General features: G+C 51.3%; 369 protein-coding genes, 2 tRNA genes and 18 pseudogenes (1 of these 389 only partly in view). 210 read left to right on the top strand and 179 right to left on the bottom strand.

The genetic code is table 11. From position 1 onward, the window contains the following. A protein-coding gene (locus ABV298_RS30395) for a RagB/SusD family nutrient uptake outer membrane protein (RefSeq protein WP_353719873.1) crosses the window boundary here: on the top strand, nt 1-758 show its 3' end. It extends 991 nt beyond the left edge of the window; the window shows 758 of its 1,749 coding nt (coding positions 992-1,749); its start codon lies off the left edge, out of view; it ends in the stop codon at nt 756-758. A 171-nt stretch (nt 759-929) separates the two neighbouring features. Continuing rightward, complete coding sequence (locus tag ABV298_RS30390; protein WP_353719872.1) at nt 930-5,120, top strand: polysaccharide lyase family 8 super-sandwich domain-containing protein; 4,191 nt, start codon at nt 930-932, stop codon at nt 5,118-5,120. Nucleotides 5,121-5,139: 19 nt separating this feature from the next. Here ABV298_RS30390 and ABV298_RS30385 read toward each other — a convergent pair whose 3' ends face one another. Together ABV298_RS30385 and ABV298_RS30380 are read right to left on the bottom strand one after the other, a co-directional pair. Further along, the gene (locus ABV298_RS30385; protein WP_353719871.1) at nt 5,140-6,282 is read right to left on the bottom strand and encodes an epoxide hydrolase family protein; all 1,143 of its coding nucleotides are present in this window, start codon (nt 6,280-6,282) and stop codon (nt 5,140-5,142) included. Nucleotides 6,283-6,381: 99 nt separating this feature from the next. Next, a complete protein-coding gene (locus ABV298_RS30380) occupies nt 6,382-6,765 on the bottom strand; it encodes a DUF2255 family protein (RefSeq protein ID WP_353719870.1) in 384 nt (127 codons plus the stop codon). A 362-nt stretch (nt 6,766-7,127) separates the two neighbouring features. Here ABV298_RS30380 and ABV298_RS30375 point away from each other — a divergent pair, with 362 nt between their 5' ends. After that, nucleotides 7,128-7,364, top strand: a complete 237-nt coding sequence (locus ABV298_RS30375; protein WP_353719869.1) for an SDR family oxidoreductase — start codon at nt 7,128-7,130, stop codon at nt 7,362-7,364. A 30-nt stretch (nt 7,365-7,394) separates the two neighbouring features. Here the strand turns inward: ABV298_RS30375 and ABV298_RS30370 are convergent, their stop codons facing one another. The 9 genes from ABV298_RS30370 to ABV298_RS30330 all read right to left on the bottom strand — a co-directional run bounded on the left by ABV298_RS30370 (nt 7,395) and on the right by ABV298_RS30330 (nt 18,528). After that, nucleotides 7,395-8,672 carry a glycosyl hydrolase family 28 protein gene (locus ABV298_RS30370; protein ID WP_353719868.1) on the bottom strand — a complete coding sequence of 426 codons (1,278 nt, stop codon included), beginning with the start codon at nt 8,670-8,672 and terminating at the stop codon, nt 7,395-7,397. 31 nt (nt 8,673-8,703) lie between these two features. Then, a complete protein-coding gene (locus tag ABV298_RS30365; protein ID WP_353719867.1) occupies nt 8,704-10,128 on the bottom strand; it encodes a RagB/SusD family nutrient uptake outer membrane protein in 1,425 nt (474 codons plus the stop codon). Nucleotides 10,129-10,145: 17 nt separating this feature from the next. Continuing rightward, nucleotides 10,146-13,646, bottom strand: a complete 3,501-nt coding sequence (locus tag ABV298_RS30360; protein WP_353719866.1) for a TonB-dependent receptor — start codon at nt 13,644-13,646, stop codon at nt 10,146-10,148. 89 nt (nt 13,647-13,735) lie between these two features. Continuing rightward, nucleotides 13,736-14,767, bottom strand: a complete 1,032-nt coding sequence (locus ABV298_RS30355) for a FecR domain-containing protein (RefSeq protein ID WP_353719865.1) — start codon at nt 14,765-14,767, stop codon at nt 13,736-13,738. Continuing rightward, nucleotides 14,752-15,423, bottom strand: a complete 672-nt coding sequence (locus ABV298_RS30350) for an RNA polymerase sigma-70 factor (RefSeq protein WP_353719864.1) — start codon at nt 15,421-15,423, stop codon at nt 14,752-14,754. The genes ABV298_RS30355 and ABV298_RS30350 overlap by 16 nt, the downstream gene beginning before the upstream one ends. Before the next feature lie 141 nt (nt 15,424-15,564). Further along, nucleotides 15,565-15,843: a hypothetical protein gene (locus ABV298_RS30345; protein ID WP_353719863.1), complete on the bottom strand. Its 279-nt coding sequence runs from the start codon at nt 15,841-15,843 to the stop codon at nt 15,565-15,567. Between the two features lie 296 nt (nt 15,844-16,139). After that, on the bottom strand, nt 16,140-17,390 hold the full coding sequence (locus ABV298_RS30340; RefSeq protein WP_353719862.1) for a hypothetical protein: 1,251 nt from the start codon (nt 17,388-17,390) through the stop codon (nt 16,140-16,142). 1 nt (nt 17,391) lies between these two features. Next, a complete protein-coding gene (locus tag ABV298_RS30335) occupies nt 17,392-17,871 on the bottom strand; it encodes an RNA polymerase sigma factor (RefSeq protein ID WP_353719861.1) in 480 nt (159 codons plus the stop codon). A gap of 156 nt (nt 17,872-18,027) precedes the next feature. Beyond that, nucleotides 18,028-18,528: a hypothetical protein gene (locus tag ABV298_RS30330; RefSeq protein ID WP_353719860.1), complete on the bottom strand. Its 501-nt coding sequence runs from the start codon at nt 18,526-18,528 to the stop codon at nt 18,028-18,030. Between the two features lie 250 nt (nt 18,529-18,778). On the opposite strand from ABV298_RS30330, the gene ABV298_RS30325 reads away from it, so the two are divergent. Next, nucleotides 18,779-19,753, top strand: coding sequence for a S41 family peptidase (locus ABV298_RS30325; protein ID WP_353719859.1), 975 nt, complete (start codon nt 18,779-18,781; stop codon nt 19,751-19,753). A 3-nt stretch (nt 19,754-19,756) separates the two neighbouring features. On the opposite strand, the gene ABV298_RS30320 is transcribed toward ABV298_RS30325, so the two are convergent. Continuing rightward, nucleotides 19,757-20,290: an aminoglycoside nucleotidyltransferase ANT(2'')-Ia gene (locus tag ABV298_RS30320; protein WP_353719858.1), complete on the bottom strand. Its 534-nt coding sequence runs from the start codon at nt 20,288-20,290 to the stop codon at nt 19,757-19,759. A 31-nt stretch (nt 20,291-20,321) separates the two neighbouring features. Between ABV298_RS30320 and ABV298_RS30315 the strand changes: the two genes are divergently transcribed. Together ABV298_RS30315 and ABV298_RS30310 are read left to right on the top strand one after the other, a co-directional pair. Further along, entirely contained in the window at nt 20,322-21,335 is a 1,014-nt protein-coding gene (locus ABV298_RS30315) for a histidine kinase (protein WP_353719857.1), read from the top strand. A gap of 2 nt (nt 21,336-21,337) precedes the next feature. Beyond that, nucleotides 21,338-22,108: a LytTR family DNA-binding domain-containing protein gene (locus ABV298_RS30310; RefSeq protein WP_353719856.1), complete on the top strand. Its 771-nt coding sequence runs from the start codon at nt 21,338-21,340 to the stop codon at nt 22,106-22,108. 5 nt (nt 22,109-22,113) lie between these two features. Here the strand turns inward: ABV298_RS30310 and ABV298_RS30305 are convergent, their stop codons facing one another. Next, nucleotides 22,114-22,638, bottom strand: a complete 525-nt coding sequence (locus ABV298_RS30305; protein WP_353719855.1) for a hypothetical protein — start codon at nt 22,636-22,638, stop codon at nt 22,114-22,116. 63 nt (nt 22,639-22,701) lie between these two features. Between ABV298_RS30305 and ABV298_RS30300 the strand changes: the two genes are divergently transcribed. Beyond that, complete coding sequence (locus ABV298_RS30300) at nt 22,702-22,857, top strand: hypothetical protein (protein ID WP_353719854.1); 156 nt, start codon at nt 22,702-22,704, stop codon at nt 22,855-22,857. A gap of 31 nt (nt 22,858-22,888) precedes the next feature. Beyond that, a complete protein-coding gene (locus tag ABV298_RS30295; protein ID WP_353719853.1) occupies nt 22,889-23,779 on the top strand; it encodes a c-type cytochrome in 891 nt (296 codons plus the stop codon). A 24-nt stretch (nt 23,780-23,803) separates the two neighbouring features. Here ABV298_RS30295 and ABV298_RS30290 read toward each other — a convergent pair whose 3' ends face one another. The 4 genes from ABV298_RS30290 to ABV298_RS30275 are packed head-to-tail and all read right to left on the bottom strand — an operon-like array spanning nt 23,804 to nt 26,514. Next, nucleotides 23,804-24,808: an alpha/beta fold hydrolase gene (locus ABV298_RS30290; protein ID WP_353719852.1), complete on the bottom strand. Its 1,005-nt coding sequence runs from the start codon at nt 24,806-24,808 to the stop codon at nt 23,804-23,806. Nucleotides 24,809-24,844: 36 nt separating this feature from the next. Continuing rightward, on the bottom strand, nt 24,845-25,387 hold the full coding sequence (locus tag ABV298_RS30285; protein WP_353719851.1) for a PQQ-binding-like beta-propeller repeat protein: 543 nt from the start codon (nt 25,385-25,387) through the stop codon (nt 24,845-24,847). Further along, nucleotides 25,320-26,165: a PQQ-binding-like beta-propeller repeat protein gene (locus ABV298_RS30280; RefSeq protein ID WP_353719850.1), complete on the bottom strand. Its 846-nt coding sequence runs from the start codon at nt 26,163-26,165 to the stop codon at nt 25,320-25,322. Before ABV298_RS30280 ends, ABV298_RS30285 begins: the two co-directional genes overlap by 68 nt. After that, nucleotides 26,137-26,514 (bottom strand): hypothetical protein, encoded by a 378-nt coding sequence (locus ABV298_RS30275; RefSeq protein WP_353719849.1) that lies wholly within the window; start codon nt 26,512-26,514, stop codon nt 26,137-26,139. The genes ABV298_RS30280 and ABV298_RS30275 overlap by 29 nt, the downstream gene beginning before the upstream one ends. A gap of 255 nt (nt 26,515-26,769) precedes the next feature. Here ABV298_RS30275 and ABV298_RS30270 point away from each other — a divergent pair, with 255 nt between their 5' ends. The 7 genes from ABV298_RS30270 (at nt 26,770) to ABV298_RS30240 (ending at nt 32,132) form a co-directional block, all read left to right on the top strand. Continuing rightward, nucleotides 26,770-27,801: a histidine kinase gene (locus ABV298_RS30270; RefSeq protein WP_353719848.1), complete on the top strand. Its 1,032-nt coding sequence runs from the start codon at nt 26,770-26,772 to the stop codon at nt 27,799-27,801. Beyond that, nucleotides 27,798-28,535 carry a LytTR family DNA-binding domain-containing protein gene (locus ABV298_RS30265; RefSeq protein ID WP_353719847.1) on the top strand — a complete coding sequence of 246 codons (738 nt, stop codon included), beginning with the start codon at nt 27,798-27,800 and terminating at the stop codon, nt 28,533-28,535. Before ABV298_RS30270 ends, ABV298_RS30265 begins: the two co-directional genes overlap by 4 nt. A gap of 223 nt (nt 28,536-28,758) precedes the next feature. After that, nucleotides 28,759-29,154, top strand: a complete 396-nt coding sequence (locus ABV298_RS30260; RefSeq protein ID WP_353719846.1) for a hypothetical protein — start codon at nt 28,759-28,761, stop codon at nt 29,152-29,154. An 82-nt stretch (nt 29,155-29,236) separates the two neighbouring features. Then, nucleotides 29,237-29,632 (top strand): MbnP family protein, encoded by a 396-nt coding sequence (locus ABV298_RS30255; protein WP_353719845.1) that lies wholly within the window; start codon nt 29,237-29,239, stop codon nt 29,630-29,632. Next, on the top strand, nt 29,616-30,062 hold the full coding sequence (locus ABV298_RS30250; protein WP_353719844.1) for an MbnP family protein: 447 nt from the start codon (nt 29,616-29,618) through the stop codon (nt 30,060-30,062). The genes ABV298_RS30255 and ABV298_RS30250 overlap by 17 nt, the downstream gene beginning before the upstream one ends. A 6-nt stretch (nt 30,063-30,068) precedes the next feature. Then, nucleotides 30,069-31,208 (top strand): cytochrome c peroxidase, encoded by a 1,140-nt coding sequence (locus ABV298_RS30245; RefSeq protein WP_353719843.1) that lies wholly within the window; start codon nt 30,069-30,071, stop codon nt 31,206-31,208. Nucleotides 31,209-31,220: 12 nt separating this feature from the next. Continuing rightward, a complete protein-coding gene (locus tag ABV298_RS30240) occupies nt 31,221-32,132 on the top strand; it encodes a transporter (RefSeq protein ID WP_353719842.1) in 912 nt (303 codons plus the stop codon). Nucleotides 32,133-32,373: 241 nt separating this feature from the next. Here the strand turns inward: ABV298_RS30240 and ABV298_RS30235 are convergent, their stop codons facing one another. Further along, nucleotides 32,374-32,925 carry a dihydrofolate reductase family protein gene (locus ABV298_RS30235; RefSeq protein ID WP_353719841.1) on the bottom strand — a complete coding sequence of 184 codons (552 nt, stop codon included), beginning with the start codon at nt 32,923-32,925 and terminating at the stop codon, nt 32,374-32,376. A 623-nt stretch (nt 32,926-33,548) separates the two neighbouring features. Here ABV298_RS30235 and ABV298_RS30230 point away from each other — a divergent pair. The 5 genes from ABV298_RS30230 (at nt 33,549) to ABV298_RS30210 (ending at nt 37,900) form a co-directional block, all read left to right on the top strand. Beyond that, a complete protein-coding gene (locus ABV298_RS30230) occupies nt 33,549-34,577 on the top strand; it encodes a histidine kinase (RefSeq protein ID WP_353719840.1) in 1,029 nt (342 codons plus the stop codon). Then, nucleotides 34,574-35,329, top strand: a complete 756-nt coding sequence (locus tag ABV298_RS30225) for a LytTR family DNA-binding domain-containing protein (RefSeq protein ID WP_353719839.1) — start codon at nt 34,574-34,576, stop codon at nt 35,327-35,329. Before ABV298_RS30230 ends, ABV298_RS30225 begins: the two co-directional genes overlap by 4 nt. 152 nt (nt 35,330-35,481) lie before the next feature. Continuing rightward, nucleotides 35,482-36,408: a DUF6268 family outer membrane beta-barrel protein gene (locus tag ABV298_RS30220; protein WP_353719838.1), complete on the top strand. Its 927-nt coding sequence runs from the start codon at nt 35,482-35,484 to the stop codon at nt 36,406-36,408. Beyond that, the gene (locus ABV298_RS30215) at nt 36,405-37,280 is read left to right on the top strand and encodes a lysophospholipid acyltransferase family protein (RefSeq protein ID WP_353719837.1); all 876 of its coding nucleotides are present in this window, start codon (nt 36,405-36,407) and stop codon (nt 37,278-37,280) included. Before ABV298_RS30220 ends, ABV298_RS30215 begins: the two co-directional genes overlap by 4 nt. A 170-nt stretch (nt 37,281-37,450) precedes the next feature. Next, entirely contained in the window at nt 37,451-37,900 is a 450-nt protein-coding gene (locus ABV298_RS30210) for an SRPBCC family protein (RefSeq protein WP_353719836.1), read from the top strand. A 585-nt stretch (nt 37,901-38,485) separates the two neighbouring features. Here ABV298_RS30210 and ABV298_RS30205 read toward each other — a convergent pair. Together ABV298_RS30205 and ABV298_RS30200 are read right to left on the bottom strand one after the other, a co-directional pair. Next, nucleotides 38,486-39,787: a PQQ-binding-like beta-propeller repeat protein gene (locus tag ABV298_RS30205; protein ID WP_353719835.1), complete on the bottom strand. Its 1,302-nt coding sequence runs from the start codon at nt 39,785-39,787 to the stop codon at nt 38,486-38,488. After that, a complete protein-coding gene (locus ABV298_RS30200; protein WP_353719834.1) occupies nt 39,788-40,453 on the bottom strand; it encodes a hypothetical protein in 666 nt (221 codons plus the stop codon). Nucleotides 40,454-40,972: 519 nt separating this feature from the next. Between ABV298_RS30200 and ABV298_RS30195 the strand changes: the two genes are divergently transcribed. The 3 genes from ABV298_RS30195 to ABV298_RS30185 all read left to right on the top strand — a co-directional run bounded on the left by ABV298_RS30195 (nt 40,973) and on the right by ABV298_RS30185 (nt 42,199). Further along, entirely contained in the window at nt 40,973-41,533 is a 561-nt protein-coding gene (locus ABV298_RS30195; RefSeq protein WP_353719833.1) for a hypothetical protein, read from the top strand. After that, nucleotides 41,530-41,859: a transposase gene (locus ABV298_RS30190; protein WP_353719832.1), complete on the top strand. Its 330-nt coding sequence runs from the start codon at nt 41,530-41,532 to the stop codon at nt 41,857-41,859. The genes ABV298_RS30195 and ABV298_RS30190 overlap by 4 nt, the downstream gene beginning before the upstream one ends. Before the next feature lie 133 nt (nt 41,860-41,992). After that, the gene (locus ABV298_RS30185; protein WP_353719831.1) at nt 41,993-42,199 is read left to right on the top strand and encodes an IS3 family transposase; all 207 of its coding nucleotides are present in this window, start codon (nt 41,993-41,995) and stop codon (nt 42,197-42,199) included. Here the strand turns inward: ABV298_RS30185 and ABV298_RS30180 are convergent. The 3 genes from ABV298_RS30180 to ABV298_RS30170 are packed head-to-tail and all read right to left on the bottom strand — an operon-like array spanning nt 42,185 to nt 44,360. Next, on the bottom strand, nt 42,185-43,693 hold the full coding sequence (locus tag ABV298_RS30180) for an IS66 family transposase (RefSeq protein ID WP_353719830.1): 1,509 nt from the start codon (nt 43,691-43,693) through the stop codon (nt 42,185-42,187). The genes ABV298_RS30185 and ABV298_RS30180 overlap by 15 nt on opposite strands. A gap of 44 nt (nt 43,694-43,737) precedes the next feature. Next, nucleotides 43,738-44,082 (bottom strand): IS66 family insertion sequence element accessory protein TnpB, encoded by a 345-nt coding sequence (gene tnpB / locus ABV298_RS30175; RefSeq protein ID WP_262892458.1) that lies wholly within the window; start codon nt 44,080-44,082, stop codon nt 43,738-43,740. Continuing rightward, complete coding sequence (locus tag ABV298_RS30170) at nt 44,082-44,360, bottom strand: IS66 family insertion sequence element accessory protein TnpB (RefSeq protein WP_188939487.1); 279 nt, start codon at nt 44,358-44,360, stop codon at nt 44,082-44,084. Before ABV298_RS30170 ends, tnpB begins: the two co-directional genes overlap by 1 nt. Nucleotides 44,361-44,441: 81 nt before the next feature. Between ABV298_RS30170 and ABV298_RS30165 the strand changes: the two are divergent. Then, a pseudogene (locus tag ABV298_RS30165) lies at nt 44,442-44,993 on the top strand (IS3 family transposase); the annotation flags it as partial. Between the two features lie 547 nt (nt 44,994-45,540). On the opposite strand, the gene ABV298_RS30160 reads toward ABV298_RS30165, so the two are convergent. The 5 genes and pseudogenes from ABV298_RS30160 to ABV298_RS30140 all read right to left on the bottom strand — a co-directional run. After that, entirely contained in the window at nt 45,541-53,583 is an 8,043-nt protein-coding gene (locus ABV298_RS30160; RefSeq protein ID WP_353719829.1) for an SGNH/GDSL hydrolase family protein, read from the bottom strand. 47 nt (nt 53,584-53,630) lie between these two features. Then, on the bottom strand, nt 53,631-56,078 hold the full coding sequence (locus tag ABV298_RS30155; protein ID WP_353719828.1) for an SdrD B-like domain-containing protein: 2,448 nt from the start codon (nt 56,076-56,078) through the stop codon (nt 53,631-53,633). 324 nt (nt 56,079-56,402) lie between these two features. Further along, a complete protein-coding gene (locus ABV298_RS30150; protein ID WP_353719827.1) occupies nt 56,403-56,795 on the bottom strand; it encodes a hypothetical protein in 393 nt (130 codons plus the stop codon). Nucleotides 56,796-56,797: 2 nt separating this feature from the next. Continuing rightward, a complete protein-coding gene (locus ABV298_RS30145; protein WP_353719826.1) occupies nt 56,798-59,611 on the bottom strand; it encodes an RHS repeat-associated core domain-containing protein in 2,814 nt (937 codons plus the stop codon). A gap of 77 nt (nt 59,612-59,688) precedes the next feature. Next, a pseudogene (locus ABV298_RS30140) lies at nt 59,689-59,994 on the bottom strand (DUF6443 domain-containing protein); the annotation flags it as partial. A gap of 332 nt (nt 59,995-60,326) precedes the next feature. Here ABV298_RS30140 and ABV298_RS30135 point away from each other — a divergent pair. The 5 genes and pseudogenes from ABV298_RS30135 (at nt 60,327) to ABV298_RS30115 (ending at nt 63,653) form a co-directional block, all read left to right on the top strand. Beyond that, the gene (locus ABV298_RS30135; RefSeq protein WP_353719825.1) at nt 60,327-60,611 is read left to right on the top strand and encodes a transposase; all 285 of its coding nucleotides are present in this window, start codon (nt 60,327-60,329) and stop codon (nt 60,609-60,611) included. 13 nt (nt 60,612-60,624) lie between these two features. Next, a complete protein-coding gene (locus tag ABV298_RS30130; protein WP_353719824.1) occupies nt 60,625-60,939 on the top strand; it encodes a transposase in 315 nt (104 codons plus the stop codon). Nucleotides 60,940-61,026: 87 nt separating this feature from the next. Next, nucleotides 61,027-61,491 (top strand): annotated as a pseudogene (locus ABV298_RS30125) (DDE-type integrase/transposase/recombinase); the annotation flags it as partial. Between the two features lie 251 nt (nt 61,492-61,742). Further along, on the top strand, nt 61,743-62,036 hold the full coding sequence (locus ABV298_RS30120; protein WP_353719823.1) for a helix-turn-helix transcriptional regulator: 294 nt from the start codon (nt 61,743-61,745) through the stop codon (nt 62,034-62,036). A gap of 424 nt (nt 62,037-62,460) precedes the next feature. Further along, nucleotides 62,461-63,653 (top strand): annotated as a pseudogene (locus tag ABV298_RS30115) (IS256 family transposase). Nucleotides 63,654-64,193: 540 nt separating this feature from the next. Here the strand turns inward: ABV298_RS30115 and ABV298_RS30110 are convergent. From ABV298_RS30110 to ABV298_RS30065, 10 genes are all read right to left on the bottom strand, one after another. Beyond that, nucleotides 64,194-64,619, bottom strand: a complete 426-nt coding sequence (locus ABV298_RS30110; RefSeq protein WP_353719822.1) for a hypothetical protein — start codon at nt 64,617-64,619, stop codon at nt 64,194-64,196. 8 nt (nt 64,620-64,627) lie between these two features. Next, on the bottom strand, nt 64,628-65,038 hold the full coding sequence (locus tag ABV298_RS30105) for a hypothetical protein (RefSeq protein ID WP_353719821.1): 411 nt from the start codon (nt 65,036-65,038) through the stop codon (nt 64,628-64,630). 223 nt (nt 65,039-65,261) lie between these two features. Continuing rightward, entirely contained in the window at nt 65,262-65,627 is a 366-nt protein-coding gene (locus ABV298_RS30100; RefSeq protein WP_353719820.1) for an RHS repeat-associated core domain-containing protein, read from the bottom strand. Nucleotides 65,628-65,787: 160 nt separating this feature from the next. Further along, nucleotides 65,788-66,792 (bottom strand): hypothetical protein, encoded by a 1,005-nt coding sequence (locus ABV298_RS30095; RefSeq protein ID WP_353719819.1) that lies wholly within the window; start codon nt 66,790-66,792, stop codon nt 65,788-65,790. Nucleotides 66,793-66,829: 37 nt separating this feature from the next. Further along, complete coding sequence (locus ABV298_RS30090; RefSeq protein WP_353719818.1) at nt 66,830-67,192, bottom strand: hypothetical protein; 363 nt, start codon at nt 67,190-67,192, stop codon at nt 66,830-66,832. Continuing rightward, complete coding sequence (locus ABV298_RS30085) at nt 67,173-67,910, bottom strand: DUF6443 domain-containing protein (protein ID WP_353719817.1); 738 nt, start codon at nt 67,908-67,910, stop codon at nt 67,173-67,175. The genes ABV298_RS30090 and ABV298_RS30085 overlap by 20 nt, the downstream gene beginning before the upstream one ends. Nucleotides 67,911-68,211: 301 nt before the next feature. Then, on the bottom strand, nt 68,212-70,662 hold the full coding sequence (locus ABV298_RS30080; RefSeq protein ID WP_353719816.1) for a TonB-dependent receptor: 2,451 nt from the start codon (nt 70,660-70,662) through the stop codon (nt 68,212-68,214). 28 nt (nt 70,663-70,690) lie between these two features. After that, entirely contained in the window at nt 70,691-71,386 is a 696-nt protein-coding gene (locus ABV298_RS30075) for an ATP-binding cassette domain-containing protein (protein ID WP_353719815.1), read from the bottom strand. Then, nucleotides 71,379-72,770, bottom strand: a complete 1,392-nt coding sequence (locus ABV298_RS30070; protein WP_353719814.1) for a DUF3526 domain-containing protein — start codon at nt 72,768-72,770, stop codon at nt 71,379-71,381. Before ABV298_RS30070 ends, ABV298_RS30075 begins: the two co-directional genes overlap by 8 nt. Continuing rightward, nucleotides 72,767-74,206, bottom strand: a complete 1,440-nt coding sequence (locus ABV298_RS30065; protein WP_353719813.1) for a DUF3526 domain-containing protein — start codon at nt 74,204-74,206, stop codon at nt 72,767-72,769. Before ABV298_RS30065 ends, ABV298_RS30070 begins: the two co-directional genes overlap by 4 nt. A gap of 281 nt (nt 74,207-74,487) precedes the next feature. Here ABV298_RS30065 and ABV298_RS30060 point away from each other — a divergent pair, with 281 nt between their 5' ends. Together ABV298_RS30060 and ABV298_RS30055 are read left to right on the top strand one after the other, a co-directional pair. Beyond that, nucleotides 74,488-75,699, top strand: coding sequence for a GTP-binding protein (locus ABV298_RS30060; protein WP_353719812.1), 1,212 nt, complete (start codon nt 74,488-74,490; stop codon nt 75,697-75,699). Between the two features lie 121 nt (nt 75,700-75,820). Next, the gene (locus tag ABV298_RS30055) at nt 75,821-78,172 is read left to right on the top strand and encodes an outer membrane beta-barrel protein (protein ID WP_353719811.1); all 2,352 of its coding nucleotides are present in this window, start codon (nt 75,821-75,823) and stop codon (nt 78,170-78,172) included. Between the two features lie 309 nt (nt 78,173-78,481). Here the strand turns inward: ABV298_RS30055 and ABV298_RS30050 are convergent, their stop codons facing one another. The 3 genes from ABV298_RS30050 to ABV298_RS30040 are packed head-to-tail and all read right to left on the bottom strand — an operon-like array spanning nt 78,482 to nt 79,768. Continuing rightward, on the bottom strand, nt 78,482-78,901 hold the full coding sequence (locus tag ABV298_RS30050) for a tyrosine-type recombinase/integrase (RefSeq protein ID WP_353723272.1): 420 nt from the start codon (nt 78,899-78,901) through the stop codon (nt 78,482-78,484). Then, entirely contained in the window at nt 78,828-79,607 is a 780-nt protein-coding gene (locus ABV298_RS30045; protein WP_353719810.1) for a site-specific integrase, read from the bottom strand. The genes ABV298_RS30050 and ABV298_RS30045 overlap by 74 nt, the downstream gene beginning before the upstream one ends. Before the next feature lie 11 nt (nt 79,608-79,618). After that, nucleotides 79,619-79,768: a hypothetical protein gene (locus tag ABV298_RS30040; RefSeq protein WP_353719809.1), complete on the bottom strand. Its 150-nt coding sequence runs from the start codon at nt 79,766-79,768 to the stop codon at nt 79,619-79,621. Between the two features lie 282 nt (nt 79,769-80,050). On the opposite strand from ABV298_RS30040, the gene istA reads away from it, so the two are divergent. Next, nucleotides 80,051-81,478, top strand: coding sequence for an IS21 family transposase (istA, locus tag ABV298_RS30035; RefSeq protein ID WP_353719808.1), 1,428 nt, complete (start codon nt 80,051-80,053; stop codon nt 81,476-81,478). Nucleotides 81,479-81,498: 20 nt separating this feature from the next. Continuing rightward, on the top strand, nt 81,499-82,248 hold the full coding sequence (gene istB, locus ABV298_RS30030; RefSeq protein ID WP_353718797.1) for an IS21-like element helper ATPase IstB: 750 nt from the start codon (nt 81,499-81,501) through the stop codon (nt 82,246-82,248). Between the two features lie 386 nt (nt 82,249-82,634). Here the strand turns inward: istB and ABV298_RS30025 are convergent, their stop codons facing one another. The 3 genes from ABV298_RS30025 to ABV298_RS30015 form a co-directional block, all read right to left on the bottom strand. Next, on the bottom strand, nt 82,635-83,480 hold the full coding sequence (locus ABV298_RS30025) for a transposase (RefSeq protein WP_353719807.1): 846 nt from the start codon (nt 83,478-83,480) through the stop codon (nt 82,635-82,637). Between the two features lie 133 nt (nt 83,481-83,613). After that, nucleotides 83,614-83,964, bottom strand: a complete 351-nt coding sequence (locus ABV298_RS30020; RefSeq protein ID WP_353719806.1) for a transposase — start codon at nt 83,962-83,964, stop codon at nt 83,614-83,616. Between the two features lie 140 nt (nt 83,965-84,104). Beyond that, nucleotides 84,105-84,177, bottom strand: a tRNA-Lys gene (locus ABV298_RS30015). 493 nt (nt 84,178-84,670) lie between these two features. Here ABV298_RS30015 and ABV298_RS30010 point away from each other — a divergent pair. From ABV298_RS30010 to ABV298_RS30000, 3 genes are all read left to right on the top strand, one after another. Next, complete coding sequence (locus tag ABV298_RS30010) at nt 84,671-84,961, top strand: carboxypeptidase-like regulatory domain-containing protein (protein WP_353719805.1); 291 nt, start codon at nt 84,671-84,673, stop codon at nt 84,959-84,961. Beyond that, entirely contained in the window at nt 84,892-85,326 is a 435-nt protein-coding gene (locus ABV298_RS30005; RefSeq protein WP_353719804.1) for a hypothetical protein, read from the top strand. Before ABV298_RS30010 ends, ABV298_RS30005 begins: the two co-directional genes overlap by 70 nt. A 177-nt stretch (nt 85,327-85,503) precedes the next feature. Beyond that, the gene (locus ABV298_RS30000; RefSeq protein ID WP_353719803.1) at nt 85,504-86,088 is read left to right on the top strand and encodes an RNA polymerase sigma factor; all 585 of its coding nucleotides are present in this window, start codon (nt 85,504-85,506) and stop codon (nt 86,086-86,088) included. A 7-nt stretch (nt 86,089-86,095) separates the two neighbouring features. Here the strand turns inward: ABV298_RS30000 and ABV298_RS29995 are convergent, their stop codons facing one another. Next, the gene (locus ABV298_RS29995) at nt 86,096-86,998 is read right to left on the bottom strand and encodes a LysR family transcriptional regulator (RefSeq protein WP_353719802.1); all 903 of its coding nucleotides are present in this window, start codon (nt 86,996-86,998) and stop codon (nt 86,096-86,098) included. Between the two features lie 101 nt (nt 86,999-87,099). Here ABV298_RS29995 and ABV298_RS29990 point away from each other — a divergent pair, with 101 nt between their 5' ends. The 6 genes from ABV298_RS29990 (at nt 87,100) to ABV298_RS29965 (ending at nt 94,609) form a co-directional block, all read left to right on the top strand. Further along, a complete protein-coding gene (locus ABV298_RS29990) occupies nt 87,100-87,855 on the top strand; it encodes an MBL fold metallo-hydrolase (RefSeq protein WP_353719801.1) in 756 nt (251 codons plus the stop codon). A 68-nt stretch (nt 87,856-87,923) separates the two neighbouring features. Continuing rightward, the gene (locus tag ABV298_RS29985; protein ID WP_353719800.1) at nt 87,924-88,529 is read left to right on the top strand and encodes an alpha-ketoglutarate-dependent dioxygenase AlkB; all 606 of its coding nucleotides are present in this window, start codon (nt 87,924-87,926) and stop codon (nt 88,527-88,529) included. A 113-nt stretch (nt 88,530-88,642) separates the two neighbouring features. After that, entirely contained in the window at nt 88,643-89,086 is a 444-nt protein-coding gene (locus ABV298_RS29980; RefSeq protein ID WP_353719799.1) for a hypothetical protein, read from the top strand. Between the two features lie 266 nt (nt 89,087-89,352). Further along, nucleotides 89,353-92,445, top strand: a complete 3,093-nt coding sequence (locus ABV298_RS29975; protein WP_353719798.1) for a TonB-dependent receptor — start codon at nt 89,353-89,355, stop codon at nt 92,443-92,445. Nucleotides 92,446-92,455: 10 nt separating this feature from the next. Then, nucleotides 92,456-93,955 (top strand): RagB/SusD family nutrient uptake outer membrane protein, encoded by a 1,500-nt coding sequence (locus ABV298_RS29970; RefSeq protein ID WP_353719797.1) that lies wholly within the window; start codon nt 92,456-92,458, stop codon nt 93,953-93,955. Nucleotides 93,956-94,069: 114 nt separating this feature from the next. Then, nucleotides 94,070-94,609, top strand: a complete 540-nt coding sequence (locus ABV298_RS29965) for a hypothetical protein (protein WP_353719796.1) — start codon at nt 94,070-94,072, stop codon at nt 94,607-94,609. 59 nt (nt 94,610-94,668) lie between these two features. Here ABV298_RS29965 and ABV298_RS29960 read toward each other — a convergent pair whose 3' ends face one another. Continuing rightward, complete coding sequence (locus ABV298_RS29960; protein WP_353719795.1) at nt 94,669-98,871, bottom strand: M4 family metallopeptidase; 4,203 nt, start codon at nt 98,869-98,871, stop codon at nt 94,669-94,671. A gap of 376 nt (nt 98,872-99,247) precedes the next feature. On the opposite strand from ABV298_RS29960, the gene ABV298_RS29955 reads away from it, so the two are divergent. From ABV298_RS29955 to ABV298_RS29945, 3 genes are read left to right on the top strand one after another with little or no spacing between them, the layout of a single operon-like run. Beyond that, a complete protein-coding gene (locus ABV298_RS29955) occupies nt 99,248-100,303 on the top strand; it encodes a glycosyltransferase family 2 protein (protein ID WP_353719794.1) in 1,056 nt (351 codons plus the stop codon). 8 nt (nt 100,304-100,311) lie between these two features. Continuing rightward, on the top strand, nt 100,312-101,979 hold the full coding sequence (locus tag ABV298_RS29950) for a glycosyltransferase family 39 protein (protein ID WP_353719793.1): 1,668 nt from the start codon (nt 100,312-100,314) through the stop codon (nt 101,977-101,979). 3 nt (nt 101,980-101,982) lie between these two features. Beyond that, nucleotides 101,983-102,879, top strand: a complete 897-nt coding sequence (locus ABV298_RS29945) for a lysylphosphatidylglycerol synthase transmembrane domain-containing protein (RefSeq protein ID WP_353719792.1) — start codon at nt 101,983-101,985, stop codon at nt 102,877-102,879. A 54-nt stretch (nt 102,880-102,933) separates the two neighbouring features. Here the strand turns inward: ABV298_RS29945 and ABV298_RS29940 are convergent, their stop codons facing one another. The 9 genes and pseudogenes from ABV298_RS29940 to ABV298_RS29900 all read right to left on the bottom strand — a co-directional run bounded on the left by ABV298_RS29940 (nt 102,934) and on the right by ABV298_RS29900 (nt 117,269). After that, entirely contained in the window at nt 102,934-104,430 is a 1,497-nt protein-coding gene (locus ABV298_RS29940; RefSeq protein ID WP_353719791.1) for a choice-of-anchor I family protein, read from the bottom strand. A 320-nt stretch (nt 104,431-104,750) separates the two neighbouring features. Continuing rightward, a complete protein-coding gene (locus ABV298_RS29935; protein ID WP_353719790.1) occupies nt 104,751-105,590 on the bottom strand; it encodes a ThuA domain-containing protein in 840 nt (279 codons plus the stop codon). Beyond that, complete coding sequence (locus ABV298_RS29930; protein ID WP_353719789.1) at nt 105,587-106,087, bottom strand: hypothetical protein; 501 nt, start codon at nt 106,085-106,087, stop codon at nt 105,587-105,589. Before ABV298_RS29930 ends, ABV298_RS29935 begins: the two co-directional genes overlap by 4 nt. Then, nucleotides 106,020-107,066, bottom strand: a complete 1,047-nt coding sequence (locus tag ABV298_RS29925) for a glycosyl hydrolase family 28 protein (protein WP_353719788.1) — start codon at nt 107,064-107,066, stop codon at nt 106,020-106,022. Before ABV298_RS29925 ends, ABV298_RS29930 begins: the two co-directional genes overlap by 68 nt. Before the next feature lie 144 nt (nt 107,067-107,210). Further along, nucleotides 107,211-108,644, bottom strand: a complete 1,434-nt coding sequence (locus ABV298_RS29920) for a TolC family protein (protein WP_353719787.1) — start codon at nt 108,642-108,644, stop codon at nt 107,211-107,213. Continuing rightward, a pseudogene (locus ABV298_RS29915) lies at nt 108,634-111,841 on the bottom strand (efflux RND transporter permease subunit). Before ABV298_RS29915 ends, ABV298_RS29920 begins: the two are co-directional and overlap by 11 nt. A 21-nt stretch (nt 111,842-111,862) precedes the next feature. Further along, nucleotides 111,863-112,948: an efflux RND transporter periplasmic adaptor subunit gene (locus ABV298_RS29910; protein WP_353719786.1), complete on the bottom strand. Its 1,086-nt coding sequence runs from the start codon at nt 112,946-112,948 to the stop codon at nt 111,863-111,865. A gap of 154 nt (nt 112,949-113,102) precedes the next feature. Then, nucleotides 113,103-113,525 carry a hypothetical protein gene (locus ABV298_RS29905; RefSeq protein WP_353719785.1) on the bottom strand — a complete coding sequence of 141 codons (423 nt, stop codon included), beginning with the start codon at nt 113,523-113,525 and terminating at the stop codon, nt 113,103-113,105. Nucleotides 113,526-114,110: 585 nt separating this feature from the next. Then, a complete protein-coding gene (locus ABV298_RS29900) occupies nt 114,111-117,269 on the bottom strand; it encodes a carboxypeptidase regulatory-like domain-containing protein (RefSeq protein ID WP_353719784.1) in 3,159 nt (1,052 codons plus the stop codon). Nucleotides 117,270-117,686: 417 nt separating this feature from the next. Here ABV298_RS29900 and ABV298_RS29895 point away from each other — a divergent pair, with 417 nt between their 5' ends. Continuing rightward, nucleotides 117,687-118,751 (top strand): metallophosphoesterase, encoded by a 1,065-nt coding sequence (locus ABV298_RS29895; RefSeq protein ID WP_353719783.1) that lies wholly within the window; start codon nt 117,687-117,689, stop codon nt 118,749-118,751. On the opposite strand, the gene ABV298_RS29890 is transcribed toward ABV298_RS29895, so the two are convergent. From ABV298_RS29890 to ABV298_RS29880, 3 genes are read right to left on the bottom strand one after another with little or no spacing between them, the layout of a single operon-like run. Then, nucleotides 118,745-119,842 carry a histidine kinase gene (locus ABV298_RS29890; RefSeq protein WP_353719782.1) on the bottom strand — a complete coding sequence of 366 codons (1,098 nt, stop codon included), beginning with the start codon at nt 119,840-119,842 and terminating at the stop codon, nt 118,745-118,747. The genes ABV298_RS29895 and ABV298_RS29890 overlap by 7 nt on opposite strands. A gap of 11 nt (nt 119,843-119,853) precedes the next feature. After that, entirely contained in the window at nt 119,854-121,095 is a 1,242-nt protein-coding gene (locus ABV298_RS29885; protein WP_353719781.1) for a molybdopterin cofactor-binding domain-containing protein, read from the bottom strand. Continuing rightward, entirely contained in the window at nt 121,016-121,963 is a 948-nt protein-coding gene (locus ABV298_RS29880) for a molybdopterin cofactor-binding domain-containing protein (protein ID WP_353719780.1), read from the bottom strand. The genes ABV298_RS29885 and ABV298_RS29880 overlap by 80 nt, the downstream gene beginning before the upstream one ends. 174 nt (nt 121,964-122,137) lie before the next feature. Between ABV298_RS29880 and ABV298_RS29875 the strand changes: the two genes are divergently transcribed. Then, nucleotides 122,138-123,010 carry an NmrA family NAD(P)-binding protein gene (locus ABV298_RS29875; RefSeq protein ID WP_353719779.1) on the top strand — a complete coding sequence of 291 codons (873 nt, stop codon included), beginning with the start codon at nt 122,138-122,140 and terminating at the stop codon, nt 123,008-123,010. Between the two features lie 35 nt (nt 123,011-123,045). On the opposite strand, the gene ABV298_RS29870 is transcribed toward ABV298_RS29875, so the two are convergent. The 4 genes from ABV298_RS29870 to ABV298_RS29855 all read right to left on the bottom strand — a co-directional run bounded on the left by ABV298_RS29870 (nt 123,046) and on the right by ABV298_RS29855 (nt 126,852). Further along, entirely contained in the window at nt 123,046-123,522 is a 477-nt protein-coding gene (locus ABV298_RS29870; protein ID WP_353719778.1) for a DUF1440 domain-containing protein, read from the bottom strand. A gap of 7 nt (nt 123,523-123,529) precedes the next feature. After that, nucleotides 123,530-125,239, bottom strand: a complete 1,710-nt coding sequence (locus tag ABV298_RS29865; RefSeq protein WP_353719777.1) for a hypothetical protein — start codon at nt 125,237-125,239, stop codon at nt 123,530-123,532. Between the two features lie 204 nt (nt 125,240-125,443). Further along, entirely contained in the window at nt 125,444-126,040 is a 597-nt protein-coding gene (locus ABV298_RS29860) for a hypothetical protein (protein ID WP_353719776.1), read from the bottom strand. Nucleotides 126,041-126,045: 5 nt separating this feature from the next. Next, nucleotides 126,046-126,852: a metallophosphoesterase gene (locus ABV298_RS29855; RefSeq protein ID WP_353719775.1), complete on the bottom strand. Its 807-nt coding sequence runs from the start codon at nt 126,850-126,852 to the stop codon at nt 126,046-126,048. Nucleotides 126,853-127,021: 169 nt separating this feature from the next. Between ABV298_RS29855 and ABV298_RS29850 the strand changes: the two genes are divergently transcribed. The 4 genes from ABV298_RS29850 (at nt 127,022) to ABV298_RS29835 (ending at nt 133,605) form a co-directional block, all read left to right on the top strand. Next, entirely contained in the window at nt 127,022-127,414 is a 393-nt protein-coding gene (locus ABV298_RS29850; RefSeq protein WP_353719774.1) for a hypothetical protein, read from the top strand. 233 nt (nt 127,415-127,647) lie between these two features. After that, nucleotides 127,648-128,025 carry a hypothetical protein gene (locus ABV298_RS29845; protein WP_353719773.1) on the top strand — a complete coding sequence of 126 codons (378 nt, stop codon included), beginning with the start codon at nt 127,648-127,650 and terminating at the stop codon, nt 128,023-128,025. An 83-nt stretch (nt 128,026-128,108) separates the two neighbouring features. Continuing rightward, entirely contained in the window at nt 128,109-132,452 is a 4,344-nt protein-coding gene (locus tag ABV298_RS29840) for a CusA/CzcA family heavy metal efflux RND transporter (RefSeq protein ID WP_353719772.1), read from the top strand. Nucleotides 132,453-132,462: 10 nt separating this feature from the next. Then, nucleotides 132,463-133,605, top strand: a complete 1,143-nt coding sequence (locus ABV298_RS29835) for an efflux RND transporter periplasmic adaptor subunit (protein WP_353719771.1) — start codon at nt 132,463-132,465, stop codon at nt 133,603-133,605. Nucleotides 133,606-133,741: 136 nt separating this feature from the next. Here ABV298_RS29835 and ABV298_RS29830 read toward each other — a convergent pair whose 3' ends face one another. After that, nucleotides 133,742-135,304: a sulfatase gene (locus ABV298_RS29830; RefSeq protein ID WP_353719770.1), complete on the bottom strand. Its 1,563-nt coding sequence runs from the start codon at nt 135,302-135,304 to the stop codon at nt 133,742-133,744. A gap of 224 nt (nt 135,305-135,528) precedes the next feature. Between ABV298_RS29830 and ABV298_RS29825 the strand changes: the two genes are divergently transcribed. Further along, nucleotides 135,529-135,918 carry a hypothetical protein gene (locus ABV298_RS29825; RefSeq protein ID WP_353719769.1) on the top strand — a complete coding sequence of 130 codons (390 nt, stop codon included), beginning with the start codon at nt 135,529-135,531 and terminating at the stop codon, nt 135,916-135,918. A gap of 37 nt (nt 135,919-135,955) precedes the next feature. Here ABV298_RS29825 and ABV298_RS29820 read toward each other — a convergent pair whose 3' ends face one another. The 4 genes from ABV298_RS29820 to ABV298_RS29805 form a co-directional block, all read right to left on the bottom strand. Continuing rightward, nucleotides 135,956-136,453 carry a hypothetical protein gene (locus ABV298_RS29820; protein ID WP_353719768.1) on the bottom strand — a complete coding sequence of 166 codons (498 nt, stop codon included), beginning with the start codon at nt 136,451-136,453 and terminating at the stop codon, nt 135,956-135,958. A 46-nt stretch (nt 136,454-136,499) separates the two neighbouring features. Continuing rightward, nucleotides 136,500-136,829, bottom strand: a complete 330-nt coding sequence (locus ABV298_RS29815) for a hypothetical protein (protein WP_353719767.1) — start codon at nt 136,827-136,829, stop codon at nt 136,500-136,502. Between the two features lie 164 nt (nt 136,830-136,993). Beyond that, nucleotides 136,994-137,806 (bottom strand): DUF4397 domain-containing protein, encoded by an 813-nt coding sequence (locus ABV298_RS29810; RefSeq protein ID WP_353719766.1) that lies wholly within the window; start codon nt 137,804-137,806, stop codon nt 136,994-136,996. Between the two features lie 14 nt (nt 137,807-137,820). Further along, nucleotides 137,821-140,568, bottom strand: a complete 2,748-nt coding sequence (locus tag ABV298_RS29805; protein WP_353719765.1) for a TonB-dependent receptor — start codon at nt 140,566-140,568, stop codon at nt 137,821-137,823. A gap of 733 nt (nt 140,569-141,301) precedes the next feature. Here ABV298_RS29805 and ABV298_RS29800 point away from each other — a divergent pair. The 9 genes from ABV298_RS29800 to ABV298_RS29760 all read left to right on the top strand — a co-directional run bounded on the left by ABV298_RS29800 (nt 141,302) and on the right by ABV298_RS29760 (nt 152,705). Beyond that, nucleotides 141,302-142,552, top strand: a complete 1,251-nt coding sequence (locus tag ABV298_RS29800; protein ID WP_353719764.1) for a TlpA disulfide reductase family protein — start codon at nt 141,302-141,304, stop codon at nt 142,550-142,552. A 408-nt stretch (nt 142,553-142,960) separates the two neighbouring features. Continuing rightward, nucleotides 142,961-143,419 (top strand): protein-disulfide reductase DsbD domain-containing protein, encoded by a 459-nt coding sequence (locus ABV298_RS29795; protein ID WP_353719763.1) that lies wholly within the window; start codon nt 142,961-142,963, stop codon nt 143,417-143,419. 20 nt (nt 143,420-143,439) lie between these two features. After that, nucleotides 143,440-144,393 carry a cytochrome c peroxidase gene (locus ABV298_RS29790; RefSeq protein ID WP_353719762.1) on the top strand — a complete coding sequence of 318 codons (954 nt, stop codon included), beginning with the start codon at nt 143,440-143,442 and terminating at the stop codon, nt 144,391-144,393. Nucleotides 144,394-144,515: 122 nt separating this feature from the next. Further along, nucleotides 144,516-145,130: a TetR/AcrR family transcriptional regulator gene (locus ABV298_RS29785; RefSeq protein WP_353719761.1), complete on the top strand. Its 615-nt coding sequence runs from the start codon at nt 144,516-144,518 to the stop codon at nt 145,128-145,130. Between the two features lie 51 nt (nt 145,131-145,181). Further along, a complete protein-coding gene (locus ABV298_RS29780; protein ID WP_353719760.1) occupies nt 145,182-146,549 on the top strand; it encodes a TolC family protein in 1,368 nt (455 codons plus the stop codon). A 119-nt stretch (nt 146,550-146,668) separates the two neighbouring features. Further along, on the top strand, nt 146,669-147,601 hold the full coding sequence (locus ABV298_RS29775) for an efflux RND transporter periplasmic adaptor subunit (protein ID WP_353719759.1): 933 nt from the start codon (nt 146,669-146,671) through the stop codon (nt 147,599-147,601). 20 nt (nt 147,602-147,621) lie between these two features. Next, the gene (locus ABV298_RS29770) at nt 147,622-150,711 is read left to right on the top strand and encodes an efflux RND transporter permease subunit (RefSeq protein WP_353719758.1); all 3,090 of its coding nucleotides are present in this window, start codon (nt 147,622-147,624) and stop codon (nt 150,709-150,711) included. A gap of 61 nt (nt 150,712-150,772) precedes the next feature. After that, nucleotides 150,773-151,654: an AraC family transcriptional regulator gene (locus ABV298_RS29765; protein ID WP_353719757.1), complete on the top strand. Its 882-nt coding sequence runs from the start codon at nt 150,773-150,775 to the stop codon at nt 151,652-151,654. 64 nt (nt 151,655-151,718) lie between these two features. Continuing rightward, a complete protein-coding gene (locus ABV298_RS29760) occupies nt 151,719-152,705 on the top strand; it encodes a zinc-binding dehydrogenase (RefSeq protein ID WP_353719756.1) in 987 nt (328 codons plus the stop codon). Nucleotides 152,706-152,762: 57 nt separating this feature from the next. On the opposite strand, the gene ABV298_RS29755 is transcribed toward ABV298_RS29760, so the two are convergent. The 3 genes from ABV298_RS29755 to ABV298_RS29745 all read right to left on the bottom strand — a co-directional run bounded on the left by ABV298_RS29755 (nt 152,763) and on the right by ABV298_RS29745 (nt 155,454). Then, entirely contained in the window at nt 152,763-153,128 is a 366-nt protein-coding gene (locus tag ABV298_RS29755; RefSeq protein WP_353719755.1) for a hypothetical protein, read from the bottom strand. 173 nt (nt 153,129-153,301) lie between these two features. Further along, entirely contained in the window at nt 153,302-154,069 is a 768-nt protein-coding gene (locus ABV298_RS29750) for a LytTR family DNA-binding domain-containing protein (protein ID WP_353719754.1), read from the bottom strand. Between the two features lie 221 nt (nt 154,070-154,290). After that, a complete protein-coding gene (locus ABV298_RS29745; protein WP_353719753.1) occupies nt 154,291-155,454 on the bottom strand; it encodes a histidine kinase in 1,164 nt (387 codons plus the stop codon). 622 nt (nt 155,455-156,076) lie between these two features. On the opposite strand from ABV298_RS29745, the gene ABV298_RS29740 reads away from it, so the two are divergent. The 14 genes from ABV298_RS29740 to ABV298_RS29675 all read left to right on the top strand — a co-directional run bounded on the left by ABV298_RS29740 (nt 156,077) and on the right by ABV298_RS29675 (nt 176,425). Next, nucleotides 156,077-159,211, top strand: coding sequence for a SusC/RagA family TonB-linked outer membrane protein (locus ABV298_RS29740; RefSeq protein WP_353719752.1), 3,135 nt, complete (start codon nt 156,077-156,079; stop codon nt 159,209-159,211). An 11-nt stretch (nt 159,212-159,222) separates the two neighbouring features. Further along, on the top strand, nt 159,223-160,764 hold the full coding sequence (locus tag ABV298_RS29735) for a SusD/RagB family nutrient-binding outer membrane lipoprotein (RefSeq protein WP_353719751.1): 1,542 nt from the start codon (nt 159,223-159,225) through the stop codon (nt 160,762-160,764). Between the two features lie 34 nt (nt 160,765-160,798). After that, nucleotides 160,799-162,148, top strand: a complete 1,350-nt coding sequence (locus tag ABV298_RS29730) for an enolase C-terminal domain-like protein (protein WP_353719750.1) — start codon at nt 160,799-160,801, stop codon at nt 162,146-162,148. Next, nucleotides 162,145-163,179 (top strand): LacI family DNA-binding transcriptional regulator, encoded by a 1,035-nt coding sequence (locus tag ABV298_RS29725; protein WP_353719749.1) that lies wholly within the window; start codon nt 162,145-162,147, stop codon nt 163,177-163,179. The genes ABV298_RS29730 and ABV298_RS29725 overlap by 4 nt, the downstream gene beginning before the upstream one ends. A gap of 146 nt (nt 163,180-163,325) precedes the next feature. Continuing rightward, nucleotides 163,326-164,567, top strand: a complete 1,242-nt coding sequence (locus ABV298_RS29720; RefSeq protein WP_353719748.1) for a mandelate racemase/muconate lactonizing enzyme family protein — start codon at nt 163,326-163,328, stop codon at nt 164,565-164,567. Between the two features lie 4 nt (nt 164,568-164,571). Next, complete coding sequence (dgoD, locus tag ABV298_RS29715; RefSeq protein ID WP_353719747.1) at nt 164,572-165,819, top strand: galactonate dehydratase; 1,248 nt, start codon at nt 164,572-164,574, stop codon at nt 165,817-165,819. 131 nt (nt 165,820-165,950) lie between these two features. Further along, nucleotides 165,951-168,941: a TonB-dependent receptor gene (locus ABV298_RS29710; protein ID WP_353719746.1), complete on the top strand. Its 2,991-nt coding sequence runs from the start codon at nt 165,951-165,953 to the stop codon at nt 168,939-168,941. A gap of 129 nt (nt 168,942-169,070) precedes the next feature. Continuing rightward, nucleotides 169,071-170,549, top strand: a complete 1,479-nt coding sequence (locus ABV298_RS29705; protein ID WP_353719745.1) for a RagB/SusD family nutrient uptake outer membrane protein — start codon at nt 169,071-169,073, stop codon at nt 170,547-170,549. A gap of 256 nt (nt 170,550-170,805) precedes the next feature. Continuing rightward, nucleotides 170,806-173,016: a PQQ-binding-like beta-propeller repeat protein gene (locus ABV298_RS29700; RefSeq protein ID WP_353719744.1), complete on the top strand. Its 2,211-nt coding sequence runs from the start codon at nt 170,806-170,808 to the stop codon at nt 173,014-173,016. A 14-nt stretch (nt 173,017-173,030) separates the two neighbouring features. After that, a complete protein-coding gene (locus ABV298_RS29695; RefSeq protein ID WP_353719743.1) occupies nt 173,031-173,387 on the top strand; it encodes a hypothetical protein in 357 nt (118 codons plus the stop codon). Next, entirely contained in the window at nt 173,275-174,042 is a 768-nt protein-coding gene (locus ABV298_RS29690) for a 2-dehydro-3-deoxygalactonokinase (RefSeq protein WP_353719742.1), read from the top strand. Before ABV298_RS29695 ends, ABV298_RS29690 begins: the two co-directional genes overlap by 113 nt. Beyond that, entirely contained in the window at nt 174,039-174,674 is a 636-nt protein-coding gene (locus tag ABV298_RS29685) for a bifunctional 4-hydroxy-2-oxoglutarate aldolase/2-dehydro-3-deoxy-phosphogluconate aldolase (RefSeq protein WP_353719741.1), read from the top strand. Before ABV298_RS29690 ends, ABV298_RS29685 begins: the two co-directional genes overlap by 4 nt. 3 nt (nt 174,675-174,677) lie before the next feature. Beyond that, complete coding sequence (locus ABV298_RS29680; protein WP_353719740.1) at nt 174,678-175,973, top strand: MFS transporter; 1,296 nt, start codon at nt 174,678-174,680, stop codon at nt 175,971-175,973. Beyond that, nucleotides 175,970-176,425, top strand: a complete 456-nt coding sequence (locus ABV298_RS29675; protein ID WP_353719739.1) for a GNAT family N-acetyltransferase — start codon at nt 175,970-175,972, stop codon at nt 176,423-176,425. The genes ABV298_RS29680 and ABV298_RS29675 overlap by 4 nt, the downstream gene beginning before the upstream one ends. Here the strand turns inward: ABV298_RS29675 and ABV298_RS29670 are convergent. Next, nucleotides 176,422-176,769 carry a hypothetical protein gene (locus tag ABV298_RS29670; RefSeq protein ID WP_353719738.1) on the bottom strand — a complete coding sequence of 116 codons (348 nt, stop codon included), beginning with the start codon at nt 176,767-176,769 and terminating at the stop codon, nt 176,422-176,424. The two genes, ABV298_RS29675 and ABV298_RS29670, sit on opposite strands and share 4 nt — an antisense overlap. 106 nt (nt 176,770-176,875) lie before the next feature. Between ABV298_RS29670 and ABV298_RS29665 the strand changes: the two genes are divergently transcribed. Next, nucleotides 176,876-177,268 (top strand): NUDIX domain-containing protein, encoded by a 393-nt coding sequence (locus ABV298_RS29665; RefSeq protein ID WP_353719737.1) that lies wholly within the window; start codon nt 176,876-176,878, stop codon nt 177,266-177,268. 19 nt (nt 177,269-177,287) lie between these two features. Then, nucleotides 177,288-177,830 carry a hypothetical protein gene (locus ABV298_RS29660; protein ID WP_353719736.1) on the top strand — a complete coding sequence of 181 codons (543 nt, stop codon included), beginning with the start codon at nt 177,288-177,290 and terminating at the stop codon, nt 177,828-177,830. Nucleotides 177,831-177,841: 11 nt separating this feature from the next. On the opposite strand, the gene ABV298_RS29655 is transcribed toward ABV298_RS29660, so the two are convergent. Next, entirely contained in the window at nt 177,842-178,216 is a 375-nt protein-coding gene (locus ABV298_RS29655; protein ID WP_353719735.1) for a helix-turn-helix domain-containing protein, read from the bottom strand. An 88-nt stretch (nt 178,217-178,304) separates the two neighbouring features. Here ABV298_RS29655 and ABV298_RS29650 point away from each other — a divergent pair, with 88 nt between their 5' ends. Further along, nucleotides 178,305-179,126, top strand: coding sequence for an SDR family oxidoreductase (locus ABV298_RS29650; RefSeq protein ID WP_353719734.1), 822 nt, complete (start codon nt 178,305-178,307; stop codon nt 179,124-179,126). Nucleotides 179,127-179,172: 46 nt separating this feature from the next. Here the strand turns inward: ABV298_RS29650 and ABV298_RS29645 are convergent, their stop codons facing one another. Then, nucleotides 179,173-179,523, bottom strand: coding sequence for a DoxX family protein (locus tag ABV298_RS29645; protein WP_353719733.1), 351 nt, complete (start codon nt 179,521-179,523; stop codon nt 179,173-179,175). A 457-nt stretch (nt 179,524-179,980) separates the two neighbouring features. Here ABV298_RS29645 and ABV298_RS29640 point away from each other — a divergent pair, with 457 nt between their 5' ends. The 3 genes from ABV298_RS29640 (at nt 179,981) to ABV298_RS29630 (ending at nt 183,471) form a co-directional block, all read left to right on the top strand. After that, nucleotides 179,981-182,218: a bifunctional alpha,alpha-trehalose-phosphate synthase (UDP-forming)/trehalose-phosphatase gene (locus tag ABV298_RS29640; RefSeq protein ID WP_353719732.1), complete on the top strand. Its 2,238-nt coding sequence runs from the start codon at nt 179,981-179,983 to the stop codon at nt 182,216-182,218. A gap of 27 nt (nt 182,219-182,245) precedes the next feature. Continuing rightward, on the top strand, nt 182,246-182,830 hold the full coding sequence (locus tag ABV298_RS29635; protein WP_353719731.1) for a cyclic nucleotide-binding domain-containing protein: 585 nt from the start codon (nt 182,246-182,248) through the stop codon (nt 182,828-182,830). 71 nt (nt 182,831-182,901) lie between these two features. Further along, on the top strand, nt 182,902-183,471 hold the full coding sequence (locus ABV298_RS29630; protein WP_353719730.1) for a DinB family protein: 570 nt from the start codon (nt 182,902-182,904) through the stop codon (nt 183,469-183,471). 111 nt (nt 183,472-183,582) lie between these two features. Here ABV298_RS29630 and ABV298_RS29625 read toward each other — a convergent pair whose 3' ends face one another. The 5 genes from ABV298_RS29625 to ABV298_RS29605 all read right to left on the bottom strand — a co-directional run bounded on the left by ABV298_RS29625 (nt 183,583) and on the right by ABV298_RS29605 (nt 188,651). Continuing rightward, nucleotides 183,583-183,834, bottom strand: a complete 252-nt coding sequence (locus tag ABV298_RS29625) for a hypothetical protein (protein WP_353719729.1) — start codon at nt 183,832-183,834, stop codon at nt 183,583-183,585. Nucleotides 183,835-184,080: 246 nt separating this feature from the next. Beyond that, the gene (locus tag ABV298_RS29620; protein ID WP_353719728.1) at nt 184,081-185,151 is read right to left on the bottom strand and encodes a membrane dipeptidase; all 1,071 of its coding nucleotides are present in this window, start codon (nt 185,149-185,151) and stop codon (nt 184,081-184,083) included. 202 nt (nt 185,152-185,353) lie between these two features. Further along, nucleotides 185,354-186,466, bottom strand: a complete 1,113-nt coding sequence (locus tag ABV298_RS29615) for a D-TA family PLP-dependent enzyme (protein ID WP_353719727.1) — start codon at nt 186,464-186,466, stop codon at nt 185,354-185,356. A gap of 30 nt (nt 186,467-186,496) precedes the next feature. Then, nucleotides 186,497-186,973: a RidA family protein gene (locus tag ABV298_RS29610; RefSeq protein ID WP_353719726.1), complete on the bottom strand. Its 477-nt coding sequence runs from the start codon at nt 186,971-186,973 to the stop codon at nt 186,497-186,499. A 373-nt stretch (nt 186,974-187,346) separates the two neighbouring features. Then, the gene (locus ABV298_RS29605; protein WP_353719725.1) at nt 187,347-188,651 is read right to left on the bottom strand and encodes a gluconate:H+ symporter; all 1,305 of its coding nucleotides are present in this window, start codon (nt 188,649-188,651) and stop codon (nt 187,347-187,349) included. Nucleotides 188,652-188,936: 285 nt separating this feature from the next. Here ABV298_RS29605 and gyrA point away from each other — a divergent pair, with 285 nt between their 5' ends. The 3 genes from gyrA (at nt 188,937) to ABV298_RS29590 (ending at nt 193,098) form a co-directional block, all read left to right on the top strand. Further along, nucleotides 188,937-191,564: a DNA gyrase subunit A gene (gyrA, locus tag ABV298_RS29600; protein ID WP_353719724.1), complete on the top strand. Its 2,628-nt coding sequence runs from the start codon at nt 188,937-188,939 to the stop codon at nt 191,562-191,564. A 72-nt stretch (nt 191,565-191,636) separates the two neighbouring features. After that, entirely contained in the window at nt 191,637-191,924 is a 288-nt protein-coding gene (locus ABV298_RS29595) for a hypothetical protein (RefSeq protein WP_353719723.1), read from the top strand. Next, nucleotides 191,905-193,098 carry a tetratricopeptide repeat protein gene (locus ABV298_RS29590; protein ID WP_353719722.1) on the top strand — a complete coding sequence of 398 codons (1,194 nt, stop codon included), beginning with the start codon at nt 191,905-191,907 and terminating at the stop codon, nt 193,096-193,098. Before ABV298_RS29595 ends, ABV298_RS29590 begins: the two co-directional genes overlap by 20 nt. Before the next feature lie 364 nt (nt 193,099-193,462). On the opposite strand, the gene ABV298_RS29585 is transcribed toward ABV298_RS29590, so the two are convergent. The 9 genes and pseudogenes from ABV298_RS29585 to ABV298_RS29545 all read right to left on the bottom strand — a co-directional run bounded on the left by ABV298_RS29585 (nt 193,463) and on the right by ABV298_RS29545 (nt 212,776). Beyond that, nucleotides 193,463-194,332, bottom strand: a complete 870-nt coding sequence (locus tag ABV298_RS29585; RefSeq protein WP_353719721.1) for a TIM barrel protein — start codon at nt 194,330-194,332, stop codon at nt 193,463-193,465. A gap of 25 nt (nt 194,333-194,357) precedes the next feature. Beyond that, nucleotides 194,358-195,255, bottom strand: a pseudogene (locus ABV298_RS29580) (TIM barrel protein). Nucleotides 195,256-195,453: 198 nt separating this feature from the next. Then, nucleotides 195,454-198,151: pseudogene (locus ABV298_RS29575) on the bottom strand (c-type cytochrome). Between the two features lie 249 nt (nt 198,152-198,400). Continuing rightward, nucleotides 198,401-199,913: pseudogene (locus ABV298_RS29570) on the bottom strand (RagB/SusD family nutrient uptake outer membrane protein). A gap of 39 nt (nt 199,914-199,952) precedes the next feature. Then, nucleotides 199,953-203,198, bottom strand: a complete 3,246-nt coding sequence (locus ABV298_RS29565) for a TonB-dependent receptor (protein WP_353719720.1) — start codon at nt 203,196-203,198, stop codon at nt 199,953-199,955. A gap of 599 nt (nt 203,199-203,797) precedes the next feature. Beyond that, nucleotides 203,798-205,225, bottom strand: coding sequence for a DUF1501 domain-containing protein (locus tag ABV298_RS29560; protein ID WP_353719719.1), 1,428 nt, complete (start codon nt 205,223-205,225; stop codon nt 203,798-203,800). Between the two features lie 168 nt (nt 205,226-205,393). Next, a pseudogene (locus tag ABV298_RS29555) lies at nt 205,394-207,702 on the bottom strand (DUF1549 domain-containing protein). A 323-nt stretch (nt 207,703-208,025) separates the two neighbouring features. Beyond that, on the bottom strand, nt 208,026-209,531 hold the full coding sequence (locus tag ABV298_RS29550; protein WP_353719718.1) for a RagB/SusD family nutrient uptake outer membrane protein: 1,506 nt from the start codon (nt 209,529-209,531) through the stop codon (nt 208,026-208,028). An 11-nt stretch (nt 209,532-209,542) separates the two neighbouring features. Continuing rightward, complete coding sequence (locus tag ABV298_RS29545) at nt 209,543-212,776, bottom strand: TonB-dependent receptor (protein WP_353719717.1); 3,234 nt, start codon at nt 212,774-212,776, stop codon at nt 209,543-209,545. 403 nt (nt 212,777-213,179) lie between these two features. On the opposite strand from ABV298_RS29545, the gene ABV298_RS29540 reads away from it, so the two are divergent. Continuing rightward, a complete protein-coding gene (locus ABV298_RS29540; protein ID WP_353719716.1) occupies nt 213,180-215,090 on the top strand; it encodes a gliding motility-associated C-terminal domain-containing protein in 1,911 nt (636 codons plus the stop codon). A gap of 34 nt (nt 215,091-215,124) precedes the next feature. On the opposite strand, the gene ABV298_RS29535 is transcribed toward ABV298_RS29540, so the two are convergent. Beyond that, on the bottom strand, nt 215,125-215,502 hold the full coding sequence (locus ABV298_RS29535) for a helix-turn-helix transcriptional regulator (RefSeq protein ID WP_353719715.1): 378 nt from the start codon (nt 215,500-215,502) through the stop codon (nt 215,125-215,127). A gap of 235 nt (nt 215,503-215,737) precedes the next feature. Further along, nucleotides 215,738-216,553, bottom strand: a complete 816-nt coding sequence (locus ABV298_RS29530; protein WP_353719714.1) for a 2,3,4,5-tetrahydropyridine-2,6-dicarboxylate N-succinyltransferase — start codon at nt 216,551-216,553, stop codon at nt 215,738-215,740. Between the two features lie 365 nt (nt 216,554-216,918). Between ABV298_RS29530 and gap the strand changes: the two genes are divergently transcribed. Beyond that, a complete protein-coding gene (gap, locus tag ABV298_RS29525) occupies nt 216,919-217,932 on the top strand; it encodes a type I glyceraldehyde-3-phosphate dehydrogenase (RefSeq protein WP_353719713.1) in 1,014 nt (337 codons plus the stop codon). A 61-nt stretch (nt 217,933-217,993) separates the two neighbouring features. Here the strand turns inward: gap and trmB are convergent, their stop codons facing one another. The 8 genes from trmB to ABV298_RS29485 all read right to left on the bottom strand — a co-directional run bounded on the left by trmB (nt 217,994) and on the right by ABV298_RS29485 (nt 227,230). Beyond that, entirely contained in the window at nt 217,994-218,653 is a 660-nt protein-coding gene (gene trmB / locus ABV298_RS29520) for a tRNA (guanosine(46)-N7)-methyltransferase TrmB (RefSeq protein WP_353719712.1), read from the bottom strand. A 14-nt stretch (nt 218,654-218,667) separates the two neighbouring features. After that, on the bottom strand, nt 218,668-219,969 hold the full coding sequence (locus ABV298_RS29515; protein ID WP_353719711.1) for a folylpolyglutamate synthase/dihydrofolate synthase family protein: 1,302 nt from the start codon (nt 219,967-219,969) through the stop codon (nt 218,668-218,670). A gap of 7 nt (nt 219,970-219,976) precedes the next feature. Then, nucleotides 219,977-220,903 (bottom strand): hypothetical protein, encoded by a 927-nt coding sequence (locus tag ABV298_RS29510; RefSeq protein ID WP_353719710.1) that lies wholly within the window; start codon nt 220,901-220,903, stop codon nt 219,977-219,979. 107 nt (nt 220,904-221,010) lie between these two features. Beyond that, nucleotides 221,011-222,066, bottom strand: a complete 1,056-nt coding sequence (locus tag ABV298_RS29505; protein WP_353719709.1) for an SPOR domain-containing protein — start codon at nt 222,064-222,066, stop codon at nt 221,011-221,013. A 29-nt stretch (nt 222,067-222,095) separates the two neighbouring features. Beyond that, nucleotides 222,096-223,766 carry a TonB-dependent receptor gene (locus ABV298_RS29500; RefSeq protein ID WP_353719708.1) on the bottom strand — a complete coding sequence of 557 codons (1,671 nt, stop codon included), beginning with the start codon at nt 223,764-223,766 and terminating at the stop codon, nt 222,096-222,098. A 39-nt stretch (nt 223,767-223,805) separates the two neighbouring features. Then, on the bottom strand, nt 223,806-225,485 hold the full coding sequence (locus ABV298_RS29495) for a tetratricopeptide repeat protein (RefSeq protein WP_353719707.1): 1,680 nt from the start codon (nt 225,483-225,485) through the stop codon (nt 223,806-223,808). Continuing rightward, nucleotides 225,472-226,818, bottom strand: a complete 1,347-nt coding sequence (locus ABV298_RS29490; RefSeq protein ID WP_353719706.1) for a tetratricopeptide repeat protein — start codon at nt 226,816-226,818, stop codon at nt 225,472-225,474. Before ABV298_RS29490 ends, ABV298_RS29495 begins: the two co-directional genes overlap by 14 nt. 160 nt (nt 226,819-226,978) lie before the next feature. Continuing rightward, nucleotides 226,979-227,230 (bottom strand): hypothetical protein, encoded by a 252-nt coding sequence (locus tag ABV298_RS29485; protein ID WP_353719705.1) that lies wholly within the window; start codon nt 227,228-227,230, stop codon nt 226,979-226,981. A 26-nt stretch (nt 227,231-227,256) separates the two neighbouring features. Between ABV298_RS29485 and ABV298_RS29480 the strand changes: the two genes are divergently transcribed. Then, nucleotides 227,257-228,291, top strand: coding sequence for a tetratricopeptide repeat protein (locus ABV298_RS29480; protein ID WP_353719704.1), 1,035 nt, complete (start codon nt 227,257-227,259; stop codon nt 228,289-228,291). On the opposite strand, the gene menD is transcribed toward ABV298_RS29480, so the two are convergent. The 6 genes and pseudogenes from menD to ABV298_RS29450 all read right to left on the bottom strand — a co-directional run bounded on the left by menD (nt 228,288) and on the right by ABV298_RS29450 (nt 235,543). Continuing rightward, nucleotides 228,288-230,009: a 2-succinyl-5-enolpyruvyl-6-hydroxy-3-cyclohexene-1-carboxylic-acid synthase gene (gene menD / locus ABV298_RS29475; RefSeq protein ID WP_353719703.1), complete on the bottom strand. Its 1,722-nt coding sequence runs from the start codon at nt 230,007-230,009 to the stop codon at nt 228,288-228,290. The genes ABV298_RS29480 and menD overlap by 4 nt on opposite strands. 82 nt (nt 230,010-230,091) lie before the next feature. Then, on the bottom strand, nt 230,092-230,955 hold the full coding sequence (locus ABV298_RS29470) for a sigma-70 family RNA polymerase sigma factor (protein WP_015810559.1): 864 nt from the start codon (nt 230,953-230,955) through the stop codon (nt 230,092-230,094). A 65-nt stretch (nt 230,956-231,020) separates the two neighbouring features. Further along, the gene (gene pnp, locus ABV298_RS29465; RefSeq protein WP_353719702.1) at nt 231,021-233,162 is read right to left on the bottom strand and encodes a polyribonucleotide nucleotidyltransferase; all 2,142 of its coding nucleotides are present in this window, start codon (nt 233,160-233,162) and stop codon (nt 231,021-231,023) included. A gap of 111 nt (nt 233,163-233,273) precedes the next feature. Further along, nucleotides 233,274-233,549: a 30S ribosomal protein S15 gene (gene rpsO / locus ABV298_RS29460; protein ID WP_353719701.1), complete on the bottom strand. Its 276-nt coding sequence runs from the start codon at nt 233,547-233,549 to the stop codon at nt 233,274-233,276. 104 nt (nt 233,550-233,653) lie between these two features. Further along, nucleotides 233,654-235,151 (bottom strand): annotated as a pseudogene (locus ABV298_RS29455) (LptF/LptG family permease). Further along, nucleotides 235,151-235,543 carry an START-like domain-containing protein gene (locus ABV298_RS29450; protein WP_353723271.1) on the bottom strand — a complete coding sequence of 131 codons (393 nt, stop codon included), beginning with the start codon at nt 235,541-235,543 and terminating at the stop codon, nt 235,151-235,153. Before ABV298_RS29450 ends, ABV298_RS29455 begins: the two are co-directional and overlap by 1 nt. 199 nt (nt 235,544-235,742) lie before the next feature. On the opposite strand from ABV298_RS29450, the gene ABV298_RS29445 reads away from it, so the two are divergent. The 4 genes from ABV298_RS29445 to ABV298_RS29430 all read left to right on the top strand — a co-directional run bounded on the left by ABV298_RS29445 (nt 235,743) and on the right by ABV298_RS29430 (nt 238,929). After that, nucleotides 235,743-235,816: transfer RNA gene (locus tag ABV298_RS29445), tRNA-Met, on the top strand. Between the two features lie 117 nt (nt 235,817-235,933). Next, complete coding sequence (locus ABV298_RS29440) at nt 235,934-237,712, top strand: ABC transporter ATP-binding protein (protein WP_353719700.1); 1,779 nt, start codon at nt 235,934-235,936, stop codon at nt 237,710-237,712. A 215-nt stretch (nt 237,713-237,927) separates the two neighbouring features. Continuing rightward, on the top strand, nt 237,928-238,629 hold the full coding sequence (locus ABV298_RS29435; RefSeq protein ID WP_353719699.1) for a 2OG-Fe(II) oxygenase: 702 nt from the start codon (nt 237,928-237,930) through the stop codon (nt 238,627-238,629). 21 nt (nt 238,630-238,650) lie between these two features. Then, nucleotides 238,651-238,929, top strand: a complete 279-nt coding sequence (locus ABV298_RS29430; protein ID WP_353719698.1) for an Ada metal-binding domain-containing protein — start codon at nt 238,651-238,653, stop codon at nt 238,927-238,929. Here the strand turns inward: ABV298_RS29430 and ABV298_RS29425 are convergent. From ABV298_RS29425 to ABV298_RS29415, 3 genes are all read right to left on the bottom strand, one after another. After that, nucleotides 238,921-239,829, bottom strand: coding sequence for a DNA repair protein (locus ABV298_RS29425; protein WP_353719697.1), 909 nt, complete (start codon nt 239,827-239,829; stop codon nt 238,921-238,923). The two genes, ABV298_RS29430 and ABV298_RS29425, sit on opposite strands and share 9 nt — an antisense overlap. Before the next feature lie 61 nt (nt 239,830-239,890). After that, on the bottom strand, nt 239,891-240,910 hold the full coding sequence (holA, locus tag ABV298_RS29420; protein WP_353719696.1) for a DNA polymerase III subunit delta: 1,020 nt from the start codon (nt 240,908-240,910) through the stop codon (nt 239,891-239,893). Nucleotides 240,911-240,972: 62 nt separating this feature from the next. Beyond that, nucleotides 240,973-241,575, bottom strand: coding sequence for an acyl carrier protein phosphodiesterase (locus tag ABV298_RS29415; protein WP_353719695.1), 603 nt, complete (start codon nt 241,573-241,575; stop codon nt 240,973-240,975). 96 nt (nt 241,576-241,671) lie between these two features. On the opposite strand from ABV298_RS29415, the gene ABV298_RS29410 reads away from it, so the two are divergent. Then, on the top strand, nt 241,672-242,187 hold the full coding sequence (locus tag ABV298_RS29410) for an FKBP-type peptidyl-prolyl cis-trans isomerase (protein WP_353719694.1): 516 nt from the start codon (nt 241,672-241,674) through the stop codon (nt 242,185-242,187). A 51-nt stretch (nt 242,188-242,238) separates the two neighbouring features. On the opposite strand, the gene ABV298_RS29405 is transcribed toward ABV298_RS29410, so the two are convergent. Further along, nucleotides 242,239-242,721, bottom strand: coding sequence for a dCMP deaminase family protein (locus ABV298_RS29405; RefSeq protein ID WP_353719693.1), 483 nt, complete (start codon nt 242,719-242,721; stop codon nt 242,239-242,241). 72 nt (nt 242,722-242,793) lie between these two features. Between ABV298_RS29405 and ABV298_RS29400 the strand changes: the two genes are divergently transcribed. After that, the gene (locus ABV298_RS29400; protein WP_353719692.1) at nt 242,794-243,879 is read left to right on the top strand and encodes a hypothetical protein; all 1,086 of its coding nucleotides are present in this window, start codon (nt 242,794-242,796) and stop codon (nt 243,877-243,879) included. A gap of 20 nt (nt 243,880-243,899) precedes the next feature. Here the strand turns inward: ABV298_RS29400 and ABV298_RS29395 are convergent, their stop codons facing one another. From ABV298_RS29395 to ABV298_RS29385, 3 genes are read right to left on the bottom strand one after another with little or no spacing between them, the layout of a single operon-like run. Next, a complete protein-coding gene (locus tag ABV298_RS29395; RefSeq protein WP_353719691.1) occupies nt 243,900-245,681 on the bottom strand; it encodes a ComEC/Rec2 family competence protein in 1,782 nt (593 codons plus the stop codon). A gap of 6 nt (nt 245,682-245,687) precedes the next feature. Continuing rightward, the gene (locus ABV298_RS29390; RefSeq protein WP_353719690.1) at nt 245,688-246,965 is read right to left on the bottom strand and encodes a T9SS type A sorting domain-containing protein; all 1,278 of its coding nucleotides are present in this window, start codon (nt 246,963-246,965) and stop codon (nt 245,688-245,690) included. Next, on the bottom strand, nt 246,946-247,893 hold the full coding sequence (locus tag ABV298_RS29385) for a PhoH family protein (RefSeq protein ID WP_015810575.1): 948 nt from the start codon (nt 247,891-247,893) through the stop codon (nt 246,946-246,948). Before ABV298_RS29385 ends, ABV298_RS29390 begins: the two co-directional genes overlap by 20 nt. Nucleotides 247,894-248,140: 247 nt before the next feature. Here ABV298_RS29385 and dnaB point away from each other — a divergent pair, with 247 nt between their 5' ends. The 3 genes from dnaB (at nt 248,141) to ABV298_RS29370 (ending at nt 250,803) form a co-directional block, all read left to right on the top strand. After that, entirely contained in the window at nt 248,141-249,760 is a 1,620-nt protein-coding gene (gene dnaB / locus ABV298_RS29380; protein WP_353719689.1) for a replicative DNA helicase, read from the top strand. Between the two features lie 120 nt (nt 249,761-249,880). Further along, entirely contained in the window at nt 249,881-250,093 is a 213-nt protein-coding gene (locus ABV298_RS29375) for a hypothetical protein (RefSeq protein WP_353719688.1), read from the top strand. Nucleotides 250,094-250,338: 245 nt separating this feature from the next. Beyond that, nucleotides 250,339-250,803 carry a hypothetical protein gene (locus ABV298_RS29370; RefSeq protein WP_353719687.1) on the top strand — a complete coding sequence of 155 codons (465 nt, stop codon included), beginning with the start codon at nt 250,339-250,341 and terminating at the stop codon, nt 250,801-250,803. A 152-nt stretch (nt 250,804-250,955) separates the two neighbouring features. Here ABV298_RS29370 and rlmD read toward each other — a convergent pair whose 3' ends face one another. Beyond that, nucleotides 250,956-252,353, bottom strand: coding sequence for a 23S rRNA (uracil(1939)-C(5))-methyltransferase RlmD (gene rlmD, locus ABV298_RS29365; RefSeq protein WP_353719686.1), 1,398 nt, complete (start codon nt 252,351-252,353; stop codon nt 250,956-250,958). 65 nt (nt 252,354-252,418) lie between these two features. Here rlmD and ABV298_RS29360 point away from each other — a divergent pair, with 65 nt between their 5' ends. From ABV298_RS29360 to ABV298_RS29325, 8 genes are all read left to right on the top strand, one after another. Next, a complete protein-coding gene (locus tag ABV298_RS29360) occupies nt 252,419-254,626 on the top strand; it encodes a gliding motility-associated C-terminal domain-containing protein (RefSeq protein WP_353719685.1) in 2,208 nt (735 codons plus the stop codon). Nucleotides 254,627-255,115: 489 nt separating this feature from the next. Continuing rightward, nucleotides 255,116-258,511 (top strand): SusC/RagA family TonB-linked outer membrane protein, encoded by a 3,396-nt coding sequence (locus ABV298_RS29355; protein WP_353719684.1) that lies wholly within the window; start codon nt 255,116-255,118, stop codon nt 258,509-258,511. Between the two features lie 42 nt (nt 258,512-258,553). Next, the gene (locus tag ABV298_RS29350) at nt 258,554-260,239 is read left to right on the top strand and encodes a SusD/RagB family nutrient-binding outer membrane lipoprotein (RefSeq protein WP_353719683.1); all 1,686 of its coding nucleotides are present in this window, start codon (nt 258,554-258,556) and stop codon (nt 260,237-260,239) included. 202 nt (nt 260,240-260,441) lie between these two features. Next, complete coding sequence (locus tag ABV298_RS29345) at nt 260,442-260,852, top strand: Rrf2 family transcriptional regulator (protein WP_353719682.1); 411 nt, start codon at nt 260,442-260,444, stop codon at nt 260,850-260,852. Between the two features lie 66 nt (nt 260,853-260,918). Further along, nucleotides 260,919-261,572 carry an NAD(P)H-binding protein gene (locus tag ABV298_RS29340; protein ID WP_353719681.1) on the top strand — a complete coding sequence of 218 codons (654 nt, stop codon included), beginning with the start codon at nt 260,919-260,921 and terminating at the stop codon, nt 261,570-261,572. A 497-nt stretch (nt 261,573-262,069) separates the two neighbouring features. Then, complete coding sequence (locus tag ABV298_RS29335; RefSeq protein WP_353719680.1) at nt 262,070-262,714, top strand: SRPBCC domain-containing protein; 645 nt, start codon at nt 262,070-262,072, stop codon at nt 262,712-262,714. A 160-nt stretch (nt 262,715-262,874) separates the two neighbouring features. Then, entirely contained in the window at nt 262,875-264,080 is a 1,206-nt protein-coding gene (locus ABV298_RS29330; protein ID WP_353719679.1) for a porin, read from the top strand. Between the two features lie 236 nt (nt 264,081-264,316). Continuing rightward, complete coding sequence (locus tag ABV298_RS29325) at nt 264,317-264,763, top strand: SRPBCC family protein (protein WP_353719678.1); 447 nt, start codon at nt 264,317-264,319, stop codon at nt 264,761-264,763. Between the two features lie 56 nt (nt 264,764-264,819). Here ABV298_RS29325 and ABV298_RS29320 read toward each other — a convergent pair whose 3' ends face one another. Continuing rightward, entirely contained in the window at nt 264,820-266,934 is a 2,115-nt protein-coding gene (locus ABV298_RS29320; protein WP_353719677.1) for a Tex family protein, read from the bottom strand. A gap of 137 nt (nt 266,935-267,071) precedes the next feature. Between ABV298_RS29320 and ABV298_RS29315 the strand changes: the two genes are divergently transcribed. After that, nucleotides 267,072-267,905 (top strand): ThuA domain-containing protein, encoded by an 834-nt coding sequence (locus ABV298_RS29315; protein WP_353719676.1) that lies wholly within the window; start codon nt 267,072-267,074, stop codon nt 267,903-267,905. Between the two features lie 116 nt (nt 267,906-268,021). Here the strand turns inward: ABV298_RS29315 and ABV298_RS29310 are convergent, their stop codons facing one another. Next, nucleotides 268,022-268,258, bottom strand: a complete 237-nt coding sequence (locus ABV298_RS29310; protein WP_353719675.1) for a hypothetical protein — start codon at nt 268,256-268,258, stop codon at nt 268,022-268,024. A 114-nt stretch (nt 268,259-268,372) separates the two neighbouring features. Between ABV298_RS29310 and ABV298_RS29305 the strand changes: the two genes are divergently transcribed. Next, nucleotides 268,373-268,831, top strand: coding sequence for a hypothetical protein (locus ABV298_RS29305; protein ID WP_353719674.1), 459 nt, complete (start codon nt 268,373-268,375; stop codon nt 268,829-268,831). A 3-nt stretch (nt 268,832-268,834) separates the two neighbouring features. Here ABV298_RS29305 and ABV298_RS29300 read toward each other — a convergent pair whose 3' ends face one another. Beyond that, nucleotides 268,835-270,061 carry a class I SAM-dependent methyltransferase gene (locus ABV298_RS29300; protein WP_353719673.1) on the bottom strand — a complete coding sequence of 409 codons (1,227 nt, stop codon included), beginning with the start codon at nt 270,059-270,061 and terminating at the stop codon, nt 268,835-268,837. Nucleotides 270,062-270,177: 116 nt separating this feature from the next. On the opposite strand from ABV298_RS29300, the gene ABV298_RS29295 reads away from it, so the two are divergent. From ABV298_RS29295 to ABV298_RS29260, 8 genes and pseudogenes are all read left to right on the top strand, one after another. After that, on the top strand, nt 270,178-270,642 hold the full coding sequence (locus ABV298_RS29295; RefSeq protein ID WP_353719672.1) for an SRPBCC domain-containing protein: 465 nt from the start codon (nt 270,178-270,180) through the stop codon (nt 270,640-270,642). Between the two features lie 385 nt (nt 270,643-271,027). Further along, on the top strand, nt 271,028-271,432 hold the full coding sequence (locus ABV298_RS29290; RefSeq protein ID WP_353719671.1) for a DUF2147 domain-containing protein: 405 nt from the start codon (nt 271,028-271,030) through the stop codon (nt 271,430-271,432). A gap of 111 nt (nt 271,433-271,543) precedes the next feature. After that, nucleotides 271,544-271,714, top strand: a pseudogene (locus ABV298_RS29285) (LLM class flavin-dependent oxidoreductase); the annotation flags it as partial. Between the two features lie 28 nt (nt 271,715-271,742). Beyond that, nucleotides 271,743-272,558: an MsnO8 family LLM class oxidoreductase gene (locus tag ABV298_RS29280; protein WP_353719670.1), complete on the top strand. Its 816-nt coding sequence runs from the start codon at nt 271,743-271,745 to the stop codon at nt 272,556-272,558. A 36-nt stretch (nt 272,559-272,594) separates the two neighbouring features. Continuing rightward, nucleotides 272,595-273,542 carry a YafY family protein gene (locus ABV298_RS29275; RefSeq protein WP_353719669.1) on the top strand — a complete coding sequence of 316 codons (948 nt, stop codon included), beginning with the start codon at nt 272,595-272,597 and terminating at the stop codon, nt 273,540-273,542. A 67-nt stretch (nt 273,543-273,609) separates the two neighbouring features. Then, nucleotides 273,610-274,134, top strand: coding sequence for a DinB family protein (locus tag ABV298_RS29270; RefSeq protein ID WP_353719668.1), 525 nt, complete (start codon nt 273,610-273,612; stop codon nt 274,132-274,134). Nucleotides 274,135-274,181: 47 nt separating this feature from the next. Continuing rightward, a complete protein-coding gene (locus tag ABV298_RS29265) occupies nt 274,182-274,739 on the top strand; it encodes an NADPH-dependent FMN reductase (protein ID WP_353719667.1) in 558 nt (185 codons plus the stop codon). A 128-nt stretch (nt 274,740-274,867) separates the two neighbouring features. Beyond that, entirely contained in the window at nt 274,868-276,154 is a 1,287-nt protein-coding gene (locus tag ABV298_RS29260) for an O-acetylhomoserine aminocarboxypropyltransferase/cysteine synthase (protein ID WP_353719666.1), read from the top strand. Between the two features lie 87 nt (nt 276,155-276,241). Here the strand turns inward: ABV298_RS29260 and ABV298_RS29255 are convergent, their stop codons facing one another. Then, entirely contained in the window at nt 276,242-278,338 is a 2,097-nt protein-coding gene (locus ABV298_RS29255) for a S9 family peptidase (RefSeq protein ID WP_353719665.1), read from the bottom strand. Between the two features lie 501 nt (nt 278,339-278,839). Between ABV298_RS29255 and polA the strand changes: the two genes are divergently transcribed. After that, nucleotides 278,840-281,728: a DNA polymerase I gene (gene polA / locus ABV298_RS29250; RefSeq protein ID WP_353719664.1), complete on the top strand. Its 2,889-nt coding sequence runs from the start codon at nt 278,840-278,842 to the stop codon at nt 281,726-281,728. A gap of 63 nt (nt 281,729-281,791) precedes the next feature. On the opposite strand, the gene ABV298_RS29245 is transcribed toward polA, so the two are convergent. Genes ABV298_RS29245 through ABV298_RS29235 form a run of 3 tightly spaced genes read right to left on the bottom strand, consistent with a single transcriptional unit; the run spans nt 281,792 to nt 286,655 of the window. Then, nucleotides 281,792-283,318 (bottom strand): SusD/RagB family nutrient-binding outer membrane lipoprotein, encoded by a 1,527-nt coding sequence (locus ABV298_RS29245; protein WP_353719663.1) that lies wholly within the window; start codon nt 283,316-283,318, stop codon nt 281,792-281,794. An 18-nt stretch (nt 283,319-283,336) separates the two neighbouring features. Beyond that, nucleotides 283,337-285,223, bottom strand: a complete 1,887-nt coding sequence (locus ABV298_RS29240; protein ID WP_353723270.1) for a TonB-dependent receptor — start codon at nt 285,221-285,223, stop codon at nt 283,337-283,339. Next, nucleotides 285,108-286,655 carry a carboxypeptidase-like regulatory domain-containing protein gene (locus tag ABV298_RS29235; protein WP_353719662.1) on the bottom strand — a complete coding sequence of 516 codons (1,548 nt, stop codon included), beginning with the start codon at nt 286,653-286,655 and terminating at the stop codon, nt 285,108-285,110. Before ABV298_RS29235 ends, ABV298_RS29240 begins: the two co-directional genes overlap by 116 nt. A 682-nt stretch (nt 286,656-287,337) precedes the next feature. Here ABV298_RS29235 and ABV298_RS29230 point away from each other — a divergent pair. From ABV298_RS29230 to ABV298_RS29180, 11 genes and pseudogenes are all read left to right on the top strand, one after another. Beyond that, nucleotides 287,338-289,065, top strand: coding sequence for a family 16 glycoside hydrolase (locus tag ABV298_RS29230; protein WP_353719661.1), 1,728 nt, complete (start codon nt 287,338-287,340; stop codon nt 289,063-289,065). A 25-nt stretch (nt 289,066-289,090) separates the two neighbouring features. Further along, nucleotides 289,091-291,091, top strand: a complete 2,001-nt coding sequence (locus tag ABV298_RS29225) for a plastocyanin/azurin family copper-binding protein (RefSeq protein WP_353719660.1) — start codon at nt 289,091-289,093, stop codon at nt 291,089-291,091. Between the two features lie 171 nt (nt 291,092-291,262). Next, complete coding sequence (locus ABV298_RS29220; protein ID WP_353719659.1) at nt 291,263-291,871, top strand: sigma-70 family RNA polymerase sigma factor; 609 nt, start codon at nt 291,263-291,265, stop codon at nt 291,869-291,871. A gap of 402 nt (nt 291,872-292,273) precedes the next feature. Next, nucleotides 292,274-292,909: pseudogene (locus ABV298_RS29215) on the top strand (FecR family protein); the annotation flags it as partial. A 217-nt stretch (nt 292,910-293,126) separates the two neighbouring features. Beyond that, nucleotides 293,127-293,363 (top strand): DUF4974 domain-containing protein, encoded by a 237-nt coding sequence (locus tag ABV298_RS29210; RefSeq protein WP_353719658.1) that lies wholly within the window; start codon nt 293,127-293,129, stop codon nt 293,361-293,363. A gap of 326 nt (nt 293,364-293,689) precedes the next feature. Next, a complete protein-coding gene (locus ABV298_RS29205; RefSeq protein WP_353719657.1) occupies nt 293,690-297,058 on the top strand; it encodes a SusC/RagA family TonB-linked outer membrane protein in 3,369 nt (1,122 codons plus the stop codon). Nucleotides 297,059-297,242: 184 nt separating this feature from the next. Further along, the gene (locus ABV298_RS29200) at nt 297,243-298,775 is read left to right on the top strand and encodes a SusD/RagB family nutrient-binding outer membrane lipoprotein (protein ID WP_353719656.1); all 1,533 of its coding nucleotides are present in this window, start codon (nt 297,243-297,245) and stop codon (nt 298,773-298,775) included. 33 nt (nt 298,776-298,808) lie between these two features. Next, nucleotides 298,809-299,741 (top strand): RraA family protein, encoded by a 933-nt coding sequence (locus ABV298_RS29195; RefSeq protein ID WP_353719655.1) that lies wholly within the window; start codon nt 298,809-298,811, stop codon nt 299,739-299,741. A gap of 192 nt (nt 299,742-299,933) precedes the next feature. Further along, nucleotides 299,934-301,418 carry a mandelate racemase/muconate lactonizing enzyme family protein gene (locus ABV298_RS29190; RefSeq protein ID WP_353719654.1) on the top strand — a complete coding sequence of 495 codons (1,485 nt, stop codon included), beginning with the start codon at nt 299,934-299,936 and terminating at the stop codon, nt 301,416-301,418. A gap of 84 nt (nt 301,419-301,502) precedes the next feature. Then, nucleotides 301,503-303,788: a cation:proton antiporter gene (locus ABV298_RS29185; protein WP_353719653.1), complete on the top strand. Its 2,286-nt coding sequence runs from the start codon at nt 301,503-301,505 to the stop codon at nt 303,786-303,788. A 105-nt stretch (nt 303,789-303,893) separates the two neighbouring features. Next, on the top strand, nt 303,894-307,166 hold the full coding sequence (locus tag ABV298_RS29180) for a cyclic nucleotide-binding domain-containing protein (RefSeq protein ID WP_353719652.1): 3,273 nt from the start codon (nt 303,894-303,896) through the stop codon (nt 307,164-307,166). On the opposite strand, the gene ABV298_RS29175 is transcribed toward ABV298_RS29180, so the two are convergent. Genes ABV298_RS29175 through ABV298_RS29155 form a run of 5 tightly spaced genes read right to left on the bottom strand, consistent with a single transcriptional unit; the run spans nt 307,161 to nt 310,545 of the window. Beyond that, nucleotides 307,161-307,748, bottom strand: a complete 588-nt coding sequence (locus tag ABV298_RS29175; RefSeq protein WP_353719651.1) for an HD domain-containing protein — start codon at nt 307,746-307,748, stop codon at nt 307,161-307,163. The two genes, ABV298_RS29180 and ABV298_RS29175, sit on opposite strands and share 6 nt — an antisense overlap. Nucleotides 307,749-307,750: 2 nt before the next feature. After that, complete coding sequence (locus ABV298_RS29170; RefSeq protein ID WP_353719650.1) at nt 307,751-308,797, bottom strand: adenylate/guanylate cyclase domain-containing protein; 1,047 nt, start codon at nt 308,795-308,797, stop codon at nt 307,751-307,753. After that, nucleotides 308,794-309,168: a response regulator gene (locus ABV298_RS29165; protein ID WP_353719649.1), complete on the bottom strand. Its 375-nt coding sequence runs from the start codon at nt 309,166-309,168 to the stop codon at nt 308,794-308,796. Before ABV298_RS29165 ends, ABV298_RS29170 begins: the two co-directional genes overlap by 4 nt. Nucleotides 309,169-309,184: 16 nt before the next feature. After that, the gene (locus ABV298_RS29160; protein WP_353719648.1) at nt 309,185-309,391 is read right to left on the bottom strand and encodes an ATP-binding protein; all 207 of its coding nucleotides are present in this window, start codon (nt 309,389-309,391) and stop codon (nt 309,185-309,187) included. After that, nucleotides 309,355-310,545 carry a histidine kinase gene (locus ABV298_RS29155; RefSeq protein ID WP_353719647.1) on the bottom strand — a complete coding sequence of 397 codons (1,191 nt, stop codon included), beginning with the start codon at nt 310,543-310,545 and terminating at the stop codon, nt 309,355-309,357. Before ABV298_RS29155 ends, ABV298_RS29160 begins: the two co-directional genes overlap by 37 nt. Nucleotides 310,546-310,762: 217 nt before the next feature. On the opposite strand from ABV298_RS29155, the gene ABV298_RS29150 reads away from it, so the two are divergent. The 7 genes and pseudogenes from ABV298_RS29150 (at nt 310,763) to ABV298_RS29120 (ending at nt 317,759) form a co-directional block, all read left to right on the top strand. Beyond that, nucleotides 310,763-312,019, top strand: a complete 1,257-nt coding sequence (locus ABV298_RS29150) for a TolC family protein (protein ID WP_353719646.1) — start codon at nt 310,763-310,765, stop codon at nt 312,017-312,019. A gap of 2 nt (nt 312,020-312,021) precedes the next feature. Next, nucleotides 312,022-313,032, top strand: a complete 1,011-nt coding sequence (locus ABV298_RS29145; RefSeq protein ID WP_353719645.1) for an efflux RND transporter periplasmic adaptor subunit — start codon at nt 312,022-312,024, stop codon at nt 313,030-313,032. Between the two features lie 12 nt (nt 313,033-313,044). Next, a complete protein-coding gene (locus ABV298_RS29140; protein WP_353719644.1) occupies nt 313,045-313,344 on the top strand; it encodes a DUF190 domain-containing protein in 300 nt (99 codons plus the stop codon). A gap of 1 nt (nt 313,345) precedes the next feature. Then, nucleotides 313,346-313,720: pseudogene (locus tag ABV298_RS29135) on the top strand (efflux RND transporter permease subunit); the annotation flags it as partial. 43 nt (nt 313,721-313,763) lie between these two features. Further along, entirely contained in the window at nt 313,764-316,493 is a 2,730-nt protein-coding gene (locus ABV298_RS29130; RefSeq protein WP_353719643.1) for a CusA/CzcA family heavy metal efflux RND transporter, read from the top strand. A gap of 50 nt (nt 316,494-316,543) precedes the next feature. Next, nucleotides 316,544-316,930, top strand: a complete 387-nt coding sequence (locus ABV298_RS29125; RefSeq protein WP_353719642.1) for a DUF5618 family protein — start codon at nt 316,544-316,546, stop codon at nt 316,928-316,930. 193 nt (nt 316,931-317,123) lie between these two features. After that, nucleotides 317,124-317,759, top strand: coding sequence for a hypothetical protein (locus ABV298_RS29120; protein WP_353719641.1), 636 nt, complete (start codon nt 317,124-317,126; stop codon nt 317,757-317,759). On the opposite strand, the gene ABV298_RS29115 is transcribed toward ABV298_RS29120, so the two are convergent. The 3 genes from ABV298_RS29115 to ABV298_RS29105 form a co-directional block, all read right to left on the bottom strand. Next, nucleotides 317,760-318,443: an epimerase gene (locus ABV298_RS29115; RefSeq protein ID WP_353719640.1), complete on the bottom strand. Its 684-nt coding sequence runs from the start codon at nt 318,441-318,443 to the stop codon at nt 317,760-317,762. A gap of 55 nt (nt 318,444-318,498) precedes the next feature. Next, complete coding sequence (locus tag ABV298_RS29110) at nt 318,499-319,344, bottom strand: oxidoreductase (RefSeq protein ID WP_353719639.1); 846 nt, start codon at nt 319,342-319,344, stop codon at nt 318,499-318,501. An 87-nt stretch (nt 319,345-319,431) separates the two neighbouring features. Beyond that, nucleotides 319,432-320,334: a helix-turn-helix transcriptional regulator gene (locus ABV298_RS29105; protein ID WP_353719638.1), complete on the bottom strand. Its 903-nt coding sequence runs from the start codon at nt 320,332-320,334 to the stop codon at nt 319,432-319,434. A gap of 209 nt (nt 320,335-320,543) precedes the next feature. Here ABV298_RS29105 and ABV298_RS29100 point away from each other — a divergent pair, with 209 nt between their 5' ends. Further along, complete coding sequence (locus ABV298_RS29100; protein WP_353719637.1) at nt 320,544-321,518, top strand: methyltransferase domain-containing protein; 975 nt, start codon at nt 320,544-320,546, stop codon at nt 321,516-321,518. Between the two features lie 89 nt (nt 321,519-321,607). On the opposite strand, the gene ABV298_RS29095 is transcribed toward ABV298_RS29100, so the two are convergent. Both ABV298_RS29095 and ABV298_RS29090 read right to left on the bottom strand, forming a co-directional pair. After that, complete coding sequence (locus tag ABV298_RS29095; RefSeq protein ID WP_353719636.1) at nt 321,608-322,264, bottom strand: metal-dependent hydrolase; 657 nt, start codon at nt 322,262-322,264, stop codon at nt 321,608-321,610. Nucleotides 322,265-322,339: 75 nt separating this feature from the next. After that, nucleotides 322,340-322,909 (bottom strand): Crp/Fnr family transcriptional regulator, encoded by a 570-nt coding sequence (locus tag ABV298_RS29090; protein ID WP_353719635.1) that lies wholly within the window; start codon nt 322,907-322,909, stop codon nt 322,340-322,342. Nucleotides 322,910-323,164: 255 nt separating this feature from the next. On the opposite strand from ABV298_RS29090, the gene ABV298_RS29085 reads away from it, so the two are divergent. The 7 genes from ABV298_RS29085 to ABV298_RS29055 all read left to right on the top strand — a co-directional run bounded on the left by ABV298_RS29085 (nt 323,165) and on the right by ABV298_RS29055 (nt 330,603). Further along, nucleotides 323,165-325,576, top strand: coding sequence for an ABC transporter permease (locus ABV298_RS29085; protein WP_353723269.1), 2,412 nt, complete (start codon nt 323,165-323,167; stop codon nt 325,574-325,576). A gap of 113 nt (nt 325,577-325,689) precedes the next feature. Then, entirely contained in the window at nt 325,690-326,730 is a 1,041-nt protein-coding gene (locus ABV298_RS29080; RefSeq protein ID WP_353719634.1) for a hypothetical protein, read from the top strand. A gap of 147 nt (nt 326,731-326,877) precedes the next feature. Beyond that, on the top strand, nt 326,878-327,360 hold the full coding sequence (locus ABV298_RS29075; RefSeq protein WP_353719633.1) for a PA2169 family four-helix-bundle protein: 483 nt from the start codon (nt 326,878-326,880) through the stop codon (nt 327,358-327,360). 173 nt (nt 327,361-327,533) lie between these two features. Beyond that, complete coding sequence (locus ABV298_RS29070; protein ID WP_353723268.1) at nt 327,534-328,058, top strand: RNA polymerase sigma factor; 525 nt, start codon at nt 327,534-327,536, stop codon at nt 328,056-328,058. After that, on the top strand, nt 328,045-328,884 hold the full coding sequence (locus ABV298_RS29065) for a HEAT repeat domain-containing protein (protein ID WP_353719632.1): 840 nt from the start codon (nt 328,045-328,047) through the stop codon (nt 328,882-328,884). Before ABV298_RS29070 ends, ABV298_RS29065 begins: the two co-directional genes overlap by 14 nt. Nucleotides 328,885-328,904: 20 nt before the next feature. Continuing rightward, on the top strand, nt 328,905-329,768 hold the full coding sequence (locus ABV298_RS29060; RefSeq protein WP_353719631.1) for a hypothetical protein: 864 nt from the start codon (nt 328,905-328,907) through the stop codon (nt 329,766-329,768). 4 nt (nt 329,769-329,772) lie between these two features. Then, entirely contained in the window at nt 329,773-330,603 is an 831-nt protein-coding gene (locus tag ABV298_RS29055; RefSeq protein WP_353719630.1) for a DUF4097 family beta strand repeat-containing protein, read from the top strand. A gap of 90 nt (nt 330,604-330,693) precedes the next feature. On the opposite strand, the gene ABV298_RS29050 is transcribed toward ABV298_RS29055, so the two are convergent. From ABV298_RS29050 to ABV298_RS28995, 12 genes and pseudogenes are all read right to left on the bottom strand, one after another. Next, a complete protein-coding gene (locus ABV298_RS29050; RefSeq protein ID WP_353719629.1) occupies nt 330,694-331,128 on the bottom strand; it encodes a MarR family transcriptional regulator in 435 nt (144 codons plus the stop codon). Nucleotides 331,129-331,361: 233 nt separating this feature from the next. Continuing rightward, nucleotides 331,362-333,110 (bottom strand): chloride channel protein, encoded by a 1,749-nt coding sequence (locus ABV298_RS29045; RefSeq protein WP_353719628.1) that lies wholly within the window; start codon nt 333,108-333,110, stop codon nt 331,362-331,364. A gap of 281 nt (nt 333,111-333,391) precedes the next feature. After that, the gene (locus ABV298_RS29040; protein ID WP_353719627.1) at nt 333,392-334,159 is read right to left on the bottom strand and encodes a hypothetical protein; all 768 of its coding nucleotides are present in this window, start codon (nt 334,157-334,159) and stop codon (nt 333,392-333,394) included. 183 nt (nt 334,160-334,342) lie between these two features. Further along, nucleotides 334,343-337,663 (bottom strand): UvrD-helicase domain-containing protein, encoded by a 3,321-nt coding sequence (locus ABV298_RS29035; protein WP_353719626.1) that lies wholly within the window; start codon nt 337,661-337,663, stop codon nt 334,343-334,345. 102 nt (nt 337,664-337,765) lie between these two features. Beyond that, nucleotides 337,766-338,287 carry a hypothetical protein gene (locus ABV298_RS29030; protein ID WP_353719625.1) on the bottom strand — a complete coding sequence of 174 codons (522 nt, stop codon included), beginning with the start codon at nt 338,285-338,287 and terminating at the stop codon, nt 337,766-337,768. Nucleotides 338,288-338,334: 47 nt separating this feature from the next. After that, nucleotides 338,335-339,408, bottom strand: a complete 1,074-nt coding sequence (gene hisC / locus ABV298_RS29025) for a histidinol-phosphate transaminase (RefSeq protein ID WP_353719624.1) — start codon at nt 339,406-339,408, stop codon at nt 338,335-338,337. Between the two features lie 36 nt (nt 339,409-339,444). Further along, nucleotides 339,445-339,897, bottom strand: coding sequence for an RES family NAD+ phosphorylase (locus ABV298_RS29020; RefSeq protein ID WP_353719623.1), 453 nt, complete (start codon nt 339,895-339,897; stop codon nt 339,445-339,447). Beyond that, entirely contained in the window at nt 339,897-340,325 is a 429-nt protein-coding gene (locus ABV298_RS29015) for an antitoxin Xre/MbcA/ParS toxin-binding domain-containing protein (RefSeq protein WP_353719622.1), read from the bottom strand. The genes ABV298_RS29020 and ABV298_RS29015 overlap by 1 nt, the downstream gene beginning before the upstream one ends. A gap of 71 nt (nt 340,326-340,396) precedes the next feature. Next, nucleotides 340,397-341,667, bottom strand: a pseudogene (gene hisD, locus ABV298_RS29010) (histidinol dehydrogenase). A gap of 33 nt (nt 341,668-341,700) precedes the next feature. After that, nucleotides 341,701-342,564, bottom strand: coding sequence for an ATP phosphoribosyltransferase (gene hisG, locus ABV298_RS29005; RefSeq protein ID WP_353719621.1), 864 nt, complete (start codon nt 342,562-342,564; stop codon nt 341,701-341,703). A 47-nt stretch (nt 342,565-342,611) separates the two neighbouring features. Then, on the bottom strand, nt 342,612-343,982 hold the full coding sequence (gene hisS / locus ABV298_RS29000; protein WP_353719620.1) for a histidine--tRNA ligase: 1,371 nt from the start codon (nt 343,980-343,982) through the stop codon (nt 342,612-342,614). A gap of 272 nt (nt 343,983-344,254) precedes the next feature. Continuing rightward, nucleotides 344,255-344,689, bottom strand: coding sequence for a hypothetical protein (locus ABV298_RS28995; RefSeq protein WP_353719619.1), 435 nt, complete (start codon nt 344,687-344,689; stop codon nt 344,255-344,257). A gap of 59 nt (nt 344,690-344,748) precedes the next feature. On the opposite strand from ABV298_RS28995, the gene ABV298_RS28990 reads away from it, so the two are divergent. Continuing rightward, on the top strand, nt 344,749-345,519 hold the full coding sequence (locus tag ABV298_RS28990) for a class I SAM-dependent methyltransferase (protein WP_353719618.1): 771 nt from the start codon (nt 344,749-344,751) through the stop codon (nt 345,517-345,519). A gap of 171 nt (nt 345,520-345,690) precedes the next feature. Here the strand turns inward: ABV298_RS28990 and ABV298_RS28985 are convergent, their stop codons facing one another. The 5 genes from ABV298_RS28985 to ABV298_RS28965 form a co-directional block, all read right to left on the bottom strand. After that, complete coding sequence (locus ABV298_RS28985; protein ID WP_353719617.1) at nt 345,691-346,707, bottom strand: glycosyltransferase; 1,017 nt, start codon at nt 346,705-346,707, stop codon at nt 345,691-345,693. A 146-nt stretch (nt 346,708-346,853) separates the two neighbouring features. Beyond that, nucleotides 346,854-348,146, bottom strand: coding sequence for a glutamate-1-semialdehyde 2,1-aminomutase (hemL, locus tag ABV298_RS28980; RefSeq protein ID WP_353719616.1), 1,293 nt, complete (start codon nt 348,144-348,146; stop codon nt 346,854-346,856). An 18-nt stretch (nt 348,147-348,164) separates the two neighbouring features. Continuing rightward, nucleotides 348,165-349,871, bottom strand: coding sequence for an ABC transporter substrate-binding protein (locus ABV298_RS28975; protein WP_353719615.1), 1,707 nt, complete (start codon nt 349,869-349,871; stop codon nt 348,165-348,167). A 122-nt stretch (nt 349,872-349,993) separates the two neighbouring features. Then, entirely contained in the window at nt 349,994-351,796 is a 1,803-nt protein-coding gene (gene yidC / locus ABV298_RS28970; protein ID WP_353719614.1) for a membrane protein insertase YidC, read from the bottom strand. Nucleotides 351,797-351,882: 86 nt separating this feature from the next. Next, nucleotides 351,883-353,547 carry a CTP synthase gene (locus tag ABV298_RS28965; protein WP_353719613.1) on the bottom strand — a complete coding sequence of 555 codons (1,665 nt, stop codon included), beginning with the start codon at nt 353,545-353,547 and terminating at the stop codon, nt 351,883-351,885. A 385-nt stretch (nt 353,548-353,932) separates the two neighbouring features. Between ABV298_RS28965 and ABV298_RS28960 the strand changes: the two genes are divergently transcribed. Continuing rightward, on the top strand, nt 353,933-354,832 hold the full coding sequence (locus tag ABV298_RS28960) for a PIG-L family deacetylase (protein WP_353719612.1): 900 nt from the start codon (nt 353,933-353,935) through the stop codon (nt 354,830-354,832). A 168-nt stretch (nt 354,833-355,000) separates the two neighbouring features. Here ABV298_RS28960 and nspC read toward each other — a convergent pair whose 3' ends face one another. Next, nucleotides 355,001-356,158 (bottom strand): carboxynorspermidine decarboxylase, encoded by a 1,158-nt coding sequence (nspC, locus tag ABV298_RS28955; RefSeq protein WP_353719611.1) that lies wholly within the window; start codon nt 356,156-356,158, stop codon nt 355,001-355,003. Nucleotides 356,159-356,281: 123 nt separating this feature from the next. On the opposite strand from nspC, the gene ABV298_RS28950 reads away from it, so the two are divergent. The 7 genes from ABV298_RS28950 (at nt 356,282) to ABV298_RS28920 (ending at nt 365,928) form a co-directional block, all read left to right on the top strand. Beyond that, nucleotides 356,282-356,869, top strand: coding sequence for a 3'-5' exonuclease (locus ABV298_RS28950; protein ID WP_353719610.1), 588 nt, complete (start codon nt 356,282-356,284; stop codon nt 356,867-356,869). Next, the gene (locus ABV298_RS28945) at nt 356,866-357,747 is read left to right on the top strand and encodes a bestrophin family protein (RefSeq protein ID WP_353719609.1); all 882 of its coding nucleotides are present in this window, start codon (nt 356,866-356,868) and stop codon (nt 357,745-357,747) included. The genes ABV298_RS28950 and ABV298_RS28945 overlap by 4 nt, the downstream gene beginning before the upstream one ends. Before the next feature lie 317 nt (nt 357,748-358,064). Beyond that, nucleotides 358,065-358,478, top strand: coding sequence for a hypothetical protein (locus tag ABV298_RS28940; RefSeq protein ID WP_353719608.1), 414 nt, complete (start codon nt 358,065-358,067; stop codon nt 358,476-358,478). Nucleotides 358,479-358,742: 264 nt separating this feature from the next. Next, on the top strand, nt 358,743-359,657 hold the full coding sequence (locus ABV298_RS28935) for a helix-turn-helix transcriptional regulator (protein WP_353719607.1): 915 nt from the start codon (nt 358,743-358,745) through the stop codon (nt 359,655-359,657). A gap of 149 nt (nt 359,658-359,806) precedes the next feature. Then, nucleotides 359,807-361,198, top strand: coding sequence for a TolC family protein (locus tag ABV298_RS28930; protein ID WP_353719606.1), 1,392 nt, complete (start codon nt 359,807-359,809; stop codon nt 361,196-361,198). 316 nt (nt 361,199-361,514) lie between these two features. After that, nucleotides 361,515-364,775 (top strand): efflux RND transporter permease subunit, encoded by a 3,261-nt coding sequence (locus ABV298_RS28925; RefSeq protein ID WP_353719605.1) that lies wholly within the window; start codon nt 361,515-361,517, stop codon nt 364,773-364,775. A gap of 22 nt (nt 364,776-364,797) precedes the next feature. After that, entirely contained in the window at nt 364,798-365,928 is a 1,131-nt protein-coding gene (locus ABV298_RS28920) for an efflux RND transporter periplasmic adaptor subunit (protein ID WP_353719604.1), read from the top strand. A 4-nt stretch (nt 365,929-365,932) separates the two neighbouring features. Here ABV298_RS28920 and ABV298_RS28915 read toward each other — a convergent pair whose 3' ends face one another. The 3 genes from ABV298_RS28915 to ABV298_RS28905 all read right to left on the bottom strand — a co-directional run bounded on the left by ABV298_RS28915 (nt 365,933) and on the right by ABV298_RS28905 (nt 368,949). Continuing rightward, nucleotides 365,933-366,550: a DUF6134 family protein gene (locus ABV298_RS28915; protein ID WP_353719603.1), complete on the bottom strand. Its 618-nt coding sequence runs from the start codon at nt 366,548-366,550 to the stop codon at nt 365,933-365,935. Between the two features lie 190 nt (nt 366,551-366,740). Further along, a complete protein-coding gene (locus tag ABV298_RS28910; RefSeq protein WP_353719602.1) occupies nt 366,741-367,376 on the bottom strand; it encodes a hypothetical protein in 636 nt (211 codons plus the stop codon). 73 nt (nt 367,377-367,449) lie between these two features. Continuing rightward, nucleotides 367,450-368,949, bottom strand: coding sequence for a serine hydrolase domain-containing protein (locus tag ABV298_RS28905; protein WP_353719601.1), 1,500 nt, complete (start codon nt 368,947-368,949; stop codon nt 367,450-367,452). 341 nt (nt 368,950-369,290) lie between these two features. Here ABV298_RS28905 and ABV298_RS28900 point away from each other — a divergent pair, with 341 nt between their 5' ends. Together ABV298_RS28900 and ABV298_RS28895 are read left to right on the top strand one after the other, a co-directional pair. Continuing rightward, entirely contained in the window at nt 369,291-370,454 is a 1,164-nt protein-coding gene (locus tag ABV298_RS28900) for an MFS transporter (RefSeq protein WP_353719600.1), read from the top strand. Nucleotides 370,455-370,535: 81 nt separating this feature from the next. Then, entirely contained in the window at nt 370,536-371,540 is a 1,005-nt protein-coding gene (locus ABV298_RS28895) for an alpha/beta hydrolase (RefSeq protein WP_353719599.1), read from the top strand. A gap of 159 nt (nt 371,541-371,699) precedes the next feature. On the opposite strand, the gene ABV298_RS28890 is transcribed toward ABV298_RS28895, so the two are convergent. Continuing rightward, the gene (locus ABV298_RS28890) at nt 371,700-372,620 is read right to left on the bottom strand and encodes a sugar phosphate isomerase/epimerase family protein (RefSeq protein WP_353719598.1); all 921 of its coding nucleotides are present in this window, start codon (nt 372,618-372,620) and stop codon (nt 371,700-371,702) included. Nucleotides 372,621-372,800: 180 nt separating this feature from the next. Here ABV298_RS28890 and ABV298_RS28885 point away from each other — a divergent pair, with 180 nt between their 5' ends. The 14 genes from ABV298_RS28885 (at nt 372,801) to ABV298_RS28820 (ending at nt 383,152) form a co-directional block, all read left to right on the top strand. Next, nucleotides 372,801-373,523: a hypothetical protein gene (locus ABV298_RS28885; protein WP_353719597.1), complete on the top strand. Its 723-nt coding sequence runs from the start codon at nt 372,801-372,803 to the stop codon at nt 373,521-373,523. Nucleotides 373,524-373,543: 20 nt separating this feature from the next. Beyond that, complete coding sequence (locus tag ABV298_RS28880; RefSeq protein WP_353719596.1) at nt 373,544-374,557, top strand: hypothetical protein; 1,014 nt, start codon at nt 373,544-373,546, stop codon at nt 374,555-374,557. 49 nt (nt 374,558-374,606) lie between these two features. Continuing rightward, nucleotides 374,607-375,629: a hypothetical protein gene (locus ABV298_RS28875; RefSeq protein ID WP_353719595.1), complete on the top strand. Its 1,023-nt coding sequence runs from the start codon at nt 374,607-374,609 to the stop codon at nt 375,627-375,629. Between the two features lie 146 nt (nt 375,630-375,775). Continuing rightward, complete coding sequence (locus tag ABV298_RS28870) at nt 375,776-376,207, top strand: hypothetical protein (RefSeq protein WP_353719594.1); 432 nt, start codon at nt 375,776-375,778, stop codon at nt 376,205-376,207. Next, a complete protein-coding gene (locus ABV298_RS28865; protein ID WP_353719593.1) occupies nt 376,189-376,851 on the top strand; it encodes a hypothetical protein in 663 nt (220 codons plus the stop codon). Before ABV298_RS28870 ends, ABV298_RS28865 begins: the two co-directional genes overlap by 19 nt. Before the next feature lie 41 nt (nt 376,852-376,892). Beyond that, nucleotides 376,893-377,093: a hypothetical protein gene (locus ABV298_RS28860; RefSeq protein WP_353719592.1), complete on the top strand. Its 201-nt coding sequence runs from the start codon at nt 376,893-376,895 to the stop codon at nt 377,091-377,093. 55 nt (nt 377,094-377,148) lie between these two features. Further along, nucleotides 377,149-377,595, top strand: coding sequence for a PIN domain-containing protein (locus tag ABV298_RS28855; protein WP_353719591.1), 447 nt, complete (start codon nt 377,149-377,151; stop codon nt 377,593-377,595). Nucleotides 377,596-377,597: 2 nt separating this feature from the next. Beyond that, a complete protein-coding gene (locus ABV298_RS28850) occupies nt 377,598-379,079 on the top strand; it encodes an N-6 DNA methylase (protein WP_353719590.1) in 1,482 nt (493 codons plus the stop codon). Between the two features lie 4 nt (nt 379,080-379,083). Continuing rightward, nucleotides 379,084-379,530: a DinB family protein gene (locus ABV298_RS28845; protein WP_353719589.1), complete on the top strand. Its 447-nt coding sequence runs from the start codon at nt 379,084-379,086 to the stop codon at nt 379,528-379,530. Nucleotides 379,531-379,616: 86 nt separating this feature from the next. After that, a complete protein-coding gene (locus tag ABV298_RS28840) occupies nt 379,617-380,204 on the top strand; it encodes a helix-turn-helix domain-containing protein (protein ID WP_353719588.1) in 588 nt (195 codons plus the stop codon). A 40-nt stretch (nt 380,205-380,244) separates the two neighbouring features. Next, nucleotides 380,245-380,484: a hypothetical protein gene (locus ABV298_RS28835; RefSeq protein ID WP_353719587.1), complete on the top strand. Its 240-nt coding sequence runs from the start codon at nt 380,245-380,247 to the stop codon at nt 380,482-380,484. A gap of 21 nt (nt 380,485-380,505) precedes the next feature. Beyond that, nucleotides 380,506-381,765: an MFS transporter gene (locus ABV298_RS28830; RefSeq protein ID WP_353719586.1), complete on the top strand. Its 1,260-nt coding sequence runs from the start codon at nt 380,506-380,508 to the stop codon at nt 381,763-381,765. A 311-nt stretch (nt 381,766-382,076) separates the two neighbouring features. Next, nucleotides 382,077-382,841: a ParA family protein gene (locus tag ABV298_RS28825; protein ID WP_090152530.1), complete on the top strand. Its 765-nt coding sequence runs from the start codon at nt 382,077-382,079 to the stop codon at nt 382,839-382,841. A gap of 5 nt (nt 382,842-382,846) precedes the next feature. Then, entirely contained in the window at nt 382,847-383,152 is a 306-nt protein-coding gene (locus ABV298_RS28820) for a hypothetical protein (RefSeq protein ID WP_353719585.1), read from the top strand. Nucleotides 383,153-383,194: 42 nt separating this feature from the next. Here ABV298_RS28820 and ABV298_RS28815 read toward each other — a convergent pair whose 3' ends face one another. Genes ABV298_RS28815 through ABV298_RS28780 form a run of 8 tightly spaced genes read right to left on the bottom strand, consistent with a single transcriptional unit; the run spans nt 383,195 to nt 390,580 of the window. Then, nucleotides 383,195-385,009 carry a M64 family metallopeptidase gene (locus tag ABV298_RS28815; RefSeq protein ID WP_353719584.1) on the bottom strand — a complete coding sequence of 605 codons (1,815 nt, stop codon included), beginning with the start codon at nt 385,007-385,009 and terminating at the stop codon, nt 383,195-383,197. A gap of 50 nt (nt 385,010-385,059) precedes the next feature. After that, nucleotides 385,060-385,539 (bottom strand): T9SS type A sorting domain-containing protein, encoded by a 480-nt coding sequence (locus ABV298_RS28810; protein WP_353719583.1) that lies wholly within the window; start codon nt 385,537-385,539, stop codon nt 385,060-385,062. Then, nucleotides 385,499-386,872, bottom strand: a complete 1,374-nt coding sequence (locus tag ABV298_RS28805; protein WP_353719582.1) for a M64 family metallopeptidase — start codon at nt 386,870-386,872, stop codon at nt 385,499-385,501. Before ABV298_RS28805 ends, ABV298_RS28810 begins: the two co-directional genes overlap by 41 nt. 2 nt (nt 386,873-386,874) lie before the next feature. Beyond that, nucleotides 386,875-387,369, bottom strand: coding sequence for a hypothetical protein (locus tag ABV298_RS28800; protein WP_353719581.1), 495 nt, complete (start codon nt 387,367-387,369; stop codon nt 386,875-386,877). Nucleotides 387,370-387,422: 53 nt separating this feature from the next. Continuing rightward, on the bottom strand, nt 387,423-388,817 hold the full coding sequence (locus ABV298_RS28795) for a pyridoxal-dependent decarboxylase (protein WP_353719580.1): 1,395 nt from the start codon (nt 388,815-388,817) through the stop codon (nt 387,423-387,425). Nucleotides 388,818-388,819: 2 nt separating this feature from the next. After that, entirely contained in the window at nt 388,820-389,182 is a 363-nt protein-coding gene (locus ABV298_RS28790) for a nuclear transport factor 2 family protein (RefSeq protein WP_353719579.1), read from the bottom strand. 5 nt (nt 389,183-389,187) lie between these two features. Further along, nucleotides 389,188-389,658 (bottom strand): DUF1572 family protein, encoded by a 471-nt coding sequence (locus tag ABV298_RS28785; RefSeq protein WP_353719578.1) that lies wholly within the window; start codon nt 389,656-389,658, stop codon nt 389,188-389,190. Next, the gene (locus ABV298_RS28780; protein ID WP_353719577.1) at nt 389,651-390,580 is read right to left on the bottom strand and encodes an EamA family transporter; all 930 of its coding nucleotides are present in this window, start codon (nt 390,578-390,580) and stop codon (nt 389,651-389,653) included. Before ABV298_RS28780 ends, ABV298_RS28785 begins: the two co-directional genes overlap by 8 nt. Nucleotides 390,581-390,681: 101 nt before the next feature. Here ABV298_RS28780 and ABV298_RS28775 point away from each other — a divergent pair, with 101 nt between their 5' ends. Together ABV298_RS28775 and ABV298_RS28770 are read left to right on the top strand one after the other, a co-directional pair. Further along, entirely contained in the window at nt 390,682-392,121 is a 1,440-nt protein-coding gene (locus ABV298_RS28775; protein ID WP_353719576.1) for a PLP-dependent aminotransferase family protein, read from the top strand. Between the two features lie 211 nt (nt 392,122-392,332). Continuing rightward, the gene (locus ABV298_RS28770) at nt 392,333-394,321 is read left to right on the top strand and encodes a heavy metal translocating P-type ATPase (RefSeq protein WP_353719575.1); all 1,989 of its coding nucleotides are present in this window, start codon (nt 392,333-392,335) and stop codon (nt 394,319-394,321) included. Between the two features lie 342 nt (nt 394,322-394,663). Here ABV298_RS28770 and ABV298_RS28765 read toward each other — a convergent pair whose 3' ends face one another. Continuing rightward, nucleotides 394,664-394,933, bottom strand: a complete 270-nt coding sequence (locus ABV298_RS28765; RefSeq protein WP_353719574.1) for a hypothetical protein — start codon at nt 394,931-394,933, stop codon at nt 394,664-394,666. Nucleotides 394,934-395,068: 135 nt separating this feature from the next. Between ABV298_RS28765 and ABV298_RS28760 the strand changes: the two genes are divergently transcribed. Continuing rightward, nucleotides 395,069-395,437: a helix-turn-helix transcriptional regulator gene (locus tag ABV298_RS28760; RefSeq protein ID WP_353719573.1), complete on the top strand. Its 369-nt coding sequence runs from the start codon at nt 395,069-395,071 to the stop codon at nt 395,435-395,437. On the opposite strand, the gene ABV298_RS28755 is transcribed toward ABV298_RS28760, so the two are convergent. Together ABV298_RS28755 and ABV298_RS28750 are read right to left on the bottom strand one after the other, a co-directional pair. Further along, entirely contained in the window at nt 395,432-396,643 is a 1,212-nt protein-coding gene (locus ABV298_RS28755) for an MFS transporter (RefSeq protein ID WP_353719572.1), read from the bottom strand. The two genes, ABV298_RS28760 and ABV298_RS28755, sit on opposite strands and share 6 nt — an antisense overlap. Continuing rightward, the gene (locus ABV298_RS28750) at nt 396,640-398,106 is read right to left on the bottom strand and encodes a PLP-dependent aminotransferase family protein (RefSeq protein ID WP_353723267.1); all 1,467 of its coding nucleotides are present in this window, start codon (nt 398,104-398,106) and stop codon (nt 396,640-396,642) included. The genes ABV298_RS28755 and ABV298_RS28750 overlap by 4 nt, the downstream gene beginning before the upstream one ends. Before the next feature lie 83 nt (nt 398,107-398,189). On the opposite strand from ABV298_RS28750, the gene ABV298_RS28745 reads away from it, so the two are divergent. From ABV298_RS28745 to ABV298_RS28735, 3 genes are all read left to right on the top strand, one after another. Next, on the top strand, nt 398,190-398,819 hold the full coding sequence (locus ABV298_RS28745) for a pyridoxamine 5'-phosphate oxidase family protein (RefSeq protein WP_353719571.1): 630 nt from the start codon (nt 398,190-398,192) through the stop codon (nt 398,817-398,819). A gap of 79 nt (nt 398,820-398,898) precedes the next feature. Further along, nucleotides 398,899-399,132, top strand: coding sequence for a hypothetical protein (locus tag ABV298_RS28740; RefSeq protein WP_353719570.1), 234 nt, complete (start codon nt 398,899-398,901; stop codon nt 399,130-399,132). 107 nt (nt 399,133-399,239) lie between these two features. Then, nucleotides 399,240-400,109, top strand: coding sequence for a tetratricopeptide repeat protein (locus ABV298_RS28735; RefSeq protein ID WP_353719569.1), 870 nt, complete (start codon nt 399,240-399,242; stop codon nt 400,107-400,109). 14 nt (nt 400,110-400,123) lie between these two features. On the opposite strand, the gene ABV298_RS28730 is transcribed toward ABV298_RS28735, so the two are convergent. Then, nucleotides 400,124-400,822 carry a class I SAM-dependent methyltransferase gene (locus ABV298_RS28730; RefSeq protein WP_353719568.1) on the bottom strand — a complete coding sequence of 233 codons (699 nt, stop codon included), beginning with the start codon at nt 400,820-400,822 and terminating at the stop codon, nt 400,124-400,126. A gap of 145 nt (nt 400,823-400,967) precedes the next feature. On the opposite strand from ABV298_RS28730, the gene ABV298_RS28725 reads away from it, so the two are divergent. After that, nucleotides 400,968-401,231, top strand: coding sequence for a hypothetical protein (locus ABV298_RS28725; protein ID WP_353719567.1), 264 nt, complete (start codon nt 400,968-400,970; stop codon nt 401,229-401,231). A 2-nt stretch (nt 401,232-401,233) separates the two neighbouring features. Here ABV298_RS28725 and ABV298_RS28720 read toward each other — a convergent pair whose 3' ends face one another. Continuing rightward, nucleotides 401,234-401,764: a YceI family protein gene (locus ABV298_RS28720; RefSeq protein ID WP_353719566.1), complete on the bottom strand. Its 531-nt coding sequence runs from the start codon at nt 401,762-401,764 to the stop codon at nt 401,234-401,236. Nucleotides 401,765-401,779: 15 nt separating this feature from the next. Continuing rightward, nucleotides 401,780-402,787: an AraC family transcriptional regulator gene (locus tag ABV298_RS28715; RefSeq protein WP_353719565.1), complete on the bottom strand. Its 1,008-nt coding sequence runs from the start codon at nt 402,785-402,787 to the stop codon at nt 401,780-401,782. 176 nt (nt 402,788-402,963) lie between these two features. Between ABV298_RS28715 and ABV298_RS28710 the strand changes: the two genes are divergently transcribed. Further along, nucleotides 402,964-403,842, top strand: coding sequence for a cytochrome c (locus ABV298_RS28710; RefSeq protein ID WP_353719564.1), 879 nt, complete (start codon nt 402,964-402,966; stop codon nt 403,840-403,842). A gap of 41 nt (nt 403,843-403,883) precedes the next feature. Here the strand turns inward: ABV298_RS28710 and ABV298_RS28705 are convergent, their stop codons facing one another. Then, nucleotides 403,884-404,723, bottom strand: coding sequence for a sulfurtransferase (locus ABV298_RS28705; RefSeq protein ID WP_353719563.1), 840 nt, complete (start codon nt 404,721-404,723; stop codon nt 403,884-403,886). Nucleotides 404,724-404,821: 98 nt separating this feature from the next. Here ABV298_RS28705 and ABV298_RS28700 point away from each other — a divergent pair, with 98 nt between their 5' ends. The 4 genes from ABV298_RS28700 (at nt 404,822) to ABV298_RS28685 (ending at nt 406,906) form a co-directional block, all read left to right on the top strand. After that, complete coding sequence (locus ABV298_RS28700) at nt 404,822-404,992, top strand: DUF6883 domain-containing protein (protein WP_353719562.1); 171 nt, start codon at nt 404,822-404,824, stop codon at nt 404,990-404,992. A 68-nt stretch (nt 404,993-405,060) separates the two neighbouring features. Beyond that, entirely contained in the window at nt 405,061-405,537 is a 477-nt protein-coding gene (locus tag ABV298_RS28695) for a sigma-70 family RNA polymerase sigma factor (protein WP_353719561.1), read from the top strand. Continuing rightward, complete coding sequence (locus ABV298_RS28690; RefSeq protein ID WP_353719560.1) at nt 405,534-406,073, top strand: hypothetical protein; 540 nt, start codon at nt 405,534-405,536, stop codon at nt 406,071-406,073. The genes ABV298_RS28695 and ABV298_RS28690 overlap by 4 nt, the downstream gene beginning before the upstream one ends. 29 nt (nt 406,074-406,102) lie before the next feature. Continuing rightward, the gene (locus ABV298_RS28685; protein ID WP_353719559.1) at nt 406,103-406,906 is read left to right on the top strand and encodes a GNAT family N-acetyltransferase; all 804 of its coding nucleotides are present in this window, start codon (nt 406,103-406,105) and stop codon (nt 406,904-406,906) included. Here the strand turns inward: ABV298_RS28685 and ABV298_RS28680 are convergent, their stop codons facing one another. Next, nucleotides 406,907-407,629 (bottom strand): thioredoxin-like domain-containing protein, encoded by a 723-nt coding sequence (locus ABV298_RS28680; protein ID WP_353719558.1) that lies wholly within the window; start codon nt 407,627-407,629, stop codon nt 406,907-406,909. It lies immediately after the preceding gene. 171 nt (nt 407,630-407,800) lie between these two features. On the opposite strand from ABV298_RS28680, the gene ABV298_RS28675 reads away from it, so the two are divergent. The 4 genes from ABV298_RS28675 to ABV298_RS28660 all read left to right on the top strand — a co-directional run bounded on the left by ABV298_RS28675 (nt 407,801) and on the right by ABV298_RS28660 (nt 412,374). Then, the gene (locus ABV298_RS28675; RefSeq protein ID WP_353719557.1) at nt 407,801-409,057 is read left to right on the top strand and encodes a putative DNA modification/repair radical SAM protein; all 1,257 of its coding nucleotides are present in this window, start codon (nt 407,801-407,803) and stop codon (nt 409,055-409,057) included. Next, nucleotides 409,057-409,824, top strand: a complete 768-nt coding sequence (locus tag ABV298_RS28670) for a TIGR03915 family putative DNA repair protein (protein WP_353719556.1) — start codon at nt 409,057-409,059, stop codon at nt 409,822-409,824. Before ABV298_RS28675 ends, ABV298_RS28670 begins: the two co-directional genes overlap by 1 nt. Before the next feature lie 146 nt (nt 409,825-409,970). Beyond that, nucleotides 409,971-410,957 (top strand): hypothetical protein, encoded by a 987-nt coding sequence (locus ABV298_RS28665; RefSeq protein ID WP_353719555.1) that lies wholly within the window; start codon nt 409,971-409,973, stop codon nt 410,955-410,957. A gap of 70 nt (nt 410,958-411,027) precedes the next feature. Next, nucleotides 411,028-412,374 carry a T9SS type A sorting domain-containing protein gene (locus ABV298_RS28660; protein WP_353719554.1) on the top strand — a complete coding sequence of 449 codons (1,347 nt, stop codon included), beginning with the start codon at nt 411,028-411,030 and terminating at the stop codon, nt 412,372-412,374. A gap of 42 nt (nt 412,375-412,416) precedes the next feature. Here the strand turns inward: ABV298_RS28660 and ABV298_RS28655 are convergent, their stop codons facing one another. After that, nucleotides 412,417-412,791, bottom strand: a complete 375-nt coding sequence (locus ABV298_RS28655) for a hypothetical protein (protein ID WP_353719553.1) — start codon at nt 412,789-412,791, stop codon at nt 412,417-412,419. Between the two features lie 154 nt (nt 412,792-412,945). Here ABV298_RS28655 and ABV298_RS28650 point away from each other — a divergent pair, with 154 nt between their 5' ends. Continuing rightward, the gene (locus ABV298_RS28650; protein ID WP_353719552.1) at nt 412,946-413,635 is read left to right on the top strand and encodes a DUF1080 domain-containing protein; all 690 of its coding nucleotides are present in this window, start codon (nt 412,946-412,948) and stop codon (nt 413,633-413,635) included. Beyond that, nucleotides 413,635-414,147 (top strand): signal peptidase II, encoded by a 513-nt coding sequence (gene lspA, locus ABV298_RS28645; protein ID WP_353719551.1) that lies wholly within the window; start codon nt 413,635-413,637, stop codon nt 414,145-414,147. Before ABV298_RS28650 ends, lspA begins: the two co-directional genes overlap by 1 nt. A gap of 240 nt (nt 414,148-414,387) precedes the next feature. Here the strand turns inward: lspA and ABV298_RS28640 are convergent, their stop codons facing one another. The 3 genes and pseudogenes from ABV298_RS28640 to ABV298_RS28630 form a co-directional block, all read right to left on the bottom strand. Beyond that, nucleotides 414,388-416,658, bottom strand: a complete 2,271-nt coding sequence (locus tag ABV298_RS28640; RefSeq protein WP_353719550.1) for an aconitate hydratase — start codon at nt 416,656-416,658, stop codon at nt 414,388-414,390. A 53-nt stretch (nt 416,659-416,711) separates the two neighbouring features. Next, nucleotides 416,712-417,722, bottom strand: a complete 1,011-nt coding sequence (locus ABV298_RS28635; RefSeq protein WP_353719549.1) for an aconitase family protein — start codon at nt 417,720-417,722, stop codon at nt 416,712-416,714. 43 nt (nt 417,723-417,765) lie between these two features. After that, nucleotides 417,766-419,484: pseudogene (locus ABV298_RS28630) on the bottom strand (aconitase family protein); the annotation flags it as partial. Between the two features lie 329 nt (nt 419,485-419,813). On the opposite strand from ABV298_RS28630, the pseudogene topA reads away from it, so the two are divergent. The 4 genes and pseudogenes from topA (at nt 419,814) to ABV298_RS28610 (ending at nt 425,066) form a co-directional block, all read left to right on the top strand. After that, nucleotides 419,814-422,196: pseudogene (gene topA, locus ABV298_RS28625) on the top strand (type I DNA topoisomerase). Nucleotides 422,197-422,244: 48 nt separating this feature from the next. Then, the gene (locus ABV298_RS28620; RefSeq protein ID WP_353719548.1) at nt 422,245-422,937 is read left to right on the top strand and encodes an NAD-dependent deacylase; all 693 of its coding nucleotides are present in this window, start codon (nt 422,245-422,247) and stop codon (nt 422,935-422,937) included. Beyond that, entirely contained in the window at nt 422,937-423,818 is an 882-nt protein-coding gene (locus ABV298_RS28615) for a tetrahydrofolate dehydrogenase/cyclohydrolase catalytic domain-containing protein (protein WP_353719547.1), read from the top strand. The genes ABV298_RS28620 and ABV298_RS28615 overlap by 1 nt, the downstream gene beginning before the upstream one ends. 159 nt (nt 423,819-423,977) lie before the next feature. Then, on the top strand, nt 423,978-425,066 hold the full coding sequence (locus ABV298_RS28610; RefSeq protein ID WP_353719546.1) for a helix-turn-helix domain-containing protein: 1,089 nt from the start codon (nt 423,978-423,980) through the stop codon (nt 425,064-425,066). 3 nt (nt 425,067-425,069) lie between these two features. Here ABV298_RS28610 and ABV298_RS28605 read toward each other — a convergent pair whose 3' ends face one another. The 3 genes and pseudogenes from ABV298_RS28605 to ABV298_RS28595 form a co-directional block, all read right to left on the bottom strand. Next, on the bottom strand, nt 425,070-425,843 hold the full coding sequence (locus ABV298_RS28605) for a hypothetical protein (protein WP_353719545.1): 774 nt from the start codon (nt 425,841-425,843) through the stop codon (nt 425,070-425,072). After that, a complete protein-coding gene (locus tag ABV298_RS28600) occupies nt 425,836-426,450 on the bottom strand; it encodes a hypothetical protein (RefSeq protein WP_353723285.1) in 615 nt (204 codons plus the stop codon). The genes ABV298_RS28605 and ABV298_RS28600 overlap by 8 nt, the downstream gene beginning before the upstream one ends. Nucleotides 426,451-426,490: 40 nt before the next feature. Then, nucleotides 426,491-426,823 (bottom strand): annotated as a pseudogene (locus ABV298_RS28595) (acyl-CoA synthetase); the annotation flags it as partial. Nucleotides 426,824-427,099: 276 nt separating this feature from the next. Here ABV298_RS28595 and menB point away from each other — a divergent pair. The 15 genes and pseudogenes from menB (at nt 427,100) to ABV298_RS28520 (ending at nt 442,920) form a co-directional block, all read left to right on the top strand. Continuing rightward, the gene (gene menB / locus ABV298_RS28590) at nt 427,100-427,924 is read left to right on the top strand and encodes a 1,4-dihydroxy-2-naphthoyl-CoA synthase (protein WP_353719544.1); all 825 of its coding nucleotides are present in this window, start codon (nt 427,100-427,102) and stop codon (nt 427,922-427,924) included. A 52-nt stretch (nt 427,925-427,976) separates the two neighbouring features. Next, nucleotides 427,977-428,390 carry an EVE domain-containing protein gene (locus tag ABV298_RS28585; protein WP_353719543.1) on the top strand — a complete coding sequence of 138 codons (414 nt, stop codon included), beginning with the start codon at nt 427,977-427,979 and terminating at the stop codon, nt 428,388-428,390. Beyond that, entirely contained in the window at nt 428,377-429,957 is a 1,581-nt protein-coding gene (locus ABV298_RS28580; RefSeq protein ID WP_353719542.1) for a hypothetical protein, read from the top strand. The genes ABV298_RS28585 and ABV298_RS28580 overlap by 14 nt, the downstream gene beginning before the upstream one ends. A 276-nt stretch (nt 429,958-430,233) precedes the next feature. Further along, entirely contained in the window at nt 430,234-431,121 is an 888-nt protein-coding gene (locus ABV298_RS28575; RefSeq protein WP_353719541.1) for a class I SAM-dependent methyltransferase, read from the top strand. A 6-nt stretch (nt 431,122-431,127) separates the two neighbouring features. Then, nucleotides 431,128-432,327 carry a tetratricopeptide repeat protein gene (locus ABV298_RS28570; RefSeq protein WP_353719540.1) on the top strand — a complete coding sequence of 400 codons (1,200 nt, stop codon included), beginning with the start codon at nt 431,128-431,130 and terminating at the stop codon, nt 432,325-432,327. A 60-nt stretch (nt 432,328-432,387) separates the two neighbouring features. After that, nucleotides 432,388-434,332 (top strand): annotated as a pseudogene (gene thrS, locus ABV298_RS28565) (threonine--tRNA ligase). Nucleotides 434,333-434,444: 112 nt separating this feature from the next. Next, nucleotides 434,445-434,993: a translation initiation factor IF-3 gene (gene infC / locus ABV298_RS28560; RefSeq protein WP_353719539.1), complete on the top strand. Its 549-nt coding sequence runs from the start codon at nt 434,445-434,447 to the stop codon at nt 434,991-434,993. A gap of 131 nt (nt 434,994-435,124) precedes the next feature. Further along, entirely contained in the window at nt 435,125-435,319 is a 195-nt protein-coding gene (gene rpmI / locus ABV298_RS28555; RefSeq protein WP_015810726.1) for a 50S ribosomal protein L35, read from the top strand. A gap of 102 nt (nt 435,320-435,421) precedes the next feature. Further along, nucleotides 435,422-435,766 (top strand): 50S ribosomal protein L20, encoded by a 345-nt coding sequence (gene rplT / locus ABV298_RS28550; RefSeq protein ID WP_015810727.1) that lies wholly within the window; start codon nt 435,422-435,424, stop codon nt 435,764-435,766. A 93-nt stretch (nt 435,767-435,859) separates the two neighbouring features. Further along, entirely contained in the window at nt 435,860-436,372 is a 513-nt protein-coding gene (locus ABV298_RS28545) for a hypothetical protein (RefSeq protein WP_353719538.1), read from the top strand. A gap of 111 nt (nt 436,373-436,483) precedes the next feature. After that, nucleotides 436,484-439,030 (top strand): phosphocholine-specific phospholipase C, encoded by a 2,547-nt coding sequence (locus tag ABV298_RS28540; RefSeq protein ID WP_353719537.1) that lies wholly within the window; start codon nt 436,484-436,486, stop codon nt 439,028-439,030. A 159-nt stretch (nt 439,031-439,189) separates the two neighbouring features. After that, complete coding sequence (gene dnaK / locus ABV298_RS28535; RefSeq protein ID WP_353719536.1) at nt 439,190-441,106, top strand: molecular chaperone DnaK; 1,917 nt, start codon at nt 439,190-439,192, stop codon at nt 441,104-441,106. Between the two features lie 188 nt (nt 441,107-441,294). Then, a complete protein-coding gene (locus ABV298_RS28530; protein ID WP_353719535.1) occupies nt 441,295-441,510 on the top strand; it encodes a hypothetical protein in 216 nt (71 codons plus the stop codon). Beyond that, entirely contained in the window at nt 441,507-442,325 is an 819-nt protein-coding gene (locus ABV298_RS28525) for an SDR family oxidoreductase (RefSeq protein ID WP_353719534.1), read from the top strand. The genes ABV298_RS28530 and ABV298_RS28525 overlap by 4 nt, the downstream gene beginning before the upstream one ends. Nucleotides 442,326-442,563: 238 nt before the next feature. Beyond that, nucleotides 442,564-442,920 (top strand): VanZ family protein, encoded by a 357-nt coding sequence (locus ABV298_RS28520; protein ID WP_353719533.1) that lies wholly within the window; start codon nt 442,564-442,566, stop codon nt 442,918-442,920. Here the strand turns inward: ABV298_RS28520 and pgi are convergent. The 3 genes from pgi to ABV298_RS28505 all read right to left on the bottom strand — a co-directional run bounded on the left by pgi (nt 442,917) and on the right by ABV298_RS28505 (nt 446,762). Beyond that, complete coding sequence (pgi, locus tag ABV298_RS28515) at nt 442,917-444,566, bottom strand: glucose-6-phosphate isomerase (RefSeq protein ID WP_353719532.1); 1,650 nt, start codon at nt 444,564-444,566, stop codon at nt 442,917-442,919. The genes ABV298_RS28520 and pgi overlap by 4 nt on opposite strands. 81 nt (nt 444,567-444,647) lie before the next feature. Beyond that, nucleotides 444,648-445,487 carry a sugar phosphate isomerase/epimerase gene (locus ABV298_RS28510; protein WP_353719531.1) on the bottom strand — a complete coding sequence of 280 codons (840 nt, stop codon included), beginning with the start codon at nt 445,485-445,487 and terminating at the stop codon, nt 444,648-444,650. Between the two features lie 69 nt (nt 445,488-445,556). Next, nucleotides 445,557-446,762: a DUF5009 domain-containing protein gene (locus ABV298_RS28505; protein WP_353719530.1), complete on the bottom strand. Its 1,206-nt coding sequence runs from the start codon at nt 446,760-446,762 to the stop codon at nt 445,557-445,559. Nucleotides 446,763-446,930: 168 nt separating this feature from the next. Between ABV298_RS28505 and ABV298_RS28500 the strand changes: the two genes are divergently transcribed. Genes ABV298_RS28500 through ABV298_RS28480 form a run of 5 tightly spaced genes read left to right on the top strand, consistent with a single transcriptional unit; the run spans nt 446,931 to nt 454,157 of the window. Then, entirely contained in the window at nt 446,931-448,241 is a 1,311-nt protein-coding gene (locus ABV298_RS28500) for an SWIM zinc finger family protein (protein WP_353719529.1), read from the top strand. Nucleotides 448,242-448,255: 14 nt separating this feature from the next. Then, nucleotides 448,256-449,704 carry a DUF5691 domain-containing protein gene (locus ABV298_RS28495; RefSeq protein WP_353719528.1) on the top strand — a complete coding sequence of 483 codons (1,449 nt, stop codon included), beginning with the start codon at nt 448,256-448,258 and terminating at the stop codon, nt 449,702-449,704. Next, entirely contained in the window at nt 449,704-450,786 is a 1,083-nt protein-coding gene (locus ABV298_RS28490) for an AAA family ATPase (protein WP_353719527.1), read from the top strand. The genes ABV298_RS28495 and ABV298_RS28490 overlap by 1 nt, the downstream gene beginning before the upstream one ends. A 33-nt stretch (nt 450,787-450,819) precedes the next feature. Continuing rightward, complete coding sequence (locus tag ABV298_RS28485) at nt 450,820-453,024, top strand: DUF5682 family protein (RefSeq protein WP_353719526.1); 2,205 nt, start codon at nt 450,820-450,822, stop codon at nt 453,022-453,024. A gap of 2 nt (nt 453,025-453,026) precedes the next feature. Then, nucleotides 453,027-454,157: a VWA domain-containing protein gene (locus tag ABV298_RS28480; protein WP_353719525.1), complete on the top strand. Its 1,131-nt coding sequence runs from the start codon at nt 453,027-453,029 to the stop codon at nt 454,155-454,157. A gap of 3 nt (nt 454,158-454,160) precedes the next feature. Here ABV298_RS28480 and ABV298_RS28475 read toward each other — a convergent pair whose 3' ends face one another. The 3 genes from ABV298_RS28475 to rluF are packed head-to-tail and all read right to left on the bottom strand — an operon-like array spanning nt 454,161 to nt 458,416. Continuing rightward, nucleotides 454,161-456,350 carry an alpha-galactosidase gene (locus ABV298_RS28475; RefSeq protein WP_353719524.1) on the bottom strand — a complete coding sequence of 730 codons (2,190 nt, stop codon included), beginning with the start codon at nt 456,348-456,350 and terminating at the stop codon, nt 454,161-454,163. 20 nt (nt 456,351-456,370) lie between these two features. Continuing rightward, nucleotides 456,371-457,612, bottom strand: coding sequence for a serine hydrolase (locus ABV298_RS28470; RefSeq protein ID WP_353719523.1), 1,242 nt, complete (start codon nt 457,610-457,612; stop codon nt 456,371-456,373). Between the two features lie 57 nt (nt 457,613-457,669). Further along, nucleotides 457,670-458,416 (bottom strand): 23S rRNA pseudouridine(2604) synthase RluF, encoded by a 747-nt coding sequence (rluF, locus tag ABV298_RS28465; protein ID WP_353719522.1) that lies wholly within the window; start codon nt 458,414-458,416, stop codon nt 457,670-457,672. A 157-nt stretch (nt 458,417-458,573) separates the two neighbouring features. On the opposite strand from rluF, the gene ABV298_RS28460 reads away from it, so the two are divergent. After that, the gene (locus ABV298_RS28460) at nt 458,574-459,872 is read left to right on the top strand and encodes an acetylxylan esterase (protein ID WP_353719521.1); all 1,299 of its coding nucleotides are present in this window, start codon (nt 458,574-458,576) and stop codon (nt 459,870-459,872) included. A gap of 27 nt (nt 459,873-459,899) precedes the next feature. Further along, nucleotides 459,900-461,204: a Gfo/Idh/MocA family oxidoreductase gene (locus ABV298_RS28455; RefSeq protein ID WP_353719520.1), complete on the top strand. Its 1,305-nt coding sequence runs from the start codon at nt 459,900-459,902 to the stop codon at nt 461,202-461,204. Nucleotides 461,205-461,373 lie beyond the last annotated feature (169 nt).

The following is a 461,373-nucleotide window of genomic DNA, read 5'->3' as shown; positions in this document are numbered from 1 at the left end:
ACAGGAATTACAAGGCAACCAAGCACCTGGTCGATCAGTACCTGTACGCCGATGGTTTGCCCAAGTCGAAGTCACCCCTGGCTAAACCCAAAGAGCTGAATACCCTGACCGAATTTCAGAACCGTGACCCGCGCCTGGGCATGACGATCAACAACAAGAATTCCTACAATCCGACTCCGGCCTCAGGGGGCGGAACCTGGACCCTGAATGTCTTCTATATTCCCAGAAAATGGCTGCATTACGTGGATAATGCTAATAATGGCGGGTTCATCAACTTTTATACGATCCGTTATGCGGAGATATTGCTCAACTATGCCGAGTTGCTTTACGAGCTCAACGGCAGCATAAGCGATGCGGAGCTGGATCTGACGGTGAATGCAATCCGAAACCGCGCCTCGGGGAATGACCCCCGGAAGCTGGCCGTTCTCACCAACAGTTTCGCACAGGCCCACGGGCTGAACATCCGCGACGAAATCAGGCGCGAGCGGGAGATCGAGCTGGCAATGGAAGGTTTCCGTTACTGGGACCTGATCCGGTGGAAGACGGCGGAAATCGAGCTTCCCAAAGATGTCCTCGGCCCGCGGATTTTCCCTGCTGAACTGCAAAAGGGGACCGCGATCCCGCCTTTGAACGCCGACAGCGTCTCTATTTACGAACGGGGCCGCAAGTTCGATCCCGCCCGTGATTACCTGTGGCCCGTTCCGACCCGGGAAATAAGCCTCTCGGGCGGTATTTATACGCAAAACCCTAACTGGTAACAGCCGGTAACCATGCATCGGCGGGCGACTGGCCGGTCGGTGCATGCAGACTTCCCTTTATTTCTTCAAAGCTGATTGTCGCCGGGTTCGGGCGGCGCAGCTATTCCCATGTCCATTTATTTCAATTCAGCGTCTATGAAACAGTTATTGCATCTTTTTCGGAATTGGACAATGCCCATATTTTTTATGGTTTCACTGGTGCGTGCCGCTCCCTGCGCCGCACAGGAATTTGATCAGATCGTCCGGCGTGTCGATTCGCTGCAACGGGCAGGCACGACGAATGCCACGATGGATTATTTTGTTACGAACTTTCTTCCCACTTTGCAAAGCGACGGCTCCTGGGCTGATCTGAATTATGCGGATAACAGCGCTTCGTTTCCCTGCCTTGCGCATATTTCTTCGCGGGTGATGAATTTTGCACTTGCCTACACGCATCCGGCGAATCAATATTACCAGAACAGCACGCTGTATGCCGGCATTTTAAAGTCGCTGCGGTTTTGGTATACCCGCAATCCGCAGTCGTCGAACTGGTACGATAACCAGGTCAACTGTCCGACGGCCCTGGGGCGGATCCTTAGCATTATGCGACAGGCAGGTACGGGGCTGCCGCAATCGCTGGAAGACAGCCTCATCAACAACAGGATGGAGAGCAGCTATTTCAACCCGCCATCGGCCTATACCGGCTCCAATATCCAGGTGGTAGCCTACCATTTCGCGATCAGTGCCGCGCTGACACGCAACAGCGCCAAGCTGACCACGGCGACTAATTATATCTATAACGCCGTGACCATTTCCGCGGTAGGGACGGAGGGGCTTCAATATGACAATTCCTTTTTGCAACATGAAACCGAGCAGATGATCGGGACATACGGCAATGCCTTTGTAAGTACTTCGTATGCCTGCGCTGTCGTTTTTTCCGGCACTTCCTATCAAATGCCGGCCGCCACGCGAAACCTGCTTTCCGGATTTTATAAAGAAACCTACCTGAAAACCATCCGGGGCAGGTATTTTGATTTCAATGTTCTGGGGCGGGGTATCGCTTCACCCGGCCCTTCGACGCCGCCGATCAGCGTTATTAACCACGCCAAAATGGTGGACCCTGCCAATCTCGCTACCTGGAATGCCGCGCTGGCGCGGTTTCAGGGTACGCAGCCGGCCAGTTATCAGGCGCCGTCGGAGCACAAGCATTATTGGCTGGCAGACTACGATCTGCACCTGAGGCCGGGATACATGTTCAGCACTTTCCTGGTTTCTACCAGAACGCGGCGCGTGGAGTCTATCAACGGAGAAAACCTGCTGGGCAGATTCCTTTCGGATGGAGCGACAAATATCCGCCGCAGGGGAGATGAGTATCAGGGTATTGCGCCGGTATGGGAATGGGATAAGATCCCCGGCGTTACTAACCGGGACTATGCGACGGACGCCGGCTCTGCGGTCCCTGATGCCGGCGTCTACAACCCGGTGCCGGGCAGTACGCAGTTTGCCGGCGGGGCAACGGACAGCACCTATGCGGTCGCCGCTTTTGAACTGAACTATGACGGGGTGACCGGTAAGAAATCCTGGTTTCATTTCGACAACGAGGTTGTTTGTCTTGGAGCGGGTATAGGCAGTACCCAGGCCGAGAATATCACCACGACGGTGAACCAGTCGTGGCTGAAAGGAAATGTCATTGTTTCGGAAAACGGAGCCCAGACGCCCCTGGCCGCGGGTTCCGTTGCTAACGCTGCGCCCGCCTGGGTGCTGCACGACAGCACCGGATACTTTTTTCCTTCGGGTGGAAACCTTTCGGTCAGCAACGTGGTCCAGACAGGCAACTGGCGCCCGCGTATCAATACATTAAGCAATATTTCGAATGCGACGGTTTCACAGGAAGTCTTTAAGTTGTGGTTTAACCATGGCGTGGCCCCGGTCAATGGGAAATATGCCTATATAGTGGTACCCGGTATAGCCAATGCCTCGGCCATGTCAGCCTACAATGTGTCGGGTATTGAAATCCTGGCCAATTCGGACAGTGTCCAGGCGGTCAAACATGCCGGCCTCCATATTTTGCAGGCTGTATTTTATAAGCCGGGAAGTATTCTCGACACTTCTACAGGAATGAAAATCCAGCTCGACAAACCGGCCGTTGCGATGATCAAAAATGTGGGACAGAGCACTGTACAGGTTACGCTCGCCGATCCGACGCAGAATCTGGTCACGGTTAATGTCGCCGTCACATTCCCGGGTACGGCCGCGGCGATCAACAAAAAGGTTACACTGCCGTCGGGTAATTTTAAAGGGTCGTCTATTTCCTTTTCGGTTAATGTCGGTGACGTGAGCGACCCTTCGGAACAGGCACCGGATACCGTGGCGCTGTTCACAAGGGGTGCTTTGGCGGACGCATATGTGCGTGATGGAGCCTACGCGTCGACCAACTATGGTACAAATCCCAGGCTGGTTGTGAAGAAAGACGCAGCGGGTTACGCACGGGAGTCGTTTTTGAAATTTGATCTGCACGGTCTGCCGGCGCATTTTTCGGTTGCGACGGCCAGGTTAAGGCTCTACCGCGCGGCCGCCGGCCCCACAGCTGATATTACCCGCTGGAAATTATACCGGGTGCCTGATAACAGCTGGACGGAAAGCAATATCAACTGGAATAATAAGCCTGCGGCCGGTACGCCGGTCGACAGCATTGCCGGCGCCACCGGAACCGGTTACAACGAGTTCGATATCAGCAGCATTTTTACGGGTATACCTGCCGACAGTGTGGTTTCTTTCAAACTTGTGGCCACGGTCCAAAATCCGGATGCATACGCCGAGTTCAGCTCTCGGGAGGCGGCGGGTCCGGCACAGCGCCCGGTTATTGCTTTGGAACCGTTTTACAATGTTTTTCGAAGCGCCGGGCCGGTGGACCTGGCTTCGATCACCAACTGGCAGGTGAACGATGGGGCAGAGTGGCGAGTGCCCCGAGCAGGTAATGCGCCTCCGGGCGGCTTCGCGAAATCTGTCCTGATTCGGGAAGGAGACAGGTGGCAGAACAATATCGCGGCGACAAACCTGCCAGCCAATGCGACAATGACGGTACAAACATCCGTTTTCGGTGTTTTCAGTACCACCAACAAGTTTATCAATAACGGCGTCATTACTTTTTCCGGGACGGCGCAGCAAACCATTCCCGGACAGTCGTCGCTGGCGGGTGGAAGTTGGGGTAGCGTGGTAATCGATAACCCAGCGGGTGTTAAGTCGACACAGGCGGGCGGTAACTTTTTCCGCGTAAAGGACCTTACCTTACAACGAGGCGTATTTACCGCGGAAGGTAAAACCGGCTTGTCGATGTACATAGATGGCTCGATTACCGTAGGTTCGGGAAAGTTGACCACCAGCATCGGCGGCGGAGGTACGACCTACGGCATTTATATGAGCGGGAGCAGCGCGCAGCAAATACCCGCCGGCACCTTTTTGAATGACCATGTGCAGCGGCTGAATATTGCGAACGCCAGCGGTGTAACATTGCAGGGCCCGCTGACAGTTGGAGGCAATCTCGTTTTCAGTGCGGGCAAGCTTATTCTGGCTTCCGGGGATCTATCGGTCCGGGGGAGTATTACCGGTACCGATGCAAACAAGTTTGTCGTAACCCCGGGAACGGCTGGCTTGCGTCTGGCAGTGGGCGCGACCGTCAAATCCTTCCCCGTTGGCCCCGCAACCGGTAGTTACACACCGTTATCGATCGTGAATACGGGTACGGAGGATTATTTTACCGCCAGCGTGCGCAATTCGCTAACGAGCCTTTCGATTAATAACCCTACGAAGGTGATACCGCTTGTTTGGGAAGTCGCCGAAGATCAGCCGGGTGGGAGCAGTGCAAAATTGACATTTCAGTGGAACGCTTCCAATGCCGCCGGAGCTCCCGGTTTTTCCCTTAGCGGAACCCACGTCATCGGGCACTTTACGGGCGGCAGCTGGCAGCAGCAGTCCACGACAATAACCGGCAGCGGACCGTTCACTACCCAAAGTGCCCAGCCGTACACAGTTTTTTCCCCGTTTGTGGTTGCCATGGACAGCGCGCTGGCTTCAACTCAGCTATCCACGGCTCGGGGCAATTCGGTAGCCGGTCGGAAGGCTTTAATTTCACGCGAGGCTGCGGAAATCGCGTTGAGCGTTTATCCGAACCCTTCCGTGTCGGTACTGAACGTATCACATCCGGTAGCCGGAGACGGGGCTTCGCTGCGCATTATCGGTGCCGATGGACGGCTGTTGCACAAGGTGGCGGTCTTGCGGGGTAAGGCTCAATCCGTTCTCGACGTTTCAGCGCTTGATCCCGGTTACTATCTTTTGCATTTCGAGGACCGAGGCATGCTCCTGGTGTCCCGGTTCGTCCGGTAGGAGAGGAGACCTCCGTTCGTCACGCAGCCCGTAGCGGACGGAGGTATTCCCGAAGTTCGGCAGCCAGTAACCCGGGTTCTTCCCAGGCGGAGAAATGACCTCCCCTCGGCATTTCGGACCAGCGTACGACGTTATAAAATCTATCGGCAAAACTTCTCGGAGCAGGAATGATATCTTTCGGGAATATGGCTACGCCGGTCGGGACGCTGATTTTTTCCTCCATCCGGGCGGGGGCCTGGTCCTGATCAAAATAAGGAGAGAACGACGATCGGATCGTTTGGGTCACCCAATAGAGGGTAATATTGCATAACAGCTCGTCCTTTGTGAAGCTGTTTTCCAGATTACCGGCGCAATCGCTCCACCGGTGAAATTTTTCCAGTATCCAGGCCGCCAGGCCAACCGGAGAGTCATTCAGGCCGTAAGCGAGGGATTGTGGTTTGGTGGATTGCTCAATCGCATAGCCTCCTTCGGTGAATTGCCAGTTTCGGCCTGCTTCCAGATATTGCTTTTCCTGGATATCCAGATCGTCGGGCTGTATGGTAAAAAGATGCCGGTAAGGAATGTCCAGCAAGTGAATACCGATCAGCGAATCGGGTACGGTCATTCCCAGGCGTTCGACTACACCGCTGCCGACGTCTCCTCCGTGGGCCGCATAGCGTGTGTAGCCCAGGGTTTGTGTCATCAACTGATGCAGCAGGCGGGCGGTCCATGCAATGAAAGATTTCTTTTCAGCAGGTCTGTCCGAAAAACCAAAGCCCGGCAAACTGGGGATGATAACATCGAATGCGTCGCCCGGATCGCCGCCGTATGCGACCGGATCGGTCAGCAGCGGCATCAGTTTCCGGAAACGGAGAAATGAATCCGGCCAGCCGTGACACAATAACAATGGGACCGGTTTGGGCCCTTTTCCTTTCTGATGAATGAAATGGATGTTGGTCCCATCGATCTCGGTGGTGAAATGCGGCAGCTCATTTAATTTCTCCTGCTGCTTTCCCCAGTCGAACGTATTTTGCCAATAGTCGGTGATTTCTTTCAGGTAAGTAATATCGGTCCCCAGCTGCCAGCCGGGTTCGTACAGACTGTCGGGCCAGCGTGTATTGCGAAGGCGGGCATGCAAATCCCCGACGATTTGCTGCGAAATATTGACTTGAAAAGCTTGCATGTCAGGCGTTGTTTGTTGATCATTGACAAGGCAAAAAATGCTTGCCACAGCAGCGGTAAATAATGAAAGCATTCGAACGCCAGCTCAATGCCTTCCTTGTTATTCCCTCCGAATCCTGATCGTCGCCCGTTTAGGTCCTTCGCTTATCATCGGCGGTAAATAGGGGCTGCTGCTGTATTTTGCTTTATAAGCCTCGTCGATGGCATTGTCCAGATCGCTGGGAACGTTTTCGAAAATCACATCTTCCACCATTCCGGCCGCGTGTATGCGACCCGCTTTTCGCTGCACAGCCGACTGGTACCAACTGCTGTTCTTCCCATTGTAGGCGCGCACATAAAGGTCACCGTCGACAACGACGGCCCATATCCAGGTGGGTGTGCCAAAGGTCACGCCGTCACTCCGTAACGGAGAGATTTTAAGGTCGTCGGCCTGATCGATTTTTTTCAGTTCTTCGGCTGAGAACCTATTGTCTGTCGTATTCATAGGTCGCTATTTTAGTAACTTCATAACCGGTGCTTTCAAACCGGATTACAACTTAAATTTATTTTTTTATAAACACCGGAAAGTGGCTTGCCGATCCATAATCGTTTATTGGCTGAACATAATTTGAAAGCAGCGCTCGGTTGGGAACGGTCACTGCCGTTTTTGGGATGGAGTGATGAAGTGCCCTGGCTAGATGAGCGACCGGTAGCCGTTCGGATGAGCAGCTTGCTATGCTTGTCAGTCCCCTGTTCGAGTTCATAACGGATTTTTCAAAGCAATCCAAAACGATTTTGTGCTCTTTTCCGGGTAAATGCAGGGCTTCCCTGCTTTCGTAGGAAAAGAAGCTGTAATCGTCGATGTGCTTGCCTAATGCAGTCCCCCGGATCAGGTCGGGATGGAATAGCAGCGCACGGCCTTGCGGCTTAACGGTTGCCGGCGGGCAGCAAGAGGTGCTCGGCGCCATGATACAATCCGTTCCGGTAGGGCGGCTGGGACGTCCCGAGGAAATTGCGAGCACCGTTGTATGGCTGTGGAGCGATGCCGCCAGTCTGGTGGTAGGACATACATTGGTTGTAGATGGCGGTTATAGTATTCAATAGCCAGGAGATACGGGCGCTTATCGGCTGATATTAATTTCCGACCTTTTTCAGGTTTGTTTCCGTTATGTTCCTCATTGTGCTTTTATCCATGGCATAATGGATCAATTCTTTATCGCGACCTTCGTAGATAGCGTTCATAAAGTGGCAATCGGCAACAGGTGCTTCGATCATGAACGGGGAATGGCCGGTGGACATCACATTCATTACCTGGATGTGGTTGATTTTGCCGGGCTGCGAGGGTGCTCCATAACCCTTGCCGCCGATGAGTACTGCATTGTGCTTTCCGCCTTGCCCGGGCACCTCCCGTGAGATCAGGCCCTGAATGTAGACGTGATGGATACCAGCGCTGTCGCTGGCCCGTATCGCGATTCCTCGGCAGATCGACTCGCAGTTGACATTGGTGATGAAAATCTGCTCAGTGTCGTCCTGCGGTCCGTTCCAACGGCTGGTCGTAACCATTGTGGAAGTAATGCTCCCGTTGGAATCGTGCAAAGCGCCGCGGACATCCAGGCTCGACAGGGCGATAAAATCGTCTCCAGTAAAGCCCGAAATGTTATTGATCGTGAAATTTTTGCATCCCTGCCGGAGATCGATGCCGTCTTTATTGAAAACCTTCACTTTCTTGCCCCGGACGGTAATTTCCTCCGGATTGTGAATGTGGATATCGGAAAGTTTGGCTTGCCTCGTCCGCTCAAAGCTAACCGCCCAGGCATGAGAATTCTGTATATTCACATTCTTCAGGGAGAAGTTCTCGACTTTGGCAATCAGGATCATGATGTTGCGCCAGTCGCCGGTTTGCTTTTGGGCGGGGTCGCCGGCATCGCTGCCATAGCTTATCCGCCAGTTGCCCTTTTTGATTTCCGCTTCGGGATCTAGTGCCAGCCGGCGCGCGCCATCTCCCGTGGCCCGCGGGTTTTCCGCACCTTTAAGGTAAACCTCGCCAATTCCGATGATATGGATGTTTTTGCTCCACACGGGGTCTGTTATGCCGATACCGACATTGTCGCTGCGAAACATGTTGTCTCTGCATGAGTCGGAAAGCTGAATCGTGCAGTTGTCGAGCATGACCGTGATATCATTGGGTAAAAGAATGGCCCTGTCGATCTTCCATATACGCGAGCCATTCGCATTCATTGCCGGGATTACCACTACGCCGGATGTTTTCTGTGCGGCTTTGATTGCCGCGTCGATGCGGTCGCTATCCGAACCCTTTTTAAACTGGTTCGGTGTAACAGCCGGTCCGGGCCCTGCGGCTGAAAGCGAACGGATGATCAGCAAAGTGAGTAGGGGCGTCAGGAAAATTCGCATGCTGTACGAGTTCGTTTCTTGTTAAAGTCGACTAGTTGTAACCCTCATTTTGAGTGAGTGCCGGATTGAGGCTTCTTTCCCTGAATGGGATAGGAAAGCGGTACTTTCTTTCGTCCACCTCATAATATTCTACCAGGTATGCTTTCCCTTTGTAATTCTCCTTGTACCGGGTCATGACCGGGAGCATTTGGCGTGTTCTGAGCAGATCCAGCCAGCGGTGGCCTTCGAAGCACAACTCTACGCGGCGTTCTTTCTGGATCAACTCCCGCAATTGCGCCTGAGAGGCGACTGTAAGTCCTGTAAGTCCCGCCCGTTTTCTCACCTGATTGAGCGGCTGAACGGCCTCCGAAGAAGAACCCGTTTCGTTTAGCGCTTCTGCGTAAAGCAAGAGCACGTCGGCGTAGCGCAGCACCGGCCAGTCATTATTGCCCTCGTTGTTGGCGATGGGCTTGTCGAGGAATTTACGCGTATACAGGTCGCCTGATGAAGGATAACGGGCGATCGACACATTCTTCCTGTTATCGCCGGTTTCAAAGGCATTGAAAAGGTCAAGCGTCCCCTGGTTGGAACCGGCGGGATTTCCCCCGCTGGTAATTTCAGTGCCAGAGCCAAACGGTGCAAACGCGATCGAAAAATTGCTGCCCTCGCTATTCCCGTTGCCGAGGTAATGAACATTGAAAAGGATCTCGTTATTGAAGCTATTGTCTACCCGGAACACATCCTCGTATTTTTCCAGTAAAGTATAATTGTTGGATTCGATCAGTGTTTTCAGTATGGCTGCCCCTTCGGCAAACTGTTTGTTTGTGATGTATACCTTGCCCAGGAGCCCCATGGCAGCGCCTTTGGTCGCCTTGCCTTTATTAGCCGCGTCGTAACCGGGGGGCAAGGCCTTGATTGCGTCCTGCAAGTCCAGCTGGATTTGCTGATAGACTTTCCCGGTGCTTTCGCGGGTGTATGCGTAGGCCTCATCTTCGGTCGTAATTTCTCTGAGCGGAAGTGGCACCTCGCCGAAGAATTGAACCAGGTTGAAATACATAAGTGCTCTCACAAACCTGGCTTCTCCCTTGAATTGCTCTTTGATGGTCGCATCCATCGGGACCGCATCTATCCGGTCGAGGATAATGTTGGCGCGCGCGATGGTGCTGTAAGAGCTTAGCCAGAGCGTTTGGATACTTGCCGTATTGGTGAGCCAGGTAAGCTGGTCGAGGTCCGCGTTGGCGAGGTTGTACCCATTCACTTCGGAGTTGTCCGAAGGGATCTCGGCAAACAAATAAAAATTTGCATAATAACCCCTCAGCCCCGAATACAGCCCATTTACGGCCGCAGCGAAATCAGCCTGCGTTTTAAAGTACTGGTCCTGGCGCACGATGGTTGGCGGGTTCAGGTCTACAAAGTCGGAGCACCCAGCTTGCAGCAGCGCCAGGGCGGCGAAGAGGATTCTATAGCGAGTTTTCATTGGTGTGATTTGATGTTTTAGAAACCTATATTAATCCCGAGCATAAAGCTTCTGTTGGCAGGATACGTCCCCTGGTCCGATCCCGGCTGGTAAACCGAGGAGCCGTATTGGCTGGGTTCGGGGTTGAAGCCGGGATATTTGGAAAGCGTGAACAGGTTCTGCGCGGTCAAATAAATCCTGGCCGACTGCAAGAGCACCTTCTTTGCCGCTTCCGGGGCGAGAGAGTATCCGAGCGTCAGATTGCGGACGCGTAGAAAAGAGCCATTGAAGACCGCATAGGAATGTAGCTGGCCGGCGGTGCTGAATCCGGAACGGTTACCCACACGCGCGTATTTGACGTTTCTTTCCGGGTTAGCAGGATCAAAATAGTTGTCGGCCATATCGGCGATCGCGTTGAAGCGCCCTGCCCAAAGCTCGGTATGCCTGCTGGCGCCATTGATAATGTTGTTGCCCGATACGCCCTGCACGATCAGGCTCAAATCGAAATTCTTGTAAGCTACCGTGTTGGTCATGCCGTAAATGAAGTCCGGCAGACCGTTGCCGAGAAGCGCGCGGTCGTTCTCGTCGATGTTGCCATCACCGTTCACATCCCTGATTTTGTAGTCGCCTATACCCGAGCCAGGCCATTTTGCATTCGCATTAAGTTCCTCCTGTGTTTTGAATATACCATCAATGATAAAGCCGTTCATGTTGCCGAGTGGTTGACCTACTTCGATCCGGTACACATTGGGCCAGCCTCCGGTACCCGGATTGGCATTGAGGGATTGTCGGCCACCCAGACCGAGCACTTTCGACCTGTTGTAGCTGATATTGAAATTGGTCGTCCATTGCACCGCTCCGGTGGTGTTGCGGCTATTGATGTCGACCTCCACACCGCGATTGCGCAGCTCTCCGATGTTGGTCTGGAATGTGGAGGCGTACCCGACAATTGCCGGAAGCTCCTTGGCAAACAGCATGCCGTGTGTCAGTTTGTTGTAAAAATCAATCGAGACGTAGATTCTGTCCTTCAAGAACGATGCCTCGAGGCCGATGTCTACCTGTCGGTTTTTTTCCCAGGTAAGGTTTCTGTTCAGATAGCCGTTCTGATACACGCCCGGCACCCTCGCGTTGTTGAGGCTGTAATTGGCCGAGCTCACTCCGCTCATCCACGTAAAGTCTCCGATGTTCGCATTGCCGGTCTCTCCGTAGCTGGCGCGTAATTTCAGCTCGCTGAACAGGTTTTGATTGGCCATGAAGGCTTCCTGCGATAACCGCCAGCCGGCCGAATAGGACTGAAAAATTCCAAACCTGTTGTCCGGACCAAACCGGGACGACCCATCCGTCCGAACCGATGCAGAGAAGAGGTATTTGTCCTGATAGTCGTAGTTGATCCTTGCTGCATAGGACATGAAGCTATTCAGCCCGAATGCCTGGGAACCGATCTGGTCGGTAGCGGCGGTTGGGTTATGGATCAGGTCGTTGGTGAATGTTCCGGTCCGGCCGCGGGTCGACGTAGTCGATAACCGATACTTTTGCATTGAGTAGAGCAGCATTGCCGAAAAGTTGTGGGCGGTACCGAATGTCTTCGCATAGCTTAACGTGTTTTCCCATACCCAGTCGACGTTGCGACCGTTGCTGATCTGGCTGGATATGCCTTCCAGTCTTGGATTGGAAAGGTTCGCGAATGGCGATCCGGTATAGCCCAGTGTCGATGGAATGTATTCGTCGACCTGGGTAGTCCCCACCGAAATGCCCGCCTGGGTTCTGAACGAGAGCCCTTTCGACAGCTCCCATTTCAGGTAGAGGTTGTTAAGTACATTGAATGAATTCGTCCTGTTTTCATACAGGTCGAGCACTGCCCGTGGATTGTGGATCCCGGTTTCCGCAAATCCGTATTGCGTAAAGGGGAGCACGTTGTTTTGGCCATAATCCCCGTTGGCTAGCCTGGGTGCCACCACGGGTGGCATGAGCAATGCCGCATAAACCGGAACATACGCCGACGGACCGTTCATGCCCGGAGCGGGCTGTTGCGATTGTCGTGTAAAGGAGGGCGCAAAGTCGACCCCCATCTTAACCGATTTGGAAAGCTGCGCATCCAAATTAGCGCGCAATGTACCCAGCTGGTAGTCGGTGCCAACCATCGTGCCTTTCTGGGAAACATAGCTACCGGAAACGGAGAACTGCAGCGTTTTTGAACCACCACGCGCGCTCAGCTGTATCTCGGACATGGGTGCCGTGCGAAATATCTGATCCTGCCAATCGGTATCGGCCAGTCCGGCGGGCGTGTCAAACACGTCCGGATATTGAAGGTTTTGTGCTTTGCGGGCGTCTTTTGCGTATTTAAGATACTGGTCTTTGTTCATTACCTTCATCTTCTTGTACACATTCTGGACGCCGGTATAAGCGTTCAAATTGAAGCTCACCTTTTCTTCCCGGCCACGTTTCGTTGTGACGATCACCACGCCGTTGGCTGCGCGGGATCCATAAATCGAAGCCGACGCTGCGTCCTTAAGAATCTCGATCGACTGGATATCGGAAACATTGATCCGGGCAAATTGTGTCGCATTGGGCAGGGGATATCCGTCCACCACATACAGGGGATCGTTGGAGGCACCAAGCGAACCCACCCCGCGTATACGGATAACCGGCGCCGCACCGGGCGTTCCGCCCGAGGCCGACTGCACCTGTACGCCGGCGGCCAGGCCCGCCAGTGCGTCACCCGCATTGGCTACGGGTAGTCCGTTGATATCTTTGGCCGCCACCTTGCTGATCGCCGTCGAGAGCTTCTTTTTCGACTGCTCGCCGTAACCAACCACCACAACTTCGTCGAGGGCCCGTGCATCGACTTTCAAAACGATATCGATAAATGTTCTGCCATCGACCGGTATTTCCTGCGACAGATATCCGACAAACGAAAACACGAGAATAGCGCCGGTCTCGGAAACATCGAGCTCAAAATTGCCTTGCACATCGGACGTGGTCCCCTGCTGGGTACCTTTTAATACGACGTTGACACCCGGTATACCCTCGCCCTTGTCGTCGACTACTTTTCCCTTGACTACATGATCTGCCGCTTTCTTTTGCCCGGGAGTCGGCAAACCGGTGGTTAATCCCTGCTGCTGCGACTCAGGGGGTTCGGCCAAGCTGCTGGTCTTTCTTAGCGGCAGTTCCGGCTGGCTCTTTCCTTTATTCCGGGCAGACTTCTTTTCGATAATGACATAGCCTCCGCTTTTTCCCTTTTTATAATCCAGGCCCAATGGACGGAGAATATTTTGAAGATTTTTTTCAAAATTACCTGACAATACCACTTCGCGGGCCGGGATCTGATATTGCTCGACCATCGAGTTGAAATAGAGAATGTCGACTTTGTAATGCGTTTTAAATTCCTGCAATACATCCTTCAGACTACGTGTCGAAGGGTTGTCCTGCAACGAAACCTGCACATAGGCGGTAGCCTTCGCCACGACCTGGCCGGTTGACGGCACAGGAATGTTAAAGCTGATACCGGATAAAACAAGAAGTCGTATGGTAGCCTTCATAAATAAGGGTTAAGGGTTTAGAAATCGATATCGGAACAACCGCCGTTGTTTGTGTATCGGAAAAATATGTGATGATGAACGGGAACCGGCTATTCCTTTTGCGTTTCAAGGTCGTTGACAGATGGCGTGTCGCCGGAAACGATAATCCGACTGTCCTTGCTGATGTAGCTGAAATCACCGGCCAGACTCAGCAGATCAAGCAGCTCTTCCGCATCCAGGGCGGTGAACGAGCCGGATATCTCTTTGTCTGCAAGGGCCCGGTCCCTGATGATGATTTCGGTCCCAAACGTTTCCTCCAGGCGGTTGCATATTTGCCTGAAAGACTCATCTTCAAACACAAAGCGGTGGTATTTCCATGCGGAATAGTTCTGAGGCTGTGCTGTGTGAGACATGGTCATTTTTCCCTTCCGGTCCATGCTTACCAGGTCTCCCGGCTTTAACGTCAGCTTTTGATCATTATGTCCGTCGGAGTAATGCAACTGGATTTTACCGGTATTGAGCACCACCCGTGCGCCGGACGATCTGGCATATACGTCGAACTCGGTGCCCAACACCTCAACATTCATGTTTTTGTTGGTTTTGACGACGAACCGGGTATGGTTTTGGGTGTGTACCACATCAAAGCTGGCTTCGCCGGTTAGTAGAACCTCGCGCTTGCTGTTGCCGAAGCCGAACCTGGGCACCCGAAGTGTGGAGTTCGCGTTGACAACCACCTTACTGCCGTCGGAAAGCGTAATTTTCCTGATCTCTCCGAAATCCGTTTCGTAGGTTTTATACCGGATCACATCCTGTGAGAGCCAGCCTGCGAGCAATGTCATCAATAGTCCGCAGGCGGCGGCGACAATTCGGGGAGGGAAGAGGCGCCCGACCACCGGCGGTTTAAAATCGGCAACAGCTTCGGACTCACCCAGCGACATTACCCATGCACGGTGACGATCGAGTCCCGCTTCGACGTCGACCTGATACTGTGCGTTTTTCTTTTCCCATTCGTAAAGCCAGCTGAAAAACAACTCCCTGTTCACCTCGTCTTTTACCCAGTCGTCAATCAGGCTTTTTTGTAGAGCCGTGCAGCTTCCCGCGAGATAGCTGAAAATAACCTCCTTTGTTATATTTGATTCCATAGCGTTTCCACACTGGCTAGGAAGGCGGACATGGCTGGGAACCACTTTTTTCTCAGAAATTCCCTGATTTGCTGTGTCGCCTGATACATATGTTCTTTGACGGTTTTGACCGAAATATCGAGCTCGCCGGAGATTTCGGCATATTTTTTCCCTTCCATCCGGTGCATTACGTATATTTTTCTCCGTCGCTGCGGCATGGCGTTGATTACCTGCTCGATGTCATGGTACAAGTCTTCAAATTGAGTAATATCGTCGGGTTGTTCCCCTTGATGGATCGACAGGGCCGAAGCGTATTCGATGGATGCGTTTCTGCCCATTTCCATTTTTACATAATTGAATGCACGGTTCCGTACCCACGTGAAGAGGTAGGCGCGGAAAGACGTTTTGATGTGACTGACCGTTTTTTCGAGATACAGTTTACAAAACACATCCGAAACGATATCCTCGGCGATCTCTTTGGAGGAGACATACCGCACAGCGTGACTGCATAGCGGCCCGTAATACCATCTGAAAAGCGTTTCAATCCCTGCGCTGAAATCGTATTCAAACGCCTTGTGGATCAGCAGTTCGGAGTCGAGTACTTTATCATTTTCATCAGATTGTTCTTCCGACGAAAAAAAATGCGCATGTCCGTACGTTTCCTCCTTTTTCTCCATTTTGCCCGATTCAAAATCCGGTAAAGCAAAGGGTCAGATATCTGATCCTTATATGAGAGACAATTTTGCCTTGCAAAAGTCCTAGTGGGATTGGAAAAAAATCGGGATTTGTCGGCCTTGTTGCGGATAGGACGAATCAAATCAGCTTACTGCATACAGAATATGTGTCAGCAACCAGATGGCAATAATCGCTCCGGTCGTCCAAACTCTGTATTGCCAGGCACGATACCGACTTGCATATGAAATTATCATTGCTAAGGAAAGTGCGATAACAAACGATAACAGGTGGTGACTGAATTGGATCTCGCCGACGTTCAGAATTTTTTGTATTATTAATCGGGCAATTGAATCCAGGCTGAGAAAATTCAGCAGATGAAGCCAAAATCCCCATTTTTGTTCTTTTTGTTGGGTTTGATTCACAGGCTGTTCATTGTTTAGATTACAGACAATCGATAGTTAATTTCGCCGAATTCGCCTAAACGTACGATTCAACAGCCTATTCGCCAAAATACTTGCCGGTATTTCTTTATTTTATTTGCCCTAGCCACACGATGTAAGGTGAAATGCCGGTGGCGTTTGCCAGGTCTTTTTTAGCATCCCGGTTGATTCGTTCAAATTCAGGATATTCACAGGTCGCTGTTTTTCCATGCCCGATTGAAGAAGCGGCCAGCGGATTTCATACCCTGTTATCTGGAGCTGTATTGGATAGACGGAACCTATTTAACGAAATTCTCCGTTCCCCGGGTCGCTTTCCCAAGCGGGCCAGTCAACCGCAATTGAATGCCTACGGTGGTGAGTTGCAGTCGTTCGGCCGTGCTTGCGCCGAGCGGATATTTAACGTAGGGCTCTATTTCGACAGCCGTCTTCTGCCACTGATAACTGATTCCCAGCCCGAAGTAGAGCGGGCTGCCGAAAGCCCACGTGCTTTTTTTGTCATTCTTGGTCACCGAGCTTAGCTCTTCAATGGTTTGAGTGGAAACGAGCACCGGCCCTCCGGCCGTTTCTGTAAAAGTTGCGATCGTCCGCCGGGTCTTGTAGTGGTAATCGGCCGCTTGTCCTACGCTGGTTTGCGGGGTTATTCCTCCGGCGGCAGCGAACCCGATGTTTTTAAAAGCCCCTAACTTGTATTGGATCTGCAAAGGAACTTCCAGGTTAACCCATTGATAACGAACGTACTGCAACTGTGCCAATCCTTCGGCGGCAGTCAGGCGCGCCGGCTCTTCCACATTCAACGATTGCTTACTTGCCGCAATGCCTGTTACCAACGCGATTTTGTCGGACAAGGGCACGAGCATTGCACCGCCCAAGCCGTAATTCAGTTCCGGATTGGTATGCGCAGCCCGGTTCGATTGCCGGGAAAATGCAACGCCCCAGCGAATTGCCCGGGCGGGTTGCGGGGTGACATGCATTTGCCGTTGCGGGGCGGGAATGTGCGGCTTGCCAAAACGTACGACCGGAGAGTTGAACGGCCGCAGAGGCAGTAGGTCGGGAGTGAAATTGTCGTGCCTCCGCTCGTAACCCGTTGGTGAAGGTGGATATTCCGGCAGTTGATCGCGCGTCGCAACCAGTGGGGCTGGCGGGTTAATTGCCCGGTTTTTCCGTTTTGAATGGATTTTCCTTGACTTAATTGCCTGTCGACGCGTTGTTGCAGGCCCCGAACGTAAGGGCGCGGCCGAGCTACCGGACAGCGCGGTTTTTGTCCGACTCCGGTGTCCGCCATTCGTTTGCTTTTGCGCGAGGGAATGTTTTGCCGGGGTGCGCCGGTCCATAATGCGGCTTGTCAGCAAGGCCGTTCCAAAGATCACCAGCAAGGCCGCTGCGGCCAGCCAGTAAAACACAATCCGCCTTTTGCGACTTTTGCCGGCACGAAAAAGCTCAAAATGCTCCCAGGCATCCGGTTGATAGGGTTCGGTGTGGTCGCGAAGCCGACCGAGCATTCGTTTGCCTACGGGTTCCTGATCCGACATTTTAGTGGCTACCGTTTTGAATAGTTATCATTTTTCGCAGGCACTCCTTGGCCCTGGCGAGGTATACTCTCGACGACGAGGTCGAGATATCCAACATTTTTCCGATTTCTTCATGGCTGTAACCTTCCACCTCGTACAGGTTAAAAACCACCTTCCACACCGGCGGAAGCTTGTCGAGGAGCCGCAGGATTTCTTCCACCGACTGGCCATCGGCGACTTCGTCCGCGGCAGTGTAGCTGTCGTGACAGGCATCCAGGCTTGTCGCCTGGTAATTTTTTCGTTCTTTCCTGAAATAGTCGATGGCCGTTCGTACGACGAGCGCCCGCATCCATGCTTTAAAGGAATGCAGGCCCGCCAGTTGCCGGGGCAATTGTTCAAATATTTTGAGAAAGGAATCATTGACGGCTTCCTGGGCGATAGCATGGCTGGGAAGGTACCGGACGCTTATGCCCATTGCCAAACCAAAAAAATGCCTGAACACCCATTGCTGCGCTTTGGGGTCCCGCTTGGCGCAGCGCTCAATCCAATGTTTTTCATTTGTTGTACAATCAGATAGCCATTCCACAATAAGAGATAACGTTGCAAGCCCCGGACGCGCCGGGGCCACAGGGATGAGGTGATTGAAAAGGACGCGGTGTTACTTTGGATTGGAAGTGCTTCCGTTGGGATCAACCACCTTATCTTGTTTTTTGGAACCATTCGCTACGTGCACGATGACCTCGGACGCATTGGCCGCGTTTCCAAATAGCTTTTGCAGGTCCACTTCGAGCGTGTAGTCGTGCATCGCGGTATCCTGGGCACCGTCGGGCGTGTTATATGCCACCACGAGCCGGGCCTGCATCGGGTAGGAGAGCATCAGCGAGCCGTCCCAAACGATTTTGTAGTTTTCGATACCGCCGCCGCCGGTCACGTCGATCTTCAATGAGTTGCCTTCCCGGGTTACTTTTGTGATTTCAAACGGCGTACCGTCGAAGGTTTCCCGCCCGGCCATCAGTTTGCTATACTCGGCGCCATTCGTTTGCACCAACGGCCCGCCATCCGGATCAGGCGAAATGTTGTTTTCGCGGTTACAGGAAAACGAAACGGACAAAACGACGAGAAAAAGGAACGCGAGACACTTTGAAAGATTTGTTTTCATTTTGCTAACAGATTAAGTTGTTTTTAACCAGGTCGTAAAAAGGAATTGAAACGCTACTGAAGTGAGCAGGAAAAGATTAACGATAGGAGAAATATGCGATGGGGAAGGTTGGAGCGGCCCGCACTTAAAAGAATCCGAACCGGGCAAGCAGGCGGATGAAACGGCCGGGATAGCGGATGAATGTGAGGCGCTGAGGTGGGTGTAGGCGTAATTTTGTCGGGCAAATATTTTTACACTGAAAGGTCCGACTATGAAATCCATTTTGTTCATGCTGATCTGGGCCGTTCTGGCGCCGGTAGCCTACGCCCAAATGAATACCCAACAACCGGAAGGCGGTCCGGGTAAGATGACCGCAAGCGATATCGATGCGGTGGTGAGCGCCGTGGCTCAGTTGATAGAGACACATTATGTCGACAAAGCCGCCGGTGGCCGGATCAGCAGCGATTTTCGGAAGCTGTCGGCGTCGGGCAAGTATGCACGGTTGAACGATAAGGCCGCCCTAAGCGAGGAATTGAGCAAAGACTTACGAAAGATCAGTAATGACGGGCATTTGTACGTGCAGGGCAAAAAGGCAGTTGCGGATAACCAGAATTGGGAGCAGATAGAGAAGAAAGCCGAAAAGAAATACAACTATGGATTCACGCGCGTGGAAATCCTCGATGACGACATTGCATATATCAGGATCACCGAATTCATGCATCCGAAAAGATCGATGCAAACCGCTGTGGCGGCCATGAAGCTGGTCGAGAACTCGGATAATCTGATCGTCGACCTTCGCGGAAACGGCGGCGGTTACCCGGGTATTATGGAGTACATTCTTAATCACTACTTTGAGGGAGAACCCATCGAATTATCGACCACCAAATCGTCCAACGGCGGAAGCCAGGTCACATTCACCTCCGACCTGATTTACGGGAAGCTGCGGACCGGAACGCCGCTCTATGTTCTGATCGACCAGAAGACGGCTTCCGCGGCGGAGTATTTCGCCTATACCTTGCAAGCTTTCAAAAAGGCCGTTATCGTGGGCCGGGCTAGCGCGGGTGGCGCCAACCGAAACGAGTATTTCGACTTGCCGGCCGGGCTAAGAATGTCTATTTCCGTTGCGAGCCCGGTCAATCCCGTCACCCAAACCAACTGGGAGGGAAAGGGGGTTATTCCGGATGTGGTTTCCGATGACCCGGAGCGCAAAGCGGTTGAGCTGATCCGGGCCGCGCGCAAGAAATAGTCTTCAGGCGTCGTTCAGGTGTAGCTCGATCAGTCTGAGGCTTTCGTGATCTTTCGGTCGCCAGTGAGTTTTGGGAATTTCCTGCTCGTAACCCATAAACTCGAAATGCATCGCTTGCCAGCTAATGCAACGGATCGGCTTTCCGTTCAACCAACCCTCCGGCTCGGCAGGGCACGATCCGGCAGGAAAACCGGGCAGTTCATATGCCGCACCTGTCTTTACACATGGCTCGGAGTCGATCAGAACGCCGTTTTGCCTCATTAAAAAGCCGTAATCGAGTTGCTCGAATTCGGAGAAGCACAGATCGGTGAGCAGCTTCACGTACGCGTCGTGATGCTCCTGTGGGTAGGCGATGTCGATGTCGTCGTGTTCGCGGGTGATTCGGCCGAGGCGGGCATCGATGGCCCAGCCACTTTCCAGCCATAATTTTATACCTTGGGAGGATGCAGCGTTGAATATCAGTTCGATAAAATGAAGATGCAAGGCGGTAGGGTCCTGCGGAAGTGCCGGTTTGGCATCGTTCGTTGCATTTTCCATGTAGTAATATCCGGTTTGTCAGTAATTGGTGATGTCAGAACTCGTAAATAAATATCAACTGAAAACGGGCGCGCTGCTGGCGGCCGTGCTGCCCGGTATTTTCGTGTTTTCGGTGTCCACGGGCAGGGAGGCGTTGTTCCGTTTCCTGTTTTCATTTTGCTGCATTTTTGCTTTCTGGGTGATCAACTTTGCCCTTGTCGACTTCTCCTGCCTTTGGAATAACAAAAAAGAAACCGGTAAACTGCTACGACGGATTTTGCTTTCCACACTGCTCGCGGTTATTGTTTTCGTGGGCATCGGTTTCGCCGACGAATCCCGGTTGCTGCTCTCGCAGGTAAAAGGAGACCTAATATATTCCCGGAAAGCCTGGTTCTACCTGATATTAAGGATCAGCCTGCTAAACGGTCTGACCATTTTGATCAAATATTTTTACGATCTGTCCGCCAAAAGCCGCCGGGTGGAATTGGAGCTCGAAACCCTGAAGCGGGAAAACCTGATCGCCCTGCATGAATCGTTAAAACAACAGCTAAACCCGCATTTCCTGTTCAATTCGCTTACTACCCTTAAATCGCTCGTCAAGCAGGACCAGGTGCAGTCGTTGAAATTCATCGACGAACTGGCTTCGATTTACCGGTACATGCTTGTTTACAACGGAAAGGCCGAGGTTACTTTGAACGAAGAAATCCGGTTTTTGGAATCCTATGTAGGCCTGCTTCAAATCCGGTATGGTGATGCATTTGCGGTCGATATTCAGCTTCCGCCGTCTATCCTGGGCGCTACGCTCCCGCCGAACACACTCCAGATCCTGATCGAAAACGTCGTAAAGCACAATATCTTTTCCCGGAAAAGGCCTTTGAAAGTACGCATTTATGAAGAGGCCGGATTGCTGATCGTCGAGAACAACCTGCAATTTAAAAAGGCGCATGAAACATCGGGCGTCGGATTGAGCAATGTCAATAACCGCTTCGGGATTCTGAAAGGGAAAGGTATCATTGTCGAGAAAAATGATAGTTTGTTTAAAGTTTCGTTACCAATTGCCGATTAATTATGACCATTGTGATCATCGAAGACGAGGTGCATACCGCGTGGGACATTCAGAACTGCATTAAAACCCTTCGCCCCGGGCACCAGGTCCTTGCCGTGCTCGACAGCATCGAAAGCAGCGTGGAATGGCTCCTGCACAACCCGCATCCGGAGCTGGTGATATCCGACATCCAGCTCGGCGACGGTCTTGCATTCGAGATATTTCAAAAAGTTGAGCTGACCTGCCCGGTCATCTTCTGCACGGCCTACGATGAGTATGCTATCCGGGCATTTCAAAGCAATGGAATCGACTATATTCTCAAACCGATCAACGAAGACCTCTTTGAGGCGAGCCTTCAAAAGCTCGAATCCATTGGGCAGCTGTTTGCGCCAAAGTACGGCAGGGAAATGGTAGAGAAGCTGCTCACCACTTTCCAATCCGGGCTCCGGAATTTTAAAACAAGCTTCCTGATCCACTTCCGGAACCAGCTGATTCCCGTCGCAACCGAAAACATTCTGCTGTTCAAGGTCACTCACGACACAACGGAGATTTTCGTCCGCGATGGGCGGAAGTTTCAGCTCTGCAAGCCCCTGGACGCCATCGAGGCGCAGGTCGATCCGCACCGGTTTTACCGCGCCAACAGGCAAACGCTGCTTGCCTTCGAGGCCATTCATCGCATCGAGCATTATGACGACCGTAAATTGCTGGTCAGGCTGGACGGCGTGCCGAGCGAGCCGGTGATCGTAAGCAAAGCCAAATCCACTGCGTTCCTGGCCTGGGTCGAAAACCGGTAACCTGCTCATTGGTTTTGAGCTGATTGCCGCGCAGCTGTGACCAGACCAAGCATTGCGCAAAAGCTGGCCGTCACGCTTGCCACCACGCGGATCCAATGTGCGGAACGGAACTGGCGGGACACTTCCAGGAGCTTTTCGGCGGAATGTACTTTCAGGCCCTCGGTAAACATAAGGGTATTGCGGGGCCAGAAATACAGCGCCGAGGCGACGAAATCAAAAGTGGCCATGAGTAAAAAACCGGCGGCAAAGTACGCCAACACGCCCCGATTTCGCCGCCAGGCCCACAGCGTAACCAAACCGGTCGCCAGCGTGAATGCGCCCAGGCCGGGAAAAAAGCTGCCCGGGCTTGCGCGACTCAGAAACTGTGTGGAAGCGGAAAGCGATTGGGGAACATCGGCGAAGATATTGGGGTACAGCACAAAGGTGTCAAAGAGCAATGCGCCGGTAACCACAGTCTGGGCCCAGGCGTAGAGTATGCCGGCCATCACAGGTATGTTAAGCACTGCCGAACGGTGTTTGTCGCGGATCATCTTTTAAATGTTGGTTGAAAATGCATTTCGATTGTCGGATTCTGCGCTCCAAAATTACCGGGGATGACGAGGTCAGGCGTGGGATTGATCCGCCGAAATGCCTGTTTGAACGACCATTCCGCCCTGTTCATTGTGCCGGGAGAGATACCGGGCAAAGTGGCGGATAAGGCGGTCGATAACGGTGTTGAAATGACGCCGCTCAGGCCCGGTGCCCGCTAGATTTGTGCTTCAAACACAACGATATAGCGACATGGATTTGAAAATTGGTACACTTCTGGCGGTGGTTACCGTGCTGGCCACCGGATGCAGGATTCACTACAAGACGGAAAAGATCGATTACAAAACGGCGTCCGCGGATGTCGGCGAAGGGAAGCGGCTGACGATGCTCGTTTGCGGCTCGTGCCATTACAATTTCGAGACGAAAGATTTCAGCGGAAAACAGCTCGAGGATTCCCCGAAGTTTTTGGGAAAGATTTACGCGGCCAACATCACGCAACATCCCGGGCTGGGGGCGGGTAAATACACACCCGGGGAGCTGGCCTATCTGGTACGGACCGGCATTGGCAGGACCGGGCGGCTAATGCCGTACATGCACCGGCCGAATATGGCCGACGAGGACCTGGATGCGATCGTCGCCTATCTGAAATCCGGCGATCCCGCGGTAAGACCATCGGAAAGGAACCCCGGCAAAACCATGTACTCGCCGATCGGCCGGCTGGGTTTAAGCTTCACGAAAGGAGGGAAATACCGTGGTGACAGCATTCAAAAGCCTAAGAATGACCCGGTATTGCTGGGGAAATACCTGGTCGACAATCTGGCCTGTTTTCATTGTCATTCCAAAAGCTTTACGTCTCTCGATGTGCAGACTCCCGAGCGCTCGAAAGGATTCATGGGCGGGGGAAACAAGCTGCGCGACGCCGCCGGAAAGAAAATCAGAACCCCTAATCTTACCCCGCATGCAACCGGCATGCTGAACTGGACGGAAGCCGAGTTCAGGCGCGCGGTTACGGAGGGTATTTCAAAGGACAATTCGGTAGTCAGCTATCCCATGCCGTTGTATCCGGAGCTGACGGCTGCGGAGACTTCGGCCATCTATGCGTATTTAAAAACAATTCCGCCTATCGACAATAAGGTGAAATAATTGCTGAATGCAGACTATGGCGGTCTACCGGCCGCCCAGTCTTTTGATCTCGACCCCGTCGCTCCACTGGCCCATAAATGTCTGCTCCCGCACGTCGGTGAAGGCGGTGGAGCAGCCTTTGTTGTTCCGGCTGCAATCGATCAGCGCATCGGCCAGGCGCCAGTAACAGTAATAGTCGGTCGCGTCTACTTTCGTGGATGCGGCCAGCTTACCGTCCTTGCTGTCGAAATCGGGATCGATGCAGGTCGGCTCATTGTGTTCGGCGGTGATGGAATCCAGCCCGTAGCCGTCGGGATAATGCATCAGCATGGCTTTGTGAGCGAGCGGAATAGCTTTCGATTCGGCATATACCTTTTTCATGAACACACTATCGACGATGGTGTCTTCCTTTTCGATGATCATCAGCATTTTCAATGACTCTGGAAGGCCCGCGTACGACTTTGCCTGACCCGAAGGGACAGGGCCCACACCGGCGGCAGCCAAAAAAATAGCTTTGGGCTTGGGAATGCGCAGTTCGCCCGCATTTAGCGCGAGGTTCGCCGTTACCACGCCGCCATAGGAATGCCCGATGATCACCAGCTTATCGGTTTCCGGCCGGATTTCGAACTCGCCGGTTTCCAGAAGCTGCAAAGCGCGCCTGACGCCGGCCGCCGCATTGGGCGTGAATTCGGTCGGTTTGGTACGCGGCCCTTCCTGATACCGCGGATAGATCACGATATTGCCCTGCCGTACCAAGTGCCTGATCCAGGCCCCGTAGTTGGCCGGGTTCCAGCCTCCATAGCCATGGTTAAACACCACCACCGGTGCGGAAGCTGGTGCGGGCGATGCCGGCAGGTACAGCCAATAGCCGGTAGGGCCGTCGTCGTAGTTTTTCCTGATTACCTCGGCATGCCGATAGCTGCTCCCCCCGTAGCCCGATGTCGGCTGGCCCGGCACCTGCGCTTTACCGGGATCAGGGGAGGTGTTCTGGCAATTTGTGGTGGTCGAAACGACGCACAGTAATAAGAGTATTATCTGAATGGTTTTCATGTGATTTATTTTTCTGACTAAAAGGTGTTTTACATATTATTCGGCTGGCCTGAATGCGAATAGCGTCCCGTCAAAGCCCGGTACATACACATTTCCCTCGGCACCGATCGTCGTACCGACGGTAAAGAGCGTTTTGCCGGGGAAATGAACGCGGTCGAGGACATTGCCGGTACGGTTATCCACTACCACGAGGTCTTTGTACGCTTTGGTGGGCGAGCCGGCCACGGTAGCAAAAGCGAGATGGCCGCTTGTCTGCATGGGTAGTCCCAGATGGTTCAGGCTATCGTTTTTCCACATCAGGCGGGCTTCCTGGCCTGCGTCCCGAATGCACATCAATGGCGCGCCGCCGCCACCGGCCGGCATAATGAGGCCCTCCGGAGAGGTCGACTGGCTGCCGCCCGGCCCGTACCCGATGAAGAATTTCCAGATGTTCCTGCCGGTCGCGGCGTCGATCGCGTGCAAACTGCCCTCGTTGTCGTTGACGTAAATGCGGGAGCCGTCTGCCGAAATATCAGGACTGGAAGCACTCCCCCCCGGGCAGTGCCGTATTCTCCCATAGCGCTCCGATCGAAGGCTCATTCTTTTCGGAATAAACCATGGCCTTTATGCAGGCTTGCGCCGCGCCCGGCGCCCAGTAGGTGAAAAAGAAACGGCCGGTGGCCTGGTCGACAGCGAGCGTGTTTGCGCAGGGACAATCGGCTGTGCCGCGCATGCACGCCCGGGGATCAAAATCCGGGTCGGACGGCAAGTCGGCTAAAAGCGGGTGCGGGTCGAGCATGAATGCCCCGTTCTTTCGGTCGAGCACGTAAATGATACCAATATGGGTGATGAAAATCAGCCGCCCGGTATGCGTGAATTGCGCCGACAGCGGAAAGCCCTTGATCTTCGTTTCCCAAAGCAGCCGGCCGGTAGCGTCGAATGCGTGCATGGCTTCATTATCGGCGATGTAAAGACATCCCTGCGCATCGACGAGCGCCGACGACGCGACGGCGAATTTGTTCACCTCATTACTGCACCAGATCGTTTTCCCGGTCCGAGGGTCCATGGCATACAAGTGACAGTCGCCTGCATTGGTAGTAAGGTAAACATGACCCTGCTTGCCGGTGGTAGGCCCGAGATTGATCGTTCCTTCGAATTTGCGTTGCCAGGCAGGCACGACTTTGCGCGGCCCCTGCATCGGCGAGTAGTCGGAGTTCCGGCTGTCGGCATGCACAGCCGACCAGCCGGGCCCGTAGGCAGGATCGAGCTGTCCGGCGCCGTCCGGCTCGCTGGTTTTACACCCTGCCAAAAGCAACCCGGCCATCAGCAGGCCGTGAAGCAACGGCCGGTCAGGACTTCCTGCGTTCTTTGATTTCATCTTTCACCGCTTGTTGCTGTTGTTTGAACTGCTCGAACTGCTCCCTGGTCAGGACCTGTTTCAGCTCGGCTTCTTTTTCCTTTTGCATTGTCCGGATCGCTTTCAGTTTTGAAATCCGGCTGCCATTTCCCCGCATCACCGGCTCCATTCTTTGCGCATATGTAAGGTTGATCCGCGCAACCTTACCGGCCTGCACCGAATCGAGTTGGAGACTGGTGGTCATTCGCTGCGTTTGCGCTGCCGCCCGTTCATTTGCCGGCTTGTCCGGGAGTTGCCGCTGCGCCAATAATGCGTGGGAGAAGAGCATCAGGCCGCACATCCCGGTACCGATCATTAGCTTCTTTTTCATGGTTGGATAAACATGGGATTGGTTTTCGATGGCCGAATCAAGGCAATCGTCCGCCGCTCGGGAAATTCTTTCGATGAATGACCGGGGAATGTTCACGGACGGGCCCGATGTTCCCGTGAGCGACCATTGAAGCTTTGAAAATTGATTTATGCGGAAAAAGGTCGCATTCGTCGGAGGAATGGGGTCGTTCAGCGGTCAATTTTTCAGGTCATGTACTTTTAAGTTACAATTGCATTGTCAAACACCGGAAGTCCCATGCGCGAAAAGCAATACATCCACATGCCGGCCAATCCATACCTGTTCTGGGCCTGTTACTGGCTGATCTGGGTACTTTTGCTATCGAATTTTCAGCCGTTCGGGAAGGCCGTCTGGGCGGCGTCCGTCAATGTGGCTGCCCAGGGGATGGTCGCTTTCGCCACGACCCGTTTTTTGATCCCCCGGTTTCTGGAAAAAAGAAAATACGTGGCTTATAGTGTGCAGGTGGCGGTGCTGCTATTGGTGGTTACGATACTTTATATGAAGCTGACAGAGCCGGGGGCGCTGTTCCCGACAGTCAAACGGGAAATCCGGTATCCGAGGGCGTTTCAGTTTGGAAGAATGTATTTTCTGTTGTTTGTGATCCACATGACCAGCACGGCTTACAAGTTTGCCGCAGATCGGTTCAACGCCCTGCACCGGCAATCGGAGCTGCTCAGAAAACAGCTTGAAACGGAGCTGCAAGTGCTGAAAAATCAGATTAACCCACATTTTCTTTTCAATACCCTGAACAACGTTTACACACTCGCTTACCTGAAGGACGATAACGCCGCACCGATGATCATGAAGCTTTCGGAATTGCTCCGGTACACTTTGTATGACTGCCAGGCCGACCGCGTCAAGCTCGAAAAAGAAGTGGAGTTTTTGCAGAATATCATCGCGATGCAGCGGTTGAAATCCGACATCTATCAAAAGCAGATCGTATTCAAAACCGCCGGTGTGCAGCCTGACCAGCTCATCGCGCCGTTGCTGCTTTTGGTATTTGTGGAGAATGGCTTTAAATATGCCGATCTGGATACTAATCACGACGGTTATATCGCTATTTCATTAAACGTGGATGCTGCCGGCACATTGCTGTTTGAGTGTGCGAATACCAAAAGGGAGCGGATAAATCAGGAGGGCGCCAGCAAGGGAATCGGGCTGAGCAATGTGCGAAAGCGACTGGAACTGATTTACCCGGGAAATCATGAATTGCTGCTGTCGGAACTGAATGATCAGTTCGTTGTGCGCTTAAAAATATTTCGTTTATGACCATTAACTGTCTGATCGTGGATGACGAGTTGCTCGCCAGGCGGCTGCTGACTGAGTACGTAGGAAAGATACCCGAACTAAAACTGGTCGCTACATGCGCATCTGCCATGGAGGCGCAAAGTTTTTTACAGAAGCAGCGTATCGATTTGCTGTTTCTGGACATTCAGATGCCCGATGTAACCGGCATTTCGCTGCTCCGGTCTCTGCCGAATAAGCCCGTTACCATTCTCACGACGGCCTTTGCGGAATATGCGGTCCAGGGTTATGAACTATTTGTGCTCGATTACCTTTTAAAACCGATTTCATTCGAACGGTTTTTTCAGGCCGTCAGCCGCGCGGTGGAGTATATTAACCTAATCAAAGTATTACCCAAAACTGCGGAAACGGAGACGCCGCTTCAAACTGATATTTTCAGCGAATACATTTTCGTCAAATCCGATTATAAAATCCATAAAATCGCCCATAGCGACATCGATGTGATCGAGGCTTATGGGGAATATATTCTGATTTACAGCGGCAGGCAAAAGATCATGACCTTGGGACAAATGGGCAAAATGGAGCAGATGCTGCCCAAACCCGGCTTCGTGCGCGTCCACCGCTCGTTCATTGTCAATTTTTCAAAAATCGACGCCATTCAGGGCGGTACCATTTACATAGGCGACAGGGAGGTCCCGCTGAGCAAAGGCTACCGCGATGCTTTTATGCAGCTGGTCGGGAAAAACCGGCTGTTTTAATGTTTTCGCGGATTGCGATTCGGATCGCAATCCACTGAATATACCTGTCAGGGAATTCTTGTCGGAACGGCGGTATTATCCGACTTGCCGATATCAGTTGACGAGCCTGGGAGGTAACGGATCTTGTAACCAATTTTAGTTTAAAAAATTAGGCACCTTCGCGTTCCTATGTTACTTTTGGCGCCAATTGCGACTACTACCTGCACAACCTGCGTAAATCATTTTGAAATCACTTGTGAACCAGATATCGGGACTGTTACTACTGGCGGTGATGCTGGTGAAGGTCTTTGTGGTGCCTGTGATTTACCTGGATTACCAGCTCCGGAAAGATTACATCATCGCGACCCTCTGTGAAAACAGGGCGCGTCCGCAGTTGCATTGCGACGGGAAATGTTACCTCGCCAAACGGATCGCCCAGGCGGCCAGGCAGGAGCAACGCCAGGCGGAAAACGAACTGATGAGTAAAATACTTTCGGCCCATGCGCCGGCTCATGAAAGCATTACACGGCTGCAACCGGCTACTTTCGTGGCCATTCCGCAAGTCGTGGCGTTCAATTTCTCCGACCCGTTCAGCGGACAGAACCTTGTCCGCGACATTTTCCGTCCACCCATCTGCTGACATTGTAAACCGTACTTTGTCATAACAGAAACCTGGCCTTCGGTAACCATTACCGTCAAGGCCGCTAATCCATTTATTAATCATGAAACTTTCCAGGGCTTTGCCAGCGATGCTGGCTGCCGTGGCGGGGATGCTCATGCTTGCTTCCTGCGAAAGCGAAGCACAGGGGCCTGTACCTTCCACCGGCGATAAGGGTGCGCTCACCATCGAATTCGACAATATTGTAGGGGATAAAAACCTGGTGCTCGGCGGTGGCGCGAGCATTAACGGCGCGGGCGAGGACTTTGTCGTTACCAAGTTTAATTATTTCGTTTCGAACATCAAGCTGCTGTGCGCGGACGGGACCTCCTATACCGTGCCGCAAGATTCGAGCTATTTCCTGATTATGGAAAATAAAAAAAGAATCCCAGTTCGTACGGCTCAAAGGCGTCCCGGTCGGCACTTACACCGGCCTGGAATTTATGCTCGGCGTCGATAGCACGCGCAATACGATGCCAATCGAAAAGCGGACCGGCGTATTGGACCCCGGCGGCTCGATGATGGAGGACGGGATGTACTGGGCCTGGAATTCGGGCTATATTTTCCTGAAAATGGAAGGGACCTCTTCGAAAGGAAATCCGGTCAACGGTAAGTTTTACTACCACATCGGCCTGTTTGGCGGGTACAGCACCCGCACCGTCAACAATACGCGCATAGTGAAACTTGGCTTTGGCGAATTGAAAGCGGATGTGACGACGTCGAAAGCACCGGAGGTGCATTTGTTTGCCGACGTGCAGAAAGTGTTCAAAGGGCCGGGCACCAGCCTGTCTATCGGGCAATATAACAGCGTCATGAGCCAGCAGCCGGAAGTGGCCGCGCAGATTGCCGACAATTACGCGCAGATGTTTTCGGTCGACCATATTCATTGACGGACGATGGTATCGACTTTCAAACCTGGCCGGGCAACCGGCCAGGTACCTTTCGCATGCGCCATTCTGGCCGGTACATTCGCGCTGGTAACCATCGCCTGCAAGAAAAGCGACGATCCGGGAGTGGAGCCGGGCGATGGCAGTCCGACACCGGTTCACTGGAAAAAGCCCGCGCATTTTCCCGATCCGGTATACGACATGAGCCGCAACCCGCTTACCGAAGAGGGCGTTGAGCTCGGCCGTTTCCTGTTTTACGACGGCATTCTTTCGCGGACCAAACAGATCGGCTGCGGTACCTGCCACCAGCAGGAAGCTGCGTTTACGCACCACGGGCATGAGCTTAGCCATGGCGTTGACGACCTGCTCGGCACGCGCAATTCGCCCTCGATCCAGAATCTGGCCTGGAACCCGTCGTTCTTCTGGGACGGTGGCGTGCACGACCTGGACCTGGTGCCGTTCAACCCGATCGAAAACCCGGTGGAGATGGACGAAACGGTGAAAAATGTAATCGCAAAGCTGCAAAATACGCCATTGCCGACGGCCAGGATGCCGGTTAATTATCCGCTGATGTTCCAAAAAGCATTCGGCGATGAGCAAATTACCAGCGAGCGCATGATGAAAGCGCTTTCGCAGTTTATGGTTAGCCTGGTGTCGGCGGGGTCGCGGTACGACTATTTCCGGCAGGGCGACCCGTCGGCGCTGACCGCGGAAGAACGGCAGGGAATGGCTGTGTTCCGGGCCAAATGCGGCAGTTGCCACGCGGGCGAGCTATTCACCGATTACAGCTTCCGGAACAATGGGTTGGTCCCGTCCGGTGCCGACGACCAGGGCCGGTTCGGGATTACGGCCGATCCGGCCGACCGCTACAAGTTCAAAGTGCCGAGCCTTCGCAATATAGCGCTGACCGCGCCTTACATGCACGACGGCCGTTACCATAGCTTGCAAGAAGTGCTCGACCATTATTCGGACAGTATTCATCCTTCGGCCACATTGGACAGCCCGTTGACCCGGCCCGGCCAAAGACCGGGCATCAGCCTGAGTGCCGCTGAGAAGCAATCGATTATAGCTTTTCTGCGCTCGCTCAGCGACGAGCAGTTTATCCGGGAAAAACGTTTTTCCGATCCGGGCGTCGGGACGAATTTTTAAACGAGACCTAAAATGAAAAACCTGAGTTTTTGCATCATCATGCTGCTACTGGCCTCGCCGCGGCAGGCTTTCGCATGCGACATATGCGGCTGCGCAAACAGCGGCGCCTATTTCGGGTTACTCCCGCAATCACACAAATCGCTGGTAGGCGTGCGGTACCAGCGGATGCGCTTCGTCACGCACGGCGAGAGCAAAGTGCTCCGTACCGAGGAACATTTCAATATCGGCGAGCTCTATACGCGCTTTTTCCCGGTCAAGCGGGTTCAGGTAATGGCATTCGTACCTTTCAGGGCGGACAGGCAAATTACCTCCGCCGACGTGAAAAGGCAGAGCGGCATGGGTGACATTACCGTGCTTGCCAATTACAACCTGTTCAATACCTTCATGGACGGTGAGAATGCGCGGACTTTCAACCACACGCTGCTGATCGGCGGTGGCGTGAAGCTGCCCACTGGCCGGTTTAGGTTTGACGAGAATAATGTGCTTCATGTCGCCAATGCCAACTTTCAACTGGGAACGGGCAGCACCGATTTCATTTTGAATGCCTTTTACACACTTAACAGGGACCAATGGGGACTGGCCGCGAATGTCTCACGGAAGTTTAATACGAACAATGCCGAGGGATATCGATTTGGAAACCAGCTTTATGGCACAGTGAACCTTTACCGGTCGATCCGGATCGGAAAGCTGACCGTCACGCCGAGCGTCGGCGTTTACGGCGAGCATGCGGGGCATGGCATTCAAAACGGCGAAACGCTTGGCATAACCGGAGGCGAATTGCTGAACGCCAGCGCCGGGATTACGTTGTTTTCCGACAAGTGGACGGTCGGCATTACTGGCCAAAAACCTGTTGTGCAGCAAAGCGCGTCGGGACACGTGGTAGCCAGGGAGCGTTTGCTGGCGCAGGTCGCTTTCCTGTTTTGAGAATCGGTTCCCGCCTGGGCTGCGGCGTCACGTCCGCAGCCCAGGCAAATGACTGGCGGCTTACGATTATAGACGGGGCGATGGGGGGAGGTGTCGGCAATTTTACCAGTCCGGCCGGGCCTGTGAGATCGGGAGGGGAGCCGGGGGATAATGTAAGACCTGTTATTCAGACGAACAGAAGCTATTCATGTAACAATTTAGACATTGGCTGGCTGTGTTTCGGGCAAAACGATGGCGTCCGTCACTGCTTCAAATAATGAAGGGCCACGCACCCGGATTTGAAGACTACGGTATCAACCAATTTTAAATTAAACTTCTCCTGAAGGCTGCCCGCGTCGAGCAATCGCCTTCCTTTACCCACCATCACCGGATGAACAACTAAATGAAATTCATCGATGAGGCCTGACGAAACCAATTCCGGGAGCAGGCTTACACTGTCTACCGAAATTTTTTTTCCGGGCTGCTGTTTCAATTTCCGTAGTTCCCCGGCGGGATTGCCGCGAATAATCCGTGCATTGTCCTCTACATTTTCCAATGTTCGCGAAACAACGACTTTATCGATAGCGCTGAACCTTTCCGCAAATCTAATCTCATCCGCCGTGCCGGATTGATTTTTTGCGACATCGGCCCAGTAAGGGAACATCAGCTGGTACATGACGCGACCGAAAAAAAGCAGATCGACGTCGTCCATCGTTTCCGTGAAATAGTCGAGAAGCTCTTCATCGGGATTACCGATAGTGTGATCGCAATACCCATCTAAGCTGATATTCATAGCGAATGTTACAGTTCTCATTTGGTTTTTGTTTTGGTCTTCAAGGATACAGGTTCAAAAGTAGGTTGAGACATCAAATATTATAGAGGCGATCCGCGACAAAAAAGGGGGCTTTTGAGCCAAAAGTTACTGCCACGGGGAAAAAATAACAATGGTTGTAACCTTTTTATTCCGCGGCGGTTCCACATCAAATCACAAAATTTTGCCATGAAAAACCGCCCGTCGCCACTCATTGCGTTACTATTCATTTTTGGGGTGAGTTACGTCTCTTGTGCAAAAAGAGACGAACAACGGAGATCGCTATATACATCTGTGACGGTGGATAACTCCTGTATACTGAACCGTTTACGGGCAACCGGGCTATGATGACGTTAGCGATAGATTCGCCTGAGAATCAACGTTGAACTGGTAGCACACGTGTTGTAACCACTCCCGTAACCCTGAATGAAGGAACGGCACCCCGGAGAACTACAACATCGCCGCTATTATTTACGCCCAACGGAGCGACGTTGCTTGTGTTCACCGTGGAGAAGGTATTAAACAATTCATCCCCCGAATAATGAAGTTCGTCGGAAAAATAAAGAGATTTACAAATGGTCTGCCGGTAATATCCTACTTTTCCGCCTTCATCGATTCCGACACTGATGATACGCCAAATAAGCGGTTTTAACGTAAAGCACGTTTTCATTTTCATCTTTTCATCGCTGCTGTATGCCTTATGCCAGATGCTGCTGAGCAACATTGTGATGGAGGATGATTTATGGGAAAAGTTTGCCGTCCAGTTAACGGCCCACTACATTGTGGTATTTACGATGTGTGTGGTGGATTACAACCTGTTGATATTTTTGAATAAGCACCTGCCGTATTCCAGAAATATACTGTACCGGATTGCCGCGGACCTGGCAGGGCTGATATTAATATGTCTGACGCTGATATGGCTTTTCGATTTTACGATCTACAACATACTTCTTGTTCCCGCGGCGGGACTGCCTTCGTTTGCAACCAAATTTGCCTTGGGAATGCTCACCAATACGCCCATATTGCTGGTTTTTGAGCTGATATATTATTTCCGATCCGAACAAAAGGCGATCGCCGACTCCGAAAAGGCGAAGCGTGAAGTCCTGTTGTTTCAGCACGAGACATTGAAAGCACAGATAAACCCACATTTTTTGTTCAATTCACTAAATGTGCTCTCTTCATTGATTTACCTGAACCCGCAGAATGCCAACAAGTTTACCAAGGCGCTTTCCAAAAGCTACCGGTACGTACTTTCCCTGAACCAGCGAACTGCCGTAACGGTCGCAGAAGAAATGGAAGCACTTGACTCGTATATTTTCCTGATGCAGATGCGGTTTGAAAACGCATTCACTTTTAAGGTTCATAAACCAGGCGCATTTGAAAGCAATAAGATCGTACCCCTTACCATGCAGCTTCTTTTGGAGAATGTATTCAAGCACAATGTTGCAACCGAAGAAGCGCCTCTGGATATACAAATCACGATCGGAAGCGAATATGTTACGGTGGAAAATCAGGTACAGCCAACCAGCAACGCGGACAAAAGCGGTATCGGATTGAAATACCTGAAAAAGCAGTATGAGTTGCATGGTAAAGAAATTGTCGTGGAGCACACCGGCAGTCAGTTCATCGTGAAAGTCCCTTATATTCAGCCATGAAATACCTCATTGTAGAAGATGAGCGGTTTGCCGCAGAAGAACTGAAGCGCATGATGACCGCTTTGCGTCCAGGTTACATTTTGGAGAAACAAACCAAGACGGTGGTTGATACCATAGCATTCCTTAAAACATCAAATGTTGATTTGATTCTGATGGATATCAGGCTCGCCGACGGCAGTTGCTTCGAGATGTTCAACCACATAGAAGTAATAACCCCGGTTATATTCACGACTGCTTATGACGAGCATGCGATCAGGGCCTTCAAATTAAACAGCATCGACTACCTGCTAAAACCTTTCGAGGAAACTGAACTGGAATCGGCACTGATCAAATTCGAGAATATTTTCCATAATCATTCATACCAATCTAATTCCGAGCGATTTAAGCAGCTGTTGCCAGCCGGTAAGAAAAACCGTTTCCTGATTTCGAAAGGAGAAAACTATCATTACATAGAAACGACCGATATCGCTCATTTTTACAGCGAAGACGGTGTGGTGTTTCTGCACACATTCAACGACAAGCGATATATCGTTAATTACACGCTGGACCAGATTGAACAGCAGCTGGATCGCCAGTTGTTTTTTCGTGTGTCCCGAAACTGCATCGGCAATGTAAAAGCGATTGAAAATGTAGCCAAATATTTCAATAGCCGCTTGCAGCTTTCCTTTTCGCCGGCATGCCCGCATGAAGTGCTGGTGAGCCGGGTACGCGTTCCGGACTTTCTGAAATGGATGGACGGTGTTCTTGAATAGCTAACAACCGGCATTCACAATTCCATTCCCTGTATTCTGCACTTCGACCTGCCCATTCCGAACCCGATGGTTTATGCCTTTCGATGTTGCATTGTTCGGCTCACTTTTGCTGACAAATGAAATAAATGTAAACGCCGGTAACGGTCGAAGTCATGAAATCAGCATCATTATTTGCGGCAATGCTCGGGTCCTTGTTTTGCCTGGAAGCGAACGCGCAACAAGTCTCTTTTAAAACGGAGTTCATCGGAAATTCGGGTTACTGGTTTCTGCCAAACGGAGACAAACCGAAAGAAAAAATTGGTGATAGCAAGGGGTCTGCCATCATATATCAGGGCGCCGTGAATATTCCGCTGTCCACGAAAATGAATGAAAATAATCGTCCCACCGCCTGGGGCGTGGGTCTCAGCGGTGCCTACGCCTCGCTTGGCAATGAGAAATTCGGGGGCGAGATGGTTTCGGAGATCATGAACCTGCAATTGGGTGTTTACCACCTGCGGCCGCTAAACGGGAAATGGTCGGTCAGGGCCGGTGTGGGCATGGGAGTATTTACTCCGTCCACCGATTTTTCGAAGATCAGATTCAGGAATGTGCTTGGGAGTGCCGGTGTTGTTTTTATCCGCCATTTGAAACCAAACCTGGCTGTCGGAGGTGGCCTGGCACTGAACAGCTCCCTGGGTTATCCGATGGTATTTCCGGCCGTTTATGTGAACTGGAAACACCACGGGAAGTTCAATGTCAGCGCCGAGTTGGTCGATGGCCTGGATGTTGCGGCGAGTTACAGGTTCAATGACAATTTGAAACTTTCGTGGGCATTTGAAATGAACGGGCAAATGGCACTGCTCGAAAAAGAGGGCAAAGATGTCATATTCTCGCACCAATACATTGTCACAGGGCTGCGTCCCGAGGTGAAGCTCGGCAAGACCGGACTGACGGCGTCTGCCATGGTCGGCCTGAATCTATATCGTCCGGCTGCGTATAGCGACAGGACCTTGAAGGGAATGTTTGCTTCCAATAATGACTACTACTTTTCTGCGTCTCCATATGCGTCCATAGGCTTGAAATGGGACTTCAAGCTATGAGAATCAAAAAGACATTCGAAGACATGGGAGTAGGGGCCGTCTATGGTTTGGCATATGCGTTAAGTCTGGCCCCGATGTCGTTTCTGTACGGCATAGCTACCCTGGCATTCTTCCTTGCTTACTATATCCCCGGATACAGGAAAGCGGTGGTGGTTCAAAACGTGGCGCGCTGCTTTCCTGACAAGCGGTATGGGGAGATAATTTGCATTGTCAAGAAGTTTTACAGCTGTTTCACCGCCTATTTCGCCGAGATCCTGAAAGGCATTTCGGCGCCGGCAGCGGTGCTTGACAAACGGATTGTTCTTGAGAACGCCGAGCTTATCAGCGCGCACGTGCAAGCGGGAAAGAATGTCATTGCCTGTATGGGGCATTGCGGAAATTGGGAAATGCTGAATTTCATGCCCTACAAACTCGGGCTGCGTATGTACGCAGTGTATAAGCCCCTGCGCTCGCAGGCAATGAACAAGCTAATGATCAAAGTCCGGGCGCGGTTCGGTATGAAGCTGATACCCGACAAGCAGGTAGCGCGCCATATCCTTAGCAAAGGCCCGCTGCCAGCCGTGTACCTGTTCCTGGCAGATCAGTGCCCGTCAGGCGGAGACGAAAGGATCAGGCTCGAACTATTTGGCCAGCCGACTTATGTCATATCCGGTATGGAAAGGCTGGCCCGCCAGAGTGAATCGGCGGTTGTATTCCTGCACGTTACGTTGCTGGCAAAGGGATATTACAAAGTAACGTGCCTGCCGATATGTGCTCAAGCGCAGTCCACAAGAGAGGAAGAAATAACCAGAAAGTATGTCGCCTGTCTCGAAGACAATATCGTTGCAGAACCGTATGGCTGGCTATGGACCCACAAGCGATGGAAAAAATAGGAATCCGGCTCGTGGTGTGCCGTAAATTACCCCGGAAATTGTCGCAAACTCCCTCCTTTAAGCCTATACTTTATTATCATCTTTGTGCTGTTGTATTCAGTGGAGCAGTACCACTTTAAAAACGGGCGCAACCGAAAAGCCAGAAGAGTAGGATTAAAAAACACGATCATATGTCAACAAACAGCGTTTCCCTGCACAGGGTGATCAAGGCATCCCCTGAAAAATTGTACAAGGCATTTACCCAGGACCTGGCCCTGGCTTCCTGGCTTCCGCCATACGGCTTTCTTTGCACTGTCCATGAATTGAATGTAGAGCCCGGTGGTTCGTTCAGGATGTCCTTTCATAATTTTACTACCGGCAACGGCCACTCATTCGGTGGGAAATACCTTGAAGTCAAACCGAACGAACTGCTCAGGTATACAGATAAATTCGACGACCCGAACCTGCCCGGTGAAATGGTTACCACCGTTTGGCTGACGCAAACCCTGGTTGGTACCGAGCTCAAAATTTCACAGGAAGGAATTCCTGCCGCAATACCAGCCGAAATGTGTTACCTTGGCTGGCAGGAATCCCTGGAAAAACTTACGAAATTGGTCGAACCCAACATACCGGATGCCTGATAATAAGGTGAGGCTTTACCGGCGGGCACAGTACCGGCAAAGACGATTATTATTTAGGGCGGCAGTCACAGCGACTGCCGTCCCTTTTTGCTTTAAGCCACAGCTCGTTTTGGTGAAGAGCTTTTCCCGTAACATTGCCATGCTGTCGCTGATACGGTGCTTACGGGCCCTGCAATAACGAATCGTTGTCGGGATGCTTTTTATGGGGAGCATTTCGCTGACCGTCCGGCCGATCGCGGTTAAGAGGCTATCCATTGTTTTGCGAAGAGGTGTTGGATGTGAATAGCGACGGATAAGTCACAACCACCAGTCTCAAACGCGCCTGAAAAGGTGACGGGTTGTTTTAACCCTTACCTGTCAGATCAAGTAGTTGCTATTACAGATGATGCGGTATTGAAGCCTATCTGTCTGTCGCTCAGAGGGGCCTCTAAAAAGTGGACCATGCCTTCCGGATTGGGGCATGACCCTAAATCAATTTTTAACTATTTTTGAAGACAGGGTCAGGCTATAAGTTCTCCCCAGCCCCCATTTGGAATTTACACTAACGCATAATCCCTCCAAAATATTTTCCATTCAGGCGGGATGCTATTTTACAGCATCAAACGCATAGATATTTAAATTCGTACTCACGTATATTTTACCTTTGTTTCCGCTATATGCGGGTAATCCGGTAACAAATCCCCAAAACCAGGAGTCGGAACGTCCCTCTTCATATTTGTCCGGCGATTCCATGTTCCACAACATTTTCCCGGACTGTATATCGGCAGCCCGCAGCGCATTAGTGGCGATCCAATACACCGTGCCGTCTTGACAGTAGAGATCACTTGCAAATGCGCTTGATGGTAGCGACCAGCGTTTCGCCCCCGTCGTTTTATCCAAGCAGTACAATGTGGCGTCGCCCGAATTAATGAGTAGGTTTGAGCCGTCGACAATCAAATCCAATGCAGTTGTGTTGGTTTCTGTTAGTCGCGTTTGCCAAACCCTTTTACCAGTCATAACCTCATAACAATCCACAGTGGCGCGCGAAGTCATATAAACAAAGTCGCCGTCGATAACGGGCACGACGCTCGCAGTTGTGCCGTCTTCACTAATACCCATAGGAATTCGGTCATATATCCATTTTCTTGTATCCAGATCATACACGCCGAACAGGGCATGTACGTTAGAGTACTTTACTACCGGACCCGGCTCCGCGTAGGGTATGATCAAGTAGCTTTTCCCGTCCTTTTTGAATGCATGAAAGTTTACAATCGCACCACCCATATCCACGCGACCATCAACTTTCTTAAAATACTCATCGCTATACTTCGGCATTGCGATTTGTCGCAGGTCGCCATTCTGATAATTACCCTCATAAATAGCATCTTTGGCAATATCGAGCGCCATTATTTCTGGGTCGGACGCTTTGATAAAGTAACGGTCGTCAAGAAAGGAAGCGTGTGGGCCAATACCAGGTAGCTCGCTCTTCCCTTTCCATATGGTCTTGCCTGCATCGGTGTCAACAAAATACCGGGATCGCCCATCATGTAAAAGCATCCTGCCTTTCTGAACATCAATGCCCTGACGAATGGTGTTGGCGATCCTTTTGTCGAACAGGTCGTCCCATTCCCAAATGTTCCTTCCTGTTTGCATGTCTTTAAGTTGTAGGAAATTGTCACCATAGCCTTCCGGCGGCGTAGAATTTTTCATTGCCACGCAAAGAAGCCCCTTCTCATCAACTAAATATCCTCTTGATATTGCTGACAAGCGGGCACCGTCCGAGATACGGGATTTCCATAAAAAGGGCATTTTAGTAACCACGCCATCCTTGTCGACCTGGGTACCAATCTTCTCCTGGTTGCAGCTCTGCAACCAGGAGAAGAACAATATAAATAGTAGCTTACGCATTTATCTGAGGTCAATTTGGAAGTGACCACTTTGGTCACCGTTATTGAAAACCCAATCCAACGTCGGTCTTACCCTATCCGGTCGTTTAAATTCGCCATGATTTGTGTTGGGAGCTTCCAGGTGGATTCCTTGCCAGCTTCCTCCATCATTCGTCGCTGATCGTTGGGTTACTACTCCGTCACTCGGGTAGTCATGGTACACGGTATAAAAATGATATACCTGATCTGTACAGTAGTCATCACAATAACCGGGTGGGGGACTTGATGCATAGCACGCTTGCCATTGGTTTGCATCGCACGTTACAACAGTTTCATACCATGAGACCAATTCTGTATAATTAGAACCAATCACTTCCTCCCATCCGGCGTTTGAGTCATTGTTAACCCAGTTTTTACCTTCTTCCCATTTGCCCTTGCGCCATTGATGGAACCCATGCATGGGCAGGTTTGCCCAACTCAATGCTTCCTCACCATTTGCGATTGTATTATAAATATCAGCGGCAGTCGACGCAATACTTACTCCCTGATCATCAGTTCCATTGTCAGAAGAATAAGTACCGACAGTTCGCCATAAAAGCGGGTAAACTTCGTTTCCCCAAATAAGTATTTTCGGTACGGTAGCACCCTGAAATTGGACGCCGGATTGATAGTTACTATTGGGGTGCAAATCTACCGCGGTTTGTCCCACGAGCCCGAAGCTATTCATTAACGTACTGTTCGCTTTGGACGCAAGCGTGCCGGAAAAAAAGCTGGCCGAGAATACTCACTTGGTGGATTAGTATTCCTAGGTTCGGAAAGATTGGAGGTGCTGTTCCTGCTCCAACTCCCGGTCCGGCCATCATCCGGTCGATACCATTGTTGATGAACGCAGTGTTTGTTCCATCCGAAGCCGATGCAGATATTTTTGCACCTCGCAAAGGTGATCCCATGGTTACTATGCCTCTCCAGTGCAAATTGTTCCAGAAACTGACTTGTCTCGCGGCCGTTCCTCCCAGGCTATGGCCTATGCCAAGCCTGTTAGCTCCTCCTGTGCTTCCTTGAACTGCAGTCGCTATGTTAGCAATCCCGTTACTCGTATTGTATCCCTGACGGATTGGGGTAACTACTCGTCGCAATGCATTATATAATGGGGCTAATTTTTCATATCACAAATTGTCTCCTAACGTACCGGTTAATTTGTATTGTATTGTCTTTGTTTAACGCAAGTTATGGAAATGAAAGTGCCTTGTATGCTGCCCTTTTCTTTGCTATTTTACCTGTACATGCAGAAGTTATTTCCTGGATTGCTGCCTCAAAAATTCTTGGCTGTACTTTATTTTCGCTAGTTGCATTAATTTCATTTGCGAAAAACCTTGAAAAATCATATTTTTTAAGGAACCTAAGTACTGTCGGGTCCTTAGTTGCTGCTTTTGGTTTTAAAGAACAGGCAATCATGGTTCCGCCAATATTAGTTTTACTGGCAGCAATGTATCAAAAGAAGGGACTGTCAATGGCATTAGCTAAACACGGGTACCTGCTAATACTTAGTGAGATGGGGTTGTATTGGTCATATCTTGGTTCTCTTGGCTTAGCCCACGTCTTTCCTAAAAAACTAGCATCGGGAATAATCCATACATTTTGTATGCCGTTGTACGGTCTTTATCTATATGTTCAACATGCATTTATTCCTTATAATTTAGCTATTAGGTATTCTTTGAGGTGGATCCGAAAATCGGCACACATTTTTGCACAACCTGATGCAAAATGAAAGACCCCAAATCGGTAAAAATTCGTAGGAACTACGATGCTGAGTTCAAAGAGGAAATGACCAGAATGCTGGCTTCCGGCAGGAGCGCCAAGGAAATCTCGGAGGCGTTTGGAATTGCCGAGAATCTTCTCTATCGTTGGAAGAGAATGGCAACAAAAAAGACAAAATCGAATAGCGAAGCAGATCGCAACGACAAAGCAGCGAAACTGGCTGCGGAAGTTGCTAAACTGCGTGCTGAAAATGAACGCCTGAAAACCGACCGTGAAATCCTAAAAAAAGCCTTAGGTCTTTTGAGCCAGTCCGACTCAGGGACGTCTATGAGCTGATATGCTCTCTTTCTCGGACGCACAAGACCAATTATTTATACTCACTTTTTGAGGTTAGCCGTACAGCTTATTACCGCTATCGGCGAGGGGAAAGCCATAATGCTGACAAAAATATAATCGGCCAAAGCATGAAGTGCGGATTGAGTTTATCCGGAATTTTAAGCGGTACGGTAGCAGACGCATTAAGGAATCTCTGAAACAAAAGGGTATAAAAATAGGTCGTAGGAAAGTTGTTAAAATAATGCGAAAAGAGGGTTTGAGAGCTATTCAACCGCCGAAATTCGTTCCAAGAACGACAGACAGTAGGCAGTATCCGGCCTATCAACTACGTATTTGTTAATTGGTGAACCTTGTTAAAGTGTTGCGGATACAGGTCAGTGATGTTTTTATGATTGATTGTGGAGATGTTTAGTAGAGTGTTTTTTAGCCAATTGTAGGGATTGACGTTGTGTTTTTTGCAGATAGCAAAGAAGGAGTAGATCATAGCAGCCCGCTGTGCTGCTTCGTGTGAGCCAGCGAATAAATAGTTTTTCCGGCCCAGGGCCAACGGGCGTATAGAATTTTCAATTTGATTATTATCGATCAACAGATTTCCGTCGTATAAGTAGGCACTGAGTGCATCCCAACGGCCGTAACTGTACTGCATCGCCTTTCCGATCTGGCTTTTTGGGAGCGTACTTTTAATTTGTTCGAAGATCCATTTGCCCAGCTCGTTGATAACTGGAAGGGATTCTGTTAGCCGCAGCTCTTTGATTTCAACAGCATCCAGCATCAGTTGGCGGGCTTTCCGCTCCACAGCGTACAGTTGCTGGATCATCGATAGTGCTTTTTGCGCCCTGGTTTTGTCGTTGTCCAGGGCCCGTTCAAATTCCCGACGCGCATGCGCCCAGCAAGCAAGATGGATAACATCTTTCCGCTTCCCATGCTTTTCATAAACTGCGTAGCCGTCCGTCTGTAGATAGCCCTTAAAGCTTTCCAACATCGTCTTCGCTCCTGCTGAGCCTCTTGTCGGTTGGTAATCAAAGAGAACGACATCATCCAAAGGGCTGTGGTAGACCCAATAGTATCCCTGATGGCAAGCGCCTTTCTTGTCAGTTTCCAGTACTTTAATCGGACTTTCATCCACCTGCCAATAGCCCTTCGATTTCATATCAAAGACCAGTTGCTCATAAAGCGGTTCCAGCTTGATCAGCGCTTCTTTGGTCCATCCTTCAAGTGTTGAAGATGCGATCTGGATATTTTCCCTGGCAAAACGCTGCTTCTGCCGGTAAAGTGGAAGGTGGTCTTGGTATTTATCGGTTAAAATGCTAGCCAGCAGTCCCGCAGATGGTATTCCTTTGTCGATGACCCGCTCGGGAAGTTGACCGATTCTGACCCCTTCACCATTTTTGGGTGCATATTTATAGCGTATATATCTTTTGATCAAAAAGCGTGCGGGTTCGTAATCCAGCTCTTCAGTAACTTCCTTGCCGATACATACCATTTCAGAAAGATCACCGGCAGGATAAATCTCGATCTCTTCGACGGGTAAATGAGAAGGCAGTGCTGCACGGCCCTTATGGTTTGGCCTTTTACGGATGTAGCTGATTTTTTCATGCAGAATTTCTTCTTGTGCAGCAGCCTGTTCGCTAGGAGCTTCAAAGGGAAGCGCAATCTGGGCCGGATCTCCTTCAAAGCGTTCACGCTTTTGACCGAACTGCATCCGTTTGTACATCTCTACCTGAGATTCCAGGTATGCGTTCTGCTGGGTTAAACCCGATATCTGCTGATCCCGTTCTTTTAAAAGAGCGAGCAATTGGTCTTTATCCAGCGTTTCCAGCGGGGCATTTTGCATACTTAAAAGTACGGAAAAACAGCCTTTAAAGCTAGCAAAAGCACTTATTGCTGTAAAATAAAACGCTTTCTACGACTGCTTTTCAGTACCTGGATTCCTTCGATCATCAGCACCAGTTCGCTCCAAGAAATACTTCCGGTTGCCTGTTTTTTAGGGGAGGGAAAGGTGCCACTTTCCAGTCTTTTATAATAAAGTACAAAGCCTCCCGGCTCCCAATGCAGCATTTTAAGATGGGTCCGTCTTCGGTTAAGAAAGATAAAAACTTCGCCACTGGTGGCCACTCTACCTAACTCGGAATCCACCAGGCCACAGAGTCCATCAAAACCTTTACGCATATCGCAATCGCCTCGGTACAGATAATATTGGTGGGATGAACCCAGACTAAACATTAGTAAAGCCGGATCAACTCAGAGAGCACCGTCAGATCACCGCCCTGATAATTTACCTGCACGCCATTTGGATAAATGACTTCATAAGCATTGTCCATGGCCGAACGCTGGGCGGATATACGAACAAAACCCGTCGCTTTTTCAACCAACTTTTCCTTTCCGACCCAATAGCCAAATTTAGCTACTGTCATGCCGTGCAACTTGCAGAATTCACTTTGGCTCAGGCCACTTTTACGCCATTGTCTCACTAATTTGAACATTTCTTCTGACTGATCCATAATGCGTTATGTTTTTGCCAAAAGTAATCAGGCGGCCGCTGCTAAAAAATATGCACTTGATAGGCCGGATACAGTAGGCATGGGAAACGGGTATCCCCTAATCTTCTGCTGGATCAACCTAAGCCAAGCAAACCCAATTGTGTGTGGGTTTCCGATATTACATATATGCCTCTAAAAGGTGGCAAATGGGCTTATTTGTGTGTCTGGCTTGATTTATTCTCACGCCAGGTAGTTGGCTGGCAATTAGATGATAATATGCAAGAAAGTCTTGTTCGCGAGCCATTAGAAAGGGCTCTTTTGAAGCGGAAGGTAAAGCCAGGTATGATCGTACATTCAGACCGCGGCGGCCAATATCTTTCGTATAAAATGAAGAAATTGATCCGGACCTTTAAACTGAAACAGAGTATGTCGCGCGCCGATGATCCGTACGACAATGCGTGGGCGGAGTCGTTCTGGAGCAGGCTGAAGGCGGAGCTGAATATGCCGAAAGGTGGATATGAGAGCCTAGAAAAATTGAAGCTCGTCCTATTTGAGTACTTTGACGGATACTACAATACAAGAAGGCTGCATTCCTCTTTAAACTATCTGAATCCGGCCTCCTTTGAGGCTGAATATTATCGGCAAACCGGATGAGAATTCAAACTTTAAATATTTATTCACCCGCAAAAGTGTAAACCAAAACGGAACCACATCACTCAACTGGTTTTGGACACCAGTGTCCCCTGACGAAGTTCAGGTCAGGGTTTATTTTTCGCAACAAGGGGTACCTGAGACTGACGCCCAGGCGTTCTTTTGTCACTTCAAAACCAAGTTGTGGAAGAATAACCAAGGGGCAATGATAAAAAATTGGAAACAGCTTGCCTGGAACTGGATATGGCAACGAAGCTAAACTTAGGATATACCTTCATCTTGATTGGCTATTTAGGAGTATGCTCTAATTTCATTTCAGGGAAGTGGCATCTTTTGGGTTAGAGGGACTTGGTTGCTCGAAAGGTGCAAGCATGTCAAAAAGAGATCATATTCGATATGCATCGGGGATTTCCTTGGGGGTATCTGCGGGCAAATGGCTGGGAATTGATTCGAGGTTAGCCAAGTTGAATTGGATATCACGCTGAATTCGATATTTATAAAAGCTGGAAGTGAAAAACCATTTTCACTTCCAGCTTTTATAAATAATTTCCTAAGGGGCATTCATTGTGACGACAATGGGACCGGTTTCGTAGAACGTTGTTCCGACATATACCCTGGCATAAAAGCGGTAAGTTCCCGGGTCAAGAGGGGGAGGTGACACCCACTTCCCGAGGGCCCCCGGAGTGGTTGCTTCCTCAGCGGACAGCTTGTAAACACCTGCTTCACTGGCATCGGCTATCGCATACCCCATCAGGTTATCCCAGTCACCGGAAGTCGTCTTCGCCCGAATCTCTACGCCGGTGATGGTGGTACCTGCCGGGGCACAAGTGCGGACGCTGATGGGGATCATCACCCGGCTTGGATTAGTCGTACTACGGGTGCCCACCACAGTGGCTGGGGAGATCATACTGCCCGTCACGGAAGAGCAGCCCGCCAAATCTAGCCCTGCATGGTTTTGTGGGCCGGGAGCTGTGCCACTCCAAACGTTTGCCGTTTGTCCCACCTGACCATCAAAAACTACCGCATAGCCCCACTTGGCTGGATCATTGGTATAAGCAGTTGATGATCCAAAGCTTGACCCGGTCAGTTTTACATTTCCATTATAAAATTCCAGTTCTTGTAAATCCCCATAGCAATCCGAATCTGCTAAAAACCGTACATACCGCCAGGTAGTAGTTGTCTGAATAGGATATTCGTTCCAGCCCACAACAGGTGTTCCACTGATCGTGGTCAGTGTCGTCCAGCCATTGGCATTGGAAATATCATTCGATCCCTGGATAACACTACCTATAATGCGACCGGTACAGCACGTTTCGGGACGGGTGTGCAATCGTACCTTGGTGATATTGCCCGTGGAAGGAGGGGCATTCAGGGTGATGTTAAGCGAGTCACTTTTGTAGAAAGTTGTTCCGACATATACCCTGGCATAAAAGCGGTAAGTTCCCGGATCAAGAGGTGGAGGTGACACCCACTTCCCGAGGGCACCTGCGGTGGTTGCTTCCTCAGCGGACAGCTTGTAAACACCTGCTTCACTGGCATCGGCTATCGCATATCCCATTCGGGTATCCCAGTTGCCGGAAGTCGTCTTCGCCCAAATCTCTACGCCGGTGATGGTGGTACCTGCCGGGGCACAAGTGCGGACGCTGATGGGGATCATCACCCGGCTTGGATTAGTCGTACTACGGGTGCCCACCACAGTGGCTGGGGAGATCATACTGCCCGTCACGGAAGAGCAGCCCGCCAAATCTAGCCCTGCATAGTTTTGTGGGCCGGGAGCTGTGCCACTCCAAACGTTTGCCGTTTGTCCCACCTGACCATCAAAAACTACCGCATAGCCCCACTTGGCTGGGTCATTGGTATAAGCAGTTGATGATCCAAAGCTTGACCCGGTCAGTTTTACATTTCCATTATAAAATTCCAGTTCTTGTAAATCCCCATAGCAATCCGAATCTGCTAAAAACCGTACATACCGCCAGGTAGTAGTTGTCTGAATAGGATATTCGTTCCAGCCCACAACAGGTGTTCCACTGATCGTGGTCAGTGTCGTCCAGCCATTGGCATTGGAAATATCATTCGATCCCTGGATAACACTACCTATAATGCGACCGGTACAGCACGTTTCGGGACGGGTGTGCAATCGTACCTTGGTGATATTGCCCGTGGAAGGAGGGGCATTCAGGGTGATGTTAAGCGAGTCACTTTTGTAGAAAGTTGTTCCGACATATACCCTGGCATAAAAGCGGTAAGTTCCCGGATCAAGAGGTGGAGGTGACACCCACTTCCCGAGGGCACCTGCGGTGGTTGCTTCCTCAGCGGACAGCTTGTAAACACCTGCTTCACTGGCATCGGCTATCGCATATCCCATTCGGGTATCCCAGTTGCCGGAAGTCGTCTTCGCCCAAATCTCTACGCCGGTGATGGTGGTACCTGCCGGGGCACAAGTGCGGACGCTGATGGGGATCATCACCCGGCTTGGATTAGTCGTACTACGGGTGCCCACCACAGTGGCTGGGGAGATCATACTGCCCGTCACGGAAGAGCAGCCCGCCAAATCTAGCCCTGCATGGTTTTGTGGGCCGGGAGCTGTGCCACTCCAAACGTTTGCCGTTTGTCCCACCTGACCATCAAAAACTACCGCATAGCCCCACTTGGCTGGATCATTGGTATAAGCAGTTGATGATCCAAAGCTTGACCCGGTCAGTTTTACATTTCCATTATAAAATTCCAGTTCTTGTAAATCCCCATAGCAATCCGAATCTGCTAAAAACCGTACATACCGCCAGGTAGTAGTTGTCTGAATAGGATATTCGTTCCAGCCCACAACAGGTGTTCCACTGATCGTGGTCAGTGTCGTCCAGCCATTGGCATTGGAAATATCATTCGATCCCTGGATAACACTACCTATAATGCGACCGGTACAGCACGTTTCGGGACGGGTGTGCAATCGTACCTTGGTGATATTGCCCGTGGAAGGAGGGGCATTCAGGGTGATGTTAAGCGAGTCACTTTTGTAGAAAGTTGTTCCGACATATACCCTGGCATAAAAGCGGTAAGTTCCCGGATCAAGAGGTGGAGGTGACACCCACTTCCCGAGGGCACCTGCGGTGGTTGCTTCCTCAGCGGACAGCTTGTAAACACCTGCTTCACTGGCATCGGCTATCGCATATCCCATTCGGGTATCCCAGTTGCCGGAAGTCGTCTTCGCCCAAATCTCTACGCCGGTGATGGTGGTACCTGCCGGGGCACAAGTGCGGACGCTGATGGGGATCATCACCCGGCTTGGATTAGTCGTACTACGGGTGCCCACCACAGTGGCTGGGGAGATCATACTGCCCGTCACGGAAGAGCAGCCCGCCAAATCTAGCCCTGCATGGTTTTGTGGGCCGGGAGCTGTGCCACTCCAAACGTTTGCCGTTTGTCCCACCTGACCATCAAAAACTACCGCATAGCCCCACTTGGCTGGATCATTGGTATAAGCAGTTGATGATCCAAAGCTTGACCCGGTCAGTTTTACATTTCCATTATAAAATTCCAGTTCTTGTAAATCCCCATAGCAATCCGAATCTGCTAAAAACCGTACATACCGCCAGGTAGTAGTTGTCTGAATAGGATATTCGTTCCAGCCCACAACAGGTGTTCCACTGATCGTGGTCAGTGTCGTCCAGCCATTGGCATTGGAAATATCATTCGATCCCTGGATAACACTACCTATAATGCGACCGGTACAGCACGTTTCGGGACGGGTGTGCAATCGTACCTTGGTGATATTGCCCGTGGAAGGAGGGGCATTCAGGGTGATGTTAAGCGAGTCACTTTTGTAGAAAGTTGTTCCGACATATACCCTGGCATAAAAGCGGTAAGTTCCCGGATCAAGAGGTGGAGGTGACACCCACTTCCCGAGGGCACCTGCGGTGGTTGCTTCCTCAGCGGACAGCTTGTAAACACCTGCTTCACTGGCATCGGCTATCGCATATCCCATTCGGGTATCCCAGTTGCCGGAAGTCGTCTTCGCCCAAATCTCTACGCCGGTGATGGTGGTACCTGCCGGGGCACAAGTGCGGACGCTGATGGGGATCATCACCCGGCTTGGATTAGTCGTACTACGGGTGCCCACCACAGTGGCTGGGGAGATCATACTGCCCGTCACGGAAGAGCAGCCCGCCAAATCTAGCCCTGCATAGTTTTGTGGGCCGGGAACTGTGCCACTCCAAACGTTTGTCAATTGTCCATCAAAAACCACATTATAGCCGTAAGTGGCGGGATCGTTGTTGTAAGCGGTTGAAGACCCAAACCTTGATCCGTTTAGTTTTACATTTCCATTGTAAAACTCCAATTCCTTTATGTCTCCATAGCAATTGGCCCCTGCCAGGAACCGCACATATCGCCAGGCAGTAGTTGTCCGGATAGTGTATTCATTCCATCCTGCAACCGGTGTTTCAGTTATAGTGGCCAGGGTAGTCCAGCCATTGGGACTGGACATATCATTTGATCCTTGAATAACACTACCGACAATACGTGCGATACAGCAAGTTTCGGAACGGGGATATATTCTGACTTTGGTGATATTACCCCCGATGTTCGATGGCAAATCGACATTTTTAACTTTACTCCAGATGCGGTCCGCGATCTCCAACATCCCGGCGTCGCCCGGATGCCGGTCACCCGTGTTGTTAGGGAACGCAGCCATGGATACCGGGTCGTTTCCTGCCAGATAAACAGGATTCGATATCATATCGCTCAGACTTACGAAGGGCAATCCACGCTCAGTCGCCACTTGCTGAATTTTGGCATCAGCGAGTGGTTGGTCCGGCCACATTGAATTGGTCAGGATTACTTTTGCGCCGGGTGCACTTACTGCCAGTACTTTGTCGATCAACGTGTTATATGCTCCTTTGAAATTGTTAAGCTCGACCTCGGTATCAAGAACATTTTCTCCCAATCGGATAATGACAAGGTCAGGCTTCCAGGATGACGAGCCAAAGCTATTCTTAATACGGTTTTGAAGGGCCGTAAAATCGTAAGTAACCCAACCCGCAGGGCTGCTGATATAATCCCGTTCAAAAGGTGCCTCCCATAGCGGCAGTACCTGCGCGTTAGGATCGAGTTGTTTGAAACGGGCTTCAAGGATATGCGCAAAGTCTTTTGCTTGTGTGGATGATGCTCTTCCCCAGCCCCCGGCTGCACTAAGCGCAGGCGATTGCCATCCATCAGAACCAGTCTGAGCTACTAGCTTGGTAATGCTGTTTCCTATAATGACTACCCGGCTATATTTGCCCGATGAGAGTGATGGAGTAACTATCGGTTCAGAGACTAACTTGGGTGTACTACATCCCGAACTATTAATTAGGTTATAAGAGTTTGATTGAAGTAAGTTGTTCCAATGATCCTTTACTGTAATTAATCGATTAAAGCCGTCGTATGCGTAGAACGTGTTAAAGCTGGCAGGATCTTTAATGGAGATAATCCCCACCAAAGGCTTGTAGTCGTAAGTTGTGGTTTGGTTACCAATTGTCTTGGACTGAAGAAGACCAATCTTATTCCCATCATACCAGCTAAAATAATTCCAGACACCGTCCCGACCTTTAAAGCGCTTTGGTTCACCGTTCGGAGTGTATCCATTTGCATTATCGGATCCAAAATCACCCACTAGATTTGTGTACCCGGAATTGTATTTAAATAACCCTGAACTGATGAGCGATAAAGGTACAACTGTCTGAGGCACCGGGTTAGCGAAGCTGTAAACTCTTTCAACTTGCACATTGTTATAACCCGAAGCAGCGTTGTATCTCCTAAAAAGGTTAACGTTTCCACTAGCCATTGCATCTGTGCCATTTTCATCGTTCCAGACTTGCTGTTCTACCAGCACTCCGTCCATGCCCAGGTTTTTCATGCTTAAAATACTCTGAGACGCTTCATCAGAACCGGTGGTGGTTTCATAGTCATATACGTATTTATTGAGCGTTCTGATAGTTTTTCCGCTTCTGGTATTACTGGCTTCACTTTGTAGTCCCAAACCATTGTACCTATAAGTAACTAAATCCAAAGTGAATTTAGCGGTGTCAGCCTGATCGTAGGTGTAATTTTCTACCTTTTGAGGAAAGTATTGAAAGGCATAATTTTTGTATGCATACGCCTGAACTACTTTAATCCTTTCATCTCCGCATATGGCGAATAAATTTGCTGAGAGCCCTCTTGCAAAACGAGAATTGTATCGTTGATAAGTAAAACTTCTTTTGCTAACCAAAAGGTTGTCTTTTGAATAGTAACTTTCACTTAGAAGTTTTCCTCTTTCCAGAGCAAGACTATTTTTTTCCTCGTACAAGCTGGCTCCATCTCCAATTCTTTGATTATTGGTAATTGCTTCATCCAAATGCAATCCATCACTGGATTCATAGTTCGTAAATTGATGAACCTTATAGCTGCCATCCCCGAACTTTTCTTTTACCTGCCGGTACCCAATGTGAGAGCCAGATGAATTGGCTGATAGAGGCAATGTATTTTGTGACGACACATAATGAGCACTATATGTACCGGTCGCGCCAGTCATCTCATCAACTTTTAGTGTTACGTCATAAATATATTGAGGTTTTCCGTTGAGAATACCACTGGATTTTTCCGTGCCGTCAACAAATTTATATTCATACTCCTTAGCTTTTACCTGGGTGCCATCATTGATTTTGATTTTTTTTATCCGAATTCCTCCCACACTTGAAGTCGAATTATCCAAGGTAACACTTCCATCTAAATTGAACTTCTGGTACTTATAGGCATCATGAGGTTCATACTCAAATTCACTTGTGCCGCCGGTAGGAAATTCTATTTTTGACAGCGTTCCCTCTTGTAAAACCGTCAGCTGATTAGAGGCGTTTTTGTGGTTTTCGTAGTTGGTCGGAAACGAATTTAAATTATATGTATTTTTATTAAAAAAGCCCCAATGATCTGTTTGGTCAGCTTTATCAAGATAATCCGGTAATGGATTATTCGTGTCGTGGTGGTAGAAAAACTTATAAAGTTCCTTGCAGTTCGCGTCAATAGTTGAAATTTTGTTAATGGCCGTTAAATAAAGTCGCGAGTTCGGATTGTCTACGTAGTCGAATGAGAATTTATTAGTAGCAATGGCGTCATTTGCCTGGATGGTAATTGCTTTAAGCTTTCGCCATTTCAAATTTCCTACAATGTTGTTGGCCAACTCAGCTCTGACTGAATAAAACTCACAATTGAAACAAAAAAACTTATTTTGCATTTCTGTAAGATCGCCACCTGTAAGATAATATTTATAAGCAACTGGCAAGGGTCCGGTAAGAGGTTCGGCTTGGTTATTTCGAAGTGTCCAGTATTTGGCGCTAAAAACATGAGGTTTGTAAGGTAACTCATTTGTTGTTTCAGTATCAAAAATAATCTTTCCCTTTTGAAACTTGATCTCTTTTAGATACGTGGGTCTTTGCAAGGTTCCGTTGTAGTGATTTGTTGAGTCCAGATATGCCGTATTGTAAGATGCACATTGGTAAGATACACCTGCACCCAAGAAGCCTCTGATCCTGCCCGATCCGGAAGTAGTTTTGTTTGCAAGTGAACGGTAAAATGAAGCAATAAATTTACCTTCCTTCAAGGGAGCTATTTCATAGTTAAATTCGACTATTTTTCCTTCCGTTGTTGTTATCTTTTTTAGATACCAGGTATCTGCCATCCAGCCTGCTCCCGGGGATGAGCTTGAAGAAAGATCTTTACTATCATCAACAAAAAACGGCAAACTGAATTCTATCGCACTGGTATTTCCTCCAAACTCGTATTTAGTTCCATCAGGCGTGGTTATAATAAAACCATTGTAGCTATAAAAGAAGTAATTGCTAGTCACCTCATCTTCACCATACTTTAATTCAGTACCTGGTTTGGTAAATTCGTTTGCCAGCAATTGTACTTTCATGGACGTCTCACTACCAACTACCCAGCTACCATCATAGTCTCTGTAAAACTTCCCGCTATATCCTAGAAAGTTAAAGTTGAATTCATCTGGTTGTAGATCTGCGTATAGCTTACTAAACTGTCCTGGTGGTGCAGTCGACATTTTTTGCTCGAAAAGCGTCTTCATGAATTCCTTAGTATCCCAGTTTGAGCTATTCAAATATGACGATTTGTAGTAGTATCCTAAATGCCTATATGAATTTTCAGGAGAACTTAACCAGGCAGTATAAGCAGTTTCGTCGTGGAATCCTTTTACAACCCTGGTTATAGCGCCTCCGGCATTTAAATTCCAGTTTAATCCAACCCATCCAGGATGCTGATTAACTCTTACTCCTGATGCATGGTAACTCAGACTGATAGGAACTTTAATTTTTCCTTCATCAATCGTGTAAATAGGAATGTCTATGTTGGGTGTACCTGTATAAAGTGAAACCGGGACCTCTCCATATAAGCCGATACTGGCTGCATTCGGAGTAGGCATTCCTATGTCTGGCTTTTGAAATTGCGCCAATGAAATGCTGCCGGACCCCACCCAAAGCAGGAGGAAAATATTCAGATAAATAATAAATTGCCTTATCCTGGTTTTCGAAAAAACATAGGAATCCCTAGAAGGCACAATGAAGGCTTTCATAATAGATAAATAAAAGACGTGAGGATTAAATAAGAATTGGGATTGGTTTACTGCTTGATAATTGTTTCGGAGACTTTCATGCTGCCGTCCTGAATCGCGATGATGTAACTGCCAGGCGGTTGATGTGTGAGGTTAAATCTTGTTTGGTAGCGCCCTTCATTCAATTCGACGCGCTGTGCCATTAAAGGGCGTCCGTTAATGTCCGTTATCAGGAGTTGAATGCTTCCCTGATTGTTTTTACTGCGGTAACGAATGACTACGTAATCCGATGCAGGATTTGGTGACACAACCAGCCCACGATCCTCGGAATCCAGCGTGTCAGCCTGTTCTTCGGCATTTAATCTGGCGGCTGTCTGAGGTTTATCCAAGCAGCGAAACCCAAAGTCTAAATCATGGATATTCTGGCCAGGAGCATTTGTAGTGAATTTGATAACGGCATAGTTGTTAATTAACATGGCGTCACTGTCGATCTCTCGATTGCCACCTTGCAGGCTAGCCGTTGGTTCTAGTTGGGCGTATCCAGGCTGCTTGACAGCGACCCGAAGCTCGTATGCCGTTCTGGCTTTAATACCGCCTGACACCAACGTATCATTAAAGGCGTAATGCCCGAGGCTATCAGTCCTGACAGCGGCCAGCAAAGTATCGCCTTGATACAACCCTACATTTATATCAGCCAAAGCGGTTTCCTCCGCGTCCTGAATGCCATCTTCATCACAATCCTGCCAGATGCGGTCACCTATCTCGGTAGGAGGTACTTCGGTGATCAATTCTATATCCCCTACATTATTAGCTTTACCAAACGGATTAATTTGATTTTTAGATAGCAGCGATAGGCCTTTTACGGCCGCGCCAGTACTGTTATCGAACCATTTGACGCCTCCGCCCAAATACCCTTCCTGCTCAGGTTCCCTGGCCGCTACCAGCAGCAGGTCCTGGTCTGGGAGCAGTGCTAATCCACCCGCCGCAGTTTCCTGGTGCCAGGTTATCCCGCTGGCTTTGAAGGCGTCGTCGAAGTAAAATTCACCGCCTTGGGGGCCTTCTCCATTGCCCTGGCCGGCGGATATCCGGTCGCCAGCCTGACCATTATGCTCTAATTCATATCGCTTCGCTGCCCGCTCGTTACCACGGTAGGCAATACGGAGCACATCGCCGCCGGCCAGACCACGAACTTGTTGAAGTTGGCGGATGCCTTTGGGCCGGTAGAGTTGTCCCTCACCCGTCTGATGGCCTAACCGATCCATCAGGCCTATAATCATAGATCCATCAGTGTCAAATTCAATGTCGGCAAGAATTGGTTGAGGATAAATCATCCACCCGTTGTTGTTTGCCAAAACAGCTTTTTGATAATCATCAGTCCACGGGCGCCATCCGGAGACACCATAGTCGAGCGTGCCTCTGGTGTAGTTAAGGGCCATACTGAACACCGTCTCAAATTTCTGGCGAGCAGGATCAAAAGCCAATACGGTTGCAGTCAGGTCAGCGTCCGTCGCTTTTTCACCCGTCGCATCGCTGACAACTCCTACGTAGACTTTGCCCCCATAAAATTTCACGGCAAAAGGCCTTGTTACTCCGTTACGGCCCACTGAGGGAATGGAGTAACCCGTAATGTCGGTCGCCGCAGGTGATCGTTCCGCAGAAGAAAGGGCAATTTTATAGAGCTTGCGATCGAATAAATTAGTCACCCAAAGCTCTCGACCATCGTCGGAAACATCTATCCCGCCCAAGCCGGTTTTACCGACGAACGAAAACATCAGGGAGTCGTGACTGAACGCGCTTTCTTCGCTGGCTACTTCGCGCAGGTAATTAGCCGGTGCCGTTGGAATACCTAATGCTGATAAATCAACAAATGGCTTTACATCCTGTTTTTCAGGATTAACAACGTAGATGCCTCCAAGCCCCAGGGGACCTATCGGGCTATGGCGCTTTGCAAACGCGGTGGCGAACAGCCGCCTGCTGCTGCGATCGTAGGCGATGCCCCATAAAGAACCTACCTGAGCGGAATTTGCCAGTGTCATTGCTTCCCCGGTAGTCGAATCGCCGGCCTGGTAACTTACCAAAGCGGCCTGCGGTTCTCCCGCCTTTTTTGAATTGCTCGTCGTATAGAGCGACTGGACGGCCCGGGGGTGGCTACCAACAAATTGACCCGGTTGCCATAAGGCCAAATTGATCGAAGCAGGGCTCGTAAGGAACTTTGTGCGGCTTTGACCGGGTGCAGGGCCAAAACCTTGCGGTAGTTGGTCGAATTCAAGCCGAACGCGCTGACCGGCAGGCACGTCTAGCTGGTAATACCCCATTGCATCGGAAGTTGCGGAAGTAAGAAATTTACCTTGGGCATCATACGCCCTGACGCCCACTTTCATAAAACCTCCTCTGGGCCTGTCATTTGAAAGTGGGGAAGATGAATACCGATGGACATAGCCTGAAACTTGGCTAAACAGAGGATTCTGAGTAGCAAGACATAGGTTAACCAGGATTAATAAATACAGCTGTTTCATAAAAAACACAGAAATGCTTAGAGAAAGATTATTGAAAAGCAGTTTGTTGGAAAAAGGGATTCTACTCCAACAAAATTGGTGCATTAGGACGTGGGATAAAATGCTCCCTTGGGGTTAGTTTGGGTGTATTTTGGGGGGATCGCCTTTTTTGGGGATTCAATTGGCGAAGGACTACCTGTGGCAGAGTGGCCGTTAAGTTAAAAGCGATGCTGCCGTTTATCAATAAAGAAGAAAATGGAATAGGTAGGGGTGATATAAAACAATCTGCATTGCATGAGGATTAGAAGAGCCTCATGCAATGCAGATTGTTTTTATCTACTTATTTTACCAGTTTTTGTAGTTGCTGACTAATGGAATGCCTATAATAAGCAAGCATAGTGGTGCAATAAAAACAATAAATCCTCCGATGTATCCCCAAAGCTTTATCGAACCTTTTGAATAGTTGCTCTCAACTATTTTTTTTGCTTTGTTGACTTTATTGTAATAATAGCTATTAAGTAAGCTCCACGAAATAAAGACAGTTGAGAATAGTAGTAAGTAATACATAATCTCTCCGATCTTTATCCCAAAAGAAATCCAAAGCAATTTTAGAATGACAAAATAAATCAATGAGAGAACGTAAGAGAAAGTCCATTTTGCTGCATTGACCGCCCTTAATTCTGGTGAAGATTTGTCTCCAATCATTCCAGTGCAAATAAATATTTCGAATATTTTCATTGTTATTTCCACCTATCTGCGTTGCGCCCAAAAGAACTATCAATTTTATCGTTTATGTCGAAGGTATAATCCAGCACCCCATATACCGCGGCACCTGTTGCTAATCCTGCGACCACTGCTGGTGACGCCAGCGCTCCTGCGGTGGCAATTCCAGCTATTATGGCAACATCAATTACGGTAGAGGCGTCCCAAGTATTATTCATCAAGTCATACCCTATTTTGCCTATTCCTAACACGTTGCCAGCAGGTCCGAGAAATTTTGATATTTTGCCCGAACTTTTTAGTAATTTAGCTACTTGACCTGCTTTAAGTAACCTTCCATTCAAAGGGTGTACTAGCCTTTTCGTCTTAGTGAGGTTATAGGCAAATTGCGAAACTACTACTTTTGACCCAGATCCAAAAGGTTTGTCGTAGGAATCTACTATGTCTGTTAGAATAGAATAGTGTTTCTCGGAAAAGTCAATAATATTTCCAATGGTACCTCTTTCCCCTTTGCCGTGCCATATGTCGTAAAATAAATTCTCTGCGTCGCTATTTTTTGTCCCTTTTACAGTAGCATCACCTGCACTCGCCTGGGCTGTGGATCCATCAACGAATACAACTATGTCATCTTTATTGATCGGCTTATTGGAGTCTACATTTGTAGTATCTCCCACCATTCCAAATAAGTCGGAAAATCTTAGCGGGTTATTGTACACGTATTGGTAGGTAGACCAGCTTTCTTGACTCTCTGTCATCGGATCTTCGGTCATCCATCGCCCGATCGAAGGATCATACATTCTAAAACCATAATCCAGCCATTCCGTTTCAGGCTGTTTCTCCTTCCCGTTGTAAAGATACTTGTTTTTATCAGACCCAGTTCGCTGGATGGGTAAGCCAAACGCGTAGTACTCTGTTTCCTGGATCACGTTGCCGGTCTCATCCAGCACCGAGCGCACGTTTCCCAGATGATCACGAAGGTAGTATTGAGACAGGTAGCTTGTTCCATCCTTGACAATCTGCCCTTCTTCTACACCAATGCGCAACAAGCTGTTCTCTGCGCGATACTCGAACGTCCCCGCATAGTATGTATTGACATTATCCGGGGCTTCACTCTTTAGTTTTACTCCATTGGCATCATATGTGTACTGCACCGTGCGAGTGTTGCGCACCACGCGGCGGGGTAGGTTCAATACGTTGTAATTGATCCCGTCGGTAGTACTATTTCCTATACCCCGGTTAAAATCCCGGACCAGGTTTCCATTGCCGTCGTAGACAAACTCGTCATCCGCGTTGGCCCCGTTGATAAATCCTTTAACGGCCTGGCTCTGATTATCCTGCGAGTCGTTTACACGGTGTAATTGGTTGCCGTGATACAGATAGCTTAATTGGTCAATGGGCGTGTTATTGTACTTGCGAGTCAGGCTTTCCAGGTTTCCGTTAGCGTCGTAGCTAATGGGCGATTCGTCGTAGTTCGCGAAATTACCAGTACCCGTGGCCCCTGTCAGTCGGCTGGACTTGTCGTAGCTTAAATTCATTCCGCCACTATTGCTTTTGGTTGTCCACGACAGGCTGTTGATGTTACCGTTATCCTGGTAATTAAGGCCTAACGCAAATGGCTGCCCGGTGTTGGTTTGCTCATTCCCCAGCCAGCCGCGTGGCGTGTACTTGTAACCCAGAATTTGCACTCCTGCGTGCAGGGACTTGGTGCCCACTTGGCCGACCTCATTGTAGAGCTGTTCCGACTGGGTGTAGGTTTTTTTCGGGACACCTCCTTCATAAAGTATCACTTCGGTTTTGCTCAGCCGGTCACCATGATCGTAGGTAAACGTCTTGGCCAACTTGTAGGTTACGCTGCCGGTTTCCTGTGTCGTCCATTCCTGCTCGGGCTTGCCATCGAAGGCAAGCTGATAGCTCACACGCTCATAAGCATTGCTGCTGAACCCGTACAACTGGCGTAATGTCTGAATCACCCGCTGCTTGTCATCGTAGTAGATCACTGTTTGAAGCCAGGAGCCGTACTCGCCACTAGGTAGCAATACCCTGGCAGCTTGGCCGGTATTCAAACCGATACGGTTGGCAGTAGGGGTTTGCGCAAAGGCAACACCCGTCATGCCAGGCTCGGCAGCATAAGCCCGGAAAGGAGTGAAATCATAGTTGTCGTAGTAGGTCTTCAGCAGCGGTTCGGGGGTGTCGCAGTTGCCGTTTTTGCACAGGCCCATCTCGATCTGACGATTAAGGTTGTCGTAGGTATAATAAAACTTCTGTCCACGGCCATCGGTGCTGCTTTTGGGCAAATCCGTGGTACCGACATAATCTATTTTGCCGGCGTTGCTACCAGGCAGTTTTTTGTCAACCACCCGTCCGTATTCGTCGTAACGGTACAGGAAGGCGTGCCGACTCAAATCCGCTTCGCTTTGGTAGCCAGGTTGGAGTACAGCCCGAAGCTGACTTTTCTCATCGTAGGCATAGTATGTGTCCAGATTAACATCCTTAAGGACCCCCTGAACAATTTTGTTGGTAAGTGTCCGCTTAAGAACGATCCGGCCAAGCCGATCCTGGTACTGGGTCACGCTGCCACCTGCCTCGTCAACAGTACGCGTATAAGTCAATTCGCCAGCCGCATATGTGCTGTTCAATTCAATATCGGTAAGAGCCGCGCCAACGGCGCGGTAGTATTTGACTTCGTCGGCTACGTTTACACCATGGAACTGCGTGGAATTGCCGGTAGCCCCCGGCGCTTTACTTCCGGTGACTCGGTTGAGCGGCGCACTTTCGTAAAAAGTTTGAGTTGAAAACGTTTCCGGTTGTGCATTAGCTGCAATCGGAGCCGACACCTTTGTAGAACTGGTGTAATAATCCTTAGCTGCGGTTTTAACATCCGCCCCCGCCCGAAGTTGTCCACCATTGGTGTCGGTAAAAATGTCCTGACGGGTCGTTGCAACGCGTCATACTCGGTTATTGTGACAATATCAGCCTTGGACCCTGCTCCAAAAGCGGCAACTTGTTGGGTCGGCTTGCCAAGCCCATCGAAGTAGGAGACCTGGCTGGTAGCCTGATTGGCCGTGGCAGTAAAGTTGGTGCCAGTCAGGTTTTCGTTAATGCCAGCCTGCTTATAGGTGCGGCTGATAATGTAATTGGCCGTGGGAGTCTGTGCCAGGCTAAAATAGGAGGTAGTAGCTAGCCAACTCAGGGCCAGCCATCGATAAAGATGATTCATACGCAAGGCTTCGCGGAAAAAATTTGGAAAATGTCCTCAGTGCAAGCGTTGGCAGGCACTATTTGGAGGACAAAGTTGAGGTTCTCCGCGTCGGGTTTCAATCACCCGAAAGGGGCAAGTTGGGGGGTGTTTTAGGGGCAGTGACAAAAGCAAAGTAACGTCTTAGCTTGCCGTCTTGGGAGGCGGGGGAATGTGAAGGTAGGAAATGTATTAGCCTATTAAAAGCTAAATCGTTAGTCATATTACAACTCCTGCTTTAAGGTAATTTGTAATACTCGCCGAAATTGAGGCCATCGTTAAGTTTAGTAACTTGACATTAAACCGATGAGACAATGAAACAAAACCGGAGGAAATTCACAGCAAAATTCAAGGCAATGGTGGCTGTTGAAGCCTTGAAAGAACGAAAGTCGTTGAGCGAATTGGCGACCAGATTTGAGCAGGGTCGCCTGGCGATTCATCCAACCCAGGTATCTGCCTGGAAACGGGAATTTTTGGAGCGAGCGGAAAAAGCTTTCGGAGATGAGCCGTCCAAAGACGAGGAATCAGTTGACATTGACAACCTCTTTAAGCAGATCGGCCAATTGCAGGTGGAGAACGACTTTTTAAAAAAAGCTTGAAAAAAGCCGGTCTATGAAGGAGCGCATGGCATTGATAGACAATGGTCATCCGTTGAGTATTCGACGGCAAGCCCAGATTCTTAGTGTCAACCGCAGTCAGTTGTATTATCCGCTTGCTGGTGAAAAATCGGCCGACGCGGAAGAGAATTTGGCACTGATGGAAGTAATGGACAAAATATTCTTGTCCGATCCCACTTTGGGCGTGCTTGGTATGCAAGACGAGCTGGCAGAAAAAGGGATGAATTATAATGTCAAACGCATTCGGAGTCTGCTACGGAAAATGACCATTGAGCCGATTTATCGGCATGGGCCGCCCCGCCAAACGTAACCTTAGCCGCCTGGGAAAAGCGAAATACATTCATCCGTATTTGCTTAGGAATCTTGAGATCAACCGCCCCAACCAACCGGGCCGCCGGGCGGTTTGGCATTGGATATCAGCTACATTCCCATGAAGCATGGCTTTATGTACCTGACGGCCATTATGGATCTATACAGCCGTTATATTGTCGGCTGGCAGCTATCTAATAGTCTGGAAAAAGAAACACAGACAGAGCTGTTGCACGCGACAATATCTCGGCATGGCAAGCCGGAAATCATCAATAGCGATCAGGGTGCACAGTACACCTGCGAGCATTGGGTTAGTACATTAAGTGATTTGAAGATCCGGATCAGTATGGATGGTAAAGGGAGAGCAACCGACAACGCACATATCGAGCGGTGGTTTCGAACTATAAAACAGAAGTACGTCTATTTGAATCCTGAGAAAAACAGCCTTGACCTTTATCACGGGATTGCCCGCTTTGTCCAGCATTACAATTGCAGAAAATATCAAGGCATCGGTCGCAGGAAACCCATGAACCTTTACCTAAATGCTGCTTAATTCTAATTAAAAACAGTCAACCGCTGGTCTTAAAAATAGGGAGTACTTCAACTTTGCCCCCAAACTGCACCTAAACTGCCCCTTAGGGGTAATTTCAATATACGCATTTATAAATTTGCTTTGTAGAACTATTTTTAATAATACGCGTTAGGACACGTTAGCGTTAAAACAATATTCTTTTGATAGCATTCAAACCAATAGATGTAAGCGCGCCACTCCATCTTATTAACAGACATTAAATATTTAAGAGTATGATTTTCAATTCTTTAACGCCAAGATTTAATTTACCCTCACCTAACGACGTTCCTGCTCTTGCGCAATTGACTTCGCAAGAACGTAAGATACTATTAATGACCCTCAATGATTACTCTTGTAAGGAAATCGCTGATTCGTTAAATATCGCTTTCGAAACTGTTAAACGACACCGAAAGAATATCATTCGCAAACTAGAGGTGAGCGGAAAAACTGAATTTCGTCGATTGTTGTACTTATGGACAGTGCAATCTTGGGCTAGTGTACATAGAGATACAGTGAATGCGTTCTAGCTATATTCATTGAATCCGAAACCTGAAATTCAATAGTATTATATCTTTAAGTTTTTTAAGAATTACATTTTTATCGGCGTAAAGTTTCGGTCAATTCGCCAGGCCAATGGTTAAAAAAATGACTGCCTGATTTTGAGTTTGAAATCGTTCCGGGTATAGCCTCCATCTCAATACGGCAGCTATTCGGGATGAGGGCCATGCATGGCTGACCTTTTTGCGGGGCAATTGTTTAAGGTTCACATTGAGCAACATGGCGGTTCAAACTCAGGCTAGTACCAGCAACCAGAGTAGAATCAAAATGGTAGTAAAATAATAAGATGGCTTGTTCCTGTTGCAATTCTTTATGGACACTGTCTCAAAAACTGTGTAAGTGAAGAATCGGGGTTTATGATCCCGATTTTTTACTTTTAATAAAACACAGCTTATGAGACCAGAGGATCTTTTAACGGATGATTTTTTAAAGCAGTTCAAGAGCCGCGACGCGCTCAATGACTTCCTGGGCCAGTTGCAGAAGCGGGGCATCGAGAAGATGCTCGAAGGCGAGTTGGACGGGCATTTAGGCTACGGCAAGCACGAACAGTCGGCCAACAGCAATTCCCGTAATGGCTACGGCAAAAAGAAAATCAGGACCAGCTACGGCGAATCCGAGATCAGCGTTCCGCGCGACCGCGATGCATGTTTTAATCCAATGATCGTCCCCAAGCGGGAGAATATGGTCGATGGCATCGAAGAAGTAATCGTCTCGTTGTACGCTAAGGAAATGAGCGTCTCCGACATTGAAGAGCAGATCAAGGATGTTTACAATTTTGATGTTTCAGCTTCAACAATTAGCCGCATTACTTCCCGGATAGCCGAAGATATTATCAGCTGGCAGAATAGACCGTTGGAAGCTGTGTACCTCATCGTTTGGATGGACGGAATCGTTTTCAAAGTGCGTGAAAACAGCAAAGTCGTCAATAAGACGATATACATCGCAGTTGGACTTAAACGGGATGGCTACAAGGAGGTTTTGGGCATGTGGCTGGGGAAGAATGAGTCTGCAGCCTACTGGATGAGCGTGTTAACCGACATGAAAGCCCGTGGATTACAGGACATTCTGATCACTGCCACTGACAATCTGAACGGCTTCACCCAAACGATCCGGTCTGTGTTCCCTGAATCGGCAACTCAGATCTGTGTGGTTCATCAAATCCGCAACAGTTGCCGGTATGTGGTCTGGAAGGATAAAAAAGAGTTCAGCCGCGATATGAAGGACATTTATGCTGCTCCCACCAGGCAAGCCGCCCTGGCCGCATTGGAAAGTCTTGAATCAAAATGGAATAGCAAATACTCCTACGCCATCAAAAGCTGGCGACAAAACTGGGATGAACTGACTGTGTTTTTTGATTTCCCATTGGAAATCCGGCAGATCATTTACACCACCAATTGATCGAAAACTTGAATGGGAAAATCAGAAAATATACAAAAAATAAACTCTCTTTCCCCAATGATGATGCGGTATTGAAGTCTGTTTATTTGGCCCTTAGAGAGGCTTCAAAAAAATGGACCATGCCCATCCGGAATTGGGGCATGATCCTGAATCAGTCGCTTCGGCGATCCGATTTTAACTATTTTTGAAGATAGGGTCAGGCTTTAAACTCTGCCCAGCCCCGATTGGGAGTTTACACAGTTAATGAGATAGTCCCTACATAAAATTGGCATGGCGACAATTAAAAAAAATACAGTTGAATTGAAACAGTTGCTTTCCCTTTACAACGTGCTGCCATGATCTATTCTTTTTTTGCAATCTGCAAAAAACACAGCGTCAATCCCTTTCATTGGCTAAAACACACCCTGCAAAACATCTGCACCATTAACCACAAGCACATCGAAAGCCTTTACCCACAAAACTTCAACAAAATCCCCGGCTTAATCAATATGTAGTTCATCGGTCGGATACGTTAATACGGTTTGGTACCCATATTAACTTACTGAATTTCAGAAAATGCACAATCTTTTTCTCTTCAAACTTCAACCGCACAACGGGTTATTTCTATGGTTAACAACAAAAAGCCCTGACAAGCATTTGGTGTAGCTCGTCAGGGCTGCGTATTTAATGGCTATTAGAATTGCCCCTAATAAATTCCTCCAATAAATGGTCGCAACTCCACTTGAAGATTATTCATTATTGTAAGACTTTAACCCAAAGGGTAATTTTTCCCATCCGTTAACCGGTATATTCTGCAAAGTGTCAGGGACAGCAACATCCCATAGTAATTTATGGAAATTAGGGTCTTCACAACTCATTTGAACCCAAAATCTACGATTCGCTAATTCCTGGATATCTTTATTTAGCCATTCATCGAAACTACCTGGATTAGCTGGGTCATCTTTTTCAATAGCATTTCCTTTAAATTTATACTCGTATACGATCCACGCATGTGATTTTCGATACTTTATCCTAGTAACCTTTGCAACTGTATACAACGAGCATTTCCCAAGTTTACTATTTAACCGAATGCGATCTCTGACATAAAAGACAGCACAAAGCCCTAAGAGAATTATAGAAAATATATGAGCGGGATTTATTTTGTTTAGTTTCATTAGACAGGCTACTTATTTGGTGTCTGTATTTTTGACGCCATTGTATCAATCACCTGATTATATACCTCCACCATTCCTTCGACCATTCCTGACATAGCTTTGGAGAATCCATTCACAGACATCATTTCAGATGCCTTCCCACCGAATGTTCCAAATCCTAAACCCGTAGCTAATTTAAAGCCTCCTTCCTGGGGAGAATTAATAGTGCTATAAAACGTCCCCTCAGATAAGTCAACACCCATCTCTCCAACCGCACCAGTTAATGAACTCGCTCCTGTTGTTAAAGACAAGTCCGCAGCCAGACCTACAAAATCTATTTTCATTTCTCCTTTCAACAAATTTCCAACCGTTTGTCCAAGTAAACTCAATCCGGCTTTTCCATATAAAGCCTGTTGGCTAACACCTTTTGCTACTACCATCGAGTACGTTTTTTGCAAAATCTGTCTAGCAGCAGCTAATTTTCGAAGTTGGGCAATGGCTTTTGGCCCTGCTTGCCAAGTTGCAAATCTTCCACCTGCCACAACTCCACCTGCATACAATGATACAGCAGCAGCAGCTTCATATTTAATTGCTGTTTTAATTTCATTTCTCGACCAGCTGTATGGGCTCGGTTTTGAACTCGAGTATTTTAAACTATTGAGTTCATACTGCGCAAAAAAGAGGGTCAGGCCTTTTCCCAGTTACCGTGGCCTCCGGTAAAGATATTCCATCATCAGTTCCATCATTATTGATATCAATTAATCCAAAAAGATCAATCTTTCTTATTGGGTCATTTTCAACATAAGCGTATCCAGAAACACCAATACTTAATTCCGCTAGCGGATCGATGATCATCCACCTGCTAATCGCCGGGTCATACTGCCGAGCTCCATAGTCGAGCCACTCGGTCTCGGGTTGTTTCTCCTTACCGTTGTAAAGATACTTATTAATTCCTACTGTCCTAGGTATCGCCAGCCCAAACGCGTAGTACTCTGTTTCCTGGATCACGTTGCCGGTCTCATCCAGCACCGAGCGCACGTTTCCCAGATGATCACGAAGGTAGTATTGAGACAGGTAGCTTGTTCCATCCTTGACAATCTGCCCTTCTTCTACACCAATGCGCAACAAGCTGTTCTCTGCGCGATACTCGAACGTCCCCGCATAGTATGTATTGACATTATCCGGGGCTTCACTCTTTTAGTTTTACTCCATTGGCATCATATGTGTACTGCACCGTGCGAGTGTTGCGCACCACGCGGCGGGGTAGGTTCAATACGTTGTAATTGATCCCGTCGGTAGTACTATTTCCTATACCCCGGTTAAAATCCCGGACCAGGTTTCCATTGCCGTCGTAGACAAACTCGTCATCCGCGTTGGCCCCGTTGATAAATCCTTTAACGGCCTGGCTCTGATTATCCTGCGAGTCGTTTACACGGTGTAATTGGTTGCCGTGATACAGATAGCTTAATTGGTCAATGGGCGTGTTATTGTACTTGCGAGTCAGGCTTTCCAGGTTTCCGTTAGCGTCGTAGCTAATGGGCGATTCGTCGTAGTTCGCGAAATTACCAGTACCCGTGGCCCCTGTCAGTCGGCTGGACTTGTCGTAGCTTAAATTCATTCCGCCACTATTGCTTTTGGTTGTCCACGACAGGCTGTTGATGTTACCGTTATCCTGGTAATTAAGGCCTAACGCAAATGGCTGCCCGGTGTTGGTTTGCTCATTCCCCAGCCAGCCGCGTGGCGTGTACTTGTAACCCAGAATTTGCACTCCTGCGTGCAGGGACTTGGTGCCCACTTGGCCGACCTCATTGTAGAGCTGTTCCGACTGGGTGTAGGTTTTTTTCGGGACACCTCCTTCATAAAGTATCACTTCGGTTTTGCTCAGCCGGTCACCATGATCGTAGGTAAACGTCTTGGCCAACTTGTAGGTTACGCTGCCGGTTTCCTGTGTCGTCCATTCCTGCTCGGGCTTGCCATCGAAGGCAAGCTGATAGCTCACACGCTCATAAGCATTGCTGCTGAACCCGTACAACTGGCGTAATGTCTGAATCACCCGCTGCTTGTCATCGTAGTAGATCACTGTTTGAAGCCAGGAGCCGTACTCGCCACTAGGTAGCAATACCCTGGCAGCTTGGCCGGTATTCAAACCGATACGGTTGGCAGTAGGGGTTTGCGCAAAGGCAACACCCGTCATGCCAGGCTCGGCAGCATAAGCCCGGAAAGGAGTGAAATCATAGTTGTCGTAGTAGGTCTTCAGCAGCGGTTCGGGGGGTGTCGCAGTTGCCGTTTTTGCACAGGCCCATCTCGATCTGACGATTAAGGTTGTCGTAGGTATAATAAAACTTCTGTCCACGGCCATCGGTGCTGCTTTTGGGCAAATCCGTGGTACCGACATAATCTATTTTGCCGGCGTTGCTACCAGGCAGTTTTTTGTCAACCACCCGTCCGTATTCGTCGTAACGGTACAGGAAGGCGTGCCGACTCAAATCCGCTTCGCTTTGGTAGCCAGGTTGGAGTACAGCCCGAAGCTGACTTTTCTCATCGTAGGCATAGTATGTGTCCAGATTAACATCCTTAAGGACCCCCCTGAACAATTTTGTTGGTAAGTGTCCGCTTAAGAACGATCCGGCCAAGCCGATCCTGGTACTGGGTCACGCTGCCACCTGCCTCGTCAACAGTACGCGTATAAGTCAATTCGCCAGCCGCATATGTGCTGTTCAATTCAATATCGGTAAGAGCCGCGCCAACGGCGCGGTAGTATTTGACTTCGTCGGCTACGTTTACACCATGGAACTGCGTGGAATTGCCGGTAGCCCCCGGCGCTTTACTTCCGGTGACTCGGTTGAGCGGCGCACTTTCGTAAAAAGTTTGAGTTGAAAACGTTTCCGGTTGTGCATTAGCTGCAATCGGAGCCGACACCTTTGTAGAACTGGTGTAATAATCCTTAGCTGCGGTTTTAACATCCGCCCCCGCCCGAAGTTGTCCACCATTGGAGCTCATTGGTGTCGGTAAAAATGTCCTGACGGGTCGTTGCAACGCGTCATACTCGGTTATTGTGACAATATCAGCCTTGGACCCTGCTCCAAAAGCGGCAACTTGTTGGGTCGGCTTGCCAAGCCCATCGAAGTAGGAGACCTGGCTGGTAGCCTGATTGGCCGTGGCAGTAAAGTTGGCGCCAGCTAGGTTTTCGTTAATGCCAGCCTGCTTGTAGGTGCGGCTGATAATGTAATTGGCCGTGGGAGTCTGTGCCAGGCCAAAATAGGAGGTAGTAGCTAGCCAACTCAGGGCCAGCCATCGATAAAGATGATTCATACGCAAGGCTTCGCGGGAAAAAAAATTGGAAAATGTCCTTAGTGCAAGCGTTGGTAGGCACTATTTGGAGGACAAAGTTGAGGCTCTTCCCATCGGGTTTCAATCACCCGGAAGGGGTAAGTTGGGGGTGTTTTAGGGGCAGTGACAAAAGCAAAGTAACGTCTTAGCTTGCCGTCTTGGGAGGCGGGGAATGTGAAGGTAGCACTTTACACTTGTGGAGGAGGTTCGAGCTCGTATTCAGGACCTTCAAGTATCTAATAAAGTTACAATGCAACGCGGCTCAATTGACTGTCGTGCCACATTAGAACCGAAATGTCAGCGTTAACATGACATTCCTCGGAGCTCCGGGGAAAAGTCGCAGGTAGTTCTGAGCACCCAGCCAATAGGTTTTATCAAATAAATTATTGGCATTCAGTGCAATCTGCATACTGCTTTTCGAGGGAGTATAGTAAATGGCAGCGTCGAAAATAGTATATGCCGGTATGAGAAAATCTCTTGTAAACCAAGGCACTTTGTTGCCTTGGTGCTGAACGCCCAAACCGATCCCTAAATCCTTGAAAGCGGTATTGCCTCCGAAATTATAGCGTGTCCACAGGTTAGCACTGTGCTTGGGTGTGTTCTGCTTGCGCGTACCAATCAGACTTTCATCGGCATCTTCACGGATCACCGCGTCAATGAAACTATATGATGCATTCACCTGCCACTGTGGGGTAATGTAACCCGCCAGATCCCACTCGATCCCGCGGCTGCGCTCGGCGCCTCGGGTAACGAGCAGGTCAGGGTTAGCCGGATCGTTGGCATTCATCAGGATGTTTTTCTGGTTGATCTCATAAAATGCCAGGTTTAGGCGCATGCGGCTCTGAAAGAAATCGGCCTTAAAACCCAGCTCTTTCAAGTCGCTCCGAAGCGGCGCGAACTGGCTCCCGGCGGGTAAGGTACCTGTTTGCGGCATCAATGTTACCGTATTTGATTGCGGCTGAAAACCTTCCAGGTAAGTGACATATGCGTTGATGGTTTTGGTCAACGCATAGGTCAGGCCAACCCTTGGAAGAAGCGCAGTTTTGTGGACTGTCAATGTACCCGGTGCATTGTAATTGGTAATATCCTCAAACCAATCGTTCCTGAGCGCAAGGAGCATCGTCAGCTTCCCCACCTTCATTTGTTCCTGAATGTAAATTCCATTTGTGGTAGTTAAAGCGGAAGGTAATGCTGTCCGTACATTCAGGTTGTAATCCTCTACATTGCGGATGGTGTACTGTGGGTTTTGCAGATTAAAATGATTGACGTTCGGTCTGGGCAATGTGACGCCGTCTATCGTGATCGTCTGGTAGTTGGCGGCATTGGAGAGCACAAAAGAACCCGCAACGGTACCATCTTTCAGCAAAAATCCTCTGGCAGCATTCTGGCCGCCGCCTTTCAGTTTCTGCCAGCGAGTAAGATCATAGCCTACCAACAGCTTGTGATTGATGCTGCCAATATTGAAGTTGAAATCAAAATACGCGTTTAGGTTATCAATGTTCCAGTATTGCTGCCGCTGTACAAACTGCATCGCGGCAAGGCTGGTAACAGGTTGGTTATTGATATCAGGGGCAAATGCATTAGTGGTCCGGTGTTCTTGCAAATCCTCCGTCCACGATTGTTTCATATAAGCTGCGTTGAAGCCAATGCTCGAATTGAACTTATGCGCAAGACTACCCATGATGATCACCTCTTTGGAGCGGAAATGGTCGTTGGGTGCGCCCAGGCTAAGGGTGATCGGCGTGCTGTTTAGACTGGTTTGTCCTGCTATCGCACCAAAAATTGGCTGGCCGCGATCAAGAGTACCGTTCATATCGTTGTAAATCAGCTCCGCATTCAATGAAGTCTTATTATTGGGAATGTAGCTGATCGACGGCGACACCAGCAGGGATTTGTTGCCGACCATATCCCGGAAAGACCGCGCCTGCTGATAAGCCCCATTGACACGATATAAAAGTGTTTTGGAAGCATTCAACGGTCCTGTGAAATCCGCCATGCCGCGAAATGTACTGAAACTTCCTGCGGCAAGGCTCAATTCTTTTCTTTCGGTCGCAAGCGGTTTTTTGGTCACCATATTGATGCTCCCGCCAGGATCCACAGACGAAAATGTAGCACTGGCAGGGCCTTTGATCACCTCTACGCGCTCGATGTTGGCCGTCAGCGGTTGCAGGAAGTAATACTGCCTGGTACGCATGCCATTGATGATTTGCCCCTCCTCATTCTGGCTGATTCCCCGAATGGTGTACTGGTTATAATAGCTCGAAGGGATTACACCGCTGGCAATCTTGACCGCGTCACCCAGCTGGAATGCCTGCCGATCGGCAATCAGCTCTTTGGTGATGGAAGTAATTGCCTGGGGTATGTCTTTGTTCAATGCAGAGATCCGGGTGGCCGAAAAGGAATAGTCGCTGGCGTAATCCTTGCTAACCCGCCCCATTACTTCCACCGTTTGCAACTGCGTCGCTTCGGGGAGGAGTTCAATTTTCGTCAATGCATTACTTGCCCTCAGGCGTGTAGGTTTGTACCCAACCGAGGTCACCAACAGAATGCCACTGCCTTCCAGCCTGAATTTGCCCGTGGAGTCCGTAACCGTACCATTACCCGAACTGGCCATCGAAACACTGGCGCCTGGGATCGGGCTGCCAGTCGCAGCGTCGGAAACCGAGCCAGTGATAGTCTGCGCGTAGAGCGGGAAGCTGGCTAGCAGCAGCATGGTGATAAAAGTCCTGATCATATCGTTTAGGTTATTCTGTTGAATTGGTTTACACCGTTTTCAAATACAAACTTTCCAGCTCATTGGCCGAGATCTTGTCGGCGTCGATCACCGCTTGCAGCACGCCTTCCTTCATAATGCCAATCCGGGTGGCTACTTCTTTGGCGCGGAAAATGTCGTGGGTGGCCATTAAGATCGCTGTCCCTTCTGCGGCCAGATTCTGAATGATTTGGGAAAATTCATTGGAAGCTTTCGGGTCGAGGCCGCTGGTGGGCTCGTCGAGCAGCAGTACTTTGGCTTTTTTGGCCACGGCAATGGCGATACCTACTTTCTGGCGCATCCCTTTAGAATAGCCGCCCAGCCGCTGGTCGAAAGCCTGGGCTTGCAGGCCCGCGGTAGCCAAGAACTTACGCAGCTCGTCTTCGGAATAATCGAAACCGGCGAGCGACGAGAAATATTCCAGGTTTTCCAGGCCCGTCAGGTTGGGGTACAGCATGACAGTTTCAGGAATATAGGCCAGGTACTGCTTGATCTCCTGCGGGTGCTCGGCCACGGAGACGCCGTTGATGGAGGCCGAGCCTTCGCTGGGTTCAATGAAGCCCAGGAAAAGGTTGATTGTCGTGGTTTTGCCCGCCCCGTTTTGTCCGAGCAAAGCGAAAATTTCACCTGCGCCAATGCTCAGGTTCAAGTTGTTCAATGCAGTGTGGCTGCCATATCGTTTGGTCAATCCTTTGGCTTCAAGCATTTTGAATATCTTTTATCTGGATAAAATTGATTTGGAATAAAAACACGGCGCAAGCCGCTAGCAAAATGCCCCAAACGAGCAGGCTCACCAAGCTGCCAGCGAGCGGCTCTGTTTCATAGTCAACAGGTTTGTAAGGTGGGTAGCCCATCCAGTCGATGCTGGGCGTCGGAACGTTTTCGAAAATGAATGGATAGAAATACTCGCGAACCTGCCGGTGATGCGCTTTCACGGATTCGAGGTAACGCACCTGGCTGGCCAGGTCGGTGTTGGCGATTTTGTTCAATGCCTGCTGGGCGGTGATCACCGGGTTGAACGCGCCGATAGTTTCTGTAAGCGATTGTCGTTCGGCCAGTTTTCCAAAAAGCTTTTCAGCAGAATTTGTCGACTCGAGATCGCCCGCAAACTGCATGGCATAGTACCAGCCCGGAGAATACTGGTCTTCCGGGATCGGGTATTTGCGGTATTGAGGGTAAACCGCATAAAATTTCTCCATGGTCGGTCCTTTGGGCAGATCCCACTTTTTATGGTAACCTTCCCGCTGGCGCACGGCCGTCTCTGCCGCCTCCGGGATTGGCACCGCATTGTTGACAGCGATATTGGCAATACCTGGAAACAGGATCGCCAGGAAAATCCAGACGCAAACCAGCGTGGTAGCATTAAAAGCAGAGCTTCTTCCGAGCGCCACGACCAGGGTCGCCACCAGCAGCCAGAAAAGCACGTAAGCCAGCAAAACGAGCAGCAGCTGAAAAGTCGGAGCAGCTAGTGGAAGTTGCAAGGCGAGCACCGAAATTAGGAAAATCGCCAGCGCGATCAGTATTACCGCCGCGTAGCGGATCAGGAGTTTTCCGGCGATCGTCTGCCCGATACTACCCGTGGTGGTGCGCACGATTTTCCAGACGCCGTTTTCCTGTTCTTCGGAGAACACATTGTAAAGCAATGCGATGATTAATAGCGGAAAAAGAAATATGAAAACAAAGGAAGAATCCAGGTTCCCTACCAGCAGCGTTTGCGGGTTGGTCAGTTCGGAATCGTACAACTGGCCCTCGATCGCGAGCATTTTGACTTTCAACGTATAAGGGTTTACGTCGCGCTGCCCGACGGCAAACTTCGCCCAGGGTGTGGGCGGGTTGCTGGTGTAGAAAAACGGGTAATAGGCGGTGGTACCGACTGTTGCTTTCGCACCGTGCGCGACAATGTCTTTCAAATGTTCTCGCTGCACTTCGGGCACTTCATCGATCGTCTGCTGCTGCTGGCCGATCAGGCGGTTGCCGTAAAAGAAACCATACAACGCAAAAAGCAACAGCGCTACGGCCCCAACGAGCACTGTCTTGCCCAAAACAAAATTTTTGGTTTCCAGCAGGAATACTTTGCGGCTGGCGATCATAACTGGTATTGACGTTTAGAGGAAACAAATTTTAACAGGGGAAAACCCGCCAACACCCAAAGCAGCAAGGCCGCCACGCTGGCCGCGCTGGTAGCGAGGTTTTGACTCACAGATACGGGCTGAAAAACGAAGTCGGGCATGTCCTGGAAGTTCTTGGCACTGACCCGCTGGGTGCTGTTGTTTTTGAAAGAAACCTGCGTCAGGTGGATCTCGTTGAGCCTTTTGGTTTTTTCAAAGCGGTATTGCTCGGTCTGTTTCTGAAATGCTGTGAAGGAATCAAAGTCGGTGCCTGCCAGGTTCATCGAAATGTTGCGGATCGCCAGGAAGGGATCTGCGAAGCCGAAGAATGTTGACACTGCGTTTTGAGACTTGTACTTACTGATGAGTGCATCGAAATGCCTGTTGTAAATCGCAGAAGTAATGCTTTCCCCTTCCTGCATGACCAGCGCGCCGTAGTTAATAGGAAGATGTTGGATCGAATCAACGCCGTACTTTTTCAGTGTAGCGTTTTTCAGGTTTGCAAAATGCGGGTCGTCGGGATTGTGGCTGTCGCCCTCCTTGCTCACATCAGATTCAATGGCGCGTTCAAATGCGATTTTATCCGGTGCTTCGAACAAGCTGCTTCCCAGCGTCTGCGCCCCTTTTGGCAAAACCACGAAAAAGAGCATCCAGCTCAGCACCAGCATCATCAGCGCATTTTTAGCCGAGGCGCTCATGGCCGATACCGTAACTACCAGTAAAGTGATCACTAAAAAATATAACGCGTACAGAAAAACGATCAGCATTATACGCAACACCAGTTCGCCGCCCACGCTTTCGGGCGCCATGGCAATGCCTGCTGTAAGGCCAAGTATTAATAATGGAACAAACAGCGCCCAGGTTACAGCAGTCAGTCCGGCAGTTTTGCCAACCATAATGTCCAGGTATGAAGCCCGCTGACAAAGCAGGATCTTTAAAACCCCGTTTTGCTTCAATCGGGCGACGGTCTGAAAACCGATAAAGATGATAAAGAGCGGCACCAGCAATTGCAGCACCATCGCCATGCTCAGTTCGCCGAAGCGCAGCATGCCATTTGAAAAACCTGCCTCGCTCATATTGACGGTGTTTTGCCGGTGCGCTTCCAGGAAAACCGAGTTGCCCACGTAGCTATCCAGCCCATAATCAAAGAAACTGAGCGGCGATTTTTCGCGGAATACCAGGTAACCGTAATGCGCTACCCGGTGCGGGTGCCGGTTGGGCTGGCTCGTCCACTGCTCGTGGACTTCTGCGCTTGCCGCCGCCTGTTGTGCGTTGAATTTGCCGACATATTGCCAGCCCGTGAAGACTGCCAGTAGCGACACGGCCAGCAGCACGAGGAACAACACGAGAGTAGTTTTGCTCCTGAACACAGAATGCCATTCCTGCCGGGCGATGGTCCTGATAAATTTGAAATGCATATGGTAGTAGGAAGATGACGACTACAAAGAAAATCTATTTGCATCATTGTTGCAAATATAAATTCATTCATCACGACAAAAACGATTGATGACAGCAACTTCTAGCTCTGGCCTATAAGCCAGCGCCTGTCCTTAGTTAGCCTTAGCGCAATGGTTGATATCGTCGTTCATGCCTAAATCAGTTTGTAACGCGACAAAATTCCTATTTATGCAACAATGTTGCATGAATAGGAATTTTGTCTAATTTGCATCATTGTTGCACAAACCAATATTTATTTACAATGAACAGGAAAAAATTGCCGGTTACCGTATTAAGCGGTTTCCTGGGAGCGGGTAAAACAACGTTGCTCAACCACATCTTACATAACAAGGAAGGCTTGAAGGTGGCTGTAATCGTCAATGATATGAGCGAAGTGAATATAGATGCCCTGCTGGTTAAAAGCGAAAACACGTTGAGCCGCACCGAGGAGCGCCTGGTCGAAATGTCGAATGGGTGTATTTGCTGTACGCTCCGGGAAGATTTGATGATCGAAGTGGAAAAGTTGGCGAAAGAAAACCGTTTCGACTATTTATTGATCGAAAGCACAGGTATCTCGGAGCCGGTGCCGGTCGCGCAGACATTCAGCTTTGTGGATGAAGAAAACAGGATCGATCTCTCCAAATGGGCTCGCATTGACTGTATGGTCACCGTAGTCGACGCATTTAACTTCGCTGCCGACTTCGGGTCCGTCGATACCATTTCCGGCCGGAATCTGAACGACGACAAGACAGACACACGCACGATCGTGAACCTGCTGACCGACCAGATCGAATTTGCCGACGTGATCCTGCTGAACAAGACGGACCTGGTAACCCGGGAGCGATTGGACGAGCTGCGCGCCGTCATCAAAGCGCTCAATCCCGGTGCACGGGTCATCGAAAGCGTTTTTTCTAAAATCGATACGCGCGAAGTGCTGGGCACCGGACTATTCGATTACGAAAAGGCAGAACAATCGGCTGGCTGGATCCAGGAGCTCCAAGCGGCCCAAAATGGCGGACATACGCCTGAAACGGAGGAATATGGCATTTCCTCGTTTGTTTTCCGCGACCCGCGCCCGTTCCACCCGGAGCGTTTCTGGACCTACCTTTCCCAAAACTGGCCTGCTGGCATTATCCGCAGTAAAGGCCTGTTCTGGATCGCCTCGCGGAAGGCGGAAGCGCTGAACTGGAGCCAGGCAGGCGGCTCGGTAAGAGCCGATCCCGCCGGTGTATGGTGGGCAAGCATGCCTGAATCGAAACGGCTGCGTTACCAGGCCTATATAGAAAACCGGGCACAGATTGAAGCGCGCTGGGGGCGCTTTGGAGACCGTATCAACGAGCTGGTGATTATCGGGCAGGATATTGATCAGGACCTGATTACTACGGAGCTTGTCAAATGCCTTTGCACCGAAAGCGAGATCATCCATATGCAAAGCGGTGGTCGGTTCAAAGATTCGTTTCCGGTTTTTGGATGAATCCACACTATAAAACAGCAGACCTGCATGCCTAAATTTTCTGCCGCCCTGTCAAGTCGTCGCTTGTTTGGCGGCCTGACTTCACTATTCTTTTTTTGTCGTTCCATATGCATTGGCGCAAGTGACAAGCTTCAAAATGGCAGGCCAGGTGCGGGATACGACCGGACGACTGCTTCCAGGGGTCAATGTAGTGCTGGTCGTTACAGGCGGCAGTGTACCCCTGAAGGCGGCGACTACTTCTACGGAAGGAGTTTATGAATTTCAGGATGTACCTGCCGGAAGCTATTTGCTTAGGGCCTCTTTAATGGGATATGCGCCTTTTTCATCTGAAACAATAGTCTTAGATGAACGGATTTCTTCAAGTGCTCCGAAGAACATCACCATGCATGAAACGGTTACCAGTCTTACCGCAGTCAATGTCACGGCACGCAAGCGAGCCATTGAAATCGACAAGGGAAAGCTGGTATACAATGTTTCGGGTAGCGCACTCGCTTCGGGTGCGTCGGCACTGGATTTGCTTCGGCGCATACCTGGGGTGAGTGTGGGGCAAGACGATCAGATTACATTGAAAGGTGCGTCGGGAATTAATGTGATGATTGACGGAAAAATGACCTATCTCTCCGAAAATCAATTGATACAATTACTCCGGGGCACAAATGCGGAGAACGTCGCCAGGGTAGAGGTAATATCTTCTCCAACGGCCGAATTCGATGCAGCGGGCAATGCCGGGATCATCAATTTTGTGACGAAAAGAAGTATGTCGGACGGATATTCCCTGGAATACCGCTCGGCTGTTTCCAAAGGGAAATATTGGATGTTGAATGAAAACATGGCCGCCAGCTACCGCAGCCGCCGGCTTACCCTCACCGGCTCTTTCGACTATAACATGCCGCACCGTTTTATGCAGAGCACTAACGGGAACACTTTTGCCGAAAATGGCAAGCAGGTAACGATCCGCCGGGAACTCAAAACACCTACCAAAATTGATTTTTACACCTATAAAGTGCAGGCGGACTGGGAAATCGCGCCGCGCCACCATTTGAATGCCGGTTACCACGGATATCTCGACGATTACGTGAAAGACAACGCTTTGTCCACGGTCAGAAAATATAATGCGGACGGCAACTTGCTAGGCATTGTCCAAAGCAACAATTATCTGGAAGAGCCCTACCATTACGACGCGCCCAACCTGGGTTATCAGTTTCAAATCGATAGTCTTGGTAAAAAATTGACTGCCGACGCGCACTACATTTCCTACCGCAACTTCTCGGACGGCACACTTTCAACCGACTATTTTGATCAGGCGGGTATTCCGCGCGCGCCCAGGGAACTGCTGCGCGTGCATCAGCCGGGCACTGTAAGAATCCGTTCTATTAAGGCGGACCTGGATCTGCCATTTCAAACATTTGCATTAAAAACCGGTCTTAAATACGCTGATATCCGTAACAAGGCTAACTATCGTTTCGACTCGCCTTGGAATGGCGAATTCGTGGAGGCGGCTTCGATGTCCAATACTTTTCATTATCGCGAGCGAATTGCAGCCGCTTACGTTTCGGTCGGCAAGAAGTTTGAAAAAACCAACATTGAAGGCGGGCTCAGGGTTGAATCCACTATGGCCGAAGGTTACACTGTGGAGGCAGAAGTCGATAACCGCTGGCGATATATGAAGCTTTTTCCATCGATATCCATCGATCAGGTCATAAATCGGAATCATGAAGTGAACGTTTCTGTGAGCCGCCGCATCAACAGACCTACTTACTCAAATTTAAATCCGGTCAGGTGGTATTACGACCAGTACTTCTTCTACGCAGGTAACCCGTACCTGCGTCCCGAATTGGCCTGGATCTATTCGCTGGGCTATACCTGGAAAGAGCAATATGTGCTGACGGCCAGCTACTCCCACCGAAGCGATTACATTGCCAAGAGGCTTATCATCGAACCAGGCACAAATGCGGTCGTCAGCCAGAGCGCCAATTTTGAAAGTATGGAAAGGTTTGACCTGATTCTGTCGGTCCCTTTCAAGCCCGTCCCTTTCTGGGATATCCAAATCACCGGCGGCACCAACTATACGGCCTACCCGGTGCCGTTACTGGATAGAATGAAGACTTTGAAAAAGTGGGCAGGCAATGCGGTTGTCAACCAGCAATTGAAATTACCGGCTGGGATTCAAATGGAGCTTTCGGCCACTTGGTTTTCAAGTGAATTATGGGGGATTTATAGGAAAAAATGGATCTTCTCTACCGATTTAGGACTTCGTAAATCCTTCCTAAACAACAAAGTCGACATCCGCATCTCATTCACCGACTTCCTGCGCACGAATCGCTACGGCGGCCGGTCACTAACGGATTACACCAATTACTATTATGACGACCTGCCTGATACTCGACGGATATCCTTGTCGGTAAGATATCACATTGGTGGCAAGCTGCAACTGGGGCAATCGCGGCGCATTGAAGAGCAAGACAGGCTGTAAAAGCCTGATTTCGACAATTGAAAAAAAAGCAATGAGGAGGTTTATGAGTAGATCAAAATTCAAAAATATGTCTATAATGCTACGAGAATTTCGGTTTAGATTTTTTGTTCATGCTTTCTGTGAACAAAATAATGACCTTTGGACAACAAAAGCGCCACTTGTGTCTATTTAAGGTTGCGCTGGGCGCCTGGCATGGCTCAGTATTGGAAGGTGAAATGGTCGTGTGAATCATCAACTTAGATTTAAGTTGTCTCTACTGACCTGCCCGACAGCATAGGAGTGCTGCCGGGCAGGGAATTTATTTCACGACTAGGAAACTTGTCGAAGCCTGCCAGTCTTTGTGAATAGTTTGTTCCTTACGAGAGCGACATTCGCACTAATCCTCGACTTTCTCACTCGACAATAGCGCATCGTAGTTCGGATGTTTTTATGGCCAAGCATTTTACTAACATCCTCCAGGGGAATGCCATTATTTAGCATCATGTCAGCGAAGAAATGCCTGGCATCATGCGTGTCCAGCTTTCTAATACTGCCCGTGATGTCCCGGATGTCGCAGAGGTCTGCAAGTTCCTTCAAATAAGTATTGTACCTGAAATTGCTGTTTACCGGAATCAACTTATCGTGGGCGATGCAGTATGGATGGTCCTTGTACTTCTCAATCAGTTCTTCTACAATCGGGAGTATAGGTACCATTTCGCCAACCTGCGTTTTTCCTCGTTTCCGAACCAGCCACCTCTCTCTTGGGACCGATAAGTGTGATGCTATCCCGTGTAAGTCCATAAATGTCCTGGTACGCAAAGCCAGTAAAGCATTGAAAAATAAAGGCGTCGCGCACCTCAGCCAGCCTGTCAACGTGCAATTTCTTTCGGTGGATTCGCTCCACCTGTTCAAACTCCAGCGGGATTACCTCGACATCACCGCCCGAGCATTTAAACCCATCCATCGGATTCCTCGTTATGAAATCCTTCTTGACGCCAATTTTTACTATCTGTCTGGTCCACTTCACATCCTTGCGGGCGGATACCTCCGCGAGGGGTTTGGGCTTGTGAAGCGTCAGGTATTCGTAGAGCTCTTCTGCGAATAAACCGGATAGGTCAGAAAAATTTAGATCCGACTTTTTATACTGAAACTTGATAAATGCTGTGATATGCCTTTTAAGCTTCCGCCAATGCCGCAGCGTATTGTCTGAACGCATCTCGCGCTGGACCATCAGTTCAAATTTCTCGATGTGCTCGTCGAATGCTTGAAGCAGGGTCTGTTGCTTCTTTAAACCTTGCTTAGGGGCATCGTCGTTATCCTCGACAGGTTTACCTTTGAAGACGTTTTTTAGCATCGTCGGCGTGATGTGTTCAAACTGTGATTGCAGCACCATAAATTGGGAAGTGAGCGAAGTGCGCGCCTGATCGATTGCAACGTTGATCAATTTGGCCTCCATACCAGACGCGGTTACCTTTTTCGTTTGATTGCACCAGGCATCAGTTGCACTTTTTTGCCGAGAGAGATTTCGTCATCGAGACCATCGATGGTAATCCGGGCATAAATCGGCGCTTTGCCGTCTTTGGTTGCTTTGGTGGAAAATTCGGTGAAATTGACCACCCCATTTCAGTTTAAACTGACCACCTGTTCCGGCTGAAATTGACCACCCCGTTTCGGAGCAAACTGACCACCTGTTTCGGAGGAAACTGACCACCCTGTCAAGCAGAAAAATGCTGTAGAATCACCCATATTTTTGGCGGATACCAACCGTGGAAAGTATGGCTAATTCGACTATCAGCATGAATAAGATAAGACAGATCCTAAGGATGTACAGTCAAGGGCGCAGCAAGCTTTTTTATTGCTGAGCAAACGGGCGTTTCCCGCAATACGGCCAAGAAGTACATGGCTACTTTTGAAGCGAGCGGTCTGACTTTCGAGCAGATCAACGGCCTGAACGATAAAGAGCTGGACGAGTTTTTCGGTGCAGTTAGACAGATGCCGCCGCAGGATAGGCTGTTGAACTTACAGCGCTGTTTTCCCCGGATAGATAAAGAGCTCAAAAAAACCGGCGAGACACGTTATTCGCTCTGGGAGAGCTACAAAAAGGAATTCCCTGACGGTTTTGGCTATACCCAGTTCTGCTTCCACCTGGCTCAGTGGAAGGCCCGGGTAAATCCTGTTATGCACCAGGACCATAAAGCGGGCGATAAATTCTATATCGATTTTGCCGGTGTAAAGCTGAGCTTCGTAAACAGGGAGACTGGCGAAGTAATTGAGGTTGAAGTCTTTATTGCCATCCTGGGCGCCAGCCAGCTCACCTATGTGGAAGCGGTCATGAGCCAGCAAAAAGAAGATCTGATCCTGGCTTGTGAGAATGCTTTTCATTACATCGGTGGCGTTCCGGCAGCCGTAGTCCCGGATAATCTCAAGGCGGCCGTCACCAAAAGCAACCGGTATGAACCTACCCTGAACGAGACTTTTGAGGACTTTGCCAACCATTACGGGACCACCATATTACCCACCAGGGCTTACCGGCCACGCGATAAGGCGTTGGTCGAAGGGGCTGTTAAAATCGTTTACAGCCGGATCTATGCGCCTTTAAGAAAGCAGGTTTTTAACTCACTATCCGAGCTAAACGCAGCCATATGGGCGGCCCTGGAAGTCCATAATAATCAGCTCCTACGCGGTCGCAATTACAGCCGCAGGCTTCAGTTCGAAGAGATCGAGCGAGGCGCACTCTCTCCGCTGCCGCTGCTCCGCTACGAGTTCAAAAAGCAGTCACATGCGACCGTGATGAAAAACGGGCACGTGAACCTGAGCATCGACAAGCACTATTACAGCGTCCCGTACCGGTTCATCGGCAAGAAGGTCAAATTGCTGTTCTCGGGCACGTTGGTCGAGATTTACTACCGTTATGAGCGCATAGCCCTGCATCAGCGTGTCAAAAGCCCCTACAATTACTCGACCGATAAAGAGCACCTGGCCAGCACGCACCGCTTTTTGACCGAATGGACCCCGGATAAGTTCGTCGAATGGGCTTCTTCGATCCACGATGACGTAAGGCTTTATATCCTTAAAATACTGGACCGTAAGCAGCATCCCGAGCAGGCCTACCGCTCTTGCATCGGCATCTTGTCCTTCGCAAAAAAGGCCGGCGAACAACGGCTGATCAGCGCATGCCAGCGCGCGTTGAGCTATGGTATTTATAACTACAAAATCATCCAGATGATATTGGAAAAGAAGATGGACCAGTACGAGGACAGCCTGTTCGCCGACGAGCTGCCGATGCCTAACCACGACAATATCAGGGGTGAAGAATATTATCAGTAACCTTTTAAACAATCTATACAATGAACAATGACACCTTGGAGAAGCTGCGCAAGCTTAAATTTTATGGCATGTTCCATGCCTTCAAAACCAGCCTGGAAAGCGGAAAAACCAATGATTATACGGCAGATGAGCTATTAGGGTACCTTGTGGACGCCGAGTGGGACGATCGCAACAACCGCCGCGTAGAGCGGCAGATCTACCAGGCCCGGTTCCGTTATAAGGCCGTCGTCGAAAATATCCATTACCATGCCGATCGCAGTCTGGACCGTAACCAGGTCATGCGCCTGGCTGATTGCTCTTTTATCACCCGCAATGAGAACCTGCTGATCACCGGCAGCACCGGGATCGGCAAAAGCTATGTGGCAACTGCCATCGGCCATCAAGCCTGCATCCAGGGGTACCGCGTACTTTACGCGAGTACCCCAAAACTGTTCGCCCGCTTGAAAATGGCCAAGGCTGACGGCTCTTATATCAAGGAAATCGCCAGGATCGAACGGCAGCACCTGTTGGTGCTCGATGACTTCGGTATCCAGCCCTTCGATGCACAGAGCAGGGCCGCCCTGATGGAGATCATCGAAGACCGGCACGGAAAAGCATCGTTGATTATTACTTCGCAGTTGCCCGTCAGCAAATGGCATGAAGTGATCGGAGAAAAAACCATTGCCGACGCTATCCTGGACCGCATTGTTCACGACGCGCACCGCATAGAACTGAGAGGGGAATCGATGAGAAGAAAGAAAAAAATAGAGCCCGAAAACAGCTACCAATAATACGACCTTAATTAACTAATTTTGAAACTGCTTCTGCAGCTTTTTTCTGCTACCGGCCGCCAGACAATTAGGTGGTCAATTTGCCACGGAATCAGGTGGTCAACTTCTCCGAAATACCCAGCTTTGGCTTTGAACAGCCAGAAGAGGATCGAAAGTTTCTGATTGCTTTTCATCCTTCACATTTTTAAGTGATCTAATGTTCCCCGCGGGGACTTCCGCAGGCGACGCATCGATTTCCTCAAAACCACATCACACAAGCTATTTTCGGAAATTCGGTTACCTAATTTAGAAAATCAGATAGGTAACCGAAACGGTAACCGAATCGGATAGGTTACTTTGATCAGGAATGACTCAAAAATGGATCAAGCAGAAAATCTGGGGGGAGATTAAGCATAAAGTTTGGTAAGCCTGAATAGGAAGAATGGAATATCCCTCACACCTCTGGATGAGGATCTAAAAGCCTTGATCTTCGCATTGAATGACTCTGCCGAAGCGTTGGTACTCCTGTTATTGAAGAAATTAAGGATGTCCAGATAATGCGTTTGAATAGATCGGGCAACGGTTTTAAAGGAATCTAAGCCGCAATTTTCAACTGCATTGTACCACAATGCCAGTCTTTTAAACGCCTGCTCTTTGGACTTGCAAACCCGAAAAACGGTTCCTAAGCCTGTTGCGAGCGTGTAAGCCTGGGCGATTAGTGGGTAACGCTCGAAAAGCAGCCTGGAACGATGAACCTGTGAAGGTGTCCACTTGTCATGGTGCTTGAAAAGCAAATATCTACTCCTGACAAGCAGCTGTTTTAAGGTATCTCCGTTGGCAAGAATTTCCGGCTGGTAAACCAAACCAGATTGCCTGCCAGCTTCAATAGCCTGATTTTCTTGATCCAGGGCTTGCCAACGATGTTGTATCCTGATTTCCTGAACTGCATCAAAGGCAAGTTTTTGCACATGAAAGCGGTCGATGACCTTCAGAGCTTTTGGAAAACATCGACTGACAATCAACCCCATGTTAGCGGCCATATCCAGCGTTACTTCCCGTACTTTACCTCGAATACCTTTCGGAATCTTTCTCAAAACCTCGATGACCAAGCTAGCTTGCGTGCCTTTGACCATAGCCACCAATGAGCCTTTTCTGCCTCTGGCTGCTTTGTTAGTCACAATTGTATAGAGCTCACCGTTGGAAAGAGAGGTTTCGTCAATGCTTAAATACGGGCCGGTGTTCTCAGGGTACAACAACCAGTCAGCAGCATGCTCGCGTTGATCCCAATCTTTCTAGTCGCTTATATGGTCTTTATACTGTTGTTGAAGCTGTTTGCCGTCCAGATGAAAGTATTTCCCTAATTGTGAGCAGCTAACAGGATTATTATCAATACATTGTTTTTAAAAAATCAGCGAACTCTTTAGTCATCCGAGTTCCCTGTTGCACCACATTCCAATCCCTGCTGATAATTTCGCCAGTGTCCTTGACTTCCCAGCGTCGACGCTTGATACAGAGCGTAACTTTTTGATTACGAATAGGAAAGTCCTGAATGTAAATCTCAGGTAAATAACCTTTGGATTCTAATTTTTGATCCTTGTATTCGGAAGGAGGAAGATTTTTCTCTTCCAAGTAAATATGCAGACCAGTGAGGCCTTCGACGATTTTGGAAAGCTCGAAATAATCGAGGATACCCTCTGGTAACAGGAAGCGGACTAGGGCTAAATAGGACTCTTGCAATGTATTCAATGTTGATTCATTGCAAAACAACTACTTTTTTCACCGCTCCCCAAGTTTTCGGACTGATCCTCAAAAATTTTGAAACAAGCTGATTTTCAGAACATTTTAAACGAAAAAAGCGCCCTTTGAGGCACTTTCAGTGATCCCGCTGGGATTCGAACCCAGGACCCATACATTAAAAGTGTATTGCTCTACCAGCTGAGCTACGGAATCGGTTGCGATTTTGATGCTTGGAAAACTTGCTTCGAGACCGGTGTTCTGCTTTATTTTAACTTAACAACCGGTGTCGTTTGGAGCGGTTTTTGTTTCTCGTTGCGCCGTATCGTGGTGCAAAAGTACAATTTGGTTTTTATCAAACAAATTTTGAGAGTACTATTTTTCGGGCGGAAATGGGGAAAATTTTGCAATTGGCTGGCGTCAAGAAGCTTAAATGTCTAAAAAAATTTAAACTTTTTTTGAGTTCATGCGCCGGTAATATGAGAGCTGCACGGACAACGGGGCGGCGCAGGTAGGAGGGATGTTTTGGAAAGGGCTTTTTAGACAGGTACCGGCTGTCAGCCGGGCGTTTCAGATATAGGTGGGAGCAGGATTTTTAGTGACGACCTGTCTGGAAAATGATAAATGTGGAGTTTGGCGGCGGCGTTTGTTTCTTTCGTGTTTAGATTTAGTTTGAATAATATTTTTACGAAAAATCTAAACGAGCGGTATGACAAAAAAACTATTTCTATCCCTAACGTTTCTCTATTTCGTTGTCACGAAGGTGCTTGGACAAAACGGGACGATCAGCGGGTTCGTGCGGACGTCGGATGGCGAACCGGTGGAACTGGTAACGGTGAATGTGAACGGCACGGCCAAAGGTGCATTAACAGACCGGAACGGAAAATACCTGATCCGGAAAATTGAACCCGGCTTGCATAGGCTGGTTGCTTGGCTTCCTATTTCGCGCTATGTGGTTTCGATGCTCAGCCGACGCTTTACAATGGCCTGCCCGGACTGACGAGCGGTAACCTCGATCCTGCCAATGTGGAGGAAATACAGGTGATCAAAGATCCGTCGGGTACGCTTTTCGGCGGCGCGTTTTACAGTTACGGAGGGATGATCAACACCATTACCAGGAAACCCTTTCACCAGTTTGGGGGCGAAATAGCTTACAATGCCGGAAGTTTCGGCCTGAACCGTGTTACCGCCGACGTTAATGCGCCGCTCAGCAAGGCCGATAGAATTGCCTTGCGGGTCAACACGGCCTACCACAGCGAGAACAGTTTCCAGGACGCCGGTTTCAAAAAGCCGTTTTTCGTGGCGCCCGCGCTGGTCGGTGAACCCACAGAAGCCACGAAATACGACATTGAGCGCCGCCTATAAATTTTAGCAAAGTGATTGATTATCAGAGGCCGGAAGTACAGCGCTGCTTCCGGCCTTTTTTTATTTGTAAATTTTTTTGAGTTGTGCCGATAAGATCGGGCGTGTTTGAGGGATAAACGGACGGAGATCCAAAAACAAGATCATCAGTCAGTTATTACCCAACTCGTTTCACAGCTCATGAAGACATCGACTAAAAAGAACTACCGCACGCTGAGCGACCTGGTCAGCGCCTGCCAAAACCATGACCCGCGTGCACAAACGATATTCTACAACCGTTTCAGGAGCGAACTGATGCGCATTTGCTCACGTTTCGCCCGCACGCGCATGGAGGCTGAGGACATCTACCAGGAATCGTTCGTCAAGATTTTCAGATACCTTAATGATGTACAGAACCTCGAATCGATCGAATCCTGGATGCGGTCGGTTGTTACCCGTACAGCCATTAATTATTACCACCGCACGACGAAGAAGGAAGTCCTGAACCATTCGATTGACATGGCCCCGCTCGATCTCGAGTCCAACGACCACATTTCGATTGTCGACAGGCTAAACATGGGGCTCATCAACGAGATGATTTCCAAACTGCCCGAAGGCTATAAAAAGATTGTGAACCTGCATCTGATTCACGGTTATTCGCACATTGAAATCGCAAAAACGCTTTCGATCACCGACAGCACTTCCCGCTCGCAGTTGCTGCGGGGACGGAACCTGCTGATGAAAAGATTGAAGGAGCAAGGTATTTCCGGCTACGAAATGCCCTGAAGATCAGCTAACGGTCACCGGGTCGGTTTTGCCAAGCAATGCCGTCTGAATCCGGCTTACCAGATGTGCCAGCGATTCGCTCCGGTCTTTGTGCGTGCACGCATACCAGCGCCGGGTACCGATGTCCGCGCGGAAAGGCAGCGTGGCCAATCCCCCCCGCGTCCAGGTACTGACGTGCGGCCCATTCGGCCATAACTGTGATTCCCATACCGAACCGCACCATTTCGACGATCGCCTCGGTCATCGGAATATGGATCACTTTTCGGGGCGAAAGGCTTGAAACAAGGTCTTCATTGAGCAGCCCGTCGCTTTTGCCGATCTGGAACGCCACCAGGGTTTCGGAATGGATATCTGTAAATTCGAGCGGCGTGTTGCGCAGTGCGAGTGGGTGTCTATCGGAAAGCAGTGCTATCATGCGGTCTTCAAAAAGCGGTTCGAAATGCAGGCTGGTGCTGCCGTTGGTGCCGTTTACGAGTGCAAGTTCCAGTTTGCCGGCTTCAAGGTATTCCATGGGGCGGCGGGTGGCTTCGGCTACGATCTGGATGTCGATGCCCGGGTAATCCTGGTGAAAGTCGGTAAGTAGCCTCGGCAGCCAATGGTAGCAAGTGTAGCATTCGGTGCTGATACGGATCGTCTGCTTTTTGCCTTCCCGCATGGCTTTCAATTCCGCTTCCAGTTCGCGTATAACGGGTAACACTTGCCGCGAGCCTGCCACCACACGCTGGCCGGCCTCGTTGAGCACCAGCTTTTTGCCAATTCTGTTGAAAAGTTTCAGTCCGCTTGCCGCTTCCAGGTCGCGGATCTGGTGGCTCAATGCCGATTGGGTAAGATTCAGCTTTTCGGCTGCCCTGGTAACGGAGCCTTCGCTGGTGATCTTTTCGATGATATAGAGATGTTGAAGCGTTAACATGATTTATATATGAAATTAGCTCATCAAATTTATAAAAATAAATCATTTTGCTCATGTAAATCGACTGGCTAACTTTGTGGTGTACTAAAAAACGACAGCACATGAAACTCCAAAGATTATCTTGGGCAGGACTTAAAGTCGAATCCGACGGACAGGTACTACTGATAGATGCCGTGCAGAATTACCGGCGCGGCGCATCCATCGGTCCTGAAAATCCGGTACAATTTGTCTCCGACACCGCTGCGGACGCGGTGCTGATAACACATCTGCACTCCGATCATTACGACCCGGAGGCGATCAGGGCTGTTCTGAAACCGGAAGGGAAATTTATCGCTTCCGAAGCAATCGTGCCCGAATTAACTGCCGACGGCTTTGCCCCAACAGGTGTTTCGCTGAATGAGACCCGCCGGTACGGGAATTTTGCGGTAACGCCCGTATTCGCCATGGACGGCGTGGGCGACAAGCAGGTTTCCTGGGTTATCGAGGCGGACGGCCAGCGTATTCTGCATGGCGGCGATACGATGTGGCACAACCAGTTCTGGCAGCTTGGAAAGACCTGGCAACATTTCGACGCCGTGTTCTTGCCTGTGAACGGCGCTGTGGTGAACATTCCGCGCGTCGCACCAACGCCGGTTCCTATTACGCTGACGCCCATTCAGGCGGTTACGGTGGCACGCCTGCTGCACGCCGACGTGCTCGTGCCGATTCATTACGGTTTTCATAAAGAAGGCATGTACCATCAGCACCCGCAAATGGAAGAAGAAATGGCGCGGGAATCGCTGGCGCAGCAGGTGAAAGTGCTGTGGACCGAACCCGGCAGCGGAGTAGTCTTGCCGGTCGTTGCGGCGGACGCTTAACGCTCGGCACAGACTTTTTCAGCAAGTTTGTTGTTATGGTATTTCAAACTCCCATCGACAGACCTGAAATGAAACAGTTAAGTCTTTTCGGCTCGCAGGAAGCATTACAGTTCCCGGAGAACCTGCTCGACTACTACCCGGGCTTTGTTCCCGCGGCCGAAAGCATTGCATTGATGCAAAAATGGATAGCGAAAGTGCCGTGGCGCCAGCAGTCCATGCAAATGTACGGCAAGGAAGTGCTGGCGCCGCGTCTGATGGCCTGGTACGGCGACACCGACAGGGCTTATGCCTTTTCGGGCACGCGGTTCGAGCCTTATGCCTGGACGCCCGAATTGGCAGACCTAAAACAGCGTATCGGGGAAAAGACAGGTTTCACCTTTAACAGCGTGTTGCTGAACTATTACCGTAATGGGAACGACTCCGTTGCCTGGCACGGCGATAACGAGCACGAGCTCGGCCGGAACCCCGTGATCGCATCGCTAAGCCTGGGGCAGGAGCGTCGGTTCGAATTCCGGTACCGACCCGACCACAGCCGGAAATACGGCCTGACGCTCGAAAATGGTTCTTTGCTGATCATGAAGGGCGATTTACAACATACCTGGGAACACCGTGTCCCCAAATCGAAAGCCGCGAACGGGCCACGCATCAATCTCACTTTCAGGACGATCAGGTGATAGCGGACGATTCGCTTCGCTGATGCCTGTTTAGGACAAGAAATTTAAGAGGGGTTCCAACGAAAACCGCGTGGCCGGTATCTAAGTAACCGGAACCAATTTGACATTAGCCCATGAAAACAACCCGTATTCTCCTTACGCTGATCATGCTCTGGACGGTAGCCGCCTGCAAAAACGAAACGGCCGATCCTGCCGACGATAATGCGAAAAGGGCGTTTAAAGAAAACAATGCCCTGATCGGGAAATGGAAGATCACCGAATACCTCGGCGATCCGGGCGACGGCAGCGGCACTTATCACCCGGTGGAAGCCACGATGGCCCATACCATCGAATTCAAGGAAAACGGCGAATTCGTCGAGGAGAAAGGTCAGGGCCAGTCGTCGGTGCCGATGTTCAACGCTTACAAAATCCTGGACGACAAAAGGCTTGAAATGATCCCGATCGACAAAAAGGCACCGTCGCATATCTGGTTTTATTCCGACCTGTCGGCCAGCAAAGTGACGATCAGCTACGGATGCATCGAGGCTTGCTCGGGCAAATATGTAGCGGTGGAATAGTGGTGCAGGATGGCGATTGTAATTTTAATCATGGATAGAAATGGGCTGAAATATCAGCCCATTTTTATTTCCGCCTGTTTGTAGGATAAGTTCTAGTCTTAATCCATCAGAAATAAAGACTAGAATTTAAAAGCAAAAATGTAAGCGTGTTCGAACACATTTTAAGGTTTTTTCTTGTGAATGTCGGTGGCGCGGTTAATTTTGGTGTGGTTAGATTTCTAACGAATTTATTCTACTCTTAACTCATTAACCGATTTTTTCACTTTATGAAACCGAGATTTACCCAAATTCTGTTTCGAACAGCCGCTGTGGTGGGACTCGCCATGCCGCTGATGGCGCCGCTTGACGCGGCCGCGAGGCCGACAGCATACCCCGCAGCGCGTGCGACGGGGCCCGTCAAAGGCAAGGTCGTCGATAGCAAGGGTGTTCCGCTGATAGGCGTGAACATTGTGATCCAGGGAACGACCGTCGGTACGCAGACGGACGCGGAGGGGCAGTTTACCATTCAATCCAGCAGTGCGGCAGATGTGCTGGTGGCCAGTTTTATCGGCTTTAAATCGCAGCATATTCCGGTCGGCAACCGGGCGGTGATCGACATTACCTTGCTGGAAGATGTTTCGAGCCTCGACGAGGTAGTGGTAACGGGTTATTCCAGCAGATCGAAGTCCGAGCTCGTAAGCTCGGTGTCGGTGATTAAAGGTTCGGAATTACAAACCGTTACGAGCAACAATACCGCTACGCTGTTGCAGGGGCGCGCTGCGGGCGTGGTGGTGTCGAGTGCGAGCGGCGCGCCGGGTACGGAGCCGAGCGTGCGTGTACGCGGGACCGGTTCCATTACCGCAGGGGCGGAGCCGCTGTACGTGATCGACGGGTTGATCGGCGGAACGGCCAATCCCAACGACATTGCCTCGATATCCATCCTGAAAGATGCCGCGGCGACCGGTTTATATGGTTCCCGCGCTTCCAATGGCGTCGTCGTGATTACCACGAAAAGCGGAAAGGCCGGCAAAACGCAGATCAATTACAACGGGTCGGTCGGGTTCAGCAAGGTGCTGCGGGGGAATTTCGAGGTGATGAACGGGCAGGAACTGTACGATTTTACGAATTATATGTATCGGAACGATTACGATACCAAACGTGCCAATTATATCGCCCAGCTAAGCGCCAATACCCCAAACCCGACGGAGGAGCAGATAAACGCCTATTTGACCGCTAACAATTTTCCAACAGCCTACGCGGGTTATCAAAGCCGTTTTATGCCCGCCACGCCCGGTAATACCGATTGGCTCGACAAAACTTTCCGGACCGGTATTACACACAACCACGCGTTGTCGATGTCGGGCGGTACCGACCGGACCCGTTTCCACTTCGGGGCCAATTACTACAACGAAGAGGGCGTGATCCTGAAAACCGGGTATGAGAACGTCAACTTCCGTGCCAACGTCGAGCATAACGTGAACGACAAAGTAAAAGTGACGGCCCGTGTGAATACTTATTTCAATAATCGCCAGAACGACCAGGGATATTTGTATCAGGGGTACATTAACTTGCCGTGGGATAATCCGTATAATGCGGATGGTTCGTACCGTTATGTCGATGCCAACACCACCGACTGGTATGGCCGCGACAGGAACAACTTTTTGTTTAACAACCAATACAACTTCAACCAGAACCGCGGCTCGGGTATTCAGGGCGATTTTAAACTGGAATACAATATCCTCGACTGGCTGACTTTCTCGACGTCCAACCGCTACACGATCACCAACCTCCGTACCGAATCGAACGTCGATGCGCGTACGCCGAACGGTAAGTCGTACAACGGCTCGCTGACGAATTCCTACGAGTATACCAACGGTTTTATCACTTCGAACCTGCTGAATGCGAACAAATCCTTCGGTGCGCATACTTTCAACGCCATTCTCGGCGCGGAGTTTCAGGGAAACAAAACGGACGGAATGGGCGGCACCGGCCAGGGCATTTTCCCGTCGCTCGATATCCTGAACGTGACCGCAACGCCGACTTCGCTGACCGGCTATAAGACCAAAAATGCGTTCGCGTCGGCATTCATCAACGTCGACTACGATCTGCACGGCAAGTATTTTGCCACCGTCTCGTTCCGTCGCGATGGCTCGTCGCGGTTCGGCAAGGACAACCGCTACGGTAACTTCTATTCCGTCGGCGCCGCGTGGAATGTTTCGGGAGAGGAGTTCTTCGCTTCCCTGAAAGATAAGATCCATCTGTTCAAGATCCGCACGAGTTACGGTACGACGGGCAATGCCAACATTGGTGATTTTGTGGCGCAGGACCTGTATGATTTCAATGCGCAGTATGGTGGCCTGCCGGCCGGTTTCCCTGCCCGCAAGGCTAACCCGAACCTGACCTGGGAAAAGGCTTATACCTACGATGCCGGGATCAATATCGGGTTTTTCAACCGCGTGGATCTCGTAATCGACCTGTACAACCGCCTGAACAAGGATGTGTTGCAAAATGTGCCGCTGGAAGCAACCACCGGTTTTACTTCCCAGATACAGAACATCGGGTCGGTCCGGAACCGCGGTATCGATCTTGAAATTACATCGAAGAATCTCCGCGGTGCATTCAACTGGGAAACAAGCTTCAATTTCTCTATAAACCGCAACAAGGTGCTGGCGCTCAACAAAAACGAGCCGATCGAGAGCGGTAACCAGCGCATTGAAGTGGGCAGGGAGCTGGGTTCGTGGTATATGCGGAAATGGATGGGCGTCGATCCGGCCAACGGCGACCCGTTGTGGTTATTGCAGACGAAGGATGCTTCGGGCAATATCGTGGAATCGACCACCAATGTTTACAACAGCGCTACACGTGTTTTCGTAGGTTCGAGAAACCCCAAATTCACCGGAGGTATCACCAATACATTCAAATACGGCGGGCTGACGCTTTCCGCATTCTTTACGTTCGTTTCGGGCAACAAGGTCTATATCTATAACCGAGAGCTGTTCGACGACGACGGCGCTTATCCGACTTACAATAAAATGCGTTTGCAGGACGGCTGGACACGATGGGAGAAGGAGGGCGACATCGCTACCCATCCGAAGGCGGTCGTGAACGGCAACAAGAACTCGAACAAAACGTCGTCGCGTTACCTGGAAGACGGCAGCTATCTGCGCCTGCGTAACGTGCGCCTGACGTACGATATTCCCAAGGTATTTACGGACCGTCTGAAAATCAGTGGATTGTCGGTGTTTGTCAGCGGCGACAACCTCGTTACATGGACTAAATTTTCGGGCGTCGACCCGGAAGTGGATCTCAGCAACGGTACCAACAGCTCACGTTATCCAAGCAGCAAAAAGCTGATGTTCGGTGTAAACCTTAATTTCTAAGCCAATAACCATGAAGCGATATATCAAATCAACCGCATTCGCAGTACTGCTGGGCGGGACATTGCTTACGGGATGTTCCGACGAACTGACCATCACACCTTACGACGGCCTCACCTCGACACAGGTTGTGAATACGCCCGAAGGCCTCAAAGCGGCCACATTGGGCAATTACGCCATTTTAAAGGACGGAAACTATATCCGTTCCTACCATATGATGTCGGAATTCCCTTCCGACAATGTTTCGTTGAGCGGTACCACGGCCGATCCGCTATATTTTTCCTATAATTACAATCACATTAAAACCAGCGCGTTGGCTACGAATTTCTATACGAAATCGTATCAGGCCATATACGGCACAAATGTGATCATCGAGCTTTTGAAGGAAGGGCAGTCGGCCGAGCTCGACCAGGTTCTCGGGGAAAATTACTTTCTGCGGGCATTGCTGCATTTCCACCTGGCCAACGTATTCGCACGTCCGTACGCTCCCGATGCGGGTGCGTCGCCCGGTGTGATTCTGGTTAAATCTACGGTGCCCCCGGCCGAGAAGCAGACCCGCGGAACGGTGAAGGAAGTTTATGCCGCCGTTATCCAGGACCTCGAAAAGGCGATCAGCCTGATGACCGTCGCCAAGAATAACAATTTCGCTTCCAAAGAGGTCGCCTATGCGATGCTGAGCCGCATTTATCTTTATATGGAAAACAACGAAAAGGCCATCGAATATGCCAACAAGGTCATCGGCTCTAACCGTTATTCGCTCGTTCCGACGGCCAATTTGCCAAAATATTATACCACCGTTCCCGAGTCGAATACCGAAACCATTTTTGCGATACGGCACACCGTGAAAGACAACCGCGGCTACTCGGCGATCGGCGCGATGTATTTGTCAGACGGCGAGGGCTGGGGCGAAATGTATGCGTCCGAAAAATACCGCAAACTGATCGACAAATTTCCGAACGACAAGCGCCGGGAATACATCATTCCGGTATATGAGAAGAATCCCGACGGTTCGATCAAAACCGATGCGGCAGGCAACAAAGTGCTGGCAACCCGGAACGGCTATCCGAAGTACTATATCAGCAAGTTTTCTTACCAGGAAGGTTACCCGATGCTGAGCTCGCCGGTACTATTCAGACTGGCCGAAATGTACCTGATCCGTGCCGAGGCCAATGCCAAGCTCGGCAGGAACGCGGAAGCGCTGGAAGACGTAAACCTGATTCGCAAACGTGCCGGGTTGTCGGGTAACGAGCTTTTCTCGGCCACTAACATGATGGGTTACACCAGCGTGCTCGACGTGGTGCTCGAAGAAGCGCATCTGGAACTTGCCTGGGAAGGCCTGCGTAAATACGATGTTTTCCGAAACAAACGCACAATGGAGCGCAATTATCCAGGTACGCATTTGGTGGCCGGTGCCGTGAAACAGGAGATCCCGTACACGCACCCGCGCGTGGTGCATTTCTTCCCGGAAGCGGAAACAGTGCTGAATCCCGCGCTGGTTCAGAACCCCGAGTAACCCGTTACTTTTTTATCGGCCTTTCGATGCCCCGCGTTCTTGCGGGGCATTTTTTTAATACCGTCATTCGATGTTGTAAAATGATTAACTTTATACCAACCAGTCATTTCAAGAATGAAGCCCCTGCGCATCGTCCCGATCCTGCTTTACACCCTGTTGATGGCGCTGTCCGTTTCGTGTTCCGACGACGCGGTGGTTGCCGACGGGCAGGAGATTTATTTTGAAGTATATTATACAAACGAAGCCTGGGGAAGCCAGCGGAAAGGCTTTTTAATTGATAAACAAGGACAGGTGAGGACCTACGACATGCCCGCCAACTGGAACGACGCGAATATAAAGACGACGCTCTCGAAAGAAGAAATGGAAGCCAACGTTTCGCAAACGACGGTTTCTTCGATTAAAATTGACGGCGCTGAGCTCGAAAAGTACATCAAAACCTCGGCCGGGATCGCCGGAAAGGATTTCTCGAAACCGGTACCAGGCGGCGCCGACCTCGGTCTAACGCGCTTTTATAGCTACACCTACAATGCTGGCAAGAAGACTTACACCGCCGTGCTGCTCCGGCAAACAGGCAACGTAACCATCCATAATCAGGATACCAATGCAAAGGCGGTGGCCGACTGGCTGGTGAAAATAATGGATGAGGTATATTAAGGTTTTATACAAAAATGGGCTGCACAAACATGCAACCCATTTTTGTATGCGTCGATCCGTTACGGTTTGAATACCGATAACCGGTAACGGACCTCCTCGTTGGTGATCAGCACCTGATAAATGCCCGCCGGAAGTTTGCCGAGCTGGATATTCAGCCTGCCGTTTTGAACGGCGGCTCTTTCCTTCACGATCACTTCCCGGCCCGAAGCGTTGATCACCCGTGCCTTAACCCAGGAACTTTGCAGGTTGGGAAGTTCGATACTGAGCATCGATTGGACGGGGTTAGGGTAGAACCGCACATTCCCGGCCAAAGGCGCGTCGATAGCGACGATACGGCTATATGCGTACCTGCCATCGAAATCCACCTGTTTGAGGCGATAATAGGTAATGCCTTTGCCGAAATCCGGATCGGTAAAACTGTAATGGTTTGCCACGGAGGCATTACCGATACCTTTCACCCGTCCCGATTCTGTAAAGTCCTTTCCATTGTAGCTTTCCTCGATAGCAAAATAATCGTTGTTGCTTTCCGAACTGGTCGTCCATTGCAGCACATTGCCTTCGGAGGTGTGTTTGCCTTCGAAATCTACCAAAGTCACAGGCAATGCAGCTCCCGGAGGCGCATTCGAGAGGCCGAAACCCGAGAATCCGGTGTTGAAAGTCGAAGTAAATGCATAGTCGCCGCTGAACGCCGGGGTCGCTGCCACCGCTACCAGGGCGGTTGTCGCCGCGTCGCTGGAGGCGATACTTCCCGGGCTTTTGCCCATCGACTGGATGCTGGCCGGCATGAAGGTATTTAATTCGGAACCTTTGTAATAGAGCGTAATCTCGTACTGCCCATTGGGATTATTGTTGGTGGGCGTTACTTTGAAGGTCTTGTTCGATACCTCGTAGCTCCCGAACCACGACGTCCCGTTTGTGCCCGAGCGATCCACTTCAACGGTGGTGCAGCCGTAATCGTGCGAACTAAGGTTTTTGATTTTCGCCAGGAGGTAGCCTGTCGCAGGATCGTAGAAAACGGCCGTTTCGTTTGGCCCAAGGTATTCGCGTGCCGCATCGCCGGTGTTCACCGCCGACATGATCTGCGTCGAATTGGTGGCCGTCACCTTCACGTCGTCGATTGCCCACCAGTATTGCCATTTGGCGACGTAACGAAAGCGTACTTTCATATTCAGGTTGGCGTAGGCATCGGGTATGGGCAGATGTACGACATCTGGTGTGTAAGTCAGCATGTTCCCTTTGCGGCCCGTTGCCTGGTTCTGGGTAAGCAGGGCGTGCCAGGCCGATCCATCCCACACCTCCACGATACCCTGTTCGTTATAACCGTCGTTATATGGCCGCCAGTCCTGCGAAAATGTGAGAACCAGGTTCTTTTTACCGGAGGTATTGATGGATGGTGATTCGAGATATTCGTCGAAATCGTAGAACTGGCCGTTTTGGATGTCGCTGTTGGCGAAGAAAAACGGAGATTTTGCCGCGTCGAGGCCGGCGTCGGTGTACTGGGTGATTTCCCAGGAGTGGAAACTGTTGCCGCCATTGACGATCGACCAGCCCTGTGTTCCGTTATTGAAATCGGAGTTCAACAGCGTGTCGGTGTAATTGCCCGGGGCGAGGTCGTCGTCTACAATTGTGAACCGGAAGTTCTGAAAACCGACGGCCGCATATCCGTCGCCGCCATTGGCATCGATACTGTACGACAGATCGATTGTCTCCGCTTCTTCCACATAAGCATCGTTGAAAACCCGGATTACCACGTTCGCGGTAGGCGCTCCCGCCGACAATGTTACCGATGCGGGCGATATCGTGTAGTCGGTACCTTGTTTGGCTGTACCCGCCGGGGTGTTAAAGGTAACCGTAACCGGCTGACTTGGCGCTTTGTCGATCTGAATAGTGACGGTCTTGTCGATATAATCAAGGCACCCGGTTCCGGCCGTTGTTGCCTCGCCTTCGTTCATAACGGTGCCGGTGGCGGCGAAATGGACCGCCGGTGTGACGGCGCAGGAATACACCCGGAAATCGTCGATATACCAGCCGTCGTAGCCGCCGCAGCCGTCGGTACCCAGCTCAAACCGGAACTGGATGGTATTGCCCGCCACAAGCCCGAGGGCGGAAAGGTTCACCTGGCTTTGTCCCCACGTGCCTATTACGGAGCCTTCGTCCGAGCCGGTAAAGGCTGGTTGGGATGCCAGGGGGTTATCATTCCCGGCCGATGCGTAGTTGAGAAAATTGTTGTAAGGATTGGCCGTGAACGCCGATGCCGGCAGGAGTGTCCACGCGCCATTGTTGATCTTGTACTTGATATTACCTCCATCCCAGGTATCCTCCATGTCTACGTAATGATCGAATGCCAGGTTCAGATTGCCGGCCGTTCCGGCGGGGATCGTAATCACCGGGCTTTCCAGGCGGATCAGGCCATTCTGCAAATTGGTATTGCAATCGCCCCCGGTGTAATCTATCCCGTAGGCCACTTTCCCCGGCCGCCCGGCGGGTGCATTCGCTTGCTGCCATCGGCGGGAAAACCACGTCGGCGAGGAAGTTTCCGAAGCGGTTGTGAAGCTCCCCAGGCCGGATTCGAAATTTTCGTAAAAGATGGCCAATCCCGGGTTGGCGCCTTCGCACAACGCGGGCGCCGGTTTCAATACGGTGTAAAACTCGCAGCTGACGTTTTCGCGCATTTCAACGGCGGCGATCGTTTTGGCCAGCTCTTGCAAATCGGCGACGGTTATGGATTGCCCCGAGCTGCCCGAGGGACCAGTGCCGGTAGAAAGTGCTGTGAGATTAATGCCCACCAACCCGGCGGCTGCGGCTTCCAGTATGTCGGCCTGGGCCGAAAAGTCCGTCGTAGAGGTCATGAATTGCGATTGCGCACGCCAGAAAATGTGGGCTGCCTTCGTCAACCCGATTCCATTGATGGTCTGACCGTTATAGGTTCCACCGTCTACGAGCAGTGCATAGGCGTGGTTCAGGATACCGCTGTTGGTGTGCACGCCGCCGTTGTCGTCCGACGAACACCAGTACTGTGCGTCCGACGTTTTGCCCGGCTGGCCAAAGCAGGCGGGATTCCACATGTCCCGTTTTGCCGATTCCGTAGCCTCGATTTTTTCACCTATAATCCACCGGTCCGAACTTCCGCAACCGGTTCTTGCAGCACTGGATTCTCCTTCATCCATGTAACCGTTCAGGATGTCGACTGTTTCCCCCCAGATATCCGAATACGCTTCGTTGAGCGCGCCCGGCTGCCATGCATACACCAGTTCGCTGGTGTACTCCGTGTATGCGTGCGCCCATTCGTGCGCCACCACGTCGTCGGTAGCGATACCGGAGCAATAATTCGCGCTGACGCCATCCCAGTTTGCGTTCGGACAGTTAATACCCGTTTTGTTGTTGATCGTGATCATGGTAGCGTCGGCGCCGTTGTACGACGTGCGGCCGAACGCGTTTTTCATCAGGTTGTAAATAAAGCCGGACGTCGCAACCTCCGATTGCTGCCACTTGTCCAGCGTTCCGGGGAATGCATTTCCCTCGGTCCACACCTGGTTCGCCAGGGAATTTTCGTACAATTTGCGGGTTATATGGTGGGTACCCGTGAATTGCTCTACGATCTGTCCGCTATGCGCGTCCACGAATACAAATTCCCTGATACCGGCATTATTCCGTACTTCGACCTGATAAACGAGAAGCTTGGGTCCATTGTAACCCTGCACCAGGCCCTTCTGGAAAATGTACAGGGTACTTTTGCCGGTTGTCAGGTCCTCTGCGGTCTTGTATTGGGCATTTACATGCCGGACTGCCCTTGATTCGGCATCGTGCTGGGCAATGGTAGGGCTTACATTTACCTTGATATCGGAAATATAGTTGCCGTTCAGCGAGGCGAGGGCGAGGCCTTTATTGTAATGGAATTTCATGAGCCCGTCGTAAACCGGTACGCCCTTGTACGTTTGTTGCAATGTGACATTTTCCAACCCGTAAATATCCGCCTCCTGCTTGCGGAGCCGGAAATCGTCCTGATTGGCACGGAGCCCGAACAGCACTTTGTTTTCGGTGATAAAATTCATCGATTTCTGCACGGCGTCGCCGCCCCTGACCTGAAATGCCCGGTCGGAAGGAAATCTGAGAAAACCCAGTGAATTGGTAGCCCTGTCTATCGTCGGTAATGCGCCTGTCCGGGCGGCAAACGCTTCGATCTCGCCCTTGGTGGATGCCTGTGAAAAAGCAAGCGGGACGTACAGTAATAGCAGGAAGATAATGAGTAGACTTTTTTTCATAAAGCATGTAGAATATTGGGGTGATTCGTGTCGAATTTACTGAAATAATCTATTGTTTGAAGCACCGGCGAAAGTGATTTGAATTATATTGATGTGTTTTTCGCATCTCTGCCCATTTCGATCCATGTTGTTTGAAAGAAGGTTCGTAAAGGATTGGAAGTATGACTATGATCCCGTAACGTGGATACCGTTTCGGTTAAGGGATTATTTCGACAGAGTAGTCAAATCGATAAAGTTTCGGCGAATGCCAATTCGTTTGTTATTAAATTATTAGGTGGCCGGTTTGTTTAAACCAATCACCTGCATTTGTTGTTACCCGCATTAGGACCCTGCTGTCCGGCTTCGCATCAACAACCACCCGCCTGGGTCACGCGTAATGGAAGGATTTTTCGATTTGCATGCCTCTTATGATTTGTTTCCCGAAATAGAAGCAAACGCCGCCGGAAAGTCCGGCATTCTGCTCTCCGTGGTTATACCGCTTTTTAATGAACAGGACAATGTCGTTCCTATGCTGCAAGCGGTACGGAAGGCCCTGTCCGGATTGAACTACGAGGTGGTTGCCGTGGACGACGGCTCGGGCGACGACACTGTCGGAATGCTCAGGCAGGCGTCCGACGAGCGCCTGAAAGTCGTGCGGATGACCCGTAACTTCGGCCAGACGAACGCGATGGCCGCGGGGATCGCCCATTCGTCCGGCGAGTATATCGCTACCATCGACGGCGATCTTCAGAACGACCCCGATGACATTCCCGGCATGCTCGATCAGGCACGGAACGGCCAGTGGGATATTGTGGCCGGCTACCGCGCCAATCGCCTCGACGGCTGGCTGCTGAGGAAACTGCCGAGCAGGGTAGCCAATGCCATAATCCGCAATCTGACCGGCGTACATTTGCGGGACTACGGTTGCACGCTTAAAATCTTCAAAAGGGAAAGTGCCGAACGGCTGGGCTTATACGGAGAACTTCACCGGTTCATTCCCGTGCTGGGCAATATAACCGGCGCCCGTATGACCGAAGTGCCGGTACGGCACCATAAACGCCGTTTCGGCAAGTCGAAATACGGCCTCGGCCGTACAACGCGCGTGCTGGGCGACCTGCTGCTGATGGTTTACATGCAAAGATGGATGCGGAAGCCGATGCACTTTTTTGGTGCGTTGGGCGGCACATTCTTCGGCCTGGGCATGCTGCTGCTCGTATGGCAGTTGTTTTTTCTTTTTTCGGGAACAACAGGCACCTTAGCCGGCCTGTCGCTGGTACTGGCGGGTGTGATGGTGATATTGATGGGGCTGATCGCCGAAATGCTGATGCGCAGCTACTACGAGGGCGCGGGCAAGACGCCTTATATCATCCGCGAAATTATCGGTGGCACGGCTGTCCGTAACGGCCATTCGCTCACTTCCGGGCGCACCGCCGGCGAACCTGTCAGATCCTAGTACTTTTTATGCAAACACGACCCCTTTACATCCGGTACCTGTACGCCGGCCTTATTCTCGCGATTTACATCCTCGGGCTTCTGCTCCCGCTCTTCGATAACGACAGCGCCCACCACGCACTCATAGGCATGCACATGCACCTCACGGGCGACTACGTGAGCCTGATCGACCGCGGGCACGACTATCTGGATAAGCCGCACATGCTTTTCTGGCTGTCGGCGCTGGGCGACTACCTGCTGGGCATCGGCACGTTGTCGTACAAGCTGCCGAGTTTGTTGCTGGCCATTCCGGGCATTTATGCCACCTATCGGCTGGCATCCCGGCTATATAGCGCCCGGGCCGGGCAGCACGCCGTGCTGATCCTCGTTTCGACGCAGGCCTATATTCTGGCACACAACGATGTACGGATGGACGCCCTGCTGCTTTCGTTCATCATTACAGCGACCTGGCTGCTTTACGAGTACACCGTTACCCTGAAACCCCGCTGGCTGATCGCCGGAACAGCCGTGCTGGCGCTTTCATTTTCCACGAAAGGGATGTCGGGCGCAGCTCTGCCGGTAATCGCCATCGGCTCCCAGCTGCTTTACACGCGTAACTGGCGGTTCCTCTTTTCGTTCAAATGGGCCTGGGGCATTCCATTGTTTTTCCTGTTTATAAGCCCGGTTCTGTATTGTTATTATTTACAATTCGACCTTCATCCCGAAAAGGTCATCCGCGGTATGACCCGCATTTCGGGAGTCGCTTTCATTCTCTTTCATCAAAATACCGAACGACTGGCGGGCGTCAACTGGGGGAGTTCCGGCGGTAACGACCCGTTCCTGTTCTTCCATTCGTTGTTGTGGGCGCTTTTGCCGTGGTGTTTGCTGGGCTACTGGGCGGTTTTCAGAAGGGCGGGCGAGCTGGTGCGGAGGAGGTTTTCCAAAGAAGACGATGGTGAAATACTTAGCTGGGCGGCTATTGTAATCATGTTCTGTATTCTCACTTCGTCCAATTTTCGTCTTCCGCATTACCTCAACATTCTCTTTCCGTTCTTCGCGATACTCATTGCGGGAGAACTCGGGAAAGTCCGCAGCGGAACCCGCGAAAGCCGGGTACTTACCGGCGTTCAGATGTTCGTAGCGGTGGTAGTGTTGCTGCTGGGGCTTTTTATCAACCTGTATTTGTTTCCCGTGAAAGCGTATGCGATTGTTTTGCTGGCGATACCTGCCTTGTATTTGGTGGTTTATGAATGGCGCGTTACTAGAGGCTGGCCCGACCGGCTCATCGGCATCTCGCTCAGCGCCTCGATATTCGTGAATGTGCTGATGAACGGCAACTTTTACTACGAGATCCAGCGGTATCAGGCCGGGCAGCATATCGCGGCGAAAATCAGCGACCTGGGACTGGATGAGAATAATATTTATGTGATGAACTGGGAAAGCCCGACATTGAATTACTATTCCGGGTATTTTTACGCCGAGGCCGATTCGGCGTCCCTCACAGCCCGGGACGATTTCTGGGTCGTCGGGCCGATCGACGAGATCTTCGCATTGCAGAAGGCGGGAGGATTGAAGGCGCGGGAAGCCTATCATTACCTGGATTTCGATACAACCAAACTAAGAGCCGGTTTTATCAATCCCGAAACACGCCGGGAGTCATGCAGGAACATCGGTCTTGTGTATCTGAAAAGGGACTAACACATGATGACATATCTGAAATGGCTGCTTAAATTTTCCGTAACGGTGGCGCTCCTGTGGTGGGTCTTTCACCGGATCGATGTTGAAAGTGTTTCGCAGGCCATGGGTAAAGCCGATAAATGGCTGCTGGCGCTGGCATTTGTTCCCTACCTGGCGTCGCGCGTCACGGCCTCGGTAAGGCTTACCACCATTCTTCACGTACACGAAATAGGGCTGTCGCATTATGGTGGGATGCATTTGCATTGGGTCAGTATGTTTTACGGAATGTTCCTGCCCGGCGGCCTGGGTGGTGATGCCTACAAGCTGCTGCGGCTGAAACAGCATTTCCCCGCGCATGGCACGCTGCTGCTCACGCGGATTCTGCTATGGGACCGCATTATCGGGTTTGTGATGCTGGGCGCGCTTGCCGGTTTGATCGCTATGGTCCGTTTTTACGATAATATTATGGTGCTGGCTATTCCCGTCCTGGCGCTGCCGGCTGCATGGATTTTGTGGTGGAGCGCCCGTAAATGGCTGCCGGGCATACTTCCGGTCCTGGGCAGGATATTGCTGCTTTCTTTCGGTACACAGACTTTTCAACTTATCTGCACGGGTTTTCTGCTTTATTCGCTGGGCGGATACTGCCATCTGGAAGAATATGCATTGCTTTTCCTGGCTTCGTCGATCGCTACGGTGTTCCCGCTGAGCATCGGCGGCATCGGTGTCCGGGAGCTGGTGTACCTGCGGGGATCGGCGCTGCTGGCCGTTTCGGAACCGATAGCGGTAACGGTCAGCGTTTTGTTCGATATAATCGTGACCACCACCGCGGTTACGGGAGCTGCCTTGGTAATAGGCCAGCGGCCCGACGCACTCCCTGGCGTCCACCCGGCCGGGAAGGATGCGGAAATTGCTTTAAAGTAGCGTAAGAGGCCGCCCTGGATTCCCTGGACGGCCTTTCGGAATGAGACGCTGACGCTATGGCTGATAAAACTTTACAGTACCGTCTTCCTCATTGCTGGTCACCAGCAGGCTTTTGCCGTTCGGGCTCTTATCCGAAGGTATGAACAGGACGCCTTCGGGCGCGTCGCCGGTTTTGATGATTTGCAGAAACTGCGGCGCGGCGGGGTTGCTTACGTCGTAAACGCCGATCGCATCCGCACGTTCCATGGCAATGAATGCGACATGCCTGCCGTTTATCCGGCCGACCGTAACGCCTTCCGGCTCCACACCTTTGTCGTCGGAACGGCCGTCGTCGTAAATGCCCGCTTTGATCGCTTCCTGTTCAAGCGAGTTGCCCGACTCGTACACGCGCTTCATGTCGGTCGCGTGGAATATGCTGAAACCGCGTCCGCCGGGGCTGTAAAGCTCTTCGTATATTCCGTCGTTTTCATTGTCGCCCCGTGTGCTTGTTACGCGCAGGCGACCCAAATTGGCGGCCTTTTTAAGTTCGTCGCCGTCGGGGAAATATGCAGGGTTCAGTTTGAGCGAACTCACGCGTTTCTGCTCGTCGAACGTGCTGTATTCGCGGGCGTCGCCTTCGTCGGCCGTGATCACATAAGGGGTACCGTTTACAGTGAAATAGGAGATCGCATCGGGCAGGTAGAACGATTTGACCGGCCAGTTTCTCAGCTCCACCTTGTTGTCGTTATCGCTGGCGTCGAAACTGTTGAGTATATAGCTCATGTCCTTTGTACCGAGCGGGTGAAGGTTCAGTATTTTACCGTTGACAAGGTCGATTTCCGCAATGCCGTTATTTTCCTGCAACGTCACGAAAGCCGTCTGCGAATTGTCTGAGATTGCTATATATTCGGGCTCGATGTCCTGTGCAAAGGTCGCTTTCGGCCCGAACATGCGGAAGCCTTTTGGGGCGAGGTCGCCATAGGCATTTGCGAACCCCGCGAAATCGAGGGTTTTAACGGCATACCCGTTTGAAACATCGATAATGGACACCGATCCTTCGGGGTCGACGCTGTAATCCGCATTCGGTTCGCCCTCGTTGGCGGTAACGATAAAGCGGCCATCCGGGCTGAACGTCACCATATCCGGCAATGCGCCTACGGTAATTTGCCGGATCGTTGCCAATGTGCTCGCGTCGAGTACGATTACGCTGCCGTTTGCCTGCTTGTTGGCCGCTTCCAGGGCGATTGCCAGCTTCCGTTCCGAAACCGCCACGCTGTTGGCAACGCCTCCGAGGGCCGATACGTCGATCGGCTGTAATTTGGTAATGTTCGGAAACGCAGAAAGGTCGAGCACGTCCACGATAGCCGCTTTTTCGTTGTTCACGGTGAAGAGGCGCTTCGAAACTGGGTCATAGGCCGAGATTTCGGCCGCGGCGAGGTTACCGAGGTCGATGCCCGCCACTTCCCTGAAAGCCGAAGGATCTTCCTGGACGGGGTTTTGAGGAAAATGGTCGGTACAACCATTCAGGAGTGCCGCCGCGAGCGCCAGCGCAAGTAAAGGTCTCTTTTGCATTTTGGTTCGTAAGTAGTTTAACGATTAAAAATACTCACCCGGCAAAATGATGGAACGGGGCTTGGGGAAACTTAACGGAATGTTAACGAAAGGCACGATTTTGCTTCAAAAATCGCTTGTTTGGTTCATATTCGGGTAACATCGCTTGACATTAAGCGGATAGCTACACGGCCCTGATCTTTGGTGGCCCGCAGCCTTACAGCCTGGAAGAGGTCGGTTACTTCGCCTGCGGTATACACCAAAAGGATACACGTTCCTGCGCATCGAAGGCAGCCGGTACAACATCGACTGCAAAGGTGCCCGGGGAGCCGAAGGAATATTTACAGGCCGGCCGCCCAGGCGATCCCACCCATGATATGTTTCATTGCAGCGGGATCGCTGTATGTGGATGCAGTGTGGCCCATTGCCGTGTAGAACATCCTGCCCTGGCCCACGGAACGAGCCCAGGAAACGGGATGGTCGCCGCGCATTGCTTTGGGCCAGAAGGCGGGATAGGTGCTTTCATCCACGGTTAGCAGCACCTGAAAACCGGGTTTTCCGCGTACGCTTTCATGGAAGTTGTACCATTCGTCTTTCTTCGCCCATCGTGCGGGCAGGCCGTCGGTCGCGGGGTGCGAGCCGGGTTCCGTTACAATTTCGGCTTTGGGAATGGGGTAAGGTAAAAAAGTGTGGCTTCGGAAGCGTGTACCGAGCAGCGTTCCGTACCAGTCCCATTCGTATTCGCAATCCGATGCGGAATGAATGCCCGCGTAGCCGCCGCCGTTTTCTACGTACTTTTCGAATGCCTGCTGCTGCGCTTCGGTAAGGAAATCGCCGGTGGGGGATAGAAACACCACAGCTTTATAGGATGGCAGGCAGGCTTCGTTGAAATAGCCGCCATTTTCCGTCGCCGTTACTTCCCAGCCGCGTTTTTTGCCTTCTTCCCGAATGGCTTTCACACCTGCTTCGATGGAGGCGTGGCGATAGCCGTTCGTTTTGGAAAAAACCAGAATGGCATTTGGTGCGGTGGCTTTGCAATTTGCGGGAACGGCGGTTTCGAACACCGGTTTTTGCCAGGGTAGCCGGCGCATCGCATGCAGCGCGAAACCAGCCGCACCAGCAACCACGATCGCCGCGATGGATATTATTTTGAAAAGCGTACCCCGGAAAACTGGCTTCATTTTTTAACGGTAACGGTCGATTTATAGGCGTGCAGATAGTTTTTGGCATTAGGCTGCGCGCTGCCGGATTGCGTAATTCTGACGCCTTCCAGCGTGGAGCCTTGGACGTCGTCGGTCACGATGGCGATGCGGTAATCCTTCTTTTCGCAGGACAATGTGAGGTTGCTGATTTTGATATCCTTCGCGTGGCGCATGTACAGGCCCCACGCGGGAAGCTCGTCGAACATCGAAAACTCGGGGTAGAACGTCGGTTTTTCCGGCACTTTATCCAGTTCGTCGAGGCCGACTTTCGCATACATCGGATTGCCGCCGCCCGGGTGTTTGATTTCGATGTTTTTCAAAGTCACATTGGTAATGAGCGCATCGGGCATTCCGACGATCGACGACGGTGAAATGTTGCGGGGCATGTCTTCGATGGGCCCTTCGTATTCATAACCGGCATCGGGCTTGGTAGCAGGTACCTCCACATACATATTGGAAATGCTCACATTTTCCATTCTCCCTTTCTTCCCTTTTACCCTTTCCCCAATGCGCAAAAAAGATCGCATTGCCGGTATTATAGGCCTTTAAGCTATCCACGATTACGTTTTCAACAAAACCGCCGTCTACGGCAGCCAGCGTCACAGCCGAGCGGTAGGTGTCGAAGATTTTTACATTATAAATTTTGATATTACTAAAACCGCCGTAAGAAGCGGTGCCGAACTTGATGCCATTGGCACTGGAACGGATCGTACAGTTCCTGACCAGTACATTGCGGCAAACCTTGGACGCGTCATGCGATTTGAGGCAAATACCGTCGTCGTCCGAATCGATGTAGGAATTGGTGACGGTCACCCCGTCGCAATCGACGATGTCGATGCCGTCGTTGTTCCAGTAGGCTTTGCTGTCGACGGTAATGCTGTCGATAGCCACATTTTTGCATTGGTCGTAAATCTGCACCCAGCTCGACGAGTTCTGCATGGTCACGCCTCTGATATTCACGTTTTCGCAATTGCGGATGTATGCGAGCACGGGGCGGGTTTCAGCTTCGGGGCGGTCCTGGCGGAAAAGGTCCTTAATCAGCCCTTTATGGATCATATCCACGATATTCCGGGCGATGTACCGGCCCCGGCCGTCGATAATGCCCTGGCCGGTAATACCGATATTCTGCTGGTCGTGCGCGAAAACAATGGCGGTCCACACCTTTTTATCGTAATCCCAGGGATTCAGCGAGCCGAGCAGCACGGCACCTTCTTCGAGGTGCAGGGTCACGTTGGATTTCAGATGTATGGAACCGGTAAGGTATCGGCCTACATTGAAAACCAGCCTGCCGCCGCCATTCTGCGAAATGAAATCGATGGCGTATTGAATGGACCGGGTATTGAGGGTAACGCCGTCGGAATGGATGCCGAAAAGCGAAGTCCGGTAATCTTTCGCTTGCAGTTGCGGGCAGGCGATGGCGAGCAGGGCAAAGGTCAGGTAATTTTTCAGGCTCATAAAAAAAGGATTAGGCAGGTAAGAACGGTTACTTAACTCAAATCCCCGTAATAAGTTGATTTTGTGGTAGAATTACCTGTAAAAAAGAAAGATTCCCCCGCAACCGGAGGAATCTTTGCAAAAAAACCACATCCTAAGTTAAAGTCAATTCCAGCCGCCTCCGAGTGCCCGGTAAATATTCACCATGGCGTTCATCTGGCGCATTTTGGTTTCGATCAGTTCAAATTTCGACTCCAGAGCGTCGCGCTGGGTGAGCAATACTTCCATATAGTCGGCACGTGCCGAGGCGAACAACCGGTTCGAGATCGCGGTCGACTGGTTCAGTGCTTCCACTTCTTTCGTTTTCAAGTCGTAGCTTTTTTCCAGGTTGCTGATATTCGAAAGCTGGTTTACTACCTCGATGTAGGCATTCAGGACCGTACGCTCATAGTTGTAAATGGCCTGGATCTGCCGTGCATTCGCATTAGCATAACCCGCGCGGATCGCATAACGGTTGATCACCGGACCGGCCAGGTCGCCGGTCAGTGACCCCATGATCGATTCAGGCACACGCGCCAGGTAAATCGGGCTGAATGCCTGGAAGCCCAGGCTGGCCGACAAACCAAGCGAGGGATAGAAATTAGCTCTTGCCACATTCACATCGATTTTCGCGGCTTGCAGATCGAGCTCCGCCTGTTTGATATCCGGACGGTTGGAAAGCAACTGCGAGGGGATACCCGCCTGGACTATGTTTGGAACAAGGTTTTCGAACCCCTGACTGTTGCGCTGCACCGGCTGCGGATAGCGCCCTACGAGGAAGTTGATCCGGTTCTCGGTTTCGACGATACGCTGCTGGATGCTGTATTGCATGTTTTGCGTCTTCAAAACCTGCGCTTCGAAGCGGCGTACGGCCAGCTCGGTAACACGCGTCGCTTCTTTCTCCATTCTCACGATCTTTAACGCGTTATTCTGGATGTCGATATTCTGGCGGATAATGGCCAGTTGCGTGTCGAGCGCCAGCAGCTCGTAATACGAGTTGGCGATTTCGGCTGCCAGGTTGGTCATCATGAAGTTCTTGCCCTCGATGGATGACAAATACCGCGTTGCCGCTGCCTTTTTCGCGTTGCGCAGCTTATGCCAGATATCGACTTCCCAGCGGGCTACCGCCTGAATGTTTACATCCGGAAGCGGGTCCGGCGTTTCTTTACCGGGCTTGATGTCGGTAGTAGCCTCGCTGGCGCCGATATTGGTGTAGCGGGCCGCCTTTTCGACACCCGCGCCGCCGCGCAGGCCTACGAATGGCAGGTATTCCCCTTTGCGGGCACCGATCTCGTTTTGCGAGATCGCGATTTCCTGCATGGTAATGTTCAACTCCTGGTTGTTTTTGAACGCGGTGTCGATCAGCGCATTCAGGTACGGATCGGTGAAGAAGGACTTCCAGCTTACCTTTCCGGTGTTGGTGGAATCCTGCGAGCCGTTGAAGCTCACAGGTACCGACCGGTTTTCCGTTTTCTGGGGCAGCGTCGGGATGTTACAGGCCGAGTAGGTCAGCCCGATGAACGCGATGCCGGCCCAATTCAATATTCTCTTATTTCGCATGTTCGTCTTTATCTTCTGAAGTTGGGAAAGCATCGATGGCGTGAACGAATCCTTCGGACAGCGAGCTGTCTTCTTCGTCTCTGATCAGTTTTCTGCCATCGGCCAGTTTGGCGAATATGTAGTACAATCCGGGAATGATGATGACCCCGAAGACGGTACCGAACAACATACCACCCATGGCGGAGGAACCGATCGTACGGTTACCGATCGCACCGGCGCCGGTAGCGATGATCAGAGGGATCAGACCGGCCACGAATGCAAACGAGGTCATCAGGATCGGACGGAAGCGCACCCGCGCGCCTTCGATCGCCGCCGCGAGGATCGTAGCCCCCCTCGGTACGTTTCTGCACCGCAAATTCTACGATCAATACGGCGTTCTTACCGAGCAGACCCACGAGCATGATCAGACCGATCTGCGCATAGATGTTGTTTTCGAGGCCCATCAGTTTCAGCATGAGGAAAGATCCGAAAACCCCCACAGGCAGCGAGAACACCACCGCGAGCGGAATGATGAAGCTTTCGTACTGAGCCGCGAGCACCAGGTACACGAATGCCAATACGATCGCGAATACCACCACCGACTCGTTTCCACGGATCGATTCGTCGTAGGAAAGACCTTCGAATGCGATATCGTAACCTTTCGGAAGCGTTTTGGCAGCCACTTCGCGGATCGCCGCGATGGCTTCCGCCGTGGTGTAGCCTTTGGCAGGGAGCCCTTGGATCGCCGCCGAGTTATAGAGGTTGAAACGCGTGATCTCGTTAGGTCCCTGACCTTTTTTCAGCTTCATGAAGGAAGAGTAAGGCACCATCTCGCCCGCTTCGTTTTTCACAAACAGCTTTAAAAGGTCGGAAGGAAGCCTTCTGAATTGCGGATCGGATTGCACGTATACTTTAAAGAACTGGTTGAACTTGATGAAACCCTGTTCGTAAGTACTACCGATCATGATGTTGAGGTTGTCCATCGCTTTTCCGATGGATACGCCTTTCTGCATCGCCAGCTTGTTGTCGATTTCCAGCTCGTACTGCGGATAGTTGGCCGCGAAGAAGGTGAACAAGCCGGTCAGCTCTTTGCGTTTACCCAGGTTTTCGAGGAATTCCTTGTTGATCTTGTCGAATTCCTGGTAATCGGTATCCGTGTTTTTATCGAGCAGACGCATCGAGAAACCGCCCGATGTACCAAAGCCCGGGATGGCCGGCGGTTCGAAGAATTCGACCGTCGCGCCGAGGCCTTTGGAAGCATGTTCGAGCTCTTCCATAATCTCCTTCACATTCTGCTTGCGTTCGTGCCATGGTTTCAGGTTGATCAGACAGGTACCCGCGTTGGAACCGCGGCCTTCTGTCATAATCTCGTAACCCGCCAGCGACGATACCGATTCGATACCCTCCACTTCTTCGCAAATCTTTTGCAAACGACGCGATACCTCATTGGTTTTTTCCAGCGTAGATCCCGGAGGTGTCTGGATGATCGCGTAAATGGTACTCTGGTCTTCGTTAGGGATAAAACCTGCGGGTACGATCGAGTTGGCCCAGTAGATACCGAAACAGAACAGACCGAGGACGAGGAACGTCACCAGACGGCGTGCCACGATCCTGTTCAGCAATGCTACATAGCGGCCGGTAAGCTTCTCGAAACCCCGGTTGAACGCGTCGATTCCCTTGTCCATGATGGATTTCTTTCTCGGATGGCCGTGGTGGCTCTTCAAGAGCATCGCACATAATACAGGCGTGAGCGTCAAGGCGATCAGCGCGGAAATAACGATGGAGCTCGCCATGGTAATCGAGAACTGGCGGTAGAATGTACCCACGGGTCCCGACATGAAGGAGATCGGTACGAATACGGACACCATTACGGCGGTGATCGCGATGATAGCGCCGCTGATTTCGGCCAATACCTTTTTCACCGCATTGTAAGGCGATATGCCCGGCTCTTCCTCAAACTTGGCATGGACCGCCTCCACCACCACAATCGCATCATCGACCACAATACCGATGGCAAGTACCAACGCAAAAAGGGTAATCAGGTTAATGGATAGCCCGAAGCCCTGTATCACAAAGAACGCCCCGACCAATGACACCGGAACCGCGAGGATCGGGATGAGGGTCGAGCGCCAGTCGCCGAGGAAAAGAAACACCACCAATGCCACGAGGATGAACGCATCGCGCAGGGTGTCGATCACCTGCTCGATAGACGCGTCGAGGAACTGCGAAACGTCGTAGCTGATCTTGTAGTCGATACCGGGAGGAAAGGAGGCTTTCATGACCTCGAGCTTTTTCTTCACTTCCTCGATCACGTCGCTCGCGTTACTGCCGTAGTTCTGGCGCAAAACGATCGCAGCCGAAGGACTGCCGTCGAGGTTGGAGTAAATATCGAAGAATTCGCTTCCCAGCTCCACTTTCGCGATATCCCTCAAATGGATGCTTTCACCTTCCTTGTTGGCGCGGATGATAATGTCCTCGTATTCTTTCGGCTCGCTGTACCGTCCTTTGTAGGTCAGTACATATTCCAAAGACTGCGCGGCGATACCCGAGCTTTGCCCGATCCGGCCGGGACGACCGATGATACTTTGCTCGGCCAGCGACTTCATCACTTCTTCCACGGAAATGTTGTACGCACGCATGCGGTCGGGGTTGAGCCATACGCGCATCGCGTAACGGCGGCTACCCAGGATCTGCGCGCGAGCCACCCCTTTGGTCCGCTGGATCTCGGGGATCATCTTGACGGTCGCGTAGTTGAAGAGGAATTTCTCGTCGATGGTTTTCGATTTCGAGTACAGGTTGACGTACATCAACATACTCGGCTGGATGGGCGTGATAATAACCCCTTCGCGCTGAACGAGCTCGGGGAGGAGCGGCATTACCTGGTCAACCCTGGTTTTTACCCGGATTACCGCGTCGTTCGGGTCGGTACCGGGCTCGAAGATGATCCTCAGCGTCGCTTCACCGGCACTGGTGGCGTCGGTAGCGATGTAGCGCATATCCTGAACACCGTTAATCGCCTGTTCAAGCGTGATGAGCGTGGATTTCACCAACACGTCGGCACTGGACCCCGGGTAGGCGATGAAAATGTTAACAGTGGTAGGAGCAATGTCCGGGAACTGCGAGATAGGCAGTTTCTTGATAGCCAGTATACCGATAAAGACTATCATGACCGATATCACAATCGCGAATACAGGTCGTCGTATGAATTGATTAAACATATCTTTTGCTTTCGGATCTGATTATTCCGCGTACAGGCTTAGGTGAGAGATAACCGAATCGGGCTTCTGGAATTTGTAGCTGATTTTCTGGTTCTCGCGTACCTGACGCAAGCCTTCCAGCAATATCTTGTCGTCCTTTTGAAGCCCGTGTGAAACCGCGAAAATGTGCGGCAGCTCGGCTGCGATCGTGATCTCGCGCGACTGGACTTTGCCGTCCTTATCGATCACATAGCAGTATTTCTTTTCCAAAACCTCGAAAGTCGCTTTCTGAGGGATCAGCAGGGCGTTTTTCAATGGCACGCTCACCAGGACATTCCCGGTTTCGCCGTGGCGGAGCAGGCCTTTGGGGTTCGGGAACGTGGCCCTGAATGCGATATTACCTGTTTCGTTATTGAAATCCGCCTCGATGGTTTTCACCGCCCCGGTGTAATCGAAGATTTTCTCGTTGGCCATTTTGAGCTTTACTTTCATCAGGTTACCGCTGTCTTCACCCGATTTGTAATCCAGGTATTCAGACTCCGGAACGTTAAAGTAGACCCACATTTCGCTGTTGTCGGAAAGCGTGGTGAGCAGGTCGCCTTCATCCACAAGGCTTCCGAGCCGGACCTGGAAATGGTCCATGATGCCGCTGAACGGCGCGCGTATTTCGGTAAATCCGAGGTGGGTTTGCGCGAGCCCGAGTTCCGCTTTCGCCTTATCGAACTTGGCTTTGGCCAATGCGAGTTCGTTTTTGGAAACCACATTGCTGTCGGCCAGCGCCTTGGTGTTCTTATATTCGATTTCGGCGAAGTTGGCTTCGGCCTGCGCTTTTTGCTGCTCGGCCTGGTACACGAGCGGCATGATCTGGAACATCAGCTGGCCTTTTTTCACCATTTGCCCTTCGTCCACATATATTTTCTGCAAATAACCTCTTTCCAGCGCACGCAGCTCGATATGGCTGATGGCCCGGATCTGGCTTACGTATTCTTTGGTGATGGTGGTGTCTTTCTGTAAGGGGCTTGTTACCAGATAATCGACCTGTTCTTCTTTTTCTTCTTCGTGTTTTGATGTACAGCCTGTTTGATACAACAACGCACCCAAGCTCACGAGCATGAGAATTCTTTTCATGATGATTTTTGGAGTTAGCTAATTTGAATTTTTGATAGTTTCTGTTCGTATGGGTGTGCCGGACGGCACGCAGCGGGTAGCCGTTAGCCTCCGGGGATTGGTGCAACGGCGACCGGTCGGACAGGCCGCAGGATAGCCTGCCATCGGGTGGGGATCAAATTCTGAGTACGCGGAGCCTCAGATATCGGTGAGAGGTAAAAAATGAATCGGATCGCGCCGGCTGGCGGATTGTGAAAGTATCAAAGAATGCCGGAATGCGTCGCAGGGCAAGGGCCGCGGCAAGGAAGCCACCAGCGCGCGGCTGTTTTTTGAGCGAGAACGACTCGGTGGAGTCTTCTTCTTTTTCTTCGGAAATAGCCTTGACAAATTCGGCGAATTTGCGGGCGGCGTCCGGCAGGCGAAATGCCGGATCGTTGTCGTCGAACGCCTGAACAAAGTTGGGATGCTCCGATCGGGCAAGGAGTTGGACAGGGGAAATGCACCCCGGACGCTCTTGAGAGCCCGCATACATGTTGCTGACTCCATCCACCAGGAGAATGCACAGGGGCAGGAGATATTTCAGCAGTTCTTTCATCATGTTACGGATCGCTATTGAGTCTTTTGTATATTTTGAAGGGCCGGACCGGTGTCTTTATTTCAAGTATTTGAGAATCAGTGGGCATTTGCAAGCTGCACTTCTTCTGTCGGATCCGAAAATTGTCCTTTTCATAGGAGCGCGCCGCTTATACGCATACAAAAACCGCACTTCATCCTTAACACCATGTTAAAAGCATGTTAAAAAGAGATTAAAATCAGCAGCCGACTATTGCGCGTGATCCTGCGGTATTGCAAAGGCGGTGTTTTGGATAAATTATTCTTTTAATTGTTATATCGACGGTTGCCTTTTGGAGTGCCTGCAATGCCCGTTTATCCGCGAGCCCGGGCCGGTTGGCGCAGGTTACGCGTCTTTGTGAGCCCGACTCAAACCGCGCTGCTCCTGGTTCTGTGTCCACGCCTCAAGGAAAAAGCTATGTTCCCGGAAACACAAAAAAGGACATTGCACGTTGGCAACGTCCTTTCCGAAATATCCTATCTATCTTGCAAACCTAAATGCTGCGTCAGTGCGTGAAATTCCGGCTCCCCGCCATCGCGGGCGAACCGGTTTTGTGTTAATCCAAAGCCATCAGAACGCATAGCGCAGGCCCACCTGGATCTGGTAGGGGCTGCCGTTCAAGCTGGATACGCCGGCGCCTTTGTTGACGTCGTATATGAACTCGTTTTTCGCCGGGTCGAATTTCTTGATCGTGTACAGGGTCTGTTTGCCAAGATTTGTACCCACGCCCCAGTCTTTGTTGAGCAGGTTGGCAAAGTTGAACACGTCGATCGAAGCCTCGATACCGTGCGATTTGTGGATTTTGAACCGTTTGACGAGGCGTACATCGAACACCCCGTAAAACCCGTTGACGCCGCCATTGCGTTCCGCCACTTTCCCCGTGTTTTCGCGGATGAATGTCTTAATGCTCTCTTCGGCGTTGGGGTTATCGAGGATGGCCTTGATGCCCGTACGGATATATTCGGGTGTAGCGGGGCTGCTATGATCGTAAATGTAAGGGAGGTCGTTGGAAGAAACGAAGTCGCCATTCATATTGCCATTCACGGCCAGCGAGTAGCGCGTGCCCCCAATACCCGAGTAACGAACGCCGAGCGTAATGCCCCAGAAACTCGGTGAGGTGCCATACACGATTACCTTGCTGCGGAACTGGTTGTTGGCATAGTTCATACGGCTCAGGTCGCGCGGGTCGTCGATCACCATCTGGTCGAGGGTAGCGGTGTTGGCCACGTTACCGTTGTAGGAAGTATTGTCTTTCGCGTCGTTCCAGGTATAGGATGCGGTAATCTGCCCGTCTTTGAAATACCTGAAAGTTCCGTCGATTACGATTGCATACTGGTTTTTCCTGCCTTCGCTGACCAGTTCCAGTACCCGGCCAACGTTTTTGGTTCTGCGGCTGTTGAGCCAGTTGGTAGCGCCGTTGCCGGTGTTGATCGTCCCGGCGGGAACATACACGCCGCGATTGGCCTCGGCGGTGATGCGGAAGAATGGCTCGTCCACCATATTGCGGTCGATGTACATATAGTTGTTGCGCGCCCATGATGCATAACCGCTGATGCCGACCCGGAGGCGGTCGCTGAAAAAGTGGTTATAGGAAAAGTTGGTCTTATACACAACAGGAACCTTGGCGTCGGGACTGTTGGTGTTGATCGTGATCAGGCGTTCGATACCAGGAATATTGAAAAGCTCCGCACCGGGGGCCTTGCCGGGGTCTCTGCGGTACAGTTCGAAATCGGGGGTAGGTACAAGCGCTCCCTGAATCTCGACCGAAGCCACTTTGGAACCGTCGAACAGCATATTGTTCACCATGGAATAGGGGTTCAGGGCCGAACCGAAAACACCCGCGCCGAAACGGATCACATCTTTACTCCGCTCGTTCACGTCCCAGGTAAACTGTACGCGTGGTTGCAGTTGCAGCGTATTGATGCGGTTATTGGTTTTGATGCCCAGCTCATCGAACACAACCTGACTGAAATTCGCACGGTTCAGGTACACGGTATTGTCGAGCCGCAACCCGGCGGTCATGTCCAGGCCGGGGCCGAGTTTGGTGTCCATCTGCGCATACAACCCGGTGCTCAGCGATTTCACTTTATTGCTCTGGTCCTCGTTCAGGTAAATCTCCCGGGCGTAGCGATAGGGTTTCAGGTTGTTGAAATTATCGATCCCGGTGAAATAGAAGCGGCCGTTCATTTCGCTGCCGTAGCGTGAGTGCATCAGGTTGTACATCATGTCGATACCGAATGTGAAATTGATCTTTCCGGTATTGTAATAGAGGTTATCCACGGCCTGCACCACGGTTCCCTTGAACCACTCCGGAGAGAAACGCTGCCCGCCTATCTGGATCGAGTTGAGGTAGGTAGCCGTTCCGGAAACGGATTCCACGTTTTCGACGATCGCGCGCGGAATGCCAGCCGAAGGAAGCTCCGGGCTGGGAAGCACCTGGACATCTTCGTAGAAATGCTGCACTTTCAGCTCGTTGGTCAGGCGCGGGTTCAGCGTGGTCCGGAGTGAGGCCATGAGGCTGTTGTCGAACTTCTTACGGTCGATGTACGACTCGTAGAAGTTGATTCCCGAGTTATCCCCTTCCGAAAGGTTGTCTTTCTCGATTACCATGTTGTTGCGGATGGTGAGGAGGTTTTTGGCGTTCAGCTGCCAGTCGATACGGGCAAAAAGCGCGTCGGTTCCCTTGGCTTTGTCGAATGCGCCGTATTGCGGATTGTTCGAAACACCATATTTGTCACGCGCAATGCCCAGGAAACGTTCGAGGGTTGCATTGGTAACCTTGTTGGCAGCCTCGTCGGCGGGGCTGAGGATATTGGCAATGTAAAGCGGGCGGGAGTCGGCCTGATGGTCCCATGCCACAAAAAAATGGGCCTTGTCTTTAATAATGGGGCCGCCGAGCGAAAATCCGTACTGGTAGGTCGAATACTCCTGCGTCCGCCTGTTTCCGCGCAGATCGTACTTGCTGGCGAGCGCGTCGTTACGCATATAAGTGAACGCGCCGCCGGAAAGCTTGTTGGTACCCGATTTTGTCACGGTGCTGATCGTACCGCCGCCCGCGCGGCCCATGGTCACGTCGTATTCATTGGTAACTACTTTGAATTCACGGATGGCTTCCATCGAGATCGAGTAGGCGCCCGAAGTACCGCCCCCGGCGATGGTGCCGCGGGACGTCATACCGTCAATCGTGTAGTTGGTCGAAGACGCAAGCTGCCCGCCGAGACTGCTGCCGTTACTCAGAGGCGAGAGGTCGATAAGCGAGGTAAAGTTGCGACCGTTTACCGGGAGGCGTGCAATATCGCGCGCCGTAACGGGTGTCGACGCTCCCAGGGTTACTACGGTGTTTTTCAGTGAATTGGCGACAACGTCGACGGCTTTAAGCTCGTTCGAGGCGGCTTCCAGCGCAAAATTCAGGCGAAGCTGATCGCCCTGGTTGAGGCTATAACCCGTTTTTTTCTGCTCACCGTAACCGATAAACGACACGGTAATGGAGTAGGGCGAACCGAGCGGCAACTGCTTGACGATATAATCGCCATTGGCGTCCGTAACCGTACCCGTGCTGAAACCTGTCGATTCGTTCCTGACAAAAACCGTAGCCCCGACCACGGGTTCGGTTTGCCCTTCCGTCACCTTCCCGACGATGGATGCTTCGTTCCCCTGTGCCCGCGATCCGGGGCTCCAGAGCAGGAGAAATGCGTATATTCCGAAGAATGCCGTAATTAATTTCATCATTTTTCTGTTCGTTTGGTTATTGTACTTCTTTTAATGCTTTCTCAGGTACTCGTTCCGGCTTGACGGGCGCTCCGGAAGCAGGAGCTATTTGAAACCGGGATCGGGCGGGCTTTCCGGGCATGGCGCTACAAACTGCGCCGGGCGACATGTTCGGGAAAGGCGTGAACAGCCATGCCGGTGCCGGGCGGGCATCAGGAACAATGTCGGCTTCGGGCAGTTCAGATGCACTGCCGCGTGATCATATACGTATAGAGAAGGAAAGGTTGACCGCTAAATCCGGCACAAATGTAGGCGGGTTATGTTATCGGGCCGTTAAGGGCATATTACGCTTGGGTTAAGTATGTGAAATGAAATGAAAGCATTTTTAATAAAAAGAAATTAAAATAAAAGCCTGTTTTAATGCGAATTTTTCTGCTAATGCTCCTCCTGGCAACGGGACAACTTCGGGCTTCCGCCCAGCCCGCGGTAATGCGCCGACTGATTTTCATAGGTGATGCCGGGGAAATCAACCCGAAACAGCACAAGGCGCTGGCCGATGCCGCAGCGCATATTCTTCCGGGCAGATCGATTGTTATGTTTTTGGGCGACAACATCTACCCGCACGGTATGGGCTTGCCGGGCAGCCCCGAAGAGAAGGAAACACAGGCCATTATTCGCTCGCAGTTCATGCCTATGCGCGCAGCGGGCGCAGCTACGTATTTTGTGCCCGGTAATCACGACTGGGATAAGTCGGGGAAACTGGGGCTGGCCAAGATACGCCGGCAAGGCGAATTTTTGAAGGAACAGAACGACCCCGGCCTGCGTATGGTACCCGCCGACGGCTGTCCCGATCCGGTAGAAATCCCGCTCGGTGACAGCCTGGTGGTCGTCGCTTATGACAGCGAATGGTGGCTTTTTCCGCATCGGAAACCCGCTGAGGGCGACGGCTGCGCCTGTACGGGAAAGGAAGAAGTACTTGCGCGTATGCGGCAGATCAGGGATAAGAACGCGGGGAAATTTGTCATCCTGGCCTCTCACCACCCGTTTAGAAGCTATGGAACGCACGGCGGCAAATACAGCCTGAAAGACCATATATTTCCCCTTACGGCAGTTAAAAAGTGGCTATGGGTGCCATTGCCGGTCATCGGTTCGCTGTACCCGCTGCTCCGCTCCACGATCCGGAACCCGGAGGACATGGGCCACGCATGGTACAAGGAGCTGATTGGCAGCGTAACGGATGTTTTTAAAGCGCGGGCCGGCATCGTGTATGTGGCGGGGCACGAGCATGGCCTCCAGTTCATCCGGGACGATATTACGCAGGTGGTAAGCGGTTCGGGGGCCAAGCATTCGTATGCGCGGAAGGGCAGGCATTCCCTTTTCGCCGATTCCAGGCAGGGTTTCGTGACGATAGACCTGATGAGCGATAAATCCCTGCAAATCGTTTACCGTGCGTTAGAAGGCGGCGAAATCCGCGAGGTGTTCAGCTATCGGGTCTCTTACTGAACCGCCAGCAGGGTAGGGCGGGGAATTGTCTGCGGGTACAGCGCGATAGAAAGGTTTACTTTAAAAGTGCCTTCCGTCTCCCGGATACCGAGATCGTACCGGCCGGGATAAAGCAGGTCGAGCCGCCGCCGGACGTTTTTTAGGCCTATACCACCATAATGCACCGCCTGAGGTGTCTCCAATGCGGAGGCGGTGTTTATTACTTCAAATTCGAGGGAGTCCGGCAACGTGCATAGCCGGATTTCGATCCGGTTGTCGCGTCCGTTTTCTTTCGATACGTGCTTGAAGGCATTTTCGACAAAAGTCATTAAAATGAAAGGCGCAATGCCCGTGCGCGGTGGAAATGCGTCCCCAATTTCCATAATGACCCTCACGCCACGATTCTGACGCAGTTTTTCCAGGGCAATGAAATTCCTCAGGTAGGCAATTTCCTTGTCCAGCGGCACGAGCTCGTCGTTGCATTCGTAGAGGTGGTGCCGGAGCAGTTCGGAAAACGTTGCCAGCGACGACGAGGCGACGCGGGGATTTTTGTGAATGAGAAAAAATATGGAATTGATGCTGTTAAAAAGGAAATGCGGGTTGAACTGATATTTCAGAAAGCGCAGCTCGGTTTCCAGTTTTTCCTTTTCCAGCAGTTGTTTCCGGCGTTCGGTACTGATCCAGTTTTTGGTAAGTTTGATGCTCATCGCCAGCGTTGTGCTGGCGAGCGTGGACGGCATTGCTTCGCCGAAGAAATAGAAAAAGCAGTTGTTTCCCCTGCCGAAAAGCGCCTCTACCGGCTGGTGCGCCACCCATGCACTTACATAATAGCCGGAAACGATTGCCAGCGCCGTCGCAAGCAGGGTGACTCCCAGATAGCCGACATAAGCTTTGAACCGGCCTTTTTCAAGATAGCGGGGAATGAGATAGTACAAATTGAAATACACGGCCACCGCTTGCAGCACCACATAAAACACGAACTTCACCGCATAAGGCGAAAAGAGGATACTTTCTGCGGCTTTCAACGGATTACCCATGGCCACTACCCACCATAGATAGTGATAGATAAGCCAGAAAGGGATGTGGTACAGTTTCGAAACGGCTTTTTGCATACCCTAATGTATTAAATATTGGCCAGCAACGGTAACCTTCTTATCCGCTTGCCCGTAGCCGCGAACAGCGCATTTGCCAAAGCAGGCGCAACAGGCGAGACCCCGGGCTCGCCCACGCCGCCCATTTTGCCGTCGTCTTCCACGATATGTACCTCGATGGCCGGCGATTCATCCATCCGTAACATGCGGTAATCGTGGAAATTACTTTGACGGACATTCCCGTTTTCGATGGTGATTTCGCCGAATAACGCGGCAGTAAGGCCGTAAATGATCCCGCTCTCCATTTGTGCGGCGATGCCGTCGGGGTTCACGGCCAGCCCGCATGCGATCGCACACACAACACGGTGTACCTTGACGGCATTGTCTTTGAACGAAATTTCCACAATCTGGGCCACCACGCTTCCCATGGCGCCGTGCACTGCCACACCGCGGAAGCGTCCGACAGGCAATGCCTCGCCGACCATTTCAGCGGCGCGTGTCAATGCGGCAAGATGCCGGGGGTGCCCGGCCAGTAAAGTCTTGCGGTATGCGATGGGATCGCGTCCCGCACGGTGTGCGAGCTCGTCGATGAGTGTTTCCATTACAAAAGCGGTGTGCGTGTTGCCCACCGAGCGCCATGCGAGCACGGGCACATTGTTGGCGGTGGTATGCAGAATAACCGCGTGGTCGGGGCAGCGGGCCACATAAGGCGAACCGTTTACGCCGTCCAGCGAACTGTAATCGAGGCCATTCGGTGCTATTTCGTTTTCAAGAACGGTGCCGACGAACAACGATTGCCCCACTACGTCGTGCTTCCAGGCCACGGGAAACCCCTCCCGGTCTGTCCCTATCTTAACCCGGTGGAAGTAAACGGGCCGGTAAAACCCTCCGCGAATGTCGTCCTCACGCGTCCATACAAGCTTTACGGGTTGTCCGACGGCCTGCGCGATATGCAGGGCTTCCTGGGTCCAGTCATTGCCAAACGAGCCCCGCCGGCCGAAACTCCCGCCCATGGGAGGTGTATATAATGTAACCTGTTCGTCGCGAAGGCCGAGCAAACGGGCGGCTTCCTGCCGGTGGAGGGACGGCGACTGGGTGCCGGTCCAGATTTCGCAACGGTCGGCGGTTAGTTTTACGGTACAATTGAGCGTCTCCATGGGGGCGTGTGCAAGGAAGGGGAATGCAAATTCCTGTTCAAAAATCGCGTCGGCATGCTGCCATGCCTGGTTTACATCGCCCCCCCGACTGGCCCCGAATACCTGGCTGGCCGGCAACCTGCCGGTATTGTCCGATCAGTTCGGTACTGTCGGGGTTCTTTATTTCGCCAAAATTCCAGGCAATAAGGAGTGCTTTCCGGCCCTGCATTGCAGCCCACGTATGGTCTGCTACCACCGCTACACCGCCCGGGACCTGCACCACTTTCCTTACGCCCGGAATGCGCAGTGCGCCGGAAGCGTCAAAAGATCGTACTTCGCCGCCAAATACCGGGCAGCGTTCGAGAACGGCCGTGAGCAGGCCGGGGAAATGGATGTCGATGCCATACTGCGTTTTGCCGTTTACCTTGTCGGGAACATCGAGCCGGAGCGGCGAGCGGCCGATCAGCTTCCAATCCTTTCGTGCCCGCAGGCCTACCCTCGGGACCGGCAGCCGCGACGCATCGCTTGCCAGCGATCCATAGCTGAGTTTGCTGGTTCCGGCCAGTACGTAACCCCCGGCGGTGCGGCATTGGGCTGCCGGAACACCGGTGCGTCGGGCAGCTGCCTGAACGAGCATCGTGCGGGCGATAGCGCCTGTCATACGATAGCGGTCAAATTCGGACCGGATAGTATCCGAGCCGCCGGTGGAGAGCGCGAATATGCTTTCATCGAGGTGCGGACCGGTGATGACGCGGTTCTCGACGCGGATGCTGGCCCAGTCGCAATCCAGTTCTTCGGCGATCAGCATCGCAAGGGTGGTCCACACTCCCTGTCCCATTTCCACTTTGTTTAGGATTATCCGGATCGTATCGTCAGTATCGATCCGAAGCAATGCATTCGGCGAAAAACCGGCTGCCGGCATCGCGTTCCGGGCAGGTACAGAAAATGACAGCAGCAAACCACTGGCTGTGACGGAGGTCGTTTGAAGAAAACGGCGGCGATTCATAGCATCGGCATTAAGAGTTTGCACGTAAAACAATGTGGTGTGAAGTCCACGGGGAAATTGTTTTGACGACCGGCCGCCGAAAACGGATCAAATGCAACTGACGGGCGGTGCGCGGCTGGTTTGGTTTTTGATATAGCCGCATTTTGATTCATCATAAACTTGAAATACGAGATCATGTCAAACATTATTTTGGGGGCATCGGGCCGGGTCGGTTCGGCGGTAGTCGGGCAACTTTTGGAAAGAAAAGCGCCGGTGAAAGGCGTTGTGAGAGATGACGAAAAAGCGGAAGCACTGAAAACCCGGGGAGCCGAAGCCGCGATTGCCGACGCGCACAACCTGCCGGCGCTGAAAGTGGCTTTCAGGGGAGGAGAAACACTTTTTGCATTAACACCCGAAACGGGACGGGAAGAGAATGTACTGGGCGATACCAACGACATTCTTACCAACTACCGGGCTGCTCTGGCCGCGTCGGGTATTCGGAAACTCGTAGGATTATCGTCTATGGGCGCACAGCACCGCGAGGGTACCGGCAATCTGGTGATGTCCTATATGCTCGAACATGCGTTCGACGGATTGGATTTAACGAGGGTGTTTATCCGCCCGGCATACTATTTCAGCAATTGGGCCGCTTACCTCGAATCCGCGGGAGAAACCGGTATTTTACCTACTTTTTTCCCCACAGACCTAAAAATTCCGATGATCTGTCCTTCGGATGTAGGACATTTTGCGGCCGAAGTGTTGCTCAACGACGCTTCCGATATGACCATTTACGAGCTTTACGGGCCTGCGTCTTATAGTTCCGACGACGTTGCCGCAGCGTTCAGCGAGGTATTGGGTAAAAAAGTGAAAGCGCAGCAGATTCCCAGAAACCAATGGGCCGGGGCGCTTGGCTCGATCGGGTTTTCGAGGGATGGTATCCGTAACTTCATTGAAATGACCGACGCCGTCATCAGCGGGAAATCTACGCCGGAGGGTAACGGTACCGTCACGGCGGAAATGGGTACTACTTTGGAAGAATACCTCGAAAAAGCCGTCCGGAGCGCCTGACCGCTCGTCTCGCGCTGTGTCGGGTAAAATGCCCATCAGCGCCGCCCCGAGGCCGATACAATGTAGGATATCGGGATGCCGACCGCTACGATTACCAGGCCCATACCCAGCAATGCCGCGCCGGGATCTGGGAGGGGCATGCCCCCGAATACGATCTGTAAAACGCCGAGGTTCATGACGAGCCATATAAAAATGCCGTATAGAATCCCGGCAAGCAGTTTTCGGTGACGAAGAAAGGCCAGGCCGGGGTAAACAAGGTAATAGAAAACGGAAAAAATGAAGGCGATCAGGAAATGCAGTACCAGCCCGGTGACGATCATCGGCGTTCCACCCGAGTAGGCCGCCTTTCCGAAAATACCGCTGGCGATCGACATCAGGATGCGGGCAGGGCTGGTTTGCTCCAGAATCACCGTGTACACGAGAAATGCGGCGAGAATATCCAGCGTACCGGCGATCAAAGTGGCAGAGAGAATGGTATTCCTGCCCGATCTGCTGATTTTTAGTGCGCTCATAGATGGATTATTGTTTAATAAAAACGGAGCCCGGCGGGATTTGCCCGGCACTGCCGAAGGCGCGTTCATATTTCGCCTTGATACCCGCCAGTTCCCTCTTTTTACGCTGTGCTTTAAGGCTTTGGTGCAATCCCAGCAGCGACCAGCCGTTCGACGGGTTGAAGATCAGGTCTTCGCGGTAAACCTTTTCCGCCAGCGCCGGTTTCCCCGCTTTCAGCAGATAAGCGCCCAGGAACTGGCGCGATGGCAACGGCCAGTCCTTGGGTTCCGTGTAAATAAGTTTGTCCTCCAATTTCACGGCTTCTTCCAATGCGGCGATGCCTGCCGCCTGTTCGTTGCGGGAGATGGCTACGACGCCTTCAAGTATTTTTTCGGCAATGGCCGCTATTTCTACCGGGGAGTTGAACGGTATTCTCCGCCGGGTAAGTATCGGGTCCCTGGCCTTGGTCCGTAGCATTTCAAGCCTCGTTCCGGCCGAATCCGGGCGGCCTGTGTTGGCATAGGCAATCCCTTTTGCGAAATCGGACAGCAAGCCCGCGTATGTCCATTCGGGATGCGGAGAGATGGAATCATTCAGGATTTGCTGCCATTTGCCCATTCTTACCTGCACCATTACGGGCAACATATAGAGGTATTGGTCGTAAGTGTTTTCGTATCCGGGAGCGACGCTTCCGCGGGTGCGTTGCGCATAGCGCATGGCGTCCTGGTACATGCCACCGGTAAGGGCACAATAGGTTTGTACTGCGAAGTAATGCGGGGAATATTTGTTCAACGAAAGGTTTTTTGCGAGCATGTCGTAATTCCGCAATGCATCGTCGGCCAGATTGTTCACTTCCACGCCCTGCGCGTAAAGGCCATTACGTTCGTATTCGTGGCTCGCCATATGCACCATATGCGCCACTCCGGGCAGCAAATCGCGCAACGCTTCCGCGCTTGCGAGGGCCACTTCCGGGTGCCGTGAGGCTTCGGTGAGGTGAATATAGTAATGCAAGCCCGCCGGGTGTTTGGGATTCGCTTTCAATGCCTGCTCGCATAGGGCCACCAGCTCAGCCGTCCAGGGCCTGGGTGTCCCGTCTTTCTTCCAGAAATCCCAGGCGTGTATGAGCATTTGGGAATCGATGTAGAGCAGTTTGAATTCGTTTTCGTCGGGATAAAGGGTTACGAGTCTTTTCAGCTTATCGGAATAGGCCTGGTTAAGCCCGGCGCGTCCGGCGTCTGTCGGGTCATCGGAATAACGGCTGTTCATGGCGTCGATCAGCGCCTTTTCTTTTTCCGTCGCATGCGCAGTGAGGTTATTCATCGTAATCAGCGCCTGTGCTACCTCGGGCGGTTTGGAATAGCTGTGTGCCGCGTTATAGTAAGGACCCATTGCGAGCGCCTGCCCCCAGAATGCCATCGCGTTGGTGGAATCGATTCTGCCGGCCTCCCTGAAAGAGGCTACCGCTTCCTTGAAATGGTAACCATAGTACAGGTTCAATCCCTGGTCGAAATAGAACTGGGAGCTGTCCGAGCTGGTGGAAACCTTGTACGAAAAATTGCCCCATCCGGGAAGCGCGACAATGTATTTCCCGTTTAGGAGCGGGGCTTGCAGGGACTGGTACGACGGCCCGCATACAGGGATTTCGGGAGGAGCGGATACGAACTGTCCCCCGGACGGTCGGTTCTGGACGATGCCTGTCAGCAGGGCCAGGGCGGCGATGGGTAAAACGGTCTTCATCGGGATTTTTAAGCTACATCCCCAATATAGTGATTAAATCGCCTCGTTTCGCTGAAAATAGCTTTAAAATTGCACGGATAAAGCGGGCGGCAAGCCTGTTTTGCTGAGGGGATTAATGGTGGACGTTACCGATGCCAAACGCCTCCATAGCCCGGACGTGGTATTTCCGGTGGAGCTGCGTGTGGCCTGCCGTACCGTGCGGATTTAGTCGAAGCCGAATTTTAGTCCGAGCGAAAGGCTGGTAATGTCGCTCAATTTCAGAAAACCTTTATTTTGGACATAACTGACGATCAACAGATCGTACGTGCCGAGCTCATAGTAAAATTCCAGCGACCTTCTCCGGTTGTTGAGCACAACGTTCCTTCCCGCTTTACCGCCGATGTACGCTCCGGGGCGGATCGACGTAGCCCACCAATAGTAGCCCGACGGGTAATAGGAAGGCCATTTGGTGTCAAATTGCGGCCCGAAAGTGTAACTCATATAAGCCCCGAGCGAAAACGGCCTGATATAATAGTCGTTTTTCAACTGAATGCGCCAGGGCGAATAAGTGGTTTTGAGGGTGGTCGTTACGAGGGCGTCGCCGCCGAATTTCTGCGGCAAAAAACCGAAAAGCAGGTCGGTCTCCAATGTCCGGTTACGCGACACATAGCCAGGCCCGCCTGAGAGGAAGCCAATATTGCCGGCAAACTGCAATTTCAGGTGATCGGGGAGGTACCATTTACGACGGGGATTAAGGCCTGCTTCCTGAGCAAATCCCTGCATACTAATCAATAGTAATAGCGGCAGCAAATATTTTTTCATGGCTTTCAGAATTCAACCCTTTCAACTTTATAACCGCCTTTCCAGGTCGAGATGACCATATATCCGCGGGCTCCCATGGACGTGGTGAGGTAGTAATGCACGCCATCGTCGTAAAACTCGCCGTCGTAGAACCGGTGCTGATGCCCGTAGAGTGTAAACTTCACGGTAGGGTCGTTGGCCAGGGCTTCCGAGTAGGGCTTTTCCAGGTTTTTATCAAAATCCCCGTCGAATGGCGGCACATGGGCTACCACGATCGTATTCCTCTGTTCGGGGTTATCGGCCAGCTGCGCTTTCAGCCAGGAAATGTCCGGTACGGAACCGTCGAATGCATACTCGCGCGAATTGGTATTGATGAAGATAAACCTGTCGTGCCCGAAGTCGAACGAGTAATTAAGAGGGCCGAACATTTTCCGGTATGTGGCCGATCCGTTGGCCACGATGTCGTGGTTGCCTATCACGGTCACATAGGGATATTTCAGGCGCAACATGATTTCGTTCACCCACCTGAATTCCTGCGTAAGGCCGAAATCCGAAATGTCCCCGGCGTGGAGCACAAAAGAAATGTCTTTCTGCTGATTGGCACTTTTTACAAAATCTTCACACTCGTCGTACCACCGCTGCGAATCGCCCATAAGAATAAAGCGCGTCGTGTCGGAAACGGGCAATGCGGTAATTCTCGCTATATTTTTGGCTGTGAGGTTTTTTTCTTTTTCCAGCAGCGTTTCCTCATTGGGATTGTACTGAAAAAGATTGTCGCAGGAAGCGAAAAGTAATACAAGGGCCGGTGTGGCCCAGCGTAGAACATTTTTCAATTTTGTTGATGAATTAATGAATAAGAGCGAACCGCCCCTTGCGGGGAACACTGGCTAATAACCCGGAAAATCGTTGTTTGATTCCGATGCGGCCATTATATTTAGCATTGTACGGCGGCTCGGTTTTGCGCCGTACGGTTCATTAACTTCATTTAAATACAATACCATTATGAAAATCAAGGACATAGTAGGAGCATTGGGACTTCTGCTGATTTCACTGTCAGTGTCAGCCCAGGTGGTGTCCAAAGACTCTATCAACATGCTGAAAGATCAGAAACAGGTACTGGAAGTCAGCAAGAGGCTGAATGACCGGAAACTGGAACTGGCAAAACTGGAAAACCAGGTGCAGGAAAAGACCAATGAAGTCGCAAAGACGGCCGAGCAGGCGCAGAAATCGGCAGACGCCAATAAGGAGGCGGCCGAGAAACTGGGCGGTAATTCGCAGGACAAGAAACTCGCCCGCCGTGCGAGCAAGGCGGCCAGTTCCGCGAGCCGCGATGCCAAACGTGCCCGCCGCGCCGCAGAGAGCCTGGAAAAGCTGAAAAAAATATCGAGTCGCTGAAAAGCAAGATCGCCGACGATGAATCCAAACTGGCTTCATTGCAGGCGTCGGGAAGCAGCAAGTAATTCAGAAAAAAATAGGAATAAGGAGAAGGAAACTTGTACTTTTTCAGACATTATGAGCGCCGCTCGTAAAAGACGGCGCTCTTCTTTTTTGTAGGCTGGAAGGTTTAAAATACCAATCGGGGTACACGACGGTTGATTTTAACGATCCTGTGAGTTACTTTTACAGGCGTGAGAAGGCTACTGCGAAATATCATTTTATTTATAGTCATCCTGGATACGACGTCGCTGTGCCAGGTGTACAAAGTGCCTTTGCTCCTCAAACACTTCGCGGAACACCAATCGCTCGACCACGAAATCACTTTCAGCGACTTCCTTTCCATGCATTATCTGGGGAAAGACCTGAACGATAACGACGACGATAAGGACATGCAATTGCCCTTCAAAAAGGTGGAAGCGCATACTTCAAACTTTATTTTCGCACCCAATACCCCCGTTTTTACATTCAGGAGGGTTTATCTGCCTGTGAAAGCAGAGTACGGACCTGCTGTTTCGCAGGTTGATTATAGTACCGTTCTGGGCTCTCTCTTCCGTCCGCCGCGGGTATAAATACACTTTTCCGGGGCTAGTCGCTCCCGCTTTCCGTGCATGCCGTGGCTGTGCACGCATCCGTGTATTTATTTTCGACCAATATGCTGAACAGAATCATCAGGTTCTCTGTGGAGAACAAGCTGGTGATCGGGATATTCATGTTGCTGTGGGTGGCCTGCGGCATCTATGAGTTGACCCGGTTGCCCATTGATGCCGTTCCCGACATCACCAATAACCAGGTACAGATTATCACAACCGCCCCGTCGCTGGGTACCGAAGATGTGGAGCGACTCATCACTTTCCCGATCGAACAGGCTACCGCCAATATTCCGGGCCTGAGAGAAAGCCGTAGCATGTCGCGTTTCGGGCTATCGCTCGTATCGCTGGTTTTCGACGACGAGTCCGACGTTTACTGGGCACGCCAGCAGGCAACCGAGCGACTTGCACAGGTGGAAATGCCCGAAACCGCCGGCAAGCCCGAACTCGCCCCGGTAACCACCGGCCTCGGAGAGATATATCAATATGTGGTGAAACCCAAAAAAGGTTTCGAGAAAAAGTATTCGCTTTCCGACCTGCGCACGACACAAGACTGGCTCATCCGCCGGCAATTGCTCGGGACACCCGGCGTTGCGGATGTTTCGACATTCGGAGGGGAACTGAAACAGTACGAAGTAGCCGTAGACCCCTCGGGCCTGAAAGCGATGGGGCTGACGATCACCGATGTGCTCACAGCGCTGAACCGCAATAACCAGAACACTGGCGGCGCATACATCGAGAAGGGGCCGACGGTGCTGTACATCCGGAGCCTGGGCCTCGCCGGATCGATGGACGACATCAACCACATTGTCGTAGCCAACCGCGGCGGCGTACCAGTGCTCGTAAGCCACGTAGCGCAGGTACGTTTTGCCCCCGCGATCCGGTACGGCGCGCTTACGATGGCCGGATACGGCGAGGTAGCGGGGGGAATAGTGATGATGCTCAAAGGCGGCAATTCGTCGGAGGTCGTAGGCAATGTGAAGAAACGCATTGCGGAGATCGGCAGAACGCTGCCCGAAGGATTGGAAATAGAGCCTTTCCTGGACCGTACCAAGATGGTTAACAATGCTATCGGAACGGTGGAACACAATCTGCTGGAAGGCGCGGTAATCGTCGTGATCGTGCTGGTGCTGTTTCTCGGAAACCTGCGTGCGGGGTTCATCGTGGCGTCGGTTATTCCGCTTTCCATGCTATTCGCCGTCGCGATGATGAACATTTTTGGCGTCAGCGGTAACCTCATGAGCCTCGGTGCACTCGATTTCGGCCTGATCGTCGACGGGGCGGTGATCATCGTGGAAGCCATTCTCCATCATTTGCATACTTCTTCCCGATATGCGGGTATCGGCCGGCTGACGCAACGGCAAATGGACGACGAGGTGTCGGGCTCGGCAAGCCGGATGATGAATGCCGCGGTGTTCGGACAAATCATCATTCTCATCGTTTACCTGCCGATCCTTTCGTTGTCCGGCATTGAAGGTAAGATGTTCAAGCCGATGGCGCAGACCGTCGCCTTCGCGATCCTCGGGGCATTCATATTGTCCCTTACCTATGTGCCGATGGTAAGTTCGCTGCTGATCAGCAAGAAGGTCGGCCACAAGGCGAACTGGTCCGACAGGCTGATGGAAAAGATCGAGCGTGCCTACGGGCGGGTGCTTGCGCGTGCGTTGCGGATGAAAGCAGCGGTGGTAGCCTGCGCATTCGTGTTGTTCGGCGTGGCAGTACTGCTTTTCAGCAGAATGGGCGGGGAGTTTATCCCGCAGCTCGAAGAGGGCGATTTCGCCACAGAGACACGTTTGCTCGTCGGAACGAACCTGAGCACGACCATCGACGCGATCAACCGCATTTCCGATCGTTTGAAAGCGGATTATCCTGAGGTGGTGAAGATCGTCTCGCGCATAGGCAGCGCCGAAATTCCCACCGATCCGATGCCGATCGAGGGCGGGGATATGATTATCGTTTTGAAGGATAAATCGGAATGGACAAGTGCCGGAAGTTTTTCCGAGCTGGCTACCAAAATGGCCGCTACGGCCCAGGAAGTAGTTCCCGGCGTTACGACAGGCTTTCAGTATCCGGTGCAAATGCGCTTCAATGAGCTCATGACAGGCGCCAAGCAGGATGTGGTATGCAAGATCTTCGGGGAAGATCTCGAAAAACTTTCCGCCTATGCGGAGCAGCTTGGGCAGATAGCCCGGCGCGTGCGCGGTACCGCCGACTGGTATATAGAAGAAGTGACTGGCATGCCCCAGATCGTAATCGACTTTAACCGGGCCGAAATTGCCAAATATGGCCTGAATATCGACGATTTGAACAAAACCATCAATGCGGCGTTCGCAGGCGCAGCGGCGGGGCAGGTTTACGAGGGGGAAAAACGCTTCGACCTGGTGGTACGCGTGCGCGCAGAAGGGCGGAAAAGCATCGGGGATGTGCAGAACCTGCTGGTAGCTACGCCGAACGGGTTGCAGATCCCGCTCAGTCAGGTGGCGACTGTCCGCGAGATCGAGGGGCCCAACCAGATCCAGCGCGAGGATACCCGCCGGCGCATTATCGTGGGTTTCAACGTCCGCGGGAGGGATGTGGAGTCGATCGTCGGGGAGTTGCGGCAGCAGGTGGACGCAAAAATCAGGTTCGAGAGCGGTTATTCCATTACTTACGGCGGCGCGTTCGAGAACCTGCAACAGGCAAAAGCCCGGCTGGGCATCGCGGTGCCGGTTGCGCTCCTGCTGATTTTCATGATGTTGTACTTTACATTCTCGTCGGTAAAGGACGGGGCGCTGATTTACACGGCCATCCCGCTGTCGGCAATCGGCGGGGTATTCGGCCTGGCGGTCCGCGATATGCCGTTCAGTATTTCGGCTGGTGTCGGGTTTATCGCATTGTTCGGTGTGGCCGTACTGAATGGTATCGTATTGATTTCGGAGTTTAACCGGATCAAAAAGGAAGGAGAGACGACCGACCCCTGGGAAGTGGTGATGACGGGCACACGGAACCGCCTGCGTCCCGTTCTGATGACGGCCGCCGTGGCGTCGCTGGGTTTTCTTCCCATGGCGCTCAGCAATGGCGCGGGCGCCGAGGTGCAGCGGCCGTTGGCTACGGTGGTGATCGGCGGGCTGATAACGGCTACATTGCTCACATTGTTTGTGCTGCCGGCATTGTATCTACTTTTTAATACAAAAAACAAAACGACCGGCAGGACGGTAGCCGGCGTGCTGGGATTGCTGTTATTTACCAGTTTGGCGCAGGCGCAGGACCGCACGATAACCCTCGAAGAAGCGGAGCAAAAGGCGCTGGGGCATAACAGAAGCGTCAAAAGCGGCCGGTTGGGCATGCAAGCCGCGGAGCAGTTACGGCGCAGTGCTTTCGATATCGCCAAAACGGGCATCAGTGCTGATTATGGCAAGTTCAATAGCCCGAACAACGATACCCGTATCGGTATCACGCAAACGATCGCATTTCCGTCGGTTTATACGAACCAGCGGAAGGGCCGCGAGGCCGATTATCTTGCCGCTCAGGCGCGCGCGAAGTTTACCGAGCAAGAAGTACGCACGGGCGTAAGACGACTTTTTTATGAATATGCCGTATTGAAAGAGCGGGAAAAGCTGCTGATTTATGCAGACAGTATTTTTACCGGCTTTGAAACCAAATCCAACCTCCGGTTCGAGCGGGGCGCTTCCAATGTGCTGGAAAAAACAGCCGCCAGTTCACAGAAGCAACAGGTCGCCAATCAGTTGAACCTCGTAAGGCACGACCTGGGCATTGTTCTGGAAAGGTTTAATTTCTGGATACAGGACTCGCTGACCTACACCCCGCGGTGGAATGTGCCCAGGATAGCCGCAATGCCCGATAGCGTTATCCCGGCGGATCTGCCCCAGCTGGAAATCGGGAAGCAATTGACGCAGTCGGCGTACTTCCGGTATCGTATGGAAAAGGCGAAAATGCTGCCGGAAATTTCGGCGTCGTACAACAACCAGAGCCTTCGCGGAACGCAGCTGCTTGATGGCCGGGAGGTTAACCTGACGGCGGGGGACCGCTTCGGGTATTACGGGCTCGGGATCAATATTCCCTTGTTTTTCAAGGCACAAAGAGCGCAGGTTTCGGCCGCCCGTCTCGACTGGCTGCGGGCGCGGAACGAAGAAGAGCTTGTGGCGCGACGTCTCCGCTCCGACCTCCGGAATGCGGAAGAACAGGTCCGGAAATTTGCCGAAAATCTTCGCTACTACGAGCAACAGGGACTTCCGAATGCGGAAACGATCCTTTCCGCCGCCGACCGTCAGTTCATCAGCGGCGAAATCGATTACCTGCAGTGGGTGATCCTGGCCGGGCAATCGATCGCCATACGGAGCGAATATGTGAATGCATTGGGCAGCTACAACGAGGCCGTCATCGAATTACTCCATTTGAACAATCAGTAAGAACATCACCATGAAACCATACATTTTAATATCCGCTCTGTTCTGTGCCAGTGTTTCGTGCACGGGGCCCGCCCGGGAGCAACCCGCCGAAAAGCCGGTTGAAGCCCCGCCGACCATGCGCCTGGTGTCGTTTGATCCACAACAAATCCGGAACGTCGGTATCGAGGTAGGGAACCCGGCTGTCAAAAATGTCGCGGGCGTGCTTACGCTTCAGGGAAAGATCGATGTGCCTCCGCAGAGCACCGTCAGTTTGAGTTTTCCGTTGGGAGGATACCTGAAATCAACAAAAATGCTGCCCGGAATGCATGTGCGGAAGGGACAGGTACTGGCTGAACTCGAAGATATGCAGTTTATCCAGTTACAACAGGATTTTCTGACCGCCCGCGAGAAATTCGAACTGGCCGAAGCGGAATACGTTCGGCAGAAAGACCTCAACCAGAGCAAGGCCAGCAGCGACAAAGTCCTGCAACAGGCTAAGGCCGAAGTGGAAACGCAGCGTATCCTGGTGAACGCGTTGGCGAGGAAACTGGAAGTGATCGGGATTGTGCCCGGGAAGCTGAGCCCGGAAAATATTTCCAAAACGGTGCCGATCGTTTCTCCGATAGACGGATTCGTTTCGAAAGTGAATGTCAACGTGGGCAAATATACCGCTCCCACCGACATGCTTTTCGAGCTGGTCGACCCGCGCGACATCCATCTGGCATTGAATGTTTTTGAAAAAGACCTGCATGCATTGTCGGTCGGCCAGCGCGTAACCGCTTACACCAATGCCGATCCATCGAAAAAATTCACCGCGGAAATTATCCTGATCGGCAAAAGCCTCACGAATGACAGAATGGCAGAAGTGCATTGTCATTTTGATCGGTATAGCCCTGCGCTGGTGCCTGGAATGTTCATGAACGGCGAAGTTTCCGTGCAGAGCGGCCGCGCGCTTACCGTACCCGAAGACGCCGTAGTGCGCTGGGAGAACAAGTCGTTCGTCTTTGTCGAGCGTGATCCGGGCAGTTTTGAAATGATTGAAATCGCGCCGGGGGCCGTCAAGGACGGTTTTCAGCAGGTCGGCGGAGCGGGCATCAGGGCCGAATCGAAGGTGGTAGTGCGGAATGCCTACGCGGTTTTAATGAAAATGAAAAACACCGGCGACGAAGGTTGATTCCATTTGATAAAATTTTGTAGGACAATGCATTGCGCAGGCATTATATTTTAAGGTACAATATATGTACATGTATTGTATGTACAACGTTGAGTAAAGCGAATACACCTTCCGGGAGTTCCCGGGAGGTGTTTTGTTATGGAATGGTCACTTCATCGGGGAAGGGGACGGGCTTACCGGTTGCTTTGAATGCCGGCCATTGCGCATTCCAGGTTTTGAGCTGTTTCGTCAGCAACGCGGCGAGCTCCTTCACTTTCAATGGATTCCGGGCCGCCACATTATGTTCTTCGCCGATATCGGTGCGCAGGTTGTACAGTTCGAGCCTGCCTTGCCGGTAATCGTAAATCAGCTTCCAGTCGCCCTGGCGGAATGCACTGGCGTAATGGATATTGGGTCCTTCCGTGGCAATCCAGCGGTTCGGATGATGCCATACCAGACCACGCCGGTCGTCTTTGAGCGACGGGTTTTTGAGAACGGGCAAAAATGATTGTCCGTCTATTTTTTGAATGACGCCCGGGTTTTTAATGCCGGCGATAGCGACGATCGTCGGAAAAAAATCCTCTACAATCACATACTGCCCCGCTACGCTCCCCGCTTTGACGACGCCGGGCCACCTTACCAGCATCGGCTCCCGGATTCCCCCTTCGTAAACGGAACCTTTTCCGGCTTTGAGCGGCAGGTTGTGTGTCCAGGCGTTCCCGCCGCGGGCCGGTGTGAGGCTTAGGCCGCCATTGTCCGACATGAATAACACGACCGTGTTGTCGGCGATCTTTTTATTATCCAGGTATCGGAGCACATCGCCCAGGCTTTTGTCCATTCCTTCGATCAGCGCCGCATATTTGGCCTCCGTACTATCCAGGCCTGCTTGCAGGTACTTATTCAAAAACCGCGGATCGGCCGTGAGCGGTACATGCACCGCATAATGCGAGAGGTACAAAAAGAACGGCTTTTTGTCGGCAACGGGCTTTTCGATCGCTTTGAGCGCCTCGATCGTGATCGCATCGCTCAGGAAAGTATCTGTTCCGTGATATGCTTCGAGGCCGGGTACCGCATTGCGGTTGGGCTTGCCGTTAACCGGGCTGTCGTAATTAGCCCGGCCGGAATAGCTTGCCGGGTGCCCGATCGAGCTTCCCGCTATATTCACATCGAATCCTGCATTCAACGGGTCGGCACCGGGCGTACCGGTCGAGCCGAAATGCGCTTTGCCGCTGTGGACCGTGTAATACCCGTTGCGACGCAGCACTTCCGGTAATGCAGTGGCATGGAACGTGTGTGGCACCCCGGCAACCGGGCTGAAACCATTGATGTTCCAGTCCACCGGATTCAGGACAGGGTCGTCGTAATCGGTATTCTTGTCTTTGTCGGGCGATGTCCAGTGCGTTACGCGGTGGTGTGCGGCATTTACGCCCGTGATCAGGCTTACACGCGTGGGCGTACACACGGGTGTCGCGTATGCATTCGTGAACTTGACGCCTTCGCGCGCGAGACGTTCCATATTGGGCGTATGGTAGCGGCGGTTGAAGTCGGTGGGTTGGTCGGCAAATGGTACGGAAGTATCCTGCCATCCCATGTCGTCGACCAGGAAAACGATGATGTTGGGCTTTGGCTTCGCCCCGGATTGTGCCTGGACGGGAACGTGGACAAACATCGCAGCGGCGGTCAGGGCGCCATGCAACCACGTGGAAAATCGGTTAATCATAGTCGTGGAAAGGTTCAGGTGTGCGGCAAGATCGGGAAAATTTGGATTGCAAAACCAGTTGTTGGTCGTCCGTGCGAAGTTTTATGCCTCAATCTTTGTTTGCGTGAATAATTTAAATTTACTTTGTCTATAAAACAAGTAGACTAATATTCCCATACAAATTACCCGTTGTGGAACGGAATTTTTGGCAGCCGGGCATCAACTCCTGTTAACTGGAAACCGATATGATATTAGAAAAAACATTTCATCTGAGCGTAGGCCGCGAGGCCAGGATCGTGGTAAAAGGGCAGGTGGCCCGCAACCGTAGCGAAATTATCATCGATTATGAATTTCTCATCCGTGAAAAGCACGACGCCGATTTTCGTGCACCGATAGGGCCCAACCATCCGCAGTATTGGAAACTTAAAAAATCCACTCCCGAGAAAGCGCAGTTACTGCAACTGGAATACAGCGGCATTTCCCGCAAGCAACTCCGGGAAGTTACCCGGGAATTCAAACGCCTTGCCGGCCCGGGTTACACATTCCGATATCAAAACGAGATCGAGGAGCGGACGAAGTATCTCAAAGGCATCCGAGTAAGCGCAACGAGCCGCCGGATGCTTTCTGTGGCGTAAAGTCGTGCCAGGCGTCTCTCTTCCGGACTGTTTCTGGTCATGCACGCCTGGCATCCCCAATGGTCGCCGCTTTTTGCCATAGGTAGTAATAAAACATCGCCCTGACCGGTTGCGACATTGCACGGGTGCCATTTACCCAGGCACTTACGTTGCTTTTGTCTATACCGGTGTCATCAACAATATCTTTTACCTTAATGTGATAGTTGGTCATTGCCTCACGAATGTACTCGGGTGTGACCTGTTGCGTAGGGTTTTCCTGATATATAGAGGCGTTCACCACAATTTCGTAGTCCGGGAAAAATTTCAGGAATAATTCCCTGGTACGCTGGATGAGCGTTTCTTCGTCCGCATAGTTTTCGTGGGGCGATTTGGTTTGCACTGTTTGAATAACAAGCTTGTTGCTCTCCCGGGACAGTATTTTGAACGTAATACGGCTGAATTTCCGGTGTTGTAAAGCCCCGGCTTCCAGTTTTGCGATATTTTCGGGCGTCGTCAAGTTCTTGATCAGATGAATATTTTTTACGATCGTTTCCATTTGCGTGATTTCTAATTACTTGTAAGCAAGTGAATATTCTGCCCGTTCAAAGGAAGATCAATTCCTGATTTTCAATATTATAGATAGCAATTTGCTCATTAGCCTTGCCTAGTTCAATTGCCCGTCCGCGATCTTGCAGGATATAAACGGCATCCCAGTAAAACAATCCATCGTCATTCCAGCCTCCCATGATACCCGTTGTTTCGGACGCCATCTTTATCACCTTCCTCAATCCCTCGTCTCCAAATGAGTTTTGCGTTTCCTGCATAGCTACCACATAGCCCGATTTCACAAATTCACAATCCGGAAGGGTAATCGTAAATCCCAGCTCGTTCTCGGCGGCAATCTCTTTGATTTTCAGAATGAGATTTTCCATTATAGTGTGTGTCAATTGTCGTCCGGCTGACTTTCAGAACCGACTCGAATTTAAATAAAAGTTTGTAATTAACAAACTTTACTAACGAATTCACTGGAATATGGTCGGATACAAAAAGCCGCACCGCCAATCGGCAGCGCGGCTTTGACTTGTCCAATCACCATTTACTTTACAGGATGTTCGACGACGCTCGTGCCGAAGGCTGGTGCGGCGTTGGTCAGGCCTCTGGTGAAAACCGTGTATATCTTGCCGGCTTCCAGGATGATGCTTGAAGAACCTATTTTTACGCCGGTGGAGGCGTTGAGGTAGTCGAGTTCCAGGGGCCCTGCGTCGAAGGTTTCGAATGGACCGAGCGACCAGGCACTTAACGCTTCCCCGGAAAGTGCCGAGTTCGCTGCACGGCCGTAGGCTACCTGGCTGAAAAGTGTTTTGCCGCGTTGTGCTACATTCATCGTACCTGCGCCCGGCGAAAGGTTAATGAACCGTAACTTCGCCTTGCCAGGGCCCGGAGCTTTCAGATCATCGTAGAAGAGGAACAGTGAGTCGGCCTTATTATCGGCGGTGCGTGCGGCGACTACCGTGTGGTAGAAGGTCGCGATTGGGCCGTTTGGGCGACCGGTTGCCGAGAATGTTGCCGAGTTACCGAACTGGTAGGAAGCCTTGTAGCTCGTGTTGGAGCCTTCGGTGAAGTTAATCTGCACGTTTCCGAATACCGTCGGAACGTATTCCGACGCTTTGTTGACAGCCACGGGCGTTGGCGTTACCTTGTCGGTGAATGTCCAGAAATACAGACCGGCGTCAATCGGCCGCGCGTTTACAAAGCTGATATAGGCGCTAAGCGCGGGCCGGTCGGCGGCGTCGATGTCCAGATAACCGGTGTCTTTGCAGCCGGAAAGGAAGGCAATAGCAGGGATCAGGCCCGGCAGCCAGCTCCGCAGACGGAAAGCAATGCGGGCGGCTTGTGTGAATGTTTTCATATTTCTGGTTCGAATTAAAGTTTTGCGCTGACACGGATGAATGGCTGGATGCCGGCACTCCCGTTTTGAATGCCAAGAACCGAGGGATTGTTCAATGCACTCAGCTTCGGGTCCGAATAGTCGCCAAGCTCGTTGAAAAGGTTATTGACGCCCAGCGTCGCCCGGACCGATTTGGAAATTGCGTAGGCGACAGACACATCCGTTACCCAGATTGGTTCCAGCTTTTGATAGAAATAATCGGGTTTCGGGAAAGCAGCGTTGAGAGCCGACGCGTTGGTAACCGAACCAAAGTACACCGCGCGCGCAAGGTAAGTGAGCCGGTTTTTCTTGAAAATCCCCTGCAACGTAATTTTCCGGCCAGGGATTTGCGAAGTGACGCGCGCCTTTTCGCCATCGTTGAATATAATGTAACGATATGCTTCCAGGCCCTTGGGTGTATTGATCCGCGTAACCTCGTTTTTGACAAAATTCGCCCCGAAAAGCAGGCTCAATGCTCCGTTTTGGAAAGGCGTACGGTAGCCGCCGGTAATTTCCAATCCTTTCGTGCGTGTGCTGAATGAGTTGTAAAAGAACTTGGCCTGCGTAGTTCCCGTCTGCACAAACAATGTACGCACTTCGGCGGGCAGGTTCGCGTCTGTCGCCGAGAAATTTCCGGTGTTGCCCACGCGGTTGTCGATATCCACCAGGTAGGCGTCTGCGGTTATTTCCACGTTCCGGAATGGCTGCGATGTAAAGCCTGCTGTGTAGCCCTTCGATTTTTCAGGAGTGAGCGTGGGAATGCCCAAGGCACGTGTGGCGGCACTCTGATTGGAGGCCGTTACCTGGTCTATTGCCCGGCCTTGCTGGAAGCTGGTGGATGTTTCGGTGTAGTAGTATTGCGCGAGGTCCGGGGCACGGAAGCCCGTGTTGTGCGATCCGCGGATGCCCAGCCAGTCGGTAATGCTGTAACGTGTCGCGACCTTATAGGTGGTCACGTTTTGAAGCTGCGAGAAACTTTCGAGCCGCACCGCACCCGACAATAGCCATGCGGAAGTGAGGCTGGCCTCGATATCGGCATAGCCGGCCAGGACGGAGCGGTTCACGTTCACCTCGTTTTCTGGCCGGAACCCGGCGTGGATCTGCGAACCCGGCGACAGGCCGTTCAGGCCGATACTGCCTTCCCTGGTTTGGTACACAATGCCGGTGGCAGTGGTATCGAGGCCATAGATTGTCCGCAAATCCGCCTTGGAATAGGACGCTTCTTCACCCGCGATGATCTGGTAAGTTTCCACGCGGTATTGCGCGCCGAACGCGACGTTCAGGCCCTTGAATGCTTTCGGAAAATAGCGGCTGATATCGATGCTGCCGGTGTTCTGGCTGGCATTGTAACTGCCCGCATCGAAAGTCCTGGGTGATTTTAGCCCCATACTCGCATTCAACGAGTTGGTAATCACATTCCCGAAATCGTTTTTACCATTTACATTGGAAATATCGACGTCCCAATCCCCGACTTTACCTTTGATGCCAACTGCAAATGACTTGTCGGTGATGATGTTTTCCATTGCGGGCAGGAAGCCGTCGGGGTAGAGGAAAGAATTGTTGCGCTCGGTCCAGCCCGGCAGCCTGTATACGGCGGTAAACTGCGAGTTGCGGTGGCTGATACCGCCAAATGCGTACAGTTCCGCGTTCGCGCGGATCGGTACAGCCGCGTTGAAGAACAGCAATGCGTCCTTGGCCTTGTTGGAGCCGCCGCCACGGCGATCGAAATGGTGACGGTCGATGCCCCGTGAGGCGAGAATAGCTTCATCGATTTCCCGGGTATAAATGGCATCGTAGTTGCGGGTGTTGGCACCGCCCCCGTAGATCGGACCGAGGTAGAGGCCGGCGTCGTCCCTGCCGGGAAGGAGCGAAATGGCTTGCGTCGCGAATTCGGCGGTGGTGTTAAGGTAGCCGCCGTTTTTTCCAAGGGCAAAGCCGTAGTTGGCGTTCGTTCGGGTGGTTATCCCATCGCCGCGGCGGCGGGAGCTGGCGGTGGAGCTTAGCGCGAGCTGGTCGACGCTCTTGTTGAGCACGATATTGATCACACCCGCGATAGCATCCGAGCCATATTGTGCCGCCGCGCCGTCGCGGAGTATCTCGACACGCTCGATAGCCGCCGTCGGGATAGCATTCATATCATAGCCGGTGGCGCCATTGCCCAGGCCGCCCCAGTTGATATTCGCGCTTTTATGCCTGCGTTTGCCGTTTACGAGCACCAGCAGTTGGTCCACACCCAACCCGCGCAATTGCGAAAGGTTCAGTGCCGACCCCGCGTCGCCCGCATTGGTGCCGTTCACGGAATGGAACGAAGGCGAAACATATTGCAAAAGCTGGGTGATACTCACCTGGGGCGCGGATTCCTGCAATGGTTTCAAATCGATGACATCTACCGGCACAGGCGAGCCGACTTTCGTGCGGTTGGCATTCCGCGAGCCTACCACCTGTACTTCGCCGAGCGTATGCGTGCTGGCGGCGAGGGTGATATCGTACGTATTGGAATCGGTGACGGGCAATTCTTTCACCTCGAAGCCGATGAATGAGAAAACCAGCGTTCCGCCTTTTACAGGCGACAAATTAAAGCGTCCATCGGCGTCGGTGATGGTACCCTGGCGCGTGTTTTTGACGGCCACATTCACGCCGGGGAGCGGGGTGCCGTCCTCCCCACGCACCAGTCCCGTGAGTGTACGCTGCTGTGCAAGCAGGGGAGTGGATATTAAAAGTATAAAAAGTAATAAATGTTTCATGAGTATTATTTGTATAAAAAGCTTAAAACATACCTAATCCGGCGATGGCAGAAATGGCCGGTGTACCGGCGATGAGCCTGCAATTCCCGCCGGCAGCCATTTCGCTCACCACCGGATCAGATATTATATTTAATCTATGTATTTTATAGACTAAAAAATAATTAAAAAGCTGCTAACTACGCCAGGCGTCCTCTGGACAGCAACGACAAGGTTTACAAGCGTTTTTCGCCTTTAAGTGCACGGAAGGAATTGTTTTCGACATGGTTTGCAAATTTATAGTTACCCGGAAATACGGCGGCCGGCGGCCGGCTTCTTCTATAAATCCACATTTACTTTTGCAGGTAGTAAGTGTAAGACGGCACAAAGTTAGTATGGTGTAATCCTGTTTCTCAAAATTTCAGGACGGTAAATCGGATACCGTGCCACCAGTGCGCCGGTGCGCATTTATAGATACGCGCGCGGGAGCTTGGTGGTATGAAAAACGAGTTTATTCTACTTAGTCTACAAAAATTATAGATAATTAAAATTGCCATTTTATATTTGCTGCATGATTCAACGGCGGTCACAAACCACCTTCGACCAGCCGCCGGTTCGGGCCAATCCTGCACAATGCCCGGGCTGAAAACAAAGTACTTCCGGTATGGCCGATTAGGTATGGCCGATTAGGTATGGCCGATTAGGTTCCGCCGGCAAGATGAGTTCTCATTTTTCAAAACCTAAATTTTCCAGTTACATGAAAATCAACAACCAGATGAAAGCCGTGGCACTGGCAGGGGCCACGTTGTTTGGAAGCGCGGCATTTGCCGGTGAAGGTCCGGATGCGAAAGCACCAAAACAAGGCATATGGCGTGGCGAGTTCGTGATCAGCGAAACGCGCATTCCATTTAATTTCGAATACAATGCCAAAGACAAAGAGCATCCGGTTCTGACCTTGCTCAACGGGACGCGCCGCGACGATTTCAAGGTGACCCGGCTCGGCGCCGATTCGATTTTTGTGAAAATGAATACCTACGACGCGGCCCTGGTGGCGAAAGTCGAGTCCGACGGCAAGATCACCGGCGAATACCGCAGTCTGGTACCGGGCTTCCGGGGGAATGCGCTACCGTTCTCGGCCGAATACGGCAAGGACTACCGCTTCGTGGAGAAAGGGAAGGAACGACCTACCAAACACAATCTGTCGGGTAAATGGGATTTGCAGGTTTACAGCAAAGCCAAAATGCCTGATAATGTGGCGCTTTTGAAACAGGAGGGCAGCAAGCTGACGGGCGTCGTGATGTCAACGGTGGGGGACAGCCGCGAGCTGGAAGGCGTTGTGGAGGGTGACGAATTCGTGCTATCGCACTTTTCGGGGCCGAACCCCAGGGTTTACAAGGGCAAAATCAATGAAGACGGCAGTATAACGGGCGTCATCAGCTCCGGTATTTATGACAATACAAAATTCGAAGGCGTCAAAAACGACAAGGCGGAATTACCCGATCCTTACAAGCTGACCTATCTGAAAGAAGGCTACAAAAAACTGGATTTCACTTTGCCCGACCTCGACGGTAGGCAAGTGTCGCTTAGCGACGACAAATACAAGGGAAAGGTGGTGATCGTGGAAATTATCGGTACCTGGTGCCCGAACTGTACCGATCAGACAGCTTTCCTCGCGCCGTGGTTCCGGGAGAACAAAAAGCGGGGCGTGGAAGCGATCGCGATCGGTTTCGAGCAGAAGGATGACCTCGAATATGCGAAATACACGCTCGGGACGCTGAAAAAGAAGTATGGCATCGAGTATGATATTCTTTTCGGCGGCATTGCCGATAAGAAGGTCGCTTCCGACAAACTGCCTGCGCTTAACCGCATGATGGCTTTCCCGACCACGATCCTGATAGACCGCAAAGGCGAGGTCCGCCAGATCCACACCGGCTACACCGGCGAGATTACCGGCAAGTATTTCGAAGATTATGTGGCGAAATGGAACAAAGACCTCGACGAGCTTTGATCGCCGAGCCGGTTCCGGCGGGCATTAGTTCGGCGGCGGACAGTAATACCAAGAGTTCGAAATAAGACGATTCGTTACAGGCAGGTCGTTGTTATTGCATCCCCAAGGGGATTTCACTAATGGCGATGACGCCGTACGTTCTACCAATATTACGTACCTGGCGGCACTTGGCAGTGGGGCGTGGAATCGCGTCAGCGATGTAATATCGGTAGCAAGATCGAACGTCTGGAAATCCTGAAATGCCGTCAGGCATGCAACGACAATGCATCCTCCCAGGTAAAATCATATTTGAACTAAATCGTGAGTTCACAAACTAGGTACGTGGTGATTTGAAACAACTGCAAGGCGGCCGACAAGGTATAACATGCATTGCAGTTGTTTAATATTTCATTTTAATATTGTATTCCAATGATTTACAAAATTTTACTGCTGCTGCTGTGCTGCTGTGCGGGCAGCGTTTTTGGACAAGACCTGAAAGATATTTCGCGCTGGAAAGTAAACCTTTCGAAAACCGACGCCAAACCCGGCGAGCAGGTGGAAGTGGTATTTTCCGCGGATATCGATAAAAACTGGAAGCTCTATTCGTCCGATTTCAAAGGCGGTATCGGCCCGCTTCCCACCGAATTTGCATTCGATCCAAACAACGCCTACCAACTTGTGGGCGATATAACAGCGGTAAAGCCGCTCAAAGCCGTCGACCCGACGTGGGACAAGGCTTACACCTATTTTATCGATAAGGCCGAGTTCCGGCAGAGGATCAGACTGACCAAAGCCGGCGGGAAGGTGTCGGGAACGATCAAAGGCTTGCTGTGTTCCAGCGAAAACGGGCTTTGTGTGCCGTTCAAAGAATCTTTCGAAGTGCGTTGATTTAAATCCGGCAGTTTACAATGGGTATTACAAAATGGATGGCGGTAGCGCTTTGCGGCGGATCGCTGGCGTTGCTGTCGTGGCAATCCGGTTCGGTTTCGGTGGATGTGGAAACCAGGGAAGAGCTGGGCGAAAAATTGTTTTCGGACCCGATCCTTTCCCGTAGCCGTGCTATCAGTTGCGCATCGTGCCATATTCCCGAGTTTGCGTTTGCGGATACGGCGGCGTTCAGCATCGGCGACAAGGGCACACGGCTTACACGCAATTCCCCCGCATTGACCAATCTTTCCGGTCGCACGGATTTCTTCTGGGACGGCCGTGCCGGGTCGCTGGAAGAGCAAGTGCCGGGCCCGCTTTCGGCGCATGACGAAATGGACTTGCCGTTAGACCAGGCCGTGGAACGCCTCAAAAACGACGGTTATTACAGTATGGCGTTTCAAAAGATTTTTAAAACCGAGGTCGATGGCAAAAACCTGGTCGCCGCGATTGCGGCATTCGAGCGTACGCTCGAAACGACCAACACACCCTATGACCGCTACCTCGACGGCGATGAAAGCGCGATGTCCGCGGCGGCGGTGCGCGGCCGGATGCTGTTCATAGGGAAGGCGAACTGCGCCACCTGCCATTCCGGCGAGGATTTTACGGCCGATCGTTTCAAAAGCATTGGTCTATTCAATGGGAAAGAACTGAACGACCCCGGCCGTTTCAAAATCACGGGGGACAGTGCGCATATCGGCCTTTTCAAAATTCCCGGTCTGCGCAATGTAGCCGTGACCGCGCCTTATATGCACAATGCGATGTTCAAAACGCTGCGTGAGGTGGTGCAATATTATAACACGCCGGATAAATTCGTCCGCGATCCAATCAACCGGGACCTGTCGCTCGGTAGCGCGCTCAACCTGACCGATGGCGAGGTAGACGACATCGTCGCATTCCTCGAAGCCCTCACCGACGATCGCTTCCGGAAAAAATAAACCTCGGATCACAGATTTATCTCCCGCTCATAGGTAGATTTCCGCCATTCTTACTTTATTTTGCTAAACATCTTGCATTTACTAAACAGTGTTTATTATATTCACATCGTAATTACAAAAGCATGGCGATTAAGGAAAGAAAAGAGCGGGAGAAGCAGGAAATGAGGAACCTGATCATCGAATCGGCGACCCAGTTGTTTTTGAAGCAAGGTTACGATAAGACGTCTATCCGTAGCGTTGCGGATGACATTGAGTATAGTCCTGCTACTATCTACTTGTATTTCAAGGATAAAGACGAGATTTTCTATGTGATTCATGAAAATGCGTTCGATATTCTGAACCGGTTGTTGAGGCAGCACGAAGTGATTGCCGATCCGTTTGAAAGACTGGCTGCCCTAGGCAGAACGTACATTGAATTCGGTCTGAAAAATCCTGATTACTACGATCTGATGTTCATCATGCGCGCGCCGATGAGCCAGATCAAGAATGAGGAAAAATGGAAGGCGGGTGAATGCGCATTCGGCTATTTGCTGACCACCCTTGCGGCTTGCCTTGAACAAAAAAAGATACGGCAGGCGGACCTGCACGTGACTGGTATCCAGGTGTGGTCGTATGTGCATGGATTGGTTTCGCTCTACGTCAGGGAGCGTATGTGCATCCTGATGCAACCCGACGATGTGACCCGGGAGATGTTGTACAAATCGTTCGAGCTTTTTTTGGCTAATTTGAAAACCTAAAAAATTTTACCCTGCCACTAAACACTGTTTATTAAATAAACATTACTTATCATGAAACGTTATCTGAAAACAATGCGGCGGCATTGGCAGTATCTTCTTGTGCCTTTGCTAAGCTTCTTTACACCCATAATGGCGCAGGATGCGCGCTTGCAAGGCTACATTGAAGAGGGGCTGCGCAAGAACCAGGGACTGAAACAGCAGGGGTTTATCCTTGAAAAGAACCTGTTCGCACTCAAAGAAGCCCGTACATTCTTTTATCCGGAAGTCAATTTCAGTACTTCCTATCTCGATTCGCGTGGTGGCCGGAAAATCAGCATACCCATCGGCGACCTGCTCAACCCCGTATATAGCTCGCTGAACGAACTTACCAACTCATCGGCATTCCCGAAGGTGGAGAATGTAAGCCAGACCTTTAACCCGCGGAACTACTACGATGCCAGATTCAGAACATCGTTGCCGATTTATAACGCCGAGATTGCCTACAATACCAAGATCCGGAAGGAGCAAATCCATTTGCAGCAAGCGGAAATCGACGTTTATAAACGAGAGTTAGTAAAGGAAATCAAGGTTGCCTATTACGCTTGCCAGCAGGCCGACGAGGCGGTCCGCATTCTGGAAAACGCGGTGTCGCTGGCCCGGGAAAACCTCCGGTTCAATCAGGCGCTGGTAAAAAACGATAAGGCGATCCGGACGGTGATCAGCCGGTCGGAGAACGAGCTGATCGGACTGGAAGCGAGGCTGGCGGATGCACGAAACCAGTCGGAGAATGCGAAGGCCTATTTCAATTTTTTGTTGAATAATCCATTGGACAATACGCTGGAAATCGGTGTACCCGAAGAAATACCTATGCTGGCCGATACTTCGGCGGCCGGCAGGAGGGAGGAACTGGCGAAGCTCGAATCCGTGTCGAAAATCAACGCGCTATCGGGCCAACTGGCACGGGCTGGCGCATTGCCCAGGCTGTCGACGTTCATCGACCTGGGCTCACAGGGTGATTTTGTGAATTTCAACAAGGATACCCGTTATTACCTCTTCGGTGTAACGCTCGACTGGCGGGTTTTTGCCAACAACCGTACCCAGTACAAAGTGAAGCAGGCGGAAATGGAGCAGAAAGCGACCAATGAACAAATCAGCCAGGTAGAACAGCAGCTTCAACTACAAAACAAAACAGCGGCCAATACTTTGCAATCGGCATTGAAGACTTATCAGGCCGCCAAAAGTCAGACCGCGTTGTCGCAGCAATATTACCGGGACCAGCAAAAGCTCTACCGCGAAGGCCAGCTGCTTTACATCGAGCTGCTCGACGCACAGAACCGGCTGATCAGCGACCAGCTTCAACAAAGTATTTCCTATCTCAACGTCCGGACCCGCGCGGCGGAGCTTGAACGGGCACGGGCGAGTTATTTATTTACAAACTGAAAATGAAATGAAAGCTACAACACATCCCATCGTATACGCCTATGTGCTCGCGGCCGCGCTGTTCGCATCCGCGTGCAAGGAAGAAAAAGAAGACGCAGCGAAGCGATGATACCATTCCCGTGAAAATCATCAGCTCGGAAGCATTGACGCAGTCGCAGGCCGTGGAAACTTCCGGTTTGCTCGGTTCCGAAAACGAGGCGAGGCTATCGTTCAAAATCGGCGGTATTATCAGGGATATTTTAGTTGAAGAAGGAGACAGGGTCAGGAAAGGTCAGCTGCTGGCGACGCTGAACACGACGGAAATCGCCGCTCAAATGGGGCAGGTGGAAGAGAATTTCCTGAAAGCCCAGCGAGATGCCCGCCGCGTGCAGAACCTTTACCGGGACAGCGTTGCGACGAAAGAACAGCTCGAAAATGCACAGACCGCATTGGTACTTGCGGAAAAGCAGCTGGACATCGTGAAATACAATCTGTCGCAGACCAAGATCTTTTCGACGGCGGACGGCGTGGTTATGCGGAAATTGCAGAATGCCGGTGAACAGGTACAGGGTGGAACGCCCGTCCTGCACATCAGCAGCACCAATAGCAGTGACTGGGTTGTGAAATGCGGCCTTACCGATAAGGATTGGGCAAGATTGAAGGGCGGCGAAAAAGCGGAGATCAGGTTCGATGCCTATCCGCAAACATTCACGGGCAGCGTGAAAACGCTCGCGCAGGCCAGCGACGCCGTGTCGGGATTGTACCAGGCAGAAATCCGCCTCGATAAGCCCTCGGCAAAACTTGCCAGCGGCCTGTTTGCGAAAGTGAGCGTTTATCCCAAAGAACAAACCAGCATGGTATCCGTTCCCGTGGATGCGCTCATCGAGGGCGAGAACGACAGCGCATTCGTGTTCGTAGCCGACGGTAACCGGGCGTTGAAAAAGCGCGTCAGGATCGCATTCATGGAAGGTGATAAGGCATTTATCCTTGCGGGGATCGATGCGGGCGCGCGGGTGATACGCGAGGGTTCGGCTTACCTCGCGGAAGGATCGGCCATTAAGATAGTTCAGTAACCATTTCAAATGCCAAGACCATGAAATTACCTGAATTTGCAGTCAAGAACTACCAGTTCACGCTGGTCATATTCCTGGGCGTGCTGGCGCTGGGGCTGTACTCGCTCTTCACGATGCCCCGGAGCGAGGATCCGGACATCCATCCGCCGCAATTTACCGTGGTGGTGGTGTACCCCGGCGCCAATCCGAAAGATATGGAGCAGCTCGTGGTGGACCCGATGGAGAAGAAGATCAACGAACTCGACGATATGAAACACATTATCACCGACATCCGCGACGGCCTTGCGGTGATGCAGGTGATATATAAATACAGTTCCGACCCGGACGACAAGTACCAGGAAGTGGTTCGGGAAATCAACGCATTGCGCTCACAGCTGCCCGCGGATATCGCCGACATACGGATCAACAAGCAGATTCCGTCCGACGTGAGTATTTACCAATATGCGTTGATCAGCGAGAACGCCACCTACGCGCAGTTGAAGAAGTATTCGAAGGACTTCAAGGAGCGGCTGGAAAAGATCAAAACCCTTAAAAAAGTGGAGTACTCGGGCATTCCCGAGCCAGAGGTGAAGGTAAGCCTCAATTTGCAGAAGATCGCCCAGCAAAAGCTGACCCAGGATCAGATCGTAGGCGCATTGCAGAGCGAAGGCGTAAATATACCGGGCGGAAGCATCAGCATGGCTACCAAAAAACTGAATATCAAAACCTCGGGCAGCTACCGTACGCTCGACGAAGTTGCCAACACGGTTGTGTCCCGTTCGAATGGAAATATCGTTTACCTGAAAGATGTCGCTGAGGTGAAAATGGGTTATGAGGATGAAACTCACATTACCCGCCTGAACGGCTTCCGTTGCAGCTTTGTGAATGTGAGCCTGAAAGAAGGCGAGAACATCATTGCCGTACGCGACCAGGTGGAGCCCGTGGTGGCGGCATTCCGGAAAGAGTTGCCCGCGAATATCGAAATGGTAAAAGTATTCGACCAGGCTAAAAGCGTGGATACCCGCCTGTCGCATTTCGCACGGGATTTCGGGATTGCCATTCTGCTGGTACTGCTCACATTGCTGCCGCTCGGCACGCGGGCGTCTGTCGTAGTGATGATCTCGATTCCGCTTTCGCTGGCGATCGGGCTTACAATGATGAATTTGCTCGGGTATAACATCAACCAGCTCAGTATTGTCGGAATGATCGTCGCATTGGGTATCCTGGTGGACGACAGCATCGTGGTTGTGGAGAATATCGAGCGGTATTTACGCATGGGCTACGGCAAGGTGCAGGCCGCCATCCAGGCGTCGTCGCAGATCGGCCTGGCGGTAGCGGGTTGTACGATCCTGCTGATCTTCGCGTTCCTGCCGCTCGTGTTCCTGCCCGAGGGGGCGGGGGATTTCATCAGAAGCTTGCCGATGTCGGTGATTACCACCGTATTTGCCTCGATGCTGGTGTCGCTGACGGTCGTTCCGTTCCTTTCCAGCGTGATCCTGAAACCGCACGCGAGCGAAGACGGTAACTGGTTGCTGCGCGGAATGAAAAAGGGCATTCATAAGACTTACGGCAGCGTGCTCGACCGCGCCTTGCAATGGCCTAAGACCACCTTGCTGATGGCCGGTTTGATATTCGCCGGTTCGCTGGCGCTGGTGCCGCTGATCGGCAACAGCCTTTTTCCCAAATCGGAGAAGCCGATGTTCCTGATCGACATCGAAACGCCGCAAGGTACCAATCTGAAGAAAACCAACGAGATAGCCCGTTATGTGGAAGGGATCTTGAAACAGGAACCGCTCATTACCTCCTTCGCGACCAATGTAGGCAAGGGCAACCCGCGGATATATTATAATGTAGTGCAAAGGAATGAGAGCGAGAACTTTGCGGAAATCTTCGTGCAGGTGGAGGGACTTGAAACGGAAGAGAAGGTTGCGGTGATCGAGAAGCTGCGCAGGAAACTGGAACACTACCCGGGCGCAGAAATTAAAGTCAAGGACTTCGAGCAGGGACCGTTGATCGAAGCGCCGCTGGCATACCGCATTTATGGCGAAGATCTTGACGATTTGCGAAAAACCGCTTTCCGGGTGGCCGATTTGCTCAGTAAAACCGAGGGTACGATATATGTCAACAACCCGTTGCTCGTGCAACCTACCGACCTGCGTATCAACATCAACAAGCAGAAAGCCGGAACGCTGGGCATTTCTTCGGCCGACATCGACCGCACGGTGCGGCTGGGGGCTGCCGGGCTCAATGTGGCGACGTTCCGCGAGGATGAGGGTAAGGCCGACAGCTACAATATCAATGTGTCAGTCCCGAGAAACGCGGCGGTTCAGGACTACAGCGTTTTTGACAAATTATACGTGACCTCCGCTTCGGGCGCAAGCATTCCGCTGAAAAACATCGCGACCATCGAAATGGAGAGCTCGCCGAACCAGATCAGGCATTACGACAAAGACCGTTACGTTACCGTGTCGGCCTTTGCGAAGCCCGGCTATAACGTCCAGAAGATGAACGAGGACATTACCGCGAAGCTTAACCGGTTCAAATTCGAAAAGGGCCAGCATTTTACGGTGGCAGGCGAAAAGGAAAGCCAGGAGGAGAGTTTCGGCGGGCTCGGCCTGATCATTTTGATCACCGTGTTCGGGTTCCTCGGCGTTTTGATATTGGAATTCAAAACTTTCAAAAGTATTCTCATTGTGCTCTCGGTGATCCCGCTCGGTGTCGTAGGCGGCCTTGCGATGCTTTTTCTAACAGGCGAGACGCTTTCTTTCACGGCTACCATCGGTTTTATCGCATTGGTAGGTATTGAAGTAAAAAACTCGCTGCTCGTGGTCGATTTTACGAACCAGCTCCGCGAGCAGGGCAAAAGTATCGGGGAGGCGATAATCGAAGCCGGGGAAATCCGCTTTGTGCCGATATTGCTCACTTCCATGACGGCAATCGGCGGTTTGCTTCCCTTGGTATTCGAATATAGCGCATTGTATTCGCCACTGGCACTGGTACTTATCGGAGGGTTGATCAGTTCCACGTTGCTTTCGCGGCTGGTGACGCCGGTTATGTACAAGCTGCTGCCCCCAAAGATCGAAAGGCGGAATGTCGGGCAGGAAGCAGAGCTGGAACCGGCCTATCAGTAACTAACCGCGCAGGTTTTTCGGACGGGTGTATTATTTTGCAGGAACTGAAATGTATGATGTCATGCAGATTTCCTATCAGAATAAACCACTTTTTCCCGGAAAACCTGCACTGTTTCCGGAGGGACGGCGGCTGTACCGGCATTACGAGCAGTCGGAGCAGAGTTTAACGACGAGTATACACTGGTTTGATTTTCAGACCAATGCGTCGCATACGTTAAATGTCTGTTATCCGTCGAGTTTTTACAAAATGGTGCTTTGTATCGAAGGGAATTCGAGGTCGATGCCGAGGCGTGCCGCGCAATACGGCTTCGGCACCGGGCAGGCATTGTTTTACCGCACGGAAGAAGGCCCATACCAGGCGGTGTTGCCCGCCGATACGCACTTTAAGGTAATCCATATCCATCTCTCCGATGCCCATACGGAAATGTTGCAAAGTAATGCGCCGGCATTGTTCGAACGGCCGGTCCCGGTTATGAGCCTTTCCGCCGGATGTGCGGATGCGTTTTTACAGCTTAAAGCCCTGTCGGACAACCCCGGATTGCTCAACCTCTTTCAGGAAAAACTCATTACCGACCAGCTTTTCCGTTTCGCCTCGCGCGTGCACACGACGGGCGCGCGCGCGAGGGACATATTGCAGGAAGCCATCTGGCATATTCATCGGTCGGACAGCTATTTGACTATCTCGGAGCTTTCCAGGCTTACCGGAACCAATACGTTTCGTATCAAGCAGGTTTTCCGGGAGCAGCTGCATACTTCGGTGTTCAGATACCAGTCGGACCTGCGCCTCGAACGCGCCGCGCAGTTGTTGCCGGACACCGGCCTGGATATTGCCGCAATCGCATTTCAATGCGGGTACGAAAGCGCGGCGGCTTTTTCGAATGCATTTTTGAGAAAATACGGCGTGCGGCCGTCGGCGTTTAAAAACTCCCGGTCGCGCAGATAACGCTCCCGGTCGCGCAAGCGTAGGGGCGGGGAAGGCCGGTACATTTGCTTAAAAACACATAACCATGAAAGCAAATGTAATTACCGCCCATGGCCCGGCCCGCGAAGTTTTTGCGATGCGGGAACTTCCCGATCCGGTACCCTCGGGCGACGACCTCATCTTAAAAGTACTCGCCACGAGTGTAAACCCGCTCGACTGCCGCATCCGGAAGAAGGCTTCGGTGCCCCGGAATTTTCCGTTGATATTAGGTTTCGATGTGTGCGGCATTGTCGTTGATAAAGGAAGCAATGTCGCCGGTTTCGAAATCGGGGATCGCGTCATCGGTTCGCCCACACCGTTTAGGAACGGCGCCAACGCCGAATACGTCGCGATCGACTACCGTTCCTGCGTGCATGCCGGCACGCTGGGCGACGAACAGGCGGCGGCTATTCCGCTGGTGGGTATTACGGCTTATGAAGGGCTGTTCGACCGGTTGAAGGTCGCTGCCGGGGACCTGGTCGTAATTCATGCCGGCGCGGGCGGGGTAGGGCACCTGGCGGTTCAGTTGGCTAAAAAAACGGGTTGTACGGTAGTTACTACCGCCAGCAAGCCCGGTTCGCTGGCTTATTGCTCGGAACTGGGTGCAGACTATGTGCTGAATTACCGTGAAACCGATGTCCCGAAGGCAATTATGGATATTACCGGCGGCAAAGGCGCCGGTTTGATATTCGATACCGTCGGCGGCAGTACATTCAGCCAGTGCCTCGATTATGTGGCTTACAACGGCCACATTGCCACGATCCTGCCGGTTGAGGTGCCGGAGACCGGCGGTTATCGGCTGTTATTGAAAAACATTACGCTGAGCTACCAGTTTATGGGTGGCCCCTTGCAGCGGCCTGAAAGCAACAGGCAGGGCGAGGTTTTGAAAAAACTGGTGAATATGGCGGAAAGCGGTGCACTACGCCCCGGGGTTTCGGCCGTCTACGACTGGACGGACCTTGCGGAGGCACACGAATCGATGGAGACCGGGCACACTGTGGGTAAAATTGTGGTTCGGGTGAGCCCGGCATGAAACGCCCGGCGAATCAAAAGCAATGGCCACCGGCAGTGTGCGGTGGCCATTTTTGTGTTATAGATTGACAATAACCGGCTTGCCGTCGATGTGCCTGGCCACTTTGCTGAGCGACCTGCCGATACGCTGTGTAAAACCCTGATCGAGCTCGGAATAGGCGAGGTCGGTGTTTTGTATGATGAGCTTGTGTGCAAGTTCGTCGTAGCTCCATCTGACGGTTGCTTTTTGCTCGACGGGCGCTGAGGTTTCGCAGGCGCTCCCCTGCGGGTGGGTTGCGTCGCGCAGTGCGGCACACAGCTTCCAGATCGTAAGCATCGCGATGACGGCCACTGCGAACAAAAGCTGGCGCTGATGTACGCCTTTGTGTTGGTGGAGCAGCGCCAGGAGCGCGGAGGTAACGATAGTAGACGGTTTGATGAGCATGGCTAACGGATTTAAATGCAATTGAATGTCAGGTATCCTTCTCCGGTATAACCGGAAGTTATACTTACTGACAAATTTGCATCCCTAAGCGTTGAAATGGGAATCAAAAATGTCTGATCTGACCATTTCGTTATTTAAACCGTGCATATTAAACAGTGAACCGTATCCGGCGGTTACCCCATTTTGGTCAGGAATGCCTTGATGTTGTCGCGGTAGCCCCGTGTCCATTTCACTTTTTCGCCTGTCGACAGGTGGATGATGTACTCGCCGTTGAAATAGGTTTCCAATTCGGATATAAAATTCATATTCACAATATTGGACCGCCCGACCCGGATCATTACCGAAGGATCGAGCCGGCCTTCGAGGCTGCCCAGGCTTTCGTAAATGGTGTAGGTTTTCTTCTCACACGTATAGACCGTAATGTAGTTGCCGTCGGCCGAGAAATGGGTAATATCGGCTGTTTTGACCAGGTACATCTTGCCGGCTTCTTTCACCAGGAGCCGTTGCAGATAGTTTTCCTCTTTCTGCTCACGAAGGAGGCTGTTCACCAACTCTTCGATCCGTGGCTGCGATTTTTGGCTTAGCCGTTCTTTAAGCCGCCCGAGCGATTGGTGGAAACGGATCTCGTCAAAAGGTTTTAACAAATAGTCGATCGCATTCACTTCGAATGCGCGTAACGCATATTGATCGAATGCCGTGGTAAATACCACAAACGGCTGATGATGGGGCCATACCTCTCGCAGTACTTCGAAGCCGTCGAGCTCGGGCATTTGTATGTCCAGAAAAATAACGTCCGGCCGGTGTTGCAGGATTTTCACCACCGCTTCCGAACCGTTGGCGGCCTCGTCGGTGATTTCAATGGAATGGTCGTGCTGTACAAATGTCCTGATTACGTCCCTGGCCAGCACTTCGTCATCGATGATCAGGCAGCGGTATTTCATGTTTTTGGGGTTGTTTGGTGTTTGTCGGGCTATGGAGGCGCATCCTGTTTATCGCAAAAACGTCAGATCACAAAAATTTGCGTCCCAGCGCGTTCTGTACCGTATGGCAGAAAGCTCCTCCGGAGCCGGAACGCCCGATTCCACTTCATTGCTATAACAGGAAGGCCCTCCCGGGCCACTTTTAATGTTCTTTATCATCTTTCCGAAATAGTTCCTCTCCGTCAGCCATCGGGGTTCGATCGTCGGCCGTCAAAATGCAGCGTTACCGCCGTACCCCCGCCGACCGGCTGTTCAAATTCCAGTCGGGCTTCTGCGCCGTAGGCTTGCTGCAATCTTAACGAAGTATTTTTTAGCCCTAGTCCCATTCCCTTCGACGATTTCCGCGATGCGGTGCCAACGCCATTATCGTACACCGTCACCCGGATGCCCGTAGCGCTCACAGTGCTGGTAATGCTTATGAGCGCATTGGTGGTGAGATCGGAAATGCCATGGGTAATGGAGTTCTCGACGATGGGTTGCAGTATCAGTTGAGGCACGGGGTACAGCTCCGAGGCCGGGTCGATGTGATATTCCACTTTAAGGCGGTCCTGAAAGCGTATTTGCTGGATATCGAGATATTGGCGGGTCAGTTTAAGTTCTTCCTGCAAGGGTATGAAATCCGCCGACTGGTTCACGAGCACCGCCCGCAGCAGGTCGCTCAGCGTGGTAATCATCAACGTGGCTTTACGAATATCGTTTTTGACCATCAAACTCACTACACTGTGCAGCGTATTGAAAAGGAAATGCGGGTTGAGCTGCATTTTCAGTGACTGCAACTGCGCGGTGGCCAGTTGTCCACGTAGCTGTTCGTTATGAAGCTCGGTTTCGAAATTCTGCTGTTTCAGTTCCTGGTAACGATAAATGTATGACACCTTGCTAAACCCGACTACGAGCAACAGGTACTGGCCGAAGCTCGCCGTGTAAGCTGTAAAAAAAGAAAAAAGATAGCTTTCGAGCGGAACAGCCTTGCCCACAGCCTTGTACATCAGCGGATTGGTAATGTAATAGTGAACGGTGTTAACGAAAATATTCAGAAACGTGACGATCATTAAATGAAACAGGATCGGTTTGAGAACCGACCGTCCCCGGGGCTTGAATGCCACCGGTACCTTGACGGACGCGTACAGGATCAACGGGGTCGTCGACCACCAGAACAGCCCGTCGAGCAGCCAGATAAATATCTCGTGGGGCCGCATCACCACCCCTTCCTTCAAAAGCCACAGCATCATAAGCTGACCGAACGTTATCACTGCGAAAATGCTCCAATAGCAGAAGGAATACCACCAGAACTGGCCCACTGTGAGCGGCAGCCTGGATTGTTCCAACGTACGTTTTAAAAAAGTCATGACAGGATGGACCGATTTGGGGAAACCGTTGGCAGATTTCAGAGCAAATTTAGTGTTTCCGGCCGGCGAAGTAATTCCATTTACACAAAGCGGTGGAACGGTTATCTGAACGCCATTTTTGCGGTTCAATGCGATTTCGGGCGGTTTTGGGGCTCCAATGTGTTTATTTTTAGAAAAAATGTTAAAAAATTTGTCTTGAAATTTTGTTGTTTAATCGATTAAATCTACATTTGACCATAACATTTCCCTTTACTTTTCATCTGGCCTGCCATTTTATCAATCCGGCTGGCCGCGCAAGTTCCGATACCATCGCATTAGACCTGACTAAAACATAGCTGTCCCGATATATTGGTTTTAAAAATTTGCTTAATCGTTTAAATAAAACTTTTACGTAATACTGACGACCCGCGGCTCGTGCATCGTACGTTTTTGCTGCATTTGCCCGGTCCCGCGATTGGTAAGGCGAGAATAGTTATTTACGTATATATATTATCGTTCGGCAATTCCGGCCGGACACAGTGATTTTTTGCCCTTTATTCCTGGCCCCGTGTCCGTAAGCGATTACGGTTTGTAATGTTTTGCATGACACTATTCACCTGAATTTTGAACCCCATTAATCGGTATGAAGAACTGTTTTACGATTGCTGCGTTGCTACTGCTATTTTGTTGCAACGCGGTTTTCGCCCAGAGTAGCCGGATCACGGGTAGCGTGACCGGCGAAAACAAGGAGCCGCTTCCGGGTGTGAATATCCTGATCAGCGGTACGTCCCAGGGCACCGTTACGGATTCGGAAGGTAAATATGCCCTCGACGTGCCCGCCAACGCCAGTCTTGTTTTCTCGTTCATTGGTTATGTGAGCCAGACGGTAGCCGTCGGTTCGCGGACGGTCATCGATATCCAACTGGTACAGGAGTCGAAAAACCTCACGGAAGTGGTTGTTACCGCGCTGGGTATCAAGCGGGAAGCCAAAACGCTTGGTTATGCGACGGCCACCGTGACTTCCGACCAGATTTCCACCAACCGCACGCCCAACGTGGTAAGTTCATTGCAGGGCAAAATGGCAGGCGTAAACATATCCTCGCTCTCGACGGGCCCCGGTGGTACGGCCAAGATACGCATTCGCGGGCAGTCGTCGTTTTCGGGACAGAACAACCCGCTGATTGTCGTAAACGGAGTACCGATCGATAATTCCAACTTCGCGGGAGGCGGCGATTATGGTCCGAGGGCCGCCAATAGTTCCGATGGCGGCGACGGGCTTTCGAGTATCAATCCGGACGATATCGAGTCGATGACCGTGCTGAAAGGCGCCACGGCAGCGGCACTTTACGGTTCGCGTGCGAAAGACGGCGTAGTAATGATCACGACCAAAAACCGCGGCACGGGCAAGGGGATCGGGCTGGATTACAACCTGAACTTCACGACCGACACACCCCTGGATTTCACCGATTTTCAATATGAGTACGGGCAGGGGGAGGGCGGAAAGCGGCCAACTACCGAAAAACCCACTTCCGGCGTGTGGAGTTTCGGCGAGAAGTTCGAACCCGGCATGACGCAGATCCTTTTCGATAACGAAACCTGGCCTTACGAGCCGGTGCGCGGCCGTGTAAGGAAATTTTACCGCGTCGGTACGAACATGACCAACACCATTACCGTTTCCAACAATGGCCCCAACGGCGGTTTCAGTCTTTCACTGGCGAACACCGATAACCGCGGGATCGTCGAAAACAACAAGTTTAACCGCAAGGTCGTGAACCTCGGTTTCACGCAAAATATTTCGAAGCGGCTTACGGCATTCGGCAATGTGAATTATTCAAAGGAAAAGAATGTAAACCCGCCGCAGGTAGATACGCAGGATTTTGCTACTTCCACTGTCATTTTTACCCTGGCCAACTCGATGCCTTTTGAGGCGTTGAAACAAAACCAGACGCTCCCCAACGGTGACGAATTCGTCTTTTCGAGGTTTCTGGTGAGAAATAATCCCTATTATTCGCTCAGCCACCATTTCGAGAACATCACGCGTGACCGCCTTTTCGGGAATGTCGCATTGAAGTACCAGTTTACCGACTGGCTTTACCTCCAACTTCGCGCGGCGCAGGATTTCTACGTACGTAACCAGGATTATAATATCCCGAACGGCTATGCACCGATCGCCAAGGCGCCTGTCGGTTATGTAAACGGCTCATTTACACAGGATGTACGCCGCAATACCGAGCGCAACCTCGACTTTATCCTCGGCGGCAACCGTACCTTCGGCAACATCGGTGTCGATGTGACACTCGGAGGGAACCAGCGTTACGCGCGGATGGATTATAACAGCGTGACGGTGCAGGACTTTGTTCAGCCGAATCTTTACACCGTGATGAACGGCCGCGTCAAAAACCCGTTGTACAGCCTTTCGGAAAAGAAAATCAACTCGCTGTACGGAGCGGCGACCATATCGTGGAAAGAGTTCATTTATTTGAACGTAACTGCGCGAAACGACTGGTTTTCAACACTTGCCCCCGACAACCGCAGTATCCTGTACCCCTCGGTAACCGGTAGCTTCATCTTCTCGCAAGCCTTCCCGAACCTGCCCGCATGGATTACGTTCGGTAAATTGCGCGCGGCCTACGCGCAGGTAGGGTCGGATAATGTAAATCCCTACTCGAATGCTTTGTACTATGCGGTGGACAACAACTCGTTCCCGAACCCGACTGGTCAACTGGTGCCGGTGGGAGGGATCAACGCATCGATAGTGCCGAACAGGAACCTGCGCCCGCTGCGGATCAAGGAGGCGGAAGCGGGCCTGGAAATGAAGCTGTTCAATAATTTGCTGGGCTTCGATCTGACCTATTATCATAAAACAACGGACGATCAGATCCTCGCCGCCCAGATATCCGACGCTTCTTCCTACACGGCGCAGCTCATTAACGTCGGCCGGAGCATGAACAAGGGTATCGAGCTCTTGCTGACGGGTTCTCCGGTAAAAACAAAGGATTTCACCTGGGATGTGAGTTTCAATGTGTCGTACAATACCTCAAAGGTGCTGAAACTGGGCCTGGCAGAGAAAGATACGGTCATCACCGTCGGCGGCGGCGGTGGCCGGACACTGAATATGGTGGTCGGAAAACCGCTCGGTCAGCTTTACACATTCACGTACCTGCGCGACGCGCAAGGCCGTCAGGTGTTTGATAAAAACAGTGGAATGCCTTTGAGAAACAATACGCTGGTGAACGTCGGCAATGCGTTGCCGAAGTATTTTGGCGGTATAACCAACACGTTCAATTACAAAGGCATTATGCTTTCGGCGCTGGTGGATTTCAAGCTGGGGCACAAGATGATCGCCGGCCGGAACATCAACTACATGCGTCACGGCCTGTCGAAACGCACGCTACCGGGCCGGGCCGAGGGGTATGTGATCGGCAACGGCGTGAACCCCGACGGCGAGGTGAATCAGACAAAGGCGGCTGTTCAGCCCTTTTATGAATCCATTAACCCGCTGGGTATCAATGAAGATTTCGTCTCGAATGCGGGTTTCTGGAAACTTCGGCAACTTACACTGGGCTATGACCTGAGCAAATTGCTGCCCGAGAAGTCGTTTGTAAAAGGGCTCAGGCTGAGTGCCGTTGCGAACAATGTGCTCGTAATCAAGAAATGGACCGAGAATATGGATCCGGAGGAGGTGCTCAACTCGTCGGACAATGCCACGGGTCTCGATTTCTGGCCCGGCCTGCCGCCCACCCGCAGCATCGGTTTCAATCTCAATGTCAAATTCTAATCCCGGCAACCATGAAAGCTACATCGAAATACATGCTCGCGGTCCTCGTGTCGCTGTCGCTGATGACGTCGTGCGACGAGGGATTCGACGAGATCAATACCAACAAGGTTGACCCGACCTCCCTGGCGCCATCGCTGATCCTGAACAAAGCCATTATCGCCACCACCTACCTCGACGGTGTTTCCACGCTCGGGATGCTTTGCTACAATTTTGGTATTGTTCAACAGGTAATCACCCCTTACGGCAGCTCGCTTTCCGGTGGTAATTACAACCAGATCAACAATTCCAACACGCCGCTGGTGTGGGTCAATTTTTACCGGAATGTGATCAAGCAGCTCGTGGCGGTAACCGACCAGACCAAAAACGACCCGCTGCAATCCAACATTTACCACGCAGCGAGGATCTGGAAAGCATATGCGTTCATGATATTGACCGACACCTATGGAGATATCCCCTATTTCGAAGCGGGGCAGGGCTATATCAACGAGATTATCCGGCCTAAATACGATCCGCAGGAAGCCATTTACAAGGATATTCTCAAAGAACTCGAAGAGGCCTCAGGCGCTCTGAACACCAAGCAGGAAGCGGTTACCACCGACATCCTGTACGGCGGCGACGTGGCCCGCTGGAAGAAACTCGGCTACTCGCTGATGCTACGGGCCGGGATGCGGCTTTCGAAAGTAGATCCGGCGCTGGCCAAAAGCTATGTTGCGAAAGCCGTAGCTGGCGGCGTTTTCGAAAGCAATGCCGACAACTCGATTATCCGGCATACCGCGATCTACAACAATTATATCGCCAATCACCTGGCGGCCCGCGAGAAGACCAATTTTTACCTGGCAGCGCCATTTGTGAATTACCTCAAAGAGAACAACGACCCTCGCTTACCAGTGTTCGCCGTCCGGTACGTGGGCGCGAAAGGCGGCCCCGAGCAGGTTTCCGAACGCGCCTCGTCCGATCCGAAAGTGCAGATCGGCATGCCGATGGGCTATAACGACGTAACGATCAACAGCGTCCTGGCCGAAAATGGCGTGGTAAGTCTGTGGGATTTCAGCCAGATTAATCTCAAAACAGTCTTGAAACTCGACGCGCCCGAGTTCCACATCACGTATGCTCAGGTGCAGCTTTTGCTGGCGGAAGCCGCTACACGTGGCTGGGTATCGGGTAAGGCGGCCGACTATTTTGCAGCCGGCATCCGGGCCAATCTCGAACAAATGGCACTTTACGACCCCGGCGCGGCGATCCGGGAAGATGCCATTCAGGCCTATCTGAAAGCGCATCCGCTGGACGATGCAAAAGCGTTGGAGCAGATCAATACGCAATACTGGGTAGCTACTTTCCTGGACGGCAACGAGTCGTGGGCAAATTTCCGGCGTAGCGGCTTCCCTGCATTGAAAAAGAACCCGTACCCCGGTTCCGAAATCAAGGAGGACTTCATTCGCCGGATGCCGTATCCGGATAGCGAGATCGTCGTGAACCTCCAGAATGTGAACGAAGCCAATGCGCGCCAGGGACCCAATGATCTGAATACCAGGGTGTGGTGGGACAAAAAATGACGACAACGATTCTTTAACCTATAACCTGATATCCATGAAAGAGAACGGAATGAGTCGTCGGGAGACGATGAAAGCCCTTGGACTGAGCGGTTCGGCCGGAATCCTGGGCCTGTTCGGGGGCATCTCCGATGCCCGGGCAGATCGCGAAACACCGCATTATGCCAGGGCCATGAAACCCGTGACGATCAAAAGCGTTCGCGCAATTGCGACGGCCCCGCAAGGTTCCAACCTCATTGTCGTGAAGGTAGAAACCTCCGAACCAGGACTTTACGGCCTGGGCTGTGCCACCTTTACGCAGCGGGCCGAAGTGGTGCTGGTGGCGATCAATACCTATCTCAACGAGTTTTGCGCGGGCCGGGACGTCGACAACATCGAAGACATGTGGAATGCAGCCTATGTAAGCTCCTACTGGCGCAACGGCCCGGTGCTGAACAATGCATTGAGCGGCCTCGATCAGGCGCTTTGGGACATTAAAGGAAAACGTGCCGGTATGCCGCTTTACCAGTTGCTGGGGGGCAAATCACGCTTCGCCGTGCCGTGCTATACGCATGCGAACGGCCGCACGCCGGAAGAAACGGTGGAAAGCGTAAAGAAAATTCAGGAGCAGGGTTATCGTTACATCCGCATTCAGCAGGGCGGTTACGGTGCCGTGGGAAGCACAACCCGGAAGCCTGATTTCAAGGAGGCCGGTTTCGGCGGTGCGACGGACAACTATATGGACGAAAATGCTTATTTGAAAGCGATCCCGATCTTGTTTGAAACCGTGCGTAAGCAGTGCGGCGAGGAGGTAGAACTGTTGCACGATATCCATGAACGCGTGCAGCCGATGAACGCGATCAATATGATCAAAAGGTTGGAGGATTACCGGCCATTCTTTATCGAGGACCCGTTTTCGCCGGAGAACATGAAGTGGTTCAAGCTGCTCCGCCAGAGTACGACGGTGCCGCTGGCAATGGGTGAGTTGTTTAATAACGTCAATGAGTTCCTGGAACCGATGGTGAACCAGTGGTTCGACTACATCCGCATTCACGTGTCGCAGATCGGTGGTATTACGCCGGCGATGAAGGTGGCGCGGCTAGGGGAATGGTTCAATGTAAAAACGGCCTGGCACGGTCCCGGCGACGTGTCGCCGGTCGGTCATTCGGCCCATGCGCATATCGATCTCGCGGTCTGGAATTTTGGTATCCAGGAAGCCGTGCAGTTCAACGACAAAACCCTGGAAGTGTTCTCTGGCTGCCCGACCATGAAAAACGGCTACATGTCGGTGAACGAAGTGCCGGGCATAGGCGTGGACATTGACGAAAAAGCCGCTGGCAAATTTCCCATTAGCACCAAGTCGAACTGGCAGGTAAGAAAATTCGACGGTACGCTTATACGTCCATGAAAAAAGTATCGCTCAAAGATATCGCACAGCAGGCAGGCGTTTCAACCGCCCTGGTTTCCTATGTCCTTAACGGAAAGGAAAAAGAAACCAGGGTAGGGGAGGCTATCGCGCAAAAGATCAGGCAGATAGCGAAGGAAATGAACTATCAGCCCAACCATCTTGCCAAAAGCCTTAGAAGTGGCAGGACCCATACGATCGGTCTCATTATCGCCGACATTTCCAACCCCTTTTTCGCCAATATCGCCCGCGTAGTGGAGGACGAGGCCAAAAAGAACGGTTATACGGTGATTATCGGCAGCTGCGACGAGCATGCCGAAAAATCGTGGGACTTGTTGAATGTGCTGATCAACCGGCAGGTCGATGGCTTCATCATCGTCTCTTGCGAAGGTTCCGAAAATCAGGTGCATTATCTTAAAGAGCGGAACATTCCTTTTGTATTGCTGGACCGCCACTTTCCCGAAATACAGACGGATTTTGTGGCTACCAACAATTACAAGGCCTCCTACGATGCCGGCGTCCACCTGATCAGGAGCGGCTATTCGAGGATTGGCATCATGGCCTACCGGTCGAATATGTACCATATGGAGGAGCGGATCAGAGGCTACAAACACGCCTTGCGCGACAATGATATCGAGTTTCACGAGTCGTGGCTGAAAGAAGTGCATTTTGAGACGATGGACAAGGAAGTGCGTACGGCTATCGACGAGATACTGGCCTCCGCGAACCGCGTAGAAGCGATGATTTTTGCTACTTATGGTCTGGCTATCAATGCGTTGAAGTATATTAACGAGCTGCGGCTTAAAGTCCCGTCCGACCTGGCGATAGTCAGTTTCGGTCAGGCCGAGGTTTTTGACCTTTACTATTGTCCCATTACCTACGTGCGGCAGCCGTTGGAAATGCTGGGCAAAACGGCGGTTGAATTTTTATTGAAGAAACTGAAAAACCCGGAGGAAGGAATGAAACAGATATTAATGGAAGCCAAGCTGATAGCCCGGGAGTCGTCGAAAATCAAATCAGCAATGAACGGGTGATTTCCTGACCACCCATGCCCCCTGGCCACCCATGACAACTCCTGACCACCCATGACCCCTTGACTACCCATGACCCCCTGACTACCCATGACAACTTCTGACCACACATGACACTAGACACAATTCCCGACATACCAAGTACCATCATGCAAAGAAGAAATTTCATCAAAACAGCATTCCTGGGCACCGCCGCAATGGCAACCGGCTTCCCGGTAATCAATGCCGGTGCAGCGTCTAAAATGAAGATTACCAAAATCCGGTATTACGCCGCACCGGGTTATAACAAACCGCTTTTCAATCAGGCACGGGGCATTGTGGAGATCGAAACCGACGGAGGGATCGTCGGCATCGGCGAAGGAGGCTCGAAGGACATGATCGAACAATGCGCGCAAATGATGATCGGCGAGGACCCGTTCCGGATCGAGCACATCTGGCAGAATGTGTACCGGGGAATGTTTTATCCGCCGGGCCGAGAAAAATTGCATGCCCTCGGAGCCCTTGAAATGGCGCTGTGGGACATCAAGGGCAAGGCATTGAATGTGCCGGTGTACGAGTTGCTCGGAGGCGCCACCCGCGACTATGTGGAATGCTACGCCACCGGTTTTCGTGCCTCGAAGGCCAAAACGGAAGAAGAACGGGCCAGGGACTGCATCGAAGCCGGCCTGCGCGCCTACCGGATCGGGCCGACGGGCGGCAATGGGGACCAGCCGTTCGATTTTTATGAGAATGTGAAAAAAACCATCGACTTCTGCAAACGCATCGACGAAGCTGTGGGCGGGGGCGGTAAATGGGCTATCGACCTCCATACCCGTTTTGACATGACGGACGGATTGAAAATTTGCGCTGCCCTCGAATCGCTGGAACCGTATTTCGTGGAGGACATTATCCGTTCGGAAAACCCGTCGGTGTACAAAACCGTGCGCGCTATGACCAAGGTGCCTATTGCCGTCGGGGAGCAGTTCGGCGACCGGTGGGATAGCAACGAGTTCATCGAAAACCGCTGGATCGACTACACCCGCTTTACATTGCCCAACACGGGTGGCATCAGCGAGTTCAGGAAGCTGGCTTCGATGTGCGAGACGCATTATGTGGGTATGATCCCGCACTTTACGGGTCCTCTCGCAACGGCCACCTTGGTGCACGTGCTGGGTTCGAGCAGCCCCGCGCGGGCTTTGATGGAGCTGGGCGGAGGGGAGCCCGAGCGGCCGGCGTATTTCAACGAGGATTATATCAATTTCAAAAACGGCAAGCTATACCTCAACGACGCGCCAGGGCTGGGCGTGAAATTCGATCCCAAAAGGGCGACTTTCGTCATGGAAGTCAAAGAAAAAACCAAATTCCCGCATCCGATCCTGAAAAGTCCGGATGGTTCCATCCACAACTGGTAACGCTATGAAATCGACCCAAAAATCCACCTCTGTTTCGCGCCGGGCAGCCATTCAATCGGTGCTTGGCATTGCGGCAACCGGCACGATGCTGTTGCCCCGGACGTCCTACGCCGCCGCACCGGCGCCGTTTCAGGCTTACGGCAAGGTCAAGATCACCAAACTAGAAACGTTCCTGGTGAAGCCCCGCTGGATTTTTCTCAAAATCCATACCGACGCGGGTGTCGTCGGCCTTGGCGAACCGCTGCTGGAAGGTCGCGCATTGACCATCCAGACGGCCATTAAGGAAGTAGAACCTTACCTGGTCGGAAAAGACCCGCGTGCGGTCGTCCACCATTGGCAGGCCATTTACCGCCATGCGTTCTATCGTGGCGGCCCGATCCTAACCAGCGCGTTGAGCGGAATCGACCAGGCGCTGTGGGACATCAAAGGCAAGCTCCTGGGCGTACCTGTGCACGAACTTCTGGGCGGGCCCACGCGCGACCGCGTCCGCATATACGGGCGGGCATCCAACGCGGAAGACATGAAAAAGAGGAAAGCCGAAGGCTATACCATTATCAAGACAGGCGTTGCGAAAAAGAACCCTGCGAATATCGTCGAAAATCCGGCGTTTATCCGGTACGCGGCCGACAACTTTGCCTCGTTGCGGGAAGCCGGAGGCCCGGAAATGGATATTGCGATCGACTTCCACGGCTCTGTGCCGCAGCAAACATCGAAAGTTCTGATCAAGGAGCTGGAACAATACCAGCCGTTTTTCGTCGAAGAGCCCTGTCAGGCGCAGAATGTGGACACGCTGGTCGATATCGCGCGGGGAACGCATATTCCCATTGCCACCGGCGAACGGATTTTTACCAAATGGGGCTTCCGCGAAATCCTCGAAAAAGGCGCGGCCAGCATTATCCAGCCCGATTTATGCCATGCGGGCGGGATTACCGAAGGCAGGCTCATCGCGGGAATGGCCGAGGCATACTATATACCCATCGCCCCGCATAACCCCATGGGACCCATCTCCCTCGCGACAGGTCTGCAACTGGCTGCCAGCGTCCCGAATTTCCTGGTGCAGGAGCAGGTAACGCTCGGTGAAGGCTATCTCAAGGAGCCATTCAAACTGCAAAAAGACGGAACCGTCATGGTTCCTACGAAGCCCGGCCTGGGCGTGGAGCTCGACGAAGACGCATTGAAGGACAAGATCGGGCACGACTGGAAAAATCCCGAAAGCTACAACGCGTTGGATGGATCGGTAGTGGACTGGTAGGCAACCTGACTTTTCTCATTGAAAGTCTGTAACTGCTTCCGGCTTCAGAACCGGCAAGCAAGGGCGAACATGCTCAGGTGTATAAAAAAATAGTATTTAGTAAATTTTTAATATAAACTATCTGTTAAACCATGAGAAAATTGCTGCAATTATGCCTGGTTTTCCTCATTGCGGGCGGAGGGACGCTCTTCGCGCAAAATGCCAGGGTGACGGGCAAAGTGACCGATCAGGACAACGCTGCACTCCCTGGCGTGAGTATTCTGATCAGCGGGACCTCGCAGGGGACCGTTACCGACGGAGAGGGGAATTTTGTGATCAACGCGCCGGGCGACGGCACTTTGGTATTTTCGTTTATCGGTTATGAAAGTCAGACGGTTGCGATTGGGAACCGCTCGGTGATCGACATTAAAATGACCCAGGAATCGCGGAGTCTGGGCGAGCTGGTAGTTGTAGGGTACGGTACGCAAAAGAAAACGGATGTAACCGGCGCGTTGTCGGTGGTATCGACGCGCGAGTTCTCGCAGCAACCCATTACCCGCCTCGATCAGGTATTGCAGGGACGGGCGGCCGGTGTGCAGGTAACCCAATCGAATGGCGCGCCGGGAGGCGATTCGAAGGTTCGGGTACGGGGAGCGAATTCGGTACTGGGCAATAACGACCCGCTTTATGTGATCGACGGTTTTGTGGGAGCTAATTATAATTTGCTGAACCCCAATGATATCGAGTCGCTGCAAGTGCTGAAAGACGCCGCTTCCACGTCGATATACGGTAGCCGCGGGGCCAACGGCGTGATCATTATTACCACCAAAAAAGGTACGAGGGGTATCAAAGTGAGTTACGAAGGCCAGGGAAGTGTTTCGAATGTGATCAAACGCTTCGATATCTTGCCGGCAGGTGAGTTTGCGGAGATCGTGAACGCGCGTGCGCTGGCAACGGGCTCCAACCCGCCATTTACACAGGCGCAGATTGACGGCTACAAGCAGAACGGCGGTACCGACTGGCAGGACCTTGTTTACCGCAAGGGCAGCGGCCAGCAACATCAGGTGACCGTTTCGGGGGCGAATGAAAAGACTTCCTTCCTGATTTCCGGTAACTACGTGAACCAGAAAGGGATCGTCAACAACAGCGGCTTCAAGCGCTACATTCTTAGGACGAATTTGACTACGCAGGTTAATAAAAACCTCGCACTGCGGCTCAATCTTTCAGGCGCGAAAACCGCCAACCATAATACCGACGGCGGCGGTGCGTTGATCGAGGCCTTGCAATGGGCACCTACAACGCCAGCCTACGACGCCGACGGGCAGCCAACCTTTGCCGACCCGATCGGTTCGGTTTCCCGCAGCCCGCTGGATCATTTGTACGATAAATCCATCGACGCCGAACGGATGAATATCAATGCGATCGGTGGCCTGACCTACCAGTTGCCGATCGAAGGGCTGTCGCTGGATTTGCAGTACGCCATCAACTACCTCGATGCGCAGAACAAAAATTTCAATGGCAAACGCCTATCGAACAACAACCCGAACGCGACGCGTTATTCGTCCGACCAGGTGACTTTGCAGAATACCAACGCATTGAATTACAACCGCACGTTCGGTAACCATTCCGTTACTGCGGTGGCGGTGCTGGAGACGCAGCAGTTTAGCGACAAGAATTTTACCGCAACTGCCAACGGTCTGCGTTTTCCTCAGTTGGGCTATGACAACATCGGCGGCAATTCAGCCGCCACGGTGAATTCGGGCTTTTCGAAATGGACATTGCTTTCGTTGCTGGGGCGCGTGAATTATGCATTTAAAGACAAATACCTGATCACGGCAGCCATCCGTCGCGACGGTTCTTCCAAATTCAGCAAAGACAACCGGAACAGCGTGTTTCCGTCGGTTGCATTGGGTTGGCGGCTCTCGGAGGAAGAGTTTATCAAAAACCTTCATGTATTTTCCAATCTGAAACTGCGCGGCAGCTGGGGTAAAACCGGTAGCCAGGCCATTAATCCTTATGCGACATTGTCCCCCTACAATTCGACGCAGGTCGCGTTCAATAATACCGGCGTAACGGCGGGCGTGATTCAGGGGAACCAGGGCAACAAAAACCTGAAATGGGAAACTACGACGCAAACCGACGTCGGCATCGAAATGGAGTTCCTGAACGGGCGCCTGCATTTTGAAGCCGATTATTTCAACAAGCGAACTACCGATCTGCTGCTGAACGTACAACTTCCGAACTACGCGGGCGGCGGCACGCAAACCCGCAACGTAGGTGAAATCAAAAACAGTGGATTCGAATTCGCCCTTGGCGGTACGCCTATCGAAAAGGGGAAATTCAGCTGGGAAACCAACCTCAACCTTTCTACTCTGAAAAATGAAGTAGTAAGCCTCGGTGGTCTGCCCAGACTGGGCACAGGGACCGGCGCTGGGGGCGGCATGTCCATTACCAACGAATTTATGCTCATGCCGGGCCAGCCGCTGGGTTCGTACTGGGGCCTGAAATACCTCGGTACTTTCAAGCCCAATGAGGCGGACATCGCCGCCAAACAAGGCCGCGTTCCCGGCGATCCGCATTACGAGGACGTCAATGGCGACAATGCCATTACCACCGACGACTTCCAGATCGTCGGACACGCGTTCCCGAAACTGACCGGTGGTTGGAATAATACCTTTACCTACGGCGGTTTGACGCTCAATGTTTTTTTTCAGGGGGCATTCGGCGTGGATAAACTGAACTATACCCGTGCCGGCGCGATGTCCGGTTCCGGCGAGGCGCGGCAGTTCCTGCTGACGGAAATCCGCGATTATTACCGGGAAGGCAACACGGATTCGGACATCCCGGCATTTACCAAAACGTACCAGCCATTCACGCAGTCGAGCCGGTTTGTCGAGAACGGAAGTTTCGTAAGGTTGAAGAACATCAGCCTCGCGTACAATATACCGTCGTCGGTTTTTAAGGACAAAGCCAGCATCCGCATTTTTGCCAGTGCTACCAATGTGCTGACAATCAGTAAATACACCGGGCCCGATCCCGAGTCCAGCAACGTAGGTTCGAACACCGACACCGCCATCGGCATCGACCGCGGCTCATACCCCAACGCGAAGGTGTATACTTTGGGGTTGACGGTGGGATTTTGAGAGGCTATAAGCAATAGGCTATAAGCTATAAGCAGTAGGCTATGAGCATATATCCCCTTAGGTAAAAATATTTGGTATCACTGCGGCGGGCATAAAGCCTAAAGCTTACAGCATAAAGCATTAAACAATATGAAAACACTCCCTATACTTCTACTGAGCGGCCTGCTTTTTGTGGGTGCGGGTTGCAGCGATTATCTCGATGAGGATACGACCGGCCTTTTGTACGGGCCTAATGTGCTATCGACGCAGGAAGGGCTTGAATCGGCGTTAACAGGTGCCTACAAAGGGCTGGCGAATCAATGGGCGTACGGTTTCCTGCATCCGTCGGCCAATGCCGCGGTGCTTGGCGCCGACGACGTGACCACTCACCCGGCGAGCAATAAGGCCGACTGGCGGGAGTTCGACCAGTTCAATGTTTCGACGACCAACCAGCGGTCCAATGCCGTTTACAATGGCTGCTACAAAGCCATTCAGGGCGCGAACAACGTGATCAACAACTGGGAAAAGACGGTTGGCACAAAAGCTACGATCGATATCATCGTCGGCGAGGCATATTTCATCCGGGCATTCTCTTACTACTGGCTGACGCGCTTCTGGGGCAATATTCCGCTGGTTTTGGCAGGGGAATATTCCGATGAGCTGCTCACTATCAAAAAATCGCCGCCGCAGGAAGTCTACGATCTGATTGTGGCGGATTTGAAAGTGGCGGAAAATAACCTGCCGAACACCAAGCGCGATCCCGGACGGCCTAACAAAGGCGCCGCCAAAGCGTTTTTGGCGGATGTTTACCTGACCATGGCTGGCTGGCCATTAAAGCAAACCGACAAATACGACCTCGCCGCCGCCAAGGCGAAGGAAGTAATCGACAATGCGGGGACTTACGGTTTTGAACTGTTGCCCACCTTTGCGGCTGTGTTCGAGAACGATCCGGCCTCGCCGGGTACCAAAGAGGCCGTATTTCAGATCAGCGGCTACCTGGGAGGGAGCGGTACGGCAAATGCGACTTACGGGAACACGACCATGCCCGGCGAGGAAGGCGGTTGGGATGATATGTTTGCCGAACTGAATTTTTTCCGCGATTTCCCCGCGGGCCCGCGCAAGGATGCTACCTTCCGTACGGAGTTCGGCCTGGGCGCGACGAAGATTCCCTGGCAGAACAGCCTGACCAAACATCCTTATTATCAGAAGTGGTATATCAAAGGCAATATCGTGACTTCGAGCATTTCGCTGCCTTCCGTGATGATGCGCTACGCACATGTGCTCACCATTTATGCCGAAGCCAAAGCGCGGGGCACAGGTGGTCCGGACCAGGCCGCTTACGACGCATTGAATAAAATCCGCCTGCGTGGACGGGCTGCGGGCACCAAGCCGTTATCTCCCGGCGACGGCCTTACCGCCGCGCAGTTTGCCGACGAGGTGGTGCAGGAACGTGCGTGGGAGTTCGCTTGCGAACGAACCCGCTGGTTCGATCTGGTCCGCCTGGAAAGAGTGGAGGAGGCCAATGCCAGGAAAAATCCCGACGATTTGCAGCCGATCAAACCGATTGTGAAGGCCAATTATTGGTTCCCGCTGCCTTATACGGATACATCCATTAACCCGAATTTGTAACGGAGCACGTAATTGTTGTTGCATCCCTGCGGGCTTTTCGAAATGTGCATTGGACGGGATTGGCTACCAATGTTACGTCGCCAAGGCGACCGGGCATTTTAAAAACCGGTGCCGTCAGGCACGTAATATTGGTAGTTGATGCAAACCGTGCCAATGCGTCAATGCCGTAGGTATGTAACAACCAAAAAACGGCGTTTGTAAACCGTTGCCAAACTCCCCGACTTTTTTTGAAATACAAATTATTAACCAAAACCCGATGACACTCCGACTTCCGCTCATATCGGCATTGTTTGCAACGGCAACTTTTTGTTCGTTATCCCTGCCAAACGACGACGGGCGCGTCCCCGACGACTCCGAAAACGCCGATTGGCCGGTGTATGGCGGCAATAATGCGGGTAACCGATATTCAATCCTGACACAGATCAACAAGGACAATGTCAAAAACCTGCAACCTGCGTGGACATACGACACCGGCGAAAACAACAAACCCGGCGAACGCGGGATGGACATGCAATGCCAGCCTATCGTGATCGATGGCATTATGTACGGCACGACGCCGCGGTTGAAAGTGTTCGCGCTCGAAGCCGCCACCGGCAGGGAGCTCTGGAAGTTCGATCCGTTCGAAGGCAGGCGGCCGCGGTTTCACCCGATGAGGGGAGTCGTGTATTGGTCGGATGGAAAGGACAAACGTATTCTTTTTACGGCGGGACCTTCCTTATTCGCTTTGAACGCGGAAACAGGAGTGCCGGTCAAGAGTTTTGGCAAAAATGGCGAGGTTGATTTTCATGATGGTCTGGGCGACAAAGAAACTTACGGCTATGACCCTTACCAGTTCAATATCCGCAATACGACTCCTGGGGTCATTTACAAAAACCTGCTTATAACCGGCTCTTCCGTTTCGGAAGGCGGAGACGCATTGCCCGGGCATATCCGGGCATTCGACGTGCGTACGGGTAAGGTGGCGTGGGTGTTCAGGACGATTCCTTTGCCGGGCGAATATGGCTATGAAACGTGGTCGAAGGATTCTTACAAAAAGCTCGGCGGCGCCAACTGCTGGGCCGGGATGGTGGTAGATGAAAAGCGCGGAATGGTGTTTCTCGGAACCGGATCGCCGTCGGTGGATTTCTATGGCGCCGAAAGAAAAGGGAGTAATTTGTTCGCTAATTGCGTAATCGCACTCGATGCGGCAACCGGCGAACGCGTCTGGCACTTCCAGACGGTACATCATGATCTCTGGGATCGCGATATTCCCTGCCCGCCGAACCTGATCAGGGTCCGGAGAAACGGAAAGATCGTCGATGCGGTCGCCCAGGCAACAAAGGACGGCTACATTTTTCTTTTTGACCGTGATACCGGGAAACCGCTTTTTCCGGTGAAGGAAGTTCCCGTGCCCAAGGCAATACCGCTGCCCGGCGATCAGCCCTGGCCGACCCAGCCGGTGCCTTCCAAACCTGCCCCGTTTGCCTACCAGACAGTAACCGAGGCGGATATTACGACGCGCACCCCCGAGGCGCACGCCTACGTGCTCGACCGGTTTCGCAGCAGTAACAAAGGGCCTAAAAACCAACCGCCCGACACACTCGGAGGGTTGCTCTACGGAATCGGAGGAGGGGCGGAGTGGGGCGGTACGGCGGCCGACCCGGAGGGTGTCGTGTATGTAAATGGCAACAATATGCTTTGGTGGCTTAAAATGCGGGACGCGAAGGAAGGCCGGGGAGGTAAGGAGCTGTCACGGGGGCAGGTATTGTTCAATACGAATTGTGCGGCATGCCATGCTATGGATGCAAAGAACGCAACATTAGCCGCTGCGCAGGCTTATCCGGTTTTAAAAGACATCGGCCAACGAATGAATCGCGGGCAGATGGGCGCATTGCTGGAAACCGGGCGCGGCAGAATGCCTTCTTTTCAACACATCTCAAAAACCGATCGCGCGGCCATTATCGATTTCCTGCTAAAAACAGAAACAAAACCTGCTGCCGACGACATTCACGCTCCAACGACGGCCACCGCGGCCCAGGGCAATGCCCGGTTCCCGTATTTGCCACCCTACATCAACAATGGCAACGTCCAGTTCCGCGACCCGGACAATTACCCGGCGATCAAGCCACCCTGGGGTACATTGAATGCCATCGATATGAATACGGGCGAATACCGCTGGAAAGTAACACTTGGCGAATATCCGGAACTGACGAAACAAGGCATCCCGCCAACGGGCACCGAAAACCATGGCGGTCCGCTGGTGACAGCCGGTGGCCTGCTTTTCATAGCCGCGACCTACGACGAAAAACTCAGGGCATTCGATACGAAAAACGGCAGGGTTGTGTGGGAATACAAACTCCCGGCAGGCGGTTTTGCGACGCCGGTCACTTATATGGTCGACGGAAAGCAATATATTGCGATCGCAGCCGGCGGCACCAGATACGGTTTAAAACCGGGAGGAAATTATATCGCATTTGCATTGCCATAAAATCTTAAATGATAATGATGAAAAAACACCTGCTAAGTTGCGACTGGGGAACATCTTCGTTCCGATTAAGGCTGGTCAATGTAGCGGATCGCGACGTGGTAGGCGAGGTGACAACCCCGAACGGCGTCGGTGCCGTCTACAATGCCTGGCAGGAGGAGCATGCGGCCACGGGCGTACCGCGCGGACAATATTACCGTTCGGTCATTTCAACGCAAATAGCGGCGTTAAGCCGGCAGACGGGCCTGGACACGGGGGGGAATGCCCATCGTGCTTTCCGGTATGGCCTCGTCGTCGATCGGTATGCAGGAACTGCCTTATGCCCGCTTGCCCTTTTCCGTGGACGGAAGCCATCTGGGAATGGAGCATTATGACGAAACGGACGCCTTTCCCCACGAGGTAATCCTCATTTCCGGTGTAAGGAGCGACCACGATGTCATGCGGGGCGAAGAGACTCAACTTATTGGCCTGGGCGCGGCCATGGACCTCTCCGGTCGGGATGCGATATTTATCCTTCCGGGCACGCATTCGAAACATATGTTTGTCCGTGATGGCCGACTGATCGATTTCAAAACTTTCATGACGGGCGAGGTTTTCAACCTCATGGCAAATCACAGCATTCTGAAAGATTCCATCGACCATTACCGCCAGCCCGATTTCAATGCAGAAGCCGCGAGCGCCTTCCGCAAAGGCATACGCGAGTCGGGTTCGGGAAATATTTTAAATGCATTGTTTACAGTAAGAACCAACCAGCTCTTTGATTTACTGGATAAGCGGGAGAACGGGATGTTTCTCAGCGGGCTGCTGATTGGCTACGAAATCCGTGATCTTACCCGGGAAACCGACGCGCATTTGGTGCTATGCGGCGGGAATAATCTATATCAATTGTACAAAGCCGCGATCGAAACGCTGGGGCTATCCGGCAGGGCGACGGTCATTCCCTCAGAAATCGTCGACCGTGCAGCAACCGCAGGACATATCCGGATTTTTGAAAATCAGAATTTAACATTGAATAAAACAAATTTATGAGTGAGTGTACATTTTCATGGGAGTTGTTCAACAAGGCGCCGCTGGTCGGTATTATCCGCAATGTCTCGCCCGAGGACGTGAAACGCATTCTGCCCATTTACCGGGAAGCCGGGCTAACCACCGTCGAAATCACCATGAACACACCCGGCGCGACGGACATGATCCGCTACGCCCTGGAAAACGAACATTACGGATTGAATATCGGAGCCGGAACGGTGTGTACTAAAGACGACCTGGAACTGGCGCTCGATGCGGGGGCGCAGTTTATCGTGACGCCGGTTTTGAACAAAAAAGTGGTGAAATCCTGCGTGAAAAAGGGTATCCCGGTGTTTCCCGGTGCCTACACACCCACGGAGATCTTCAACGCATGGTCGCTGGGAGCGACGATGGTGAAGATTTACCCGGCCACGGCACTTGGACCGGATTATATCAAAGATCTGAAAGCACCCATGAATCAGCTGAAATTGCTGCCCACAGGGGGCGTTAGCCTCGAAAACATGACTGCTTTTCTTAAAGCCGGAGCCAATGGGCTGGGGATAGGCGGGCAGTTGTTCGATAAAAAACTGATCCGGGACAAGAACTGGGACGCTTTGAAAGCACATTTCCTTCAATTCGTACAAAAACTCACTTAACCAATGGGGAAAATCAGGAATTACCGCTGGATCATCGTGGTCCTGCTGTTTCTCGCCACGACTATCAACTACCTCGACAGGCAGATCATAGGATTGCTGAAACCTATTCTCGAGAAGGAATTCGCATGGACGGAAACCGATTTTGCCCGCATAGTCATGGCATTTACGGCCGCCTACGCCATCGGGTTACTGGTTTTCGGCTGGTTGATCGACAAGATCGGCACCAAGCTCGGTTATGCTTTCACAATTGTTTTCTGGAGTGTCGCGGGAATGCTCCATGCCGTTGCCCGGAGTGCTTTCGGATTTGGTGTCGCACGGGTCGGATTAGGTTTGGGCGAGGCCGGTAATTATCCTGCGGCGGTAAAAACAGTGGCCGAATGGTTCCCGAAAAAGGAGCGGGCCCTGGCTACGGGACTTTTCAACGCCGGGACCAGCATCGGCGTAGTGGTCGCATTGCTCCTTGTACCCTGGATACTGAGCCACTATGGCTGGCAGGAGGTGTTCTGGATCACGGGCGCGTTGGGTTTTGTATGGCTGGTTTTCTGGCTGTTCCTTTATGATATTCCCGTCAACCAAAAGCGGTTGAGCCGGGAAGAACTGCATTATATTCTGAGCGGTCAGGAACAGGACGAAAACGAGGCTGAAAAGCAGCCTGTTAAATGGTTGAAGCTCTTCACGTTTCCGCAAACCTGGGCTTATATCACCGGCAAAGGTCTTATCGACCCTATTTACTGGTTCTTCCTGTTCTGGTTGCCGTCCTATTTCGCTTCTACCTTCAACCTGGACCTCAAAAAGCCGAGTTTCGAATTAATGCTGATTTATACGGCTACTACGGTGGGCAGCATCGGAGGCGGTTATCTTTCGTCCCTGCTGATCAAACGAGGCTGGCTCACTTTGAAGGCAAGGAAAACAGTGCTGCTGTGCCTGGCGTTCTGTGAACTGTCGGTGATACTGATCCAGTTTTCCAGCGGCGTCTGGATGGCCGTAGGATTGATCAGCCTGGCGGTCGCCTTGCACCAGGCCTGGGCGACGAACGTGTTCACATTACCGTCCGATCTCTTTCCGAAGCAGGCAGTAAGTTCGGTCGTAGGCATAGGCGGGATGGCCGGCGCGGTGGGCGGGATCCTTTTCCCGATCCTGATCGGCAGCCTGCTCGACACCTACAAGGCTGCGGGAAATATCCAGGCAGGCTATAACATCATTTTTACGATCTGCGGTTTTACCTATCTTGTGGCCTGGCTCATCATCCACTGGCTCACCAGGACGCCCAAAGTAGTAGAACTCGAAGAATTACAATGATCCATTTAAGAAGAACCGACTCCGACGACCCGGATTTTCAATCTCTCGTGAAACTTCTCGATGCCGACCTTGCCCTACGCGACGGCGCAGATCACGGTTTTTACGCACAATTCAACAAAATCGACAGGATCAGGCACGTTGTCGTATGCTATGAAAATAACCAGCCGGTCGGTTGCGGGGCCATCAAGGCGTTCAGCGACGATGCTATGGAGGTAAAAAGGATGTACGTGTCGCCCGCCGGCCGCAACAGAGGCATTGCCACCCGGGTGCTGGGTGAGCTGGAAACCTGGGCATCTGAAATGGGTTACGGCAAATGCGTGCTGGAAACCGGTAAACGTCAGCCGGAGGCTATCGGGCTCTATGAAAAGAACGGCTACACGCGTACGCCCAACTATGGGCAGTACGCGGGGGTGGAAAACAGCGTTTGTTTCGAAAAGGTTTTAAAGAACTAGTCTTTTCGGATGGCTGTGATTTCTATCGGCGGATACACGACTGTCACAGTCGGTCCAACGAAACGGACTTTCTTTATATTCCCGCTGATCGTGTAGTTGGGCACCTTCGGATCGTCGCTTTTTGCCCAGGCAGAGTCGACCTGGCAGGCCCAGGCTGACGATTGTCCGTAGGGAGCGCCCAGATCGAAGGAAAAATAGCCCTTTCCGTGGTAAACCGCGCGTACATCGGTGATCGTCATTTCCGTGTCGCCATTGCACCCGTATCTGGGTTCAGGCTCATTTTTCGAGCACGAAAGCGCAAGGGATACCGTCGTAACGAGCGCCGGGAGTAGCAGCCTTTTCATGGTTTTGATCGATTTTGGGATGGAACAATGCATTGGAGATTCAAGCTTTGCTGCTTTGGTTGGAATCGGCTCGTATGCTTATTTTTATGAAGAAATATTTACAGTTATGATCGACAAGCTGGCGCTGGTTTACATTGAAGACCAAAAAATACTTGCTGCAAAAAGCCGCGGGCGCGACACCTATTACATTCCGGGCGGTAAGCGCGAACCGGGTGAATCGGACGAAGAGGCACTGGTGCGTGAAATCGGGGAAGAGCTGAGCCTGGTGCTGGACCCGGTATTGCTGAAATTCTACGGGGAGTTCGAGGCGCAGGCTCATGGGCAGCCGGAGGGAGTGCTGGTTCGGCTGAGATGCTACACGACCACGGAAAGGGGAGAAGTAAGGGCAGCCGCCGAAATTGACGATGTTTCGTGGCTCCGCTATGCCGACAGGCCGAAGGTGTCGCTGGCCGCACAACTGCTTTTCGACGATCTGGTGGCGAAAAGGCTCATCGTGTGACGCCGGCCGCACTTTGTCGATGAACCGGCGCTATCCGTCGACGATGCGGAACAAATATGTGGTGTCGGCGATTATGCAGCCAGTGGAGTATTATCAGCAAATTCAGATGTCAGAATCGAAAATAGCCAGAACAGACTGGGATGCCCCGAACCGGCTGATCGTGACGCGTATCAGCGGGGATATGGATAAGGAGGATGTAATCCGTTGGGAAAAATCGCTTTATGAAGCGCTGGACAGCATCCAGGACGGAAGCACATTTAAAATCTTTGTGAACCTGCACGGTTTCACGGCGGTAAACCTCGATGCGCACAAGCATTTCCGCAGCATTATACCGCTGACCCTCGCCGACTATGGCTGGAAAGTCGGGTATGTGACCATGTTCGGGGAGGAGGCGTCGGGGCTGGTGCTATCGAACAAGCGTAACATCCGTTGCATAGCGGCGGTGCATTGCCACCAGGACGCAACGAAGATCGAGAAGTACGAATCGCTTTATAGTAGCCCGAACGAGCGCTTTTTTACCGATCCCGGTGAAGCGGAAGCGTGGATACGCGGCGTCGCTTAACCTTGAATAGCTTATTCGGACGAAGATATTTTCCTGGCTGGTTGTTCGGTAACGTACTTTTTGTGCTCTTTGCCCCATTCGATCATTGCAAGGATGATATTTCCAAACGTTTTGCAGTAGGGCGTCGACTCATATTCTACAAGCACCGGAGAGTCGGGGTATACTGTCCGTTTAATCAGCTTGTTCATCTCCATTTCCTTCAATTCGCGTGAAAGCATTCTTGTCGTAATGCCCGGAATGCTTCTTTCTATCTCGCGGAAACGCTTGTTACCATTGCATATCGAGTTGATAATGGGCAACCTCCATTTACCGCCGATGACGTAAATGGTGTCCTGTAACGCCCTGACTTCTTCTGCCTGGTTTCTGACCGGTGGAACCTGTTCCATAAGTGTAGTTGGTATACTCTGTGATACTGATTACAAAGTTATACCAATAGCCGGTAAATTTGTGCCATTCAATTTAAAATTTATCAAGATGAATGAGCAAAAAACAATTTTTATAACCGGTACCAGCTCCGGGCTCGGTAAACTGACCGCTAAGTACTTTGCCCAAAACGGCTGGAACGTGGCGGCGACCATGCGTACGCCCGCGAAGGAGACGGAACTGACCGCCTACCCGAACATCAGGATTTTCGAACTCGACGTGACGGATGCAGGTCAGGTGAAAGCGGCTGTCGGACAGACAATCGAAGCATTCGGCAGGGTCGATGTGGTGGTTAATAACGCGGGAATGGGCACCTACGGCGCGCTCGAACTGGCGAAAGAGGCGGATATCGACTGGCAGTTTGCTGTAAACACGCGCGGCCCGATCAATGTGATCCGCGCATTCCTTCCGCATTTCAGGGCGAATGGGGGAGGTATGTTCATCAACATCAGTTCGTTCATGGGCGTTACCACCGCCGTACCGCTGGGGTCGCTCTATAATATGTCCAAATTTGCGCTTGAAGGCTTAACCGAGGGCTTGTATTATGAATTGAAACCACTGAATATCGAACTGCGGCTGGTCGAGCAGGGCGGTTCGAAAGGAAATAATTTTAAGGAAAGCATTGTCTGGAATGCCAACCCTGAAATCACGGCTTACGATCGGCTGACCCGAAAATTGCAATCCATCATGGAGCAGCCAGACGAGAGCCAGCTGGACGACCCGATGGACATCGTCCGGGTTATTCACCAGCTCGCTACCCGGGAGATCGATTCTTTCCGCAATGTGATCGGCGCAACCGGGAATCAGTTGCTGCAAATGCGCCAATCCATGCCGATTGAGGAATATATGGAGGCTATGCGCGGTTTCTTTTAAGGAGGGGCGTCAGGAATAAAGCGGCGAAATTGTTTGCCGCTCTTTTTTATTTGCCTGTAAATGGGTGTTGCAAATAAATAATCACCAGGTTCAAAAACAGAAACGGGAGCTCGATCGCCATACCTTTTAAATCCTTTTCCAGCAAATGGAAACAGATGATCATCAGGATGGCGGCTGCCATCAGAAAGTTTCCCCAGACAAATGTTTTAGGGTACAAGATGAGCAATGCACTGATGATCGTGACGATGCCGTTGACCATCACGCCGGCTTTGTTAAACCCCCACTTTCCGAACAGGTCGAGCATCTCCGCTTTACCGGTGAGCATCGCCCAACCTTGTTTCAGGCCCATGAATACGGCTACAAGGATCAGAACGCCGTTGATGATTTTAACTACCATTTGCTTTAAGACCAGGAATATGATGATTCGTAAACTGGACGGCCAAAAAAATGGCGGCCTTGATCGGCCGCCCGCAACCCACAACAATGAGTGGCACAGTATTGATCTGCGATTACCTGATTGTAGTCCATGACTAATCTTGGGTCCGCAAAGGCCCGTATTTGTGGTCAGCTATCACATTAACTCATGGAAAACAGCAATGGCGCTTGCTTGCCGGAGCATTTGCCCGGCGCCGGAAAATCCGGTTCCTGTAATGTGATAGAAGAGGTTGCGGATGTGAAAATAATACATTTGGCTCTTCTGTCAAAACCTTACCGCTTTGAGAAGGCCACTCACTTTTTGATAGAGTCCGTCGGATGTCAATTAGCGGTGTACGCCGTATTGCGCAGATCGGCAGGGGAAGTTGGGGGGCCAGAAAGTCGTTGTGGCATGGCTTTTGAAGGCGTGCGGGTATATTATGGAAAGTTTATCTCAGTCAGTCAACGGAGGGAGGCTTGTCATAGTCGCATACCGGTTACCGTTCAAGGTAGTCCGCGACGGTGATGTTTCCCGATTATTTCAGAATTCCGGCGGCCTTGTTTCCGCCGTACTTTCGCTGGTAAAGGATCAACAGAGCCAGGCCTTCGATACCCACCAGAAAATCCAGTGGATCGGTTTTTCGGAGAATACGCCCGAAGAGCTCGACGGGCAGTCGATGGAAAACGAGAACTTCCATGCCCATCCGGTTTTTATACCCGCGGAGCTCAACGAAAATTACTATGAGGGCTTCTGTAACAACCTGATATGGCCGCTTTGCCATTATTTTCCCTCGCTCGCGCACTTCCACGACGTCTATTTCGAAGCGTATCAGGAAGCGCATCAATTGTTTTTTGAAAAGGTGAGGGAAGTGATACGGCCGGGGGATGTCGTTTGGGTGCAGGACTACCAGCTGATGCTCCTGCCGCAAATGATCCGGAATGCTTTTCCCGACAACAAGATCGGCTTCTTTTTCCACATTCCGTTCCCGTCTTTCGAGATATTCAGGCTGCTGCCGGTGATGTGGCGAAAGGCGATCGTAGACGGTATTCTCGGGGCCGATGTGGTGGGTTTTCACACCAATGATTATGTGGAGTATTTCCTGAAAGCGGCGCGACTTGTCTCCGAATTGGGGAATAAATTGCATTACATCAACATGGGCAACCGGATCGTCAAGGTCGATTCGTTTCCTATCAGCATCGATTTTGACAAGTTTAACGACGCCTACGACGATCCTGAGGTCGCTGCGGCACGTTCGGAGGCCCGGCAGTCGCTGAAAGACAAGATCATATTCTCCGTCGACCGCCTCGATTATTCCAAAGGCATTATTCATCGTTTGCAGGGATACCAGCGCTTTCTCGAACAGAACCCGCAATGGTATGAAAAGGTGTCGTTTGTGATGGTGGTCGTGCCCTCGCGTGACACCATCGAGCAGTACCAGCAGATGAAATCGGATATCGATCAAACGGTAGGCAAGATCAACGCCGATTTCGGGACCATTTCCTGGCAGCCGATCATTTACCAGTACCGCTCCATGCCGTACCACGAGCTCGTAGGAATGTACACCGCAAGCGACGTGGCGCTTATTACGCCCGTTCGCGACGGGATGAACCTCGTGTGCAAGGAGTACGTCGCCAGCCGTCAGGATGGCCGGGGAGTATTGATTTTGAGCGAAATGGCCGGTGCTGCCGCCGAGCTGGGCGAAGCGCTGATTATCAACCCGCTCGACCGCCAGAATATCGCCGATGCGATCAAAACGGCGTTCGAAATGCCCGATGAGGAGCAAAACAAACGAATGGAGGCCATGCGCGAAAGGATCCGTGATTACGATGTATTCGCATGGACCAATGACTTTTTTACCCAAATGACAATGCTTGAACTAGAACACGACCGGTTGCGCCAGGTTTTCCTGAACAACAAAGGCATCGACGCGATCCGGTCGGCTTACCAGTCTTCAAACAACCGGATCCTGTTTTTCGATTACGACGGCACGCTTGCGCCCATCGTTCCTGACCCCGCCAAGGCGATTATGTCCGAGGACATGAGGAAATTGCTGCACGAAATCGCGAAGCGCGATACCGTGGTGATCGTCAGCGGCCGCGACCGTTATTTCCTGGATAAGTTATTCAGCGATCTCCCGGTTCATATGATCGCCGAGCATGGCGCCCTGATCAAAACGAGGGATTCGGGCGGGTGGCAGCTCAATGAAGGTTATGAGGAAAACTGGAAAGACAGTATCCGCCCGATGATGCAGATCTATGCCAAACGCTGTCCCGGCGCATTTGTGGAGGAGAAAGAAACGGCACTGGCATGGCATTACCGTACCGCCGACGACAAGGAATATGCCAGCCGCCGCGCCCAGGAGCTTCTCTGGCAACTGAAAAATTACATCCAGCCGGAACTGAACCTGCAGGTGATCGACGGCAACAAGGTGGTGGAGGTGAAAAAGACGGCCTTCAACAAAGGCACGGCCACGCGGACATTTGCCGAAGCTGGCGATTATGACTTCATTCTCGCAATCGGCGACGATACGACCGACGAAGACATGTTCGAGGCGTTGCCGGAGAGCTCTTTTACGATCAAGATCGGCGACGACCTTTCGGCCGCACGCAACCATATCCGCAGCCAGGACGAAGTTTTTCATTTCCTGCATTTTATGGTTTCGCCGGTAGGCGAGTAGACCGGGCTTTCGTATTTTAGCGGTTCTATGGAGGAACCGCTAAAATTGCTTCACTCGGTCGTTCAGGCCATTTATCCGCTCGATGCGGACGATTGGCTCGCTTTGTCGCGTATCTGGAAGCCATTCTCGGCCCGGAGAAAGGAGATTGTTTCCGTGGCCGGCGAAACGGAACGGTATATCTATTTCGTAACCGAGGGGGTCCAACGGATTTACTATCTCGACGACCGGGACCGCGAAGCGACGATCGCATTTACTTACCGGCCGTCGTTCGGCGGGATCATCGATTCGGCCCTGCTGGAAGTTCACTCAAGGTATTATTACGAAACGCTGACGCCATCCCACTTTATCCGCGCTTCCTACGCCGAATTCAGGGATCTGGCGATGGAGCGGCCGGCGATCGAGCGGATGCTGCGCACGGGAATCATGCAGACGTTTTCCGGTATCTTGGAGCGGCTCGTGGAAGTACAATGCTTTTCGTCGGAAGACAAATTCAGGAACCTGCTTAAACGCAGCCCGCATATCCTGCAACTCGTCCCGCACAAATACCTTGCAAACTACCTGGGCATCGACCCCACGAATTTCAGCAAACTGGTTAACAAGGTACGGATCTGAAATCTTGGTTTTTACCAAACATTTCCCGGACCGGGCTGTGCAAATTTGCATCGTTATCAAATGGAACCACCATGCAAACGGTCAACAGAAAAGAACTGCTGCAAAGGCTCGACGAACAGGTCGAGCGGCACATTGCCGACACAGTCGCATTGTTTCAAAACCGCGACGACCACTTTCTGAACCTTCCTTCCGACACCGGCGGTTGGAGCATTGCCCAGTGCCTCGATCACCTGAATAGCTACGGACGTTATTATCTGCCCAGAATACGCGAGAAGCTGGATGCCGCTCCGCCGGCGCCGGGAGAAGGATTTACGAGTACATGGATGGGCGCTTACTTCACAAAAATGATGGATCCCCAAACAGGCAAGCGTAAATACAAGGCAATCAAGGGGTATATTCCATCCTCGGACCTGGATTCGGCAGCGGTAATTAGCGAGTTTATTCGTCAGCAGGAAGAACTGTTGCACCTGCTGCGGGACGCTTCGCACAAAGACCTCGACGCGATCCGCGTTCCGATATCGATCCTGCCGTTTATCCGCATGAAAATCGGCGATGTCTTCCAGTTCCTGATCGCTCACAACGAGCGCCATATGCAACAAGCTAAACGGAACCTGATGTCACAAAAGCATTTATTAGCCTGAAAACAGAGAGATGTGCCATGGTATCGGTTGCCCTGACACAAAAAAGCAGTACCGGGTGCCGGTACTGCCATACAAAGGAATAAATAGCCGTTAAACGTTCAGCAATTACGGTTACGATAGTGAAACACCACTGGTTTCATTCATATTCTCGAGTTTGATAAAATGGCAGACATACCCCGCCGACCGTAGCGCCAGCTGGATGCGGGTAAAGTCGGGCAGTTCGGAGGTAAGCGTCAGCAGGAACTCCTGAAAATCGTATGCCCAGTGTTTTACATTCAGTTGTTTCAGGCAGTCGTGCAGTTTTTGCAACGACTTGCTTGCCTGGATATGCGTACGGAAAAAAATTTTATATGTATTGGCCATCGTTCGTTATGTGAAGTTTAGCGACCGGATGTTACCGATCGAAAGTACATCGTTGATTTAATGCTTTAAAAGTATCACTTATTTAAAATGATTACAAATAGTGTGCCGTATTATTTTTACAAAAAACAAAAAAAGCTTTGCAACCGTGATGCCAAGTTGCAAAGCTTTTTTTGAGATCTCCTTTTAGTGCTATATTAAGAATTTATTAGATTTTATAAATTTTTCTCCGATAGTCGGCTAAGGTTGTCAAGACCAGTTCCTTTCCAGAAAATCGACCCAGTTGCGCCACATAATGCGTTCGATATCCTCCTGGGAGTAGCCGCGTGCCGCGAGAAGCGCCGGGATCGTTTGCAAGTCGGCTATCGAATCGAGGTCGCCAGGGGATTGCTCCTTGCCATACGCACCATCCAGGTCGGAGCCGATCCCCACATGCAGCGCATTGCCGGCGATCTGGCAAATGTGATCGATATGCCGCACGATATGCTCGATTTTCAGGCCGGTACCCTCCGGCGTCGATTTGCCGCGCACCCAGCCGGGTATCATCATCCACGCGTCGAATGCCATTCCGATCACCGCGCCGCGTTCCAGCAGTATTTTGATCATCTCGTCGGAGAACTGGCGGTTATGCGGTGTAATCGCGCGCACGAGGTTATGGCTTGCCCACACCGGTCCTTTGTAGAGGTTCATTGCTTCCCAGAACGCCGTATCGCATAAATGGGTCGCATCCAGGATCATATCCAACTCGTCCATTTCTCGGAGAAGGTCTTTGCCCTTGTCGCTCAACGGCGCGTCCGAATCCGTTCCGTACGCATATACACCCGGGCCGTAATGCGCGGGCCCGATGGCGCGTAAGCCGTAACCATAGGCGGTTTCGAGGTTCTTGAGGCTCACAAGCGAGTCGGCGCCTTCGAGGCTGAGGATGTAGCCGATAGGCAGGCCGTCGGTCGCTTCTGCGTTTTGCCAGAGCTGCAAATGGTTGCGGAGCCCGGCAAGGCCGGTGATCTGTACCATTTCGCCGGCTTCTTCCATGGCTTTGTACCAGGCAACCTGCGCCTGCGTCATGGCCCAGGCCTGCGCCTGCGAATGCCAGCCGGGGATCTTGCTGTCGGGTTTAATGTAGCGGCCTATCTGCGTGGCCACGCAAAGCCCGATATTGCCTTTGCGCATTTCCGGAAAACTCACCACACCTTTGCCACGGTCGGGCTTGTCGGTAAGGTTCTTTTCGCGGTCGCGGATCGAATACAGGTCCTGGGTAAGGTCCCGGTTCCATTCCACGGCATTCATGGAAAGGTCGAGGTGTGCGTCGAAGAGGAACATGAGAGAGTTTTTAGTGATTGAATGATTGAATGAGTCGCCGTGGAACGGGGAATGCGTAAATGAGTGAATAGGAAGGTCAAGTGTGGTCAGGTGTTGTTTTTGACAATGTTATCGGACAATACATGACCTATTGACTACAACTGACAAAACAGAACCATTTAATCATCCTTAATCCCCGCCGTCATTCACTCATTCAAAATTACTACACCGTCACACGTCTGCTTCGTGCCGTGATTTTCCATTCTCCGATTACGTTTCCGCCCTCGATGACCGTTGCAAAGTCGTGCAGCGCCACGGTTGGGCAAATGTGGTAGGGGAGGGCGTAAAATACGTCGCCGATCTGAATGCTTTCCCAGGCGTCGGTACTTACTTGCAAAACGCCGTGTTCTTCGCTTTGCCCGAGCAATGTGTACTCGTTTAAATTCAGCAGACGAAGCCGGTTTTCGATCGGATTTTCGGCGGCAATGGCTTTGTGGCCGAGATCGATGGTAACAATTCCGGCAGCGGGTTTCGAAATGACACGGGTGATAATCAATGCGGCGTGTTCAAAAGGCTGCCCGTCGAAGCGGTCACCATAACCCCAGTCCCAGAGTACATTCGTTCCCGGACTCAGGTAGACGTCGGGCCGCAAGGTATGCACCGTAAACGATGGAGAGCCGCCGACGATGATCATCGGGTCGTAGCCGCATTCGGTTCCGATTCGGTCGAGTAGCGGGAGTACTTTTTCATAGGCTTCGTCGGCCGCAGCTTTGCGTTCCGAGAATTCCGGATTGCGAATGTGCCCGTCGTAAATGTGTACACCGCCGAAAGAGAGTCCTTCGCGGCTGCTTACGTAGCGATAAAGCGAAAGCAGGCTTTCGTCGGTTGCATGGCCGGTACGGTTCATCCCGTTGTTGACGTCGAGAAATACGCTTGCACGTAGCCCGCGAGCTTTTGACACCTCGCTAAGAAGTCCGGCAGTTTGTTCATTGTCGACCAGCGACGCGAAAGTTGTATCCGGAAATTTCTCGCGCAATGCAAAAAGGCGTTCCATATTTGGTCCGACGAGCTGATAGGCGATCAGCACCCACGGAGCGCCGGCGTCTGCGACCATTTCGGCTTCGGCAATCGTGGCACATTTGAATTTCGAAATGCCCGCCGAAAGTTGTATTTTAACTACTTCGGGGCATTTGTGTGTCTTTACATGCGGCACCAGCCGTTCCGGCGAACCGGCAATGCTGACCATGCTCCGGACATTGCTTTCAATACGGTCTTTATAAAACAGCAGCGACGGGGAAATCACTTCGTCGGGGTTGGTTAGTGGGTACCAGGACATGCGGTGCGGGTTTGGGTCACTCATTCAAAATTACTTCTCTTCCAACTCAAACATCGCCTCGATCTCCACGGGGATGTTGTCGGGCAATGTGCCCATGCCGACGGCGCTTCGGACGCCGATACCGTTTTCTTCACCCCAAACCTTGGCGAAAAGTTCGCTGCATCCGTTGATAATGAATGGATGCTTTTCAAAATCCGGGGTGCAGTTGACCATACCGAGAACTTTGATCACCCTTTTCACACGGTTGAGGCTTCCCAGGTTGGCTTTTAGTGTCGAAAGGATGGCAAGACCTACCTGACGAGCGGCGAGTTTGCCCTGGTCCGCGTTGAGGTCTTTGCCGATGCGGCCGATGATAAGTGTGCCGTCGCCCTGCACGGTCCCGTGGCCCGACACATAAACCCAGCGTTTGTCGACGATTAGTAACGGTTTATAAACACCCACCGGTTTCGGTGCGGGAGGAAGATTAAGGCCGAGTGCTGCAAAATTTGATTCAGGTGTATTGTCCATGGTGGTAAATTGATAAAATTTGGTATGCTGGAATTTGGTTTTAAATGCAATCTATAAATCTTAGTCAGTCGATCTCAATCTGTAAATTCTAACGAGTAATCTAAATTTAATCTACAAATCTGGTTTACAAATCTTATCCTGGACGTTCGTTGAAACGAGCGGCAAGTCGATAGCGGAAAGCGAGTCGATAGTGCAAAGATTGATATCTGTGCCTGGAATACTCTTCTTTGAATGAAAAAAGTATTTGGTACGCTCCCTGCTATCCGTGCTAACCGACGGGAGAAGCGGGACGTTTTAGCGGCTTAATCTCCCGAGTTCTTCAACCCTGTCCCGAATACTATTATAAACGAATGTGTTACCGTCCGGAAGCTGGCTAGACGAACAAATTTAGTATCAAAACACCCAGCAAACCCATTATAGACACAATTGTTTCCATTACGGACCAGGTCAGGATCGTGTCTTTGATGCTCAGGTTGAAGTACTCCTTGAAGAGCCAGAAGCCGCCGTCGTTCAGGTGGGAAAACATTAAACTGCCTGATCCGATGGCAAGTACGAGCAATTCCGATGGCACCCCGGCGTTGGCCAGCAACGGTGCGAGAATGCCCACGGTAGTAAGTCCGGCAACTGTGGCCGAGCCTACACAAACCCGGATTACCGCCGCAATGGCCCAGCTGAGCAGAAGCGGCGAGATGTCCATTCCTTTCAGGCTTTCGGCAATGTAGGTACTCACGCCGCCTGCGGTCATGATTTCTTTGAAAACACCGGCCCCCGCGATGATGAGCAGGATCGTCGAGACGCCCTTAAAAGCCTCCTCCATCGATTTACCCACCATTTTCATGCTCATGCCGCGCTTCACGCCTAGTACATATGCCGCGAAAAGCACTGAAACGAGCATTCCGAAATACGGCTCGGCAAGGAGGGCTATGAGTTTGCTACCGGGATAAATGCGTTTGATCCCCGACATGGAAGTCAGCAGGAAAACGGGAAGCAATGCGGTTACCACGCTGATGCCCAGCCCCGGGAGCTCGGACGCGGGGCGAGGTTTTACGTCAAAAAGATCTTCGTCCGGCTTGGGTTGAAAGCGCTTCAGTGTCTTTCCAAAAACAGGGCCGGCCACGGCGATGGCGGGCAGGGAAACGATCATTCCATAGAACAATGTCTTGCCGAGGTCGGCATGCAACTGACTGGCAATTGCAGCCGGGGAAGGGTGGGGTGGGAGGTACCCATGCGCTACCGACAATGCGGATAACATTGGAATACCTATATACAATAATGGTAAGCGGGCTGTGGCGCTGATCATGAAAATCAGCGGGATGACGATCACGAACCCTGCGTTGTAAAACAATGGTATCCCTATCACAAACCCGGCAAGTGCCATGCCCCACTGAATATATTTTTGGCCAAAAAGGCTGATGAGCGCGTCGGTAATCCGTTGCGCCGCCCCGCTGTCGGCCACCATTTTTCCCAGCATCGCCCCAAAGCCGACGATAAGGACAAGATCGCCCAGTGTCCCTCCCACGCCCTTTTGTATAGCCTTGCTTACGGTATCCACATCCAGCCCGCTCGCGAGTCCCAGCGCGATGGAGACCAGCAGAAAGGAAATGAATGTGTCGATTTTGAGCCAGGCAATAAGCAGTATCAGGGCGAGGATCGCGATGAAGGTCAATAGTAAAGGCATAGGTGAAAATTGTGAGAAATTAAGCTTTTGCTAATAAGTGGGAAGAACGGGATTTTTAATGATAGAAGCCAATTTAGTTTTCCCGCGGATATTTCTGAGAGGTAAAGAACGGATAGTCACGCATATACGGCCGGAGGCTCGAAATAGCACAAAAGATAGTTTGTTAGAATGCTTAAAAATGGCGAAATTTGACTTTTTAGTACTGACAAGATTGTGTTAATCCATTGGGCAGTTGAATATCACCGGCTTGCTCAATTTAAAATTTTGGTTCTTTTCTAACTCTTTATGGCAGAATCTCCTGGTGAAAACATCATCCCCATTAATATTGAGGATGAAATGCGTGGGGCCTACATCGATTATTCGATGTCCGTTATCATCTCCCGCGCTTTGCCCGACGTTCGCGATGGTCTGAAACCCGTTCACCGGCGGGTCCTTTACGGAATGGACGATCTGGGCGTTAATTACAACCGAGCCCATAAGAAATCAGCCCGTATCGTAGGGGAAGTTCTGGGTAAATACCACCCGCACGGCGACTCGTCTGTTTATAACACGATGGTCAGGATGGCCCAGCCATGGTCGTTGCGATATCCGCTGGTCGATGGCCAGGGTAACTTCGGGTCGATCGATGGCGACAACCCGGCGGCAATGCGTTACACGGAGGCGAGGCTGAAAAGAATCGCCGACGAGCTGCTCGCGGACCTGAACAAGGACACTGTCGACTTCCAGCCGAATTTCGACGACTCGCTTAATGAACCCTCGGTGCTTCCGGCCAAATTCCCGAACCTGCTCGTAAACGGCTCTTCGGGTATTGCGGTAGGTATGGCTACCAATATGGCACCGCATAACCTGAACGAGGTTGTGGACGGCGTGCTCGCTTACATCGACAACAACGACATTACGATCCCGGAACTGATGGAGCATGTAAAAGCTCCCGACTTCCCGACAGGAGGGATTATTTACGGCTATAATGGCGTGCGGGCTGCGTACGAAACCGGTCGTGGCAGTATTATCATGCGTTCGAAGGCGCAATTCGAAGTGTCGAAAACCGGCCGCGAACAGATTATCGTTACGGAAATCCCGTATATGATCAACAAAGCGGCGATGATCGAACGGATCGCGGCGCTGATCAATGAAAAGAAACTCGACGGTATTTCCGACATCCGCGACGAGTCGGACCGCGACGGTATGCGCATTGTTTTCGATTTGAAGAAAGACGCGATACCGAATATCGTATTGAACCATTTGTTCAAATACACCCCGTTACAAACTTCTTTCGGGGTTAACAACGTGGCGCTTGTAAAAGGCCGTCCGGTTCTGCTGAACCTCAAAGACCTGATCAGGCATTATGTGGACCACCGGATCGTGGTGATTACCCGCCGGACCGAGTATGAGCTACGCGAAGCTGAAAAGCGGGCGCACATCCTCGAAGGTTTGCTGATCGCGCTCGATAATCTCGACGCCGTGATCGCGTTGATCCGTGCCGCGCGCGACCCCGAGACCGCGAAGAACGGCTTGATGGAGCAATTCAACCTCTCCGAAATCCAGGCACGCGCGATCCTCGACATGCGTTTGCAACGGTTGACAGGCCTGGAAAGAGAGAAGATCGTGAAGGAATATGAAGATATCATGATCCTGATCGCCGATTTGAAAGACATTCTTGCCAACGAATACCGCAAGTACGAGATCATCAAAACCGAGCTGACCGATATTAAGGAACGTTACGGCGATGCACGCAGGACGACCATCGAGTTCTCCGCAGAGGAATTCAGCGACGAGGATATGATCGCCGACGAGGAAATGCTGATTACCATTTCCAATGAAGGCTATATTAAACGTACGCCGTTGTCGGAGTACCGGACGCAAACGAGGGGAGGGGTAGGTTCGCGCGGTGTGAAAACAAAAGACACCGATTTTACCGAGCACCTGTTCTCCGCGACGATGCTCAACTACCTGCTGATTTTCACCGAGTACGGCAAGTTGTTCTGGATGAAGGTTTACGAAGTGCCCGAAGGAAGCAAAACATCCAAAGGCCGCCCGATCCAGAATTTGATCAGCCTCGAAAGCGGCGACTCGATCCGTTCGGTAATTAATGTAAAAACTTTGTCGGATGAGGATTATATCAACAATAATTACCTCATTATGTGTACCGAGCAGGGCACTATTAAAAAGACATTGCTCGAAGCGTACTCGCGTCCGCGCACGAACGGTATTATCGCGATTTCCATCAACGAAGGCGACAGGCTGCTGGACGTAGCGCTGACCAACGGTGACAACGACATCGTAATCGCATCCGCCGCCGGTCGTGCCGTCCGGTTTAACGAAAAAGGCGTTCGGCCGATGGGCCGTACCGCTGCCGGCGTACGGGGTATCAACCTGGGCGATCCTGAGAACAAGGTGATCGGTATGGTTTGTATCAGCCGCGAAGACGCGCAACTGCTGGTGGTATCCGAAAATGGTTACGGAAAGCGCTCGGCGATAGATAGTTATCGGGTTACGAACCGTGGCGGAAAAGGAGTGTCGACCATGAATGCGACCGACAAGGTAGGCAAACTGGTGGCGATCCGCGAGGTAACCGAGCAGGATGACCTGATGATCATTACCCGTAACGGTATCGCTATCCGAATGAGCGTCGAAGAGATTCGTCAGGCTGGACGTAACACGCAGGGCGTGAAGCTGATCCGTTTGAACAATTCGGACGAGATCACTTCGGTGACCCGCATTCAGAAGGACCCGGACGAAAAAGCCGAGGAACTGGATGAGGAAGGTAACGTAGTAGCCAAACCGGTAGCGCAGGTAGAAGGCGCTTCGGAGGACGATGTAATTGTATCTGATGATGAGTTGGACGAGGACGAAGATGTCGCAGCTGACGACGAGGAAGAGGATGAAGAGCCTTCCGACGACGCAGAGGCATGATTTTTGTAAAAATTATATTAATTGATTTATATTTAGGACTCGAACAATCAATCACAACCAAAGTTAATATTTATGAAAAAACTGTTTTTAGTTTCTGCACTTAGCCTGTTCGGCTGTGCTGCGATGGCGCAGGACGCTGTGAACAAGGCTATGGTAGATGGATTTCGTAAAGACAAAGAGAAAAGCGATAAAGATGCAGCCGACCCAAAAGCAAGTGCCAAGGCTTCTTTCTGGATGGAACGTGCAAAACTTTATGAAAACATAGCCCTGCAAGGTTCCGAAGTAGACTCCAGTGCCGCTAAAACCGCCATGGAAGCCTACAAAAAGGTGGTTGAACTGGATGTTAACAAAAAAAGGTGAGCCAGGAAAGTCTTCAAAAGAAGCTACCAATATCCTGAACGGCGGCGAAGGGACGCAGCTTTTCAACGCGTTTGTGAAGCAAGGTGCCGAAAAGTACCAGGCTAAGAACCTGAACGGTGCACTTGAAATGTTCGAGGCGGCGCAGGGAATCAACAAGAAAGACACGTTGGCAGCTCTTTATGGAGGTATCGCGGCGCAACAACTTGATAAAAAGGATGTTGCGAAAGCATCTTTCGAAAACTATGTAACCAATGGAGGTAAAGATCCCAGCGTATATTACGGATTGGCTCAATTGTACCGTTCGGAAAACAACTTCGACAAGGCAATCGAAACTTTGAACAAGGGTTTGGCGCAGTCGCCCGGAAACAAAGATCTGAAAGCCGAGGTCGTTAACATTCTGTTGGCCTCGGGTAAGGAAGATCAGGCTATCAAGGAACTTGAAGCACTGATTCAAAACGATCCCAAAAATGTTCAGAACCTGGTTAACCTCGCATTGCTTTACGATAACATGGCAACCAAGCAAGGAGGCCGGATCAAGGAATTGCAGGCACAGGCAGGCGGCGGTGAGGATAAGGTAGCTACGCTTACGAAATCTATCGCCGACGAGAAATCGAAGAACGAGGTTTTCGATGGCGAGATCAAGAGAATCACCGCGTTGATCAAGAAGCAACCTAAGAATGCTGACCTGAAAAGACAACTGGCCGATGTCAACAACAAAAAGAAAGAATCTGCAACGGCTGTCGCAAATCTTGAGAAAGAACTGGCCACGGCCCAGGAAGCGGCCAAGCAGAATAGCGGAAATGCGGCTAGCGCTGAAAAAGAACTGGCTACTCTGAAAGCTGACCAGAAAAAGAATCTCGAACTTGCCGAAAAGAATTACCGTGCGGCTCTCGAAGTTGATGCAACCAATTACGATGCATTGTACAGCCTGGGAGCTCTTTACTTCAACGAAGCGGTTGTTTTGAAAGGCGAAGTGGATAGAATGAACATGACTGAGTATCAGCAAAAAGGCAAGGAAGTTGAAGGCCGTGTTTGCGGAAAATTCAAAAAAGCCAAGCCTTATTTCGAAAGAGCCGTTCAGGCAAAGGATGCCGCGGAAGCGAAAGAGACGCTTGAAACTTTGAACAATGTTCTTCAACAGTTCGAAGGCAAGGGGATCGCTTGTGTAGAATAACATAGATCCTCAATATAGAAGAGCCCGGGGAGAGCCGTTCCCGGGCTCTTCTATATTGAAAAGTCTATTTAACATAATATAAATTATACAACACGTAGTATTTCCGAGAGGTCATATAGCAAAATTGCTAATTGCGAGGATCGGCCTTAGAATCAAGTACACTAACCCCGACTCCGGGTTGGTAGGTTTTGTTTAAATGTCAGAGCTATGGTTTTGCTGAATTTTGCGCGTATAGTTTTGATAGACAGCACATGTATGGCGGTATTGCAAGATCTGTGATTGGTATAGGAAAATTCATTTTTACACAAGAACGGCTCGATTTGATCAAATCGAGCCGTTCTTGTGTAAAAATTTCAAAAGGCTGTCAAGCTATGTCACAAATCTTCACGCATTCAGCCAGAGAAACCAGCGGTTCGCGCTTGGGAATGAACTCTTGTGCGACAAATCCCTGGTACCCGGTTTCGACAATCGCCTTCATGATCGCCGGATAATATAGTTCCTGGGTTTCGTCGATTTCCGCCCGGCCCGGTACGCCGCCGGTATGGTAATGGCCGATGTATTTGTGGTACTGCCTGATGGTCGCGATGACGTCGCCTTCCATGATCGACATGTGATAAATGTCGTACAGCAACTTGAAGTTTTCCGAACCGACCATCTCGCAAAGGCCCGCGCCCCAAGCCGTGTGGTCGCACATGTAATCGCGGTGGTTCACTTTGCTATTGAGCAATTCCATGATCATGGTAATACCGTACTTTTCGGCGGAAGGCATCAGCCGGCGCAAACCGATGGCGCAGTTTCGCATTCCATCATAGTCCGACATTCCGCGGCGGTTACCGGAAAAACAGATAATCGTTTTATAACCGGCTTCTTTCAATTTCGGAAAAATGTCCTCGTAGCTTTTGACAAGCTCGTCGTGTAGCGCCGGGTCGTTGAATCCTTTCTCGATTCCCATCCCTGCGCCGTTGGGCAAAGCGCAGGTTAGACCGTACTTTTTTAAAGTGGGCCAGTCCTCCGGCCCGAGCAATTCAATGGATGTAATACCGATCTTTTTGCATTCCTGCGCAAAGGTGTCGAGCGGAATTTTACCGTAGCACCATTTGCATACCGAATGGTTGATTTTACCATTCAGTTTAGTCCCTAAAACTGCTTCGTTTTTGGCAAAAACTTCGGAAATAGAAAGCACTCCTGCTGTTCCGGCTGCTATATTTTTTAATGCGCTTCTTCTCGTTGGCATAATATAAGTAATTGAATGTCAATGTCTAGGCTACGTCGCAAATGGTAACACCTTGTTTCAGGGAAGCAAGATCGTCGCCACGGCTCGGGACGAACTCCTGCCCTACGAATCCTTTGTAACCGGTTTCTACAATGGCCTTCATAATCGCGGGATAGTAGAGCTCCTGGGTTTCATCGATCTCGTGACGCCCTGGTACGCCGCCCGTGTGATAGTGGGCAATGTATTTATGATATTTTTTAATGGTGGCGATCACATCACCTTCCTGAATTTGCATATGGTAAATATCATAAAGCAACTTAAACTTCTCGGAGCCGACCGCTTCGCAAAGGGCAGCCCCCCCACTCTGTCCGATCGCACATATAGTCCTTGTGGTTGACCTTGCTGTTCAGCAGCTCCATAACGAGCGTAACATTGTGCTTTTCAGCGGTCGGGATCAGCTTGCGGATGCCTTCGGCACAATTGCGTATTCCGTCGTAATCCGACATTCCCCGGCGATTGCCCGAGAAGCAGATGATTTTGTCGTAGCCGGCAGCCCGGACTTTCGGGATTACGTCTTCGAAACCCTTGATGAGTTCTTCGTGGTTTTTCGGGTCGTTAAAACCCTTATCGATGCTGCGGGTCAAGCCTTCGCCCCAGGGCAATGCGCAGGTAAGCCCATATTTCTTAATAACCGGCCATTCTTCCGGGCCCAGCAGTTCAATGGATGTAAGACCGATTTTTTTGCATTCCTGCGCAAATGTATCGAGCGGGATTTTGCTATAACACCATTTGCACACCGAGTGGTTGATTTTGCCATTCAACTGCGGCCCCAATGCTTTTTCGGAAGCCGCGAACGCGCTGGCCAGCGATGACGAAAATGCGGATATTCCTGCGGTGGCAGCAATGTTCTTCAAGGCCTTCCGGCGGGATGAAATCTGAGTCATTTATTACGAACTAGCTGTATTATGAAGATAAATAATGTTACTAAAAGGGCTAAACCGGGTTACTATATACGACAGATGGTAGCCTGTAAAAAAGTAGTGATGCCGCCGGACCGAATCGTCCTCAGGACGAAGGGGTCGACACGCAGCACCACTATCTTAAGCCTAATAAATTATAATCTACTCAAAAAATCGTTGTATCTATTTTCCGTTCTTGGGAGCGCCCGCTTCGGTGTAAATCGGGTTGTTTTTGTTGCCGCCGGCCATCAGGTATGCAACCAAATCTCTCAATTCGTTCGGGTTCAATCCGTTGATCAGGCCTGGAAGCATAATCGACACCGGAGAAATTTTGCTTGATACCACGTCCTTTTTCGCAACTTTCCGGATCGTTTTCGGATCGAAAGGATTCTGGGATACGTAGTAGAAGTTGGCATCCTGATTTATCTCACGGCCAACAATCGATTGTCCATCCTTCATCTGGAATGAAATCGACGCATATTGGTCGGAAACAGCCTTGTCCGGTTCGATGATCGCTTCGAGCATGTCTTTTACCGAGAAGCGTGTTCCAAGCTGTGTCAGGTCCGGGCCAACGTCTGCACCCTCGCCCTGGATCGTATGGCAACGGCTGCAAAGTACTGCAGAGAAAATCTGCTTGCCACGTTCGAAGTCGCGGTTGGTCAGACTGTCTTTTACAAGTTCCACTGCCTGGTCTACCTTCCAGGCACGGCCCGGCCCTTTGGGTGTATACAGTTTTGCGAGGTCATTCCCCGTTCCTGTAAGCAGGTCTGCGCCGGACAGTTTGTTATAATAGGCTACTTTGTCGGAAGGTACGTTTTTCAACGCAAGCTGGCGGGCCTTATCGATGAAACCGATGTAGCTGCGGCCACCCTGGTAGCTGAATGCCTTGTGGAACCATTTGAAATATTCTTCGCGGGTCGCCGGTGTCCAGCCGGTTTTCGCACTGCTCAGCATGATCGCGTAGAAAGTCTGCTGCTGTGGAGGCATCTTTTCCAGCAAGCCCGCGAGGTCGAGGCCGTATTGCGGGTTACGCAGGATCAGGTCCGCAGAAGCTGTTACCATTTCGTTGTCCTTGTCGTCGAACTTCTCGTTTTTCGCAATCAGCGCCAGTGTTTTTTCAACCACCTTAGGTGCTTCGATTGTTACGAGAATTTTGCTTAAAAACCTGTTTTGCAATGCATTGGGTGATGGATATTTGGGGTTCAAATAAGCAATAAGCGCCGATTTGGTAGCTGCGTCGGGCTGGCCCGTACGATAAAGGATCACCTCGATGGCACGCAGAAGCGCCTGTTTGTTCAGGTCGTCGAGTTTGGCATAATCGATGGAGGTCAGTTTTTTAAGCAGTGGCCCTCCTACTTTCGTCGAATCGCCCTGACGGCCCAATGCGATGGCAGCATAAATGATCGTCTGAGGATCCTTTTCCGCATAAACTCTGCTCTCCCACTGGCTAACCGGCTGGTGCTCAATGGCCAGGCGGGCGGCGTAGCGCAGGAAGCGGTCGTTACTTTTCAGCAAAGGCCACGCTTCGTCGATCGCCTTGGGATCTTTCTTTACATGGTATTCCTCAATTGCCGTGCGCTGCTTGTGCTCATTCGTGATCACCGGCGTAGCTGCGTTGGAGCCTGGCGCAATGTTCTTATAATCACCATAATACACACGGTACAGATCGGATTCGAGACGGCGCCCCCCCCGTGAGGAAATACAATGCGCCGTCCGGACCGATTGCGCCGTCTGTCAATGGAAGCGGCGCGCCCGAAAGAAATTCTTCATGATCCGCGGTGTAAGTAGAACCGCTGGGTTTCAGGTGTAAACCATGAACGATACCAAAGCTCCAGTCGAATGCGAGCAATGTGTTTTTGTACTTCGCAGGGAAGCGGGCATCTTTCAGATAAATGAGGTTGGTAGGCGACCCCTGACCAATGTTCATCACCGGTGAAAGGAAATCCGCAAATGCCGGGGAAGTGTTGGCAGACCCGGTCCTCCATCCGAATTCACCGCCGCTCACCGCATGGCAAACGCGTGTCGGGCGGTACCAGGGTGTTCCGAAATCCCATTCCATATCCGAATCGTAGGCGAAAAGGTCGCCCGCCTCGTTGAATGCGATGTCGTACGGGTTACGGAATCCTGCTGTGTAAAGCTCCCATTTTTTTCCTTCCGGATCGGTATGGGCAATCCAGCCTCCGGGTGCATTGCGATCGGTAGCATGGCCGCGCGGGTCTTTGATGAACGGGAAGAGATTGTCGTTCTTCCAGTTTGGCATCAAACGGTAAATATCCATCTGAGGCAGGTCGGTGAAGTTACCGGCCACCACGAAGAGCGACTTCTGGTCGGGCGCCATTACGATACTGTGCGGACCGTGTTCGCCCTCTCCTTTCAAAGGCTTGATCAGCGTGATCTTATCATATTGGTCGTTATTATCGGTATCCTGCAAACGGTACAGCCCGCTCCCTTTCGGGAAACGCGCATTCGACCGGTTGTTGATCATCACATAAAGGCTATTGAACGCATACAGCAGTCCGTGGGCATAACCCATGGCGACTTTTGCCGTATCTCCCTCGATTTTAAGTTGTTCTACTTTGGGTTTATCGGTAGAGCCGATTGGCGGCAGTTCGAGGCGGAACAGGCTGCCGTATTGATCGGAAGTGATCATCCGGCCTTTGTTATCGAATGTCATCGATACCCAGGAGCCGTTTTTTTCTTCCGATGGGCTGTATAAATGTTCGGCTTTAAAGCCTTCGGGCAGTTTGAGCTTATCGACCTTCGAGCCGGGAGGGCGGTGCTTGGCGGTTCGGTTACTTAGCATCACTCCGCAGAAGACCCCTACGGCGAGCAGCACCGCGAGCGTCATCGGAAGTTTTAACCATTGTTTTTTTGTGTACATTTTACAGCTCAGAGTTTAAGTAAATATGATTGATAAAAAAGGATGAAGCTCGAAGGGGCCGCTTAACGGCTATTGTTTCTTCTTAAATAAAGCAAACTAAAACTTCAAATAATCTGATAAATACAATATTAGACTGAAACATCCATGCGACTATCCTGTTCTGTGGGGTATCGGGCGGATAACTCGGGTTATAATGAAAAAAGTGCAGCCAGGTTACTCCTGCTGCACTTTTTGTTTTTCAACCACCCATCAGAAATGTGGTGTCAACGCGGCTTCCACAGCAGGCAGGCCGTAGTAGTCGTCGAGAACTGTGAATGCATTTGGCGGAGGTACCGCTCCTTTCGGGAAATAATATGCTGCCGGATTTGCTTTTACTTTCGCACCATATGCTCCAATGATTTCTTTCACACGCCCCGTACGTGTGAGGTCAAACCAGCGCTTGTTCTCAAATGCAAGCTCTACCCTTCTCTCTTTGAAGATAGCTTCCCGCATATCCGCCTGGGAAGTCGCTTTTGTCGCAGCGAGCCCCGCGCGTGCGCGTACTTGATTCAGATAAGGGGCAGCGTCGGCAGTTTTTCCTTGCTCGTTCAACGCTTCGGCCAGGAAAAGCAGTACTTCCGCATAACGGTACACTGGCCAGTTCTGACCGGTGTTGTTATGCAGCGAGTGCGGCCGGGCGTACTTTTTAATATAAGGGTACACTTTATTTTCGGCCAACGAGCCACTTAATGTGACCATTCCGATCGAGATGTCCTTTCTTTTGTCTCCAACTTCGTAAGCGGCGATCAGGTCAGGTGTCGGAATGTTGTTACTTTCCTGTGAAGTCGGCTGCGGGTTAGAAGTCCCGGTGATCGGCGCGATTTCGGCGGCGGTAATCGGTGACGGAATAAACCGATAGATCTGGTTGCCGTTATATCCCGAGGAGCCTTCCATGTACTGGATCTCAAAAATCGATTCCTTGTTGTTTTTGTTGCCGCTTGTAGTAGAAAAAGCATCGTTGTAATCCGGCATGAGCGCATATTGGCCGCTCGCGACGATTTCTTTCAACAGCGTTTCAGCTTGTGCCCATTTCTTCTGGGTGATGTAGAGATTCGCAAGCAAAGTTTTAGCGGTTCCGGAGGTAACACGACCCGGTTCCTGCTTGTTTTTATCGAGAAGCCCGGTAATAGCTTCCTGGCAATCTTTCTCGATCTGTGCATAAATATCTTCGGTGGTCGCCAGAGGTTGCGGTGCATCTTCGCGGCCGGTGGCCGGTACAAGGTGAAGAGGTACTTTTCCGAACAGGCGCACGAGGTCGAAATAGGCAAACGCACGAAGAAACAATGCTTGTCCCTTGAGGTTGCCTTTCGATGCGGCATCAAAATCCACCCCGTCGATTAGCGCAATGATCTGGTTCGCACGGGCGATGATCCGGTAGTTCAAACGGTATTGCACCAGCACATTGTCATTGGCAGTGATCCCGTTAGAGGTCGGAACGGCAAAGTCGGCTACGTTTTCGGTAGGGTCCACCGCTCCATACAGGATATTCCGGGCGTAATAGGTGTTGTCAGAATGCATTTCTTCCAAAACCCAGGCACGTTCGTTGTACATCTGACGGAACGGTTCGTAAGCCGCATTTACCGCTTGCTTGAAATCGTTTTCAGACGTAAAAAAAGTTATTGGAGCTCAATGCAGTTTCGGGGTTTACAGTGAGGAACTTATCCCCGCAACTGGTCATCATTCCGGCTGCCAGAAACCACGCTGCTATATATCTAGTTTTCATTTCTATCCGAATTAAAATGAGATGTTTTACAAGTCAGGCTTAGAAGTTCAGGTTCACACCGAGCGTCCAAGTACGGGGTACAGGATAGTTCGAGAGATCGATACCCTGGCTCAGATTACCACCATCACCTTGTCCATCGCCTTGTGCGCTGGTTTCAGGGTTAGGCCCACCCCAGTATTTGGTGAAAACATAAACCTGCTGTACGCTTCCATAAATGCGGGCCGACTTGAAAAACTTGTTGATACCACCCAAATTGAATCCCAGCGTAATGTTCTTGATCGTGAAATAAGAGGCGTTAGCTACAAAGTGCGAGCTGGCCCAGTCACGTTCGATACCGGTGAAGTTACCACCGTTGTTGGTAGCGCCATACATACCTTTGCCGGGGGTGATCACGGTTTGGGCTTCCTGTGCTCCGGTTACCGGATTAGGCCCGTTTTTCACACGGAAACGGTCTTTCGCACCTGCTACCATATTGAACACACCGTCCAGATTAGCGGTGCTATACAAGTGGCGCACCCATAGCTCATTACCCTGCGAGCCGGAACCGACGATAGAAAGATCCCACGGACCATAGCTCAGGGTATTGGTGATACCGTAAGTGAATTTCGGGAACGGGTTCCCGATGATCGCGCGGTCGTCGGCATCGCCGCCATTCGTGATTACGCCGTCGCCGTTCACGTCCTTGAACTTGATCGTTCCGATCGCCGAGCGGCCAGGGATAACCGGGCTACTGGCCAACTCTTCCTTGCTCATGTAGAAGCCTTCTTTTACCAATCCATAGAACTGGCCAAAAGGTTTGCCTACCTGAGTTATGTGGAAAGTGCCATACACGCGGTCAATGCCTGGTGCCAGTTCCATTACCTTGTTACGGTTGATGGAAATGTTTGCGTTGGTGGTCCATTTCAGTTTACCTACCAGGTTGCGGGTCGTTAGCGATACTTCATGCCCCCAGAACTTAATCTCGCCGATATTGTCATTGTAGTTGGAGAAACCGGATTCCTGTGGAACCTGAACCGCATACAGGAGGTTTGTCGTCCGCTTGGTATAAAAATCGTAGACGAGCTGGACGCGGTCATTGAATAGGCCGAGGTCCAGACCTGCATCGAACTGCTTGGTAGTTTCCCAGCCAAGGTTACTGTTCGATAGCGACGTCACCTGTGCACCCGTTGCGACCGTGCTTCCGAAAACAGCATTCGTTGTATTGTTAACCAACGCGTATTGAGTATAGTTACCGATGTTGTTGTTACCGATTACCCCGTAGCTCGCGCGGGCTTTTGCGAACGAAACTTTTGGTATGGACTGCATGAAGTTCTCATCCGAAATTACCCAGCCCACGGATGCAGAAGGAAAAGTACCCCAGCGGTTGTCGGAACCGAAACGGGACGAACCATCTGCGCGTACGGCAGCCGTAAAGAGGTATTTACCCTTGTAGTTATAGGTCAGACGTGATATGTACGACATCAAGGCCCATTCGTTAGAGCCGTTGAAGGTGTTTGATCCGGAAATACCGTTTACGTTGAATGAACCACCGCGGTCGATGTTGATCGCACCCTGGATTGTTGGAAGGCGGTCGTCGGTGTAGGTGTTGGCCGTGATACGGTCAAACTCCTGGCGGAAGCGTTGTTGTGTAAAACCAGCCAATAGTTCGAAATTGTGTTTCTCATTAAAGCTACGGCTATAAGTTGCAAGGTTTTCGTTAAGCCATGAGAAGTTCTGATAGTTCTGGCGGATCGAAACCGCGGTTGTCGGGATCGGTACGTTGATTGCGCTCGTGGCGGTCGACGGGTTGAAGAAGAAGAACTTGTTGCTCTCCATCTCAATATTCAAAGTTGATTTCAAGGTAAGGCCGTTGATCGGATTGTACTGGATATAAGCATTACCCAGCAACTTGTTGATCTTCGTCTCGTTTGTCAGCTCCTTGGCAGCCCGTACCCAGTTCGGATAGTTAAAGATGTTACCGGTGCTGTTCGGGAATGTATTGAATTTGGTAAGCTCGCCGTTGGCGTCGCGGATGGGCATCACCGGCCACGTGTGCAATGCATTGAAAAGCACACCCGTACCGCGGTCTCCGTCGGTTCTGGGCGTATTGTCGTAAACGAATTGCGGTGCCACGTTGAAACCGATTTTTACCTTGGTCGATATATCATATTCGGTATTCATGCGTAGTGAATAGCGCTTGTAGTTGTTGTTAAGCACTACGCCCTTTTGATTAAACACCCCCGCAACAAGCGATGTGCGCATATTTTCCTTGTTGGAACTAATGCTGAGGTTATAGCTCTGGATGGGCGCAGTCCGTAGCAATGCGTCGTACCAGTCGTTGTTTTTGCCCCGATATTTCGAAGGATCCTGGAATTCTTCAGGCACCGGTTTGTTTTCGTCTTCGAACATTTCCTTTTTGAACTGTGCGAATTCTTCGGCATTCAACATCTTGATGCGACCTCTCATTGGGACTTTCTGAATACCCGCGAATGCGTTGAAACTCACGCTTGTTTTCCCTGCCGTACCGCGTTTGGTCGTGATGAGCACAACGCCGTTGGCCGCCCGTGAACCGTATAACGACGTAGAAGCGGCATCTTTCAGAATGGTGATATCCTCAATTTCATCCGGGTTCATCTGCCCGATGGTACCTGTGATGGGGAAACCATCGATTACGTAAAGCGGATCGCTGCCGGCCGTAACAGAGACCTGGCCCCGGATCCGGACGGACATCCCCTGCCCCGGTTTACCGGTCGTCTGGTTGATCTGTACACCGGCTAGGCGTCCCTGCAATTTTTGCGTTACCTGCGAAACCGGAATGTCTTTCAGCTCCTCACTTTTAACTGTTTGAACCGCTCCGGTAATTTCCTTTTTCAGCTGGCTGCCATAACCCACGACCACCACTTCCGTTAACGCTTTGGCGTCCGTCGCGAGTTTGATATCGATTGTCGAACTCGCCCCAACCGGAACTTCCTGCGTCAGGAAACCCACGGACGAGAAGATCAGCACGGCTCCGTTGTCGGGGACGTTGATGGTGTAAACACCATCCGCATCCGAAACGGTACCCACCGTCGTGCCTTTGAGCACTACGCTCACACCCGGCAGTTTTTCGCCGGTGTCGTCAACCACTTTACCCTTGATGGTCCGGTCGGCAGTGACATGATTGCCTATTGCCAGCGGATTAGGATTGAAATTATTATCGGCCATCGCATTGAATCCGCAGGCAACCCCGATGAGCGCCTGGCCCACTGAAAGTCTCAGGATCGAGTTCAATCGTGCACGATAAGCAGATTGTCGAAATTGATTCATAAGTTTCATTTTTAGATTTAGTAATTAGCAGAGGCCCCGGTCGTCGGACTGCGACGCTCGGGATAGTTGGGTTAATCGGTTAAGCTTTCTATTCTCATAGCATTCGGTTTAAGTGAACAAATTGTCGGGATCGGGAAACAGCAGTTTGATTGATACAATTTTTGAAAACATCGCCGTCGTTCGGTACGAAGCAGTCGGCCTTCCGGCGCGAAAGTGCCCCGAAAAACGATAGATTTAATGCTGATGAAGATTTGGAATACTTTAAGAAATAAATGTCCAACTGACGCATAAAAGACAATTATTCATCCTTAAAGTAACATTTATGCAATAGTAGAAGGATTGGAACAACAGACTGTCCTGCTCTGTCTGGTTTTGATTAATATTTCATTAACATGAGTTTTTTGGACATATCTTATACCAAACGGGTTACAAAGAGGCATGGCCGCGTGTTTTTACAGTCCGTCCGGGAGCTTTTTGACGCAATCGGGATAAGAAGTAGTCAGTCGAAATCCGGGAATGGGAGCGATTTGAAGAAGGTGGATTTCGACGGGTGGTTGTAATTCAAAACCAGGCAGGCCGCAAGACCTGCCTGGCTATACTTATACAAGCAATTCCTTGACGGCCAATCCCTTGCCGTCCGGAGTGGTGTAGAATGGCCGCTTCTCGATTTCGTACTGGGTGTCCGGTGGAATGCCCAACGCGTGGTAAATCGTCTGGTGGATGCCTTCGATCTTGACGGGGTTTTCGATGGTCTTGCAAGGACGTTCGTCGGCTGTTTTACCATAAACGAAACCCTTTTTGATACCGCCGCCGAACATTAGCATCGAACAGCCGTCGGTGAAATGGCGGTGCATGCCGTAGAATTTGAGATCCGAGAGGATATCCGGCTGCGCGACCTGCTCTTTCACTTTGGCGTCGGGCCGGCCTTCCACCATCATATCGCGGCTGAATTCGCTGGCGAGGACCACCATCGTACGGTCCAGCAAACCCTTCTCGTCGAGGTCTTTGATCAGCTGTGCAACCGGGCCGTCGATTTGCTTTTTCATATCCTGCAAGCGGGTATGGCCGTTTTCGTGCGTGTCCCAACCTTTGAACGGCTCGTATTCCGTCGTCACGCTGATGAATCGCGCACCTTGCTCGGTGAGCCGGCGGGCAAGCAGGCACCCCAGCCCGAAACGACCGGTATTGTAAATATCGTAACTTTTCTTTGGCTCGGTACTCAGGTCGAACGCCCTCGATTCCGGTGAATTGAGCAATGCGTAGGCCTGCTCCATCGACCGTTTCAGCGATTCGCGCTGGTAGTCGCTGCCAAATTCGCCGATCGGACTGTTGTTAATCAGCTCATTGTATAACTGGTTCCGGCGTTCGAAGCGCTTCGCATCCATGCCCACGGGCGGGCGCACGCTGTCGAGGCCCTGGCTTGGGTCGGGGATGAAGAACGGACCGAACTCGTTGCCGAGGAAGCCGGCGGTATGAAATGCTTTCAGTTCTTCGGCCTCCCCCACCGTGAACCGCTGGCCGATATCGATGAATGCGGGGATCACGGGATTCTTGGGGCCGAGCTCCTTGGCGATCCAGGCGCCGATGTGTGGCGCGGCCACCGTTTGCGGTGGTTCGTAGCAGGTGTGCCAATGGTACTGATGCCGCGAATGCAGGATGTGCCCCATATCGGCCGCGACGTACGAGCGGATCAGCGTTCCCTTATCCATTACCTGCCCGATCGACTGCAAGCCTTCCGAAAAGTGGATGCCGTCGAGCTTGGTGGGCAGCGATTTGAAAGTGCTCAGAACGCGGTTACCTTCCATATCCTTTTCGAAGGGCGTATAAGCTTTCGGGTCGAAAGTTTCAGTATGGGCCATCCCGCCCGCCATCCATAAAAGTATCACTGTATCCGCCGTAGAATTGGCCCCCGCCTTGCCCCGGCAAGAGCTGAGGAGGTTTGATATGGGCGCTCCGGCGGCCAGGGCAGCCATCGTAGCTGCGCTTGCACGTTGCAGGAACTCCCTCCTATTCCATTGGATTTTCATTTTGAAATATGTTTAAATGATTGTATGTCAGTACTTTAACTAATTTGCTTTTATAGCTTTTAATACTTTTAGTATTTATTAATAGTATAAAAGCTTATTAATCTAATTATATGTTGTAAAATATTCGATTGTATTGAATGTTCTGTATGGTTAATATGGCTTATACATTTAATATATCAGCTGAAACTCCGGGACCAGCGCGATAGCCCAAACGAGGTCCTGAATGCCCTCTTCGCTTGGTGTCGGTCCGAGGATTTTTTTGCAGCCGCCAGTTCTTTCGGCACAGGCGCCCGGCCCAGTGCCTTGCGGTAAAGCGCCGTCACGAGCGAGTCGGATGTCGGGTACTGCGACTTCCATACTTTTGACCCCGCCTTAAGTGTTTCCGTAAATTTCGAACCGTTCGTCAGTTCGAGAGCCTGCAGAAGATTGGCCTGAGAGGAACGGCTCGTGCTGACCGTTTCCCGGTTCGGGCGTCCGAGCGCAGTCAGGAACGGATCATTTTTTACAAACGCCGCACGCGGGAATGGCAAGCGGGTCTTGATGTCTTCCGGGAGCTTCTTCAATGCAAGGGAAGTGTCCGCATACATCGGCGTAAATGTGGTGCTGATCGCATCCGCGAACTGCTCGGCGCTGAGCCGCCGGCGGACCATTCCGGTAAATTTGAAATCGTTCGCCATGATGTCGTCCGCTTCTTTCACCGACGACGACGGCAACTGGTAGGTCTTCGAAGTGACGATCGTGTAGATGAGCTTTTTGATATCATAGCCATTCGCAACGAAGTCGGAAGCCAGCCAGTCGAGCAGGTCCTGGCTCCACGGCGCATTGTCCATGGCGTCTACCGGCTCCACGATACCCCGTCCCATCAACTGGGCCCAAACGCGGTTCACAAGGGTACGGTACAGCCGGCCGTCTTTGGGCTGCACGAGGAAATCGGCGAGCTGGCGGAGACGTTTTTCCGTGCTGGCGTTGACTTCGATTTCGCCCAGCTCCGGATAGAGTATCCGCGTACCGGCGATTTTTCCCGTTGGTTTGTCGCAGCGGTTGATTTCCAGCAATGTATCGGCAAAAATGTTGGCAAATGCGTAGGCATCGGCCAGTTTCCAGTCGCTGATAAAACTGTCGTGGCAGGAAGCGCATTTCAGATTCAGCCCCAGAAATACCTGGGCTACGTTCTGCGCCGCCTGCATTTCGGTTCGCTGGCTGGAATTGATCGTTCCGCGCCACTTAATACCTTTGATAAAACCTTCCGATTCCTTGTTCGGGCTGATCAGCTCCTTCACAAACCAGTTGTAAGGCTTGTTGCTTTCCAAACTCGCGTACAGCCATTTGGAAATACCAAACCGGCCGCCGGTGATATAACCCGTTCCGTCGTAGTCGTTTCGGAGCGCATCGTTCCAGAAGGTCATCCAATGTTGCGCGTAAGCGTCGTTTTGGGCCAGTAGCTCCCTGGCTAGTAACTCTCGCTTGTCGGGGCGGGTATCGGCGATGAACGCATCGACCCGTTCCGGCGGAGGAAGGAGCCCGATGATGTCCAGGTAAACGCGCCGAATGTAAGTCCGGTCGTCTACCACAGGTTTCCAGCTGATTTTGTTCTTTTGGAAATAAGCATTTACGAACAGGTCGACAGGCTTGTCGAGCCCGGCGGTTGCGGCCGGCACCTGCGGTGTGCGCGGAGCCAGTTCCGCTACACGGTAAATGCTCTTTTCCTTACCGGACGGCCACGGAGCACCTTTTTCGATCCAGAAGCGCAGGATTTTAACCTCTTTCTCGGTGAGGCGCTTGCCCTTTGTCGGCATGGCCTCCTTGTGGCCATTGGGTAACGTAATCCGTCGGATGAGTTCGCTTTTATCGGGGTTGTTCGGAACGACCACCACACCGTGCTCGCCCCCTTTCATGATCGCTTCCTTGCTGTCGAGCCGCAATTCACCTTTCATTTTGGTTTCGCTGTGGCAGCTGTAACAACTGTGCGCCAGGATGGTCCTGACTTCTACATTCAGATTTTGAATTTGCTCGGCGGTTAGTGTCCCATTACTGGCCAGTACAAAGTTAGCTTCGGTTTCACCACCTTCCGGTTCAGCCGTTTTGTTTCCCGGCAGCACGCTCGACAGATAGTCTTCGCCATGTGTGAGCATTGCACCGTAATGCCCGGCAAAAGAAACACCGAACACCGTGGTGAGCAGCAATCCGCGGAAAAGGCTCCGGTTACCTGAGCGCAATACCAATGCGGTAACCAGCGACAGCACCATCGTGGCGATTCCCGACCAGCGGTGGATTTCGAGGTTGGTGCCGCTGGAACCTTCGTCGCTGGCGAGCAGCAAGCCGAATATCACGGCAATTACAGCGCTGCCGGCGCTTATCCAGGTGATAATGCGGGTACCGTCGTGTAAAACGGTAGATTTACGCTTCCAGTCGATGAGCTCGAAAAGCAATGCAACGCAGAGTAGTCCAATGGGAAAATGGACCATTAAAGGGTGCAATCGTCCTAAGAATTGCCAAAGCCAAAAAGTTTCGGTTGCTTGGAGTAACACAAGTTCAAGGGGTTAGTGGTTCAGGGAATATCGGCTGCGACATTCCGCAATATCATACAATAGTACAATGGGTCCAGGTTAATAGTATCCTGTTCTGTCTTGTTATAAATAATAAATATGCATGATTTTCTAAAAACGTTTATATAAACTTCTGCTTGCCTACCGGCTTGCTTATTAAGGTAATAACGATTTTTGTCATGGATTAGTTATAAATTTTATCAGGAGAGGCATATTGTAACGCCTCTCCTGAAATCTGGCAAATGCGCCGTACGTCAATATCCCGGATTTTGTGTCAATTTCGGATTGATCAGGATCTGCGGTGCCGGCAATGGCAGATAGTATTCATTCTCGGTATAAACGTAGTCCGTCGAGTTGAAGGGCACATTACCGCGGTCGACGGTCGGCTTGGCGCGCTCCTGTGCACCGTGCGCGTTCATGAATGCGGCCCATTCCGCCGGCGTTTTGGTGCGTTTGAGGTCAAACCAACGGTGATTTTCGAACGCCAGTTCCAGTCTTCTTTCTTTCAGAACAGCCGTTCGGAACGCAACTTTATCGGAAATGGCGAGGTCGGCGAGGCCGGCGCGTTTGCGTACCTGGTTGAGATACCCGAGCGCTTCGGCCGTTGGGCCGGATTGTTCGTTGATCGCTTCGGCGAGCATCAGCAGCACGTCGGCATAACGCAGTACCGGCCAGTTGGTATTCGTCCGGTTCACAATCGTATGCGGATAGTTGTATTTCGATACGTAAGGCACGGGATATACCTTACCGTCCAGCGTGAAGTTGGGCTTCAGGGAAATGTCTTTCCGCAGGTCGCCTTTTTCGTAGGTCGCCATAATGTCGTTGGTAGGGACGTTCCGGCCGCCATTTGAACCTGCGGCGTAGCCCGTCACCGCGCCTTTCGAAACCCGTGGAGCAAATACATATTCGAAGTTGCTCCACTCGCCGAGGTCGTTGTCGCCCTGGTACTGGATCTCGAAAATGGATTCAGGGCCGTTTTTCTTGGCCGGGGCCGGGTCGAAGTTGTCGGCGTAGTTCGCATTCAATGTATAACCGAGCGTGGTTACCTCTTTCAGCGTTGTGACGGCATCGCCATACTTCTTCTGGGTCAGGTACGCTTTGCCCAGCAAACTCAGCGCCGCGCCTTTGGTTGCACGGCCTTTGTCCGCGGCATTCGCATACTGGGCCGGTAATGCGGCTGCGGCTTCTTTCAGGTCTTTCTCGATCTGCGCCCACACATCTGCCTGCGGCGAACGCACGAGGTCGAATGCGGGGTCGGGCGTGGCGAGCGTGGAAGTCACGATGACTACATCCCCGAAATACTGTACCAGATTGAAATACATATAAGCCCGCAGGAATTTGAGCTGACCTTCCACTTCCTTTCTGCCCGTTTCGCTCATGGTGGCATCCACCATTTTTTCCAGTGTCAGGTTGCAATTGTACAAAGCTGCATAGTAGCCGTTCCATAGGTTGGCGATTTCGTTGTTGCCGGAGTTTACCGTGCCAAATTCAAATGCTTCCCAGCCCCCGGCACCGCCACGGTCCGACGGGTTCAGGTCAATGGTCGTGTTGTCGGTCTGAAACTCACCAAACAGGTAGGCTGTGTTGGTTAAACCCTGTATTTGGCTGTAAACGCCGCTCAGGGCCTGTTTTACCTGCTCTTCATTTTTATAAAACACATCCACCCCTACCTTGGTCGGATCGGTCTGATTCAGGAAATCCTCGCTGCATGACGACAGACAAAGTGCCAGAGCGATTCCGAGTATCGTTACTTTTTTCATCTTCGTCATTGTTAGAAGTTAACTTTAATACCTGCGGAGAATGTTCTTGGGACCGGATAAGACTCATCGTCGTTATTCAGTTCGGTTCCGCCGCGCACGCCCGCATCGGGGTTGTTGCCCGGATATTTGGTGATCAGCAGCAAGTTGGCCGCATTGACGAAGATGCGCGCATCGGACAGGATGCCATCCACTTTCGGAAGCGTATAACCGATCGTCACGTTTTTGATCCACGTATGGCTTCCGTCGTAAACGTACCGTTCGCTGCTCTCGCGTGACCATTTGAAATAGTCCGTTCCACCTTGCGAGTGCTTGTCGTTCGGGTTGGGACCAGGGTTTTCAGGTGAGCGCCAGCGGTCTTTTGCTTTTTCGAGCACATTGAAAACACCGTCCATATTCATAGTGGAAGCCTCGATATTCCGGTAAATGTCGAACTTGTGTGCACCCATGAGCAAAACACTCACATCGAAGCGTTTGTAATCCGCACCGATGGTCCACCCCCAGTTGAATTTCGGGTTCGGGTTGCCGATTTCGGTCATGTCTTTGGTATCATAAGAAACGATGCCGTCTGGACCACCGTCAGGTGCGCCATGTAAATCGGCAAATTTCATCGCTCCCGGCACGGCGCCTTCCTGCACAGGAGAAGCATCGATTTCAGCCTGCGTATTGAAGATACCCAGTTTTTTATAACCGAATATCATACCGATCGGCCGGCCCACTTGCTGGATATTATACCCGCCATACTGGCTTCCCTGTAAAATGAAATCGTTCTGCCCGCGGATCGCGAGGATCTTGTTCCGGTTAAAAGTAATGTTCGCATTGGTCCGGAAATTCACCTGACCGATCTTCATACGGTAGCTACCCGCAATTTCTACGCCCTGGTTCTGGACTTTCCCCAGATTTTTCAGGGTTGATGTAAAACCGGATACAGCGGGGATATTGTACCCGAGCAACATGTCGTCGGTGATCTTCTTGTAATATTCGACCGTGAATACAAGACGGTTGTTGAATGTGGCAAGGTCGAGACCGATGTTCAGCTGGTTGGATTTTTCCCAGGTAAGCTCGGAGTTTGCAAAACGGGTTACCGTCTTGCCGGAAGCCAAAGTGTTGTTGAAAACATAGTTGTTGAGCCCGAGGAACGCCAGACTGGCATAGTTGCCGTCGTCGCCTGCGTTTTGCCCGGTACCGAAGTTGTTGTTGGCGCTTACCTGGTAAGTGTTATTACCGGTCATACCCCAGCTGCCGCGCAGTTTAAGGTCCGTAAGCCATGCCGCTTTCGGGATAAAGGGTTCTTCCGAAAGTCTCCATCCCACCGATACGGCGGGAAAGTTGCCGAACTGGTGCCCTTCGCTGAAACGGGAGCTGCCCTCGCGGCGGAAAGACGCCGAAAACAGGTAACGGTCTTTGAATGAGTAATTCAAACGGGCCAGGTAAGCAAGCATCGTCCATTTACGCTCCATGGAGTTCGACGAACGGATAGTCGCATTCCCCAGAAACGGCGCAAGGTCGTCGGGAAAAGTGTTACCCGAGCCGTACAGGCCCCTTACAATCTCCTGCTGCGCGGTATAACCCAGCATTGCGTCCAAATGATGGTTTTCGCCAAAATTCACATTGTAGGTCAGTAACTGGTCGGCCGTATAATTGCGTAATTCTTCCATATCGTCTCGCTCGGTCGCAATGCGCGGAGGCGCGCCGTTCGTGCCGGTTGCGATAGCCAGGCCAATCGTAGAAGGAACATATTCCTTGTATTTGTTGTAATTGATCTTCGCATTGACCGACGTTCTGAATTTCAGACCTTTGGCGATATTGAAATCGATATAACCATTGGCAAGCACGTCGGCAATGTTCCGGTTGCGATCGATGGCTTTCAGCAGATACAGCGGATTTGGAAAACCGAAGATATCGCCGACACCATTATAATACGGGATCAACTCGCCCTTTTCATCATAGGCCGGGTAACGCGGGTCGCTGATCAGCGAAAGTCCGACAAGCGCACTCCGACCGTCCGTAGCGGCAAGGCTCGAACGCGAGTAGCTTCCCGCGATATTCACACCCATCGAAATGAACTTATTGATATCGCCGGCAAGGTTCGTGCGTACGGAGGCGCGGTCGTAATCGGTGTATTTCAATGCGCCTTCTTCTTTGTAATAGCCGATGGAAACCATTGATTTGATGGGGCCTTTGCCGGATGACAATGAAACGTTCACGTCGGTGTACGGCGCATTGTTATTCAGAATGAGGTCAAACCAGTTGGTAGAATACTTCGTGTTTTCGGGGTTGCGGAAGTCAATGGGGATTTCCTCGTTAGTAGGTTGCCGCTTGTTGGCCAGCACGAAGCGCCCGATGAAAACCTCTTTCTTGAACTGGGCGAAGTCCTGACCGTTCAACACCTTGGTTTTTCTACTATCCGGTACGTTCTGGATACCGTAGTCGACCGAAACGTTGAGGCTTGTCTTGCCCTCCTTTGCGGACTTTGTGGTGATCAAAACCACACCATTGGAACCCCGGGCACCGTAAATAGCCGTCGAGGCGGCGTCTTTCAGTACCGTGATGGTCTCGATATCGTTCGGGTTCAGGTTTTGTCCGACCGAAATACCGACCGGGAATCCGTCGATTACATACAATGGGTCGCTGCCAGCCCCGAGCGAGCTGATGCCCCGCACTTTTACTTCGAATTGTTGGCCGGGGGTACCGCTTTTTTGTTTGATGATCACACCCGGCGCCTGGCCTTGGATCATCCGGGTGACGTTAGACTTGGGCACTTCGCCGATATCCTCCATATTGATATTGGAAACAGCAGATGTAATGTCACGCTTGCGTTGGGTACCATAGCCCACCACGACTACTTCTTCCAATGCTTTGTTATCCACGGCTAACTGAACGTCCAGGGACGTCTGATTTCCCACTGTTATCTCTTTTGGTACGTACCCGACGAACGAGAAAACTAAAATCGGGTTACCCGTTTCAGGCACATTGATCGAGTAGTGGCCTTCTGCATCGCTGACAGTACCGGTGCTGGAACCTTTCACGATTACGCTTACGCCGGGGAGACCGGCGCCATTTTCGTCAGTTACTTTTCCGCCGAGCGTGCGGTCGGCAGTCACAGTGACCGGGTCTTTCAGCGGGGCGACGGCCGCACCGGCTTCATGGAAACCCGTGAGCACCACTCCCAGTAACATCTGGCCAAGTATTAGTTTGCTAAGCGAACGCAGGCCAGTGTCGAATTTTAATTGTCGAGGTTGATTCATACGTTTAGGATTGGAATAGTTAATGTTTGATCTGTAAAATGAGTGTCATGCTTTGGTTTTCTTCATCGGGTATCGTTTTAGGTGGAACATAGCGGCCGGAGCGGCCCGAAAGGAAATAATAAATTCAAACATACTGCCGGAAGACAACATGGTGGCGGTGAAGTATATATCGTCAACAATGTTCGATATATACAATTAATGATTCGAATTGTATTATTTCTCACAATGTATCTGTATTTGCATTCCCTACTATCCTGTGCTGTCCGGTAATACCGAAAAATTGTAGGCAGGACACAATTGGCGCAGTGGCCGCTTCCCGGTCAAAAAATTAATCTCCTGTTAATCGGATGATATACTGTTAATTGACTATTTTAGAGCGTCGGCGTTAACCAAATCACTCACGATGTTGAAAGATATACGGTTCCGATTATTTGTTTTCCTGCTGTTAAGCTGGCTTACGCCGTTAGCTTATGCCAATCACATAGTGGGCGGTGAGTTACAGATGAAGCCGACCGGCTTGACCGGGCAGTTCGAGATCACACTGATCCAGTTCTGGGATCAAAACAATCTTGTTATCCCCAAACCCAATGTTCCCGGCAATCGCGACCTGAGCGCCACTTTGTACATTTATCAGAAAAGCAACAGGAGCTATAAAGCGCAGGTCGAGGTAGATTACCTCAGGACGGAGCAGATCACCTATCAAAACAGGGCATGTGCCAGCAGCCGGTCACTTAACACATCCATTGGTTATTACAAGGGAACCATCTATCTCGATCCGGCCAAATACAATGATCCGGACGGGTATTTCATGGTCTGGGAGCGCTGTTGCCGCAACGACGACATCAATAATATAGAGGAACCCGGTGATAACGGAATGGTATTTTACCTGGAATTCCCTCCCCTTTCCCTTCCCAACTCCTCCCCCGAATTCGTTGCGCCCAACGGGCAGTACATTTGCAGTAACCGTCCATTTTCCATGAACATGAGTGCCAGCGATGCCGATGGTGATGAGCTCCGTTATTCGCTCGTTACGCCTATGCGCGGTAACACGAGCCCTACGCAGTCCACTGGCGACGGTACTTCCAAAAGCTCCTATCCACTGGTAACGTGGTCGAAAGGCGTAAACCTCTCCAATGTGATTCCCGGGAGCAGTCCATTGCGTGTCGACGCCTCGGGGAAGCTCACGGTAACCGCCAATGCATTGGGTTTGTATGTTTTTACGGTTCAATGCGAGGAGTTCAGAAACGGAAAGCGCATTGGAATGGTACGCCGGGATTTTCAGTTACTGGTGATCGACTGCAATGACGACCAGCCGGAGCCGCCCGTTATCAAACAGAACGGTCAGGTCGTTTCGGAAGTCAGTTTCTGCCCCGAGTCGCCAGTCGAGTTGTCTACCGAAAGTGCTGCGGACTGGTCGTATCAATGGCAACTGAATGGTCTGAACATTCCGGGCGCTACGGGAGCGAGCATCACGGTAAAGGATTCAGGAAACTACTCGGTGATCAAGAGTTATACTAAAAAATGCTCTCGCGATACGACTTCGGCCATTGTAAAGGTAGCTTTTGCCGATCCTGTTCCGGCGGAGATCACGGCAGACAAGCGGATGCTATGCCCGGCCGATTCGGTTGTCTTGCTTGCCAATGGTGGCGTAGTTGCGGCGGAGCAAAAATTAACGTGGCGACACGGCGGCATTTTGTTGGAAGCGAAAAGCCCGGATCTTACTATAAAAGAGCCGGGGACGTATGTCCTCGAAATCGATGATGCAACGCCGGGATGTGCCGGGAAGGACACCATTGAAATTGGCGTTGATCAGTTCTCGGTGACATTGCCTGAAAGGAAAGGAATTCCGGAAGGCAGCAGCGACTCGGTTACCCCGCACCTATCGCCGGATGTTGCGTCATACACTTACGCCTGGTCGCCGCCCGAAGGTTTGCTTTCCGCTCCCGACGAAAGCGTGGCCACCATTTCACCCGTTCAGGCCGAGCAGTTGTATCGCCTGCGTGTGACGTCGGAGAATGGGTGTGTGGCGGAAGACAGCGTACTGGTGTATATGATAAAGCGTATGTATGTTCCCTCGTCCTTCACGCCGAATAGTGACGGTCTTAATGATACGTTTGAAATTTTTAACGTCAACGACCAAATTGTACAAATGCGGATCTATAACCGGTGGGGCGAGCTCATCTATTATTCCAAAGGTTACGAAAAGCCGTGGGATGGAACCTATAAAAATACCCCTGTCCCACCCGGCAGCTACCCCTACGTGATTGAGACAACCGCGCAGGAAATCCAGGGTACAGTGCTGCTTTTGAAGTAAATCTTCGATTTTTGAATTTGTGACAGCCGATTTGTCACCCCCGTTTGAACTCCTGAAAAGTGCCGTCAGAGTAAAAAATAAGCACTTTTTCGATCTTTTTTTCTGGCGGAACGGGTGGTTTCTCTTTCACGACATTTGCCTGTGCGGACTGTGGCGCGGAAACGGGTCTTCTACGCGAATCTAAGACGGGTTCGCTGGCCGTCGCAGGTAGTGGCTCGTCATCGAGAATCCAGCTGACTCCCAAATCTGGAAAGCGTTTTGCGATCTTCTGCACCATATCCAGGCTTGGCTTGTTCCTGCCCGCCAGTACATGAGACATACTTGACCGTTGTATTCCGATTTCGTCTGCGAATAGAGAGGGACTGATATTTTTATCAATCAGTATCTGTTTAATCTTTTCAGTCAAATCCATATTGTAATCAATAATAGTACAAATGTAAATCATTAAAGTGTGTCATGCAATTTAATAACGTTCATTAGAATAAAATGCGCGATGATTTACTTAAATAAACTACTAGGATTTTACAGAATTATACGTCGATGTTCGGGAGTTTACTTTTGTATACTATGTAAATGTGGCAAAAAAAGTGCGGCATGAAAAAACACGCCGCACGGAGAATGTACTATCTATATGTTTTTTTGCTGGATTATACGGCTACGCTATTGTCGCGCAAGGCATCGTTTAGCGAGGTTTTAAGGTCTGTACTTGGTTTGCGCTTACCGATAATCAGCGCGCAAGGGACATGATACGTGCCTGCGGCGAACTCTTTCGGTAATGTACCGGGGATTACCACTGAGTCTTCGGGTACATATCCTTTATATTCAACAGGTTCGCTGCCGGTTACGTCGATGATTTTCGAGCTGCCTGTAATGGTAACACCTGCACCGAGAACAGCTCTTTTGCCTACCCGCGCGCCTTCTACGACAATGCAGCGTGAACCGACGAATGCCCCATCTTCGATAATTACGGGAGCGGCCTGAACCGGTTCGAGCACCCCTCCTATTCCAACACCCCCGCTCAGGTGAACATTCTTGCCGATCTGTGCACAACTTCCGACGGTAGCCCAGGTATCGACCATCGTTCCTTCGTCTATATAAGCACCGATGTTTACATAAGAAGGCATCAGCACTACTCCTTTGGAAATATACGCACCATATCTGGCCACAGCGGGCGGCACCACCCGAACGCCTAGCTGCTCGTAGCCGGATTTTAGTTTCATTTTATCGTGGTACTCGAAAATGCCAACCTCGCTAACCTGCATTTGCTGGATTGGGAAGTAAAGGATAATCGCTTTTTTTAGCGCTTCGTTAACGACCCATCCGCCGTTAGCATCAGGTTCAGCTACACGGAGCCGGCCTTTGTCGACTTCTTCTATAATGTCGCGGATAAAATTCTTTGCGGATTCTTCTTTTAACAGCTCGCGGTTTGACCAGTAATTTTCAATTTGCTCGGCAAAATTCATATTAAAGTATATAATTAATGTAATTAATTTAACTAGTTGTTTTACAGTGTTTTACAATTTACTTAAAAATAAACTTTAAGCAAATTATGGACCTCAAACATTCGCACAAGTAGAATGAGTCACGGAACCAGGCCGCAATATAATAAGTTATTACTATGTAATCAAGGCAAGGTTAAATAAGATGAAATCTGCTAGCTATTGTAATTAGCAAAATTGAAACTCGAGCATTCCTGAAATTTAGTACTTTACTAACATGAATAGTTTATCGCGTAGCTAGCTGCTTTCTCTCTTATATTTCTTTTAACACTTTTCATCCGCATACATTTTTATTAATATTGCGGCTGAAATAACCAATCTACCTCGATATGTCAAAAGTAAAAGTCGCAATCAATGGATTCGGCCGCATCGGCCGCCTTGTTTACCGTCAAATCTATAACATGGAGGGCATCGATATCGTAGCCATCAATGATTTGACCAGTCCAAAAGTATTAGCACACCTCCTCAAATACGATACTGCACAGGGACGTTTTGACGCCGATGTCAAACCAACCGACAATTCAATCGTTGTCAACGGCGAAAACGTCGTTATTTACGCGCAGCGTGATCCTTCCCAAATTCCCTGGGCGCAACATGATGTGGACGTAGTTCTCGAATGTACAGGTTTCTTCACAAGCGCAGAATCAGCAAGTGCCCACATTAAGGCAGGAGCTAAAAAAGTGGTAATCTCCGCTCCTGCTACGGGAGATCTGAAAACAATCGTCTTCAACGTAAACCATAACATTCTCGATGGTTCCGAAACCATTATAAGCGGTGCTTCTTGTACAACCAACTGCCTTGCACCGATGGCGCAAGTGCTGGAAGAGAAATTCGGCATCGTAAATGGCCTTATGACGACCATCCACGCTTACACGAACGACCAGAATACTCAGGATGCCCCGCATCCGAAAGGCGATTTGAGAAGAGCAAGAGCCGCTGCTCAGAACATCGTTCCCAACAGCACCGGCGCTGCAAAAGCTATCGGCCTCGTATTGCCTTCATTGAAAGGTAAACTCGACGGTTCCGCTCAACGCGTTCCGACTCTTACCGGTTCATTGACTGAATTGACGGCTATTCTGGGTCGCGAAACTACCGTGGAAGAAATTAACGCCGCTATGAAAGCTGCTGCTAATGAAAGCTACGGCTACACTGAAGACGAGATCGTGAGCAGCGATATCATCGGTATCAGCTACGGCTCACTGTTCGACGCAACGCAGACGCGCGTTCAGAAAGTCGGTGATGTTCAGCTTGTTAGAACCGTTGCATGGTACGACAACGAAATGTCTTACGTGTCTCAGCTCGTTAGAACCGTTTACTACTTCGCGGGTCTGATCAAGAAGTGATCTCAGATATAGAGACATAAAAGTCCCATCCCGGCATTTGGCTGGAATGGGGCTTTTTCATTTAAACCACCTGAGCTTTAATATATTTGATCGTATAGCCTTTCGCGGTAAAAATCCCTTCGTAATGTGTGCGGACGCCGTGGTGCTCATCCAGCAAATGCGACTCATAGAGGTTATCGGTATGCTCCAATATTTTGAAGTGCGGAGCCTCATCCAAAGTCTGCAGACTGTATTCGTAGAAGAATGTATTGTCGGTTTTCAGAAAAAACATTCCGCCGGGCTTCAAAAACGTCGCATATTTGGCGAGAAATGTGGGGTTGGTCAGCCGATATTTTTCGTAGCGTTCGCGGATTTGCGGATCCGGGTGGACAAGCCAGATTTCACTCAACTCATTTTCCGCGAAAAAATCGTCCGAATACTGGATGCCCGCCCGCAGAAATGCCACATTCGATAGATTATACCCGGTAGCCAATGCACTGCCCCGGGCAATCCGGTCCCCTTTAATGTCGACACCGATGAAATTCTTGTCCGGAAATTTCCTGCCGAGCCCGATGGTATACTCGCCCTTTCCGCACGCCAGCTCTACTACGATCGGACTTTCATTATTGAAATAAAGCTTGTTCCAATTGCCTTTGATCTCCGAATAAAGCGGTTTTCCCGCCTGGACTACGTTTTCTGCCTGCTCACTGAACCTGTAGTGCTGTAACTTTCTTCTTGCCATTATACTTCTATGCTCTATAAACTATCAATGTCTGCGACCACAAAGGTACTACCGCCCACGTAGATTGCGTCGGTCGGTGCCGAATCCCTTACGGCCTCTTTAAGCGCTTCGTTCACATTTCGAAAGGATTTCCCCTTCAAACCGTGTTCAAGCGCCCTTGCCTGCAATTCCACGGCCTTTAAAGCCCTCATATTCGATGGTTCGCAGAAATAATATTCTGCGTCCTGCGGAAATAGCCTCAACATTGCCGAAATGTCCTTATCGCCGACAAATCCGATTACAAATCGCTTTCTTCCTTTGCAAACGGATTCGAATTGCGCCAGGGTCATCGCTAGGCCGGCCGCATTATGTGCCGTATCACAATAAACGTCGGGTGCCTGGCCCAGTTTCTGCCAGCGCCCTTTTAAACCTGTAATCGCGCTGGCGGATGCAAGTGCGCGAAACACCGCTTCATCTCCGATATTCCAGGCTTTCGACACCAGCACCTCTTTTGCAGCCCACACGCCGGCTACATTCTTCAACTGGTATGAGCCCGTCAGATCCAGCGCAATGTGCTCCGCCACAACATCACCGGACCCGCGTTTAAGTATATCCACAAGCATCTTTCCTTCACGCATATCTACATACGACGCCTCATACGTCCGCGCAGCAAACGTCAACGGCGCATTTGCGGCTTCCGCAGCGGCGGTGATAACCTCGACAACCTCGGCGCCCTGCTCCTCACTCACGACAACCGGGACGCCGTTTTTGATAATACCTGCTTTTTCGCCCGCAATTTTGGCGAGCGTATCTCCCAGAAACTGCATATGGTCAAAGCTGATATTCGTGATCACCGATAGTTCGGGCGTTATAATGTTTGTCGAATCCAGCCGGCCACCCATGCCTACTTCGATCACGGCAACGTCTACACCGGCTATCTCGAAATAGGCAAATGCCATCGCCACAGTCACCTCAAAGAACGATGGCGACAATCTTTCGATGTTAGATTTTTGATCATCGACAAATTGAACAATGAATTCTTCCGGCACATACATACCGTTTACACGGATCCGCTCGCGAAAATCCTTCAAATGAGGCGACGTGTACAGCCCGACCCTGTATCCGGCTTCCTGGAGAATTGCCGCCAACATGTGCGAAGTGCTTCCTTTGCCGTTAGTGCCGGCGATATGAATGGTTGGGTATTTATCCTGCGGATTTCCCAGGAGCCTGCACAGCTCCCTGGTAGTATGAAGGCCCGGCTTGAAAGCACGGGCCCCGATATTCTGAAAAACCGGTAACCTGTCGTACAGATACCCGATCGTTTCCTGATATGTCATTTAGATATTAACGTGAACGTATTTTAAAGGTAATGGTACCGATCGATTCATCGGGCACATTGGCCGACTTGGGTACGAAAGTAAGGTCTCTGACGGCGCTCTTATATTTATTGACCACCGCGTAATCGGTTACCGTTGTGCTTTGTGTAATCACGCTCTTCACACGACCGTTTTTGTCGACCGTGATCTTGAAAGTGATATCTCCGGTGGCATCGGAATTGTCATCCACCACTGGTCTCCTGGACCAGCTCCATCCCGAAAGATTAAGGCCGACATTCGTCCCGCCGCCTCCGCCTTCGCCTTTGTAGGTTTTTGCGAAGAGGCTACCGGTTTTGGAGCCTTTGTCGCCTACCCCTTCGGCATCGTCGCCATTGTTATTGCCGCCAACGCCACTTTTCGTTCCATTAGTGCCATTGCTTCCCGATTTGCTGCCGGACGATTTGCTGAACAAAGCGTCTTTATTGATGGCTTTTTCAGGAGCCGGTTTTGCAACGGGGGCAGAAGCATTCTCGTTACCCGTCGATTTTTTAACGTCGGTCTTCTCCGGAGCTTCCACCGGGCTTTCCGTCTTGGACGTGATTACCGGCTTTTCAGCGACAGTTTTTGTGGGCTTTGGTGACTCTATTTTAGGTGGTGTCGGAGGCGTCGGTTTTGGTGTAGCGACCGATTTGATTTTCTTCACTTCGTCGGCATCCGCTTTCATGTTTTCGGCAACCTTGCTGTCGTTGGGCTTGTTGAACGTCTGAATATCTCCCTTGCCGACTTTACTGGTCCCGTAATTCACTTCCACGAACAACTCCATAGGTTCGGCTTTGGGAAGTGACGAGCTCAGCCGGATGAAGAAGAATATGCCCAACATCGCAGCCGTAATCCCGAAGGACCACGCCCATGAAATTGCGATACGCTGCCGGTCTTCTGCCTGTAATGTGATCATTTATCAATCTGGGTTTTTCTTTTCCGAAAACGTAAAAATAGTAAAAAACGTATGCAACAAAAAAGGAGGCCGATGACCTCCTTTTCGCATCTCTGTATTTTAAAACGTTATTTCTTCTTGAAAACCCAGCCTGCTTCGCCGATCACGGCTTTGAGTTGAGCCGACGCACGGTAGGCATCCGTTTCATTGTCAAAGCCGTCCACAGCCACTTTCACCTTTTTGCTGCGTTCGTCGCCCGGGATAATGAATGCTTTTGTCAGACCTTTTTCATTCAGCTGGGCAAGCAAAACTTTGGCCTGTCTTGTTCCCTTGAATGCACCGGCTATAACATAGAATTTAGCGGATGCAATATCGGTCGGCTTGGCCTCGGCAACCGCTGGGGCCACCTCCGCGACGGGTGCGGAAGCAACGGCAGCGGCGGAATCAACGGGCACAGGGTTTGTCTTTACCGCGATGGGCTCCGTCACCGGCGATGGTTCAGGCCGGGTGTCGTTTCTAACCACGGTGGTTTCCGCAGGCTCATTGCGCCCGAACATTTCGGCAAAAGGGTTCAGCGTGCTCTTAATGTATTCGTTTTCCGTATTCACCAGAAAGAAACTGAGCCCACATAGCAACCCGGCGATCACCGCTGCCGCAGCCCAGCCTGTCCAACGGAAACGTGGCTTTCTTTCATTTTCCAGTTCGACCACTTCAACATCGTCGCCCGTGTATTCCGCGGAGTTCAATGCAGCGACCGGCCGGCCTTGTATTTCAACGGCTTTTACCTTTTCGAAGCCATACCATTCATCCTTAAAGTACTTACCGGTGTTAGGTTCGAACACCAGCTTTCCCTCCACGTTCTGCTTGAACTCGCCGATACCTGCAATGCTCACTTCTCCATTGAGATCCAGCCCCGACCTCAGGCGATCGGTATAACCTTTGATGTAATCCAGGGCGTCGGCATGGGTCACTTTTTCATGACGTGAAATATAGTTAGCCAACAGCCCGTCGTCGAGTTTCAGGTACTCATTAAATGCCAGCCTTTTAACAGGCGGCGTGAAAATCCCTGAATTACCGTCATACACGGCCGGAACCTGGTGAGAAAGCAAGGCTCCGAACCCGGGAATGATCACGAATTCGTATTCTCCAATGAGTTTCCGGATGACTGTTTCGACTGCTATCATGAACGAAGTTTGGTGTTAACTCAGCGAAGTTAAAAAGAAAATGACAATCCGGCAATAAAGTTAAGCCCCTGCTGCGGGTAATACTGGTAGCGCTGGTACTTCTTGCCCAGCACGTTGTTCAGGTTCACGAACGCAGAGAAGTTCCTGGTTAACAGGTAGTCGATTTTCAAATTCAGATCGGCAATTACAGGCAATTTCGTTACGACGCCCGTCTGAAAATTTTTCGCTTTCAGCCCTCTGAGCATATAAAAATCGGCTGTTACGAACAGTTTTTTGCTGATGGTAAGGGCATTGAACCAGTTCAAAGTGAGATCCGGACGGTGCCACGGCTCCTCCACCTTGTCCACGGCATAGTCGAAGAAGTTAGCTTTGAGCGATGTTTTGAACAACTCATTGAAATTATAGCCAGCTTGTGCGGAGATGGTCAGCACCTTGGTTTTACCCGGGTCATAAATCGCCGAAAAACGGGAAGTATCCGAAAGCGAGTTGTTAAACGAATAAAAGTTGCGGTAGGAAGTATAAGCCACTTTTCCCTCATAATTAATACCCGTACCGGTCTCTCCTTTCACGCCCGCGCTGATATCGGAAGTCTTTTCCGTATTCAGGATCAATACGTTAGGCCCCAGCCATTGATTTTCGCTCAGCATGCTCTTCAATGTATTTCGAACGATATCCCCGTTCCAGCCCGCGAAAATATGCACCCCGGAGAACGGTGTTACGTCTAGATTCACGGCAGGAAAGGCTTTCGTCCTGTTTACATCCAGCTGGTTATCCGTCTCATTCACGGCATTGATACCCGCCGAAACGGAAAACAGGTCGTTCACGTACTTGAACGTCGGTCTAACACGGAACAAGTTACGATTATAGGTGAAGTAGTCGACGCGCTGCGACACGTAGGCATCTGCTTCAAGCAGCGCAAAAAACGACTCTGAAATAGGTACAGAGGCGGTAAGATTGGTTCCCCAATCGATTTCCGATGCATTGTAGCGGTCTTTCAGGGTATTGAGGCCCGTCTTCACCGAATAATCGACCAGCACCGAAGCATCCGTATTTTCGAAGCCAAGGTTAAATCCGAACTGGTTAATTGTCTGACGGATCGTGTCGCGGTCCACCACCACGCCTTCCGGCTGTGGCCGATAACCATAGAAGTAATAGTTTTTGCGGTCGAAATTAAAGCCTGCGTCGACTTTATACTTCTCCCTGATGTATTTGCCGCCGATCTTAAAGCTGGTCGCTGCGTTGGCCGAATTCTTGCCGTCCACGGGGCCGTTGGCGGCCGAAAGATGTTTCAGCTGGGTCGTGAACGCAAGATCTTCCTTCGGCCGTCCCCCCACAAATATTTCGCCGAGAAAACGACCGTAATTACCGCCTCCCGCTTTGACGTAGTTGTTCAAAACGTCAGGTTCGTCCTGACGGCCCTTTTCGTCGGACGATACGCCGACCGCCGGCGTAAGCTTGGGCGAAGCAATATCGATCACCGGGTCTACGATCTGGTACGAGACCTTTTTCTTTCCCGTCTCGCCCTGCACGGGCTGTACTTTATCGAAAACCCGGTTGGCGGGTGCAAATTCAATGCTTTTATCTTTAATAATTTCGTAAGTCTGGCTTTCGATCTCCCCGCGTTGCGCGATAGCAAACTGGGAGGAAAACCCCAGCGTAATCAGGAACAGTGAAGAACGTAATAACTTGGAATGCGTCATGAGTAATGAGTTTTTGATGAAACAGCAGGGTTCCACTGGTTATTTTTCGATTTGGTTCAACTTCTCCTTCGCGAGCTCTACCGCTTCCTTGTCGTCCGAATTCTCGATAATGGAATTCAGCGTAGCCTTCGCCTGGACTTTCTCGTTCATGCCCACGTATACGTCCGCAAGCAGGATGAACGAGCGTGCACGCCAATAGTCGTATCCCTCGAAGTTTCTGCCCAATTCGATGATGGCCGTTTCAGCCTCCTTGTATTTCTTCTCTTTGTACAGGATCATGGCGGACCAGTAGGCCGCTTCGGCACCGAACTCGTCCTTGGATGAAGCCGAAATCTTCTTAAACTCCTCCGCCGCCTTTTTCAGGTCGCCCTTCTCATAAGGCACCTTGGCCTGATAAAGCTGCGCCTTGCCCAGGCTGCCGGGTACCACATTGCCCATATTAATGATCTCCTTCGCATAATAGAGCGTGGAATCGTAGTTTTTCAAGGTGAAGTAGGTATCCATCAGCCCAGTCCATGCCGTTGCCTGGTCCTTCTTGTTTTCCGCGTTGCGGGAGAGCACGCGGAAATTCGTGACAGCATTATTAAAGTTTCCACGACCGATTTCCAGTTCCGCCGAACGCTGAGCCGCAGCGCCCACAAACTGTGACCGGTTTTGCTGAACCACTTTATTATAGTATTGAAGCGCTTCGTTCACGCGGTTCGTCTTGTCGTAAGAAGATGCGATGAAATAAGTCGCATCGTACTGGTATTTGCTGGCAGGGTAAGTTCGCAGGAATTCCTGCAACGCCGAAATCGCGTTTTCGTACTTTTCCGCATAATACAGGTTCCGTACATTATCGAACTCGACACCTTCTAGTTTTTCGTTACCGGGATTGTTCTTCCGGACGACGCCCAGCACCTGGTTGAATTCCTCCGGCCGGCCAACCGCCGTATAACTTTCCTGGATACCTTCCAGTGCGCTTTCCGCGGAGGGCGAATCGGAATATTCGGTCAGGATTTTACGGAAATCGACGATTGCCTGCTCGTACACCTGCAAATTGTAGTACGACTGCGCCCGACGCAGCAACGCTGCGGGAATCAGCGGACTTTTAGGTTTCTCATTGATCATGCGTGTGAAGCCTTTCACAGCCGCGGAATAGCTTTGATTCTGGAAATCGATGTCGGCAAGCTGGAAATAGGCGTTGTCCAGATGCTTCGACTGCGGATATTGGCTGATCAGCAGTTCAAACTGCCGTTTAGCCTCGGCCTCGCGGTTCATGTACACATATGCGCGGGCCTTTTGGAATAATGCGTAATCCTTGTCGACTTTCCCCTTCGCCGCCACCTGCTCGTAAGTGCGGATCGCTTCGTTGTAATTTTTCGCGGCCAGATAGCAATCCGCGAGCCTTGCATGCGCGTCCTCGATCATTTCGGCATCCATCCCTTCGATGTTGTTGGTAAAATCGCGGAAATAGGGTAAGGCCTGGCTGTATTTCTTCTGGTTGTAGTAAATATAACCCAAAGCATAGAGGCTCTTTCTTGCGTAAATGCCTGCTTTCGGGTTCCTGGCAATCTGGTTGTACAAGGTGGCCGCTTCGTCCACACGCTTCGCACCGTATACCGACTCTGCCTTGTAAAACGATGCGGCATTGAATAACTCGGCGTCGATCGGGAATTTGAGCGACTTATCGAACATGGCAATGGCCTGCTCGTAGCGTCCGGCGTTAAAATCCGTCACCCCCCTGGTTGTAGGTCAACCGCTGATAGGTACTATTAATTTTAGCATTCCTCGTTTTGAGCCCTTCAATGTACTTTATTGCCCCTGCGCTATTACTCGCATTGGCATATCCTTCGGCTATAAGCTCGGTTGCTTCCTCCGTATGTTTGCTATCCGGATACTTTACCATGTAGTTGTTAAGCTCTTTAATGGCGTCCGTATTATTACCGAGCTCCAGCTGCACCTTTGCGTGGTTATAGGTGGCTTCCTCCTTCACTACCTGATTGAAATCCAAAGCGGCAGCATTGCCGAATGACGTTAAAGCATTACTTAAATTAACTGTCTTTAAGTTACTGATACCCAATATGTAAGATGCATATTGCGAAACAGAATCCTTGCCATTTCCAATGGGTTTGAGAGAAGCAATCGCGCCTTCAAAATTGTTATTACGGAACTGCGCGTGTCCATAATGCAATGCTACCGTCGGAGGGATCGCACCCGGGCGCATGCGCTTGTAACGCTCGTACGCCTTGACGGCATTAGCATAATCCCCCTTCTCGTAATATACCTCCGCTACATACAATGCCACATCGTCGAGTTTCGTATTTCCCCTTTGCGCGCCCAGGATGCGTTCGCCGTAAGCAAGTAGCTCGTCGAACTTTTTGAGTTGATAAAGCGAGGAAATGATCCAGTTGGGAGCTTCGTTCTTGTAATACGGATGGTCCTCTATCCGCTTGAAATCCTGATAAGCCTCCTCGAAATTGTTTTTTTGATAGTTGATCACGCCCGCGTAAAAAGAAGCGTCCGCTGCATTCGCGAAGCCCGCCTCGTTCTTCACCTGGTTAAACAACGGTAAGGCAAGGTCGGGCTGCTTGGTGTTGTAATACGACATCGCGAGCCGGTAAGCACTTTCCAGTTGCCCTGCACCGGTACCGGGCATATCTACCGCCTTTTCGAGATAGGTAATGGCCTTTTCGTAGTTGCCGCTTTCATAATAATACTTGCCCAGATCGCTGTAAATGAGTTGTGCCTTGGGGTGTTCGGCGTGATTCTTGACGAACCGGTCGACCTGCACCTCCGCTTCCGGATAATTGAGGTACAGCCCCGTAACCGCTACATAATACTCAGCCGTAACTTTATTATAGTCGCTGGTACTGAGCAATTTATCCTGCGAATTCAGGAACTCGCCGAATTCCTGCCTGGCAGCAACGTAATTAGACTTTGCGTAATATTCGAGGCCGTTGCGAAAATGTGCTTCCGGCTCCGTAATACTGAGCGTATTCTGGGCCACTACGGAAGACGCGCCTACACATACGAACATGCCGATGGTGGAGGCGCCGTGTTTAAAAACCATAGATACTGAGTTGGTGGAGTTTTGAATTAAGTTTTTGTGGTTTACCATATCCCCGATAAAGAATATTTTGGCCTTCACTTACCGCTTAAAATTATTTGCTATCTAACGAAAAGTACATTAAAACCGTATACGTTCACTGGCCTCAAATTGGCCCGGAAGCCTAAAAAAGCACATTGTGGCGTACAAGCGTGCTATTGAAACCCGCATGCATATCGTCGAAACGGGCTGCGACGGCATCGATGAACTCCGGATCCATACACGCTTCCAGCTCGTCGGTCGTGGCAACTTCGTAATCATCGATTTTGTAAGTTTGCTCATACATTCCCGACTCGATTTTAATAATGTACTTGCTGTTCCATTGGTACAGACCGATTTTGTAGCGAGGGTTAGGGATGTCCTTGATGTACCTCATAACTATTTTTTACCATTACTAATTATATGTTATTAAAAATCAATAGATTAATTAAGCTATTTTTATTAGTACTAATATTATTAAACTGTACAGCCCAGAACAAAAAAGATGCCGCTGATTTCTTCCTTAAAGGCAACAGGGCCCTGAATCAAAAGAACTATGCCGAGGCCCTGCGACTGTACGATGAAGCGATTGCCAAAAATGCAGATTTTTCGGACGCCTATCTCAACAAGGGGATAACTTTGTTGAAATTGGGACGTACAAACGATGCCTATGAGGTTTTAACAGAAGCAATTCACACGGACCCTTCGCTGGTACAGGCAAATCTCGTTCGGTCGGAGGCTGCACTCGATCTCGGGCGCTTGAACGAGGCGAAAGCCGATTTGGAGCAAATCGAAAAGCAATACAGGGATTCCACGCGTTTCCATGTAATCAGAGGGAACCTGCTCGTGGCTCAGGGGAATCCTTCCGCGGCCATTCCGGAATATGACATGGCACTTAAGCTGAGTAGGACAAATGTCGAGGCTTATGTGAACCGTGGCGCCGTATACTACCGGATGGGCTCCTACAACGAGGCCAAACTCGATTTCGAAACGGCCGTAACCCTGGACCCCGCCCAGCCACAGGCGTTGAACAACCTCGGACTTATTGCGTCTAGAAACAAGCAATGGCCGCAAGCTATCGCTTACTTCGACCAGGTGTTAAGCCGCGACCCGGCGGAGCCCCTTTCCCTGAACAATAAAGGATACGCACTGTTGCAAACCGGCCGGGCCGAAGAAGCCCGTAAACTCATTGAACGTTCCCTCGAAAAATTACCGGAAAACGGTTATGCGTTACGCAATCTGGGAATTTACTATCAGCAAAAAGGAAATACCCTGGAAGCGCTGAAATCATTCAATAAAGCCATTCAAATTGCGGAACCTGTGGAATTGCTCTACGGGTTGACCGGACAAGCCTATTTCGCTCAAAATAACGTCGCGGAGGCGTGCAGGATATGGAAGCAGGGGGTTGTGCTGAAAGACTCCCTGGCGGCAGCCGAGGCGGCGAAAAACTGCCGCTAGCTACCGGTTTTACATGCTTGTTTCAGTGCTTTCCAGACATTGGTGTTTTCAACGGGATTTGTAAATCCTTCTAACAGGGCAATCCCGTTGAAATTCAGGAATTCCTTGACGACGGCTTCCGCTTCTGACAGATCCGACCCCCCGAAATATGCAATTCCTAAATCCTCGCAGGTACGTCGCGCAGAGAATGCGTGCCTGGTCTCAAAAAAGGTTTCGAGTTCAGGCAGGCTGCCCGGACCGTCGATCATCCGGAAAATGTTCCCGCCGGCGTTATTGAGCACCACGATTTTCAGATTTTGTGGCAGATTGTCGATAAGCAGGCCATTACGATCGTACAGAAATGCCACATCTCCCACAATCAGCAATGTCGGCTTTCCGTTCACCTTTGCCGCACCGATGGCGGTACTTACGCAGCCGTCGATCCCGCTCGTTCCCCGGTTCGCGAATACACCGGACCATTGGGTTTCCGTTGCCAGTATGTTTGCATATCGTACCGACATGCTATTGGCAATATGTAACTGATATGGAAGATTTACACATCTAAATATTAAGTCTAACAAAGTTAAATCATTGAACGATGATAGATTTTGCAGCATTTCATGCTTCTTCCGACGTGTATTCCGCTCGTTTTCTATCCATGATGCATGAAAGGAAGTGTCGTGCGTAAGGTCAGCATTCTCTACAAACAACTGGTAATCAAGTTTTTCAAATAACTGATCAAAAAATGCGGCCGCCTTTCCGGGGATTTCTCTAGTGACGGACTGAAAAGGATCGGCAAGGAAGGCGTCTTCGCCGATATGCCAATGCCGTTTCGGAGGATTTTTCCGGATAAACAGCTTGAATTCCTTCGAAAGAAAAGACATTCCGAAGGTGATCAAAAGATCCGGCCCGAGGGTGCCGGCCCCCTTCTTTCCCAGGAAGAGATCGTGATGACGGACGAACTCCCCGCCGCCGGTAAGATTAGAAATACAATCGCCCAAAACGGGAATATGCCACTCGTCGGCGATGCGGGTAAGCACGGCACTCAATGCGCCATCAGGCTTGCCCTGACCGCCCGCAATGAGGATTCTCGACGCGTTCTCCCATTCGTCCAACAGCTCTTCCCAGGCGCCCTGCGGCCATGTCACCTCGTTTGTCTGCCTTTGTATAATCCTGATGTACTCCGAAGTTTTCAAATCCTCCCCTGAAGTCGGATAAAATGGCTCCCTAATAGGCACATTAATGTGTACGGGCCCGTTGGGAGCGAGCGACGCGAGGTTAACCGCCTCATTGGTAATACGGTTGATGGCCCATTGTACATCCGGATGCTGATAATCCGGCGAAATCTCGAAAGAACGCTTCACGTGCGAACCGAAAATAGCTGTCTGGTAGATCGTCTGGCCGTCATACTGGTGCTGCCATTCTCTGGGCCGGTCGGCAGTAAGCACAAGCAGCGGAATTTGCTGAAAAAAAGCCTCAGAAACCGCCGGGGCAAAATTGTAGGCGGCACTACCCGACGTGCAAATCAAGACCACCGGGGCGTCGATTTGCTGAGCCATTCCGAGGGCGATGAAACCGGCTGCGCGTTCATCGATGCTTACGTGCGTTTGAAAGCCCCCGTGACGTGCGAAAGCGAGGGTCAATGCGGCGCTGCGGGAGCCCGGGGAAATAACGACATGCCGGATGCCCTGCTGGTAGCAGATCTCGGCCATGTCGATCAATGGTTGTAAAATAGCCATGAAAAACTTCCGTGTTCTGAAATAAAAATAGCCTCCCGAAAGAGGCTATCCAATGAATTAGAAGGTTTGCATCTGAGTTGCATTAACCCAAATAGGTCTTCAAAGCTTTGCTTCTGGACACGTGACGTAATCTGCGGATCGCTTTTTCCTTGATCTGACGTACGCGCTCACGGGTGAGGTTGAACTTCTCCCCGATCTCCTCCAAAGTCATCGCATGCTCGCCATTCAAGCCGAAATACAGGGCGATTACGTCCGCCTCGCGTTGCGTAAGCGTGCATAGTGCGCGTTGTACCTCTTTGCGGAGCGATTCGTTCACCAGACCCGAATCGGGCTTGTCTTCCAGGTCGTTCTCGAGAACGTCCAAAAGGCTGTTTTCCTCGCCTTGTACGAACGGAGCGTCCATCGATACGTGACGACCGGATATTTTCATGGTGTCGACCACCTCCGAAGAAGAAATCTCCAATACTTCCGCCAGCTCCTCGGGAGACGGCTCACGCTCGAAGCGTTGTTCCAGTTCGGAGAAAGTCTTCGAAATTTTATTCAGAGAACCTACACGGTTGAGGGGTAAACGTACGATACGCGATTGCTCCGCCAATGCTTGCAGGATCGACTGACGAATCCACCAAACCGCGTAAGAAATGAATTTGAAACCCCTCGTTTCGTCAAAACGTTGTGCTGCCTTGATCAAACCGAGGTTCCCCTCGTTGATCAGATCACCCAACGACAAGCCTTGATTCTGATATTGTTTCGCAACGGACACCACGAAACGCAGGTTTGCTTTGGTCAAACGTTCCAAAGCAAGCTGGTCCCCGTCCCTGATCTTCTGAGCTAACGTCACCTCCTCATCCGGCGTTAGCAAATCCACCTTACCGATCTCCTGCAAATATTTATCTAACGATTGACTTTCACGGTTGGTAATTTGCTTACTGATCTTTAGCTGTCTCATCTATGTCTTTATTAAGTATGTTATATAACGACGTTTTTACCGTTCCTGCCTACAAGAACATCAATTTACTCTTTTTTGTTCTCAGGCTTTGGTAACAATACTTTACGTGAAAGGCGGTATTTTCCTGTTTTCTTATCGATTTCGACCAGCTTCACCTGCACCTCTTCCCCTACTTCAAGAACGCCGTCCATTTTTTCGAGGCGCTCCCACTTGATCTCGGAAATGTGCAACAAACCGTCTTTGCCCGGGAGGAATTCCACGAACGCTCCGAACGGCATGATCGACTTCACTTTACCGGTATAGATTTCACCGATTTCTGGGACCATAATGATGCCCTTGATCCGCGCTACCGCTTTATCCATGGAAGACTTATCAGCTGAGAATATACTTACAAAACCAGCGCCATCTTTCTCTTCGATAGAGATCGTCGCGCCGGATTCTTTCTGGATGTCCTGAACAACTTTTCCGCCTGGCCCGATTACCGCGCCGATCATTTCGCGGTCGATCTTGATCACGATCGCGCGCGGCGTGTGCGGTTTCAGATCCGGACGGCTTTCGGAGATGGTTTTATTCATTTCGCCCAGGATATGGAGGCGGCCGGCTTTGGCTTGCATCAAAGCTTCGGTCAGCACTTCGAACGAAAGTCCGTTAACTTTCATATCCATTTGGCAAGCCGTAATACCATTCTGGGTTCCGGTTACTTTGAAATCCATATCCCCAAGGTGGTCTTCGTCGCCGAGGATGTCGGAAAGAACGGCGTATTTACCGGTCGCTTCGTCGGAAATAAGTCCCATTGCGATACCCGATACCGGTGCCTTGATCTTCAAGCCCGAGTCCATCAATGCGAGCGAGCCCGCACACACGGTTGCCATTGAAGACGAGCCGTTGGATTCGAGAATGTCGGAAACGATACGGATTGTGTAAGGATTGTCCTCCTCGGGAGGGAGTACTTTTTTCAGTGCGCGCAATGCGAGGTTACCGTGCCCTACCTCGCGACGGCCGGGACCGCGGTTTGGCTTCACTTCGCCGGTCGAGAAACCTGGGAAGTTATAATGCAAAAGGAATTTGCTGTAACCGTATTTCAATGGCGTATCGACGATCTGCTCGTCCTGCTTGGTACCCAGCGTTACGGTAGTCAGCGATTGGGTTTCACCGCGCGTAAACAATGCGGAGCCGTGTGCGTTTGGAAGGAAATCGATTTCCGAAGCGATCGGCCTCACTTCATCCAGGCGGCGGCCGTCGAGACGCTTCCTTTCATCCAGAACAAGGCGGCGGGAAGCTTCCCAAACGAGGTCGTTGAAATAACGTTTCGCAAGGCCTTCGTTGAACTCAGCGGCCTCTTCTTCGGGAATGGTTGCTTTAAATTCTTCCCAAACAGCCTTGAATCCGTCTTTTCTCACGGATTTATTGGTAGAACCCTGCTGCGCTACGGCATATATCTTCGGATAGGCGAACTCGCGAATGCGTGCTTCGAGCGTCTCGTCGGCAGGGTCGCCTACGTATTCTCTTTTTTCGGTCTTCCCAACAGCCGCTTCGAACTCTTTCAAAGCAAGGCATTGGTCTTTGATGGCGGCATGTGCAACTTTCAGCGCTTCGATCACCTCCTCTTCCGAAACTTCGCTCATTTCACCCTCCACCATCGCAATGTCATTATAGGTAGCACCCACCATCAGATCGAGGGTAGCGCGTTCCAGGTTGGTGGTGGTTGGGTTGATCACGTACTGACCATCGATCTTCGCAACGCGTACTTCGGAAACCGGCCCGTTGAAAGGAATGTCGGAAGCAGCCAGCGCGGCAGAAGCCGCCAATGCAGCCAGTGCGTCGGGCAACGCGTCGGCATCGGCCGATATCAGAAGGATATTAACCTGGGTTTCTGCGTGATAATCTTCGGGGAACAATGGGCGGAGCACGCGGTCGACTAAACGGCTGATAAGGACTTCATGGTCGGAAAGCTTGCCTTCACGGCGCTGGAAACTTCCCGGAATACGTCCGGCAGAAGCAAATTTCTCCTGGTAATCAACAGACAGCGGCAGGAAGTCGACGCCTTCTTTGATATCTTTGCTGGCAACTACCGTAGCCAACAGCATGGTGTTACCCATTCTGACTACGACCGATCCGTCGGCTTGCTTGGCTAATTTTCCTGTTTCGATTGTGATTTCCCTGCCGTCCGGTAAGGTTATAGTCTTGGTAACTATATTAAAGAGCATAGATTATTTGATTTTTGTAGCTGTGAGACGCCGTCCTGGCGTCCCGGTAATGTCCTTTTTTTCCGCAAAAAATCAGGGAACTTTAATGAGCCAAAGTTCCCTGATTTCAAATTATTTACGTATGCCTAATTCGGCGATGATCGCACGGTAGCGATTGATGTCTTTTTTATAAAGATAATCCAGCAATCTTCTGCGCTTTCCTACCATTTTCAGGAGGCCCAGACGTGTATCATTGTCTTTCTTGTGCGTTTTGAGGTGCTCGTTCAGATAGTTGATACGGTACGTAAATAAAGCAATTTGAGATTCGGCAGAGCCAGTGTCTGCGCTTTCCTTTTTAAAACCTTTCGATTCGAAGATCTCGCTCTTCTTTTCCGCGGTTAAATACATGATTATAACAACAGATTAAAGTGATATGAAGTAAATACGGCACCCTGCCGTAAACAAAGTTGCAAAAGTAGTGTTTTTAAACCGGTTTGTAAAAATAAATTCAGTTAATTATGAGTGATAAGCTCCCTTTTTCCAAATCTACTTGCCCATTTCGACTTAATTCTTTTGAAGAACATCTGGTAAACGTCCTTATCGAACAACCGTGAATCGCTCCGGGCGCGGTCGATGAAATACACGCCGGCAATGAACAGGATTGTATTCGCCATCCACGCGCCTACGGGCACGGCCACAAGCCCTTCCTTCACCCATTTGTCGCCCTGGTTGGTAAGTACATATAATAGGATAAAGAAAAGGATCGAAACCAGCACGGGCACCCCGAAGCCCCCCTTCTTGATAATGGCCCCCAGCGGCGCGCCAATCAGGAACATGATCAGGCAGGAAAGCGCCTGGGTATACTTATGATGCTTTTCCAGCTCATATTTGCTCGCGTCCTTCAACTTCATCTGGAGGTACTCCTGCTGCGACTTGATATAGCTCAGCATGCTGTTCGACGCCGCTTTGGTATTCGCCAGGATTTCCTTCTTCAAACTGTCGGAAACCGGCTTTGCCAGCAACGAATCGATCCACTTGCCGGACTTGATCGTCTTGTCGGTGCCTTCGCGGTAATTATAAGAGTAATACTGCTGACTGCCCGCCACGAGGTTTTTCTGCGTTTCCTGATAGGAAGTACGAAGCGAATCGGCCGTTTTGGTCAAATCGCTGATATTTTTCATAAACTCGTGGTATTTAAACTGACCTTCGTCCGTACGCTTCATGCCGAACGAGGCAAGGCTCTCCGTGAGACGGTAATGCCTGAACGACTGGCGGTTGAAATTGGAATACGCAGGCTGCGACCCGACTGGCGACGAAATATAAACCGGCCGCGAACTTCCCGAGCCATACTCGTCCGTGTAGCGAGTACCGTTGTAAAGCTCGATCACCAGGTAACGGTTCTCATTAATGGAATACATTCTTCCGGAGTCGGCGAGGATAATTTCCGTATTCCCCAGTTCGTACGACCGGTTATTGTGCTTGTAAATCACCATACCGGTCATTTTTCCGTTATCCAGTTTCCTGGCGACCTTAATGCTATACCCCGGCAAATCATTGTAAAAGATGCCTTCCTTGATCTTCAATGTAGCCTTGGTGGTTTTAATGTCGTACAGCAGGCTATATCCTTTCAGGTTAGCCCAGGGCGAAACGCGGTCATTGAAATAGAAGGAGAAGATACTGATCCCGACAGCGACGATGAACATCGGCAACATGGCCCTTACCACCGAAATACCGGCACTTTTAATGGCCGTTAGCTCGAAAAACTCCCCCCAGGTTACCAAATGCCATCAACGAAGAAAGCAGCATCGCAAGCGGCAGGGCCGTCGGCACGGTAATGAGGCTGAAAAAGAAAAATAGCTGTGCATAGTCCGTAACGTTCAGGTCCTTGGACACGAAGTCGTCTATATAAAAGATCATGATCCGCATCAGGAAGACGAACACCACGACCGACATTGTAATTACGAAAGGTCCCCAAAAGGACGTCAAAATAAGCTTATCCAGCTTTTTCATCAACTGCCTACTATTTCTCTTAAATTATCAATAAAGCCCTCCCATAAAGAAGTCAGCTCGTCCTTGTCGCGGTTCGGCGAATAATCGATCACGCGTAAAAAGGTTGTCTGGGTTAACTCGCTAACTTCTAATTTTAGTTCCAGGTGGTTGTTGTCAAGATTATCTTCGCTGGTGTCTTCAAAATCGAAACGCACCGCTTTGTTGATCCTCAGGCCGGTCTGGCGGGCGATGTGGCTATCGCCGTCCCATTGAAAATCGAAGCGGTGATCTGGCAGCACGGTAACCTTCTCAGCGAACCATTGTTCAAGGCCCGATGGTGTGGAAATATATGGAAATAGAACTTTTGGGGAGGATCGCAATTCAAATTCTTTAACAAATTTATATTTTTCCATATGTGCTGAAATTAAAGGAGCAGCCTCGTTAGCGCTTGCCTTATGTGCTGATTTAAAAGTTGTAATATAACATAAATCGACAATAAAAGCGCGTAAATTTAAATTTGTTGTTTCAAAAACACGTGAAATTTCCGCTAAAAATGGGCAAACCGGTTGCATCGTAACATTCTTTAACATACTTTTGCACCACAATTACGACGGCGGGGTAGCTCAGATGGTTAGAGCGTAGGATTCATAACCCTAAGGTCGGCAGTTCGATCCTGCTCCCCGCTACATTGCCGAAGACATCCCTCCCCGGATGTCTTTTTTATTTCCAGCCATTCGAGAATTAAAATCCGCACGTTTCGGTTTACAGTAATTGGAAACACCACCGAATCACCTCACGACTGTATGAAATTATTATTCCAATACCTGAGCAGGTACAAGGGGCTCATTTTCCTGGCCTTGATCATGGCCGCTATCAACCAGGTTTTTTCGTTGCTCAACCCTTATATCCTCGGTAACTACCTCATCGACCCTTACGCCAACAAAGCGGCCGAATTCCGTAACGAAGGGCTCGATAATGAATTCTTTAAAGGAGTGCTGATGGGCCTCCTGATGATCATCGGCGTCGCGATGGTCTCGCGCATTGCAAAGGCATTCCAGGATTACCTCGTGAATGTGGTGATCCAGAAATTCGGCGCCAACCTCTATACGGATGGCCTGCGGCATGCATTGCGGCTTCCGTTCCAGGATTTCGAGGACCAGCGCTCCGGCGAAACCCTATCGGTTCTCCAAAAAGTCCGGGCGGATTGTGAAAAGTTTATTACCAACTTCGTCAACGTACTCTTTTTCACCTCGGTAGGCATTATTTTCGTTGTCATCGTGGCGTTTCGGCTCAGTCCGATGCTGCCGCTGATCTACCTTGCCGGCTCGGTGATTCTGGCATTTCTGACCAGTATTCTGAGTAGAAAAATCAAAACCATCCAGAAGAATATCGTCAGGGAAACCACTGCGCTGGCCGGCTCCACCACCGAATCGCTGCGCAATATCGAGCTGGTAAAAAGCCTCGGGTTGACCCAACAGGAAATCGGACGGCTGAACACGACCACGTACAAAATCCTGAAACTGGAACTGAAAAAAGTGAAGAGCATCCGTTCGGTAAGTTTCATCCAGGGCACGTTCGTGAATTTTCTACAACAATGCGTAATGTTTGCATTGCTGTTTTTCGTGTTCCGCGACAAAATTACCGTAGGGCAAATGATGATGATGCAGTTCTATTCCTTCTTCATTTTCGGGCCTTTACAGGAATTGGGTAATGTGATCCTCTCCTACCGGGAAGCGGAAGCTTCGCTAAACAACCTGCAGGCATTGCTGGCGCGGCCCGTCGAACACAAACCGGCCAATCCGGAGGTAATCGCCGATATCCGGGAATTGCGGTTCGATCGAGTGAAATTCCAGCACCAGTCGGCAAAGCGACCGGCTTTGGAAGACATTTCATTTAATGTAAAGCGCGGCGAAACGATCGCATTCGTCGGACCGTCGGGCTCCGGCAAAACCACCCTGGTGAAGTTGCTTGTAGGGCTTTACCAGCCCATCGAGGGCACCGTTTTTTATAATGGTGTAAACGGCAAAGAGATCGACTTCGACGAAATCCGGCATAAAATAGGCTTCGTGACGCAGGATACGCAGCTTTTTTCGGGTACGATCAAGGAGAACCTGCTTTTTGTGAACCCCGATGCTACGGATGAAATGATCAACGACGTATTGATGAAAGCCGCTTGCTATAACTTGCTCGCCCGCGCCGAGAATGGCATCGACACGGTAATCGGGGAAGGTGGATTGAAATTATCAGGCGGCGAACGCCAACGGCTTTCGATCGCCCGCGCGCTCCTGCGTAACCCGCACCTGATCATTTTCGACGAGGCAACGTCCGCATTGGACTCCCTCACCGAAGAAGAGATTTCAAACACGATCCGCAACATTACCGACCAGCGCCAGCACATCACCGTCATGATTGCCCACCGCTTATCGACAATCATGTACGCCGACCGCATTTATGTCCTCGAAAAAGGCCAGATCGTCGAAACCGGCAGCCACCACGCGTTGCTCGAAGAAAAAGGCTTGTACTACGCAATGTGGCGCCAGCAAATCGGTGAACGAAAGGACGAGCAGGTTTTGTCTGTGTGATGTTGAATGAGTGAATGAGCCGCCGTGGAACGCGAATGAGTGAATTTTGAATGAGTGAATAGGGTTATATTAAATTATTCAACACATTAATTCAATGATTTAATGATTCACCCATTCCAGCTCCACGGCGAGTCATTCACTCATTAAAGCAAGAAACAGGTTTCCTCCTCCCTCCCGGCGGGATAATTTTGGGTTGAAATAATTCAATATCCGCCATGATCGACATCGAAAACCTCGACTGGACCTCGGTTCGCGAAAACCTCCACCAACGTGGCTATGCGCAACTCCGTCAGCTCCTGAATGCACAGGAATGCGACGACCTGATCGAGCAGTACGAAAATCCGGTGCATTACCGCAAGACGATCGTAATGGAGCGCTACCGTTTTGGCTCGGGAGAGTACAAATACTTCTCTTATCCATTACCTTCAATTATCCGGCAGATCCGCGAAAATGTATATCCCAGGCTAGTCCCGGTTGCGAACCAATGGATGCATGTTCTGAATCAGAAACAAAGCTACCCGGCACGTTTTCAGGACTTCCAGGATCTTTGCCATGCGGCCGGGCAAACGAAACCAACCGTATTGATCCTCAAATATGGCCAGGGTGGCCATAACACACTGCACCAGGACCTCTACGGCGAACTATTCTTTCCGATTCAAATGGTTCTTTTCCTGAACGAGCCCGACCGGGACTACACCGGCGGGGAGTTCGTTATAACCGAGCAAATTCCCCGCGCGCAATCGAAAGCCATTGTTTTAAAACCCCGAAAAGGCGACGCATTGCTTTTTACCACCAATTTCCGACCGGTAAAGGGCACCAAAGGCTATTACCGCGTCAATATGAAACACGGTGTGAGCGAAGTGCATCATGGCCGACGATATACGCTGGGCATTATTTTCCATGATGCGCTGAGCTAACAAAAAACCGCACGATAATCGATGATTAAACATAGCGACCTTGGCCCTGAAAGTTTTGCGACAAGCCGGAAACTAAAACGAATGATCTCCGGTGGCGAAATCCGGATGGCGGGCAATTGCCATCTTAGAACCTACGGCCTGCTATCCTGCGGCTCAGGTAAACGGATGAAACGCAGCAACCGTGTGTTCTTCGCCGACGAGCGCGATGCTCTCGCACACGGGTATCGTCCGTGCGGACATTGTATGCGGGCGGCGTACGGGCAATGGAAAAATCGGGATGCGACGGCCGGATCAAGGTAACCGCTTCACTGCCAGACTTCGCCAAAGATAGAATGTCAGATAAGTTTCCCAGCCGGGAAAAGCATTGAAGAACGCCTCGATCTTGTCTTTTTCGCTCCTTTCGCCAATGATGCCGTGGCCGGTGAGCGCATTCAGCAGCCCCACATCGCCATGCGGGATACCTTCCGGCATGCGAAATGTTTTCATTAGTACATAGTTGGCCGTCCATATACCTACGCCTTTGTAGGCCGTCAGCGCCTTTTGCCGCGACTCAAAATCCGGTAATGCCGCTATCAACTCCGGGCACAGTTTCCCCTCGGCAAATGCCCGTGCGATCCCGACCACATATTCGGCCTTTTTTTGCGAAAACTGCATTGCCCGCAGTTCTTCGATATTCGCACCGGCCAATACCTCGGGTGCAGGAAAAACCGGAAATACCTCGCCGCCCCACCCGATATGGGTCCCGTATCGCTCCACCATCCGGCGTTTCAGTTTGTACGCGAATGTAAGATTGATCTGCTGACCGATAATGGACCAGCAAATCGCTTCGAACATATCGGAAATGCCTACGAGGCGCAAACCTCTGAACGCCTCGGCCATATAGGCGACCCGGGAATCGGCCCGCAAAAGTTCATAAAAGGGCCCGATATCCCGGCGCACGTCGAACCAGTCGGCCACGTAGTCGGCCAGGAAATTGCGGGCGTCGGGCGTGACCGGACCATTCAATATGGTCGTTTTCAGAAATTCGCCGTCGCCGCTCACACCGAACAGGATGTCGCCGAACGGGGTACGAATGGCCTTTAAAACCGATTCGCCGCGGATCGTGTGCATACAATCGTCGTAATCGCGGTCCAGAAACCAATGGCATTCCCGGAAGCTGAAAATCGGCGAAGCGGGAATCAGAAGCGTTTGTTGATCCATTTTTGAAAAATACGGCAAAGTCCCGGGTACTCAAACCCGTTTCTTGCGTAACCGTAACGGTTTAATGCACAATTTTGAAAACCAGTTCGCGTAGCAGCTCGCCTTCCGCTATACTCGTGCCATCGAGCCCTTTCAGGCGTCCGTCGCACTCGCGCAGGTAGTGGATAATATTGACGACTTTCGCCATAGGATAATTACGCGCTGCCAGCAGATAATCTTTCACGAAATAGGGATTGACGCCCAGTTCCGCGGCGAGCCCTTTCTCCGATTTATCCCGGGTGGCATGAGTAAGAAGCAGTTTGGAGAAGAAACCAAAGAGAATGATCAGTATCGGAGCGAGGGGGTTATCTTTGGAATTTGCTGCAAAAAAAGCCGCTATCTGATTCGCTTTCAACACATCCCTGTGCATTAACGCCTTCTGGAATTCAAACACATTGTATTCCTTGCTGATCCCGACGAACTTTTCGACGGCAGCCGCGTCGATACCTTCATCCACACGCAAATTCACCATGATTTTGCGGATCTCGTTCGAAAGCCGTTTCAGGTCGTGACCGATATTGTCGACGAGCATTTGTACCGCTTTGGGGCTGATCTTCACGCCTTCGTGCTGGCAAAAGGAGGCCACCCAATCCGGCAATTTGTTATCGTACATCTTTTTAGACTGCACAACCATCCCGTTCGCATTGCAGGCTTTAAGGTAAGATTTACGTTCATCCGCATTGGCGTGATAGCAAAAAACCAATACCGTACTCGGCACCGGGTTCAACGCATAATCTTCCAGGCGCTGCTGTTGCTCTTTTTGTTCGATGCCATTGAGGCGATGCGCTTCCTTTACCAGCACCAGCTGGCGCTCGGCCATGAACGGAAAACGGCGCGCATAGCTCAGCACACCCGCGACATCCGTATCTTTCCCGTAAAGCACAAACTGGTTGAAGCCCCGCTCCGATTCCGGAACTACTTTATTTTCAAGCTCCTCGGCAATGGAATCTATGTAGTAAGGCTCGTCGCCATGCAGGAAATACAGCGGCCGGAACTTCTTGCTTTTAATTTCTTTGAGAGCGATATCAGGTGTTTGTGCCATTGGTATGCGAATTGGGCCGGAGCAAATCATCCGGACTTCAAATTTACCGTTTCCGGGCCTATTTACGCCGCGTTATCCACGATAAATTGCCCCGCCTGCCGGCGCAGTTCGGGGAAAAAAGAAAGGAATTTGGTATAGTAAAACGCTTCATTCGCACGCAACTCACTGACCGCCCCATAGATAGGCGCCAGAAAACCGGCCCGGCGCGAAAGCCGATGAAACGTGGTGTCGATGCCTTCCAGCGTCGCATAGGTAGTGAGCCAATCCTGGCGGATCATCGAGCGCACCATCGGCACCATTGTTTCGGGGACCAGATGCTCGTTCTTTTCAATGACCGAATACATGCGATGGGCGTACACAAACAGTGGTTCCTTATGATAATGCTCGAAATTTTTGGCAAGGAAGTAGTCGAAATAGATGTCCATTACAATGCCCGCCAGCTTGCCCTGGGTAACGGCCGCCACATCTTTGGCTTCGAGCACTTCCGGGTGGCTGTCCGTGAAAGAATCAATAAAGCGGTGCAATTTAAGTCCCAGGACGTAGTCCGGGTTCCAGTTTGCGGTTTTTTCGTTGCTTAACCGACCTTTGATGAAATCGCCGACATAATTTCCCATCATCACCCCCTCATTCTCGCCAGACAGTAAAATATGCGCTAAAAAATTCATCTAATGACATTTTGACAAAATTGCCGTACGTTTGTTCCCGTGCTCTTCCAGGGAACAATTCTTTTACAACAACCATCATTTTAATCAAACTAGCAAATGAAAGTCGAAAAAAATAGCGTCGTAGCGCTCACATATAGTCTAAGCATTCCGGATTCGGAAGGTGAAACGGACGTGGTGGAAGTGGTAACCGAAAACGACCCGATGTACTTCATCCAGGGCATCAGCGGTTTACCCGAAGGTTTTGAAAGCCAGATCGAAGGCCTTTCCGCGGGCGATACTTTCGAATTTAGCGTAGCGCCCGAGGAAGGTTACGGGGAATACGACGAGGAGGCCGTGGTAGATCTCCCTAAATCCGTATTTCAGAACAGCGAGGTGGATCAGAATGAGTTGTTGCAAGTGGGCAACATTATCCCGATGACCAACGAAGACGGCGAAAGGCTCCATGGCCAGATCGTCGAAATCCACGACGACGTCGTGATCATGAACTTCAACCACCCGCTCGCAGGCAAGGAAATGCATTTCGCAGGCAAAATCCTGAGCGTACGCGCCGCCACGCGCGAAGAACTCGACCACGGACATGTACACGGGGCCGGCGGGGTGCATCATCATTAATGAGCGAATGTGCGAATGATTGAATGGGTGAATAGGTACTAAAACATTCACTCATTCAATCATTCCCTTATATTGCTCCACCTCCACCCCGAATCGCCTCAGGAATTCTACGCCTTCTTCTATGGCGATTCCTTTGTACGCTGCGTAAGAATGCAGGAAAATTACTTTTTTGATCTTCATTGTGTAAATCACCCTTGCGCATGCGATGCAGGGTGCGAGCGTGACGAAAAGTGTTGATCCTTCGATGTTTGAGCCATTCTTCACGGCGAAAAGAATAGCGTTCTGCTCCGCGTGCAGAGCCAGCGAACAGCTGCCTTTCGCATCCCTCGGACACCCTACTCCCGGAAATTCCTCGTCGCAGTTGTGCGTACCCGCCGGAGGGCCATTGTACCCGATGGAAATAATCCGTGTATCCTTCGTGAGCACGGCACCGACCTGGGCTTTTATACAATGCGAGCGCTTGGCAAGATTTTTTGCCAGGTCCATAAAAATGTCATCAAATTCCGGCCGCAAATTCGTTGTAGGTAGTGTCATTCTCTGTCCGTTCCAAAATTCAAGGTACAAACTTAGGGAAATGACGGCTGGATTCAACGCAATTTGAAAAGTATGACTAAGCGCATTGTGCTTATTTTCGTAATAGTTATCGGCTTCGCCCCGCTTTACGCACAGCCGGACAGGTCGGTTGTTACCCTTGCCAAAGATCCCGCCGGCCTTTTTAAGTCCTACAAGTTCTTCATACAAAACGTCGAAGACCAACGCCCTCAGCCCGGAGCGGCATTGGGAAAAGTGATTGCATTCGGGAAAGAGATACCGGCCGTACTGCCAGGCAAGGTTGAAACCGAGTTATTTGACTACTGGTCGTTCATCGCGCCGAAAAAGGAGCAAACCTACTTGCCGCTATATATTACGGTGAAGGAGCTGTCTGTCAATGAGAAACGCGTAGGACCCAACCGGGTTACGGGAGAAGTTCGGCTGAACGTCCGCTTTCGATGGTACCGGAATATGCAACCGGTGGAGCTGACAGGCTATCAAACGGCCGCCAATTACACCCGCCCGGAAACAGCTTTTACGCACGACAAGCTGGTGAAACAGCTGGTGGATCAGGCATTAAGCCACTTTCATAAATGGATGACGACCAATGCCGGAAAAACGCCCGCATTGGCGCGTAATCTGGTCCTGGCTTTCAAGGAAATCAACAATACCGCTTCGGAAGACACGGTTTTCTATTCCCCTAAAAGGCCGCTGGTCTGGGACGATTTCAAGGTGAGGAGCGCAAAGCCCGGCAGCCGGTATGCAGCCGCGGTATTTACCAGTTTCGGCTATGAGGGCCGCTCCTACCCGAAGGACGACGACCTGGTAGTTGAAATCGGCCTGAAAATATTCATGGTCAAAAGCATGTCGTGGGGCAGGCCCGAATCGCGGAATGCCGGCACATTGCGCCACGAGCAGATCCACTTCGATATTACGAGACTGGTAGCCGAAAAATTTAAGGAACGGCTCAGAAAGGCCGAACTGACAATCGAAGACTACGACAGCGAAATCCAGTACCAGTTCCTGGAAGCATTCCGCGAAATGAACCGCGACCAGGAACGATACGACGGAGAAACCGGCCATGGATTGAATGCAGGAACCCAGGCGGCCTGGGATAAAAAGATTGCCCGGCAAATCGAAGCGCTCTATTCCGTACAATAAGCTTGTAATACGGCGCTTCGTTATCTGGCCGTAACCCGGACAATCCGCTCAATTTCCCGATCCGCCACGTAGTTTTTCAAATTAAAGTCAAATGCCTGCGAATCCCCGGCGAAAGCTTTGTCGCTAACCAGGTAAAGTACGCTGCCCGTTTTGAAGCCGATTACCCGATGTTTGGGCACTTGAAATACAATCTGTTCGGCACGTAGGTAAGTATTTAAACTGCTGGTGAAAGAAACTGTCACAAAGAGCGCTGCCACTGCAACGGAAAGCTTCAAAACGTAAGCGGAACGGGAATGCAATGCATACCAAACCAGGAATATGAAGCCATAAAGTATCCACACCTCCAGTGCGGTCAAATGCAAATTTTCTATCAAATGCCCCGGTAGTTTGCGCGGAATCGAGGCCGACCAATCGGTGAGCCAGGCGGAAACCGACACCACCCGGCCCGTTAACCATGACAACCATGCGATGCCCGGGACACTCGCCACAAGCAATAGCAACGCAGCGGGCAACAGGATATTGGTGAACACAACAATCAGCGGATTCACCAGCCAGAAATAGGTCGGAAATTGATGGAAATAAAAAAGGCTCAGAGGAAACGTGGCGATCTGGGCGGCAAAAGCAAGCGCCGTGACCTGCCAGATGAATTTGAAAATACGGTTCGACGGCCGCAATATGCCATAAATGGCTTCATAAAGCAGGAAAATCCCGGACATCGCAAGATATGACAACTGAAAACCCACGTCATACAACCCACACGGGTCCGGTAATAAAATCATCAGTGCCGAAAATGCCAGCGTATTCATTGAATTATGCTTCCTACCCGCTGTTTCGGCCATTACAAGCACCATGCACATCAACGCCGCGCGCTGCACCGAAGGTAGCAATCCGGTTACCAGTGCATAAAAACCAAGCAATACTGCCATCAGGAAAAGGTAAATCCAGTTTCCGGAACGCCAGCGTCTCAGCCATCCGAATGCGGTGCCGGCAGCCAGAAAGATGATTGCCACGTGCATACCCGAAACAGAAAGGATGTGAACGGCGCCCGAAATAACATAATCGCCTACCTGTTGTTCGTGTAGGTCGTCGCGGCGGCCTAGCAGCATGGCTTTTACCAGCCCGTAGGCCGCGGAGTCGCCGATTTGGTCGCGAAAACGACCGTCCGCCCATTGCGAAACGGCCTCCGGCCAATAAAAAGGATTCGTTTCCGAATGTTTGGAAATCAGTCGGTACGAACCATTTCTTACGAACGCGGTGAAAAGTATCCCCTTGTTTCTCAGATATCGCCGGTAATCGAATTGTCCGGGGTTTTTGGGAGGCTCGGGCTGTTGCAGACGTCCGTTGATTACCAGGCGGTCGCCCGGTTTTGGAATAATTGGAAGGCTGCCCGGAAGATAAACCAGCGCGCGGACAGGATGAACTATCCACTGGCTATCACACCGGAGCCGCTCCACACGTACCTCGACGCGCACCGAATTTCCGCGCTTTTCGGGATGCGTTGCCACTTCCGCGACATAAGAACTATATTTCAATGCGTTCAAGTCGGCTAACTGACCGTCCCTCGTCGCTTCAAGACTCATTTTACAACAAGCCCCAAGCACCAACATCCAGGCCGCCCAGCTTACTGCAAATCCTGTCCGGGGTCCCCGAAAATAAAACAGCAGGCATCCGATACCAACCAGCAACAGCGCCCCCCAAAGCAAAGCGGCCGTCACATCGGCGGCCGCACGTAGTACATCGCCCGCGAATATGCCGGCCGCAAAGAACAGCGTTACGCTGACAAATGGAGCGCGTGATAGCATGTGAATTTATCGTACAACAAAACGTTTGGTAACTGTCTGATTCGCAGTCGATACCTTATAAAAGTACAAACCGCTTGGAAAGTTTCGAACGTTGAGATAAGTACGATTGACGGCATCTGCCATCATTTTTTGTCCTTTCTGGTTGTAAACGGACACCGTATAATTTTCCAAACCCGGTGTAAAGACATCGGCTGTCAGCGTCTCGCGAACGGGGTTCGGGTAAATGTCCACGAGCAGGTTATCCGTGGATATTTTCGAATATTCCACCATTTTAGCGCGCCTGGGACTCAATGCAAGCACGGCGTGCATGCGTTCTTTCTGGTCATTCGTGAAAATGCTCATGCAGACGTCCGGCGAGTAATCCATGTAGTTTTCGATCATATTCCGCGTAACCACATTGCCCTGGCATTGCGAATATACGGCGGAACAGGATACGTCGGTAGTCTCGTTTTTGGTGTTCGCAGTCGGCGTATCGTCACAATAGTCGGTGCCGCAGGTAGTGTCGCCCCAGATGTGAATAAGCCCGAGCCAATGCCCGACTTCGTGTGTCGTGGTACGGCCGAGGTTGTAGATACGACTGGTAATAGCGTCGGAGTTTCTTCCGAAATAGCGGAAATCGATGATTACCCCGTCGGTCAGCGCGTCGGTTTCTTCATTTTCGGTCGTTGCGAGGCCTTCCGTACGTGCATTGATCTCCGTTACGACGGGAAACTGGGAAGTGCCCAGGTACCTGTCGTTCAGGCGCGTTACCCATATATTCAGATAACGATTGGTAAACCACGCAGGCGAAATACCGGCCAGTTCGTCGGCATCGGTAATGGGGCTGAACTGCGACGTAGCATTATAGGTACGCACCACCGAAACCAGCCTGAACCGGATACCGGTATCCACAGCCAGCGAATCGGTATAATAACCTTTATACCCCGACTTGTTGCCATAGTCTTCATTCAGGACGTCGATCTGGCTCTGGATTTGCGCGTCGGTGATATTGCCGTTGTTGGGGCCTCCGATCACATTATCCGCACGGTTATGCACCACATGCACGACCACCGGGATCGTGACAACCTCGCCCGCGTTCGTACGCGCGCCGGATCGCCCCCTCAGGTAATCCTGAATAGCCGCCTCCGATCGCATCCGCAGGTTTCTCAGAGAAGGATTTTTTAATAGCCGCACCGAATCGCGCTCCGTGCTGGCGCAACGCGTAACGAGCGAGTCCTGCGCCTGTGCGAGCGCGGAAACCAGCAGAAGGCCTGCCAGCAGCAGTTTATTTCTCCGATTTTTCATAGGCGGCAAGAATATCCTTCACCAAACGGTGCCTTACAACGTCCGATCCGTCGAGTTCCACGAAACTGATACCCTTGATGCCCTTCAAAACCGTCAGGGAGTCGATCAGCCCCGATTTGAGGTTCTTAGGAAGGTCGATTTGCGATTTGTCGCCTGTAATGATCGCCTTCGAGCTCGGGCCCATACGGGTCAGGAACATCTTCATCTGCATGGGCGTGGTGTTCTGGGCCTCGTCCAGAAGAATGAACGCATTGTTCAGCGTACGTCCCCGCATGTACGCGAGCGGGGCGATTTCGATAACCCGGCTTTCCAGGTACAGCTTCAACTTTTCCGGCGCGATCATGTCGTCGAGCGCGTCGTAAATCGGGCGCAGGTACGGATCGATCTTTTCTTTCAGGTCGCCCGGTAAAAACCCCAGGTTCTCGCCTGCCTCCACAGCCGGCCGGGTGATAATGATCTTTCTTACTTCCTTGTTTTTCAACGCCTTGACGGCAATCGCCACGGCTGTATATGTTTTACCCGTACCTGCCGGGCCAATCGCGAAAACCAGGTCGTACTTGGCTGCCTGCTCCACAAGCAGCTTCTGGTTCGGCGTTTTCGCCTTTACTACCAGCCCCTTGTTGCCGTAGAGGATCACGTCGTCGTCATCCTCGCCGGTCGCCACGGGCATTTTGGCGATGCCGTTAAGGTAGCCCTTTACATTGTCGTTCGTTATTTTTCCATACTTCTGGTAATGCGCCAGAAGCGAGTCGATTACATCTGTGATTCGGATTATTTCGGGGGCTGTCCCCTGAATGCGGATCTCGTTTCCGCGTGAAATGATTTTACTCTCGGGGAAAGCGGCGGCGACTTCCTTGATGTTCGAGTTGTGGATCCCGAGAAAATCGACCATGGATACGTCTTCGAGTGTGATGATTTTTTCCAGCAAATGAATCAGTGTTTAATGTTTGTCTTTTGTTTGTAAAATTTAGTAATAATAACCAACATTTGTAAAACATAATCGTCGAAAAAACAATTAATCCGCCAAATGCGGGACTCGGAAATAAGTCTTTTCAGACCAAGTCTTTCATTATCAGACAGCCACAAAAAAGTCATCGGAAAGAAAAAAATTTAATGCTTGAAACTGTCCCGCCGACCTTTTCTCGGAGGCGCCCAATGATTAACTTTGTCTTAATATGGAAAACGAAAAGGCACCAAACAACTACCCGAGGGGCGGGTCCAGGGCCGGTAACGGCACCAAACGGTCATTTGCCCCTAGAACGCCATCCAACGATCAGATTTTCAGCAAATTACCACCACAGGCCATAGATCTGGAAGAGGCGGTTCTCGGCGCTTTAATGATCGAAAAAGATGCGCTTACGGCTGTGGCGGACATCCTCCGTCCGGATAGTTTTTACAAGGAGTCACATGTACGCATTTATAGTGCGATCATCACGCTTTTCGCCGATTCCGAGCCGATCGATATGCTGACGGTGACGTCCAAATTGCGGAGCACCGGCGAGCTTGAACTCGTAGGCGGCGCGTCGTATATCATGGAGCTGACGAGCAAGGTCAACTCGGCTGCCAACATCGAATTTCATGCCCGTATCATCGCGCAGGCTTACATTAAAAGAGAACTCATCAAGGTTGCCTCCGAGATCCAGCGCGAAGCTTACGAGGACACGACCGACGTTTTCAGGCTGCTGGACAAAACGGAACAATCCCTGTTCGAGATTTCCGAATCCAATATCAAGAAAAACTACGCCGATATGGGCGCGCTCATGCGCCAGGCGCTCGCCGAGCTCGACCAGAAAAAGAATAACAAGGACGGCCTCACAGGTGTACCCTCGGGTTTCAGCGCACTCGACAGACTGACTTCCGGCTGGCAGAAAACGGAATTGATGATCCTTGCGGCACGTCCCGGTATGGGGAAAACGGCGTTCGTCGTTTCCTCGCTTCGGAACGCGGCTGTGGATTTCAATATCCCCGTGGCGATTTTCTCTCTGGAGATGTCCTCCGTGCAGCTGGTGAATCGTCTGATTTCCGCTGAGGCTGAGATCGATAGCGAAAAAATCCGAAAGGGAAGCCTCGCGCCGCACGAGTGGGAACAACTGCACCACCGCATTCACCGGCTTACCAACGCGCCGATCTATATCGACGACACCCCTGCCCTTTCAGTACTCGAACTGCGCGCGAAATGCCGCCGTCTGAAAGCGCAGCACGACATTCAGATGATCGTAATCGACTACTTGCAGTTGATGACCGGCGACACGGGCGGCAAGAGCCCCGGTAACCGCGAACAGGAAATCGCAATGATCTCGCGGTCGTTGAAAAACCTGGCTAAGGAGCTCGATGTGCCCGTAATCGCGCTATCGCAGTTGAGCCGCGCCGTTGAAACGCGGGGCGGTGAAAAGCGTCCGCAGCTTTCCGACTTGCGGGAATCCGGTTCGATCGAGCAGGATGCGGATATGGTAATATTCCTGTACCGGCCTGAGTATTATGGCATTACAGAAGACGAAGCCGGTAACTCGGTAGCCGGTATCGGTGAGGTGATTCTGGCAAAAAACCGTGCGGGTTCGCTCGATACCATTCAGCTTCGCTTTATCGGTAAATACACCAAATTCGCCGATCTCGACTCTGGTTTCACTCCTGCTCCATTCTCTATCGACCGCCCGATCCAGACTTCGAACCCGATTTCATCCTTCGAAAGCCAAGCCAAACCGGCGGCACCGCCTATGGGCGGAACGCTCCGCAGCCGGGCGAATGATTTGAGTAATTTCGATTATAAAGGGCCGGACAGCGAGCCGCCATTCTGATCAGATCGGCACCGGATAACCGTTCGGACTTTCATCGGTTGCCGCCTGATCATTCGATTAGGAAACACCCCTACAGTGTATATTCATTTGGATAGTCATCAAATTAAATCGACTATCCGAATGAAAAACATCACCAACAAACTTCTCCTTGCCATTCTCGTGGCATGTTCCCTTCTGCAATGCCGGCAGGAAACCGGTTCTCCCTCTCCCGAGTCCGGCGTACATTCCAATGCATTACCCGTAACCGCAACAGAAGCCGAAAAGCTGGCCTTTGGTGAACTAACCTCATTCTATCGCACGCCGGTCCGGTTACCAACTACAATTTTCCCTTGAACGACGAAATTTCGACGGACAACTGCACGTCCGCTAATCTCGCCGACCAGCAGATAGCCAACATGATACGTGTTATGGAGTTTAATGGAGCCACAACCTGTATGTCCTGGACCTATAACTCATACTACCTCAATTGAGGTTGAGAAGGCGAATCTGATGGTTGGTTTGCCGCCGGAAATTTCATGGGTGATAATGAAAATTACGATACAGCGCTGAATGTAACTTATGGCATGCGAAAATAACTCATGAGAAAGAAAGGCTACTTACTCCCGCTTATTTGCTTGGTTCTGCTGGGCTGTGACTACAAGTACGGCAGAATCATAAGCTCCATGACTAAAAGATCGACTTATGAAGCCGAACGGACTTACCACAGAAAGTCTAATACAAATGTCTACTATGACAGCTCACCTACCCGTCGGCTCATCTTTAAAGGGTTTGATACGCTGATGGTCGAAGACAACGGTAAAATCAGTGCGGTAATTTTCAGGATCGTTAGGAAAAAGCTACCAGGAACCGAAGGAGAGGAATCCCCTCACAGAATCTATGAAGGGCGGGACTCCACACATAACAGAAAGAGCTTCCGAATCACGCTTGAAGATGTCAAAATAAATAAGCCCAGACTCGTAACAAGCGAAGTAATGGACGGAGAATATAACCCCGCCGCCGATTCAATATGGACTTATTACAAGTGTTTGGATATAAATAAATGACACGCGGTCAGGAATGGGCAGGAGTAGTCAAGAGTTGTCAGGTGTGGTCAGGAATAGTCGTTTGCTGCCTATATCGGACAACAAATGACCATTCCTGACAATAGATGACAATATCTGGTATCATTCCCGGCTGTCGATGACAATACCTGACATCACTTCCTAACCAGCAACGCCACATTCTCCACGTGGTGCGTATTCGGGAACATATCCACGGGCTGGACGCGCGCCACTTCATAATCTTCCGACATCAATGCAAGGTCTCGCGCCTGCGTGGCCGTGTTGCAGCTCACGTACACGACGCGGTCGGGGGCGGCTTTCAGGATCGTTTCGATCACGGGCACATCCATTCCCGCGCGCGGCGGATCGGTGATGATCACGTCCGGGCGGCCATGCGTATGCAGAAAGCCCTCATTCATGATCGCCCGCATGTCGCCTGCGAAAAACGCAGTGTTGGTAATGCTATTCAGTTGCGAGTTAATACGGGCGTCCTGTACGGCGGCTTCTACGTACTCCACGCCTACCACTTTTTTGGCGCTACGTGCCACAAAATTGGCAATCGTTCCCGTGCCGGTGTAGAGATCGTAAACCGATTCATTGCCCGTTAGCTGTGCATACTCGCGCGCCACGCTGAACAATTTGTATGCCTGCTCGGAGTTGGTCTGGTAAAACGATTTCGGGCCAACCAGAAATGTCAGATCTTCCATCGTCTCGCGGATTACCTTTTCCCCCGCATAATGGATTACTTCCTGATCCTGATAGGAGTCGTTGCCTTTCAGGTTCACGATATAGTTCAGTGAAGTAATTTCCGGGTGGCTTTTTTGCAAAAACTCCATTACCTCCGCGATAATTTCATCGTTTTGCTCCCCGAATTGCACAATCACCATCACGTCGCCAGAATTGGCTGTACGTATGATCACGTTACGCATCACACCTACATTAAAACGTACGTCGTAGTAAGGGTACCCTTTCTCCTCCGCGAAACGGTGCAAATTGTTCCGGATCGCATTCGACGGGGCCGGTTGAAGGTGGCAATGCTCTACAGTGAAAATTTTATCGAAACGCTTCGGAACGTGAAAGCCCAGGGCGGTTTTGGAAAAAGGCAACCCCGAATCGAGTTGTTCCTTTGTGAGCCAGCGCCAATTCGAGAAAGTAAATTCCAACTTATTGCGGTAGTATTCGGTCTTAGGGGCAGCGATGATTTCGTTAATCTCAACATTCCTGATCTTTCCTATCCTTTCAAAATGATCCACGACCTGCTGCCTTTTGAACCTGAGCTGATGCTCATAGCTGATATGCTGCCACTTACAGCCCCCGCACACCGCGAAATGGTTGCAATAGGGTTCTGTACGTAAAGCCGATTGTGAATGGATTCTGGTAACGATGGCTTCCTTCATTTTTTTCTTCGTCCGCACTACCTGCAGGTCGACGATGTCACCGGGAGCCACATTACCTTCTACAAAGATTACGCCGTCTTCCGATTTAAATATACATTTGCCTTCTGCCGCAAAATCGGTAATTTCAACGTACTCGTACTTGTTACTCTTAGACATTATTTCCTGTTTTAATTACTAATCCCAATATCCTATCGGATACATTTTTACCGCCGCATTATTCCATGAAAAAACGGTTCATCTTATTTATTCTGATGCTGTTTGCCATTTGCGAAGCCCATGCTACGCACATAGTTGGCGGCCAGCTCTTCATCACGCAAAACCAGGACAGCTATTACAATTATAACATGGGCCTCACGATGTATTTCGACGCCCTCAATGGTAATCCCGGCGCAGAAGATCCGTTTGTCACGATTTATGTATTCAGAAAACGCGACAACGTGGCCATTGGCTGGCTTGAAGCCCCAAAAATAGAACGAAAATCGGTCAACTACGCAAACCCGCTCTGCGGAATCTCGACACTGCAGACCTACCAGATCACTTACAGCTCCACATTGCACCTCACCCCGACGGAATTCGACGACCCTGAGGGCTACTATATGGTATGGGACCGTTGCTGTCGTAACGGCACCATCACGAATATTCAGTCACCCGGCGATGCGGGCAGCCTGTTTTACCTGGAATTCCCCCCTCTTTTCAAGAATAACGCCAATTTCAAAAATTCTTCCCCGGTTTTTCCCGAGATCAAAGGCGATTACGCTTGCGTTAATTCTTCGTTCTTTTTCGACTTCGGAGGGAAAGATGCCGATGGCGATAGCCTGGTGTATTCGCTCGCCACGCCCATGCAGGGCTATTCGGATAAAGCCAACCCCAGTGCGCCTGCCCGCGGCTCCTCGAACTACCCGAGGCTGACATGGATCAACGGGATTACGGTCGATAACATGATACCCGGCCCCGACCCGCTGAAAGTCAACCCGTCGACGGGAATGCTGTCCGTGACCCCGGGCGCGATCGGTTTGTATGTGTTTGCCGTGCGCGTGGATGAATACAGGAACGGACAAAAAATAGGCTCGCTGACGCGCGACTTCCAGCTGAAAGTAGTTGATTGCCCCAAAATGGACCCGCCCAAATTGCTGTTTAAACCCAAAGGAAAGGACACCTACTACACCGAGAATGAAATCATAACTGTCAAAAAGGGCGATCCGAACTGTTTCGAGGTGATGGTAACCGACCCGACTGTCAACCAGATCGTAAGCGTCGACGGTCAGGCGGTGAACAACTCGAAGGACTATTTTACACTCCTTCCGGCTCAATTCACAACCAAGGTGCCGAATGATACACTGAAATTCCAGGTCTGCCTGGAAGACTGCTTCATTACCTATGACAACCGTCCTATCAAAATCCAGCTCGTGGCGCAGGACGGCAGCTGTCCTTTTCCGCTCACCGATACGCTGAATATTTACATCCGTCGCGAAAACAACAATAACAATGCCCCGGCCATTACAACCTCCCTCACGGGCGACTACGTGCATGTTACCGCGGGCGTGCCCGTGACTTTCGATGTGTTCGGCAAAGACCCCGACAAGGATAACCTGGCGCTTTCCGGGCGCGGGCAGGACTTCAATATGAACGACATGGGGATGGATTTCAAACCCGTTACCGGCCAGGCGAACGTGCAGCAGAAGTTCACCTGGGTGCCGCCTTGCAATGCCAGAAAGGGCGACACGCTGGCCGTGGACTTCAAACTGGAAGATATGCGGTGCGAAGGCAATCCGATGCCTGTGTCGAAACCGGTGTATTTCATCGTCGACGAATCGCCCAACCGCCCGCCGGCTGTGAAAACCTCGCTGACCGTACAGGAGGTTACGTATCAGATCGGAAGCTCGTCCGGTATTAGCTTCGATGTGCTGGCAACTGACCCCGACACGAATACGATTGTTCTGACGGCCGTGGGACGGGGCTTCGACATGAAGAATGCCGGAATGATTTTCGAGGCCAGGTCGGGCGTAAAATCGGTGACCTCGCCATATGCCTGGAATCCGGAATGCGCGTTACTCGACGGTCGGGCGGAGCAGACGTTCATGGTCGACTTCGTCACCCAGGACAAAAGCTGCGCCGCTGCCACCGACACGACGACCGTCAAACTTACCATCAAAGACAAGGGTTCGGCCCCGTTCCCGGAATTCCCCAACGTAATTACGCCGAACGGCGACGGAAAAAACGACTGCTTTGTTTTCCAGGACCTCCCCGAAGACAATTGCCAGGACATGTTCAAGGACATTACGATCTTCAACCGATGGGGCAAGCAGGTCTACTATTCCAAGGTACGGCCCAACGACTGGTGCCCCGACAAGATCTCGGGTGGCTATTACCACTTCGTCGTGCAGTACACCAAGCGGTCTTACAAGGGAGGACTCATAATACTTAAATAACTGATACTCAAACACAAAAACACCTTAACATTTAATATGAATGTTGAGGTGTTTTTTGTATAGCAAGTACTATACATATTAAACTTTTAATACTTTTATTATATAATAATTAATATTAAACTTAAAATACTATTTATATATTTAATTACCTGCTACTTATTATTTAAATAAATACATACAAAAAGTGTGATCATATTATAAGTATTATTAGGTATCAAGAGTACTTGTACCGCGACTCCACATGCCGGCCGAGTGGTCGCAAAGTCTGACTGGGTACTACTGCTTATTTTCCGTCGCGCAACGCGTTCGGGAGTTCTTCCATGCAACACTTCGCACATTTAGTTTATCTTTTAAAAAGATAAAAAAATAATCGGTAATTAATAAAATTTCTTATTAAATTATAGATTACTTTGTTCGCAGTATTTCCAACCGGAAATCGATCTTTTTCTACACAGTTACTAACTACTCGTACCTCTAAACCAAGTTCGTATGAAGAAAATGTACCCATTGCATAGCCGGTATCTTCTGCACCTGCTATGTTTCCTGCTCGGAGCTCCTTTCCCGCTCTACGCCCAGAACGTAAGGGTGACCGGAACGGTAACCTCCGCGTCCGATCATTCGGCGCTCGTCGGAATTTCGGTCCTTGTCAAAGGAACCAACAACGGCACTACCTCCAATGCGACGGGAGAATACGCCATCACCGCCCCGGCCGGCGGTACGCTTGTATTTTCGTTTGTGGGCTTTGAAAAGCAGGAAGTGCCGATCAATAACCGAAGCATCATCGACGTGGTCCTGAAAGAGGACAACCAGCAGCTCAACGAGGTCGTCGTTACCGCGTTGGGTGTAAAGCGTGAGAAAAAACAGCTCGGCTACACGGTCTCGGAAATCGCCGGCGCGAAAATGGCCGCTACCAACGAGCTCAGCCCCATCAGCGCATTGCAGGGACGCATTCCGGGCGTGCAGATAGATCAGGGAGCGGGCGGCCTGATGGGTAACACCAAAATCCTCATCCGGGGCAACTCGACGCTCGGCGTCAACAACCAGCCCATCTTCGTCATCGACGGCGTAATCCTGGATAACGACGTGTACGATGGCAGCAGCGGCCCCCGCGACTTCGGAAATTCCCTCAAAAACCTGAATATGGAGGATTTCGAAAGTGTATCCGTACTCAAAGGCTCGGCTGCCGCGGCATTATACGGCACACGGGCTATCAACGGCGTCATCCTGATCACTACCAAAAAAGGCGCACAGCGAAAAGGTATCGGCGTGAGCGTGTCGCAAACCTTCAATATGCAGAAACCTTATCGCGGGCCCGATTTCCAGAATGAATTCGGCGGCGGTACGGTAGGCGCGTTCTTTACCGACACCCGCGATCCCAACTACAAGCCCGACGAGGGGTGGACCACCAAGGTATTTCCCACCAATGCGCAGGACCAGCCGTATATCGACCGCCAGCAGAACCGCGAGCTCGAAAACTGGGGACCCAGATTTGCCGGCCAACAGGTGGTTGACTATGACGGCAAAATGACAACCTACCAGGCCTACCCGAACAATTACCTCGATGCATTCCAGACAGGTAAAGGAAGCCTTACCAATGTGGCCATCGACGGTGGAAACGAGCGCTCCACCTTCCGTTTTTCCTATAACCGCGTCGATAGCCGGGGGATTAATTTTAAAAACACCCTCGACAAGAATGCGTTTAACCTGCGCGCGACGCAAAACCTGAACAAATTCCTCGTCGCCGACGTAACGGCCGATTATACCACAACCGAAGGCGCCAACCCGCCCTCGCTTTCGCTGAACAATTATATCTGGATTTTTCCCCGCAATTACGATACCAAATACTGGATGCAACGCCGGAACTACATCGGCTACAATGGGGGCCTCCGTAATGTGAGTGATGTAAACGAGCCAAACCGCGTTCCCGGCGCCGATTACTGGTTCAATATTTTCGAAAACGACTACACCCAACGCGAACAAATGGTGCGCGGACGTCTGGCGCTCACGGCTACCATCACCGACTGGCTCAAACTGCAGGCGGAAGGCAATTTCAATAATCTCTACACCAAAAGCGAGATCAAAGAACTGGGGCAAGGCGCTAATTTTACCGGCGGCCGCTACGCTCTCGGGCATTCGACCAAGCAGACCAACTTCGTAAAATGGCTCGCGATATTCAATAAACCCATTACCAAAGACCTGGATTTCAATGGCTATGTGGGCGGCGAATCACAGTCTTACAGCTTGTCGTTCAACAATGCCGAAACCGTAGGCGGGCTGTCGTATCCCGGCAATTTTTTCCTTGCTAACTCGGTACAATCCCAAAAGTCCGAGGGGGGGATTAAAACGCGGCGGTCTTACAAGTCGCTGTATGCCAGTGCTGATTTTGCCTGGCGCGAACAGCTTTTCCTGCAAACGACCTGGCGTGGCGACTGGTCTTCGGCTTTGACCTATTCCGACGGCTCCGGTAATAATTTTTATAACTACCCCTCGGCGAGTTTATCCTGGATTTTTTCCCAAACATTCCATTCATCTCTCCCCAACTGGCTCTCATATGGAAAGTTGCGGGGGAACCTGGCGGCGTTAGGGGGCGATATAGAGCCGTTCCTGCTCAATCCGGGTTTTGCATTCAACGGGTATACCAATGCCGGCGGCTTCGGCGATCAGGCCTTGTCGACATTCAGCGCGCGGTCGACCTTGCAGCCGAACATCAAGCCATTGAGAAAGATCGCGAAGGAGATCGGGTTGGAGTTGAAAGTCCTGAATAACCGCCTGGGCCTCGACCTGTCGGTGTACCGCGACAACTCCCGTAACCAGCCTATCCCCATTTCAGCGGCCGTTGAAACCGGAGTAAGCAGCATTCTGATCAATGCCGGTAACATCCAAAATACCGGCATCGAGATAGCCCTCGACGCGACACCCGTTAAATCGGGGCCCTTTACCTGGAACAGCACAGTAACGTTCTCCCGTAATCGTAACAAAATCATCGAGTTATATGGTGATCGCGAATATTATGCATTGGCCGACGAATCGGGCGGTGGCAACGACCTGATCCCCTATGCCAAGGTCGGCGGCACGTACGGTGTGATCCGCACGAAAATCGCAGCGGCCCGTTTCCAGGGTACCGACGCCAACGATCCGAGGAACGGGCTGCCGATCCTTTCCTGGCGCGGAGATGCGCGCGCGGCATTCCCCGCACGCAGCAACGAGTGGAAGGATGTAGGCGATATCAATGCGAAGTTCCGTGGCGGATGGGATAACACATTCAGCTACAAGCGGTTTTCGCTCAATGTTTTGTTCGATGCCAAGATCGGCGGGGATATGATCATTACGTCCATGCGCTATGGCACGCACACCGGCGTGTTCAAAAATACATTGCAGGGCCGCGATGCCGATCATGGCGGCATCGTATTCACAAGCAAATTCGACGGCAAGACCTACGACGACGGTATCCTGCCAGAGGGTGTTTTTGCGGCCGGCCAAACCATTACGCAGCCTGATGGCACCAGCGCCGATGTAGGTGGCATGACATTCCGGGAAGCGTACGAAAAAGGCCTGGTGGAACCGACGCATTTGCCCCAGTACAACTACCGCTACGGTTCGTTTTCGACCGCCGTGGGTGATTACTGGATCTCGGAAAACTCGTGGATTTCATTGCGCCAGGTATCGCTCAGCTACCAGTTCCCCCAATCGCTTTGCGAGAAAATAAAGCTGAATGCATTGTCCGTCAATCTGGTAGGCCGCGATTTGCTTTACCTCTATAACACATTACCGCTGAATTTCAACCCCGCATCGAATTACTCGAACAGTACGGCGGTACAAAAAGAAGTTGGTTTTATACCGCCGATGACCCGCGCGCTGGGCGTAACGTTACGCGCGGCATTCTGATGCGATCGGCTATTTACCGTAATTAAAAAAATGATCTTTCCGATGAAAAATATACTGATCAAATGTGCAGCCGGTGCCTTGTTCGCCAGCGGATTGCTGTGCGCTACTTCCTGCGAAAACGACTTTGGCGACATTAATACCGACCCGAGCGTAGTGCTTACGCCCGATCCGAAATTTCTCTTCACCTATTCGCTGAACAGCCTCGAATCATATCAGGGAACGGAATGGATCTGGGAAAATCTGGAACAGCTCCTGCGTTTTTCCCAGCACCTGACCACCGATCCCTATGAACTTTCGACCAATATCAACTCGCGGTATTCCGCTTACTATTCGAATATTTTACCCAATCTGGTTGAAATCCGGAAGCAGATCGATGCCAAGCCCGACAAGGAGCGCTTTCAGAAAATGCGGGCCGCTACTTATGTCGTGAGCGTGCTGCACGGGCTGCGCGTCACCGATATGAATGGGTCTATGCCTTATTCCCAGGCGATCCAGGGCCGCGACAAGCAAAATTATACCCCCGGATACGACACCCAGAAGGCACTCTACGATACCTGGCTCACCGAATTGAACGAAGCCATCACAACGCTCAGCGCCGACATGACCAACCAGGAGGGCTATGGCAATGCGGACATTATTTACCACGGCGACTGGATCAAATGGGTTAAAGCCGCGAATACGCTCAAATTGCGCATTGCGTTACGTTATGAGGGCCAGGATAAGGCCAAAACCCGGCAGATTTACAAAGAGGTGGCGGATAATGCGATCGGGCCGATCGTCGAAGACGCCGACCAGTTTGCCTACATCGATCCGGATTGGGGCCCGATTGGCAACGATATCGATTACCGAAGCACCCGCTTCGCGACGAAATCCATCATGACTTTCCTGAAACAAACCAAAGATCCCCGGCTCACGATCTATTTCAGCCCCAACGACCTGACGGCCAATGCATTGGACTCGCTCAAAAAATATAATCAGCCATTACCTGCATTCATCGACCCGGCCGACCAGCGAATTCGCTTCCAGGGCGGTCCCGCCGACTGGACGACCAACCCGGCAGTGGCCCAGTATTACAAAAATCCCCTCAATGCGGGCAGCAACAAGTACGTCATAATGTCGACGATCAACAAGGAGTTCTTCGCACCGACCCGCAACGGTGCCAAAGGCACATTCCACGACTACATGCTTACCAGCGCAGAAACCTGTTTCTACATCGCAGAACTAATCCAGAAAGGCTACGGAACCGGTTCTAAAATAACCGGCAAGGCCGAAGACTGGTACAAAAAAGGAATTACGTCGTCGCTCCGAACAATGAATTCGATCGCGCAGGCCGCGTTGTCGACCACCGGCTTGTCGGATAATGCGGATGCGGAAATCGCCGCCTACCTTGCGCAACCGCTCGTGAAGTTGAACGGCACGAACGACCTGGAACGCATTTATATCCAGCAGTATCTGAACTTCATGCGTCTGCCCACGGAGGCATTTACGTTTGTGCGGAGAACCGGTTACCCGAAAAACAATTCGACGTATTATCCGAGGGACGCGTTTAACGAGGTCATTCCGCGCCGCTATTGGGTCGACGAGCCACCGCTGGGCACCAACAACGCCAACTGGCAAAAAGCACAGGCGGAGCAGGGATTTACGCCCAACGACCGCACCGCTACCACACTGAACAGTCAACGACTATGGTTCGACAAGAATAATCCAGCCTTCGGACAGGGTCAGTAGTTTTTGGAGGGAGGAAGGAGAGGAAGGAAGGAGGACGGAGTTCTCTCCTCTTTCGGTTCTTTTCTTTTCCCTTTCATTATCTTTTATTCCACTTTCCCTCACTCGCTCCCTCCCTCTTCCTCCCCTTCCTTCCTCCCCAAAAAAAACTTGTATCCCTCAAAATTATCTCTCATCTTTGTACTGTAATAATAAATGTTACAGTATGAACAGCGGCAGGTTTGCTATTTCGGTACATATTCTCACGTTGCTGGCCGTTTCCGATGAGGAATGGACTTCTTCCGAATACCTCGCGGGAAGCATCAATATCAATCCCGTATTGGTGCGGAAAGAGCTTGGTAACCTGCGTGAAAAGGGCCTGGTAACGAGCAAGGAAGGAAAATCGGGCGGGAGCCGCCTGGCTAAGCCTGCGGACAGGATAGTCATGTCGGAGGTCTATGAAGCCGTAAAGCAAAAAGATTTGCTGGGAAAGGGTATTAACTCTCCTAACCCGGCTTGCCCGGTGGGAAGGAAAATCAACGATCATCTCGACAGCCTGTACGAAGACGCCGAAAAGACATTGCTGGCGAGCCTGGGCAAAGTGTCGCTGGCGGAATTTTGCAAAAAATTCGACTAATTTTTTGCAAAACTGTAACATTTTATATTTCAGTAACAGGATTATTTATTTCAAAAACAAGCACTTATGAAAATTGCATTGATCGGCGCTACCGGTTTTGTGGGCGCCCATGTTTTGGCGGAACTCGTTTCACGCGGGCATCAGGTAACGGCTATCGCCCGTAACACCGATAAAATCGACACCGGCAGTGGGCTGGTGACGGCAGTAGCCGCTAATGTGGCCAATGCCGACGAGGTAGCTGCGGCCGTAGCGGGCCATGATGCGGTAATCAGCACTTTCAACGCCGGCTGGACAAACCCGAACATTTACAACGATTTCCTCACGGGCGCGAAAGCCATTCAAGCAGGTGTGAAGCAGGCGGGCGTCAAGCGTTTCCTTACCGTAGGCGGCGCGGGCAGTCTGGAAATCAAACCCGGCTTGCAACTGGTCGACAGCCCGAATTTCCCCGAAGCGTATAAAGCAGGCGCCACTGCGGCGCGCGACTACCTGAACTTTCTCAAGACCGAGTCGGAGCTGGATTGGACTTTCCTAAGTCCGGCCATTGAGATGTCGCCTGCACACCCGGGCGAGCGCACAGGACGTTACCGGACTTCTCTCGATACACCGGTATTTGACGAGAACCACCACAGCCGGCTTTCTGTACAGGACACAGCCGTCGCTATCGTGGACGAAATCGAACAAGGCAACTTTATCAAAAAACGGTTTACCGCTGCTTACTGATAATACTTCTTATTCATATTTTATGTAATGATAAAAAACATAAGTAAAGTACTTAATTAACATTATCAAATGTATTATAAGTATTAACACTATGATACTTATAATTACATTTCGAAAGGATAATATAAAGTGAAAAGTATGATACTTTTAATAAGATTTGTATGTATCATACTTTTCAAGTTTTTAGTACATAATGAATGGGCCTTCCATTTCACACGGGTACATGCAGGCAGTTAGGCCAATACTTTTCGATAATACAATACTTTTTATATTTATGTTACTTTTTTAATCTTATTTATATTAAACTGTTTATTAATAATACATTTAATTAGTATAAAACATATCAAATTCGTTCACCTCATTATCAATAGGTTACCTTTTAATAAACCTGATGCACTTCTGACACTCCCACATTTCCCCCTGTATAATTTGCCGGCCCCCGCCATCGCCCTGGCATTGGTTTTTCTCTAACTTTACGGCCAAAAACCGTAAAAGACATGGTGAACGGCGTCGTATTATCATCAACAGACCAGCTTGCCAAGCTGCCGTCGAAGACATTGAAACTGAAAACAGGGCGTGATTGGACCGAATGGATTGACTGGCTCGACAGCCACGAAGCCACCACAAAAGAGCACAAACAGATCGTCGCCATCCTGGCGGACCAGGTGGAAAGCGCGTGGTACCGCCAGAAAATCGCTTCGGGATACCGCGAGGCCCGGGGGCTGCGTGCATTGGGAGAGCTTTCGTCCGGATACGAAGTCGGGGTTACAAAGACGGTTCCGGTGCCGGCGGCAAAAGCCTGGGAAATGATCACCTCCGGAGCAGGGCTGGCAGTCTGGCTCGGTAACCTCGCCGAAGGAAAAATAGCCCGGGGCCAAACTTTTCGGACAAAGGACGGGATCACGGGTACCATTACGGTGCTGGAACCGGGTTCCCATTTAAGGATGGCCTGGAAGCCGGAAAACTGGCGCGGCAGCTCCACATTGCAGGTGCGCGTAACGGGCAGCAGAAGCAAGCATGCCGGCAAGAGCGTAATCAGTTTTCATCAGGAAAAACTGCCGGATGCCACCGATCGGGAAGAGATGAAAGCGTATTGGGAAGAAAAACTGTCGCGCCTGACTCAAATAATTAAGGGAAAATAAGGTTCTTTGTACCTCATTTTGCAGCCACCAATTATTTAGTCTGATGAAGTTCCGTGTTGCCGGCCTATTACTACTTTTTATACTTTTAAGCCATTCAAACCTTTTTGCCCAGCGCTTCCTTATGGACCTTGTGGACACCACAAACCAGATGGGTAAGGGTATGCTCTCAATTTACGAACGATATAACCGCGTGAGAATCAGCGGCTATATTCAACCACAGTTTCAGATAATTTCCAAAGAGGGGGCCGAAACCTATGCAGGGGGAAATTTCTCCGGTCTTTCGAACAACCGCTTCATGCTCCGGCGCGGGCGCTTGCGCGTAGACTATGCGCACCTGAACAAGAACAACGACCCAACGTCCTATTTCGTGTTCCAGTTTGACGGCACCGAACGCGGTGTGGCGATCCGCGACTTTTGGGGGCGTTTCTACGAGAACAAATTCAAGATTTTCGCATTGACGACCGGAATGTTCGCGCGGCCGTTCGGGCACGAGGTCAACCTGTCGTCGGCCAACCGCGAAACACCCGAGCGCGGGCGCATGTCGCAGATACTGATGCGCACCGAGCGCGATATCGGTGTAATGCTTACCGTTACCAGCCGTAAAACGCAGGAATGGCACCGGAAACTGAAATTCGACCTGGGGGTTTTCAACGGTCAGGGCATGTCGGGACCGATGGATTACGACAGCCACAAAGACGTGATCAGCCGCATCAGCCTTAAACCGACGAAAATCCGCGCATTGGGGAATGCCACATTATCGGCAGCAGTATCGGGTTATGCCGGTGGGATCGTGAGCCAGGGCGATGTCCTGTACAAAACGGGCCGGCGAGGCAACGAATATTACGCCGTACGCGACTCCTCGGCCGCAAACCTGCACAAGCTAAGGCCCCGCAATTACGCCGGTGCCGATTTCCAGCTCTCGTTCCCCAACCATAAAGGCGAGACCGAATTCCGCGCCGAATACATTAAAGGGCAACAAACGGCCACATTCGGCACGAGCGAGACCCCGGGAGTTTATCCCGTGACTAATGGACTGAAAGACCCGCTATATACCCGGAATTTCGACGGCGCCTATTTCTATTTCCTGCAACATCTTGGAAGCCAGGACCATCAATTTGTTATGAAATACGACTGGTACGACCCCAACACCAGGGTTTCGGGCGGGCAGATTTCGGCCGACAAAGGTTTTAGCAAAGCCGACCTTCGCTATAACACCCTGGGAATGGGCTATGTATATACGGCCAACGAGTCATTAAAATTCGTGTTCTATTACGAGTTCGTGCGCAACGAGAAATCCGCGTTGGCCGGTTACGAAAGCGATGTATCCGATGACGTTTTCACGGCACGCGTTCAATACAACTTCTGAATTCCCGCATTGCTTTCCCCCGACAGGTAAAAATCGCTTCTACTTCCGGTTCCCGATCATCCGACCTGCTGTGTTCCCCAAAAGACGAACGGGACGTCATACAATCTTCCGAAAATTTGGCCCGCATGCATCAACTCGTTTGAATCGATATGCGTTAACCAGGTTAAGCCAGTTCCCCCGCGGCTATCTGGCATAGTTTTCTCAGCATTCATTCACAGTACTTAACATCGAATAACATGAACAGAAAACAGCTTGCAACCACAACCATTTCTATCCATGCAAGCCCTTCTGCGGTGTGGAAGGCATTGGTAGATCCCGAACTCGTCAAGAAGTATTTCCATGGAACCGAAATGCGCTCGGATTTTGAGATCGGCAGCCCGATCACCTTCGAGGGCGTCTGGCAGGGCCAGCATTATGTCGATAAAGGCGAAATCCTGCGGATCAGCCCCGAGCGGGAGCTCAGCTATTCGTTCTGGAGCCCGTTGTCGGGTACCGAGGATTTTGAGGACAATTATACGCATGTGACTTACCACTTGTCGGAATATCACGACAACACGACGCTCGTCGTTACGCAGGATAACCTGGAAGACGACGAAGCGGTGGTGAAGGCAGAAGCGAACTGGATGAAAGTGCTGCACGAACTGAAAAAGGTTGTGGAGGAAGAACGGCTGCACGTATTATAATGGGCGCTCAAATAACATAAAACCCGCCGGTGATCGCCTGGCGGGTTTTGTACTTTTTAAAGTTTCATCGATAACGCGATCCGCTTCCTAGAAAGGTCCACTTCCGTTACTTTAACGGTGACGTGCTGTTGAAGCTTTACGATCTCGTTCGGATCTTTCACAAATTTGCCGGCCATTTGTGAAACGTGTACGAGGCCGTCCTGCTTCACGCCGACATCGACAAACGCGCCGAACGCCGTGATGTTGGTAACAATGCCCGGGAGAATCATCCCGACTTTGAGGTCTTCCGGCTTACGGACCGAACTGTCGAACTCGAACTTCTTCATCTCCGCGCGCGGGTCACGCGAGGGCTTTTCCAGCTCGGCCAGGATATCCCGCAACGTCGGCAAACCGACCGTTTCCGAAACGTACTTCTCTATCCTGATCTGGCGGCGCAGCTCCGGTTTTTGCATCAAATCCTTCACCGTAGCACCCGCATCCCTAGCCATTTGTTCTACCAATTCATAACGCTCTGGGTGTACCGCGCTGTTATCCAATGGGTTGATTCCATTTTCTATACGCAGGAAACCCGCCGCCTGCTCAAATGCTTTCGCTCCCAGACGGGGAACTTTCAATAATTGCTGCCTCGATTTGAAGTTTCCGTTTTTAGCGCGAAAATCCACGATATTTTGCGCTAAAGCGGGTCCGAGGCCGGAAACATACCGCAATAAGTGCTTGCTCGACGTGTTGAGATTTACGCCTACGGAATTTACGCAGCTTTCTACGACTACATCCAAAGCATTTCGCAATGAATTCTGGTCCACATCGTGCTGATATTGCCCCACACCGATCGACTTCGGGTCGATTTTCACCAGTTCCGCAAGCGGGTCCATCAACCTGCGCCCGATCGATACGGACCCGCGAACGGTAACGTCCTTGTCGGGAAACTCCTCGCGCGCAACTTCCGAAGCCGAATAAATCGACGCTCCCTGCTCGCTTACCATAAACAGGCCAATCGCCGACTGTCCGGTACTATCGAGCAATTTCTTCACGAAATCCTCCGTCTCGCGGCCAGCGGTGCCATTTCCCACCGCAATTGCCTCCACCTTAAATTTACGTATCAGGTCGGTGAGGCGGGCCGCAGCGTCTGCGGGTTTGTCAAATGGATAAATGACATGATCGGTTACAAGATTGCCCTGGCCGTCGAGTACGACGACCTTGCAGCCCGTTCTGTAACCCGGGTCGATAGCCAGGACGGTTTTCTGGCCAAGCGGCGACGCCAGTAAAAGTTGGCGGAGGTTTTCCGTAAACACCTGGATCGCAGCCACATCCGCCTTTTCCTTGGACAAATTCGCAAATTCGGTCTCAATGGATGGTTTCAGCAGTCTTTTGTAGCTATCAGCAATCGCAATTTCTAGCTGGTCTTTACAAGCCTCCGTACCATACATAAACAACCGGTCGAGCGCTTCGAGCGCAACATCCTCGTCCGGCGAAATGTCGACGCTCAAAATGCCTTCCTCTTCTCCCCGGCGCAATGCGAGCAAGCGGTGTGAAGGGATCTTCGCCAGTGGCTCGGAGAATTCGAAATAGTCCCGGTATTTGGCCCCTTCCTCCTCTTTTTTCTTTTTCACCCTGGAAGTAATGATCGCGCCGCGCTGAAATACATAACGGATCTTGGCGCGTGCCTCCTGGTTTTCGTTGATCCATTCGGCGATAATGTCCCTTGCACCCTGTAATGCCTCTCCCACGTCCGCGACCTTATCGTTAATGAACGTAGCCGCCTTACCTTCCGGGTCACGTTCCTTGCCTTCAAAAATCAGCTTCGCCAGCGGTTCCAGCCCTTTTTCGATCGCCACCGTGGCCCTTGTTTTCCGCTTTTGTTTATAGGGAAGATAGAGGTCTTCCAGTTCGGTCATCGAAAAAACGCTTTCAATCTTCTTTTTAAGCTCCGGCGTGAGTTTGTCTTGCTCTTCGATGCTTTTGAGAATGGCCTCGCGGCGCTTCTCGACCTCCTGCTGTTTTTGCCAGGCATCTTTAATATTTCCGATCTGGACTTCGTCGAGCCCGCCTGTCGCCTCTTTGCGGTAACGGGAAATAAAAGGAACCGTGGCGCCTTCTTCAAACAGCGCGATGGTATTTTTTGCCTGCCTCTCGCCGACGCCGGCTTGTTGTGCGATAAGGGTGTAGTTCATACTTGCTAATGAAATTGGAGACGGCAAATAAAGCGGTTATTCGCCGTTTTCAAAACTAAAATTAGCACCGGTGCCACATACGCATTTTACCGTATATATTTGGCCTGCTTTTATCCTGACACCTAACCCTTTGCCAAATGAAATACGACCCTCGGGTATATTTAACCGTCGTGGCCTTGCTTTGGGGCATTATTCTTCCCGTAGGCAGCTGCGGCCAGCAGAAAATCAAAGTCATCGCATTCTTTACCGGAAAAAACGACCGCGCGCACATCAGCTTTGTGCACGAGGCCAACCGGCGCTTGCCTGAACTGGGGAAACTAAACGGGTTTACCTACGACTCTACGAGCAATTGGGATAACCTCAATACCGAATTCCTTTCCCGATACCAGGTAGTTCTCTTTCTCGATACACGGCCGGAAAAGCCCGAGCAACGCGCTGCATTTCAGAAGTACATGGAAAACGGAGGTGGCTGGATCGGCTTCCATTTCGCCGCATTCGCCCTGACTCCCAGCGCATATCCTCAAAATTGGGACTGGTACCACGATCAGTTCCTGGGCTCGGGGCAATACAAGAGCAACACCTGGCGGCCGACTTCGGCCATTCTGAAAGTAGAAGTTCCGGAAAACCCCGCAACCAGGGGCCTCGGCAGTACATTCAAAGCTTCGCCCAACGAATGGTACCGTTGGGAAAAGGACTTGACACAAAATCCCGATATTCAAATTCTCCTGTCGATCGACCCGGCGAGCTTTCCGCTGGGAACAGGGCCGAAACCGCACGAAATCTGGCACAGCGGCTATTACCCCGTTGCCTGGACCAACAAAAAGTACAAAATGTTATACATGAACATGGGCCACAACGACATCGACTATGAAAACAAAACCAACCGGGAACTGTCGCTTACCTTCGATAACGATGCGCAAAACCGGTTCCTGATAAATTCGATCCTTTGGCTCGCCAATCGCGGGAAATAACAGCATAACCGGAATTTGGTGGTTGCGGTCAGAAGTAGTCAGGTGTGGTCAGGGATGGTCGTGAGTAGTCATTTTCACTCATTCACTCATTCGTCCCACGGCGGCCCACTCCCCAATCAAGGATTTTGGGACTCGATCTCCCCTACTTCGTCCGCGTCGGTTTCCTGTGCGGGCTCGTCGAGATTGACTCCCGAACCGGTGCTAACCTCCGGCGCGTCCGTTCCGGGAACATCGGGCGTCGGGTTCAATGGGCCGGTTTCGCGCGGCTTTTCGGGATAACTGGGTGCGGGCGGTTGATGCGTCGGCTTGACGGCCGTTGGAGCGGCTTCGGTATATTCGGTTTCTAAGTTCATGGTTTTGCCTGTTAAGATGAATGCATACAGGAATAAAAAACCATGCCCTGGGCCATTTTCGGAACTTTGCGGGGCGCTTTTCCGCTTTCCCAAAAGCAATTACATCAATTGACTATGGCTGTACTTATCGTTCTGATCGTTAGTTTTCTGGCGAGCCTGGGCATTACCTGGGCCGCTTCCGGCGAACCTGCCACCATTCTGAGCGGAAACATTGCCATGTGCATTATGCTCCAATTCACCGCATTAGGCCATTTCAAATTTCCCCAAGGCATAAGAATGATGATCCCTCCTTTCGTTCCCTTCAAAAAAGCGACGGTCTTCATTACCGGTTTGCTGGAAATCGCCGCCGGAATCGCGCTGCTTTTTCCGGCCATGCGGCATCCGGCGGGAGTTTTCCTGGTGCTGTTCTTCATAGCCCTTTTACCCGCGAACGTTTACGCTGCCATGCACCGTCTCGATTATCAGAAGGCAACCTATGACGGCAAAGGTCCGGCCTATCTGTGGTTCAGGATTCCCATGCAGCTCTTCCTGATTGCCTGGGTATGGTATTTCTCGATCCGGCAGGGGATGTAAGCGTTATTTTCGTTCGAGCAGGGCCATATAGAAGCCGTCGAAGCCATCGCGCGCGACGGAGGTACGGTGCTCGGATATAAAATGCCACTGTGCGCCGTGCCGAAGCAGGAATTTTCGCACCTGGTCTTCCGACTCGGATGGCAGGATGCTGCACGTCGCGTAAACCATTTTACCGCCCTTTTTTACCATTCCTGAATATTTTTCCAGAATGTGGGCCTGAACATTCCTGATCTTGTCGAGAAAGTCCGGTTTAAGCTTCCATTTACTGTCGGGATTTCGCCGCAGGACACCCAGTCCCGAACAGGGGACATCCAGCAGCAGGCGGTCGGCGGTTTCGGAAAGTTTCTCAACTATTTTATCCGAAGTGATGAGCATCGTCCGCAGGTTGGTAACCCCGTTTCGCACTGCGCGGCGTTCGAGTTCCTGTAATTTGTGGTGTTCGATATCCATTGCCACGATCGAACCGGTATTGCCCAGCAATGCGGCCAGATGCAGGCTTTTCCCTCCTGCGCCTGCACAGGCGTCGATCACCGACATGCCCGGCTGCACGTCCAGATAGGGAACTATTAGTTGTGAACCCGCGTCCTGCACCTCGAAAAGGCCGTTTTTAAAACTTTCGAGTCCTGAAACATTCAACCGTTTTTTCAGAATGATCGCTTCCGGAACACCGGCCACGGTTTCTGTGAGTTCATATCCAAGTTCTTCACGCAGCGCATGGACGTTTGTTTTCAACGAGTTGACGCGCAAAAACAGGGGCGCTGTGTTATTCAGTGCCGCCAGTTCGTCGGCCCATTGCCTCCCCAGCTCCGCTTCGCCGATTTCATCCAGCCAATCCGGAACCGACTGTGCTATCTTTCTGGTCCGGGCCCCTTCCTCGTACCGCTGCCTGACCGTTTGCGGGTCGATCCCCTCCAATTCCGGCCATTCGGGCAGGCTGTCCCGGACGTCGTTACCTTCGAGATGTACGGGCCGGATAATTTGCCAAACGGCTGCCAACCGCCAGAAATCTTCGTTTTCGATGGCCTTTTCCACCCCGGCGACGTATTTGACGAGCCTCCACCAGCGAACGATCTCATACACATTCCCGGCAATGAATGCCCGGTCGCGCGCGCCCCATTTCTTGTTGGATTTCAATAGTTGTTCGACAACCCGGTCAGCCTGACGGTTCCTGATAAAAATGTCCTGCAATGCCTCCACCGTGGCGGCAATAAGTCCCTTATGTAGTTTCAAAGCTTCGATTTCAAATGTGAACAGACGGCAAAATTGGCGATGGATCGGCTACAAAGCAAAAAAGCATTTGGAAGGGCATAGTTTTTACGTCTATTTTCCTAAAACCGGACCATATTATGGAAGCGCAAACGACCATTATCTGCCCACCTGACCTGACGTCCCGGCCGCTGGGCGTCACCGTGCAGAAGGTGATTAAGCTGTTGCCACGAAAACTTTTCAAAGCCTGGACTACCGAAATGGACCTATGGCTGGCCGCTCCCGGTTCGTTCCTGGGAAGGCCGGAGCCAAACACGCCTTTCTATTTCGAAACCATGCATCAGGGAATGCGGCACCCGCATTACGGCCGCTTCCTGTACCTGGAAGAACCCGGACGTATCGAAATGACCTGGGTAACCGGCCAGAGCGGAACCGACGGAGCGGAGACTGTGCTGACTGTGGAGCTTTCGCCGCACGAGGACGGCACATTCCTGCGACTCACACATGCCGAATTCCTCCACGAAGCGGCGCGAAAAAGTCATGAAGATGCCTGGCCGGCGATATTGGAGCAACTTGAAGAGCGGATGTCGCGACCTGCAGACTGAACGGAGCCCGACGGTCGTTCCGGAAAAAAACGGTTCCGGATTTTGATCGGTGCTTGTTGTCTTGGAATAATTCTGTTTTGTAATCCCGCCAACTGTCGTATATTGTCACACCAACTAATGTGCAGGATAGGATTTTAACAGGTGAATTAGGTTCGCTAAAATAGCCTAACAATGTTAAATCTTGAATCTATCATTGTTAAATAATCAACCGTAGTTAAAATTATTGCCAAATGCATCAGAATAAGCTATTTAAGTTTAACAACTATTAACAGCGTTAAATTTTATAAAAATTTGGTTTGTATATTTTCAAGAGCCCCGAGAAGCACCAGATAACCCCGACTCAGCCTTATAAAATGTATAAAATACTTTTTACCATATTTTTTTTATGAGTTTCATGTCCGCCGAATCGCAAATTATCGTGGCGGATAAGATCGTCGGCGAGTGGATCAATGAAGAAAAGGACACCCGCATCGAGATTTACAAAAGCGGCGAGGAATACTTCGGACGATTACTTTGGGCAGAAGACCTTTTTGAAGCCGACGGCAAAACTTCCCGCAAGGACATACACAACTCCAATGAAAAGCTCCGGGGACGTAACCTGCTTCATGTGAACCTGCTAAACAATTTCGTCTTTAGCGAAGACATTTGGGACAATGGAAAGATGTACGACCCCAAAAGCGGCAAAACATACAGCTGCCTGATTAAGCTGCGAAAGGAAAAGATGGAGGTCCGTAGCTACGTGGGGATTCCGTTGCTGGGCAGAAGCACGTATTGGGACCGGGTTCCCTGATCTCCCTACCCCGCCACCGAACGTTACTATCCCTGCGGAAAGGACATTTTCGAACCCGAAAGTGAATACAAAAACGCGGTGGTGTGTTATGCTTCAAATCACGCATTAACTATGAAGCATTTCAAGCTCGGCATTCTCGACCAATCCGTTGTAAGACACGGGTCCGGCGTCCGGGAGGCCATTCAGGAAACGATCACCACGGCCAGGCTCGCCGAGGAACTCGGTTACAGCCGCTTCTGGGTTTCAGAGCACCACAATTCAACCTTCATCGCGGGTTCCGTACCGGAAGTGCTGATGGTTAAGCTGGCTGATGTTACGAGCCGCATCCGCATCGGTTCCGGGGGGGATTATGCTGCCGAATCACAGCGCATTGAAAGTCGCGGAGAACTTCCGGATGCTCGAGACGCTTTATCCCGGCCGTATCGATCTCGGTATGGGCCGCGCACCCGGCACCGACCGCATTACCTCCTCGCTGCTTAACCCGTCCAACGATTTCAGCGAAACCAGCTACCTGCGGCAACTCGAACATCTGCAGCATTTTTTCAGGGACACTGCCGGAACCGAACGCGGGTTTATCTACGCCACGCCGCAATCGCCTACCATTCCCGAGCAATGGATCCTGAGTTCGAGCGGCGGTAGCAGCAACATCGCGGCACGTTTCGGAATGGGGCTGGCCGTCGCCAAGTTCATCAATGGTTTCATAAAACCCGACGTCGTGGAGGAATACAAGCGGAATTTCCGTCCCTCCGATCAGCTCGAAAAACCCCGGGTAATCATCTCCGTATTCACCTTATGCGGCGAAACGGAGGAAAAGGCCGCCGAAATGCGCAAAATGATGGATTACGTTCTGGTGGAGTTCGAGCGGGGCAAGTTCGGGCCGTTTCCCGACCCTGAAACGGTGCGGAAATACCAATTCAGTTTCGGCGAGCTCGACCGCATCCGCTACAACAGTGGCCGCATTGTTTCGGGAACGCCGGAATCCGTGAAGGAACAACTTACCAGGCTGGCCATCGATTTCGAGGCGGACGAAGTGATGGTATCGACCATGGCCGACACCTTCGAAAACCGCATCAGATCGTTTCAACTGATTTCCGAAGCATTTAATTTGAGAGAACCGGTTCTTTAACCTTAATTTGTGCCGGAAATTCCTTCACCGACACTCATGAACCGTTTCGACCGCATTACTGCCATTCTTATTCAGCTCCAATCCCGCAAAATTGTCAAAGCCCAGGATCTGGCGGAGCGTTTCGAGATCAGTCTGAGGACGGTGTACCGCGATATCAATTCGCTTGCCGAGGCGGGCGTACCCATTATCGGCGAGGCAGGCGTCGGCTATTCCATCATGGACGGCTATCGCCTGCCTCCTGTTATGTTTACCAAGGAAGAGGCGCGCACATTCATTACGGCAGAGAAGCTGATGGAGAAATTCACCGATTTCTCCACACAGTCGCATTACCAGTCGGCCATGTACAAGATCAAGGCGGTGTTGCGCAGCACGGAAAAATCGATGGTCGAGAACCTTGAAAACCATATCGAAGTACGCAACAGGCCCCGCGCGTTTCACCAGCCGAACAGCAACACGCTCGACGTTCTGCTTAAAAGCATTTCCGAACGGAAAATCGCCAGGATCCTTTATGTGGCATTAAGTGCAGCAGAGCCGGTGGAACGGATCATCGAGCCCGTAGGCGTTTACCATGAAAACAATTATTGGTACACCATCGCATTCTGTCACCTGCGCAACGATTACCGCAACTTCCGGTCCGACCGCATCCTGCAATGCGACATTACCGACCGGCCGTTCGTACATCAGCATGCCCCACTGAAAGATTTCATGCACGACAGCTGGGAGCACGAGAACATGCGCCTCGTGCGCATCCATGTGGAAAAACGTGTGGCGCGTTACATTCGCGAGCAGCGGAATTATTACGGGTTCTCGTCGGAAGTAGAGCACGGCGATATCGTGGAGATGACTTTCCTCAGCCCTTCGCTGGAAGGTTTTGCCCGATGGTACCTGATGATCGCACCGGAGGCCAGTATCGTTGAGCCGGAAGCGCTCAAAACGATCGTCAGGCAGCTTACCGAAAAAATTTCGGAAAATTTGAGCCGCTGACGCTTCCTGTTGACAATGGGTTGTCACAAGCATATGTTTTCTTTGTAATGTACTAAACAAAGCAGCTATGTCAGCCACAATTGAAATTCCGAACGCAGAAAAAAGTTTGGCCTACGCGATGAAAAATTTCGCGGATTACAACCATTGGGCCAACTGCACCCTTGTCAACTGGCTCCGTACAAAACCGGTTGAAATCCTCGAATCCGAGCTGAAATCGAGCTTTTCGACCATCCGGCTGACACTCATCCATATCCTCGAAACCCAACGTTACTGGTTATCGATCATGAACCCGGATGCCGATTACAGCGGCTATGGTTTCGATGGAGACCTCGAAACGACCTTCGATACGCTTATAGCACAATCTCAGGAGCTTGCGGAATACGTGGAAAGCCTCTCCTGCGAGCAAATCCAGCGCGAAACACTCGTTGAAAGCCAGTGGTTTCAATGCAACTTCCCGAACTTCGAATACATTATGCATGTGGTTAACCATACCACATACCACCGGGGGCAAATCATCACCATGGGCCGCAACCTGGGCTTTACCGACGCACCGATGACCGATTATAACTTTTATAATGTCATGGCTAAATAAACCGGCAGCCGTGGAAACCAGTCCGTCCCTGTTTTTGTAATGCCCGTATGAAACGCATTCACATTCTGGGAATATCCGGGAGTCTCCGCGCCGACTCCACCAATACCATCATTCTGAAAACCGTTGGGACCCTGTTCCCGTCCGACGTCACTTTTGAGATCTTCGAAGGCCTGGGCGAAATCCCGCATTTTAGTCCCGGACTGGATAGTCCCGGACTGGATAGTCCGGGACTTACTGACAACCAGGCCCTGGCACGCTTCAAAACCGCAATCGGGCAAGCCGACGGGGTTGTTATCTGCACGCCTGAATATGCATTCGGCGTCCCGGGGACGCTCAAAAACGCGCTGGACTGGACCGTTGGCACCGGCGAGTTCAACGACAAGCCCGTATCGGCCATCAGTGCTTCTCCGTTAAATACCGGCGGAAATAATGCCCTGGCATCGTTGCTTCTGACACTTACCGCACTCGGCACGAGAAAAAACGAGGCTTCTTCGCTATCCATCCCTAACGTGAAAGGCAAAATCTCCGCCGGACAGGTCACGGACAAGCATACAATAGAAGCGTTGCGGGAGCAATGCGGTAACCTGCTGAGGCTGATTGGTTAAGGGCAGTAATCGTCCGACTTTCCAAAATCCAATTTATTATTCGGCAAACAAAAGACTATAAATTTTATAGACTAATATCGTTTACTTTGATACATTTGGGTTTTATCCACTTAAAACGTTCTACCCAAATGAAATTTGAAACATTGCAGCTTCATGCCGGCCAACAGCCCGACCCGACGACCAATTCCAGGGCCGTGCCTTTGTATCAGACCACTTCCTACGTATTCAACAATGCCGAGCATGCCGCAAACCTGTTCGCATTGAAAGAGTTCGGCAATATTTACTCCCGCATCATGAACCCGACCAACGACGTTTTCGAAAAACGGATAGCGGCGTTGGAAGGCGGCGTAGCTGCGTTGGCGACGGCTTCGGGGCATTCGGCACAGTTTCTGGCCATTAACAATATCACCACCGTAGGCGACAACTTCGTAACGACTTCGTTCCTGTACGGCGGTTCCTACAACCAGTTCAAAAATTCGTTCAAAAACATCGGTGTGGAAGCGCGTTTTGCCGATGGCGACGATGTGAGCAGCTTCGAGAGGCTGATCGACGACAAAACGAAGCTTATTTACCTGGAAACGATCGGCAACCCGAGCTATTCCGTACCCGATTTTGAAGCATTCTCGGCGCTAGCAAAGAAATACGACCTGCCATTGATCGTCGATAACACATTCGGTGCGGCCGGGGCCATTTTCCAACCTATCAGGCACGGTGCGCATGTGGTGGTGCAGTCGGCTACAAAATGGATCGGCGGGCATGGCACGTCCATTGGCGGGGTAATTGTCGATGCGGGTACTTATAACTGGGGCAACGGCAAGTTCCCGCAGTTCACAGAGCCTTCACCGAGCTACCACGGCCTTGTTCTGAACGACGTCTTCGGCATTGGCGGGCCGTTCGGCAATATCCAGTTCATCATCCGCGCCCGTGTGGAGGGCCTGCGCGACTGGGGTCCTTCCCTGTCGCCATTCAATTCGTTCCTGTTCCTGCAAGGGCTTGAAACGCTCTCGCTGAGAGTGGAACGCATTGCCGAAAACGCGTTGAAACTGGCGCAATGGCTCGAAAAACATCCGAAAGTTGAGAGCGTAAACTATATCGGCCTGGAAGGCAACAAATACCACCAGCTTGCTAAAAAGTACCTTACCCGCGGATTCGGCGGTGTTCTCTCGTTCTCGCTCAAAGGCGACAAGAAGACAGCCGAGCGGTTTGTAGACAACCTGAAACTGATCAGCAATCTCGCGAATGTAGGCGATGCCAAAACGCTGATCATCCACCCCGCCTCCACCACGCACTCGCAACTATCTGATCAGGAGCAACTTTCGGCAGGCGTATTACCCACCCAGCTCCGCATTTCCGTCGGTATAGAGCATATCGACGACATCATTGCGGATGTGGAGCAGGCGATCACTGCGCTTTAATGAGTGAATGAGCCGCCGTGGAACGGAGAATGAGTGAATGAGCCGCCGTGGAACGGGGAATCATTCACTCGTTCAATCACTCACTCATTAAATTAAAACGCTATTCGCCCCCCCCTCCAACGCGAACATAAACGCAAACTGCAAGGCAATCTCCTTCAAATAGTCAAACCGCCCCGAAGCGCCTCCGTGGCCGGCTTCCATATTGGTCTTTAACAGTAGCACATTCTTGTCCGTTTTATGCGCGCGAAGGCGTGCCACCCATTTTGCGGGCTCGAAGTATTGCACCTGACTGTCGTGCAAGCCGGTGGTTACGAGCATGTTGGGATAATTTTTTCGCTCGATATTGTCATAGGGAGAATAGGACTTCATGTAGTCATAGGCGTCCTTATTTTTTGGATTCCCCCATTCATCGAACTCGTTGGTCGTCAAGGGAATGCTTTCGTCCAGCATGGTCGTCACGACGTCCACAAAAGGCACGTCCGCTATGATTCCCCGCCACAGATCGGGGCGCATGTTCGCGACCGCCCCCATCAGCAATCCGCCGGCGCTCCCCCCTTCGGCAAACAAATGCGCGGGCGATGTATATTTCTCCCTGATCAGAAACTCCGCGCAATCGATAAAATCATTGAATGTATTCTTCTTTTTGAACATTTTGCCATCCTCGTACCATTGCCGCCCCATCTCCTGTCCCCCGCGTATGTGCGCGATCGCGTATATGAACCCGCGGTTGAGCAGGCTCAGGCGCGTACTGCTGAACGCGGCGTCCATACTATTGCCATAAGAGCCGTATGCGTAAAGCAGAAGTGGCGTTTCCTCGCTCCTGACGGTAGTTTTCTTATAAACCAACGAAATGGGTACTTTCACGCCGTCGCGTGCTTTCGCATACAAACGTTCCGTCGCGTAATCTTCGGGATTGTAGCCGCCAACCACTTCCTGTCGCTTTTTCAGCTCCTTTTCGCGGCTTTCCATATGATAGTCGTACACCGAACCGGGTGTAGTGAGAGACGTGTAGACGTACCGTAGATTCGAGCTGTTGTACTCGGGATTAGAGCCGGCATAAGCCGTGTAGGCAGGTTCACCGAAGTCCACGTAATGCTCCGCATTTGTATGGATATTGCGGATGCGAAGCTGCAAGAGTCCATTCCTGCGTTCTGTGACCACCAGGTAGTCCCGAAAAACGTCGATGCCCTCGAGGAGAACGTCCGGACGGTTTGGGATTACTTCCTTCCAGTTCCCGACGCCCGTTTGGTTTACCGGCGTTTCCATTAACCGGAAATTCAGAGCATCCTTGTTGGTGACGATCAGGAACTTGTCCCCCTGATGGTCCACATCGTACAGCACATCCTTGATCCGTGGTTGAAATACTTCGAACTTGCCCTCGGGATTGTCGGCATCAAGGATAAGGTATTCGGACGACATCGTGGCCGACGACGCGATCACGATGTATTTCTCCGATTTCGTTTTGCCAACACCGATATAATTGCTCTTGTCCTTCTCGTGGTAAACAACCACGTCCTTCCGGGAATCGGTGCCCAGTTTATGGCGCTTGATCTTTTCGCTGAGCAGGGTTTTCGGGTTTGTAGCGGTGTAAAACAGCGTTTTGTTATCATTCCCCCATTCCGAGCCGCCGCTGGTCGGGTAAATCTTGTCGGCCAGATGCTCGCCGGTTTCCAGGTTTTTGATGTAAAGGGTGTACTGGCGCCTTGAAACGGTGTCGACCCCGTATGCCATCAGCTTGTTATCGGGACTCACATTGAAACCAACCGCGGAATAGTAAGGATGCCCTTCGGCCATTTTGTCGACGTCGAGAAGGACCTCTTCTACCGCTTCCAGCGAGCCTTTCTTGCGGCAATATTTAAAGTACTGCTCGCCCTCTTCGCTGCGGGTGTAATACCAATACCCGTTGCTGAACACCGGCACCGACTCGTCCTTTTCCTTGATCCGGCCTTTCATCTCCGCGAACAGCAACTCCTGGAACTTCGTCGTACCGGCCATCATGGTGTCGGTGTAAGCATTCTCCGCATTCAGGTATTCCACCACCTTGTCGGCGTCGGGTCCCTCCCGAAAGAAATCGGCCATCCAATAATATTCGTCGTTGCGCTTGTCGCCATGCATTCCGGTTTCATGGTCTTTCTTTTCTGCTACCGGAGGTGTGGCTCGCGGCCATTGATATGCTTCTTTCACTGGTTTATTTTGGTTACAAGAAAAAATGATAACGGTTAAAAGTAAGAAAATAATCCTCTCGGGCGGGAATAGGCTGCTATTCAACATATTACTAACTGGTCGACGAGTAGTCTGGCGGTCAGGTATAGTCATTAGGTTGATACTTTTAATAAAGCAATACATTTTAATTGTATTTATACTTTTAATTCTTTTAATACATTATTTAATATTAAAATATAATACTTTTTATACTTTGATATATGCCATTAATATCAACAGAACAGTAATATATAATACTTTTAATACAAACGTCATTTATTTAAAGGCTTATACTTTTAATATGAATACCTTGTAGTTAACCCCTAGAAAGTACGATTCTTTTAAAAAGTATAAAACTTTTAATACACACTAAAAGATTTAACCGGCTGATACTTCCGTCGTAAATCAGGAAAAAACCGTCGGGCAATCCTTTTCCGTCGTGGTAGTTGCATTATATTTGAGTTTCGATCATAAACTTACCTCATGGAAAAACCCGTTCACAAGCTGTTTCTGCTGGACGCGATGGCACTGATTTACAGGGCGCATTTCGCATTCATCAAGGCGCCACGCATCACTTCAAAGGGACTGAATACCAGCGCCGTTTTCGGCTTTACCAACACACTGCTCGAAGTACTTCAAAAAGAGAAACCGACGCACATCGGCGTCGCGTTCGACACCGCCGCGCCTACCTTCCGCCACGTGCAGTTCGAAGCTTACAAGGCCCAGCGCGAGGCGCAGCCGGAAGATATTACCGTGGCAATCCCCCTGGTGAAACGCCTGCTCAAGGGCATGTGCATCCCTATTCTGGAAATGGATGGCTATGAAGCCGACGATATCATCGGCACCATCGCCAAGGAAGCGTCGAGGGAAGGCTTCGAGGTTTTCATGATGACGCCCGATAAAGACTACGGGCAGCTGGTCGAACAACACATTCACATATACAAGCCCGCATTTCTCGGCAAAGGCGCGGAAGTACTGGGCGTCCAGGAAATACTCGACCGCTGGCAGATCCGGCGTATCGACCAGGTTATCGACATCCTCGGCCTGATGGGCGACGCCGTCGATAATATCCCGGGCATTCCGGGCGTTGGCGAGAAAACCGCCCAGAAACTCATCCAGGAATATGATACGATCGAAAACCTGATTACGCATGCCGACGAGATCAAAGGCAAACTCGGCGAAAAAATCCGCGAAAACTTCGATAAAGCCGTGCTAAGCAAGCAATTGGCGACGATAGATTGCAAAGTACCGGTGCCATTCGATGCCGAGGACCTGACGGTTTGCGCCCCCAATGCCGAACTCATCGCCGAGCTCTTCGACGAACTGGAATTCAGAACCCTGAAAACACGCATCCTCGGCGGCCCCGCGGGCGCTCCTGCCCCGGCCCAACGGGCGGGTACGGCTTCAGCCCCGCAAGCCCGCAAAAGCGCCAAGGGCCAGTTGGATATTTTCGGTAACCCGACGGAGGAAATCGGCCAGCAACCGGCGGTCATCAGCGGCGACCTTGCCGACGGCGAGCTTACCGAGGACACCGAGGGTATCCGCATCCCGACGTCGAAACGGACCATCGACAACACCTTCCACCGCTACCATACCGTGGACACGCCCGAGCTCATGACCAGCCTGGCGCATTACCTCAGCTTGCAGGACGCATTCTGCTTCGACACCGAAACCACTTCGCTCGATACCATCGACGCAGAACTTGTGGGGCTTTCGTTCTCCTATCTCGCGGGTGAGGCTTTCTACATTCCCGTTCCGCCCGACCGGGAACAGGCCCAAAACGTCGTGGAGCATTTCAGGGCGGTTTTCGAGAATGAAGCCATTGAAAAAATTGGTCAGAATATCAAGTACGACATACTGATCCTTAAAAATTACGGCATCGAAGTACGCGGTAAGCTAAGCGACACGATGCTCGCGCATTACCTGCTCGAACCGGACAAACGCCATGGAATGGATATTCTGGCCGCTGCGTACCTGAACTACGAGCCGGTGTCGATCACGACCCTTATCGGTAAAAAAGGGGGTAAGCAGGGCAATATGCGGGATGTAGCGATCCCGGAAATCACGCAATATGCCGGCGAGGATGCGGATATTACTTTTCAGCTCCATTCGATTTTCAGCCGCGAGTTGCCGAAAGTAAATGCCGCGAAGCTGTTCAACGAAGTGGAAATGCCGCTGACGAAAGTGCTCGCTTCGATGGAAAATACGGGTGTGCGGCTGGATATCAACGCATTGAAAGAAATGTCGGCCGTACTGGAGTCCGACCTCCGCCAGGCCGAATCCGAGATTTACGAAGCCGCCGGCCAGTCGTTCAACATCAGCTCCCCGAAGCAGCTCGGCGAAATCCTCTTCGAGAAAATGAAGCTGATCGAAAAGCCGAAAAAAACCAAAACCGGGCAATATGCGACAGGGGAAGAGATCCTTTCCGAACTGGAAGCGAACCACCTCATTGCCCGCAAAATCCTCGACTACCGGGAGTTGCAGAAACTCAAATCGACGTACGTGGATGCATTGCCTACCATGGTGAGTAGCCGGACCGGCCGCATTCATACATCCTATAACCAGGCAGTTGCGGCTACCGGGCGATTGAGCTCCACCAACCCGAACCTGCAAAATATCCCCATTCGCACGCCGCGCGGCCGCGAAATCCGTAAGGCGTTTGTCCCCGATTCGGATGAATTCCAGATCCTGTCGGCCGACTACTCGCAAATCGAACTGCGCATTATGGCGGCTTTCAGTGGTGACGAAAGCATGACGGAGGCCTTTAACCAAGGCCGGGACATCCACGCAACCACGGCCAGCAAGGTATTTCAAGTTCCGCTCGAAGAGGTAACCCCGGATATGCGCCGGAAATCGAAAATGGTCAATTTCGGGATCATTTACGGCATTTCGGCATTCGGCCTCGCGCAACGACTGGGGATTCCGCGTGGGGAAGCGAGTGAAATCATCCGCGCCTATTTCGAAGAATTTCCGGCTGTGAAAAGCTATATGGACAAGGTGGTGAACGACGCCCGTGAGCGCGAATATGTCGAGACGATCCTCGGCCGCCGCCGCTACCTGCCGGACATCAATTCCCGTAACCAGACCAACCGGGGCTATGCCGAACGAAACGCCATCAATGCCCCTATCCAGGGCTCGGCGGCCGATATGATCAAGGTTGCGATGATCAATATCCACGATTTCATGGAAAAAGAGAAGCTGAAATCGCGCATGATCCTGCAAGTGCATGACGAATTGGTCTTCGACGCTCACCGCGACGAAATTCCGCTCCTGAAAGAGAAAGTGGACGAGCTCATGCGAAACGCAATCCCGATGGCCGTGAAAATGGAAACCGGTATCGGAATCGGCGCAAACTGGCTGGAAGCACATTGAGTTAAGGAGGAAAAGAGAGGAAGGGACAATCCTCCCTTCCTCCCTTTCCTCCTCCCCCTAAACCTACTTAGCGACCCAGATACGGGTGTTCAGGTCGTCGGCGCCCTGGCGTTTCACTGCTTCTTCGCGGTTGGCCCCGTTGAGCGATTGCTCCGAGAGCGGGTAAATGAAGCGTACCGGCACGCGGTTCTGGTTCAGGTTATCGGGCCCCGGCTTGATCTCCGGCATCCCTGTCCGTCGCCAGTCGAACCAGGCTTCCAGGCCGTTGAAATAGAACGCGACCCACTTTTGCAGCGCGATTTTCGCCAGTTTTTCATCCGTTGTCCCGGTGTAAGCGACAGCCGGTTGGGTGAAATAGGACGGGTCGGGCGTCACGTTGATGCCGTATGACGACGGTACCACGCTTCTCCAATAGTCGAAATTGCTCTGAACCCCCTTCATATAATATTCCTGGGCCGTTCCGGTACTGATCCAGCCTTTTTCACGCGCTTCGGCAAGGATGAATTGCAGTTCCGAATAATTCATCAGGATACCCCGGGGCGCGGCGGGATCGGGCGGTGCCTGACCGGGGTCGTTGCACACGAGGCACGCAAACGTATAACCTACCCGGGAAACACCCTGCGGCCCGCCGTTGTAATTCAACGCAGGTACGTCGCCCAGGCCATTAGGCACACCTTCGATTACCGGCTTGCCAGCCGCCACCGACGATTGCGACGGACGGCCAAATACCGCCAGACGCGGGTCTTTCAGTGCCGTAAGACGGTCGCTGAGCGTCTTGCTTACGCGGAACTCGTCAAACGATCCGACGCGGGCACCGTACAATGCCCATTGATTAGGAGCGGCGGCAAGGTATTTCAGCTCCGCATTATCCTGATTTCCTTCGAAAACCGGGTTTTTGGCAGTGTCGGCAAGGATAGCCTGCATTTCAGCCTTCACATCCTTTTGTTTCGAAATACGCATCAGATAGCGCAGACGAAGCGAATTGGCGAGCTTCCGCCATTTGATGAGCGACCCCGTGCCGCCGCCAAACAGAATATCTCCCGAAACAGCCGTAGAGCTGGCCGCAAGAATATCGTTCGCTGCTTTCAGGTCCGACAGGATACCGGCATAAATATTTTCCTGCGGATCATATTTAGGCAGGTAAACGGCGTCCGTCTTGCCTTTGGTCGCTTCGGTGTATGGAATGTCGCCGTAAGCATCGGTGGCGAGGGCAAACATCCATGATTTCAATATAAGCGCGATGCCTTTGTACGCATTCTTGTCGTCGGCACCTACCTGGTCCAGGATGTTTTTAACGTTACGCATATTTCCGTAAACATTATCCCAGATACTGTTTTGCTGGCCCCACAAATAGCGGTCCTCGTTTACGAACTGGATTTTGGCATGGTGCTGCACCACGATGTTACCGATACCCCAGGCGTCGTTCACCTGGCCGTTGATCATGTTGCGGATCACCCCGGCCAGGAGCAGGTCCGGTGTGACGTTATTGGGAACATTGTTGTTGGTGTTCACTTCCTCGAAGTCGTTGGTACACGCCCCGCCGGAGACGACCACCAACAGCATGATATATAGCGGAATTAGCTTTTTCATTGTTTTCCAATTGAAATATTACAGTTTGAAACTCACATTGAAACCATAGCTGCGGCTGGAAGGGATCGACATATACTCGATACCCGGCAATGCAGTCCCGCCGTTGTAAGCCATTGTTTCGGGGTCTACGTGCGGCACTTTCGACCACAGTGCAAGATTACGGCCTACCAGCGATATGGTAATGTTTTTGATCGGCGAACGGCTCAGCAAGCGGTTCGGGATCGAATAGCCCAGCTGCACTTCGCGCAGCTTCACAAACGACGCGTCGAACATGACGCCCTCGGCGATATTGCGGCCGCCGGTGTAGGCCGTATGCCATGCGCGGGCCGTCAGTTTCACTTCGTTTTTGCTGAACGTGCCATCGGCATTCTGAACCACGCCTTCGCCGATCACGCCGTTGCCCGGCTTGCTCAGATCGTACCCATCCGCGCGCCCTTCGAGGGTTTCCTTAATGATCCCTCCTTCACGCCCGACGGTTTGCGTGTGCGAATACAGCTTACCACCATGACGGACGTCGAACAGGAAGCTCAGTTTCAGATTCTTGTAACTGAACTGGTTGGAAATACCGGCCAGCCAGTCGGGATTGTAGTTGCCCATCTTCTGAACGTTGGTAGTAGGCACCGGGCGTCCGTCCTTGTAAACGATCTGGCCAACATACTGCCCCGATGCATCGTAATAGGGCTGCGAAGGGTTGGTGTTCTGTACGCGTGCGAATGCGATGCCGTACATATCGCCCATCCGCTCGCCTACGCGCGCCTCGATGCTAACCCCTTTGCTGGCCATGACAAAGTTGGTAATGCCGTCCGAGAGTTCGAGCACTTTACTGCGGTTGGCCGAGAAATTGAGGCCGATGTTCCATTTGAAATCGCTTGTTTCGATCGGCGTTACATTCAGCATGGTTTCAAAACCCCAGTTTTTGATCTCACCCGCATTGAAAAAACGGCCGTTGTAGCCGGTGGTCAGCGAAAGCGGGATCTGCAATATCTGGTTTTTGGTTTTGCTTTGATAGAATGTAAAATCCAGGCCCACGCGGTTCTTGAAGAAGCGCAGGTCGGCGCCCAGTTCGTACGCGGTGCTGATCTCCGGTTTCAGGTTGAGGTTAGCCAGGCGGTCGGTTTCGCCGTAGATCTGTGAGCTTCCGTAAGGCGTGCTGGGGTTGAATGCCTGTGTGAACGTGAATGGATCGGTGTCGTTACCAACCTGCGCGAAACTGGCGCGTAGCTTGGCAAAGGAAATCGCTTCGGGTAACTTCACCATATCGCTCAGCACAGCGCTCAATGCCACCGACGGATAGAAATACGAGTTGTTTTCGGTACCGAACGCTTTCAGCGCCGTGGGCAATGTCAATGCGCTGCTCCAGTCGTTACGGGCGGTGATGTCCAAAAACAGATAATTGCGGAACGACACCGACGCCGAACCGTACAAACTATTGATACGCTTGCCTACCCTGCTTTGGGAAGCTACCAGCGCAATGCGCGAGTTGGTGAGGTTATAAATGCCCGGCAGGTTCAACTGGCCCGCATTTTCCTCGTCGTAGACCGAGCTTTGGCGGTTCTGGTTGCCGCCGAATGTCGCCGTTACGTTGAAATCCTGGTTGAGGTCTTTGTTAAATGATAACAAAAAGTCGGTATTGCGCTCTTCGGTGTTGATCTTCACCTCGCGGTATTGTCCGAACGGGAAACGCTGCGTGCTAAATGCACGGCGGTATTCGCGGCGCTCGTTGCCCCAATCGGTAGCCGTACGCACTTGCAGGCTCAGCCAATCGGTGAAATCGTATTTCAGGATCACGTTACCGATAATCCGGTTCACATCCTGCCCATTGGTATTTGCGAAAACCGTCAGGTACGGGTTGTCGTGGTAGTTGTAGTTCCAGCTGAACTGACGCTGCTCCTCGGCGCCGTTCATCCATAAACGTTTCATATCCGAAACCTTCACCGAACGCGGCAACCAGCAATTGAAAAGGTACATAATGCTCTCCGTGCCGTAGCTGATCGACGGACGGTTGCCGCTGGCACTTTTGATATAGCTCACGAAGGTTTTGGCCGAAAACTTCCTGGTGAGGTTGTAACCCGCACTTAACGAGACGGTATGACGCTTCCAGATCGGTATTCGGGACGATCCCTGTCTGGTCGAGATGCGTGTACGACAAACGGAAATTGCCCTGGTCGTTGTTACCGATCAGCGCCACATTGTTGGTCAACGTACGGCCCGTTTGCAGGAAATCCTTCAAACCATTCACATCGGGCACCCAGGGTGTTGCGGTGATCACGCTTCCCGCCGGGGCATTCAGGTCACCGCCAAGATACGGGATCACCTGGCCGTTCAAAGTGCGCGGCGAGTTGAACTGAGGGTAGCTCTGGCCCTTGAACTCCGGGCCCCACCCTTCGTCGGTACCGTCCGTCAGACCTCCGCCGGCTCCGTTAACAAACGCAAAATCTCCGCCGTTGCCGTTTCCTTGTCCGTATCTGTTCTGATATTCAGGCAATTTCAATGCGCGCTCGAAGGTTGTATTGCTGTTTACCTCGATACCGATGCCTTTATTTCCTTTCCCCGATTTGGTGGTAATGAGGATCACGCCGTTGGCCGCTCTTGACCCGTATAACGCCGCCGCTGCGGGCCCTTTCAATACGCTCATGGTTTCCACATCATCGGGGTTGATAAAGCTCGCGCCGTTACCGAAATCGACTTCCAGGTTGCCCTGGCCCGAGCCGCCGGTGATGGCGTTGCTGATCGGCACGCCGTCGATCACGTACAATGGCTGGTTTTTATTCAAATCCACCGAACGTTCGCCGCGTATGGTCACACGGGCTGAGCCGCCGATGCCCGACGGGCTTCCTACCACCGTCACACCGGCCACTTTTCCGGCCAGCTGGTTCACAATGTTGGTCTCGCGCGCGGTAACAATGCTCTCTCCTTTCAACTCCTGCACCGCGTAACCCAGCTTACGCACGTCCTTTTTGATACCCAGCGCCGTCACCACTACTTCCTGCAACTGCTTCTGATCGGCCAGAAGCGTCACGTCCGCGATGGCCCGGCCGCCTACCGTCACCTCCTGTGAAACATAGCCCAGGAACGAGAACGTCAGCACGGAGCTCGCGCCCTTTACGGTGAGCTGGTACTTTCCGTTGGCATCGGTGACGGTCCCGTTGTTGGTGCCTTTTTCGATAACACTCACGCCGGCGAGGGGCAGCTTATCTTCATCGGAAGTCACCTGCCCGGTAACAACCGACTGGGCGACGCCCGCGTGGCAGTACAGCAGCCCCGTGAGCATCAGCCCGGTGTAGGCGCTTCTTCTGAAAATACTCAGCCGGAAGCATAAGTAAAATTGTCTGATCATGAGCACTTAGGTTATTTAGGTGAGAAAAAGATGGAATTGGCAAATACTTCTTGCAAGGCGCAAAAATCCGGTTAAATACAGTCTGTTATGTTAAGTATTTATTAACATACTATCAACAAATCCGGCAGCTCGGGTTACATCCGGGACCACCGGTAACGACTACTGATCGATGTTAGGAAATCTTGCCTGATGCTGTACTGAAACACCCGATGGGAACCTGCTCCCGGCGCCTTCCCGGCACGGCGTCCCTTTAAATTTACGAAATCGGATTTACATAAAATGCAACCATTCGATATGCTATTGGCTTGTATTTAAATTTTTTATAAAAATTGCCGGGATGGGACCGTCTGTGGTGTCGCCGTGTTTGAATAATACAGTAAAATGCCCGAACCGGACTATTACTCCCACCTTCGATTCGTGCACCGAATGCCGTCAGGGCCGGTTCCGTTCTACCCGCAACCCTAGCCGGTATACGCCGGTCTGCGTATTTCATCCCTGTTTAACTTTCGAATCGGCATCGCTGTCATGTGACCGCCTTTGGCGCCAACCCGTTCGCTATTGAAATAGTGTCCTTTTTTCGCCGAGAAAAGCTTCAAAAAATTCATACTATTTCCGGATATAATAGTAAAAAAAATGCCGAACTTCGCTTTTTAATTGTAAACAATACACTTAATCGATTCCAATGCATCAATTGTTTCAGAAAGTCTCCCTCCTGTTTCTGGCTTGTCCGGTGATGGTGACGGGTCAGACAACGAAGGGAAATTATTCTCCGCTTCCCCTCAAAGACCTCAGCGCATTTGAAAGCGCCGCCCCCAACTGGTCGATACAAGGCGGCATTTCCATACATCCTTCCGGTGCGGCGAAGCCTAAAACGCTCCCGGGTGACGGCATTCTGATCGGAAATCCGGGGAACGCGCTCGCCACCAAACTCAAGGCGAGCGACCTTCGATTGTTTATCGAGTTCAACGTTTCGCCGGGTGCCGAAGGGAATATCGTTCTGCCGGGCGGTCAAAAGGTGAGGATCTCCGACAGCAGCAAGCAGAAAGTGGCCGATGCAACCACCTCGGGTTATATTGGCCAGTTCCCGACGCAGAACGCTGCGAAATCGGCCGGCCTCTGGCAAACCCTCGAACTCTCCTATGATGCATCGGTACAACACGTTCCCAATTCCGCGCGCCTGAACACCCTTTCGCTCAACGGCGTAACGGTGCTTGAAACGGTTTACCTTCCCAATTCCAAAACCGCCGGCGACGGCCAACCCATCGCATTGGAGGTTACTAAGGGCAGTATCGCCTTCCGTAACGTGGGTTACCAACTTCTTGCTAACCTTAAACCACTGTCAATCAGCAATCTGAATTATAAAGTTTATTCAGACAAATGGGATGCCAAAGAATATAGCAAGCTGGATCACGAAGGCCGGTCGCCCTTGCTAACGCAGGAAGTGACCAACGGCATGCGCGAATTTCACCTCGTTTACGAAGGCGACATGGACGTGACCGAGGCCGGCGACTACATTTTCACGACCATTTATTCAGGCCCTGTCCTTTCCCTGGATGTCGACGGAAAGAATGTAATAAGCTCTGGCGAAAGCACTTCCCAGGAAACGCATACGGGTTCGGTGAACCTGACGCAGGGCAAACACAAGTTCAAAATCTATTACTCGCGTTTTCCGTGGCGCCAGCCTGCGTTGGGCCTGCGTGTGGAAAAGTCGGGCGTTCGCCCTTACGACCTCCATGCGCTATCGTCGCTCCCCGAGCCGGAACCCAAGCCCTATATCAGCGTAACGCCCGGCATGCGCCCGGAAATGGTACGTTCCTTCATTCAGGTGGAAGGCGAAAAATACAAACGCACGCATTGTATCTCCGTTGGTAGCCCCGATGGCTGGAATTACACCGTGGACCTGAACCGCGGCGCATTGGTACAGGCATGGCGCGGGCAGTTCGCCGACGTGACCGAGATGTGGTACGAGCGCGGCGAACCCCAATTGCTCTTCCCCGCCGGCCTGAAAGTACATGTATCCGGCCGCAGCAGCGTGGCCCTGCTCGACAATGCGAATACGGCATGGCCCGATTCTTCGGACATTAATTTCCTCGGTTATAAAATCGATCCGAAAGGTTACCCCGTATTCCGCTACGCCATTGGTTCGGCCACTGTCAGCGACGAGCTGGTATCCGGCGGCAACAGCCTTTCCCGCACATTCCGCGTCGAGGGCACGCCTTCCCGCCCACTGTATTCTTTGCTGGCGAGCGGCAAGCAGATTACCGAAATTGAAAAAGGTCTTTACCAGGTCGACGACCGCTTCTTCGTGCAGGTGGATAAAAAAGCGAGGGCCGTGGTCCGTCCGGCTGGCGAAATGAAGGAGCTCATCCTTCCTGTTTCCAATGCAACCAGCTATTCCCTGTTTTGGTAAAAACCTCATTATCCGATTTCTCTCAATGAAAAATATTCTCTTAACTACCCTGATCACCGCCGGCTGTATGAGCGCCTACGCGCAATCCAAGCCTAACAAAATCGACGATTACTACCGCATTGTTACCATTCCCATTCCGGAGGACATTAAAATGGAGGTGGGCGGAATGCAGGTGCTGCCCGATGGCCGCCTCGCCGCCTCGACCCGGCGTGGCGAAGTGTGGATGATAGGCAACCCCTATCTGAAAGGCGACGGCAAGCCTTCGTTCCACCGGTTTGCATCGGGCTTGCACGAGCCGCTGGGGCTGTATTACCGGGGCAAAGACTTCCTGGTATCCCAACGCGGCGAAGTGACACGCCTTGCCGACACCGACAACGACGGCGTGGCGGACGTTTACGATTCTTTCACGCGGTGGCCGCTGTCGGGCAACTACCATCAATACTCCTACGGGCCCGTAGCGATGCCTAACGGCGAAATGCTCGTGACGCTCAACCTCGACTGGGTAGGCCGTGGCGCCAGCCAGTCGAAATGGCGGGGCTGGATGCTGAAACTGAGCGAAGACGGCAAACTGACGCCCTGGGCGACCGGTTTGCGCTCCCCTTCCGGGTTCGGGTCTTACAAAGGCGACATTTTTTACACCGAAAACCAGGGCGACTGGGTAGGTTCCGGTCGCATGACCCATTTGGAAAAAGGCGATTTTGCGGGCAATCCGGCTGGCCTGCGCTGGAGCAAGGAAGAAGGCTCACCCGTCAAGCTCACGCCCGAAGACGTCCCCAACACCGGCGAGCCGCTTTATGACGTTGCCAAAAAAGTACTCGGCCTCAAACCGCCTGCCGTCTGGTTCCCGCATACATTGGTGGGTATTTCCACCTCAGATTTCAAAGAAGACATTACCAACGGCGCATTCGGGCCGTTTACCGGACAAATGTTCGTAGGCGATCAGGGCCATAGCATTATCACCCGCGTAGACCTCGAAAAAGTGAATGGCGTATGGCAGGGAACCGTATTTCCTTTTCGCGAAGGTTTCATGTCGGGCATCCTGCGCCTGGAATGGGGCCTCGACGGCTCGCTTTTCGTAGGCCAGACCAGTCGCGGATGGTCGGCGACGGGCAAGGCCGAGTTCGGGATTCAGCGGCTTGTGTGGACGGGTAAAATGCCGTTCGAAATGAAAACCGTGCGCTCGATGCCGGACGGATTTGAAATTACCTTCACCAGCCCCGTCGACAAACAGTCCGCCGCAGACCAGGGTGCCTACAAAATGAACAGCTTCACTTATCGTTACCATCGTACTTATGGCAGCCCGATTATCAACACGCAGGAGGTGCCTGTTAAGGGGATTATCGTATCGGAAGACGGCCTTCGCGTTCGCCTGGTGGTCGACCCGGCCACATTACGTAAGGGTTATATTCATGAGATCAAAACCGACGGCGTAAAGTCGCCGGATGGCAATAACCTGCTGCACACGACAGCCTATTATACGCTGAACGAAATTGCAAACGGGCAACCGGCCAATCCTTCGCAATTCACCACGACCGTAAAAGCCGCCGCCGTTGACCACAACGCGCACGCGATGCCCGCCTCGGGCGAAACGGCCGCCAATACCGCAGCCTCCGTAAAGCGTGTCACCGAAATGCCCGCCAGCTGGACAAACGGCCCCGATCAGGTAGTGACCATCGGAACCGTGCCGGGGCTGAAATTCGATATTTCCGAAATACAGGTGAAGGCCGGCAGCAAGGTCAAAGTTGTATTCAATAACAACGACGACATGCTGCATAACCTCGTCATAACCAAGCCAGGCGCAGCCAATGCCGTCGGCGAGGCGGGTTTGAACCTCGGTTTGAAAGGAACGGAGCTCAATTACGTGCCTCAAACCAACGATGTGCTTTTTCATACCAACATCGTAGAGCCCGAAAAATCGGAAGCCATCTACTTCGTGGCGCCGAAACAGGCCGGTACCTACCAGTACGTATGCACCTTCCCCGGCCATTACACGCTGATGCAGGGCAAACTTAAAGTAGTTAAATAAGCGGCCAGAGCGGCCATCCGGCGGGGCGGTGCGATACCGTCCCGCTTTATTTTCCCAAGACATTTCCGAAACCGAATAATTACCGTCATTTCACAAGGAGAATGCCACGATGCACCGCTTTGATTGGTATAATTCATTGATTTAATAAAACATTGCCGTTGCGTTAAGGATTTGAATCAGGAAGAAAACATATCGGATGCAAGCCAGACGAGTATCAGGCTCTGGCAGCGGTTCAAAGCCGGAGATTCGGAGGCGCTCGGACAACTGGCCCAGACGCATTACCGCGCATTGTACAACTATGCCACCAAGTTCTCCTCCGACCCCGACTTCATCCGCGATTCCATCCAGGAACTCTACCTCGAACTCTGGGAACGCCGCAATTTCCTCTCCGAAACCGCATTTGTGAAGTCCTATCTGCTCAAAGCGCTCCGTCACAAGCTCATTAAGGAAAGCATTCGCCTCAAACGCTTCCACGAGCCGCAAGTGGGTATTTTCGACGCCGACCCGTCGGCGCCTTCCATTGAAACCGATATCATCGAAGACGAGCACATACGCTTTCAGAACGGCCATCTTAAACGCATCATTTCGCTCCTCTCCAAACGTCAGCAGGAGATCATCTACCTGCGCTTCTACCAGAACCTCGACAACGAGGATATCGCCAGCGTCATGGGGCTCGGGCGGCAAAGCGTTTCCAATCTGCTTTACCGGACCTTGAAAGAAATCAAGGAAATCTGGGCACATGCCGAGTTTTTTTGGTTGTTGCTGGTGCTAGCGATTTAATCGGGAAAAAGGGAAGGTAAAATGGAGTAATAGGGCACGCGATGGGATGCGTTAAACGAACAAACAGCCTGAAAATCAACCTTCGTTTTCGCGTTCCACAGGTTCCCGGCCGCTATCCCAGAGCGATCCTGCGGAACACAACACCAAGCTCTTTTACCTTTTTAAACTATTTATACTTTTATACCTTTAAAACCTTTCATAACATTTAATACTTTCAACACATCCTCCCCATTCTCCCCTTTCCTCGTTCCTCTCTTTTCTCCTTCCCTTCAATATAATTTTTTCAAATTTTTTTTGATTTTTTTGGTTATAAACCGCTTTGAAACCGACATACCAATTTGAAGAGCCTGTAATGCTCGTTGAAGAGCCTGTAATGCTCGAAAATTACGCTTTGGTTAACCCATGAGTCTACACCGAACTTTTACCGTAGAGGAACTTGCGACGGACGAATCGTTCCGATGCTGGGTAATGTCCCCAACGCCGGAGCTCGACCGCCACTGGCAGCAATGGATCGGGGAAAATGCCGGGCGTGCCGGCGCGGCGGCGCTTGCCCGGGAACTGGTGCTCGCCGTCCATGAACTCTACAAGGACGACCTTTCGGACGAGACCATCCGGCATGAGATCGCCGAACTTACGCGCATCGCGGGCGAACGGGAAATGGAACGACGGGTACCGTTTTACCAACGGGCGGTTTGGCGTGCTGCGGCCGTGTTACTGCTTGCAGGCGGCCTGAGCTGGCTTTACTATACCACGCACAACACAATACCGCCGACAGCGAACACGCAGGAAGTTATTCTGGAGCGCGAAATGGTGGTTGAAACCAACTCCTCGGAAACGGAAATGACCGTGCTGCTGAGCGATAACAGCGTGGCTACGCTCGCAAAAGGTAGCAGCATCAGATATCCCCGGCGGTTCGCGGCCGATGAGCGGCGCGTATACCTTACCGGTGAGGCCTTTTTTGATGTAGCCAGAAATCCGGAACAGCCATTCCTGGTTTATACCAACCAGACCGTCACAAAAGTGCTCGGTACCAGCTTCCGTATCAAGGCGTTCGAAGGGGACAACACCGAGATGGTGGCCGTGAAAACGGGACGGGTATCTGTTTATCCCAAAAAAGCATATGAAATGCGGCGGGGACATCGGGCCCCCGAGGGCGTGATCCTGAACCCCAACCAGCAGGTGGTTTTCAACCGGAGGGACAACAAACTTGAAAAAACCGGAAGGGCCAACCCGGGGGTTACTGGCCGAGTCGGCGGTGCAAAAGGACCAGGTATTCGACGACAAGCCGGTTACCGAGGCGTTCGACGCCCTGGCGAGGGCCTACGGGATCAGCGTCGTCTACAATGCAGAAACGCTTTCCAATTGCATGATCAGCGCGCAGTTCGGGGAGGAAAATCTGAAACAGCGGTTGAACGCAATATGCCAGGCCATCGGTGCCGGATATAATATGGAGAACGGTCAGGTTGTGATCAGCTCCAGAGGTTGTAATTAACGGGCTGTTTTACAGCTGCTTTCAAATCTAAACCCTTTTCAGGACTAAAATCAGCTATCATTAATCCCGTTTTTGCCTATGACGTACCCGTAACACCGCTTTTCCCCTGAATGATAAAGAGCCGGTGATGATTGCGCCATCACCAGCCCTGCGACTCCCTCGCCCCGACTGGCATCTGCGGCGATAATGGAGTGTTTTGTCCCATCATTTCAATCCTGAACAAAACTTTCAAAAGTATGAAAAAACACCGACATCTACCCCGGCTACTATACAGGGCTATGCGAATATCATTATACCAATTATTTATTGCCCTAATCTTCGCCACTGTGTCAGCGGCCGGCACCGTTGGGGCACAGGATATTCTGAACCAAAAGATCACGATCCAGGTCAGTAACCTGGAAATGAAGACCGTACTGAACAAACTCAACAAGCTGACGCAGCTGCGTTTCACGTACAGCTCTCCGCTGATCAAATCGCAACGCAAGGTTTCGCTCAACGCCGTCGATAAGCCGCTTGGCGACATTCTGGACGACCTTTTCAAACCCGCCAACATCACGTATAAGATCGACGGCCGACAGGTTGTGCTCATCAAAAACACCGCCGGACCGGGCAGTGCATTACCCGAAATGATCCGCAACGACAACAATCTCGACCGGAATATCACGGGAAAAGTCACCGACGAAAAGGGGGCTCCTCTGCCCGGTGTGAGCATTGTGGTGAAAGGAACGAAAGCAGGCACTGCCACGGACACGGAAGGCGCATTTCAGCTGAGCGTTCCCGACGCGGGCGGCACACTGGTGTTCTCGTACGTGGGCTACACACCGCAGGAAATACCGCTGGGCAACCAGTCGAACTACGATATTTCCATGACGCCCGATGTCCGCAACCTCGAAATGGTGGTCGTAACTGCGCTGGGTATCAAGCGGGATGCGAAAAAACTGGGCTATTCCACCGCGACGGTGAACACGGAAGAGCTGACGACCAACCGTACAACCAACCTGGGTAACAGCTTGCAGGGCAAGGTGGCCGGCCTGAACGTAACGCCACCCGCGAGTGGCCCCGGCGGGTCTACCAAAATCCGTATCCGCGGCCAGTCGTCGTTCGGGGGCAACAACTCTCCGCTGATCATCGTCAACGGCATTCCGATCAACAACAGCAGCGTTTCGGCGGGCGGTTCCAATGGCAATGGCACGGGCAACCCTACCGGCGGTTCTTCGGATGCGGGTGACGGCCTGCAAAGCATTAACCAGGACGATATCGAGTCGATGACCGTGCTGAAAGGCGCGGCGGCCGCGGCATTGTACGGCTTCCGTGCGAAAGACGGTGCGATTATCATTACCACCAAAAGCGGCAGTAAAACCACCGGCATCGGCGTGGAACTTAATTCCAACTTCCAGGCACAGGAAGCATTGGATTATACCGATTTTCAGTATGAATACGGCCAGGGAGAGTTCGGAAAACGCCCTACCTCCGTGGCAGAAGCGCAGAGCTCCGGCGTATTCGCATTCGGAGAGAAACTCGACGGCAAGCCGACGCCCCAGTTCGACGGCAGCATGCAACCTTACGTGGCCCACAAGGACCGTATCAAGAAGTTTTACCGCACAGGAACCAGTTTTACCAATTCAGTTGCATTATCAGGCGGCAATGAAAAAGGAAATTTCCGCCTCTCTTTCGCGAATACCGATGCCAATGCGATCATGCCGAACTCGGCTTATCATAAAAAAATCTTCAACCTTGGTTTGAATTACAAGTTTACCAAAAAACTCTCGGCGCAACTGAACGCAAACTATTCCAACGAGTACAACAAGAATCCGCCCCAGATCGGTATCCAGGACATGAATGCGAATACCACCATTTATACCCTGGCCACAAGCATCGATACCGACTGGCTGAAAAACCGCAAGGACGCCAACGGCAACGAAATGCCCCTGTCGCGTTTCACAAACCGGAACAACCCGTACTGGGTCGCCTATGACCGCTTCGAAAACGTGCGCCGCGACCGGATTTTCGGTAACACTTCGGTACGCTATGATTTCACCGACTGGCTATTCGTGCAAGGCCGCATCGGCCAGGATTATTACACCCGTCCGTACAACTACAACCGCCCTACCGGCACGCGCTCCATCGGTGCCGTCGCGACCGGCTTCAATGGCTATTACTACCAGGATGTATCGACATTCCGTGAACGTAATATGGATATCCTCATCGGCGCCAACAAGTCGTTCGGCGACTTTGGCATCGACATTACACTCGGCGGCAACCAGATGTTGCAGGTAAACGATAACGTCTCGACCGCAGTCACCAACTTTTACGTACGTGATCTCTACACGATCGCCAACGGCCAGATCAAGAACCCGAATTACAGCTACGGAAAAAAGAAGGTCAACTCGATTTACGGGTCGGCCGAATTTTCTTACAAAAGCTTCCTGTTCCTGAACGTAACGGGCCGCAACGACTGGTTCTCGACGCTGAACCCGCAGTCCAACAGCTACTTATACCCATCCGTAAGTGGCAGCTTCGTGTTCAGCCAGGCGTTCAATACCGCGCCCGACTGGCTCACTTACGGCAAACTCCGGGCAGCTTATGCCGAGGTAGGTGGCGATACCGACCCGTACTCGAACAATCTGTACTATGGTATCAACGCGAACCCGTTCAATGGAACGGCGCTGGGTAACCTGCCTTCTACGATCAGTCCGAACGCCAACCTACGCCCGCTGAAAGTGAAAGAAACGGAGATAGGTCTGGAAATGAAGACATTCGACAGCCGTTTGAACCTCGATCTCTCTGTGTACCGCAAAAATACCGTCGACGAGATCCTGAATGTGGACATTTCCAATACTTCGGGTTTCAGCCAAACGAAAGTGAATGTAGGCAAGCTACGTAACCAGGGGGTCGAGTTCTTGCTGACCGTCGTGCCGGTCCGCAACGATAATTTTACCTGGGAAACCAGCTTCAACGGCAGCTACAATATCAGTAAGGTAATTGAACTGGCCGAAAGACAGGAGCGGTTCGATGTCGGTACGGGCGAATTTTTCGGCATTGTTTCGCATGAAATCGGCAAGCCCCTTGCTTCGCTCCGGGGATTTGACTACAAACGCGATGCCCAGGGCCGCATCGTTACGTCCGGCGGTCTGCCGCAGCAAGGCAGCCTGGTTACATTCGGCAGCGCGATCCCCAAATGGGTGGGCGCCTGGGTGAATACGATCAATGTAAAAGGTTTTCGCATTGGAACACAGGTCGATTTCAAGGCAGGCAACAAGATCCTCTCGAACTCCAACCTGAACTTCCTGCGTGAAGGGCTTTCCAAATCGTCGCTCGTAGGCCGCGAAGACGGCGTGTTGCTGGACGGCGTAACCGCCACCGGCGAGCCGAACACTCAACGCGTAGAAGCAGAGCAGTTCTATACCGCCTACCGCAGTACCAACATCGCCACACCGTTCGTGTACAACGGCGCATTTGTGCGCTGGCGGACGCTTTCGGTAGGTTACGACCTGTCGCGTTTCCTGCGGGAGAAAACCTTCATCAAGGGCCTGACGCTCTCAGCGATGTGCAACAATGTCCTGATGATCAAGAAGTATATCGATAACCTCGACCCCGAAGCGCAAGTATCCGCGTCCGACAACCTTCAAGGCATCGAAACGCACACGCTGCCAACGACAAGAAGTTACGGGTTGAATTTAAACATTAAGTTATAGAAGGAGGAAGGAGAAAGAAGGAAGGAGAAAGAAGGAAGGAGGAAAAGGAAAATACAATTCACTCATTCACTCATTCACTCATTCCACAACGGATCATTCAGTCATTCAATCATTCAGTCATTCAATCATTCAGTCATTCAATCATTCAGTCATTCCACAGCGGATCATTCAATCATTAAAATCCATGAGAAGATTATTCATATATGCAACGGTGGCCGCGGTTCTGGCGGGCGCGAGCGCTTGTGATAAAGGATTTGAGGACGTAAACAAAAATCCGGTGCTCGCGACGAACGTCGACCCTGTCTATCTGTTCTCGAACGCGCAGTTTACGTCGGCCATTGCGACGCAAAACTACCAGATGCAAATCGTGCAGCAGATCAATACGCCTTACACCGGCGTACTCGAAGGCGGTAACCATAATGCGGTTTCCGACCCCAATTCCAATGCAAACTTCAACTCGCTGTATCTGCAAAACGGGCCGGTGAACCTGCTCACGACCGTGATTGCCCAAACGAAGGATAATCCGGCGCGGAGTAACCTGTACCACATGTCGCGGATCTGGAAGGCCTACGTATTTATGGTTTTGGTGGATACCTATGGCGATGTGCCGTATTTCGAAGCCGGAAAGGCATTTCTGGAAGGCATTAACCTGCCCAAATACGACGACCAGAAGCTGATTTACGACGACATCCTGAAAGAATTACAGGAAGGAACCAAAGGCCTGGACGCGAGCAAGGCCATCGAGGCGGGCGATTTGTTTTTCAAAGGGAACATCGCACAGTGGAAGAAACTCGGTAACTCGCTGTTGCTCCGAGCCGCCATGCGTTATTCCAAAATCGATGCGGCCAAAGCGAAGCAATACGTAGCGGTGGCGGTCGACCCGGCTAACGGCGGCTTGCAAAGCTCCAATGCCGACAACGCGCTGATCGCATTTAATAGCACATTCAACCACCCGCTGGCCAACTATTTTCAGGGTACCGAGCGCGGCAATGTGTACCTGGGCAAAGCATTCGTCGATTTCCTGAAAGCAACCAACGATCCGCGCATCCGCGTGATTGCCGTGAAATACGAAACCCCAGGTAACCCGCTCGCCACCGCGGGGGCGGAGGATACTACGCCTGCCAACCAGCAAGGCATGCCTTACGGCTACAACGAATCCACGATCGTGAATGCGCCTGATTTCCCGGGCAAGATCGGTTCCGCGTTTAAATACTCGCAAATCAACCGCCGTACGCTGGGCAAGATCGATGCGCCGGAATTTTTCATTACCTATTCCCAAACCAGCCTCCTGCTGGCGGAAGCCGTGCAGCGCGGCTGGGCGACAGGCGACGTGAAGGCATTGTACGAAGCGGCCGTGCGCGCACATATGAACCAGATGGCCACCTACGACGTCCTCGCGACGATTCCCGCCGCCAGCCAGGACGCTTACCTGGCGGCGAACCCGCTTGTACCGGCCAAAGCCCTGGAACAAATCAATAACCAGTACTGGATTTCTTCCTTCCTGAATGGCTCCGAGGCATGGGCAAATTTCCGCAGGAGCGGTTTTCCGGTACTTCCCATCAACAATTACCCGGGCAAGGACCCCTCGGTGAAAGATTTCATCAGAAGATTGGTGTATCCCGTCCGCGAGCGCTCAGTGAACGAAGCCAATGTGCTCGCGGCGATCGCACGCATGGGCCCCGACGAGTTGGGAACACCCGTTTTTTGGGATAAATAATACAAATCATTACCAACCCTTAATTACTCTTTTATGCTTAAACAAACCTTGCTTGCAGGAGCGTTTGTGCTGGGAAGCGTCGCTGCCTACGCACAGGCGATCTCCCCCACCCCTGATCAGATCAAAGCGTACACCTCGGCCTGGAAAGGTGAACGGTCGCCCGATGGCCGGCCGCACGTTTCGGACGCGATCCTGGCCCGGCTGAAAAACATTTCGATGGAAGAGGCCTGGGGCGTATTGCGCAACAAAGGCTACCACAACCAGTTCGAAGGCGACTGGCAGCTGATCCACAACGACAGCACCATGACCGGTCGCGTGGTAACGGCACAATACATGCCGTCCCGCCCCGATTTACAGGACCTGGTAAAGGAAATAGGTAAAAAGGAGGGCCGCGTACAAACCGGCGGCACTAACTCCTGGCCCATCGACGTGCTCAAAGAAGGCGACGTGTACGTAGCGGACGGTTACGGCAAGATCGCCGACGGTACGCTTATCGGCGACAACCTGGGCAATTCCATTTATGCGAAATCCAAGCGTGGGGTGATCTTTTACGGCTCGGTGCGCGACGTGGAAGGCCTTAGCGAGATCAAAGGCTTCAATGCCTGGATCAAAGGCCAGGACCCGTCGTACATCCAGCAGATGATGCTCACGAACATCAACACGCCGATCCGTATCGGTCGGGCGGTGGTGCTTCCGGGGGATGTGGTGCTGGCTAAAAAATACGGCACCATCTTTATTCCGGCGCATTTGGTGGAAGAACTGGTGATCACTTCGGAAGTAACGGCGCTGCGCGACGAATTCGGTCACCTGCGCCTGCGCGAGGGCAAGTACACGCCCGGGGAAATCGACACAAAATGGTCGGAGACGATTCAAAAGGACTTTTTGAATTGGGTAAACAACTACCCCGGCAAACTGCCCATGACGAAGAAGGAGCTGGACGATTATTTAAAGGAAAGGAATTATTAGCGGCTGTCGGCTGTCGGCTGTCGGCTGTCGAAAAAGAGGGCAAACCCGATAATCCAGGTTCCACAACCAAAGTAAAATTAAAAAAATAGTAATCCCGGCCCTGTCAGCCGCCGCTACCGGCTTTGCGTTCGAAATTCGACAAAAAATAAGCCGAAGTACGACAGCCGACAGCCGAAGTAAACACAACAACCAATGAAAAACATCCTGAAACAAATCATCGAGTCCAATAAACAAGTTGAACAGGCTGAAAAAGCTGCCGTTGCGGCGGAAATTGCCAACCCTGCTACCAGGGATAGCCGTCGTAATTTTTTGCGTAAAACGGCCGTGGGGGGCATTGCCTTAGGGGGCTTTATGTCGATGTCCACCGAGGATACCATTGCGCAGGCTACTTCGAAGGTGAGCCGCGCCTCGAAGCCTTCGGAATTAAAAATTACCGATTTGCGCTATTGTATCGTGCAAAATGTAGGCCGCACGCCGATTATCCGCATCGACACCAACCAGGGCATTTACGGGCTCGGGGAAGTGCGTGACGGCGCAGACGAGCGTTACGCGTTGTTCCTGAAAAGTCATTTGCTGGGACAAAACCCGTGTAATGTGGAGCAGTTGTTCAAATCCATTAAACAGTTCGGTTACCACGGCCGCCAGGCGGGCGGTGTCTGCGGGGTCGAAATGGCCCTCTGGGACCTCTGCGGCAAAGCGTACGGCGTGCCTTGCTGGCAGCTATTGGGAGGACGTTACCGCGATAAAGTTCGTTTGTATGCGGATACGCCGGAGTCTAACGACATAAACGAGTTCAAGCAAAAAATCAAATTCCGTACGCAGGACCAGGGCTATACCTGGCTGAAAATGGATATTTCGATCGGTATGCTCCGCAACAGCGAGAACGCCGTCGTGAACAACAAGTTCTGGGGCGGCGGTTTCTCGCAATGGGCGGGCGATTACCATTCGTATGCCAATACCAAACACCCGTTCACGGCGATCCAGATCACCCCGAAAGGGCTCGAAGAAATGGCCAAAGTAGTAGAGGACGTGCGTAGCGTGGTAGGTTACGAAATACCGCTGTCGTCCGATCACTACGGTCATTTTGACCTCAACAACGGTATCCGGCTCGGCAAGGCGCTCGACAAATACCGCCTCGCATGGCTCGAAGACATGGTTCCCTGGGAATACACCGATCAATGGAAAACCATTTCCGACGCATTGGAAACTCCCACGCTTACCGGCGAGGATATTTACCTCAAAGAGGGCTTCAAAGCATTGATCGAACAGCGCGCGGTGGATATCGTGCATCCCGACCTGGCGTCGTCGGGCGGGTTGCTGGAAACCAAACGCATCGGCGATTATGCCGAAGATCACGGCATTGCGATGGCGATGCACTTTGCGGGTACGCCGGTGAGCTTTATGGCCAACGTGCATTGCGCCGCCGCCACGCAAAACTTCCTGGCACTGGAACACCACTCGGTGGACGTGCCATGGTGGGAAAGCCTTGTAAAAACCACCGACGGCCGTAAGCTGATCGACAAAGGCTACGCGCCGGTGCCCCTCGAAGCACCCGGCCTGGGCATCGAGCTGAACGAAGAAGAGGTTAAAAAACACCTGCATCCGAAGGACAAATCCTTCTTTGCGCCAACGCCCGACTGGAACGAAAAACGTTCGCACGACCGGCTGTGGAGCTAGCTGTCTGAGAGTTGGTAGGGCGCGAAGTCCTACCAACTTTCGGCTTAATTCAGTATTTTGCGCTCTTCACTCTCATATGTACTGATGAAGAATATTCGCAACGTACTCTTTTACTGCATTACCATCGGAATTTTCGCAGCCCTGCTTTACTTCTTTATCCGACAGGGCACTTTCCTCGAAAAAGCCGGCCAGATCACCCAAAAAGCGCAAACCATCTCCTCCTGGGAGCAATTCACAGAAACCTTCGGGCACAATCTCACCCACCCGCTCGCCACGCTCCTCGCCCAAATCGTCACCATTATCATCGTTGCCCGGCTGTTCGGCTGGGTCTGCAAAGCGATCGGCCAGCCAACCGTGATCGGTGAAATTGCCGCCGGGATTTTCCTGGGGCCTTCGGTGCTGGGAATGTTCTATCCGGAAGTTTCTTCATTTATATTCCCTAAAACTTCGCTCAGCAACTTGCAGTTTCTCAGCCAGGTAGGGCTTATCCTTTTCATGTTCATTATCGGCATGGAACTGGATCTGAAAGTACTGAAAACCAAGGCGCAGGAGGCGATTGTCATCAGTCACGCCAGCATTATCCTTCCGTTTGCCCTTGGCGTGGCGCTGGCTTTGTACATGTATACCGACTTTGCGCCGGAAGGCATCAGCTTCCTGTCGTTCGCGCTGTTTACAGGCATTGCATTGAGTATTACGGCATTCCCCGTCCTCGCACGCATCGTGCAGGAGCGCGGGCTCTCCCGCACGCGCCTGGGCATGATGGTAATCACCTGTGCGGCCACCGACGACGTTACGGCATGGTGTATCCTTGCGGCGGTGATTGCGATCGTGAAAGCCGGGGAATTCGTGAGCGCCATTTATACCATTTTGCTGTCGGCCGGCTATGTGCTGGTGATGCTGCAAGTGGTGAAGCCGGTCCTGAAACGCATCGGTGACCATTACGCCTACCGCGAGGGGCTTACCAAGCCGGTAGTCGCGCTTTTTTTCGTCATGCTGCTGTGTTCCGCCTACTGCACGGAGGTGATCGGTATCCACGCCCTTTTCGGCGCGTTTATGGCAGGTGTGGTTATGCCCGCGAACCAGCGCTTCCGCAATATTTTCATCGAAAAGGTAGAAGACGTTTCGCTGGTGCTGTTGTTGCCGCTATTCTTCGTTTTCACCGGTTTAAGAACACAAATAGGCCTGCTGAACGATCCGCACCTGTGGTTTGTCACTGGGCTCATCATCGCGGCAGCGGTGATCGGCAAGTTCTTCGGAAGCACCCTTGCTGCATTGTTTGTCAAACAGTCGTGGCGCGACAGCCTTATTATCGGCTCGCTCATGAACACGCGCGGGCTCGTGGAGCTGGTGGTGCTCAACATCGGCTACGACATTGGCGTGCTTTCCCCTGAAATATTTACCATGATGGTCATAATGGCGCTCGCCACTACCTGCATGACAGGCCCCGCACTCGACCTGATCGACAAGTTCTTCCCGTCACCCAGGTGGGAAGACCTCCACCCGGTACACACACCGTCTCGCTTTTCCATTCTGATCGCATTCGCAAGCCCCCAGGGCGGACGCAAAATGCTGCGCGTTTCGAGCAAGCTCATCGCCGGGCAACATCCCGACCGCGAGGCCGGCGAACAGCATATTACCGCATTGCACCTCTCACCGAGCAGTTATCTCAGCCAGGTCAATACCGAAGAATACCAATATGAAACGTTCCGGCCCATTAACGAGGAAGCCAATGCGCGGAATACCCCGTTCACTTCTCTTTTCAAACCATCGCAAAATATCGAACACGACATTATCGAGACTGCCAACGACGGCGAGTTCGATATGCTCGTGATCGGGATAGGTCGCTCGGTTTTCGAGGGTACGTTTCTGGGGAAAATATTGGGTTTTACTTCACGTTTCGTGAGCCGCGAGCGTCTTATCGATACCATTACCGGTAAAGAAAAGCTCTTTCATACCGACGTTTTCGACGAACGTACCGCGCACATCGTCAAGTCCGTCAAAATTCCCGTGGGCATCCTGATCGAAAAAAACCTCGAACAGATCAACAATGTGTTCATGCCGCTTTTTGCGCCCGAGGATAAATCCCTGCTCCCATTCGCCGAACGGCTGGCCGCCGTGAGCGATTTGCATATAACGGTTATGGACCCGTCGCAGGCCGTCAGCAGGCATTCCGAAATCGGGGACGCATTGAAGGCGTTACAGGAACAATCGCCTGAAAATGTCGCGCTGCTTTATGAAAATGTATTGGAAAAAGACTTCCTGCAAGGGATGGACCTGATGGTGATCAGCCTCCAGAGCTGGAAAAAGGCCGTGGAATCCCACAGCGTATGGCTTTCCAATTCGCCGTCCGTTCTCATTATACGGTGCTGAGATCAGGCTTTCCGGTTTTTCAAAAGCCGGAAAGTCGCCCAAAGGGGTTTTTAAAAGGAATAATAAGTGTTTATTTTACAGGAGCGACGCCAGCATTCCAATTCTATGATCCCATTTCTAAGCCAAAACCGCTTCACGAAGTCCATCAACCCACAAACGATCCTTTTCTTTTTCCATAATTTCTTTACGAACGTCGGTACTACGCTGGTGTATGTTTCGGCCAATGTGCTCCTGCTCGAAAACCACCCGGAGTACTCGCTGCCCCTCGCTTACATTGCCGCCGCGCTTGCCGTAATGGTCTCGGGGAAGATCTACGAGTACTTCGAACACCATCTTTTACTGAAAAAGCTGAGCCTCGGCACGATGTTATCGTCGCTGTTTATGGTGCTGGTGGTTATGGGGCTGTTGCTGGTCGGACATGGTGTGGCTACCGCCATTGCGGTAATGGTGGGTTACCGGATCATTTACCTGCTCGTTAACCTGGAATTCTGGGGTTTATCCGCGCTGGTTTTCGATGTACGGCAAAGCAAGAGGCTTTTCAGCGTTATCGGCTCGGGTGATATGCCGGCGAAAGCATTGGGCGCCGTACTGGCCGTGCTGATCCATTCGCCGTCGGTGCTTGCTATTTTGCTCGCTATCTCACTGGTTTTCTTCGCATTGGCGTTCTACACGCAGCTACTGACCTTCCGCCACACCGACATTCCTAACCCGCACCACACCCGCACGCGCCACACGGAATCGGACTCCCGCATTATCCGGAAATATTTCGGCGGTAACAAGCTGCTCACTTCGCTTTGCATCGGAATGGTCGCCATTGCGGCAACCGCCACGTGGATCGAGTATCATTTCTTCGTAAATGTCAAATACAAATTCCATAGCCAGCACGATGTGATCTTCTTCGTTGGTTCGCTGCTGACTGCCACTTATGTGATCTCCACATTTGTAAAAATGCTCTTTTCGGGCAAAACCGTGGAGCGCTTCGGCATCAAACTCACATTGTACCTGCTGCCGCTGACGACGATCGCCATTTCGCTCGGTTTGCTGGTTTCATCCTATTTCCGTAAGGACGAACCTTCGCTGCTGGTTTACTACTGCGTTGCCTATCTGCTTTTCGAACTCGTGCGGCGCACCATTTTCGACCCGGTATTTCTGGTTTTGTTCCAACCGCTTTCCACGAAAACCCGTTTGAAAGGCCATACGCTGGCCAAAGGGCTTTTTGAGCCGCTGGGAATGCTCATTGCCGGTGCAATGCTCTGGGTGATTTACACGCAGCATTGGAGCGATATCAGCCTCACATTCGACCTGTCGCTGCTTTTCGCGCTGGGCGCATTGGTGGTGTTCCGGAAAGCCTACCGCCACTACATGCAGGAGCTCAAATCAGCGATCAGCAAGCGGTTCATCCGCAGCGGCGAAATGCCCTCCCCTGCGGAAGCATTGCCGATTATTACAGAAAACCTGCGAAGCGACCGGAAAGAAGAGGTCCTGAATGCGATCGACTGGCTGGCCCGGAATAAGGTTTCGCTTTTTCGCAAACACGCGCCCGAGCTGCTGAAAAGCCCGTTCGTGCAAGTCAGGCTGAAAACATTGCAGACGCTGGCTACCCTTGAAAAACCCGAACTCCCGGCTTCGTTTGCGCAATACATTGAAAGTGAGCCCGACTCCGCCTGCCAGGTGCTGGCTGTACGCCTGGCGTGCGCCAACGGAAGGTTATCCGCCGAACAAACCGCCAGCTTCCTCGCCCACAGCGATCCGGACATTGTAAAAGGCACCATTATCGGCTGCTGGGAAGCCGGAAAAGCGCTGCCGCTGATCCACGGCACGTTGCAGAAGCTATTCGGCTCCGAGCAGGAAAACGATCAGCTGGCGGCACTCGACTGCCTGAAAGTGACGGGCATCAATTCCTACGAAAACCTGGTCAAGAGCTGTATCAACAACGGCTCGCAACGCGTGCGCAATTACGCGCTGGAAGTGGCTGCCAGGGTAGGTTCCCCCACCCTGCTTCGCGACCTGCGCCTGGTGCTTACCGGCACGCTGACACCGTCCACGATCCACGCGCTGATCACTTCCGGCGACCTCGGTATTCGCATTATCGAAGAATGGTTACAGCAAGATACCGGCGGCGACCGCATCAGAACGTTTATCAAAACAGCTGAAAAAGGTCGGCATGAATTTATACTTCAAATACTTTTTAACCTTATTAAAAATATTTACCATCATAAACTTTCGATTCATACAGAAAATACCGATCATATAAAAAGAAAGGAAAGTAACTTCCATATCGAAAATATTGATAGTTCCACCCATATTGCTGCACTGAAAGCGCTGAGTCATTACACACTAATCGCTGAATATAAAACAGTTATCCCTGAATTTGTAGAAAGAGAGCTCATTCACGCCGGCCAGTTGCTCAACGGCATGGACACTTCGGAAACCGATATAACCTGGAACAATGCACTGGAATACGAGCTCGAACTGACCGCTCAGCGATTGTTTTACCTCTTTATGATGCAGTACGACAAAGAAGCGGTGCAGAGCGCCTGGAAAGGTATCCGCCATGCGAGCAAGGAAAAGCGCGCCAACTCGCTCGAACTGATCGAAAGCCTCTTGCCCCGGATGCTGTACCCTTCGCTGCACGCATTGTTCGAAAACATTTCCATCCAGCGCAAACGCGATGCCCTCCGCCAGTATATGGGCAATGCCGACACGGGGTTGCCGCTGGTTACCATAATCCTGTCGCAGGAAGAACGTTTCTTTACGACCTGGACCATCGCGCTCGCCGCAGCCAGATGCGACACCACCGAAACCGATCTGGTCAGCCTCGAAAAACTTGCCCGTCATCGTTCCCGGCTGGTCCGGGAAGCGGTGCAGGAAAAATACATGGCGCTCGCCCGGCGCCCCGACCTCCAATTTTCGCTTCGAATCCCTATGAAACACGCCGAACCGACCCAGCAGATTTCCGAAATGGAAAGGGTGATTGTCCTTAAAAACACCCGGCTATTTGCCCAAACCCCCGAGAATGTCCTCAGCTCGATCGCACCGATCATGAAGGAAGTGACTTACGCCGACGGCCAGGAGATATTTGCCAAAGGCGACCTCGGCGATTCGATGTACATCATTTACACGGGCCAGGTTGGCATTTACGATGGTCCGAAACAGCTTGCACTGTTCGATAAGGGCGAAATTTTCGGGGAGCTCGCATTACTCGACACCGAACCGCGCTCGGCTACCACCGTGGCCGAAACCGACACCCTCGTATTCCGCATCGATCAGGAGGATTTCTTTGAACTCATGGAGGAGCGCGACGAGATCCTGCGCAACGTGCTGCGCATCCTGTGCCAGCGCATCCGTGTGCAAAACGAAAAAATGCGCCGGTTATAAGGCTCTGGCGGTATTTTTGAGGCGTTCGAGATGCCGTTGTTTGGAGGCGTCACGGCGGCTGCGCTCCGAAGCCGTCCAGTAACTGTGCGCTTCCAGGAAACCTACCTGCACGGCATCCCATGCGGGAATGTCTTCCACCATGTCGCGCACCTTCAATTCCTCGTATAATGTGGCCGAAATGCTTTCGAAATCATCGCGGCCGAGGTAATCCAGGTCGGCGTCGCAAAGAATAGCTTCCAGGGCGCTTTTAGGACTTTGCGGGATTTTCGTAGCCATGATCATCCCGCATATCGTTTCAATTTGCATTACATTATAGCCGAAACCGGGTAAAACCGTGCGCACGAGTGCGCAACCGGCCTCCTCATGCCCCTGGTAGGTAGTCATGAAGCCGCTGTCGTGGTACAATGCCGCCGTGCGCAGCAGCATCAACGATTCTTCAGCTGTGATATTCTCCATTGCCGCGATTTCCGCCGATGCGTTCACGACGTCGGTTGTGTGGTGAATGCCATGGTAGAACAGCGTCGGATCGAGGCGGTTTGTGAGCTCTTCCAGAATGTATTTTTCGGCCTTTTCGATTTGCATGGCTATTCGAGCACTTCGTAGATCAATACCGGGTTCGACTTGTTTTTAAGGTTCACTTCGCCTACCAGACTGCATTTAAATGCCTCTTTCAGCTTCTCATAGGCCGATTCCGGTATCACCACCTGCCCGGGCCTGGCGACCGATTGCAGACGTTGCGCAACGTTCACGACATCGCCGATCACCGTATAGTCCAGCCGCTTCAATGCGGCCGAACCGATGTTTCCGGATACCATTTCGCCCGAATTAATGCCTATCGAAACTTTGGGATAGTAACCCGACTGATCGGACAATTCTTCTTTGAATCCATTGATATGATTGCGGACCGCTAGTGACGACTCCACGGCGCGGTCGAGATGGTAATCGCCACGGAAAACGGCCATCACGGCATCTCCCATAAACTTGTCGACGTGCCCGCCCTGGGCGATGATTTCCTTTACCATGACATCGAAATACTTGTTGATAAGCTTCACCACGCGGTCGGGCTGCTCTTTCTCCGAAATGGCCGTAAATCCGCACATATCCATAAAAACGACCGTTCCTTCGATGTTTTCACTGGTCATTAACGACTTCTCGAACGTTTCCTGCGTCATGAACTGGAGCACCGAGGCATCCACATACATACGCAGGATATCGTTTTCCCGCACCGCCCTGAGCGTTTCTTTCAACTGCGCCACATATTGCAGCGTTTTTTCCATCGTCACTTCCAGATCGCGGAAATCGATCGGTTTGGTGAGAAAGTCGAATGCGCCGCGGTTCATGGCCGTGCGGATATTGTCCATATCGCCATAGGCCGAAACGATCACCGATTTGAGAATGGGGCTCAGCTCGCCGAGCCGTACGAGCAGTGTCAGGCCATCCATTTCAGGCATGTTGATATCGCTCAGTACCATGTCCACGTCCGGGTGCTCTTCCAGCATTTCGAGCGCTCTCAGGCCATTTTCGGCGAAAATAAATTCGTATTGCTGCTCGCGGATCTGTCGCCTGAACTTCTGCTTAATGAGCAATTGCAGATCGGCCTCATCGTCCACTACGAGTATTTTGGCTTTCATAAGATATGGAGCAATTTCTCTTTCAGTTCGTTAAAATCGACGGGTTTCGTCAAAAAATCGTCGGCGCCAAGCTCCATGGCCTGGCCGTGGTTGGCGGCGTCGCCATAGGCGGTAATCATCATCACCTGTGGCGGCGCCGACGGATGTTCGGCGCGGATGCGTTTGAGTAGTTCGATACCGCTCATTCCGGGCATATTAATGTCCGACAGGATCATAACCACCTGCGAAGGGTGACTTTGCATGAATTCCAGCGCTTCTTCGCCCGAAAATGCGAACGAAAATTCGAACTGTCCCGCCCGGATTTCCCGCCGGAACTTCTGCTCAAAAAGCGATTTGACGTCTTCCTCGTCGTCGACAACCAGTATTTTCATATTCAGCCGGGATTAATCAGGCAATGGGAATGGAAATGCGGAACTCCGTTTTTTCCCCTTCCACCGTCTCCACTTCCAGCACGCCCCCGTGGCCGTTGGTAATGATATCGTAGCTCATCGAAAGCCCCAGACCTGTTCCCTGCCCGGTTGGTTTGGTAGTAAAAAACGGCTGGAATATCTTCGCCTTCACGTGCTCCGGCATGCCAGTTCCATTATCCGACACCCTGATATACAGTTTATTATCGAATTTTTTGGTAGTAATTTTAACTTCGGGTTTGTAATCGCCCGGCCGGCCGGCTTCCGCAAGCTTTCTTTTTTCTCGGACACTGCGTAGAACGCATTCGTAAAAAGGTTCAGAAAAACGCGGCCCAAATCCTGCGGAAGGACATTAACGGTTCCGATAGCAGGATCGAAATCGGTCACCAGCGTCGCATTGAATTCCTTATCCTTCGCGCGCAGGCCGTGGTAGGCAAGCCGCATATACTCGTCGGCAAGCGCGTTCACCTCCACAGGCTCCTTCTCACCCGAGGAAGCCCGCGAGTGTTGCAGCATTCCTTTCACGATCGAATCGGCACGTTTACCGTGGTGCGTGATCTTCTGCTGGTTCTGGCTGAGGTCGCTGATAATGCCCTTGATATAATCCTTGTCATCAGCAGGAATATCGACCTTATCGATCTCTTCCTCCAATTCCTGGCATAGTTCCGCCGATACCTCCGAGAAGTTGTTGACGAAGTTCAGCGGATTCTGGATTTCGTGGGCGATACCGGCAGTAAGTTCCCCCAGGGAAGCCATTTTCTCACTCTGTATCAACTGGTTCTGCGTTGCCTTCAACTCCTCGATCGCCTTTTGGAGTTCTTCTTTCTGACGGGTCAATTCCCGCGTGCGTTCGGCTACGAGGTATTCCAGCGACTGCTTTTGTTCCCTGGCAATCTCCTCGTCGCGCAGCCTGTCGCGCCGTTCCTGCATTAAAATCTTCTGCTGTTTTCTCGCATAAAACCATATCACAAAACAGAAGATCCATGCAAACAAAATGGCCATTCCGAACACGTCTTCATAGGTGGCGTGGAATTTCGGGAAAACCAGCTCGAAAAAATCGCTTAGCATCGACACGCCCACGAACGGCACAATGGACTGTATCGTGGTGCGGATAGGCTTGAAATCGTCCTCCTTGTAAAATATCCATAGTAACCCGAGCAGCGACAGGTTCCATACCCAGGTAAACGATTCGGGCTGCCGGGCGATATAGTAGATCGCCAGCAGCGCAAATACGTAGTAACGGGCATATTTAAAGAAACTCTCCCATTTGGGCAGCCTGTCCGCGGTTTGCATGGCCGACTGGGCGAATTGGATCAGAAAGAATGCGACGATGAAATGCATGCGGCAATTTGTAATAGTAGTTCTGTTTACTATTATTCCATAACGGTCGGCAAAGTACTTATTTTCCCCCAGAATTCACTCCGGTGCCCGCATACGGCCATTATGGTTTTCCCTAATTTATTTCTAACCCAATTTTAATGATTTTATAAAACAGTTTTAATACCATTTTTAGCACGGCTGAGAACCTTTGCCCGCAGGTAATTCAAACTAAACGAACATGCGTTATCAACTCATGAAACCGGTTCTCGTCGTACTTTTGGCGGGGACTGTGTCGGCAAGGGCTCAAACAACTTACAATTTGCAGCAGGCCCTGCAAACTGCAAAGTCCAATAACCCGGTCCTCAAACGGGAACAGTTCAATGTCGACGTTTCCCGGGCAGACATTACCACGGCCCTGCTCCGGCCCAATCCCGTTCTCAATAACCAGTCGCTGCAACTGGTGCAGCCATCGAAGTTTCCCGAGCATACCGGGTGGTTCAATGGTGCCAACCGGCAGATCTGGTGGCAACTAACCAAGCCTTTTCAGTTGCCTGTACAGAGGGAGAACAAGATTAATTTCGCACAGCAAAACGTCAGGCTGACCCAAAAGCAATATGCCGATACGGAACGCCATCTGTTTCAGACGGTTGCACAGAAATGGCTGGACGTCTGGGCTGCCCGCAAGCAACTCGATTTATTGAGTACCGCGAAGGCGAATGTCGATTCGCTGGCCAACATCAACCGCCTGCGGCTGAAAAACCAGGTCATCACCACCACCGACCTCGCCCGTACCGAGCTTCTGGCGAACCAGTACGACATCCAGCTGAAATCGGCCGCACAGGATTACCGCAACCAGCTCTCGAACCTGAAATTCCTCATGGGCGTCCAGGACTCGATCCAGGTCGATACGACCGATCAGTTCGCATTCGCGTTCCCCGACCAGATGGACGCCATCGTGCAGCAGGCATTGCAAAACCGCACCGATATACAGGCCATCAAATCGACGATGGATGTCGCCGATGCGAATATCAAACTGCAAAAATCCAATGCGTTGCCTACGCCGGAGCTGGGCCTGATCTACAACCCTCAAAACAAGGCGAATTACATGGGAGTGTACGGCACGATCGAGATACCGGTTTTTTCGAGAAACCAGGGGGAGATCAAAAAGTCGCAGGTTTTGAAACAACAGGCTGAACAAGACCTGCGTGCAACCGAAACGCAGGTACAGACCGAAATCCTGACGGCCTACAAGAGTTACATTACCCATAAGCAGAACCTGCAGAATTTTAACCGGTTACTCACCCAATCCCAAACGATCCTCAACAGTGTCAAATATTCCTACCTCCGGGGCGGTACGACGATCATCGACTTCCTCGAAGCACAGCGCAGCTGGCTCGATACGCAGCAACAGTATTACGACGTCCTCGGGCAATACCGCCAGAGCTACATCGACCTCCTTTACGCATCAGGACTGATCAATCAAATCGCGCAATAATCATGAAGAACATACTCGTTTGCACCTGCCTGGCCATGACATTAATAGCAGGATGCAAAAACAAAGCCGCTAACAAAATCGCCCAGGACAATTCAACGCCGGTGGTGAATGCATCGGGGACCAAAATAACCTTCCCGCTGGTCGAAAGCGCGAAGTTTTTTCAGACCGAAAAGATATCCAGCTCGTCGCTCATGGCCAATGTGACCGCCCCGGCCAAGGTTTCGGCCACCGTTCTCCGATCGAACGAGGGCGCATCGGGTAATATCGTCCTTTTCGACAACCCCGAGCTTGCGGGCAATTATACGCAGCTTTTGCAGCATCTGACGATGATCAATCAGATCCAGAATATCAATATCCGCCAGCGCAGGACCGAACTCGCTCGGATTAAGGACTTGCAGGAACATGGCGCTGCCACAGGCAAAGACCTGCTCGAATCGCAGACCGCCCTTTCCATGGAGGAAACGAACCTTATCAACGAACGTGCGGCCATTATCGAGCATGAAACCAAGCTGAAAGCAGGTGGTTTTGAACCCAAACAACTTCGCAGCGCGCCCGCGGGCACCGCATACATCATTTGCGACGTGCCCGAGAGCGAAGTAAGCCAGGTGAAAAAGGGCAGCAAATGCACCATTCAGTTCACCGCATTTCCCAACGAGGATTTCACCGGTACGATCGACGACATCGCCGACCTTGTGGACCAGACTACCCGGATGATCAAGCTCCGGGTGAGCATCAACAACTCCAACGGCAGGCTCAAGGCGGGAATGTTCGGTACTGTCGCATTCGGTCTGAGCGAAGGTAAAAAGCTCAGTATCAACAAAGATGCATTGGTAACCGTGCAGGGGCACAACTATGTTTTTCTCAAAACCGCGCCGCAGGTGTTCGAGCGTCGCGAAGTAAATATCGGCGACCAGATCGGTGATCGCATCGTCACATTCACCGGCGTTAAAGAAGGCGAAAATGTGGTCACCAAAGGTGTCATGCAACTCAAAGGTTTATCGTTCGGCTATTAACCCTCTCCGGATATGCTTCAAGCCCAGATCTTTATCAGTGCCGACCACTGGAAGGACGAACTACCGCTATTTGAATACATCATGCAATTTCTGGTGAAACAGAAAGTGCAGGGCGCGACGGCGTACCGCGGCCGCCTCGGCTTCGACGGAAAGCACCTCAACCGCCCCAACGACCTGTTCAGTTTCGACGAAACGCCCATGGTCATTTCCTTCATCGATGAGGAAGAAAAAGTTAAATCCGCATTGACATTGCTTCGCAAGGAGGTAAAAAGCGGGTTTATAGTCACCAACCATGTAGACAAGTGGATTTAAAATGATCAAGAACCTGCTTTTTTTCAGCCTTCGCAACCGGTGGGTGGTGATCGCTGTGAGCGTAGTACTGATGGGCGTCGGCTATTGGTGCTTCACTCAGCTCAAAATAGAGGCTTACCCGGATATCGCGGACACCAATGTGATCGTCGTAGCCCAGTATCCCGGCCGCGCGGCCGAGGAAGTGGAGCAACAGGTTACCGTTCCCATCGAAAGGGCCTTACAAAATACGCCGAATGTGCTCGACAGGCGCAGCCGGACCATATTCGGCTTGTCGGTAGTCCAGCTGACATTCAAAGACGGCACGGATGATTATTTCGCCCGGCAACAGGTTACCGAGCGACTGGCTTCCGCCGAGCTCCCTGACGGCGTAGCGCCGGAGCTGGCACCATTATCGACGGCCGTGGGCGAAATCCTCCGTTATGTGGTGGAAGCTCCCCCCCAGTTACAGTCCCACCCAGCTCCGGGATTTGCAGGACTGGGTGATCAAGCCGGCATTGCTGCAAGTGCCCGGAATAGCGGATGTGACTACGTTCGGCGGTCCTTTGAAACAATACCACATCATTACATCACCCGAAAAGCTGGTAAAATACGGCCTTTCGATGCAGAATGTGATCGACGCCATCAATGTAAACAACCAGAACACCGGCGGCAACGTGATTGCGCGCGGTGGCCAGGGCTTCGCGATCCGGGGGCTCGGGGCGATCAAGAACGAGCAGGATATCCAGAACATCGTTTTAAAATCCGACCATGGCGTGCCCGTATTTGTACGCGATGTGGCCACGGTTGAAATTACCCCTCCGCCGCCAAGCGGCGTAATGGGTTACACGATTACAGCCGATAAAGTGGACGTCAGCAGCGGCGTGGAAGGTATTATCCTGCTTCGCCGTTACGAAAACCCGAGCGAGGTTTTAAAGGTTTTGAAAGAAAAAATCGCCGATCTCGAATCCAGCGACCTGCCCGAAGGCGTACACCTGAAACCACTTTACGACCGCAGCTTCCTCATCGACCATTCGCTTGAAACCGTGGCGCATACATTGTTCGAAGGGATCTCGATCGTGGTCATATTATTGATATTCTTCCTGGGTAGCATCCGCAGCGCATTGGTAGTGGCGCTTACGATTCCGTTCTCGCTGTTGTTTGCGTTTATATTAATGCGTTTGACCGGCATTCCGGCCAATTTGCTCTCTCTTGGCGCGATTGACTTCGGAATCATTGTGGACGGCGCCTGTGTGATGGCCGAGCATCTGATCCGTAAATACCGCACGGCGAGTCCCGAAGAAAAACAACAGGGAATTGTCAAAATCACGTTGCTGTCTGCTCAGGAAGTGGGTCGGGAGATCTTTTTCTCCGTGACTATTATCATCCTTGCCTACATGCCCATTCTGCTCATGACGCGCGTCGAAGGCAAGCTGTTCTCTCCTATGGCGCTGACGCTCGCATTTGCGGTGATCGGTTCCATGCTGGCGGCGCTCACATTCATTCCGGTGCTCATTTCATTCGCCTACAAAAAGGCATTGGCCGATCCCGACAAACCGATGAAGGAGCACAAAAATTTCGTGCTGGATTTCCTTACAAAGTCGTATTCCAAAGCGCTGGGCGGCTTTTTAAAGAACTACAAAACCACCGTCCTCATTGGATTCGGCATTGTAACTGTGCTCGTTTTATTCGGCATCAAACTGGGGACCGAGTTTCTGCCGACACTCGACGAGGGGTCGATATTTCTGCGCGGTAACTTTCCGGCGGGCATTACCATCCAGGAAAACGCCAGCTATGCGCCCAAAATCCGGAAGATTATCGCGAAATACCCTCAAATCTCCTTTGTGATCACTCAAACCGGCCGCAACGACGACGGTACCGACCCTTTCCCCGCCAACCGGAACGAAATCCTCGTCGGGTTGAAGGATTACGACCTTTGGAGCAAAACGATCACCAAGAAAGAACTGGTGGAAAAGATCCGGCATGACCTCCAGACCCAGCTTCCGGCCGTCGCATTCTCGTCCGGCCAGCCTATTATCGACCAGGTGATGGAGATCGTGACGGGCAGCGCGGCCGATCTGGCCGTATCCGTGGTGGGCGACGACCTGAATATGATGCGCAAAAAGGCCGAAGCCATTGCCAGGATCGTGAAGGTCACAAGCGGCGCCGATAATGTCAATATCGAACAGGAAGGGCCACAGGAACAACTTGCGATCAACATCAACCGGGAAGCTGCGGCCCGTTTCGGCATCAATGTAGCCGATATTCAGAACATGATCGAAGCGGCCATCGGCGGCAAAACCATTTCGACGCTGTACGACGGCACCAAGCGGTACGATATCGTGATCCGCTTCCTGCCCAAGTACCGGAATTCCATCGATGCCATCAAAAATGTCCAGGTACCTTCGCTCACCGGCGCGCTTATCCCGATGAGCCAGCTCGCCGACATTCATTTTATCGAAGGCCAGACGAATATCTATCGCTATGGCAGCAAACGGATGGTGACGGTCCGCACCAATATCCGCGGCCGCGACCAGGGTGGTTTCGTAAAGGAATTGCAGAAAAAAATCAATGCACAGGTGCGCGTGCCGAAGGGTTACAGCATTATTTACGGCGGCCAGTACGAAAACCTGGAACGTGCAGGCAAGCAGCTCGCATTCACCATTCCGCTGACTATCGTCATGGTATTCCTCTTTTTGTTCATGCTTTTCAAAAATCTGCCGCACACCATGGTAACGATGAGCTGTATACTCTTTGCGTTGGGCGGGGGCATTACGGCGTTGCTGATGCGTGGCTATTACTTCAACGTTTCGGCGGGAGTCGGTTTTGTTAGTATTTTCGGTATTTCGGTCATGGCCGGTGTGCTGCTTGTCTCCGCATTGAACCGGACCGCGCAAGCGAATGAAAATGACCTGGAAGGCCACGTTCTCGAGGCTTCTTCGGAACAACTCCGCGCATTGCTTTCGATCCTGGTGGTGGCCATCATCGGTCTGGTTCCGGCCGCTATTTCGTCGGGGATCGGTTCGGACGTGCAGCGACCGCTGGCGACGGTAATTATTGGTGGCTTAACAAGCACGTTGCTCTTCGCTCCTATACTCATCCCGCCGCTGTATTTATGGACGGAAAAGCGTCGTAAACCGCAGAAACCCAGGGAAGTGCTTGAATTGGAATAGGATCGTTAATGGTGTATTTTTGTGTTAAGTCAAACTAAAAACACATCACTATGGCGGAGAAAAACCCTATTCTGGAAGCAAAGCGTTATTTGGACAACGCGCGGACTATTCTGAGAGAGAAAGCCATTAAGGAAGACGATCGCTACACCGATCGAAAGTACGTCAAATTAGCCGGTCACGCTGCATATACAGGTGTATTATTGGCTCTTGACGGTTTATTCGGTCTGAAAAGCAAGGGGAGAAAGGATATCAACTGGTATCGTGAGCAGGTTGCCAGGACGGACAAAAAGTTGCTCACCAACTTCATGAGTGCCTACGAGCTGTTGCATTTGTCTATGAGTTACGATGGCAATCAGGAAGTGTCCACCGCCCAATCCGGCCTCAAACGCGCCGATGAAATCATCCGGTGGGTCGAGCAGAAGACTGCCAATTGCTAATTTATATACTGCCGATAGATAAACGTCGCCGTGCCAACGTAATTGGCACGGCGACGTTGCATTCAACTGGCCCGGTATTTATGCCTTATAATAATTAGCCGGTGGATAAATGCCTGTTTTTAGCTAAATTTCCTAAGCCTTTGCGCTTTACCGGAGCCAGGCGTTCGCAGCTATACACCTTAAATATCCTTCCATGCAGCTTAATTACTGTCTCCCTCTGCTACTGCTCCTCGCAAGCCGTTTTGCTTCTGCCCAGGCTCCCGATTCCATTGCCGGCGAATATCATTTACAGGGCGTGATGGAAACGGCCTCGGCTATCATTCTCAAACCGGACAGCACTTTCGAACTGTATTTTTCCTACGGCGCCATGGATCGCCAGGGTCACGGCAAATGGCAGTTTCAAGACGGAAAGGTCGTTCTCAACAGCCGCCCCCGGCCCGAACGCGATTTTGCGCTGGTAACCAGCAAGACTGTTCCGGACGATTTCACAACCGTCAAAATCGTCGAAAGCAACCAGCAGGTGTTGCCGTTCTTCGAAACCCTCATCAAAACAGCCGACGGCGAGAAATATGGCAAAATGAGCCAGGAAGGCATTTTTCAAACACCTAAAACCATAGTTACCGGCATCGATCTCTTTTTCACGCTCGCACCGGAACGCTACACGTCGTTTCCGGTCGACACGGAGGACAATTATTTCGAATTCCGGATCGAGCCGTGGATTATCGAAATTTTCGTCGAAAATGTCGTCCTGAAACCGACAAAAGACGGGCTGACGGGCGAACATCCGCTGCTCAAAGGCGATGCGTTCTCGTACGAAAAAATGAAGTGATCATACGTACTGGCGATCGCCGAGAAGAACGATGTCTTTCACTTCGATGATCCTCTTGTCGTAACCATACTTTGTGACATTGATCATCGCCTGACCGAGCTGTTTGAGCGTTGACGCACCGTTGGGGTAAACCGCTTTTAGGATCGGGTAAAGCCAGCCAAAATATTTATACAAACTGAGCAGATTCTTTTGCCCTTCCGTAGCTTTCAGAAAGCCGGGCCGGAACGCGAACGACTGATCAAAAGGTAACCTGCCTAAATCATTTTCAGTTTTTCCCTTGACCCTCGCCCACATAATGCGCCCTCTTTCGCTGCTGTCGGTGCCTGCCCCCGATACGTAGCAAAAGGTCATACCCGGGTTCTGGCGGCTCAGCAGCTCGGCGATGTGCATGGTCAGATCGTAAGTAACCCTCTTGTAATCAGGCTCCTTCATTCCCACCGACGATACACCGAGGCAGAAATAGCAGGCATTGTAGCCCGTTAACTGCCCGGAGATCGGAGAAAGGTCGTAAAAATCCCGATGAACGATCTCCCTAAGCTTTGCGTGCGTCATTCCGAGCGGTCGGCGGTTGATGACAAGCACCGATTCCACGTCCGGGCTTTCAAGGCATTGGAGAAGCACGCCCTCGCCGACCATACCCGTGGTACCCGTTATTATTGCCCTTATTTTTCCTTCAACGGCCATAGTTGTTTCTTTTGAAATGCTGACAATGCCGCAAGATAAGGATATTTCGGGGCGACTAGGCGTCGAAACCCGTTGAAACAGACACCGGTTTCCAGGTTTCCATTTCGGCTGTCAGCGCCTGGATCTTCGATTGCGCCAGACCGAACGCATCTTCGCCGAGAAGCAAATGCAGAGGTGGATTTTGTTCGGAGACGACGCGGATCATCGCGTCGGCCGCCTTCGCCGGATCTCCCGGTTGCGCACCATTGATCTGCTGCTGGTGCAATGCTTCCGATTCGCGCACTTTCCGGTAATCGGGAATCTGGTTTTTAGGTGTCACAAACGAGCCCGCGGTAAGGAATTCGGTGCGGAAATAGCCGGGTTCAACGACCGTGACTTTCACGCCAAACTCCGCGACTTCCGCCGCCAGCGACTCCGAGAGACCAGAGACGGCGAATTTCGTCGCGCAGTAAATCCCGAAGCCCGGAAATGCGCCATTGAAGCCGCCAATTGACGACACATTCAGAATGTGGCCCGATCGTTGGGCGCGCAGATAAGGCATCGCAGCGCGGATAACGTTGAGTGTTCCGAAAACATTGACGTCGAAATTCCCGCGGGATTCGGCGTCCGACAACTCTTCGATGCTCCCCGCAAGGCCGTAACCTGCATTGTTAACGATCACATCCACATGTCTGAATGCGGTGACAGTGGCAGCGATCGCCTGCTGAACGCTTTGCTCGTCCGTAAGATTCACCGATAATGGCAGGAACTGCTCTCCCGGGTGTCCTACCGCGCTTTTCAGGTCGTCGACAGTGCGTGAAGTAGCCGCCACGTTGAAACCATTTGCCAATAACTTTTGCACAAGTGCAAGTCCGAGCCCTTTCGAGGCGCCGGTAACAAACCAAACTTTATTGTTTTCCATTGTTCTTTGTGATTTGATTGAACATCACAAAGGTAAAATGGTCGCACGGGGACAGCATTGCGCGGTTCAAACAGATACTTGCAAAATTCAAACAATCCGGAATGAAGTGGGAGTCTGACTGGTCTGTTTTTTGAAAAAGTTGTTGAAATGCGAAGGCTCCTCAAAGCCCAGGCAATAGCTGATTTCGGAGATATTCCAGTTCGTGTGCCGCAAAAGAGCCTTCGCTTCGGAAGTAATGCGCTCTGCAATATGCCTCGTGGTGGTTTTCCCGGTCGTTTCCCGGATCGCCCGGTTCAGGTGGTTCACATGCACCGACAGTTGCTGCGCGAAATCGTTTGCGGACCGTAGCGTAAAGCGCTGCGACGGCGATTCGATCGGAAACTGGCGTTCGAGCAGTTCCGTAAATACTGCTGTAATGCGTGAATTCGCATTCGGGTGCTGGTACAGTGCCTCGCTGGGTTCCATTTTCAGGGCATAATGCACCAGCTCGGTTACATAGCTTCGCAGCAAATCATATTTATAGGGATAGTCGGAGGCGATTTCTTCCAGCATCTTGTCAAAAATCCGGCTCACATACGCGTCCTGGGCGTCGTTAAGGAGGTAAGACGGCTTCCCCCCAATCGCGAACATCGGCAGGTCCGCGACATTTCCCCTGAGTTTTTCAGAAAAAAAACCCTCCTTGAAAATGCAGAAATAGCCCGTAATGGTATCACAGGCCGCTTCCCAGGTATATGGGACGAGCGGGTTGAAGAACATCAGGGAAGTACCGTCCAGTTCGAGGCTTTTATCGGCATAATGGTACACGTTTTTACCACGGATCAGCACGATCTTGTAAAAATCGCGGCGACTGTACCGGGCTTGTACGGGATTGGTGACGTAGTTCTCCCCCATCGAGAACACATTGAAATGCCCGATATCCTGTTGCAGGTTATCGGGTAGCCAATTGAACTTGTATTGGTAAAATTCTTCCAGTGTTTCCGGCTTTTCCATGCCGCTAAGTTACGAAAATCAAATAGGATTTAAAATCTCAGCGGGCAACGAGTCGTCTGCGAAGGCTTTCGCCGGGCAGTTGACGAACGATTAAATCGCATTTCGCCGATTTGTAAAACAGTACTTTTAGCTAAATTTAGATTTTTGAATTAAATACCATACCTGAAACCGATCACACACCACATCCATTTTCACACATATTTCCTTCAATGAAATCCTTCAGTCCACTGCTTACCGAGCATATCGAAAACGGCACACTAGCTTGTCCTTTATGTTTGTCTACATTAAAAATCGTTGATGAAAGCATTTATTGCACCAATGCATCCTGCTCGCATTCGACCAGCGAAATTCCACTGATACAGAAGAAGATACCGATACTCGTCAATTTCGAAGAAACCATTCTGAGCAAAGAATCGCTGCTTGCCACAGGCGGCGAAAGCCTTATTCCCCGGAGCGGCAACAAGTACGACGCCATTAAAAAGATATTCTGGGGAGGCGACGGCAAGACAAGGAGGAACCTGGCAAAATTCCTCGAAAGCGTTCCCAAATATCCGGGCAAAAAATCGACCGTGCTGATTATCGGCGGAGGCGCAATCGGGAACGGCGCCGGGGGAATGTATGATGCAAAGGACATTAATGTGCTTTCGTTTGACATTTACGCCTCATCCAACACCGATTTTATCGCCGACGGTCACTCCCTGCCTATTACTGACAACAGCATCGACGGCATCTGGATTCAGGCGGTACTCGAACACGTCATGTACCCGCAACGGGTGGTCGCGGAAATCCACCGGGTACTCAAACCCGGCGGTGTAGTGTATGCGGAAACGCCTTTTCAACAGCACGTGCACGAAGGCCCGTACGACTTTACCCGTTTCACCGAGAGCGGACACCGCCTGCTTTTCAAGGATTTCAAATTGCTCGATTCGGGATTCCTGACGGGCATCGGTACGGTGCTGCTCTGGAACGTGCGGTACGCGGCCTGGGGCCTTACCCGAAGTAAAAAAGCCGCGATCGTCATCGCGATGGCCTTCGGGTGGATCAGGCTTTTCGATCACCTCGTGCCGGATTCGTTTAATGTAGATACGGCGAGCGGCGTATATTTTCTCGGGCGGAAAGATCCCGGCCACAAGTTCAGCGACAAGGATATTATTGCGCATTATAAAGGGTTTCAGCGGAAATAGCCACTAAGGGTCGACCACCGAATGAGGTCGGTGATCGGCCCTTGAATATTTGCATTGCTAATCGCTTCCTTGCCGAGTGCTTCAAAATCTCATTTCCATGTCCTGTTCTGATCAGTTAGATAAGCCAGCCCCAGCACAATTACCTGCAACACCACGAACGAACCAAGCAAAGCGGGGATCGAATCCTCCGGTGGCGGTCCGAACATGTTGAAAATCTCGGCGATAACGAAGAAAACGATCAGCGAGAACAGGCCCCATTTGCCCTTGCCATTAATGGCGCGGGTGTTTTGGATGTAAACCCAGACACCTGCAATGAAGATTACGCTTTCCGTTAAAATGGTCAGCGGCAACGAGTTCCACAAGCCCAATCCAACTTTTTCGTCGCCGAATGGCGTCAGCGGAAGGTCCGGAATATGAACGACGAGGTCGAGGAACCAGTGGCTCAGCACTGCCAGGCCCACAACGACCGCGCTACGCAGGTCTTTTTGGAATAACCAATAAACACCGCCACAAATAAGCCCCCACACGACGCCCATCACAAGGCTGTGCGTGTAGGGGTAATGCAGGAATTCGAAATGCGTAACCTGCGTAAAGCCGGGATGAATCTTCACTTTTTCTATATCTAGCAAAAGCAGGACCGGCCAGAGAATATCTACAAATTCGACAGCGACAAAGAGCGTCAGGAGCGAAACTTTGGGAGCGGCCTTCTTCGCCCCGAATGCTAAACCGTAATGACCTAGAAACATAGTATAAATAGTTGATTAATGACCTTGCAAAGGTATTCGGGCCCTTTCCGAACGCACTTGACCTAGATCAAGAAATCAACTGAGCTGCTTCCGGCGGATGCGGCTGATCGTCTCGGGCGTCATTCCCAGCATGGAGGCGATGTATTGCAGGGGTACTTGTGCAAAAATGTCGCGATGGCTTTCGAAAAGCAGGTTGTAGCGCTGCTCGGCCGTCATGGAAAGAAAGGAAAATACGCGGTCTTCGAGCGTCGTGAAACAGTGCGCAATGAAGAGCTTTTCGGTGACGGGCCACCTGGGAATGTATTCGCCCAGGCGGTCGTAATCGTGCTTGGCAATGGTATAAATGGCCGTATCGGCAAGCGCCTGGATATTCCAGCGGGCAGGCTTCTCGAAAACCAGGCTCGCGAGATCGGTCACAAAATAGCCTTTTGTGCATATCCATTGCGTTACCTCCCTGTCTTCCAAATCCACGTAAATCCGCAGCAAACCCGATTTGATGAAACTCAGCTTGTTACAAAGTTTACCGGTTTTGAGATAGTAATCGCCCTTTTTCACAATTTCGGGCCTGAAAAAGGAGGCGACCCTGACCAGGTCCGCCTGATCGAAATCGAAATAGGTTTGCAGGTAATGTTCAAGGTCTGTCATATCGCGCCTGGTCGGCTGCAAATGTAGTAAACATCTGCTGTCGGGCATGGTCGTAATCGTACAAAAGTGTTCGAATGCGAACGGGCATCCGGCTCCCGGCTTTTACAATATTCTCTGAAACAAGCAATTACCGTTTTGGCATATATTTTATACAATGTACTATGTAATACAAGTTACCGTCTGTTAGCCATGAAAATTTATTTTGGAAAGTAATCCCAGTCAGCACCATTCCCATGCTAAAAGAACTATTTTAAAATCGCCTGGCGCAACCTTGTCCGTAACCGGGTTTTTTCTGCCATCAATATCTCGGGACTGGCTATTGGCCTGGCTTCGTGTATGTTGATCAGCCTGTACGTGATCGACGAGCTCAGTTTCGACCGGTTCCATGAAAAATCCGGCCGCATCTTCCGTGCGACATTCAAGGGTACCATGCAGGGCGGCGTCATCAACGAGTCGCACGCCATGCCACCTACCGCCGCGGCGCTGAAAGCCGATTACCCCGAGGTGCTTGAAGCGACCCGGCTTCGGCAGGGAGGCCGGCCGCTTGTTCTGCTCAACGGCAAGATTTACAATGACGAAAAACTCGCGTTCGTAGACTCCAACTTCTTCTCGGTGTTCACGCTGCCGTTCATCCAGGGTAATTCCAGAAATGCCCTCCTTGAACCCAATACCATTGTCCTGTCGGAAACGACCGCCCGGAAATACTTTGGAAAAACCGACGTTCTGGGCAGGATCGTCACTTTTAAAGACTGGAAACAAACCTATCGCGTAACCGGCGTCATGAAGGATATTCCCTCTAATTCCCACTTCCGGTTCGATCTGCTGGGCTCCATGGCAACGCTCGCCGAGGCGAAATCGACCTCCTGGATGACCTCGGAGTTCTTTACCTACCTGGTACTGCCGGAAGGCTACGACTACAAAAAGCTGGAAGCAAAATTGCCCGCGACCGTCGACAAATACATCAGCCCGCAGCTGAAACAATCGATGGGCGTAACCATGGCCGAATTCCGCCAGCAAGGCAACAATCTCGAACTCCGCCTGCAACCCCTGACCGATATTCACCTGCATTCGGATTTCCAATACGACCTCGACGCGAACGGCGACATTACCTATGTCTACATTTTCGGCGCGGTGGCCCTGATGATGCTTCTTATCGCCTGCATCAATTTCATGAACCTCTCCACCGCCGGCTCCTCCAAGCGGGCACGCGAAGTAGGCGTGCGCAAGGTAATGGGTTCCGAAAAGTCGGAGCTTGTGTGGCAATTTCTGATGGAATCCACTTTGCTGACGTCGCTCGCGCTGGTCCTGGCTATTCTGCTCGCCGCCATGGCCTTGCCGCTGTTCAACGGGTTGTCGGGTAAAAACCTGTCGCTGCGATGGGATGCCGTTCCCGGGCTTATCCCCTCTCTTATCGGCTTCGGATTGTTTGTAGGCATATTTGCGGGTAGCTACCCTGCCTTTTTCCTGTCGTCGTTCAAACCGATCGCGGTATTAAAAGGAGGCGCGTCGGTGATCAAACTTTCGTCGGGCCGAAGCATCAGCCTGCGAAGCGGTCTCGTTGTATTTCAATTCATTATGTCCATTGTCCTGATCGTCGGCACCACGGTGGTTTACCGGCAGTTGCAGTTTATCCGCAACAAAAAGCTCGGCTATAACAAAGACCAGGTGGTTGTGATACCTTCTTGGGCATTAGGCAAAAATACCGAAACGTTCCGCCAGGCCCTGATGCAGGATTCCCGGGTCGAGCGGGTAAGTCTGTCGGGTTATGTGCCCGCGGGACCCTCGGACAACAACAATTTCACCGTAAACCCGGACGGCCAAGCAGACCGGATCGTGAAAACGCTCCGTTATGAGATCGATTACGACTATATCCCCACATTGGGCATGGAAATGGCCCGCGGGCGTAACTTTTCAAAGGAATACGGAACCGATTCATCCGGCATTATCATCAACGAAACCGCGGTCAGACATTTTGGCTGGACGCCCGGCAGTGCATTGGACAGGATCATCACCCGCAACGATAACGCGGGAAAAAAGACGACATACCGGGTGATCGGTGTAGTTAAAGATTTCCATTTCAGGTCGATGCACGAGCAGATCGGCCCGCTCGTGATGACGCTGAGCAACGGCTGGGGCTGGATGATGGTAAAAACGCGCGGCGCCGAAGTTTCCGGACTGCTCGCTTCGATGAAGCGAAACTGGGATAGCTTTCATCCGGATATGCGGTTCAGCTATACGTTTCTCGACGAACGCTTCAACGAAACTTACAAAGCCGAGCAAAAGACCGGACAAATCCTGGGCACATTTGCGGGGCTGACCATTTTCGTAGCGTGCCTGGGGCTTTTCGGGCTCGCCACCTTTACCGCCGAGCAGCGGACCAAGGAAATCGGGGTGCGGAAGGTTCTCGGGGCATCGGTAGCCGGTATCATCGCATTGCTTTCGCGGGATTTTATGAAACTGGTGCTGATCGCATTGATGATTGCTACGCCCGCCGGATGGTGGCTGATGGACCGCTGGTTGCAGGAATTTGCCTATAAGATCGATCTCACCTGGTGGATATTCGCATTGGCGGGCGCGGTGGCGGTACTGGTCGCGCTGATCACGATATCGTATCAATCCGTGAGGGCGGCTTTGATGAACCCCGTCCAATCGCTTCGCTCGGAATAACCGGCAGATCAAAATAAACGTTTGATCCGGAATTAGTTATTACATTCAAACCCGGGTTGTATGCGAACGGCATCCGGCCCGGGTTTTCGCTTTGTATTCAACCGAATTGCCATATGGAACCTACGATCCGCATCAAAATTACCCGCCATAGCCACGTTTTTCAGCCCGGCAATATCGTCGAAGTACGAAGGCGCATTCTCGAAAGGTCCGAAAGCCGGCGGGAAGCGGGGTATTTTATTCCCGACATCGGCGATGGCACTCCGGGCATTATCCCCCTGGACGCCGCGGAACCGCTTACCGAAACGCCTGTAACCGAAAAGGCCTATTACGGCAAATGCGTGCTGACGAACGTTTCCAATTTTTGGGGGGATGGCGCGGAACAGGCTGGCGAAGGTCAGGCTGGCAGTGTCAACCCCGAAAAAGTGCGGATTATCCATTACGCCGATTGCCAGCAACTCATGTTTCACATGCCTCGATACGCATGGGACGCAGGTACATTCCGGCTGATCAATGCCTGCTCACGGGAAGTGATCGAGGAAAAGCCCGTGCGCGAGCGCCTCAACGGAGGCACCATGATTTTAACCAACACCCTACCCTATCCCCCGGGCTTTTATACGATTGAAGCCGGCTGGCCCGATCACTGGACGCACCGCATTCAATTTATCAAATTCACGGAAGGCTTTCCCAAAACACCTTATCCGAAAGCCCCGGCCAACATTTTTCACGCAATCCGGAATGAAGAGCTGCACTTGCTGCCGCTGCCCGAAGAGAAACCGTACCCGGGATTCAGCGAGAACGGTATCAGGACCCCCTTGTATCCACCCGGCCCCGAGCCTGATATATATGCTTCGCCCGCATGCAGCCTGCACATGATGTACGACCCCGACGACCAGCGAATGCTGGACTACAACGACGTCGAAAGGGACTCCGGAATTGATGTCGGGAAATTTAAGAAGGAGATTATGAGCCGATTTTTCCCGAAACTGGAATACACACAGAATGGCCGTGGCGGTAGTATCTACTATGTGGAAGGTGCTGTCAAAATTCAGTTTGGATGGGAGTTTGGCGGGGGGCAATGCCGTGGTTATTCTTTTTATGCCGGAAACAAAATATTGGGAAGCACAAACCGGGACACCTCTTTCCCGCCGCGATGAAATTCTCCGGTTCCTTTGCGAACAGGTGATCCGCGACCAGGCCCCCGGCTGCAAATACAAAATTTACGACAACTCTATCAGCATTCTGCGGTAAACCTCTGGAATGGTTATTGATGCCAGTGCCGCATCATCAAAACTACGACCACAATGGCACAGAATTCAGAAACCATCGAAATCCTGAACGACCTGGTCCTGATCAATAACGACCGGATCGCCGGATATGAAAAAGCCGAAGCTGAAACCAATGAGCTCGAAAATGATTTGAGGGCTATGTTTCACAAACTGGCCGACGAGAGCCGCAACAATGTACTCGACCTGAAATCACACGTCACACGCCTCGGTGGCGAGCCCGCGACGGGCACTATGCTTTCGGGCAAATTGTACCGTATCTGGATGGACATCCGTGCGACGTTCACCTCGGACAACCGCCGCGCCGTCCTCGAAAACGCCGAAAGCGGCGAAGATGCAGCGAAAAAAACTTACGAGGAAGCATTGCAGTCCGGAGACCTTCCCGCCGACATCCGGCAACTGATCCTGAGCCAGTACACCGCCATCCAGGCGGCGCACGACACGATCAGGACCGAACGCGACCGGCAGCGGGATGTTTCCAGATATCCGCTTACGACGTAGCACAGCCCCGAAAGGGGCTTTTTTATTGATCAGGCGGAAACAGCGCCGGACTTCGGAAAATATTTTCAACTTTTTTCTAAATTCCTGTAACCTTTCCCGATCCCGCAGGTTACCACATCAAAATCACGAAAACAAAAAGCGCAGCCTTGAATACCCTGACCGACAACTCGCTGATGCTCCGGGTGAAAACCGGGGACCTGGATAAAATGGGCTTGCTCTTCGAGCGGTACAACAGGCCGCTGTTCGGATTTTTCTACCACATGACGCACAAGGCCGATCTCAGCGAGGACCTTGTTCAGAATGTGTTTTACAGAATGCTTAAATACCGGCACACGTTTACCGGCGAAGGGGAATTCAGGACATGGATGTACCATCTCGCCAGAAATGTCCTGAACGATTCCGTTAAGCAAAACAGGTCGTTCACCTTCTACGACGTAAACGAGGTGGCCGACCGGATCGAAGGCGGGATATCGGCCGACGAAGGCCTGGAAAGGCAGCAGGACTATGACTTTCTGCACGAGGCAATGGGCGCATTGAGTCCCGAGTACCGCGAAGTGCTTATTTTAAGTCGTTTCCAGGAAATGAAGTACGACGAAATAGCCAAGGTGCTGAACATTAACGAGGGAACCGTAAAAGTGCGGGTGCACAGGGCATTGGGGGAATTAAAGAAAAGATTTTTTACAAATGAAAGAAGATAAGCAAATGAGCTGCGAATATACCAAAGGCAAACTGACCGAGTGGCTGAACAACAGCCTCGAAAGGAATGAGCAAATGGAGGTCAACCGCCACCTGGCCGGGTGCCCAAGCTGCGAGGAAGTGTTTGCTGCCGACAGGCAGATCTGGGACAGTATGGCGAAAATCAGGGTCCCGGAACCAACGGAGGCCATGCGCGCCAACTTCTACGCCATGCTCGACGAGTTCAAAGAAGCCGAAAAGACGGCGGCAAGGTTTTCGTTCCAAAGCATGATGGATAGCATCCGGGAGTTTGTATTGCCACAATGGACGGTGCAAGTGGCGTTCAGCCTGCTCCTGGTAGGCCTCGGCTGGGTAATCGGCAACCGTACCAGCCGTAGCAGGGTCGACGCGAATGCGTACCGGCAGCGGATCGAAACGCTGGCGGCGCAGGTCCGGGACATGAAAAGCACGATGATGCTCTCGCTTCTCGAAAACCCTTCGGCCACCGAGCGGCTCCGGGCGGTGAGCTATACAAGCGAGATCAAGCATGCCGACGACCGCATTCTGGCGGCGCTGTTTACCACGCTGAACAACGACCCCAACGTGAATGTGCGGCTGGTAACACTCGAGGCGCTCACGCAGTATGCGGACGATGCATCCGTGCGCGAGGGATTGGTGAAATCGCTCGCTTTGCAGGACTCGCCTATGGTACAGGTGGCGCTGGCCGACGTAATGGTGAAATTGCAGGAAAAACGCTCGGTTAAGGCGCTGAAAACGCTGCTGCAAAAAGAAGACCTGAACGACCTCGTGAAAGTCAAAATCGAACAGACAATCAAAGACCTTTCATAAACCTAAATCAACTATTAGCCATGAAATATCTTGCAATCCCCCTGCTGGCGGGAGCAGTGCTCTGCTGTACCCAGGCTCCGGCGCAAAAGCTCGAACACAAGGAGCATGTCAGCAAGGAATTTACCGTCGCCGGCCAGGCATCGAAGAATGTGCTCGCGATTTATAACATCAACGGATTCATCAATGTCGAGGGCTACAACGGTGACAAAGTCGTGCTGGAAATCGATAAGAAGATCACCGCAAAGACACAGGATGTGCTCGACCAGGGCAAACAGGAATTCAAACTGGAAATCGAACAGGGCGCCGACAGCATTATCGCCTACATTTCCCATCCGTTCGATTCGCGCCCTAACCGCGACCGGCGCAACTGGGATGGTCCCCGGGTCCAGTATAATTTCGAGCTGAATTTCACAGTAAAAGTCCCCTACGCGCTCAACCTGCACGTTTCGACTGTCAACGGCGGAGATATCAACGTGAACGACGTCACAGGCTCGCTGGGTATAAACAATGTGAACGGGGCGATCAGTGTCGTGAACGCCAGGGGGCCGGCTCATATGCGTACGATCAACGGCAATGTCGAAGCCAATTACTTAGCCGTGCCACCGGGGGAATCAGATTTTAAAACGCTCAACGGCGATATTAAAATCACCTACCCGGCCGCGCTGTCCGTTGACTGCCGGTTCAAAACATTCAACGGCGACTTTTATACCGACTTCCCCAATGTCGAAAACCTTCCGGTGAGGGTCGTTAAAAACGCGGAAAATCATGAAAACAAAACTGTTTACAAGCTTAATACGGAAACATTCATACGGGTCGGCAGCGGCGGGCCCACCTACAAGTTCGAAACTTTCAATGGCAATATCTATCTCAAAAAACAATCATAGCAAAATGAAAACCCCGCGCATCATAGCCCTCGCAGCGTTCGCAGTATTCACGACATTTTCGGCACCGCTGCTTGCACAGGGCGACTTGAAGGAACAACTCACTATCCCGCTCAGCGACCCTGCCAAGCCGGGCACGCTGAAAGTGCATCTCATCCGCGGCTCCATCCGCGTGACAGGGTACAGCGGCAACCAGGTGGTGATAGACGCCAGCACCAAACAGTCCGATAAACCCGAAAAACCCAGGGAAAACGCCGAAGGTATGCGGCGCATTTCCAAAAACGGCGGACTGGATATTTCGGCCACCGAGGAAAACAATGTGGTAAATGTGAGCTCGAAACTTTTCAATTCGCACATGGAATTGAACATCAAAGTGCCCGCGAAGTTCTCGCTGAATGTCGGGACGATCAACGAAGGCGACGTTTGGGTGGAAAACGTGGACGGTGTGCTGGAAATAACAAACGTCAACGGCGACATCAGACTGACGAACATTTCGGGTTCTGCGGTTGCAAATACAGTGAACGGCCTGCTGAAAGCGAACTTCAAAACCATTGATCCCAAATCGCCGATGGCTTTCTCGACCCTTAACGGAAACGTGGACGTAACGCTTCCGCCGACTGCCAAGTTCGATCTCAAACTGAAATCCGACCAGGGCGACATTTACAGCGATTTCGACGTGGATATCGACAAATCGGTACCGCAAGCTACGCGGACAGCCAAAGACGGCATGTACAAAGTCAGCATCGACGACTGGGTGAAAGGCAAAGTCAACGGCGGCGGCAGTGAGATCATGATGAAGAATATGAACGGAAATATTTACGTCAGGAAGGCGAAATAACACTTCCCGGACCTAACCTTACGCCTCTGGCAGATCGTCTGTCAGAGGCGTTTTTTATGTGGATATACGAATATCCATAGCATATTCCCGCTATTCGATCGTCGCGCCCAGTTCAACGAGCATTTTTTGCAGATCTTCGATCTTTTTGGTTTTCACCGAAGCCATAATCTGCGCGGTGGCTGCTTCGGCGGTGGCCGTCGCTTCAAGGTAAATCTTCTTGCCCGCATTGGCCAGTTTCACGTACGATACCCGCGCGTCGCGGCTATTCGCTTCTCTTTTTACGTAGCCCAGCTTTTCGAGAGGCGACAGCATACGGGTAATCCCGGAGGCCGTAAGCCCCACTTTTTCCGCCAGATCGGTACGCCGCAATTTCTCGTCCTGCGCATTCGCCAGGTGGTGTAAAATCATGAATTCATTCAGGCTAATGCCGTGGCTCCCGAGCTTCGCGTCAAAGCGTTTCGCCATCATTGTCTGGATGATTGTCAGGTTTAAAAACAGTTTCAGTTCCTGAGAAATGGTTGACATAAACTTGTAATATATTTGAATTATAGTTGATATATACTTGACCATTCAAGTATTTTGCAAATATATAATGAACTTAATCAACTGAAAAACAAAAAATTGATAAAATGTAATTAACAAGATAAATCAGGGATGATAAACACCTGGATATCCGATAGATGCTCAACCATCTGCGTATCTTTCGCGCCACATGGCGACGTAGCATTGAAACGAGATACAACCGCGATAACCTTGCGCTACCCCGAATGCGAGCGGAGCAATTGGCGATAGCTGTTCAAAACGGCGGATTTCGATATGAAGCCGACAAACTCGCCATCGACCTTCACGACAGGAAGGTTCCATGCGCCCGTCTCGTCGAATTTTTTGACAATCGTAAGTACGTTATCGAACTCGTTGATCATAACGGCGGCCGGCCTGGCCAGGTTGGAAATGCTCAGGGCATCGTAGCCGTCGGGCGTGAAAAGCAGCGGACGGATATCGTCCATGGAAATGATGCCGGCAAATTTATTCCCTTCTTCAAGCACAGCTATCATATTGCGCTTCCCGGTGCGTACAAGCTCGGCCAGCTCCTCCCTCGACGCGCCCGCACCGACCACCTGGACGTCCTTGTCGATCAGGTCCGGAATGTGGAGCAGCGACAGCAGATTGCGGTCGTGCTCGCGGGTAAAAATCTTGCCTTGTTTTGCAAGGTTTTCCAGATCAGGCGAAACCGACGAGAACCATTTCGCTATGGAGAAAGAAATGACCGAAACCATCATCAGCGGAATGAACAGATCGTAACCGTAAGTCGATTCGGCAATCAGGAAAATGGCCGTCAGCGGCGCGTAAAGCACGCCGCTCATTACCCCCGCCATACCGACGATCACCAGGTTGCTTTCGGGCACATTGGAGATGCCCAGCTTCTCGCATACGAGCGCGAACGCATAGCCTACGAGCCCGCCCGCGAAGAGCGAGGGCGCGAAGTTTCCGCCGTTTCCACCACTGAAAATCGTAATCGACGCAGAGAATGCTTTGAGAAGGCAAATCACAACCACGAACACGATCACCACCCATTCGTGATAGCCGATGAAGCGGAAAAAGCTATTGGCTATAACCTCCTGGATCTGCCCGTTTGTAATGGCCTTGATAGTGTCGTAACCCTCGCCGAAAAGCGGCGGATACAGTACGCAAAGCACCGAAAGGATAGCTCCGCCTATTGCCGCTTTTTGCAGGCGCCCGAATTTAAGATCATGAAACCAATGATCGACGTACTTCGCGATCAGCACATAATAGCGGCCATAAAGCCCGCATAGAATGCCCAGCACCAGGTAAAAAGGAATGTTGTGGTAATCGAAAGCGGTACGGCTGCTGAAATGGAACAGCACCGATTCTTTCAGCAATACCTTGGATGTGAGGCTACCGCACACCGCCGCCACTACCAGCGGAAGAAAATCCGAAAATACCACGCCCGTGAGCAGGATTTCGAAAGCGAACATCATGCCGGCGATCGGTGCATTGAATGCCGAGGCAATACCGGCCGTAGCTCCCGCGGCGAGCAGCAACGTCCTTTCACGGTAATCGAGCTTGTAGGTCTGAGCGAAATTGGAGCCGATTGCCGCGCCGGTTACGGCAATCGGGCTTTCCAGCCCCGCCGAACCGCCCAGCCCCACGGTAATGGCGCTCTGGACAATCTGCGAATACATTTTGACAGAGGAAACGACACTGGAATTTTGAGCGATCTCATACAAAATCGCCGCAATGCCCTTCCTGTCCTGGCCCTTGAAAACAAACAGCACGACAAGCGTGGTCAGTACGATACCCAAAAAGGGGAAAAGCAGGTAAAAAAGCACCTGTCGTTCGAAATGCACCTTGTACGTGATGATGTAATGAATGTAATGTACCAACGATTTCAGCACCACCCCCGCAAGCCCGCAGGTGATACCGACCAGGACCCCGGAAAGGATCAGGAACTGATTGCGGTTCAGCACGCTTTTGAGCCAGAACAAGACAATCTCGTAACTTCTCGCTTTTTTGGAAGCTGTAACGGGTGAAGTTCTTTCTGAACCGGATAAAATGATGGAATCGCTTAATGTTGTTTCTGTTCACAATCGAAGGCGGCTTGCATTCAAGCCTAAAAATAACGTTCCCAAAACCGTTCATAACACCGAAAATACATCCGATTTGATTGTTAAAATATTTAACAGTGATCAATTTGTTAATTTACAATGCATTAAAAAAAGCCCGCTGCATTATTGCAACGGGCTGTCGATTTCCGGAAAAGGCCGGCTCAGTTAGCTCTCGCCAGCTGTACTTCCAGCCGAATATCCACGTTGCGGTCGTTCCCGTTATAACGCGAGTTATAGCCACCGGTACCGATGCCGACTCCCATACCGCCCCCCATTCCGATACCGCCGCCAAGACCGATACCGATGCGCGGGCTGAAACCGGAGTTGGAAGAGGATTGTCCGTCGACTTTGATACTCATTCCCATCATGGATGTTTCGCGGGCATTAACGTTCATCAGCGCGAACGGAATCGCGATTTGTTCTGTCAGTTCACCGTCGCGGTCCATCGCGATATGCGACTTGATGCTGCCATCCGGCCGTACGAGGTCGATCAGATGCTGGCCGTCACGGTCCTTCCAAAGGGCCTCCTTGTTGTAGGAATCGAGCAGCAATCCAAGGCCCAGGCTGTTTGGCAAATCGGTTTCCACACGGCGTAATGCTTTACGGTCTTCTTTCATCACAACCGGAAAAGTAAGCGAGTAACCTTCCTTCTTCTGGCCTGCGGGACTGAATGCGATTTTAAGACCATTGCTGAGAATGTTCTGGATAGTGTTCGGGTCCTTCGTTTTCAGCGTGATGTAAACGTACTGGTCGTCGTTGATGATTCCGTATCTGAGTCGCGACCGTTGGTCCTGCTGGTCCGGTTTAATTTCGTCCACATAGGAGAACGGCGCATTCCATTTCGATTCATAAGGCATCGTTTTCGAAGAACTGCAACCGCCGAGGGCTATTAACAGCAGTAATGACCAACTGTTTCTGATTGTTTTCATTTGTTTTTTATCAATTAGAATTACTCTTTACAACGAAATCCCGCAATTAATCATTACGAAAAATTGCTGCAAATCGTTGCGCTTTCTGACCAGGGACACGGCCCGGGGTATTAAGGTTGAAAGCAGCAGGTCTATTTTCAAATACAGGCTTCCTGTCGAACGGGTTCGAAGGGCCCGATATTCCTATTGCTCAACCCATTCTACCAGCTCCTCTTCGAGCGTTATCAGCACTCCCCGCGATGTTTTCCCGCTGTCGGCGAACATACGCATCAACTTTTTCAAATGCCTCCGCGGCTCGGCGGCGTTGTTGCCACCGACGAACGCCATGAAGATATACTCTCCGCCGGGCCGCTGAACGACCCTGTCTATATGCAACATCTTGCCGCCCGGCACCAGCAATTCCTTGTTAACCTGGATATGGTTTTCGTCCTGATAGAGCACTTGCAGCGAAGGCTCCTTCAAAAGCGAGCGCGTGAGGCTTTCAATCTCCCGGGTCTCTTTCCGGGTAAAAATACCTTCACCGACCAGTTTCTCCAATGCTTCGGGAAGGGCCGACACGGTTTTCAGTCTGGTAAGCAAATACCGCATTTTTTGCAGCCTGTCGTGACGCGGCTCGAAGGTCTGCACGTCGAAAATGCGGTCGGCCATGCGGCGGAGGCGCAGCGATTCGGTGCGATCGTTGCTTAATATGTTTTTCAAAACAAATGGGCTCGTACCGGCGCTTACGTGCGCATGCCGGGGCGCGCCCGACGCTTCCGAGATCACATACTTTGAAATCGCCTCGTCCCAGGCCGGTACAAAGCCTTCCTGGCCCAGGTAATCGCGCAGCCAGTGGTTGATCTGCTGCCCCGACTCCCAACGACGTTCACGTTTTGCGAGCACGTACAGGCGCTGCACCGGCCGGGTGAACGCGACGTACAGCAAATTCAGGTTTTCGATCAGCGTACGCATCCGTTCGTCGCGGTATTGCGCTCCCACCACGGTATTTTCGAGTTCTTTCACTACCGAAACCATCGAACTCCGGAGTTTGGCATGGGGATAATCCGGCCTGCCTTGCAGCCTGATCTCTTCGTACCCGACCGGGTCCAGATCCACCCAAAGCCTATCGAGACGCGCATTGGGAGTGACCTTCCAATGCGCATAGGGAATGATTACCACGGGATATTCCAGGCCTTTCGATTTGTGAATGGTGGTAATGCGAATGGCGTCGGTTCCTTCCGGCACCGTGATCGAGAATTTATATCTGGCCGATTCCCAATAGTTCAAAAAATCGCCGAGGTGATTGCTTTTCCGGTTACCAAATTCCAGCACCACATCCAGGAAGCGGAAAAGGTATTCGCTTTCGAGGTTTTTCCCGAAAAGACCGAATTGCTGCATCAGTAACTCGGTTAGCTCAAAAACCGAAACCTGCCGCATTTTGAACGACGTGAGGCCGATATCCCATTTCCGGAAATATTCCAGAAAACTATCCAGCCCACGCTCTTCGCAAAGCACCCTGATTTCTTCGTACTCGTGCGGCGCGGGGTTCTGCCGGCGTATTACCTGGTGAAACAAATAGGCCGCCTCGTACCGCGCCAGCCGGTGATCGGAGCTGTGCAGCACTTTCATGAACGAAACAACAAAATGCACCGAACGCGAATACGCCAGCGACAATGCATCGTCGGAAATGAGCGGAAAGCCCGCCTCCTTCATCGCATTTGCGAGTGCGGTAGCTTCTTTTTTCCTGCGGCAGAGAATGGCAATGTCGCGCCAGTTGTAGCCCTCCGCACGCAGGCCGTTTACGAGTTCGAGCGCACGGCGGGTAATCGCGTCGGCCGACGACTCCTCCGATTCCTCGCCTTCCTCGTTCATTTCAAGGAATTCGATTTCCACATGTCCGCCTTCATGCACGCCCTCGGGTATTTCCTGGCTGAAATGCTCGTCGTAAACCTCCCGGATCAACGGGTATTCGTCACCCAGCGAAGCCGCTACGAAGCCGAAAAAGCGGTTATTGAATTCGGTAACCTCCCGGAAGCTGCGCCGGTTGGTTTTGAGATGGTTGATATGCAAATAGTTATCCAATGCAAACAACCGTTCGTCGTTAAAAGGGCTATTGCCCAGAATGCTGCCCAGCCGCATTACCTGATTCTGTGCCAGGTGCAATATCAGATCCATATCCCCGCCCCGAAACCGGTAAATCGACTGCTTTGCATCGCCCACGATCAGATTGAAATACCCGCCCGACAGCGCATTCTCGATCAGCGGCAGCAGGTTCGCGAACTGCAACTTGGAAGTGTCCTGGAACTCGTCGACCAGAATGTGGTTATACTTTTCCCCCAACCTTTCAAAAATGAACGGCACCGGCTCGCGCGCGACGATATCCACGATCTTCCGGTTGAAATCCGAAATATGGACCTGGTTGTTCTGTTGCAGCAATGCATCGAACTCCTTCCGGATCTCGCCCAGCAGCGACAGGTTGTAAATATGCCTGTCGAGCTGGTTGTAAAGCGTAATCTTCTCGGTTTCCGCCGAACGTATGTTTTCTATCTGGTGAAAATAGTTTTCCAGATCCGTGCGGAGGCGCTCTATTTCGTCGCGAATGGGTGCGGGCGTTTTGGCACCGTACCAGACGCCTTCGCCGATAGTTTTGTAAACGTAGGAATTAGGCTCCATCCAGAGCTTTTTGCCCTCGGCACGATCACGGAAATAGCCGTAAATGCCCCTGCCGCTCTGGTGGAAGTCTTTTTCACCTAAATAGGTGGATTGGATCAGGTCGAATGCATTCTTCGCGTCCTTGGTCATCATTTCCTCTCGCCCGCGTACAAAGTCGCGCATTTGCCTGCGCACCGCGATCCAGTCTTCCATTTTCAGGTCTTCGACGCGTTTCATCTGCATGTAACTCTGCTCGCTGAGCAAAGTCGCCGCCGTGTCGCGGATCTGCATGGGCAATGCGCCCCAGTTTTTGCCTTCTTCGGCATTCTCGCGGTAATATTTCTCGACAATGTCCGTCAGCACCTCCTCGCCCTCCTGCCCGATCCTCGCCAGCAGGCGGTCCACGGCATCGTCGAGCAAATCGGCGTCTAGCTGTGTTTCAAACACAAACGGAATGCCTAGTTCGTCGGTAAAACTGCTGATCAGCCGCTGTGTGAACTTGTCGATCGTCATAACCGAAAAGTCGGAATAGCGGTGCAGTATCTGCCCGAAAACCATTTGTGCACGTGCGGCGATCAATTGGCAGGCCCCTGCGAAAAGTTCGGCATTATGTCCGGTATCCGGGTACATTTCGATCACCACGTCGCGCATCATCGGATGCGGGCGCGGGTCCGTGTCGCTATATGCCGAGAATGTCCGCAACATCAGCAGAATGCGGTCCTTCATTTCGTTGGCAGCCGCATTGGTAAAGGTCACGGCCAGAATATGCCTGAAGTACAATTCCGAATTGGAATGAAGTGCCAGTTTGAGGTATTCTTTTGTGAGGGTATAAGTTTTCCCCGAGCCTGCCGATGAACTGTATACTTTAAACACTTTGCGCTGATAAGTTGGTGAAGCGAATCGAAACTGCGGATCAAATTAAGCAAAAAAGCAGGCTTGCGCCTGCTTCTCGTATACTTTTAAAGGAAGTGTTGCTTAAAGATTAAAGCGAATACCCGCCGAGATATTGGGGCTCAGGAAGAAAGGCTTTCTCAACAGCTCCACATACGTTCCCCCTTCCAGGAACACCGAAATACGGTTATCGGGTATGTAATATTCAAAACCGCCCAACGCCGAACCGCCCAGGGTAAGATTCTTTTCATATTGACCATTCAGGCGTTTCGGGTACGAGCGGCGGTTGTTAATCTGCCCGCCGATGCCGTAATACACGTGTACGGCTTCCGAGTTGAATAATGGCGTATGCCACAAATAATGCATTTGGAGCGAAATACCGGTGTTTTTGTAAATCCCGTTATCGCCCCGATACTTGCGGTCGTTGCTGAGGATGCCACCGTAAGTACCGATGGTCACGTCGATAGCGTGGATGTTGTTGAAATACTTCCGGATGTTGACGCCGGTGGGCTCACCAAGTTTGAAACCTACGGCCCAGTTGTCGTATTGAGCATGCGCCATTCCGAAGCAAAGTGCGCAAATAATAGTTAAGGCTAATTTCTTCATAATTTAAGTAAATCGGGGGAAATGTTCCTGGAACGCTGAAACAGCGGTTACACAATAACGCTATGAGAGCGGAATTTCTTTAATGATTCGATCAAAACTTCGTTTTCTTCTTTCGTTCCGACCGTGATCCGCAGGCATCCTTCGCACAGGTGTACACGTGAGCGGTCACGCACGATGATGGTCTCGCTGATCAGGTAGTCCATCACCTTTCGGGCATCTTCGAACTGCACGAGCAGGAAGTTGGCATCCGTGGGGTGAATTTTAACCACAATAGGCAAGCTTTGCAGCATGCCTGCCAATGCCTCGCGCTGTTCGAGAATATCGGCTACCATTTTGTCTTTTTTCCCGACGCCGTCCAGGCCTTCCAGCAACGCCTGCTGTGCCGGCAAACTGATATTGTAAGGCGGTTTGATCTTGTTCAGAATGCGGATCAGCTCGGGTGAAGCAAAACACATACCTACGCGGATGCCCGCCAGGCCCCAGGCTTTGGAGAATGTCTGCAATACCACCAGGTTAGGGTATTGGTCCAAATGCCGTATCCAGGAAGGCTCGCTGGTAAAATCGATGTACGCTTCATCCACAACCACCAGTCCGCTGAAATTTTCCAGAATGGTTTGAATGGCGTCGCGCTGCATGACATTACCCGTCGGGTTATTCGGCGAGCATATCCAGATGATCTTCGTCGAAGGTGTTACCGCATTCAGAACAGCCTGTGTGTCGATATGATAGTCGTTCGTAAGTGACACCTTATCGATTTTTACATCGTGGATCGATGCGCTTACCTCGTACATGCCATAAGTTGGCGGCAGGATGATCACACGGTCGTGCCCGGGCGTACACGTAGCGCGCGTGAGCAGGTCGATCGGCTCGTCGCTGCCGTTCCCAAGAAAAATACGATCGGGGCTCACCTGCTTGATCGGCCCCAGCTTTTGTTTGATTTCGGCCTGGTAAGGATCGGGGTAGCGGTTATAACGCTCGCCTGTCACCGAGCCGTAGGGGTTTTCGTTCGCATCCAGGAATATCCCTGCATGACCGGTGTATTCGTCCCTTGCGGAGGAATACGGGGCCAACGTGAGGATGTGCGGGCGGAGAAGTTTGTTGAGGTCGAAACTATTGTTCATACTAACGTAAATTACGGCGGTTGCCGTGTGTGGGTTCTAAATCTTTTTAAAGAGCCTTTTATCGAAATTGAGTGGCTCTATATCGGTGATCCTGAGCGAAACAACGTCGGGATGCATCGGGTTGACCAGGTAGTTCTGCTCCGCCTTCACCACCACCGAGGGCACTTTCAGCAAAAGACTGTTCCCGGCTTTCAGCCAGGCGTCGCCCGTATTTTTGCTCCATTGCTGGTCTTCCGGCCAGTCGGGGATCAGGCTCGGCTCGGTAACGGTCGCCAGATCATCGGGTAATTCCAGGCAAACGATCACGTAATTCGGGGGCGTCACTGTTTTATGCCAGTGTACGAGCACTTCCAGCATAGCCAGCGAGCGGTGCGAGGAGGTATAAAGCATGGCATTTCTCGGGGAATTCCATCTTCCTCCGTTGTAGAAAGCCCCTATTCCACTCAAATCTTCCTGATATTCCGATCGTGTTATCCTGAAAAGCTCCATTAAGCGAAAATACCGTGTTCCATGCGCCCCAATTCGGTTTTAACCAGCTCTATACCCGCATGGGTCCGTAAAAAGCTGATCGGTTTCTCACTACCCAGCGCAGGTACCTCGTTGTTCAGCCAATCGAGGAAATACTCTTTACCCAAAACCCTGTTCCCTACCGAGAACAAGTCAGCCAGGGCGATCAGATGATCAGAAACTACATTGCTGAGCAGGTCGATGTCATTGTATCGCTGCAAGTTCCTTGAAGTAACAGGCAACAGCGCTATCACATCTTTGATATCCATCCCGATTGAATCAGCCAGGTGCTGGATAGAGGCTTTCGGAACGCCGTTTTCGGCCAGGTAAGCCAGGTCGAAGTCATTCTTTACAGCATGTTTGAGGATTCCGTAGCCTCCCAAACGTTCGTTTACCATGTATGCTGTCATTTCCATGTAATTTTAAGGCCGTTGAAATTTGTCCTCTAATTTAGGACAAATTTCCCGAACTTAAAATTTTTTCACAAAAGACTTTTCAACCGAATGCTCACGGCGTTCTTATGGGCGTCGAGCGACTCGGCTGCGGCCATGGCTTCTACCGTAGGACCGATGTTGCGGATGCCTTCCTCCGTAATATGCTGCACGGTGATTTTTTTGACGAAGCTATCCACCGAAACCCCGCTGTAAGCCCTTGCGTGGCCATTGGTAGGCAATGTGTGGTTGGTACCCGACGCATAATCCCCGCACGATTCGGGCGTGTAATTGCCCAGGAATATAGAACCGGCATTATATATTTTCCCGGCAACCTCTTCCGCATTGGCAATGCTGAGGATCAAATGCTCCGCCGCATATTGGTTGAGTATTTCAATGGCTTCTTCCCCGGTTTCGACCAGGATCGCCTTGCTGTTCACCATGGCCTGAGCGGCCAGCTCTTTTACGTGGAAGCACTTCCAGTTGTTCGGCCAATGCGATATTCACCGCACCGAGCAACTTCTTGCTGGTAGAAACCAATAAAACCTGGCTATCGGCGCCGTGTTCGGCCTGGGAAAGCAAGTCGGCAGCTACAAAACAAGGCAACGCCGTATCGTCCGCATAAATAGCCACTTCCGAAGGCCCGGCCGGCATATCGATCGCCAGGCCTTCTTTGCTGACCAGCATTTTAGCGGTGGTGACATATTGGTTTCCGGGCCCAAATATTTTATAAACCTTCGGAACACTTTCGGTACCGTAAGCCATAGCCGCTATCGCCTGCGCGCCACCGATGCGAAACGCCTTGGTAACGCCAACCAATTTAGCCGCATACAAAATAGCCGGATGATCGGACGGCGTGCAGAGTACAATATCCTTGCAACCGGCGATCTGCGCCGGAATCCCGAGCATCAAAACCGTACTGAACAACGGGGCTGAGCCTCCGGGAATGTAAATCCCCACCTTCTCGATTCCCACGCTTTTGCGCCAGCAGGTTACGCCGGGCATCGTTTCCACTTTCTCTGGCGCTTGCAATTGCCCTTTGTGGAATTTGTAGATATTCTCGTAAGCCTGGCCGATCGCCGCTTTCAATGCATCGTCCAGCTTATCGCCTGCTTCGGCGATATCCTTCTCCGAAAATGCGAGCTCGGTCAGTTCCAGTTTGTCAAATTTCAGGGCGAGGGCTTTGATACCCGCGTCGCCCTCCTTTTTTTACTTGTTCGAGGACGGGCAACACCCGCCCCTCGATATCCTGTGCTTCCAGAACGGGCCGGGCCAGCAATGCGGGCCATTGTTCCCTTTCCGGAAATGGAATGATATTCATAATGTCAAAATCAAAACCCGGTTTCCGGGGCATTTAAACAATCATTTTCTCAATCGGGATCACCAGGATTCCCTCCGCACCGGCCTGGCGTATCTTTTCGATATTCTCCCAGAACTCGTTCTCGTTGATCACCGAATGCAGCGAACACCAGCCTTCGGTCGCCAATGGCAGGATCGTAGGGGAACGCATGCCCGGCAGGAACCGGCTGATATTCTCCACGGCCTCCACGGGGCAGTTGAGCAAAATGTATTTGTTGTTCTTCGCCACCTGCACCGACTTGATACGGAACAAAAGCTGGTCCAGCAGGCCTTTCTGCACATCGGAAAGATGCTTGCTGGCGATCATGACGGCTTCCGAGCGGAAAATCGTTTCCACTTCTTTCAAACCATTGCTCAGCAAAGTGCTGCCCGAGCTTACGATATCGCAAACCGCATCGGCCAGGCCAATGCTCGGCGCGATCTCCACCGACCCGCTGATCTCGTGAATATCCGCCGTAACATTATGGGATTTAAGATATTGTTCCAGCAACCGGGGATAGGTGGTCGCAATGCTCTTGCCTTGCAGGTCCTGTACACCCTTATATTCCTGCTCACGCAAAACGCCGATCGACAGGCGGCATTTCGAAAAGCCCAGCTTATGAACGGTATCCACGTCCTTGCACGACTCTTCCGAAACATTCTCTCCTACGATCCCCAGATGCGCCACGCCGTCTTCCACATAACCGGGGATATCGTCGTCGCGGAGGAAAAGGATTTCGGCGGGAAAGTTCGTCGCGTCGGTTTTGAGCTTACCTGCCCCGTTGTCGAAACGGATGCCGCATTCTTTGATCAGTTTTAAAGAATCTTCACTGAGCCTGCCCGATTTCTGGATGGCAATTCTTAAAATATTATCATTCATAAAGTTATAGGTTGCTCACGCAGCCGTTTGTCGGTATTGAATTAGGGTTATTGGTCTTCCCGGTCGAGCAAAGTTATGATATCTTCCGCTTTCAGTTTCTGCTGTTCGCCGGTTTTCATGTTTTTCAAAGTCAGCAAACCCGACTGGATTTCTTCCGAACCGATCAGAATCACGAACGGGATATTCTTGCGGTCGGCGTAATCCAGCTGCTTTTTCAGCTTCACCGGATCCGGGTAAATCTCCGAGTTAATACCTGCTTTCCGGAGTTTCGGCAGGATCGACAGGCCATAAGCAAATGCCTCCTGATCGAAATTGGAGATCATTACCTTCGTGCTGGTCTTCTGGCTTTCGGGGAAAAGGTTCAATTCTTCCATCACATCATAAATACGGTCTACTCCCAACGAGATACCTACGCCGGAAATGCCCGGCACACCGAATGTACCCGTCAGGTTATCGTAGCGGCCGCCGCCCGAAATGCTGCCGATCTGTACATTATTGGCCTTCACTTCGAAAATAGCGCCCGTGTAATAGGAAAGTCCGCGTGCGAGCGTGACATCGAACTCGATCTTCGCATTTTCCAGTCCCAGGACCTTCACCATTGCCCAAACTTCTTCCAGCTCCTGAATACCTTTCAACGCCACTTCCGATCCGGCCAGCCAGCTTTTCAGCTCCGCAAACGGATCCCCAGCATTCGAAAGATTGAAAATCGGTTCGAGCTTATCGATACTGTCAGCGGCGAAACCGCGTTCGGCGAGTTCTTCAACGACTTTCTCCTTCCCGATTTTATCCAATTTGTCGATCGCTACACAAAGCGGCCCCTCCATGCCGTGCGCCCCGATCATGTCGGCGATGCCGGTCAGGATTTTACGGTTATTGATCTTTACTGTAAAGTCATTAATACCCAATGCAGGCAGGATATCATGCAAAAGCATCACAATTTCCGCTTCGCAAAGCAGCGAATCGGTGCCTACCACGTCGGCGTCGCATTGGTAAAACTCACGGTAGCGGCCCTTCTGCGGACGGTCGGCGCGCCAGACGGGTTGGATCTGGTAACGTTTGAAAGGCATAGCCAGCGTGCCACGGTTCATTACTACGTAGCGCGCGAACGGCACGGTAAGGTCGTAGCGCAAGCCTTTTTCAGAAATTTTGTTAGTCAAAGATTTCGAGCCCGCATGCCAGTCGGCGTCGGTGAGCTTTCCGCTGAAATCGCCGGAATTCAGTATTTTGAATAACAGTTGGTCGCCCTCTTCTCCATATTTACCCATCAGTACCGACAGGTTTTCAAAAGCGGGTGTTTCCAAAGGCAGAAAACCGTATCGTTGGAAAGAGCGTCGGATGGTGTCGAAAATGAAAGTACGCTTTGCCATTTGCTCCGGACCAAAGTCACGGGTTCCGCGGGCAAGAGATGGTTTACTCATTCTGATAATGCTGTGAAATTGGGCCTCGAATGGCCTATGAAACCGTAAAGTTAGGGCAGGTTATGCAATATTTATGACTATTGCGTGCATTATTTACGTTAAAATGCTTAATTTTGCGGCTCTTTCACAAAACAAACTTTTACAATGGGAGTTACGGAATTAAAACGTAAAGGTCGCAGAAACAAGGCAGTTGCCAACAACCGCGTTGCTACAATCAAAAACCTTCTACGCAAACCAGAAGTGCGCAATGTTGACGTTGAGGCTATCAAGGCTCAATTCGAAGCAAATAAAAAATAATCCAGCCTCTTCGGAATGCTATCAACTAGTCCTGTCAATCTGTTTTGGTAGGGCTTTTTGCTTTTTTTACCGGACTTGTTTTTTCCGGCAGCTTTCAGATTGACCTTCCGCAGCAACTGGCGCATACTACGGCGTGTTTCGCGACGGACGTCCAGCAAAATACGGAACCGCAGCGCCTCACCGAACATGATCAGGCCGCCGTTGATAAGCGCCAGGCTGTAAAGGCCCAGCACGACCCAAACCTGCGTAGGCTCCCCGATACGCCGCTGATGCGCTGCTTCGCTGAGGACAGTAAGACCAAAACTGAAAAGCAACAGGCCTAATGGAGCTAATATCATCCATTTCGTGCGTGTCGACATCTTTTTGATCAGTCGCTTTCCAGGTGGTTTCGGGTCAATCGAGGGGATCATTTATCCAGGCTATTCGGTGTTGTGATCCTAAAATTATTAATTTTTAGTCAATTGGTTTAATGAAATCCATCATTAGTTTAGTTCTGCGCTACATCCCGCGACCGTACCTGCAACTCGTAGGACACTGGGCTGCGCGGCTGCTCAGCATTTTCTATATCGGCAACAAAGTGGAGTGCCCCGTATGCAACAGCAGGTACCGCAAGTTCCTGCCCTACGGCCGCAACACGTCGAGCCGCGAGAATGCGTTGTGCCCCAGCTGCCTGTCGCTCGAACGGCACCGGCTGATGGCCCTGTATATGAAGCGCAAAACGAATTTTTATACCGCCAATCTCAAAGTGCTGCACGTAGCGCCCGAATACTGCTTCATCGACCGCTTCGAGCAGATGAAAAACCTGGATTACATCACCGCCGACATCGAGTCACCCCTCGCGAAGGTAAAAATGGACATTCACCGGATCCCCTTTCCCGACAATACTTTCGACGTCGCATTCTGCAACCACGTGATGGAGCACGTCGACGACTATATTCTCGCCATAAGCGAGCTCCATCGTGTGCTCAAACCAGGCGGCTGGGCATTGATCCAATCGCCCCAGAATATGAAATACGAAGTAACCTACGAAGATCCGACGATCACCGATCCGAAGGAACGCGAAAAGCACTTCCTTCAAAACGACCACCTTCGCCTCTTCGGCCGCAACTATGGCCGTGAGTTGGAAAAAGGCGGTTTCAAAGTAACCGAGGACCGCTTTGTGATGGACGAACTGACCCCGGCCGAGGTGCAGCGTTATTCGTTGCCGGGTGAGGAGATTGTTTACTTTTGTCAAAAGTAGCCAGGTGTGGTCAGGAGTGGTAATGTGTAGTCATTTATTGTATTAATGATTGTTATAATGGAAGAGGCGGTTTCGCGAGAAGCCACCTCTTTTTCTTTAAACTTGACTATTCCTGACAATACATGACATCACATGACTATTTCTGACAACACATGACCATTTCCGACCACTTTAGGACGGATACTCAATCGCTGCCCCCGTCTCGCGGTGAGATTTGTTTTCCCAAAGCCGTTTCCAGCCTTCCTGCAAAAAGCCGGTTCCGTAGCCGAAAAGCTGAACAAAAGCGGCGCCGATGCTCAGGAATGCGACCTCTGCACTCTTTGTTTTTCGCAATGCGTCGATGAATAGCAGTGCGACGTAAGCCACCAGTCCCGCGAGCCCGAGATAAAAGAATGGCTTGTAAATGAAGTACCACAACGGAATACTGCAAACGCCGAGTGTAAACAGCAACGGAAATGTATGCACGAGTTTGAGTTCATCGGGGTAATAGCGGGCGATATTGATGCGTGCGCGGCCGAAGAATTTCAACTGTCTGAAAAACGCCCCGAACTGCGTGCGGCGCTTGTGATAAATAAATGCTTCGGGTATCAATGCCGATTTAAAACCAAGCCGCAGCGCAGCGATGCTGAACAGGATATCCTCCCCCATCCGGCTCGTCAGGAACCCGCCCGTGCGCTCCCATACCTTGCGCGAAAGGCCCATATTGAAGCTCCGCGGGTGAAATGTACCGCCCATATTGTTTTTCTTACCCCGAATTCCCCCCGTGGTAAACACCGACGTCATCGAATAACTGATTGCCTTTTGAATCGGTGTAAACGAGGGATGGTCGGTATCCGGCCCGCCGTACAAGTCTACATAATCGGTATTCAGGCGGTTTTCTACAATGGTAAGGTAATCCGGCTCGATCAATGCATCGGAATCGAGTAATATGAAGTAATCGCCCGAAGCGTGTTCGAAACCGTGGTTACGCGCAAAGCCCTGCCCGCCGTTTTCTTTATAATAGTAATGAATGTCGAGTTTGTCCGCGAAGGAAGCGACCACCCCGTCGGCTTTGATTTTGGAGCCGTCTTCGACGATTACCACTTCGAAATTACGGTAAGTCTGCACGGCCAGGCAGCCAAGCAGTTCCTCCAACTCGTCGGGGCGGTTGTAGACGGGGATGATGATCGAGTAGCGGCGGGAGTTCAATTTTGAATAATTGAATGATTGAATGACTGAATGATTGAATGACTGAATGATCCGCCGTGGAACGGGGAATGACTGAATGATCCGCCGTGGAATGGGGAATGATTGAATGAAAATATTCGGTCATTCGATCATTCAATCATTCGAAATTATTTTGTCACCTCCGCCAATGCCTCCTCATTCGCCGCAATAATCCGCTCCAAATGCGCATCGGTGAGCGCGGTCGAGAGGAACATCGCTTCGAACTGGCTGGGTCCCATGTAAATGCCACGGTTCAGCATCGCGTGGAAATATTTTCCAAATAACGGCAAATCCGACGACTTGGCGGATGGGAAATCCATAACGGCATTCCGCGTAAAGAACAGCGTATACATCGAACCGATCTGGTTCAAGGTGTACTTTAAACCCAACTTTTCCATGGAAGCCCGGAAGCCATTTGCGAGCTTGGTACCTGCTCTTTCTAGTTGTGTGTACACTTCCGGATGCTCATTCAAATAAGTAAGCATCGTATAACCCGCGGCCATCGCAATGGGGTTACCGGAAAGCGTGCCCGCCTGGTAAACCGGCCCTGCCGGCGAAACGTAGTTCATGATTTCCGCCTTGCCTCCATATGCCCCGACAGGCATTCCGCCGCCTATTATTTTCCCTAACGTTGTTAAATCCGGTGTAACCCCGAATCTTTCCTGCGCACCGCCCTTCGAAAGCCGGAAACCGGTCATGACTTCATCGAGGATCAGAACAATGCTTTCTTCGTCACAAATACGACGTAATCCTTGTAGAAAGCCCTCTTTGGGAAGTACACAGCCCATGTTACCTACAACGGGTTCGAGGATCAATGCGGCGATCCGGCCCTTGTTGGCATCCACAAGCTGCTGCACGGCTTCAAGATCGTTGTACGGCGCGGTAAGCGTGTCGTTGGCAACCCCTTTTGTTACCCCCGGACTATCCGGCGTACCGAAAGTTACAGCCCCGCTGCCCGCGGCGATCAGGAAACTGTCGCCATGGCCATGGTAGCAGCCTTCGAATTTGATAATCTTGTCGCGGCCCGTGTACCCGCGCGCGACGCGTATGGCCGACATCGTGGCTTCCGTACCCGAATTCACCATCCGCACTTTTTCGATGGAGGGTACCATCGAAACAATCAGTTCGGCAATTTCCACCTCCCTGCGCGTAGGTGCGCCAAAGGAAAACGAATGCTGAATAGCGTCGGAAACAGCCTTCTGAATGAGCTCGTGGGCGTGTCCGAGGATCATCGGGCCCCAGGAGTTGATCAGCTCGATGTATTCGTTGCCGTCCTCGTCGTAAATATACGGCCCCTTGGCCGACTTAATGAACAGGGGCGAACCTCCCACCGCACGAAATGCGCGTACAGGCGAGTTGACCCCACCGGGGATATAATTTTGTGCTTTTTCGAAAAGTTGCTGGCTCGTTGAAATATTCATTCTGTTAATCGGTTGGTATTATCTGTCCACCGGCACCCATTTGGAGCCGTTGTATTTCAGGACAGGCGTAATCTGGTTCTCATTCCCTTTGGTATAATCAAAACCCGAAAGCAGGTATTCCTCGCTGCCGAATTTCCGCGATTGCAGACCGGAAGAAAGCTTGTCCTTGTATTTGAAAAGCATCCGGGCAAAGAAAAGCAACTGATCGTATCCCTGGTAGGAATATACCGACGGGAATGTGCTGGTTTTGTTATAGTAATTCTTCTGGAACTGGCGGATCGTTTCTTTCTCGCGGTCCACATAATCGGCGTCGATCAACGACAAACGCACGCCGTACCGCGATAATCTCGCTTGCTGCGTATTGAAGCTCGTCGAGGTCGCCACCACGGGCAGGCTATTCAGTTTCCGGCTGTTCAGCACCTCGATCAGATGAGCGCCCGATTCGCCGTCGGACGAGAACAATGCGATGTGCGCCGGCTTATTGGTTTCAAACGAAGGGATATTACTTTCCATCCATTCGCGGTCGGGCTGGATTTTCAATATGCTTGTTATCTTCCCTCCTTTTGCTTTCCATTCGCTGGCATAGGAAACAGCCATCGCCGAGTCCTTCGAGGTATTGCCGTAATAAATCACAGCCGACAAGCCCGGCGAAAGCGTGCGCATCCATTGGGCGGCCTTTTGCGTCTGGAACGCGATAGAAGGATGCCCGAGATAAATGTTGGAACCGGCTTTCAGCAAACCGGCGTCGGTCGAAAGCGGGTTCAGCATAATAGCGTTGCTGCCCGATACAAAATCCGCGGCCACATCGAAAGTACCCGGGTACAGCGGGCCTATTACCATGTCCGACATCTGGAAGTTCTTGTTATCGGCAATCGCCCGCATGCTTTTGACATCGTTACTTACATCGTATGCCCAGAGATTTACATTGATTCCCTCCGTTTGCAGTTGCTCCTTCGCGATCGTCAGGCCAAGGTAATAGTCGTAGGCGAACTGGTTGGAACGGCGCCTGGAAGCGGTGAATTCATCGAGACGGAACGGCAGCAACACGGCTACGTCCAGGTATCCCTTCGTCCATTGGGTATCCGATTTCGGAGCGCTGCGTTTTGGCGCGTCTTCCGTTTTTTCCTTTTTGTTGAATTTAAACTGCTTGTCGAGCTGCTCCGCATATGCCAGATCGCCCTGTGCAGGCGTACGAGCCGACTGGATGGATTGGTACACGATCAACGCAATGTCCCGGTCGGAAGGGTGTTGCTTTTGCAGTTCTTTTAGTTTCAGAAAATCGCTGATCGACGCTAGATGATGCTGTTTCAATGCCTGCACATCCTTATTCAGCGACGAGTCTTTGATCTTCGCCAGTTGGTTCAGCCCTTCGTCGATTTGCCCGTTGGCCATGCTTACCGCTCCAAGCAGATAATACACATCATTGATTTTGTTCCAACCGGGATAGCGGCTTTGTAATTGCAGCAGCATTTGCCGGCTGTCTTTGTAGCGTTTCAGCTGAAATGCACTGAGTGCGTAATAATAATGCGCATAAGGCGAATAGGCCGTTTTGGCATTCACGCTCGTCATGGGATAGAACTTGTCCATTGCCGCGGCGTATTTACCTTGTTTATAATCTGCCAGGGCCGACCGGTACCGGGTATCCGACTGGGCGTTGTTCTGCCCGTAGGCCGCCTGGTACAAACCGATCTGGACTGTCAAAATCAAAAAAAAGATAATTTTCATCAGGATTCCGGGGTCAAGATTATGCTGATTCAAGTGCTGCAAAAATCAGCCCAAAATGGAAAAAAACGGGCAATATCCCAACCGGAACATTGCCCTTTATTAATTACGATCTTAAAAAACTTTTATTTCTTTTTAGACTTCTTCTCTAATTCAGCCTGTTTCTTTTTCGCCTCTTCCGCAGCCTGCAACGACTTTTCGAGGTATTTCTGGAATTTGCTCTGCTTCTTCTCGCCGGTCGCATTCTTCTTGCGGTTCTCTTCGAGGATATTTTTGATCTTGTCCTCGTTAACAAAACGCTTGATCAGCAGCTGCTGCGCGATGGTCACGATGTTCGAAACGAAATAGTAGAACGTCAGACCAGCCGGGAAAGAGTTCAGAATGAACATGAACATAAGCGGCATTACATATCCGAGCGCCTTCATGTTGACCGGCCCGGGCTGTGTTGGCGTGTTCTGGTTGTTATAATAGGCATAACCAATGCTGGAAGCCGTCATCAGGATCGTGAACAGGCTGATGTGGTTACCGATGCCGAAAGGCACATTGAACGGCAGCTTGAAGAACGAGTCGTAGGTCGATAAGTCGCTGGCCCACAGAAACGACTGCTGGCGCAGCTCGATCAGGTTCGGGAACAGGAAGAAGAGCGAGAAGAGGATCGGCATGGTGGCGAGCACCGGCACACATCCGCTCAGCGGACTCACACCTACCTGCTGGTAAAGCTTCATTTGTTCCTGCTGCTGCTTCGCAAGGTCGTCTTTGTTCTGCTCGCGGATCTGTTCCAGCTCGGGCGCCAGGATACGCATTTTAGCCATGCTGATGTACGAACGGTAAGTCAGCGGCGTCAGCAATGTTTTTACAAACAATACCAGCAGGATGATCAGCAAGCCATAATTGCTCACAAAGCCTTCGATCAGGTTGAAAAGCGGAACGAGGAAAAACTTGTTGATCGGTTTCAGGAATGCGTAGCCGAGGTAAACGTTCTGATCGAAATTCTCCGCTTTCACCTTGTCTACAATGTGGTATTCGTTAGGTCCGAGGTAATACTGAAAGTTAGCCTCCCCTTTCTGGACCGCCGCGACCGGGATAGCCGCGAAAACGTTCATATTCTTTACGATCACCGAGTCTTCCGGGTTCACATTGGCACGCATTACCACATTGCTGAACGGGTGTTTTTCGGCGATCAGCCCTGCCAGGAAGTATTTATGCTTGATGGTGAACCATTTAACAGGATCTGCGGTCTTTTCTTCTTCATTAGCCGTCGGACTGGTGGGCAGGCTTTTGAGCTCGTCCGTGTAGTAGTTAACGGTAACCACCTCACGGTTCTTTTTCATGTCGTTTTCGAGTTGCAACAGGTCGTTATCCCAGTGGAAATTGAGCGATTTATTCGCCGGCAATGCGCCTGTTGCTTTAATGCCGTAGTCAATCAGGTAGCCTGTGCCGCGAACGACGTAAGTTTGCTCCACTACCTGGTTGTTTTTCAACATGGTACGGTAGGTGATCACCGCAGAATCCTTCTCTGCGAGCGTTCTGTCCTGTGCGTCGGTGGTGAAAAACTGGTCTGTCAGTCTCACATCGCCCGTTTGTGTAGGCAGGTCGATCTGGAAATTGTTATGGCCTTCTGCGATCAGGTACAGTGGCTTCTGATCGTAGGTTTTGTATTTTTTCAACATCACCTCTTTCATCACACCGCCCTTGTTGGTAAATACCACGCGGGCATCCCGGGTTTCGATTACCAGGTCCTTCTGGGGAATGATGGCAGCGGAATCAACTGATTGTGAGGAAGAGTCGGAAGCAACCGAAACGGCCTTGGGTGCCGTCTTCTTTACTTCTGCTACCGGTGTTGGTTCCACAGGTTTCGGGACCAGTATCTGGTAGCCTATGAGCATCAGCATGATCAACACCAGGCCGATTACAAAATTTTTATCCATTATTTACTTTAAATTGTTGGAAATACTATACCGCAAAGGGTCGGCAAAGGTAACAAGAAATTTTTCTTGTCACCTTTAAATTATGATCAGTGGGAAACCGGGTTCAAGGTTTCCACCGACCTTTTTTGCAATGAATAGCTCAATGCGGCAGCCACGAAGTGGACGAAGATCGGGTGCGGGTTCATGACCGTACTTTTCAGCTCCGGGTGGAACTGCACACCGATATAGAACGGGTGCGTAGGCAGCTCGACCATTTCAACCAGATTATTGTCCGGATTGATGCCCGTAGCGATAAGCCCTTTTTCTTCGAAATCCTTCAAATATTTGTTATTGAACTCGTAGCGGTGGCGGTGACGCTCGCTAATGTTCGTTTTGCCGTAGATTTTGTGCGCCAGCGTATCTTTTTTAATGCGACAGGGATAAGCGCCCAAGCGCATCGTACCCCCTTTGTTGGAAATGTCCTTCTGATCTTTCATCAGGTGGATTACCGGATGGTCGGTAGTGGTATCCATCTCCACCGAATGCGCATTCTCCCAGCCGATCACGTTACGTGCATACTCGATCACGGCCATTTGCATCCCCAGGCAGATCCCGAAGAAAGGAATGTTGTTCTCGCGCACATATTGGATCGCGGCGATTTTCCCCTCGATACCGCGCTCGCCGAAGCCGGGGGCTACGAGTACACCATCCAGGTTTTCGAGTTTCTCCACGGCATTCTCGGCTGTCAGGCTTTCGGAATGTATCCATTCGATATTCACCTTGCATTCGTTGGCCGCTCCCGCGTGGATAAACGACTCCGCGATGGATTTGTAAGCGTCGTGCAGTTCCACATATTTACCGACAAGCCCAATGCGAACCGAATCAATCGGATTCTTCAACCTCGAAAGGAACGTCTTCCACGAATCGAGATCCACGTCCTTGTCATTATAAATATCGAGCATATATAATGCACGCTGGTCGAGGCGCTCTTTGAGCATCAGCAGAGGCACAGCATAAATCGTATCGGCGTCCATCGCTTCGATCACAGAGTTCACCTGCACGTTACAGAACAGCGCGATCTTCTTGCGGATGTCGTAAGGCAACGGGTGCTCGGTACGGCACACGAGGATATCCGGCTGGATACCCGATTCCTGCAACATTCTGACGGAGTGCTGCGTCGGTTTGGTTTTCAGCTCGCCCGCCGAGTTCAGGTAAGGGATCAAAGTAAGGTGGATCACCAGGGTGTCCTGCTCGTCCATTTCAAATTTCACCTGACGAACCGCTTCCAGGAACGGCAGGGACTCGATATCCCCCACGCAACCACCGATTTCCGTAATCACAATATCGTAATCGCCGGTCTGGCCCAGCAACAGCATATTTCTTTTCAGCTCGTCGGTAATGTGCGGAACGACCTGTACGGTTTTACCCAGGAAGTCGCCGCGACGTTCGGCCGTAATAACGTTATGGTAAATACGCCCCGTGGTAACGTTGTTTGCCTGTGATGTGCGAACGTTCAGGAAACGCTCGTAATGGCCCAGGTCGAGGTCGGTTTCGGCACCGTCGTCGGTCACGTAGCACTCGCCGTGCTCGTAGGGGTTCATGGTGCCCGGATCGATGTTCAGATACGGGTCGAATTTTTGAATGGTGACTGAGAGCCCTCTGGCTTGTAGTAATTTAGCTAGTGATGAGGCAATGATTCCCTTGCCAAGTGAAGATGTAACACCGCCCGTAACGAAAATGTACTTAGCGGTCTTTCGTGCTTTGGAAGCCATAAGACTTTGCTGTTTTTCTATGATTACGGGATACAAAGATACAGGATTATTAGGAGAATCTAAGCGGGGCCAGTTTAAATATTTGGCTGGAAAACAGTAAGGCCTTGGAAGTCTGGCAAGTTACGAAATATAATTTTTTCCTGCCTCACGCGCAGCAGACGCGGATTTCTTCATGAAAGTATATAGCAAACCGGCCCAATAAAATCGCGAATTTTTTCCCGGGAAAAAGGTGCCCCGAAATTTATATTTTCAAACAAAAACCAAATGCCGGTCGACATACCGGCGCAACATGCCGGGCTGTATATAAAATAAGGTCGCGGAGAGCCACTGCAAAATTTAAATTCCTATTTTGCGATTATTCCAAACCTAAATAACCTTTCTAAAAATGATCAGGAAACTACTGTTCCTTCCCGCGCTGCTTTGGTGCGGCGTGAGCACATTCGCGCAGCCAGCCGGCGGCGCGGAGAAGCCGCTCAACATTATCGTCTTCGGTGCCCACCCCGACGATTGCGACCTCGGAGCCGGCGGCATCGCTTCCATTTACTCCTCAATGGGACATAAAGTGAAGTTTGTGTCGATGACCAATGGCGACAAGGGCCACCAGGACATCGGCGGCGGAGAATTGGCTAACCGCCGCTACAAAGAAGCACAGGAAGCTGCACGTCGCTGGGGAATCCAATATGACATTCTCGACAACCACGACGGCGAGCTTTTCCCTACCCTCGAAAACAGGCTAGCCGTAATCCGTAAAATCCGCGAATGGAATGCGGATGTGGTCATCGCGCCGCGCACGAACGACTATCACCCGGATCACCGCAACACGGGCGTGGTCGTGCAGGATGCCGCGTACCTGGTAATCGTACCCAACATTTTAAGCAGCGTGCCGCCGCTTACCAAAAACCCGGTTTTTCTCTATTTCCGCGACCGCTTTCAAAGGCCGAACCCGTTCCGCCCCGATATCGCAGTAGATATCACCGAAAACCTTGCTAAAAAAGTTGACGGACTGGACGCGCATGTCTCCCAATTCTATGAGTGGCTCCCTTGGACAAACGGGGACTTTGCTAATGTCCCCAAGGATGTAAACGACCGTAAAAAATGGCTCTTCGCTTCGATGGAAAAGCGCTCGTCAGTAACCCCTGAAATCCGCCAGTCCCTCGAAAAATGGTACGGCCCGGACAAGGCGGCGAAGGTGAAATACGTGGAAGTTTTCGAAATCACAGAATACGGCAAGCAGCCAAGCGACGCGGAAGTGAGAAGGTTGTTTCCGATGCTGCCGGGGCGTTAATTTTGAATGAGTGAATGATTGAATGATTGAATATTTTTTCCAACTACTCAGTTCAGTCATTCGGTCATTCGGTCATTCAGTCATTCAATCATTCAAAATTATTTAGAACTTTTCCGCGAACCGCTTCAAGCCACAAGTAACCATCACACATCAACCCGTTTACACTTACTATGATAACCTGTCCTTGAAACTTTCGTATCCGTAGGAGCGAATAAGCTGGAATTTTTGGTCTGTTCTCCATATGCCAATGGAAGGCAAATTAACGCCGTTAAATGTGGTAGTCTTTACCATGGTGTAGTGGATCATATCCTCAAATATAATTTTATCACCAACTTCCAGCGGCCTGTCGAACGAATAATCGCCCATGTAATCGCCTGCGAGGCAGGTCATCCCGCCCATCCTGTAAGTGGGTTTTCCGGGTTCGGGATCGTGGTACGCGCCGCGGATAACCGGCTTATAGGGCATCTCCAGGGTGTCGGGCATATGCGCCGCGAACGAGGTGTCGAGAATCGCGACGTCGATGCCCTGGCTATCCAGTACGTCGAGTACCGTGGTGTACAGGATGCCTGTCCGCCAAGCAATGGCCGAACCCGGTTCAAGGATTACTTCCAGATTGTATTTTTCCTTTATAGTACTAACTAAATAAATTAGTTTACTAATATCATATCCTTCTCTTGTCATGAGGTGCCCGCCTCCCATGTTCAGCCATTTGGCCTGACGAAGCAAATCACCGAACCGCTCTTCCAATGCATTGAGCGTACGCTCCAGAGTATCCGAGCCATTCTCGCACAGCGTATGAAAGTGAATGCCGTCAATGCCTGCGGGAAGCTCGCCGGGCAGCTTGTCACGCGTGACGCCCAGGCGCGAGCCGGGCACGCATGGATTATACATGTCGGTAGCTACCTCCGAATATTGCGGATTTACGCGAATGCCGCAGGATAATATCTTCCCCGGATTCGCCGCCTTGTAGGCCTCCACCCTTTCCCGAAACCGTTCCCACTGGCTCAACGAATTGAATGTGATGTGGCTGCTGCGCTGCATGATCTCGCCGAACTCGCTATCGAGGTACGCGGGCATGTAGGTGTGCGACTTGTAGCCCATAAAGTCGTTGATCAGTTTCACCTCGTTTAGCGAGCTCGCAGTAGCCCCCGAAAGGTATTCTTTCACAATGGGGAACGCGCTGTACATGGAAAACCCTTTGAGCGCGAGGATAATCTGGCATCCCGCCGCTTTCTGCACCGAGTCGATCAGTTCCAGGTTTTTACGGAGCAGCTCTTCCTCCAATATGAAACACGGGGACGGAATTTCATTAAAATCGATAGCCATTTGCTATAAATGAGTGTTTGTAGAATCTTCTTGCATGCAATGATTGCATAATTTTGTACATAAAACTATAAGTTTGAGTTTCCAAATTATGACCATTTTTCCAATAGCCCCGAAAGCCATCCTATGTCCTTCCTTGTATTAGATATCGAAATGACCGGGCCCGAGCCTGGCTGGAACGAGATTATCCAGATCGGCGCGGAGTTTTTCGACGACAACTGGCGGTCGCTCGGTACCTACCTGCAAAATGTTTACCCGGAGAACGAGGAGGCGTTTTCAGTGAAATCGGAAGAGGTGCACGGACTTTCGCTGGACGACCTGGAAGATGCGCCGATGATCTACGACGTGCTGCCCGAATTCGAAAAATGGATCAGGAAGCTCAATGTCGGCAAACCGAGCCTCGCCAACGTGGTGATTTGTGGCCAGAGCGTGATCAACGACATCAATTTCCTACGGTATGCCTACCGCAACGAGAAAATGAAATGGGGTTTTTCCAACAAAATGCTCGACCTCCATACCGTCTCCTATTTATTTTTCCAAATCCTCGAAAAGAACGGCAAACAGGTACCACGTTCGCTGAGCCTCGGCTCCGTAGCCAGCTATTTCGGATTCGAACGGGAGGAAGAAACGCACAATGCCCTGGAAGATGCACGCCTGACGGCCAAATGCTTTAAAGAATTTTTTAAACTCATCGACCAGGTCAAGCTTGTATGATCGATTACAACCCCAAGGAGTGGTTCCGTTACATTTTCTATTTCCAGAAGGCGGACACCGTGCGCAAGCTGGCGCCGATGATCCTCACAATGGCCGTATATTCGAGCGTTATTGCGTACCTTATTATCGTACATTATAAGATCAACGAGAACCACGACCTGAAAAACATCTCGCTGATGCACTCGCTGCTGGGCTTTGTGATCTCGATGCTGCTCGTTTTCCGCACCAACACCGCCTACGACCGCTGGTGGGAAGGGCGCAAGCAGTGGGGCTCTCTGATGAACGGCAGCCGCAACCTGGCATTGAAGCTCGCCGGACTCATCGGGCCGGAATATGCGGCGGAACGTGAATTTTTCGCGAAGATGATCCCGAACTATGCATTCGCGTTGAAAAACCATTTGCGCAGCCGTTACATTTCCGACGAATTCGAGGATGCGGCGCTTTACGGGAAGTCGTCATTGATCACGAGCGATCATATTCCCAATCAGATCGCCGCCGCGTTGTTTGCAAAAGTGATAGAGCTGCAACGAAAAGGCGCGCTGCTTCCGGAACACACCCTTATTCTGAACCACGAGCTCGAAGGTTTTACAAACATCTGCGGGGCTTGCGAACGCATCAAGAATACCCCTATCCCGCTGTCATACAGCTCTTTTATAAAAAAATTCATCTTTATTTATTGCCTTACATTGCCGATCGGCTACGTGTTCAGCCTGCATTTCCTGGTGGTCCCGTTCGTGATGTTCGTGTTTTACATCCTGGCAAGCCTCGAAGTGATCGCCGAGGAAATCGAGGACCCGTTTGGCGAGGACAGCAATGATCTCCCGATGGAGCGGATCTGTAAAGGCGTCCAGACCTCGACCCAGGCGCTGCTCCGGTGACTCTTCACCCAGGAATCATTAGAAACTGATTAGAAACCCATTAAAATCTGAATTTTTTCCGCGATTTTTTGGGTGATCGCATTTAAAGCTATTTTCCCGTCCAGTGTATTTTTTTACCCGAAATCACTTTTGCATGAAACCCGGTTTTCGGATTTCCAACATTTTCGCATCAAACTATTGTAAAAATACAACCTACCCGCGTGAAATAGCGATTTTCACACTTATTAGAGCATTTGAAATTGGTTTTTTCTGTTGCTATTTTCAACCTGCCCCCTCCTGAGAAAAGGGGCAATCAGTGAAAATTAAAGGGTATCAACATGAAAAAAGCCACATTCTTAATCGCCATATTAATGACCGGATTGTTCACCATCGCTGCCCGTGCGCAGTCGATCGTCGACCCCGGAATTTCTGTCTATAACTACAAACATCCGAACAAGGCCGCACAGGCAAAAGCGGCCGGCAAGGATCAGAACACGATCCGCGTCGCGAACCTCAGGACCGTCGAGCGGTTCGGCAAATACCAGCAAGGGACCGTCAGCACGACGCCGAAATATGCGCCGCGCCCTGCGACGCTGGTTGTGACGCGCGAGTACAAGCCGGAAGGAGTGGAAATCAACCCGCTGACCTCGCCGCGTAACTACAAAACCCAGGCGCCCGCGCTCAAAAAGGACACCGCGCAAATGGCCGATTACTATAATACGCCCGACAAAGTTTATCCGACGAGGGATTAAACCAGTTATAAGTGCATACGACGCCGGCCCCAACAGGCCGGCGTTTTTTGTTGCCGGCCATGAAAACCGGCCCGATGCTCCCATATCCACATTCGGGCCCGCCGGACAAAACGCCGGATTCGTAGCGCTATTCCGGTATTCCAAAAACTCAAAAAAAATGGTTTAACCGGGAAAATTCATAACGATACCAAGTCCCACGCCCATTTAATTAATTTTTAACCCTTCTGCTTTGTAGCCAATATTTGAATTTCATAATTTCAGCTCATGATACCCAATGAGACTGTAGCACATTTCTACCAGACGCACCCCGCTGCGAAAGGACTGAAAGGTCCGGACAAAACGACCGGGGACGAAGGTCACTTCAATGTGTTCTCCCGGGTATTCTGCAACAAGTACACTTCTTACGCGCGACGGGACTTTTACAAGATTTCATTGATCCTCGGTAAAGGAAAGATTACCTACGGCGACCAGGAGGTGGAAATCAACCGCAACGCACTGGTTTTCTTCAACCGCAACGTTCCCTATTCGTGGCAGGCGCTGTCGGAAGAGCAGTCGGGCTACTTCTGTCTGTTTACCGACCAGTTCCTGAGCACGATCAACCGTTCGGAGACGATGACCGACTGCCCTATCCTGCGCAGCGACGCTATTCCGGTGTATTTTATCGATGAAGAACAGCAAGAATACCTGCTCAGCATTTTTGGGAAAATGCAGGCCGACATCGAGTCGAACTACGTGCACAAGTACGACCTCATGCGCAACTACGTGAACGTGCTCGCGCACGAGGCGATGAAAATGCAGCCATCCGGCGCTGGCGACCTGCACGTCAACGGCTCGGCCAGACTGTCGTCGCTATTCCATGAACTGCTCGAACGCCAGTTTCCAATAGAATCCCCGGAACACAAACTCAAACTGAAAACCGCGAGGGATTATGCCGGCAGGCTGGGCGTCCACGTGAATCACCTCAACCGGGCCCTGAAAGAAATCACCGGAAAAACTACCACCGAACATATTGTCGACCGCGTGCTGGCGCAGTCCAAGGTAATGCTCCGGCATTCCAACTGGAGCATCGCCGAGATCGCATTCTGCCTTGGTTTCGAATATCCCGCTTACTTCAATAACCTTTTCAAGAAGCAGATTGGCGTTACCCCCAAATCGTACCGCGTTCGTGAACGCCAGTGATGTTTGAATTTTATAAGATATTGTTTGAAAGTAATAAACATTGCCAAAAGTCCCCGCTTTACCTTTGCGAAGCAATTCGACGGGCCTGGCAAACCACTTTGATCCCACACACTCGCCCCGGTTCAGTTGCCATATAATTCTGAATGCAAATGACATCGAAGAAGTATTTCCCCTCCCTGTTGCTGACCCTCTCGCTGGTCGGAGCCGGTGAAAAACTGAGTGCCCAAACGCTTACATTACAACAAGCCATCGAAACGGCTGTCAGCAATTATGGCAGCATCAAAGCCAAGAACAACTATCTCAGCGCTTCCAAAGCGACGGTCCTTCAAAGCAAGAAAGACTATCTGCCCAATTTCAACCTCTCGGCCCAGCAGGATTACGGCACCGTGAACGGCCAGAACGGTCCGCTTTATGGCCTTGGCCTTTCCGTAGCTTCCTCGGGCCTGCCTCTGCCGAAGCAAAACTGGAACTCCGCATTCGGGGCGCTGTACCTGACGAACATCAACTGGGATTTCTTCGCCTTCGGCCGGGCGCGCGAACGGATCAATGTATCACAGTCGATCGTGAACCGCGACCAGGCGGATCTGGAACAGGAGCAGTTCCAGCACGGTGTCCGCGTGGCAGCGGCCTACCTGAACCTGCTGGCAGCGCAACGTCTTATCCGTTCCTGGGAAAACAACCTCGAACGCGCCAACGCATTGAAAACAGTGGTGGTTACGCGTGTGAAAAACGGCCTGATCCCCGGCGTCGATTCGTCGCTGGCCAATGCGGAGGTTTCCAACGCGAAGATCAGCATTATACAGGCGCGCGATTTTGAGCAGGAACAGGCCAATAACCTGGCCAGGTTGATGGGCGTCACGGAGCAGCGCTTCCAGCTCGACACTTTGCTCCTCACCCGCATTCCGCGTGCCGTGGCCGATTCGGCCGGCAAGCCGGAAAACCATCCGTTACTGAAATTCTATGCCAACCGCATTGCCGTCAGTGAGCAGCAGGCCAAATACTATCACACACTTGCAATGCCCACATTTTCGCTGTTCGGGGTATTCCAGGGGCGCGGTGCGGGATTTTCTTCCAGCTACGCAAGCGACCAGACGGCCTACACGCAAAATTATTTTGAAGGCATCAAGCCCGTCAGGGCAAATTACCTCCTCGGGATCGGCGCTACCTGGAATATGACCGGCATTTTGCGGACCCGCCAGCAGGTCATGTCGCAGAAATTCGTTTCCAATGCATTAAAGGAAGAATACGACCTCGCCGACCAGCAGTTGAAAAACCAGTTGATCCTTTCCGAAACGAAGATCAGCAATGCGTTGGCGAATTACCGTGAAGCGCCCGTGCAGGTACAATCGGCTTCGGATGCTTATTTACAGAAAAGTGTATTATACAAAAATGGCCTTAGCAATATCGTGGACATGACGCAAGCCCTCTACGTTCTGAACCGCGCCGAGACAAGCCGCGACATCGCCGCGACGAACGTATGGCAAGCCCTGCTCCTCAAAGCCGCGGCAGCAGGCGACATGGGCATATTTCTGAATCAGTGAACCTTGTGGGGCTGGGAATAGCCGGGTGTTGTCACGTGTAGTCAGATGTTGTCAGGTGTAGTAAAGCGTTGTCACGTGTAGTCAGAGGTAGTCAGGTGTTGTCAGGAACGGTCATTAACGGTGTCGTGAAACGAACGGTTTTTATTTCTCTCAATAATTACATCCCGCCACTAACCGAACCTGACAATACATGACAACACCTGACTATAAATGACAGCACCTGACCATAAATGGCAACACCTGACTACTAAATGACCAAGTCCGACAATATCGCTCATCAATACAGTAGTACCGTTACAACTTACAATTTCGTAACATGGATTTAATACGTTTTGCATTACGTAAGCCGATAACTATCATGGTGATAGTGGCCGGTTTATTCTTTTTCGGTATCAATGCGGTGCGGAACATCAAAGTCGATATTTTCCCGAAACTCGATTTGCCGGTGATGTACATCGCGCATCCGTTCGGGGGATACACGCCCGACCAGATGGAAACCTTTTTCGCCAAGCAATACATCAATATCCTCCTCTACGTTAACGGGATCAAAAGCATTGAAACGAAGAACATCCAGGGCCTTACCCTGATGAAGGTGAACTTCTACCCCGGCACCAATATGGCCCAGGCCTCCGCGGAACTCAGCGCGTTCACCAACCGCGCACAGGCAATTTTCCCGCCGGGCTCCAACCCGCCGTTCATTATCCGTTTCGACGCTTCCACGCTGCCGGTGGGCCAGCTCGTGTTAAGCTCGGAAAAACGTAGCAATAACGAATTGCTCGACCTTGCCAACGTGTATGTGCGTTCGACATTTACCTCCATTCCCGGTCTCGTTTCTGCCCCTCCGTTTGGAGGTAACATCCGCACGATCGTGGTAAAAGCCGACCCCGAGCTGCTTCGCGCGCACAACCTCACGCCCGATCAACTGGTGGAAGCATTGCGCGTGAACAACCAGACCGCTCCGTCGGGGAATGTGCGCATCGGCGACAAGAACTATATTACCCCCACCAACACGACCGTGCGCACGGTGAAGGAATTCGAAAATATTCCCCTTTTCAAAGGAGGCGTGCAGAATCTCTACCTTCGCGACGTCGCTACCGTGGAAGACGGGGCCGATATTACCACCGGTTACGGGTTGGTCAACGGTAAGCGCTCGGTGTATTTAAGTATTGCCAAAAGTGCCGACGCCTCCACATGGGAAGTGGTCCAGAACCTGAAAAAGGCCATCCCACGCATTCAGAATACACTGCCGGAGGACGTCAGGGTCAGCTACGAGTTCGATCAATCGACCTATGTCATGAACTCCGTCAAGAGCCTGCTCACCGAAGGTGCCATCGGGGCGATCCTGACCGGGCTGATGGTGCTCCTCTTCCTGGGTGACGCCCGCGGTGCATTGATCGTGATCCTGACCATCCCTACGTCCATTATTTCCGGCGTGTTGTTCCTGAACCTTTTCGGGCAAACGATCAACATCATGACCTTGAGCGGGTTGGCCCTGGCAATCGGTATCCTTGTGGATGAAAGCACCGTGACGATCGAGAATATTCACCAGCATTTCGATATGGGCAAACCGAAGGCCCTCGCCATTTGGGACGCCTGTAAGGAAATCGCATTTCCCAAGTTGCTGATCCTCTTTTGTATCCTCGCGGTATTTGCTCCCGCATTCACGATGGGTGGTATTCCGGGTTCATTGTTCCTGCCGCTGGCATTGTCGATCGGTTTCAGCATGATCGTCTCCTACTTTCTGGCACAGACCTTCGTGCCTGTTATGGCCAACTGGATCATGAAAGTGAAGCATCATCAAAAATCCGACGGCTCGCAAATGACCGACGCCGAAGAATTTGCCGCATCGGGCCTCAGTAAAAATCCGGACGCCCAAAAGGAAGCGTTGATCCACCGCGCGGATGCAAATCAGGACGGAAAAATAAGCGCCTTCGAGCGTGTCCGCGCCCGCTTTATGCGCTTTATTAACCGGACAATGCCGTTTCGTAAACCCATTGTGGCCGCCTATCTGATCATTACCACTGCCCTGGCTGCGTTTTTGCTGAGCAATATCGGAAAGGACGTTTTACCCAAAGTAAACGGCAGCCAGTTTCAGGTGCGCCTGCGTGCTCCCGACGGCACCCGTATGGAGCTCACGGAGGAAAAGACGCTGAAAACGATCGATATAATCAAAAAAATCGTGGGGCCGCATAATGTATCGGTAACATCCGCGTACGTCGGCCAGCACCCCGGGTTATTCTCCGTGAGCCCCATTTATCTGTTCATGGCGGGCCCTCAGGAGGCGGTTTTACAGGTAGGCCTGCACGAAGGGTTTCATACCAATCTGGACGAATTGAAAGAAAAGATCCGTAAAGAATTGAAACAGGCAATGCCCGACGTGACAACCTCTTTTGAACCCATCGAACTCACCGATAAAATCCTTAGCCAGGGTTCACCCACTCCTATTGAAGTGCGGATGTCGGGGCGGGACAAAAAACTGAATGAGCAATATGCACGGAAAGTTATTGCCAAATTGAAAGAGATCAGCTATCTGCGTGATATCCAGCTGGGGCAATCCACCAAATATCCGGCGATCAGGATCGAAGTGGACCGCATACGGGCGGCGCAGCTGGGTGTGGACATGAACGACGTATCCAGATCGCTGATCGCGTCGACGTCCTCGTCGCGTTACACCGACAAGAATATCTGGGTCGACGAAAAAGGTGGTTTCAGCTACGCGGTACAGGTCCAGATTCCTGAAAGTAAAATGAATAGTATTCAGGAAATCAACGAGATACCATTGCTCAAAAATGCCAACCGTCCTGTGCTTGGCGATATCGCGACCATCACACCCGATACTACTTACGGCGAAAACGACAACCTCGGCGCGATGCCAGTCCTTTCTGTGACCGCCAATTTGAATAACAAGGATCTGGGTGTAGCGCAGGCCGACGTAAGAAATGCACTGGCCTCCCTGGGCGAGCTGCCCCGTGGGTTGACAGTCGAGCTGGTTGGTTTGAGCCAAACACTCACCGACACCCTCGACAGTCTCCAGAATGGTCTTATTGTGGCTATCGTGGTGATATTTCTGATGCTGGCGGCGAACTTCCAGTCGTTCAAAGTGTCGGCAATCGTCCTCGCAACGGTGCCTGCCGTTATCCTCGGCTCGCTGGCGTTGCTGATGATGACCGGCTCGACGCTGAACCTTCAAAGCTACATGGGCATTATCATGTCCGTAGGGGTATCGATTTCGAATGCGGTACTTTTGATTACCAATGCCGAACAGCTACGCAAACACAGCGGCGACGCCATCGAAGCGGCCAAAGAATCGGCCGGCCTGCGGCTCCGCCCTATTGTTATGACGGCCGTTGCCATGGTGGTGGGTATGATCCCGATGGCCAGCGGGCTCGGCGAAGCCGGTGACCAGTCGTCGCCACTGGGCCGCGCGGTAATCGGCGGGCTGATCGCCTCCACGTTCGCCGCGTTGTTCATCCTGCCGCTGGTATTCGCGTGGGGACAAGGCAATGCGTCTACGCAAAGCGTTTCCCTCGATCCCGAGGATGAAGAAAGCAAGTATTATGTTCCTATGACCCGTTAATTAACATTGAACCTATCCGACTATGAGACATATTCATCAAATCGCCATGACCGTCCTCGTTGCAGGCGCAGCGGCGGTCCTGCAAAGCTGCGGTTCGTCACAGGCCGAAGAAGAAGAGAATAAAAAAGCAACGGCGGAAACAAGTGCCGCGGTGATCGACGCATTCCCGCTCAGGAAGGAACAGCTCGCATCGAACATCCAGATTCCCGGAGAGCTGATCGCATTCCAGCAGGTCGATATTTACGCCAAAGTGAGCAGCTTCGTCAAAAAACTCCACGTGGATGTGGGTAGCGAAGTGCGCGAAGGACAACTGTTGGCAACGATGGAAGCGCCCGAACTTACTTCTCAGCTCTTGACGAGCGAGTCGCGGTTGAAATCATTCGAAGCGATTTACCAGGCCAGCAAAGCTAATTACGAACGTCTGCTCGAAACCAGCAAAACGCCCGGCACCGTTTCGCAAAACGACCTGGATGTGGCGCTGGCAAAGCAGCGCTCCGATCTCGCCCAGCTCGAAGCGGCTCGCTCGGCAGCACGCGAAATCACCGATACCCGCAATTACCTCGAAATACGGGCACCGTTCAGCGGCATTATTTCGGCGCGTAATGTGAGCACGGGCGCATACGTGGGCCCATCGGGAAAAGGTTCGGAATTCCCGCTTTTTACATTGGTCGAACAGCGTAAACTGCGTCTGGTGGTAAGTGTACCGGAGCAATATACCAGCTATCTTAAAAACCAGAGCCAGGTTACATTTAAAGTAAAGTCACTTCCCAACCAGCGTTTCCCGGCGAAAGTTACGCGCCTGGCCGGCGCGCTTGACGCCCGCCTGCGCTCTCAACGCACAGAAATGGACGTGATTAACACCGATAGAAAACTTTTACCCGGTATGATCGCCGAAGTTTCGATCCCGTTGTCCGGTGGTACCGGCACATTTACGGTTCCAAGGTCGGCGGTGCTCCAATCCACACAGGGTACGTACGTGATCAAGGTGGTGGATAACAAGGCCGTCTGGGTGCCGGTTACCACGGGAAGCAGCAGTACCGAAAAGACCGAAATTTTCGGCGATGTGAAGGAAGGCGACGTTCTGGTGAAAGTCGCCAATGAGGAGATCCGAAATAATTCGGATTTAAAAAATGTGAAGCAGGCGGAAATCTAGGCCGTCAGCGGAGGGCTGTTTTGCCCTCGTTCAATACTATTCTCAGTTTAAAACCTGCAAGATCGGTCTTTACCTCACGGCAAAGGCCGTTTTTGTAGGAATACACCCCTTCCTTGCCGTCGGGCAGCGTTACGCCATATCGGCCGTCGGACAGCTTGCGGATATGGCACATCTTGCCATACCGTTCGGAATAAACCTCCGTGATATTGACAGGCTCCCTGTAATATAAGCTGGTAATGGTGCTGCTGATCGGCTTATTCACGACGACGCTCGGCTTGTCCGCTCCGTCCTCTCCGGAAAACAAAACCTCGTAAAGCGATTTCGAACTGGTTTTGGTCAGCGTTTTTTCTTTGAGATCGCCGTTGACGTGATGCGCACAGGTAGCCGAAACCAGCTTTCCCTGTACATAATTGGTTTGCGTCGAATAGGACCCTTTGTAGAACATGACCTTGAAATCCGATTCGATGCGGTGCGTTTCGTTGTCGTCACCGCTTTTTTCGTCAAATACTTTCAAAGATCCGATGGTACGGCCCGCCACGATGACGTCGTAGACATTCTGGCCCCTGGCAACTGTAAAAACGAGCATTAATAACCCGACCACTCCTAATTCCGATACACGCATTTTCCCGATTGTTTTAAGTTCCCGAATAGTGTGCAATCCCTTTATAACTCCATTATTTTCATTCCTATTGCCTTCGAATGAAGATTATCGGAATGCTAACTTACCCGAATGCGCCGGAAAGTGGCGACCGATCAGGAAAAAAGGGGAAAAATGCCACACAAGTTACTGAACGGCATCTCTCCGCTTGCTGTCAGAACCGACCGAATTTAAGCGTCACATTGTAAGAAATATTGCTCAAATCGCTGTCGGTAAGGCCGTTTCCTTTCGCATTGAAAGCCTTACGGTAAGAAACGCCGGGGCTGAACCGCATCCATTTAAGCAAATTGAACTCCACCTGCACTCCCGGTTCCATGACGAAGAAGAATCTGGCATCGTCATCGTCGTAGCGGTCGTCCCATTCCCAGTCGTCGAAATCCCGCCGATCGTATTGCAGTGTGAAGCCGCTGCCGGTCATCAGGTTGGCCGTAAAATGCACCTTACGCGTCGATGCGATCACATATTCGGTCATCAAACCGAACTGACCGTACAGATAGCTCATTTTCCTCGCCGGGAAATTCTGTTCCAGTTCGGGCACGCGGATGAAATTGGTGGTCGCAGCACCTTCCAGACCAATCATAAACCGCTGATTAATAAACCAGCCGCCGTAAATTTCCGGCATATTGGCAAAGCGCCCGTCGATCTTCGTGAATTTGTTGGAAATGCCCGCATAACCGCCCGACCGCCATATGCCCCGGTTTTGGAAAATAGTTTCGTTCTCCTGTGCAAAAACGCTGGCGCAGCTTGCCAGGACGAACATAAGAGTAAAAGATAGAATCGTCTTTTTCATAGTTGTCTTGTTGTTTCTACCGAGACAACCGGCCTGTTCGATCCCCCTATGCCCTCCGGTACTTTTTTGTAGTCTATCGGACCAATGAAAAGTCGAGCTGCTGAATCAATGCGGGATTTTCGGGCGTGAGGGTGAAAAACACTTTGATACTACCGGATGTGCACTGCAGATCGAACGTGCCTCTGAGCTGGTTTTCCGCAACCATATCGGTCGACCCGGTAATGCTTCCAACCTTCGAAAGCAATGCATCCAGCTCCTTACGGCGGTGCGGGAGTGAACGGTCGGGAAAGAAATTTTCCGCAAAAATACCGCTCTGCTCGGCACCCTGCCAAGTTGGGAGCAGTTTTACCAGCTGTTCTTTCCGCTGCTTTAATATAGCTGAAACCGTTACCGGCAACGGCTTCAACCCGGCCAGAGCGATTACCGTGTCGAGCACCGCGGTGTTGATCGCGGCCATACCCGCATACGTGCGGTTCGCGTGCGCGATGACGCCAATGCCGTATTCGGGTAAAATCTGCCACTGACTTCCAAAGCCCGGCAAGCCGCCGGTATGTCCTATGCCGGTTCTGCCCTCGCAATCCCTGCTCCACCGCAGCCCGTAACCGTAAGCCGAAACCATCGCACAGGCGCGTCCGCCGGGATACCTGTACGAAGCGTTGAGATTATTGAAATTCCACGGCATTTGCATTTCCCGCACATCGCTGCGCAGCACCGGGCCCGTCTCGGCACCCGAAGAAGGTGGCCAGGCCGACAGGTGGAACGCTACATATTTACTGAAATCTTCGATAGAGGTAATCAGCCCACCCATGGCGCCATAAGTGCCGTCGTGCTCCAGTTTCTCCTCTTTCCACATGCCATCCTCATGCCGGTAACCATGCGCAAGCAGCCGTTTGGGTGCCTTTGTGTACTCCCAAATGGTGCTGGTCATCCCCAGCGGCTTGAAAATCGTTTCATAAATGTATTCCTGGTAAGGCTTGCCCGACACATTCGTGATGATCCTGCCCAGCATTGCGAAGCCCAGATTGCTGTATTCATAAGTCACGCCCGGCACATTGGAAAAAGATATGCCTTTGGAAATCAATGCGATCAGCTCCTTGTCGCTGGTAGCCAGCTGGCGGTCACCCCATGGGTTGTCTTCCGGAAAACCGGCCATGTGCGTAAGCAAATGCCGGATCGTGATCGCAGGGGCGTCGCCGGTAGGTAATGGCATATTTTTCAGTTCGGGTATATAAAGGTACGCCGGGTCGTCGAGCTTCAACTTTCCCGCTCGTCTAAGCGCCAGTACGCCCATTGCGGTCACGCTCTTGGACATGGAGGCAATGCGGAAAAGCGATTGCGGGGTCGCCTTCGTGGATGTCGCGATCTCGGTAAAACCTTGTCCGCCAGACAACAGCAGCTTGCCATCCACCACCAGCCCGAATGCCAGGCCCGGAAAATGGTTCTTCTCCGCATAGTCCTTATATAATCGCTCGATGACCGGTAACGTCGCCCGGATTTTTTCCAGCCGGGTATCGGGTTGCGACCGGGCCTGCAATATGACTATGCTGAGGAGTGTAGTAAAAATAATGCGCATCGGCTTGTTCTGGTTGGTTGCGGAATGGGTGAATTTAAAAAACGCAGGGCATTTTGCCTACAATTTTTCCTGCCGTCACGTTCAGATAGGCCGGAAAATCGGTTCCAAGAAGGATATCTTGGTTTAGTACAATACATACTTTTTTTATATCATCAAAAAAGTACAATTCTATTGAATAAAATCATAGCTATATCTGTTAATTTTGCAGCAACAAGTTGGAAGGACTGCCCAGAATGCAATTTCCGATCGATTTTACCGAATTTGAGAAAAATTAAAAAAATTATATAAAAACAACACCGAACCACACACCGGGCACATTAGCCGGCTAAATTTCCGTTACTATGAATTATTCAATTTTCGCCCCTTCCGATTCGAGACGATATTTAAGATGGGCCGTCGCGGCTTTCTTCTTCGTCCAGGGCCTCAGCTTTGCCGCATGGGCAAGCCGGATCCCGGATATCAAAAACATGCTGCACCTTACCGAGGGTGGCCTCGGAACCGTACTTCTTGCGCTTCCGCTCGGCCTGATGGCGAGCCTGCCGATCTCCGGATGGATGGTCACGCATTATGGCAGCAAGAAAATGGTGCTCATCGGCGCTATCCTTTATGCTATTACACTTACATTCATCGGATTCGTGACCCGCACCGAGCAGCTCGTCATCGCATTATTCGCTTTCGGGCTCTGGGGCAATCTCACCAACATTGCCGTTAACACCCAGGCCGTGGCGGTGGAGCAGGTTTACGGCAAGTCCATTATGGCATCGTTTCACGGTTTATGGAGCCTGGCGGGCTTTGTGAGCGCGACAATCGGTTCCTTGTTTATTTCTGTACATATCCCTCCTCATATTCATTTTATCATCATCGCCCTGGTTGCTTTTGCCATTATTTTCACCGCTTACAAGCACACGATGCCCGACACCGAAAAAGAGTCGGGCGAAGCGCAGCCGATGTTTGTCAAACCCGACCGCGATCTGCTGATCCTAGGCCTGATCGGCTTCTGTGCGATGGTTTGCGAAGGGGCGATGTTCGACTGGAGCGGCGTTTACTTCCAGGAGGCCGTACACGTTCCGGCGTCCATGACAACACTGGGCTACGTGGCGTTTATGGGCACGATGACCGGCGGCAGGTTTGCCGGCGACTGGCTTGCCAACCGCCTCGGACGCCGTAAAATGCTACAATTGAGCGGTACATTAATGGGGACCGGCCTGGCGATCTCGGTTGCATTCCCATACCTGGTACCGGCCACGCTCGGTTTTCTGCTGGTTGGATTCGGTGTTTCATCGGTTGTTCCGCTGGTTTATAGCGCAACCGGCCGCTCGAAAACAATGTCGGCAGGTATGGCCCTGGCCGCCGTATCGTCCATCAGCTTCATAGGCTTTCTGATCGGCCCGCCGTTGATCGGCATCGTTGCGCAGTTTGCCAACCTCCGCTGGTCGTTTGCGATCGTAGGTGTGTTGGCAACATTGACGGCCTATTTGTCGACGAAAGCCCGCCTGATCGACTAAGATCTAGTTGGTATATATTTTTCAATACAGGAGAGGATAGCGGGAACGGTATCCTCTTTTCTGTTTTAAAGCTCGAAACCTATGAAAAAACTTAGCCTGGGCGTTGGCCTGTTTTTCCTCTCCTTCACCGCCGCAAACGCGCAAAGCGACACATTGCGGCCATTGGATATGAATCTGGAAGCCTACACCTATCCCTTCGCCGTGGATTACCTCGAATTCGAATCGCAAGGTGAAAAGCTCCGTATGGCGTACATGGACGTACGCCCTGCGCGCGCGAACGGGAAGACGGTCATGCTTCTGCACGGGAAAAATTTCAACGGAGCATACTGGGAAGAAACGGCCAGAGCACTAGCCGACAGAGGCTTCCGGGTCGTGATCCCCGATCAAATCGGCTTCGGGAAATCTACCAAACCGGCCCATTACCAGTATTCGTTCCATGACCTGGCTGCCAATACCAAGAGGGTCCTCGACAAGCTGGGCGTTACCAAAGTGGCGGTCCTGGGACATTCTATGGGCGGTATGGTGGCAACCCGGTTCACGTTGATGTACCCCGAAACCGTAGGGAAACTCATCCTGGAAAACCCGATCGGGCTGGAAGACTACAAGGAGAAAGTTCCGTTTCAACCGGTAGACAAATGGTATATGGGCGAATTAAAAAGCGATTTCAATTCCATCAAAAATTACCAGTTGAACAGCTATTATGACGGCAAATGGAAGGATTCCTACACCAAATGGGTAAATCTGCTGGCGGGCTGGACGCTTGGCAAAGACTATCCGAGAATTGCCTGGAACAGCGCATTGACATACGACATGATCTACACGCAGCCCGTCTGCTACGAATTCGGGCAAATTAAGGCCCCTACGCTACTCATTATCGGCCAACGCGACCGCAGTGCCGTCGGAAAAAACCTGGCGCCGGAAAACGTACGGAAAACGCTCGGAAATTATCCGGAGCTCGGCAAACAAACCAAAGCAAGGATTCCCAATAGCGAGCTGGTGGAGCTGGACGATATCGGGCATTTGCCGCACATTGAAGATTTCGGCAGGTTTATTACGCCGCTGATACGTTTTTTGGAGAGGCAGTAATTTTGATTTACAATTTTAAATTAAACATAATTTATAATTATAAATTATTGAGGTTACCCGGCACACTGTGCATAAACAATAAAGCAATGGCGTGATGAGGATAATCATCACGCCATTGCTTTATTGTACATCCGGCTCCTACGAAACCTGACCGAAGTTCTAGCCCAAAAACTGGTTTATATAATTCCGGCTGGTCAAAATGGCGCTTTTTACATCCGTAATATTACCTTCATAGGCCTTGTCCTCTACTTCGATCACCACGGGGCCGCGATAGCGCACGTCTGTCAATGCCGCGAAAAAGCCACGCCAGTTCACATCGCCCAGGCCAGGCAGTTTAGGCGAGTGGTATTCCAGCGGGTTAGCCAGGATCCCCACATTATTTAATTTACTTTTATAAACTTTTGCGTCTTTCAAATGAATATGATGGAGCCTTGATTTATAATTATAAATTGGCAATAATTCGTCCATCATTTGCCAAATCATATGAGAGGGATCGTAATTCAACCCGAATAACGGATCGGGTATGATCTCGAACATTCTGTCCCAGACAGCCGGGCTGATCGCCAGGTTCTTGCCTCCCGGCCATTCATCGTCCGTGAAGAACATCGGGCAGTTTTCGATGCCGATTTTCACATTGTTTTCCCCGGCCACCTTTACAATGGCGGGCCACACGTCGGCGAAGCGGGCCAGGTTGTCCTTAATGCTTTTCGAGGGATCACGCCCGATAAATGTGGTCACGACGGGGATGTCGAGCTTCGCCGCGGCGCGGATCACCTGCTTGATGTGCTCTATATAGTATTCCGAACGATTCGGGTCAGGGTCCAACGGGTTGGGATAGTAGCCCAGTGCTGAAATGAACACCCCGGCTTCTTTCAGATTGTGCCTAATAGACGAGACCTTCTGTTCGGTGAGGTTGTCGACGTCGATATGGGTCACGCCGGCATACCGGCGGCTGTCGGTATTATCAGCTGGCCAGCACATCATTTCAATACACGAAAACCCATTGTTCCCAGCGAAATGTACGACGTGTTCGAAGCCGAAATCGGCCAGGATTGCACTATTAAAACCTAATTTGAGCATAAGGACTTAGTTTTTTGGCAAACATCCGTAAAAAACGGGCTGCATTCAAGAATTCATCCAAAATTTCGGCGGCTTCATCAACGCAGGGCGCCATTGGTAAACATCGCCCCCTATGAAATCCTCTGAATTTTAGTAATATTGATCCGACAAAAACAATGAACCTTAACACTTTATATCCCTATGGCAGACTCTGAACCGGGTATTGGTAAAAAGATACTCAGCTTTTTTATCAAGGATATCGACGAGGTGGCCTCTACTCCCGTCCGTCCGGCCCCTGGAAGGCCGGCCCCCGGAAGGCCGGACGCCAGACCCGCCGTGGCCGGTGAACCGTCCCAACCAGTTGCTGCACCGGCCACGGTTACGAACGCGGCGGAAACGGGTCAGATCGACAAAAAATTTGTAGAGCACTTTGTCAATCTGCTGGAAAAGGCAAACCTGCCAGGACCCGACTATTTCGAATACAAGCAGGCGCTTCAGAGTATGGAAGGCCTTGGATTGGGTGAGGAAAAGCAGTTTCAGGCGGCCTGGGCGAGTTTCAAGGCGATGGGCGGCGCAAAAGAAACCGCGGTCCTAAGAACTTCTGCCGACCAATACCTGGGCATTTTGGGCAGGGATCGGGACGCATTCCTGAAAGATGTCGAAAAGGCGATCAAGGACCGCGTGGGCGCATTGCAGGACGAGCATCAGAAACTGGAAGAAGCGAATGCGGCATATGCACAGCAAATTCTTGATTTACAGAAGAAAATAGAAGAAAACAAAAACCGGCTGGGACAGATTTCGGGCGAAATATCGGAGCAGACGGCAAAAATCAATACCAATAGAGATAGCTTCGAAACGACCTACCTCAGCTTCGTGGAGCAGATTAAAGCTGATCTCGCGAAAATCAATCAATATCTTCAATAAACCTGACAACTAAATCACAAATGGCAACACCGGATTTCACCCAGATCGGCGGCCCGCAGGAGGATAACTCCAAAAGGTCCTATTGGAGCCGACCGGAAGGCATTACTTCACTCCTTTTCCTGGGAGGTATAGGGGCTGTAGTCCTCTATTTCTGGAATAAAATCGCAGCTTTCCTGATCGAAGTGACGCAGAATACCCTATACCTCGGCTTCCTGATGGCGATACTGGCCGTGGTGATATTTCTGCTGACAAGCAAGGACGTTCGTACCGCGGCATTCTTTCTGTTCAAATCGCTGATGCGCAGCATTACCGGGCTCATTATCAAGCTCGATCCGATCGCCATCATGAAAATTTACATTGACGACCTGAAAGAGAAGCGTGAGAAAATGCAGGGGCAGATCAACACCCTGGCGGGGCAACTGGTAAAGCTGAATAAGAACATCAACGAGAACAACGAGCGCATCAAGCAGAAATTTGCCGAAGCGAACAAAGCCAGCACCATGCTCGACCGCCCGGGTATGAAGGAAACAGCTTCCCTTGCAACCATCGAAGGGGCGGGCTTGCAGGAAATGAACGAAAAACTCCTGCCTTTGCAGCGCAATATGAAAACTGTGCTGGAATTTATGGAAAAAGTAAACAAGAGCGCAGATTACATTATTAAAGAAACCGAAATAAAGGTAAAACTCAAAGAAGCCGAGTATAGAATTGTAAAGGAAAGCTCCAATGCGTTGCGTACGGCTATCAGCATTTTCAAGGGCAACCCTGACAAAAAGTTCTATTTCGACGAATCGATGGAATACATTCAGGACGACATGAGCCAGAAATTGGGAGAGATGAAACGTGCGATGGATTTGTCGCTGGACTTTATCAATGCGGTGGACGTGCAGAATGGTTTGTTATCGGACAAAGGTCAGGCAATGCTGGAAGCCTACAACTCCGGTCAGTTCAAACTGATCCAGCTCGATTCGCCCCAGTCCGCGCCCCGTTCGATAGATACGCCGAAAGATTCGAGCTATAAAGGGCTACTCGATTGATAAATCTTCATTTATTCGCTTCATATTTCCAATTTACAGACCATAACACATGAAAAGACTAACAGTTGCCGGCCGGTTGATCATCACTGCGCTTATTTTGGGGGCCCTATTCGTCGGGTACAAATACTTCGGCGGACAAAAGGCCCTGAACCAGATGGCCGAAGACCAGGCCCAAAGCCCTGAGACAGAAGCCACAACGAGTGGATCTGAAAGCACCGCCTCTGATCCGGGTACTTCTTCCACCAGCGAAGCTGCCAGCGATGGGACGGGCGCGTTCACCTACACGCCGCCTGCACCGGTAGACGGCAAACTCAAAGGTGTGGTAGAACTTGGCGCCAGCGGTTTTAATTCTTTTATCATTACGGTCGATAAGGAAAAACGCTGGAAACTCGAAAAATCGGAATTCGGGAACAGCCTGGTGACAGAGAATATGGCCACGGACGAAGATGTGCGTATCGGTTTGAAAAAGTACATCGGTACAATGCTGGATTACGGCGTGGGCAGTAAGGACATTCACTTCGTTGTGAGCTCCGGTGCCGCCAAAGCCGAAGTTACCACCAAAATTACCCGCGTTCTGAAGTCGCTCGGCTATGTGGTGAACCAGGTAACCCCTGAACAGGAAGGTCAGTTGGCGTTAAAATCCGTTCTTCCGACCGAATACGCCGACAAGGCATTTGTAGTGGACATCGGTTCCGGTAACACGAAAATCTCCTGGATTAGCGGCGGTAAGATCTCGGCCCTGGAGTCCTACGGGGCGAAGTACTTCCAGGACGGCACCGACGATTCGAAAGTGTACCAGGAAGTTAGCGCCAAGGCGAAGCAAGTGCCCGCCAACCTGCGTAATACGTGCTTTATCATCGGCGGTGTGCCTTTCGAGATGGCTAAGGAAGTACGTAAAGGCAAAGAGCGTTATACGACGCTCGCGGCTCCCCTGGCCTATTCCAAGTTGACAAACGCGAAATCCAAAGCCGGGGTTAACATTTATAAAGCCATTACCGACGCAACCGGCTGCCAGCAATTCGTATTCGACTGGGACGCCAATTTTACGATCGGATTTTTACTTGGTCTTTAATTTGTAGGAAGGAAAGGAGGAAAGGGAAGAAGAAAATTTCCTCCTTCCTCCTTTCCTCCCTTTCCTCCTTCAAAAAATGACGCTACAACAATTCTTCACTTCCGTGTCGTCGAACCCCTGGCCTGCGGTAGTTTATTTTTTTGATATTGCCATTTACCGCATGGGTGGTTGGCATGGCAGCGGACGGAAGCCGGGATATTAAGTTTTGGAGCATTATTTATGCAATCCTCGTTTACGCGGTTTGCATTCCGGGTATTTTCGCGGTTACCCTTAACATCTACCTTTTTCTCTTCGAGCGCCAGAGCATCTGGCAAGCCAACATCTTTTTGCAGTTTTTGCCCATTGTTTCGATGGCGCTCACTCTGATGTTGATCAAAAGCAAGATCCCGTTCTCGCTCATTCCCGGTTTTGGGAAAATTTCAGGATTTCTTACCTTAATTGCCGCGCTCATCGGCGTGATGTGGTTTTTCGACCGAATCCACTTAGTAGCATTCACTTACGTTCCGTTTTCCGTTATTTTAATTGGTTTTGTACTCACCTTGCTGGCCATCAGGTTTGCATGGAGCAAATTGTTCTGAACAACGGCACTTATATTCAAATCTCCGTCGGCAACGAGCAGAAGCTTTTTGCCCGACAGCTCGTTGACCATTCGATAAAACACCACCGTGTTTCGAACATTTGGGATAAAAATGCGGACCGCCTCGCGCAGACGCGCATGATGCGCTTCACGGGTACCTTGGGGGAAGTCGTCTTCGCAGACTGCTACCATTTTCCGCGACCGTCCCGCTCCTTTGGCGCCATCGACGGTCAGGATTGGGGCCAGGACTTCCTAATCCGTTCAGAGACCGAAGAATTCGCCGTCGATATCAAATCCATGAAACGCCGCTCGGGCACGCTTGCTGGCGATTACGTGTTGAATATCCCTTCTTCGCAACTTCATAAACCGGGCTCTAAAACTTCGCATTACTTCTGTATTTCATTTCACCAATCCGTGAGCGAGGGAACTATTGCATCCCTGCTCGGTTTCATCGACAAGCAGGCCTTGGAAAACGGTGAACTCGGGACACTTTACCTTTCCGGTGCAAGGCGCACGCGGGCGGACGGCAGCACATTTAAGTTCGACGAACCCACCTATGAAGTGCCGTTTTCACACATCGCACCTCCTGTGATAACCGGTTCACTCCGCAGGATAAAGGGATTCCGGTTATGCGCGTTGAAATGATATATTTTGCGACATATATAAACTATTTCGCTCATCAACTTATGAAAAATCAGAAAAGATCCAGCCAAAGTGCGCCAACTGTTTTTAAAAATCAGCGCAATCAATATCCTGAAACGGAGGAGAGGCACAACGCAGGGTTTGAAGATTTCAAACCTACCTATGAAAATGCCAACATGACCGAAAAAGAAGAATTCAGAAATTCCCTGCCATTTGCGCTCATTGGATGCGCTAAGGGCCATTAAGCCGCCTGACTGACGACGAAATCAAAAGGACAATGATCGCCGAGAAATTGGGTTCGTGAGGATTTTTCTTGATACCAATGGGCTAATCGACCACGCGCTGGAAAGGCAAACAGGTCAACCGCTTGAAATTGCATACATTCTATTCAAAGCACGAAAAGATCAGATTCCGGTTTTCATTTCACCGGGTTCATTGTATACTTTTGTATATGTCATGAACAAAAACGGGATACATGGAAAAGCGCTTTGTGCCAGGCTTGAAGCCTATCTTTCGTTTCTCAATATTTGTATTTCGGATAAAATGGTATTTACCAAAGGTTTGTCTGCCGGTTTTAAGGATTTGGAAGATGCCTTTCAATATGCAGCGGCAGTAATAGAGCGTTGTGATTACTTGATTACTTCCAATGTGTCGGATTTTGAACCTTATGCCAAACATATCCAGGTAATAACGCCGTCTCAATTTGTAATAAAAGCATTCCACAAGAAACCCGGCATCGATTTCTGACAATGGCTTCACAAACACGCATGTACGCGCGGAAAAAATTGCTGGGCCAGATTTATACGCCGCTTCATATCGTTGAGAAAATTCTGGGGCATTGCGGTTTTTACGAGGATGATCTGACGGGCAAGACAATGCTCGATCCAGCCTGCGGCGACGGAAGGTTTCTGGTGCCGATGGCCGAATTTATCATCGGTAACACCCCGGCGGAGCAGCTGGTTGAGAGGCTGCAACAATTACATGGCTGGGATATCGACAAAAATGCCTTGCAGCAATGCCGCGAAAATCTGGATGCGCTGACCGCACCTCTGGGAATCAGCGTAAACTGGAATTTACGCAAATGCGACGCCCTGAAACAATGGCGTTCCCGGGAGAAATTCGACATAATCGTCGGGAACCCGCCTTATATCCGCATTCAGCATTTGCCCGAACCCCAACGAAAATACATCCAGAAACACTACTCGTTTTGCAGAACGGGTTCTACGGACGCGTTCATCGCCTTCTTCCAGTTGGCAACGAAGCTACTGAACCCCAACGGCATATGCGGGCTGATAACTCCCAACTCATACCTCGTGTCGGAATCGGGTGCCCCATTGCGCATGCACTTTTATAAGCACCGGAATTTGAAACATATTACCAATTACCGCGATATTCCTGTGTTTGGAGCCGCTTCCACCTACCCCGCAATCACAGTATTTGGTAGTGAGCCTGGTGACCGCTTTCGGTTTGAGCATTGCCTCAATAATCGCTTCGAATACCTTGGACGTAACATTCCTTACCTCGAATTGAGCCAGGATGTTCCGTGGCAGTTGTCCATGCATGAGCAAACAACGCCGCGGGGGCGCCGGCTGGGCGATATCTGTAAAATCTCGGTAGGACTAACGACATTAGCCGACGGCTGTTATCTCTTCAGTATTATCAGCGAAAAGAATGGCGTGGTTTATGCTAAAAACAAAAACGGTTTTTTTACACACCTTGAAAAACAGTTGCTGAAACCGGTTATCAAAGGCTCCAAACTGAAAAGCGCCGATGATCCGGTCACGGAATACATCCTCTTCCCTTACCGGAAAGATAAGTCTGATAAACAGCGCATTATCCCCGAAGAAACGCTTAAAGCGGAATTTCCTCAAACATATTCCTATTTGCTTAAAGTAAAATCCGAACTGGATCGTCGTGATAACGGGAAACCTAATGCAGTGGCCTGGTATGCATTCGGGCGTGCGCAGGGGCTTGACAATGCGTTTGGCAGGAAGATCATTTTCTCGCCGATTAACCGCAAACCTAATTTCATATTATATGAAAACCCGGATGTGACTGTTTATTCAGGTTATTTTATTAAATATGACGGCGATTACCAGATGCTTCTGGAACAGCTCAACTCGCAACGGATGGCCGACTTCGTAGCCGTAGCGGGGCGGGATTTCCAGGGAGGCTACAAAGGATACAACAAAAAGGTAATCGAAAATTTTATAGTCACCGACCACTCCTGAAACCATGGACATCAGCGCAGCTATCGACCGTTTAATCTGGCTCTGTCAACACATCCCGGAGCGCATAGAAGCCGTTCCCGCCGCCGAACTCGAAAGCAAACCGGCGCCGGAAAAGTGGAGTAAAAAAGAAATTCTAGGCCATTTGATCGACAGCGCGGCTAATAATCATCAGCGGTTTATCAGGATCCAGGCCGAGCACGAGCCTGTAATTTTCTATAACCAGAACGACTGGGTGTGGCTTAGCCGATATAACGATATTCCGGTCGAACAACTGATCGCGACCTGGAAAAATTACAATCTGCTCCTGTCGGCTGTTGCCGGGGCGATCACGCCTGAAAACCTTGCGCGAAAAGGCGTGGGCAGGGATGGCCAGCCACATACGCTGAAATGGTATTTTGACGACTACGTCGACCATATGGAGCATCACTTAAGACAAATAGTAACTTACTAATCCGCCTTTTGGGGAATTTTTCAGTTACAAAACTATAAATAAACGAACGTTCATTTATATTTGCATTACAAATATGACCTATTACATTGAGAATCAGAGACACCAACAAAGAAGCCTTAATCCGCGAGAAAGCCATTGAACTCATCGTCCAACACGGTTTCGACGGACTAAGCATGCACAAACTGGCCAGGGCGGCAGGCGTTTCCGTTGCCACGATTTACATTTATTTTAAAGACCGGGAAGATCTGATCCAACAGCTTTATACCGAAGAATCGCGTAAAATGTCGGATGCCACGTTGGTGAACTTTGACCCGGACGCGCATTTTGACGAAGGCCTGAAAAGACAGTGGATCAACCGAATGAACTATTGCCTGGAAAATCCATACAGCATGGCGTTTATGGAACAGGTGAAGCATTCGCCGCTGGTGGAGCGTTCGACGATAGATACGCGCTTTTTGCAGGCAATGCAACGGTTTGTACACAACGCGATCGAGCGAAAGGAAATCGTCCCGCTGCCGGTTGAAATATATTGGTCGGTTGCCTTTGCCCCGCTTTATCAGCTCGTCAAATTCCATATTTCCGGCAAAAGCATGCCCGATCGCCCTCCGTTTATTTTCGATGAAGAGAAAATCAACCTGACACTCGGATTGGTACTAAAAGCATTAAAACCTTAGCGGTTTGGCTGAAACCGGTCTGCATCCCAATTTGTTTGCCATGAAAAACGATGAAATCACCGACGTGTTCGTGCTGGTTTTCAAAACCAACATCAATAATCTACGACAAGTCAAATCGGTTGCGGCTATGCTGGATAACTGCCCTGATATCCTGAAATGGAATGTCGACCTGGCCGATATCGACAAGGTGTTGCGGATTGAAGCCACACATGCGCAATGCGCGCCCATGATCGAGCTGGTGAGGCGCGCGGGCTACGCATGCGAAGAATTAACAGACTGAAAATTCACAAAATCCAACTTTATGTCAGAAACCAAACCCACATTTACCGGCTATGAAAAATTCATCATAGCCCTTTTAGCCACTCTGCAATTTACGGTTGTGCTCGACTTCATGGTGCTTTCGCCATTGGGCTATATCCTGCTCGACAAACTATCCATTACGACCAGTCAGTTTGGTCTCGTGGTATCCGCGTACGCGTTCAGCGCGGGCGCGTCCGGCCTGCTTACCGCAGGTTTTGCCGACAAGTTCGACCGTAAAAAGCTGCTCCTTTTCTTTTATGTCGGCTTCCTGATCGGAACTTTCCTGTGCGGGATAGCGCCGACTTACCATTTCCTGCTTGCGGCGCGGGTATTTACAGGGATTTTCGGTGGCGTCATCGGCTCGATCAGCTTTGCCATTATCACGGATCTGTTCGCTATCAACGTGCGTGGGCGCGTGATGGGATTTGTACAAATGGCATTTGCGAGCAGTCAGGTACTAGGTATTCCGATCGGCCTTTACCTGGCTAACAAATTCAGCTGGCATGCGCCGTTTTTAATGATTGTCGGGCTGGGCCTGATCGTCGGGGTGCTTATCGTGACGCAAATGAAGCCGATCGATGCGCATTTAAAACTTCCGCAAAAAGGAAATGCGTTCCAGCACCTGGGCAAGACGCTCTCGCGCCCCGATTATCTGCAAGGCTTTGCGGCAACAGCCCTCCTTGCAACAGGCGGCTTCATGCTCATGCCGTTCGGTACCGCCTTCGGGGTGCATAACCTCGGCATTGCCGAAGCGTCGCTTCCTACGCTATATATGGTGACCGGTATTTCGATGCTCGTATTTAGCCCTATGATCGGGAAGCTCAGCGACAAGATCGGCAAGTACAAAGTGTTCCTTTTCGGGTCGACGATCACCTGCGTGATGACCCTCATTTATTGTAACCTGAGTGTAACGCCGCTCTGGATCATCATCGGTTTGAACGTCCTGCTTTTTGTTGGTATCACCGGCCGGATGATCTCCGCTTCGGCATTGATGACGGCCGTCCCCGATCCGCAGGACCGCGGCGCCTATATGGGAATCAATTCCTCGATCCAGCAAATCGCGGGAGGGCTGGCATCGCTACTGGCTGGATTTATCGTGTCGGAAACGAGCTCCGGCTTTATCGAGAACTACCCGCTGCTGGGCGATGTAGTGGTGTTCGCGGTAATCGTGACGGCGTTGTTGATGTATCGCATTCACAAATATGTTGCAGCGAAACTCGCTGCCGTAACGCCTGCGAATGCGCCTAATCCGGCGGTGTAAAAGTTTTTTGTGAACCTTGGCGTCGCCCTTAGCGCAGTCGGATGGTAAATACGATAACCTCGTCGCATTCCCTTTCGACTTCGCTAGGGGTGATGTCTTTTTACAGACATCTCAAAATCAACTCATTGTAAAATATTTATAAAAAAATTCTTTTAATACTTTTTATTCATTTAAAATGATCGATACATTTACAACGACAAAAACTTTTAAGACTTTTTATTTACAAGGATTAGGGATAAAAATATTTTACGTTTATTTACGTATCGGACGCGAAATAAACTATTAACTTTTTATACTTATAATACTTTTAAATGAAAATCATCAGTATTGTCAACAACAAAGGCGGTGTGGGAAAGACCACATCTGCCCAAAGTATTGCTGCCGGTCTCAGCAAATTTGCCAATGCACGTGTGTTGGTTATTGACCTGGATGCGCAAGCCAGCCTTACCAAAAGTTTCGGCATTCACCATGCCGGGCTGAAAAAGGACAGCGGCTCGTTCATCACCGGCGAATACGAATTTGATGAGATCGTCAAGCGTGTTGGAGATATTGATGTTTTGCCCGGATCAGCTGAAATGATCCACCGGGAAGATACGATCAAGTCGGCTCCGGTTTTTCCGTTCAACCTTAAGATCGCGCTGGAAAAAGTGAAGGACCGTTACGACTTCGTGATCATCGACTGCCCTCCTGCCCTGTACGGAAATACGAGGCTGGCATTGGTTTCCTGCCACCAGTATTATGTGCCGTTGCAGGCGGAGTTTCTGAGCTACGAGGGTTTGCGGAACTTCCTGGTATATTCGGCGGAGATCAAAAAGATCAGCCCAAGCACCAACCTCGGCGGCGTGTTCGCGACACGTTACAATCCGAAGATCCGGAAGAAAATCAGTCACGAGCTGATTATGGCGACACGTGAGCAGCTCGGCGAGGTTTTCATGGAGGCGTACATCCGCGACAACATCGCATTGTCGGAAGCACAGGCGAACGGTACGACGATTTTCGATTACGCGCCACAAAGCAACGGAGCAGAAGATTATTATAAGTTAACAAAAGAAATACTCGAACGAATAAATAACTGATACGTATGGCAAAGGAGAGAAAGTTTGATTTTGCACCCCTACCCCTGGTACCGGAAGTACAGGACGAGCCCACAGCAACCAAGGCAGTAGCCGAAGTCGCCGAGGGAGCCCCTACCAAAGTTACTTTCGACTGCGATTATGTGCTGATGGAGAATATGAAGGATTACGGCTATTGGGAAGGCCTCACGCAAAAAGACATTATCATCGAATCCTTAAAGCTGTATTTTCAGGACAAAGAAATCCGACCCCGCCCCGATAAGATACGCAACCGCACGAAAGTGGGCCGCAAACCCAAGTCGGCACTGGTTTAGAAATGAAAGCCTCCGGAATGGAGGCTTTTTGCGTTTGATACCTTACTGAACAGCTACTTTTCCCTGTGCCTCTCTGCTGCCATTTGTAAACCGGTAAATGTAAATCCCCTCAGGTACGTCGATTATAACCTCCGTTTTTGATTGAAATTGCTTTGACAAAACCACCCTGCCTGCCTGATCGTAAAAAACGATTCTTGATTCACCCGGCAATCTTGTCTCCAGCCTAATCAGGTTCCTTGCTGGATTAGGAGATATATTCAACCATCTCTGCTCATGATCTACCGATAAAACCGGTTCGATTTTAACCTCCGTTTGGAGCGTTTTTGAGCAGCCATTTTCACCAGTGACTTTCACGTCGTAAACACCTGAACTATATATGCCAGCATCCGGTATCGATGCTGTCGCTGTATTCGCGGTAAAATTTCTCGGTCCGCTCCACCGATATGCTTCTCCACCAGACGCAGTCAATACCACCGTTTGCCCGACTGTATACGGGCCTCCATTACCGGCGATTGCCTCTGGTAGCGGCAAAACGGTTACCGGTATTTCGAAAGTCAGCGGTGGGCTATCGTCGGTTTTGCATTCGGCTTTGTAAATAGCAGCCCCGGACGGCGCCACAGAAATAGATCGTGCGCTTTGCCCTGTTGACCAACGCAGCTTGCCGGCGCAACCATAGCTTGTGAGCGTGATTGTGTCGCCTGCGCAAACCGTGTCCGCCGAGGCTACCACTTCAAATACCCCGCGAAGTGCAGATCGTAACGTCCAGTGGATGGTTTTCGTACGCTGATTTCCCGCGCCATTCCTCCTGCTCAGCGCTGTGGAGTCGAATACGGTAGCCGTCAATACCGAGCCGTCCGGTACCTGATGGGGTTTAAAAATTAATTCGTCCCGGTTCAGCGAAATGCGTTTCCCATTCAAAATCCATTCTATCCTCAGGCTGTTCGGGCTGGGTTTCAGCATATGCAGTTTGAAGGCCACTTCCTTGTCAAGCTTAATCGCGGCGGACGTATCCGGGCTAACTCGGTCTACGGGACTAACGAGTCCTAAAATCCGTTCAACCACTGCCTCACGGCACACCGCACAGTATCCATTATTTATATACTCCATCAAACAGGTGCCCTGCGCAGGCTTGTACCATCGCGCTGCTTCTCCTTCGCTACCATATTGATAAACGCCAATTGGAGGAGAATTGAGCCAGTTTTTCCATTTCACTGTATTCGTGGAACCATTCGCTGTGATGTTTGGTCCCTCTCTCGAATAAAAACCGTAGGGCTCTTGCCAATATTCATCAGCCAGATCGGCCAGTGTGTGCCCTATTTCATGTACGCCAATATTATTCGACTGCTCTTCAAGACTGAAAATAGCAACTCCGCCTCCCGCACCCCCATAATAGCGGGTATTCGCGAGTAAAATAACCAGATCGTAGGCTGGAAGATGGGAAGCAAGCAGATCTGAATACACCTCACGTTTTGTAATTGTCAGCAGCCTGTGAATCTGTTCGCCAAAAGAAACGCCGAAGAAAGTTTCCTTCTTTTCAACTGGTTGGTCAGGATATGCATCCGGTGCGGTGCCGGGATTGGTGATACCACTGTCTTTCGACGGGGTACGGATTGCGAAAAAGTTGAAATAATCGCGATAGCGATCAAAAGGCTCATAGGACCGAAAAAAGTCGCTGAATTTTTTAGCCTCGGCGGCAAACTTCGGCATTTCTTCCTGCATAAAGCCGTCGCCCAGGATGACGACATTAATACGGTTATCAAGCGGGCCCGTTTTGTAAAGTGTGTCGACCCGATAATGCTGCCCGAACGCGCTGGTCGTCGTGCATAGCAACCAAATGATCAGAAAATATCCTTTCATGATTTATATAATTATAGTGTGTATTTAAAACTGTCACCCTAATTCCGACGCTACTGAACCGCGACCTTTCCTGAAACTTCCCTTCCCCCGTTCGTGAACCGGTACGAATAGATGCCCGCCCCGATATTCAGCTTAATATCCGCATGCTTCTCAAAGAACCGCGAAAGCATTTCCCGACCCGCTTTATCATATAGTTTGATATTTGACGTTCCCGCCAGGCTTGTTTCGACAGAAATGTAATCTCTCGCAGGGTTAGGCGAAACAATTACGGTCACGTCCTGACCTCCTGGCGCGGAGAGGACCGGATCTACCTTTACTTCTGTATACGCAATGGCGGAACAACCGTTTACATCTGTCACCACGACCTCATAAAGCCCTCCCTGGTCCGGCGATGCGCCGAAAAGCGAAACATGCGGCAAATCGGAACTAAAAAACAATGGTCCCCGCCAAAAATAACTCTCGCCCCCTGTCGCTGTCAGTTCGATGGTATCACCAACAAGGTAAGGCCCCCCCGTTGGCGGCTGTCGCATTGGGTGGCGGCATTACCCTGACGGACACCTCCGCGGTTTTTGCAGCCGCCCCCTCCACCTTGCAGGACGCCGAATAACGGGTTGTCTGCCCCGGTTTGATTGCAATGGATCTGCCCGTTTGGCCTGTGGACCAGCTTGCTGTCACCGGACACCCCAGAGCGGTGAGCAAAACCTCGTCGCCTGCGCACACCGAATCCACAGACGTGATAATTCTGAACTCGGCGGGAACCGACGACTTCATTTCCCAGCTTACCGTCCGGGTACGCATGGAACGTGCGTCCCTGCGCCGGCTGAATGCAGTGCTATCAAAAACGGAGGCGGTTAGCACCGCCGAATCCGGGACTTCGATATTTTCCAATGTAACTTCCGCGCCGAGGGCATCCAACAGCCTCCCGTTCAGGCTCCACTTCACTTCAAAGGTATTCCGGTCCGGTTTTAGCAGCCCCAGCCTGAACGTCCGGGTTACATTCACGTCCACCCTGCCGGCAGTATCCGGTTCGACCTTTTCGATGGGGTTAATATGTTCCAAAAGCCGTTCTATCGTTGCCTCGCGGCAAACCGCGCAAAACTGCTGGCTGAGATATTCCATCAGGCAAGTGCCGTTGGCCGGCTTGTGCCATTTGGCCGCGTCGCCGTCCAGGCCATGCTTGTAAATACCGATGGGCGGATGATTGAGCCAGTTTTTCCATCTTACCGATGCGGGATCACTTTTGGCGGTCATATTCGCGGATTCGGTGCCATAAATGGAACCGGCCCAATACTCGTCGCTCAGGCGCCCGAACGTATGCCCGATTTCATGCACCCCGATGGTGTTGGCTGACTCGTGTAATGTATGCACGGAGATCATCCCTCCCGAACCGCCATAGTATCCGGTGTTGACAAGCACCACGATAAGGTCGTATGCGGGAAAATGCGTTGACATGAGATTATAAAGCACGTCCGGCTTCGTGACTTCGACTAACCTGTGTATGGACTTCCCGAACGAAGCTCCGAAAAAAGTATCTTTTTTTTCGACAGGCTGGTCCTTGTAAGCATCCGGCGCGGTTCCCGGATTGGTCACGCCACTTTCCTTCGATGGCGTCCGGATCGCGAAGAAGTTGAAATAATCACGGTAGCCGTCATAAGGACTGTAACCGAGAAAAAAATCGGCAAACTTCTTCGCTTCGTCGGCGAACTTCGGCATTTGCTCCTCAGTGAAACCGTCCCCGAGGACCACGATGTTGATCCGGTTATCCAACGGTCCTTTTTTGTACAGCGTATCTACCTGGTAATGTTGGGAAAATGCCGTTGCACCAATGCAGATGATGAATAGTGTGATAAAGATCCTTTTCATAGCTAATTTAAATCGAGGGTGTAGATTTTTACAGTTCCGTTTCCGGGACTGACACTGAAAAGCTCCAATTGGTTGAGTCCTGGTTGCTGTTGCAGGCGGATCAGCAAATTGCCCTCGCGGGCTGTAACGTCAACATGCCGGATGTGCCCTTCCGGATCGCTTACTTCGGCATTTCTGAACAATGGATGCTCGAAAGCCATTTCGCGTCCCGCAGCCCCGGTTTTGAAACGGGGAATAGCTTTGATCTGGTAAGGGGAATGCACCGGCCGGGCAATGTCTTTCATCCGGCCATCGCCGGCACTGGCGCTCACAAGCTGCACCTCTTCCTTCCCCGAAACGGCTCCGGTAATACGGAAATTCAGAAAGAGTATGTGGTCCGGTGATTGTGGATTGTAGTTTGGAACCTGGTTCACCGCCAATGAGGAACGGGCCGGCTTGCATTCAAACAATGACAAGCCGGCCAGCAGAATGGCTGCGGTTGAAAATAGACGAAGCATGTATAATCCAGAAAACTGTAACGGGAATCAATGTACAGCTTTAAGAACGAATTTCACAGTTCCCTCCATACTTCTTCCATTTCCCGAATAGCGATTCTAATATCCTCTTCTGCCGTTCGATAATTAACAAACGCAGCTCTCACGGCAGGACGCCCCGATAGCAAAGTTGGCGTCATAAAAACTTTTCCCCTGCGATTTATCCTTTTCAGAAAATCCGACATTTTTTCGATATCATCTCTGAGGCGAAAGCACACGACATTGAGCCGTACCGGTGCGAGCAGTTCGAAATGCGTACTGTTTTCGATGTAGGCACCCAGCTCCCTGGCACGGGCGATACTGTTTTCGACAATCCATTCGAAACCACCGCGGCCATAGGCCATCAAGCTGAACCAAGCCGGCAACGCACGGAAGCGGCGCGAGTTTTCCGGAAGAAAATTGAGGTAGGAAAAATTTTCGGACGGGTCGCCCAGGTAAGGTGCATTGGAGTTTTGGAAAGTGCTGACTTGTAACCTGCTGTGCTCCTTCCGGATCAGGGAAACGGCGCTGTCATAAGGTACATTCATCCATTTATGGCAGTCGATGGTAATACTGTCGGCCTGTTCCCAGCCTTCCAGCAAATACCTGTACGAAGGAGAGCAGGCCGCAAACCCTCCGAACGCGGCGTCGACATGCAGCCAGAAATCGTGTTTCTTTTTCAACGCTGCGATCAACGCAATATCATCGAAATCAACCGTATTGACTGTACCCGCACTGCAATTGACAATAATCGGCTTGCTCTGATTCTCGATGAGTTTTCGCTCAAAATCGTCCGGGTCCAGCGCTTCCCTACCGCCTGAGGTTTCAATGCGGACTACGTTATTGCTGCCAATCCCCAGCATTCCCAGCGATTTGATCACCGACGAATGCGGTGTGGCCGCCATTATCACGAAATCGCCGGCCATTCCCTGCCGGGAAACGTCCCTGCCTGTCCGCTCCCCGGCCCATTGCCTGGCCACGGCGAGTCCGGTGAAGTTGGACATCGTCGCGCCCGTCACGAAGCCTCCCACGAAGTTGTCCGGTAGATGCAAAAGCTGACATAACAACCGGACCGTTTCCTTTTCCAGCATGGCCGAAACGTCGCCGTCGCCCTGAGAACTCTGCGTGTTTTGATCGTAAACCGCGGTGAGCCAGTCGCCGGCGATGGCCGCGGGCGTTGCACCGCCGGTCACAAAGCCCCAGTACCGCGGGCCAGGGCTCGCCACCATCAGCTTTTCGTAGTGTTTTCTGAATATTTCCAGACTTGCCAATGCGCCCGCCCCGACATCCGGCAAACCGGCCGGAACAAACGACTGGTCGGCAATATAAGTGGGCCGGTCAGCCAGATTTTCAAGAAATTCCAGGCTGCTATCTTTTACCCGGCCCAATATGGAATCCAGGTTGCCCAGTTCATTTTCAAACAATTCAAACATTCTTACCGATCATAATGCGCCTTTACCAAATTGATTTTACCGGAATCGTCGAACTCCATCATTTCGGCGGCCATGCGGTTGTTCACGCTTCCGTAATACAAAATCACCGAACCGGCTCCCGCGAGCACTTCATGCAACTCAAAATGAAGGTCGGGATAAACCATGAGCGCCTTTGCGAAATACTTTTCGAGTTCGCCCCTGTCCGAGATCATTCCGTCGTTATTCATGCCCAGTTTGATGATATACGGCGAAAAGAAGTGGATCTCCTGCGCATAGAGGTCCATAATAGCCGGAAGGCTATGGCTGTTCCAGGCCGCAATCCATTGTTCTGCAAAGGATTGTGCCGATTGTCCTGTCAAATGCATATTCGTTATGGTTGTGTTGATTGTACTTGCGTAATCCAGCGCCGGTGATAATTGATTTGTCCCAGATGCCACGAGAAATGCGCAAGCAGATGCGTAAGAATTACTCCGACGGGCTGTTCCGGAAACATATCGAGTACTGTGCGGGGATATTCTTCCAGCATTTTGCCGCCATCGAGCCCTTCCAATGCGCCGGTTACGATTCGTTCTAGCGTTTCAAGCTCGTCCAGCATCCTCGCTCGTGAAAATCTTCTTTGACCGAACTCCGCATCGCGGTCGCGGGTGTATGCGTGCCCTCCCAGCGTAAGGCCCACATAGGTGCGCAGGTTTCCGATCAGGTGCTGGCATAAATTGCCGCCCGTATTGATTGTACCGGGCAGCCGGGCCCATAGCGCAGATTCCGAAGGATACTGTTCAATTTCGGCCCGGAGTCTCTTTATATCGCGCGAATAGAGTGTTATGAATGTATCCTTATTCATGACTGTTTAGCAAGGTTAGTGTATTTTTCCGCTTTTGCAGCTGATACCCGCGGTTTACGAGAAATACCCCGCCGGTTGTTAAGATAAATGCGAGGACTGTCAGCCAGGTAATTTTTTCATCCAATATAAAAAAACCCAAAACCAGTGCCACCAGGGGATTGATATAGGCATAAACCGACACCAATCCCGCCGGCAACCTGGACATGGCAAACAGATATGAAGCATAAGCCAGAATGGAGCCGAAAAAGACCAGGTATAGGAACGCATATAGGGAATGTGCCTGCATTTCAGGGAGATTTACCCAGTCCTCGTTGAGCGCACTCAGCACGAGCAGGCCGGCGCCACCGGCCATCATCTGGACCGCCGCATTGAAAAACGAATCCGTCCTGCCGGTATAGCTCTTGGTATATAACCCACCCAGGCACCAGGATACACACGACGCCAGGGTCACGCAGATACCTGTAAACGATTTTCGCTCGGCCAGATATTCCAGATTATCCCTGAAAACCAGCATCACACCGGCGAGGCCCAGCATCATCCCGCCGGCGATGTGCCCATTGATGCGCTCCTCTTTCCGCGCCAGGACATTAACCAGGATTGTAAAAAGCGGAACCGTGGCATACAACAATGCCGCCAGCCCGCTGGGAATATACTGAACGCACCAGCCTACCAGGCCGGTCCCGAACGTGATCATGCACCACCCGGGCACCAGCTGCAATCCGATATCCCGCATTGTCCATGGGAACGACCTTCTTTTCAGGACCAGAAACCCGAGCAACAGAGCGCCCGCAACCACATTCCGGAAACCCATGAAGAAAAGCGCGGGAAAACCGGATACGCCGATGCGCGCCGCCAGGTAGGTTGTACCCCAGAAGAAACACACCATCGCGAGTGCCAGATAGGCCGTCAGATTACTTTTCATAGCTGTTTGTGATTTAACGGGACAAAATTCCGGTCGTGAATTGTAATAAAACAGATTCACTTTTGTTATTTTAAAGCATAACAGATCAAATTCCTGAAATAATGACCGAAGAAACCGTTCGCGAAGACTTTTTGTATTCGCAGATCGCCGACCGCCTGGCGGCCCAAATCGAAAAGGGTATTTTGAAAGCGGGCGACAAACTCATTTCCCTGCGCGCATTAAGCAGGGAACAGGGCATCAGCCTCAGCACCGCATTTAAGGCGTATGTCGAACTGGAAAACAAAGGTATCATCGAGGCGAGGCCCAAATCGGGCTATTTTGTGCGCTATTCACCGCTTAATGCGCCGGAAAGGCTTCGAAATGCTGCTCCGGATACGCTGATCGAGAAGGCGAATGTCGACGAGATGATCCGGACGGTTTACAAAACGATGACCCACGAGCGGATCATTCGCCTTTCGGTGGCGGCCCCTTCCGCCGAACTCATTCCCGAGGCGAAACTGAACAAGGCAATGCTCGAAGCGCTGCGGAAAAGTCCGCACAGCTGCACGCAATACGAGGAAGTACAGGGAAATCGCGCATTACGGCAGCAAATCGCGAAACACGCATTCAACTGGAAAGGAAATGTAAGCGCGGACGACGTGGTCACGACGCAAGGTTGCATGGAAGCGCTGGTTTTCTGCCTCAAAGCCGTTACGGAGCCCGGGGACACGGTGGCGATCGAGAACCCGATTTATTTCGGCATTTTCAACATCATGAAAAGCCTGGGACTGAAGACCCTCGAAATTCCCTGCCATCCCGATGAAGGGGCCGATCTCGAATACCTGGAAAAGGCACTCGAAACGGTTCCGGTGAAAGCAGTGCTTTTCGTACCCAATTTTTCCAATCCGACAGGCGCATTGATGCCGGACCACCGGAAAAAACAGCTCGTAGAAATGCTGGCAGCCCGCGAGATCCCGCTGATCGAGGACGACATTTACGGGGAAATGTATTTTGGCAAAACCAGGCCCGGTACCTGTAAAAGCTATGACAAGAAGGGGCTGGTAATGCTCTGTGGCTCGGTCTCGAAGACATTGGCACCAGGTTACCGGGTGGGTTGGTGCCTGCCGGGCCGGTTCAAGGACAAAGTGTTGAGCAACAAACTCCTGCACACAGTTTCATCGGCGACACCCACACAAGCCGCAGTGGCGAACTTCTTCGAAACCGGTCGTTATGATTTGCATATGAGGCACTTGCGAAAGTCGCTGCACACCCAGTGCCTGCGGTATGTGCAGGCGATCAGCGACTACTTTCCGCCCGATACGAGGGTTGTACGGCCGCAGGGCGGTTATGTATTGTGGATCGAACTGAACAAGGTCGTCAATGCCTTCGAACTTTTCGAAAGTGCCATCCAGGAAAGTATCAGCATCGCTCCCGGGCAGATTTTCAGTACCGACGCACGTTTCTCCAACTATATCCGCATCAGCTTTGGGGCTCCGTACAACCCGTTGATCGACGCAGGCTTACGCAAGTTGGGAGAGTTGGTTAAATGCCGATATCACTGAATGCATTATGCGAAGTGCTTTTTTGGGTGACCCCGTCCTCAATCGACTGGAAGATAGACAAATGACACTCGCAACAATATTGCAATTAATTGATTTTCAGCACCTGTAACCCTGTTGCACGGTATTGTACCCTACCTTTGCAATGATCCTGCGAAACGCTACCCGGGCATGTGGACGCAGGACAATTGCTTTGAATCAGAATAATTGCATTATGAGACTCGACGAAAAAACCTCCGCTCATCAACGTCATGACGACTGCTGCTCGGGTAAGGCGCGTACCCAACACAACGGTCATACGCATGCTCATGAACACGACCACGAAGACCACAACCACGGTAGCGACGGCGACGCAAGTATCCTGAAAAGCCGCTGGATGCTATGGACCAGCCTTTTGATACTGGGTATATTTCTGGTTTTGACCTATATCGCCAGAATTCAGCTACCGCGCTTTGCTGAAATCGGACTGATGCTGGTCGCTTATTTTCTCGCGGGAAACAAAACCGTCGCACTGGCATTCCGTAAAGCGGGCCGGGGCGATTTTTTCAATGAATTTACATTAATGACCATCGCCACTTTCGGCGCTTTTTATATCGGCGAATTCAGCGAAGGTGTCGCGGTTATGATATTTTATGAAATCGGGGAGCTTTTCCAGGACATCGCCGTCAACAAGTCGAAACGGTCGATCAAGGCATTGCTTGATATCCGGCCGGATACGGTGACGGTCCTGCGCAACGACAAGCCGCAACAAACAGCGCCCGAGAATGTCCGGATCGGCGAAAAAATCCTCGTCAGGCCGGGAGAAAAAGTCGCGCTCGACGGGACAATGCATTCGGTATCAGGCATATTCAACACAGCGGCACTGACGGGCGAACCGAAGCCGCAGGTTATCGCTCAGAACGAAACGGTGCTTGCAGGCATGATTTCCACAGAAAAATCAGTCGAGATAGAGGTCAATGCGCTTTTCAGGGATTCGAAGCTATCCCGCATCCTGGAAATGGTACAGGAGGCCAGCGCCCGCAAGGCTCCTACCCAACTGCTGATCAGCCGGTTGGCTCGTATTTATACGCCGGTGGTTTTCCTGCTGTCGTTGCTGATTATCTTGGCACCGGCGCTTTTCGTCGCCCCGTACGACTTCGATCAATGGTTGTACCGCGGAATGGTGTTCCTCGTAATCGCCTGTCCTTGCGCATTGACGGTCTCGATTCCCCTCGGTTACTTCGGTGGCATCGGCCTGGCTTCCCGGAATGGCATTCTTGTTAAAGGCGCAAACTTCCTCGACATTATTACCAGGATCGACACGGTCGTTTCGGACAAGACCGGTACGCTCACAAAAGGCGTTTTCAAAGTCCAGAAGGTGGAGACGTCTGTCGATGAGGCCCGGTTTGTCCGAATGGCCGCTTCATTGGAAAGCCACTCGACCCATCCCGTCGCCAGGGCCGTAGTGGAATACGCTGGAGACGTTGAACTGACGAAACCCGCCGAAGTAGAGGAAATAGCCGGGCATGGACTGAAGGGCCTCATCGACGGCAAACCTGTGCTTGCGGGAAACACCAGGCTTCTCGATAAGTATTCGGTTGACTACCCGCCCGAGCTCGCTGCGATTGTGGAAACAATTGTGGTCGTAGCCATCGATAATATGTACGCAGGCCATTTCCTCATTGCCGACCAGGTAAAGGACGATGCCGCGAAGGCGGTTTCCGATCTTAAAGGATTGGGTATTTCAACCATTATGCTGTCCGGCGACAAAGATGCGGTTGTCGCGAAAGTGGCGCGCGACCTGGGCATCGATAAAAGCTATGGCGGTCTTTTACCGGAAGATAAGGTCAAAATCGTGCAACAGCTTAAAAATCAAGGGAAACGCATCGCATTCGTAGGCGACGGCGTGAACGACGCGCCGGTGATTGCGCTTGCCGACGCGGGTATAGCCATGGGTGCTTTGGGCTCCGACGCCACGATCGAAACCGCGGATATCGTTATCCAGAATGACCAGCCGTCGCGCATTGCATCGGCCGTTAAAATCGGCAAAATCACAAAATCGGTTGTTTACCAGAACATTTCCCTTGCATTCGCGGTTAAAATTGCAGTAATGGCGCTCGGTGCCGGCGGTGTCGCCACATTATGGGAAGCTGTTTTTGCCGACGTCGGCGTGGCGCTGCTCGCCATCCTGAACGCCTATCGCATCCAGGGGCGGCAGATATAGTTACACCGATCATGGATCACACCGCGAACGGAATGAGCTAAACGCCTGGGTCAGGAAACAAGGCCCCCCGACGACATCCATGCCTGCTGGACGCGCAAAAACAACACCGGTATCGACGGTTTCGACACTGGCATACTCGCTTCCGCAGCCAGTGGAAACAACCAGATACCAGATATTGCGGGTTCAGGATAATTGAACCCGCAATACGTACCACACATGGCCTGCCGCTACGAGCCCAGGGCTCTCACAGCAATCCAAAGCTGCTTTCGGTCCATGATCCTCCTACTCCGAAGCCATTTTTAACTTCCGGAAAATAAGTGAAATCATCCGTAAAATAATTGTTCAAACGATTGGAACGGGAGTAATGCCTGCCACCTTTTCCAGGGCGATGGTAACCCTTTCGATGCGGTCGACGTTGCCGCGACTGCTGTCCGAAACTGCCTGTGCCACTGACGTTAAGTAATCCCCGCCAAGCTTGGTGTTGAAAAAAGGATCACTCTCGGCGAGAGCCCCCCGCCAGTTTTTGCCCACAATGTTTCGGGACTTGATGAACCTGACTAACAGGCGCTCCTTAATGGATAATCCGCCATACTCGGAGACTCTTGCTTGCATCTCTGTCATGGTAATATAGGTGTGTGATAAAAAATTGTAATTTGCGCTTTACTCATACTCCTATGCATAAGCACTATACAAAAGTATAGAAAAAATATACAATAGTCAAGTATTTTTATATTAAACTTCTAACTAATGTCAATCGTTGGCGAACGCATCAAAAAATACCGCGAATTGAAAGGCTGGAACCAGCACAAGCTGGCCAAAGCATTGAAGAAATCGGGCAAGGCGGTGATCTCCAACTGGGAAACCGGAAGAAACGACCCCTCCCTTGCCGAGCTCAGAATGATGGCGGAAATCTTTGATACGACGGTAGCCCAGCTGGTAGGCGAAGTGCCGATGCTCGAAGAACCGCGGGAACAATATATCATGATCAAAAAGGACGATCTGATCGACCTCCAGCGTAAAGCGCTCGAACTGGAAGCCGACCGGATCAATAACCTGAAAGAACAACTGGAACAAGCCCAGAAAAGCGGGGAAACGGCCGACACTCCTGAATCATAACGCCAGTTTCCGCTGAAACAACAGCCGGAAACCCAGCGCACATACGCAGCTGATCACGATAAGCAAAATCCACAACGCGCTGTATCCCCAATGCCCGGCCACGTAGGCCCCCATTACAGGACCGATGATTTGGGCAACAGCCTGTGCCACCGAATAAGCCGCGGAATACTTCCCACGGTTCAGATCGCTGGCCCGGTTCATGACGAACGTGCTCAAATACGGGAACGCGAGCATCTCGCCGGTTGTAAAAAGCACGACCGTCACCACGGCAAGAACAACCGGCAATACGTATGGCGTAACCAGTGCCAGGAACGCGACGGCGCTGAACAGCGGGCCGGAAACCATGTATATGTAGTCGGGCTTGCGGTTGGCCAGGCTCCGGACCAGCACCATCTCAAACAATGCGATGATCAAACCGTTCATTCCCAGCAAAATTCCGATGGTCGATTCGCCAATCCCCATCTCCTCCTTCCAATACACCGGCACCAGCCTGAACAACAACACGAAACACAGCATATATAAGGTAACCATCACCAGGAAGCGAACAAAAAACGCATCCCGCCAGGGCGAGGCGGTGCTCACGTCGGCATCTTGCGGAAAATCATTTCTGGTAACGTGTTTTCGCTTCGGAAGCAGCAGCACAATGAGCACCCCGGCCAGCACATATACCATACCGTCGACCCAGAACAACAAATGATAGTTGATAGCTGCGAGCACCCCTCCTACACCCGTTCCGAAGCCAAAACCAATATTAGTAGCCAAACGGTTGAGCGCGTAGGAACGAATCAGATTTTCGGGTGCCGAGTAGGCTGCGATGGCTGTCTGGTTAGCAGGCTTAAATGCCTCGACGAAGAAACTAAGGACGACGATCAGTCCGCAAAGTACCGTAAAGTCGCTGACGAGGCTGAAAAGGACGAAGAATACCCCGCTCGATATCAGGCTTCCGATCTGTACGGGTTGGAACCCCAGTTTATCGGTAAGATACCCGCCCGCCATTGCGCCCAGAACCGAACCCGCTCCGAAAAGTGTGATGATGATGCCGGCATCTTCGATGCTCCGGTGAAGGCTTTGGGTAATGTACATACTCATAAACGGAACGGCCATATACCCGCAACGGTTTATCAGTATCACGAGGCTTAGCAGCCATGTTTCCCTGCTTAAACCGCTGAATGACGTCCTGTAAGCGCCAATAATTTTTCTGATCATAATAAATCCCTGATAATCTTTACGCTCTGTTCGAGTTCCCCCGGGTCGGAAGAAGCAAACCCGAGGCGTATATAGTTCCTGAACTCGGGAGGATATCCCGCTATCTGACCATTTGAAAAATACAAATCCTTTTTTGCAGCCTTTGCAGCAAGTTCGGGAATGTCGATTGAAGGGTCGAATCGGGCCCAGACGGCCATACCGCCGTCCGGGACTTCAAACCGGATGGCACCGGCCAGTTCAGTCCTCAACAGTTCGCAGAAAAAATCGCGGCGCTGCTTGTACACCCGCACCGATTTTCTGAGATGGCGCTGAATAACGCCCGTTTGAAGCAGTTCAGCGACTGCATTTTCAAGCATTGAATCGCCCTGGCGGTCGATAATCCGTCTCAGCGATGCCAAATGGGCGATAACATCCTCCGGCCCTACCAGATACCCGATGCGAAAAGCCGGCGAGATCGTCTTGGTAAACGAACCGCAGTACAACACCATACCTGCCTGATCAGCCCCGAAAAGAGGCAAAAGAGGCTTGCTGAGATAATGAAAATCGAAGTCATAATCGTCTTCAAAAACCACAAAACCATACTTTTCAGCCAGTTTCAGGAGTTTGATCCGCCTGTCGGGCCTTAGCGCGACGGTGGTGGGATATTGATGATGAGACGTTACATAAACCATCCTGACGGGCTGTTTCATGCAAAATTCTTCGAGCGCATCCACATCCATACCATGAGCGTCCACGGGCACATAATGTATGCGCGCGCCCGCTTGCAAAAAGTTCATCGATGCCCCGAACCATCCGGGCGAATCGGTTACCACGTAATCGCCCGCTTTGACGAGGCTCGTTACGGCAAGGTACATTCCCATAATCATCCCCCTGACGATCAGTATGTTGGCAACCGAAGTCCGTAACCCTCTCGTTTCGTTCAAATGTGCGGAAAGTTCCTGTCGCAACCAGCCGGCCCCGGTGGTATCGCCATAGCCGAGGCGTTGATAAGAGTTTCCGTGCAATAACTGGCTGCGATACGCCCGCGAGAGATCTTCAAGCGGGGCAAGACGCGGATCGGGGAAGCCGTCGTCGAGGTGGAACCGGGAGCTTGCTTTCAATACCGCCCTGTCCAGGTGAGCGGGCCTGTCAAAAGAAAAACCTGCCTTTTTCAACGGGTCTCTGCCTCCTGCCCCGTCCAAAGCGATCGGAACCGGTCGCAGGTCGGGGAGATTTCTTGCCACAAACGTTCCGTTACCCGTCTGGCTTTCCAGCCATCCTTGTGCCAGCAATTCGTCATAGGCCTGCACCACCGTTCGCCTGTGCACATTCAGGATCGCCGCCAATTGCCTGGTACTGAGCAACCGATAGCCGGATTGCAACGTACCGTCTTTAATCAGCGCCATCAGTTGATTGGCAATCTGAATATATACCGGCTGCTTTCCGCCTTTTTCCGGCGCAATAAGGGTCGACAGCACGTTCATCACAATTGGACTACCTTCATTTGATAGATTGGATTAAAACAATAGGCCAATTACACCATAATTTTGAAGAAAAACAAAAGAACATGAGCACGCCATCGCCCTACCTGGTCCCGAGCCGCCTGCCTAAACGCACTTATTATGAACATGAAACAATCTGTTCCATCCTGGACGAGGCACTGTTTTGCACTATTAGCTATGCTGTGGACAACCGGCCGTTTTCCATTCCAACGGCCTTTGTCCGCTACGAAGATAAAATTTACATCCATGGCTCGGTAGGCAGCCATTTTATCAGGGAAATCGAAAAGGGCATTCCGGTTTGCATTTCCGTAATGCTGACCGATGCGCTCGTGGTGGCGAAATCGGCATTCAGCCACTCGGTCAATTATCGCTCGGTGGTTATTTTTTCCAAAGCCGAGAAAATTGAAGACGCCGGGACAAAAAGGGCTGCTTTCGAATGGCTTACCAACAAAATCGTCCCTGACAGTTGGGACTACCTGCGCCCGATGACGGACAGCGAGGTAAGGAAGACGACCGCGCTGGCATTCGCGTTCGACGAAGCATCCGCGAAGATGCGCAGCGGAATGCCGAAGGACGAAGCGGAGGACCTTGAACTGCCGATCTGGTCGGGGCTTATTCCCTTGCGGACCGAACGCGGCATTCCCGTGGCCGATGAAACCAGCATAAATATTCCGCTTCCCGAACATTTGAGGTAACCCCATGCAACTTTAATACCGATTTGCGCATCTTTCCGGCAAATTTTCATCTGCAATATCCATAACAATGTTGCACTTCATGTCAGGAAAGGAAATATTCGACCGGTATCAGCTGGCGGCCCTGAAAAACGGACTCGGTTCCAACGAGTTCAACTACGGGAACATTTTATACCAGGCATTACGAATCGAAGGAGAGGAAAAAATTTTCCAATTGCTTGAACTCGCCGAAAATACCGGTAAACGCATTGCCCTGGCGTATTCGGCTTCGAACCCTGAGAATGCAAGCGAGCCCAATATGGTTATTCTAATATGAGCGGTGCGTAGCGGCAACGCATTTATTCTTTAAAACACACGATTCCCTTTTGATTTGCAGACGGCGGTGCCGAATTTTGGCTTCATACCAGCTGATTTGCAAATAGTATGGAATTTCTTGTCGTAATCGCCTTTTTCGGCTATGTTTTCTACCTCCGCAACTATGCCGATCTCCGCACATCCAGTGAGAAAGAGGCAGCCTCCCTCGGGGAAGGCATTACCTTATATAACGACGGTGAAATTGAGAAGGCGTACGAATATTTTAATGCCAGAATCAGGCAAAAACCCAAATCGTGCATTGCCTATCTCTACCGTGGCTTGTGCCGGAAAGCGCTGGGAGAGCCTGGGGAAGCATTACAGGACATTCGGACAGGCCTGAGCTACGACGATCAGGTTTCTGCGTTGCATGTTGAATCCGGCAAAATATACCTCGAACAAGGCCGGCTGGACGATGCGCTAGCGGCCTTCAACAAGGCCGTGAGCATTTCGGAAGAACAAAGCGCCGAACCATACCACTGGCGCGCAATGGCTTTCGTACAGTTGGGACGCGAAACGGAGGCGAAGCAGGATATGGACCATGAACGTACATTGCGCGAGTTGCTGGAAACAGCTCCTACCCGGTCGGTAGCGGCGAAGGAAGCGTTTTTTGACAAGCGACTTGCCATTAATATGCTGATGATCGTGCTGACCGGCGCATTGCTGGTTTACGTGATCAAGGATGCCGAAAGTATCCATCTCCCCTATCTGGTGGCGGTATTCGCCGCCATTTCCATTGGTTTTGCCGAACCTTACAAGGGCTGGCTGCTGGCGGTTATGCAATCCGCGCTCATGCTGGCCGGGTACTTTCTTCTAACGTCCCCGCCCGGCGATCAAGCCAGGCAGGAACTTGAAAATTTCAGTCTTTACGGCTCCATCGTTCTGACCTTCGCCGCCAGTTTTCTCGGTGGCTTTTTGAAAAGGGCACTGAACATGAAATAGCTTCGGGACGTGGTTTACTTTGCCAGAACCAGTAATGAAAATCCGCCGACGGCCTTCACCGCGAGTTCGGGTTTCACCGTGTACAGCACCTTCCGCACCGAATTGACAATCCTCCCATTGAAATTGTGCTTTCCATAATTCAGTTCGAGCTCCGAAAGGGTGTAAAACCAATCGAGTACTTCGAGGCCACAGTCCTTCAAGGTGTTGAGCGCCATTTCCCGCGTGAAATGGTGAATATGTCCGACGGATTTTCGCAGCTTCATCAGATGCCCGGTAAATGCGGCCAATGCCGAGAAATCCAGCGGAATGTGGTAAATTTTATATTCGGCATGGCGGGCGCTTTTGCGAATGAAGCCGAAATAGTCTTCCACATGCTCGAACACGTCGATCATCAGCATGAGATCGAACTTTTCGTTTGTCTGCAAAAGATCCTCATTAAAAAATTTCAGGCGGGCCCGCTCCCGTGCCTTGCAGAATTCATAAGCATCCGGCGAGATGTCATACCCGTAGAGCTGTACTGTCTTGTCCTCCCAGCGCTCATGCAGCTGGTTCAGGATTTCGCCGGCTCCACAACCGATTTCGACAATGGATTTGGGACGTAGATTGTTCTTTTTCAGCATCTTGATAATCTGAGTTGCCTTCCAGGGCGAATCTTCGATATGCCAGCTGGGATTGGCGCTCAGATAATCGGACGAAGCATTTGCATAATCCATAAACCTGTTTGAGTTATCGATACGAGATTGATTGAGTTCCTTCAAAAGATTGGCAAAGTAGTGCCGCCGGAGGAATTACCCCTCTTCGGATGTTCAAAATATCTGGACCAGTTATTGTAAGGTAAGAAAGAAAAGCTAAACGAAGATGGGCTATCTGGAAAAAAGGCGGCAATTGGAAGATAAAATCCTGGCGAAAAGGCAACAGATAGAGTTTGAACGGACTAATCTCGAAGAGTACATCGCCTATGCGCCGGAAAACCGCGAAAATCCCGAAGTGATGGAAGAAATTAAGAACTTCGACGATCCGGCACAAAATGTTGTGGAAAGCGGTGAAATGCAATCGCTTAGAGCAGCCGAGCAGGAACTTCAGGAGTTGCTGAGGCAACTCGAAGCGCTCGGGGACAGGTAATCCTATTCGAGCGCCAGGACGGGCACCGATACTTCTACGGCTGTTGAATCTGACTCCTTTCCATTCACTTTTCCGATACCGAAATCGCCCCGGTTTACCTTGAATTTCCCGCAGAAAACATATTGCTTGCCGGCGGATGTGAACGCAAACGGAATGGCCAGGTTTTTCTTGATCCCCTTTAATTCGAGTTCGCCGCAGACCACGAACCCGGTATCCGTACGGCTTATTGACTTCGACAAGAAGTTGATGCGAGGATATTTTTCCACATCGAACCACTTATCGCTTTTCGCGTGCTTGTTTTTCAACGCTATCCCCGTATCGATGGAGGCTACATCCAGCGATACATCGAAATGCGCTTCTTCGGGATGTTCGGGATCGAACCTTATTTGTCCGGTCAGTCCGGTGAAGGTACCATGGGCATATTTGCCGTCGAAACGGATAACGCAGCCGTCGGCAATTCGCCACCCGCTTGCCATTGCCAATGCACAGGCGCTCACTATCAATAAACTGATCGCTGTTAAATACTTTCCCATCGTAATTTTCATATATCAGGCCAGCATTCTCCTTGTTCGGACGGACGATGGATTGATCCCCCTGTACTTCTTGAAGGCGATTGAAAAATGCTGGGCGTGCTCGTAGCCCAGCAGATCCGAAACCTCCTCCACCGAACGGGATGAATCGAGAAGCAACCGTTCGGCATAATCCATCCGCAATTTACGCAGGTACCCGAAAACAGTGGTTCCGAACAGCTCCTTGAAGCCTTTTTTCACCTTGAATTCATTCAGCAGACAGATCCGCGAAAGTTCGGAAAGCGAATATTCGTCCAGGAAATGCTTATCCAGAAAGCATTTCAGTTGGTGAAGTTTCTCCTTGTCGGCGGCCGGGATGGCCACTGCCTGTGGTCGCTGCGGGCCGCGAAACTGTTCGATCTGCAACGCCAGCAGTTCCAGTATTTTCGACTGGATCATCAGATTACGCACGGCTCCGGCTTCGCACGTTTGCTTTACATCCCTGATCAGGCCCTGCATGCGCGGGGTGATCTCGACGGTACCGGCAATGCCCGAAAAAGGCCTGTCGTGCATCAAATTTTCCTGTACACGCTCACTCCAACGGTCGTCGCAGCCCAGCAAGCCGGAGAAAAAGGTTTTGTCGAGACTGAGATGGAACATTTCGAGCGACTCGTTAGCCGCCACCCGGTTGATGTCTCCGCCTTCCGGTGAAAAAACCAGGTTATGCCTGCCCGCTGTCATATTCAAGTCACGCGAGAGGCCCAGAAAAGTAGTATCGAGCCTGCCGGCGAGATGGAAATTGATATTAATGGTATCTACCGAAGAGCTATCGTAGAGGATCACGTCTTTCTGCGACCGCCAATGCAGGTTCATCACATGCATGTTCGGGAAAAGCAGGCTCCGGAACTTCATATTGCCTACTTCCGGGTGATAGCGGGTCACGAGCCCGCCGGGGTTCGGAACGCTGGCGTTGGGATCGACCGATTGCGGATGCGGTACCGGTTGGAAATCGAGGATGTCGGCGGAATGGATAATTGTGGCGGCCATAACTTGTAAAAATGGTTGATCACATACGAAAATACACCCTCGGGAAGCGCCCAGGTGCTGCTGAATGAGTGAACGGCCCAATTAATCGACAAAATCCGTTCGTCGTAGATTTTTATCCGTTTTGCGTAGGTGAATGCGGCGGATGCTATGGCACTTTTGCAAAAAAATAGCAAGCCATGATCAAAAAAATCTTCAAATGGACCGGTATCACCCTTGCCGGCGTTGCCTTTATCGCTACCTGTACTTATGCTTACATGTCGTTCTCGATGAAGAGCCGGATGAGCAAACCCTACGTTTTTGAAAAGGAAACCCTCACAATTCCGAAAGACAGTGCGTCCATTGCCCGCGGGAAGCATCTGGTGGCAATCAAGGGCTGTCAGGATTGCCATGGGAACAATCTGGAAGGACGGGTCATGAATGAAGACGGGGCCATCGGGCGGCTTGTAGCCTCCAACCTTACCAAAGGAAAAGGGGGCTTGCCGGCGAATTATGACGTTTCCGACTGGATAGCCGCACTCCGGCACGGCGTCGGCCGCGGGGGCCGGCCGCTTCTTTTCATGCCGTCGCACGAAACGACCTTGCTGTCGCAACAGGATATGGCCGCATTGATCGCCTATTGCAGCCGGATTCCCGAAGTAGCTAACGTGCTTCCCGCTAATGACCTCGGGCCGGTGGCTGTCGTGATGAGCTATCTTGGTAAAATGCCCCTTTTATCGGTTGAAAAAATTGACCATAACCGGCCGATGATCGCCCGTGCCGATTCGGCGGAAGGCGTCGGGCAGGGCAAATACCTGGCCGTTTCATGCTCGGGCTGCCACCGCGAGAACTTCAAAGGCGGCGAGCCGCTTGCGCCCGGCTTCCCTCCCGTTCCCGACATTACTTCCACCGGGCACGTCGGAAAATGGAGCAAGGAGCAATTCATCGCAACGCTTACTACGGGTAAAACACCCGAAGGACACGTGCTCAGGAACGAGGACATGCCCTGGAAAATGACTGCTCAGTATACGCAAACGGAGCTTTCGTCGCTGTACCAGTACCTGCAATCCATCCGATAAAAGAACCGGGGCCCGAGCACGTGCCCGGGCCTCGATAGCCGCTATTCTTCTCCCGTTGCGACAGGCCGTCCCGTCCGCGACCACTCGCTCCAGGAGCCCACGTAAAGGCTCGCCCCGTGCAAGCCGGCTTCGGCCAGTGCCAACAATGTGTGGCAGGCGGTAACACCCGAGCCGCAATGTACAACGACTTTTCGCGGGTCCCTGCTGGCGAAGGCCTCCTTGTATTTCGCAGCGAGGTCCGCGGGGGACATAAACTCGCCGTTTTCCCGCAGATTGGAATTGTAAGGGATGTTGACCGCCCCCGGGATATGCCCCGCTACGAGATCGATCGGCTCGCTTTCGCCCAGGTACCGGTAATGCTCGCGCACGTCGATCACCATCGAGTCCGGATCGGCTGCGGCAAGCGCCACGTCGTCGGCATCTACCGTCGGCATTTGCCATCCTTTGATAGGATATTCTTCCAGGGCGTGCAGCGAAGCCGTTTTTTGGGTCAAGTCGATTCCCGCTTCGACGATCGCATCGAGCCCGCCGCTTACTACATATACTTTTTCATGACCGGCAGCTTTCAGCATCCACCAGAAACGTGCAGCCGCATTGGCGCCTTTCTTATCGTCGTAAACCACCACCGTCGAGGATGGGCTAATGCCTAGGACCCCTAAAAAACGTCCGAAATCCTCGGGTTTCGGCAGCGGATGCCGCCCGCCGACGGACGGATCGGCCGACTTCTCCGACAGGTCCGTTTCGAGGTCAACAAACTGGGCATTTTCGAGATGCGCCCGGTTATAACGTTCCAATGCGTCGGTCCCTCCACGTGCGTCGATCACGATGGGGTCCTCATTTTCCAGAATGGTTTTGAGCTGGTCTGCTGTAATGATATTCATGTCCGGTTCTTTTGAAAAAAACTTTGGTAAATAACGTTACTTTTCGTGAAAAGTGGCGTCTAAATAGTCAAAGTTGAACTGTTTCACACGCTATAAGCATGACAAGATTACCTAATACCCCGAAGGCGATTGTTCCGGTTAGTAAGGTTGAAGGCTATTTACTTAACTTTGAGCATTTTGAAGGAAAAACAAAAGCTATGTTTTTTCGTAAATTTGGCGATGAAATAGCCCAAACATGCAAGGCGCCCGATGTTGCAGAGTCGCATTAATCCAAAAAAATTGCGACGCCTGTAAGTTTTTCCCGATCTCCGCAACCTATTGGGAAAGACTGATTTTTATGGAGAAAATTTTTCTTGAAACAATTAGTACGCATCAGCGGATCATCTTTAAGGTGACCAGGATGTACCGGAATACGCCCGAGGATCAACAGGACCTTTTTCAGGAAATCGTATACCAGCTCTGGCGCGCATTCCCGGAGTTTCGGCACGAATCCAAAATTACGACGTGGATTTACCGCATTGCGCTGAACACCGCCATGGCATCCTACCGGAAACAGAAGCCTGCCATCTCGCTCTTCGAACATCCACCCGACCTTCCCGATGCGACTGAGGCAGCGCCGGAACGCGAAGAATGGCTCTTCCGCGCATTGCGAACGCTGAGCGAACCGGAACGGGCGCTTATTTCACTCTACCTCGAAGACTACTCCTACGCTGAAATCGCCCTAATAACAGGCATATCCGAAAATTACGTCGGGGTGAAGCTCAACCGCATCAAGGAGAAACTCAAAACACTTTTAACCGCAAAAAACCGATGAATATCGATGATTTAAAATCGGATTGGCACCAGGCCGGCCACGAACCGCTTTCCGAAAAAGAGCTGGCCATGATGACGCGCGCCCGTAACCATCCTTCGCTTCGCAAATTGCGCGTCAAGTTCATGATCGAGATAGCGGCCCTGACCGCGCTCCTCTTTCTTTTTTACGATGGCTTCGACGGGGCCCGAAAACCGTTAGCGGTCAATATCCTGCTCGCGATCAGCATTGCCCTTTACATCTTAAATAATGCATTGGGATACTTCCATATACAAAATCCGGCGGTAAGCGGGAACGTCAGGGAGGCGCTGGCCAAACAGACGCATTCGCTGAAGGTATTGGCTATGTTTTCGATGCTATCGTCGGTCGTTTATGCAGGAGCCCTGTTATTTTTCCTGGCTTATCAAATTATCTTTACGCAGCACAAATACATTATTCTGAGCGGCTTAATCCTTTCATTTTTCATCCTATTCTATTATTCCTGGATCGACTGGCAAAGAAAAATCGATCATTTCCGACAGCTTGAAGCGGATTTTTGACATTTTAGTGCGAATTAAACAATCCCGCCATGATTTGCCAGGAATTTACGGAAGACGACATCGCCTACCTCCCCGCCCTCGAACCCGAGGGCTGGGGCGATATCCGCCCGCGGTTCAGTTACTTTTTAAAATCCGACTATTGCAAGCCGATCAAAATCGTGGAAAATGGCGAGCCCGTTGCCGTGGGTACTTCCATTTTTCATGCCGATACGGCCTGGTTGGCGTGCATCATTACGCACGGGGCACACCGCAACAAAGGCCTGGGCACCGCCATTACCCGGCATTTGATCGAGAGCGTCGATCGAAGCCGTTATCCGACCATTTACCTCGACGCCACGGAATTTGGGTATCCGGTGTATTTGAAGCAGGGTTTTCGCGTAGAAGGGCAATATGCGCATTTAAAAAGGGAAAATATCGCTTCCGGATCGCCTTATTCGCCACATATTCAGCCGTTTACCGAAAATTTTCGTGAGGCCGCCTATGGCATCGACCGCATGGTTTCCGGCGAGGACAGACGCGGCGTAATGGCCGAATTCCTCGCCGACGCATTCGTCTATCTCGATTCAAAAGGAGCCCCGGAAGGTGTTTACCTGCCCACGTGGAGCGACGGTCCCATTGTCGCGGCTACCGATGCCGCGGGCTTCGCATTGATGCAGCTCCGCGCAGTAACGCGGCCGGTGGCGATCCTGCCGATGGATAATACGGCGGGCTTGGAACATCTTCGGGAAATGGGGTATCACATATACAGGACTTCGCGCCGAATGATCCTCGGTCCGGGACGAATATGGCATCCCGAGCGCCTCTACAACCGCATCAGCGGCGCGCTGGGCTGATTACCGCAGCACGAGTTCGCTGATCTTCGAGAACTCGGTATGCGGGGCCATTGCCCGGATAATGCCTTTTCGGTCGACCAGGATAAAGTACGGCGTTTCGCTGATCTTGTACCGATGGTTGAAACCATACGATTCCGGAACGGGGATGAAACCGCAGTTCCGTTTCGGAATCGCTTCCAGGCATTCTTCTTCAGTATTCAGTGTGGTGCCGAGGGATACGATCTCGATGCCTTTCCGTTTGTTTTCGTCGATAAAGTTGGAAATGACTTTCGTACTCGCGAGCGTGTACAATGGCTTTTCGTAGCGCACCCAAAATCCGAGCAGAATGTATTTTCCCCTCAATTTTTCCGAATCATACACTTTTCCGTCCAGCCCGCGCATCACAAATGGCGCAATAGGTTCCCCTATTTCGGGCATCAGATCGGGATTGTTCATCACGGAGCCGTCGGGCTGAACGTACAACTGGCTTTTTTTAATGACCTCGAAAGACGACGCCTTACCATATTTATCGAAGATCGGCTGGGTTTTATATTGGCCCGGGTTTCGTTTCAGCATGTTGTCGTATGCTTCGTAGCTGATACGCCGACCGGTGGCGTGGTCGATAATCGGCGTGTCGCGGTTCATAACGAACTGCTGGCTCACTTTTCCGTTGTAACGGGTTACTTTGGGCTCGTTGGATTGGCAATAGGCTGAAAATCTGACAGATCCGGCAACTATCAGCAAACAAAGGGAAATTTTACGCAAACGACTCACAAACATTCTGCCTCGAAAGATTGTACAAGTATCAATAGTTTGATATTTTCATGCACAAATATACATTCTGTGCAACCTCCTAATAACTGGTTTACACCGTTCGATATTTTAGGCAAAATTAACTTATTGTAAATTCAGGGTATGTACGAGCGGATCCGGGAGAAGTTGGGGATTCTGGCCGATGCCGCAAAATACGATGTGTCGTGCGCATCGAGCGGCAGCAACCGGAAAAATGAGAACAAGGGAATTGGGGACGCGGAAGGAGCGGGCATCTGCCATACCTACACCGAGGACGGCAGATGTGTGTCGCTGCTGAAAATCCTGTTGACCAATCATTGCATTTACGATTGCGCGTTCTGTGTTTCCCGGCGGAGCAACGATATTAGGCGGGCGGCTTTCACCGTGGAAGAGGTAGTGGAACTGACGATGAATTTTTACCGGAGGAACTATATCGAAGGATTGTTCCTGAGTTCGGGGATTTTCAAAAATGCCGATTACACGATGGAAAGACTGGTCCGCATTGTAAAAAAGCTACGGCAAGACGAACGTTTCAATGGGTATATCCATCTGAAAACAATTCCCGGCGCAAGCGACGAGTTGCTTCGCGAAGCGGGCATGTACGCCGACCGCATGAGCATTAACCTCGAAATGCCGACCGAGCGTGGCCTGAAACTTCTGGCGCCCGAGAAGTCGCATTCGGAGGTCGAGAAGCCTTTAAAATACATCCAAAACAACATTACGCAGTTCGAGAGCGAAAAGGCGCTGATCAAAAGCGTGCCAAAATTCGTACCTGCGGGACAAAGTACCCAGATTGTTGTCGGCGCAACAACCGAGTCGGACAAGGAGATTTTATACACGGCCAACGCGTTTTACCGGAACTTTTCGCTCAAACGCGTTTACTATTCCGGCTACATTCCTATCAGCTACGATTCGCGATTGCCAGTAATCGGCTCGCAGCCTCCGCTGATCCGCGAAAACAGGCTCTACCAAGCCGACTGGTTGATGCGGTTCTATGGTTTCAAAGTGCAGGAAATCCTCGACGACCTGCACCCTAACCTCGAAATCGACGTCGATCCGAAACTTGGCTGGGCATTGCGGAACCTCGACCGGTTTCCGGTAGATATCAATACCGCCGACTATCACATGATCCTGCGCGTACCGGGCATTGGCGTGGGATCGGCATTAAAAATTGTTCAGGCACGCAGGTTCAACCGACTCCACGAAAACCATTTGCGCAAACTGGGCATCGCTTTCCGTAAGGCCCGCCATTTCATAAGGTACGCCGACAGCCCAATGCAACTGAAAGAGTACGAGGCCGGGCATATCAAAAACCTGATCCTTTCGGAAGGCAAAAGCAAGTATCAATCCAACCCGGATAATCAATTGTCGCTTTTCTGATGGAACTGTACATTTTCGACGGTTCGCTGGAAGGGCTTCTGACGGCCGTGTTCGAATGCTACACCCGGAAATCGAAGATCATAAAGCTAGTCGGGCAGGCTCATTACGTACCGGACGTTTTCGATGCCGGATTTCACGTCGTTTCCGACCGTGAAAAGGGCGAGCGCGTGTGGAAGGGGCTTTGTGCCAAACTGGGTAAGGAATGGCAACTGCGGTTTTACCAGGCGTATCTTTCGGAACGCCCGGAGGCATTCCAACATCTCCTCAATTTCGCCCGTTACGTGATCGATCGGCCTGCCGGCGCTTCCGAAAACTATGCCCATCCCGATGTGCTGGCCATTTCACAAACCGCCCGGCAGGTCCACCGCGAAAAACACCGGATGGAAGCGTTCGTCCGCTTTCAGAAAACCGGCGACGGCATTTACTATGCCCATATCGAGCCCGATTTCGACGTACTTCCTCTAGTCTCGGAGCATTTCGAGAACCGTTATGCCGATCAGCGGTGGATAATTTATGATTTGAAAAGAAAATACGGCTTGTATTACGACCTGGAAAAAACGGAGGAGATCGAACTCGGTGCCGCACCGCAGCTATCGGTCGTAAATGCGCTGCCGGCAGGGCTGCTTGATCCAAAGGAAGAGCTTTATACGCTTCTGTGGCAGGATTACTTTAAAACGACCAACATCTCCGCGCGAAAAAATACGCGGTTGCATGTCAGACATGTACCCAGGCGGTATTGGAAGTATCTCTCGGAGAAGCAGCGCTAGATTTCGCTGATAATCAATAAATTTTTACGCATGTCGCCACGGTTTACACGGCGGTGGTGTCTAGGAAAATGTAGACAATCCAAGTTTGCATTGTCTTTTCCAATGATCCGTTGGAAGGTCCATTCATCCACCTTTTCCCGTATGCTATGAAAACTTGTACGCTCGTTATTTGTCTTTTACTCTCGGCGCTCGGCGTTTACGCCACCGCACCTGCTGACGGCGACGCCGGTACTGCATCAAAAGTTGCTGCGGTTGCCGAACCTTTTACAATCTGTCTCGAGGCCGAAAATGCCAACAGCGACGCTCCCGTTTCGGGGGACCCGAATGCTTCCAATGGCGAGGCCCGGGGTGCTCAAAACACGTGGGACTACTTTGTCGAATACCAAACCGACGTTCCGACTGCCGGGAAGTATTTGATCACCCTCCGGTACAATGCCGAGCAAGACTCCCCGGTGAATGTTTCCATAAATGCCGGTACGTCCACACAGATCGTCCTTCCGGCTTCCTATTCCTGGAATATCGCGTGGAAGGAACACACATTCGAAGTGGATCTCCCGGCGGGCAACAACCGGATCCGAATTAAAGAGCTTCCGGGATACAACGTCAGACAGGACAAGGTTTGCTGGACGGAAAACGGGCCCAGCGACCCCGTGTGCGAATTTGAAATCGCGCCTTCCACAGCCGCCCGCTATGAGCTTGGAGACGACATGGCTTTCTTTGCTAATTGTTCCGGAGCCAATTGTGACGAAGTTACTTTTACATGGACAGGAAATGGTATCTTACGCTATGGCAACATCATTGGTTTGAAAACCCCCTCAGTCCCGGGCACTTATACCTACGATCTTTTTGCGACGAAGTCAGGATGCTCCAATAAGACCGGATCTGTAACCGTGGAGGTGGTAATCACGCCGGGTTGCGACTATAATGTATCTGCCTCGGTATCCAATGCTACGCCGCAATGTTCCGAACCCATTACGCTCAGTGCGCAATGCACCGGCCCGGACTGCGACGGCGTAAGGTACTCATGGGGCGGAGGAGGACTGAACGTGTCAGGCCAATCCATTACCGTGCCTGCGCCCCCCGGTAAGCGGAACATACAACTATTTCCTTTTTGCAAACAAAGACGGCTGTAAAAACAGATCCGCCGGAACGACCGTCGCAGTCACGTGCGACTCCGGTCCCACTGAACCGTTCAGCACTTGTGTGGAAGCAGAAAATTCAAATAGTGACGGGGAAATAACCGACGATCCCAATGCCTCGAATGGCAAAACGCGCGGTACTCAGAATGGTCCAAGTTATTATGTCGAATATGAAGTCAACGGCGTTAAAGCGACAGGACCTCACCAGGTAACCCTGCGTTATTATTCCCCGCAGCCATCGGCCATAACTATTAGTGTGAACGGGGACATGATTATTCCATTGACCGGTGTGGCTGAATCCGGCTCGTGGAATGTCGTCTGGGCCGACCGGGTCTTTACCTTTGACCTTAAAGAAGGCAGCAATAAAATCCGTATATGGAGCGGGTTTGGGTACGGTGTGATACGACAGGACAGAATCTGCGTTTCAGGACCTGGCGGAACAGGAAACCCGCCATCGTGTGATTTCAATGTGGATGTATATGCCTCGAATTTCACTCCCGCTTGTAATGAATCTGTTTTTGCATCCGCTGTTTGTTCCGGCTTCGATTGCCGGTCGGTATCCTATTTGTGGAGCGGGCAAGGCCATACTTCTACATTTGCCAGCACCACTCTCAGTACACCGGACGTCAACGGTACCTTTACTTATACTTTAACGGCATCCAAGAACGGCTGCGCGCCAATTGTTAAAACACTCGACATAACCGTTAGCGGATGTGAGCCATCGGGAGGGTTCAGTGTATGCCAGGAAGCCGAATGGTCGGCCGGTAACGGCCCCACCAGCAGTGATCCGAACGCATCGAACGGGCAAACCAAGGGTGCCCAGAACAATTATGATTATTATGTCGACTATTACATACCGAATGTACCCGCAGCCGGCCAATATCCCGTGACCCTGCGCTATTATGCCGAGCAGAATGCGCAGGTGAGCGTGTCGGTGAACGGGACTGTCGCTATTCCGGCGTTGCAGCTTCCTCCTACTTATAGCTGGAATATCGCCTGGCGGGAAGAGACATTCTACGTGACGCTGGCCACTGGCAATAACTGGATCCGCATCCAGGGACTGCCCGGGGCCGCGATACGTCAGGATAAGCTTTGTGTCGCAAGCAGCCAAAACACTGCGCGACTGGCCGCACCTGAATTTATCCAGACACAATCCGATTCGCCTCTGCTGCAAGCCTACCCGAATCCCGCCGCCGGCGAATTTAAAGCCAGCTTCCATTTGAAAACCGGCGAAGCGGCAACCATCCGCGTGACGGACGTTCAGGGCAAAATCTGGCATACGCGGAGCGTCGAAGGCAAGGGTGCGCATGAGGAACGCATTACCCTCGACAATGCACCGGCGGGCATTTACCTGCTGCAAGTGAAGAAGCCGGATTCGGTAGAAACCAAAAAGATATTGCTCACACGCTAAATGCAAAAATCGGTTGCCTGGGGACGGGCAACCGATTTTTTCTTACTTCCATTTACTTCTCAGCCAGGCCTTTCGAAACGCCGTCATTTCGTCGGTAACGGGTTCCCGGCCTCCTCGTATGTGACCACGTGCAAACGCGGCTTCCCGGTCAGTTCCAGCATTGCCGTCTCTGATTCGTCGCGGTGGCTGTATTCGAAAGGCCGCCACATCATGGACATTCTTCCCGTACTCGTGCGTCGCATACCTGCCCGGAGATGAGCGCGACATTCCGAACAACAACTCCTTTCGTGACAGATCCGGAACGCTTAATGCGATTCGCACTTCGTGATGGACGATATGGGGAAACGAGACATCGTAATGGATCGTCTGCGCCAGCGCGTATGTACATAGCATCGGCGTCGCGAGCAATGCGGCCACTCTTTCATGGGCTAGACAATTATTTTGAAAACGGCAACGTGTCCAATTAGCCCAATAACCCAACATTTGCAGCCACCATACCGTTACTAAGCCGATTATTGCTTAATTTTTCCGTTTCAAATCCCATTAAACCTTAAAATAATATCGAACGTCCATGAAGAAACTCTTCCTGCCCCTTGCCCTCGCCTTGGCTATTAACCTGCCGGAGGCACATTGCCAGACGAAAGCACTTTTCAACGGCAAAGACTTGAAAGGCTGGCACATAGACGTACCGGAAATGGACAAAAACCCGAATGCCGTCAATCCGTTTCTCGTGCGCAACGGCCTGCTGGTCAGCCTCGGAACGCCCGGCGGGCATTTGATCACCGATGCGCAGTACGAAAATTTCCGGTTCGCGTTCCAATATCGCTTCGCCGGCAAACCGGGCAATTGCGGAGCGCTCGTATTCGTTTCCACGCCCCGGGATTTGTACGATATGTTCCCCAAATCCATTGAAATACAACTTATGCATCAGAACGCGGGAGATTTCTGGTGCATTCAGGAAGACATTACGGTTCCGGACATGGAAAAGCGCCGTGGCCCGAAAGAAAAATGGGGTGTAAATGGCGACAAGCTCCGCCGCATTCCAAACCTGACCGACGGCACGGAAAAGCCTTTAGGCGAATGGAATTCGATGGTCATCGAATGTGTTAAGAATTCAATTAAGGTATGGCTCAACGGCGTGCTGGTTAACTACGGCTATGACGCAACGGCCTCGAAAGGGCAGATCGCATTGCAGTCGGAAGGCTCGGAAGTTGAGTTCAGGGATGTTAAACTGACACCGATTAAAGCGCTTTCCAAATAATGAAATTTCAATCCAACCGCTTTGTCAGGAATATCGCGATCGTCGTCGTCCTGATGGCTAATATCGGGTGCGACCAGATATCAAAAAGCGTGGTCAGGAAAAATGTGGGGTTTTATCAAACGATCGAGGTCATTAAGGACTATGTAACCATTACGTATGTCGAAAATACGGGCGCATTCCTGAGCATAGGCAGCTCACTACCGGACACTTTAAAGATTTTCGTGCTGTCGGTTATCCCGCTCATCGCGCTGATTTTGGGAGTTATCTATTTACTAACCAAAAAGAACCTTACCTGGCTGAGCGCGCTGGCGTTGAGTTTTGCTATCGGTGGCGGTATCGGCAATATTTACGACCGCCTCGTTCACGGCTCGGTGACCGACTTTATGCACATTAATTTCGGATTTTTTCAAACAGGCATATTCAACATGGCCGACGTGTCGATCATGACCGGGATGTTTATCTTCCTCTACCAGTCATATAGCCGCCAGCGATCGAGGTTTCCAGGTATTTGAGATAGCGGTTAGGTCTGTTTTCGCAAATGTTGCTGTCACATGCCTAACGGCATTTTCAAATAGCGATGCATTCATTTGCTACCGATATTACATCGCTAATGCGATTGGCCATTCACAAAAGTGCCGGCGGGACCCTTCGGGGCAACGAACGAGCAGTTTGTTATAAACAGGACATTCTCATCAACAAAAATGGCTCCCGATAATCAGGAGCCATTTTTGCATTTTGGGATACTATGCCAGTTACGCGGCGCCAACCGACTTGCGGATGATGTTCAATGCGGAACCCGCTTTGAACCATTCGATCTGCTGTGCATTGTAAGTATGGTTTACAGGGAATTCCTCGGTGGTGCCGTCGTTATGGTGCAGCACGACCGTCAGAGGTTGTCCTTCCGTAAATGTTTCCAGGCCAAGGATATCGATCGTGTCGTCTTCCTGAATCTTGTCGTAATCTGCCGTGTTGGCGAACGTCAGCGCGAGCATACCTTGCTTTTTCAGGTTGGTTTCGTGGATACGGGCGAACGATTTCGTCAGGATCGCACGCACGCCCAGGAAGCGGGGCTCCATTGCAGCATGCTCGCGTGAGGAGCCTTCTCCATAGTTTTCGTCGCCTACGACGATAGTACCGATTCCATGTGCTTTGTAGTCGCGTTGAACGGCGGGGACCTCGGCGTATTGGTTGGTCAGCTGGTTTTTGATGGTGTTGGTTTTCTCGTTGAAGAAGTTAACCGCACCGATCAGCATGTTGTTCGAGATATTGTCGAGGTGTCCACGGTATTTCAACCACGGGCCGGCCATCGAAATGTGGTCGGTTGTACACTTGCCCTTTGCTTTGATTAGCAGCTTCAAACCCTTCAGGTCTGTCCCTTCCCATTCGGGGAATGGTTCAAGAAGTTGAAGGCGGTCGGAAGTCGGGCTGATGATCACCTGAACTGTACTTCCGTCCTCGGCAGGTGCCTGATAACCGGCATCTTCCACCGCGAAACCTTTGGTCGGCAACTCGAGGCCGCTCGGTTCATCGAGCAATACTTCTTCACCATCGGCATTTACCAGCTTGTCGACGCGCGGATCGAAAGTAAGGCGTCCGGCGATAGCCATTGCCGTTACGATTTCCGGAGAAGCGACGAAGGAATGCGTATTGGGGTTACCATCGGCACGTTTCGAAAAGTTACGGTTGAACGAGGTAATGATCGAGTTTTTCTCTCCTTTCTCCGCACCGTGGCGCGCCCACTGCCCGATACACGGCCCGCAGGCATTCGCGAGCACGACGCCGCCGATTTTAGAGAAGGTATCCAGAAAACCATCGCGCTCGACGGTGTAACGTACCAGCTCGGAACCCGGCGTGATGGTGTATTCGGAGGTAACTTTCAGTTTTTTGTCGACCGCCTGCTGCGCCAGCGATGCCGCACGGCTGACGTCCTCGTAGGAAGAGTTGGTACAAGAGCCGATAAGACCCACCGACAACACTTCGGGCCATCCGTTTTCTTTCACAGCCGTCGCGAATTTCGACAAAGGCCACGCCAAATCCGGCGTGAACGGGCCATTGATATGGGGTTCGAGAGTAGACAGATCGAGCTCGATCAACTGATCGTAATAAGCGGCCGGATCGGCGTAAACTTCGTCGTCGGAACGCAAATGCCGTTTGATCGCATCGGCAGCGTCCGCCACATCGGCACGGTCGGTGCCTCTCAGATACGCCGCGCTCTTTTCGTCGTACGCGAAAATCGAAGTCGTAGCGCCGATTTCGGCACCCATATTACAAATAGTAGCTTTACCGGTTGCGGAAATATGCTCGGCGCCTTCGCCGAAGTATTCGACCACATATCCCGTACCGCCTTTTACCGTAAGCTGGCCCGCAACCCAGAGGATCACGTCCTTTGGCGCGGTCCATCCGCTCATTTTACCGGTCAGTTTCACTCCGATCAGCTTGGGCATTTTCAATTCCCATGCAAGGCCCGACATGACATCCGACGCATCGGCACCGCCGACACCGATCGCGATCATGCCCAAACCACCCGCATTGGGCGTGTGGGAATCGGTACCGATCATCATACCGCCCGGGAACGCGTAGTTTTCCAGCACAACCTGGTGAATGATACCAGCCCCGGCGCGCCAGAAACCGATGCCATATTTATTGGATACGGACGACAGGAAATCGTATACTTCCTTGTTTTTATCTACGGCATTTTTCAAGTCCTGCACAGCGCCTACTTCGGCCTGGATAAGGTGGTCGCAATGCACGGTAGAAGGCACCGCCACTTTCGGACGGCCGGCCTGCATAAATTGCAGCAGCGCCATCTGGGCGGTCGCGTCCTGCATCGCCACACGGTCGGGAGCGAAATCGACATATGACTTGCCACGTTCGTAGGGCTGCGTGGGAACCCCTTCCCACAAGTGGGAGTATAAAATCTTCTCCGCCAAAGTCAAAGGCCGCCCTACAACCTTACGAGCAGCTTCCACTCTTTCTTCCATGCGGGCATAAACGCCCTTGATCATATCTAAGTCAAAAGCCATATCTCTCAAATTATGTTACACATTCACATTCGTTAACAACTGAAACATTAACACTATCTACTTAGTTGCTTAACCGGGGGTGCGAACTTGGTCAGATCGATGCCCACCACCGCTGATTTATATTCGTCCATACTTGGAATCCGGCCGAGGATCGCCGACAGCACAACAACCGGCGTAGACGCGAGCAGGGACTCGCCCTTTTTACGTTCCGAATCTTCGACGACCCTTCCTTGGAAAAGACGCGTCGAGGTTGCCATGACGGTGTCCCCTTTGGCTGCTTTTTCCTGGTTACCCATACACAGGTTACAGCCGGGGCGTTCCAGGTACATCATATTCTCGTATTCGGTGCGCGCCGCGACTTTCGGGGCATTATCGTCGAATTCGAAACCGGAATATTTCTGCAATACATCCCAGTCACCTTCTTTCTTGAGTTCCTCGATGATATTATAGGTGGGCGCTGCCACAACGAGCGGCGCATGGAACTCGACCTTGCCTTGTTGCTCCTCAAGATTCCGCAGCATCTGGGAAACGATTTTGAGGTCTCCCTTGTGAACCATGCAGGAACCGACAAAACCGAGATCTACTTTTTTATCCCCGCCATAGTAAGAAATTGCCCGGATGGTGTCGTGCGTGTAACGCTTCGAAACGTCCTTGTTGTTGACGTCGGGGTCTGCGATCATCGGCTCGACGATCTCATCGAGATCGATCACAACTTCCGCATAATACTTTGCATTCGCGTCGGGGGTAAGTGCCGGTTTCTCACCTGATTTGATCTCCGCGATCCGCTTATCAGCCTTGTTGATCAATCCCTGAAGAACCTGTCTGTGGTTATCCATTCCCTTGTCGATCATGATCTGTATTCTGCTTTTCGCAATTTCCAGCGATTGGATCAGCGTGTCGTCTTCCGAAATACAGATCGAAGCCTTCGCCTTCATTTCGGCAGTCCAGTCGGTAAAAGTAAATGCCTGGTCGGCAGGCAGCGTTCCAAGGTGAACCTCGATCACCCTGCCCTGGAACACATTTTCTCCACCAAACTTCTGGAAGCATTTGCGCCTGTGTGGCATGAACGACGTCACGAAAGTCCATGTGCTCTTTCATAGTTCCCTTGAAAGTCACTTTCACGGACTCGGGAATCGGCATGGATGCCTCGCCGGTAGCCAGCGCAAGCGCGACGGTTCCCGAATCGGCACCGAAGGCAACGCCTTTGGACATCCTCGTGTGCGAGTCGCCGCCGATGATGATCGCCCATTCGTCCACGGTAATGTCGTTCAGCACCTTGTGGATCACATCGGTCATCGAATGATATTCCCCTTTCGGGTCGCGGGCTGTGATCAATCCGAAATCGTTCATAAACTTCATCAGTTTCGGAATGTTGGCCTGCGCCTTTTTATCCCAGACCGATGCCGTGTGGCAGCCCGACTGGTAGGCGCCGTCGACGATAGGCGAAATAACCGTAGCGGCCATAGATTCCAGCTCCTGCGCCGTCATCAAGCCCGTCGTATCCTGCGAACCGACGATATTGACTTCTACACGAACATCCGAACCGGCATGTAGCACCTTACCCGGCGTGGTACCGACGGCATTTCTATTGAAGATTTTTTCTACCGCCGTGAGGCCTTGTCCTTCATTGGAAATTTCTTTCGACGGCGCGAATACCGGAGTAGGTTCTATACCGAGAATTTTCGCCGCTACCGTCTGGATTTTTTTACCGAATACGATGGCGTACGATCCGCCGGCCCTGATAAATTCCTTTTTCTGAGGAGTGAGCGATTTGGAAATGTCGATCAATTCCTGTTCGCCGTTATATAGTTTCTTTGTTTTTGTATTAATGGTCAGAACGGTGCCCGTGGCAACGGAGTACACTTGCTCCAATACCGGGTCGCCATTTTCATCACGGACCACATTACCGTTTTCATCTGCTTTTTTAACCCAGTTTTTCAGGTCTATACCGATACCTCCGGTAACGTCTACGGTAGTAAGGAAAATCGGGGAAATACCGTTGGTACCACCCACAATAGGAGCGATATTGACAAACGGGACATAGGGACTTGCCTGCTTACCGGTCCAGAGTGCCACGTTGTTCACACCCGACATCCTGGACGAGCCCACGCCCATAGTGCCTTTCTCCGCAATCAGCATTACGCTCTTGTCGGGATGCTCTGCCTGCAAAGCCCTGATTTCCTGCTGTGCCTGAGCGGAAATCATACATTTACCGTGAAGCTCCCGGTCGGAACGGGAGTGGGCCTGATTGCCCGGAGAAAGCAAATCCGTCGAAATATCGCCTTCACCGGCAATATATGTAACTACCTTAATTTCTTCCGGCACTTCGGGCAGCTTGGTGAAGAATTCCGCCCGTGCGTAACTTTCGAGAATTTCCTTCGCAATTTCGTTGCCGTTTTTGAATGCCTCTTTCAGCCGGTCCGTGTCCGCATCGTAAAGGAAAACCTGTGTTTTCAGCACTTCCGCGGCTTGTTTGGCAATGGAGGCATCGTCGCCCAGGGCCAGATCGAGCAATACGCCGATGGAGGGGCCGCCTTTCATGTGCGACAGTAGTTCGAATGCAAAAGCAGGTGATATTTCTTCCACCACGGACTCTCCCAGAATGATCTCCTTTAAAAACCTGGCTTTTACACCGGCCGCGCTCGTTGTCCCTGGTAAGGTGTTGTAAATAAAAAATTTAAGAGAATCTTCCCGATGCTCGTTTTGTGAATCTTTGATTTGTGCGATGATTTCGCCCAGCAATTCGGCACCATCGATTGGCTTCGGATGAAGCCCCTGAGCTTTTCGTTCTTCAATCTCTTTAATGTAATCCTTATAAATACTCATGATGAAAATCTTTTCAATGTTAAAGGGATCATCTGTTGTCAATAAACGCGCGAAACTACGAAATTACCGAATATACGGAGGCATTTCAGCCGATTTTCGCTACTATTTAAAACCAGTATATTCTAGCCGTATAATTAGATAACCTCCGCGAAAAAAAAATTGTTCTGGCGAGCTGTGCATTCGGGGGGATAAATTAAAATACCCCCTTCGGGACGCCTTATGATGCGCTTTGTTTTTCGCCCGGCTTTTATTTGCGCTTTGATTTTTTCTCCGATTGTGCCCTATATTTGGACGTTCAAAGTGCTACCAGGTCCCTTAAATCCAAAGTTATGTCAAAAAATCTGGTGATCGTAGAGTCACCGGCGAAGGCCAAAACCATTGAAAGTTACCTCGGTCAGGATTTCACCGTGAAATCCAGTTTCGGACATGTCCGCGACCTCCCGGAACATGATATGGGTGTTGATGTCGAGCATGGTTTCCAACCCTCTTACGAAATCTCCTCCGATAAAGTCAAAGTCATTTCAGAGCTCAAAAAACTGGCGAAAGATGCAGAGGTATGGCTCGCAACCGATGATGACCGCGAAGGAGAAGCGATTTCCTGGCATTTGAAAGAGGCGCTGGGCCTGCCCGACAATACCAAGCGGATCGTGTTTCGTGAAATCACCAAAACCGCGCTCCGGAATGCCATCGCCAAACCGCGGACCATCGACACGGCCCTGGTAGACGCCCAGCAGGCGCGCCGCATTCTCGACCGTCTCGTGGGTTACGAACTTTCCCCGGTGCTTTGGAAAAAAATCAGGATCGGCAAATCGAACCTTTCGGCGGGACGTGTACAATCGGTGGCTGTACGCATTATCGTAGAGCGCGAACGGGAGATCGAGGCTTTCAAAGCCAAAAGCAGCTTTAAAGTAACCGCGCATTTCGACCTCGGAAACGGAAAGGTACTGAATGCCGAGCTTGCCAGGAACTTTCCCACCGAACAGGAAGCATACCAGTTTCTGGAAAAATGCATCGGGGCCGAGTTCTCGATCCGTAACCTCGAAGTAAAACCCGCTAAAAAAACACCTGCACCGCCATTTACAACTTCTACATTACAACAGGAAGCATCGCGAAAGCTGAGCTTCTCGGTAGCGCAAACGATGACCGTCGCCCAGCGCCTGTACGAAGCCGGTAAGATTTCCTATATGCGTACCGACTCTACCAACCTCTCGGAAGAAGCGTTGGATAACGCAAAGCAGCAGATCACGAAAGAATATGGAACGGATTACTATAACCGTCGCATTTTCAAAACCAAGTCGGAGTCCGCGCAGGAGGCGCACGAAGCGATCCGTCCTACCGATTTTTCGACGCTGGTAGCCAGCAGCGACCGCAACGAGCAGCGCCTATATGAGCTGATCTGGAAACGGGCTATTGCTTCGCAGATGTCGGACGCGCAATTAGAGCGCACCACGGCTACGATCGGCATTTCCACCACTTCGGAAGAGCTGGTAGCACAAGGCGAGGTAGTCAAATTCGAAGGGTTTCTGAAAGTTTATATGGAATCCAGCGACGACGAGGCGGACGAAGAGCAGAAAGGCATGTTGCCCCCGCTGAATATCGGGCAAATATTGAAACTCGCGGATATGAAGGCGACCGAAAGGTTCACCCGCAACCCGCCGCGCTATACCGAGGCGAGCTTGGTAAAGAAACTCGAAGAAATGGGGATCGGGCGGCCGTCAACCTACGCGCCTACGATCTCGACAATTTTGAAACGGGAATATATCGTAAAAGAAGACCGCCAGGGTTTTGAAAGGGAATTCAAGGAACTGACCCTTGCCGGCGGGCAGATCAAAAGCAAGGTTAATAAGGAAATATATGGTTCGGAAAAGGCCAAGCTCTTCCCTACCAGCACCGGAATGGTGGTAAACGACTTCCTTGTAAGCCATTTCCAGGACATCGTGGATTATTCGTTCACGGCAAACGTGGAAAAAGATTTCGACCATATTGCGGAAGGCCAGCTCGGTTGGCAGCAGATGATCAAGAACTTTTATACGCCGTTTCAGAAAAAGGTCGCCGAAGCGCGCGAGGAGGCGATCGATAAAAGCCTTACCTCCCGCGAGCTGGGCGAAGATCCGGCAACCGGCAAAAAAAGTGTCGGTACGGATCGGGAAATACGGGCCTTATGTACAGATCGGCGATGTAGAGGACGATGAAAAGCCTCGTTTCGCGAGCTTGCAGAAGGGCCAGCTGATGGAGACCATTACTCTGGAGGAAGCATTCGAACTGTTCAAGCTGCCCCGCCAGGTGGGCTTCTTCGAGGATAAGGACATGGTTGTGAATGTCGGCAAATTCGGGCCTTATGTGAAGCACGACGGCAAATACTACTCGCTCGCAAAGACCGACGACCCGATGACGGTCACCGAGGACCGGTTGATCGAAATCATCGAAGAGAAACGTTTGCAGGATAGCAACCGGATTATCAAGGAGTTCGCGGAAGACCCCGAAGCAAAGGTCCTGAACGGGCGGTACGGGCCTTACATTGCTTTCGGCAAGAAGAATGTAAAAATCCCGAAAGGCACCGAGCCAGCCTCGCTGACGTACGAACAAGTGTTGAAACTGGCGGCCGAGACGCCGGACAAGCCCGCCGGACGCGGTGCGCGCAAACCTGCGGCTGCCGCGGCACCTAAAACTACCACCAGAAAGCCCGCGGCGAAAAAAGCGGCTAAGAAATAGTAATTTCACCCAGAACCCCGCAGCGGCGGACCGTAAATTATCACGAACATGAAAAAACTAGTTGTACTTTCCGGAGCGGGGATCAGTGCTGAGAGCGGGATCAGTACTTTTCGTGATAATAACGGGCTTTGGGATAATTACCGCATCGAAGATGTTGCCACGCCCGAAGCCTGGGTCCGGAACCAGGAGTTGGTGCTGGATTTTTACAACCAGCGGCGCAAACAGGCGGCGGGCGTGAAGCCTAATGCGGCCCATTACGCACTGGCGGAGCTGGAAAAGCACTTCGATGTGACCATCGTGACGCAAAACGTCGATAACCTGCACGAAATCGCGGGCTCTTCGAAAGTGATCCATTTGCACGGGGAGCTCTTCAAGGCGCGGAGCACGAAAGATCCGAAGCTCGTGTATGACATGAAATCGTGGGAGCTTAAAACGGGCGACCTGTGCGAACTGGGCAGCCAGTTGCGGCCCCACATCGTGTGGTTTGGCGAGGAAGTGCCTATGATGGAGGTGGCCGTCGATGTCACGGAGGAGGCGGATATGTTCCTGGTTATCGGGACTTCACTGGCAGTATACCCGGCCGCGGGGCTTGTGCATTATGTGCGCCCCGGTAAACGGATTTATATCGTAGACCCCGCCAAACCCGACATTACGTTAAAATCCAACATGGTTTTCATTCAGGAAAAGGCCACAACCGGAATGCAAACGCTGATCAAGAAATATTTACTACCTGAACAATAATGCAACTACTCGACGGGAAGGCTATTTCCTCCCAAATAAAATCCGAAATCAAGGCCGAGGTGGAACAATGGATCGCCGGTGGCGGTAAAAAGCCGCATCTGGCGGCCATACTCGTGGGCCAGGACGGTGCCAGCGAAACTTACGTGGCATCCAAGATCCGCAGCTGCGAAGAAATCGGCTTTACTTCCACCCTGCTGCGCTTCGATGCCGACATTACCGAGGCCAGGCTGCTCGAAGCGGTGGAGTCGCTGAACAACGATCCCGACGTGGACGGTTTTATTGTGCAACTCCCGTTGCCGAAACACATTTCTGAAAACACCGTAATGGAAGCCATAAACCCGGCCAAGGACGTGGACGGCTTCCATCCGATCAATGTCGGCAGAATGTGCAAGGGGCTGCCCGCTTACATTTCCGCAACGCCGTTCGGCATACTCGAAATGCTCATCCGTGCCGGTATCGAAACCAGCGGCAAGCATTGCGTGGTCATCGGCCGCAGTCAGATCGTGGGCTTGCCGATGAGCATTCTGATGCAGCGCAACACCTATCCGGGCAACTGCACCGTGACAATAACCCATAGCAAAACGCAAAACCTGAAAGATATCTGCCAGTCGGCCGACATCCTGATCGTGGCATTGGGCCGCCCCGAATTTGTAAAGGCGGACTATGTGAAGGAAGGTGCGGTGGTTGTAGACGTAGGCATTACCCGGGTGGCCGATGCTACCAAAAAGAGCGGCTTCTCGATCAGAGGCGATGTCGATTTCAACGACGTCGCGCCAAAGGCCAGCTTTATCACGCCGGTTCCCGGGGGCGTAGGTTTGATGACCATTTGCGGTCTTCTTACCAACACTTTCAAGGCAGCGAGAAAAGAGATTTATAAGTAGGCTGTAGGCAATCGGCTGTCGGCCAAATGTCTCGCTTATGTAATTCAGAAGCCGACGGCCGATTGCCGAAGTAAAAAAATAGGTAGAAAAGTTGCTGATTTCGTTTTTTACTAAAAGATTTGTCAATTAGTAGGCAGTTTTGAACGGATCGGTTGTACTATGAGCATCGTCAGCAACAACATCAAGTATCTCAGAAGGCTCAACGGCCTGACGCAGGAACAATTCGCCCGTAAGATCGCGATCAAGAGATCGTTACTGGGCGCTTACGAAGAGGCAAGGGCCAATCCCAACCTTACTAATCTCAAAAACATGGCCGCCGCATTCGGCGTTAGCGTTGACAATTTGCTAAAAAACGACTTGCGGAAACTCAGGGAAACGCCCGAAATGTCGCTACCGCTGACAACCTCCCGCCCAATGACCGTTTCGCACTCGGGTACGATGCCCCAGCCCGCACCTACGCGCACGCCCGGGTATACGGAACCACAGCCGTTGTCCAAGATCATCGAAGCCTATCAGCAGCCCGAGCAGCCTCTACGCCAGGTCTCGCGGCAGATCAATCTGAAACCGGTTAACGGAGAAACACATCAGCCGGCGAATATCACTGCCAATCAGCAATCGGTATATCCGGAGCCTCCGGCGTTTCAGCAACCGGCATTTCAGCAGCCGCCGGCTGTGCCTCAGCAGCCCCTGCCGCAGTCGCCGGGCATCCCTACATTTAATAATCAATACCAGACCCCGCAATTCAATGCGGCGGTAGAGCAGCCTGTGCAGCATTTTCCTACTATCCAATGGGTCGCGCGCAATAAACAGGCAGAATACATCGCCAACTTTCAGAACCCGCATTACCTTAATAGCCTGCCGCTGTTCCAGTTACCTATCTTGCCGTCAGGCTACTACCGGGCGTTCGAGAGCGGCGAGGATTTCATGTACCCCGGTTCTGTTCTCGTGGGCGCATTCATCCGCAACTGGTACGATATCAAGGATGGCATGCAATACGTTTTTCTGCTGAGAAACCACGGATTGATTTACAGAAGTGTATTCAACCAGGTCAAAACGGCGGGTATTTTACTGCTTACTTCTGACAATCCTTCCTTTGAAGAACTGGAAGTGCCTTTGCAGGACGTGCTGGAAGTGTGGGAAGTGAAGGCGTTTGTGAGCGTTCAGATGCCCGCGCCACAACCCTCGCTTGAAAGAGTGGCCCAGCTCGTCGACGAATTGCAAATGGAACTGAGCCAGTACCGTCAGTAGCCGCTATTTCGAGAGCGCATGGAACAGCGCCTCTATTTTTGCAAGATCCTTGCTTTTGGAAGTTGTTTCCAGAACAGCGACGCCCAGCTGATACCATAGACCGTCGCCGGCTGTGATGTACTTACCGCGTTTGGCCGGACGGGTTTCCGAAGCGTTGTCAGCTACGAATTCAGCTTTGTAAACCGTATCCATTATTTTTTGCAACTGGTTCCAATCCAGTTTACGGGGTGCACCTGCATTCTTGCTTAATGTAAATTCCTTTTTGCTGAACGACGCTTTCAGGTCGATGGTCGTTTTGCCGTCGCTATCGATGTCCAGGTAGGTCAATTCGAACGGCTTTTCACGACCGCCGGTTTCAAAAATGGCTTGCATCATTTCCTGCAAAAAGTACGACCAGCGCTCTTTATCGACCGGATAAATCGTCACCCGTTTATCGTTTTCGTCCAGTTCTATTTCGATGAAATCCTCATATTCGCTTTCTTCGCGCTTACGGATGGTCTTGGAACCGGCCAGAATCTCCCGGAATTCTTCGATCCAGATCGCGGGCAAATTGCCTTTCCATTTGTAATCGTCGTCTTTGGAAAAACCTTCGTCGTAAATTTCGTCGTCGGTCAGTTCTTCCCGGTCGTTGTACACGATATCGAAATCCACACGCAGGTCCTGAGCCGACTGGATGTCCAGTTTCAATGTATAAAAGTGGGCAAACGGTGCCGGAACCACCGGGGCTGTCTGGTAACGAACGATATACTGGCCGGGTATCTGAAGATTTTTATCCATTCGAAGATTTTGAAAGCTGTTGAAATGTAGCGCGTTTGTCTATTTTATCCGTTGCGGTTTTGGCAAACGCTTTTGCAAAGTAAATATGTTTCGGGTTTTCATAGGTCGAAACGCGGCTTCTAATTTCCTTCCGCAACTGCATTTCCATGTGATCAGGGAGTGTGCTTTCGACGGTCAGCACTAGTTTTTGGCCCAATTTTTCATCCGGTTCCCACCAGCAGAAAAATGCATTCGGAATACCCAGATCATGAAAAACCGCCGCAATCCGCTGGTCCATCTGATCCAGCACAATTTTCACACCGCCCGAATTGATCACATTATCCGCCCGTCCGATCCATTGGAACGCATTACCATCGATTTCCACCAGATCATTCGTCTGAACCGTTTGTCCGTTGGTCACCGCGCCGGAAATAAAAAGACAACCACGCGCGTCGACACCGAATTCGATACCCGGCAGGAACACATATGAATCGCTCGCATTGGCGCCGTTCAATGCTTTCAGGGCTACATGCGAAACGGTTTCCGTCATGCCGTAACTCTGAAAAACCGGGATATCCAGTCCCTTGATCCGGCCGGCCAACGCCAGGCCCACCGGCGCCCCCCCCAAGTAATATTTTACCCAAATGGCTAACCTGCTTTCCCGTAACCGGGTTTTCGAGAATAGTCTGCAACTGCATAGGCACCATTGCCACGAAGTCGAAATCCACCGAATCGAGCCCGGCGATTGGATTCGCAGCCGGTTCCGTAACTATCAGCTCCCAGTCCAGCTCCATTCCCCTTACGAGCATCATTAACCCTGCGATATACCCGACGTTCAGGCACACAAGTGCGCGCGTTCCGCCCGGGAGCGCGAGCGCCTTGCCCGTCATGTGCGCACTGGCGGAGAGCTGCCGGCGTGTGACGGTGATCGGCTTGGGCAGGCCGGTAGAGCCCGATGTACGGAGCTCGAATTCCCGCGTTCCGTTCAGCCACTTTTCCATAAAGTCGTAGGCCTGTGCGAAATAGGGATTGCGCGGCCTCTTCTGCGTTTGCCAAAGCGTTTTGCTCGTTGTCCAGATCATCGCTGCGGTTTCTGCGTTTATTTCGTTACCGGTGCCTGTTTCCGGTTTTTAATGGGCCGGAAAGTTATTCATTTGTTTTTGAAGGAGCCCAAACAATGAGTAATTTCGCGCATTCAGGCAATGTACGGCATGCCGGGCCTGTGGCCTCATTTCGGCCGTTGCATTGCGATTAACTCAATTTTACCATCCGATTTTATGTCCAATACAGTGCAATGGGAAACCATTAAGGAATACGAAGAAATTCTCTTTACACTTCACGAAGGAATCGCGAAAATCAGCATCAACCGCCCGCACAAGCATAATGCGTTCACCCCGCTTACGGTAAGCGAGATGATCGACGCGATGCATATCTGCCGGGAAGATCCGCGGATCGATGTGATCATTTTAACGGGCGAAGGAGGCAAGGCGTTTTGCTCCGGCGGCGACCAGTCGGTCCGTGGCCACGGCGGCTATGTGGGCGACGACCACGTGCCACGATTGAATGTGCTCGATCTGCAGAAAATGATCCGCTCGATCCCCAAAGCGGTAATCGCGATGGTAGCGGGCTGGGCCATCGGCGGCGGCCATGTTCTGCACGTGATCTGCGACATTACCATCGCCGCCGAAAACGCACGTTTCGGCCAGACAGGCCCGAAAGTCGGCAGCTTCGACGGCGGTTTCGGCGCTTCCTACCTCGCCCGTGTGGTAGGCCAGAAGAAGGCGCGCGAAATCTGGTTCCTTTGCGACCAGTACGATGCGCAGGATGCATTGCAAATGGGGCTGGTGAACAAGGTCGTGCCTTTGGAAGACCTCGAAACCGTTACGTTGGAATGGGCAAGAAAAATCCAGGAAAAAAGCCCGCTCGCGATCCGTATGCTCAAAAGCGCGTTCAACGCGGAGCTCGACGGCCAGGCAGGCATCCAGGAGCTCGCCGGCAATGCAACGCTCCTTTATTACCTCAGCGAAGAAGCCAGGGAAGGCCAGCGCTCGTTTTTGGAAAAACGCAAACCGGATTTCAGCAAATTCCCGAAATTCCCTTGATTTAGTCCCGAAAGATTAACATTTTAAGTCCTACCATACAAAAACCCACCGAATGAACCATTGGCTTGTAAAATCAGAACCATTTAAATACTCCTGGGACCACCTTGTCACCGAGGGTGAAGGCATGTGGGACGGCGTCCGCAATTATGCGGCCCGTAATAACCTGATGGCGATGAAAGTGGGTGACCCGGTGCTTTTTTACCACAGCAATGAGGGTAAGGAAGTCGTAGGGCTTGCGAAGGTTTCAAGAGAACATTACCCCGACCCTACCACCGACGAGCCCGGGTGGGTGGTGGTGAACCTGGTTCCCGTTGAGAAGTTCCCCAACACCGTTACGCTGGCGCAGATCAAGAAGGACGAACTGTTGAAACAAATGGATCTGGTCCGTTTGTCGAGATTGTCGGTCGTGCCGGTAAAACGCGAAGAATTCGACCATATCGTTGCTTTGGCGCATGACAAAAAATAAGCGATCCGTTTTTCGGCTGGCCTTACCGCTACTCTTCCTGGGCATCCTCGGCACACAGCTTCGGGCCCAGGGAGTGAAACGGATTGAACTTCCTTTGCCCGGCAATACGGCCTACCAGGCTGTGCCCCTCGGCAAACAGGGCGTACTGCTCATTTCCAAGCCCGACAAAGGCACGTTCAATGTCCAGAAATTCGATACAAACCTCGAAAGGGTATGGTCCATCGACGGCCCGATCGAGTCGAACCTCGATTACATCGCTTCTTCCTACGACGGGCAGGCCGTTTTCCTGCTTTTCAGCAAATACCGGAGCTCTTTATATCAGATTGTAAAGGTGAATGTCGGCCCCGGTTTTGTGGAGACTTTCACCATTAATACAGTCGACCGTTTCGAGATCACCGACTTCAAAACGCTCGGCTATTCCGTTTTCATGGCCGGAATGGTACGAAACGAGCCGGTTTTGATATATACCCAGCTTACAACGCAGCAAACGCGTGTGCTGCCTTCGGCTATTAAAGGTTCCAACGCCATTCAGACGGTCGAGGTGGACACGGCGCAGCATTTGGTGAATGTTTGTTTTGCGGTAAAAAAAGGCCGCCAGACCAAGATCGTGGCCAGGTCTTACGAAGAAACAGGGGAGCTCTATACCCAGGTCACCGTCGACCCGGAGGACGATTATTCGCTTCTCAGCGGTCGCTTGCAGGTTTTGAACGATTCGGTGCGCATTGTGATCGGTACTTATGGCTACCGTAATATGCAAAGCAGCACCGTTGCGGCATCGCAGGGGCTTTATATCAGCAAAATCGTCGGGGATGAAACAGTGTTTACCAAATACCACAGTTTTACGGACTTCAAAAACTTCTTCAACTTCCTCAGCGAACGTCAGCAGGAGAAAATGGAGAAACGCATTCGCAAGAAGAAGGAAAACGGCGAAGATCTGAAATTGAACTATCGTCTTCTGGTACACGACATTGTCCCCAAAGCGTCCAATTTTCTGCTCGTTGCGGAGGTCTTCTATCCAGAATACCGTTACCAGAACCCGGGTATGATGGGTGGTTTTGGCTATGGATACGGCGGCTACGGCTATCCGTTCGGAATGGGGCTCTATAATCCGTACCTGTGGAATCCGATGTACGGCGGTCGCGGCTATAATTCGCAGGTTTTCGACGGTTTTACCTACACACATGCGATCATAGCCGATGTGGATCAGAATGGCAATCTGCTTTGGGACAATAGTATTAGTTTCGATAACGTGAAAAGCATGGAGTTGAAGGAAAAAATCAAAGTACAAACCTTCTCCAATGGCAATTCGAAACTGATTTACAGCCACAACGGCGCCATTCGCAGCAAGATCATCAAAGGCGACCAAGTCATCGACAGCGACCGCGTGATCCCGAACGAGACATATGTGGAAGGCGACAAAGTGCGCAAAACGAGCACCGACGATATCGACTACTGGTACGATAACTTCTACCTCGCCTGGGGCGAACAGCGCATCGTGAATGCCGCCGGAGACCCGCAAACACGCGGCCGGAGGAATGTGTTTTATTTGAACAAGATTGCTTATTAGGACTTCGGCTGTCGGCCGTCGGCTTTCGGCTTTTCTCCTACGGAGTATTTTAATAATTCATAAATAATCCGGTAGACGAAAAAAAGTAACGACATATATGGCCACAGGGAACCCTAGCGGGGAGTGCCCCTGAAAACGATAGGCGGCACACACCGGTACACAAACGAAGTCAAACAAAAAAAGCCGACAGCCGAAGTACCATAAAACAATTTGCTCCCAAGAGTTATTTTTAACCTAAAAAGGCCGACGGCCGAAAGCCGAAAGCCGAAGTACACCTTGATACTACTCTCACCAGACCAACATACCGACTACCAGTTAATCGACAGCGGTAGTTTCGAGAAACTCGAAAAATTCGGGCCGTACATTCTTTCGCGTCCCGAGCCGCAGGCAATCTGGGATAAGTCGCTCTCCGAAGCGGAGTGGGACAGGCGCTCGAACGCCATTTTTAAAAAAGATAAAAATTCCCAGGAAAAAGGGCAATGGATCACCAGGGGCGATATGCCCGACAAATGGGTTTTCCAGTACCGGACCAAAGACCTGCATTTGCGTACCAAACTCGCATTATCGTCATTCAAGCACGTGGGCGTGTTCCCCGAGCAGGCTACCAACTGGGATTTCATCGCCCGGACTTTGAAGCAAATGCCCGAGGAAAAGCCCTCGGTATTGAACCTGTTTGCCTATACGGGCATTGCCTCGTTGGCGGCAAAGGCATCGGGCGCCGATGTGACGCATGTCGATTCGGTGAAACAGGTGATCAGCTGGTCGCGGGAAAATATGGAACTAAGCGGACTGAACAATATTCGCTGGGTAGTGGAAGACGCATTGAAATTTGTGCAGCGCGAGGTACGGCGAGGCAACCAGTATAACGGACTGATCCTCGACCCTCCCGCATACGGGCGCGGGCCCGATGGCGAAAAATGGCTGCTCGAAGAGAGTTTGAATGAACTGCTAAGGCTATGTGCTCAGTTATTGAAGAGAAAGAATTTCTTTTTTATTATTAACCTGTATTCACTCGGCTTTTCGGCATTGATTGTCGAAAATCTGATCAAAACGCATTTCGGAACGGATATCAGGCACGAGTTCGGTGAATTATTCATTCCCGATTCGTTTGGCAAAAAACTTCCATTGGGCGTGTTTTCGCGTTTTTCGGACCAGAATGTTTAGCGGCGAATGAAGTCTGACAACCTGAAATATCTATCATTTGCATTCCTCATTGCGTTGGGAGGTCTCGGGCAGGCCTGCCAGAGCGACGCGCGCACGTCCACGCGCATACCACCCGTAATCAAAAAGAGTAAAGAACAGTGGCAGAAAGATGCATTGCTTTCACTGACAGACCTGATCAACCGCGGGATCGATTCGGACGTCAATTATTTCAAAAGAGCCCGCATTTACTTTGAGCGCGAGCAATACTCCGAGGCGCTGGACGATATCAATGAGTCGATCTATGAGCAGGATAATGTGAGCGAATATTTTCTGTTGCGCGGAAAAATCAACCGGGAGCTCGGCAAGATCGACAATGCGCTGGAAGACGCGCAGCGCGCCGAGGCATTACAGCAAAGCAGTCCCGAGCTATACGTGTTGCTTGCCGATATTCTGCAAGCCAAAAACCGTTTCGGCGAAGCGGCCGGATACCTGAACCAGGCATTGAGAATGGCCCCGTACGACGGTTCCGCGTATTATGTAAAAGGAACGTTACAAGCCAGGCAAGGCGATTCGCTGGCCAGTTTGTCGAGCCTCAACTATGCGATGAACGTCAATCCGAGGCTTCTCAGGGCTTACGAACAGAGCACGTTAATCAATTTAAAACTCAAAAACACCACCGAGGCGCTTGCCATTAACGAAAGGGCATTAAAACGCTTTCCCGAACGTGCGAGCCTGTTTTTTGAAAGAGGCGAAATCCTGAATGCATTGGCACAGCCGGACACGGCACTGATCTTTTATCAAAAGGCGGTGGCTATCCAGCCGGACTACGAAGAAGCATTGAACGGGCTGGCAACGGTGGCAATGCAGCTCCGCGCATTTTCGCAGGCGATACCGGCCTTGAAAACGCTTTTGAGAAAGAAACCGCAGTCCAAGGAAATCAACAATATGCTCGGATATGCCTACGAAAAAAGCGGCGAACTTGATATTGCGAAGACCTACTACACCACCGCATTGACCATAGCGCCCGGCGACCAGGATGCGCGTTACGGCATGTACCGCATCCGGAAAATCGAGTCGGAAGGACTTTACCCCTCCTACTATCCTGAGGAAAATACCAATGCCGGGTACAAATTACTGGATACTTCGCGGATTAAAATTAATATTATCCAACCCCGCGGTGCGACAAATATCCGCGTGGACTCATCGCGCAAAGCTAAAATTGAATAGCTTTGTGTTTTGCGGCCTCCCGCATGGCCATCGAACCATAGTCATAGAATTATTTTTTGAATGAAAGACGAGTCTCAAGTAAAAATTACCCTGCCCGATGGTAGCGAACGTTTTTACCCGAAAGGGGTAACCGCGCTCGAAATCGCGCTCAGTATCAGTGAAGGGCTTGCACGGAATGTGATAGCTGCCAAAGTCAACAACGAAGTTTGGGACCCTACGCGCCAGATCACGGAGGACTCCCTGGTGAAACTGCTGACGTGGAACGACGAGGACGGTAAATCGACGTTCTGGCATTCCTCGGCCCACTTGCTGGCCGAAGCGTTGGAAGCGCTCTATCCCGGAATCAAATTTGGTACGGGGCCTGCGATCGAAAAGGGCTTTTACTACGATGTAGACCTCGGCGGACAAACCATTTCGCAGGAAGATTTCCCGAAAATCGAAGCGAAGATGCTGGAATTGGCCCGCCAGAAGAACGAATATATCCGCAAGCCGATCAGCAAGGCCGAAGCCATCGACTATTTTACCAAAAAAAGGCGACGAGTACAAGCTGGAACTGATCGACGGCTTGGAAGATGGCTCCATCACCTTGTACGAGCAAGGCGGTTTTACCGACCTTTGCCGTGGGCCGCATATACCGAATACCGGTTTTATCAAAGCGGTAAAACTGACCAATATCGCGGGCGCTTACTGGCGTAACAAGCAGGAAAACAAAATGCTGACCCGCATTTACGGCATTACTTTTCCAAAACAGAAAGAGCTGGAAGAGTATGTGACCCTGATCGAGGAAGCCAAAAAACGTGACCACCGCCGCCTGGGCAAAGAATTGGAGCTTTTTGCGTTCTCGGAAAAGGTAGGGCAAGGCTTGCCATTGTGGTTGCCGAAAGGAGCGATGCTTCGCGAGCGCTTGCAGGCGTTCCTGAGCAAGGCGCAGTCGCGCGCGGGCTACACGCCAGTGGTAACGCCAAACATCGGTAGCAAAGAACTGTACGTTACTTCGGGGCACTGGGATAAATACGGCAAGGATTCCTTCCAGCCCATTAAAACCCCGAACCTCGGCGAGGAGTACCTGCTCAAACCGATGAACTGCCCGCACCATTGCGAGATATACAAAACTTCTCCCCGCTCCTACAAGGACCTGCCCCTGCGATTTTCGGAGTTCGGTACCGTTTATCGTTACGAGCAGAGCGGCGAATTGCACGGGCTCACACGCGTGCGCGGGTTCACTCAGGACGACGCGCATATCTTCTGCCGCCCCGATCAGGTGAAGGAGGAGTTCATTCGTGTGATCGATCTGGTGCTATATGTTTTCAAATCGCTTGGTTTTGAGGATTACAGCGCCCAGGTGTCGCTTCGTGATCCTAACGACAAAGTGAAGTACATCGGTAAAGATGAGGACTGGGAAAAAGCGGAGAATGCAATTGTGGAAGCAGCCGCGGAGCGTGGTCTGAAAACCGTGACAGAACTCGGTGAAGCCGCGTTTTACGGTCCGAAACTAGATTTCATGGTGCGCGACGCATTGGGCCGCAAATGGCAGTTGGGCACCATTCAGGTCGACTATCAGATGCCGAAGCGTTTCGGTCTGGAATATACCGGTTCCGACAACCAGAAGCATCAACCGGTTATGATCCACCGGGCGCCTTTCGGTTCAATGGAACGTTTTATAGCGATCTTGATCGAAAATACAGCTGGTCAGTTCCCGTTGTGGCTCTCGCCCGACCAGATTGCGATCCTGCCGATTTCCGAGAAATTCGCGGATTATGCGGAAGACGTGTTCTTCCAGTTGCAGGATCATGACATCCGTGGCTTTGTAGATCACCGCGACGAGAAGATCGGCCGCAAGATCCGCGACGCCGAAGTGACCAAAGTGCCATTCATGCTTATTGTGGGCGAAAAGGAGGCTGCCGAAGGAAAGCTCTCGGTGCGCCGCAAAGGTGAGGGCGATCTGGGAAGTATGACGCTCGAAGAGTTTATCGCGTTTTTCAAAAAGGAGGCTGCCATTGCTTGATGTTTTTGTAAGATTTTAGTATTATTCCAGCAATAAGGCACTATTTTTGTGAGAGCAGTGTTAGATTTTTCGATTTCCACCAAAAAATAAAAAAAACACCAATACAAATTATATGGCATTAAGACCCCCTAGTGGACGGTTAAGAGTTCCCGAAGAACCTTATAAAATAAACGAACGAATTACAGCAAAAGAAGTACGGTTGGTGGGCGAAAACATCGAACCGGGTATAGTAGATATCAATGCCGCCCGAGCGATTGCGAAGGCACAAGGGCTTGACCTCGTGGAGATTGCGCCCACGGCGGTCCCGCCGGTCTGCAAAGTAGTGGACTACTCGAAGTTCAAATACGAGCAGAAGAAAAAACAAAAGGAAATCAAGGCAAAGGCCCAGAAGGTGGTGATCAAGGAGATCCGTTTCGGCCCGAACACGGACGACCACGACTTCGATTTTAAATTGAAGCACGCGATCAACTTCCTCAAAGAAGGTTCGAAAGTGAAAGCATATGTGCATTTCGTGGGACGTACAATCGTCTTCAAAGAGCGCGGTGTGAACCTTCTGAACAAATTCTCCGAAGCATTGGCCGACTATGGCAAGCTGGAAATGGAGCCGAAGCTGGAAGGAAAACGGATGACGATCATCCTCACTCCTACCGCCAAAAAGTAGTATCCCATTATTCTAGATAATAATTCAGATCGTGTTTCAGGCGTATGTCAGGAACACGATTTTATTTTATGTAAAATTTCGCTAATTTTGCGCGCTGTTTTATATTTTATCAACTATTAGTTTTTTGAATCATGCCTAAAATGAAAACCAACTCCGGGGCTAAAAAGCGTTTCGCGCTGACTGGCACCGGAAAAATCAAACGTAAGCACGCTTTCCACAGCCACATCCTGACCAAGAAATCAAACAAGCGCAAGCGTGGTTTGGTAAAGACTGGTCTGATCGATGAGTCTAACGAGAAGCAAGTATTGGCGATGCTTCGGAAATAATCCGTAAAGAGCCGATCAGAAATTAAAATCTGGTTTTTTGTTCAACCCGATAAAAGGCATTAAAGTCTCAGCGGAGCGCCGATTATCAAAAACAGTTAAATTATGCCACGTTCAGTAAATCACGTAGCGTCACGTGCAAGACGTAAAAAAGTTTTAAAACTCGCGAAAGGCTATTTCGGCCGTCGCAAAAATGTATGGACCGTTGCCAAGAACGCCGTGGAGCGCGGTTTGGCTTACGCATACGAAGGCCGTAAACAGAAGAAACGTAATTTCCGCGCCTTGTGGATCCAGCGTATCAACGCAGGAACCCGCCAGCACGGATTGTCTTATTCTGCTTTCATCGGCAAACTTAATGCAAAAGGCATCGAGCTGAACAGGAAAGTTCTGGCGGATCTCGCGATGAACCATCCTGACGCATTCAAAGCGATCGTTGATCAGGTAAAATAAAACAGCATCCCGCCTCCCCGGCGGGATTTTTTTTGCATAAAATTTGGATATTGCAGGTACAAACCAACTCTCGTACCTCAAAACCAAATAGAAATGCTGGAACAACTCTTCGACCTCGTACAACAAAATTCACAACAAGCTGTCGTTCAGAACCCCGCGGTACCCAACGAGCATAATGAGGAAGTCATGAACACGTTGGCAAGCTCCATCACTGGCGGCTTGCAGGAACAGGTACAAAGCGGCAACATCAGCGGACTGATGGGGCTGTTTGGTGGCGAAAGCGGCACTTCGGCAGGTTCGCTTCTGAACAATCCCATTGTAGCGTCCATCGCCAGCAACGCCGTTGGCGCAATCGTGCAGAAATTCGGATTAAACAGCCAGGTGGCCGGTAACATCGTCAACTCGGTATTGCCGGGTGTGCTGGGCGCAGTAATTGGTCAGTTGAACGGATCGGGTGGCCAGGGCACAGGCAATGGCTTCGACCTCGGATCGCTCATTCAAATGGGGGGCGGCCTCTTCGGCGGCGGCAACGACCAGCAAGGCAAGCCGGCTTCGGGCGGTATCGATCTGGGCGGCATGCTCGGCGGCCTGTTCGGCGGAAAGTAAGCCGTAAAGAATAACAGCAACATAAAGCAGGGGCTTTAAAACGATAGTACATTTGCACAAAATAATGTACTATCGTAAAGCCCTTTTTCCTTTTTATAACTCACCTTAACCATGGATTCGAGAAGAGAATTTATCCGGAAAGCCACCATGCTCACCGGAGCAGCCGGATTGTTCAGCACCCTGCCCGCTTCAATTCAGAAAGCATTAGCAATAAACCCTCCCAAAGGCACAACCTGGAAGGACGCCGAACATGTGGTTATACTCATGCAGGAAAACCGCTCATTCGACCATTCCTACGGAACGCTCCGCGGCGTCCGCGGTTTCAACGACCCCAGGGCCATTACGCTTCCGAATAACAACCCGGTTTGGCTGCAAACCAATGCATTCGGAGAAACTTACGCACCTTTTCGCCTGAATATCAAGGAGTCCAAGGCAACCTGGATGGGCTCGCTCCCGCATTCCTGGCCAAACCAGGTGGACGCCCGTAATGAAGGCAAATATGATAAATGGCTCATCGCCAAGCAACCCGGCAATAAGGATTATGCCAAAATGCCTTTAACGCTGGGTTATTATAATCGCGAGGACATTCCCTTTTATTATGCGATGGCGGACGCGTTTACGGTTTGCGATCAGAATTTCTGTTCGTCGCTCACAGGTACTACCCCGAACCGTCTTTACCTCTGGACCGGCACCGTCCGCGAAAACCCGGACCCCGACAAAAACTACGCCAATATCCGCAATGAAAACGTAACCGCCGACCGGGAAGCATCGTGGACGACCTTTCCGGAGCGGCTCGAAGACAATGGCATTTCGTGGCGGATTTATCAGAACGAGCTCAGTATCAATACCGGTTTTACAGGTGAAGAAGATGCATGGCTGGCCAATTTTACGGATAACCCGATCGAATGGTTTACCCAATACAATATCCGCTACCACACCGGCTATCAGCGCTATTTGAAAGAACGCCAGCAGATGCTACCACGGGAGATCGAACAAGCGCAGGCAAAATTGAAAACGTTGTCGGGCAAGGAAGCCGACGATCTTGAAAAAGTACTGAAAGAAAAACGTGCGTTACTGAAACTGGCGAATGAGGAATTGATCCGGTGGAGCCCCGAAAAGTTCGAAAAGTTGTCGCAGCGGGAGAAAAATCTTCACAATAAAGCATTCACGGTCAACAGGAACGATCCCGATTACCGTAAAATCACAACCGTAAAATATCACGACGGCGACATCGAGCACGAAGCAAAGGCCCCTATGGGGGACGTGCTGTACCAGTTCCGTTCGGACGTTAAAACCGGTTCACTGCCGACGGTGTCCTGGCTGGTAGCTCCCGAAAACTTCTCCGATCACCCGGGCGCTCCCTGGTATGGTGCGTGGTATGTTTCAGAGGTTTTAGATATTCTGACTACCAATCCGGAGGTTTGGAAAAAGACGATTTTCATTCTTTGCTACGATGAAAACGACGGCTATTTCGACCACGTGCCGCCGTATGTTGTTCCTGATCCTTACAAAGAAGACACCGGCGCCGTTTCTGCGGGCATCGACTGCAAAACGGAATTTGTCACTCTGGAACAGGATATGACGAAAAAGAAAAAGGAGGAATGCCGCGAGAGCCCTATCGGGCTGGGTTACCGCGTGCCGCTAATCATCGCCTCGCCCTGGAACCGCGGCGGCAATGTGTGCTCGGAAGTATTCGACCACACTTCCATTTTGCAGTTCCTCGAAAAGTTTGTGAGCCTCAAATCAGGTAAACAAGTGAAGGAAACAAATATCAGCGAATGGCGGCGCACTATTTGCGGTGATTTGACTTCGACGTTCACGCCCTACGACGGTAAGGAAATAAAGCTCCCGACATTCGTGGAGCGGGAAGAGTTTATGGAAAGCATTTTCAATGCGAAATTCAAAAAGCTTCCGAACGGTTACAAGGCATTATCAAAAGCTGAAATTGAAGAAGTAAACAAAAAACCCCTCGCCTCTCCTATCCTACCCAATCAGGAAAAAGGTACGCGGCCTGCCTGCGCGATCCCGTATGAATTATATGCCGACGGCGCATTCAACTCTGCCAAAAATGCATTTGAAATTAAGCTGGAAGCCAGAAATGGCATATTTCGCGACAAATCTGCCGGTTCGCCGTTTATTGTGTACGCCCTGGGAAAATACAAAAACGAGCAAGTCAAGGTCTGGAACTACGCCGTGAAAGCCGGAGATGCCCTGACCGGCTCCTGGAATATCCCCGATTTCCAAAATCAACATTATCATTTAAGGGTGTATGGTCCCAACGGCTTCTTTCGGGAATATAGTGGCGATAAGGAACACGCGTTTGTGAAAGTCGAGTGCGCCTACCAGTTGGACAGAAGTAAAAAACCGACAGGGCACATCGAATTGAAAATCAGCAATCTGCATCCTGCGGAAAAGTGCAGCGTGACGATCACCGACAACGCCTACGGGGCTGCCATTCAAAGCATTACACTGGAAAAAGCATCCGCGGGGACGAAATCCCGCAAAATCATTGTGCTTAATCTAGCAAAGAACTTCAACTGGTACGATTTCACCGTCGCAATGGAAGGTACCGAAAACGCCTTCTCGCGCTTTGCAGGTCATGTCGAAACCGGTGCACCAAGCCAGAGCGACCCGTATATGGGACAAATGCTGAGTTGACCCTTTCCCGTGTCAGGCTGTTTTACGGCCTGACACTTTGTCATTCCGGTTTTGTATGAAACTTTCTGGTACGGGGTTTTTAATAAAACTCCCAGTGACCGTCGAAAGGGGCGGTCGGAATTCCAGAATCAAATCATATTTAACTTATAAAATAGAACAATGGGAAAAATTATTGGCATAGACTTAGGAACAACGAACTCCTGCGTGGCTGTCATGGAGGGTAACGAGCCGGTTGTAATAGCCAACAGCGAAGGTGCCCGCACTACTCCTTCTGTGGTTGCATTCATGGATAACGGTGAACGCAAAATCGGAGCACCGGCCAAACGTCAGGCGATTACGAATCCCAAGCATACTATTAGCTCCATCAAGAGATTCATGGGTAAAAAATACGACGACACAACGTCTGAAATGAAGACCGTTGCGTACAGCGTAGAAAAAGGCCCTAACAATACCCCACGCATTCCGATCGGTGACCGCCTTTACACACCACAGGAAGTTTCCGCTTTCATTCTTCAAAAAATGAGGCAAACCGCGGAAGATTACCTGGGCCAGGAAGTTACCGAAGCGGTGATCACCGTTCCCGCATACTTTAACGACGCGGAACGCCAGGCTACAAAAGAAGCCGGCCAGATCGCCGGTCTGGATGTAAAACGTATCATCAACGAGCCTACTGCTGCTGCCCTGGCTTACGGTCTGGACAAACAGCACAAGGATATGAAAATTGCCGTGTTCGACTTGGGCGGCGGTACTTTCGACGTATCCATTCTTGAACTGGGTGACGGCGTATTCGAAGTAAAATCTACCGACGGTGATACCCACCTGGGTGGTGACGACTTCGACCAGGTAATCATCAACTGGCTGGCGGAGGAATTCCAGAAAGACGAAGGCGTCGATCTAAAAAAAGACCCGATGGCGTTGCAGCGTCTGAAAGAAGCTGCCGAAAAGGCAAAAGTCGAATTGTCGAGCTCTACTCAGACTGAAATCAACCTGCCATACATCTTCCCGGTAGACGGTATTCCAAAACACCTCGTGCGCACGCTGACCCGTTCGAAGTTCGAGCAGCTCTCCGACTCGCTGTTCCAACGCATGATGGAGCCTTGCAAGAGGGCAATGAAAAACGCCGGTTACTCAAACAGCGATATCGATGAGGTAATCCTCGTAGGGGGTTCTACCCGTATCCCTCGCGTACAAGAGGAAGTTGAGAAGTTCTTTGGCAAAAAACCATCGAAGAACGTTAACCCCGACGAAGCTGTGGCCGTAGGTGCTGCAATTCAGGGTGGTGTACTCACCGGTGAGGTAAAAGACGTACTTCTTCTGGACGTTATCCCTCTGTCGCTGGGTATCGAGACTTTGGGGGGTGTGTTCACCAAGCTCATCGAAGCGAACACTACAATCCCGTCGAAGAAAACCGAAGTGTTCTCGACTGCCGCCGACAACCAGCCTTCCGTGGAAATCCACGTGTTGCAAGGCGAGCGCCCGATGGCTAACCAGAACCGTACGCTGGGACGTTTCCACTTGTCGGATATCCCGCCTGCACAGCGCGGTGTGCCTCAGATCGAAGTAACATTCGACGTCGATGCGAACGGTATCCTGCACGTTTCCGCGAAGGACAAAGGAACCGGTAAAGAGCAAAAAATCCGGATCGAAGCTTCCAGCGGTCTGACCGACGCAGAAATCAACAGAATGCGCGAAGAAGCCAAAGCGAACGAGGCTGCCGATAAAGCGGAACGTGAAAAAATCGAAAAAATCAATGCTGCCGACAGCCTGATCTTCTCGACCGAGAAACAGTTGAAAGAATATGGCGACAAACTTTCGGCCGGCAACAAGTCGAATATCGAAGGAGCGTTGGCAGAATTGAAAACTGCCCACCAGTCGCAAGACCTTGGAGGTATCGACACTGCTATGGAGAAACTGAATGCGGCATGGCAGGCTTCGGCACAGGAAATGTACGCACAAGGCGGTGAACCAGCCGGAGGCGCCCAGCCCGGTGCAGGCGGCCCTAACGGAAACCCGGGTGCCGGCAACAACGGTTCGACTGACGACGTGACGGACGTTAATTTCGAAGAAGTAAAATAAGAATCAGATTAGAAAAAGTCCCCGTCCGTCAAACAGATGGGGATTTTTTTTACACCCAGTGTTACATTTTGGGGCTTTCGAGCGTATATAAAAATAGAAAATCCACTCCCGGATAGCTGGCACTGATTTTTTTAAACCGAGTACAGTCATCATCAATCTAATTAACCATTAAACAAAATTCATCTCCTATGGACGCAAGAATCGCATTACCGGAATTGATGTACCTTTCACCCACCACGCGTGAAAAAGCGGTGGCCGTTGCCCAGGAACTTTTGAGATCAACCAATGTTTCTCCCCGCGAGGCTGTTTCCAAAGCAATTCTGATTGCGAAAAACTGGGCGGTCAAGAATGTGAACCGTCGCGTTTGGAAAAAATTGAAATCCGTTGAAAAGGAAATCATATGATCGAACTGAAATTCAAAGATCAGGTCGTCATCGTGACAGGATCCAGCTCGGGGATCGGTAAAGCCTGTGCTCTTCATTTCGGGAGTAATGGCGCACATGTGGTGGTGAATTACAGCTCCAACGAGGAAGCGGGCCGTGAAGTAGTCGAAGAAATCCGGTCCAATGGCGGAAGTGCCATTCTCGTCAGGGCTGACGTGAGTGAGGAAGAAGATGTAAAAGCATTATTCGCCGAAGCTGTGAATCAGTTCGGGCGCGTGGATGTGCTTGTAAGCAACGCGGGTCTGCAACAGGACGCGCCTTTCCTTGAAATGACGCTTGCCCAATGGCAGAAAGTCATCGACATCAACCTTACCGGCCAATTTCTGGCTTGCCGCGAGGCGGCAAAGCAGTTCATCGCTCAGGACCAATCAGTTAATCGCAATGCGCACAGTGAATTGGCGATCGGGAAAATCGTGCTGATGAGCTCCGTCCACGACGTTATCCCTTGGGCGGGACATGTTAACTACGCAGCTTCTAAGGGCGGCGTGATGATGTTCATGAAGTCTATATCCCAGGAACTTGCACCTTACAAAATTCGGGTGAATTCCGTAAGTCCCGGGGCGATCAAAACCCCGATTAATAAGGAAGTATGGTCTGACCCGGACAAATACAAAAGCTTGTTGCAGCTGATTCCATACAAACGCATCGGCACGGCGCAGGATGTCGCCAAGGCCGTCGCCTGGCTCGCATCGGACGATTCGGATTATGTTAATGGTGAAACACTATACATCGACGGTGGAATGACGCTCTATCCGGAGTTTGCGGATAACGGATAAGGTGGGGGCAGTAGGCTGTAAGCAATAGGCTTTAAGCTATAAGCATTAGAGAAGCGAGATACGGCATTGTCGGGTAAGTGCATACCAGCTGAATAACAGCCCATTAGCGCAGCCTATTACTTACAGTTTACAGCCTATTGCTTATAGCTTATCGCCCACTACTCACCGCTTCCCGACTTAAATTTCAAAAAACCGGGCGCGTTTTTCAGCATACTATTTCAAAAAAGCATTCTTGGAAATGTTACAATCCACAATCCGGCTCATAGTTCGGCATCAATGGCTTATCTGGTTTTGGAGTTTACTGATCTTGGTTGCGTGCACATGGCCGGGCAAAGACCTGCCCGCCGCTCCCGTCTTAGGTTTCGATAAAATTGTCCACTCGGGACTCTTTACGGTATGGACGATTCTCGCGCTGATTATTTACCCCGAAAAAAGCCGCTTGGTTGTAGCGTTGGGATTAGCTTATGGGCTGGGACTGGAATTTTACCAACAGCTCCTGCCATTCGACCGCACTTTTGACTGGTGGGATGCCGTAGCAGATGCTGTTGGTGTGGGAATTGGTTATCTCTTTACAAAGCTGGTGCTGAAAAACTAGCGCCAACGTTTATACTGGTTGATCAACCCGTTAGTCGAGCTGTCGTGGTTGGAAACCGGCCAGTCATTCTGCAATTCGGGATAAATTTTGTTGGCGAGTTGTTTGCCAAGTTCAACGCCCCATTGGTCGAAGCTATAAATGTTCCAGATTACGCCCTGTACGAAAATTTTGTGCTCGTACATCGCGATCAGGCTGCCCAGCACTTTCGGGGTGATTTTCTTTACGAGAATCGAGTTGGTGGGACGATTACCGGAGAAAACTTTAAAAGGCGCGATCTGCTCGATCTCCGCATCGCTCTTTCCCGCGGCTTTCAACTCCGCGCGGACTTCTTCGTCGGTCTTCCCGTTCATCAATGCTTCGGTTTGCGCGAAGAAATTGGATAACAGCAGCTTGTGGTGCTCGCCCAGCGGATTGTGGCTGACAGCCGGCGCAATGAAATCGCAAGGAATCAGTTTCGTGCCCTGGTGGATCAACTGGTAAAATGCATGTTGCCCGTTGGTACCCGGTTCACCCCAGATTACCGGACCAGTTTGGTAACCTACCGGCTTGCCGTTACGACCGGTGCTCTTTCCATTACTTTCCATATCGCCTTGCTGGAAATAAGCAGCAAAGCGGTGCAGGTATTGATCGTACGGCAGGATCGCCTGGGTTTGCGCATCGAAGAAGTCGTTATACCAGATTCCGATCAATGCGAGGATCACCGGAATGTTGCGTTCGAGTTTGGTAGTCCGGAAATGCTTGTCCATTTCATGGGCACCGGTGAGCAATTGCTCGAAGTTCTGAAAGCCTACATAGCAGGCAATCGACAAACCGATCGCCGACCACAGCGAGTAACGGCCTCCGACCCAATCCCAGAAACCGAACATGTTTTCAGGATCGATCCCGAATTTTTCCACTTCGGTTCGGTTGGTCGAGATGGCGACGAAATGCTTTTTCACATGCTCTTCGTCGGACGCCTTTTCCAGGAACCAGTTCCTCGCGCTGTGTGCATTCGCCATTGTCTCCTGGGTCGTGAACGTCTTGGAAGCGATCATGAACAACGTCGTCTCAGGATTGAGCGTCTTCACGGTTTCGGCGATGTGCGTACCGTCGACATTGGACACGAAATGCACATTCAAGCCATTTTTGGCGTAGGCTTTCAGCGCCTCGGTCACCATTACCGGGCCCAGGTCGCTACCGCCGATACCAATGTTCACGATGTTGGTGATTTCCTTTCCCGTGTAACCTTTCCACGCACCCGATCTCACGCGCGTCGAAAAATCTTTCATTTTCGCAAGCACCTCATTCACGTCGGGCATTACGTCCTTGCCATCCACGAGCACGGGCTCGTTGGAACGGTTGCGCAATGCGGTATGCAACACGGCACGGCCTTCGGTTGCATTGATTTTCGCCCCCGTGAACATCGCCTCGATCGCCTCCGCCAGGCCGGCTTCTTCCGCCAACTGGATCAGGTATGAGCGTGTGCGCGAATTGATTCGGTTTTTAGAATAATCCAGTAATATATCCCCGAAACGGATGGAGAATTTTTTATGCCGGTCGGGATCTTCTTCGAAGAGGCTTTTTAAATGCTTTTGTGAAATGGTTTTGTGATGCGTTTTCAGCTTTTTGTAAGCCGCCAACTGATCAAAGGGGACGTTTGATAGCATTATTTCTGGCGTTATGGTAAAAAATCAAACCTTGTTCATGCAAAAATAGGGTTTTACGGCACTTTATACGTTTTTTCCATATTAACTCGCCTCGCAAACTCCCCGGAAATATCCCACCGACTCGGCGATGCCCGCCAGCGGGTCCTTCATATCCTTCTCATATTCAAGGCTGCATGATCCCGCATATTTGATTTTTCGCAACATTTTCACAAATGCAGGAATATCGATAATTCCGCGGCCCAATTCACAGGTTTTACCGTCCTTTGTCGCCGCAGTCACATTTTTAAGGTGTATGTCGAAAATACGCTTGCTGTATTTACCGAGGTCGGCGACAGAATCCTGGTTGTCGCGTTTGTTGTGCCCCATGTCGAAACAAAGACCTACGCGCGGATCAAGGTCTTTCACATGGTTGTAAACCGAAGCGGCGTTGGGGTAAAGCTTATCCTCCGGACCATGGTTATGGATTGCATAGCGGATATTGTACTCCTTCACCTTTTGCTCCACATATTTCAGGTCCTCGTGGTTAGGGATACCGACAATCAGGTCGACGCCCACGCGCTTCGCGTAATCGAATGCATTATCGATATCCTGATGGGTTTTCGTATAAATCGGTCCCACGGCATATCCCGTCACCCCGGCGTCTTTCAGTTTCTGATGAAATGTGGAGATTTGCTCGGCAGTGCTGTTGTAAGGCAAGTGAAAATCTTTGATACACAGGTAATGAACATCTGTCCTCTTCATCATCTCAAGAGCCTCTTCGAGTTTGAAATGATAAAAACTGTAACCGGCGATACCCAGTTTGAAGGTGTCTTCCTTTTTTTGCCGCACCGGGCCTGCAATGCTTTTTTCTGGAAATGAAACAATGCTGCCTGCCATCAGACCGGCGATGCCCTTCTTGACAAATGTTCTCCTGGAATTCATTCTGATTGATTTGATATCTATTGCTGTTTCAATAAAAGACGAAGAGCCGCGGATTTACCACCTATCCTTTCAAATCTTAAGTTTTATTCCAATCCGATTGACGGCGCCCGTCAGCAAAATTACCAGCATCGAAAAACAGGCCGATTTTACCAACCCGACCGCGCCCGTGCGAAGGGCCATCGGCAGGCTTATCCCCGCCAGGGTAATCACCGCATACCATATATAAGGGATGAGATAACAAGTGAGAGTGGCGGTTCCCGCAGGTTTGATGACATCCGCCCAGTTCTTTATCTTTTTCAAATCGATCAGCCAGAACAGAAAAGCAAACGTAATAAAGCTGATACCGGTGCAAATGCCCACCCATGCCGGTGTCGCCCTTATTTTTGATATTCCCCAAAAAGGCCGGGTACCGAAGCCATACGCCAGGCATATCGAGCCTAAAACGACGAGCACAACCAGGTACGCGGCCCCGATGGCGTTGCGGCTGGCGTTGTTCCTGTAAATTACCGACGCCACTACCCCGCCCATCACGAAGGCCGGCATCGAGCCGCTTCCCACAATCCACACATATTTTTTCACCGGATCCAGAAAATCGAGTGTACCGGCAAAGTCGGCGAGGTTGAAAAGCACGAAAAAAAGCCAGCCGCCGACGACCCACGCAAGGCGGTCACCGGTAACGACATACGCAAGCGCGCTCAACAGGTACGACCAGCCGATAAGCCCGAGAATGCCATACCAATGCGTTCCCATCCAGGCAGGGTTTTCGGCATCGCCCCCTTTGTAAATGATCGCCAGACCGGCAAGCGACAGATAACCAAAGACTTTCAAAGCCGCATAAACCCATTTTCTTTCGGGATTGGACGGGTATACATTCCAGATCAGGAAAAAAGCGACTACCATCCCGATCTCCCACACGTACTTACTGACGACCATTGCACCGCCTGCGATATTTTCGTAATTCACGATGAATATGCCCATCAGCAGCAATGCAAATGTCCTCTCTCCGATATGCCTGATGATTAACGCATTACTATCTCCTTTTTTCCTGCGGTTGGAAATCGCGAAAGGAATGGAGAGCCCGACAATAAACAGGAACCCGGGAAATACGACGTCCGAAAGCCCCATAGCATCCTCGGCTGCTTTGCTGTGTTCCAACCACCCCGGCACACCTTCGAGCGTCCAGAGATCGTTCACGAAAATCATCAGAAACATGGTTACCGCCCGGAAAAGGTCGATCGAATCCAGGCGAAGCGGGGATGAGGCAACTTTATTCATCGAAAAGATTGGATTTAGGAAAGCCTAATATAGCGTTTTTTAGCCTATTCGCCGATCGTTCATCCGTTTGGGTCTCCTCGACTTATTTCCGCGACAGTGACAAATCGCACGGCGATTTTGTGAACTGTAATCCTTATTTTAGCATTTCTGATTTTTTGAATCCACTGAATGCTGTACAACCGGGAACAGATCCTGCAACTCGCCCCCGACGAAGCCTCCGCCAGAGCCGGCCAGCAGTTGGCTACCCGTTCGAAGTGGGTCGTCGTTTATGCCAATCGCAAAGCGCTTTGGGGTGACTGCCAGGGCAGCGGCAAAACACCGTATAAAACCATTGTAGACCTGACCAACCTTGCATTCAAATGCACCTGTCCCAGCCGGAAGTTCCCCTGCAAGCACGGATTGGGCCTGCTTTTACTTTACGCACAGGACCCGGGCGCTTTCCATGACGAAGCCGCATTGCCGGAACACGTGGCGGAATGGCTCGGTAAACGGGAAGTCAGGGACGCTGCCAGGGAACAGAAATCGGACAGACAGCCCGACGACGCTGCGAGGGTCAAACGCGTGGAAGCACGTGAAAGGAAAGTCGACAGCGGGATCGCGGAGCTGCGGGCGTGGCTGCGCGACGTAATCCGCAACGGGCTGATGCACGTTCCGCAACAGGCATATCAGTTCAATGCCAACATTACCGCACGGATGATCGATGCGCAAGCGGGTGGACTCGCGGCACAGTTGCGGCAGGTTAACCTGCTCAACTTCTTCACCGATGGCTGGCAAAAACCATTATTGAAACGTCTGTCCGGCTTATACATGCTCACGGAAGGTTACCTCCGTCGTGACCAGCTGCCTCCGGAGCTCGCCCATGAATTACGAACGCTCGTCGGCTGGACCACCTCCCGCGAGGAGGTACTGGAAGGAGCGGCCATTGCCGATCATTGGATCGTACTTTCGGTCACGAGCACCGAGGAAGGCAACCTGACCACCGAACGGATCTGGCTTTTTGGCCGCAACTCTGCGCGCTTCGCATTGCTGCTGAATTTCTACGCCGGCAACCAGGTGCCGCAGCATATGCTCTTTCCCGGCATGCATTTACAGGCCGAACTGGCATTCTATCCGGGAGCCAATCCGGTGCGGGCGCTGATAAGGCAGCAGCAGACTTTGCCACCCAAGGGCATCAATATAAATACAACAAGCTATCTGCCGGACATTTACACAAGAATCACCGAAACATTGGCCGCGAATGTCTTTACGGAACAAGTTCCTTTCATTTTAAATGATGCAAAGCTGATCGTGAAGGATGAGCATTGGTTTCTCGTCGATCCCGAAGGGAATGCGGCGCCGGTTTCCAATGACGAAGATGAGCGCTGGACGGTCCTGGCATTCAGTACGGGCCAACCATTTTCGGTTTTTGGGGTTTATGAAAATGAAACATTCGGGTTGCATTATGTATGGACGCGATTTAAAGGGTTATTTGTGAAATGATGCAGCCGGAAATTATGAAAGCCGCGTTACTCGGAACCGGCCGGTTTACACCTGAAAACCAACAAGATGACTTACCGATAATAGCCAGGATCGGGGCGTTGGGCAGTGACCGGGAAGACCGTTTCCTCAAAACAGCCTTCACCGCCCTGTTGTACGAGGAAGCTGGCGCAAAGCCATCAAAGATCGACCATACGCTTCCCGGATGCCCGCCCGAAACCCGGCAACCCGCCGGCGACAAAATCACCGGCCTGATCCATGCCTCATTGAAAGACCGAAACGAAGTGCTGTTTCGCTACTACCTTTTCAGACTGGTAAAATCGGGAAAGGTTTTGCAATCCTGGCTGGTGCCGATGGTATTGAACAAGGCATTGAATTCGGGAAAGGATCGGTTACAACTATTGGATGCCTGCGGGCAGGCCGGGCAGTGGCTTTGCCGTCTCAATCCAAAATGGAGCACTACGCCGGCAACAGCCAAAGGAGACGAAAACATCTGGGAAACAGGAACTTTGGAAGAAAGAAAAACCTATTTGACCAGCTTGCGGAAAACAGATCCCGAGGGCGCCATCGCGCTTCTTGAAAATACGCTGGCAGAAGAAAATGCCGGAAACCGCCTGATATTCGTACAATTGCTATCGGAAGGGCTATCGCTCAGAGACGAACCCTTTTTACAGAAATTAACTTCGGACAAGAGCCAGAAAGTAAAGGAAACCGCATTCGATCTTCTTAAACAAATTCCCGGTTCGGCGTTAAACCACGCTTATCTGGAAGCGCTGACCCGGGTGCTCGAAGTCCGCGAGGAAAAGCATTTATTAATAACCAAAAAGAAGGTGCTGACAATCCGTGGAGACATGCCTCTTGACGACGGGCTTTTTAAGACCGGCATAGAGAGAGTGAGCAGGGAAAAAGGCGTGGAAGACTATGTCTATCACGCAGCCCAGCTGATGGCCTGGGTCGATCCCGTAGTGCTGGCCAATGCGTTAGGGACGACGGAGCAGCAATTGATCACATTCCTGCTGGGCCAGAAAGCAGCCGGTACGCTGATGCCGTTCCTGGTGCGCGCAGCCGTACGTTTCCGGAACAAAGCCTGGTGTTTCGCCTTGCTGCACCGGGAAGAGGCCACGGATATCCGCCTTCTCGACGCATTGGAAGAAAGCGAGCGTCAGGCATTTTATGGCCGCTTTTTGAACAACAACCTGACCGGCCTGCTTACCTACCTCTTCGACGACAACTATACGCCGCTTCCTTTGAAACTGGCCGGGGACATCATCGATTACCTCATCCGCTTTCCTTATAATGTTACGCAGGCCGTTTACCACCGGCTTGCATTGCACCTGCCCGTCGCCGCATTTGCGAAGCTCCAAGCTGTTATCAACGATCCGAGGCAGGATTATCAGACGAGGTATTTTAAAACACAAGCATCTGAAATGATGCGTATTAAAGAACTCATTCAACAGATAGACTAATGTCACAGCACGTTTTAAGGCAGGCCGCGGAAGAGCAGTTTGCATTGGAAATAGAAGAAATCGGCAAGCAGGACAAGCATCCGCGCCCTGAAAACTGGAAGCTGTCGCCGCATGCGGTGGTTACCTACCTTATGGGCGGACGGCTCGATAACGGCTTCAAAGTGAGCGCGAAATATATCGGAAACCGCAGGCTCATGGAAATTGCGGTCGCCACGCTTACCACCGACCGCGCCCTGCTGCTGTACGGCCTGCCGGGAACCGCGAAATCATGGGTTTCGGAACACATCAGCGCGGCAATCTCGGGCGACTCCGGGCTCGTCGTACAGGGAACAGCGGGAACCAGTGAGGAAGCGGTCCGCTATGGCTGGAACTACGCGCAACTGCTTTCGGCCGGCCCGGTGCCGGAAGCGGTTGTGGAAACGCCGGTGATGAGGGCCATGAGGGAAGGCAAAATAGTCCGCATCGAAGAACTTACCCGTATCGGTTCCGACGTACAGGACAGCCTGATCACCATCCTTTCGGAGAAAATGCTGCCGATTCCGGAGCTGAATATGAAAGTCGAGGCGATAAGGGGATTCAATGTGATTGCTACTGCCAATAACCGCGACAAGGGTGTGAACGACCTGTCGAGCGCGTTGAAGCGGCGCTTTAATACCGTAATACTGCCCGTACCGGCTACCATGGAAGAGGAAGTCGAGATCGTACAACAGCGCGTAGCGAGTTTCAGCAAGGGCATCGATTTACCCACGAACAAACCAATACTTGAAGAGATCAATCGCATTGTGACGATTTTCAGGGAGTTACGCAACGGCGTTTCCAACGATGGCAAAACCAAACTCAAAATTCCGTCGGGAACGTTGAGCACCGCCGAAGCGATTTCGGTGATGAATAGCGGACTCTCCCTCGCCTATCATTTCGGCGATGCGAGCCTGACAGCTGACGACCTCGCCAGCGGGCTCGTTGGCGCGGTGATCAAGGATCCGGTGCAGGACAAAATCGTTTTCCAGGAATATATGGAGACCGTGCTGAAACAACGCGACGGCTGGAAAGACCTGTACCGCGCCTGCCGCGATGTGATCTGACACCCGCTGTTTTTTTAAAAATTCTGGAAACCAATGTCCGTTCATTTACTAGGCATCCGCCATCACGGTCCGGGCTCGTCACGCCACGTGCTTGCCGCGCTTGCCTTCATCCAGCCCGATATTATCCTGGTCGAAGGTCCGCCCGAAGGCGAGGCGATGTTGTCGTGGGCCGCGCATGCGGATATGCGACCGCCTGTGGCCCTGCTCGCGTACGTACCCGACAACCCTCACCAGGCGACTTTTTATCCGTTCACTATCCACAGCCCGGAATGGAACGCCCTCCGGTACGGACTGGAAAACAACATCCCCGTCCGGTTCATCGACATGCCGATGGCCCACAGCTTCGCATTGGAAAATCAGCCCTCAGCCCACCGCAAACCCTCTGCCGAACAAGGGAACCAGGAAGGTGCGCACCGGCATCCGCTGGCGCATTTTGCCCGGATCGCCGGTTTCGACGACGAAGAAGAATGGTGGGAACACCAGTTCGAGATCGCGCACCAGCCGGGGGAAGTATTCCAAGCAGTGGCCGAAGCCATGACCGCGCTACGGGAAAACCGGCCGCTCCGCGAAGATAAAAACGAGGACCTCCGCGAAGCGTTCATGCGGAAATCGATCCGTATCGCACAAAAAGAACAGTTTGCAAACATTGTCGTCGTTTGCGGGGCATGGCATGTGCCGGCATTGCGCGAAATGCCGAAAGCAAAAGAAGACGACGCACTGTTGAAAGGCCTGCCCAAAACGAAGGTGGAAACTACCTGGATACCCTGGACGAACGACCGGATGTCGTTCGAAAGCGGTTATGGTGCGGGCGTGGAATCGCCGGGATGGTACCGTCATAACTGGGAGTATCCGCACGACCAGGGCACACGCTGGCTCTCGAACACGGCGCGGGTGTTCCGGGAAAACAACGTGGACATTTCTTCTGCGCACATTATCGAGGCTGCGCGGCTGGCACACGCCCTTGCCGGCTTGCGTGGATTAACGAGGCCCGGACTGAAAGAGCTCAACGAAGCAACCGTGGCTGTGATGTGCATGGGCGACGACACGCTCATGAGATTGATCCGCCGTGAACTGATCGTGGGCAAAGTTTTCGGGCAGGTACCAGAAGGCACCCCGCAGGTTCCCTTGCAGCGCGATCTCGACCAGTTGATCCGCAAGTACCGGATGAAGGTCGCCAGCGAGGAAAAGACGCTCAAACTGGATTTGCGGGAAGAAAACGATTTGCAAAAAAGCATTCTCCTGCACCGGCTGCAATTGCTGGACATCCGCTGGGGAACCATCGAAACCGTGACCGGCAAGGGAACCTTCAAGGAAGAATGGACATTGCGATGGTATCCCGAACTAACCATTAATCTCCTGGAAAAAGCTCCCTGGGGCAACACGGTGGAAGAAGCCGCCGGAAAATACCTCGAAAACCGCGCAGCCGCATGCAACCGGCTCGACGAGATCACGCCGTTGGTACAAAGCGCTATTCCGGCCGACCTGCCAGCCGCATTGGCGGTTACCATGCGCCGGATGGACGAACTGGCCGCCGGCACGTCCGACATTCCCATGCTCATGGATGCATTCGTGCCGCTGGCGCAGGTGAGCCGCTACGGCAATGTCCGCAATACCGACCGGGATACGATCGGCCTCATCATGCGTACGGTATTCTATCGGATCGTGGTTGGATTGCCACCGGGCTGCACAGGTATAGACGACGATCAGGCTGTGGCGATAACCGACAAAATCCGCGAGGTAAACCAGGCGGTAACAATACTGGAATCCGGGGAACTGAAAGACGCGTGGACCGAGGCATTGCGAGCCATTTTCCATTCCGACCGCAGCGCGCCATTGATCCGGGGCTTTTGCTGCAAAGCATTATATGACGCCCGGTTGCTGGACATGGAGGCCACTTATAATGCATTTGCCAAGGCATTGTCGGTCAATAACGAACCGTCGTCGTCGGCCAGCTGGCTGGAAGGTTTCCTGAAAGACGCCGCCATGGTACTCATCCTGGACGACACCATCTGGAATGTTGTAAACAAATGGGTGACAACTTTGCATGAAGACGTGTTTTTGCAGGTGGTGCCTTTGTTGCGAAGGACATTTGCAAATTTCACCGATGCGGAAAAACGAAAGATAGCCGGTCGCGCCAAACAGGAACGCCCGGGAGCGGGAACCGTTCAAATCCGGGAAATAGATAAAGAAAGAGCAAAGCGGGTACTGCCGCAGCTCGAAATACTGATGGGACTTTGACTATGGAAAATAACGCAGCCCAAAGATGGCGACTCATACTGGGCAAGGAGGTGCAGGATGAACTCGAATATACGCTCAACAAGCAGGAAACCGGTATAGACCGCACGCTTGATGCGCTTTACAATACCGAACGCAAAGGTGGCCTCGGGGCTTCTTCGCCCAATGTGTCGCGCTGGCTGGGCGATATCCGTGAGTACTTTCCTGCCTCGGTGGTGAAAGTAATGCAGCAGGATGCCCTGAAACGATTGAAGCTGACATCCATGCTTACCGAGCCTGAAATGCTGGAAACCATTGTTCCCGACGTTCAGCTGGTGGCTAACCTGATGACATTGGGCAAACTGATTCCGGAAAAGACAAAAGCTACCGCCCGGCGGGTGGTAGCCAATGTGGTGGATCAGCTTATGCAGAAACTCGCCGGCCCGACCCGCCAGGCTATTACGGGCAGTCTTAACCGCGCGGCGAGGAACATCCGGCCGAGGCACAATGAGATCAACTGGAATGAAACGATCCGCAAAAACCTCAAACACTATCAGCCCGGCTACAAGACCATTATCCCCGAAATTAAAGTGGGCTATGGCCGTAAACGCAAGGCATTGAAAGACGTTGTACTTTGCCTCGACCAGAGTGGTTCGATGGGCACATCGGTCATTTACTCGGGAATTTTCGGATCGGTAATGGCGTCTATACCGGCTGTACAAACGAAAATGGTCGTTTTCGACACCTCCGTGGCCGATCTCACAGAAGAATTGCAGGATCCGGTGGATTTGCTCTTCGGTGTACAACTCGGCGGCGGCACCGATATTCACCGTGCCCTTTCCTATTGCCAGCAGCTTGTCACCCGCCCCCTCGATACCGTGCTCGTGCTGATCAGCGATCTTTATGAAGGAGGGAACGAGGCCGAAATGCGTAAGAAAGTCGCCCAATTGGTCGACAGCGGCGTTCAGGTAATCACGCTGCTTGCATTGAACGACGAAGGCGCACCGTCTTACGACCATCAGAATGCGGATTTCCTGGCGAGTCTGGGCATATCCGTGTTCGCCTGCACTCCCGATAAGTTCCCCGACCTGATGGCCGCCGCGTTCAGCAAGCAGGATATCGCGGCATGGGCCGGTATGCACGACATCAAACTTTGAATCTTATTCCAACACAAACCAGGTGTACCCCCTGGCGGGGATTTTTACATCCAGCCCGACATTGTACCGGCGGTCCACCGGAAGTTGTTTGATTGCCCCCTCCTTCTCGCGGACCCGGATCGTCTGATGCTGTCCGGTGTAGTAAACGGGCAATTCGATCTTCCGGACGATAGGTTCGTTTAAAGGATTGTAAAGCATTACAAAACCCTTTTCCTTCAAAGCGGGGTTCACATGCATAATCCCGTCCCAGTCCCGGCCGTCCGCCCGGCGCAAATGAACGACGTCCGAATTGAGAATATCCCTGTATTTCTTATACCAGCCGATCACTTTCACGACTGTCTCGCGCGTTTTGTCGGTGTCGTACAAACGCGGGCCGCGGTAGCAAGCCTGAATCCCGGCACCGTAATATTGCACCATGAGTTGCTCGTAGGCATCGAGGTGTTCCGAAAGCGGTTCGAGGATCGCGTCGTCTTCGCCCCCGTGGTATTTTGTAAGCGGTACGAAGCCCCACACCATCGAGGGAATCTCGGCCCACATAGCGTCGTAAATATTTTGCCGGTTCAGGATTTTCTGCTGATCGCGCGACAGGGAGAAATTAACTTCCCGATAGCCTAAAGCGATTTTATTTGTACCATCCAGAAAATACCAGTCGGGTGCATTCACATACACGCCGTGTTCGTTGCACCACCGGTAGAGGCTCTTCTGCAACTCCATTTGCCGCCATTGCGAATCATGCAGCCCTTCGTGGCCCGGGTGGGTTGTCGAGCCACAAACGTCGCCCGGATAAGGGCCGTCGTTCTCGAAAATATCGAATCCGGTACGGGAAATGAATTTTTTCAGCTTTTCCAGATAGGCCAATCCCCATTTACTGCCCATGCAGGGCGCGTGGCCGCCGAAGAACGCACCGCCGGGCTTGCCGGTCCGAGGGTCGATTACATCGTCCTCGTCGCTGATACGCCGGGAACTAAAAAGAGAATAGCTGCCGATTTTTACATTCTTGCTATGCGCGTAGTCGGCCATGAGCTTCCATTTTTGTAGGTTGGCGGCGGCGGTATCTTCCATATTGCAATGACTTCCGAACGACAGTATCAACGCCTCATAACCCGTAGCCGCGCATTGGTCGATAGCCGTGCGGACTTCCCCGTCGTTTTTACTCACCAAATGCATGAAAATGGGGTTGCTGGTAGTCCATGGTGCGATGGTCCGGTACATTTTTCTAATGGCCAACCCTTTCCGCTCCCGGTCGTAGCTATCCTGCAACAATTCATACGTACGAACAGATTCGAGGGTTTCTCCGCTTTTAAGCGATATACCCATCTCGCGGGCAGGATGCACTTCCAGCAGGCAAGGCGTCCGGTAAGGATAATGCACCTGCGAAGTATAGGCCGGATCGGCTTTCCAATGCGTGGCCTGATCGCTCAGCGGATACCGCATGGCGTTATTGAAGGCGAAATTGTTTTCAATGTAAATCCCGTTGGGAACGGCCATTTTTTCGGGCTTCCCTTCCACGGCACTTTCCTCCTCCACCACGCCGAGTACCTCGTTTACAATCTGATCTACCCGCACTGCCCTCTCCGTACCATTTTTCAGCGTAACCCATTTGCTGATCAGGGGAATACCGTCGTAAATCGCGTAATGCACCTGCACCTCCAACCCTTGTAAATCCGGCAATGAGGATTGATAACGCATGGTGATCGTCTTGCCGGCGGGCTGCCGCTTGTTGCCCGTCCACATGGTAGTTTGCCACCGCAGGTATGGCTGCAAGTCATTTACCTCATAACCTTTGTAATGAAAGGCACTGTCGGACGCCGTAAATCCCTCGACCCACTCGGGCAACAGATAGCCGTGTTCCTTTTGTCCATTCAAACCACCCACCGGATAACTGCGCCCGTTCAGGACCAGTCGTGCCTCGGGCTTGACGGCACGGATCAGCTCCTGACCATTCGATAGGTTCTTAAAGCTCGTACAAGCGGCGTCGGGCGTAATGCGGATCACACGTTTGAGCAACCCGTTGTATAATATAATGTCTTTCCCGTCTTCGGACTGGTAAATATCCGCCTGCTCTTTCACCGGGTGGATCAACCAGTCGACGCTGGTTTGCTGATCGGGGCCGGCATCCCGAACGGGCAGTTTCTGGGCACAGGCCGCATTCGCGACGATGCATAGCGATAGCGCAAGGGTTTTAAAATTCATGGTAGTTCGTGAAAAAGGATTTAGTATTCAATGCGGAACCTGGACAGATCGGGCCGGAATTCTCTTTTTCTGCCCAATTCATATTGATAAATCAGTCGACCGAGGTTTTTCATAAACGGGTTACACACTTCCTTGTATTCGTAGCGATTGTCATTGAAAACCCCATCCTCGTTCGACTGCACGACCGCACTGAGCATAAACTCTATCCTGTTCTCAAAATCGACGATATAGGCATTGTCGACAATGAACCCGTACGAGTCCCCATACTTGTTGAAAATCCTGATATTCCTGTCAGGCCTGGCGTCTTTGTCTGCTCCGTAAAAGAGAAACTTCGCGTAGAGTGGCCAATATTCGACGGGATCGTAACGCGGAAAATCACTTTCGGAAGGTAATTTGCTCATGTAAGTGTAAATGAGCCGGTAATCTTCCGCTGTTAAATGAAAGCGTTCACGCTCGGGAAACACTTCCGGAAAAAGCAGCTTTTTCAATACCTGTTGCTGGTCGGTAAGGCTGAATGCATTCTTGTTGGACATATCGAACGGTTTGTTCACGAGCCGGTCGGAACTGTCCATGTAGGCTCTGCCCATAGTTGTGCTGGTCAGGTTCAACGGATAGTCTTTCGGATCGAACCTCCCGGGCTGGCTGTAAATCAGCCTCGCACCGTCATAAAAACTCACCGGGTTGGTATGTCTCGACGTTTCGTCGGTGTCCTTTACCGCGTAACGATTGAGAATGCGGCTGGTCGTCAGTCCATGCCTATGCAATCTCTCGTTGATCTCCGCCCGGCCGATCCATTCGTAAAGCCGGTTATAGGCATCGTTATCGCTTACGAGTAATATTTTTTTAATATAATGTTCCAATGAAGGCATGCCATTGGCGGCGGAGCTGTCCTTTTCGACCGGCGTCTGTTTAGCGAAATCGGCCCCCGTGATCATAGTGCTGTTACGGCTCAAACCGGTAATTTTCAGCTCATTCAGCTTTTCCAATGCAAAAATCACCGTGGGCAGCTTCACAGTGCTCGCGGGGAAAAAGTAATGCAGGTCATCGAGGTTATAGCTGTAACTTTTGAAATGCGGCACATTGTTCCGATCTCGGTCAATCTGCGTATAAAGCACCTGGACCTCGTTTTTCTGCGGATGGTTAAGGATATTGCCAAATAATTCCAGCCGGCTTCGCAGCAGTTTTTCAAGCAAAACCGTGTCGGGCGCCTGCGCAAACAAACGCTGGCCAAGCAACAAAAACAAAAGCAAAAATCTGGCCATAATTAAATCCCACCGATTAAACACTTCTTCCTTCCTCCTGCTCCTCCCTTCTTACCCCTACTCCTCCCATTCATCCGGATAGGAAGCCTCCTCAGTCTTGGTCGACCGCGACACGGCCTCATTGATTTCCTGCATTTCGTCGGCGGTCAGGTCGCGCCATTGGCCCGTCGGCAGATCCTTTAACGTCACATTCATGATCCGGACGCGTTTCAGTCTGGTCACACTGTACCCCAGGTATTCACACATCCGGCGGATCTGGCGGTTAAGGCCCTGGGTCAGAATGATCGTAAAAACGAAACTGCTTTCCTTTCTCACGAAGCATTTCCGGGTCACAACTCCTAAAATAGGCACGCCAGCCGACATTTTTTGTATAAAATCGGGAGTAACGGGCTTATTGACAGTCACCACGTATTCCTTTTCGTGATTATTCCCGGCGCGGAGAATCTTGTTCACGATATCCCCGTCACTCGTCAGGAATATCAGTCCCTCAGAAGGTTTGTCGAGCCGGCCGATGGGAAAAATGCGCTCCTTGTGACGGATGTAATCGATGATATTGCCCTTGACATGCCGTTCCGTTGTACAGGTAATGCCCACCGGCTTGTTGAATGCGATATAGACCGCAGGTTTTTTAGCCTTCAGAGACTTTCCATCGACACGCACGTCGTCGCCTTCCGCAGCTTTATCGCCCAGAACGGCCTCCCGGCCATTGAGCGTCACGCGGCCCTGCTCTACGAGCTTGTCGGCCTCCCTTCTCGAACAAAAGCCGGTTTCGCTGATAAACTTGTTGATCCTTACTGGTTCCAATGCTAATCTTCTTTTTCGAATGCGCTATTGTTTCGCAAACGGCAAATTAATTCAATTCACAAAAAAAATGGGGTTGCATATAGAGATTCGGGCATTTATGCCCTTTTCCCTCCATGTTAATTATATCCGATCACAAAATAGAACAAATTGCCGGTCTATGAAAAATCGATTTTTATTAAGTCAAATCTTTCTTTGGATAACCATTCTTTCCCTTCATGCGCAGCCCGCGCGCAGGCCCGTCGAGGTGATCGTCACGACCGACCGCGACGACTGGACTTACAAGCCCGGGGAAAAAGTACAATTTATGATCAGCGTGCTACGCAACGGTAACCCTGTTAAAAACGCGCAGGTACGCTATGAAATCGGCCTGGAAAAGCTGGATCCGACTATCAAAGAAACTAAAACCGCTGCCAACAGTACATTGATTGTCGACGGGGGAACACTCAAAACACCGGGCTTTCTGCGCTGCATTGCCTGGGCGACCGTCGACGGCGTGGAGTTCCGCGGGTTGGCTACCGCTGGTTTCGATCCGTTTAAAATACAACCGACCGTTACCAACCCGGACGATTTCGATGCATTCTGGGACAACGCGAAAAAAGAGCTCGCCGCCGTACCGATGGATGCCAAAATGACCCTTTTGCCCGAACGCTGCACCGAGAAAACGAATGTGTATCACCTCAGCCTGCAAAACAACCGTCCGGGCGTACGTGTATACGGTATTTTAAGCATTCCTAAAAAAGAAGGGAAATATCCCGCGCTCCTGCGTGTGCCCGGTGCCGGTGTACGCGGCTACTATGGCGATGTAGTCACTGCCGATAAGGACATTATCACGCTTGAAATCGGTATCCATGGCATTCCGGTGACCATGGACCCATCCGTTTACATCGATATGGCGCAAGGCGTATTGAACGGCTATCCCTCCTATAATCTGGACGATAAGGATAAGTTTTATTACAAACGCGTATACCTCGGCTGCGTGCGTGCGAACGATTTCCTGACCAGCCTGCCGCAATATGACGGTAAAAACCTGGCTGTGACAGGCGGAAGCCAGGGCGGCGCACTGTCGATCATCACCGCAGGCCTCGACCCGCGCGTGAAGTGGCTCGGCGCATTCTATCCGGCATTGAGCGACGTGACGGGTTACCTGCACGGCCGCGCAGGTGGATGGCCGCATTATTTCGATAAAAACGGCGTCAAAACAAACAATACCAGGGAGAAACTGAATACGGTTTCCTATTACGATGTCGTCAACTTCGCGCGGCGTGTGAAGGCGCCGGGGCTTTATATGTGGGGCTTCAATGACGAAACCTGCCCTCCAACTTCGATGTACGCGGCCTATAATGTGACCACCGCCCCCAAAGAATTGAAATTGTACCTCGATACCGGCCACTGGACCTATTCCGACGAACGCGACGCAATGAACAACTGGCTGATCGACAAACTGAAAGGCAAGTAATCTCTACAAAAACCGAAACATACATTTATGGATCGCAGAACATTTATCGAAAAGTCGGCGCTTGCGGGGGCCGCGTTTTCCTCCCTGCCATTGCTTACGGCGTTGAGACGCGCGTCGCCATACCGCACGGCGCTCATCGGTGCGGGCTGGTGGGGCACGAATATCCTCCGCTGCGCCATCCAGGCGGGCGAATCGAAGCTGGTCGCATTGTGCGACGTGGACCAGAACCAGTTGAAAACATGCTCCGAAGTTTTCGCCAAACTTACCCCCGACAAGCCGAAACTTTATAAAGATTACCGCGAAATGCTGGCCAAAGAAAAGCCGGAAATCGTGATCGTCGCAACGCCCGACCACTGGCATGCGCTATGCTGTATTGCGGCGATCGAATCGGGCGCGCATGTTTACGTAGAAAAACCGATTTCGCACACCATTAAAGAAGGCCGCGCGATGGTGAACGCCACGCGCAAGCACGGCCGCATCGTGCAGGTAGGTACGCACAGGCGCGTGTCCCCGCATAACGTTTCGGGTATGGAATTCCTGAAATCGGGCAAGGCCGGTAAAATCGGGATGGCGCGGGCATTTGTGCATTACGGTGGCGGTCCGGGCCAGAAAACGCCGGACGCGGAGCCGCCGCAAGGGCTCGATTGGGATTTCTACTGCGGCCCCGCCTCGCTGGTGCCTTATAATAAGACCATTCACCCGAAGGGTTTCCGGAATTACCTCAATTTCGCCAACGGCACTTTGGGCGACTGGGGTATTCACTGGCTCGACCAGGTACTGTGGTGGTCGGAACAAAAATATCCGAAGAAAATCTATTCCACCGGCGGACGGGCAATCCGCCAGGACAATACCGATGCGCCCGACCACCAGGTGGCCGTTTATGATTTCGACGGGTTTACGCTGGAATGGGAGCACCGTAACTTCGCGGCCAACAACGCCGAAAAAACCCATCCGAATCAGGCGGTGGGCGTATATTTCTACGGAACCGAAGGCACGTTCCACATGGGCTGGCTCGACGGCTGGACTTTCTACCCCACCAATCCGAACAAACCGGTAATCCATCAGGACGCTCAGCTCAACAAGCCCGACGACCAGAATATCCAGCAACTTTGGGCCAATTTCCTGGAATCCATCAAAACCAATAAACCGCCGGTCTGCGAGATTGAAGTGGGGCAACGCTCTACAAACGTGGCGCTGTTGGGGATGCTTTCCTACAAACTGGGAAGAAGTATCGTATGGGACGGCGAGAAAGAGCTCATTCCGGACGACGACGAAGCAAACAAACTGCTAAGCCGTAACTACCGTGGAGAATGGAAGTATCCACAGGTGTAAACTGTCAAGTGGGGTCAGGGGTAGTCAGGTAGTGGTCGTTTGTGGTCAGGTAGTGTCATTTATTGTCAGGAATTGTCATTTGTGGTCGGGTAAGTCATTTGTCTCAGGTATTGTCATTTGTCGTCATTTGTGGTCAGGCGTTGTCAATTGCGGTCAGGTATTGTCATTT

The organism is Dyadobacter sp. 676 (assembly GCF_040448675.1).
GTDB lineage: Bacteria > Bacteroidota > Bacteroidia > Cytophagales > Spirosomataceae > Dyadobacter.
Note: the sequence above shows the minus strand (reverse complement) of the source record. Positions and strands in the feature narration are given on the sequence as shown.

Bases quoted from the DNA above. Each gene is read 5' to 3' on its own strand.
- holA (WP_353719696.1), bottom strand. From the start codon at position 240,910: ATGGCACAAACACCTGATATCGCTCTCAAAGAAATTAAAAGCAAGAAG.
- ABV298_RS29650 (WP_353719734.1), top strand. From the start codon at position 178,305: ATGAATGAGCAAAAAACAATTTTTATAACCGGTACCAGCTCCGGGCTC.
- ABV298_RS28880 (WP_353719596.1), top strand. From the start codon at position 373,544: ATGGCAACACCGGATTTCACCCAGATCGGCGGCCCGCAGGAGGATAAC.
- ABV298_RS30150 (WP_353719827.1), bottom strand. From the start codon at position 56,795: ATGAAAATATTCGAAATATTTATTTGCACTGGAATGATTGGAGACAAA.
- ABV298_RS29345 (WP_353719682.1), top strand. From the start codon at position 260,442: ATGAACAGCGGCAGGTTTGCTATTTCGGTACATATTCTCACGTTGCTG.
- ABV298_RS29030 (WP_353719625.1), bottom strand. From the start codon at position 338,287: ATGAAGAAATTAGCCTTAACTATTATTTGCGCACTTTGCTTCGGAATG.
- ABV298_RS28690 (WP_353719560.1), top strand. From the start codon at position 405,534: ATGAATATCGATGATTTAAAATCGGATTGGCACCAGGCCGGCCACGAA.
- ABV298_RS30360 (WP_353719866.1), bottom strand. From the start codon at position 13,646: ATGAAGGCTACCATACGACTTCTTGTTTTATCCGGTATCAGCTTTAAC.
- ABV298_RS29625 (WP_353719729.1), bottom strand. From the start codon at position 183,834: ATGGCCAATACATATAAAATTTTTTTCCGTACGCATATCCAGGCAAGC.
- ABV298_RS30310 (WP_353719856.1), top strand. From the start codon at position 21,338: ATGACCATTGTGATCATCGAAGACGAGGTGCATACCGCGTGGGACATT.
- ABV298_RS29595 (WP_353719723.1), top strand. From the start codon at position 191,637: ATGAAAAAACTGTTTTTAGTTTCTGCACTTAGCCTGTTCGGCTGTGCT.
- ABV298_RS28765 (WP_353719574.1), bottom strand. From the start codon at position 394,933: ATGCAAGCAAGAGTCTCCGAGTATGGCGGATTATCCATTAAGGAGCGC.
- ABV298_RS28520 (WP_353719533.1), top strand. From the start codon at position 442,564: ATGTTACAATCCACAATCCGGCTCATAGTTCGGCATCAATGGCTTATC.
- ABV298_RS29530 (WP_353719714.1), bottom strand. From the start codon at position 216,553: ATGAATTTTGCCGAGCAAATTGAAAATTACTGGTCAAACCGCGAGCTG.
- hisC (WP_353719624.1), bottom strand. From the start codon at position 339,408: ATGAACAATAGTTTCGACCTCAACAAACTTCTCCGCCCGCACATCCTC.
- ABV298_RS30340 (WP_353719862.1), bottom strand. From the start codon at position 17,390: ATGTCGGATCAGGAACCCGTAGGCAAACGAATGCTCGGTCGGCTTCGC.
- ABV298_RS29740 (WP_353719752.1), top strand. From the start codon at position 156,077: ATGAAGAACTGTTTTACGATTGCTGCGTTGCTACTGCTATTTTGTTGC.
- ABV298_RS29430 (WP_353719698.1), top strand. From the start codon at position 238,651: ATGATTAAACATAGCGACCTTGGCCCTGAAAGTTTTGCGACAAGCCGG.
- ABV298_RS29245 (WP_353719663.1), bottom strand. From the start codon at position 283,318: ATGAAAAAGCTAATTCCGCTATATATCATGCTGTTGGTGGTCGTCTCC.
- ABV298_RS30070 (WP_353719814.1), bottom strand. From the start codon at position 72,770: ATGATCGCCAGCCGCAAAGTATTCCTGCTGGAAACCAAAAATTTTGTT.
- ABV298_RS29940 (WP_353719791.1), bottom strand. From the start codon at position 104,430: ATGCAAAAGAGACCTTTACTTGCGCTGGCGCTCGCGGCGGCACTCCTG.
- ABV298_RS28475 (WP_353719524.1), bottom strand. From the start codon at position 456,350: ATGAATTTTAAAACCCTTGCGCTATCGCTATGCATCGTCGCGAATGCG.
- gap (WP_353719713.1), top strand. From the start codon at position 216,919: ATGTCAAAAGTAAAAGTCGCAATCAATGGATTCGGCCGCATCGGCCGC.
- ABV298_RS29390 (WP_353719690.1), bottom strand. From the start codon at position 246,965: ATGAAAAATCGGAGAAATAAACTGCTGCTGGCAGGCCTTCTGCTGGTT.
- ABV298_RS28895 (WP_353719599.1), top strand. From the start codon at position 370,536: ATGAAAAAACTTAGCCTGGGCGTTGGCCTGTTTTTCCTCTCCTTCACC.
- ABV298_RS28705 (WP_353719563.1), bottom strand. From the start codon at position 404,723: ATGAATATCATTACAGCAGACCAGCTCAAAACCATTCTGGAAAATGAG.
- ABV298_RS29660 (WP_353719736.1), top strand. From the start codon at position 177,288: ATGAACCGGCGCTATCCGTCGACGATGCGGAACAAATATGTGGTGTCG.
- ABV298_RS29780 (WP_353719760.1), top strand. From the start codon at position 145,182: ATGAAACGTTATCTGAAAACAATGCGGCGGCATTGGCAGTATCTTCTT.
- ABV298_RS29800 (WP_353719764.1), top strand. From the start codon at position 141,302: ATGAAAATCAACAACCAGATGAAAGCCGTGGCACTGGCAGGGGCCACG.
- ABV298_RS29370 (WP_353719687.1), top strand. From the start codon at position 250,339: ATGAGAAAGAAAGGCTACTTACTCCCGCTTATTTGCTTGGTTCTGCTG.
- ABV298_RS28790 (WP_353719579.1), bottom strand. From the start codon at position 389,182: ATGCATTTGACAGGACAATCGGCACAATCCTTTGCAGAACAATGGATT.
- trmB (WP_353719712.1), bottom strand. From the start codon at position 218,653: ATGGCAAGAAGAAAGTTACAGCACTACAGGTTCAGTGAGCAGGCAGAA.
- ABV298_RS28945 (WP_353719609.1), top strand. From the start codon at position 356,866: ATGATCGATTACAACCCCAAGGAGTGGTTCCGTTACATTTTCTATTTC.
- ABV298_RS29550 (WP_353719718.1), bottom strand. From the start codon at position 209,531: ATGAAAAAAGTAACGATACTCGGAATCGCTCTGGCACTTTGTCTGTCG.
- menD (WP_353719703.1), bottom strand. From the start codon at position 230,009: ATGGCTATTTTACAACCATTGATCGACATGGCCGAGATCTGCTACCAG.
- ABV298_RS30000 (WP_353719803.1), top strand. From the start codon at position 85,504: ATGAAGACATCGACTAAAAAGAACTACCGCACGCTGAGCGACCTGGTC.
- ABV298_RS30275 (WP_353719849.1), bottom strand. From the start codon at position 26,514: ATGAAAAAGAAGCTAATGATCGGTACCGGGATGTGCGGCCTGATGCTC.
- ABV298_RS30170 (WP_188939487.1), bottom strand. From the start codon at position 44,360: ATGGATCAGTCAGAAGAAATGTTCAAATTAGTGAGACAATGGCGTAAA.
- ABV298_RS29950 (WP_353719793.1), top strand. From the start codon at position 100,312: ATGCAAACACGACCCCTTTACATCCGGTACCTGTACGCCGGCCTTATT.
- ABV298_RS29360 (WP_353719685.1), top strand. From the start codon at position 252,419: ATGAAAAAACGGTTCATCTTATTTATTCTGATGCTGTTTGCCATTTGC.
- ABV298_RS30270 (WP_353719848.1), top strand. From the start codon at position 26,770: ATGCGCGAAAAGCAATACATCCACATGCCGGCCAATCCATACCTGTTC.
- ABV298_RS28795 (WP_353719580.1), bottom strand. From the start codon at position 388,817: ATGTTTGAATTGTTTGAAAATGAACTGGGCAACCTGGATTCCATATTG.
- ABV298_RS29675 (WP_353719739.1), top strand. From the start codon at position 175,970: ATGATCCATTTAAGAAGAACCGACTCCGACGACCCGGATTTTCAATCT.
- ABV298_RS29405 (WP_353719693.1), bottom strand. From the start codon at position 242,721: ATGACACTACCTACAACGAATTTGCGGCCGGAATTTGATGACATTTTT.
- ABV298_RS29095 (WP_353719636.1), bottom strand. From the start codon at position 322,264: ATGTTTCTAGGTCATTACGGTTTAGCATTCGGGGCGAAGAAGGCCGCT.
- ABV298_RS30010 (WP_353719805.1), top strand. From the start codon at position 84,671: ATGACAAAAAAACTATTTCTATCCCTAACGTTTCTCTATTTCGTTGTC.
- ABV298_RS28775 (WP_353719576.1), top strand. From the start codon at position 390,682: ATGACCGAAGAAACCGTTCGCGAAGACTTTTTGTATTCGCAGATCGCC.
- ABV298_RS28770 (WP_353719575.1), top strand. From the start codon at position 392,333: ATGAGACTCGACGAAAAAACCTCCGCTCATCAACGTCATGACGACTGC.
- ABV298_RS29015 (WP_353719622.1), bottom strand. From the start codon at position 340,325: ATGACAGCATACATGGTAAACGAACGTTTGGGAGGCTACGGAATCCTC.
- ABV298_RS28915 (WP_353719603.1), bottom strand. From the start codon at position 366,550: ATGCGTGTATCGGAATTAGGAGTGGTCGGGTTATTAATGCTCGTTTTT.
- dgoD (WP_353719747.1), top strand. From the start codon at position 164,572: ATGAAATCGACCCAAAAATCCACCTCTGTTTCGCGCCGGGCAGCCATT.
- ABV298_RS29490 (WP_353719706.1), bottom strand. From the start codon at position 226,818: ATGGTTTTTAAACACGGCGCCTCCACCATCGGCATGTTCGTATGTGTA.
- hemL (WP_353719616.1), bottom strand. From the start codon at position 348,146: ATGAATATTTCAACGAGCCAGCAACTTTTCGAAAAAGCACAAAATTAT.
- ABV298_RS29310 (WP_353719675.1), bottom strand. From the start codon at position 268,258: ATGAACTTAGAAACCGAATATACCGAAGCCGCTCCAACGGCCGTCAAG.
- ABV298_RS28825 (WP_090152530.1), top strand. From the start codon at position 382,077: ATGAAAATCATCAGTATTGTCAACAACAAAGGCGGTGTGGGAAAGACC.
- ABV298_RS29745 (WP_353719753.1), bottom strand. From the start codon at position 155,454: ATGACTTTTTTAAAACGTACGTTGGAACAATCCAGGCTGCCGCTCACA.
- ABV298_RS29115 (WP_353719640.1), bottom strand. From the start codon at position 318,443: ATGGCCGTTGAAGGAAAAATAAGGGCAATAATAACGGGTACCACGGGT.
- istB (WP_353718797.1), top strand. From the start codon at position 81,499: ATGAACAATGACACCTTGGAGAAGCTGCGCAAGCTTAAATTTTATGGC.
- ABV298_RS29900 (WP_353719784.1), bottom strand. From the start codon at position 117,269: ATGATGAAATTAATTACGGCATTCTTCGGAATATACGCATTTCTCCTG.
- rplT (WP_015810727.1), top strand. From the start codon at position 435,422: ATGCCACGTTCAGTAAATCACGTAGCGTCACGTGCAAGACGTAAAAAA.
- ABV298_RS30120 (WP_353719823.1), top strand. From the start codon at position 61,743: ATGATTTTCAATTCTTTAACGCCAAGATTTAATTTACCCTCACCTAAC.
- ABV298_RS28640 (WP_353719550.1), bottom strand. From the start codon at position 416,658: ATGGCTTTTGACTTAGATATGATCAAGGGCGTTTATGCCCGCATGGAA.
- ABV298_RS28510 (WP_353719531.1), bottom strand. From the start codon at position 445,487: ATGAATTCCAGGAGAACATTTGTCAAGAAGGGCATCGCCGGTCTGATG.
- ABV298_RS28715 (WP_353719565.1), bottom strand. From the start codon at position 402,787: ATGGCCGCCACAATTATCCATTCCGCCGACATCCTCGATTTCCAACCG.
- ABV298_RS30110 (WP_353719822.1), bottom strand. From the start codon at position 64,619: ATGAAACTAAACAAAATAAATCCCGCTCATATATTTTCTATAATTCTC.
- ABV298_RS29820 (WP_353719768.1), bottom strand. From the start codon at position 136,453: ATGGAAACGATCGTAAAAAATATTCATCTGATCAAGAACTTGACGACG.
- ABV298_RS30235 (WP_353719841.1), bottom strand. From the start codon at position 32,925: ATGAGAACTGTAACATTCGCTATGAATATCAGCTTAGATGGGTATTGC.
- ABV298_RS28800 (WP_353719581.1), bottom strand. From the start codon at position 387,369: ATGCTTCGTCTATTTTCAACCGCAGCCATTCTGCTGGCCGGCTTGTCA.
- ABV298_RS28545 (WP_353719538.1), top strand. From the start codon at position 435,860: ATGCTGGAACAACTCTTCGACCTCGTACAACAAAATTCACAACAAGCT.
- ABV298_RS29265 (WP_353719667.1), top strand. From the start codon at position 274,182: ATGAAACGCATTCACATTCTGGGAATATCCGGGAGTCTCCGCGCCGAC.
- ABV298_RS28570 (WP_353719540.1), top strand. From the start codon at position 431,128: ATGAAGTCTGACAACCTGAAATATCTATCATTTGCATTCCTCATTGCG.
- ABV298_RS28845 (WP_353719589.1), top strand. From the start codon at position 379,084: ATGGACATCAGCGCAGCTATCGACCGTTTAATCTGGCTCTGTCAACAC.
- ABV298_RS29890 (WP_353719782.1), bottom strand. From the start codon at position 119,842: ATGCAAAAAGCCGTTTCGAAACTGTACCACATCCCTTTCTGGCTTATC.
- ABV298_RS29705 (WP_353719745.1), top strand. From the start codon at position 169,071: ATGAAAACACTCCCTATACTTCTACTGAGCGGCCTGCTTTTTGTGGGT.
- ABV298_RS28850 (WP_353719590.1), top strand. From the start codon at position 377,598: ATGGCTTCACAAACACGCATGTACGCGCGGAAAAAATTGCTGGGCCAG.
- ABV298_RS30305 (WP_353719855.1), bottom strand. From the start codon at position 22,638: ATGATCCGCGACAAACACCGTTCGGCAGTGCTTAACATACCTGTGATG.
- ABV298_RS28910 (WP_353719602.1), bottom strand. From the start codon at position 367,376: ATGAAAAAGACGATTCTATCTTTTACTCTTATGTTCGTCCTGGCAAGC.
- ABV298_RS28665 (WP_353719555.1), top strand. From the start codon at position 409,971: ATGAAAACTTGTACGCTCGTTATTTGTCTTTTACTCTCGGCGCTCGGC.
- ABV298_RS29805 (WP_353719765.1), bottom strand. From the start codon at position 140,568: ATGAAACATTTATTACTTTTTATACTTTTAATATCCACTCCCCTGCTT.
- ABV298_RS30285 (WP_353719851.1), bottom strand. From the start codon at position 25,387: ATGAGCCTTCGATCGGAGCGCTATGGGAGAATACGGCACTGCCCGGGG.
- ABV298_RS28605 (WP_353719545.1), bottom strand. From the start codon at position 425,843: ATGGATAAAAATCTTCAGATACCCGGCCAGTATATCGTTCGTTACCAG.
- ABV298_RS29515 (WP_353719711.1), bottom strand. From the start codon at position 219,969: ATGACATATCAGGAAACGATCGGGTATCTGTACGACAGGTTACCGGTT.
- ABV298_RS29865 (WP_353719777.1), bottom strand. From the start codon at position 125,239: ATGAAGACCGTTTTACCCATCGCCGCCCTGGCCCTGCTGACAGGCATC.
- ABV298_RS29735 (WP_353719751.1), top strand. From the start codon at position 159,223: ATGAAAGCTACATCGAAATACATGCTCGCGGTCCTCGTGTCGCTGTCG.
- ABV298_RS29150 (WP_353719646.1), top strand. From the start codon at position 310,763: ATGCGTTATCAACTCATGAAACCGGTTCTCGTCGTACTTTTGGCGGGG.
- ABV298_RS28750 (WP_353723267.1), bottom strand. From the start codon at position 398,106: ATGAACGTGCTGTCGACCCTTATTGCGCCGGAAAAAGGCGGAAAGCAG.
- ABV298_RS30215 (WP_353719837.1), top strand. From the start codon at position 36,405: ATGAGAATCAAAAAGACATTCGAAGACATGGGAGTAGGGGCCGTCTAT.
- ABV298_RS29985 (WP_353719800.1), top strand. From the start codon at position 87,924: ATGAAACAGTTAAGTCTTTTCGGCTCGCAGGAAGCATTACAGTTCCCG.
- ABV298_RS29755 (WP_353719755.1), bottom strand. From the start codon at position 153,128: ATGCTCATCAAACCGTCTACTATCGTTACCTCCGCGCTCCTGGCGCTG.
- ABV298_RS28965 (WP_353719613.1), bottom strand. From the start codon at position 353,547: ATGGCTTCCAAAGCACGAAAGACCGCTAAGTACATTTTCGTTACGGGC.
- ABV298_RS29975 (WP_353719798.1), top strand. From the start codon at position 89,353: ATGAAACCGAGATTTACCCAAATTCTGTTTCGAACAGCCGCTGTGGTG.
- ABV298_RS28650 (WP_353719552.1), top strand. From the start codon at position 412,946: ATGAAGAAACTCTTCCTGCCCCTTGCCCTCGCCTTGGCTATTAACCTG.
- ABV298_RS28900 (WP_353719600.1), top strand. From the start codon at position 369,291: ATGAATTATTCAATTTTCGCCCCTTCCGATTCGAGACGATATTTAAGA.
- ABV298_RS29620 (WP_353719728.1), bottom strand. From the start codon at position 185,151: ATGTTCCTCTTCGACGCACACCTCGACCTTTCCATGAATGCCGTGGAA.
- ABV298_RS29830 (WP_353719770.1), bottom strand. From the start codon at position 135,304: ATGATTAACCGATTTTCCACGTGGTTGCATGGCGCCCTGACCGCCGCT.
- ABV298_RS28530 (WP_353719535.1), top strand. From the start codon at position 441,295: ATGGACGCAAGAATCGCATTACCGGAATTGATGTACCTTTCACCCACC.
- hisS (WP_353719620.1), bottom strand. From the start codon at position 343,982: ATGAGTAAACCATCTCTTGCCCGCGGAACCCGTGACTTTGGTCCGGAG.
- rpmI (WP_015810726.1), top strand. From the start codon at position 435,125: ATGCCTAAAATGAAAACCAACTCCGGGGCTAAAAAGCGTTTCGCGCTG.
- ABV298_RS29825 (WP_353719769.1), top strand. From the start codon at position 135,529: ATGATATTAGAAAAAACATTTCATCTGAGCGTAGGCCGCGAGGCCAGG.
- ABV298_RS28925 (WP_353719605.1), top strand. From the start codon at position 361,515: ATGGATTTAATACGTTTTGCATTACGTAAGCCGATAACTATCATGGTG.
- ABV298_RS29065 (WP_353719632.1), top strand. From the start codon at position 328,045: ATGAAAGAAGATAAGCAAATGAGCTGCGAATATACCAAAGGCAAACTG.
- ABV298_RS29895 (WP_353719783.1), top strand. From the start codon at position 117,687: ATGCTCCTCCTGGCAACGGGACAACTTCGGGCTTCCGCCCAGCCCGCG.
- gyrA (WP_353719724.1), top strand. From the start codon at position 188,937: ATGGCAGAATCTCCTGGTGAAAACATCATCCCCATTAATATTGAGGAT.
- ABV298_RS28685 (WP_353719559.1), top strand. From the start codon at position 406,103: ATGATTTGCCAGGAATTTACGGAAGACGACATCGCCTACCTCCCCGCC.
- ABV298_RS28785 (WP_353719578.1), bottom strand. From the start codon at position 389,658: ATGAATAAGGATACATTCATAACACTCTATTCGCGCGATATAAAGAGA.
- ABV298_RS28940 (WP_353719608.1), top strand. From the start codon at position 358,065: ATGAAAAAAGCCACATTCTTAATCGCCATATTAATGACCGGATTGTTC.
- ABV298_RS29935 (WP_353719790.1), bottom strand. From the start codon at position 105,590: ATGAAGCCAGTTTTCCGGGGTACGCTTTTCAAAATAATATCCATCGCG.
- ABV298_RS29050 (WP_353719629.1), bottom strand. From the start codon at position 331,128: ATGTCAACCATTTCTCAGGAACTGAAACTGTTTTTAAACCTGACAATC.
- ABV298_RS29850 (WP_353719774.1), top strand. From the start codon at position 127,022: ATGAAAATCAAGGACATAGTAGGAGCATTGGGACTTCTGCTGATTTCA.
- rpsO (WP_353719701.1), bottom strand. From the start codon at position 233,549: ATGTATTTAACCGCGGAAAAGAAGAGCGAGATCTTCGAATCGAAAGGT.
- ABV298_RS29100 (WP_353719637.1), top strand. From the start codon at position 320,544: ATGAAATCCTTCAGTCCACTGCTTACCGAGCATATCGAAAACGGCACA.
- ABV298_RS29875 (WP_353719779.1), top strand. From the start codon at position 122,138: ATGTCAAACATTATTTTGGGGGCATCGGGCCGGGTCGGTTCGGCGGTA.
- ABV298_RS29970 (WP_353719797.1), top strand. From the start codon at position 92,456: ATGAAGCGATATATCAAATCAACCGCATTCGCAGTACTGCTGGGCGGG.
- ABV298_RS28810 (WP_353719583.1), bottom strand. From the start codon at position 385,539: ATGCGACAGCCGCCAACGGGGGGGCCTTACCTTGTTGGTGATACCATC.
- ABV298_RS30240 (WP_353719842.1), top strand. From the start codon at position 31,221: ATGAAAAACCTGAGTTTTTGCATCATCATGCTGCTACTGGCCTCGCCG.
- ABV298_RS28615 (WP_353719547.1), top strand. From the start codon at position 422,937: ATGCAACTACTCGACGGGAAGGCTATTTCCTCCCAAATAAAATCCGAA.
- ABV298_RS28835 (WP_353719587.1), top strand. From the start codon at position 380,245: ATGAAAAACGATGAAATCACCGACGTGTTCGTGCTGGTTTTCAAAACC.
- infC (WP_353719539.1), top strand. From the start codon at position 434,445: ATGGCATTAAGACCCCCTAGTGGACGGTTAAGAGTTCCCGAAGAACCT.
- ABV298_RS29140 (WP_353719644.1), top strand. From the start codon at position 313,045: ATGCTTCAAGCCCAGATCTTTATCAGTGCCGACCACTGGAAGGACGAA.
- ABV298_RS30205 (WP_353719835.1), bottom strand. From the start codon at position 39,787: ATGCGTAAGCTACTATTTATATTGTTCTTCTCCTGGTTGCAGAGCTGC.
- ABV298_RS28885 (WP_353719597.1), top strand. From the start codon at position 372,801: ATGGCAGACTCTGAACCGGGTATTGGTAAAAAGATACTCAGCTTTTTT.
- ABV298_RS29640 (WP_353719732.1), top strand. From the start codon at position 179,981: ATGGAAAGTTTATCTCAGTCAGTCAACGGAGGGAGGCTTGTCATAGTC.
- ABV298_RS29195 (WP_353719655.1), top strand. From the start codon at position 298,809: ATGCTTAAACAAACCTTGCTTGCAGGAGCGTTTGTGCTGGGAAGCGTC.
- ABV298_RS29790 (WP_353719762.1), top strand. From the start codon at position 143,440: ATGGGTATTACAAAATGGATGGCGGTAGCGCTTTGCGGCGGATCGCTG.
- ABV298_RS28675 (WP_353719557.1), top strand. From the start codon at position 407,801: ATGTACGAGCGGATCCGGGAGAAGTTGGGGATTCTGGCCGATGCCGCA.
- ABV298_RS28720 (WP_353719566.1), bottom strand. From the start codon at position 401,764: ATGGGAAAGTATTTAACAGCGATCAGTTTATTGATAGTGAGCGCCTGT.
- ABV298_RS29870 (WP_353719778.1), bottom strand. From the start codon at position 123,522: ATGAGCGCACTAAAAATCAGCAGATCGGGCAGGAATACCATTCTCTCT.
- ABV298_RS29090 (WP_353719635.1), bottom strand. From the start codon at position 322,909: ATGACAGACCTTGAACATTACCTGCAAACCTATTTCGATTTCGATCAG.
- nspC (WP_353719611.1), bottom strand. From the start codon at position 356,158: ATGGCTATCGATTTTAATGAAATTCCGTCCCCGTGTTTCATATTGGAG.
- ABV298_RS30355 (WP_353719865.1), bottom strand. From the start codon at position 14,767: ATGGAATCAAATATAACAAAGGAGGTTATTTTCAGCTATCTCGCGGGA.
- ABV298_RS29075 (WP_353719633.1), top strand. From the start codon at position 326,878: ATGGCACAGAATTCAGAAACCATCGAAATCCTGAACGACCTGGTCCTG.
- ABV298_RS28975 (WP_353719615.1), bottom strand. From the start codon at position 349,871: ATGAAAATTATCTTTTTTTTGATTTTGACAGTCCAGATCGGTTTGTAC.
- ABV298_RS29070 (WP_353723268.1), top strand. From the start codon at position 327,534: ATGCTCCGGGTGAAAACCGGGGACCTGGATAAAATGGGCTTGCTCTTC.
- ABV298_RS29795 (WP_353719763.1), top strand. From the start codon at position 142,961: ATGATTTACAAAATTTTACTGCTGCTGCTGTGCTGCTGTGCGGGCAGC.
- ABV298_RS29920 (WP_353719787.1), bottom strand. From the start codon at position 108,644: ATGCGAAATAAGAGAATATTGAATTGGGCCGGCATCGCGTTCATCGGG.
- ABV298_RS30230 (WP_353719840.1), top strand. From the start codon at position 33,549: ATGATACGCCAAATAAGCGGTTTTAACGTAAAGCACGTTTTCATTTTC.
- ABV298_RS30250 (WP_353719844.1), top strand. From the start codon at position 29,616: ATGCTCGGCGTCGATAGCACGCGCAATACGATGCCAATCGAAAAGCGG.
- ABV298_RS28875 (WP_353719595.1), top strand. From the start codon at position 374,607: ATGAAAAGACTAACAGTTGCCGGCCGGTTGATCATCACTGCGCTTATT.
- ABV298_RS29730 (WP_353719750.1), top strand. From the start codon at position 160,799: ATGAAAGAGAACGGAATGAGTCGTCGGGAGACGATGAAAGCCCTTGGA.
- ABV298_RS29400 (WP_353719692.1), top strand. From the start codon at position 242,794: ATGACTAAGCGCATTGTGCTTATTTTCGTAATAGTTATCGGCTTCGCC.
- ABV298_RS30160 (WP_353719829.1), bottom strand. From the start codon at position 53,583: ATGAAAGCCTTCATTGTGCCTTCTAGGGATTCCTATGTTTTTTCGAAA.
- ABV298_RS30325 (WP_353719859.1), top strand. From the start codon at position 18,779: ATGAAATCCATTTTGTTCATGCTGATCTGGGCCGTTCTGGCGCCGGTA.
- ABV298_RS29605 (WP_353719725.1), bottom strand. From the start codon at position 188,651: ATGCCTTTACTATTGACCTTCATCGCGATCCTCGCCCTGATACTGCTT.
- ABV298_RS28700 (WP_353719562.1), top strand. From the start codon at position 404,822: ATGACAAGATTACCTAATACCCCGAAGGCGATTGTTCCGGTTAGTAAG.
- ABV298_RS29925 (WP_353719788.1), bottom strand. From the start codon at position 107,066: ATGAGCCTGAAAAATTACCTGACCTTTGCCCTGCTCGCCATCGCCTGC.
- ABV298_RS29200 (WP_353719656.1), top strand. From the start codon at position 297,243: ATGAGAAGATTATTCATATATGCAACGGTGGCCGCGGTTCTGGCGGGC.
- ABV298_RS30045 (WP_353719810.1), bottom strand. From the start codon at position 79,607: ATGGAGGCCAAATTGATCAACGTTGCAATCGATCAGGCGCGCACTTCG.
- ABV298_RS29290 (WP_353719671.1), top strand. From the start codon at position 271,028: ATGAGTTTCATGTCCGCCGAATCGCAAATTATCGTGGCGGATAAGATC.
- ABV298_RS29480 (WP_353719704.1), top strand. From the start codon at position 227,257: ATGTTATTAAAAATCAATAGATTAATTAAGCTATTTTTATTAGTACTA.
- lspA (WP_353719551.1), top strand. From the start codon at position 413,635: ATGAAATTTCAATCCAACCGCTTTGTCAGGAATATCGCGATCGTCGTC.
- ABV298_RS29560 (WP_353719719.1), bottom strand. From the start codon at position 205,225: ATGAAAATCCAATGGAATAGGAGGGAGTTCCTGCAACGTGCAAGCGCA.
- ABV298_RS28540 (WP_353719537.1), top strand. From the start codon at position 436,484: ATGGATTCGAGAAGAGAATTTATCCGGAAAGCCACCATGCTCACCGGA.
- ABV298_RS30265 (WP_353719847.1), top strand. From the start codon at position 27,798: ATGACCATTAACTGTCTGATCGTGGATGACGAGTTGCTCGCCAGGCGG.
- ABV298_RS29750 (WP_353719754.1), bottom strand. From the start codon at position 154,069: ATGAAATACCGCTGCCTGATCATCGATGACGAAGTGCTGGCCAGGGAC.
- ABV298_RS30385 (WP_353719871.1), bottom strand. From the start codon at position 6,282: ATGCAAGCTTTTCAAGTCAATATTTCGCAGCAAATCGTCGGGGATTTG.
- ABV298_RS28930 (WP_353719606.1), top strand. From the start codon at position 359,807: ATGACATCGAAGAAGTATTTCCCCTCCCTGTTGCTGACCCTCTCGCTG.
- ABV298_RS29835 (WP_353719771.1), top strand. From the start codon at position 132,463: ATGAAACCATACATTTTAATATCCGCTCTGTTCTGTGCCAGTGTTTCG.
- ABV298_RS29235 (WP_353719662.1), bottom strand. From the start codon at position 286,655: ATGATCAGACAATTTTACTTATGCTTCCGGCTGAGTATTTTCAGAAGA.
- ABV298_RS30245 (WP_353719843.1), top strand. From the start codon at position 30,069: ATGGTATCGACTTTCAAACCTGGCCGGGCAACCGGCCAGGTACCTTTC.
- ABV298_RS29685 (WP_353719741.1), top strand. From the start codon at position 174,039: ATGAGTGAGTGTACATTTTCATGGGAGTTGTTCAACAAGGCGCCGCTG.
- ABV298_RS30225 (WP_353719839.1), top strand. From the start codon at position 34,574: ATGAAATACCTCATTGTAGAAGATGAGCGGTTTGCCGCAGAAGAACTG.
- ABV298_RS29505 (WP_353719709.1), bottom strand. From the start codon at position 222,066: ATGATAGCAGTCGAAACAGTCATCCGGAAACTCATTGGAGAATACGAA.
- ABV298_RS28745 (WP_353719571.1), top strand. From the start codon at position 398,190: ATGAGCACGCCATCGCCCTACCTGGTCCCGAGCCGCCTGCCTAAACGC.
- ABV298_RS29585 (WP_353719721.1), bottom strand. From the start codon at position 194,332: ATGCCAACGAGAAGAAGCGCATTAAAAAATATAGCAGCCGGAACAGCA.
- ABV298_RS29485 (WP_353719705.1), bottom strand. From the start codon at position 227,230: ATGAGGTACATCAAGGACATCCCTAACCCTCGCTACAAAATCGGTCTG.
- ABV298_RS30075 (WP_353719815.1), bottom strand. From the start codon at position 71,386: ATGCTTGAAGCCAAAGGATTGACCAAACGATATGGCAGCCACACTGCA.
- ABV298_RS29500 (WP_353719708.1), bottom strand. From the start codon at position 223,766: ATGACGCATTCCAAGTTATTACGTTCTTCACTGTTCCTGATTACGCTG.
- ABV298_RS29425 (WP_353719697.1), bottom strand. From the start codon at position 239,829: ATGGATCAACAAACGCTTCTGATTCCCGCTTCGCCGATTTTCAGCTTC.
- ABV298_RS29155 (WP_353719647.1), bottom strand. From the start codon at position 310,545: ATGCATTTCATCGTCGCATTCTTTCTGATCCAATTCGCCCAGTCGGCC.
- ABV298_RS29325 (WP_353719678.1), top strand. From the start codon at position 264,317: ATGAACAGAAAACAGCTTGCAACCACAACCATTTCTATCCATGCAAGC.
- ABV298_RS29815 (WP_353719767.1), bottom strand. From the start codon at position 136,829: ATGGAAAATCTCATTCTGAAAATCAAAGAGATTGCCGCCGAGAACGAG.
- ABV298_RS29610 (WP_353719726.1), bottom strand. From the start codon at position 186,973: ATGGACAATACACCTGAATCAAATTTTGCAGCACTCGGCCTTAATCTT.
- ABV298_RS29350 (WP_353719683.1), top strand. From the start codon at position 258,554: ATGAAAAATATACTGATCAAATGTGCAGCCGGTGCCTTGTTCGCCAGC.
- ABV298_RS28485 (WP_353719526.1), top strand. From the start codon at position 450,820: ATGTCCGTTCATTTACTAGGCATCCGCCATCACGGTCCGGGCTCGTCA.
- ABV298_RS30180 (WP_353719830.1), bottom strand. From the start codon at position 43,693: ATGCAAAATGCCCCGCTGGAAACGCTGGATAAAGACCAATTGCTCGCT.
- ABV298_RS29760 (WP_353719756.1), top strand. From the start codon at position 151,719: ATGAAAGCAAATGTAATTACCGCCCATGGCCCGGCCCGCGAAGTTTTT.
- ABV298_RS29120 (WP_353719641.1), top strand. From the start codon at position 317,124: ATGCAGCTTAATTACTGTCTCCCTCTGCTACTGCTCCTCGCAAGCCGT.
- ABV298_RS30130 (WP_353719824.1), top strand. From the start codon at position 60,625: ATGAAGGAGCGCATGGCATTGATAGACAATGGTCATCCGTTGAGTATT.
- ABV298_RS29535 (WP_353719715.1), bottom strand. From the start codon at position 215,502: ATGGATTTGACTGAAAAGATTAAACAGATACTGATTGATAAAAATATC.
- ABV298_RS29335 (WP_353719680.1), top strand. From the start codon at position 262,070: ATGGTGAACGGCGTCGTATTATCATCAACAGACCAGCTTGCCAAGCTG.
- ABV298_RS29700 (WP_353719744.1), top strand. From the start codon at position 170,806: ATGACACTCCGACTTCCGCTCATATCGGCATTGTTTGCAACGGCAACT.
- menB (WP_353719544.1), top strand. From the start codon at position 427,100: ATGTCCAATACAGTGCAATGGGAAACCATTAAGGAATACGAAGAAATT.
- ABV298_RS30085 (WP_353719817.1), bottom strand. From the start codon at position 67,910: ATGAATCATCTTTATCGATGGCTGGCCCTGAGTTGGCTAGCTACTACC.
- ABV298_RS28495 (WP_353719528.1), top strand. From the start codon at position 448,256: ATGAAAGCCGCGTTACTCGGAACCGGCCGGTTTACACCTGAAAACCAA.
- ABV298_RS29435 (WP_353719699.1), top strand. From the start codon at position 237,928: ATGATCGACATCGAAAACCTCGACTGGACCTCGGTTCGCGAAAACCTC.
- ABV298_RS30320 (WP_353719858.1), bottom strand. From the start codon at position 20,290: ATGGAAAATGCAACGAACGATGCCAAACCGGCACTTCCGCAGGACCCT.
- ABV298_RS29860 (WP_353719776.1), bottom strand. From the start codon at position 126,040: ATGAAAAAATATTTGCTGCCGCTATTACTATTGATTAGTATGCAGGGA.
- ABV298_RS28820 (WP_353719585.1), top strand. From the start codon at position 382,847: ATGGCAAAGGAGAGAAAGTTTGATTTTGCACCCCTACCCCTGGTACCG.
- ABV298_RS30220 (WP_353719838.1), top strand. From the start codon at position 35,482: ATGAAATCAGCATCATTATTTGCGGCAATGCTCGGGTCCTTGTTTTGC.
- ABV298_RS29410 (WP_353719694.1), top strand. From the start codon at position 241,672: ATGAAAGTCGAAAAAAATAGCGTCGTAGCGCTCACATATAGTCTAAGC.
- ABV298_RS29130 (WP_353719643.1), top strand. From the start codon at position 313,764: ATGTGGTGGAAGCTCCCCCCCAGTTACAGTCCCACCCAGCTCCGGGAT.
- ABV298_RS28725 (WP_353719567.1), top strand. From the start codon at position 400,968: ATGGGCTATCTGGAAAAAAGGCGGCAATTGGAAGATAAAATCCTGGCG.
- ABV298_RS30280 (WP_353719850.1), bottom strand. From the start codon at position 26,165: ATGAAATCAAAGAACGCAGGAAGTCCTGACCGGCCGTTGCTTCACGGC.
- ABV298_RS28620 (WP_353719548.1), top strand. From the start codon at position 422,245: ATGAAAAAACTAGTTGTACTTTCCGGAGCGGGGATCAGTGCTGAGAGC.
- ABV298_RS29695 (WP_353719743.1), top strand. From the start codon at position 173,031: ATGATGAAAAAACACCTGCTAAGTTGCGACTGGGGAACATCTTCGTTC.
- ABV298_RS29960 (WP_353719795.1), bottom strand. From the start codon at position 98,871: ATGAAAAAAAGTCTACTCATTATCTTCCTGCTATTACTGTACGTCCCG.
- ABV298_RS29305 (WP_353719674.1), top strand. From the start codon at position 268,373: ATGGCTGTACTTATCGTTCTGATCGTTAGTTTTCTGGCGAGCCTGGGC.
- ABV298_RS30065 (WP_353719813.1), bottom strand. From the start codon at position 74,206: ATGCATTTCAAATTTATCAGGACCATCGCCCGGCAGGAATGGCATTCT.
- ABV298_RS30290 (WP_353719852.1), bottom strand. From the start codon at position 24,808: ATGAAAACCATTCAGATAATACTCTTATTACTGTGCGTCGTTTCGACC.
- ABV298_RS29175 (WP_353719651.1), bottom strand. From the start codon at position 307,748: ATGCAAATCGAAAAGGCCGAAAAATACATTCTGGAAGAGCTCACAAAC.
- ABV298_RS29540 (WP_353719716.1), top strand. From the start codon at position 213,180: ATGTTGAAAGATATACGGTTCCGATTATTTGTTTTCCTGCTGTTAAGC.
- ABV298_RS28585 (WP_353719543.1), top strand. From the start codon at position 427,977: ATGAACCATTGGCTTGTAAAATCAGAACCATTTAAATACTCCTGGGAC.
- ABV298_RS30105 (WP_353719821.1), bottom strand. From the start codon at position 65,038: ATGGTAGTAGCAAAAGGTGTTAGCCAACAGGCTTTATATGGAAAAGCC.
- ABV298_RS29955 (WP_353719794.1), top strand. From the start codon at position 99,248: ATGGAAGGATTTTTCGATTTGCATGCCTCTTATGATTTGTTTCCCGAA.
- ABV298_RS28470 (WP_353719523.1), bottom strand. From the start codon at position 457,612: ATGGCCAGATTTTTGCTTTTGTTTTTGTTGCTTGGCCAGCGTTTGTTT.
- pnp (WP_353719702.1), bottom strand. From the start codon at position 233,162: ATGCTCTTTAATATAGTTACCAAGACTATAACCTTACCGGACGGCAGG.
- ABV298_RS30155 (WP_353719828.1), bottom strand. From the start codon at position 56,078: ATGAAACAGCTGTATTTATTAATCCTGGTTAACCTATGTCTTGCTACT.
- ABV298_RS29785 (WP_353719761.1), top strand. From the start codon at position 144,516: ATGGCGATTAAGGAAAGAAAAGAGCGGGAGAAGCAGGAAATGAGGAAC.
- ABV298_RS28670 (WP_353719556.1), top strand. From the start codon at position 409,057: ATGGAACTGTACATTTTCGACGGTTCGCTGGAAGGGCTTCTGACGGCC.
- ABV298_RS29280 (WP_353719670.1), top strand. From the start codon at position 271,743: ATGTTACGAGCCGCATCCGCATCGGTTCCGGGGGGGATTATGCTGCCG.
- ABV298_RS30330 (WP_353719860.1), bottom strand. From the start codon at position 18,528: ATGAAAACAAATCTTTCAAAGTGTCTCGCGTTCCTTTTTCTCGTCGTT.
- ABV298_RS28890 (WP_353719598.1), bottom strand. From the start codon at position 372,620: ATGCTCAAATTAGGTTTTAATAGTGCAATCCTGGCCGATTTCGGCTTC.
- tnpB (WP_262892458.1), bottom strand. From the start codon at position 44,082: ATGTTTAGTCTGGGTTCATCCCACCAATATTATCTGTACCGAGGCGAT.
- ABV298_RS29180 (WP_353719652.1), top strand. From the start codon at position 303,894: ATGATCCCATTTCTAAGCCAAAACCGCTTCACGAAGTCCATCAACCCA.
- ABV298_RS30080 (WP_353719816.1), bottom strand. From the start codon at position 70,662: ATGATCAGGACTTTTATCACCATGCTGCTGCTAGCCAGCTTCCCGCTC.
- ABV298_RS28730 (WP_353719568.1), bottom strand. From the start codon at position 400,822: ATGGATTATGCAAATGCTTCGTCCGATTATCTGAGCGCCAATCCCAGC.
- ABV298_RS28905 (WP_353719601.1), bottom strand. From the start codon at position 368,949: ATGCGCATTATTTTTACTACACTCCTCAGCATAGTCATATTGCAGGCC.
- yidC (WP_353719614.1), bottom strand. From the start codon at position 351,796: ATGGATAAAAATTTTGTAATCGGCCTGGTGTTGATCATGCTGATGCTC.
- ABV298_RS29510 (WP_353719710.1), bottom strand. From the start codon at position 220,903: ATGATCACATTACAGGCAGAAGACCGGCAGCGTATCGCAATTTCATGG.
- ABV298_RS29545 (WP_353719717.1), bottom strand. From the start codon at position 212,776: ATGAATCAACCTCGACAATTAAAATTCGACACTGGCCTGCGTTCGCTT.
- ABV298_RS29270 (WP_353719668.1), top strand. From the start codon at position 273,610: ATGTCAGCCACAATTGAAATTCCGAACGCAGAAAAAAGTTTGGCCTAC.
- ABV298_RS29910 (WP_353719786.1), bottom strand. From the start codon at position 112,948: ATGAAAAGAATTCTCATGCTCGTGAGCTTGGGTGCGTTGTTGTATCAA.
- ABV298_RS28505 (WP_353719530.1), bottom strand. From the start codon at position 446,762: ATGAATAAAGTTGCCTCATCCCCGCTTCGCCTGGATTCGATCGACCTT.
- ABV298_RS29185 (WP_353719653.1), top strand. From the start codon at position 301,503: ATGAAGAATATTCGCAACGTACTCTTTTACTGCATTACCATCGGAATT.
- ABV298_RS29470 (WP_015810559.1), bottom strand. From the start codon at position 230,955: ATGAGACAGCTAAAGATCAGTAAGCAAATTACCAACCGTGAAAGTCAA.
- ABV298_RS29295 (WP_353719672.1), top strand. From the start codon at position 270,178: ATGGAAGCGCAAACGACCATTATCTGCCCACCTGACCTGACGTCCCGG.
- ABV298_RS29315 (WP_353719676.1), top strand. From the start codon at position 267,072: ATGAAATACGACCCTCGGGTATATTTAACCGTCGTGGCCTTGCTTTGG.
- polA (WP_353719664.1), top strand. From the start codon at position 278,840: ATGGAAAAACCCGTTCACAAGCTGTTTCTGCTGGACGCGATGGCACTG.
- ABV298_RS29945 (WP_353719792.1), top strand. From the start codon at position 101,983: ATGATGACATATCTGAAATGGCTGCTTAAATTTTCCGTAACGGTGGCG.
- ABV298_RS29190 (WP_353719654.1), top strand. From the start codon at position 299,934: ATGAAAAACATCCTGAAACAAATCATCGAGTCCAATAAACAAGTTGAA.
- ABV298_RS29995 (WP_353719802.1), bottom strand. From the start codon at position 86,998: ATGTTAACGCTTCAACATCTCTATATCATCGAAAAGATCACCAGCGAA.
- ABV298_RS29630 (WP_353719730.1), top strand. From the start codon at position 182,902: ATGCAAACGGTCAACAGAAAAGAACTGCTGCAAAGGCTCGACGAACAG.
- ABV298_RS28935 (WP_353719607.1), top strand. From the start codon at position 358,743: ATGATACCCAATGAGACTGTAGCACATTTCTACCAGACGCACCCCGCT.
- ABV298_RS29840 (WP_353719772.1), top strand. From the start codon at position 128,109: ATGCTGAACAGAATCATCAGGTTCTCTGTGGAGAACAAGCTGGTGATC.
- ABV298_RS29105 (WP_353719638.1), bottom strand. From the start codon at position 320,334: ATGGAAAAGCCGGAAACACTGGAAGAATTTTACCAATACAAGTTCAAT.
- ABV298_RS29645 (WP_353719733.1), bottom strand. From the start codon at position 179,523: ATGGTAGTTAAAATCATCAACGGCGTTCTGATCCTTGTAGCCGTATTC.
- ABV298_RS30390 (WP_353719872.1), top strand. From the start codon at position 930: ATGCCCATATTTTTTATGGTTTCACTGGTGCGTGCCGCTCCCTGCGCC.
- ABV298_RS29340 (WP_353719681.1), top strand. From the start codon at position 260,919: ATGAAAATTGCATTGATCGGCGCTACCGGTTTTGTGGGCGCCCATGTT.
- ABV298_RS30060 (WP_353719812.1), top strand. From the start codon at position 74,488: ATGAACAGGAAAAAATTGCCGGTTACCGTATTAAGCGGTTTCCTGGGA.
- ABV298_RS29635 (WP_353719731.1), top strand. From the start codon at position 182,246: ATGGAGGAACCGCTAAAATTGCTTCACTCGGTCGTTCAGGCCATTTAT.
- ABV298_RS29055 (WP_353719630.1), top strand. From the start codon at position 329,773: ATGAAAACCCCGCGCATCATAGCCCTCGCAGCGTTCGCAGTATTCACG.
- ABV298_RS29770 (WP_353719758.1), top strand. From the start codon at position 147,622: ATGAAATTACCTGAATTTGCAGTCAAGAACTACCAGTTCACGCTGGTC.
- ABV298_RS29080 (WP_353719634.1), top strand. From the start codon at position 325,690: ATGGAACCTACGATCCGCATCAAAATTACCCGCCATAGCCACGTTTTT.
- ABV298_RS30095 (WP_353719819.1), bottom strand. From the start codon at position 66,792: ATGACGGGTGTTGCCTTTGCGCAAACCCCTACTGCCAACCGTATCGGT.
- ABV298_RS28635 (WP_353719549.1), bottom strand. From the start codon at position 417,722: ATGCCACACAGGCGCAAATGCTTCCAGAAGTTTGGTGGAGAAAATGTG.
- ABV298_RS28755 (WP_353719572.1), bottom strand. From the start codon at position 396,643: ATGATCAGAAAAATTATTGGCGCTTACAGGACGTCATTCAGCGGTTTA.
- ABV298_RS28480 (WP_353719525.1), top strand. From the start codon at position 453,027: ATGGAAAATAACGCAGCCCAAAGATGGCGACTCATACTGGGCAAGGAG.
- ABV298_RS29060 (WP_353719631.1), top strand. From the start codon at position 328,905: ATGAAATATCTTGCAATCCCCCTGCTGGCGGGAGCAGTGCTCTGCTGT.
- ABV298_RS30210 (WP_353719836.1), top strand. From the start codon at position 37,451: ATGTCAACAAACAGCGTTTCCCTGCACAGGGTGATCAAGGCATCCCCT.
- dnaK (WP_353719536.1), top strand. From the start codon at position 439,190: ATGGGAAAAATTATTGGCATAGACTTAGGAACAACGAACTCCTGCGTG.
- ABV298_RS29165 (WP_353719649.1), bottom strand. From the start codon at position 309,168: ATGAAAATACTGGTTGTCGACGACGAGGAAGACGTCAAATCGCTTTTT.
- ABV298_RS30380 (WP_353719870.1), bottom strand. From the start codon at position 6,765: ATGAATACGACAGACAATAGGTTCTCAGCCGAAGAACTGAAAAAAATC.
- ABV298_RS29330 (WP_353719679.1), top strand. From the start codon at position 262,875: ATGCTCTCAATTTACGAACGATATAACCGCGTGAGAATCAGCGGCTAT.
- ABV298_RS29415 (WP_353719695.1), bottom strand. From the start codon at position 241,575: ATGAATTTTTTAGCGCATATTTTACTGTCTGGCGAGAATGAGGGGGTG.
- ABV298_RS29020 (WP_353719623.1), bottom strand. From the start codon at position 339,897: ATGGAGCTTTTCAGGATAACACGATCGGAATATCAGGAAGATTTGAGT.
- ABV298_RS29355 (WP_353719684.1), top strand. From the start codon at position 255,116: ATGAAGAAAATGTACCCATTGCATAGCCGGTATCTTCTGCACCTGCTA.
- ABV298_RS28525 (WP_353719534.1), top strand. From the start codon at position 441,507: ATGATCGAACTGAAATTCAAAGATCAGGTCGTCATCGTGACAGGATCC.
- ABV298_RS29395 (WP_353719691.1), bottom strand. From the start codon at position 245,681: ATGCTATCACGCGCTCCATTTGTCAGCGTAACGCTGTTCTTTGCGGCC.
- rlmD (WP_353719686.1), bottom strand. From the start codon at position 252,353: ATGTCTAAGAGTAACAAGTACGAGTACGTTGAAATTACCGATTTTGCG.
- ABV298_RS28990 (WP_353719618.1), top strand. From the start codon at position 344,749: ATGAAATCCATCATTAGTTTAGTTCTGCGCTACATCCCGCGACCGTAC.
- ABV298_RS29260 (WP_353719666.1), top strand. From the start codon at position 274,868: ATGAAATTTGAAACATTGCAGCTTCATGCCGGCCAACAGCCCGACCCG.
- hisG (WP_353719621.1), bottom strand. From the start codon at position 342,564: ATGAATGATAATATTTTAAGAATTGCCATCCAGAAATCGGGCAGGCTC.
- dnaB (WP_353719689.1), top strand. From the start codon at position 248,141: ATGGAAAACGAAAAGGCACCAAACAACTACCCGAGGGGCGGGTCCAGG.
- ABV298_RS28710 (WP_353719564.1), top strand. From the start codon at position 402,964: ATGATCAAAAAAATCTTCAAATGGACCGGTATCACCCTTGCCGGCGTT.
- ABV298_RS28740 (WP_353719570.1), top strand. From the start codon at position 398,899: ATGTCAGGAAAGGAAATATTCGACCGGTATCAGCTGGCGGCCCTGAAA.
- ABV298_RS28780 (WP_353719577.1), bottom strand. From the start codon at position 390,580: ATGAAAAGTAATCTGACGGCCTATCTGGCACTCGCGATGGTGTGTTTC.
- ABV298_RS30365 (WP_353719867.1), bottom strand. From the start codon at position 10,128: ATGAAAACTCGCTATAGAATCCTCTTCGCCGCCCTGGCGCTGCTGCAA.
- ABV298_RS28490 (WP_353719527.1), top strand. From the start codon at position 449,704: ATGTCACAGCACGTTTTAAGGCAGGCCGCGGAAGAGCAGTTTGCATTG.
- istA (WP_353719808.1), top strand. From the start codon at position 80,051: ATGGCTACTTTTGAAGCGAGCGGTCTGACTTTCGAGCAGATCAACGGC.
- ABV298_RS29040 (WP_353719627.1), bottom strand. From the start codon at position 334,159: ATGAAAACAATCAGAAACAGTTGGTCATTACTGCTGTTAATAGCCCTC.
- ABV298_RS30295 (WP_353719853.1), top strand. From the start codon at position 22,889: ATGGATTTGAAAATTGGTACACTTCTGGCGGTGGTTACCGTGCTGGCC.
- ABV298_RS29905 (WP_353719785.1), bottom strand. From the start codon at position 113,525: ATGATGAAAGAACTGCTGAAATATCTCCTGCCCCTGTGCATTCTCCTG.
- ABV298_RS30135 (WP_353719825.1), top strand. From the start codon at position 60,327: ATGAAACAAAACCGGAGGAAATTCACAGCAAAATTCAAGGCAATGGTG.
- ABV298_RS29170 (WP_353719650.1), bottom strand. From the start codon at position 308,797: ATGAAAGCCAAAATACTCGTAGTGGACGATGAGGCCGATCTGCAATTG.
- ABV298_RS29125 (WP_353719642.1), top strand. From the start codon at position 316,544: ATGGCGGAGAAAAACCCTATTCTGGAAGCAAAGCGTTATTTGGACAAC.
- ABV298_RS29225 (WP_353719660.1), top strand. From the start codon at position 289,091: ATGAAAAATATTCTCTTAACTACCCTGATCACCGCCGGCTGTATGAGC.
- ABV298_RS28830 (WP_353719586.1), top strand. From the start codon at position 380,506: ATGTCAGAAACCAAACCCACATTTACCGGCTATGAAAAATTCATCATA.
- ABV298_RS29810 (WP_353719766.1), bottom strand. From the start codon at position 137,806: ATGAAAACATTCACACAAGCCGCCCGCATTGCTTTCCGTCTGCGGAGC.
- ABV298_RS29565 (WP_353719720.1), bottom strand. From the start codon at position 203,198: ATGAATCAATTTCGACAATCTGCTTATCGTGCACGATTGAACTCGATC.
- ABV298_RS29590 (WP_353719722.1), top strand. From the start codon at position 191,905: ATGTTAACAAAAAAAGGTGAGCCAGGAAAGTCTTCAAAAGAAGCTACC.
- ABV298_RS29680 (WP_353719740.1), top strand. From the start codon at position 174,678: ATGGGGAAAATCAGGAATTACCGCTGGATCATCGTGGTCCTGCTGTTT.
- ABV298_RS28815 (WP_353719584.1), bottom strand. From the start codon at position 385,009: ATGAAAGGATATTTTCTGATCATTTGGTTGCTATGCACGACGACCAGC.
- ABV298_RS29230 (WP_353719661.1), top strand. From the start codon at position 287,338: ATGCATCAATTGTTTCAGAAAGTCTCCCTCCTGTTTCTGGCTTGTCCG.
- ABV298_RS28865 (WP_353719593.1), top strand. From the start codon at position 376,189: ATGGAGCAAATTGTTCTGAACAACGGCACTTATATTCAAATCTCCGTC.
- ABV298_RS28455 (WP_353719520.1), top strand. From the start codon at position 459,900: ATGGATCGCAGAACATTTATCGAAAAGTCGGCGCTTGCGGGGGCCGCG.
- ABV298_RS28805 (WP_353719582.1), bottom strand. From the start codon at position 386,872: ATGAAAAGGATCTTTATCACACTATTCATCATCTGCATTGGTGCAACG.
- ABV298_RS29450 (WP_353723271.1), bottom strand. From the start codon at position 235,543: ATGGAAAAATATAAATTTGTTAAAGAATTTGAATTGCGATCCTCCCCA.
- ABV298_RS28695 (WP_353719561.1), top strand. From the start codon at position 405,061: ATGGAGAAAATTTTTCTTGAAACAATTAGTACGCATCAGCGGATCATC.
- ABV298_RS29110 (WP_353719639.1), bottom strand. From the start codon at position 319,344: ATGGAAAACAATAAAGTTTGGTTTGTTACCGGCGCCTCGAAAGGGCTC.
- ABV298_RS29965 (WP_353719796.1), top strand. From the start codon at position 94,070: ATGAAGCCCCTGCGCATCGTCCCGATCCTGCTTTACACCCTGTTGATG.
- ABV298_RS29440 (WP_353719700.1), top strand. From the start codon at position 235,934: ATGAAATTATTATTCCAATACCTGAGCAGGTACAAGGGGCTCATTTTC.
- ABV298_RS29725 (WP_353719749.1), top strand. From the start codon at position 162,145: ATGAAAAAAGTATCGCTCAAAGATATCGCACAGCAGGCAGGCGTTTCA.
- ABV298_RS29615 (WP_353719727.1), bottom strand. From the start codon at position 186,466: ATGTCCTGGTACCCACTAACCAACCCCGACGAAGTGATTTCCCCGTCG.
- ABV298_RS29665 (WP_353719737.1), top strand. From the start codon at position 176,876: ATGATCGACAAGCTGGCGCTGGTTTACATTGAAGACCAAAAAATACTT.
- ABV298_RS30190 (WP_353719832.1), top strand. From the start codon at position 41,530: ATGAAAGACCCCAAATCGGTAAAAATTCGTAGGAACTACGATGCTGAG.
- ABV298_RS30350 (WP_353719864.1), bottom strand. From the start codon at position 15,423: ATGGAGAAAAAGGAGGAAACGTACGGACATGCGCATTTTTTTTCGTCG.
- ABV298_RS29655 (WP_353719735.1), bottom strand. From the start codon at position 178,216: ATGGAACAGGTTCCACCGGTCAGAAACCAGGCAGAAGAAGTCAGGGCG.
- pgi (WP_353719532.1), bottom strand. From the start codon at position 444,566: ATGCTATCAAACGTCCCCTTTGATCAGTTGGCGGCTTACAAAAAGCTG.
- ABV298_RS28995 (WP_353719619.1), bottom strand. From the start codon at position 344,689: ATGATCCCCTCGATTGACCCGAAACCACCTGGAAAGCGACTGATCAAA.
- ABV298_RS29720 (WP_353719748.1), top strand. From the start codon at position 163,326: ATGCAAAGAAGAAATTTCATCAAAACAGCATTCCTGGGCACCGCCGCA.
- ABV298_RS28920 (WP_353719604.1), top strand. From the start codon at position 364,798: ATGAGACATATTCATCAAATCGCCATGACCGTCCTCGTTGCAGGCGCA.
- ABV298_RS28960 (WP_353719612.1), top strand. From the start codon at position 353,933: ATGATCAGGAAACTACTGTTCCTTCCCGCGCTGCTTTGGTGCGGCGTG.
- ABV298_RS29980 (WP_353719799.1), top strand. From the start codon at position 88,643: ATGAAAACAACCCGTATTCTCCTTACGCTGATCATGCTCTGGACGGTA.
- ABV298_RS29320 (WP_353719677.1), bottom strand. From the start codon at position 266,934: ATGAACTACACCCTTATCGCACAACAAGCCGGCGTCGGCGAGAGGCAG.
- ABV298_RS29930 (WP_353719789.1), bottom strand. From the start codon at position 106,087: ATGGAAAATGTGAGCATTTCCAATATGTATGTGGAGGTACCTGCTACC.
- ABV298_RS30370 (WP_353719868.1), bottom strand. From the start codon at position 8,672: ATGCGAATTTTCCTGACGCCCCTACTCACTTTGCTGATCATCCGTTCG.
- ABV298_RS29880 (WP_353719780.1), bottom strand. From the start codon at position 121,963: ATGAATCGCCGCCGTTTTCTTCAAACGACCTCCGTCACAGCCAGTGGT.
- ABV298_RS29145 (WP_353719645.1), top strand. From the start codon at position 312,022: ATGAAGAACATACTCGTTTGCACCTGCCTGGCCATGACATTAATAGCA.
- ABV298_RS30315 (WP_353719857.1), top strand. From the start codon at position 20,322: ATGTCAGAACTCGTAAATAAATATCAACTGAAAACGGGCGCGCTGCTG.
- ABV298_RS28950 (WP_353719610.1), top strand. From the start codon at position 356,282: ATGTCCTTCCTTGTATTAGATATCGAAATGACCGGGCCCGAGCCTGGC.
- ABV298_RS28500 (WP_353719529.1), top strand. From the start codon at position 446,931: ATGCTGTACAACCGGGAACAGATCCTGCAACTCGCCCCCGACGAAGCC.
- ABV298_RS28580 (WP_353719542.1), top strand. From the start codon at position 428,377: ATGACAAAAAATAAGCGATCCGTTTTTCGGCTGGCCTTACCGCTACTC.
- ABV298_RS29375 (WP_353719688.1), top strand. From the start codon at position 249,881: ATGAAAAACATCACCAACAAACTTCTCCTTGCCATTCTCGTGGCATGT.
- ABV298_RS29670 (WP_353719738.1), bottom strand. From the start codon at position 176,769: ATGAAAAGGCTGCTACTCCCGGCGCTCGTTACGACGGTATCCCTTGCG.
- ABV298_RS29990 (WP_353719801.1), top strand. From the start codon at position 87,100: ATGAAACTCCAAAGATTATCTTGGGCAGGACTTAAAGTCGAATCCGAC.
- ABV298_RS28460 (WP_353719521.1), top strand. From the start codon at position 458,574: ATGAAAAATCGATTTTTATTAAGTCAAATCTTTCTTTGGATAACCATT.
- ABV298_RS28760 (WP_353719573.1), top strand. From the start codon at position 395,069: ATGTCAATCGTTGGCGAACGCATCAAAAAATACCGCGAATTGAAAGGC.
- ABV298_RS29765 (WP_353719757.1), top strand. From the start codon at position 150,773: ATGCAGATTTCCTATCAGAATAAACCACTTTTTCCCGGAAAACCTGCA.
- ABV298_RS29275 (WP_353719669.1), top strand. From the start codon at position 272,595: ATGAACCGTTTCGACCGCATTACTGCCATTCTTATTCAGCTCCAATCC.
- ABV298_RS30300 (WP_353719854.1), top strand. From the start codon at position 22,702: ATGACGAGGTCAGGCGTGGGATTGATCCGCCGAAATGCCTGTTTGAAC.
- ABV298_RS29710 (WP_353719746.1), top strand. From the start codon at position 165,951: ATGAGAAAATTGCTGCAATTATGCCTGGTTTTCCTCATTGCGGGCGGA.
- ABV298_RS28735 (WP_353719569.1), top strand. From the start codon at position 399,240: ATGGAATTTCTTGTCGTAATCGCCTTTTTCGGCTATGTTTTCTACCTC.
- ABV298_RS29240 (WP_353723270.1), bottom strand. From the start codon at position 285,223: ATGAACGGCGCCGAGGAGCAGCGTCAGTTCAGCTGGAACTACAACTAC.
- ABV298_RS28860 (WP_353719592.1), top strand. From the start codon at position 376,893: ATGAAAAATCAGAAAAGATCCAGCCAAAGTGCGCCAACTGTTTTTAAA.
- ABV298_RS30255 (WP_353719845.1), top strand. From the start codon at position 29,237: ATGAAACTTTCCAGGGCTTTGCCAGCGATGCTGGCTGCCGTGGCGGGG.
- ABV298_RS29690 (WP_353719742.1), top strand. From the start codon at position 173,275: ATGCCCATCGTGCTTTCCGGTATGGCCTCGTCGTCGATCGGTATGCAG.
- ABV298_RS28610 (WP_353719546.1), top strand. From the start codon at position 423,978: ATGAGCATCGTCAGCAACAACATCAAGTATCTCAGAAGGCTCAACGGC.